The organism is Gracilibacillus kekensis (assembly GCF_900143085.1).
Lineage (GTDB): Bacteria > Bacillota > Bacilli > Bacillales > Amphibacillaceae > Gracilibacillus > Gracilibacillus kekensis.
The window spans coordinates 1-461,373 of sequence record NZ_FRCZ01000001.1 but is presented as its reverse complement, the minus strand read 5'-3'; the positions used below and the strand labels follow the sequence as shown (position 1 = coordinate 461,373).

At 35.7% G+C, this 461,373-nt stretch carries 440 protein-coding genes, 1 tRNA gene, 2 pseudogenes, 7 riboswitches and 1 other annotated feature (1 of these 451 only partly in view); of the genes and pseudogenes, 312 read left to right on the top strand and 131 right to left on the bottom strand.

The features are described 5' to 3' along the window. Positions 1–1,097: the 5' portion of an AraC family transcriptional regulator gene (locus tag BUC25_RS02195; protein ID WP_073199238.1), read on the bottom strand. 127 nt of this gene lie to the left of the window's left edge; 1,097 of the gene's 1,224 nt are visible here — the first part of the coding sequence; the start codon lies at positions 1,095–1,097; its stop codon lies off the left edge, out of view. A gap of 163 nt (positions 1,098–1,260) precedes the next feature. Here BUC25_RS02195 and BUC25_RS02190 point away from each other — a divergent pair, with 163 nt between their 5' ends. The 22 genes from BUC25_RS02190 to BUC25_RS02075 all read left to right on the top strand — a co-directional run bounded on the left by BUC25_RS02190 (position 1,261) and on the right by BUC25_RS02075 (position 27,481). Next, complete coding sequence (locus BUC25_RS02190; protein WP_073199236.1) at positions 1,261–2,589, top strand: ABC transporter substrate-binding protein; 1,329 nt, start codon at positions 1,261–1,263, stop codon at positions 2,587–2,589. A gap of 59 nt (positions 2,590–2,648) precedes the next feature. After that, a complete protein-coding gene (locus BUC25_RS02185; RefSeq protein ID WP_170862626.1) occupies positions 2,649–3,551 on the top strand; it encodes a carbohydrate ABC transporter permease in 903 nt (300 codons plus the stop codon). After that, positions 3,551–4,375, top strand: a complete 825-nt coding sequence (locus tag BUC25_RS02180) for a carbohydrate ABC transporter permease (protein ID WP_073199234.1) — start codon at positions 3,551–3,553, stop codon at positions 4,373–4,375. Before BUC25_RS02185 ends, BUC25_RS02180 begins: the two co-directional genes overlap by 1 nt. 36 nt (positions 4,376–4,411) lie before the next feature. Next, complete coding sequence (locus BUC25_RS02175; protein ID WP_073199232.1) at positions 4,412–6,448, top strand: beta-galactosidase; 2,037 nt, start codon at positions 4,412–4,414, stop codon at positions 6,446–6,448. Between the two features lie 481 nt (positions 6,449–6,929). Then, positions 6,930–7,226 carry a WXG100 family type VII secretion target gene (locus BUC25_RS02170; protein WP_073199230.1) on the top strand — a complete coding sequence of 99 codons (297 nt, stop codon included), beginning with the start codon at positions 6,930–6,932 and terminating at the stop codon, positions 7,224–7,226. A gap of 305 nt (positions 7,227–7,531) precedes the next feature. After that, positions 7,532–11,083, top strand: coding sequence for a type VII secretion protein EsaA (esaA, locus tag BUC25_RS02165; RefSeq protein ID WP_073199228.1), 3,552 nt, complete (start codon positions 7,532–7,534; stop codon positions 11,081–11,083). Then, on the top strand, positions 11,073–11,558 hold the full coding sequence (gene essA, locus BUC25_RS02160) for a type VII secretion protein EssA (protein ID WP_073199227.1): 486 nt from the start codon (positions 11,073–11,075) through the stop codon (positions 11,556–11,558). Before esaA ends, essA begins: the two co-directional genes overlap by 11 nt. Before the next feature lie 14 nt (positions 11,559–11,572). Next, on the top strand, positions 11,573–11,884 hold the full coding sequence (locus tag BUC25_RS02155) for an EsaB/YukD family protein (RefSeq protein WP_073199225.1): 312 nt from the start codon (positions 11,573–11,575) through the stop codon (positions 11,882–11,884). Further along, complete coding sequence (gene essB / locus BUC25_RS02150) at positions 11,859–13,130, top strand: type VII secretion protein EssB (RefSeq protein WP_073199223.1); 1,272 nt, start codon at positions 11,859–11,861, stop codon at positions 13,128–13,130. Before BUC25_RS02155 ends, essB begins: the two co-directional genes overlap by 26 nt. 258 nt (positions 13,131–13,388) lie before the next feature. Then, positions 13,389–17,834: a type VII secretion protein EssC gene (gene essC, locus BUC25_RS02145; RefSeq protein WP_073199221.1), complete on the top strand. Its 4,446-nt coding sequence runs from the start codon at positions 13,389–13,391 to the stop codon at positions 17,832–17,834. An 11-nt stretch (positions 17,835–17,845) separates the two neighbouring features. Beyond that, on the top strand, positions 17,846–18,265 hold the full coding sequence (locus BUC25_RS02140) for a YwqH-like family protein (RefSeq protein WP_073199219.1): 420 nt from the start codon (positions 17,846–17,848) through the stop codon (positions 18,263–18,265). After that, on the top strand, positions 18,266–18,571 hold the full coding sequence (locus tag BUC25_RS02135; RefSeq protein ID WP_073199218.1) for a TIGR04197 family type VII secretion effector: 306 nt from the start codon (positions 18,266–18,268) through the stop codon (positions 18,569–18,571). It abuts the gene before it with no gap. 17 nt (positions 18,572–18,588) lie between these two features. Further along, positions 18,589–20,004 (top strand): T7SS effector LXG polymorphic toxin, encoded by a 1,416-nt coding sequence (locus BUC25_RS18925; protein ID WP_084543324.1) that lies wholly within the window; start codon positions 18,589–18,591, stop codon positions 20,002–20,004. An 18-nt stretch (positions 20,005–20,022) separates the two neighbouring features. Then, positions 20,023–20,793, top strand: a complete 771-nt coding sequence (locus BUC25_RS02120; RefSeq protein WP_073199216.1) for a hypothetical protein — start codon at positions 20,023–20,025, stop codon at positions 20,791–20,793. 5 nt (positions 20,794–20,798) lie between these two features. After that, entirely contained in the window at positions 20,799–21,254 is a 456-nt protein-coding gene (locus BUC25_RS02115; RefSeq protein ID WP_073199213.1) for a DUF5085 family protein, read from the top strand. A 2-nt stretch (positions 21,255–21,256) separates the two neighbouring features. Then, the gene (locus BUC25_RS02110) at positions 21,257–21,712 is read left to right on the top strand and encodes a DUF5085 family protein (protein ID WP_073199211.1); all 456 of its coding nucleotides are present in this window, start codon (positions 21,257–21,259) and stop codon (positions 21,710–21,712) included. Between the two features lie 137 nt (positions 21,713–21,849). Continuing rightward, the gene (locus BUC25_RS02105) at positions 21,850–22,542 is read left to right on the top strand and encodes a hypothetical protein (protein ID WP_073199210.1); all 693 of its coding nucleotides are present in this window, start codon (positions 21,850–21,852) and stop codon (positions 22,540–22,542) included. A 243-nt stretch (positions 22,543–22,785) separates the two neighbouring features. Beyond that, on the top strand, positions 22,786–23,445 hold the full coding sequence (locus BUC25_RS02100; protein ID WP_084543323.1) for a DUF443 family protein: 660 nt from the start codon (positions 22,786–22,788) through the stop codon (positions 23,443–23,445). A gap of 96 nt (positions 23,446–23,541) precedes the next feature. Next, positions 23,542–24,297, top strand: a complete 756-nt coding sequence (locus BUC25_RS02095) for a hypothetical protein (RefSeq protein ID WP_073199206.1) — start codon at positions 23,542–23,544, stop codon at positions 24,295–24,297. 214 nt (positions 24,298–24,511) lie between these two features. Beyond that, positions 24,512–25,033, top strand: coding sequence for a hypothetical protein (locus BUC25_RS02090; RefSeq protein ID WP_073199204.1), 522 nt, complete (start codon positions 24,512–24,514; stop codon positions 25,031–25,033). Between the two features lie 166 nt (positions 25,034–25,199). Next, a complete protein-coding gene (locus BUC25_RS02085) occupies positions 25,200–25,910 on the top strand; it encodes a hypothetical protein (RefSeq protein ID WP_073199203.1) in 711 nt (236 codons plus the stop codon). Positions 25,911–26,485: 575 nt separating this feature from the next. Then, positions 26,486–27,481, top strand: a complete 996-nt coding sequence (locus BUC25_RS02075; RefSeq protein WP_073199201.1) for an STM3941 family protein — start codon at positions 26,486–26,488, stop codon at positions 27,479–27,481. Here BUC25_RS02075 and BUC25_RS02070 read toward each other — a convergent pair. Continuing rightward, a complete protein-coding gene (locus tag BUC25_RS02070) occupies positions 27,431–28,252 on the bottom strand; it encodes a glycerophosphodiester phosphodiesterase (protein WP_073199199.1) in 822 nt (273 codons plus the stop codon). The genes BUC25_RS02075 and BUC25_RS02070 overlap by 51 nt on opposite strands. Before the next feature lie 285 nt (positions 28,253–28,537). Further along, the gene (locus tag BUC25_RS02065) at positions 28,538–28,978 is read right to left on the bottom strand and encodes a YtoQ family protein (RefSeq protein WP_073199197.1); all 441 of its coding nucleotides are present in this window, start codon (positions 28,976–28,978) and stop codon (positions 28,538–28,540) included. A gap of 196 nt (positions 28,979–29,174) precedes the next feature. On the opposite strand from BUC25_RS02065, the gene BUC25_RS02060 reads away from it, so the two are divergent. From BUC25_RS02060 to BUC25_RS02025, 8 genes are all read left to right on the top strand, one after another. Then, positions 29,175–29,408 (top strand): TM2 domain-containing protein, encoded by a 234-nt coding sequence (locus tag BUC25_RS02060; protein WP_244535102.1) that lies wholly within the window; start codon positions 29,175–29,177, stop codon positions 29,406–29,408. Between the two features lie 80 nt (positions 29,409–29,488). Beyond that, positions 29,489–29,788, top strand: coding sequence for a DUF4282 domain-containing protein (locus tag BUC25_RS02055; protein WP_073199193.1), 300 nt, complete (start codon positions 29,489–29,491; stop codon positions 29,786–29,788). Positions 29,789–30,201: 413 nt separating this feature from the next. Further along, the gene (locus tag BUC25_RS02050) at positions 30,202–31,071 is read left to right on the top strand and encodes a nucleotide exchange factor GrpE (protein ID WP_073199191.1); all 870 of its coding nucleotides are present in this window, start codon (positions 30,202–30,204) and stop codon (positions 31,069–31,071) included. 21 nt (positions 31,072–31,092) lie between these two features. After that, on the top strand, positions 31,093–32,823 hold the full coding sequence (locus BUC25_RS02045) for an Hsp70 family protein (RefSeq protein WP_073199189.1): 1,731 nt from the start codon (positions 31,093–31,095) through the stop codon (positions 32,821–32,823). A 16-nt stretch (positions 32,824–32,839) separates the two neighbouring features. Then, positions 32,840–34,033 carry a tetratricopeptide repeat protein gene (locus BUC25_RS02040; RefSeq protein WP_073199187.1) on the top strand — a complete coding sequence of 398 codons (1,194 nt, stop codon included), beginning with the start codon at positions 32,840–32,842 and terminating at the stop codon, positions 34,031–34,033. Further along, entirely contained in the window at positions 34,034–35,161 is a 1,128-nt protein-coding gene (locus BUC25_RS02035; protein ID WP_073199185.1) for a DUF6584 family protein, read from the top strand. A 15-nt stretch (positions 35,162–35,176) separates the two neighbouring features. After that, on the top strand, positions 35,177–36,058 hold the full coding sequence (locus tag BUC25_RS02030; protein ID WP_073199183.1) for a hypothetical protein: 882 nt from the start codon (positions 35,177–35,179) through the stop codon (positions 36,056–36,058). An 18-nt stretch (positions 36,059–36,076) separates the two neighbouring features. After that, positions 36,077–36,400, top strand: coding sequence for a hypothetical protein (locus tag BUC25_RS02025; protein WP_244535101.1), 324 nt, complete (start codon positions 36,077–36,079; stop codon positions 36,398–36,400). 176 nt (positions 36,401–36,576) lie between these two features. Here the strand turns inward: BUC25_RS02025 and BUC25_RS02020 are convergent, their stop codons facing one another. Beyond that, positions 36,577–37,275 carry a Crp/Fnr family transcriptional regulator gene (locus BUC25_RS02020; RefSeq protein ID WP_084543322.1) on the bottom strand — a complete coding sequence of 233 codons (699 nt, stop codon included), beginning with the start codon at positions 37,273–37,275 and terminating at the stop codon, positions 36,577–36,579. Between the two features lie 194 nt (positions 37,276–37,469). Between BUC25_RS02020 and BUC25_RS19665 the strand changes: the two genes are divergently transcribed. After that, positions 37,470–37,595, top strand: a complete 126-nt coding sequence (locus tag BUC25_RS19665; RefSeq protein ID WP_280174034.1) for a hypothetical protein — start codon at positions 37,470–37,472, stop codon at positions 37,593–37,595. 170 nt (positions 37,596–37,765) lie between these two features. Then, the gene (locus BUC25_RS02015) at positions 37,766–37,915 is read left to right on the top strand and encodes an aspartyl-phosphate phosphatase Spo0E family protein (RefSeq protein WP_084543321.1); all 150 of its coding nucleotides are present in this window, start codon (positions 37,766–37,768) and stop codon (positions 37,913–37,915) included. A 92-nt stretch (positions 37,916–38,007) separates the two neighbouring features. Here BUC25_RS02015 and htpX read toward each other — a convergent pair whose 3' ends face one another. Then, the gene (gene htpX / locus BUC25_RS02010) at positions 38,008–38,913 is read right to left on the bottom strand and encodes a protease HtpX (RefSeq protein WP_073199178.1); all 906 of its coding nucleotides are present in this window, start codon (positions 38,911–38,913) and stop codon (positions 38,008–38,010) included. 178 nt (positions 38,914–39,091) lie between these two features. Here htpX and BUC25_RS02005 point away from each other — a divergent pair, with 178 nt between their 5' ends. Then, positions 39,092–40,072, top strand: coding sequence for an aldo/keto reductase (locus BUC25_RS02005; RefSeq protein WP_073199176.1), 981 nt, complete (start codon positions 39,092–39,094; stop codon positions 40,070–40,072). 493 nt (positions 40,073–40,565) lie between these two features. Here the strand turns inward: BUC25_RS02005 and BUC25_RS02000 are convergent, their stop codons facing one another. The 4 genes from BUC25_RS02000 to ssuE form a co-directional block, all read right to left on the bottom strand. Beyond that, positions 40,566–40,838 carry a hypothetical protein gene (locus BUC25_RS02000; protein ID WP_073199174.1) on the bottom strand — a complete coding sequence of 91 codons (273 nt, stop codon included), beginning with the start codon at positions 40,836–40,838 and terminating at the stop codon, positions 40,566–40,568. A gap of 128 nt (positions 40,839–40,966) precedes the next feature. Continuing rightward, positions 40,967–41,821, bottom strand: coding sequence for a hypothetical protein (locus BUC25_RS01995; RefSeq protein ID WP_073199172.1), 855 nt, complete (start codon positions 41,819–41,821; stop codon positions 40,967–40,969). Then, positions 41,811–42,314 (bottom strand): RNA polymerase sigma factor, encoded by a 504-nt coding sequence (locus BUC25_RS01990; protein WP_084543320.1) that lies wholly within the window; start codon positions 42,312–42,314, stop codon positions 41,811–41,813. Before BUC25_RS01990 ends, BUC25_RS01995 begins: the two co-directional genes overlap by 11 nt. A 607-nt stretch (positions 42,315–42,921) precedes the next feature. Further along, positions 42,922–43,470, bottom strand: a complete 549-nt coding sequence (ssuE, locus tag BUC25_RS01985) for an NADPH-dependent FMN reductase (protein WP_073199168.1) — start codon at positions 43,468–43,470, stop codon at positions 42,922–42,924. A 93-nt stretch (positions 43,471–43,563) separates the two neighbouring features. Further along, positions 43,564–43,669: riboswitch (SAM riboswitch) on the bottom strand. 146 nt (positions 43,670–43,815) lie between these two features. Continuing rightward, a riboswitch (SAM riboswitch) is annotated at positions 43,816–43,932 on the top strand. Between the two features lie 72 nt (positions 43,933–44,004). Between ssuE and BUC25_RS01980 the strand changes: the two genes are divergently transcribed. The 11 genes from BUC25_RS01980 (at position 44,005) to BUC25_RS19250 (ending at position 56,484) form a co-directional block, all read left to right on the top strand. After that, positions 44,005–45,147, top strand: coding sequence for an acyl-CoA dehydrogenase family protein (locus BUC25_RS01980; protein ID WP_073199166.1), 1,143 nt, complete (start codon positions 44,005–44,007; stop codon positions 45,145–45,147). Between the two features lie 83 nt (positions 45,148–45,230). Further along, positions 45,231–45,336, top strand: a riboswitch (SAM riboswitch). An 83-nt stretch (positions 45,337–45,419) separates the two neighbouring features. Beyond that, the gene (locus tag BUC25_RS01975; RefSeq protein WP_073199164.1) at positions 45,420–46,796 is read left to right on the top strand and encodes an LLM class flavin-dependent oxidoreductase; all 1,377 of its coding nucleotides are present in this window, start codon (positions 45,420–45,422) and stop codon (positions 46,794–46,796) included. A gap of 6 nt (positions 46,797–46,802) precedes the next feature. Further along, entirely contained in the window at positions 46,803–47,813 is a 1,011-nt protein-coding gene (locus BUC25_RS01970; protein WP_073199162.1) for a methionine ABC transporter ATP-binding protein, read from the top strand. Then, on the top strand, positions 47,806–48,465 hold the full coding sequence (locus BUC25_RS01965; RefSeq protein ID WP_073199160.1) for a methionine ABC transporter permease: 660 nt from the start codon (positions 47,806–47,808) through the stop codon (positions 48,463–48,465). The genes BUC25_RS01970 and BUC25_RS01965 overlap by 8 nt, the downstream gene beginning before the upstream one ends. Before the next feature lie 13 nt (positions 48,466–48,478). Continuing rightward, complete coding sequence (locus tag BUC25_RS01960; RefSeq protein WP_073199158.1) at positions 48,479–49,288, top strand: MetQ/NlpA family ABC transporter substrate-binding protein; 810 nt, start codon at positions 48,479–48,481, stop codon at positions 49,286–49,288. Beyond that, positions 49,288–50,727 (top strand): CoA-acylating methylmalonate-semialdehyde dehydrogenase, encoded by a 1,440-nt coding sequence (locus tag BUC25_RS01955; RefSeq protein ID WP_073199156.1) that lies wholly within the window; start codon positions 49,288–49,290, stop codon positions 50,725–50,727. The genes BUC25_RS01960 and BUC25_RS01955 overlap by 1 nt, the downstream gene beginning before the upstream one ends. Before the next feature lie 106 nt (positions 50,728–50,833). Continuing rightward, positions 50,834–52,120 carry a purine/pyrimidine permease gene (locus tag BUC25_RS01950; RefSeq protein WP_139251748.1) on the top strand — a complete coding sequence of 429 codons (1,287 nt, stop codon included), beginning with the start codon at positions 50,834–50,836 and terminating at the stop codon, positions 52,118–52,120. Between the two features lie 146 nt (positions 52,121–52,266). Then, entirely contained in the window at positions 52,267–53,460 is a 1,194-nt protein-coding gene (locus tag BUC25_RS01945; protein ID WP_073199153.1) for an MFS transporter, read from the top strand. Positions 53,461–53,554: 94 nt separating this feature from the next. After that, positions 53,555–53,941, top strand: a complete 387-nt coding sequence (gene gloA2 / locus BUC25_RS01940) for an SMU1112c/YaeR family gloxylase I-like metalloprotein (protein WP_073199151.1) — start codon at positions 53,555–53,557, stop codon at positions 53,939–53,941. 95 nt (positions 53,942–54,036) lie between these two features. Further along, on the top strand, positions 54,037–56,283 hold the full coding sequence (locus tag BUC25_RS01935; RefSeq protein WP_170862624.1) for a putative bifunctional diguanylate cyclase/phosphodiesterase: 2,247 nt from the start codon (positions 54,037–54,039) through the stop codon (positions 56,281–56,283). 42 nt (positions 56,284–56,325) lie between these two features. Beyond that, entirely contained in the window at positions 56,326–56,484 is a 159-nt protein-coding gene (locus BUC25_RS19250; RefSeq protein ID WP_170862623.1) for a hypothetical protein, read from the top strand. A 74-nt stretch (positions 56,485–56,558) separates the two neighbouring features. Here the strand turns inward: BUC25_RS19250 and BUC25_RS01930 are convergent, their stop codons facing one another. Then, entirely contained in the window at positions 56,559–57,725 is a 1,167-nt protein-coding gene (locus BUC25_RS01930) for an SH3 domain-containing protein (protein ID WP_073199149.1), read from the bottom strand. Between the two features lie 200 nt (positions 57,726–57,925). Here BUC25_RS01930 and BUC25_RS01925 point away from each other — a divergent pair, with 200 nt between their 5' ends. The 20 genes from BUC25_RS01925 (at position 57,926) to BUC25_RS01830 (ending at position 95,089) form a co-directional block, all read left to right on the top strand. Then, positions 57,926–58,903, top strand: a complete 978-nt coding sequence (locus BUC25_RS01925) for an NAD(P)H-quinone oxidoreductase (RefSeq protein ID WP_073199147.1) — start codon at positions 57,926–57,928, stop codon at positions 58,901–58,903. A gap of 592 nt (positions 58,904–59,495) precedes the next feature. Beyond that, positions 59,496–65,900 carry a pullulanase gene (locus BUC25_RS01920; RefSeq protein ID WP_073199145.1) on the top strand — a complete coding sequence of 2,135 codons (6,405 nt, stop codon included), beginning with the start codon at positions 59,496–59,498 and terminating at the stop codon, positions 65,898–65,900. A 767-nt stretch (positions 65,901–66,667) separates the two neighbouring features. Continuing rightward, a complete protein-coding gene (gene dat, locus BUC25_RS01915) occupies positions 66,668–67,504 on the top strand; it encodes a D-amino-acid transaminase (protein ID WP_073200430.1) in 837 nt (278 codons plus the stop codon). 135 nt (positions 67,505–67,639) lie between these two features. Continuing rightward, on the top strand, positions 67,640–69,289 hold the full coding sequence (locus tag BUC25_RS01910) for an L-lactate permease (protein ID WP_073199143.1): 1,650 nt from the start codon (positions 67,640–67,642) through the stop codon (positions 69,287–69,289). Positions 69,290–69,873: 584 nt separating this feature from the next. Continuing rightward, positions 69,874–71,565: a sensor histidine kinase gene (locus tag BUC25_RS01905; protein WP_073199141.1), complete on the top strand. Its 1,692-nt coding sequence runs from the start codon at positions 69,874–69,876 to the stop codon at positions 71,563–71,565. A gap of 1 nt (position 71,566) precedes the next feature. Then, positions 71,567–72,958 (top strand): response regulator transcription factor, encoded by a 1,392-nt coding sequence (locus tag BUC25_RS01900; RefSeq protein WP_073199139.1) that lies wholly within the window; start codon positions 71,567–71,569, stop codon positions 72,956–72,958. 175 nt (positions 72,959–73,133) lie between these two features. Beyond that, a complete protein-coding gene (locus BUC25_RS01895) occupies positions 73,134–74,849 on the top strand; it encodes an extracellular solute-binding protein (protein ID WP_073199136.1) in 1,716 nt (571 codons plus the stop codon). Positions 74,850–74,924: 75 nt separating this feature from the next. Further along, positions 74,925–75,815, top strand: coding sequence for an ABC transporter permease (locus tag BUC25_RS01890; RefSeq protein ID WP_073199134.1), 891 nt, complete (start codon positions 74,925–74,927; stop codon positions 75,813–75,815). A gap of 17 nt (positions 75,816–75,832) precedes the next feature. After that, the gene (locus BUC25_RS01885; protein ID WP_058308401.1) at positions 75,833–76,723 is read left to right on the top strand and encodes a carbohydrate ABC transporter permease; all 891 of its coding nucleotides are present in this window, start codon (positions 75,833–75,835) and stop codon (positions 76,721–76,723) included. A gap of 20 nt (positions 76,724–76,743) precedes the next feature. Next, the gene (locus tag BUC25_RS01880; RefSeq protein ID WP_073199132.1) at positions 76,744–77,373 is read left to right on the top strand and encodes a YesL family protein; all 630 of its coding nucleotides are present in this window, start codon (positions 76,744–76,746) and stop codon (positions 77,371–77,373) included. A gap of 179 nt (positions 77,374–77,552) precedes the next feature. Then, positions 77,553–79,832, top strand: a complete 2,280-nt coding sequence (gene yicI / locus BUC25_RS01875) for an alpha-xylosidase (RefSeq protein WP_073199130.1) — start codon at positions 77,553–77,555, stop codon at positions 79,830–79,832. A gap of 461 nt (positions 79,833–80,293) precedes the next feature. Further along, on the top strand, positions 80,294–81,649 hold the full coding sequence (locus BUC25_RS01870; protein ID WP_073199128.1) for an ABC transporter substrate-binding protein: 1,356 nt from the start codon (positions 80,294–80,296) through the stop codon (positions 81,647–81,649). Between the two features lie 157 nt (positions 81,650–81,806). Further along, positions 81,807–82,736, top strand: coding sequence for a carbohydrate ABC transporter permease (locus BUC25_RS01865; RefSeq protein WP_073200428.1), 930 nt, complete (start codon positions 81,807–81,809; stop codon positions 82,734–82,736). Next, the gene (locus BUC25_RS01860; RefSeq protein WP_073199126.1) at positions 82,736–83,578 is read left to right on the top strand and encodes a carbohydrate ABC transporter permease; all 843 of its coding nucleotides are present in this window, start codon (positions 82,736–82,738) and stop codon (positions 83,576–83,578) included. The genes BUC25_RS01865 and BUC25_RS01860 overlap by 1 nt, the downstream gene beginning before the upstream one ends. 38 nt (positions 83,579–83,616) lie before the next feature. Continuing rightward, complete coding sequence (locus BUC25_RS01855) at positions 83,617–85,410, top strand: sensor histidine kinase (protein ID WP_073199124.1); 1,794 nt, start codon at positions 83,617–83,619, stop codon at positions 85,408–85,410. A 2-nt stretch (positions 85,411–85,412) separates the two neighbouring features. After that, positions 85,413–87,029: a response regulator transcription factor gene (locus tag BUC25_RS01850; protein ID WP_073199122.1), complete on the top strand. Its 1,617-nt coding sequence runs from the start codon at positions 85,413–85,415 to the stop codon at positions 87,027–87,029. Positions 87,030–87,044: 15 nt separating this feature from the next. Next, positions 87,045–87,953: a glycoside hydrolase family 43 protein gene (locus tag BUC25_RS01845; RefSeq protein ID WP_073199120.1), complete on the top strand. Its 909-nt coding sequence runs from the start codon at positions 87,045–87,047 to the stop codon at positions 87,951–87,953. Then, a complete protein-coding gene (locus BUC25_RS01840; protein WP_073199119.1) occupies positions 87,931–89,931 on the top strand; it encodes a glycoside hydrolase family 65 in 2,001 nt (666 codons plus the stop codon). The genes BUC25_RS01845 and BUC25_RS01840 overlap by 23 nt, the downstream gene beginning before the upstream one ends. 244 nt (positions 89,932–90,175) lie before the next feature. Further along, the gene (locus BUC25_RS01835) at positions 90,176–91,726 is read left to right on the top strand and encodes a Na+/H+ antiporter NhaC family protein (RefSeq protein WP_073199117.1); all 1,551 of its coding nucleotides are present in this window, start codon (positions 90,176–90,178) and stop codon (positions 91,724–91,726) included. Between the two features lie 642 nt (positions 91,727–92,368). Beyond that, positions 92,369–95,089 (top strand): choice-of-anchor I family protein, encoded by a 2,721-nt coding sequence (locus tag BUC25_RS01830; protein WP_073199115.1) that lies wholly within the window; start codon positions 92,369–92,371, stop codon positions 95,087–95,089. 31 nt (positions 95,090–95,120) lie between these two features. Here the strand turns inward: BUC25_RS01830 and BUC25_RS01825 are convergent, their stop codons facing one another. Together BUC25_RS01825 and BUC25_RS01820 are read right to left on the bottom strand one after the other, a co-directional pair. Continuing rightward, positions 95,121–95,327, bottom strand: a complete 207-nt coding sequence (locus tag BUC25_RS01825) for a helix-turn-helix domain-containing protein (protein ID WP_073199113.1) — start codon at positions 95,325–95,327, stop codon at positions 95,121–95,123. A 14-nt stretch (positions 95,328–95,341) separates the two neighbouring features. Further along, positions 95,342–95,914, bottom strand: a complete 573-nt coding sequence (locus tag BUC25_RS01820; RefSeq protein ID WP_073199111.1) for a hypothetical protein — start codon at positions 95,912–95,914, stop codon at positions 95,342–95,344. A 143-nt stretch (positions 95,915–96,057) separates the two neighbouring features. On the opposite strand from BUC25_RS01820, the gene BUC25_RS01815 reads away from it, so the two are divergent. The 8 genes from BUC25_RS01815 (at position 96,058) to BUC25_RS01780 (ending at position 108,301) form a co-directional block, all read left to right on the top strand. After that, entirely contained in the window at positions 96,058–96,546 is a 489-nt protein-coding gene (locus BUC25_RS01815) for a PH domain-containing protein (protein WP_084543315.1), read from the top strand. Then, the gene (locus BUC25_RS01810) at positions 96,546–98,024 is read left to right on the top strand and encodes a PH domain-containing protein (RefSeq protein WP_073199107.1); all 1,479 of its coding nucleotides are present in this window, start codon (positions 96,546–96,548) and stop codon (positions 98,022–98,024) included. Before BUC25_RS01815 ends, BUC25_RS01810 begins: the two co-directional genes overlap by 1 nt. Positions 98,025–98,200: 176 nt before the next feature. Then, complete coding sequence (locus BUC25_RS01805; RefSeq protein ID WP_073199105.1) at positions 98,201–99,085, top strand: AraC family transcriptional regulator; 885 nt, start codon at positions 98,201–98,203, stop codon at positions 99,083–99,085. A gap of 63 nt (positions 99,086–99,148) precedes the next feature. Further along, complete coding sequence (gene pelA / locus BUC25_RS19245; protein ID WP_073199104.1) at positions 99,149–104,677, top strand: pectate lyase; 5,529 nt, start codon at positions 99,149–99,151, stop codon at positions 104,675–104,677. Next, positions 104,663–104,759, top strand: a riboswitch (guanidine-I (ykkC/yxkD leader). (Overlaps the previous gene by 15 nt.) 47 nt (positions 104,760–104,806) lie before the next feature. Then, positions 104,807–105,136 carry a DMT family transporter gene (locus BUC25_RS01795; RefSeq protein WP_073199102.1) on the top strand — a complete coding sequence of 110 codons (330 nt, stop codon included), beginning with the start codon at positions 104,807–104,809 and terminating at the stop codon, positions 105,134–105,136. Next, positions 105,137–105,448, top strand: a complete 312-nt coding sequence (locus tag BUC25_RS01790) for a DMT family transporter (RefSeq protein WP_073199100.1) — start codon at positions 105,137–105,139, stop codon at positions 105,446–105,448. A 113-nt stretch (positions 105,449–105,561) separates the two neighbouring features. Beyond that, positions 105,562–105,933, top strand: a complete 372-nt coding sequence (locus tag BUC25_RS01785) for a hypothetical protein (protein WP_073199098.1) — start codon at positions 105,562–105,564, stop codon at positions 105,931–105,933. A gap of 103 nt (positions 105,934–106,036) precedes the next feature. Further along, on the top strand, positions 106,037–108,301 hold the full coding sequence (locus BUC25_RS01780; RefSeq protein WP_073199097.1) for a glycoside hydrolase family 3 C-terminal domain-containing protein: 2,265 nt from the start codon (positions 106,037–106,039) through the stop codon (positions 108,299–108,301). Positions 108,302–108,442: 141 nt separating this feature from the next. Here the strand turns inward: BUC25_RS01780 and BUC25_RS01775 are convergent, their stop codons facing one another. The 4 genes from BUC25_RS01775 to trhA form a co-directional block, all read right to left on the bottom strand. Then, positions 108,443–108,865 (bottom strand): DUF3995 domain-containing protein, encoded by a 423-nt coding sequence (locus BUC25_RS01775; RefSeq protein WP_073199095.1) that lies wholly within the window; start codon positions 108,863–108,865, stop codon positions 108,443–108,445. Continuing rightward, on the bottom strand, positions 108,865–109,440 hold the full coding sequence (locus BUC25_RS01770) for a TetR/AcrR family transcriptional regulator (protein ID WP_073199093.1): 576 nt from the start codon (positions 109,438–109,440) through the stop codon (positions 108,865–108,867). Before BUC25_RS01770 ends, BUC25_RS01775 begins: the two co-directional genes overlap by 1 nt. A gap of 88 nt (positions 109,441–109,528) precedes the next feature. Continuing rightward, positions 109,529–110,671 (bottom strand): TIGR04053 family radical SAM/SPASM domain-containing protein, encoded by a 1,143-nt coding sequence (locus BUC25_RS01765; RefSeq protein ID WP_073199091.1) that lies wholly within the window; start codon positions 110,669–110,671, stop codon positions 109,529–109,531. A 240-nt stretch (positions 110,672–110,911) separates the two neighbouring features. Next, the gene (gene trhA / locus BUC25_RS01760; RefSeq protein WP_073199089.1) at positions 110,912–111,559 is read right to left on the bottom strand and encodes a PAQR family membrane homeostasis protein TrhA; all 648 of its coding nucleotides are present in this window, start codon (positions 111,557–111,559) and stop codon (positions 110,912–110,914) included. Between the two features lie 389 nt (positions 111,560–111,948). On the opposite strand from trhA, the gene BUC25_RS01755 reads away from it, so the two are divergent. The 6 genes from BUC25_RS01755 to BUC25_RS01730 all read left to right on the top strand — a co-directional run bounded on the left by BUC25_RS01755 (position 111,949) and on the right by BUC25_RS01730 (position 119,431). Continuing rightward, on the top strand, positions 111,949–113,523 hold the full coding sequence (locus BUC25_RS01755) for a glycoside hydrolase family 43 protein (RefSeq protein ID WP_073199087.1): 1,575 nt from the start codon (positions 111,949–111,951) through the stop codon (positions 113,521–113,523). Between the two features lie 93 nt (positions 113,524–113,616). Next, a complete protein-coding gene (locus BUC25_RS01750) occupies positions 113,617–114,267 on the top strand; it encodes a ThuA domain-containing protein (protein ID WP_073199085.1) in 651 nt (216 codons plus the stop codon). Positions 114,268–114,328: 61 nt separating this feature from the next. Continuing rightward, complete coding sequence (locus tag BUC25_RS01745; protein WP_073199083.1) at positions 114,329–115,420, top strand: Gfo/Idh/MocA family protein; 1,092 nt, start codon at positions 114,329–114,331, stop codon at positions 115,418–115,420. A 128-nt stretch (positions 115,421–115,548) separates the two neighbouring features. Next, on the top strand, positions 115,549–116,517 hold the full coding sequence (locus tag BUC25_RS01740; RefSeq protein WP_073199081.1) for a sugar phosphate isomerase/epimerase family protein: 969 nt from the start codon (positions 115,549–115,551) through the stop codon (positions 116,515–116,517). 20 nt (positions 116,518–116,537) lie between these two features. Beyond that, positions 116,538–117,668 (top strand): Gfo/Idh/MocA family protein, encoded by a 1,131-nt coding sequence (locus BUC25_RS01735; RefSeq protein WP_073200426.1) that lies wholly within the window; start codon positions 116,538–116,540, stop codon positions 117,666–117,668. Between the two features lie 845 nt (positions 117,669–118,513). Continuing rightward, positions 118,514–119,431, top strand: a complete 918-nt coding sequence (locus BUC25_RS01730; protein ID WP_073199079.1) for an LCP family glycopolymer transferase — start codon at positions 118,514–118,516, stop codon at positions 119,429–119,431. 159 nt (positions 119,432–119,590) lie between these two features. On the opposite strand, the gene BUC25_RS01725 is transcribed toward BUC25_RS01730, so the two are convergent. The 5 genes from BUC25_RS01725 to ric all read right to left on the bottom strand — a co-directional run bounded on the left by BUC25_RS01725 (position 119,591) and on the right by ric (position 122,482). Beyond that, positions 119,591–120,130, bottom strand: coding sequence for an NUDIX hydrolase (locus BUC25_RS01725; protein ID WP_139251747.1), 540 nt, complete (start codon positions 120,128–120,130; stop codon positions 119,591–119,593). An 11-nt stretch (positions 120,131–120,141) separates the two neighbouring features. Continuing rightward, entirely contained in the window at positions 120,142–120,621 is a 480-nt protein-coding gene (locus BUC25_RS01720; RefSeq protein WP_073199075.1) for a DUF1189 family protein, read from the bottom strand. Between the two features lie 17 nt (positions 120,622–120,638). Next, on the bottom strand, positions 120,639–121,103 hold the full coding sequence (locus BUC25_RS01715) for a flavin reductase family protein (protein WP_073199073.1): 465 nt from the start codon (positions 121,101–121,103) through the stop codon (positions 120,639–120,641). Between the two features lie 228 nt (positions 121,104–121,331). Then, positions 121,332–121,631, bottom strand: coding sequence for a HesB/YadR/YfhF family protein (locus BUC25_RS01710; RefSeq protein WP_073199071.1), 300 nt, complete (start codon positions 121,629–121,631; stop codon positions 121,332–121,334). Positions 121,632–121,780: 149 nt separating this feature from the next. Then, complete coding sequence (gene ric, locus BUC25_RS01705) at positions 121,781–122,482, bottom strand: iron-sulfur cluster repair di-iron protein (protein ID WP_073199069.1); 702 nt, start codon at positions 122,480–122,482, stop codon at positions 121,781–121,783. Between the two features lie 314 nt (positions 122,483–122,796). On the opposite strand from ric, the gene BUC25_RS01700 reads away from it, so the two are divergent. Next, a complete protein-coding gene (locus tag BUC25_RS01700; protein ID WP_073199067.1) occupies positions 122,797–123,351 on the top strand; it encodes a hypothetical protein in 555 nt (184 codons plus the stop codon). A gap of 47 nt (positions 123,352–123,398) precedes the next feature. Here the strand turns inward: BUC25_RS01700 and BUC25_RS01695 are convergent, their stop codons facing one another. After that, complete coding sequence (locus BUC25_RS01695) at positions 123,399–123,758, bottom strand: response regulator (protein ID WP_073199066.1); 360 nt, start codon at positions 123,756–123,758, stop codon at positions 123,399–123,401. A gap of 209 nt (positions 123,759–123,967) precedes the next feature. Beyond that, on the bottom strand, positions 123,968–124,870 hold the full coding sequence (locus BUC25_RS01690; RefSeq protein ID WP_073199064.1) for an ArsR family transcriptional regulator: 903 nt from the start codon (positions 124,868–124,870) through the stop codon (positions 123,968–123,970). Positions 124,871–125,264: 394 nt separating this feature from the next. Here BUC25_RS01690 and BUC25_RS01685 point away from each other — a divergent pair, with 394 nt between their 5' ends. From BUC25_RS01685 to cyoE, 5 genes are all read left to right on the top strand, one after another. After that, positions 125,265–126,575, top strand: a complete 1,311-nt coding sequence (locus BUC25_RS01685; RefSeq protein ID WP_073199062.1) for a hemolysin family protein — start codon at positions 125,265–125,267, stop codon at positions 126,573–126,575. 14 nt (positions 126,576–126,589) lie between these two features. Then, positions 126,590–129,211: a cation-translocating P-type ATPase gene (locus tag BUC25_RS01680; protein ID WP_073199060.1), complete on the top strand. Its 2,622-nt coding sequence runs from the start codon at positions 126,590–126,592 to the stop codon at positions 129,209–129,211. Between the two features lie 301 nt (positions 129,212–129,512). Further along, positions 129,513–130,235: an SDR family oxidoreductase gene (locus BUC25_RS01675; RefSeq protein WP_073199058.1), complete on the top strand. Its 723-nt coding sequence runs from the start codon at positions 129,513–129,515 to the stop codon at positions 130,233–130,235. A gap of 354 nt (positions 130,236–130,589) precedes the next feature. Further along, positions 130,590–131,432, top strand: a complete 843-nt coding sequence (locus BUC25_RS01670; RefSeq protein WP_073199056.1) for an SAM hydrolase/SAM-dependent halogenase family protein — start codon at positions 130,590–130,592, stop codon at positions 131,430–131,432. A 12-nt stretch (positions 131,433–131,444) separates the two neighbouring features. Beyond that, positions 131,445–132,308, top strand: coding sequence for a heme o synthase (gene cyoE / locus BUC25_RS01665; protein ID WP_073199055.1), 864 nt, complete (start codon positions 131,445–131,447; stop codon positions 132,306–132,308). A 694-nt stretch (positions 132,309–133,002) separates the two neighbouring features. Here cyoE and BUC25_RS01660 read toward each other — a convergent pair. Beyond that, the gene (locus BUC25_RS01660) at positions 133,003–134,478 is read right to left on the bottom strand and encodes a methyl-accepting chemotaxis protein (protein WP_073199053.1); all 1,476 of its coding nucleotides are present in this window, start codon (positions 134,476–134,478) and stop codon (positions 133,003–133,005) included. A gap of 198 nt (positions 134,479–134,676) precedes the next feature. Further along, positions 134,677–135,507 carry a MurR/RpiR family transcriptional regulator gene (locus BUC25_RS01655; protein WP_073199051.1) on the bottom strand — a complete coding sequence of 277 codons (831 nt, stop codon included), beginning with the start codon at positions 135,505–135,507 and terminating at the stop codon, positions 134,677–134,679. Positions 135,508–135,702: 195 nt separating this feature from the next. On the opposite strand from BUC25_RS01655, the gene BUC25_RS01650 reads away from it, so the two are divergent. The 9 genes from BUC25_RS01650 (at position 135,703) to BUC25_RS01610 (ending at position 145,421) form a co-directional block, all read left to right on the top strand. Then, complete coding sequence (locus tag BUC25_RS01650; RefSeq protein ID WP_073199049.1) at positions 135,703–136,587, top strand: DUF8171 family membrane protein; 885 nt, start codon at positions 135,703–135,705, stop codon at positions 136,585–136,587. Next, a complete protein-coding gene (locus BUC25_RS01645) occupies positions 136,584–138,281 on the top strand; it encodes an ABC transporter ATP-binding protein (protein ID WP_073199047.1) in 1,698 nt (565 codons plus the stop codon). Before BUC25_RS01650 ends, BUC25_RS01645 begins: the two co-directional genes overlap by 4 nt. Beyond that, positions 138,265–139,074 carry an energy-coupling factor transporter transmembrane component T family protein gene (locus BUC25_RS01640; RefSeq protein WP_073199045.1) on the top strand — a complete coding sequence of 270 codons (810 nt, stop codon included), beginning with the start codon at positions 138,265–138,267 and terminating at the stop codon, positions 139,072–139,074. The genes BUC25_RS01645 and BUC25_RS01640 overlap by 17 nt, the downstream gene beginning before the upstream one ends. A gap of 57 nt (positions 139,075–139,131) precedes the next feature. Beyond that, positions 139,132–139,908 carry a PHP-associated domain-containing protein gene (locus BUC25_RS01635; RefSeq protein ID WP_073199043.1) on the top strand — a complete coding sequence of 259 codons (777 nt, stop codon included), beginning with the start codon at positions 139,132–139,134 and terminating at the stop codon, positions 139,906–139,908. 475 nt (positions 139,909–140,383) lie between these two features. Beyond that, positions 140,384–141,082: an urease accessory protein UreF gene (locus tag BUC25_RS01630; protein ID WP_073199041.1), complete on the top strand. Its 699-nt coding sequence runs from the start codon at positions 140,384–140,386 to the stop codon at positions 141,080–141,082. Positions 141,083–141,102: 20 nt separating this feature from the next. After that, complete coding sequence (locus BUC25_RS01625) at positions 141,103–141,858, top strand: urease accessory protein UreD (protein WP_073199039.1); 756 nt, start codon at positions 141,103–141,105, stop codon at positions 141,856–141,858. Between the two features lie 244 nt (positions 141,859–142,102). Next, positions 142,103–142,924: a helix-turn-helix transcriptional regulator gene (locus BUC25_RS01620; RefSeq protein WP_073199037.1), complete on the top strand. Its 822-nt coding sequence runs from the start codon at positions 142,103–142,105 to the stop codon at positions 142,922–142,924. A 107-nt stretch (positions 142,925–143,031) separates the two neighbouring features. After that, positions 143,032–144,519: an alpha-glucosidase/alpha-galactosidase gene (melA, locus tag BUC25_RS01615; protein ID WP_073199035.1), complete on the top strand. Its 1,488-nt coding sequence runs from the start codon at positions 143,032–143,034 to the stop codon at positions 144,517–144,519. 176 nt (positions 144,520–144,695) lie between these two features. After that, a complete protein-coding gene (locus BUC25_RS01610; protein ID WP_073199033.1) occupies positions 144,696–145,421 on the top strand; it encodes an MBL fold metallo-hydrolase in 726 nt (241 codons plus the stop codon). A 63-nt stretch (positions 145,422–145,484) separates the two neighbouring features. Here BUC25_RS01610 and BUC25_RS01605 read toward each other — a convergent pair whose 3' ends face one another. The 4 genes from BUC25_RS01605 to BUC25_RS01590 all read right to left on the bottom strand — a co-directional run bounded on the left by BUC25_RS01605 (position 145,485) and on the right by BUC25_RS01590 (position 150,251). Further along, positions 145,485–146,510 carry a LacI family DNA-binding transcriptional regulator gene (locus BUC25_RS01605; protein WP_073199031.1) on the bottom strand — a complete coding sequence of 342 codons (1,026 nt, stop codon included), beginning with the start codon at positions 146,508–146,510 and terminating at the stop codon, positions 145,485–145,487. Positions 146,511–146,691: 181 nt separating this feature from the next. Next, positions 146,692–147,534: a sugar ABC transporter permease gene (locus tag BUC25_RS01600; protein ID WP_073200424.1), complete on the bottom strand. Its 843-nt coding sequence runs from the start codon at positions 147,532–147,534 to the stop codon at positions 146,692–146,694. A 5-nt stretch (positions 147,535–147,539) separates the two neighbouring features. Beyond that, positions 147,540–148,802, bottom strand: coding sequence for a carbohydrate ABC transporter permease (locus BUC25_RS01595; RefSeq protein WP_073200422.1), 1,263 nt, complete (start codon positions 148,800–148,802; stop codon positions 147,540–147,542). A 123-nt stretch (positions 148,803–148,925) separates the two neighbouring features. Next, positions 148,926–150,251, bottom strand: a complete 1,326-nt coding sequence (locus BUC25_RS01590; RefSeq protein ID WP_073199029.1) for an extracellular solute-binding protein — start codon at positions 150,249–150,251, stop codon at positions 148,926–148,928. 317 nt (positions 150,252–150,568) lie between these two features. On the opposite strand from BUC25_RS01590, the gene BUC25_RS01585 reads away from it, so the two are divergent. Then, on the top strand, positions 150,569–152,323 hold the full coding sequence (locus tag BUC25_RS01585) for an alpha-glycosidase (protein ID WP_073199027.1): 1,755 nt from the start codon (positions 150,569–150,571) through the stop codon (positions 152,321–152,323). 655 nt (positions 152,324–152,978) lie between these two features. Continuing rightward, a complete protein-coding gene (locus BUC25_RS01580) occupies positions 152,979–154,874 on the top strand; it encodes a PrkA family serine protein kinase (protein WP_073199025.1) in 1,896 nt (631 codons plus the stop codon). A 413-nt stretch (positions 154,875–155,287) separates the two neighbouring features. On the opposite strand, the gene BUC25_RS01575 is transcribed toward BUC25_RS01580, so the two are convergent. From BUC25_RS01575 to BUC25_RS01550, 6 genes are all read right to left on the bottom strand, one after another. Beyond that, positions 155,288–155,845 carry a dihydrofolate reductase family protein gene (locus BUC25_RS01575; protein WP_073199023.1) on the bottom strand — a complete coding sequence of 186 codons (558 nt, stop codon included), beginning with the start codon at positions 155,843–155,845 and terminating at the stop codon, positions 155,288–155,290. A gap of 25 nt (positions 155,846–155,870) precedes the next feature. Beyond that, positions 155,871–156,347 (bottom strand): SRPBCC family protein, encoded by a 477-nt coding sequence (locus tag BUC25_RS01570; protein ID WP_073199021.1) that lies wholly within the window; start codon positions 156,345–156,347, stop codon positions 155,871–155,873. Between the two features lie 33 nt (positions 156,348–156,380). Then, on the bottom strand, positions 156,381–156,821 hold the full coding sequence (locus BUC25_RS01565) for an SRPBCC family protein (RefSeq protein WP_073199019.1): 441 nt from the start codon (positions 156,819–156,821) through the stop codon (positions 156,381–156,383). A gap of 3 nt (positions 156,822–156,824) precedes the next feature. Then, complete coding sequence (locus BUC25_RS01560; RefSeq protein ID WP_073199018.1) at positions 156,825–157,334, bottom strand: MerR family transcriptional regulator; 510 nt, start codon at positions 157,332–157,334, stop codon at positions 156,825–156,827. Positions 157,335–157,591: 257 nt separating this feature from the next. Then, positions 157,592–159,019 (bottom strand): sodium/pantothenate symporter, encoded by a 1,428-nt coding sequence (gene panF, locus BUC25_RS01555; RefSeq protein ID WP_073199015.1) that lies wholly within the window; start codon positions 159,017–159,019, stop codon positions 157,592–157,594. Next, on the bottom strand, positions 159,016–159,294 hold the full coding sequence (locus BUC25_RS01550; protein ID WP_425292867.1) for a YhdT family protein: 279 nt from the start codon (positions 159,292–159,294) through the stop codon (positions 159,016–159,018). The genes panF and BUC25_RS01550 overlap by 4 nt, the downstream gene beginning before the upstream one ends. A gap of 438 nt (positions 159,295–159,732) precedes the next feature. Here BUC25_RS01550 and BUC25_RS01545 point away from each other — a divergent pair, with 438 nt between their 5' ends. The 6 genes from BUC25_RS01545 to BUC25_RS01515 all read left to right on the top strand — a co-directional run bounded on the left by BUC25_RS01545 (position 159,733) and on the right by BUC25_RS01515 (position 169,130). Then, positions 159,733–162,540, top strand: a complete 2,808-nt coding sequence (locus BUC25_RS01545) for a 2-oxoglutarate dehydrogenase E1 component (protein ID WP_244535132.1) — start codon at positions 159,733–159,735, stop codon at positions 162,538–162,540. After that, positions 162,537–163,808, top strand: a complete 1,272-nt coding sequence (gene odhB, locus BUC25_RS01540; protein ID WP_073199010.1) for a 2-oxoglutarate dehydrogenase complex dihydrolipoyllysine-residue succinyltransferase — start codon at positions 162,537–162,539, stop codon at positions 163,806–163,808. Before BUC25_RS01545 ends, odhB begins: the two co-directional genes overlap by 4 nt. A 471-nt stretch (positions 163,809–164,279) precedes the next feature. Then, a complete protein-coding gene (gene yhbH, locus BUC25_RS01530; RefSeq protein WP_073199006.1) occupies positions 164,280–165,434 on the top strand; it encodes a sporulation protein YhbH in 1,155 nt (384 codons plus the stop codon). A 301-nt stretch (positions 165,435–165,735) separates the two neighbouring features. Next, a complete protein-coding gene (locus BUC25_RS01525; RefSeq protein WP_073199004.1) occupies positions 165,736–166,221 on the top strand; it encodes a hypothetical protein in 486 nt (161 codons plus the stop codon). Between the two features lie 179 nt (positions 166,222–166,400). Beyond that, positions 166,401–167,591, top strand: a complete 1,191-nt coding sequence (locus tag BUC25_RS01520) for a NupC/NupG family nucleoside CNT transporter (protein ID WP_073199002.1) — start codon at positions 166,401–166,403, stop codon at positions 167,589–167,591. Between the two features lie 114 nt (positions 167,592–167,705). Further along, positions 167,706–169,130 (top strand): aldehyde dehydrogenase family protein, encoded by a 1,425-nt coding sequence (locus BUC25_RS01515; protein ID WP_073199000.1) that lies wholly within the window; start codon positions 167,706–167,708, stop codon positions 169,128–169,130. 25 nt (positions 169,131–169,155) lie between these two features. On the opposite strand, the gene BUC25_RS01510 is transcribed toward BUC25_RS01515, so the two are convergent. Continuing rightward, complete coding sequence (locus BUC25_RS01510; protein WP_073198998.1) at positions 169,156–170,511, bottom strand: MATE family efflux transporter; 1,356 nt, start codon at positions 170,509–170,511, stop codon at positions 169,156–169,158. Between the two features lie 71 nt (positions 170,512–170,582). On the opposite strand from BUC25_RS01510, the gene BUC25_RS01505 reads away from it, so the two are divergent. Both BUC25_RS01505 and BUC25_RS01500 read left to right on the top strand, forming a co-directional pair. After that, complete coding sequence (locus BUC25_RS01505; protein ID WP_073198996.1) at positions 170,583–171,659, top strand: undecaprenyldiphospho-muramoylpentapeptide beta-N-acetylglucosaminyltransferase; 1,077 nt, start codon at positions 170,583–170,585, stop codon at positions 171,657–171,659. Positions 171,660–171,737: 78 nt separating this feature from the next. Beyond that, positions 171,738–172,568, top strand: a complete 831-nt coding sequence (locus BUC25_RS01500) for an aldo/keto reductase (protein WP_073198995.1) — start codon at positions 171,738–171,740, stop codon at positions 172,566–172,568. 245 nt (positions 172,569–172,813) lie between these two features. Here the strand turns inward: BUC25_RS01500 and BUC25_RS01495 are convergent, their stop codons facing one another. Then, on the bottom strand, positions 172,814–173,359 hold the full coding sequence (locus tag BUC25_RS01495; protein ID WP_073198993.1) for a beta-class carbonic anhydrase: 546 nt from the start codon (positions 173,357–173,359) through the stop codon (positions 172,814–172,816). A gap of 121 nt (positions 173,360–173,480) precedes the next feature. Here BUC25_RS01495 and BUC25_RS01490 point away from each other — a divergent pair, with 121 nt between their 5' ends. From BUC25_RS01490 to BUC25_RS01475, 4 genes are all read left to right on the top strand, one after another. Then, positions 173,481–174,302 carry a S1C family serine protease gene (locus tag BUC25_RS01490; RefSeq protein ID WP_073198991.1) on the top strand — a complete coding sequence of 274 codons (822 nt, stop codon included), beginning with the start codon at positions 173,481–173,483 and terminating at the stop codon, positions 174,300–174,302. Between the two features lie 443 nt (positions 174,303–174,745). Then, a complete protein-coding gene (sigI, locus tag BUC25_RS01485) occupies positions 174,746–175,477 on the top strand; it encodes an RNA polymerase sigma-I factor (protein WP_073198989.1) in 732 nt (243 codons plus the stop codon). Further along, positions 175,474–176,640, top strand: a complete 1,167-nt coding sequence (locus BUC25_RS01480) for an anti-sigma-I factor RsgI family protein (RefSeq protein WP_073198987.1) — start codon at positions 175,474–175,476, stop codon at positions 176,638–176,640. The genes sigI and BUC25_RS01480 overlap by 4 nt, the downstream gene beginning before the upstream one ends. Positions 176,641–177,047: 407 nt before the next feature. Further along, positions 177,048–177,614, top strand: a complete 567-nt coding sequence (locus BUC25_RS01475) for a DUF4256 domain-containing protein (RefSeq protein WP_073198985.1) — start codon at positions 177,048–177,050, stop codon at positions 177,612–177,614. A gap of 353 nt (positions 177,615–177,967) precedes the next feature. Here BUC25_RS01475 and BUC25_RS01470 read toward each other — a convergent pair whose 3' ends face one another. Beyond that, positions 177,968–178,192, bottom strand: coding sequence for a YhdB family protein (locus BUC25_RS01470; RefSeq protein ID WP_073198983.1), 225 nt, complete (start codon positions 178,190–178,192; stop codon positions 177,968–177,970). A 296-nt stretch (positions 178,193–178,488) separates the two neighbouring features. On the opposite strand from BUC25_RS01470, the gene BUC25_RS01465 reads away from it, so the two are divergent. The 14 genes from BUC25_RS01465 (at position 178,489) to BUC25_RS01400 (ending at position 191,541) form a co-directional block, all read left to right on the top strand. Next, positions 178,489–179,151, top strand: a complete 663-nt coding sequence (locus BUC25_RS01465; protein WP_073198981.1) for a YhcN/YlaJ family sporulation lipoprotein — start codon at positions 178,489–178,491, stop codon at positions 179,149–179,151. Positions 179,152–179,862: 711 nt separating this feature from the next. Beyond that, complete coding sequence (locus BUC25_RS01460; protein WP_073198979.1) at positions 179,863–180,501, top strand: class I SAM-dependent DNA methyltransferase; 639 nt, start codon at positions 179,863–179,865, stop codon at positions 180,499–180,501. 15 nt (positions 180,502–180,516) lie between these two features. Continuing rightward, positions 180,517–180,981, top strand: a complete 465-nt coding sequence (locus tag BUC25_RS01455; protein WP_073198977.1) for an S-ribosylhomocysteine lyase — start codon at positions 180,517–180,519, stop codon at positions 180,979–180,981. A gap of 16 nt (positions 180,982–180,997) precedes the next feature. Further along, a complete protein-coding gene (locus BUC25_RS01450; RefSeq protein WP_073198975.1) occupies positions 180,998–181,918 on the top strand; it encodes a PLP-dependent cysteine synthase family protein in 921 nt (306 codons plus the stop codon). Positions 181,919–181,932: 14 nt separating this feature from the next. Beyond that, positions 181,933–183,066, top strand: a complete 1,134-nt coding sequence (locus BUC25_RS01445) for a bifunctional cystathionine gamma-lyase/homocysteine desulfhydrase (protein WP_073198974.1) — start codon at positions 181,933–181,935, stop codon at positions 183,064–183,066. 253 nt (positions 183,067–183,319) lie between these two features. Beyond that, on the top strand, positions 183,320–184,696 hold the full coding sequence (locus tag BUC25_RS01440) for a dipeptidase (protein ID WP_073198972.1): 1,377 nt from the start codon (positions 183,320–183,322) through the stop codon (positions 184,694–184,696). A 168-nt stretch (positions 184,697–184,864) separates the two neighbouring features. Continuing rightward, positions 184,865–185,236: a rhodanese-like domain-containing protein gene (locus tag BUC25_RS01435; RefSeq protein WP_073198970.1), complete on the top strand. Its 372-nt coding sequence runs from the start codon at positions 184,865–184,867 to the stop codon at positions 185,234–185,236. Positions 185,237–185,364: 128 nt separating this feature from the next. Further along, complete coding sequence (locus BUC25_RS01430) at positions 185,365–186,660, top strand: globin-coupled sensor protein (protein ID WP_084543314.1); 1,296 nt, start codon at positions 185,365–185,367, stop codon at positions 186,658–186,660. 77 nt (positions 186,661–186,737) lie between these two features. Next, a complete protein-coding gene (locus tag BUC25_RS01425) occupies positions 186,738–188,150 on the top strand; it encodes a SpoVR family protein (protein ID WP_073200420.1) in 1,413 nt (470 codons plus the stop codon). 107 nt (positions 188,151–188,257) lie between these two features. Next, positions 188,258–188,686: an effector binding domain-containing protein gene (locus BUC25_RS01420; RefSeq protein ID WP_244535131.1), complete on the top strand. Its 429-nt coding sequence runs from the start codon at positions 188,258–188,260 to the stop codon at positions 188,684–188,686. A 136-nt stretch (positions 188,687–188,822) separates the two neighbouring features. Then, on the top strand, positions 188,823–189,305 hold the full coding sequence (locus tag BUC25_RS01415) for a hypothetical protein (RefSeq protein ID WP_073198965.1): 483 nt from the start codon (positions 188,823–188,825) through the stop codon (positions 189,303–189,305). A gap of 655 nt (positions 189,306–189,960) precedes the next feature. After that, positions 189,961–190,347, top strand: coding sequence for an SET domain-containing protein (locus tag BUC25_RS01410; RefSeq protein WP_073198963.1), 387 nt, complete (start codon positions 189,961–189,963; stop codon positions 190,345–190,347). A 75-nt stretch (positions 190,348–190,422) separates the two neighbouring features. Next, on the top strand, positions 190,423–190,794 hold the full coding sequence (locus BUC25_RS01405) for a DUF3888 domain-containing protein (protein WP_073198961.1): 372 nt from the start codon (positions 190,423–190,425) through the stop codon (positions 190,792–190,794). Between the two features lie 36 nt (positions 190,795–190,830). Then, a complete protein-coding gene (locus tag BUC25_RS01400) occupies positions 190,831–191,541 on the top strand; it encodes a YwaF family protein (RefSeq protein ID WP_073198959.1) in 711 nt (236 codons plus the stop codon). A 71-nt stretch (positions 191,542–191,612) separates the two neighbouring features. On the opposite strand, the gene BUC25_RS01395 is transcribed toward BUC25_RS01400, so the two are convergent. The 6 genes from BUC25_RS01395 to BUC25_RS01370 form a co-directional block, all read right to left on the bottom strand. Then, on the bottom strand, positions 191,613–191,921 hold the full coding sequence (locus tag BUC25_RS01395) for an ArsR/SmtB family transcription factor (protein WP_084543312.1): 309 nt from the start codon (positions 191,919–191,921) through the stop codon (positions 191,613–191,615). A 13-nt stretch (positions 191,922–191,934) separates the two neighbouring features. After that, positions 191,935–192,852 (bottom strand): cation diffusion facilitator family transporter, encoded by a 918-nt coding sequence (locus BUC25_RS01390; protein WP_073198957.1) that lies wholly within the window; start codon positions 192,850–192,852, stop codon positions 191,935–191,937. 109 nt (positions 192,853–192,961) lie between these two features. Then, positions 192,962–194,155 carry a chromate efflux transporter gene (chrA, locus tag BUC25_RS01385; RefSeq protein WP_073198955.1) on the bottom strand — a complete coding sequence of 398 codons (1,194 nt, stop codon included), beginning with the start codon at positions 194,153–194,155 and terminating at the stop codon, positions 192,962–192,964. An 84-nt stretch (positions 194,156–194,239) separates the two neighbouring features. Further along, a complete protein-coding gene (locus BUC25_RS01380) occupies positions 194,240–195,244 on the bottom strand; it encodes a TIGR00341 family protein (RefSeq protein WP_073198953.1) in 1,005 nt (334 codons plus the stop codon). Positions 195,245–195,326: 82 nt separating this feature from the next. Next, positions 195,327–196,733 (bottom strand): ATP-binding protein, encoded by a 1,407-nt coding sequence (locus BUC25_RS01375; RefSeq protein ID WP_073198951.1) that lies wholly within the window; start codon positions 196,731–196,733, stop codon positions 195,327–195,329. Then, positions 196,720–197,421, bottom strand: coding sequence for a response regulator transcription factor (locus BUC25_RS01370; RefSeq protein ID WP_073198949.1), 702 nt, complete (start codon positions 197,419–197,421; stop codon positions 196,720–196,722). Before BUC25_RS01370 ends, BUC25_RS01375 begins: the two co-directional genes overlap by 14 nt. Before the next feature lie 826 nt (positions 197,422–198,247). On the opposite strand from BUC25_RS01370, the gene qoxA reads away from it, so the two are divergent. The 4 genes from qoxA to qoxD are packed head-to-tail and all read left to right on the top strand — an operon-like array spanning position 198,248 to position 202,106. Next, positions 198,248–199,240, top strand: coding sequence for a cytochrome aa3 quinol oxidase subunit II (gene qoxA / locus BUC25_RS01365; protein ID WP_073198947.1), 993 nt, complete (start codon positions 198,248–198,250; stop codon positions 199,238–199,240). A gap of 17 nt (positions 199,241–199,257) precedes the next feature. Beyond that, positions 199,258–201,204: a cytochrome aa3 quinol oxidase subunit I gene (gene qoxB / locus BUC25_RS01360; RefSeq protein ID WP_073198945.1), complete on the top strand. Its 1,947-nt coding sequence runs from the start codon at positions 199,258–199,260 to the stop codon at positions 201,202–201,204. Continuing rightward, the gene (gene qoxC / locus BUC25_RS01355) at positions 201,201–201,800 is read left to right on the top strand and encodes a cytochrome aa3 quinol oxidase subunit III (RefSeq protein ID WP_073198943.1); all 600 of its coding nucleotides are present in this window, start codon (positions 201,201–201,203) and stop codon (positions 201,798–201,800) included. Before qoxB ends, qoxC begins: the two co-directional genes overlap by 4 nt. Further along, a complete protein-coding gene (gene qoxD / locus BUC25_RS01350; protein WP_073198941.1) occupies positions 201,801–202,106 on the top strand; it encodes a cytochrome aa3 quinol oxidase subunit IV in 306 nt (101 codons plus the stop codon). 166 nt (positions 202,107–202,272) lie between these two features. Here qoxD and BUC25_RS01345 read toward each other — a convergent pair whose 3' ends face one another. Beyond that, complete coding sequence (locus BUC25_RS01345; RefSeq protein ID WP_073198939.1) at positions 202,273–202,854, bottom strand: HAD family hydrolase; 582 nt, start codon at positions 202,852–202,854, stop codon at positions 202,273–202,275. 69 nt (positions 202,855–202,923) lie between these two features. Between BUC25_RS01345 and BUC25_RS01340 the strand changes: the two genes are divergently transcribed. From BUC25_RS01340 to BUC25_RS01300, 9 genes are all read left to right on the top strand, one after another. Further along, a complete protein-coding gene (locus BUC25_RS01340) occupies positions 202,924–203,928 on the top strand; it encodes a DoxX family membrane protein (RefSeq protein ID WP_073198937.1) in 1,005 nt (334 codons plus the stop codon). Positions 203,929–204,014: 86 nt separating this feature from the next. After that, positions 204,015–204,857 carry a DegV family protein gene (locus BUC25_RS01335; RefSeq protein ID WP_073198934.1) on the top strand — a complete coding sequence of 281 codons (843 nt, stop codon included), beginning with the start codon at positions 204,015–204,017 and terminating at the stop codon, positions 204,855–204,857. Between the two features lie 96 nt (positions 204,858–204,953). Continuing rightward, positions 204,954–206,090, top strand: a complete 1,137-nt coding sequence (locus BUC25_RS01330; RefSeq protein WP_073198932.1) for a trans-sulfuration enzyme family protein — start codon at positions 204,954–204,956, stop codon at positions 206,088–206,090. A gap of 9 nt (positions 206,091–206,099) precedes the next feature. Further along, a complete protein-coding gene (locus BUC25_RS01325) occupies positions 206,100–206,852 on the top strand; it encodes an SDR family NAD(P)-dependent oxidoreductase (RefSeq protein WP_073198930.1) in 753 nt (250 codons plus the stop codon). A 161-nt stretch (positions 206,853–207,013) separates the two neighbouring features. Next, positions 207,014–207,124 carry a YjcZ family sporulation protein gene (locus BUC25_RS01320; RefSeq protein WP_073198928.1) on the top strand — a complete coding sequence of 37 codons (111 nt, stop codon included), beginning with the start codon at positions 207,014–207,016 and terminating at the stop codon, positions 207,122–207,124. 430 nt (positions 207,125–207,554) lie between these two features. Further along, positions 207,555–208,310, top strand: coding sequence for a type I methionyl aminopeptidase (gene map / locus BUC25_RS01315; RefSeq protein WP_073198926.1), 756 nt, complete (start codon positions 207,555–207,557; stop codon positions 208,308–208,310). Between the two features lie 27 nt (positions 208,311–208,337). Beyond that, a complete protein-coding gene (locus BUC25_RS01310) occupies positions 208,338–209,051 on the top strand; it encodes an AzlC family ABC transporter permease (RefSeq protein ID WP_073198924.1) in 714 nt (237 codons plus the stop codon). Continuing rightward, positions 209,048–209,341 carry an AzlD domain-containing protein gene (locus BUC25_RS01305; protein ID WP_073198922.1) on the top strand — a complete coding sequence of 98 codons (294 nt, stop codon included), beginning with the start codon at positions 209,048–209,050 and terminating at the stop codon, positions 209,339–209,341. The genes BUC25_RS01310 and BUC25_RS01305 overlap by 4 nt, the downstream gene beginning before the upstream one ends. Before the next feature lie 21 nt (positions 209,342–209,362). Beyond that, entirely contained in the window at positions 209,363–209,899 is a 537-nt protein-coding gene (locus BUC25_RS01300) for a GNAT family N-acetyltransferase (RefSeq protein ID WP_073198920.1), read from the top strand. Positions 209,900–210,503: 604 nt separating this feature from the next. Here BUC25_RS01300 and BUC25_RS01295 read toward each other — a convergent pair. Then, positions 210,504–211,379 carry a cation diffusion facilitator family transporter gene (locus BUC25_RS01295; RefSeq protein WP_073198918.1) on the bottom strand — a complete coding sequence of 292 codons (876 nt, stop codon included), beginning with the start codon at positions 211,377–211,379 and terminating at the stop codon, positions 210,504–210,506. Positions 211,380–211,600: 221 nt separating this feature from the next. Between BUC25_RS01295 and BUC25_RS01290 the strand changes: the two genes are divergently transcribed. The 6 genes from BUC25_RS01290 (at position 211,601) to BUC25_RS01265 (ending at position 216,003) form a co-directional block, all read left to right on the top strand. Further along, complete coding sequence (locus BUC25_RS01290; RefSeq protein WP_073198916.1) at positions 211,601–211,846, top strand: IDEAL domain-containing protein; 246 nt, start codon at positions 211,601–211,603, stop codon at positions 211,844–211,846. A 162-nt stretch (positions 211,847–212,008) separates the two neighbouring features. After that, positions 212,009–212,845 carry a M15 family metallopeptidase gene (locus BUC25_RS01285; RefSeq protein WP_073198915.1) on the top strand — a complete coding sequence of 279 codons (837 nt, stop codon included), beginning with the start codon at positions 212,009–212,011 and terminating at the stop codon, positions 212,843–212,845. A 107-nt stretch (positions 212,846–212,952) separates the two neighbouring features. Then, the gene (gene yabG / locus BUC25_RS01280; protein WP_073198913.1) at positions 212,953–213,813 is read left to right on the top strand and encodes a sporulation peptidase YabG; all 861 of its coding nucleotides are present in this window, start codon (positions 212,953–212,955) and stop codon (positions 213,811–213,813) included. Between the two features lie 146 nt (positions 213,814–213,959). Beyond that, positions 213,960–215,345 (top strand): class II fumarate hydratase, encoded by a 1,386-nt coding sequence (fumC, locus tag BUC25_RS01275; RefSeq protein ID WP_073200402.1) that lies wholly within the window; start codon positions 213,960–213,962, stop codon positions 215,343–215,345. A gap of 94 nt (positions 215,346–215,439) precedes the next feature. Continuing rightward, complete coding sequence (locus tag BUC25_RS01270) at positions 215,440–215,643, top strand: alpha/beta-type small acid-soluble spore protein (protein ID WP_073198911.1); 204 nt, start codon at positions 215,440–215,442, stop codon at positions 215,641–215,643. Positions 215,644–215,748: 105 nt separating this feature from the next. Then, positions 215,749–216,003: a hypothetical protein gene (locus tag BUC25_RS01265; protein ID WP_073198909.1), complete on the top strand. Its 255-nt coding sequence runs from the start codon at positions 215,749–215,751 to the stop codon at positions 216,001–216,003. A 56-nt stretch (positions 216,004–216,059) separates the two neighbouring features. Here BUC25_RS01265 and BUC25_RS01260 read toward each other — a convergent pair whose 3' ends face one another. Beyond that, positions 216,060–217,160, bottom strand: coding sequence for an ABC transporter ATP-binding protein (locus tag BUC25_RS01260; RefSeq protein WP_073198907.1), 1,101 nt, complete (start codon positions 217,158–217,160; stop codon positions 216,060–216,062). 280 nt (positions 217,161–217,440) lie between these two features. Here BUC25_RS01260 and BUC25_RS19240 point away from each other — a divergent pair, with 280 nt between their 5' ends. Further along, positions 217,441–217,584: a hypothetical protein gene (locus BUC25_RS19240; protein WP_170862622.1), complete on the top strand. Its 144-nt coding sequence runs from the start codon at positions 217,441–217,443 to the stop codon at positions 217,582–217,584. An 86-nt stretch (positions 217,585–217,670) separates the two neighbouring features. Here BUC25_RS19240 and BUC25_RS01255 read toward each other — a convergent pair whose 3' ends face one another. From BUC25_RS01255 to BUC25_RS01245, 3 genes are all read right to left on the bottom strand, one after another. Beyond that, entirely contained in the window at positions 217,671–218,567 is an 897-nt protein-coding gene (locus BUC25_RS01255) for a PucR family transcriptional regulator (RefSeq protein ID WP_073198905.1), read from the bottom strand. A gap of 100 nt (positions 218,568–218,667) precedes the next feature. After that, positions 218,668–218,853 carry a hypothetical protein gene (locus BUC25_RS01250; RefSeq protein WP_073198903.1) on the bottom strand — a complete coding sequence of 62 codons (186 nt, stop codon included), beginning with the start codon at positions 218,851–218,853 and terminating at the stop codon, positions 218,668–218,670. 44 nt (positions 218,854–218,897) lie between these two features. Then, complete coding sequence (locus BUC25_RS01245; RefSeq protein ID WP_073198902.1) at positions 218,898–220,187, bottom strand: YheC/YheD family protein; 1,290 nt, start codon at positions 220,185–220,187, stop codon at positions 218,898–218,900. A gap of 85 nt (positions 220,188–220,272) precedes the next feature. Here BUC25_RS01245 and BUC25_RS01240 point away from each other — a divergent pair, with 85 nt between their 5' ends. The 4 genes from BUC25_RS01240 to BUC25_RS01225 all read left to right on the top strand — a co-directional run bounded on the left by BUC25_RS01240 (position 220,273) and on the right by BUC25_RS01225 (position 224,089). Next, positions 220,273–221,397 carry a DUF445 family protein gene (locus tag BUC25_RS01240; RefSeq protein ID WP_073198901.1) on the top strand — a complete coding sequence of 375 codons (1,125 nt, stop codon included), beginning with the start codon at positions 220,273–220,275 and terminating at the stop codon, positions 221,395–221,397. 83 nt (positions 221,398–221,480) lie between these two features. Continuing rightward, positions 221,481–221,831 carry a YlbF/YmcA family competence regulator gene (locus tag BUC25_RS01235; RefSeq protein WP_058308276.1) on the top strand — a complete coding sequence of 117 codons (351 nt, stop codon included), beginning with the start codon at positions 221,481–221,483 and terminating at the stop codon, positions 221,829–221,831. Positions 221,832–221,925: 94 nt separating this feature from the next. Next, positions 221,926–222,825, top strand: a complete 900-nt coding sequence (locus BUC25_RS01230; RefSeq protein ID WP_073198900.1) for an ABC transporter ATP-binding protein — start codon at positions 221,926–221,928, stop codon at positions 222,823–222,825. Continuing rightward, positions 222,818–224,089 (top strand): ABC transporter permease, encoded by a 1,272-nt coding sequence (locus tag BUC25_RS01225; RefSeq protein WP_073198899.1) that lies wholly within the window; start codon positions 222,818–222,820, stop codon positions 224,087–224,089. Before BUC25_RS01230 ends, BUC25_RS01225 begins: the two co-directional genes overlap by 8 nt. Before the next feature lie 118 nt (positions 224,090–224,207). Here BUC25_RS01225 and BUC25_RS01220 read toward each other — a convergent pair whose 3' ends face one another. Genes BUC25_RS01220 through BUC25_RS01210 form a run of 3 tightly spaced genes read right to left on the bottom strand, consistent with a single transcriptional unit; the run spans position 224,208 to position 226,043 of the window. Beyond that, positions 224,208–225,158, bottom strand: coding sequence for an NERD domain-containing protein (locus BUC25_RS01220; protein WP_073198898.1), 951 nt, complete (start codon positions 225,156–225,158; stop codon positions 224,208–224,210). A 30-nt stretch (positions 225,159–225,188) separates the two neighbouring features. Further along, positions 225,189–225,722: a GNAT family N-acetyltransferase gene (locus tag BUC25_RS01215; RefSeq protein WP_073198897.1), complete on the bottom strand. Its 534-nt coding sequence runs from the start codon at positions 225,720–225,722 to the stop codon at positions 225,189–225,191. A 12-nt stretch (positions 225,723–225,734) separates the two neighbouring features. Then, positions 225,735–226,043 (bottom strand): hypothetical protein, encoded by a 309-nt coding sequence (locus BUC25_RS01210; protein ID WP_084543310.1) that lies wholly within the window; start codon positions 226,041–226,043, stop codon positions 225,735–225,737. 105 nt (positions 226,044–226,148) lie between these two features. Between BUC25_RS01210 and BUC25_RS01205 the strand changes: the two genes are divergently transcribed. Genes BUC25_RS01205 through BUC25_RS01195 form a run of 3 tightly spaced genes read left to right on the top strand, consistent with a single transcriptional unit; the run spans position 226,149 to position 230,682 of the window. Continuing rightward, positions 226,149–227,375 carry a metallophosphoesterase family protein gene (locus BUC25_RS01205; protein WP_073198896.1) on the top strand — a complete coding sequence of 409 codons (1,227 nt, stop codon included), beginning with the start codon at positions 226,149–226,151 and terminating at the stop codon, positions 227,373–227,375. Positions 227,376–227,379: 4 nt separating this feature from the next. Next, the gene (locus tag BUC25_RS01200; RefSeq protein WP_073198893.1) at positions 227,380–230,232 is read left to right on the top strand and encodes an ATP-binding protein; all 2,853 of its coding nucleotides are present in this window, start codon (positions 227,380–227,382) and stop codon (positions 230,230–230,232) included. Positions 230,233–230,280: 48 nt separating this feature from the next. After that, positions 230,281–230,682, top strand: a complete 402-nt coding sequence (locus BUC25_RS01195) for a GNAT family N-acetyltransferase (RefSeq protein ID WP_073198891.1) — start codon at positions 230,281–230,283, stop codon at positions 230,680–230,682. A gap of 462 nt (positions 230,683–231,144) precedes the next feature. Here the strand turns inward: BUC25_RS01195 and BUC25_RS01190 are convergent, their stop codons facing one another. Genes BUC25_RS01190 through BUC25_RS19660 form a run of 3 tightly spaced genes read right to left on the bottom strand, consistent with a single transcriptional unit; the run spans position 231,145 to position 232,346 of the window. Next, on the bottom strand, positions 231,145–231,744 hold the full coding sequence (locus tag BUC25_RS01190) for a DedA family protein (protein WP_073198889.1): 600 nt from the start codon (positions 231,742–231,744) through the stop codon (positions 231,145–231,147). Between the two features lie 11 nt (positions 231,745–231,755). Next, positions 231,756–232,154, bottom strand: coding sequence for a GNAT family N-acetyltransferase (locus BUC25_RS01185; protein WP_073198887.1), 399 nt, complete (start codon positions 232,152–232,154; stop codon positions 231,756–231,758). A 57-nt stretch (positions 232,155–232,211) separates the two neighbouring features. Further along, on the bottom strand, positions 232,212–232,346 hold the full coding sequence (locus tag BUC25_RS19660) for a hypothetical protein (protein ID WP_280174029.1): 135 nt from the start codon (positions 232,344–232,346) through the stop codon (positions 232,212–232,214). Positions 232,347–232,562: 216 nt separating this feature from the next. On the opposite strand from BUC25_RS19660, the gene BUC25_RS01180 reads away from it, so the two are divergent. Further along, positions 232,563–233,612 carry a flavin-containing monooxygenase gene (locus BUC25_RS01180; RefSeq protein WP_139251745.1) on the top strand — a complete coding sequence of 350 codons (1,050 nt, stop codon included), beginning with the start codon at positions 232,563–232,565 and terminating at the stop codon, positions 233,610–233,612. 21 nt (positions 233,613–233,633) lie between these two features. On the opposite strand, the gene BUC25_RS01175 is transcribed toward BUC25_RS01180, so the two are convergent. From BUC25_RS01175 to BUC25_RS01145, 7 genes are all read right to left on the bottom strand, one after another. Next, a complete protein-coding gene (locus tag BUC25_RS01175; RefSeq protein WP_073198885.1) occupies positions 233,634–233,984 on the bottom strand; it encodes a VOC family protein in 351 nt (116 codons plus the stop codon). 65 nt (positions 233,985–234,049) lie between these two features. Next, positions 234,050–235,288, bottom strand: a complete 1,239-nt coding sequence (locus BUC25_RS01170; protein WP_342039380.1) for a hydrolase — start codon at positions 235,286–235,288, stop codon at positions 234,050–234,052. An 86-nt stretch (positions 235,289–235,374) separates the two neighbouring features. Beyond that, a complete protein-coding gene (locus tag BUC25_RS01165; RefSeq protein WP_073198883.1) occupies positions 235,375–236,382 on the bottom strand; it encodes a peptidylprolyl isomerase in 1,008 nt (335 codons plus the stop codon). 116 nt (positions 236,383–236,498) lie between these two features. Further along, complete coding sequence (locus tag BUC25_RS19505) at positions 236,499–236,678, bottom strand: hypothetical protein (RefSeq protein ID WP_073198881.1); 180 nt, start codon at positions 236,676–236,678, stop codon at positions 236,499–236,501. A gap of 230 nt (positions 236,679–236,908) precedes the next feature. Further along, a complete protein-coding gene (locus tag BUC25_RS01155) occupies positions 236,909–237,448 on the bottom strand; it encodes a metalloprotease family protein (protein ID WP_073198878.1) in 540 nt (179 codons plus the stop codon). A gap of 187 nt (positions 237,449–237,635) precedes the next feature. Further along, positions 237,636–238,001 carry a YtxH domain-containing protein gene (locus tag BUC25_RS01150; protein WP_073198876.1) on the bottom strand — a complete coding sequence of 122 codons (366 nt, stop codon included), beginning with the start codon at positions 237,999–238,001 and terminating at the stop codon, positions 237,636–237,638. A 69-nt stretch (positions 238,002–238,070) separates the two neighbouring features. Next, positions 238,071–238,490 carry an HIT family protein gene (locus tag BUC25_RS01145; protein ID WP_073198874.1) on the bottom strand — a complete coding sequence of 140 codons (420 nt, stop codon included), beginning with the start codon at positions 238,488–238,490 and terminating at the stop codon, positions 238,071–238,073. 758 nt (positions 238,491–239,248) lie between these two features. Between BUC25_RS01145 and BUC25_RS01140 the strand changes: the two genes are divergently transcribed. After that, positions 239,249–239,995: an ABC transporter ATP-binding protein gene (locus BUC25_RS01140; protein WP_073198872.1), complete on the top strand. Its 747-nt coding sequence runs from the start codon at positions 239,249–239,251 to the stop codon at positions 239,993–239,995. Next, positions 239,988–241,205, top strand: coding sequence for an ABC transporter permease (locus tag BUC25_RS01135; protein ID WP_073198870.1), 1,218 nt, complete (start codon positions 239,988–239,990; stop codon positions 241,203–241,205). The genes BUC25_RS01140 and BUC25_RS01135 overlap by 8 nt, the downstream gene beginning before the upstream one ends. A 42-nt stretch (positions 241,206–241,247) precedes the next feature. Here BUC25_RS01135 and BUC25_RS01130 read toward each other — a convergent pair whose 3' ends face one another. Further along, positions 241,248–242,417 carry a M20 family metallopeptidase gene (locus BUC25_RS01130; RefSeq protein ID WP_073198868.1) on the bottom strand — a complete coding sequence of 390 codons (1,170 nt, stop codon included), beginning with the start codon at positions 242,415–242,417 and terminating at the stop codon, positions 241,248–241,250. A gap of 128 nt (positions 242,418–242,545) precedes the next feature. Continuing rightward, positions 242,546–243,022: a ferritin-like domain-containing protein gene (locus tag BUC25_RS01125; RefSeq protein WP_425292862.1), complete on the bottom strand. Its 477-nt coding sequence runs from the start codon at positions 243,020–243,022 to the stop codon at positions 242,546–242,548. A gap of 96 nt (positions 243,023–243,118) precedes the next feature. Beyond that, a riboswitch (TPP riboswitch) is annotated at positions 243,119–243,219 on the top strand. An 81-nt stretch (positions 243,220–243,300) separates the two neighbouring features. Here BUC25_RS01125 and tenI point away from each other — a divergent pair. The 7 genes from tenI to BUC25_RS01090 all read left to right on the top strand — a co-directional run bounded on the left by tenI (position 243,301) and on the right by BUC25_RS01090 (position 248,044). After that, on the top strand, positions 243,301–243,924 hold the full coding sequence (gene tenI / locus BUC25_RS01120; RefSeq protein ID WP_342039379.1) for a thiazole tautomerase TenI: 624 nt from the start codon (positions 243,301–243,303) through the stop codon (positions 243,922–243,924). Continuing rightward, positions 243,921–245,039, top strand: a complete 1,119-nt coding sequence (gene thiO, locus BUC25_RS01115; RefSeq protein WP_073198864.1) for a glycine oxidase ThiO — start codon at positions 243,921–243,923, stop codon at positions 245,037–245,039. The genes tenI and thiO overlap by 4 nt, the downstream gene beginning before the upstream one ends. Before the next feature lie 13 nt (positions 245,040–245,052). After that, positions 245,053–245,256: a sulfur carrier protein ThiS gene (gene thiS / locus BUC25_RS01110; protein WP_073198862.1), complete on the top strand. Its 204-nt coding sequence runs from the start codon at positions 245,053–245,055 to the stop codon at positions 245,254–245,256. Between the two features lie 3 nt (positions 245,257–245,259). Then, positions 245,260–246,030: a thiazole synthase gene (locus tag BUC25_RS01105; protein WP_073198860.1), complete on the top strand. Its 771-nt coding sequence runs from the start codon at positions 245,260–245,262 to the stop codon at positions 246,028–246,030. Further along, a complete protein-coding gene (locus tag BUC25_RS01100) occupies positions 246,023–247,042 on the top strand; it encodes a MoeB/ThiF family adenylyltransferase (RefSeq protein ID WP_073200396.1) in 1,020 nt (339 codons plus the stop codon). Before BUC25_RS01105 ends, BUC25_RS01100 begins: the two co-directional genes overlap by 8 nt. 95 nt (positions 247,043–247,137) lie before the next feature. Then, positions 247,138–247,560: a disulfide oxidoreductase gene (locus BUC25_RS01095; RefSeq protein WP_073198859.1), complete on the top strand. Its 423-nt coding sequence runs from the start codon at positions 247,138–247,140 to the stop codon at positions 247,558–247,560. 10 nt (positions 247,561–247,570) lie between these two features. Next, positions 247,571–248,044 carry a thioredoxin family protein gene (locus BUC25_RS01090; protein WP_073200388.1) on the top strand — a complete coding sequence of 158 codons (474 nt, stop codon included), beginning with the start codon at positions 247,571–247,573 and terminating at the stop codon, positions 248,042–248,044. A 375-nt stretch (positions 248,045–248,419) separates the two neighbouring features. On the opposite strand, the gene BUC25_RS01085 is transcribed toward BUC25_RS01090, so the two are convergent. Then, positions 248,420–248,917, bottom strand: coding sequence for a hypothetical protein (locus tag BUC25_RS01085; protein ID WP_073198857.1), 498 nt, complete (start codon positions 248,915–248,917; stop codon positions 248,420–248,422). A 107-nt stretch (positions 248,918–249,024) separates the two neighbouring features. On the opposite strand from BUC25_RS01085, the gene BUC25_RS01080 reads away from it, so the two are divergent. From BUC25_RS01080 to hemY, 4 genes are all read left to right on the top strand, one after another. Beyond that, complete coding sequence (locus tag BUC25_RS01080; protein WP_084543307.1) at positions 249,025–251,208, top strand: transglycosylase domain-containing protein; 2,184 nt, start codon at positions 249,025–249,027, stop codon at positions 251,206–251,208. A gap of 127 nt (positions 251,209–251,335) precedes the next feature. Next, positions 251,336–252,367, top strand: a complete 1,032-nt coding sequence (hemE, locus tag BUC25_RS01075; protein ID WP_073198854.1) for a uroporphyrinogen decarboxylase — start codon at positions 251,336–251,338, stop codon at positions 252,365–252,367. A 20-nt stretch (positions 252,368–252,387) separates the two neighbouring features. After that, the gene (hemH, locus tag BUC25_RS01070) at positions 252,388–253,323 is read left to right on the top strand and encodes a ferrochelatase (RefSeq protein WP_073198852.1); all 936 of its coding nucleotides are present in this window, start codon (positions 252,388–252,390) and stop codon (positions 253,321–253,323) included. Further along, on the top strand, positions 253,320–254,714 hold the full coding sequence (hemY, locus tag BUC25_RS01065; RefSeq protein ID WP_073198850.1) for a protoporphyrinogen oxidase: 1,395 nt from the start codon (positions 253,320–253,322) through the stop codon (positions 254,712–254,714). Before hemH ends, hemY begins: the two co-directional genes overlap by 4 nt. A 391-nt stretch (positions 254,715–255,105) precedes the next feature. Here the strand turns inward: hemY and yhfH are convergent, their stop codons facing one another. Next, a complete protein-coding gene (yhfH, locus tag BUC25_RS01060) occupies positions 255,106–255,234 on the bottom strand; it encodes a protein YhfH (protein ID WP_073198848.1) in 129 nt (42 codons plus the stop codon). Between the two features lie 159 nt (positions 255,235–255,393). On the opposite strand from yhfH, the gene lplA reads away from it, so the two are divergent. From lplA to BUC25_RS01045, 3 genes are all read left to right on the top strand, one after another. Then, the gene (gene lplA, locus BUC25_RS01055) at positions 255,394–256,389 is read left to right on the top strand and encodes a lipoate--protein ligase (protein ID WP_073198846.1); all 996 of its coding nucleotides are present in this window, start codon (positions 255,394–255,396) and stop codon (positions 256,387–256,389) included. Positions 256,390–256,708: 319 nt separating this feature from the next. Beyond that, positions 256,709–257,857 carry a M48 family metalloprotease gene (locus BUC25_RS01050; protein WP_073198843.1) on the top strand — a complete coding sequence of 383 codons (1,149 nt, stop codon included), beginning with the start codon at positions 256,709–256,711 and terminating at the stop codon, positions 257,855–257,857. A 36-nt stretch (positions 257,858–257,893) separates the two neighbouring features. After that, positions 257,894–258,832, top strand: a complete 939-nt coding sequence (locus tag BUC25_RS01045; RefSeq protein ID WP_073198840.1) for a hypothetical protein — start codon at positions 257,894–257,896, stop codon at positions 258,830–258,832. Positions 258,833–258,903: 71 nt separating this feature from the next. On the opposite strand, the gene BUC25_RS01040 is transcribed toward BUC25_RS01045, so the two are convergent. Then, positions 258,904–259,461, bottom strand: a complete 558-nt coding sequence (locus BUC25_RS01040) for a histidine phosphatase family protein (RefSeq protein WP_073198838.1) — start codon at positions 259,459–259,461, stop codon at positions 258,904–258,906. Positions 259,462–259,597: 136 nt separating this feature from the next. Here BUC25_RS01040 and BUC25_RS01035 point away from each other — a divergent pair, with 136 nt between their 5' ends. Then, entirely contained in the window at positions 259,598–260,047 is a 450-nt protein-coding gene (locus tag BUC25_RS01035) for an AraC family transcriptional regulator (protein WP_073198836.1), read from the top strand. 481 nt (positions 260,048–260,528) lie between these two features. On the opposite strand, the gene BUC25_RS01030 is transcribed toward BUC25_RS01035, so the two are convergent. Next, positions 260,529–262,559: an ABC transporter ATP-binding protein gene (locus tag BUC25_RS01030; RefSeq protein ID WP_073198834.1), complete on the bottom strand. Its 2,031-nt coding sequence runs from the start codon at positions 262,557–262,559 to the stop codon at positions 260,529–260,531. Then, positions 262,556–264,301 carry an ABC transporter ATP-binding protein gene (locus BUC25_RS01025; RefSeq protein WP_073198832.1) on the bottom strand — a complete coding sequence of 582 codons (1,746 nt, stop codon included), beginning with the start codon at positions 264,299–264,301 and terminating at the stop codon, positions 262,556–262,558. The genes BUC25_RS01030 and BUC25_RS01025 overlap by 4 nt, the downstream gene beginning before the upstream one ends. A gap of 1,001 nt (positions 264,302–265,302) precedes the next feature. Between BUC25_RS01025 and tnpB the strand changes: the two genes are divergently transcribed. The 13 genes from tnpB to BUC25_RS00955 all read left to right on the top strand — a co-directional run bounded on the left by tnpB (position 265,303) and on the right by BUC25_RS00955 (position 275,087). Continuing rightward, the gene (gene tnpB / locus BUC25_RS01020; protein WP_073198830.1) at positions 265,303–266,433 is read left to right on the top strand and encodes an IS200/IS605 family element RNA-guided endonuclease TnpB; all 1,131 of its coding nucleotides are present in this window, start codon (positions 265,303–265,305) and stop codon (positions 266,431–266,433) included. A gap of 663 nt (positions 266,434–267,096) precedes the next feature. Further along, positions 267,097–267,858 carry a class I SAM-dependent methyltransferase gene (locus BUC25_RS01010; RefSeq protein ID WP_073198827.1) on the top strand — a complete coding sequence of 254 codons (762 nt, stop codon included), beginning with the start codon at positions 267,097–267,099 and terminating at the stop codon, positions 267,856–267,858. A 19-nt stretch (positions 267,859–267,877) separates the two neighbouring features. Next, a complete protein-coding gene (locus tag BUC25_RS01005) occupies positions 267,878–268,600 on the top strand; it encodes a class I SAM-dependent methyltransferase (RefSeq protein WP_073198825.1) in 723 nt (240 codons plus the stop codon). Next, positions 268,587–269,342, top strand: coding sequence for a GNAT family N-acetyltransferase (locus BUC25_RS01000; RefSeq protein WP_073198823.1), 756 nt, complete (start codon positions 268,587–268,589; stop codon positions 269,340–269,342). Before BUC25_RS01005 ends, BUC25_RS01000 begins: the two co-directional genes overlap by 14 nt. A 29-nt stretch (positions 269,343–269,371) precedes the next feature. Then, on the top strand, positions 269,372–269,926 hold the full coding sequence (locus tag BUC25_RS00995; RefSeq protein ID WP_073198821.1) for an ATP-binding protein: 555 nt from the start codon (positions 269,372–269,374) through the stop codon (positions 269,924–269,926). A gap of 22 nt (positions 269,927–269,948) precedes the next feature. Next, positions 269,949–270,386 carry a DUF4181 domain-containing protein gene (locus BUC25_RS19805; RefSeq protein WP_084543306.1) on the top strand — a complete coding sequence of 146 codons (438 nt, stop codon included), beginning with the start codon at positions 269,949–269,951 and terminating at the stop codon, positions 270,384–270,386. A gap of 14 nt (positions 270,387–270,400) precedes the next feature. Next, positions 270,401–270,811, top strand: a complete 411-nt coding sequence (locus tag BUC25_RS00985) for a GNAT family N-acetyltransferase (RefSeq protein WP_244535099.1) — start codon at positions 270,401–270,403, stop codon at positions 270,809–270,811. Positions 270,812–270,890: 79 nt separating this feature from the next. Beyond that, positions 270,891–271,304: a DUF4181 domain-containing protein gene (locus BUC25_RS00980; protein ID WP_084543305.1), complete on the top strand. Its 414-nt coding sequence runs from the start codon at positions 270,891–270,893 to the stop codon at positions 271,302–271,304. Positions 271,305–271,433: 129 nt separating this feature from the next. Then, entirely contained in the window at positions 271,434–271,850 is a 417-nt protein-coding gene (fosM, locus tag BUC25_RS00975; RefSeq protein ID WP_073200385.1) for a FosM family fosfomycin resistance protein, read from the top strand. Between the two features lie 17 nt (positions 271,851–271,867). Continuing rightward, positions 271,868–272,542, top strand: a complete 675-nt coding sequence (locus tag BUC25_RS00970) for an HAD family hydrolase (RefSeq protein ID WP_073198814.1) — start codon at positions 271,868–271,870, stop codon at positions 272,540–272,542. Between the two features lie 17 nt (positions 272,543–272,559). Beyond that, the gene (locus BUC25_RS00965; protein WP_073198813.1) at positions 272,560–273,453 is read left to right on the top strand and encodes a PhzF family phenazine biosynthesis protein; all 894 of its coding nucleotides are present in this window, start codon (positions 272,560–272,562) and stop codon (positions 273,451–273,453) included. A gap of 120 nt (positions 273,454–273,573) precedes the next feature. Continuing rightward, a complete protein-coding gene (locus BUC25_RS00960) occupies positions 273,574–274,446 on the top strand; it encodes an AraC family transcriptional regulator (protein WP_073198811.1) in 873 nt (290 codons plus the stop codon). A 248-nt stretch (positions 274,447–274,694) separates the two neighbouring features. After that, a complete protein-coding gene (locus BUC25_RS00955) occupies positions 274,695–275,087 on the top strand; it encodes a hypothetical protein (protein WP_073198809.1) in 393 nt (130 codons plus the stop codon). A 19-nt stretch (positions 275,088–275,106) separates the two neighbouring features. Here the strand turns inward: BUC25_RS00955 and BUC25_RS00950 are convergent, their stop codons facing one another. The 3 genes from BUC25_RS00950 to tlp all read right to left on the bottom strand — a co-directional run bounded on the left by BUC25_RS00950 (position 275,107) and on the right by tlp (position 277,232). Further along, a complete protein-coding gene (locus tag BUC25_RS00950) occupies positions 275,107–275,562 on the bottom strand; it encodes an SRPBCC family protein (protein WP_073198807.1) in 456 nt (151 codons plus the stop codon). Between the two features lie 76 nt (positions 275,563–275,638). Then, positions 275,639–276,151 (bottom strand): HAD-IIIA family hydrolase, encoded by a 513-nt coding sequence (locus BUC25_RS00945; protein WP_073198805.1) that lies wholly within the window; start codon positions 276,149–276,151, stop codon positions 275,639–275,641. A gap of 853 nt (positions 276,152–277,004) precedes the next feature. Continuing rightward, positions 277,005–277,232: a small acid-soluble spore protein Tlp gene (tlp, locus tag BUC25_RS00940; protein WP_073198803.1), complete on the bottom strand. Its 228-nt coding sequence runs from the start codon at positions 277,230–277,232 to the stop codon at positions 277,005–277,007. Between the two features lie 180 nt (positions 277,233–277,412). On the opposite strand from tlp, the gene BUC25_RS00935 reads away from it, so the two are divergent. The 4 genes from BUC25_RS00935 (at position 277,413) to BUC25_RS00915 (ending at position 280,711) form a co-directional block, all read left to right on the top strand. Continuing rightward, positions 277,413–277,946 carry an AAA family ATPase gene (locus BUC25_RS00935; RefSeq protein WP_073198800.1) on the top strand — a complete coding sequence of 178 codons (534 nt, stop codon included), beginning with the start codon at positions 277,413–277,415 and terminating at the stop codon, positions 277,944–277,946. Positions 277,947–278,042: 96 nt separating this feature from the next. Then, the gene (locus BUC25_RS00930) at positions 278,043–278,702 is read left to right on the top strand and encodes an HAD hydrolase-like protein (protein WP_073198798.1); all 660 of its coding nucleotides are present in this window, start codon (positions 278,043–278,045) and stop codon (positions 278,700–278,702) included. A gap of 339 nt (positions 278,703–279,041) precedes the next feature. Next, positions 279,042–279,815: an SDR family oxidoreductase gene (locus tag BUC25_RS00925; protein WP_139251744.1), complete on the top strand. Its 774-nt coding sequence runs from the start codon at positions 279,042–279,044 to the stop codon at positions 279,813–279,815. Between the two features lie 467 nt (positions 279,816–280,282). After that, positions 280,283–280,711 carry a GNAT family N-acetyltransferase gene (locus tag BUC25_RS00915; protein WP_073198795.1) on the top strand — a complete coding sequence of 143 codons (429 nt, stop codon included), beginning with the start codon at positions 280,283–280,285 and terminating at the stop codon, positions 280,709–280,711. A 208-nt stretch (positions 280,712–280,919) separates the two neighbouring features. Here the strand turns inward: BUC25_RS00915 and BUC25_RS00910 are convergent, their stop codons facing one another. After that, entirely contained in the window at positions 280,920–281,555 is a 636-nt protein-coding gene (locus BUC25_RS00910) for an O-methyltransferase (RefSeq protein WP_073198793.1), read from the bottom strand. Positions 281,556–281,806: 251 nt separating this feature from the next. Here BUC25_RS00910 and BUC25_RS00905 point away from each other — a divergent pair, with 251 nt between their 5' ends. From BUC25_RS00905 to BUC25_RS00865, 9 genes are all read left to right on the top strand, one after another. After that, a complete protein-coding gene (locus tag BUC25_RS00905) occupies positions 281,807–282,268 on the top strand; it encodes a hypothetical protein (protein WP_073198792.1) in 462 nt (153 codons plus the stop codon). Further along, positions 282,265–283,476 (top strand): MFS transporter, encoded by a 1,212-nt coding sequence (locus BUC25_RS00900; RefSeq protein ID WP_084543302.1) that lies wholly within the window; start codon positions 282,265–282,267, stop codon positions 283,474–283,476. Before BUC25_RS00905 ends, BUC25_RS00900 begins: the two co-directional genes overlap by 4 nt. Before the next feature lie 124 nt (positions 283,477–283,600). Next, a complete protein-coding gene (locus tag BUC25_RS00895; RefSeq protein ID WP_280174041.1) occupies positions 283,601–283,927 on the top strand; it encodes a GNAT family N-acetyltransferase in 327 nt (108 codons plus the stop codon). 84 nt (positions 283,928–284,011) lie between these two features. After that, positions 284,012–284,329 carry a hypothetical protein gene (locus BUC25_RS00890; protein WP_073198790.1) on the top strand — a complete coding sequence of 106 codons (318 nt, stop codon included), beginning with the start codon at positions 284,012–284,014 and terminating at the stop codon, positions 284,327–284,329. Between the two features lie 59 nt (positions 284,330–284,388). Next, the gene (locus tag BUC25_RS00885) at positions 284,389–284,850 is read left to right on the top strand and encodes a GNAT family N-acetyltransferase (protein WP_073198788.1); all 462 of its coding nucleotides are present in this window, start codon (positions 284,389–284,391) and stop codon (positions 284,848–284,850) included. A 24-nt stretch (positions 284,851–284,874) separates the two neighbouring features. After that, positions 284,875–285,321, top strand: coding sequence for a GNAT family N-acetyltransferase (locus BUC25_RS00880; protein WP_073198786.1), 447 nt, complete (start codon positions 284,875–284,877; stop codon positions 285,319–285,321). Between the two features lie 147 nt (positions 285,322–285,468). Continuing rightward, positions 285,469–285,891, top strand: a complete 423-nt coding sequence (locus tag BUC25_RS00875) for a GNAT family N-acetyltransferase (protein WP_073198784.1) — start codon at positions 285,469–285,471, stop codon at positions 285,889–285,891. A gap of 25 nt (positions 285,892–285,916) precedes the next feature. Next, on the top strand, positions 285,917–286,276 hold the full coding sequence (locus tag BUC25_RS00870) for a hypothetical protein (RefSeq protein WP_073198782.1): 360 nt from the start codon (positions 285,917–285,919) through the stop codon (positions 286,274–286,276). 40 nt (positions 286,277–286,316) lie between these two features. After that, positions 286,317–287,054: an RDD family protein gene (locus BUC25_RS00865; protein WP_073200379.1), complete on the top strand. Its 738-nt coding sequence runs from the start codon at positions 286,317–286,319 to the stop codon at positions 287,052–287,054. Positions 287,055–287,340: 286 nt separating this feature from the next. On the opposite strand, the gene BUC25_RS00860 is transcribed toward BUC25_RS00865, so the two are convergent. Together BUC25_RS00860 and BUC25_RS00855 are read right to left on the bottom strand one after the other, a co-directional pair. Further along, complete coding sequence (locus BUC25_RS00860; protein ID WP_073198780.1) at positions 287,341–288,177, bottom strand: LCP family glycopolymer transferase; 837 nt, start codon at positions 288,175–288,177, stop codon at positions 287,341–287,343. Further along, on the bottom strand, positions 288,170–288,694 hold the full coding sequence (locus BUC25_RS00855) for a sigma-70 family RNA polymerase sigma factor (RefSeq protein WP_073198778.1): 525 nt from the start codon (positions 288,692–288,694) through the stop codon (positions 288,170–288,172). Before BUC25_RS00855 ends, BUC25_RS00860 begins: the two co-directional genes overlap by 8 nt. A 164-nt stretch (positions 288,695–288,858) precedes the next feature. Between BUC25_RS00855 and BUC25_RS19230 the strand changes: the two genes are divergently transcribed. The 7 genes and pseudogenes from BUC25_RS19230 to BUC25_RS00825 all read left to right on the top strand — a co-directional run bounded on the left by BUC25_RS19230 (position 288,859) and on the right by BUC25_RS00825 (position 291,483). Next, a complete protein-coding gene (locus BUC25_RS19230; RefSeq protein WP_170862620.1) occupies positions 288,859–288,996 on the top strand; it encodes a hypothetical protein in 138 nt (45 codons plus the stop codon). Then, positions 288,939–289,157 (top strand): annotated as a pseudogene (locus tag BUC25_RS19800) (DUF1835 domain-containing protein); the annotation flags it as partial. The gene BUC25_RS19230 and the pseudogene BUC25_RS19800, both read left to right, overlap by 58 nt. Before the next feature lie 102 nt (positions 289,158–289,259). Continuing rightward, the gene (locus BUC25_RS19075) at positions 289,260–289,478 is read left to right on the top strand and encodes a DUF3658 domain-containing protein (RefSeq protein WP_170862619.1); all 219 of its coding nucleotides are present in this window, start codon (positions 289,260–289,262) and stop codon (positions 289,476–289,478) included. Further along, positions 289,479–289,709 carry a DUF3658 domain-containing protein gene (locus BUC25_RS00840; RefSeq protein ID WP_073198774.1) on the top strand — a complete coding sequence of 77 codons (231 nt, stop codon included), beginning with the start codon at positions 289,479–289,481 and terminating at the stop codon, positions 289,707–289,709. A gap of 16 nt (positions 289,710–289,725) precedes the next feature. Beyond that, on the top strand, positions 289,726–290,169 hold the full coding sequence (locus BUC25_RS00835) for an SMI1/KNR4 family protein (RefSeq protein ID WP_073198772.1): 444 nt from the start codon (positions 289,726–289,728) through the stop codon (positions 290,167–290,169). A gap of 131 nt (positions 290,170–290,300) precedes the next feature. Next, positions 290,301–290,816, top strand: coding sequence for a DinB family protein (locus tag BUC25_RS00830; RefSeq protein WP_073198770.1), 516 nt, complete (start codon positions 290,301–290,303; stop codon positions 290,814–290,816). Positions 290,817–290,889: 73 nt separating this feature from the next. Continuing rightward, complete coding sequence (locus tag BUC25_RS00825) at positions 290,890–291,483, top strand: hypothetical protein (protein WP_073198767.1); 594 nt, start codon at positions 290,890–290,892, stop codon at positions 291,481–291,483. Positions 291,484–291,628: 145 nt separating this feature from the next. On the opposite strand, the gene BUC25_RS00820 is transcribed toward BUC25_RS00825, so the two are convergent. Next, the gene (locus BUC25_RS00820; protein ID WP_073198765.1) at positions 291,629–292,423 is read right to left on the bottom strand and encodes a methyltransferase domain-containing protein; all 795 of its coding nucleotides are present in this window, start codon (positions 292,421–292,423) and stop codon (positions 291,629–291,631) included. Between the two features lie 49 nt (positions 292,424–292,472). After that, positions 292,473–292,709, bottom strand: a binding site (T-box leader). A gap of 406 nt (positions 292,710–293,115) precedes the next feature. Further along, positions 293,116–293,577 carry a DUF3939 domain-containing protein gene (locus BUC25_RS00815; RefSeq protein WP_244535097.1) on the bottom strand — a complete coding sequence of 154 codons (462 nt, stop codon included), beginning with the start codon at positions 293,575–293,577 and terminating at the stop codon, positions 293,116–293,118. Positions 293,578–293,760: 183 nt separating this feature from the next. Here BUC25_RS00815 and BUC25_RS00810 point away from each other — a divergent pair, with 183 nt between their 5' ends. The 7 genes and pseudogenes from BUC25_RS00810 to BUC25_RS00795 all read left to right on the top strand — a co-directional run bounded on the left by BUC25_RS00810 (position 293,761) and on the right by BUC25_RS00795 (position 296,876). Next, entirely contained in the window at positions 293,761–294,294 is a 534-nt protein-coding gene (locus BUC25_RS00810) for a competence protein ComK (protein WP_073198761.1), read from the top strand. A 155-nt stretch (positions 294,295–294,449) separates the two neighbouring features. Continuing rightward, positions 294,450–294,670: pseudogene (locus BUC25_RS18900) on the top strand (IS1595 family transposase); the annotation flags it as partial. Positions 294,671–294,744: 74 nt separating this feature from the next. Continuing rightward, on the top strand, positions 294,745–294,903 hold the full coding sequence (locus tag BUC25_RS19225) for a hypothetical protein (RefSeq protein ID WP_170862618.1): 159 nt from the start codon (positions 294,745–294,747) through the stop codon (positions 294,901–294,903). A gap of 198 nt (positions 294,904–295,101) precedes the next feature. Continuing rightward, the gene (locus BUC25_RS00805) at positions 295,102–295,293 is read left to right on the top strand and encodes a hypothetical protein (protein WP_073198759.1); all 192 of its coding nucleotides are present in this window, start codon (positions 295,102–295,104) and stop codon (positions 295,291–295,293) included. Positions 295,294–295,472: 179 nt separating this feature from the next. After that, positions 295,473–295,634 (top strand): DUF3221 domain-containing protein, encoded by a 162-nt coding sequence (locus BUC25_RS19795; RefSeq protein ID WP_084543300.1) that lies wholly within the window; start codon positions 295,473–295,475, stop codon positions 295,632–295,634. Between the two features lie 187 nt (positions 295,635–295,821). After that, positions 295,822–296,634 carry a pentapeptide repeat-containing protein gene (locus tag BUC25_RS00800; protein ID WP_073198757.1) on the top strand — a complete coding sequence of 271 codons (813 nt, stop codon included), beginning with the start codon at positions 295,822–295,824 and terminating at the stop codon, positions 296,632–296,634. 47 nt (positions 296,635–296,681) lie between these two features. Beyond that, a complete protein-coding gene (locus BUC25_RS00795) occupies positions 296,682–296,876 on the top strand; it encodes a DUF6366 family protein (RefSeq protein ID WP_073198755.1) in 195 nt (64 codons plus the stop codon). 150 nt (positions 296,877–297,026) lie between these two features. Here the strand turns inward: BUC25_RS00795 and BUC25_RS00790 are convergent, their stop codons facing one another. The 4 genes from BUC25_RS00790 to BUC25_RS00775 all read right to left on the bottom strand — a co-directional run bounded on the left by BUC25_RS00790 (position 297,027) and on the right by BUC25_RS00775 (position 298,581). Then, positions 297,027–297,263, bottom strand: a complete 237-nt coding sequence (locus tag BUC25_RS00790) for a hypothetical protein (RefSeq protein ID WP_073198753.1) — start codon at positions 297,261–297,263, stop codon at positions 297,027–297,029. After that, positions 297,253–297,750 (bottom strand): RNA polymerase sigma factor, encoded by a 498-nt coding sequence (locus tag BUC25_RS00785; protein WP_073198751.1) that lies wholly within the window; start codon positions 297,748–297,750, stop codon positions 297,253–297,255. The genes BUC25_RS00790 and BUC25_RS00785 overlap by 11 nt, the downstream gene beginning before the upstream one ends. After that, a complete protein-coding gene (locus BUC25_RS00780) occupies positions 297,737–298,108 on the bottom strand; it encodes a hypothetical protein (RefSeq protein ID WP_073198749.1) in 372 nt (123 codons plus the stop codon). The genes BUC25_RS00785 and BUC25_RS00780 overlap by 14 nt, the downstream gene beginning before the upstream one ends. A gap of 77 nt (positions 298,109–298,185) precedes the next feature. Next, the gene (locus BUC25_RS00775; RefSeq protein WP_073198747.1) at positions 298,186–298,581 is read right to left on the bottom strand and encodes a YhjD family protein; all 396 of its coding nucleotides are present in this window, start codon (positions 298,579–298,581) and stop codon (positions 298,186–298,188) included. 189 nt (positions 298,582–298,770) lie between these two features. Here BUC25_RS00775 and BUC25_RS00770 point away from each other — a divergent pair, with 189 nt between their 5' ends. The 13 genes from BUC25_RS00770 (at position 298,771) to addA (ending at position 315,845) form a co-directional block, all read left to right on the top strand. Next, a complete protein-coding gene (locus BUC25_RS00770) occupies positions 298,771–299,439 on the top strand; it encodes a TVP38/TMEM64 family protein (RefSeq protein ID WP_073198746.1) in 669 nt (222 codons plus the stop codon). A 51-nt stretch (positions 299,440–299,490) separates the two neighbouring features. Then, positions 299,491–300,042 carry a signal peptidase I gene (gene lepB / locus BUC25_RS00765; RefSeq protein WP_073198744.1) on the top strand — a complete coding sequence of 184 codons (552 nt, stop codon included), beginning with the start codon at positions 299,491–299,493 and terminating at the stop codon, positions 300,040–300,042. A gap of 625 nt (positions 300,043–300,667) precedes the next feature. Continuing rightward, positions 300,668–301,210 carry a GNAT family N-acetyltransferase gene (locus BUC25_RS00760; RefSeq protein ID WP_073198742.1) on the top strand — a complete coding sequence of 181 codons (543 nt, stop codon included), beginning with the start codon at positions 300,668–300,670 and terminating at the stop codon, positions 301,208–301,210. Positions 301,211–301,236: 26 nt separating this feature from the next. Further along, positions 301,237–301,845, top strand: a complete 609-nt coding sequence (locus BUC25_RS00755) for a transglutaminase-like domain-containing protein (RefSeq protein WP_073198740.1) — start codon at positions 301,237–301,239, stop codon at positions 301,843–301,845. 68 nt (positions 301,846–301,913) lie between these two features. Further along, entirely contained in the window at positions 301,914–302,747 is an 834-nt protein-coding gene (locus tag BUC25_RS00750) for a GNAT family N-acetyltransferase (RefSeq protein WP_073198738.1), read from the top strand. 100 nt (positions 302,748–302,847) lie between these two features. Further along, entirely contained in the window at positions 302,848–303,366 is a 519-nt protein-coding gene (locus BUC25_RS00745; RefSeq protein ID WP_073198736.1) for a GrpB family protein, read from the top strand. 72 nt (positions 303,367–303,438) lie between these two features. Then, positions 303,439–303,978, top strand: a complete 540-nt coding sequence (locus BUC25_RS00740) for an HAD-IIIA family hydrolase (RefSeq protein ID WP_073198734.1) — start codon at positions 303,439–303,441, stop codon at positions 303,976–303,978. A gap of 64 nt (positions 303,979–304,042) precedes the next feature. Further along, positions 304,043–305,800, top strand: coding sequence for an ABC transporter ATP-binding protein (locus tag BUC25_RS00735; RefSeq protein ID WP_073198732.1), 1,758 nt, complete (start codon positions 304,043–304,045; stop codon positions 305,798–305,800). Continuing rightward, positions 305,801–307,537: an ABC transporter ATP-binding protein gene (locus tag BUC25_RS00730; protein WP_073198730.1), complete on the top strand. Its 1,737-nt coding sequence runs from the start codon at positions 305,801–305,803 to the stop codon at positions 307,535–307,537. A 90-nt stretch (positions 307,538–307,627) separates the two neighbouring features. Then, positions 307,628–307,981 (top strand): nuclear transport factor 2 family protein, encoded by a 354-nt coding sequence (locus tag BUC25_RS00725; protein ID WP_073198728.1) that lies wholly within the window; start codon positions 307,628–307,630, stop codon positions 307,979–307,981. Positions 307,982–308,003: 22 nt separating this feature from the next. Next, positions 308,004–308,474 carry a DinB family protein gene (locus BUC25_RS00720; protein WP_073198726.1) on the top strand — a complete coding sequence of 157 codons (471 nt, stop codon included), beginning with the start codon at positions 308,004–308,006 and terminating at the stop codon, positions 308,472–308,474. 214 nt (positions 308,475–308,688) lie between these two features. After that, the gene (addB, locus tag BUC25_RS00715) at positions 308,689–312,162 is read left to right on the top strand and encodes a helicase-exonuclease AddAB subunit AddB (protein ID WP_280174026.1); all 3,474 of its coding nucleotides are present in this window, start codon (positions 308,689–308,691) and stop codon (positions 312,160–312,162) included. Next, positions 312,162–315,845, top strand: coding sequence for a helicase-exonuclease AddAB subunit AddA (addA, locus tag BUC25_RS00710; RefSeq protein ID WP_073198722.1), 3,684 nt, complete (start codon positions 312,162–312,164; stop codon positions 315,843–315,845). The genes addB and addA overlap by 1 nt, the downstream gene beginning before the upstream one ends. Positions 315,846–316,498: 653 nt before the next feature. Here addA and BUC25_RS00705 read toward each other — a convergent pair. The 6 genes from BUC25_RS00705 to BUC25_RS00680 form a co-directional block, all read right to left on the bottom strand. After that, positions 316,499–316,717, bottom strand: a complete 219-nt coding sequence (locus BUC25_RS00705) for a spore germination protein (protein WP_058308177.1) — start codon at positions 316,715–316,717, stop codon at positions 316,499–316,501. Between the two features lie 6 nt (positions 316,718–316,723). After that, on the bottom strand, positions 316,724–317,107 hold the full coding sequence (locus BUC25_RS00700) for a spore germination protein GerPE (protein ID WP_073198720.1): 384 nt from the start codon (positions 317,105–317,107) through the stop codon (positions 316,724–316,726). Then, positions 317,088–317,291, bottom strand: a complete 204-nt coding sequence (locus BUC25_RS00695; protein WP_073198718.1) for a spore gernimation protein GerPD — start codon at positions 317,289–317,291, stop codon at positions 317,088–317,090. Before BUC25_RS00695 ends, BUC25_RS00700 begins: the two co-directional genes overlap by 20 nt. A 95-nt stretch (positions 317,292–317,386) precedes the next feature. Continuing rightward, entirely contained in the window at positions 317,387–317,920 is a 534-nt protein-coding gene (gerPC, locus tag BUC25_RS00690) for a spore germination protein GerPC (protein WP_073198716.1), read from the bottom strand. A 28-nt stretch (positions 317,921–317,948) separates the two neighbouring features. Then, on the bottom strand, positions 317,949–318,152 hold the full coding sequence (locus tag BUC25_RS00685; RefSeq protein WP_073198713.1) for a spore germination protein GerPB: 204 nt from the start codon (positions 318,150–318,152) through the stop codon (positions 317,949–317,951). An 11-nt stretch (positions 318,153–318,163) separates the two neighbouring features. Beyond that, positions 318,164–318,382: a spore germination protein gene (locus tag BUC25_RS00680; protein WP_058308173.1), complete on the bottom strand. Its 219-nt coding sequence runs from the start codon at positions 318,380–318,382 to the stop codon at positions 318,164–318,166. 193 nt (positions 318,383–318,575) lie between these two features. Here BUC25_RS00680 and BUC25_RS00675 point away from each other — a divergent pair, with 193 nt between their 5' ends. The 5 genes from BUC25_RS00675 to BUC25_RS00655 all read left to right on the top strand — a co-directional run bounded on the left by BUC25_RS00675 (position 318,576) and on the right by BUC25_RS00655 (position 325,062). Then, positions 318,576–319,787, top strand: coding sequence for a DUF418 domain-containing protein (locus BUC25_RS00675; RefSeq protein WP_073198711.1), 1,212 nt, complete (start codon positions 318,576–318,578; stop codon positions 319,785–319,787). A 144-nt stretch (positions 319,788–319,931) separates the two neighbouring features. Beyond that, complete coding sequence (locus tag BUC25_RS00670; protein WP_073198709.1) at positions 319,932–320,300, top strand: YisL family protein; 369 nt, start codon at positions 319,932–319,934, stop codon at positions 320,298–320,300. Positions 320,301–321,165: 865 nt separating this feature from the next. Then, positions 321,166–323,001, top strand: a complete 1,836-nt coding sequence (gene asnB / locus BUC25_RS00665) for an asparagine synthase (glutamine-hydrolyzing) (RefSeq protein ID WP_073198707.1) — start codon at positions 321,166–321,168, stop codon at positions 322,999–323,001. 38 nt (positions 323,002–323,039) lie between these two features. Then, positions 323,040–323,489 carry a hypothetical protein gene (locus tag BUC25_RS00660; protein WP_170862616.1) on the top strand — a complete coding sequence of 150 codons (450 nt, stop codon included), beginning with the start codon at positions 323,040–323,042 and terminating at the stop codon, positions 323,487–323,489. A 151-nt stretch (positions 323,490–323,640) separates the two neighbouring features. Then, the gene (locus BUC25_RS00655; protein WP_073198703.1) at positions 323,641–325,062 is read left to right on the top strand and encodes an alpha-amylase family glycosyl hydrolase; all 1,422 of its coding nucleotides are present in this window, start codon (positions 323,641–323,643) and stop codon (positions 325,060–325,062) included. A 413-nt stretch (positions 325,063–325,475) separates the two neighbouring features. Here the strand turns inward: BUC25_RS00655 and BUC25_RS00650 are convergent, their stop codons facing one another. Further along, positions 325,476–326,825: an MATE family efflux transporter gene (locus BUC25_RS00650; protein ID WP_073198701.1), complete on the bottom strand. Its 1,350-nt coding sequence runs from the start codon at positions 326,823–326,825 to the stop codon at positions 325,476–325,478. Positions 326,826–327,003: 178 nt separating this feature from the next. Between BUC25_RS00650 and BUC25_RS00645 the strand changes: the two genes are divergently transcribed. Continuing rightward, positions 327,004–327,207 carry a transcription initiation factor TFIIIB gene (locus BUC25_RS00645; RefSeq protein WP_073198699.1) on the top strand — a complete coding sequence of 68 codons (204 nt, stop codon included), beginning with the start codon at positions 327,004–327,006 and terminating at the stop codon, positions 327,205–327,207. 64 nt (positions 327,208–327,271) lie between these two features. Here the strand turns inward: BUC25_RS00645 and BUC25_RS00640 are convergent, their stop codons facing one another. After that, entirely contained in the window at positions 327,272–328,129 is an 858-nt protein-coding gene (locus tag BUC25_RS00640) for an SDR family oxidoreductase (RefSeq protein WP_073198697.1), read from the bottom strand. 286 nt (positions 328,130–328,415) lie between these two features. Here BUC25_RS00640 and BUC25_RS00635 point away from each other — a divergent pair, with 286 nt between their 5' ends. The 6 genes from BUC25_RS00635 (at position 328,416) to BUC25_RS00610 (ending at position 336,668) form a co-directional block, all read left to right on the top strand. Further along, complete coding sequence (locus BUC25_RS00635) at positions 328,416–329,426, top strand: sugar ABC transporter substrate-binding protein (protein WP_073198695.1); 1,011 nt, start codon at positions 328,416–328,418, stop codon at positions 329,424–329,426. After that, on the top strand, positions 329,419–330,873 hold the full coding sequence (locus BUC25_RS00630) for a sensor histidine kinase (protein WP_073198694.1): 1,455 nt from the start codon (positions 329,419–329,421) through the stop codon (positions 330,871–330,873). The genes BUC25_RS00635 and BUC25_RS00630 overlap by 8 nt, the downstream gene beginning before the upstream one ends. 37 nt (positions 330,874–330,910) lie before the next feature. Beyond that, a complete protein-coding gene (locus BUC25_RS00625) occupies positions 330,911–332,464 on the top strand; it encodes a response regulator (RefSeq protein WP_073198692.1) in 1,554 nt (517 codons plus the stop codon). A 185-nt stretch (positions 332,465–332,649) separates the two neighbouring features. Further along, positions 332,650–333,759, top strand: a complete 1,110-nt coding sequence (gene xylF / locus BUC25_RS00620; RefSeq protein WP_073198690.1) for a D-xylose ABC transporter substrate-binding protein — start codon at positions 332,650–332,652, stop codon at positions 333,757–333,759. A 207-nt stretch (positions 333,760–333,966) separates the two neighbouring features. Then, positions 333,967–335,490 carry a xylose ABC transporter ATP-binding protein gene (locus BUC25_RS00615; protein WP_280174025.1) on the top strand — a complete coding sequence of 508 codons (1,524 nt, stop codon included), beginning with the start codon at positions 333,967–333,969 and terminating at the stop codon, positions 335,488–335,490. Continuing rightward, on the top strand, positions 335,487–336,668 hold the full coding sequence (locus BUC25_RS00610) for a sugar ABC transporter permease (RefSeq protein ID WP_073198688.1): 1,182 nt from the start codon (positions 335,487–335,489) through the stop codon (positions 336,666–336,668). The genes BUC25_RS00615 and BUC25_RS00610 overlap by 4 nt, the downstream gene beginning before the upstream one ends. 97 nt (positions 336,669–336,765) lie before the next feature. Here BUC25_RS00610 and BUC25_RS00605 read toward each other — a convergent pair whose 3' ends face one another. Then, complete coding sequence (locus BUC25_RS00605) at positions 336,766–337,626, bottom strand: DegV family protein (protein WP_073198686.1); 861 nt, start codon at positions 337,624–337,626, stop codon at positions 336,766–336,768. A gap of 324 nt (positions 337,627–337,950) precedes the next feature. Here BUC25_RS00605 and BUC25_RS00600 point away from each other — a divergent pair, with 324 nt between their 5' ends. Continuing rightward, positions 337,951–338,799 carry a YitT family protein gene (locus BUC25_RS00600; protein ID WP_073198684.1) on the top strand — a complete coding sequence of 283 codons (849 nt, stop codon included), beginning with the start codon at positions 337,951–337,953 and terminating at the stop codon, positions 338,797–338,799. A gap of 49 nt (positions 338,800–338,848) precedes the next feature. Beyond that, complete coding sequence (locus BUC25_RS00595) at positions 338,849–339,703, top strand: BsuPI-related putative proteinase inhibitor (protein WP_073198682.1); 855 nt, start codon at positions 338,849–338,851, stop codon at positions 339,701–339,703. 68 nt (positions 339,704–339,771) lie between these two features. Here the strand turns inward: BUC25_RS00595 and BUC25_RS00590 are convergent, their stop codons facing one another. Further along, positions 339,772–340,035, bottom strand: coding sequence for a NifU N-terminal domain-containing protein (locus BUC25_RS00590; RefSeq protein ID WP_073198680.1), 264 nt, complete (start codon positions 340,033–340,035; stop codon positions 339,772–339,774). A 98-nt stretch (positions 340,036–340,133) separates the two neighbouring features. On the opposite strand from BUC25_RS00590, the gene BUC25_RS00585 reads away from it, so the two are divergent. After that, positions 340,134–340,565: a hypothetical protein gene (locus BUC25_RS00585; protein ID WP_073198678.1), complete on the top strand. Its 432-nt coding sequence runs from the start codon at positions 340,134–340,136 to the stop codon at positions 340,563–340,565. A 175-nt stretch (positions 340,566–340,740) separates the two neighbouring features. Here the strand turns inward: BUC25_RS00585 and BUC25_RS00580 are convergent, their stop codons facing one another. Both BUC25_RS00580 and BUC25_RS00575 read right to left on the bottom strand, forming a co-directional pair. Further along, entirely contained in the window at positions 340,741–340,938 is a 198-nt protein-coding gene (locus BUC25_RS00580; RefSeq protein ID WP_073198676.1) for a DUF3813 family protein, read from the bottom strand. A 141-nt stretch (positions 340,939–341,079) separates the two neighbouring features. Next, positions 341,080–341,934: a Cof-type HAD-IIB family hydrolase gene (locus tag BUC25_RS00575; protein ID WP_073198673.1), complete on the bottom strand. Its 855-nt coding sequence runs from the start codon at positions 341,932–341,934 to the stop codon at positions 341,080–341,082. A 147-nt stretch (positions 341,935–342,081) separates the two neighbouring features. Between BUC25_RS00575 and BUC25_RS00570 the strand changes: the two genes are divergently transcribed. Next, positions 342,082–342,846: a prolyl oligopeptidase family serine peptidase gene (locus tag BUC25_RS00570; protein ID WP_073198671.1), complete on the top strand. Its 765-nt coding sequence runs from the start codon at positions 342,082–342,084 to the stop codon at positions 342,844–342,846. 67 nt (positions 342,847–342,913) lie between these two features. Then, positions 342,914–343,225: a metal-sulfur cluster assembly factor gene (locus BUC25_RS00565; protein ID WP_073198669.1), complete on the top strand. Its 312-nt coding sequence runs from the start codon at positions 342,914–342,916 to the stop codon at positions 343,223–343,225. Positions 343,226–343,591: 366 nt separating this feature from the next. On the opposite strand, the gene BUC25_RS00560 is transcribed toward BUC25_RS00565, so the two are convergent. From BUC25_RS00560 to BUC25_RS00550, 3 genes are all read right to left on the bottom strand, one after another. Next, on the bottom strand, positions 343,592–344,293 hold the full coding sequence (locus BUC25_RS00560; protein WP_073198667.1) for a Crp/Fnr family transcriptional regulator: 702 nt from the start codon (positions 344,291–344,293) through the stop codon (positions 343,592–343,594). Positions 344,294–344,314: 21 nt separating this feature from the next. Continuing rightward, entirely contained in the window at positions 344,315–345,133 is an 819-nt protein-coding gene (locus BUC25_RS00555) for an undecaprenyl-diphosphate phosphatase (RefSeq protein ID WP_073198665.1), read from the bottom strand. Between the two features lie 134 nt (positions 345,134–345,267). Then, the gene (locus tag BUC25_RS00550) at positions 345,268–345,441 is read right to left on the bottom strand and encodes a DUF2929 family protein (RefSeq protein ID WP_073198662.1); all 174 of its coding nucleotides are present in this window, start codon (positions 345,439–345,441) and stop codon (positions 345,268–345,270) included. Between the two features lie 400 nt (positions 345,442–345,841). Here BUC25_RS00550 and BUC25_RS00545 point away from each other — a divergent pair, with 400 nt between their 5' ends. After that, positions 345,842–346,813: a BMP family ABC transporter substrate-binding protein gene (locus BUC25_RS00545; protein ID WP_073198660.1), complete on the top strand. Its 972-nt coding sequence runs from the start codon at positions 345,842–345,844 to the stop codon at positions 346,811–346,813. 123 nt (positions 346,814–346,936) lie between these two features. Here the strand turns inward: BUC25_RS00545 and BUC25_RS00540 are convergent, their stop codons facing one another. Next, entirely contained in the window at positions 346,937–347,128 is a 192-nt protein-coding gene (locus BUC25_RS00540; protein ID WP_073198657.1) for a hypothetical protein, read from the bottom strand. 155 nt (positions 347,129–347,283) lie between these two features. Here BUC25_RS00540 and BUC25_RS00535 point away from each other — a divergent pair, with 155 nt between their 5' ends. From BUC25_RS00535 to BUC25_RS00520, 4 genes are all read left to right on the top strand, one after another. Next, positions 347,284–348,219, top strand: a complete 936-nt coding sequence (locus tag BUC25_RS00535; RefSeq protein ID WP_073200372.1) for a beta-ketoacyl-ACP synthase III — start codon at positions 347,284–347,286, stop codon at positions 348,217–348,219. Positions 348,220–348,240: 21 nt separating this feature from the next. Further along, positions 348,241–349,482, top strand: a complete 1,242-nt coding sequence (gene fabF / locus BUC25_RS00530; RefSeq protein ID WP_073198655.1) for a beta-ketoacyl-ACP synthase II — start codon at positions 348,241–348,243, stop codon at positions 349,480–349,482. A gap of 725 nt (positions 349,483–350,207) precedes the next feature. Continuing rightward, a complete protein-coding gene (locus tag BUC25_RS19910; RefSeq protein ID WP_073198653.1) occupies positions 350,208–350,420 on the top strand; it encodes a YuzI family membrane protein in 213 nt (70 codons plus the stop codon). A 77-nt stretch (positions 350,421–350,497) separates the two neighbouring features. Next, positions 350,498–351,256, top strand: coding sequence for a DUF3603 family protein (locus tag BUC25_RS00520; protein ID WP_073198651.1), 759 nt, complete (start codon positions 350,498–350,500; stop codon positions 351,254–351,256). A gap of 696 nt (positions 351,257–351,952) precedes the next feature. Here BUC25_RS00520 and trpS read toward each other — a convergent pair. Next, complete coding sequence (trpS, locus tag BUC25_RS00515) at positions 351,953–352,951, bottom strand: tryptophan--tRNA ligase (RefSeq protein ID WP_073198649.1); 999 nt, start codon at positions 352,949–352,951, stop codon at positions 351,953–351,955. A gap of 382 nt (positions 352,952–353,333) precedes the next feature. Beyond that, on the bottom strand, positions 353,334–353,609 hold the full coding sequence (locus BUC25_RS19790; protein ID WP_425292866.1) for a DUF3899 domain-containing protein: 276 nt from the start codon (positions 353,607–353,609) through the stop codon (positions 353,334–353,336). 307 nt (positions 353,610–353,916) lie between these two features. Here BUC25_RS19790 and BUC25_RS00505 point away from each other — a divergent pair, with 307 nt between their 5' ends. The 12 genes from BUC25_RS00505 to pepF all read left to right on the top strand — a co-directional run bounded on the left by BUC25_RS00505 (position 353,917) and on the right by pepF (position 368,770). Then, positions 353,917–355,620, top strand: a complete 1,704-nt coding sequence (locus BUC25_RS00505) for a peptide ABC transporter substrate-binding protein (RefSeq protein ID WP_073198647.1) — start codon at positions 353,917–353,919, stop codon at positions 355,618–355,620. Between the two features lie 143 nt (positions 355,621–355,763). Next, positions 355,764–356,696, top strand: coding sequence for an oligopeptide ABC transporter permease (opp3b, locus tag BUC25_RS00500; protein WP_073198645.1), 933 nt, complete (start codon positions 355,764–355,766; stop codon positions 356,694–356,696). Further along, positions 356,696–357,841, top strand: a complete 1,146-nt coding sequence (opp3C, locus tag BUC25_RS00495; RefSeq protein ID WP_073198643.1) for an oligopeptide ABC transporter permease — start codon at positions 356,696–356,698, stop codon at positions 357,839–357,841. The genes opp3b and opp3C overlap by 1 nt, the downstream gene beginning before the upstream one ends. Positions 357,842–357,859: 18 nt before the next feature. Further along, positions 357,860–358,921, top strand: coding sequence for an ABC transporter ATP-binding protein (locus tag BUC25_RS00490; RefSeq protein ID WP_073198641.1), 1,062 nt, complete (start codon positions 357,860–357,862; stop codon positions 358,919–358,921). Beyond that, the gene (locus BUC25_RS00485; RefSeq protein WP_073198640.1) at positions 358,921–359,871 is read left to right on the top strand and encodes an ABC transporter ATP-binding protein; all 951 of its coding nucleotides are present in this window, start codon (positions 358,921–358,923) and stop codon (positions 359,869–359,871) included. Before BUC25_RS00490 ends, BUC25_RS00485 begins: the two co-directional genes overlap by 1 nt. A 189-nt stretch (positions 359,872–360,060) precedes the next feature. Then, the gene (locus BUC25_RS00480; protein WP_073198638.1) at positions 360,061–361,281 is read left to right on the top strand and encodes a putative glycoside hydrolase; all 1,221 of its coding nucleotides are present in this window, start codon (positions 360,061–360,063) and stop codon (positions 361,279–361,281) included. A 124-nt stretch (positions 361,282–361,405) separates the two neighbouring features. Beyond that, positions 361,406–361,999, top strand: a complete 594-nt coding sequence (locus BUC25_RS00475) for a GNAT family N-acetyltransferase (protein ID WP_073198636.1) — start codon at positions 361,406–361,408, stop codon at positions 361,997–361,999. Between the two features lie 225 nt (positions 362,000–362,224). After that, a complete protein-coding gene (spxA, locus tag BUC25_RS00470; RefSeq protein WP_058308136.1) occupies positions 362,225–362,620 on the top strand; it encodes a transcriptional regulator SpxA in 396 nt (131 codons plus the stop codon). A 329-nt stretch (positions 362,621–362,949) separates the two neighbouring features. Then, a complete protein-coding gene (gene mecA / locus BUC25_RS00465) occupies positions 362,950–363,633 on the top strand; it encodes an adaptor protein MecA (protein ID WP_073198634.1) in 684 nt (227 codons plus the stop codon). Between the two features lie 728 nt (positions 363,634–364,361). Then, positions 364,362–365,762: an MDR family MFS transporter gene (locus tag BUC25_RS00460; RefSeq protein WP_073200368.1), complete on the top strand. Its 1,401-nt coding sequence runs from the start codon at positions 364,362–364,364 to the stop codon at positions 365,760–365,762. Between the two features lie 51 nt (positions 365,763–365,813). Beyond that, entirely contained in the window at positions 365,814–366,899 is a 1,086-nt protein-coding gene (locus BUC25_RS00455) for a competence protein CoiA (RefSeq protein WP_073198632.1), read from the top strand. 56 nt (positions 366,900–366,955) lie between these two features. Further along, on the top strand, positions 366,956–368,770 hold the full coding sequence (pepF, locus tag BUC25_RS00450) for an oligoendopeptidase F (RefSeq protein WP_073198631.1): 1,815 nt from the start codon (positions 366,956–366,958) through the stop codon (positions 368,768–368,770). Positions 368,771–369,428: 658 nt separating this feature from the next. On the opposite strand, the gene BUC25_RS00440 is transcribed toward pepF, so the two are convergent. From BUC25_RS00440 to BUC25_RS00430, 3 genes are all read right to left on the bottom strand, one after another. Continuing rightward, the gene (locus BUC25_RS00440) at positions 369,429–370,322 is read right to left on the bottom strand and encodes a ClpXP adapter SpxH family protein (protein WP_073198627.1); all 894 of its coding nucleotides are present in this window, start codon (positions 370,320–370,322) and stop codon (positions 369,429–369,431) included. Continuing rightward, on the bottom strand, positions 370,319–370,720 hold the full coding sequence (locus BUC25_RS00435) for a globin domain-containing protein (RefSeq protein WP_073198625.1): 402 nt from the start codon (positions 370,718–370,720) through the stop codon (positions 370,319–370,321). Before BUC25_RS00435 ends, BUC25_RS00440 begins: the two co-directional genes overlap by 4 nt. Positions 370,721–370,907: 187 nt before the next feature. Continuing rightward, positions 370,908–371,489 carry a CYTH domain-containing protein gene (locus tag BUC25_RS00430; RefSeq protein WP_073198624.1) on the bottom strand — a complete coding sequence of 194 codons (582 nt, stop codon included), beginning with the start codon at positions 371,487–371,489 and terminating at the stop codon, positions 370,908–370,910. 155 nt (positions 371,490–371,644) lie between these two features. On the opposite strand from BUC25_RS00430, the gene yjbM reads away from it, so the two are divergent. The 3 genes from yjbM to BUC25_RS00415 are packed head-to-tail and all read left to right on the top strand — an operon-like array spanning position 371,645 to position 373,988. Continuing rightward, entirely contained in the window at positions 371,645–372,271 is a 627-nt protein-coding gene (gene yjbM, locus BUC25_RS00425; RefSeq protein WP_073198622.1) for a GTP diphosphokinase, read from the top strand. Between the two features lie 13 nt (positions 372,272–372,284). Further along, positions 372,285–373,088: an NAD kinase gene (locus BUC25_RS00420; protein ID WP_073198620.1), complete on the top strand. Its 804-nt coding sequence runs from the start codon at positions 372,285–372,287 to the stop codon at positions 373,086–373,088. 15 nt (positions 373,089–373,103) lie between these two features. After that, positions 373,104–373,988 (top strand): RluA family pseudouridine synthase, encoded by an 885-nt coding sequence (locus BUC25_RS00415; protein WP_073198619.1) that lies wholly within the window; start codon positions 373,104–373,106, stop codon positions 373,986–373,988. A gap of 679 nt (positions 373,989–374,667) precedes the next feature. Here BUC25_RS00415 and prpE read toward each other — a convergent pair. Together prpE and BUC25_RS00405 are read right to left on the bottom strand one after the other, a co-directional pair. Next, positions 374,668–375,402 carry a bis(5'-nucleosyl)-tetraphosphatase PrpE gene (gene prpE, locus BUC25_RS00410; protein ID WP_073198617.1) on the bottom strand — a complete coding sequence of 245 codons (735 nt, stop codon included), beginning with the start codon at positions 375,400–375,402 and terminating at the stop codon, positions 374,668–374,670. A 30-nt stretch (positions 375,403–375,432) separates the two neighbouring features. Then, positions 375,433–376,623 (bottom strand): FtsW/RodA/SpoVE family cell cycle protein, encoded by a 1,191-nt coding sequence (locus BUC25_RS00405; protein ID WP_073198616.1) that lies wholly within the window; start codon positions 376,621–376,623, stop codon positions 375,433–375,435. Between the two features lie 196 nt (positions 376,624–376,819). On the opposite strand from BUC25_RS00405, the gene mgtE reads away from it, so the two are divergent. From mgtE to BUC25_RS00385, 4 genes are all read left to right on the top strand, one after another. Beyond that, positions 376,820–378,184 (top strand): magnesium transporter, encoded by a 1,365-nt coding sequence (mgtE, locus tag BUC25_RS00400; RefSeq protein ID WP_073198614.1) that lies wholly within the window; start codon positions 376,820–376,822, stop codon positions 378,182–378,184. Positions 378,185–378,205: 21 nt separating this feature from the next. Continuing rightward, positions 378,206–380,056: a monovalent cation:proton antiporter family protein gene (locus BUC25_RS00395; RefSeq protein WP_073198612.1), complete on the top strand. Its 1,851-nt coding sequence runs from the start codon at positions 378,206–378,208 to the stop codon at positions 380,054–380,056. Between the two features lie 290 nt (positions 380,057–380,346). Then, positions 380,347–381,126: an enoyl-ACP reductase FabI gene (gene fabI, locus BUC25_RS00390; protein WP_170862615.1), complete on the top strand. Its 780-nt coding sequence runs from the start codon at positions 380,347–380,349 to the stop codon at positions 381,124–381,126. Between the two features lie 708 nt (positions 381,127–381,834). Beyond that, entirely contained in the window at positions 381,835–382,227 is a 393-nt protein-coding gene (locus tag BUC25_RS00385) for a thiol-disulfide oxidoreductase DCC family protein (protein WP_073200367.1), read from the top strand. Positions 382,228–382,271: 44 nt separating this feature from the next. Here the strand turns inward: BUC25_RS00385 and BUC25_RS00380 are convergent, their stop codons facing one another. Both BUC25_RS00380 and BUC25_RS00375 read right to left on the bottom strand, forming a co-directional pair. Further along, positions 382,272–383,810 (bottom strand): glycine betaine uptake BCCT transporter, encoded by a 1,539-nt coding sequence (locus BUC25_RS00380; protein ID WP_073198609.1) that lies wholly within the window; start codon positions 383,808–383,810, stop codon positions 382,272–382,274. 226 nt (positions 383,811–384,036) lie between these two features. Further along, the gene (locus BUC25_RS00375; RefSeq protein ID WP_073198607.1) at positions 384,037–384,531 is read right to left on the bottom strand and encodes a CotY/CotZ family spore coat protein; all 495 of its coding nucleotides are present in this window, start codon (positions 384,529–384,531) and stop codon (positions 384,037–384,039) included. A gap of 280 nt (positions 384,532–384,811) precedes the next feature. Here BUC25_RS00375 and BUC25_RS00370 point away from each other — a divergent pair, with 280 nt between their 5' ends. From BUC25_RS00370 to BUC25_RS00360, 3 genes are all read left to right on the top strand, one after another. Continuing rightward, entirely contained in the window at positions 384,812–385,216 is a 405-nt protein-coding gene (locus tag BUC25_RS00370; protein WP_073198605.1) for a CotO family spore coat protein, read from the top strand. Between the two features lie 100 nt (positions 385,217–385,316). Further along, positions 385,317–385,529 carry a hypothetical protein gene (locus tag BUC25_RS00365; protein WP_073198603.1) on the top strand — a complete coding sequence of 71 codons (213 nt, stop codon included), beginning with the start codon at positions 385,317–385,319 and terminating at the stop codon, positions 385,527–385,529. A 177-nt stretch (positions 385,530–385,706) separates the two neighbouring features. Next, positions 385,707–385,988: a hypothetical protein gene (locus tag BUC25_RS00360; RefSeq protein ID WP_073198601.1), complete on the top strand. Its 282-nt coding sequence runs from the start codon at positions 385,707–385,709 to the stop codon at positions 385,986–385,988. Between the two features lie 53 nt (positions 385,989–386,041). Here BUC25_RS00360 and BUC25_RS00355 read toward each other — a convergent pair whose 3' ends face one another. From BUC25_RS00355 to BUC25_RS00340, 4 genes are all read right to left on the bottom strand, one after another. After that, on the bottom strand, positions 386,042–386,716 hold the full coding sequence (locus tag BUC25_RS00355) for a DUF421 domain-containing protein (protein ID WP_073198599.1): 675 nt from the start codon (positions 386,714–386,716) through the stop codon (positions 386,042–386,044). Between the two features lie 184 nt (positions 386,717–386,900). Beyond that, on the bottom strand, positions 386,901–387,323 hold the full coding sequence (locus tag BUC25_RS00350; RefSeq protein ID WP_073198597.1) for a GNAT family N-acetyltransferase: 423 nt from the start codon (positions 387,321–387,323) through the stop codon (positions 386,901–386,903). A 13-nt stretch (positions 387,324–387,336) separates the two neighbouring features. Next, positions 387,337–388,053, bottom strand: coding sequence for an alpha/beta hydrolase (locus BUC25_RS00345; protein WP_073198596.1), 717 nt, complete (start codon positions 388,051–388,053; stop codon positions 387,337–387,339). Positions 388,054–388,152: 99 nt separating this feature from the next. Beyond that, the gene (locus BUC25_RS00340; RefSeq protein ID WP_342039378.1) at positions 388,153–389,331 is read right to left on the bottom strand and encodes a cation:proton antiporter; all 1,179 of its coding nucleotides are present in this window, start codon (positions 389,329–389,331) and stop codon (positions 388,153–388,155) included. A 157-nt stretch (positions 389,332–389,488) separates the two neighbouring features. Here BUC25_RS00340 and BUC25_RS00335 point away from each other — a divergent pair, with 157 nt between their 5' ends. Then, on the top strand, positions 389,489–390,097 hold the full coding sequence (locus BUC25_RS00335) for a DUF3298 and DUF4163 domain-containing protein (RefSeq protein ID WP_244535096.1): 609 nt from the start codon (positions 389,489–389,491) through the stop codon (positions 390,095–390,097). 497 nt (positions 390,098–390,594) lie between these two features. On the opposite strand, the gene BUC25_RS00330 is transcribed toward BUC25_RS00335, so the two are convergent. Further along, positions 390,595–391,125: a cell wall hydrolase gene (locus BUC25_RS00330; protein WP_073200365.1), complete on the bottom strand. Its 531-nt coding sequence runs from the start codon at positions 391,123–391,125 to the stop codon at positions 390,595–390,597. A 479-nt stretch (positions 391,126–391,604) separates the two neighbouring features. On the opposite strand from BUC25_RS00330, the gene BUC25_RS19655 reads away from it, so the two are divergent. From BUC25_RS19655 to BUC25_RS19500, 3 genes are all read left to right on the top strand, one after another. After that, complete coding sequence (locus tag BUC25_RS19655; protein ID WP_280174024.1) at positions 391,605–391,727, top strand: hypothetical protein; 123 nt, start codon at positions 391,605–391,607, stop codon at positions 391,725–391,727. A gap of 64 nt (positions 391,728–391,791) precedes the next feature. After that, positions 391,792–391,863: transfer RNA gene (locus BUC25_RS00320), tRNA-Val, on the top strand. Between the two features lie 423 nt (positions 391,864–392,286). Next, positions 392,287–397,617, top strand: coding sequence for a family 43 glycosylhydrolase (locus tag BUC25_RS19500; protein WP_073198590.1), 5,331 nt, complete (start codon positions 392,287–392,289; stop codon positions 397,615–397,617). 145 nt (positions 397,618–397,762) lie between these two features. Here the strand turns inward: BUC25_RS19500 and BUC25_RS00310 are convergent, their stop codons facing one another. After that, the gene (locus tag BUC25_RS00310; RefSeq protein WP_244535095.1) at positions 397,763–399,481 is read right to left on the bottom strand and encodes a methyl-accepting chemotaxis protein; all 1,719 of its coding nucleotides are present in this window, start codon (positions 399,479–399,481) and stop codon (positions 397,763–397,765) included. A 253-nt stretch (positions 399,482–399,734) separates the two neighbouring features. Here BUC25_RS00310 and BUC25_RS00305 point away from each other — a divergent pair, with 253 nt between their 5' ends. Both BUC25_RS00305 and BUC25_RS00300 read left to right on the top strand, forming a co-directional pair. Beyond that, the gene (locus tag BUC25_RS00305) at positions 399,735–399,926 is read left to right on the top strand and encodes a hypothetical protein (protein WP_073198589.1); all 192 of its coding nucleotides are present in this window, start codon (positions 399,735–399,737) and stop codon (positions 399,924–399,926) included. A gap of 558 nt (positions 399,927–400,484) precedes the next feature. Beyond that, on the top strand, positions 400,485–401,864 hold the full coding sequence (locus BUC25_RS00300) for an MATE family efflux transporter (RefSeq protein ID WP_073198587.1): 1,380 nt from the start codon (positions 400,485–400,487) through the stop codon (positions 401,862–401,864). Positions 401,865–401,963: 99 nt separating this feature from the next. On the opposite strand, the gene BUC25_RS00295 is transcribed toward BUC25_RS00300, so the two are convergent. The 3 genes from BUC25_RS00295 to BUC25_RS00285 all read right to left on the bottom strand — a co-directional run bounded on the left by BUC25_RS00295 (position 401,964) and on the right by BUC25_RS00285 (position 406,697). Further along, a complete protein-coding gene (locus BUC25_RS00295; RefSeq protein WP_073198585.1) occupies positions 401,964–402,950 on the bottom strand; it encodes a glycoside hydrolase family 43 protein in 987 nt (328 codons plus the stop codon). 187 nt (positions 402,951–403,137) lie between these two features. After that, the gene (locus BUC25_RS00290) at positions 403,138–403,950 is read right to left on the bottom strand and encodes an ATP-grasp domain-containing protein (protein WP_073198583.1); all 813 of its coding nucleotides are present in this window, start codon (positions 403,948–403,950) and stop codon (positions 403,138–403,140) included. 281 nt (positions 403,951–404,231) lie between these two features. Continuing rightward, positions 404,232–406,697, bottom strand: a complete 2,466-nt coding sequence (locus BUC25_RS00285) for a transglycosylase domain-containing protein (protein ID WP_073198580.1) — start codon at positions 406,695–406,697, stop codon at positions 404,232–404,234. Positions 406,698–406,885: 188 nt separating this feature from the next. Between BUC25_RS00285 and BUC25_RS00280 the strand changes: the two genes are divergently transcribed. Further along, a complete protein-coding gene (locus tag BUC25_RS00280) occupies positions 406,886–407,698 on the top strand; it encodes a hypothetical protein (protein ID WP_073198578.1) in 813 nt (270 codons plus the stop codon). 116 nt (positions 407,699–407,814) lie between these two features. Then, positions 407,815–408,453: a hypothetical protein gene (locus BUC25_RS00275; RefSeq protein WP_073200362.1), complete on the top strand. Its 639-nt coding sequence runs from the start codon at positions 407,815–407,817 to the stop codon at positions 408,451–408,453. A gap of 133 nt (positions 408,454–408,586) precedes the next feature. On the opposite strand, the gene BUC25_RS00270 is transcribed toward BUC25_RS00275, so the two are convergent. Further along, positions 408,587–409,144, bottom strand: coding sequence for a TetR/AcrR family transcriptional regulator (locus BUC25_RS00270; protein ID WP_073198576.1), 558 nt, complete (start codon positions 409,142–409,144; stop codon positions 408,587–408,589). Positions 409,145–409,360: 216 nt separating this feature from the next. Here BUC25_RS00270 and BUC25_RS00265 point away from each other — a divergent pair, with 216 nt between their 5' ends. The 4 genes from BUC25_RS00265 (at position 409,361) to BUC25_RS00255 (ending at position 414,447) form a co-directional block, all read left to right on the top strand. Further along, entirely contained in the window at positions 409,361–411,364 is a 2,004-nt protein-coding gene (locus BUC25_RS00265; protein ID WP_073198574.1) for an efflux RND transporter permease subunit, read from the top strand. 2 nt (positions 411,365–411,366) lie between these two features. Further along, positions 411,367–413,145 carry a coiled-coil domain-containing protein gene (locus BUC25_RS00260; protein ID WP_073198572.1) on the top strand — a complete coding sequence of 593 codons (1,779 nt, stop codon included), beginning with the start codon at positions 411,367–411,369 and terminating at the stop codon, positions 413,143–413,145. A gap of 154 nt (positions 413,146–413,299) precedes the next feature. Then, positions 413,300–413,431: a hypothetical protein gene (locus BUC25_RS19650; RefSeq protein ID WP_280174023.1), complete on the top strand. Its 132-nt coding sequence runs from the start codon at positions 413,300–413,302 to the stop codon at positions 413,429–413,431. Between the two features lie 20 nt (positions 413,432–413,451). Continuing rightward, entirely contained in the window at positions 413,452–414,447 is a 996-nt protein-coding gene (locus BUC25_RS00255; RefSeq protein ID WP_073198570.1) for an LLM class flavin-dependent oxidoreductase, read from the top strand. Between the two features lie 4 nt (positions 414,448–414,451). Here BUC25_RS00255 and BUC25_RS00250 read toward each other — a convergent pair whose 3' ends face one another. Continuing rightward, a complete protein-coding gene (locus BUC25_RS00250) occupies positions 414,452–415,012 on the bottom strand; it encodes a hypothetical protein (RefSeq protein WP_073198568.1) in 561 nt (186 codons plus the stop codon). Between the two features lie 152 nt (positions 415,013–415,164). Here BUC25_RS00250 and BUC25_RS00245 point away from each other — a divergent pair, with 152 nt between their 5' ends. After that, positions 415,165–416,022, top strand: a complete 858-nt coding sequence (locus BUC25_RS00245; RefSeq protein ID WP_425292865.1) for a phosphatidate cytidylyltransferase — start codon at positions 415,165–415,167, stop codon at positions 416,020–416,022. 56 nt (positions 416,023–416,078) lie between these two features. Here BUC25_RS00245 and BUC25_RS00240 read toward each other — a convergent pair whose 3' ends face one another. After that, positions 416,079–416,360: a hypothetical protein gene (locus tag BUC25_RS00240; protein WP_073198564.1), complete on the bottom strand. Its 282-nt coding sequence runs from the start codon at positions 416,358–416,360 to the stop codon at positions 416,079–416,081. 317 nt (positions 416,361–416,677) lie between these two features. Between BUC25_RS00240 and BUC25_RS00235 the strand changes: the two genes are divergently transcribed. The 4 genes from BUC25_RS00235 to BUC25_RS00220 all read left to right on the top strand — a co-directional run bounded on the left by BUC25_RS00235 (position 416,678) and on the right by BUC25_RS00220 (position 421,838). Beyond that, complete coding sequence (locus BUC25_RS00235) at positions 416,678–417,886, top strand: Bcr/CflA family efflux MFS transporter (protein WP_280174040.1); 1,209 nt, start codon at positions 416,678–416,680, stop codon at positions 417,884–417,886. A 382-nt stretch (positions 417,887–418,268) separates the two neighbouring features. Next, positions 418,269–419,435 (top strand): HD-GYP domain-containing protein, encoded by a 1,167-nt coding sequence (locus tag BUC25_RS00230; protein WP_073198560.1) that lies wholly within the window; start codon positions 418,269–418,271, stop codon positions 419,433–419,435. Between the two features lie 152 nt (positions 419,436–419,587). Then, complete coding sequence (locus tag BUC25_RS00225) at positions 419,588–420,769, top strand: zinc metalloprotease (RefSeq protein WP_073198558.1); 1,182 nt, start codon at positions 419,588–419,590, stop codon at positions 420,767–420,769. Between the two features lie 73 nt (positions 420,770–420,842). Continuing rightward, positions 420,843–421,838 carry a S8 family peptidase gene (locus BUC25_RS00220; RefSeq protein ID WP_073198556.1) on the top strand — a complete coding sequence of 332 codons (996 nt, stop codon included), beginning with the start codon at positions 420,843–420,845 and terminating at the stop codon, positions 421,836–421,838. Positions 421,839–421,868: 30 nt separating this feature from the next. On the opposite strand, the gene BUC25_RS00215 is transcribed toward BUC25_RS00220, so the two are convergent. Both BUC25_RS00215 and BUC25_RS00210 read right to left on the bottom strand, forming a co-directional pair. Then, positions 421,869–422,675: a VLRF1 family aeRF1-type release factor gene (locus BUC25_RS00215; protein ID WP_073198554.1), complete on the bottom strand. Its 807-nt coding sequence runs from the start codon at positions 422,673–422,675 to the stop codon at positions 421,869–421,871. Positions 422,676–422,865: 190 nt separating this feature from the next. Beyond that, on the bottom strand, positions 422,866–423,222 hold the full coding sequence (locus BUC25_RS00210; RefSeq protein WP_244535093.1) for a thioredoxin family protein: 357 nt from the start codon (positions 423,220–423,222) through the stop codon (positions 422,866–422,868). 88 nt (positions 423,223–423,310) lie between these two features. Here BUC25_RS00210 and BUC25_RS00205 point away from each other — a divergent pair, with 88 nt between their 5' ends. The 4 genes from BUC25_RS00205 (at position 423,311) to copZ (ending at position 426,978) form a co-directional block, all read left to right on the top strand. After that, positions 423,311–423,973, top strand: a complete 663-nt coding sequence (locus BUC25_RS00205; protein ID WP_073198550.1) for an SOS response-associated peptidase — start codon at positions 423,311–423,313, stop codon at positions 423,971–423,973. 71 nt (positions 423,974–424,044) lie between these two features. After that, positions 424,045–424,347, top strand: a complete 303-nt coding sequence (locus tag BUC25_RS00200; RefSeq protein WP_073200360.1) for a metal-sensing transcriptional repressor — start codon at positions 424,045–424,047, stop codon at positions 424,345–424,347. Between the two features lie 15 nt (positions 424,348–424,362). Then, on the top strand, positions 424,363–426,744 hold the full coding sequence (locus BUC25_RS00195) for a heavy metal translocating P-type ATPase (RefSeq protein WP_073198548.1): 2,382 nt from the start codon (positions 424,363–424,365) through the stop codon (positions 426,742–426,744). 27 nt (positions 426,745–426,771) lie between these two features. Continuing rightward, positions 426,772–426,978: a copper chaperone CopZ gene (gene copZ, locus BUC25_RS00190; protein WP_073198547.1), complete on the top strand. Its 207-nt coding sequence runs from the start codon at positions 426,772–426,774 to the stop codon at positions 426,976–426,978. Between the two features lie 172 nt (positions 426,979–427,150). On the opposite strand, the gene BUC25_RS00185 is transcribed toward copZ, so the two are convergent. Then, positions 427,151–427,672, bottom strand: coding sequence for a CueP family metal-binding protein (locus BUC25_RS00185; protein WP_073198544.1), 522 nt, complete (start codon positions 427,670–427,672; stop codon positions 427,151–427,153). A gap of 205 nt (positions 427,673–427,877) precedes the next feature. Then, the gene (gene guaC, locus BUC25_RS00180) at positions 427,878–428,855 is read right to left on the bottom strand and encodes a GMP reductase (RefSeq protein ID WP_073198542.1); all 978 of its coding nucleotides are present in this window, start codon (positions 428,853–428,855) and stop codon (positions 427,878–427,880) included. 190 nt (positions 428,856–429,045) lie between these two features. Here guaC and BUC25_RS00175 point away from each other — a divergent pair, with 190 nt between their 5' ends. The 5 genes from BUC25_RS00175 (at position 429,046) to BUC25_RS19215 (ending at position 433,050) form a co-directional block, all read left to right on the top strand. Next, positions 429,046–430,062 (top strand): aldo/keto reductase, encoded by a 1,017-nt coding sequence (locus BUC25_RS00175; RefSeq protein WP_073198540.1) that lies wholly within the window; start codon positions 429,046–429,048, stop codon positions 430,060–430,062. Positions 430,063–430,545: 483 nt separating this feature from the next. Further along, a riboswitch (PreQ1 riboswitch) is annotated at positions 430,546–430,590 on the top strand. Between the two features lie 83 nt (positions 430,591–430,673). Then, positions 430,674–431,342 carry a 7-cyano-7-deazaguanine synthase QueC gene (queC, locus tag BUC25_RS00170; protein WP_073198538.1) on the top strand — a complete coding sequence of 223 codons (669 nt, stop codon included), beginning with the start codon at positions 430,674–430,676 and terminating at the stop codon, positions 431,340–431,342. Then, a complete protein-coding gene (gene queD / locus BUC25_RS00165; protein ID WP_073198536.1) occupies positions 431,342–431,809 on the top strand; it encodes a 6-carboxytetrahydropterin synthase QueD in 468 nt (155 codons plus the stop codon). The genes queC and queD overlap by 1 nt, the downstream gene beginning before the upstream one ends. Further along, on the top strand, positions 431,802–432,530 hold the full coding sequence (gene queE / locus BUC25_RS00160; RefSeq protein ID WP_073198534.1) for a 7-carboxy-7-deazaguanine synthase QueE: 729 nt from the start codon (positions 431,802–431,804) through the stop codon (positions 432,528–432,530). Before queD ends, queE begins: the two co-directional genes overlap by 8 nt. Positions 432,531–432,585: 55 nt before the next feature. Next, a complete protein-coding gene (locus tag BUC25_RS19215) occupies positions 432,586–433,050 on the top strand; it encodes a hypothetical protein (protein ID WP_073198532.1) in 465 nt (154 codons plus the stop codon). Here BUC25_RS19215 and BUC25_RS00150 read toward each other — a convergent pair. Then, the gene (locus tag BUC25_RS00150) at positions 433,032–434,324 is read right to left on the bottom strand and encodes a lysine N(6)-hydroxylase/L-ornithine N(5)-oxygenase family protein (RefSeq protein ID WP_073198529.1); all 1,293 of its coding nucleotides are present in this window, start codon (positions 434,322–434,324) and stop codon (positions 433,032–433,034) included. The genes BUC25_RS19215 and BUC25_RS00150 overlap by 19 nt on opposite strands. Positions 434,325–434,439: 115 nt before the next feature. Here BUC25_RS00150 and BUC25_RS00145 point away from each other — a divergent pair, with 115 nt between their 5' ends. Further along, complete coding sequence (locus BUC25_RS00145) at positions 434,440–434,763, top strand: DUF4870 domain-containing protein (protein WP_084543291.1); 324 nt, start codon at positions 434,440–434,442, stop codon at positions 434,761–434,763. A gap of 28 nt (positions 434,764–434,791) precedes the next feature. On the opposite strand, the gene BUC25_RS00140 is transcribed toward BUC25_RS00145, so the two are convergent. Beyond that, on the bottom strand, positions 434,792–435,550 hold the full coding sequence (locus BUC25_RS00140; RefSeq protein WP_073198525.1) for a FixH family protein: 759 nt from the start codon (positions 435,548–435,550) through the stop codon (positions 434,792–434,794). Between the two features lie 234 nt (positions 435,551–435,784). On the opposite strand from BUC25_RS00140, the gene BUC25_RS00135 reads away from it, so the two are divergent. The 14 genes from BUC25_RS00135 (at position 435,785) to BUC25_RS00070 (ending at position 449,365) form a co-directional block, all read left to right on the top strand. Next, positions 435,785–436,876 (top strand): metal ABC transporter solute-binding protein, Zn/Mn family, encoded by a 1,092-nt coding sequence (locus BUC25_RS00135; RefSeq protein WP_073198523.1) that lies wholly within the window; start codon positions 435,785–435,787, stop codon positions 436,874–436,876. 132 nt (positions 436,877–437,008) lie between these two features. After that, on the top strand, positions 437,009–437,356 hold the full coding sequence (locus tag BUC25_RS00130; protein WP_073198521.1) for an ArsR/SmtB family transcription factor: 348 nt from the start codon (positions 437,009–437,011) through the stop codon (positions 437,354–437,356). Positions 437,357–437,378: 22 nt separating this feature from the next. Continuing rightward, positions 437,379–438,674: an arsenic transporter gene (locus BUC25_RS00125; protein WP_073198520.1), complete on the top strand. Its 1,296-nt coding sequence runs from the start codon at positions 437,379–437,381 to the stop codon at positions 438,672–438,674. Between the two features lie 19 nt (positions 438,675–438,693). Further along, a complete protein-coding gene (gene arsC, locus BUC25_RS00120) occupies positions 438,694–439,113 on the top strand; it encodes an arsenate reductase (thioredoxin) (protein ID WP_073198519.1) in 420 nt (139 codons plus the stop codon). 714 nt (positions 439,114–439,827) lie between these two features. Next, the gene (locus BUC25_RS00115) at positions 439,828–441,531 is read left to right on the top strand and encodes an Hsp70 family protein (RefSeq protein ID WP_139251737.1); all 1,704 of its coding nucleotides are present in this window, start codon (positions 439,828–439,830) and stop codon (positions 441,529–441,531) included. Beyond that, a complete protein-coding gene (locus tag BUC25_RS00110) occupies positions 441,528–442,883 on the top strand; it encodes a J domain-containing protein (RefSeq protein ID WP_073198517.1) in 1,356 nt (451 codons plus the stop codon). Before BUC25_RS00115 ends, BUC25_RS00110 begins: the two co-directional genes overlap by 4 nt. Before the next feature lie 35 nt (positions 442,884–442,918). After that, on the top strand, positions 442,919–443,572 hold the full coding sequence (locus tag BUC25_RS00105; protein WP_211619535.1) for a DUF1266 domain-containing protein: 654 nt from the start codon (positions 442,919–442,921) through the stop codon (positions 443,570–443,572). An 80-nt stretch (positions 443,573–443,652) separates the two neighbouring features. Then, a complete protein-coding gene (locus BUC25_RS00100) occupies positions 443,653–444,639 on the top strand; it encodes a DUF3221 domain-containing protein (protein WP_073198515.1) in 987 nt (328 codons plus the stop codon). 162 nt (positions 444,640–444,801) lie between these two features. After that, the gene (gene wrbA, locus BUC25_RS00095) at positions 444,802–445,401 is read left to right on the top strand and encodes an NAD(P)H:quinone oxidoreductase (protein WP_073198514.1); all 600 of its coding nucleotides are present in this window, start codon (positions 444,802–444,804) and stop codon (positions 445,399–445,401) included. A 69-nt stretch (positions 445,402–445,470) separates the two neighbouring features. Then, a riboswitch (TPP riboswitch) is annotated at positions 445,471–445,581 on the top strand. An 82-nt stretch (positions 445,582–445,663) separates the two neighbouring features. After that, positions 445,664–446,638, top strand: a complete 975-nt coding sequence (locus BUC25_RS00090; RefSeq protein ID WP_073198513.1) for an ABC transporter substrate-binding protein — start codon at positions 445,664–445,666, stop codon at positions 446,636–446,638. Positions 446,639–446,653: 15 nt separating this feature from the next. After that, complete coding sequence (locus tag BUC25_RS00085) at positions 446,654–446,947, top strand: MTH1187 family thiamine-binding protein (protein ID WP_058308065.1); 294 nt, start codon at positions 446,654–446,656, stop codon at positions 446,945–446,947. A gap of 141 nt (positions 446,948–447,088) precedes the next feature. Beyond that, positions 447,089–447,847, top strand: coding sequence for an ABC transporter permease (locus tag BUC25_RS00080; protein ID WP_084543290.1), 759 nt, complete (start codon positions 447,089–447,091; stop codon positions 447,845–447,847). Further along, the gene (locus BUC25_RS00075; RefSeq protein ID WP_073198509.1) at positions 447,844–448,587 is read left to right on the top strand and encodes an ABC transporter ATP-binding protein; all 744 of its coding nucleotides are present in this window, start codon (positions 447,844–447,846) and stop codon (positions 448,585–448,587) included. Before BUC25_RS00080 ends, BUC25_RS00075 begins: the two co-directional genes overlap by 4 nt. Beyond that, the gene (locus BUC25_RS00070) at positions 448,571–449,365 is read left to right on the top strand and encodes a TatD family hydrolase (RefSeq protein WP_073198507.1); all 795 of its coding nucleotides are present in this window, start codon (positions 448,571–448,573) and stop codon (positions 449,363–449,365) included. The genes BUC25_RS00075 and BUC25_RS00070 overlap by 17 nt, the downstream gene beginning before the upstream one ends. A 446-nt stretch (positions 449,366–449,811) precedes the next feature. Here the strand turns inward: BUC25_RS00070 and BUC25_RS00065 are convergent, their stop codons facing one another. The 6 genes from BUC25_RS00065 to BUC25_RS19055 form a co-directional block, all read right to left on the bottom strand. Then, a complete protein-coding gene (locus BUC25_RS00065; RefSeq protein ID WP_073198505.1) occupies positions 449,812–450,561 on the bottom strand; it encodes a thermonuclease family protein in 750 nt (249 codons plus the stop codon). Positions 450,562–450,692: 131 nt separating this feature from the next. Beyond that, positions 450,693–451,247 (bottom strand): hypothetical protein, encoded by a 555-nt coding sequence (locus BUC25_RS00060; protein WP_073198503.1) that lies wholly within the window; start codon positions 451,245–451,247, stop codon positions 450,693–450,695. Continuing rightward, positions 451,244–451,870: an SCO family protein gene (locus tag BUC25_RS00055; protein WP_244535092.1), complete on the bottom strand. Its 627-nt coding sequence runs from the start codon at positions 451,868–451,870 to the stop codon at positions 451,244–451,246. Before BUC25_RS00055 ends, BUC25_RS00060 begins: the two co-directional genes overlap by 4 nt. Before the next feature lie 101 nt (positions 451,871–451,971). Continuing rightward, the gene (locus BUC25_RS00050; protein WP_073198501.1) at positions 451,972–453,645 is read right to left on the bottom strand and encodes a cbb3-type cytochrome c oxidase subunit I; all 1,674 of its coding nucleotides are present in this window, start codon (positions 453,643–453,645) and stop codon (positions 451,972–451,974) included. A gap of 13 nt (positions 453,646–453,658) precedes the next feature. Then, positions 453,659–454,126, bottom strand: coding sequence for a cytochrome c oxidase subunit II (locus BUC25_RS00045; RefSeq protein WP_073198499.1), 468 nt, complete (start codon positions 454,124–454,126; stop codon positions 453,659–453,661). A 93-nt stretch (positions 454,127–454,219) separates the two neighbouring features. Further along, on the bottom strand, positions 454,220–454,339 hold the full coding sequence (locus BUC25_RS19055) for a cytochrome c oxidase subunit 2A (protein ID WP_139251734.1): 120 nt from the start codon (positions 454,337–454,339) through the stop codon (positions 454,220–454,222). 171 nt (positions 454,340–454,510) lie between these two features. On the opposite strand from BUC25_RS19055, the gene BUC25_RS00040 reads away from it, so the two are divergent. The 8 genes from BUC25_RS00040 to BUC25_RS00005 all read left to right on the top strand — a co-directional run bounded on the left by BUC25_RS00040 (position 454,511) and on the right by BUC25_RS00005 (position 460,986). Next, positions 454,511–454,882: a cupredoxin domain-containing protein gene (locus tag BUC25_RS00040; protein WP_073198498.1), complete on the top strand. Its 372-nt coding sequence runs from the start codon at positions 454,511–454,513 to the stop codon at positions 454,880–454,882. Positions 454,883–455,110: 228 nt separating this feature from the next. After that, complete coding sequence (locus BUC25_RS00035; RefSeq protein ID WP_073198496.1) at positions 455,111–455,791, top strand: RluA family pseudouridine synthase; 681 nt, start codon at positions 455,111–455,113, stop codon at positions 455,789–455,791. A 14-nt stretch (positions 455,792–455,805) separates the two neighbouring features. Beyond that, complete coding sequence (locus BUC25_RS00030) at positions 455,806–456,837, top strand: LLM class flavin-dependent oxidoreductase (protein WP_073198494.1); 1,032 nt, start codon at positions 455,806–455,808, stop codon at positions 456,835–456,837. Between the two features lie 73 nt (positions 456,838–456,910). Further along, positions 456,911–457,090: a hypothetical protein gene (locus tag BUC25_RS00025; RefSeq protein ID WP_073198492.1), complete on the top strand. Its 180-nt coding sequence runs from the start codon at positions 456,911–456,913 to the stop codon at positions 457,088–457,090. A gap of 124 nt (positions 457,091–457,214) precedes the next feature. After that, a complete protein-coding gene (locus tag BUC25_RS00020) occupies positions 457,215–458,837 on the top strand; it encodes a BCCT family transporter (RefSeq protein ID WP_073198490.1) in 1,623 nt (540 codons plus the stop codon). 123 nt (positions 458,838–458,960) lie between these two features. After that, positions 458,961–459,149: a hypothetical protein gene (locus BUC25_RS00015; RefSeq protein WP_073198488.1), complete on the top strand. Its 189-nt coding sequence runs from the start codon at positions 458,961–458,963 to the stop codon at positions 459,147–459,149. Continuing rightward, on the top strand, positions 459,146–460,624 hold the full coding sequence (locus tag BUC25_RS00010) for a sodium:solute symporter family protein (protein ID WP_073198486.1): 1,479 nt from the start codon (positions 459,146–459,148) through the stop codon (positions 460,622–460,624). The genes BUC25_RS00015 and BUC25_RS00010 overlap by 4 nt, the downstream gene beginning before the upstream one ends. A gap of 149 nt (positions 460,625–460,773) precedes the next feature. Continuing rightward, a complete protein-coding gene (locus BUC25_RS00005) occupies positions 460,774–460,986 on the top strand; it encodes a YdbC family protein (RefSeq protein WP_073198484.1) in 213 nt (70 codons plus the stop codon). The last annotated feature ends 387 nt before the right edge of the window (positions 460,987–461,373 follow it).

Below are 461,373 nucleotides of genomic sequence, written 5' to 3'. Positions count from 1 at the left end.
CGATTAAAATAAATCATCATTTTTTGTGCTTCTTGTATTTTGGACTTTTGTATATATTCACTTATAGAAATTCCGACTTCCTTTTTAAAAAGGTTTGATAAATATTTTGAGTTAATTTCTAACTTTTTTGCAATAGAATTCACAGAAAGATCTGGCTCATAAATATGTTTGTAAATATATTCCTGACTGAGTGTTACTTTTCTGGAAAAGTTTTGTTTTCTGTTTCTTTTTACCATTTCTGTGAAGTCGTATAATATTTCTTCACGATACCAAGATACTTTAGAAATTGATGTTAATTCTTCGAGATCTTGTATCAACACATCCCCAAGGGAATAAGCATCTTCTGGATGCACTCCACCTCTAATGGCGGCTCTTGTAGCTAATGTGATCATCGCTATTGCTCTGTTTTTTAGGCTTCTCATTTCACTATTTCTTGAAAGAAGTCCATGTTGAAAATCCCCACGATTTTGAAAAGCTTTATAATAAGGTAAGATTTCAGCAGTATTTCCTTCCTCTACTAATTGATAAATACGGCGTTCTAATAGAGGATCATGGTGGTATAGAGATTTTTCTCTAACATCCGCAATATAATTGGAATAGTATTTATTATTAGTAGGTTCTTCTTTTTGTTTTACTAAGCTTAATTCTTCTCTAATATTAATTTCTGCTCCATTAATTATGAAGTATGCCATGTGCCCGGATTCAATTAGTTGATTCTTACTTTCGATTTTTAAAGTGAATAAATATTTTTCAAATTCTTCTTGCAAAAATAATTGATCCAATCTTTTTAAGAGTCTATTAATACTACTTTTAGTAGGTGGGTTATGGATAATGGGTCCGATTATTAACCAATACTTGGTGTCATTCTTCATAAATGGAATACTTAAAAGGCTTTCGAAATAAACAGTGTCCACTAGTTGAATATATTGGCCTTGAATTCCGCACTCTAATAGTTGTTCCTCATAACTTTCAAATAAAGGATTAGTTAGCTTAGAATTCGAAAAAGATTTTATTTGTTCAGAGTATTTTACAATACTAACAGGTATCTTAGTCATCTCAAATAATGTTCGTAATAACCCCTCATTAAATACTCCCACTGAATATTTCCCCTCTCGATTGTAAACGCATACAAATAAAATGAATAAATACAATAAAACTAACTATATTACCATAATTAAGTCTAACAATCCGTTATAATTTTGGCAAGTTAACAACAGAGTTTGTTAGCAATGTAATAAAAAATATGAGGGGTGAATGAAGATGAAAAAGAAATTAGTAGCTTCATGGTTTGCACTTATGTTAATCGTATTGTTAGCAGCGTGTGGCGGAGATTCATCAAGTGGTGGAGATGGCGAGAGCGAGGAATTAACTATTCCAGAGAATCCAGAAGAAGTTTCAGGTGATATTACAGTTTGGGCATGGGCATTGGAAGCGAACTATTTGGATAAAGATGTCTTACCTGCATTTCAAGAAGTGTATCCTAATGTCAATGTGACGGTGGAACATATTGGTGTCGATCAGGTTTACCAAAAAGTTAGTGCAGGGCTATCAAGTGGTGGTAGTGGTCTTCCAGACGTTGTACAAGTGGAGAATAACAGAATTCATTCCTTTACAGAAGAATTCCCTGACGCATTTACCAATTTAACCGCAATGGGGTATGACGAACATGAAGACAAATTCGCGGATGCGAAAATTGAAGGGCTAAAAGATAATGATGGGAATGTTATAGCAGCACCACGTGATTTAGGTCCTGTCGGTGTTTTATATAGAGTGGATGTTTTTGAAGAAGCGGGTGTTGATCCATCATCAATTGAGACATGGGATGATTATATAGAAGCTGGTAAACAAATAGTAGATCATACAGGAAAGTACTTTTTGGGTACAGATGGTGATGGTTTACTTCGTATTATGATGCAACAGCAAGGTAGTTATTATTTCGATGAAGAAGGGAAATTAGATATTACTTCAGAAGCCGGTGAAAATGCGGCACGCATATTACAGAAGATGAAAGATAATGAATTAATCACATATACAAATAACTGGGATGGTCAAGTGGCTGCTATGAAAAATGGCGAAGTTGCGACACACCCTGGTGCAGTATGGTGGAGTGGAACGATGTTAGAACAAATGCCAGAGCTGTCTGGGAAATGGGATATGTTTAAATTGCCTGCTTTTGAAGAAGGTGGTACTCGTGCATCGAATGATGGTGGTTCTGCTTTAGCAATTCCATCTTCTTCGGAAAATAAAGTGGCGGCATATGTTTTTGCTGAATTTGCTACAACTGATATAGACTCACAAATTAAAGCATTAACGAACAGAGGATTATTCCCAGCCTTATTAGAAGCATATGAAGAGCCTGTTTTTTCTGAAGACCAAGAATATTTCAATAATGAGCCATTTTTCCAAAAATTCGCAGATACAGTAGAAAATATACCTGCTGTAAACCATGATGGCGCAGAGTTAGAAGTTCGTTCTGTGATGGGTAGCGAAACAGAAGCATTTTTATTAGAAGATAAGTCTGCTATGGAAATGTTTGAAGATGGGGAAGAGCAAGCAGCTCAACAAACTGGAAAAGAAACAACAGATTAATTAAATAAAGGTTGGCTGAAGTCAGTCAACCTTTTTTTCTAAAGAAGGAGGGGACACTATTGGATAATGTAGCAAAAAAATCAGAATCAAAACCATACAAAAAAGGGTTTATTACTCCAAAGACAGCTCCATATATATTTATATTGCCTGCTGTTTTATTGTTTTTAGCATTTACCGTATACCCAATTATTGCGTCTTTTTTACTTAGTTTTCAGACACGAGTGGGAGGTGTCTACAGCTTTTCTGGATTAGATAACTATGTGCGATTATTCAGTGATCCAATTTTCTATAAAGCATTAGGAAATACATTTATCCTTCTAATTGTGCAAGTACCGATCATGTTATTCTTTGCACTTTTATTGGCAGTATTTTTAAATGCAAAATTATTAAACATGAGAGGCTTTTATCGTGTTTCTTTTTTTACACCAGCGGTCACTTCTTTAGTTGCAGCATCGATCATTTTTATCCTTTTGTTAAATTCTGATTATGGTTTAGTAAATTATATACTTACTTCCATCGGCTTAGAAAAGGTAAATTGGTTAACAGACGGATTTTGGGCAAAAGTATCATTAATTATAGTCACCACCTGGAGATGGACAGGATATAATATGGTTATTTTGTTAGCAGGACTTCAAAATATTCCAAATGATTTATACGAAGCGGCAAGTATCGACGGAGCATCAAGTATTCGTAAATTCTTTTATATTACGATTCCACAGTTAAAACCTGTATTACTATTCTGTTTTGTTTTATCAACCATTGGAACTTTCCAATTATTTGATGAACCCTATAACTTAACAAGTGGTGGGCCGAATAATGCGACCTTAACGATTACGTATTATTTGTATAACCAAGGCTTTGGTTATTTTGATTTCGGATATGCATCGGCTATTGCTTACGTGATTGTGTTATTTATCGCGATTCTATCCTGGTTGCAATTTAAGGTGGTGAAAGACGACTAATGAAAAGCGTATATGTAAAAAAATCATTGTTACATTTTATATTAATTGTAGGTGTTATCATTTCACTAGGACCTTTTTATTGGATGATCGTTGGTGCTACCAACCCATCTGGTGATGTACTAAGTTTTCCGCCAAAAATAATACCAGGTAACTATTTGATGGAAAACTTAACAAGCTTAAGTGAAGCAATACCAATTATGCAAGCATTATTTAACTCTGCTGTTATTGCGGTGATATTTGTTATAACAAGTTTGCTCGTATGTTCAATGGCGGGGTATGCATTCGCTAAGTTTAAATTCAAAGGGAGCAATGTAGTATTCTCCAGCTTCCTATTGGCGATGATGATTCCTTATCAGGCAACCATTATTCCATTGTTTCAAATTTTTGGTGCATTGGATTGGATTAACACATACCATGCAGTTATTCTGCCGCAGATCTGTTATCCGTTTGCGATTTTCCTTATTCGCCAAAATATGAAAGGTATACCTGATTCGATGATTGAGGCAGCGCGTATCGATGGTGCAGGAGAGATTTCAATTTTCTTTAAGCTTGCCTTACCAACGATGAAGCCAGCATTAGCAGCCGTAGGAATTTTCTTATTTACTCATCAATGGAACAATTTTATGTGGCCATTAATTGTGATGACAACAAGTGATAAATATACACTACCTGTTGCGTTATCAACATTAGCTGGCTTGAATTCGGTTGATTATGGGCAATTAATGTTAGGTACTGCAATTTCTGTCTTGCCGATTATGGTAGTATTTTTAGTGTTGCAAAAGCATTTTGTTTCAGGTATTTTAGGCGGATCTGTTAAAGAATAAAAGACATAAATAGTATACAGAAAAAGGAGCATACCAATGAAAGAAGTTATAAACGAAAAAGCGATTCAATTAGGTGTCTGTTACTATCCAGAACATTGGCCAGAAGAATTATGGGAAGATGATTTTAAGAGAATGAAGGAAATGGGTTTTAAATATGTAAGAATGGCAGAATTTGCTTGGACTATCTTCGAACCAGTTGAGGGGACGTTCGAGTTTGATTTATTTGATCATGCAATAGAACTTGCACAGAAGTATGATTTGAAAGTGATCATGGGGACACCAACAGCAACGCCACCAGCATGGTTGACTGAGAAATATCCGGAAGTATTAAACGTATCAAGAGACGGTGTCCGTTACAACCATGGTTCTAGAAGACATTACAATTATAATTCGGAAATATATCAGTCGCTATCAAAGCGAATTGTTAAGCAAATGGTTGAGCACTATAAAGATAATCCCACTGTTGTCGGGTGGCAGATTGATAATGAAATCAATTGTGAGATAAATGAATTTTATTCGGATGCAGATCATGTCAAGTTTCGTGAATGGGCAAAAGAAAAATACGGAACATTAGACCGATTAAATGAAGCATGGGGAACGGTATTTTGGAGTCAGACGTACACGGACTGGAAACAGGTATATTTGTCCCGTGCTACTGTGAACGATTCATATAATCCTCATCAATTTTTAGATGAAAAACGTTTTATATCGGACAGCGCTATTCATTTTGTCCAGATCCAGTCCGATATTATTCGTTCGATTACGACGGAACAGTGGGTAACGACCAACGGCATGTTTGGGCACTTGGATAACCACCAAATGACAGAAGAGGCATTAGATTTTTATGCGTATGATTCCTATCCAAATTTCAATAAGATTATTGAAGATAACTCATTCATGCCGTTACGAGATCGTAAATGGAGTCTTAATTTAAGTACAGTCCGAAATTTTGGAGGTAACTTTGCTATTTTCGAACAACAGGCAGGACCCGGAGGATGGGTGAACCGAATTGCACAACCCACTCCTCTCCCTGGTCAGTTAAGATTATGGACATTTCAATCAATCGCACATGGCGCTGATTTAGTACTCTATTTTAGATGGCGCACAGCAACAATGGGCTCAGAAATTTATTGGCATGGTATTAATGATTATCACAATTTACCAAATCGCAGGATCAAGGAAATTAAAAAAACGAGTGAAGAAATTCAGCGTCTCGATTCTTCTATTTTTGATTCTAAATATGTAGCAAACGCTGCGATTTTAACGGATTATAATAATGAATGGGATGGAGAAGTGGATACGTGGTATGGCGATTTTCTTGGGGAGAGTAAGGAAGCGTGGTTTAAGGCTTTTCAATATCACCATATTCCAGTTGATGTCGTGAACGTTACGCAAAATATGACATTAAAGGAGTTATCACGTTATCAAGTGCTCGTTTATCCGCATGCAGCTATTTTAACAGAAAGTACGGCTGAACTTTTGACGTGCTATGTCGAACAGGGTGGTCAAATTATCTTTGGAGCAAGAACGGGATATAAAGATATAAACGGCCAAACTTACATGAAAGCATTTCCTGGTTATATTAAAGATTTAGTAGGTATTTCAGTTGAAGAATATACGTTGTTAAATGGCTGGCAGAAGAATCCCAAGGTTATGATGTTTGGGGAGGAAATAGAGACCCAAGGGTTTAATGAGGTGCTTCAGGTAGATGCAGATGGTGTCGACGTGATCGGAACATTTAAAAACTGCCACTATGAAAATAAGCCAGCTTTAACAAAGCGTAACGTTGGAAAAGGTAAGGCTTATTACTTTGGAGGAGTATTTGATTATCAAATTGCAACAATGCTCCTAAAAGACTTGCAGGTTACAAATTATGAAGATATCTTCTTGCTTACAAGTGATGTGGAATTAGCTGTTCGTGAAAAAGAGGGTCATATCATTTATATCTTACTTAACTATTCTAGAGAAGTACAATCTATTGAGATTAAAGGAAAGATGGAAAACTTACTAGAAAATCGTATTGTTAGTGGCGAAGTTGAGATGAAAGCTTATGACGTAATGATATTGAAGTAATAATAAGAAAGAAGGAGAGAAGAAATAATATTAGGAAATTTATGATGAATTGAGAGATATTGATATAAACGTCTACAACTAAAGAGAACGTATTTATTAAGAATTACTATTAGACTATCCAGCAGGGTAGTCTTTTTTGTTAAATAGCTTATCTTCTCTGCATAATATTAAAAAAATTAAACTACTAATCTAGTTAAAATAGATAAATAGTATCATAATATTCAAAAAAATGGATATAATTCAGGATGGAAAAATGTTTCATTCTGTTCTTATTTGTCGAAAAAACTTAAAATATATTACTTATTCCTTGGATATAATTGTAAAATAGTTCGAATTAAAGACAATATTAGGAAAAAAGAATCGTTTTTACTAAAATATACCATTATCAGTTGACTTCAATTGGGAGTATCTTCTAATCTTATAAACAGGAAGAGCCTTAAGCTTTGACCTATCTAAATCTTTAATAAGGGAGATGAAGAAAATGGCAGGACAAATTCGTATGTCACCAGAAGAGTTAAAAGCAAGAGCACAAGTATATGGTCAGGGATCTGATCAAATTACTGAAGTACTTAATAAGCTTAAAAATTTGCAGGATCAGTTGCGTGGAGAATGGGAAGGTCGTTCTTTTGAACGTTTCGATGATCAATTTAGAGAATTGGAACCAAAAGTGCAAAACTTCTCACAACTATTGGTTGAAATCCAGACTCAACTGCAAAAAACAGCTCAAGCTATGCAAGAGCAAGACGAAGCACTTTCTCAGAACTTTGGTCTACGCTAAGAAATTACATGTATCATGGTGATACCGTCCGTAAAAGCCTCACTATAAACAACTTGGTATAGTGGAGGATTAGCGGACGGTAACTTCCTGGTATATAACGTTAGCAATCAGTGGCAGTTACTCCGCTAAATAAAGTCATACTTTATGGCTTTTGCTTACTCTTTAAGATGAGCTACACGATATTAGCTATTGTGTAGCTCTAGTTTTACTATGGAACTTTATCATTGTATCCCTTATATGGACTTATTTACATTTCTTATAATTACATATTACATATCGTAAAAAATAGGTAGGAGTTGTCAAGAATGAAAAAAACGTTAATACAGCTGCCTCTATTTTTGGTGCTTATTTTAGCAATCATAGTAGGGTTATCTTATTTATCATTGGATCAAGCAAATTCAACAGAGGAAGCAGCGCCAAAAGAAGATAGAATGTCTATTGCGCTTGTAAACGAAGATGATGGCGCAGTATTTAATGATTCAGATGTTGATTTTGGAGAAGCTTTTGTTAAAAGTATCAATCAACAAAATCATGAATGGTATGTTGTTAGTCGTGGTGTTGCAGAAAGCGGTATAGAACGTAACACCTATGACATGATGATTGTCATTCCCAATGACTTTACCGAGAAGGCGATCTCGATAAATTCAGAGGCACCGGAACAAGTAGTGTTAAACTATAAGATTAATGCATCAGACAGTGAAGCAATCCGTGCGAAAGCAGAAGAAACAGCCAGTAATATATTAAATGATTTTAACCGTCGTATTATTGATGTATATTTTGCGAGCGTAATCGGTAACTTGCAGGATGCGCAGGATAATGTTGCAAAAATTGTTGAAGATTATGAAAGTTTGACAGCTACATACAACCAGAATGTACAGAACCCACTTTCAAGTTATACTTCTCAGTTTTCAACTATAAAAGACAGTACAGAAATATCAAAAGATCAATTTAGTGTATTTGAAGATACGCTAAAAAATTATGAGCAAAGCTTAGTGGAGCAACTGTCTAATTATGAAGACTATCAAACTAATATTGACGATGTTCGAGAAACACAGCAAAGTAATAGTTTACTAACAAACGACTTTGCAGAACAGCTAAATAATTTTAAAAACCAGTTAGATAATGGGGATATAAATAGTCAGCTGCAAAACCTGCAAGACGTCAATGATTATATGAATCTCCAGTTTCAGCTTATCGATGAAAATGAACAAAACACGTTAGATACTGTTGCATTACATTCAAGAGGCTTGCAGAATCGTTTGAATCAAGCGTTAGAGGATATCACAGCAGAAAAGGAAAATTTTGATATTGAAGAAATCAGAGGTCGAATTGATGAACGTTTGAATGCCATCATTGCTGCATCTTTCGATGATGAAGATGACGACTTAACCACCCTGTTAGGAGCTCAGGATGATCGTTTGTTATCAGGTATTGAAGACCAGATTTCTCAGCTACCGACCTTAGACGAAAATATTTGGCAAGATGCTGACCTGTCTCCTGAAATGATTCAAGAGATAAAAAATGTAATTGGAATCACAAACAAATACCAGACGGAGTTTAATGAAGTCTACTCAAGTAATCATGATGTTATATTGCCTGAGCATATTCAGAACTTGAAAGAAGACTTACATTATAATGGTGTTACATTATCTGATACTGTAATGTTGCCAGAATCAGATAAGCCTTTACGAGAGTTTAAAGTTCATGGAATTTCCGAAGGGTTTGCGATCAGATATTTGGTCGTCCACTTGCCAGATGGTGAAGAAGTAAGATACACGAATTATCAAGAAGGTGAAACCGTTCAGTTACCGGGTTATCAAAATGGTGAATTCACGGTCCAACTGACGCTTGAATTAGAAGAAGAATTTTTAGATGAACCTATTAATATTTTTGAAATGAAACAGTGGAAATGGGACATGTATCAAATTGATGAGGAAGAAGCCAATCAATTAGAAGAGGAAGAAACAGAAGAAGAAACTTCCCAAGTTGCATCTAAAACGATTTATACTCCTATTGTAGCAAGTTATCATGCCATTAAGGCTGAAAATGGTGAAGAAGTAACAGATAAAACGAATCAATATCAAGTTAATACAGTAGAAAAAGAGAGTAGTTCTGCTTCGATTAATGAAGATGAATCAGGTGGAACTCCAGATGATAGTGTAGAAGTGACAGATGAGACGCCAGTAGAAGATGAAGTGCCGAATGATGGTAGTGGAGAAGGTACAGAAGTACCTGATGACGGTTCAACAACTCCAGGAGATCAGAATGGAGAAGAAACAGAAGATGGTTCAACAGATCCAGGTGATGGAAATGGAGAAGAAATCCCTGAGGAAGAAGAGCCACAACCAGAACCAGTAATTGAATTAGTGGAAATCAATCATCACCATATTCAACATACAGTAACAGCACCTGTGATTGATGAATATACGGAAGGTTTAATTCATACGGTAGAGAATACCATTACACCTTATCAGCGTTTATTAGCATCCTATGAATCTTATTTTGGTATTTCGTTATCTTGTGCGAATGTTGAAGAGGGTGCGTGTCCGGACGCTGGTGGAGATGAAACCTTACTTGATATGGCAACAGATGACTCCATCTACGCATTATTAAACAAAAATGTTGGGGATCTGTTAACGGATTATATTGCAACTAAAGTCACGGATGATGTGCTTTCAGAAGTAAATGAACCACTGGAAAACTATGAGAGAGATGTAGAAAACCATCGTGCATTTATTGAAAGAACATTATTACGGGCAGATCAATTAGCTGATAAAGTAACAAATTCAAGAGAAGTAGCAAGAAAACTAAATGAGCAATTAATAGCGACAATTGAGGATATTACTGCGTGGCGTGAAGAAAGCTTAAATTTAATCGACAGTCAGACAGAGATTCAAAATGCTAATGAGCAGGAACAAAACATGGTGATGTCATTAGGAGAAGGCTACCAACCCTTGTTTACACAAAGCCAGACACTAGCTGATCAAGCTTCTGGTAATCTAACGGAAGCTGAAACAGTGTACCAGACATTCGACCGAATTGACGAACAAGCAGAAACAATTGGGCAAAGCGGAACAGGCATTATCGAGCAAGCAGAAGTATTAGCCGAAAATTTAACTGCGAAAGTAATGGATGACCAAGCGTTTGCAGATAACTTCTCAGAGGTAATGGCGAATAGTCGGATTGGGGATAGACAAAATGAAGATCTTTACGAGTTTTTATCCAACCCAGTAGAAACTAAAAATGCTGGAGTTATTGTGGAACGTGAAACGTTTTCTGCTTATTTCCTTGTTCTGATTACTTTCCTTGCAGCGTTATTTACTGCGTATGGCATTTCTACAGTCAATCAAAAGCGAATACAGGAGAATGCTTTCGAAGAAGAAAGTTCTATCTTTGGCCGGAATGCATTAGTTGCGGGAATCACTGCTGGCTTAGGTGTAATTGAAGGAATAGTGTTCGGATTAGTCTCAGCATATCTATTAGATATAAGTGGTGGAAAGTTAATTATATGGACCTTGTTAATGGTGTTAATTATGACAGTAATGGTACTTGCAGCATCCTACTTGTTGAGACAACTGAAGCTGGTAGGTATGTTTATCTTATTAGGTATTATGAGTCTATACCTATTCTTAACCAATGCACTTTCAGCAGGTTTATCAAATGCAAGTGAATGGCGAGAATATTCCCCATTACAATATGTGGAACGTTTATTGAACCGTTTTGTTCACGGGTCATCCGATTATGGCATGATTGTATTGAGCTTGATTCTAGTCTTATTGATTGCTGTACTTGCGAATTTACTAGTTATATCAAAACAATCTGCCCAACGAAAAGAGGGGGATGAGAATGCTGCTTAAGTCACTAAGCAGAATAACCTTAATCAGTGTTCTATTGCTTCTGCTAATGCCGCTAAGTGCATTAGCAGAGGACACTGAGCAAAAAAAAGGATCCATCAATTGGAAAGTGGATCGAATAATCGAAAAAGATTCTGATAAAGAACAGAACCATTCCGAAACTGAATTAGAAAAAAGGTTTCCTGAATTATTTAAAGAAGAAACTTCCGAGGCGATCTCTTCTGTACAAGAAAATAAACAAAAATCTCTAGATCAATTAGAACAAGATTTATTCGCAACAGATCTCCCCAAAAATACAACTATCGAAGATACCAAGGAGATTTTATTTGCAGAAGACTATGTGGCACCACAAGTAGCAAGCTCTGAGAATCCATCAGATAATAGTGGTGGTTTCTCGATTTTCTTCATGGCTCTCACTGGCATAGCTGTGCTGATGAGCGGTGGTATTTATGTTATGTATCAAAGGTTTGTAGAGTAGGGAGTGAATCCAACATGAAGAATAGTCATATAGACGTGACCATTGATTTTCGTGAATATGGTTTACATCAAACCTATGATTTGCGAATTCCTGTTCAAATAACCATTAAACAGCTGTTAAGAGAGCTAATGGATATTTTAAACGTAGAACGGTCTAAAAGGTCGTCTTCAGCAATTAAGGTGAAAACCAAAGGACTCGTATTGGCGGATGATGATCTTTTAATGAACTACCCTGTTACAAATGGGGATGTTCTTACGGTATTAGACCAAAAAGTTATTAGTGAAGAAGGAGCAATAAACTATGACAGAGAAAAAGATAGAGCTTGATCATCTATCCCTTCCATTCCAAGTTTATGAAGATAGATGGGAGTTGCGTTTAGCTAAATCACAAACTCGTGTAAAAGATCCTCAGCAAATACGTTTATTAACTGGGGCTGATACGAATGCCTTTGTACCATTAGAAGTGAAAGAGGAAGAAGATGCTTTCACTTTTTCGTTTTTTATTGATCCAGAAAAGAAAAATTGGCAAGCGATTCAGCACTTGCATCGTAATGATAAATTACGTCTTCTTCTTAATCTTGCACGACTAAGACATTATTTAAAATCTCGTATTACTTTTTTTCTTCATCCCGATAATCTTTTATTTGATGACAACTTAAGTCCACATGTCGTCTATCGTGGGGTACGTAATCTTATCCCTCCTTATGAGATGGAAGAACAGGAATTCTTAAAGCAATTAAAATGTTTTAGTATCGCCCTTCTTTCAAAAAAATACACGTATGAGCAATTATATAATGGAGCCCTGGAGCATGCGAAAGACACTGAATTTGAACGACAGGTTCATCAAAAAGAAACACTAGCTGCTTTTGCCGATTATTTACAAGATTGTTATCAGAAAGAACAAAAGAAAACAGAACGGACGATGAAGCTATTTCCGATCAAACGCTTCTTGCTTTTTAAACGATTAGCTATTTCCTTTATTATTGTATCGGTCTTATTGGCGATCCCTCTTATTTATTTTGGTTTAATTAGTCTTCCTTACCATCAAAGTCAATTAGATGCGCACGAAGAATACTTAGCTTCTAACTATAATGGAGTCATCACTACATTAAACGGTGAGGATGCAGAAGATCTTCCGAAGGCAACGAAATATATTTTGGCATATTCTTATGTGACATCTGAGAAAATTTCAGATAATGATAAGGAAGTTATTATGAATAATATTACTTTGAATAGTGATGAAAATTACTTATTGTATTGGATCTATAATGGTCGAGGTAATTTTGAACCAGCAATGGATAAGGCTAAATATCTCGATGATCCACAATTGATTATGTATGGATTAATAAAGCAGATAGAACAAGCTAGAAATGATCCAGGTCTAAGTGGCTCAGAGCGCGAGGAACAAGTAAATAATTTAAATGAGGAATTACAAGAATATATAGATGAGTTACCAGATGAAGAAGAGGATCAATTCGATAGTGAGTCCCAAGAAGAAACAGCTATTCCGGGAAATGATAGCGAGCCGGAAGATCAAACGCAAGCTGAGACAGATGCCACACTTGAAGAATAAATATTGTGAAGGATTTTAAAAGACTGTAACTTCATAAAATAGGAATGCTCATGGACAATTGAAGAGGTCATTCTATCGATGTCCATGGGATTCATTTTTACAAGGATAAAAAGATTGTGACTGTAACAATGGATCTAATCACTACGTAATCCGCTAGAGCACCTTGAATCAAGAGGTAACATCTAGATGAGTTTTGCTAACGATTAGAATAAATAAAAATAAGATGGATGTTGTGGAATGGAAAAGAGGTTGAATTTAATGGTAGAGAAAACATTGATAGTACATGATGGGGCGCAATTACATAAAACGGAATTGCCAGATCGTTCACCTAAGAATATGACAGTGGGTGATGATTGGACAGACACGATGACTTTTTTGTCTGTCGAGCAATCGATATCGGTTCGTTGGGATGGTGAATCCTGTTTTGTCGTAGATGAGCGACTGGAGACGAGCAAAGAAATTTCATTATCCAACGGGAAAACGATTATTTTCTACCTTACAACAACAGATGAGATGAAGCTCTTTGATATTGCAGGTCTGTCACATCTTTCTGTAAGTAAAAATGACTATGATGATATTATGCTGGAGGGCGTAGATGCTGATTTAGTGCTTCTTCGAGAAAAGAATGGATTTCGACTTGAAGTTCATGATGGAGAGGTATTTCATAATTTTTCACGGGCACAAGGAAACGAACAAATTGGTATTGGTGATCAACTCTTTTTCGAAGGCGTCAAAATCATTATCAGGGAAGAGGATGTGGAAGTATATCCATCAGGTAGAAAGCTTTCTTCTCAATTAATAGAGCTAATCGATTCAGAGGATGGTTTTAGTTCGGAATATCCGGATTACCACCGCTCACCACGTATTATTTATCGTGAACCAGAAGATAAGCGCACTATTGCTAAGCCATCACCACCACCTTCAAAACCTAGTGAACAGTTGGCTCGTACCATTGTTCCACCTCTTGTCATGATTGTGGCTTTAATCATCATATCACTTATACAACCAAGAGGGATTTTCATTATTGTGATGCTGGCGATGACGGTTACTACCATTATCTTTTCGATCACTACCTACGTGAAAAGTGTCAAACAATATAAAGTGGATACCAAACATAGAACGAAGACATTTCACGAATACTTAGAACGAAAAACGAAAGAACTTTATCATGCAACAGAAGAACAACGTCATGCCTTAATGTATCATTATCCGAATGTAGAGAAAATACGAGAAATGGCATTGGAAGTAAATGCGCGTATTTATGAGAAAAATATGTATCATCATGATTTTCTTCATTTTCGTGCAGGTTTAGGTGATGTGGATACGAGTTTTGAGATTGAGTTTCGCGAGGAAGAATTCACGCAGGATAAAGATGAATTAGTAGACGCTGCAAGAGAATTACGTTCGCAATTCCAAGGACTAACGGATGTTCCGGTTGTTACATCTTTAACGAAAGGTCCTGTAGGATATATTGGACAACGTGAACTCGTTTTAGAACAATTACAGCTTTTAGCTATGCAATTATCACTTTTTCACAGTTATCATGAAGTGCAATTCATTACGATCTTCCCTGAGCAAGAAAAGCCAAACTGGGACTGGATGCGATGGTTGCCACAAGCTAGCTTACAGGATTTGAATGTCCGGGGCTTTGTTTACCATGAACGTTCCAGAGATCAAGTCTTACATTCGATGTATCAAGTGTTAAAAGAGCGGAAGCAGTTATTAGACGAAAAAGCTAACTCGAGTGAACGACTCTTTTTTACACCACATTACGTAATTTTTATTACAGATGAAAAGTTAATCTTAGACCACATTATTATGGAATTTTTTAATGAGGATCCTAGTGAATTAGGAGTGTCCCTTGTATTTGTACAAGATGTGATGCAATCTTTACCAGAGCATGTCAAAACAGTAATTGACATACGAGACTCCAAGAATGGAAATATCTTATTAGAAGAAGGAGAGTTAGTGAACAGGAAATTTAAACCTGATCACTTTCCAGCGGATTTTAACAAAGAAGATGTGGCGAGAGGTCTAGCACCTTTAAACCATTTACAAAGCTTGAAAAACTCCATACCAGAAAGTGTCACCTTTCTTGAAATGTATGGAGTAGAAAAGGTAGAGGAACTGAGCATTACCGAAAGATGGGCAATGCATGAAACCTATAAAACGATGGCAGTGCCATTGGGATTACGTGGTAAAGATGACCTTGTCCAATTGAATTTACACGAAAAAGCACACGGTCCACACGGTTTGGTGGCAGGGACAACAGGTTCTGGTAAGTCTGAAATTATTCAATCTTATATATTATCATTGGCTGTAAACTTTCATCCCTATGAAGTTGCCTTTCTCTTAATTGACTATAAAGGTGGGGGAATGGCGAATTTATTCAAGAAGTTACCACACTTATTGGGAACCATTACTAATCTCGATCGTACACAATCTATGAGGGCATTAGCATCCATTAAAGCTGAGTTACAGCGACGACAACGATTGTTTGGTGAGCATGATGTCAATCATATTAATCAATATCAGAAATTATACAAGCAAGGAAAAGCAAGTGAGGCTATGCCACACCTTTTCCTAATATCTGATGAGTTTGCAGAGTTGAAATCGGAGCAGCCTGACTTTATGAAGGAACTCGTTTCGACAGCAAGGATCGGTCGTTCACTTGGTATTCATTTAATTTTAGCGACACAAAAGCCGAGTGGGGTAGTGGATGACCAAATCTGGTCGAACTCTAAATTCAAATTAGCGTTAAAGGTTCAAAACGAAAGTGACTCCAACGAAGTGCTCAAAACACCAGATGCGGCAGAGATTACCTTGCCAGGTCGTGCATATTTGCAGGTCGGAAATAATGAGATATATGAACTGTTCCAAAGTGCTTGGAGTGGGGCCGATTATGTGCCGGATAAAGAGGATCATGAATATGTAGATACGACGATCTATGCAATTAACGATTTAGGTCAGTATGATATTTTGACAGAAGACTTAAGTGGACTTGATAAGAAAGAAGAAGTAGAAAGTGTGCCAACAGAATTAGATGCGGTGATAGATTATATTCATGATTATACGGTAGCGCAACAAATAGAAGCCCTACCGAGACCATGGCTACCACCGTTAGCAGAGCGAATTGAAGCATCAGAAATAATTTCAATAGACTATAAAGAAGCTTGGAAAGAACAGAAGAAACCATTGGAAGCAAACATTGGTATGGTCGATCAGCCAGAACTGCAAAAACAAGAACCATTATCGCTTAATATTACCAAGGATGGCCATTTAGCGGTCTTTTCTAGTCCGGGATATGGAAAATCTACTTTCTTACAAACCGTGATTATGAATCTAGTTCAACAGCATAATCCAGAGCATTTGCATGTTTATCTCTTAGACTTTGGTACAAATGGTCTTTTACCATTAAAAACGTTACCGCATGTCGCTGACACTATCTTACTTGATGATACAGAGAAGGTGGCGAAATGGGTACGCTTGTTGAACACCACTATCTCTGAGCGCAAAAAGAAACTTAGTGAATATGGTGTCGCTGATATGGAAATGTATGAGAAGGCGAGCGGAGAATTGGTGCCAAATCTTCTATTAGCCATTGATAACTATGACTCTGTGAAAGATACAGACTTTAGTGATGAATTTGATCGATTGATCACACAGATCGCTCGAGAAGGGGCAAGTATTGGTATACATCTGACAATTAGTGCAGGTAGACAGAGTGCGATGAGAATGCCGCTCGTATCAAATATTAAGCGACAGTTATCCTTGTATCTGATCGATTCGGTCGAAGTCCGCACCATTGTAGGAAAAACCGACCTCGAAATTGAAGAAATAGCGGGTCGAGGAATTGTGAAGTTAGATGACCCTGCTTTATTCCAAGCAAGCTTACCAGCAGCTGGTGAAGAGCCGCTAGATATTATCGAGAATATTCAATTATTAGCAAGAGAAATGGATCATTTCTGGGAAGGTGAAGTACCAGATGAAATTCCGATGATGCCAGAAGGCCCAATTGATTTTGAAGGATTTAAACAAAAACGAAAAACGAAGAAGCTACTAGAAAAACAGGAATTACCACTTGGCCTTGATTTTGAACAAGTGGCACCTATCGGTTTTAATCCAGATAAAGATGATTTCCTTACTGTCGTAAGTGATCGACGAGATGGTCTGGATAAAATGACAAATGCGCTCGCAAAGAACATGACATTACTTCAAGAACCGTTTCAGACGATGATTATTGATAGTGCAGATCAATCTTTAGCAGATATTGGCGCAACGATGAATGCTTATATTTCTGATAATGACGGGATTCAGAATGTCAAAAAGAATATCATAACTGAAATTAATAACCGGACAAAAGGTGATCATAATGGCGTGAAATGGGTGATTATGATCAAAGACTTAAAGGATTTTGTCGATAGAGCTCTATTATTAGAAGACGAAGTAACAACATTATTTGAGGTAGGTCCTAGCATGGATGTACATTTTGTTATTTGTGGGGATGCAAGCTACCTCAGCACAGGATTTGAAAAAGCGGCAAAAGTAGTTCGTAAGTTATCCAATGTCGGTCTCGTCAGTATGCGGTTAGGAGATCAGGATATTTTCAGTCAACCTTTTATCCGCAAAGAAACCTATCCAAAAGCATATGAATGCTACGTAGCAAGAGACCATCAACATATCAAAATAAAAGTTCCTAGATGAGGAGGGAGTATATGAGTTCGTTAAGTCAATTAAGGGCACAGAAACGTACTGTATTACAAGGGATGAATAATTCTAGAGAACAAATTTCTATATTAGAAGATAAGATAACAAGATTACAACGAGCATCTAACACGTTATCTAGTAATTTATCAGAATTAAATTCTGTTAAAAGTTCGATTGAATCTTTAACCATCGAAAATAGTAAATGGAAAGGTCGAGGAAAAGAAAAGTTCGATGATTTTTATATTACTTATAAAGGTAGTGTAAAAGGTTATCTAAACAAAGTAAAAGATGCAAAAGAAACAATCGATGAAGATATAAGTCGTTATTCAACAACCCAAGATAATTATGTGAATGGTCTTAACAATCTTCAGAACACTTTATCTTCACTCAATTACCAGATTTCAGTTGCTGAAAGAGAGGGAGAGTAAATGACCAAAGAAGTTAGTATTAATATGAATGTGTTTCGATCAAATATTTCAAATCTCAGGACGTCTGAGGGCAAATTAGAGGGAAATATTAAAAATGATTGGACATTTGATAAAACGAACATTACTCCATTCACCAATGATTTAGAAAATACGTTAAGAACAATGGAATTACTAAAAAGATACGTAGAAATGTTAGAAAATGATATTATCACTTTGCAATCTATCGGGGAGAAAATACAAGAAACGGATGAGAATCTTGGAAATCAAATTGATTCTGCTAAGTTTGCCCCTGAACCAATACGTTAAGCGAGGAGGAATTTAACTTGGTTAATAAAGTAGATATAGCAGAGGTTCTAGAATTCAAGAATGATTTAAAAACTACCTCTGCACAAATAAAGGCAAGTATAGAGAATATTAAGACTAATATTCAGCAAATCGATGATATGGATTCTTTTTCAGGGTTTGCAGCCAAAAATGCAAAAGACTACTTTTGGACTTTTCACAAGAATAGCGTTTTAGAAGCTTTTGAGGAATTGCATACAGATCTTTTTAATCATTTGAATAATCACAGTGATAGTTTTAATTCTAATGTTGATTCAAGTGATATTGCAATAGTACAAAGCGATTACTTAGAGGATCTTGATTACCAGATTGATTTAGATTATCAGAAATTAGACAGTATTCAGTTAACAATTAAACGAACGATCAATAGTGTTTCAGATATTACCAGTGCAGGAGCACCTACTTTTTATGATGTGACTAATGACAAAAAGGAAGTAGAAAAGCTAATTGAAAACCTTGATAGTAATTTAGCATCTTTTACTAGAGAGGGAAGTTATAATGACTCACGAACAAAGTCATTAATTGAACGTATAGAGAAGACGTTAGCTAAAGTAGGATCTGTTGAAGGTGAGAGCAGGTTTAAGGACCATAACTTTAAGGAAAAAGCGGATAATCTGAAAGATTTTTTAGGAAATTATGCACTACCTACTGCAACGGGATCTGTTACTAGTTTGGCTATTGCAAAGGCAGCAAAAGATAATGGATTAAGTGTAACAGAGTATAAAAAGAATGGAAAAACAACTTATCGAATTAATGCTTCTGAAGATGCGTTACGGGCATTAGGTGTTGAGCCTGATATGAATGCGAATCGCGCTTTACAACAGAGTGGAAAAACAGGAAATGCAAAGGCACCAATTAATTATTATGATAAAGGACAAGGAAAGCAAATTTATTCTTCGGTAGGTGAGGAAGTAATAAATAAACATCGAGCAATGATGGCTTATAATGATAAAGCGACAACTGCAGTGAAATGGAAGAATGTTGGTGAAGCAGCAAAACATGGCGCACTTGATAGTATTAAAGAGTTAAATCCTAATGGAATACTTAAGAGTGGTTTGGTAAAAGGCGCGACTAAAGCGGGCGGTATTTTTACGGCTGGATTAACAGGATACAGTAATTATAACGATGCACTAGCAGACGGTTTGACAGGAGGAAAAGCAGTTGGCCGAGCAGCTGTGGATACCACGATTGATACGGTAGTAGGTGGTACGGTTCAAGTGGCATTTACTGCTGCAGGGACAGCCTTTATTCCAATACCTGGAGTGGGGACAGCATTAGGAGCAATAGCAGGCATTGGAGCCAATGTTTTATTGAATACTAAATTTGGAAAAAGTAAAAAATCAATAATGGATAGAGCTAAGGACGGTTTTCATAAATTGACCGGTTGGTTTAGCTGATAAGTAGGAGGTTAATAGATGTTTTTAAGCAAATTAAGAGAAGAGGATTTTTATGTATTAAGAGGTGCATTAGAATCTGGCAGACAAAGTCCACAGAGTTTTGGTGGTATGTTTACATTGGCTATTTTTCTTCAAGCATTAATAGTTTTTTTAGTCCATGTTGTAGCAGGGGATGAATCAAATTTACCTTATAAAACTACTATTTTTATCGTACATTCGATTATTACAATCTTTATTATTATATTATCGGGTATTTTTAGCATTCCCTCTGTTTATAAAAAAATGGAGATTTCTCAATATTTTCTCAGTATAATCATTTCTCAAAACCTTTTTGGGGTGTCATTTTATATTGCCACGTTGCACACTTTATGGAAGATGGATGCTTCTACTACTGCTTTGATATTCGCTACTACTTTTACTTTAGTACTAGGATTGTTAGTGTTTATTGTTACCTATATAAGATTTTATAGGTTACTAAAACAAGGAAGGTATAGAAAAAATACAAGTAAAGCACAAACGCGTCAAAAATTCGAAGCAAAGTCTTTCTTACCTCACGCAGTTATAGGTGGATTAGGAATTGTCTATTTTATTCAATTTATCGCAAGCCATACACGCTCTATTGATATAAACATTTTAATGATTGGTATAATTGGGATTATATTATTTTATGGCATGTTATTTGTACTCCCTGAACAATTAGTCATACTCTATTGTAAAAAAAGATTCAAAAGCTTTAATTTCAACAAAGAGGGCAAAATTTATTCATTCGGATCTGGTGAAAAGGAGTGATAAACATGAAAATAGAGAACAGATCATTAATATTTGAAAATGTCATAACATATCAAACCACACAATTAAGAAAAGACTGGCAAGAAGGGTTTTACAAGATGGAAGAGATTATGCTAGCTGAAGGAATTTATCAGAGCGGCCCAACTTTTTTTTCTGTAGAACCTGAACGAGGGGAAGCTAAATATGGTAATTTTACTTATTATCTTCCGATCAATAACCCTGTTCAGATTAAAGAAGAATCCGAATTTGGCTTTCAAGAGCGATTTCATATATCGGAAGCATTCGTGCTAAGACAAGCGGATGAAGCAAAGGACTTTCATGTTGCACTTGAGAAAATCCAACAGCATGCGGAAGAAAAAGATATTGCAATAAAAGACACTTTTTATTGTGTGTTATTAGAAGTATTCGATGATTATATGATAGATTTATATGTTCCACTGAAAACGGAAGGAGAAGCATAACTATGATTGTAGAAAATCATCGTATTGCCCATCGAAATGTAGCTTCTAAATATTATCGATTTTATCCAGATGAAATAGAATTAGCTGTACAAGATTTTCAGTCTATACTTGAAAAACATGATTACCATCCAGATGGAAGGATGCTTTTTTCCATATTAAGTGATCCGACAAGTGAAATTATGAGTGCTGAAATATTTTTACCTATATGGGAAAACACATTTACGATACAAGAACAAGAAGAAATCAAATTTCACAGTTATTTGAGTATAAGTCCCATGATTATGACACGCGTAACAGATGACTTTAATGAACAATCACAGGTACAATTTTGGGAACTAATGAACTACATTAATCAAAATAGTTTCCAACAAAATACACCGGTATTTGCAGAGTATAAGACGACACATTCCGGCAGCATATTTCTCGAAATGAGCGTAGGTGTTAAACGATTGAAATAACAGCATGGAAAGAATAAGCAAAATCTAATATTTAAAATAGACGATTCATACAAAAAATAGAACATATATAGATTAAAGTGGTTATCATCAAGTTGCTTAAATGAATGGTTCTCTTTAATCGGAAGGAGAGAATAGAAATGAAAAAAATAGTAGTGAGCATGTTTCTTATACTAATCATAAGTATTTCAGGTTGCAGCACGTCATCTGAAGAAACATCAGATATAGAGGAAGCTGAAACCAATGAAGGAACTGAGGAAAGTGAAAATAATCAAACTGAAACCAATGATACGGAAGATGAAAATGACGAGAACGAAATAGTTGATGAAGGAACTAACACGGTGGAAACGGACGAAGTAAATGCTGAAGATCAATCTTCTTCCGCAATACCTGACCTCCAGCTTCAAGTTCAAAAGATAGATGAGGAGGAAGGAATAACCATTGAAAATAATGAGATATACAGTCAATTAGCTTCGGTAGTAGAAGCCGATCCAAAAGCAGGTATTCCAAATGACTTCAGTGTGTATCCGCATGATATCATCGAGTATGATGATGGTTCTCTTTCTTTACTTTTCCTTGCGGTCAATAGATTACATGCTCCGATAAAAAATATTTCTTTTGATCTGACACTTGGTAATACGGAAACAGGAGAATATATATTCGATCAGCATCGAGTTGAGTTAGAAGAAACATTTATGGGGATATTAGAAACAGACAGTACTGTTCCATTTATGATAGATATTTACCCTGAAGATGAAGATCTATTTATCCAGCTAACCAACCAAACGACTGATCTAAGATTAGAAAATGCAGATGTGGATTTAGACGAATAATGAGATAAGTGGTGGAGATTGATATATTATCTTTACCACTTATTTTATGATCGGTTAGGAGAGTGAATCAAAAATGTATCCTTCGAAACAAACATGTGGAATGACAAACACGTTTGTTTTGTACTAGTTGGTCTAGAAGCTATTTGCTGAAGCTTATGCGATAAAGGTGAATCATTCGGGTATTTATAAACAAAGTGGCTAGGTAATAAATGGGGATGCAAATAGAATCCTCTGAATTGGGTGATGGAAATATTCATGAATTGTGAAGTGCGACGCGTATATAATAATATTAGATTCAGAATGTTAGATATTGATGGTGATAGATTTGTAATGGATATGAGCCGATCTGTTTGGAATATACTTATTCCGTTTCTAACGTGGATTGCTCCAAACACTATTTATAAAATTGATAAACAAGTTAGCGATAAGAAGTTGCAACTTTTGAACAACGATCCTACAAATAATAATACGAATACTGTCCTCACAACAGGTTTAGCATTAGCTATAGCCAATTTACTAAGTCCTTTAGCAGATTATTTTAATATTCAAAGTACTCCCAAAGTCAATGTCATAATGGCTTCTTTTGTCATACTAATAGTAGTTATTTTACGAGTGTATTTATCTAGTAAAAACAAAAAGAAATTTAATTCGGTTATTAGCTATGAAACAAACTCAAAGAAACTTGTATGGATCAGGCCAAAGTCTTTAAAACAAGTTATTCAATGTTTTTTGGCATATGTATTTTGTTTGGTATTTACCATAATGTGCTTTTGGGCTTTTGTTCAGTTAGGTAATGTAATCATGTTATTTATTGCAACTCTTAGTTTGTTAATTGTAGTCATTTCTAACACGCTTACCGTACTAGATGGCAGTACTCGAGTGAAATTTAAGAAAATCAGCTAATTATCGGTAATTTTTCAAAGAAGTACTTATAAAAGCTAGAGAATAGGGTGATATGCGATAGGTGAAAAAGGTTGGTTTTCTTAAGGAGGTAGCAAATTGTTAAATAAATTATCTGAAGAAGATTTTTTAGTTCTAAGAAAACCACTAGAGTCAAAAAGACAAAGCCCTATATCATTAGGTGCTGTATTCGTTTTGGCAATATTTTGTCAAGCATTATTGTTATATCTTGAATGGTTTATTAGTGGCTTTTCAAATTTACCACTAAGAGATATAGTATTTCAATTCCATTTTATGTTTTCATGTATTTTAGGAGGACTTTCTTTAATTTACTCAATCCCAATTGTGTATAGAAGGTACCAACGCATTCAGTACTTAATAAGCATAATAGTATCTCAAAATTTATTTGGTATCTCAAGTTTTTTACTTTCAATAATAGCTATTGGTACAGAAATGACAGATGATGGTGAAGTACTCTTGCAATTTTCAATAATTATGTTTTTTATTGGTATCATAGTTTTCATTATAACTTCAATACGATTTTATTTACTATTACAGCAAGGTAAATATAGGAAAGGGACATATAAAGATAAACAGAGAAACACTTGGGAATCAAAATCAGTTCTACCAATTATAATTCCTATAGGTATTGGAATTACTTTTATTATCCAGTTTATGATAAGAAACTTTGAACTTATGCAAATCGATCTTATCTTTATAGTAATACTTGAAATGACTATATTTAACGTAATGATATTTGTACTTCCTGAGCAATTAGTAATCCTTTATTGTAAATACCGTTTTGATAGTTTTAACTATGATTTAAGTGGGAGAATTAAGCCAGTAAGAGACTAAATATTAAAAATAAACTAAAGATAAACTAAATTAAGAGAATATATTCTCTAGCAAAAATAAATTACTGTCACTTATACTTTAGTATATTATCGAAGAAAATAATCAACTTCACAGAGAAAATTCTGATATTCCGAATAAACTTTGTGATACTAAGATTCTTAAAAAGTATTGTATCTTTTGAAAAACGAGAATACGATATCAAGGACTGATTTTAATGGACCTAATTCCAATATACACAGAAAATAAAAAAGGACGCCAACAGTACACCATATTTATAAATAAAGAGTCCAATCGTTCATATAAAGCATTCCATAGAGAGGAAGATCAATGGTTATATTGGGCTTCTTTCTTTGGCGTTCTTGCATTATTGCGAGGCTTACAAGGAATGCAAACACCTTTGTCGCTAATCCCAAATATCCTTTTGTTCACTGTATTATTAGGTGTAAGTTTTTTTATAAGCCGTTTGATTTATACACATAGAGTGTATGGAGAGGTTAGAGAAATTAATTTAACGAAACAGATGATAGAGGACTATATTGACGAAGGTAAAAGAATATATAAGTTAGAGTTGTGGTTGGCAATTATTGGTTTCATTAGTTTTCTAATATTGACTATTATATATTTTTTAACTTTGTCTATGATTCTATTATTTTTCACATTATTTCTATTCTTTATTTTCTGCATAAGTCTTCAACGCCTACCCATTACAAGAGTTAACTTCTATCGTAGCAACTAATTGGGTTTAATAAGAGAAGCTATTTGATTCGTGGAAGAACTACAAATCCAAACCTTAAAAGATATTTTTTATAAAATAAAGCAGGAGAATTAAGAAACCATTTTTCATAATCAATACTACAATAGTAAGTATGGATAAATTTAAGATAAGTAAGGATGGAAAAAAAATGAACAAAATACGGTTAGGCTCGTTATTAATAATAGTTCTTAGTTTAGTAGGGTGTAGCTCTTTTATAGAGACGGAAGTAACTCAGACCGATGATGAAGATACAGCGAAAAAAGATACAAATGAGGAAAGTACTGATGTGATAACAAAAGAAGATCAGCACGATCTGGACGAGGATGAACTAATTGACGAAACTGAAAATACAGAAGATACAGAGGCTACAGAAGACTCTGAATCAATAGGACAAAGCGAGACATCTCTTAACATTCCAGATTTAAAACTGCAATTGCAGAAAATAGACAAAGAAGCAGGTAAGACCATTGAAAATAATGTGATGTATGCTCAGTTGAATGCTGCTATTGAAGCGGATCCTAAGAAAGGTTTACCAAATGATTTTAGTGTCTATCCGTATAATATTGTTGATTATGAAGATGGTTCGATGTCATTACTTTTCTTTGCAGTGAATAGACTGCATGCACCAATAAAAAATATCTATTTTGAAATTACTCTGGGTAATGTGAACACAGGGGAATATATCTATGAGCAAACTCCTGTTACCCTAGAAGAAGACACTTTTGGCATTATAAATACAGACAGTACTATTCCATTTTTATTAGATATAAATCAAGAAGGGGAGGCATTATTAAATCAACTAACAAATGAAAATGGTGAGCTTCTAATAGAAAATACTGAGTTAGATTTTGTCGAATAAATGTGTGAGTGGTAAAGGTGTTTTCTTGCTCAATTTGATGAAAGAAATAACTTCTTTAATCATAATTATAAAAAGGAAATTATTCTTAAAGGATTCTAATCAGATAGTGAATTAGTTGAGGAGAGTGCGGGGTGAAGAGAAAAAATGAAGCATATTTTATTGTATCCATTTAGGATTGCTCTACAAGAAATTAAAAAGGATAAGAAACTTATTGAAAAATCAAAACACTATGGCTCAAATTTGAATTTATACCCATTTATCTCAATGTTCTTATATGTTTCTGTTCGTATTTACTTGCATGTATATATCGATTATCTATTTATTAATTGTCGGTATAACTGTTGCTCCAATTGGCTTAATTGTCCTAATTCCAAATATCTTAACTACCTGGATATTCACTCTTCTCTATACAAAAGTTTATCCTCAAACTAAAGAGAACAGAAGTAAAGGCTTTTACAATAATAACTAAATTAATAGTAAATACCAACTTAAAAGATTTGTAACAAGTATCAGTAAGTATAACTAAACAAACTTCGTTATCATTGAATAAAAATCACTATAGGTAGGTAAACAATATGGACAAATCTCATGAGTTTTGCTTTTACGTATCAAAATTCAAGTTAGTATTTTTAATATTCATCATGAGCGCTATGGGTGTGTTAGATGTTTTTATACTAGAACAAGCATACAATAATGGTGATACATCTGCTGTCTTTATAAGCGCTTTTATTTTTCTGTTCACAGTATTTATAATCTATTTACTAATAAAAAAATTATTGAAAAATGCGCCATATCTCATTATAAAAAATGAAGGGCTAATAATAAATGCTAATTCCAAACGTCCACATTTTGTAAAATGGGAAGATATTGAAGGTTATAAGATACGAGAAATGAATTTTTATAAATATATAGATATAATTTTAAAGAATGAAGAAGTCTATCGAGAGAAACTTGTAAAAAGAGGGACTAAATTTGATAAATTGTTTCTAAAAAGAAAAAGAGATTTATTTTCAATTATATTGTCAAATGTTAGAAGGAAAGACAGGAAACAATTGATTAGACTATTAGATGAACGCGCCTCAATTACAAATAGTTCCTCACTTGCAATTGCATTGAACGAAAAGCATGATAGCCAAGTGAATGTTAAGTATTTTTTAAAATCCTATGCAATTGCTTTTCTGTTAACAGTAGTGATTTATTTTATTTTTTTTCATCCGTCAAATAAAGACACCTATTTCATTGTTTCCTTTTGTTTTTATCCCTTTGCTCGTATTGTTTATGACGTACCAATAGGATTTCAATTATCTTTTAGGATGAAAAGACAATCCTTTGTATCGCACTACTTTCTACAATTGCAATTTTTCATAACGGTGCTCATTCTTTTCTTAAGTGTATTCCTGGCTCCATTGGAATTTTGTATCTTATATGGAAAGGAATCGAGTGTTTGTGGAAAAGAAAAAAATCTGTTGATGATCCCGATTCAAATTATAAAAAAGAATATCAATAAATTATCTAACTGCTTATTTAATAATCCAATCTGGAAAATTAGTCACAATCCCGTCAACACCTAATTCCATTGCTTTATTAAAATGTTTTTGCTTCTTGATGGACCATGCGGTAACCATGATGTCATTATTGTGAGCAGCTTCTACAATATCCTTGCTCAAATAATTTACATTATAGTTTATAACATTTACATAGTTAGCTAAATCTGCAATTTCAGTCGTATTTAGTTTCCTTTTAGATACAATAACACCTGTTTCTACGTCAGGAAGCAATTTCTTTACTTTTTTGATGACATCAAAATCAAAAGATTGTACGATTATTTTGTGTTTATCCTGGTAATCTTTTATGATATTGACTACTTTTTCTTCAATATCAGGATATAGATCTGGATATTTGATTTCAATCATAATTCCTGCACCTGGATTTAACGCAATCAGTAATTCTTCCAATGTGAGAATTTCTTCACCAATGTAATCTGTGCTGAACATGAGGCCAGCATCGACTTTTTTTAATTCTTCTAGCGTTAAATCTTTAACCATGCCATAGAAATTTGTGGTGCGATCGATTCGCTTATCATGCATGATTACAACATGACCATCTTTTGTTAATTGGACATCACATTCTAAATAATCTGCATTCAGCTCAATTCCTCTTTGAAAGGCTCCCAAAGTGTTTTCGGGCGCATGATAAGAGGCTCCGCGGTGTGCGACAAGTATTGTATCTTCATGAAGTGGTACGGTTTTAACCGGTTTAGTTACAAAACCGAAAGTGATAACTAGACTAGTACTGATCAACACAAGAATAAAACTGCTTTTTAGAACGGACAATAATGACATTTTGCTGCACCTTCTTCGCTGTAAGACTTTTTATCTATTTCTATAGATCAATTATCTCATTTATTCGACAAAATGAAAAGGTTTACATTTTTCTTTTTCTGTTTAGAATTCTCAGGAGTTGTAAAATCTAATCTAGTGGACAATACTCCTTGCTGGGAGCGGATAGTTAATGGAGGAGTGTGATGTTGTTAGGAACCTTATCAATTAGAGGGAAAAGAAGACAGACTTTTTTCTCAAGATATGTAATAGGGGAGATAGCCTAATTGGCATATCTCCCTTTTTGTCTTATTCATAAATATAAGAAATCACGTCTATTGCCTGATCCACTGTTTCCACAGTTACATTCGCTTTGTTCGATAATTCTTTAAGTGGATGGATCAGTGATTCTGGCCTAACAATAATAGTTGGCTTGTTTAGAGCTAGTGCAGTACTGGCGTCCATTGCTGTGTTCCATTGTTTATATTTTTCTCCGAAAAGAGCGATCACAATATCTGATTTTTGCAACAGCACCTGCGTTCTTAAATTGTTAATGGCCGAGGCAGCATCATCTTTATATACACTGCCAGGCTGGTCACCAATGATATCTTCTCCGACATTATCGGAGCGGGTATGGTCAGTTTGTGGACCTACAAATTCCAAAGGTAATTCTTTCTTGTTAGCCTTTTCTTTGACTTCCTTACGCCAGTTATCATGTATTTGTCCTGCTAAATATACGGTTAACTTCATCCTCTTCTCTCCCTTAACTGTATGTTTTATTTACTATTTTATCATGTAGCAAACGTTTGTAATAGCCCCCATCAGAATTAGAGCACAGGAAAAGACACTTAATTTTTGACACTTATTACACATAATAATGACTTATTGCTTTTTATAAATGGGAATATTATACTAGTAATATATGAACAAAAAGGAGGTTAGTCAGTTGAGAGAAAGAAATATAGCTATTGCCTACATATTATGGTTTTTCTTTGGACAAATTGGGGTTCACCGCTTTTATACAGGACGAATTGGAAGTGGGATTGCTCAACTATTACTTGGAGTAGTAGGATGGTTTTCGGTCTGGATTGTGATCGGTTGGATCCCATTAATTGTTTTATGGGTCTGGTTATTCGTGGACATCTTCTTGATTCCAAGTATGTGTCGAAATCCGCGATAAAGTATTTTTTTACTCTGTGGAACAAATGCAAACGTATAGGAACGAGATATATTACCAATAAAGATACGGGAGGAATAAGAATGGATAAGTTTATTAAATTTGATTCAATGATTACACCTATGATTATCAAAATAATTTTTTGGATTGGTGTAGGTCTATCTGTTTTATCAGGATTAGGGATCATTATTTCAGGGTTTAGTGCCTATTATGGTGGTGGATTCCAAGTATTCTTGGGACTTGTAGTTATAGTTGTAGGGCCACTAGTTATTCGTATTTATTGTGAATTGTTGATTGTCGTGTTTAAGATGCATGATGCACTTCAAACAATTAAAGACAATACAACGCCGAAAGAGAAAAGTACAAGTCATTTATCTGAATAAGTGATAAGCATTCATATATTTATATTGTAATTAATTAGAAGAAAGCTACCGAACTATTGATGATAGTTCGATAGCTTTTTTTATTAGTAAGTATGTTTATAGTTTAGGAACAAGGTAACTTCACTAATCGCGCATACTTGCCGATCGATGAACCCAAAGGCGATCCCTTAACCGTAACCGAATCAAAATAAAATTATTTGAGTTTTCTACAAAACATTCGTTCTCACTGTCAATCTTTATTAATTGTGTCTTATATCTATAAAGATAGAATAGTTCTATTTATCATTATTATAATCTTGCTTCAATTAAATTAAGTAATATTTACCTATAAAAAAACTACCATATTTCTACACTTTTTGTCGATAATGTACTAAAATAGTAATATATACTTAAGTGAGTTTGGAGGTGTTGGAGTGAATGAGGGGCAAAAATTCTTAAATGATATCCTGCCATTTTTAGATGGACATCAGGAAGAAACTATTAAAAAAGCTATAAATGATGATCCAAAGACATTGTTAGAGTACATTAGGTTAATACTAAATTGGAATATCTACATAAGTTACAAATCCTATTATGGTTTATTTGATCAATTGTTAAATTCATCTGACACCCAGACGAATTGGGTAGAAGAGATTAGAACACTGCGTAATACATTCATCGATAAATATAATGATAAGAAAGTAGGGGAAGTAAACTTGGAAACGTTTCAAAAAGAATTAGAAAATGAATTGTTAAACCTATCTCCTATCCTAATTGATGAGGAGATGGAAGATCCTAAAACAGATACAGACTTAATAAGCAAGTTCGACCATATCAAGGACGAAGTAAAAAAAGGAAATCATGTCAATTTTAAATTATTGCAAGAAATTCAATTGCATATTGATGAAAGGTTAGGACATCAGGAAGAAAAGCATGAATCCTCAACGGATGATGTGAATCAACAAATGAATCAATATGTCGATCTTTTGTTAGAAGTATTTGATCTACTTGATTTGATTAAAATTAATGCTGCACAAAAACAAGATAGTTCATGGTTAGAAGAAGTCACAAAAGTAGTCGATAAGGCTATTCAATTACTTGAGGGTTATGGAATAGAAGAAATTCCAGTGATTGGTGAAACTTTTGATGGATCGATTATGGAAGGTATAGGTACTGTTTCCTTAGAAGAAGTGGATGCGCCGAATCTGCAAAAATATGATGTGTATTCGATTTTTCAAAGAGGTTTTCGATACCAACATAATCAAACGTTAATCAGAAGAGCAAAAGTAATCACAATCTACTAAGAGAATAAGGATGGGATCATCATGGCGATTATCGGAATCGATTTAGGAACAACGAATTCAGCAGTAGCTTACATAAAAAATGAAAAACCTGAGATTATTGAAAACAGAGAAGGAGGGAGAACCACACCATCGGTATTTCACGTGACAAAAGAGGGGCAGATTGTTGTCGGAAACTCGGCAAAATCAGCAATTGTCAGTATGCCTGACCATGTTGTCACAGAAGTAAAACGTTTCATGGGTACCGATGAAAAACTAAACGTAGCAGGAGAAGTTTATCGTCCTGAAGAAATTTCAGCTAATATTTTAAAAGAATTAAAATTAAGTGCGGCAGATAAACTGGGAGAAGAAGTAACAGAGGCTGTGATTACCGTACCTGCTTATTTTTCTGATTCACAACGAAAGGCAACTCAAAAGGCAGGAGAATTAGCTGGTTTAAAAGTGGATCGTATTATTAATGAACCAACAGCAGCCGCCATTGCTTATGGTTTAGATAATATGGACAAAGAACAATACATATTGGTTTATGACTTAGGTGGTGGTACTTTTGATGTGTCGGTTGTCGAATTATTTGAAGGCGTTGTCGATGTCAAAGCAAGTGGTGGTAACAATACGTTAGGTGGCATGGATTTCGACCAGAGAATCGTAGAGTATATTGTAGAAGAATTTGAGAAAATGCATGGTATTAACCTTTTGAAGGACGGATCTGCACAAGAAGTCGTTTTGAGAAAAAACCGTTTAAAAGAAGAAGCAGAACGTGTAAAAAAATTACTCTCTACGCAAGTGTCAGTCAATATTTCGGTACCAATGATTCTTTTAAAAGACGGCATGCCTTTATCAGTAGATTTGGAGCTTAGCAGAATCGATTTTGAAAAAATGGTCGATGATTTATTGAGTTCAACTTTAATAGAAGTAGATAAAGTGCTAGCAGACACAGGAATTGGTATCTATCAGATAGACGAAGTGTTATTAGTGGGGGGATCGACAAGGATTCCGAGTGTACAAGAGTTAGTGGAGACAAAATTTAAGAAAGCGCCTCGAAAAGATATTAATCCAGATGAAGCGGTAGCACTAGGTGCAGCGATTCAAGTAGGTATTAAAAATGAATCCATTTCATCTGAGAATGGACTTATCGTCACAGATGTGGCTCCATATAATCTCGGAATAGAAATTATTAAAGTAATCGCTGGTCAAAAAGTACCTGGATATTTTGATATTATTATTAATCGTAACTCGACGATACCAAAATCAGAGACAAAGTTTTATCATACGGTCGAAGATAATCAAACCTCTTTTAATATTCAAGTATTCCAGGGAGATGCAGAAAAGACGGTGGAAAATACTTTCCTGGGAAATATTGAAATTAATGGAGTGCCGGCAAATCCTGCAGGTCAGGAAGGTATCGAAATTACGTTCCATTACGATATTAACGGTAATCTGAAAGTAACAGCAAAGCTTACCAGTACTGGTAAAACGGTAAATGCAGAGATCAATAATAGCGGAGTAATGAGCGACTTAGAAGTAAGCAAATCGAAACAAAAGATGGAGCAAGCTTGGGATCAATCGGAACTTTATAAAGATGTAAAAGCTGTTATGTATCGCGCAGAAAAAGTGAGAGATGAGTTGGATGAAGGGCAACAAACCATTTTGGATGGGATCATGAACAATCTTAAAGGCGCGCTTTCTCGTAATGATTCTCAAGCCGTAAAACAATTTGAGGAACAATTAACCGATTATTTAATGGAAGTTGTTTAAAGGATGTAAAGAATCTATGGATACAATCAAAGAAAACTACCAGCAAGCATTAGATTTTATAGATAAAAAGGATTATCTTCGGGCAAAGAAAGTGCTCGAAGATATAATGATTCATTATCCTGATCATTCTCAGTTGCTTTGGGCTTTAGCATTAGTAGAAGCAAGGATGGGCAATCCTTATCATGCAAAAGCAATGCTGCGTTCAGTAAGTCCTGGTGTGATCCCACAAGTAAGAGAGTTACAGAAGCAAATAGACCTTCAATTTCCCAAGTATAAGGTGATCTTTTCAAGATATAATGAAGGAATTAAAAAAGTAAAGAAAGGTCAATTTCAGAAAGCTCTACAGGACTTTTCAGTAGTCTTTCACGAGGATCATGACTTGCCTTTACCTGTATCCGTTTATAAGGCATATTTAATTAGCTTAATTCATTCCGGTGATCGTAAAAAGGCATTTTCTCTATATAATGAAGCGCCCTTGTATATCCAACAATCGATTGATTTGAATCGCTATCGTATTAAAGAAGAACCGAAGTCAAGCAATCGTCGGTGGCTATCAATGGTAGCCTTCGCAACAGTACTTGTGATAGGGCTGTTTGTTGGAAGTAAAGTTTTTCCTGATACAAAAGAGATACCAATTGTAGCAGAAGATACCGATGCTGTCCAAGTGGATGAAGACCTTTTGTCTGATCAGAGAAATAAGATTGATACCTTAGAATCGAAGCTGGAAGAACAGATGATTACATATGAAGCGTTAGAAGATGAATATAGCCAAATGGAAGAACGTATCGGGTTTGTGACCAATCTTGAAAACCTTAATACTTTAGCAAGTAAAGAAGCGTATCAACAAGGGTTGAAAGCTTTTCATCAGGAAGACTATGAAAGAGCTGCAACGTTATTAGAGAAATCATATAACTATGATCACGAACAATATTTCTCAGATGATGCGAGATATTTACAGATTCAATCTTCATTGATGGTTGGTCAACCTGTTGAAGAAGCGATGGTGTCATTCATCGAATCAAAGAGCAGTCATTTTCAAAAATCGCCATACCTTGATGATTTAATGTTACAATTAGCGGAATTAGCGATCGACAAAGGACAAATTGAACAGGCAACCGAATTATTACGTGAAATCGTTGACCGTTTTCCTCAGCAATGGACTGCTAACAAGGCCCAAACTCACTTAAATAGATTGTTGGAGGAAGAGTAAATGGAGGAACAGAATTTATATGAGGTTTTAGGTGTAGACGAAAATGCCTCACAAACAGATATTAAAAGAGCCTATTATCGCCAAATACGAATTTATACGAATGAAAAATTTCCTGAAAAATTTCAGGAATTGAATCAGGCTTATGAAACACTTTTTAACGAAGAAAAAAGGCAAGAATATGATCGCATGAAACAAGATGGTGGAAGGTATGAAGCGACGGCACACCAAGTTGTCGAGCATATCAGTAACGAAAATTATTATAGAGCAGCACAACTTCTGGAGGAGATGCTACAAGACTATCCAGATGATTTAACGGTAAAGTACAGGCTGGCAGATGTGTATGTATCTTTGGAAAGGTTTCAGAATGCAAAGAAGCTGGGAGCAGATCTGATATTAGAGAATCCTCATTCAGAAGAATATCGTCTTTTAATGCGTCAAATTTATTTTCATTTAGGGGATACGCATAAAGAAGAAGTACAGCTCAAAAAACTGATCCAGCTTAATTTAAACGAACGAAATTATCATTTATTACTCTCTCATTTTTATACCAGGCAAGAACAATTGGATAAGTCGATCAGAGTAATTGAAGAAGGGCTTTTAGTCACACCAATTGACATTGAGAACTATTTCTTATTATCGGAATTATACTTTTTAGCATTTCTAAATCAAGATGAGTTTTTACGAAAAAACACACTGAAAAAAATACGCAAGTTGCCTAATAATGAAGAAGAAAAGCAACAAGTGATGGCATTTATTATGAATGATTGTGACGAAGTTGATCAAAACCATCCTGCACTGCCAGATTTAGTTCGACTCGTGAAAGAGATGAATCAACCTTCGTATCAAGAGGTAGATGAGTGGCTCAGGGATCGTCAATATGTATTAAATAATACTCAAGCGCAACAACTGTCCAGTTATCAAGAAGAAGCAGGCGAAGATTTACGAGGATCGATCCTGGGATCAATTATTGTCGGTATTATCTTTTCATTTATCGCGACTCCAATAGTTGGTATAATTGTCGGTTTCGTATATTACTTTTATGCGGAACGGATTAAACAGATTCTGGGTTGTCTCATTCTTATCATCATTGCAGTAGCAATAATTGGCATGTTTTTATCAGGATTATAAGTGAGGTGATGGAAGTTGAGCAACTGGTATGATGACTTTCTATCGAAAGAACAGCAGCATCAATTAAGTAACTTTTCTAAAAAGGCAAAAAAGGAATTGGCTTCCTTACCTATTTTGTCAGTCGTAACTGATGCCACCCAGGGTGCAACAGGTGTAGCCGATCTACAGGAAAAGCTTGAAAAAGAACCAGATAATCCTCTTTATTGGTTGTTTTTCTACGAGGCGCTTATTACTTATCAGAAGTGGAACAGTGGTATGAATGTCGGAAGAGCAGTGATCAATCCGTTTGGTTTTGTTGTTGGAAAAGGGGTTGCTTCAGGCTTAAATGCCATTGATGAAGATTTTGAAAAAGCTTCACCTTCCACTTATTTAGGAATAGCCATTGCATTAACAGCTGAAAGAGTGAAAAGTGATGAACATCGAAATGATGTGGAAGACCTGGTGATTTTAGGTAAAGCATTAGCGTATTCTTCTGCATACGCAAATTCTAATCGTAAGAGGTACAATTTACTGAAAAAGGCAATTCAATATCTCACGAAAGCGATTCAAATTGAAAGAATTCCCCGTTTTCAAGCGGAATTTTTCTTCTATTTGGCACAGTTTTATCAGTTGGCGGGAAATCAAAAGATGTATTTTCGCTCGCTAAATATATCAAGAAAAATAGGATTTACTCCTGCTGAATCCCTTTTGAAGGATGAATTAAAACAAAAAGTGGCAGATGGTGATAGAGAAAAACTACTGTCCATTGGGAATAGTACACAAATTAAAAATAAATTCATTTATACCTTTCAATTTGATTTTGATCAAAAATTTGAAGGAACGATAGAAAATGTAAAAAAGAAACAAGCGGAAAAAATAAGGAAAACAAGTAGTCGTATTCAGAAATTATTTGATTAAATGGGAGGAATGATGTCAATGGAAATAGACCCACTAGATTTTTTAGATATGAATCATGATATGAGTATTGATGAGAGTGACTTGCAAATGTACCAGCTTTCAGAATATGGTACATATGGCATTAATGATCTGGATCACGATTTATTAATGGACCAATTTGATGTTGATCTAAACAATGATGGGATGATGGATGAATTCCAAGCAGATCTCGATAATAATTCTGTCATCGACCAATTTGAAACAAACCCCGCTGCTTTCGGAGGGACAGAGCTCAATTATGATATCAATCAGGACGGAAACATAGATTATATGGATACTGTTTTAGCTAAAGAGATCTTCTAAATAGAAGTACTCATTTCTCATTTGCATGAAGACCAGCGCGAAATGCAAGAAGAAAAAGAAATCTGCAAGAAGAACAGTGCGAAATGCAAGAAGAAATAATTTGCAAGAAGGGCAGATAATTATAAGACCCTTCTTTTTTTAGTGGAGCGATGCCTATTACACCTCAGACCAGCATACTAGATCTGTCTTAATTTTTCTAATTCAAATAGTTCGATCTTTCTGCTAGTGTGTTGTTTTAGGTATCCATTATCTTCCAACTCCAAAATTTTTCTACTGATTGTTTCTGGGGTTGTGCCCAGATAGCCAGCTAAGTCTTTACGACTTACTGGTAATTCAATCACAGCTTCGTTTTGTTTGTCGTAAAGATCTGCTAAATATAAAGCGATTCTCGTATGGACTTTTTCTGTTGCAAAATAAGTTGATTGTTGTTCTGATTGCATTAATTTTTGCGAAAATTCTTGTGAAACTTTTAACGAAATTGATGGATATTCTTCTAAAATGGCTTGTAAATCTTCTCGTTTGATTCTACACATTTGTGTTTTTTCTAAAGCTTCTGCGTATGATTCGTGAATAGTTTCGTTAAAAAGTGCGTATTCACCAGTAAAGTCACCAGGAAAAAGTAATGAAACAATGTGTTCCTTGCCATCTGGAGCTAGGTGATAGATCTTCACCCTGCCTTTATGCACAATATATAATGTGTCAGAGGTATCCCCTGCCTGGTAAATAGGATCTCCTTTTTGAAAAGTGGTGGATTGAACCGTCCTCATAATTTCATCAAGTTGATTTCTATCTAGATGATTAAAGATAGGTACCTTTGCAACACAACTATCCAGTGATTCTTGATTGGAGGAATGATTACAATTATTTATGCTCATCTGTTTAAAACCCCCTTGTTTCTCACTCATTACAAGTAAATCGACCGTCTTTCTATTACTTATTATTTTAACATGATAAATTCATTAATGCGCATATTCTAGTAGCAATTTAAAAAAAGTTGATTAAGATCAATGTTTTAAGCTCTATATACGGTTAAGATGTTCGTAAACAATCACTAAGGAGCGACTAGACAATGAGCACAATCAAATTCCCAGTAGAAACAATAACTTCTTTATCGTCTCTTCAAAGAATTGAAGGGAAATTGAATAACGTAGACGTGTCAAAGAAGTTCATGTTCTCTTATATGACTGCAAAGTGAAAGTGTATTTTGAGGAAACCATTGTGAGTGTTGACCAATTAACCGACATAATATCGATATTAGGATACCGAGTCGATTCAAAAGCAAGCTGATCAGAAGTGCCCTTCATGTTTCAAAAAGTTAAAATTTGGGTATTCTATAATTAATTTAAACGAAAAGGAGTAATATCTTTGCGAAAATTAGACCAAAGAATTGATGATGTTCGAAGGGCGATGTACCAGGCTTACGAAAAAAAGGTAAGTTATCATGAGTTACTAAGAATTTCTCAAGAATTAGACCGGCTTTTAAATCAGATGGAACATGGTAAAAAAGTAATTTGAAATTCTTCATTTAAAAAGGATTCCTGTTTAAAGCAGAAGTCGATGATAAAAAATCAGCAGGAGATTAAACCTCCTACTGATTAAAGTACACTTTATCGTTGTTCCAGTTTTGCAATGCGGTCGTCTAATGGTGGGTGGGAAGAAAATAAGGTCATCATGCTGCTTTTTCCATTGATTTTCATTGTTTGAATTGCAGAGTCGTCTGTACGATCGTTGACTTTAGCACGATCAACGTACATTTTTAATGAACGTAGCGCATGTGCCATTTTGTCACGACCAGCTAAGTCAGCTCCACCCTTGTCTGCGTGATATTCTCGGTGACGGGAATAAGCACTGACAACAATACTACCAAGTATCGAGAATAAAATCTGAAATACGATAATTGCTGCAAATTGAACGATCCATTGAATTTCGGAACGTACAAAACGTGAGACAATAATCGCTGCGATTCTTGAAAAGAAAACAACAAATGTGTTGACGATACCTTGTAATAACGTCATCGTTACCATATCACCATTCGCAACGTGTGCCACCTCATGAGCAATAATTCCTTCAATCGCATCATCATCCATTGTCTGCAAAAGACCTGAAGATACAGCAACTAAGGAGCGTTTTTTAGTTGGCCCTGTCGCAAAGGCATTTACTTCCGCTGATTGGTAGATTCCAACTTGTGGTGTATGAACCAAGCCTGCTGTACGTGAAAGACGTTCGACTTTTTCATAAACCATGCGTTCCTGTGCATTTGCAGGACGGCTTGGATCGATCACTTTCACTTTCATCATCATCTTAGCCATCCAACGTGACATCGCAAGTGAAATGAACGCCCCAGCGAAACCTACAAGAATACTAAATATCATTAGTGCGCCATATGATATCTGGCCTTCAGCGTTTTGAATTGCACCAATATTGGTGTACCTAGTGATCAAAGACCATGCAATGACGATGGTTGTCATTACTAAAATATTTGTTAATAGAAATAACAAAATTCTTTTTCCCATTTCTCAACCTCCAATTTATCCTTCATCTCAAAATATCATAACATATTTTACTTTGTTTGACCTTCTTTAGCGATTATCTCTTTAAATGTTGTAACGAAAACGCGCAAATAATTTGTCCCTCTTGCTATTTAGATAAACTGGTGCTACATTTTAAATGGAGTGAAGGAGGGGATAGGAAATGGAATATACTTATTTAGGTCGCTCAGGTATGAGAATAAGTAAACTATGTTTAGGCACGATGAATTTCGGTGTCGATACCGAAGAAAAAGAAGCTTTTAAAATTATGGATGCTGCACTTGATGCAGGTATTAACTATTTTGACACCGCTAACAATTATGGTTGGGGTGAGAATGCTGGATTAACAGAGAAAATTATTGGAAGATGGTTTCAACAAGGTGGCAATCGAAGAGAAAAAGTGGTATTAGCAACGAAGATGCATGAAAAGATGTTTGATCCGAATTACGGTCCAAATGATGAACAAGGCCTTTCAGCATATAAGATTAAGCGTCATTTGGAGGATTCTTTACGTCGGTTACAGACAGATCATGTTGAAATTTATATGATGCACCATGTTGATCGACGTACTTCATGGGAAGAAATATGGCCTGCTTTTGAAATTGCAAATCAACAAGGTAAATTAGATTATGTAGGCTCTAGTAACTTTCCAGGTTGGGCGTTAGCGGAAGCACAAGCGAGCGCAAAAGCACGTAATTTTCTTGGACTCGTGTTGGAACAGCATAAATACAATTTGAATTGTCGTTTACCTGAATTGGAAGTTTTACCAGCTGCCAAAAGGTACGGTATAGGTGTTGTCCCGTGGAGTCCGTTAGATGGAGGATTATTAGGTGGAAATGCACTTAATCCAGCTAAAAACTCCAGAAGTAGACACAGTCAAGAAAGAGCAGAAAAACAACGAGCACAATTAGAACAATTTGGTGCACTATGTAAGGAGATCGGTGAACGGGAAGATACGGTGGCGCTAGCATGGTTACTAACAAACTCTGCTGTTGACGCACCGATTATTGGAGTGCGAACCGTAGAACAAATAGAGAAATCGCTGCGTGCGGTTGAGGTGAAATTAACAGCGGAAGTACTGCAAAAATTAGAAGAAATATTTCCTGGACCAGGTGGACAAACACCAGAAGCATACGCTTGGTAGAATACCCATATAAAACGTAATGTCCAATAGATATCTGATGGTTATTTTGGATTAAGACTCAAAAAGCCAGTGAGAGAGCGTCTCATCGGCATTAACATTGAAAATGTGCCACGAAATGCCGACGAGAGTACGTCTCATCGGCATTATCATTGTAAATGTGGCACGAAATGCCGACGAGAGAGCATCTCATCGGCATTAGCATTGAAAATGTGGGACGAAATGCCGACGAGAGAGCATCTCATCGGCATTAGCATTGAAAATGTGGGACGAAATGCCGACGAGAGAGTATCTCATCGGCATTATCATTGTAAATGTGGCACGAAATGTCGACGAGAGAGCATCTCATCGGCATTAGCATGGTAAATATGGTATAAAATGCCGACGACAGACCATCTCAACGGTATTAACACTATAAATGTGGTAAGAAATGTAGACGAGGAAGCATCTCATCTACATTTCACCTATAACTTAAGCTGAGTAAAATAGCTTTTTATCAAGTTTGCTCATTAATAGCTTGATACGCTTGCCGTTGTTGTTCTAGATCACGACGAACTAAATCCAATGCGCCTTGATCATCAGTTGTATTGTCGGCTTGAGCCATGGATCGTTCCGCTCGCTCTAATGAATGTTTAATTTGCTCTAAAATTTCCTGGTTGGGATGACTTTGTGCTTGTTGGATCGCATGTTGCAGATGAAGTATCGATTGCTGAACTTGTGCTATTTGATTTTGTGCTTGCAAACTTGAGATATTATTGCCTTTTTTCATCGTTATCCTCCTTGAAGCATTTAAATACTTACTCTATAATGTGGATCAAACCAGCAGCAAATATACATATAATGTGATTTGTAATTAAAACGCCATTACTTTCAGATGAAAGTAATGGCGCTTCATTATTACTTGATGGATTTTTGTAGTGCATCTAGGCGGGGAGGCATACCATCACCAGCTTCTGCATCATATTCATATTGGATAACAAGTACATTCTCCTCAATTTGATAAACATAAAATCCTTCTGGTGTATCAGAAAAATCTTGCCCGATCCCTTGATAAGGATTTTCGTCTTCAGGTAGGGTATACGGACCATCACTTTCTCCAGTGTAATCGTCTTGTAAGTTAGAAAATACTTGCTCTATCGATGCATTTTCCTCTACATACATAACGATGGAGGCTTCAACATCATAATCATTGTGATACCTTACCGTAGTGTCTTCTATTGCATATTTGTCTAAAAATTTATCCACACTATATTCAATGCCGTAAGGTTCCATTCGATAGTGTGCGACAGGTTCTTCGCTTTCCATTCCTTCAATTAAAATCGTGTGTGTACCCTCACCAATTTTATCCACTTTAAAATCTAGAGGACTCAGATCTTCCGTCTCATTTGCCGTGTCTTCACTTCCTTGATCCTCTGCTTCATTATTATCCTGTCCATCATCTAAAATATCAACCTCATCAGATTCTTTGTTATCATCACCGGTTATACCTATTTCCTCTTTTTCTTGATTATTGTCGGCAGGCAGTGTGATCTGGTCGTTATTAATCATTTGAAAAACGAGAATACCACAGATCAAAATGGCTGCAGCACTTGAAAACCAAATGAACGTCTGTTTCGCTTTTGATTTGGCACGTTTTTTCTTAGCATGTTTTTGCAGTGCCATTTTCATCGTCTCCTTCTTTTCCGTCTCTAATGAGCGCTTAGTTTTCAATTCTTTTAACTCCTTTTTTAATTCATCTTCGTTATGACTCATAATGGACCTCCTCTACATGCATTTTCAAAGCTTTTAATGCTCGATGAAATGTGACGCGAACTTTTGAATCCGACCATTTTAAAATAGTGGCCGTTTCCATGACAGATAGTTCTTCAATACCTCTCAAAATCACAACATCTCGATAATCTTGCTTCAGCTTTGAAATCGCTTGATGTAATTCCAGTTTCCTTTCACTTATAAGATGTTTGTCTTCAGGTGAAATATCAACCTTACTCTCATACGATTTTATCAATTTGCGCCAGTCTTTTCGCTTGTTTTTACGTGCTTCATCTATGGCTAAATTTCTAGCAATGGATATGAGCCATGTTTTCGGGCTGGCATCCCCTTTAAAGGAATCATATCGATCGATTGCCTTAATAAATACTTCCTGGACTAAGTCTTCCACATCTGATGTCGATGTATAATAAATTAAAAAGCGATACACATCATCAGCATAAGCGTCAAACCAATCCGTGATTAGTTCTTCATCCATCATCTTGCCCCCTTATTTGACATTCTTTGGTGTTGTTAATTAATAGACGTTACAGCACAAAAAATATTACATAATTATAAAAAATATTTTAGATGACTAAACGGTATATAGCAATTTCAAGTATTTATACTTAATAATAATGACCGTAGTAAAGTTATATTTGCATGGTTAATGTATTCGAAAATTATCGAAATCCATCCGATTACAAGTTGGAAGGGCTGTGATCTACCGTTTTGGAGAGAGTTGTTGGGGTGATATATATTTGGCTTATATCATTATGTTAGCAAAGCACTTGTAAAAGATTTAGTAACCACTCTTAAGGCACTAATCACTTGGCTGGCAAGAGAAATTAAGATATCAAACTCAAAAAAAATCTTTGAAATGATTAAACAATATGAACCACGTATGATAAAAGTTGCACAATTAATGCAATTGGAAATGAGTTATGCCAATATTAACAATTCATTGTTGAAGTGGGAATGGTGTTAACAGCATATATTGGACTAAGAAAAGCTTCAAATACTTGGAAAAATATCGAGTTAGTATCTGTCCGTTTACTATAAAAATAATGAACACCGCGCCGTGTACAGGCGCGGTGTTCATTTTATTAAGTAAATAATAATTCTCTTTGGTTGGCAGTTGTGTTGGTAAGGATCGTTAATTGATTGATTAATCGCTGCTTTGTCTCTTCATCTACAATCGGTTCTTCTGTCTGTTGTTTATCAATACATTTATCAACAATATAAACACCTTGTAAACATTGACCTTTTAATGAAGCTAGCAATGGTTTGAGTGAGTATTCAATGGAAAGTAAATGTCCGCCACTTCCTCCAGTCATAACTGGTAATACTGGTGTATCCTGCAGAACATCTGGTGGTAATAAATCTAATAGAGCTTTTAATACTCCAGAATAGGCTGCTTTATAGACTGGCGAACCAACAATTACTGCTTTTGCGTTTCGTAATAAATTGGTCACTTCTTTAATTTTGGGATGATCAAATTGGGCATGAAATAATACTTCTGCTGGAATGTCCTGAATCGAGATATGTTTGACATCGAAACCTTCTTTTATTAACTTATCGCCTGCATAATGGAGTGCTAGATCCGTTCGTGAGCTTATTGATGGGCTTCCTGATAATAATATAATGTCTGTCATCTTCAAAACCTCTTCCTGTTTGTATTTTTAGACAATAAAAAACCTCTTCTAGTAAAGATAGAAGAGGGTGTGTGTTTATAATGAAATCCGCTCCTCTTATCTTTCAAGCTACTTGCTTGCTGGAATTGGCACAGTACTTGTGATTAAGTCTGTTGCCGAGGCTTCAAAGGGCCAGTCCCTCCACCTCTCTGGATAAGAAAATATGTCGCTTATTAAGTTAAGTCACAATATACAGGAGTTATAAAATACTGTCAACTCCTTTTTTAGAAAATTTAGAATAATAAAATAAATAGTTGACAATTTTTAGAAAGTTTTGTAAAGTGGTGGCTAACTTCATATCGATTAATCTTATCAAGAGTCAGGGAAGGAAACTGGTCCGCTAAACCCTGCAGCAACCACTTTTTGCTCGTATAAAAAGAAAGGTGCTACTTCCAGCAGGAGTCTATGCCTGAAAGATGAGAACGTGTTTATATTTATAAATCCTACTTCTCTCATCGAGATGTAGGATTTTATTAGTTTAGAGGGGGATTTATAATGACAATTGTTTCAGAGAATAATAGAAGCTACATAGAAGATGTCATAAAGTTATCAGAGATATTCGCGGAAAGAGCAAATCAAGTTGATGAAGATGCATTATTTCCTCATGAAAACTTTGAGGACATAAAGGAAAATGGACTTTTAGCCTTGACGGTTCCCAAAGAGTACGGAGGTTCAGGAATCGATCTTGTTGAATTTTTGCAGGTACAACAACAATTAGCAAAAGGAGATGGACCAACTGCCTTATCACTTGGGTGGCAGCTGGGTGTAATCTTGGAACAAGCGGAGAATCGTAATTGGAGTAAAGAAAATTTTGAAAAAGTTTCTCGTTTGATTGTGGAAGAAAGAGCCCTGATTAATTTAGCGCAGACTGAAAAAGCAACAGGTAGTCCTTCACGTGGTGGTATACCAACGACTATTGCAAAAAAAGAACAGAATGGCTGGCGAATCAACGGCGCTAAATCCTTTACATCGATGGCAGTAGCTCTTGATTATTCGATTGTTACCGTCGACGTCAATCAAACAGGAACAAAGGGCTATGTACTAATTGATCACTCATTACCAGGAGTAAAAGTTAATGAAACGTGGGACAGTATTTCGATGAGAGCTACCAAAAGTGATGATCTTATTTTAGAAAATGTATTTGTCGCAGAAGATGCTTTATTATTTGAAGAGACACCACAAAAACCTTTTCCAAAAGGATGGTATTTGCAAATACCTGCTGTATACTTAGGTATTGCAGAAGCAGCGCGTGATTATGCGATCAAGTTTGCGAGTGATTTTCAGCCGATAACACTTCCACACCCCATTAAAGAAGTGCCAGAAGTAAGAAGAAAGATTGGTGAAATCGAATTAGAGTTAGTAAAAGCGCGTGAAGTGTTATATGGTGTCGCAACAAAATGGGTGGAACATCCTGAAACCAGATCCCAGTTAGGTGCAGAGTTACAAGCTGCCAAACACATCGTGACAAACAGTGCCAACACAATCGTAGATTTAGCAATGCGGATTGTCGGTGCCAGGAGTTTATCTGCAAAAAATCCGTTGCAACGTCATTTCAGGGATGTCAGAGCAGGGTTACATAATCCGCCAACAGATGATGCGATTGTCTACAATTTAGCAAAAAATGTGTTGGACAGCTGACGAAAATTTTTTATGATAAATGATTGACAATTCTGAAAAATCACGTTACATTGATTACTATAATTTAATAACGACAACATTTTTTCTTATCCAGAGAGGTGGAGGGACTGGCCCTTTGAAACCTCGGCAACAGACTTGACCGCAAGTACTGTGCCAACTCCAGCAAGCAAGTAGCTTGAAAGATAAGAAAAGGACAGGACTTCAGTGATTGTATTTTAAGCCTCTTCTTTTCTTAAAGAAGAGGCTTTTTAATTTGTAAAGGGGAGAAATCTATGACAAAAGAAATAATTTTAAACGCATTTGAAATGACTAGCGCCATGCACAATTCACATGGTTTATGGAAACATCCCAAAAGTGAACGTCACCGTCAATATAAGGATTTGGATTACTGGATCGACTTAGCAAAATTATTGGAAAAGGGTAAATTTGATGCCGTTTTTTTCGCAGACGTACTAGGCATATATGATGTCTACCAAAAAAGTAAAGCACCATCAATCAGGGATGGGTTACAGGTTCCATTAAATGATCCGGCATTACTAGTGTCAGCGATGGCTAGTGTCACAAAACACCTGGCATTTGCGGTAACAGTAAGCACTACATATGAAGCACCGTTTGGTAATGCAAGAAGGTTTTCGACATTAGATCACCTGACCAAAGGACGCGTTGCCTGGAATGTCGTTACCTCCTATTTGCCAAACGCGGCTCGAAATTTTGGACTTGAAGATATGATTAAACATGATGAACGGTATGATATAGCAGATGAATACCTAGATGTTTCTTATAAATTATGGGAACAGAGCTGGGAGGATAATGCGGTAGTCGAAGATGTGGAAAATGAAACATTAGTTGACCCTGAAAAAGTACACGAAATTAATCATAAGGGTCATTATTTCAAAGTAGAAGGACCACATTTAAGCGAACCATCCTTACAACGAACACCCGTAATATATCAAGCTGGTACTTCTGAGAAAGGTCGTGAGTTTGCAGCTAAGCATGCGGAATGTATTTTTGTTGGTGGTCCGACTCCGCAACGCATTCGCTATTATGCAGATGATATTCGGGAAAGAGCAGCAAAGCATGGACGCAATCCTGAAAATTTAAAAATTATTTCGTTCTTAAGTGTTGTTGTGGCTGAAACAACAGAAGAGGCCGAAGCGAAATTCGAAGAATATAACAAAGTCTGGAGTGCGGATGCCGCAAAAGCACAGTATGGAGCAAGTGGTTATGATATTGCAGAATATGAGGATGCAGATTCGAATGAGCCATTTGAATATAAGAAAAAAACAGAAGGTGGTCATTACAAAGCAGCAACTTTAACGAAAGATGCACCGAAAAAATTGACCGTTGGTGATGTGTTAAATCGCTTTGAAGCAATTGACCGCAATAGCTATATTGTCGGGAATCCAAAGGAAGTAGCAGACGCCATCCAATTTCAGTTTGAGGAATCAGGGGTGGATGGTTTTAATTTAAACCATTTGGTGACACCAGGTGACTTAGAGTCGTTTGTCGATCTTGTTATTCCTGAGCTCCAAGCAAGAGGCATCTACAAAAAAGACTATCGTGAAGGAACGTTAAGAGAGAAATTATTTCCAGATGGAAACAGTAGATTACCAGAGGATCATCCTGGCAGTAAATTCAGAAGGAAGTGATCACCATTGATTGAATTAACGAATGTAACAAAAGAATTTAAAAGCAAAAAGCGAAAAATCGTCGGTGTCGATAATGTGTCATTAACCATTGATTCAGGAGAAGTTTACGGAATTGTCGGGTACAGTGGTGCTGGTAAAAGTACTTTATTGCGTTGTATGAATATATTGGAACGGCCAACCTCTGGGGAAATATTGATAGACGGCATCGATCTATTACAACTATCTGGTAGGAAGCTTCGAGAGGCAAGACAATCCATCGGTATGATCTTTCAAGGATTTTATCTTGTGTCATCGAAAACAGTCTATGAAAATGTAGCATTTGCACTTAAAGCAGCAGGTGTCCCAGATAAAAAAATAAGACCAAGAGTGAACCATTTATTAGAACTGGTAGGATTAACGGATCGAACGAATCAATATCCTTCACAATTGAGTGGTGGTCAAAAACAGCGGGTTAGTATCGCAAGAGCATTGGCCAATAATCCAAAAGTATTGCTTTGTGATGAAGCTACATCTGCATTAGATCCTAATACAACAAAGTCAATTCTAGCGTTGCTAAAAAAAATAAACAGAGAATTAGGGTTGACGATTGTAATCATCACCCATGAAATGGAAGTCGTCAAAGAAATTTGCCATCGCTGTGCAGTGATGCGGGATGGCAGAGTGATTGAACAGGGTTCTACTTATGAAATATTTTCAAACCCAACAGAACCATTAACTAAAAAATTTATCGAAACAATACTCGATTTTCAATTACCTGAACAACTGCTGGAAACAATTACAGGTAAACTTGTTAGACTTCATTTTTGGGGCGAGCTTGCGGCAGAGGCAATTGTTTCCGATGTATTACAAAACTTTTCAGTTAAGGGAAATATCCTGCACGGAAAAGTCGAATATATTCGTGATGTTCCGCTCGGAATTTTTGTTATGGAAGTCAATGGTGAGCCACGAGAAACTGAAGCCGCAATTGATTATCTTCGAGAACGAGTCAGTAAAGTAGAGGTGATCAACAATGGCTAGTATTATCGAACTTTTGCCAGAGTTAAATGTAGCCTTTTTTGAGACGTTATTGATGGTAGGTATTGCATTATTAGTAGCGATATTTATTGGATTACCCTTAGGAATTGTATTGTATGTGACAGATAAAGGGTTATTTCTTGAAAACAGTTGGATTAAAGCCATAGTAGGGGTTGTGATTAACTTAATCCGCTCGATCCCATTTATTATTTTGTTAGTTTTCTTATTGCCTTTTACCCAGTGGCTGGTCGGGGAAACGATCGGGCCATTAGCAGCCTCTGTTTCGTTATCGGTAGCGGCGATTCCTTTCTATGCAAGAATCGTAGAATCGGCTGCACGTGAAGTGGACAAAGGAGTAATTGAAGCTGCAATCGCAGTGGGAGCTTCACCTTGGATGATTATAAAAGATATTATCTTCCCAGAAGCAAAGCCGGGTTTGATCAGTGGTCTAACAATTACTGCTATTAGTTTAATAGGTTATTCTGCTATGGCAGGTACAATCGGTGGCGGTGGTATTGGGGACTTGGCGATTCGCTATGGTTATTATCGATATGATGATACGGTGATGTTTACCACTGTTATTTTATTAATTGTCTTGGTTCAATTCATTCAATATTTAGGTGATTTTATCGCCAAAACCGTAAATAAAAAATAAGGAGAATAAAAAAATGAAAAAAGTAGTACTTTTGATGATATTAATTGGATTATTAGCAGCGTGTGGTTCTGATGATGGCAGTGCCTCTGGTGAAAAGAAAGAATTAGTGTTAGGAGGAACGATACCTTATAGTGATATGCTGGAAGAAGGGGTAAAACCTTACCTAGAAGAACAAGGATATACAGTAACCATTGAAGAGTTTAATGACTACGTGCAACCAAATAAAGCACTTGATAATGGTTCATTAGATGCAAACCTGTTTCAGCATCTTGTATATATGGAGGCATTTGCAGAAGAGAATGATATGGAATTATCGAGTGTAATCACAGTTCCAACAGCACCAATCGGTATTTATTCGAATGATTATGATAGTTTAGATGAAATAGAAGAAGGGAGTACGGTAGCGGTTGCCAATGATCCTACTAATCTTGCTAGAGGACTGACTGTATTAAGAGATAATGGTGTGATTGAGTTTAATGATGATGTCGATCCATTACGAGCTTCCGAAAAGGATATTACAAGTAATCCATTAAACTTACAATTTGAACCAGTCGAAGCAGCGCAATTACCTCGTACCTTGGATTCGGTAGATTTAGCTGCGATTAATGGTAATTTCGCGATTTCAGCAGGAATTGATTTAACCACCGCACTTGTACGTGACGAATTACCGGAAAATATTATTAATCGAGTCGTAGTAAAGACAGAAAACTTGGATGCTGCTTATGTGGAAGATATTAAAGAAGCGGTGGAATCAGATCACTTTAAAGAAGTTATCGAAGAACAGTTTCAAGGTTTTCATAAACCGGATTGGATGAGTGAATAATGGTACAGGCGTTACAGAATTTTATTAATGGAAAATGGCAAACAGCTACTACACATCATATACAAGAAGTCCCTAATCCAGCAACAGGAGAAATTTTAGCTAACGTTCCTATTTCTTCAAAAGTGGATGTAAACCAAGCGGTTATTAGTGCAAAAAGCGCTTTTAATAATTGGAAAAATACTCCGGTTCCAAAACGCGCACGCATTTTGTTTAAGTATCAACAGCTTTTACTGAACCATCAAGAAGAGTTAGCTGTAATCATTACGAAAGAAAACGGTAAAAGTTTAAAAGAAGCTTATGGAGAAGTGTTAAGGGGAATCGAGTGTGTTGAATTTGCAACAGGTGCTCCACAGTTGATGAAAGGTGAAACTTTATCAACGATTGCTAAAGATATAGATTCTGAAATGTTTCGCTATCCAGTAGGTGTAATAGGTGGAATTACACCATTTAATTTTCCGATGATGGTACCTTGCTGGATGTTTCCATTAGCGATTGCATGTGGAAATACGTTTGTATTAAAGCCTTCAGAAAAAACACCATTATTAGCGGTAAGACTTGTTGAACTATTACAAGAAGCAGGTCTGCCAGACGGTGTGTTAAATCTTGTCCATGGTGCCGAAGACGTCGTGAACGGATTCTTGGAACATGACGAAGTCGAAGCTATATCGTTCGTAGGCTCGCAGCCAGTTGCAGAGTATGTATATCAAACAGCTGCAAGGTATGGTAAACGGGTACAAGCATTAGCTGGGGCGAAAAATCACTCGATTGTCCTGGAAGATGCAGATTTAGATGCTTCTGTACAGCAAATTATGAATGCTGCCTTCGGATCTGCAGGTGAACGATGCATGGCATGCTCTGTCGTTGTAGCGGTGGAAGAGATTGCTGACACCTTAGTAGAAAAACTAGTTAGTGCTTCTGAACAAATCAACATCGGTAACGGATTAGATGAAAGTGTTTTTTTAGGACCAGTGATAAGAGAAGAACATAAGCAGCGGACCATCTCTTATATTGAAAAAGTGGTACAGGAAGGTGCGAATATTTGTTTAGACGGACGAACGTCAGAACAAACTGAAGGATTTTTTGTCGGACCAACGATTCTGGATAATGTGGAAACCACTATGAAGATTTGGCAAGATGAAATATTTGCACCTGTTTTATCTGTTGTAAGAGTTAAAAATTTAGAAGAAGCGATTGCGGTTTCCAATCAATCTGATTTTGCAAATGGAGCTTGTCTGTTTACCCGGGATGCTAAGAGTATTCGTACATTTCGTGAAGACATAGATGCAGGTATGCTTGGAGTGAATCTGGGAGTGCCTGCACCAATGGCATTTTTTCCGTTCTCTGGCAATAAAAAATCTTTTTACGGCGACCTTCATGTGAATGGAACAGATGGTGTTAACTTTTATACAAAGAAAAAAATGATTACCTCTAGATTTTAGAAAATACATTAACACCCGATAATTATAATTATTGGGTGATTTTGTTTGTATAAGTGTAAACTGATAGTATACTACTGAGTTAAATGACAGATTAGGAGCGTTTACTTTGCAAAATAAAAAAATAGTACAATTTTCGATGGAAACGATACAATGGTTCATCTTTTTATTAGCTAGTTCGGTGGCACTTCCGATTGTAGTTGGGGCTATATTTGAAATGAGCTTTTCCGAAGTAGCTGGGCTGATGCAACGGACTTTTTTTATAGTGGGACTTGCATCGTTGCTTCAGAGTATTATTGGTCATCGCATGCCAATTATGGAAGGCCCTGCCGGGATATGGATTAGTATATTTTCGGTAATGGCGGCAACAGGGTTACAAAATGGTACCTCCCTGGATGGAACCCTTCAGTTATTAGAAACCACGATGATCATAACAGGTGTTTTCTTATTCTTATTCGGTATTTTTAAAATATCTCAATATATATTACCTATTTTCACACCACTTGTGACGGGTACTTTTTTCTTTCTGTTAACCGTTCAATTGAGTGGAACTTTTTTGCAAGGAATGTTAGGGCTACAAGGTGATTCCGCTCATATTCAAGTAAAAGAAGCGTTAATAGCTACTTTTACTTTTATAGTTGTTCTGGGGTTATCGATTTTTGCGAAAGGATGGCTAAGCAGTTATTCCATGTTTTTGGGTATTTTATTTGGCTGGATTATATTTATTGTGGTTGAGGGACAAGCACCCGTGATTGGAAATGTTGCGTTGTTTGCACTACCACAAGTATTTGCATTTGGCGAGCCTGTTTTTGATTTGAGTGCTATTCCTATTGCATTTATAACAGCTATAATCTTGATTTCGAATGTTGTGGCATCGGTGGTTGCCGTTGATCAGACGTTAGGTAATACCGGAGGAGAGCGTAAAAAAGAAATTAATAGAGGAACGACAGTTTTTGGCATTAATCATGGTTTGTCAGGAATGTTTTCTTCGATTGCAAATGTCCCTTTGTCCACGTCTGCAGGTTTTATAGGACTAACAGGGCAAAAAAGAAAAAAACCTTTTGTCTATGCTTCTTTGTTATTAATGGTTATTGCCTTTTTTCCACCGATCGTTACTTATATTTCCAGTATCCCATCCCCAGTTGCCAATGCTGCTCTAATGGCTTCTTTTGTTCAGTTAGTTGGTTTAGCGATACGTAATGTTACTTTAGTACCGTTGGATAATCGAAGGGTTACGATTATTGGTATTGCCTATTTAATAGGAATGGGAACCATGTTCTTGCCAGCAGAAGTATTTTCAGAATTACCATTACTTGTACAAAATGTAATGAGCAATGGTCTATTAGTAGGCACAGCATTAGTAATAATTTTAGAACAAATCTGGAAGGAAAAATAGAAGTTAAATCCTATTCGCTTATACATTCATCATAGACAAAAATATCGCGAGTTGTGTAATGTATTTAATTCAAGCTACTTTTTAATATCAAGGATATAGGTTATAATATATTTCGTGTACCGAAGTATATAAAGGAGTCTTTCAGAATGGAACATCCACAAAGAGCAAAGGCATCAAATACAGACAGAATCTGGACAAAAGATTTTATATTCATTTGTATTGCTAATTTCTTTATTTTTTTAGGCTTTCAAATGACATTACCAACCATCCCATTATTCGTACAAGATCTTGGTGGCAGTGACCAGATGATTGGGATTATTACAGGTGTTTTTACATTTTCTGCTTTATTAGTAAGACCTAATGCAGGTCATGCATTGGAATCAATCGGACGTAAATTTGTATATTTATTAGGTTTGGCCATTTTTGTAATATCGGTCGGCTCTTTTGCTTTTATTGCAAGTGTCATTTTTTTATTTATAATGAGATTTGTTCAGGGAGTTGGCTGGGGTTATTCCACAACTGCTACTGGTACAATAGCAACAGACTTAATTCCTTCGAAGCGTCGTGGGGAAGGTATGGGTTATTTTGGCTTATCAGGTAATTTAGCTCTTGCCTTCGGTCCGTCATTAGGTTTATTTTTATATGGTTATATCTCCTTCACTTGGTTATTTTTAATTGCAGCTAGTTTAGGATTAGTAGCTTTACTGCTAGCAACACAAATTAATTACAAAAAAGTCGAAAAGCCGAGTGAAAAAGAGAGTAAAAAGAAATTTGATATATTTGAGAAATCAGCTATAGAACCATCGTTGTTATTATTTTTTATTACCACCACTTTTGGAGGAATTGCATCCTTCTTACCGTTATATACCGCGCAGGAAAATGTTGCTGGAATCGAATGGTACTTCTTGTTATTCGCTTTATTCTTAATGATATCACGGGCATTTGCAGGTAGGTTATACGACCGATATGGACATATATCTGTGTTTTTACCGGGAACCTTTTCGATTTTAATCGCTATGTTATTACTTGTCTGGTTACCTAATTCATTGATGTTATTTGTTGCTGCTTCCTTGTATGGCCTTGGTTTTGGTGCAGTACAACCTGCATTGCAGGCATGGGCAGTCGATAAAGCGGCAATGAATAGAAAGGGAATGGCTAACGCAACATTTTTCTCCTTTTTCGATCTAGGTGTGGGAACAGGAGCTATTGCTTTTGGTCAAATTGCCTTTCTCCTGGATTATAGTTATATTTATTTAGCTTCAGCTATTTCTGTCGTTTTTTCTATTTCATTGTATCTCTACCTTTTGATCTACCATAAAAAACATCCAGTTGGTTCATAATACATGATAAGCTCACAAATAAGAGCTTATCATGTATTTTAGTTTGTACTAATAAAAATGATAGAATAAGAGCAAGAAGAAGGAGGAGATTGTTGTGTTTTTAGGTGTTCATCATATCGCAATTATTTGTTCGGATTATCAAGAAGCTAAAGACTTTTACCTTAATAAATTGGGTTTTACATTTGTTCAGGAAACCTACCGAAAAGAGCGTGATTCCTATAAATTAGATCTCGCGCTGAATAATGAATATGTGATTGAATTGTTTTCGTTTCCCGTCTCTCCGCCACGTCCAAATTTTCCTGAAGCACAAGGGCTTCGTCATCTTGCTTTCACAGTAGAGGATATTGATGAAACAATAAAAGAACTTGCATTGAAAGGTATTGAGACAGAAGGAGTACGAATAGACCCCACCACAAAAAAGAGATTCACTTTTTTTCAGGATCCAGATCAATTACCGATCGAAATATATGAAAAAGGCTAAGGCTTCTACGAAAATAGTAAAATATGATTACGAATGTAGTAGAATATGATAAAATTGAACTAAACTATATGTAGTGAATGAAGGTAGGGATCCTGATGCATCCAGAAATGAAATCATTACTCTTTAAGTTGTTACTTGCAGGAATCATTTATTATATTCTTTTATTTCTCACACAAGGTTATGTATTCTTACGTTCGATAATGTCAATTGCAGGACCAGTAATTGCTGTATTGATTATTTTGCCATGGTTATGGTCAGCCTACCAGCAAACATCGACCAAACAAAAAAAATTTTGGCTTTTTATAGGGATCGCGATGACGATCTATATGTGTGCCAATGTGTTTTGGATAATAAACATTGTTGTTATGAATGTTTACGCGTATCCGACAATTTCTTTTGTACTATGGCTTGTATCCTATAGTCTATTTTTTGCAGCAGCTGTACATAAAATAAGAGTTATTGAAACAAGTATTTCGACAAGTCCCTATCTATTTAATATTTTTGTGTTTATGGTAATTGTTGTAGCGATAAGTATTCACTATCTTTTTGAACCTGTTATCTTTTTTTCGCATAATTCTGTATCGTTAACGGTAATTACGATCTTTTATCAAATTGTTTATTTGCTCCTTTTAGTGTCAATTACAACGTTGTATTATCTTAATTTATACAGCCGTGAAAAAAATGCCTTGTATTTCTTTATCGGGGGACTATTTTTCCAAGTTGTTGCACAATTACTATTAGTAGTAGTAGAAATGAAAGATTTAACAAACTTCCTACATTTTGTAGATGCCTTATGGTTGTTTTCATTTTTATTAATCGGTGGATCCGCCAAGCTGGCAACGGTAGACTCTATCGAAAATGATAAGAATCGCTTAAATACGATTTATTCAAAAGAAACGTATTTCCCTTATATTGGGGCGCTTCTTTTAATTATTTTAGTTTCCGAAAGCTATAATTGGGCATTGAATATGCTTAGTATTGCCCTCAGTGTCGTATTCACAATGATTGTAATCAGACAAATCATTATTTTGAATCACAATAACAAATTGGTGCGACAATATCGACATTTAGCATATCATGATTCTCTAACATTATTAAAGAATCGCACAAGTTATACAGAGGAATCACAAACTATTTTAAAAAAAGCAGAAGAAGATAATTTTTCTGTAGACGTATTATTATTGGACTTAGATCGATTTAAAAATGTAAATGACACTTTTGGCCATTATGCCGGTGACCACGTATTAAAAGAAGCAGCAAATAGGTTAAAGTGTATACTTAACGTTAATTGTGAAATTTATCGGGTTGGTGGTGATGAATTTATAATATTGTTACCACATGCTTCTACGGAAAATAGTAAGAATGTAGCAGAAACCATTATTTCTACTTTTTCTACCCCGTTTTCTGTACAACAGCATGAATTATTGATTACGCCTAGTATTGGTATTAGTTCGTATCCTAAGGATGCATTAACAGGGGAATTATTATTGACACATGCGGATGCGGCCATGTATCAGGCCAAAAAGCTGGGTAAAAACCGCTATTACTGTTTTGATGAAAACTTAAATGAACAATTACAACGCCGAATGACACTGGAAATTGATTTGGAAAAAGCGATAAGTGAAAATCAGTTATTTTTAGTTTTTCAACCAATCCACTGTTTGAATTCTGGTAATATAGATAAATTTGAAGCACTATTAAGGTGGAAACATCCGAGGTTAGGCATGATATCTCCAAATGAATTTATTACAATCGCAGAAGACACCGGTCAGATCAATAAGATAGGCAAATGGGTATTAAGGAAAGCTTGTAAAGAAACGAAAAAGCTTCAACAGAATGGATTGAACGGAATAGGAGTTGCAGTTAATGTATCTTCTAGGCAACTGGAGTCAAGCTTTATCACAATCGTAGAAGAGATATTAGAGAAAACAGGATTAGAGGCTAAATATTTAGAATTAGAAATCACAGAAAGCATCATGCAAAATATCGATACTTCGGTGCGAATGATACAGAATTTCCATGAACTAGGTGTAAAGATTGCAATCGATGATTTTGGTACTGGTTATTCTTCCTTATTTTTATTAAGAGATTTGCCAATCGATACGATTAAAATTGATAAAGCATTTATAGATGAGATAAACGACATTAAAAGTCAATCCATTGTAAAAACAATCATTGATATAGGTATGAATTTGGATTTAAGAGTTGTAGCAGAAGGGATAGAACATGATTGGCAAAAGGAAGCTTTGAACGATTTACAATGTGATTTTGGCCAAGGATACTTTTTCTCAAAACCGATACCATCAGACGAAATTATAATGAATTGGAACAGAGTATTTTAGAAGGTATAATGTAGATGCATTGTAAATAAGGAGGAAGATATTATGGGATTTATAAAAAAGTTATTTCAACCGAAAAAATGCGCGATGTGTGGTAAGAAACCGACCAATCCTACTTATTATTATAATGACGACGATGAAAAAGTACCTGTCTGTGATAAATGTGTGACATATGCAGAAAGACGGGCATATCGGAAAGTATAATATTAGTTTATAGATATGGATATTTTAAAAAAGATGCTGGAACGTCATCGCTTTGCTCCAGCATCCTTTTCAAATTAATAGTTACTTAATTCACTCTCAGGCGTTTGAATAATTACAGGTTTTTTATTTGGGTCAATCCATTTCAGAATATTGATCATGTTACTTTGAGATACACCGGTACATCCTAATGTATAATTGTTTGCAACATGAAAGAAAATGGCACTTCCTTTACCGGGAGTTTTATTCGTATTATAGTTAATAACAAAGCCATATGTATATGCTGAAATATCCATATTTTCAGCACTTTTCCACTGACCTTCAGTGTCTGATTTGGATTGCCATGAATTATATAAGGAAGAATTAGGATCATCAACCCAAACATCATCCGAATTTATTGCACGAAAAGGTAATTTTGTACCAGGATTTCCACTTCTACCAAAAGACGTTCCAATTGTATATTTTCCTGTTGGACTTTTACCGTCTCCTTCAACTTTATTACCACTAAATCCATTCTTACCAATATAGCCGTTTGTATTTAAGACTCTTTTCCAATGCCCGTTAGAATCTCGTTCAAACGTTTGTATTTTTGCGTGAATACTGTTGTATCCTTTGGAAGTAACTAAGATTAGCTGATTATTCTGGTCGACAGTAGACAACATCATGGCATCATTACTAGGGGTTTTCGGTTTCTTTTTAACTGGTTCTTTACTTTTTGTTTCTTTTTTTGTCTCTGTTACTGTGCTTTTATCGGTGGAGTTCTTGCTTTCATTGGCAACAGGCACTGTTTCCTTTTTTATAGGGATGTCTTTTAGATAACTTTTATTTACATAGGCAACGGTATCCTTAGTTTTTATTTGTACCCAACCATCTTGACCAGTTCCAGTTTCCGCTGCTATTTTTTGGTTTTCTGTTAATACTCCAGCTACTTCATATTGGGTGCCAGGCCCTATTCGCATATTTAATGATTCTACATGAACATACATATACTTAAAATCATTTGCGTTATACTCTTCATGATATACGGCTAATAGTTCATTTTCTTCATCTTTTTCTTGTGCAATACTTAAATTATCATCACTAGTCTTTTTTGTTTCTTTATGTGGTGAATTAATTCGTTTTGTTGGTAGGTCTTTTTCAAGTTCATTCGTCTTATTTAATTCATTTGGTGTGGCAGTCCATGTTTGATTGGAAGCATTATGTTCATTTAAAACAAATATTAATAGAAATGAAAAAATACACAAAATAGTAATTGAAATTATTACATTTTTTCTGAATATAGTAAAAACCTCCTAATTATAAATGTTGCGTTAATAGTAATATTATATCAATTTTGTTCTATAAATGTAAGTGTTTTGTCATGTCAAAGTAGGTAATTTAGTCTGTCTGTAGTGATTTAAATCGTATGTTAAAATAGTGTTATTGATAATAAGGAGGTAATTAGATGCGTGCTGTAATTGCGAAACAACCTGGTGGTCCAGAACAATTAGCCTACACAGAAATGGATGATCCGGTATTAAATACTGGTGAAATATTAATAGAAGTACATGCTACAACTGTGAACAGAACGGATATATTAAATCGGGAAGGGAAAACTGGTTATGCCCAAAATCCAATAATTGGTATAGAAGTGGCCGGTCTTGTAGCAGAAACAAACGGTAACAAGGAATTCTCAATCGGTGATCGGGTCATGGGCTTGGTAAATGGTGGGGCATATGCTGAAAAAGTAGCAATGCCTGCCAATCGCGCCATGCGGATCCCAGAATCGTTATCTTTTGAAGAAGCAGCGGCCATTCCCGAAGTCTTCTTAACTGCTTTCCAAACTTTATACTGGCTAGGTAACTTAAAAAAGCATGAAACAGTTCTTGTTCATGCTGGTGGGAGTGGAGTAGGTACCGCTGCTATTCAATTGGCAAAAAAATTATCACAAGCACAAGTGCTCACTACCGCTGGAACGGAAGAAAAATTGCAAGTATGTAAACAATTAGGTGCTGATGTCCTTATCAATTATAAATCAACTTCTTTTGATGAAAAGGTGCTAGAAGCAACTAATGAAAAAGGTGCTCATCTAATTTTAGACTTTATAGGTGCCAGTTACTGGAGTAAGAATTATCGTAGCGTTTCAACGGATGGTCGTTGGGTTCTAATTGGTGTATTAGGAGGAAGTACTGTAGAAAGCGTAAAATTAATGGATTTAATGGTGAAACGTATACAATTAACAGGCACCTTGTTAACTCCAAGAAGTGATCAATATAAAGCAGACCTGACAAAGGACTTTATGAAACGTACAAGTGCATTGTTTGAAAATAAATCGTTACTTCCGATCATTGATCAAATCTTTCCTATCGAAGAGGTTGCGAAAGCTCACCAACATATGGAGTCCAATAAAAATATAGGGAAAATTATATTAAAAGTTAAATAGGAAATGGAAGTAAAGAGGCTTAGTGAAACGATCGGGAAATAAATGTTTTTCCTAACTTATAGTGCGAACGATCCAATAGATATTGTTGCATAATACGAGGCTGTACAGATGATATAGACGGGCACACTACTTGGAGAAATAGTAAGAAACCCACTGAACTAAATACTAAACAATAAATTTAAGTAATCTGCAAGAAGAAGAGGAAAACTGCAAGAAGAACAGCCTCAAATGCAAGAAAGGAAAAATCCGAACTTGGTTCGGATTTTTCTACTATTATCCAATTACAATAGAACTTCTGGAACAGATCCCACCACGGACTGTTTTTACGTAACAATCACCAAAAGCTAAAAATTATGAACAAGCTTAGGCGTGAGTTACTGAATGTATCCTACGATGACAATGGAAGTATTTATATGATTTAAAAAGTGGTTGCGCTTTCAAAAATAATATTGTATATTAATAAAGAAAACGATTGCACAAATATAATTAAAATTATGTGCAATTTTTATTTTTAATATTAGTGCAAACGTTTTCTTAACTTTGCATAAATTTGCACGAAAGTTGCACAAATAATAAGGAGGGAAATGGTTGAATGAAGAAAGTAAAGCAAGCCTCAGTAGTTTTGATGATTGGTGTCATGTTCCTAAGTTTATTTTCTGGTTTAGCACCTGTTTATCATGTCTCAGCTGAACAAACAGAGCAAGAATCAGTAAATGAAGGTTTCTTAAGAATTCATTATGATAATGGAGATCATGATTTATCTGAAATTGGGGCATGGTTGTGGGGAGATGTTACATCACCTTCAGATGAAACAGGTGATTGGCCAAATGGTACCTGGTTTGAAGAAGGAGGCACAGACGATTATGGAGCCTATATTGATGTATCTGTAACAGAGGATGCAGAAACAATCGGTTTAAAGATTAATAACAAAGCTGGAGAGGATATCACAGAAGATATATCTATTGATATTTTATCAGATGAAATGAACGAAGTATGGCTTAGCACGGAAGGAAATGTTTATTATTATGAACCTGTTGAATTTGAGGAAGAAGTAGTACGCGTACATTTCCAAACAGACGACGCGTCATATGAACCATGGGGGCTATGGACGTGGGGTGATGTTGCCACACCTTCAAATGGTGAAAATTGGCCAATGGATGCACATCCCTTTTCTGATCAAATTGTAGGTAAATATGGTGCATATGTAGATATACCACTCAATGCTGACCCGGGAACGATTGGGTTTTTGCTAGTCGAACGTGTAGAAGAAAATATAGATCAATCTGGTGATCTTACTTTTGATGAGTTAGATCAGCATCGACAAATTTTCTTGAAAGAAGGACTTGAAGAAGTATTTACGAATCCTTATTTTGTTTCACCAGAAGAAGAAGAAGCACCTGATGAACAAGACGGGGAACATGATATAACAATACAAGGTCAAGTCAATAAGTCATTTAACTATAATGAGCATACAGTATTGTCTGTTGATATTACAAATAATTCGGAAATGGATATCCATTCTATCTATGCAGACACGACTGCTTTGGGTGGAACAGATCGGCTAAATATCTCACCAGAGTTAAACGAAGTAACATTATCTGTAAAGCATGATATAACACCAGGTGAGAAAATAATTCCTGTCACTGCAGTGGATGCGGAAGGTGGTACATATACAACGGAAGTGACTGCAACGGTATCGCCTCGAGAAATAGGTGACAATACGACAGACTGGGATGAGTCAATTATATACTTTATGTTAACCGATCGATTCTATGATGGTGATCCCTCCAATAATGATCCATATGATTTGAATTACGAAGATTATGATAATCCTCGTGGTACTTATCAAGGTGGTGACTTTAAAGGGGTAACAGAGCAATTGGACTATTTAGATGAGCTTGGTGTCAATACAATCTGGATTACACCAATAGTGGAGAATGTCGGGTATGACGTAAATTATAATGCTTCAGAAGGATCTTATTTTGCTTACCATGGTTATTGGGCAAAAGATTTTGAAGAATTGAATCCGCATCTTGGGACACTAGATGAATTTCATACATTAATCGATGCAGCAGCAGAACGTGAAATCAAGATTATGGCTGATGTTGTATTAAATCATACCGGGTATGGATTAAAAACAGAGGATGCTTTGGATATGGAAGTGCCAGATGGTTATCCGACAGACGAAGATCGCTCACGATTTGAGGGAATGCTTCGTGATAAGTCAGGTTCTGGAGATGAAGGTATGGAATTGTCTGGTCTTCCAGATTTTATAACGGAAGAATCGAGTATCCGTGAAGAATTGGTTGTATGGCAAAAGAGCTGGGTAGAAAAGTCAACAACAGCTAATGGAAATTCACTAGCTTCCTACAGGATAGATACGGTTAAACATGTGGATGGAACGACATGGCAGCATTTTCGTAATGAATTAACAAAAATCAAACAAGACTTCCAATTAATTGGTGAAGCTTGGGGTGCTGGTAAATCTGATGACCAAGGATATCTAAATTCAGGAATGATGGACTCCCTGTTAGATTTTGAATTTAAGGAAACGGCAAAACATTTTGTCAATGGTAGCTTAGAAAGTGCAAATGAAGCTTTAATGGTACGTAATGATAGTATAGATACTGCAGGATTACTTGGACAATTTTTAGGCAGCCACGATGAAGATGGTTTTTTATACAGTCTTAACGGTGATGAAGGGAAATTCAAAGTGGCATCATCCTTGCAAATGACGGCAAAAGGTCAACCTGTCATTTATTATGGTGAAGAGTTGGGGCAATCCGGTGCAAATAACTGGCCTGAATATGACAATCGCTATGACTTAGACTGGAACAATATAGAAGATAATGACATTTTACAACATTATCAGAAAGTAATAGATTTTCGAAATAACTTTTCGGATATTTTCGCCAAAGGTTCCAGACAGAAATTGGCAGGGTCTGATCAAGATCAATATTTGATGTTCGAACGATCCTTCCAAAATGAAAATATTTATGTAGCTCTAAATGTGGCAGAATCAAAACAAACGATTACCGTAAATGTCGAAAATGAAGATGTTACCATAACAGATCACTATCAAGAGATTACTTATGAAGCAAACACAACAGGAGAAGGAAATCATCAAATTACGATAAAACTGCCAGCCAAATCAGATGGTGGTACAGCATTGTTAACGACTTCAGATGGAGATATATTATCTGAAGCAGAAAATGTGGAGTTACCTGATGTAGCGGAAATACCAGATAACCATCTTCGTGTTCATTTCCCGGGAAATGAACATGATTTTGACGAATTAGGGCTATGGGTATGGGAAGATGTCGTATCTCCTTCTGAAACATTAGGGGAATGGCCAAATGCTGCACTTGCTTTTGATAAGCAGAACCAAACAGAGTATGGGCGATTTGTTGATATCGAAATGAGTGAAAATCCTGAGAAAATTGGCTTTCTTATAAATCATACAAATGGCGATAATCTATCAGGCGATATCTTTGTCGATATCTTGTCACCAGAGATGAATGAAATTTGGTTGAATGATAATTATGAGGTCTATTTATATCCACCATTGAATAAAGAAGATGGAAAGCTTCGTGTGAATTTTTATCAGGAGGATTCATCTTATAATAATGTTGGGCTATGGACATGGGGAAATGTCGCCGAAGCTACAACCGATTGGCCTAATGGAGCCCATTTCCTATCTGATCAAAGATTAGGTTTGAAAGGGTCATATTTTGACCTGCCGTTAGCAGAGGATCCTAATTTAATAAATTTCTTGTTTTTGAATAATGAAACAGGATGGCACTCAGGGGATCTATCCTTCGATGATTTAAATGAACATACCCAAATCTTTGTCCGTAGTGGAGATGATACGGTATATACCAATCCTTACTTTGTAAAGGAAGAAGGATTATTATATGGTGAGGTGATCTCTGATCAAAAACTGGAACTTAGATTCAACTCTGTAGCAGAACTTGATGAAGAGGTTCTCCCCGGGGAAATAGAAGTTAGGGATAAAGAAGGAAACAAAATAGAATTTACTTCTCTCTCAATTTCAAACGAAAACCATACGGTAACGATTGACGGCTCGTTTGCTTTAGAAAAAGCGCCTTTTACAATTACACATAATGGAAGAGAAGTAATAGCTGATATCGGCTGGAGATTAAAAGATGAAATGTATGGTTATGATGGTGATCTTGGACTGACTTTACATGATGAATCACATGCTACATTGAAGTTGTGGTCACCTAGTGCAGACAAAGTTTCGGTCATACTTTATGATAAAAATGATCAGGAGCAGATTGTGAAAGATAATATTGAAATGGTAAAAGGTGATAAAGGAGTATGGCAAGCAGATTTAAGCAAGGAAACGACAGGGTTAGATAATATTACGGGTTATTATTATCATTTTGCCATTGAACGGGAGGGAGAAACCGTTCTTGCGTTAGATCCTTACGCAAAATCAATGGCAGCATGGAATAGTGATAACCAGGAACACAGTGTAGGAAAAGCTGCCATAGTTGATCCAGGAGCGATTGGGCCCGAATTAGAGTATGCAAATATCGAGGGATTCAAAAAACGAGAAGATGCGATTATTTATGAAATTCATGTTCGCGATTTTACTTCAGATCCTTCTATCGATGAAGATTTAGAAGCTGAATTTGGGACATTTGCATCTTTTGTTGAAAAATTAGACTATATTGAGGACTTAGGTGTCACACATGTTCAATTGCTACCTGTGATGAGTTATTATTTTGCAAATGAACAAAACAAAGGGGATAGATTATTAGATTGGTCTGCTTCTGAAAATAATTATAACTGGGGCTATGATCCCCAAAGCTATTTTTCGTTAACTGGTATGTATTCAGAAGATCCGAATGATCCAGCAAAACGAATCGAAGAATTTAAAAATCTGATTGATGAAATTCATAGTCGTGATATGGGAGTAATTCTAGATGTCGTATACAATCATACAGCTCAGGTCCATTTGTTTGAAGATTTAGAGCCGAATTATTATCATTTTATGAATGCAGACGGAAGTTCTCGTGAAAGCTTTGGTGGTGGTCGTCTAGGTACGACGCATAAAATGGCAAGACGTATATTAGTTGACTCTGTTAAATATTGGGTCGATGAATTTAAGGTCGATGGATTTCGTTTTGATATGATGGGGGATCATGATGCGGAAAGTATCCAACTAGCTTATGATGAAGCAAAAGCATTAAATCCAAATATTATCATGATTGGTGAGGGCTGGAGAACATTTGCGGGAGATGAAAATTATCCAGATGTACAACCAGCAGATCAAGACTGGATGGAGCATACCGATAGTGTAGCTTCGTTCTCTGATGAGTTCCGGAACGAACTGAAATCAGGATTTGGCAGTGAGGGCCAACCTCGATTTATAACAGGTGGAGCTCGAAGTATTGAAACTATTTTTAATAATGTGACGGCTAATCCAGGTAACTTTACAGCAGATGATCCTGGAGACGTTGTCCCATATATTGCCGCACACGATAATTTAACATTACATGATGTGATTGCACAATCGATCAAAAAAGATCCAAAAGATCATGCAGAAGAAATTCACCAACGTATTCGATTAGGAAATTTAATGGTGTTGACTTCACAAGGTACGCCATTTATTCATGCCGGACAAGAATATGGACGAACAAAGCAATTCAGAGATGAGGAATATAAAACTGAAGTAACTGAAGCTCCTTATAAGTCTACGTTCTTAACGGATGAAAATGGGGTACCCTTTGAGTATCCATATTTTATTCATGATTCCTATGATGCAACAGATGCAATTAACATGTTTGATTGGGAAAAAGCTACTAATTCACAAGAATATCCGATTGAGACTAAGACCCTTGCCTATACAAAAGGATTAATTGAATTAAGACGTTCTACTGATGCATTCCGATTAGCTACGATGGAGGACGTAAAAGAAAAAGTAACACTAGTAGAGGCACCAGAAATTGCGGATGAAGATTTAATCATAGGCTATCGAGCTGAAAATTCAACATCAGATGAAGTTTATTATGTTTTTGTTAATGCAGACAACCAAACCAGAAACCTCTCTTTGGCTGAAGATTTAACTAGTGGTGAAGTAGTAGTTGACGGTAATCAGGCAGGTGTAGCTGAAATTGAACAACCTCAAGGTGTGTCCATAACTGAGACTGGATTAGAAATAGACGCACTAACCTCTGTTGTGATTCGTATAGCTGATAAAACAGAACAGCCCGATGAAGAAAAACCGAAAAATCCAGATACAGATGAGGATTCAGAAGAAAAACCTGTGGATCCTGGAAAAGGGAAGAAACAAAAACCATCCATCCCAGGAAATCCTGGTAAAGAGATCCGCATTCCTAAACATGCCTTTGAAAAAGCACTAGGCTTAAAGAAAGTTTTTGTGGAAGCATCTGAAGAAGAAGATAAAGAAGATCGAATTAGTGTATTGTTATCCAAAGAAGAAATAGAAAAGTATGATGATCTGCCTTTAGTGGTAAAACGAGATGGTGTGCAAGTCTCCCTTCCTCTCCAAAACGCAAATGGAAAAGGGATTCGGTTAGGAATAGAAAGAAAAAATGTACCAATGGAATTAGAAGACGGCGTGCAGTTAGTTAGCCCTGTCTTTTCCTTCGATGTTACAGATGAGGATGGGAAGGCAATTTCAACCTTTGACCCACCTGTCACACTTCGTTTTAATGTGGAGAGTAGTTTAATAGGAGATCCCTCAAAACTAAGAGGCATGTATTTAGCTGATGATGGAAGTTTTAAATATTATGAAGGGACTTATAATGAACAGGATAGTACTTTTACCTTTGATGTAGATCATTTTAGTACGTTTACGGTGGTGGAAGTAGAGCAAGACATACTAGAAAGTGAAAATGAATCAAAGTTACCAGATACAGCAACAAATATGTACATGTATTTGGCAATTGGTTTAATAATGCTGGTCATAGCTGGTGGTATTCTCATTATTAAACGCAGGAACTGAATTTTCTAATAGGCGCTTTGGACAAAAGAATAGTATAATAAGAAAAATCCAAACGATTCAAATAAACAGTCGAATCGTTTGGATTTCAATGTGTATTAGGATGAAACTGTGCAATAACTGAAGTGGTAATTATGAGATTTTATATATGCTTTGCAACCGCTACGGCTTGCCCGTTTCCCTTTCCGCGGGTTTTTACCCTAAGCTAACTTTTTAAGCAAAATTCGCTTAAAAAGTGGATCTTAGGATAAAAATATCCCGCAGGAGTGAAAACGGACGCCTTCGCTCTAAATGGATACTACAACTGTTGTCACAGCTTTTATTTTGACCTTTCTATAGTATTTTATCTGCATTTTGCATAGTGTCATTATTTAAACTCATGCATCAATTGTAGCGCTATAACTAGCGTAGGCGTTCGCTTCCACTCCTATGGGAATCGTTTTTCCTGAAGATCCACTTTTCCATGCGGTTTTTGCTTGGAAAAGTTAGCTGAAGTGAAAACCCCATGGAAAGGGAAGCGAACAAGTCGTAGCGGTAGTTACGCACAAATTTACTGTCAAAATGACTACATCATTTATAGCGTAGTAGCCTGTTATTACACAACAGTATATATAGTCGTACGTGTTTGAAATTAAGAAAAATAGAGTATTTCTCTTTTTTTTCTTTTGGTTAACATTCATATAATAAGAAAAGAGTAGAAATTTCCTGGTATTTTGGTACATATGATAAAATGAGGAACAAAACAAGGGGGAAGTAAAGTGACTAATTACATGTTGTGGAATCATGAAATAATAGAACGGACAAAAGATAATGCGATGATTTCGTTAGAAGACAGAGGTTATCAATTTGGTGACGGAGTATATGAAGTCATTCGGATATATGATGGCCGTTTTCACTCACTGAAATGGCATCTAGATCGATTAGATTATTCAATGCGTGAATTGGGAATCCAACCACCTTTCGATAGATCAGCGTTAATAGCTGATTTACAAGCACTAATTGAAAAAAATCAGTTCCATGATGATGGGAAACTGTACCTTCAGGTTACAAGAGGTCTGCAACCTAGAGATCATGTTTATCAATCCGATCTGGATGCGATATATTACGCTACAATTGATCGATTTGATAAACCTTTTCAAATGTGGGAACAGGGAGTTAAAGTGACATTACAGGAAGACATCCGTTGGCTTCGTTGCGATATCAAATCGTTAAATCTGCTAGGTAATGTAATAGCCAAAACAAAAGCCCAAAGCGCGGGGTATTATGAACCGTTATTGCATAGAGATGGAATTATTCGAGAATGCGGAGCATCCAATTTCTTTATGGTTCAGGATGGCAAGTTATTGACCCATCCGTTAAATCATTTGATACTTGGCGGTATGACACGAAAAAAGGTATTGAAACTAGCGGGTGAATTAAATATAGAAGTGGAAGAAAAGGAATTTCCAGTAGAAGCATTAGAGGATGCGGATGAATGCTTTTTGACAGCAACACCACTCGAAGTTGTGCCAATTGTTCAAATCGATCAACAATCACTACCAATAGGACCAATCACCAAAAAACTGCAACAGTATTACCGGGAAAGTGTAATAAAAGATCTATACTGAAGTCTACTATGATAATATTTTTATAAGTTAGTTTAAAGCAGTAAAAAAAGTTTTATAATATGTGAAATGATTCACAATTAAAACAGATTTTGTGATACAATAAGTTTATTAAGAAATAAATGGAGTGTGTGTAACATGATGACATTAGTAGCATTAACACCTATTTTAGCCGTTTTTTTATTTTTGGTCTTATTAAGAATGCCTGCGATGAAAGCGATGCCGATTAGTTTAGCTGTGACTGCTATTCTAGCTTTCTATTATTGGAAAGTGCCTTTCGTACAAATTACTGCTTCTGTTTTTGAAGGAATATTAATTGGTATTTCGATTCTTTATATTGTATTTGGGGCTATCCTTCTTTTGAATACATTACAAAAAAGTGGTGCTATCGATACCATTCGAAAATTTTACATGGGCGTAACTCCTGACCGTCGTGTGCAGGTAATTATAATTGCCTGGCTGTTTGGAGCTTTTATCGAAGGAGCTGCCGGATTTGGTACTCCTGCTGCGATTGTCGCACCATTACTTGTTGTTCTCGGCTTCCCGCCATTGGCCGCTGTTGTTTTGGCATTAATTGCCGATAGCAGCCCAGTATCTTTCGGTGCTGTAGGTACGCCAATTATTGTAGGAGTGGAGCAGGGATTAATGGAAGGCGGTAGTGTTGCGTCACTGGTTTCTGTGTTTTTAGGTGACATGTCGATTGGTGCATATATGAAAGTAATCGCCAGTCAGGTGATGCAATTCGATTTAATTACAGGTACGTTAATGCCACTCATTATGGTTGTTCTTTTAACCCGCTTCTTTGGCGAAAGCAAATCATGGATGGATGGCTTAAAAGTGTGGCCATTTGCTATTTTTGCAGGTCTGAGTTTTACTGTTCCTGCCTTTATTGTAGCCACTTTTATTGGACCAGAGTTTCCTTCTATTATTGGTGGGCTTTTCGGTTTGGTCATTGTCCTATTAGCTGTAAAAAAAGGTTTTCTTATGCCGAAGACAACATGGGATTTTGCTGATCGTGAGAAATGGCCGAAAGAATGGTTAGGTAATTTACCTATTGCAAAAGAAGAAACAAGGAAGAAAATGTCATTATGGAAAGCATGGGTCCCCTATCAGTTGTTAGGTCTTCTGCTGATTTTAACAAGATTAGAAGTTTTACCTTTAAAAGACTGGTTAACCAGCGTCAAAATGGGCTGGGAAAACATTTTAGGAACTTCTATTTCAGCCATTTTTGAACCATTATACTTACCAGGAACGGTATTCATCATCGTGGTTATTATTACTTTTTTCTATCATAAAATGAGTATGAAAGAGTTAACAAGTGCTCTATCCACTTCAGGGAAAACTTTAATTGGAACGGCAATTACGCTGTTTACTGCTGTCCCGATGGTCCGTATTTTCATTAACTCTGGTTTAAATGATGCTGGACTTGAAAGTATGCCTGTTGAATTAGCTTATCAAGCTTCTGAATTATTGGGTAGTAGCTGGCCTGTCATGGCACCTTTTATCGGAGCATTGGGCTCCTTTATTTCGGGTAGTGCTACTTTTAGTAATATGATGTTTTCATTGTTTCAATTTTCAGTAGCAGATCAAGTAGGATTGGATCCTACTACCATTATCGGCTTACAAGTAATGGGCGCAAATGCTGGTAATATGATTTGTGTTGTCAATGTGGTCGCAGCTGCTTCAGTTGTGGGATTGGTAGGTAAAGAGGGTCTTATTATTCGAATGACTTTAATACCAATGATCATCTATGCGGTGATTGCCGGATTACTCGGAATGTTTTTTTAGAAAAGAGTTTTAATATGAATCTAATATAAACACTATCATATATAAGATTTGCGAATATATACCTTGAGTTGAACTGATTTATGGCAACGGTAGTGAACTATACAATGTTGTTCCTTACATTACTTGTTTCTTTCAACATGTGTCAACTATAAACCGACACAACGAATGGAAAGTAGTGGGAAATAATGTAGCAACAAATACGAATTTTAGATTGAAATCTGAACAAAAGCAATCTTTTAACTTTGCAGAGTTCAGATTTTTTGATTTTTTACCTTATGATATTGAAGTGCCGCTTGTATGTTTAATCTACTAATTCATCGATTAGTATTTTGTTTATTATCGAAAAACTAAAGTTCAATAAATCTAAAATTATGCATGGTTCACCCATTCAAAACAGGCGACTAGCATTACCCAAAGCATAACTAACTATATTGAAATTATGTTTGATCAATGCTATTGTTAATCCGTATTACTTGTAAGCGTTTTCTCGAAGAAATTGATTTCTTGCTTTGTTATTTATTTCATTTTGTATCGACGAAATGGAGGTGTCTGTTATATTCAAGCTTATAAATAAGTTTAAGAAGATGAGTTTAAAAGGACGTATAGCAATCCTATTTGCAGTAAGTACCTTTTTTCCGCTTCTTTTCACAGTAGTTTTCTCCTATCATACGATGTCATCGATTTTAACAAATAAATTAAATACGACCTTTAATAGCAACCTAAGCCAAATCCGATTAACACTTGAAAATACAGTTGATGACATGAATTATGTTTCACAGCAAATTGATTTTTCAGAGAATATTAATATTACATTACAAAATTATCTTGAAATGGAAGATTCCTTAGAAAAGAAACAATTATATGAAGAAATTAAAAATGAACTAAATGTAATCACATTTAGCAATCCGAATATTGGCCTATCTCTCCTCTATATAGAAGAGGAAGATAGTTATGTTTTTAACAGTCATTGGGCAAAAGATGATTTTACGTTAAGAAACGAACCGTTATTTATAAAAGGATATAAGATTGATAACTTCGGTCCTCACGTAAGTATGGAGAGATTTAATAATAAATCCGTACTCTCCACTGTAAGAGAATTAAGCATTAATTATCCTCAGAATGTCTATCTATATATTGAATCTAATCTAGATCTAACGAAAAATATACTTGAAACAGATAATGTCATAAATGATACAAGTTATCTAATTTTAGATGAAAATAAAAAAATTATATATACAGAGCAGGAGGAAGCTTTTTCAGTTAGTCAAACCTTTCATCCAAAAAGCGATACAAATTATGGGACAACCGATGGCTATTACTGGTTTAGAGAAGATACCGAGCGTGGCTGGAGTATTGTTTCTCTCATCTCTATTTCGCAATACAATGAAGAGATTAATCAGTGGATTATTATGATGATGTACATTGCAATATTGTTTGTCATGATTAGTTTAGTCGTTGGATTGCTATTATGGAAAACATTTTATAAACCATTAAATCAATTTAACCGTGAAGTAAAGTTAATGGGAGACAGCAACTTTCATTCGGAAATTGTCCAGACATCTATTCCAGAATTTATGGAGCTTACCCACAGGTTCCGATATATGAGAAAACAAATTTCAACTTTAATCACAGAAATTGAACTGAAAGAAAGGAACAGAGCTGATTTAGAGGTGGAAAAATTGCTACATCAAATTAATCCACACTTTTTAATGAATACCTTGGATACTGCAAGGTGGTTAGCAGTTTCTGGTGAAAAAAATCAAGTAATACATCTTATTTCTTCTTTAAATAAAATTCTTTATTACAACATGGGAAAATTAGGTCAATCCTCTACTTTAAAAGATGAATTAGAAAGTATGGAGCAATATTTACAACTACAGCAAATTCGTTATGATTTTATCTATCACATTAATATTAATCTTGATCATGATTTATTAACTACTTCTGTACCTCGATTTATTCTGCAACCAATTGTGGAAAATTCGATTTATCACGGCTTAGTAGAGGATGGGCAAATCGATGTCAATATTCAACTCCACCATAATGAGATCATGATAGAGATTAAGGATGATGGCAGAGGAATGTCGCGAAAAAAAATTAACAAAATACTTCATACAGATCAGTTAGAAGAAAAGAAGCAGGGGATGGGAATTGGTTTGAATTATGTAAAAAGAATACTAGAACGAACATATAATCATAAAGCAAGAATCGAGATTATCAGTATACTAGATCACGGAACTAGCGTCATTTTATATATACCGAACGGGGGAGAGTAAGATGATTCGAGTTTTATTAGTTGAAGATGATAAATTGGTCCGTAAAAGCTTGATTTCATCTTTTAATTGGGAAGCTTTTGATATGAAGGTGGTAGGTGATGCGAAGCACGGAGAGAAAGCTTTAGAATTCTTAGAAGCAGAGGAAGTCGATTTAATTATTACTGATTTGGCGATGCCAATCATGTCTGGAACTGAATTAATTAGAAAGGTGAAAGAAAAATATTCAGATATCCATGTAGTTGTATTATCCTTGCACCGAGATTTTGATTATATTCAAGAAGCGATGCGGCTTGGTGCGATTGATTATATTGCAAAAGTTGAGCTAGATAATGAAGAGATGGATAAAACACTAAAAAGAATTCATGACAGGATCAAGTTGGACGAACAACCTCTTAGGAGCACAGAAAAAACTGAGATACAAGCAGTGAATAAAGGCTATTTTTTAATAACTGATGAAGAAATCGATAAATATGAGAAGAGATTCCGAAATGAATTTACAACATTATCAATAGTTGTATTAGGTGTAAATGTATTATATATCGATTATGAAGTGAATATCACCGATGTTAAAAAACATGCCACTTCAGAACTTCATCCCAATGAACAGATTTTATTAGTCGAAATTGATAGTAATCATAAATTAGAGATGAACGAACTAGAAAGTTTTGTGCGAAAATATATAGACTCGATTTTTTTTTATGAGGTAGAAAAAACGGGTATTCTCTCTTTCTATACTTTAAAAAGTGCAAATATAATTAGGAGTAGAGCAACAAAAGAAGAAATACAAAAATTAAAGGAAGAATTAATCTCTTTAAAATGGTGTCGCAGTGATGATTTATTAGAAAAAACTTTATATGATTTAAGAGAATTAAGATTAGCAAAAAACAAATTAATGAGTCTTTTATTATTAACCATCCATGAATGTAGACGAATTTATGCAGATATTCTTGCAGTCGATTTGTCACTCCCAGATGAATTTAGAAGTTGGCAAGAAGTAGAAAAATGGTTTAGAGAAACGAAAGAAATAATACATCAAAAAATTTTTTATACATCCGTATCAGAAGAAACAACGGCTTGTATTATAGAAGCAATCCAAATTATTGAAAAAAAGTTAGATACATCGATTACAGCTAATGAAATTGCCAAAGATGTAAACATGAGCAGAAGTTACTTCTCTATATGTTTTAAACAGGTAGTGGGAAATACATTTAATGAATATGTAAGAGTTGCCCGCATTAGAAAAGCAAAAAACTTTCTATTATTTACAACGGAAAAGGTTTCTGTTATTTCAGAAAAAGTAGGCTACGCAGATGTGAAGTATTTTAGTAAAGTATTTAAAAAATCAACAGGTTTACTCCCTAGTGAATATCGAAAACAACAAAGCAAGGAGTAAATATGTTCTTTGTTAGTGAGACAAATGTATTCTCTGTGAAAAAATGAGTAAAGTTATTAAAAATAGTAAACATTTAACCCCTTTGAACTGAACACATTTGACTTATTGAATACGTTTTCATTACTGGTATCATTAGAACTGTAATAAATACATGAAATGAAAAGAGGGGTTTTACATGAAAGTGAAGGGGAAAATTTTCGCTCTACTTATTTTGTTATTTTTACTACTCTTAGCAGCATGCTCAGACGATGCTGGTACCAATGAAGAATCCGAGGGGACTGACGAAGAAACTACAACAGAAGAAACAACCAGTGATGAGGACGCGGATCCTTTTGGAGCTTATGAGGAAGCGATTACAATTGCGATTGGTCAAGAGGTTGATCCGACCGATACAAGTTTAGAAGAAGGAGAGACACCACTTAATAATAAGTATGTCAATCATGTAAAAGAAAACCTAAATATTAATGTCGAACATGCTTTTACAGCATCACCTTCCAATTACGATCAAAAAGTAAGTTTAGCAATTGCTAGTAATGACTTACCTGATGCGATGATCGTAGGACCAGTAGAATTACGTCAAATGGTAGAAGCAGATCAATTAGCAGATTTAACGCAAGTATATGAAGATTATGCTTCTCCTGCCATCAAAGAAATAATTGATAGTACAGGTGGTGTTGCATTAGACAACGTAACGTTTGATGGTAAAATCATGGCGATTCCAAATTCACAAGCATCTGCTGATGGTATTCATAATATGTGGATCAGAAAAGATTGGTTAGATAAACTTGGACTTGAACCACCTACGACTATTGAAGAATTGAAAGAGGTAGCAAGAGCATTCGTTGAAGAAGATCCGGACGGAAATGGTGAGGATGACACGATTGGTCTAGCAGGTCCTGACACAAGCAATAAATTATATGCAAACTTTTTGGAGTCCACCAATAACTTATACGGGTTTGATGGAATTTTCTCAGCACATCATGCCTATCCAGGTTATTGGATAGAAGGCGAAGGCGGCGATCCAGTATATGGTTCCACTTTACCTGAAACAAAAGAAGCTTTAGCAACACTGCGAGATATGTATGCAGAAGGATTAATTGATAAAGAAATGGGTGTACGTGAAGATTCTGGTGAATCTGTTATTAGTGGTAAAACAGGAATGTTCTCGGGACCTTTCTGGATGCCATACGGACCGATAACGGATGCAGTTACAGAAAATCCAGAAGCGAATTGGCAGTCATATGCTGTTCCATTAGATGAAAATGGGGAATATACACCGCATTTAAGCACACCGACAAGTTCTTATGTAGTAGTGAGAAAAGGGTATGAACACCCTGAAGCTCCAATGAAAATGTTAAATAATTTATTTGCACATGAATCTGAATTTGATCACATGGAAGGTGGCGGTGGCCCTGGTCATTATCCACTAAGACTAGTTTATGCACCTGCCGATGAAATGGAAGTAACTACAGTTGCTATGCGTGAAGTATTAGCTGGGACAAAAGAACCAGAAGATTTTTATGATATGCCAGCTTATAAATTAATAAAAAATGATGTAGATACTGTTTTTGACGCCAAGCTTGAGCCGTACGACAATATGGATATTGAACATTGGGATATAACTTCCACTAGCTTTACTCGAGCCTATTCTGCTTTAGTTGGTACCGCACCACAGGTTGATACCGAAGTGAAGGGTGTTCCAAGTTTAATTTATTCTCAAACGGAATCAATGGAAGACCGTTGGGTGAATTTAAAGAAATTAGAGGATGAGATATTCTTGAAAATTATTATGGGAACGGAACCTCTAGATTCTTTTGATCAATTTGTAGATGATTGGAAGCAACAAGGTGGAGACCAAATTACAGAGGAAGTAGCAGAAGTAGTAAATTGATTTAACTATTAAAGGCGTCGGAGCTTTTCGGCGCCTTCTATCAATTCACAACTTAGTCGAGAGGGAGCGTTTATTATGAAAGCAAAAGGCTTTGCCAAACACTACTACTTGATGATGCTTCCAGGTTTTGTTTGGTTATTTATTTTCAGTATTATTCCAATGTTTGGCATCATCATTGCTTTTCAAGATTTCAATCCAGGTCAAGGTGTTTTTAATTCAGAATTTGTCGGTCTGGAGACATTCAAGTACATGTTTCAATTAAATGATACACCAGTTATCTTTTTTAATACGATGTTTATTGCGATTATGAAAATAATAGGAAATTTAATTGTTCCTTTACTGTTTGCATTAATGCTTCATGAATTAAGGTATATCGGTTTGAAGCGTTCCATTCAGACGATCGTTTATTTGCCTCACTTTCTATCATGGGTAATTCTTGGTGGCGTACTGTTAGATATATTCGCATACCAAGGTCCTATTAACCAACTATTAGGTGTATTTGGATTAAAGCCGATTTTATTTTTTGGTAGAGCGGACTTATTTCCTTTCTTAATTGTAGGAAGTGATGTGTGGAAGGAATTTGGTTTTAATACCATCATCTATCTAGCGGCGCTAACAGGTATTAACCCTGCATTATATGAAGCTTCAGGTATTGATGGTGCTTCCAGAATGCGAATGTTGTGGCACATTACATTACCAGGTATTAGAACTACGGCAGTATTACTAGCTGTATTAGGTTTAGGTAATGTATTAAACGCAGGTTTTGATCAAATTTTTAACCTTTATAATCCACTTGTATATTCTACCGGTGACATTATTGATACGTGGGTATACAGAACAGGTTTATTAAATCTTCAGTATGAGCTAGCAACTGCAGTTGGATTATTAAAATCAGTCGCAGGCTTTATCTTAATTAGTGTTTCGTACTACCTGGCATATAAATTTACAAACTACAGAATCTTTTAGCGAAAGGGGGAAATCACATGATTAGAAGTAAATCATTGTCTTCGAAAATATTTGATATTGTATTAATCGTGATATTGTGTTCGATTGCTCTAACCTGCATTTTACCTTTATGGTACACACTTGCCGTTTCACTTAGCTCTAAATCAGCAGCTGCAGCAGGCATCATCACATTATGGCCGGTAGACTTTAATTTAACATCATATCAACAATTGTTAAACGATACGCAATTCTTTAAGTCTTTTTGGATATCGATTCAACGTGTCGTACTCGGTGCAGGCTTAAACTTCATTATCGTACCATTAATGGCTTATCCTCTATCGAAAACCGTAAAAGATTTCAGAGGACGTAATGTCATTATGTGGACGGTTATTTTTACCATGCTATTTAACGGGGGATTAATTCCGCTTTATTTAACGATACAAGAATTGAATTTAATGAACAGTGTCTGGGCCTTAGTACTTGTAGGTGGAGCTCAGACGATTGTTTTCAATATAATTTTAACCATTAACTTTTTTAGAAATTTACCGAAATCTCTGGAAGAAGCAGCCCTCGTTGATGGTGCTGGACCATGGTATATCTTATTTAAACTATTTATACCACTTTCGATACCGGTACTTGCTACCGTGACGTTATTCAGTATCGTCTATCACTGGAATGAATTTTTATACGGCTTAATATTTATGACAAGAGAAGAATTTTATCCATTACAAACTTATATACAACAACTAGTAGTGTCGGTGGATCCATCTCAAATGACTGAAGACCAATACAAACGGTTGAGTGAAATGTCTAATCGAACGTTGGACGCAGCAAAAATCTTTATTGCGATGATCCCAGTATTAGTTGTTTATCCATTTTTACAACGTTATTTCATTCATGGTATTACACTGGGGTCTGTAAAAGAATAGCACAGTAAAGGGGGGATAATATGGAATCATTTGCTTTAGAGCGAATCTATCGTTTCACCGATATCATTGTTCGAACCGCCTATATTAATATCTTAGTGATCGTTTTTTCCTTGTTAGGATTAATTGTGTTCGGTTTCTTTCCAGCAATTATTGCAGCCTTTTCGATATTTAGAAAATGGTTCACAGGCTATAGCGATATCTCCATAACCCGAAATTTCTGGCGAGTCTATAAAAGAGAATTTGTAAGAAGTAATCTAGTAGGTTTTATTATAGTTTTGGTTGGTGGATTACTTTATATCAACATGTCAATTGCTGAAGTAATTCAGCATGATGGCATTCGCCTTACCTATTATCCATTGCTTTTAGTAAATATATTATTTTTAGGGATGCTCATTTATTTATTGCCGATGTATGTTCACTTCGACATGAAGCTTGTTGAATTATTTAAAAATGCTTTTTTGTGTATGTTTGCAATGCCGCTCCTCACTATTGTTTTGGTTGTAACGATAGTTATGCTTTATTTTTTGTTCACAATTATTCCAGGCTTACTTCCATTCTTTGGTTTTAGTTTGTTTATACTGGTGATGATGAAAGGTGCTCTAATTTCCTTTGAGAGAATGCTGGGCTTTTCAGAGATTGCAAAAGATTAGCTATTTTCACGCTGTAAAAAAATGATTGCAATATAGGAGTGGATAGGATGATTCGACTTTTTCAAACGCACCGCATCAGAAACAGAGATTTACATAGTCTCTGGGATTTTTAGATCATCAAGACCAAAACTCGCTTATCAAACAGTGAAAGAAATTTGGAAAAAGGGAGATAAAAAATAATGAAATTCACGGATGGAAATTGGCTAGTTAGAGAAGGATATCAGATTCATTTTCCAAGGTTTATTTATGAAGTGGCAGAAAAGGACGGTGCAGTCACGCTATATGCACCTTGTAAATATCTGAATCATCGCGGGGCTACATTAGACGGTCCACTTTTGACAATTAGAATTTCTGCACCGACAGATGAAGTAGTCCGTATTCAAACTTGGCATTTTAAAGGAGAGAAAGCAAAATATCCTACCTTTGATGTGCTGGATCAAGCAAAATCTGTTCAATTAGAAGAGAAACAGGACATGCTAAGCTTTACAAGTGGGGAATTAAAGCTTAGCATCACAAAAAGTAATTTTGCGTTATCTTTTGAAAATGCTGCTGGGCGCTTAACAGATACGGATGGAAAAGGCCTTGCATGGATCGATGGACCGGAGGGTAAAACCTATATGCGTGGTCAAATCCGTTTAGGAGTTGGTGAACATCTATATGGCCTTGGCGAACGATTTACTCCGTTTGTCAAAAATGGGCAAAGTGTTGATATCTGGAACAAAGATGGAGGCACAAGTTCTGAACAATCATATAAAAATATTCCTTTTTATCTAAGCAGTAAAGGATACGGTATTTTTGTAAACCATCCTGAGGAAGTAAGTTTTGAGCTAGGATCGGAAATGGTTTCTCGTTCCCAATTTAGTGTGAAAGGGGAATATCTGGATTATTATTTCATTAATGGCCCAACTCCAAAGGAAGTAGTTAGCCGTTATGCAGAGTTGACTGGTAAACCAGCGTTACCCCCAGCATGGAGCTTTGGTTTATGGTTATCGACATCTTTTACCACAGATTACGATGAAGATACCGTCAATCATTTTATAGATGGTATGGCAGAAAGAGGTATTCCATTAAGTGTGTTTCATTTTGATTGTTTCTGGATGAAAGAATTTGAATGGAGTAATTTTATTTGGGATCGTCGTAACTTTCCTGATCCTGAAGGTATGCTAAAACGTCTTAGAGACAAGGGATTAAAAATATGTGTCTGGATTAATCCATATATCGCACAAAAGTCACCACTTTTTGAAGAAGGAATGGATAAAGGTTACCTGCTTAAAAAGGTGAATGGTGACATATGGCAATGGGATTTATGGCAAGCGGGTATGGCAATTGTTGATTTTACAAATCCAGCAGCTTGTGCTTGGTTCCAAGGTGAATTAAAATCGCTTCTTGATATGGGTGTCGATTCATTTAAAACAGACTTTGGCGAGCGTATCCCAACGGATGTTGTCTATTATGATGGCTCTGACCCCCAAAAAATGCATAATTATTATGCTTATAAATACAATCAAGTGGTATTTGATTTATTAAAAGAAGTAAAAGGCGAAAAGGAAGCAGTTGTATTCGCCCGTTCTGCGACCACAGGAGCACAAAAATTTCCTGTCCATTGGGGTGGGGATTGTGATTCTACGTATGATGCAATGGCAGAAAGTTTACGTGGTGGCTTGTCTTTAACCTCGTCTGGTTTTGGTTATTGGAGTCATGATATTGGAGGTTTTGAGAACACAGCTACACCCGATGTATTCAAACGCTGGACAGCATTTGGCTTGTTATCCAGTCATAGTCGTTTCCACGGTAGCTCTTCTTACCGCGTTCCATGGAATTTTGATGATGAAGCAGTTGAAGTTGCACGTCATTTTACAAAATTAAAAAATAAATTAATGCCTTATCTCTATGCTCAAGCAGTGGAAAATAATAAAACAGGTATTCCAGTAATGCGTCCCATGTTCATGGAATTTCCTGAAGACCCAGTGTGTGAAACATTGGATCGCCAATATATGTTAGGAGATTCAATTCTGGTTGCTCCGATCTTAAATGAAGATGGTATCGCTTCTTTTTATTTACCAAAAGGAAAATGGACACACCTTTTGACAGGTGAAGAGAGGGAAGGCGGTATATGGATAAAAGAATACTATGACTATTTCAGTTTACCACTTTTCGTAAAATCGAATTCGATTCTCCCACTTGGAAAAAAGGACGATAATGCTGTTTATGATTATTTGGAGGGTATTACCTTCAGAATTTATGGTATGGATGATGGAGGAAGTACAAGAAGAGATCTAGTTAATGCAGAAGGAGATATTAAAGCAAATGTGACAGTGGAAAGAATGGATCATACATTACGCGTGAAAACTAACATAAGAAAAGATCAATTTAAAATAGAAGTTGTAGGAAAGAAAACAATTGCTTCTAAATCAAGTTCAAATGAGACTGTGTTAGAAATAGTGAGAGAAAAACAATAGCCTGGTTCGGCTATTGTTTTTTATTCTTTTTTGTTATTTACTCTATATCAATGTGAGAGGATGTATTGTAAACCAGGTAGATTACTGCCTGGTTTTTCACGATGTAATCATCCGAAATAACTCCACTCCACTTCCAGTTTCGAGCATAAGAAAACCAGATAAAATAGCTTAATTAATATTTATTATTTTTATTAGTAAGCTGCTGGACATCGTTTGTTGGTTGGAAATTTTTTTGTGTGTTTGCACGAATATTTTTATTCTTAAGTTTGAAATTCTTTTTAGCCATTTTCTCACCCCTTTAGTCTCTTCATTATAGCTTTTACGTGTTTTTTGCTTTTTATGATTATAATAAATTGTTAAAGTTACCTAAGATTTCTTATGTAAGCACTTACTTTTCTTTATTCAATTGTAAAGGCTTACACTTTAGAATAAACTTATCACATTAGAAAGGGGAATGATTTATGAGAAAGGTCTATTTATTATTCATTTTAATGTTATTTACAACAGTTGTAGTGGCTTGTAGTTCTGACTCAGCTACGGACGACACGACAGAGGATACTAACTCTGAAGGCACAACAGAAAGTGCAGAAGAAACCGAAGATGAAGAGGCGTCAGGTGAAGAAGATGTGACATTACGTGTAGCGTGGTGGGGAGGCCAGGAACGGCATGACCGTAGTTTACAAGTAATTGAAATGTATGAAGAGCAAAACCCACATGTAACAATCGAAGCAGAATATTCAGGGTTTGATGGGTATTTTGACAAATTAAACACACAATTAGCTGCAGGAAATGCACCAGATGTTATACAGTTTGGTGGCAACTTAAATGACTTTGTATTAAGAGATGTTATTTTACCACTAGATGATTATGTTGGGAATGAATTAGATACAAGCTTACATTCAGAAAGTATGTTAGATTCTGCTACATTTGATGGCAATTTATACGGTGTGACCCTAGGTACAACTGCTTGGGGCGTATTAGTAAATAAAACGACATTAGAAGAAGCTGGGGTTTCGATGCCTAGTAAAGAATGGACTTGGGATGATTTTAAAGAAATTACACCTGAAGTCACAGAAAACATCGACGGAACGTATGGAACGGGAGATTTTAGTGAAGATGGATTTGGCGTATTTTTAGCGCAAAGGGATAAATATACGTATCTAGACGGTGAAATTGGTTTCGGTGTCGAAGATGTTCAGGATTGGTTCCAACTATGGAAGGATTTAAGAGACAGCGGTGGTGCAGCGGTTGCTGAAGTACAAGTATCCGCAACTCAAACACCTGAGCAATCCTTAATTGTCCAGGGTGATGTAGCTATGGAATCGATCGCAAGTAACCAGTTGAGTGCCTATTCGAGTGCAACCGAGGATGAATTTGAGTTATATCCTTACCCATATAATTCTGAGACGGGAAAAAATGGTGTTTCACTAAGGCCAAGTCAATATTTCGCAGCTTATAAAGATACACCACATCCAGAAGAATCAGCAAAATTTATGGACTTTTTTGTGAATAACGTAGAAGCTACTGAAATATTAGGTAATGATCGTGGAGCACCAGTAAACTCGGATGTTCGAAAAAATTTAATTGAACAGGCAAGTGAATTAGATGAAAAAGTATATTCCTATATCGATCTGGTAAGTGAAACATCGGATGCACCTTATATTCCGAACTTACCAGGATATAACGAAAATACCCAACTCTTTACAGAAACCGAACAAATTATCTATTATGATCAAAAATCAGTAGAGCAAGCATCAGAAGATTATTTTGAAGAATTACTTTCAAATATAGAAAAGTATACAAGTGAAGAGGAATAACTTGTTGAACAAAGTGACTTTATGTCACTTTGTTCCACCATTTATTCTTGAAGTCTTATCTTCTTCAATTTCAGAATGACAACAATTAAAGTCGTTGTGTTTTGAAATGAAGGCTTCAATTTTCTAGGAGGGGTGACAATTGAAAAGCTCAGAAGCAGTGACAGTATCTTCTGTTCAGAAAAAAACAAAAATAAGTAAGGAAACCAGAAAACAATATATTGCAGCCTATATCTTTTTACTGCCATGGTTAATTGGCTTTCTTGGATTAGTTTTGGGTCCGATGGTAAGTTCTTTGTATTTGTCATTTACACGTTTTGACTTACTTAATCCACCAGAGTGGATAGGCTTTGCCAACTATACCGAAATGTTTCAGGATACACGCTGGATAGCTTCAGCCAAAGTAACGATGACATTTGTATTTATTGCCGTCCCTACACAGTTAATTGCAGCATTGCTAGTAGCCGTATTATTAAATAAAAAAATGGCAGCGGTAGGTTTTTATCGTACCACTTATTATTTGCCTTCTTTACTAGGAGGCAGTGTCGCCATTGCTATTCTGTGGAAAAACCTATTTGAAATTGATGGATTAGTAAATCAGGTTTTAGTCTTTTTTAATATCGAAGGTCAAGGGTGGATTTCACATCCTGATTATGCGTTAGGAACAATTATTATACTAGCTACATGGCAATTTGGTGCTTCAATGGTTATTTTTCTTGCTGGGTTAAAACAAATTCCAAAAGAATTATATGAAGCAGCAGCTGTAGATGGTGGGACAAAGAGACAAGTGTTCTTTCGAGTAACATTACCACTATTATCACCCGTTATCTTCTTTAATTTGGTAATAGAGCTTATTAAATCAATTCAAGTCTTCACTTCTGCTTTTATTATAAGTGAAGGTACAGGCGGACCAATTAACTCTACTTTATTTTATACCCTTTATTTATACCAAAAAGGATTTACACATTTTGAGATGGGATATGCTTCTGCAATGGCATGGGTATTAGTATTTGTTTTAGGTGTCATGACGCTTGTAATCTTCTTCTCATCTAAATATTGGGTTCACTATGAAGACGGGGGGAAATTATAATGGATCAAAGTACAAACAGAAGCAGATTAATAACGCACGTATTAATTATCTTGATCGGAGCTGGTATGTTATATCCGGTTATCTGGATGGTAACAGCTTCCTTTAAGCCTGAAACCCTTATTTTTTCTTCGCCAGGGCTTTTCTCAAAGGAATGGACATTAGATAATTATATCAATGGTTGGAATGTGGTCAGGGATGTCAATTTTAGTCAATTTTTTAAAAATTCTTTTTTAATTAGTTTAATCGCAGTGGTTGCCAATCTGATAACGTGTTCCATGGCAGCATATGCTTTTGCCAGGTTGAAATTTCCATTGAAAAAGCTTTGGTTTGCCTGTATGCTAATGACGATTATGCTTCCGGCACATGCAACTTTAATCCCGCAATATACTATTTTTCATAATTTAGATTGGGTCAATACGATTTTGCCTTTAACAGTACCGAAAATTTTAGCAACAGATGCTTTTTTTATTTTTCTCATGGTACAATTTTTTAGAGGCATTCCACGTGAATTGGATGAAAGCGCGATCATGGATGGTTGTGGTGTTTTTCAGATTTATACAAGAATTATTATGCCACTAGCTGTTCCTGTCTTAATTACAACTGCGATTTTTACATTTATTTGGACATGGGATGATTTCTTCAGTCAAATTTTATATTTAAATACAGTAGATACGTTTACCGTACCGTTAGGATTACGTTTATTCCTAGATTCGCAAGGTCAATCCTCATGGGGAGCTGTATTTGCGATGTCTGTTTTATCGCTAATTCCAATTACGACTGTATTCTTTATTTTCCAGCGCTACATCGTAGAAGGAATCGCTACTACTGGTATAAAAGGGTAAAGCGTTTCGTATTTTAAGCAAGAAATGAGGGGCTTGTAATGATTCGAAAATTGAAGACGATAATGGTTATTTGTTTTGTTTTCGTTAATGCTCTATTTCTTGCTGCGGTTAGTTATACTTCCTATCAATATTTTTTTAATTTTACCTCAAATGAAATTAGTGAAACAAAACTGTCGCTGTTAAATGAAAGTGCCAACAAACTATCAGGTGTTATAAAAAATATTAGTGAAGCTGGGACTTTTGTTGCGATTGATCGCACGGTTGCAGAGGTTTTTGATGATGTGGAGACAAATCCCTATGATGCATTGGTTGAACGTAATAAATTAAAAAATTTAATTAATAATGTGGCATCACTAAAACAGGAAGTCTACTCGATAGAGTTATTTACAGATCGTTATCAGGAGTATTCCTATTTATACGATCATACAATTCAACCAGAGTCTCATTTGACGAAGCGGGAGTGGTTTGCGCCGTTCATAAAAAATGTTGACAATGGGTGGGTTCCAAGGCACACGGATGCTCTAATGGATCGTGAAATGATTAGTTATGTACATCGTATTTTAAATCAAAGGAATCAAACGGTAGGATATATCAAGGTAAATATTTTGGCGGAACATTTTTTAGAATATTTGAATGATACCGATTTATATCAAGAAATAAATGAACCGTTTATCTTGTTAAATACAGGTGGACGAATTATAGCGGAAACTCATTCGCGTGAAGAATTTCCAATCGTTAACGATATAACGGTTCGAACTAAGAACGAAATATATGAGAGGCTAATTCCCAAATACGATGAAAAGACGAATCACCATCAACTGATTAAAAGAGATAATGAATACCATCTCCTTCTAATTTCTAAACCTAATTATGAACAATGGCGACTCGTTCAAGTTATACCTGTTGATAATCTTTACGCAGAAACGAAAGAACTGGGTATTTTTGTTCTAGTTGTTGGTTTTATTGCTATTTTATTATCGATTCCTATCGTTTATGGTATTGGAAAGTGGATAACCAAACCCATAAGTCAAATGATCAAGGGCATGCGGAAAGTTGAAAAAGGAGACTTTGATGTTCAAATGAATCGTCATTACGTTGAAGAATATGACATTATGGCGAACAACTTTAATCAAATGACTGGTGAATTAGCCGAATTATTAGAAAAGCTGGATATAGAAAACTCCAACAGAAGAGAAGCAGAAATGAGGGCATTACAAAGTCAGATTATGCCACACTTTCTATATAATACATTGGATATGATCAAGTGGAAATCCTTAGACCATGATGCAGATGAGGTAAGTGACATGGTCAATAAATTAAGCAAAATGCTTCGAATTGGCTTAAGTGGTGGATTAAAATTTATTCGTCTTCGTGATGAATTGGATCATGCTAAATGTTATATTGATATTCAAAAACAGCGCCAAGCTCAGGATATTCAATATAAAGTACGTGTGGCAGCATCGATGAAGGATTTATATGTCCCTAAAATCATTTTACAACCATTTATTGAAAATAGTATCAAGCATGGTTATCATTCCGATCAGCCAGGTCAAATGGAGATTACCGTAAATGGTTCGATCTTAGAGGATGAAAGGCATATCAAGTTAACGATTAAGGATAACGGAAGCGGATTACCTGAAAATTGGACATTCTCAGATGCAAAAGGTATTGGAATACAAAATGTTAGAGAACGAATTGCGATGTACTGTGGTGAGGAGTTTGATGTAAAGCTCTTTAATCATCTTGAAGGTGGCGTGATGGTAGAGATTATATTACCTATTTATCATCACCAACCATTCAGAAAAGCTTCATCAATAGAAGCGGGGGATTAATGATGAAATCAGTCTTAATAATAGATGATGAATTGTCTGTCAGAGAGGGTTTAACCAAACACGTTAACTGGGAAAAATTAAATATTCGTATCAATGGAACCGCTACGAATGGCCAAGAGGCATTGACACTCATTAAAGATCAGGTTCCAGATATCTTAATTACCGATATTTATATGCCTGAAATGGATGGATTAACTTTAATTAAAGAAGTGAAACAAACATATCCAGATATCTGTATTATTATTCATAGTGGATATAATCATTTTGATAATGCCAGAAAAGCAATTCAATACGGGGTTAAGCATTTTTTTCTTAAACCTTCTCCTGTATCGGAAATTGAAACTGTGATCCAGGAAGTCTTACAGGAAATCAAATCGGAAGAAAAGCAACAATCGATTCTTGTGAAATATCGTGAACAAAGACCGGTCTATTTAAGCTATCGCAGGGATACGTTTATTAGAAACCTTTTATTTAACCGGTATGAGACTAAGGATCTGACAGCAGAAAGTAAAGAACTAATTGGGACAGATGTAGAAACCCCACAAATTGTCACCTCTATTATGATTAATCGGCCGCCTTATTTAAGGACCTCACATGAACAAGAGTGGCAGCTGATGAAGTTTAGTGTCGGTAATATTTTATCTGAAACGATTGATCATTTTAATGAAGATAAAAATATGATGATACATTTGATTGATTATTCTGACTCGACCTATGTAATGGTCGCTTTTTATCCGGGAAACGCGATTTACCTGGAACAATTACAGGATCAACTTGTCAACAAAATGCTTGCTAACCTGTTATATTATCTAAAAGTTTCTGCCATGATCGGTGTTAGTTCTACAAAATCAAATTTGCATCAATTAGCAGATGGATACTCTGAAAGCATGCAAGCATTAGAAGTTGCAGAGTATGAAGAATGGAATAAAGTATATTATTTTCAAGAAACAAAGGAGAAAGGATCAAGCGATGTATTCACTTATCCTTTTGAAACCATTAAAGATATGCATGGAAAAATTGCAGATAAGGATTATGACGAACTTTTAGCAATATGGCAACGATTTGTAATCGGTTTATCTGAAGAAAAGTATTCTCCATTTTATATGATCCAAACAATATCTATCAACATTTTAAGTGCATTAATGATGGAAGATCATTCACTGGAGCATGTCGATCAGCAGCCTGTTGAAAAGTCTTCTTTATTAATAGAGGTGTATAATCATAACACAACAAAAGAGTTGTTAGATTGGACCACCTTTCAATTAACAAAATGGGTCGATCGCTCGAAAGATGCTTTAGCTGGCAAGAAAACAAGTAAATTGGTAGAACGTGTAAAAGAACATATTCACCACTATTATGATGAGGAAATAACCCTTGCAGATATTGCCGATACATTGTATGTAAATCGCAACTACTTATCTCAGTTATTTAAGAAAGTTACTGGTGAGACATTTGTAAATTACCTTAACCATTATCGCATTGCAAAGGCAAAGGAATTACTGCAGGAGAAAAGGTATATGGTCTACGAAGTGAGTGAAATGGTGGGGTATCAAAATTCTACCTACTTCAGTCAGGTTTTCAAGGCGATCACAGGTGTAAGTCCGTCAGAATACTTTTAAAAGGAGAGGACGCAGATGAGAACGAATCAAGAAGTTCAAATTCGTGACCCTTTTATCTATGTTGATCGAAAGGAAAGTAAGTATTATTTATATGGAAGTACCGATCGTAACATTTGGGGAAAAGGTACGAGTTTTGATGTCTGGGTTGGGAATGATTTAAAAAATTGGGAAGGACCATATCCGGTTTTTCGACCAGAACAGGACTTTTATTCAGAGGAAAACTTTTGGGCGCCAGAAGTGCATTATTATAAGGGTGCCTATTATATGTTCGCTACCTTTTTATTGAAAGGAAGTGGTTTTCGAGGTACAGCTACTTTAAAATCAAACTCTCTGACAGGTCCTTTTACACCTCATAGTGAGGGGGTAGTTACCCCGGATGACTGGTTTTCTTTAGATGGTACTTTACATATTGATGATGAAGGCATGCCCTGGATGGTGTTTTGCCATGAATGGGTGCAGATCGGTGATGGCGAAATTTGTGCAGTTCGTTTGAGTGAGGATTTAAAAGAAGCACTTGATGAACCAGTCACTCTTTTTGCGGCATCTGATGCGCCTTGGCCCACTTCATTCAAACATAAAACGCGCAATACACAAGCGAATTATGTAACAGATGGTCCCTATGTTTACCGAGCAGAAAACGACGAGTTATTATTGCTTTGGGCGAGTTTTGTAGATAATGTCTATGCTCAGGGTATTTCCCGCTCCAAAACTGGAAAAATTACCGGTCCATGGCTTCATGATGAGGAACCACTGTTTTCAAGTGACGGCGGGCATGGAATGTTGTTTCATGATTTGCATGATCAATTACATTTAACACTTCATTCTCCAAATAAAACACCAAATGAGCGCCCGGTTTTTATCGAATTGGATGAGAACAATGGCAGCATTAGGAGGAGAGACGATGAATCGAAAAGAAATCGTTGATAAACATTCGCCAATGCTTAAAATGGTACAACCAAGGGCACCTTTATCAATTGGCAATGGTGACTTTGGTATGTCTGTTGATTTTACCGGACTTCAGTCATTTCCTGAAGCATATATTGCGCCACTTAGCACTCAATCCAATTGGGGATGGCATGCTTCAGGTGAGGAGCATTCCTATACATTAGAGGATGTAAAGATGCAACATTATCAAGGTGCACCATACCCATTGTTTCCAGAGGGGAAAGAGGAGGCATATCATTGGTTAAGACAAAACCCACATCGATTGCAACTAGGTCAAATCGCCTTTCGTTTTTATGATGAAAATGGTAAGCCCATGTCACGAGAAAAAATCAACCCAATTACGCAACAATTAAAACTTTGGGAAGGCATAATTGTCAGCAAATTTTTAGTGGATGGTGAAGTGGTCAAGGTAGAAACCTGTTGTGACCCTTATCAGGATATTATTGCTGTTTCGGTGAAATCTGCTGCTATGAAATCGGGTCGGTTTGCAATTGAATTAGCATTTCCCAGCCCGAATATTTTCGATCAGAAGTGGGAAGAAACCTTGAAATTAAATTGGCAGAAAGAAGGCCATAAAACTACGCTTCAATTACATGAAGATAACTTGGCGGTTTTTTATAGGCAAGCAGATGACACAGAATATGCTGTGCAATGGAATTGGAATAAGGGTGACCTAAAGCAGGAAGAAGATCATACTTTTTCTTTAATTCCTAGTAAAAAAGAATGCCGTTTCACCCTTTCTTTTGCAGAAAATAAAACAGCTAGTAAGTCTGTTGAGGAAGTATTTACCGCTTCTCGTTCTTATTGGGATAGCTTCTGGTTGGATGGGGGATTTCTTTCTTTTCAAGGAAGTACGGATCCTAGAAAAGATGAATTGGAGCGTCGTGTGGTGTTATCTCAATATCTACTTGCAATTCACAGCGGGGGATCGATGCCGCCTCAGGAAACAGGATTTATGTATAATAGTTGGTTTGGTAAATTCCACTTAGAAATGCATTGGTGGCATGCCAGTCACTTTGCTTTATGGGGAAGAGCATCGATTCTAAAAAAAAGTATGGATTGGTATTTAGCTACTTTATCCAAAGCGTATCAACTTGCAAAATCTCAACGATACGAGGGAGCAAGGTGGCCTAAAATGGTCGCAAGAGAAGGTAATCAGACGCCATCTCCTATTGCCCCAGGTTTAATCTGGCAGCAGCCTCACCCCATTAGTCTGTTGGAGTTATGTTATCAAGACAATCAAGATCCACTTTTTTTAGAAAAATATCAAGAAATCGTCTTTGCTTCGGCAGATTTTATGGCATCGTTTGTCAGGTATGATCAGGAAAATGATGTATACGATCTTGGTCCAGGGCTGATACCAGCACAGGAAAATCATATGATGGAGGACAGCGTCAATCCTCCATATGAATTAGAGTATTGGCATTTTGGTTTAACAGTGGCTATTGAATGGTGTCTGCGTTTAGGTAAAGAAGTGCCCGGCAAATGGATAGAAGTCAAAGAAAAATTAGCTAAGCCAAGGGTAAAGGACGGCATTTACCTCGCTCATCAAAATTGTGCAAATACCTTTACGAAGAAAAATCATGATCATCCATCCATGGTAGCGTCACTGGGTGTCTTGCCAGGTGCACTAATAGATAAGGACGTTATGCTTCAGACTTTATATAAAGTAAAAGAGGAATGGGAGTGGGAGACTGCCTGGGGTTGGGACTTTCCAATGTGTGCGATGACAGCAGCTCGTTTAGGTGAGTTAGATTTAGCGGTAGATTTTCTATTGATGGATCAAGTTAAAAATACGTATTTAATCAATGGACACAACTATCAGCATGATGCATTAACTGCTTATCTACCAGGTAATGGTGGCCTTTTAACTGCTATTGCCATGATGGCTTCTACGTGGGGATTTCCTGACAATTGGAAAGTAAAGTATCAAGGTTTAAAAGGTTTAATGGAATAAATTTTTGAATGGTTAGCACCGTGATCAAATGTTTCTTAACAGAAAAAGCAAGCTTGTTAACCGTTACCCATATCCTGTGTAGACTTTACACATTGTTTTAGAAAAAAGTGATGACAGCTCAGTGAAAAATTGATAAACTATTTTAGTATATAAAATGTTGAGTTAGGAACAGTAATGGACTTTGTTCTATTGCTGTTTTTTTCTGCGCTTATTGGGTAAGGATAGAGATAGTGGAGGTAATGATATGGAAGGTACTATTTATTCGCTGGTTCCAGCAGTTTTAATGCTGATATTAGTCCTTTTAACGAGAAGGATTTTACTGTCGCTCGGAACAGGCATAATTGTTGGAGCGTTATTGATTCATGAATTTGATGTAGTAAAGAGCTTGCAACAAATCTGGTTTGTATTTCGTGATATTTTCTATTCATCAAATGGATGGAATTTAGGAAATATCTATTTATTAGTTTTTTTACTATTATTAGGGATAATGACTGTTATCATGACAGCGTCTGGTGGTAGTAAAGCTTTCGGAGATTGGGCAATTGAAAAGGTGAAAACAAGAAGAGGCGCTCAACTTGTTCCTGCTTCCTTAGGTGTCCTCATTTTTATCGATGATTATTTTAACAGCTTAGCAGTTGGACAAGTATCAAGACCATTAACCGATCGGTATAAAATATCTCGCGCGAAACTTGCTTATTTTATTGATTCGACATCTGCTCCTATTACGGTGGTAACACCAATTTCGAGTTGGGGTGCCTATATTATTGGAACTTTAGGATCTATTTTTGCGGCTTCTGAAATAACCGAGTTTCAACCGTTAGAAGCATTTGTCAGGATGATACCACTGAACATGTATGCATTTGCTGCCTTATTATTAGTATTCTTAGTTGCTTTGTATAACTTTGATATCGGTGCAATGAGAACGCACGAAACGAGAGCGAAACAGACTGGCCATGTTGTAGATCCATTAAAGAAGACGATGTCAGCAGATATGGAAGCTCATACACGTATAAATGAAAATGGAAGAATGAAACATCTATTAATTCCCATTGTAATATTGGTTATATCTACGGTAGGAATGATGCTTTTTACGGGTTATCAGGCAACAGAAGGGTCTGCAACCCTTTTAACGATGTTTGAAAATACCAATGTTAACTTATCGTTATTTGTTGGAGGTCTATTGGCTGTAGCGGTTGCATTTGTTTTTTATTATTTATTAAAAGGTGAGAAACAATCTGGATTACATGTAATCAAAGAAGGTTCATTGTCGATGATGCCTGCGATATATATATTAATATTAGCTTGGATGATTGGTTCTATCATCGAACTAATCGACACAGGAGGATATTTGGCAACTTTAGTAGAACAATTTTCACTAAATGTTAATTATCTATCCTTGTTATTATTTGTCCTTGCAGGTTTTATGGCGTTAGCAACAGGTACGTCCTGGGGCACGTTTGGAATAATGCTTCCAATTGCAGCACAAGTTGCAATAGTATATGATGTGGAATTAGTTTTGCCTGCTATGGCTGCCGTTTTGGCGGGATCTGTATTTGGAGATCACTGTTCACCAATTTCCGATACATCCATTTTATCTTCAACAGGAGCAGGATCTAACCACTTAGATCATGTCATCACACAGTTGCCATATGCTTTTATTAGTGCATTAGCGGCAGGGATTGGTTATTTCGTTTATGGTTTGACAGGAGGAGTAATCATATCACTTGCTATCACTTTGATATCAGTAATAGTGATCGTTTTAGTGCTAATGTGGCAAGAAAAAGTAGCGAAATAAAATTTTGCGATTCATATAAAAGAAGTTGGGACAAAAGAATATTTTAATCTCAAAAATCCAAACGATTCGGTGCCTACCCCCGGATCGTTTGGATTTTCTGCGTATTAGGAAGAAACTGCGACATAGTTGAAGTGGTAATAATGAGATTTTATATTAGCTTTACCACCGCTTCGGCTTGCCCGTTTTCCTTTCCGCGGGTTTTTACCCTAAGCTAACTTTTTAATCAAAATTCACTTAAAAAGTGGATCTTAGGGTAAAAAACATCCCGCAGGAGTAAAAACGGACGCCTTCGCTCTAAATGGATACTACAACTGTTGTCACAGCTATCATTTGAACTTTCTATAGTATTTTATCTACATTATGCGATAGTGTCATTATTTAAACTCATGCATCAATTGTAGCACTATAACAAGCCGTAGCGGATGTTACCTACAAATTTACTGTCACAATTACTACATCATTTGTTGCGCAGTATCCTGTTAATACGTACCCTCTTTTTGTTTGTCGCTGCGCTACACGTCTGTAATAAATACAAAAAATTAGTCAGGGCTGACGAGGATTTACAAATTATTAACATTATGGACAAGTTAACTTAATGAAGAAATTATAAATAGTAGGTGAAATTGTAAAAGGAGTGGAAAAATGAAGAATTCTGTGCTTACTGTACTATTTTTGTCTTTTCTTCTTATGTTGTCTACACTATCACCGACCATACAAGCTGCTGCTGAAGATTTAAATTATTATTCTGAAAAAGATCAGACGTTAGCTGTCGAATGGTTAGGACGTTATGCAAGTAAAGCCCCAATCGATGATGGCGGAACAGAAATCGTTGCTTATGATCCTAATACATATTATGGCTATTCTGTGAATGGGTCAGAAAAAACACTGGATATTATTGATTTATCTGTATTAGCCAATGGTGATACCGAAATCCCTTTAGTGAAAAAAATTAAGCTCAGTGATTTTGGTGTTGATGCAGGAGATTTAACGAGTGTTACCATTGACCCGGAGAGCAGATTTATTGCTGTATCGGTACCAGCAGAAAACAAAGTTGACAATGGTCATATTGTTTTTCTTTCTACGGAGGGTGACGTGTTAACCTCTGTTGAAGTCGGAGCCTTACCGGATATGGTGTCGATTACGCCAAATGGTAATAAAGTATTGGTTGCAAATGAAGGTGAACCAAGTGAAGATTATGCCATCAATCCAGAAGGTACTGTATCCATTATTGATATCTCGAATGGTATTGAAAAGAATCAGCAATTATCAACTGAAACAGCTAGATTCACAGAAAAAATAGTTGAAGATGATGTGCGAAAAGTACATCCAGGCAGTTCATATCCTGAAAACTTAGAACCAGAATACATCGTAGTAGATCAAGCAAGTCAGTATGGGTATGTTGTTTTACAGGAATCAAACGCTATAGCAAAACTTGACATAGCCACCGGTGAATTTCTTACAGTAAAAAGTTTAGGTTATAAAGATTTTTCGTTAGAACAAAACAAGCTAGATGCTTCAGATAAAGATGATATGATTAATATTCGCAATTGGCCTGTCCTATCAATCTATCAGCCTGATGGTATGGATATTATTAATATTGATGGAAAGAGCTATATTTTAACAGCAAATGAAGGAGATGCTCAAGATTGGGATGGCTTCTCTGAAGAAGAAAGAGTAAATGATTTGAAGGGTGATTATCAGCTTAATGCAGATCTCTATGATGGTTATACACAAGAAGAATTAGACCGATTAGTGGAGAATGGTCTATTTGATAATGAACAATTAGGTAGGTTAAAGACTTCTATTTCACATCCCGTCAATGAAGAAGGGAAATATGAAGCAATATATGGTTATGGAGGTCGTTCCTTCTCTATTTGGGACGCAAACTCTATGGAATTAGTATATGACAGTGGATCAGATTTTGAAAATAAAATAGCTACATTTCAACCAGATTATTTTCATAGTAATAATGATGAAGATACCTTTGAATCCAGAAGTGATGATAAAGGTGTTGAGCCTGAAAGTGTTATAACTGGAAAAGTGAACGGAACCAACTATGCTTTTATCGGGTTAGAACGGCAAGGGGGAATCATGGTTTATGATTTAACAAATCTTACTTCTCCTCAATTTGAAAATTATTTTTCTTCACGACATTTTAATGGGCAAGATGAAGAGGTTACATCAGCTAGTGGTGACGTTGCCCCTGAAGGATTAACGTTTATTCCTGAAAATCAAAGTCCGACAGGGAAGTCCATCCTATTAGCAGCACATGAAGTAAGTGGAACGATTGCTGCTTATGAAATAGGTGTGTCATCCGATTCTACGATTTCCGAATTAACGGTTGATCATGGAAAACTAAGTCCTGGTTTTTCTTCTGATACTTTCGACTATTCAATGGAAGTTGCCAATGATATAGAACATATTCATTTTTCAGCTATCACTAACTCAGCTAATACGAATGTACTCATAAACGGGAATGATCCAGATAAAGGTGTTGCTCTTGATGTAGGTGATAATGAAGTGGTCATCGAAGCAGTTGCAGAGGATGGATCAAGTTCAAGTTATGTTGTTCAAGTAAAACGATTAGCAAGTAGTATAACAGACGATTTACAAGCAGACGGTAACAACCTGATATTTGAAACTGATATAAGCTATTTAGACAATAGGGGAGAATTAATTTTAAATGTTCCCGATAAAAATGAATCAATCGTGAATATTATTATCTCGGCGGAACAATTACAACTATTAAAGGATAAAGATGTTACTGTTAAAGTTCAGGAAAAAACTGTCCGTCTTGCATTCGATTTAGAATCCTTCTCAGCTGAGGACGCTTTAACATTAACCATTAAACAGCTAGATGAAAAGAGTATAGAAAACGCTGAATTTGCACGTTCAGATCTATTTGATTTTGAATTTGTTCAAGCAAATCAGTCTATTGCATCTTTTGAATCACCAGTTACACTCTCCTTTAAATTAGCAGAGCACAATGATATTTTAAAAATTTACAACTGGAAAGGTAGTACAGAAAAGTGGGAAAAAGTCGGTGGTTTGATCTCGGGTGACTGGATTGAAGCAGAAGCAGATCATTTTAGTATTTTTGCCGTATTTAAACCGGAAGATTTGTTAGAGAAGGATAAGGTAAGCAGCGAAGATAATCCAGAACCCTCCCAAAATGAGAAAGATCCCAGCTCAGAGCGCATAAATGAAGATAAAGGTGAAACGCCAAAAACGGATTTAAAGAATAATACTCTACCAGATACTGCTACAAATATGTATACGATTCTTTTAATAGGTGGTCTGCTATTAATCCTAGGAATGGTTCTAGTAGTGCTAAGAAAAAATAAAAAATTTACTAATGAATAAACAAAACCGGGCGATTGCCCGGTTTTGTTTGTCAGGATTCCTCTATGTACTCTAATAGATCTCCAGGCTGGCAATCTAACGCCTTACATAAGGCATCTAATGTACTAAAGCGTACTGCTTTTCCTTTTTCGTTTTTTAAAATAGAAAGGTTTGCAGGTGTAATTCCCACTTTTTCCGATAATTCATTTAGAGACATTTTACGTTCAGCCATCATAACATCCAGTCTTATTCTAATCATCTTATCGCCTACTTTTATATGGTGTATTTATTTTCTTCCACAGCCTGTACTGCAACTCTTAAAGCTGCACCAATCATCAAACAAATGATCCCAGTAATAATTGGATCGACATAGGAGACATTAGAAAACGATACAGTAGCATTGGTAATATTTAAGGCCTCTATCGTTTTGTCAAAAAGTAATCCATCGAGATAACTAAAAATACTTCCTAGTACAAGTACAGTGCTTCCAAGTTGGTAAAAAAGAGAGACATTTTTATTGATAAAAAGACTTCTGTTATAAATGTTTTGAAACAACTTATCTAAAATTCTTAAACTAAATAATACCAGTAAAAGCACTGCAATGGTAGATATGAAAGAAAGAATAATGATATCATTATTTAAATAAAATGCTGGCTGCTTCTGAAATTCAATAGTTAAAAAACTAAAGAGTGGCTCGAATTCTCCAAAAGAAGCAGCAAATGTACTATTTGGATAAAAAAGATAAGCAACGTGATATAGTACAGAAAAAATCGCAAGCGGAATAATAACGATAAATAATACTCTACACAGAATGTATGCCAACCTAAAAACATTCGTTAACTTCATTTCATTCACCTCATATTTCATTTTTTATAGGTTCACTTTATTATACAATATATTTTTATCGAAAAACAATAAAAATATATTGAAATAGATATGAAAGTTTTGTATATTAAAATAAAGATCAAGAAAAATAGAGGATGTTGTACATGAATGATATAAAATTAGAGCACAAATTAGCTGCTGATATGCCAAAAGTGAGAATAATTTCAGAAACGATTGGCAATATAATTGGTTTTATTGTGTTAGCTATCTTATTAGGAGCTGATGTATATTTTGAATGGCCGGTTTGGATTGGCTGGATCCTATATGGTTTAATCGTTTTTACTGTATTAGGAACAATATGGGCTTTCATAGAACCGAAGTATTTATATAGAAGCTGGAGTTATCAAATAGATGAGGATTATCTGCAGTTAACATATGGTGTTCTCAAAAGGGAATGGGTGACGGTTCCTATGACCAAGATTCAATCCGTATCCACCAGTCAAGGTCCGATCTTGAGGAAATACCATTTGCGAACAATAAAAGTAGAAACGATGGGATCCTCTCATGAGATTCCTGCATTAGATGAGCCGGTTGCTCTGGAAGTAAGAGAAAAGATTGCAATTTCAGCAAAGTTAAAGGAAGTAGATGAATAATGAGGTACCATCCGTTAACGATATTTTTTAAATTATATCAACTTATAAAAAATAGTTTTTTTATTATCATTATTTTGTATGTAATTCAGGGTCGATCAGATTTCTGGCTCTATGAATATGGTCGATATGCTTTTATTGTTTTCATTATTTTACGAATTCTTTACATAACAGTTAGTTGGTGGAAAGAAACCTATCAATGGGATAAGCAGGCTTTTCATCTTAAAAAAGGGGTCTTTGTCAGAAATTTCAGTACGATTCCTTTCAATAAAATTCAAAATGTGACAAGGCAAACAACCCTCTTCCATAAAATACTTCGCTTTACTTCGGTCTCTTTTGAAACAGCAATGGATGGGGCTGATGATACTATTAAATTTGATGTAGTGACAAAGAAACATGCGGCTTTCTTAACAGATCTTGTTCAGAAGGGTGAGGCAGACGATCTGGAAGAGACAGAAAATAAATTTGAATTAGAAGACAAAGTGGAGTCAGTTAAGGCAAAAAATGAAGGTAAAATCATTCACTTTGAACCAACCAAGCGTGAGTTGTGGAAAGCAAGTTTTACATCTCTAAGTTTTTTGGCAATTATTCCTATAACAGCAGGGTTATATGATTACGTGGAACCCTTTCTTCCAAAGCTGGAAGGTTTTGCTGAGAGTTTTTTTCAAAGTAAATGGTTAATCTTTTTATTAAGTGTAATCGCAGTGATTATCGCGGTATCATTTGGTGTAATCAGAACTTTCACACGTTTCGGGAAATATAAAATTTCTTCCAATGAACGATATATTTATATTGATAGAGGTATTCTAAGTGAAAGTAATTTTGCAATCGAAAAACGAAAAGTCCAAGGACTACAAATGAGACAAACTTTCATGAAACGATTATTTGGATTGACTGAAGTAACATTGATAAGTTCGGCAAGTCCAGGTGCAAATGATGATAGTGTAAATGTTAATTCGCTTTACCCATTTTTACCGATTTCCCAAGCATATGCCTTAATTGAGCAGTTGTTGCCTGAATATCAATTAAAAACGAAGATGAGCAGGTTACCTAGAAAAGCTCTGTTTGTAAAGTTATTACGTCCGAGCTATGTATGGTTGATAGCTACGGGACTTCTTTTCTATTTCAAACCAAAGCCTTTTGATCTCGATATTACTTGGTGGATATATTCACTCGTTTTATTGGGGATCATTGTCCTTCAGCGTACATTGGATTACGTGCATACGAAATACAGGATTGATGAGGATCAAGTTCAATGGTGGCAAGGTGGTTTGACGACTCAAATGTTTGTTACTAAAAGACAGAGAGTAATAGAAATTTCAACCTCTCAATCTCTGTTACAAAAGATATTTGGTGCTACTACTCTGCAAATGATGAATCGTTCAACACCTGTTCAGATCGAAACTATCGTAGACGTCCCCGTTACTGTGGCCCGTTTTTATCAACAATGGTATCAAGAACGAAATAAGGAAATGAATTGATGGTCATAGAAGCTTTTTCAAGTCCAAACGTTTTAGGCGTTTGGACTTTTCTAATTATTGGAGGAATAGCAATACAGGAATATTATTTCGCCAATAAATAGATATTAGTCTATGAAAATATTATGATATAATCAAAAATGAAAACGTTTACTAAAGTGTGATAGGAAGGTGGTACAATGTTGGTTCAGAAGATAAATAAAAAAAGACAGCAAGTAGATGTTCCTGACTTCACCATCCAACACAAGAATGATAACAAAACAATAAGGGATTTTCATGCACATCCTGGTTATGAAATCGTATGGGTAAGGAATGGAGAGGCGAAATTCATTTTTGAAGAAAAGGTTTATCATTTAAGGAAAGACGATGTTTTATTTTTTCGCAGTTCTGCATTTCATCGTGTTCGTTTGCTGGAGGAGACTCCATATGACCGTGTGATGATTATGTTCACCGATGCTTTTTATCCCTTGGAGCAACCTATTTTTACGGCCTTTAAACAGCTGTTAGATCATTCTAATTTCCCTCATCGTTTATTACATCTAAAAAGACAATGGCATGATGAGACATTTCATCATATTATTCATCAATTATTAAAAGAAGACATGAATCAACATAAATGGCAACAAAAAAATGCCTTAAACCTCTATCTAACAGAATTGTTGCTTTTCTTAGGAAGAGAAGTACACACTACATATGATCACTCATCAGAAATTACCGCGAAATGTAATGAAATAAGATTGCAAGAAAGGATTTTAAGAGAAATAAATTTAGTTTGGGACACGTCCTGGCAATTAAATGAACTAGCTGACAAATTACATTTCAATAAATACTATTTGTGTCATTTTTTCAAAAAGGAATTTGGTCTAACGATACATCAATACATTTTAGAAAGAAGAATGTACGAGGCAAAGAAACTACTGGTTGAAACGAATATGCCAGTCACTGACATTGCGGCTAAAATCGGTTTTTCAACCTCATCCAATTTTATTAGGTGTTTTAAGCAATATCTTCAAATAACCCCAAAGCAATACCGTGAAGAAAAACGTAGGGAGTGGTTTTTATAAAAAAATGAAAAGTTAGTTTTATGTCGGAGGAAGCCTAATTAAATTCAGAGAGGACGAGAATATATGAAGTTAAAACGAATCAGTTATTTGTTTATTATTTTTATGCTTACATTGACAACTGTATTTTCATCGATGCCACTTACATTAGTTAAAGCTGATCCTAATTTTAACAACGTTGTTATTTTTGAAGAGAATTTTAATGATCATACGACAGACCAAATACCTAATAATTTAGATGTTTCAGAAGAGGGTGGAACTGTAACAATTGCAGAAACTCCAGATGTAGTAAATAAAAGTGTTTATTTAGAAGATACAAGTGAGACTGACGATGTTCAAGTATCTAGAAGTTTTGAAGAATTAACGAACCAGGTCACTATTGAAATGAAGTTTATGCAACCAAGCTATACAAGCTCTACCAAAATAATGCGCCTCAAAGGTGATGGTACTTCTGTTATTCTTGAAACAAAAGATGGGTTCATAGCTTACAGAAACAGTGATGATTCGTATGAAAACCTAGTAGAGGTAGAAGAAGGACAATGGTATAACATTAAAGCGGAAGTTAATTTAGAAGAAAAAACGGTAAATATTTATATTGATGGAGAACTAAAAATTGAAGGTGCTAACCTTTACGAAGATGCTTCTCAAATCAACTTTTTTGAATCATTTACCCCCGGTAGTAAAGCGTTAGGACATTATTTGGATGACATTCGCATTTCACATATGGAGGAAGTGGAAGTAGAAACACCTCCTGTAGGAACTACTGTATTCGAAACAGATTTTAATGAAGAGGTCGTTGATGAAGTACCTTCAAGTGTTACGGTTTCAGAAGGAGGAGGTACTGTAAGGGTAAAAGAAGTCCCATCTTCAGAAAATAAAAGTGTTTTCTTAAATGATACAAGTGATGATACAAATGTTATTTTAAGTAAAAATTTTGAAGATGTAGAAGGTGTTGTTACTGCAGAGATGAAGTTTATGCAACCAAGCTATACGAGCTCTACAAAAGTAATGAGAGTAAAAGGTGATGCGACACCCGTAATTATCGAAACAAAAGATAATCATATCACCTATCGAACAGGTGATCATTATGAACCTTTAATAGAATTAGAGGAAGAAAGATGGTATCAAATAAAAGTAGAAATAGATTTAGATCAGCAATCTGCTAATGTGTATATTGACGATGAGTTAAAGTTAGAAGAAGCAGCATTAATTCAATCAGGAACAAAAGTGAATTTCATCGAATCTTTTACTCCAAATAGTGGAATGAAAGGTCATTATTTGGATGATATAAAAATAACCGGTCAATTACCTGAAGACGAACCTACAGACCCGGTGGAACCGCCAACAGAACCTGTCGAGGATGGAACAGGAGTAATTTATGAGGCAGAAAATGCGGAGATAAGTGATGCTATTATTGATAATCAGCATGCTGGATTTACAGGTAATGGTTTTGTTGATTATAAACCAAATGCGCCTGGTGGGTGGGTCGAGTGGATTGTAGATGTGCCAGTAGATGGAGAGTATACATTAGATTTTCGCTATGCGCATGGAGGTACCGATTTACGACCTGCTGAAATTCTTGTGAATGACGAAGTAATAGAAGAATTACCATTTGATCCTACTGGAGGTTGGGCAACCTGGGAATATACTTCGACAAAAGTAACCTTAACCAAAGGAGAAAATGTAATTCGTGCGACCGGGGTAGGACCAAGTGGTGGCGCAAATATTGATCATTTAAAAGTATATATCGAGTTTGATCAAATTTTTGAAGCGGAAGAAGCAGAACTGGAACCAGAGACGGTCATTATCGATAATAAACATGCCGGCTTTACTGGAACCGGATTTATTGATTATGCCCCAAACGCACCTGGTAGTTGGGTAGAATGGACAGTTGATGTTCCGGTTGAAGGAACGTATACATTAGATTTTAGATATGGACACGGTGGAACAGACGAGCGTCCTGCAGAAATTAAAGTAAATGACGATGTGGTGGAAGCGGAATTGGAATTTAATCCAACTGGTGATTGGGCAGGATGGCAATATACAACCATGACGGCGGAACTTCAAACAGGAGAGAATAAAATTCGTGCGACCGGAGTAGGACCAAGTGGTGGTGCTAATATTGATCATTTACGTGTCCATAACACCTCTTCTTCCGATGATCAAGGACCGATTGACGTTGAGGAGACAGAAGTAGAAGAGGTAGCAGGTGGTGTCTTACTGAAAAAAATGAAAGAGCTTGGTATTGTTGTCGATACTCTGCCAGATGAAGAAGAATCGATTTCGCGACTTGCATTTTTCGCCTTGGTCAATCAAGCCTTAGGGATAGTGCATGAAGAAGAATTTAAAGTATCCAGTAACAGCGAAGATATTTGGGAGACCTCTAGTGCAGAATGGTATACCTATGTTTTAGAAACAACTAAAGAACTAGGTTATGCAGATGATCTTGTGGAAAATGGCAATATTTATCCTGAAGAATCAATTACATGGAACGAAGCCATTCAGGTTATGAAAGAAGTGACAGGAGAACAGTATGAAAGATCTTCTGAACTAGCCTTGACATGGGGAGAAGCAAAAGAACTAATAACTACTGTAGATAGTGAACAAGATTCTGTAGATATAGCAGGCGCACATGCGATATCCAATAATGTGTTAGTAGTTACACTTAACGGTACTTTCAATGAATTTTCCTATTCGGACTTGGATGTAGTAGTACCTACTCGAAAATTGGAATTATTGTCACCAGGCTTTCAAAATTTAAGAATAGACAAAGCAGCTAAAGCAACGAACCGTTTTGGACAGACGGTAATTGTCATGCATAGTCAGGATCAATGGAATGAGTATGCGGAATATCCGTTAGAAACTGAGGAAACAAGGTTTTCAGGAGATCTAGATACAGCGATCGAAGAAGCGGATAACTTGTTGACTTGGCAAATGGAGCATGGCGGGTGGACAAAAAATTGGTCCCATATCTATACACGTCCATGGGATGGCGAAGAATCGCGTTCTGAATGGGTAGAAGATGGTGAAGAATTAGGTACGATTGATAATGATGCGACTATTTCTGAATTGTTATATATTGCGCAAGTGTACCAGGAAACAAAGGAACCTAAGTACAAAGATAGTGTGGAGAAAGGTTTAGAATTTTTGTTTGACCTTCAATATGATACAGGCGGGTTTGCACAAGTATATCCTAGAAGAGGAAATTACTCTGATTACGTCACTTTTAATGATGAAGCAATGATTAATGTGTTAGAACTAATGGAACTTGTAGCAGAGCAACGATATCCATTCAATGATGACTTAATAAGTGAAGCGGATGTTATAAAAACAAAAGCTTCTATAGATCATGCCGTAGATTATATTCTAGAGGCACAAATTGAAGTCGATGGTGAGCTAACTGCTTGGTGTGCTCAGCATGATCCATATACGTATGAACCAAGAGGAGCACGAAGTTATGAACATCCTTCTATCTCAGGACAGGAGTCAGTTGGGATTATACGATATTTGATGACCCAACCACAAACAGAAGAAATTGAACAAGCAGTTTTGGCAGGACTGGAATGGTTGGATGAAGTGAAACTGGAAGGAATCAGATATGTGAGTGGTGATCCTAATAATGAATACTTTGTAGAGGATGAGAATTCTACTGCCTGGTATCGTTTCTATGAAATTGGCACGAACAAACCGATTTTTTCTGGTCGAGATGGTGTGATTAAACACGACATCATGGAAATTGAAGAAGAAAGACGAAATGGTTATTCGTGGGGTGGGCATTGGGCAACACAGTTACTAGAAATTGCACAGACAACAGGTAACTATGAAGATAAAGTATTTGTTCGTGTAATTGGTAACGAATCTGTAGACGTAAACGGCAAAACATTAACCGAAGATCAAGTGAAAGTGTTAGAAGGACAGACGAAGCAAATGGAACAAATTGAAAGCAATATAATTGTAGCGAAAGATGGTTCAGGTGATTATGAAACTGTTCAAGCAGCAATAAATGCGGTTCCAGACAACAACAAACATCCTGTCACCATTTTAATAAAAGAAGGTACCTATAAAGAAGTGGTTACTGTACCAGCGAATAAACCATTTATTACGCTAATTGGTGAAGATGAGACAACAACTGTTATCACGTACGATAATTATGCTGGAAGAGATAATGGTGTTGGTGGAACTTTAGGTACAAGTGGAAGCGCAAGCGTATATTTACGGGCAGATGATCTAAAAATCGAAAATCTCACACTGGAGAATTCTTTCGATGAGTCGATGGATGTGGAAGGTAAGCAAGCAGTGGCAGTCTATGCGAGTGGAGATAGGCAATACTTCAAAAATATTCGTTTTATTGGGAATCAGGATACTTTGTATACCCATTCTGGTACTCAATATTATCGTGATGTTTATATTGAAGGGGACGTTGATTTTATTTTTGGTGGTGCAAGTATCGTCGTTGAAGATTCGATTATTCACTCATTGGATCGAGGATCAGATTCAAATAATGGATACATCACAGCGGCTAGTACCTTATTGTCAGAGCAATACGGTATGTTAATCAAAGATAGTACATTTACTAGTGATGCGTCTGATGGAACGGTTTATTTGGGGAGGCCATGGCCTGCTGGAGGTAATCCAAATGCCAGAGGCAGTGTCGTAATTATGGAAAGTGAACTAGGAGCGCATATTAAAGAAGAAGGCTGGACTTCTATGAGCGGATTACAACCTGAAGAAGCAAGGTTATATGAGTATGAGAACGAAGGACCTGGTGCCGTCATTAATGCGTCCCGTCTCCAGTTGTCAGATGAAGAAGCTGCGGATTGGACGGTTCAAAATGTATTAAAAGGTTGGGATCCTTATACAATTGATCCAGATGAAGAGGAACCAGATGAGGGTGAAGAGTCAGAGGATGAAAATCCAGGAGAGAATCCTGAAGAGGAGCCAGAAGAACCTGGTGAAGAAACTCCAGATCAGGATAAGGAAGAAGAACAAGATGAAGAGGACAAGGACACTGAAAAGCCAACACCAAATGGTGATAAACAAGAAGTATCTATAGATAAAAAAGTAAAAGTATCCGCGAACATGGAGATTAATATCAAAAATTCAAATTCAAAAGTGATATTACCTGAAGACCTTCCCGAAGGAACGACTTTAATAATAAAAAAGGCAAATCCAGTAAACTTAGATGGTTTAATCGTAGCTGGGGATGTATACACTTTTGACTTCACATTTCCTCAAGGCTACGAAGATTATACAGGTGAATATCAATTAATATTGTCATATAATCAAGCTGATTTTAATCCAGAAGATGTTGCCATTTACTATTATAATGAAGCAACAAACAGTTGGGAGCGGATGGATGGAGAAGTGAAGGATGGTGTTATTACTACTACTGTAAATCACTTTTCCACTTATGGAGTCTTAGCAGAAAAGCAGATGGAAGAAGGTACAGAGCAACAACAACTAAATGAAGATAATACGAAGTTACCTGATACGTCAACAAATATATTCAACTGGTTGTTATCGAGTGTAATATTGATTTTACTTGGAAGTTTAATTTGGTATACTGTTAATAGACGAAATAAAAAAGTTTTCTAGGGTTCCGCAACAGCAAGTTGGTCTGGTCCGAGAGAAAACTCACAGTATTGCTGTGACACGGAGGGACAAAAGCCTGGGAGAATCTAATTTTCTCTTAGGCTTTTTTATTTGTAAGAAAGGAGAATGTTCATGTTAAAAGAATGGATCAAAATTATAGTAGCGGCATTTTTTGAGGTTTTATGGGTCATTGGCTTAAAACATGCAGACCAACCACTAGAGTGGATTGGGACGGTAATAGCTATATTTATTAGTTTTTATTTTCTTATAATGGCTGGTGAAAATCTCTCAGTTAGTACGGTTTATGCTGTATTTGTTGGACTTGGGACTGCTGGGACCGTTATTTCTGGTCTATTATTTTTTCAAGAAGACATAAGTATGGCTAAACTAGGACTTATTTCACTTCTGTTGGTAGGTGTGATTGGTTTAAAGTTATCAGATTCAGAGGAGGATTCCGTATAAATGGATTGGTTTGTATTAATTTTGGCCGGGTTATTTGAAATGTTTGCTGTGATGATGATGAATCAATGGCATCACGATAAAGCAAAAGTTTCCTTAATTCTGATGATCGCTAGCTTTGCTGCAAGTTTTTTCTTTTTATCTCTTGCTATGAAGTCATTGCCTATGAGCTTGGCATATGCGATCTGGACAGGGATTGGTGCTGCTGGGGGCGCTTTAATTGGAATACTCATTTATAATGAATCTAAAAATCCGAAAAGATTGTTCTTCTTGGCTTTGATCATCGTATCAGTAATAGGTCTTAAAATATTATGATAAAAAACGACATAAAAAGACAAATTAAAATGGTGATATTGAACTAAATGTGTTATAGTTAGTTGAGAATAAATACCTAGTCCTTTAAAAAGGCTTGTAAGGAGGAGTTTCCTGTGCGCTTCAGTGAACTTGTAAAAAGTATTAATCATTCTACTGAAAATTTAGATCTTGTCACAGCGAGAAAGTATATAGAAGAAAATATAGAGCTTTTAAAAAATAAAAAACATCTCTTAAATCATAATGCCAGAGAGATTTTGGAATTTATGATCAAACGTCAGGATGCTGGTTATAGAACATTAGATAAGAGAGAACTGGCGACACTTCGAGCGATTAATATGTATGCAGAAAAGTTCGACGTTAGAGGGATAAAGATGATTATTAAAGAGAAACCAAATCTTTTGATGGAGAAAGAAGCGATCGGTTATTTAAGTAACGACTCAAAAGTAATATTAATTGGAATGGGTGTATTGAAAAAAGAAGCGTAAAAACTGAACAAATAGCTGTTCAGTTTTTTTATGCGTGAAGAAAGCAAAGGTAGTGTGATTCCGTTATAATAAAGTAAGCGGTATCAAATAAAGGAGGTATATTATGCAAGAGTATGTAGATAAAATAAAAGATATGAAATTAGAAGAGAAGGCAGGCTTATGTTCTGGACTGGATTTTTGGCATTTGAAAGGAATCGAAAGGTTGGATATTCCATCAATAATGGTTACAGATGGGCCACATGGCTTGCGAAAACAAGCAGAGGGTGCGGATCACTTGGGGATTTATGATAGTGTCCCAGCTACTTGCTTTCCATCTGCGGTCGGACTTGCTAGTACATGGGACAAAGAACTAATCTATCAAGTAGGTGCAGCACTGGGCGAAGAAGCACAGGCAGAAGAGGTTGCAGTGCTGTTAGGACCTGGAGCAAATATTAAACGGTCACCACTTTGTGGGAGAAACTTTGAATATTTTTCAGAAGACCCTTACTTATCTTCCGAAATGGCTGCCAACCATATTAATGGGGTGCAAAGTCAAGGTGTAGGAACATCACTTAAACACTTTGCTGCAAATAATCAGGAGCATCGACGTATGTCAACAGATGCTATTATCGACGAGCGTACGTTACGAGAAATATATTTAGCAAGTTTTGAACAAGCTGTCAAAAAAGGCCAGCCTTGGACTGTCATGTGTGCTTACAATAAGGTGAATGGTGAATATGCGGCTGAAAATCATAAACTTTTAACCGAAGTTCTCAGAGATGAATGGGGATTTGAAGGCTTTGTCGTGTCAGATTGGGGAGCTGTTAACGAGCGTGTAGATGGTTTAGAGTCTGGACTTGAGTTAGAGATGCCTTCAAGTAATGGTGTCAATGACAAGAAAATAATTGAAGCTGTACAGAATGGTGAATTGAAAGAAGAAACTGTTGATATAGCAGTTGAGCGAATTCTTAATATAGTAGATAAAGCGATTTCTAATAAAAAAGAGAATGCACATTATGATAAAGAGGCCCATCACCTGTTTGCTAGAAAAGTAGCAGCAGAGGGTATCGTTTTATTGAAAAATGAACAGAATGTATTACCATTGACTAAGGATGCTAATATTGCAGTTATCGGATCTTTTGCGGATAAACCACGTATTCAAGGTGGCGGTAGCTCACACATAAATCCAACTAAAGTCGATCGTGTCATTGATGAGGTTAACATGTATAGCTCTGCCACAACATTTGAAGAAGGTTATGATGTAGAAACCGACAAAGTCGATGACTACAAAGTAATTAAAGCTCAAAAAGCTGCCAAGAATGCAGAATTTGCCGTTGTATTTGCAGGTTTACCTGATCGCTATGAGTCAGAGGGATATGATCGAGATCACTTACAGATTCCTGAAAATCAGCGGTTACTGATTGAAGCTGTCGCTGAAGTACAACCAAATACAGTAGTTGTTTTAAGTAATGGGGCACCAATTGAAATGCCGTGGTTGGAAAATGTAAAAGGGGTTGTTGAAAGCTACCTAGGTGGACAAGCATTTGGTGGAGCGGTAGCAGATGTATTATTTGGAAAAGTAAATCCTAGTGGTAGATTAGCAGAAACTTTCCCTGAGAAATTAAGTGATAATCCTTCTTTTTTAAATTTTCCTGGTGAAGGTGACAAAGTAGAATATAAAGAAGGTATTTTTGTTGGTTATCGCTATTATGACACAAAAGAACTTAAACCTTTATTTCCATTTGGATATGGTTTAAGTTATACGACGTTCGACTATAGCGAACTTAAAGTGAATAAGAAGGAAATTGCTGATAACGATAATGTAGAAGTATCTGTGAAAGTAAAAAATACAGGAACTATTGCAGGTAAGGAAGTTGTGCAGTTATATGTAAATGATGTTGAAAGCACAGTTAATCGCCCTTTAAAAGAATTAAAAGGTTTTGAAAAGATATATTTAGAACCAGGTGAAGAAAAAACAGTTACCTTTCTATTAGATAAACGGGCATTTGCCTACTATAATGTAGAAATTTCAGATTGGCATGTGGAAACAGGCGATTTCAACATTATGGTCGGAACGTCTTCACAAGAAATTTTATTAGAAGAAACAATTAAAGTAGCAAGCACGGTCGAATTACCTTTTACTATTCATCGCAACACTTTAGTTGGTGACTTACTAAATCATCCTAAATTAGCTCCAGTGGCTAAAGAGCTTTTGTTGAAAAATAATCCATTTGGTGGGATGGACGAGTCTGAAGGGGAAAATGATGCACCTGAAATGATGGAAGCAATGATGCAAAACATGCCACTAAGAGCAATGGTCAACTTTAGCATGGGTGCCTTTACCAATGAAATGCTAGAGCAAGTAATTAAAGATCTAAATAACGTTTAAAAAAAGTGTTAACGCTCAGAAACTGTCCGATAAACGGATATATCGCCCAAAACAAGAGAGAAAGTCGGCCCCTTTTGTCCAATAAAGCAATATATCGACCAAATCAAGAGGAGAGGCTTCTTTCTGAGCGTTTTACCTTTATTAATACACCCATGAAATCATAAATATTAGTCCTAGGTAAATGCAAAGGGGAGTGTACAATTTAGTATCGTAGTTAGAAAAGCGAGTATGTTTAACCTTCTTTGTAATGCCAAAATACTTAAAATCGCCAATTGCTCTAAGAAAAAATATGACAGCAATAAGGATGCTCGACCATTTTGTAAAGGAGTTTGAAGGGAGAAAAGATACTAAATTGTTCTGTGCTAACAATATAAATGACATACTAATCAAGCCTATTGCAACAATCAACGTTTCAAACCATTTAGGTGTAAATGTGTACCCACCTGCCGTTTTTTTAGGGATTACAGCTTTGACCCCCCATTTGCCGCCAAATACCCAATAAAGATGTAAGATGCTTATTAAAACTAAGATAAGCACTGTAAAATAGATCAATATTAGTTCCATTATTCAATGCCCTCCCAAACTACTTCAAACTGCTTTTCAAAAATAGTGATAATACTTTCGTTTTTCTCATTATTTACAGACCAATTAACTAAAGTATTAAAGTAGATTCCTACGAGTACGGATGAAATTGTCCCTGAAGCAAAATGAGTATTTATTGTATTATTTTTCTTTGCATTTTCAATTAAGTCAGTTAATGTCTCTTCAAAAATGTTTATATTTGTTGATTCATTTTTAAAGGCAGAACGGATCGTTTCGGAAATGGTGAGTTTGAAAAGGTCTGAATTGTTTAGATAAACGGATATAAGTTCTTTGAAGATGTTTAGGAGCTGTTGTTTGATTTTGAGATGCTGATATTTTTGTGCAATATCTTGAAGTAAATCATCTTGTGAATTTCCTAAATATAACAATACATGCTCTTTCTTTGGAAAATAATTAAAAAAGGTTCCTTTAGCAATACCACAGGATGATGCGATTTTTTCAACCGTAACATTTTCATAACCGTACTCCTTAAATAATTCAATAGATTTAAGAAATATTTGGTTTTTTAGTTCTTTTTTTCTTTCTTCTTTTAACATGGAATTACTCTCCCTTCACTAAAATGACCATAGTCAATTTATGACTGTGGTCATTTTATCGTTAAAACCTTATTTTTACAATTAATACTTATATCTGATTTTTCTTTTTACGCATCACTTTTGGTATATACACACAATAAGGTTCACTTTCTAAGTAGTCTCCTGTTGCGGCATACGCTCTGGAACGTGAGCCACCACAGACGTGCCGGAATTCACATACACCACATTTACCTTTATACTGGTCAGGGTCCCTTAGTTGTTTTAGTATAGGAGATTCGCGATAAATTTCAGGTAAGGCTTGTCCTTTGACATTTCCTACTTTTATCGGTAATAAACCACTAGGGTAAACATCCCCAATATGTGAAATAAAGATAAATCCATTACCATCATTAACTCCTTTTGGTGCACGGCCTAATCCATCCACCGTCCCTGTAGCACCTTCCATTAACACATTTTGAAATTCAATATCGTCTTTAGCAATTTTTTGCTCGCGAGCCTTGTGTTGTAACACGACTCTTCGATAATGTTGTGCGGCTGTCGTTTTTATATCAAAATTTACAGTTTTAGAAGTCTTATACAACCAACGGAAAACTTTCTCGTGTTCAGCAGGGGAAATCATATCCTTGTCCTGTCCCCGTCCTACTGGAACTAAGAAAAACACACTCCACAGTACCACATTTAATTTCTCCATTAGTTCTCTCATTTCCTCTAAGTACTCGATGTTATATTGGGAGATAACCGTATTAATTTGCAGCGGCATTTTTAGTTCATGTAAATATTGAATGGCTTCAATCGTACGATCAAAAGATCCTCTTGTTCCTCTGAAAAAGTCATGTATTTCTTTATTGGGGCCATCAATACTGAAAGCCCACCTGGATAATCCTGTGTCCTTCGCCTTTTTCATTGTATCTTTGGTTACATTTGGAGTTGCTGATGGTGTCATTGACACTCTTACTCCTTTTTTTACTGCATACTGAACAATCTCCAATAGATCGTCACGTTCTAATGGATCCCCTCCAGTAAAAACTAGGAGAGGATTATTCATTGATTGGATTTGATCAATAAGAGTCTTAGCTTCATTTATATTTAATTCCCTTGGATCCCGCTTATATTGTGCATCTGCACGACAATGAAGACATTTTAGCGCACAAGCACGGGTCACTTCCCAGATAACAATAAAAGGATCTTTTTGGTAATCCCTCGGTTGAAAAAATGGTGCGTTGCTGATCATATAGAACCCTCCTGACAGGCTGATACTATACATTTTATCGGAAATTTTCATCGTATAGTGTGATTAAATGCACAATCATCGGACCTTTTTCAATAAAAATTGATGGTTAATGTTGGAGTGATTGCACCGTTATTTCTGCATACCAAAAACCCCCACTTCAAGCTCCGAAAAAATGGAAGCTCAAGTGAGGGTGAACGGTCTTTACTTCATTGATAAATTTGGCTGAACATAATTAAAATCTCAGTTTATCGGCAATACATAAATCAAAACACAGAAAAAATGTGCGATCGTTCCAGCTAATACAAATAAGTGCCATAATGCATGGTGGTACTGGAAACCACGCCATACATAGAATACCGCTCCGACCGTATAAAGTACGCCACCAATCACAAGCAGCATTACACCATTAGGATGCAAATTTTCTACTAGCGGATTCCATGTTAATACAATTAACCATCCCATTAGTACATAAAGAATAGTTGAGAAAAACAAGAACTTTTTAACGAAGAATGCTTTAAAGATTGTTCCTCCAATAGCTAGTCCCCAAATGATTCCAAAAAGAGTCCATCCTAATGTACCCTGTATCACCACAAATAAGAAGGGGGTGTATGTACCTGCTATAAAAAAATAGATGGATGAATGATCCAATATTTCAAAAATATTTTTTGCTCTTCCTTTTGGGAGGCTATGTAACAAAGTAGAAGAGGTATAAAGTAAAACCATCGTCACTCCGAATATAGTAAAACTTACGATATGCCATGCTGTTCCATATAAAGAGGAATAGACGATTAATATAACTAATCCTGCTATGCTTAAGACCATTCCGATACCATGTGTGATAGAATTGGCCACTTCTTCTTTCACAGAAAATTCATGCGTTGAACCCATATATTGACACGTTCCTTCCAATAATCTTAAACAATTACTGTAATTATCACGACACTAACTGTTCATACTATATTATCTTCCTTCTAAAGTTGAAATGCAAGTGATCGAAATGTGAAGAATACTTCAGTCTCATCGTTTTTTTAACCACTGCCGCTGTCCACTTCCGAGGAATTTCGCCTAAGCTAACTGTAGTAAGCACAGATCGCTTTCGAAAAATTAAAGTAATTATCTCCTTTTGTTTATAATAGACTAGACGTAAAAGCCTAAAATCATCTCAATAAAATAATTATGAAAGTTTTTAAAGAATTGATGCCAAATTACTTTGTTTCGCGACTGAACTTAGTTATAATGATATCTAAGTTAGGTTTGAAAAGAGGAGTTGACACAAAATGAAAACGATAACAAACCCGATCTTACCTGGTTATCACCCAGATCCATCCATTGTAAGGGTAGGGGATGACTTTTACATTGCAGTATCCACCTTTGAATGGTTTCCAGGTGTACAAATCTATCATTCTAGAGACTTAAGCAACTGGGAGTTAATTGGATACCCTTTAACTCGTTCTTCACAGTTAAATATGCTGGGGGATGTGAATTCTGGAGGAGTATGGGCCCCATGTCTATCTTATTCAGATGGTTTGTTTTATTTGATTTTTACTGATGTGAAAAGCAGACAAGGAGCTTTCAAGGACACACACAATTATTTAGTGACAGCAGCAAGTATTGAGGGACCTTGGTCAGACCCCGTTTATTTAAACAGTAGCGGCTTTGATCCGTCCTTATTTCATGACCATGATGGCAAAAAATGGCTCGTGAACATGATATGGGATCACCGCAAAGGAACGAATTCTTTTGCTGGAATAGCTTTGCAAGAATACTCAGTGGAAGAACAACGATTAGTAGGACCGATTCAAAATATTTTTAAAGGTACAGAATTAGGTTTAACCGAAGCGCCTCATCTTTATAAACGAAATGGATATTATTATTTACTGACAGCTGAAGGGGGTACTTGGTATACACATGCCGCTTCCATGGCCAGGTCCACGTCTATTTTTGGACCATATGAAGTAGATCCTACAAACCCTATTCTTACTTCAAATAAGTCGAAAACAGATCAACTTCAGAAAGCTGGACATGGCTGTTTGGTCGAAACTCAAACAGGTGAATGGTATATGGTACACCTATGTGGACGACCAGTGATCGATGACAAATGTATATTAGGAAGAGAAACCGCTATTCAGAAATGTTTCTGGACGGAGGATGGGTGGATAAGGGTAGTAAATGGACCGAATCCGAGCAACGAGGTTGAGGCACCTGATTTACCATTATCGCCTATTATTGCAAAAGATAACAAGGATAATTTCGAAGATCCAAATCTCCGATTATACTGGAACGCCTTAAGAAGAACTTTTGAAGAAAAGTGGTTTTCGTTAACGGATCGTCAAGGATTTCTACGTTTGTATGGGGAAGAGTCAATGAGTTCATTCCACCGACAAAGTATGATGATGCGAAGGTTAGAGCATTTCCAAGCGGAAGTGGAAACAAAAATGGAATATCAACCTGAAAATTTTCAACAGATGGCAGGGTTAATGATTTATTATGATACAAATGACCATGTTTACTTAAGAGTGACAGAGCATGAAGAATTAGGAAAATGTCTCGGGATAATTGAGACAAAATATGGCCAATATGATGAACTTTTGGATAAAGATATTGCATTACCAGCAGATCAACCGATTTATTTAAAAGCAGTGATCCAGCGTCATTTACTTCAATTTTATTATGCAAAACAAGAAAATAATTGGATTGAAATCGGTAATGCCATTGATATTGGGCACCTTTCGGATGATGATGCGGACTACATTCGTTTCACGGGTACATTCGTGGGAATGGCTGCTCAAGACTTAAGCGGACAGAAAAAATACGCGGATTTTGATTATTTCAACTATAAAAGTATAAAGTGAGACTTCAATCTGTGGGAGTTTATTAACTCCTACTGATTGATAGCGAAACTTATGAGCAAGTATCGTGTAGATAAAAACTAGGAGGTTTCAAATATGAAACAAGCACTTATTTTTCAAGGTGGATGGCAAGGACATGAGCCAGAAGAAGTAGCCGATATTTTAGGAGGTATTTTAGAAAAAGAGGGGTTTCAAGTTAAGATTACGGATACATTAACGACTTTACAGGAAGATGATTTAACACAGTATGATCTTATTGTTCCGAATTGGACACAAGGAACGATCGAACAAGAGCAATTGCAACCGTTATTAAAAGCAGTAGAACAAGGAACCGGATTAGCTGGTCTCCATGGTGGAATGGGAGATTCTTTTCGCTTTGAAGTAGATTATCAGTTTATGGTTGGCGGTCAGTGGGTCGCACACCCGGGTAATGATGGTGTTTCTTACAACGTTCATATTAAAGATCCTGATCATCCATTAACAAAAGACTTAGAAGAATTCACCGTCGTTTCTGAACAGTATTACATGCATGTCGATCCTGCAGTACATGTACATGCAACGACAAGATTTCCAGTGGCAGAAGGTCCATACCAGACAAACGGCGAAGTAGACATGCCGGTAGTTTGGACAAAAAAATGGGGAAAAGGAAAGGTCTATTATTGCGGATTAGGTCATGTAGCTGAGATCGTTAGAATGCCACAAGTCATGGAATTAATGAAAAATGGTTTCGTTTGGGCGAGTAGATAACGCTTACATTAATACATCAAAATTAAAGAAAACGTAGTATCGTGAAACTAGGAGGAATTCGATGACTGTCTTAAAGGTAGGTATTATTGGTTGTGGGAATATTAGCAAAATTTATTTAGAGAATGCTCCACAATTCGAAAATTTTGAAATTAATGCAGTAGCCGATTTAGTTTTAGATCGAGCAATTGAGCGTGCGAAGGAATTTGATATTGAAAAAGCTTATACAACAGATGAATTATTAAAAGATCCTGAAATTGATTTAGTAATAAATTTGACTATACCAGCGGTTCATGCGCAAATTGCTATTAAAGCACTGGAAAATGGTAAGCACGTGTATGGAGAAAAGCCGTTAGCAGTAACAAAAGAAGACGGCAAAAGAATGATCGATGTTGCAAAGGAAAAAGGGCTGTACATTGGTAATGCACCAGATACTTTCCTTGGTGCAGGGATCCAAACATGTAAAAAGTTGATTGATGATGGAACAATTGGTAAGCCGATATCAGCTACTGCTGCCATGATGATTCCTGGTCATGAGCGTTGGCATCCAGATCCAGCATTTTATTACCAAACAGGTGGTGGCCCAATGTTTGATATGGGGCCCTATTATATAACAGCATTAATTGCATTGATAGGACCTGTAGCACGGGTAACAGGCTCTGCTCAATTAACATACAAAGAACGAACGATTACAAGCAAAGAGAAGTATGGAGAGAAAATAAAAGTGGAAGTACCAACACAGATTAATAGTGTACTTGATTTCGAGAATGGTGCAGTCGCTTCAATGGTCATGAGCTTTGACACATGGCATCATCAGCTGCCAAATATTGAAATCTATGGAACGGAAGGAACCTTGTCTGTACCAGATCCCAATACATTCGGTGGTCCGGTCTTTGTCAAAAGACATGATGATAAGGAATGGCGTGAGGTAGAGTTGGCCGAAGGATATGCTACGAATAGTAGAGGATTAGGTGTAGCTGAAATGGTGAAAGCGATCCTATCCAACAGCAGATCTCGAGTAGATGGCAGTCTAGGTTATCATGTATTAGATATTATGCATGGTATTCATGAGGCATCGAATGAGGGGAAACATCAGGTACTTTCAAGTAGTTGTACCCAACCAGAAACTTTACGTATAGAATCTATTAAGAACTGATTATGACTTCAATCTGGAGGAGTTTGTTCCTTCACCGGATTGTTAGCATAGCTTATCAGGATTTTTCTGTTCGTCGATTTTTGATGAAGCCCTGATAAAATTATTATAAAAGGATGAGGTGATTCGTCATGAAATTAGGTGTTTTTGCTGTGTTGTTTGGTGATAAGTCATTGGAGGAAGCGTTGGATAATGTACAGGAAGCGGGACTGGATGCAGTTGAAATAGGAACTGGAGGATATCCAGGAAATACACATTGTAACCCGGCAGAATTGTTGGCAGATGACTCAAAGTTACAAAAGTTTCAAGAGGCGTTTACTAAAAGAAACATTGAAATAAGTGCGCTTAGTTGCCATGGTAACCCGTTGCATCCAAATCAGGAAATCGCAAAAGAACACCACGAACAATTTGAACAGACGGTTTTACTCGCGGAGAAAATAGGAGTAGATACAGTTGTTACTTTTTCTGGCTGTCCTGGTGAATCCGATTACTCTCGAAACCCTGTATGGGTAACAGCAGCATGGCCTGATGATCATCCAGAAGTATTAGAATGGCAATGGAAGGAAAAAGTTATTCCTTATTGGCAACAACAAAATGCTTTTTTAGAACAACATGGTGTTCGTGTTGCCATTGAACCCCATCCGGGTTTTGTTGTTTATAATAATGAAACAGCATTAAAATTGCGTGAAGCATGCGGGAAACAGATTGGCGTTAATTTTGATCCTAGCCATTTGTATTGGCAACAAATGGACCCGGTAGTAAGCATCAAAGAGTTAGGGGAGCATAATGCACTCTTTCACTTCCATGCCAAAGATACTGCAATTGATCCACAAAATACAGCTGCTAATGGTGTGCTGGATACTAAACCATATCAAGATGAATTACATCGTTCCTGGATTTTCCGTACGATTGGCTATGGTCACGGCGAGGAAGAGTGGCGACGGATCATCAGTGCATTGCAACTAATTGGATATCAAGGAACAGTCAGTATTGAACACGAGGATAGTTTAATGTCTGTTGAGGAAGGACTAGAAAAAGCAGTTGGCCTTCTTAAAAATGTATTAATTAAACAAAAAGTGGGTGAAATCTGGTGGGCGTAAAACAAAAAGTAAGAGTTGGAATGATCGGGTATCAGTTTATGGGAAAAGCGCATAGTCATGCTTATCGCGATTTAAACTTCTACTTTGATAATCCTCTAGAGGCTGAGATGGTGGTAATTTCAGGACGGAATGAAGAAGCTGTAAAAGAAGCACAAGAAACGATGGGCTGGCAAAGCTATGAAACAGATTGGCGGAAAGTGATTGAGCGTGATGATATTGACGTAATCGATATTGTAACACCAAATCACACACATGCGGAAATAGCGATTGCAGCTGCAGAAGCTGGTAAACACATTATTACGGAAAAGCCGTTGGCACTTACAGTGGATGAAGCAGAAAGAATGTTAGCAGCCGTTGAAAAAAATGGTGTAAAACATATGATTTGTCATAACTATCGATTTGCACCAGCTGTTCAATATGCCAAAAAATTAATTGAAGATGGTCGTATAGGTCGAATCTATCATTGGAGAGCTAACTATTTACAAGACTTTATCATGGATCCAAATTTCCCACTTGTTTGGCGCTTGAAAAAGGAAGTTTCCGGCTCAGGTGCGCTAGGTGATATTGGTGCACATAGTCTTGATTTGGCACGTTTTTTAGTTGGGGAATTCAGTGAACTAACAGCAACAATGGAAACCTTTATTAAAGAACGTCCAATAGGGGAAATGACTGGTGGATTAAGTGCAAAGGGTGATTCTAGTAATATGGGAGAAGTAACGGTAGATGATGCCGTTACCTTTATTGCAAGATTTAAGAATGGAGCACTAGGTACCTTTGAAGCGACACGTTTTGCAGGCGGAAATCGGAATAAAAATAAATTTGAGATTAATGGTGAAAAAGGTTCGATTCGTTGGGATATGGAAAATATGAATAATCTAGAAGTCTATTTTTCAGGCGATGAGGAAGGATTGCAAGGATTTCGTTTAATCAATTGTACCGAAGAAGTTCATCCATATGCTGGTGCATATTGGCCACCAGGTCATATTATCGGATATGAACATACGTTTATTCATTTAATAGATGAATTTCTTCGTGGCATTCACGGTAACTATCAACCAAGCCCAAATTTCGTTGATGGTGTTCGTAATCAAAAAGTCCTTGAAGCAGTAGAAAAATCAGCCGAAGAAAAACGCTGGATAGAACTAGATTAATAGCAAAAAAAGAAGTATTCCAAATAGTCAGGAATACTTCTTTTTTTGGAACTTAAACAAATCTACATAGCATACTACATATTAGGAATATACTGCGACATAGCAGAAGTGGTAATTATGAGATTTTATATCTGCTTAGCAACCGCTTCGGCTTGCCCGTTTTCCTTTCCGCGGGTTTTTACCCTAAGCTAACTTTTTAAGCAAAGTTCACTTAAAAAGTGGATCTTAGGGTAAAAACATCCCGCAGGAGTGAAAACGGACGCCTTCGCTCTAAATGGATACTACAACTGTTGTCACAGATATCATTTTGACCTTTCTATAGTATTTCATCTACATTTTGCGATAGTGTTATAATTTAAACTCTTGCATCAATTGTAGCACTATAACTAGCGTAGGCGTTCGCTACAACTCCTATGGGACTCGTTTTTCCTGAAGATCCACTTTTCCATGCGGTTTTTGCTTGGAAAAGTTAGCTGAAGGGAAAACCCCATGGAAAGGGGAGCGAACAAGCCGTAGCGGATGTTACGCACAAATTCACTGTCAAAATTACTACATATTTGTTGAACAGTATCCTTATTCTGGGAGAGGGTTGCAAGTGGTGTTATTTTGGTGCTTTTTTTTAATCAAATTTTCAAAAAGTAATTATCTATTAGATGTTAAGTATTGTTAAAATATTCAAATAATAGTTTCCTTTTTATAGTAATATTGTGCTATAATATAAATTGCGATTCATTGAATCATTGCGATAAATGATCGGAACTAAGCTAACAATTTCCCTGATTTTATCAGTATTAATACACTATGGATGAAATCGTATATTATAAAGATAGGATGTTGATTGAGAAGTGGAAACAAGATCAAAACTTAAAAAGTCAAAAAAATGGTGGATTTTAACACCTCTTATCATATTACTTGTTATCATATTAGCGATTGGTGGTTATGCCTGGTCCATTATTAACGATGTGGAAGAGACTTTTAATACAAGAATGCACGATCCAATAGAGTCAATAGACACAGAAAAAGTTAGCAAAAAAACAGAAGATGCAGAACCACTAAATATACTACTTTTAGGAGTAGATCAGCGTGGTAATGATTCGGGACGTTCAGATGCACTAATGGTGATGACTTTGAAACCTAAAAATGACGAAATGCAATTAGTTAGTATACCACGAGATACACGTACGTTAATTGTTGGTAAAGGTTTTGAAGATAAAATAAATCATGCATATGCATTTGGTGGAGCTGATATGTCTGTTCAAACGGTGCAAAATTTCTTAGATATCGAGATTGATTATTTTGTGAGAATTAACATGGAAGGTTTAAAGGAATTAGTGGATGAAGTTGGAAAGATAACTGTCCAGAACGAAATAGAATGGAATGATGGCAAATATCAGTTTGCTAAAGGTCCTGTAGAAATGGACGGAGATAAAACATTAGCATATGTGCGGATGCGTAAGCAAGATCCCAACGGTGACTTTGGACGAACCGATCGTCAACGAAAAGTAATTCAAGCTATTATAGATCAAGGTGCCAACGTAGCCAATGTAACAAAAATTGATGAGATGATAGATATTATGGGAAATAATATGTCAACGAGTCTTGATTTTAACAATATGAAAGCACTATTAAGCGGTTATTCGAATACAAGAAAAAATATGAATAGTTACCAAATGCAGGGGTCTGGTAAGACAATTGATGGTATCTATTATTATATTGTACCGAATGAAGAAGTATCAAAAGTTAGAGAAATGATTGTAAATTAACTTTTACAGAGCTATACGTAAAAAGAAATAGAAATAAAAAATTTCACTAGAAAAATCCAAACGAATTGATTCGTTTGGATTTTTCGTGTAATAGAAGAAAAAATAAAAGGCAAGGGGGCAAGCCGGGGCGTTCAGAACAATATTTATCTCCCAACCTTTTTAATTGTTTGCATTACTTAGATATCTAGCCCAACACGCTAACCCTGCACCATGCCTGAAAATTCCCTTTTCTACTAAGTGACTGAAGTCCTTAATTTCTACTTCCTCTACTTCAATGTTCTCTAATTCATCCAATTGTTGATTGGATATTTTTTTTGCATTTTCAGCTAAAAACAAATGGATTTTCTCTGTCGTTGATCCTGGTGAGGGGTAAAAGAAATCAAGTGATTGCCAATGCTCGGATTGATAACCTGTCTCCTCAAGTAACTCGCGCTCGGCAGCAACCATAGGTTCTTCATTATCATCAATCATACCTGCAGGAAATTCTATCTCCGTTGACTGTAAGGGATGACGAAACTGTTTTAATGTGATAATTTTTTGCTCAGGGGTAATTGCTAATATACAAACTCCTTCTGTAAATTCTATATAAGAAAAATTTTGCGTCTCTTTATTAGCGAGTAAGACCTCATCTATTGTTATTTTAAATCGATCAACCTGGGTGATAGAGCTTTGGCTTATTTTCCAATCATTTCTTCTCAATTTAAGTTCCCTCATTTCTTTTTTGGATAACTTATAATCATTTTAAATAAGATGATGTATAGTAAGACTAAACCTATCGTAAAACTAAAGGTTACCGGAAGCTTGGTGAAAAAAAGCAGATGATAAATCAATAATGGCCATAACAACGCATAAGAGGTCATCTTCCATAATTGTTGGTAAGCAAGCTTTCGTTGACATAACCACTTAATTAACCAAGAGCCAAGTGTGAGGATAGAAATACTAGAAACGATCAAGAACATCATAAAGAAAGGATAAAACACAATAACCTGAAGCAAGTACTGGCTATAAGGAATTTGAGATTGAGTTGGATCAAATTGCGATATAATAAGTATCACATTTGGTAAAAAACTGATAAAAAATAAGAGAAAAAGGTAAACAAGAGTATCACGCATACTAATTCTATTAAGCCAAAACATGGCTTCTTTTTTAGGTAAGCTTGCGCTTTTTCTCAGGATCGATAGAATCGCCATTGTCTTCCTCCATGAAACTATTGTTCTTCAGATATTTTTTCGTATCCACTATTGTAATAAATAATTGGATTTCCTTCTGCAAGTTTAATTTTATCTACTTCTGCGATCAGCAGCATATGATCTCCCGCTTCAACTGTATTTACAACACTACAGGCTAAGGTGGTTAAACTATCATTGATTACCGGTATGCCGTCCAATGTGTTGTAATCATCATATTTTTTATCCACCTGTTTGGCAAAAATCATCGACACTTCTTTTTGTTCTTCTCTTAAAATACTAACACCAAATCGTTTGATTTTATCAGCATTTTGATAAAAACTTGTTTTATGGTCAAGTGAGATTGTAATTAATTGAGGATCTAATGAAACAGACATAAAGGCATTGACAGTCATGCCTTGCACCTCGTTATCAAACTCTGTTGTAACCACTGTAATTCCAGTAGCGAATTTGCTCATCGCTTTACGGAACTCCTGCTTACTCATATTCGCATACCTCCTGAATAATTATACTATGAAATGAGGGACTACTCATTTTATTCTCAATTTATACCTATTTTAACATATGAAATCAAAAAGATTATGTAATCTGTCTCGCAACTTGATCAAATGAGAATTCAATTATCGAGGGATAGAGACGCTCAGATCTTTTCAATTAAGGTAATTACGGAAGATTACACAATAAAAAAAGTGAGGGATTCCTCCCCCACTTTTTTAGTTGCTTTCTTCATAATCGTAAGCAACTTCATCAATTTTTTCATCGTAGTTAACAATTAAGTTATATCCTTCAAAGTACCATGCATCTGTTCCATCTATGAAAAATGTAATGCCATCTTTCTCTTTAGAAGTAATGGTATCTTTGAGTGGCTCATTTAATGAGAAAGCTAATGAAAACCCTTCATGTATAGGACTGTATCCACCGTATTTCGCTTGAAATTTAACTGTATCCCCATTATTGACTTCTACTTCATTTTTAAACCACTCTAGGGCTTTATCAGAAATTTTAATTTCCATGTATATGCACTCCTTTTGATGATAACTCTCTTAAAGCTATTCCCAATATTTAGTTCTATTACACTTCATATAGAGTAATTCATTGAATTAATAGGAGTACAGGTAAGAATCTCTAGAAAAAGTCCTCACGTGTGTCAGCATTCCATTCATTATGAAACGGATTTAAATAAAACGTTATTCTCCAAATGAATATGCTGATATGTGTTTTGTTCTAATTCTGATAATCTTTCATAAGTGATGCGATACGAATTGCATGCACCTTCAGGTAATGTATAATTATTGGTTAATTCATTCATTTTTTGAATGAGTTCACCTACATATTCATGATCCTTTATCATCGTTTCATTTAAGTTGAAGATTCGATTTTTTAATTGTTCTGTCGGATTTTTTTCATATTGTTCAAATAGTGGGAATAAATCACGTTCTTCTTCGATCATATGACTTTCCATTTCCATTTTGTATTGATGAAAATATTTAAATAATTCTTCCAGGTGTGGATGATGTGTTCCATGAACACGATATATTTTTGTCACGAATTGACTTAATGGCGTTAATTCCTCTGTTAAATAGTGATGGTGGTTTTCCAGTACATAGTTCACGACTTCTGATGGAGAAACTTCATCCCAATTCACTTCTTTATTACCTGCTTCTTTCCATTTTTGATAGGATTCATTAATCGAAGAAATTAATTGTTGACCATCTATCGGCTTTTTCTTTTTATCTATTATCGTTTGAAGTGGTTGATCACCACCACAACAAAAATCGACTTTGGCTTTCTTGAAAAAGTCACTTGCTTTAGGATAGACTTTGACGATATCTGCGGGCGTATCCGTTAATTGGAATTCTCTCATTTTTTATTCCTCCTTTATAATTATTTAAAGCATATCAGATCGGGTAATGAAAATATGTGATGCATATCACATATTAGTGAAAATTTTTCGCTGCGTAACCGTCGCTAGTAGCCCCAATAATTGTTTTAGATATAGTACATGTAAACGGACACTTGCATTATTATAAAAATTACTTATATTATTTAACCTTTTGTTTGAGGAATAGCAAGATTTCATACCTTTCAAAGTTTCACTTTAACTAGTTTTTTGTTATACTTATGAAAGCAAAAAACTTGTGAGCAAGAATCGGTTATGAAACTAAAGGTGGTGTAAATATGACAGTACAATATACGAACTTTCGTGGTGATGAATATTTTTTGCATGTGCGGAAAACAAAAAAAGGGAATCCAAGTTATTATTTTAAAAAGGACGACCCAGATACATCTTTAAATAGTATCCCAGAGGGTTACGAAATATATGAACATCCAAATGGCAGAGTATTTTTAACTAAAAAGTCAAAACGAAAAATCACAGATGAAGAAGTAACTACGATAAAGAAAAGCATGGAAAATAACAGTCCGATCAAAGATTATAAATTAGATATTAGACAGAAGAGTATATATCTATATACCTACGAAAATCCCGTGCCATTTGACGAAAATCCATTAATTGTGGAAGCATTGTCTGACCCTAAATACAAAACATATGAAGCGCAGTTATGTTTTTCGTTAGTAGATAAAAAGGCAAGATTGTTCCAAGTTGAACGAAAATCATATACAGGGGAAAAAGATGATCAATGGCTTTATTTAGAAGAATCAACGGACTTAAAAGCATTAGCAGATAAATTTGTGCAACACTTAGGACAAGAGACTTTTTTTGATCTATTTTAATAATAGTAAAAAGAAGCTCAGGCAGTTTATTATGTCCGAGCTTCTTTTTATTTAAGCGTATTATCCATAATTTTAATTAGTGTATTAAAATGTGGTTTCACAATAAAATCTTTTGCACCATATTGCAAGGCGCATGTTATATTATTAGTGGTGGCGAGGGACGATGAAATAATGACATTGGCTTTTGGATCTAATTCTTTAATTTTTTTTAATGCGTCCAATCCATTTGATTTTGGCATTACAATATCAATAAGAATAATATCAGGGTGAAATTGCTGATACATTTTAACAGCCTCTAAACCGGTTGTTGCCTCTGCAATAACTTCATAAGAATTCTTTTCAATAATTTGTTTAAGCCAACGCCTCATAAAACGAGAATCATCTGCAATAATGACGGTTTTTTTCATGGTAGTTTCCTCATTTTCTTGTCAGTAGAATTTTCGACATTATTCTACTAATATTTTATATGATAGATAAGCAGAAGTGAAGCGTATTTTAAAAAAACATTCAATAGCTTCTATTTGGATTTTAGGTCTATAATGATAAATTGTTATTTCTAAAAAAAAATGCAATCTTGCTTATACAAAACAAGATTGCACCTGAAGTTCCATTCTATTTAAATATAGTATAATTTAAAGTTAATATCTTGATCATGATTTCCGAATCCTTTTCCGAATAACGTAACTCCACCGACATGTTCGGCGTCTTCTTTTACCTCTACACGGAATTTCCAACCATCAACACTCGTGTCTAAATCATCAATTGTTACATCTGACATCGGTTCTCCATCCATATATGTACCGTGTGACGTAATTCTGATTGTTTTAAATACACCATATTGATTAATGTTATGTGGCCACCAACCAGGAGTATATTTCCCACGGGTGTCAGCAAAATCCCCGGGACTTTGCCATGAACCAAGTTCCATATTGTTTAAGGTGAATGTAATATCGGATGGCCATACTTCATTAGAAAAAGGAAACTCTGAAGAAATTTCAAAACTTATATCCATTTGTTGTAATTGATCTTCTTCATTAAGAAAGTTTGGTGTTTTGTATTCAACAAAACCTTGAGTAAACCACAAAATTCGAGCATCCATTCGTTTAGGATCCATAAAATATTTTGTCTGATCCACTGGTCCTACAAAGTCTTTATTCGTAGCTAACCCACATGTAGGTAAGACATCATAGTCTGTATAATGACCAATAGGTACACTTGTCTCATAGGTAGCAAAAGAATGATAGATCTTCTTCGGGAAATTCACTTCAATATGATCGACTTTCAAGATCGAAATCCGTTGAAGTCCAGATTTACCTGGTATTTTCTCAGTTCGAATAATACCTGCCTTTTCTAATTTTTCAATATGCTTTGTAACGATCGGGCTACTGATACCTAACGCACTCGAGAGTTCTTTAATATTCAATTTATTTTTAGATAATAACTGAATAATTTCCAACCTTACCTTGCTTGCTAAAGCTTCGTAAATATGCAAAGATGATTTATCTATTTCTAATTGCATGTATTCATCAACTTCTTTCTAACTACGATATTTATTACGGCGTATCTGTATGGCCTCCACAGCTTGAAGTCTCACTTTACAAATTGATGTGTTCTTATGAAGGATTGTTTAAATATATTAATATAAAATTTCTATTTATCACAGTGCTAAACAACCGGTAACTTCCTTATAAGTTGCATAATCAATCAGCGGAATTAAAAATTCCCGCTGATTGAAGTCTCATTTTATTATCACATAATAACAAATTTATAACTAACATTACCTATTATGCCATAGTTTTAGACAGGAAGCACCATTTTTAACCACTTTTTTCTCAATTTACTAGCACGTATTGTCTTATGATCGACTATTTTGGGTATAACAAAGATATAGATGTTTTTGGAGGGATGATAATTTGTTTTTAGAAATTGGAATCTTACTTGTTTTAATATTGATTAATGCTTTTTTTGCAGCTTCCGAAATTTCATTAGTCGCATTAAATGATAATAAAATAAAAAAAAGAGCGGACCAAAAAGATAAAAAGTCAATGCAACTGCAGACTCTACTAGCTGAACCAGGACGGTTTTTAGCAACTATACAAATTGGAATTACTCTGGCAGGATTTTTAGCTAGTGCTTTTGCTGCAGATAGTTTTGCTGGTCCACTGGCAGAATGGTTAGTAGCAATTGGTGTGCCTATAGCGATATCGATACTGGAAACAATAGCAGTTATTACGATAACGATATTACTTTCTTACTTTACGTTAGTGATAGGTGAACTTGTGCCAAAACAACTTGCCTTACAAAAAGCTGAAACAATTGCATATAAAACAGTGGTTCCTTTAACATTTTTATTTAAAATAAGTTATCCATTTGTGAAAATTTTGAATCTTTCCACAAACTTAATCGTAAAATTATTTGGTGTCGATCCGAATGCAAAACAAGATGAAGCAAATGAAGAGGAAATTCGGATGCTAGTTGATATTGGCGGGGAAAGGGGTACTATTGAAAATGACGAGAAACGTATGATTCATAATATTTTTGAATTTAACGACAAAACCGTAACAGATATTATGACCCATCGGACAGACATTACAGCAATAAATATCGAAGCAAGTGTGGCTGAAATATTAGAAGTGATTAATGACAAACGTTTTACCCGTTTTCCTGTCTATGATAGTGATATCGATCATGTAATTGGTATCTTACATATGAAAGATATGTTTCCCTTTTTACAAGAAAGAGATCATCCGTTTACACTTGCAAGCATTTTGAGAAAACCTTATTATGTTATGGAATCTCAGCCAGTAGATGTAGCTTTTCGAGATATGAAACGTCATAACATTCATGTTGCAATGGTCGTTGATGAATACGGTGGAATTGATGGTTTAATTACAATGGAAGACATTATTGAAGAAATTGTTGGAGAAATACTAAGTGAACATCACCTTCCTGGAGAAGATGAATCAAGTAGTTTTAAAAAAATTAATAGTAATCAATTTGAAGTGGAGGGAACGACACATCTTTATCTATTGGAAGAAGCCTTTCAAGTAGAGCTACCTTCAGAGGATTTTGAAACTATTAATGGTTTTATGGTCCATCAATTAGGTTATATTCCCCGTCAGGAAGAACATCTAAGTGTAACGTATGGTAATCTTATCTTAGAAGCAATCGAAATATCAGATTACCGAATCGAAAAAGTCTTAATTACGAAAAACAAAGATTAGGGAGGAAACGAAGCTTGAGTACCTACCAAAAAAACATAAAAGAAGTATTAGACCAGTGGGAAGTTACAAAAGAAGAAGGACTTACCAGTCAGGAAGTCAATAATCGATTGGAACAGGAGGGTTATAATGAAATAGCAGATAAAGAAAAAGTCCCTACCTGGAAACTGTTTTTAGAAACGTTTAAAGATGCCATGGTAGTTGTTCTGTTAATTGCTGCAATCGTTCAGCTAGTCTTGGGAGAAGTTATTGAATCCATCATTATATTTATTGTTATTTTATTGAATTCGGTTATTAGTGTAGTCCAAACGAAAAAAGCCGAAAGCTCTCTCGATGCTCTACGTGATATGTCTGCTCCTGAAGCCAAAGTGGTTCGAAATGGTACGAGTCAAACCATTATGGCTCGTGAGTTGGTGCCAGGCGATATTGTTCTATTGGAAGCTGGAGATTACATACCGGCAGATGGTCGCTTATTAGAAGCTGAATCATTAAAAATTAATGAAGGAATGCTTACTGGTGAATCAGATGCTGTCGAAAAGGGCACAGAACCTATTGAAGAGGAAGTATCGATTGGTGACAGAGTTAATATGGTATTTTCCAGTTCACTAGTCGTCAACGGTCGAGGTACATTTGTAGTTACAGCTACAGGTGGAAAAGCAGAAATCGGTAAAATCGCTGAAATGATCGAAACTGCTGAATCTAAACAAACACCATTGCAACGAAAACTAGATTCCTTTAGTAAAAAACTAGGGTTAGCTATCCTGCTTATATGTATTGTAATATTCGCAGTACAGGTTGGCCGCATATGGTTTAGTGATGCAGATGTTGATATGACAAAAGCTGTGTTAGATGCGTTAATGTTCTCAGTAGCGATCGCGGTTGCCGCCATTCCTGAGGCCTTGCAATCCATTGTAACTATTGTTCTTTCTGTTGGAACCAATAAAATGGCAAAGCAGCATGCCATTATACGTAGATTACCGGCAGTAGAAACGTTAGGATCAACCAGTGTTATCTGCACAGACAAAACAGGAACATTAACACAAAATCAAATGACAGTCACTGAAACTTTTTTACCTGGAGTAGAGGAACCATTTAGTACCGAAAAAGGCTCAAAGAATGAAGAGTTACTAATACAAACGGCTGCATTGTGTAATGATTCCTATATTAATGAAGATAAAAACGAAATAGGGGATCCAACAGAGATTGCACTAATTCATTTAGCAGATAAACAAAAAGAACCGTATAAAGAATTAAGAAATAAGTATAAGCGAGAAGCAGAATTACCTTTCGACTCAGATCGAAAGATGATGTCTACTGTACATACAATTAACGATGAGCGATTGATGTTAATTAAAGGTGGACCAGATGTCATGTTAGATAAAGCCAGGTTTATTTTAAACGATGGTAAAGAGGAAGAATTGACATCTGATTGGCTTGAAAAACTGCACCAGCAGAATGAAGCATATTCAAAACAAGCATTACGCGTGTTGGCTTTTGCATATAAAAAGTTAGATAAAGATCATGTGACATTAAAAGATGAAAAAGATTTTGTTCTGATTGGATTTACCGCTATGATGGACCCGCCAAGAGACGCGGTATATGGCTCAATTGAAGAAGCAAAAAAAGCAGGCATCAAACCAGTGATGATAACTGGTGATCATAAAACAACTGCAGAAGCAATCGGAAAAGAAATTGGACTGATGGAAGAAGACGATCTAGCAGTAACTGGTAAAGAATTAGATAAAATGTCTGAACAAGAGTTAGATGAGAAATTAGAGCATATTTCTGTCTATGCACGGGTATCACCTGAAAATAAAATACGAATCGTCAAAGCATGGCAACGGAAAAACCAAATTACCGCTATGACAGGTGACGGTGTTAATGATGCTCCCGCATTGAAACAAGCGGATATTGGAATTGGGATGGGCAGTGGTACAGATGTTGCTAAGGATTCTGCAGCCATGATATTAACAGATGACAATTTTGTATCCATTGTCAAAGCAGTTAGTGTCGGTCGGACCGTATTTGATAACATCAAAAAATCGATTGCTTATCTGTTTGCAGGTAATCTTGGAGCGATCATTGCGATATTATTTGCCGTCATCATGAATTGGGCAAATCCTTTTACTGCTTTACAATTATTATTTATTAACTTGGTCAATGATTCATTGCCGGCAATTGCCTTAGGGATGGAGAAATCAGAACCAAATGTGATGAAAAGAAAACCACGAAAGATTGATGATGGTATCTTTGCAGGAGGTACTTTGCGATCTGTAATTATTCGAGGTTTATTCATAGGTGTAGCGGTCATTATTTCACACTATATCGGTCTGCAACATTCTGAAGAGATGGGTGTTGCCATGGCATTTACCACTTTAATTTTATCAAGGACTTTACAGACTTTCCCTGCAAGGTCTAACGTTCAGACCGCATTTGGAGCAGGCTTCTTTCAAAATAAATACGTACTAGGCGCTGTAGTGGTTGGCTTTGTTTTATATACAATCACAATCCTTCCATTTGCAAGAGGTGTATTCCATATCCCGGCTGAATTTGGATGGAGTCAGGGATGGATTGCATTCGGTCTTGCGATCGCGTCTGTTGTATTAATGGAAGTCGTTAAGATTTTTAGAAATAAATAATAAAAAAAAGGTCACGTTATGAATAAATAAACGTGACCATTTTTTGTGATCTGAACTTAATGTCCGGTTGTTCTCTGCTTAATTTTTTGCTGAAGAAAGAACCCTTATGTACAGGTGTTTACACCGGGATAAATTTAATCCTCGGACACTACTAAAAGCTGAAGTAACCAGTAACTTTTTTAAAAACAATATTGAGTATAGCTCTTTTGAATTACTTCCGATTAGAATATCCTTATTCTTAATAAAAAAATATGGTATGATTAACTGTAAGGGTTTACAAAAATGTGGATGAGGTGATAGAATGAAGGTTTTTGTTACGGGAGCAAACAGAGGATTAGGATTATCTTTGGTTGAAAGCGGACTAGAGAGAGGACACATTATATTTGCAGCTGTGCGCTCTGTATCAGATAAACAAATTCATGATTTACAACAATTAAAGGAAAAATACGAAGGGCAACTTCGAATTATTCATATGGATGTAACCAATGAAAAATCTGTTGAACAAGCAGCAGAAGCAGTAAAACTTACGGATCAATATCTAGATGTAATCATAAATAATGCCGCTATATTGAATGAGCGTGATAAAACTATCGAGGAGTTAGACATCCATGCTTGCTTACAAGCTTTTGATGTAAATACACTTGGTCCAATGCGAGTTGTTAAACACTTTTTGCCTGTTTTGCGGAGGGGACTTGAGCAAAAAACGATGACTAATCAAGCTGTCATTAACATAAGCTCTGAAGCGGGTAGTTTATCCAATGCCTATAGTGGAGATTATCCCTATGGTATGACAAAAGTAGCTTTAAATATGTTAACTGAAAAATTAAAAGTTTATTTAAAAGATGACGATATCGATGTATTATCAATTCATCCTGGATGGATGAAAACCGATATGGGTGGAGAGAGCGCACCTAAGCTGCCGAAAGTAACAGCAGATAATATATTTGCGGTTATCGAAAATGGGCTGGAAGATGAGCAACGTTTTGCATTTATTGATGACACAGGAACCCCTATGGATATTTAGATTACTCGCTCTGGTCAAACAGAATATAATGCGATCGATCCGATGGTTTTTGAAACGGATGGAAAGTGGTGGATGGTCTTTGGATGGCAAAACAACTGGCCAACTTTTAATTAGCTACAGAATCCCGAACGCTTCAAACGTTCGGGATTTTTCTATAACTGATGAGGTAATTGTCCGTTACAAAAGACTCAAGCATAAAGTGAAGAGATAACAGAATCATTGGGTGATTTGTAAACCCAGCTTAAAAAAACGTCTCCCTTAAGGAGAATTTCATGCTGTGTATGTTGACATATCCTTTCAATTCACTGTCAGTTAATAGTATAATAAAGCTAGGTTGAGAAAGGAGTAATCCTCATGATGAATGCTTTAGTACTACAATCCGACTTTGGTATAGAAGATGGTGCTGTTAGTGCAATGAAAGGTGTGGCACACAGTGTCAGTAGGGTTATACCAATTTATGATAATACTCATGATATCCCCCCGTTTAACATATGGGAAGGGTCCTATCGCCTTCTACAAACCGTGGCTTATTGGCCAAAAGGAACAGTATTTGTTTCTGTAGTAGATCCAGGGGTAGGATCTGAACGGAAGAGTGTGGTTGTACAAACAAATAATGATCAATTTATAGTAACGCCTGATAATGGTACACTTACACATATCTTTTATAAAGTGGGAATTAAACAAATTCGCGAGATTGATGAAAAAGTAAATCGACTTCCGCAATCAGGTGCATCTCATACTTTTCATGGCCGGGATATTTATGCATATACTGGAGCAAGATTAGCTGCAGGTGCGATTACATTTGAAGATGTCGGCCAGGAATTAATGATAAACGATGTTGTTCAATTACCATTTTATGGGGCCAAGTTAGAGAGCAAAATCATCTCTGGTACTATTGATATATTGGATGTCCAATTTGGTAACTTGTGGACGAATATCAGTAGGGAGTTATTTTTAGAGTTGAATGTTGACTATGGAGAAGCAGTTGAAATAGAGATCATCAGTGATACGAGAAGAGTGTATCGAAATAATATGACCTTTGGAAGGTCGTTTGCTTCTATTCATGTCGGTGAACCTGTGCTATATGTGAATTCCTTAGATAATATGGCTGTTGCTATTAACCAGGGGTCCTTCGCAAAAGCATATAATATTGGTACTGGTTCCAATTGGAGAATATATATTAAGAAAATCAATTAAGGGGTTCAATGAATGAGTCTTTTGTTAACAGAATTAAAATACTTATTTAAAAGGTTTGTATTAATTGCAAATGTACTGCCTGCTATTTTTGGGCTTTTCATTGCTGTTCATTATTATAATGTTCCGTTTACTGATTATTGGGTTGAATTATTATTATTACTTTTTGGAAGTGGGATGCTTGTTGCGGGAGCATTAACTTTAAATAATTGGCTAGAAGCAGATGTAGACAAATTGATGGAACGAACAAAACAACGTCCAACAGTTACGGGTACTATCTCTTTGAAAACAGTTCTGATATTAGGAATTGTTTTAAGTATCATTGGTCAATCAATCTTATTTATGATTAATCTTGAAGTCGCCATTTATGGCTTTATCGGATGGTATACCTATGTAGTAGTTTATACGGTATGGACCAAAAGAAGGGTAACTTGGAACACTCATATAGGAAGTTTATCAGGGGCTGTTACTCCATTAATGGGATGGGCAGTAATTGATACAGCAATACATCCAATCCCACTTAGCTTATTTGCGATCATGTTTTTATGGCAAATGCCTCATACCTATTCCATAGCGATTCGTAAATATGATGATTACGCCCGTGCTGGTTTAAAGATGTTACCAGTCGTCAAAGGTTTTCATGTTACCATTTGTCGGACAAATATATATATTGCACTACTTTTATTTATTCCGTTATTTTTAGAAAATTTTCATCCGTTTTTTTATGGATTCTTTACTATTATAAATATTGGGTGGTTAGCAATTGGATTAAGTGGTTTTAAACATAACTCTATTTTGAGTTGGGCAAACAAACTATTCGTTAGTTCACTAGTCTATTTGCTAACAATTTTTATAACATACCTTATTTTTGTACCTTAAAAAGGCTGGCACATAAATACTAATTTTAACTTCAAACATGAACAATGCAAAGAGAATGGTGGCGCAATATGAGGAAACTGCGCAATAAATGATGTTGTAATTTTGACATGATGTGTGAGCTTAGCAATCGCTACGGTTTGTCCGCTTCCCTTTCCACGGGTTTTTCTCCTCAGCTAACTTTGTTAAGCAAAAACCGCTTATCAAAGTGGATCTTCGGATAAAAACATCCCGTAGGAGTTGAAGCGGACACCTACGCTTATTAGGATTCTACAACGCTAGTATGAGGAAGTATAATGTTATTTATATCATGTAATGCAATAATTTATTAAAGTAACAGATCCTAAGGTTACCAGTCACAATAGTTGTCGAACAAATATGTTAGCGGAGGCCGCCCACTTTCACTCCTGTGGTAACTTTTTCCTTAAGATCCACTTTTTCAAGCGATCTTTGCTTGGAAAAGTTAGCTGAAGAAGGGAAAAAACCATGGAAAGGGAAGTGGGTCTAATTCTAGAACCCGAGCCAATTTTTCCTCGTCTTCAATAATAAGAATCTTTGTCATGGAAACCTCTCCTTTGACTTTAAATTTATTGTGGAATCTAAAACAAATTCAAATTAAATTCACGAAAAGTAATAAGCTGATTGAAATTATAAAATAAAAAATACCGGGAAAATTCCCAGTATTTTTTAAGTTTGTTTAAAATTGTTTTTTAAGATCTTCTGAATCTTCTACGGCCTGATCCAGCAATGAAGCTAGCTCTTGATTGCTCTCTGTTAATGTCGTAACCGTTGCGCTCATTTCTTCAAGACTTGCTGATGCTTGTTCAATAATTGCCGCCAAATCATTGGTTGACGCTTCTACACCATTCGATTGACCTTGTACTTCTTTGGCAAGGTGAGAAAAATTAAGCAGTGCATCATTAAGCGTTGCGATCGTACTTGTTAAATCTTCAAAGTAACCAGTAACTTCATAAGAGGTTTCCATACCAATCACGAAGTTTTGCATACTTTTATCCATTTGGGCTACTGCTGAATCATTCGTTTCATTTAAAGCAGCTAAATTTCCAGTTATTTTCTCTGTCGTCTCGCCAGTTAAATCTGCTAATTTTCTGATCTCGTCTGCTACCACCGCAAAACCTTTTCCAGCTTCCCCTGCGCGAGCCGCTTCAATCGAAGCATTTAAGGCAAGTAAGTTTGTTTGTTCGGTAATCTCTTTAATATTGGAAGCGAAAGTATTGGTTTCTTTTATTTTGTCAGTTAATTCAGCAAATGTTTTACTTAAATCTCCAATCGTCTTTTCTAAAACCTGGTTATTCTGATTTAGAGTATCCATCTTCTCTTTACCAGATAAGGTTAATGTACTAGCTTGTTTAGATTCATCATATAATTGCTGGGAGGTTTGTTCCACAACGTCGATATTTTGTCTTGTATCATTGGTGGCATTGGAAATATCAGAAATTTGCTCTGCTTGTGATTGGCTAGCCTGCGAGATTTCCTGAATGGTATGATTCAGGTCTTCTTGAGTCTGGACATTCTCTTGAAGCTGGTCATTCACTTGAGCAATCTTATTTAGAATGTTAGTAACAGATTTTTCAACAGACTCTTTTTGCTGCTCTTTTTGTTTACTTTCTCTTTCGGAAGCCAGTAGCAAACTTTCTAGTTTTGTAAATTGTTCGCTAGACATTTTCATCATATAATGGAACACAATAACTGTTAATAGGTAGACCAATAGTGAATATTGAAACAATTGAACCATTATTTCATTCGTTTGATCCATCTCTATATAATTATAAACAATAACAGCTATACCTAAGATAAAACCGGTATAAAATACTTTACGATCCATTTGAATGGCTGAGAATAAACTTAAGAATATAACAATTAAAAATAAGGCGGCACTTGCGCCACTTGTCACAATATATAATAGGTTAGAAAGATAAAAAATGATAACGAATAAATATGGTAAAATAATTGGTTTTTTGAGGACCTTTTGTAAAATAAAATAAGTAATAATCGTTACAGCCAATTCAGAGCCATAAAACGTAGCAGATACTAGTTCATTAGTAGCTAGTGAAAGAGATAAGCCTACTAATAAAGTAATGGCCATCACAACAAACATTAAAGTGTTCTTTTTCTGTAAATCGTTGTAGCGCATAGATTGAATAATACCCATTGTATAAACTCCTTTAATTAAAATGGTTTAATCTTTTGTCTCTAATAAAGTTTCCTGGCAATCAGTGAGAGTTTTAGCTTATTTTGAATAAAGCTTCACGTTTATGTAACTTCACTTTCTTGTTACTAATAGTATATAGTAATAGGAAATTTGGCACAATATATTATATTAAAATAAAGACAAAATGTTTCTAAAATGTTAACGAGGTAGTTCCTTGTAGTACTTTTTCCTTAAGGTTGTTAATTGTTCTAGTCTTTGTATGTGTGAAGATTGATCTTTTAAGCTTAAACCTAAAATGATATTCTCTATTAACAAGGTGGGAGCGAGCATAGAATGAAATTCGTGTGGTTCTCCTCTGCTGGCAAAGAGACTTATGCTTGCTAAAGAAGTAAAGTCCGCTATTAACTGATCGGTAATCATGACCGTTCGATAATGAATGTCTCTTTGATAGTCTAGTATCACCTTTGCTTCCGGTAACAATCTCCCAAAAGCAAAAAGTAAGACGATATCCTCTCTCTTAAAATGAATAATTTCTTCGAAAATTTCATTGCCATGATGTGCAATTAGTTGAATAGGAATTCCTAAGCGTTTCATTCTATATATTAATAATTCTCCAAGCCCTTTCGAGGGGCCATTGGCAAATACATAGACTTTTTTAGCACGATATATCATGTCCAAAGCTTGATTAAATCGCTGACTATCTATATTTTCAAATGTTTCTTGAAGAAGACCAATACTTTTTTCGATTGAGAGATAGTTCGTATGATCTGATTTTTTATCCTCTACTCGTTTTATTTTTCGTGCAGGAGATACCTCTAACTCTTTTTTCATATGTTGTTTAAATTCTTTCAAATTATGAAACCCAATCACAGACCAGAATCGAGATACTGTAGCAATGCTAACTCCAACTTCATATGCAATTTCTTTTTCAGTAGAAAGCAATACCTGATGAAGATGTTTCGTAATATAATTTGCCAGTTTGGTTTGACTTTGTGTTAAATTTTGTTGGTCAATAGAAAATGCCATCATTTTTCCCCTCTCTTTTTCGCCAGTGCAACAACTTCTATCCTATCAAAAATAAAATGAGATAACCCCAAAAATGAAAGAAAATTTACATCATGATAATAAAAGTTAACAAATTTACATTTACTTAACTCTATTCAAAAAGTAGCTTAAAAAAGCAACATTACAATGAAGATAACAAAATAAAGGAGGTAGAAAGAGATGAGTAACCTAAACAAACGCTATACACTCACACAGTCACAAAAGATGATGGTTTTTATTTTGTCGATGTCGTTATATGGTTTATCAAACATGATTACAGAGTTAGTACCAAGTGCACAGTTAGGTCCAATTGAATTTTCGATCGAGTATTTTGCTTTCATTCCTTTAACGTTATGTATCTTGTTTCATCCTTTGTATGCTGCTGTTGGTGCATCCTTAGGAGAAATAATTTTTGGGGAAATCATGCTAGGTCAATTTGGCGGTTTTGGAGAATTAGAGAAATTTATTGCTTTTTCATTGGCGATGTATGTTGCTGGTACATTTGTCCGTGATCCAAAAAATAGATTGCAAGTTGGAATCGCAGCTATGCTAGGAATAATTATTCATCAGGCGATTAGTGCAACAGTAGATATTTTAAAAGTATGGGTTGGTGTAGAAGAATTAGAGGCAGTTCAAGGACTTGCAGAAAGTGTAGTTGTTATTGAAGGGGTTGCCTTCCTAAATGATATATTATTTTCCGGTATTCTGTTTGCATTATTACCAACATTGTATTTGGTGCCTAGATTGTACGGTAAAATTGAGCCGTTATTAGGAATGAAACCACGAGATCGCAATGATCGCTACTCTTTAGCAGAAATTATTGGTCCGAGACTGGTGGCAGTTGGAATTTTGTTAGCTGCATCAGCTTTTCTGTTTGAGTTTTTATCAGAGTCTGGATTTAATGTGGAGTGGGAAGCAGATTTTCTTGCTATGTTTGGTGATTGGTTTATTTGGGTCAGTCTTGGTGTAGCTTTGTTGGTATCAATCATAACCATTTCCGTAATGATTAAGAAAAAATCTTCACATTCATTAAAAAATAAGCAGGAGGAAAAGATACCATCATGACCAAGCATATCGACATTAAAAATGTTACATTTCAATACCCAGGTGCAACAGAGCCAGTACTAAATAACGTCAATCTTTCAATTGAAAAAGGGGACTTTGTTGCGATTTTAGGTGGTAATGGCAGTGGGAAATCAACGTTGTGTAAGCTGCTTAATGGGTTAATTCCTCATTATTATGTTGGTGACTTTGCTGGTGAAGTGACTGTGAATAATTTAAATACTTTGGATCATAAGGTAGCCGATTTGTCTCGAACGGTAGGGTATGTCTATCAGGATTTTGAAAATCAGATTGTTAGTCCGAGAGTGCTTGAGGATGCTTGTTTTGCACCTCTACACTATGGGCTTGCTGATTATCGTGAGCGTGGACTCCGCGCTCTGCAATTAGTAGGTTTAGCTGAGGTGAAGAACGCTTTTGTCTGGCAGTTGAGTGGTGGACAAAAGCATTTACTGGCACTGGCAAGTGTACTGTCACTTAATCCGGAAATTATTATTATCGATGAACCGGTCGCACAACTGGATCCCCAGCATGCTAAGGTGATTTATGATATTTTAAAAGAATTAAATGAGGTACACGGAAAAACAATTATTGTGATCGAGCATCATACAGAATTTGTCGCCAGTTATGCTAAGAATGTTGTTTTAATGGAAAAAGGGAACGTAACCTTTAAGTTGCCTGTAAAAGAAGCGTTGAATCAAGTGGACATATTATTAGCGCATCAGATCTACCCGCCACAAATTACGCAAGCAGCGAAGATGATAGGGGTAATCGATTCCTTGCCAATCACCATAGAGGAAGGACTACCTACCTTCTCAGAATTAGGTCCGTTGGAAGCACACATTAAACATTCAGCATCAAAATTAAATCCGATTGTTTCCTATGAGAAAGTCAATTTTTCCTATAAAACTGTTTCAAGAGACAAGAAGCAAGTTTTACATGACATTAATTGTACTATATATGAAGGAGATTATATTGCACTTGTTGGGAATAATGGAGCAGGTAAATCTTCCTTTATGCGTTTGATAACAGGATTAGTGAAACCAGGTTCTGGTGATGTGTTGGTGGATGGCACGAATACGAGGAAATTATCACCTGAACATTTGGCAGAGAAGGTAACCTATATTCATCAAAATCCAGAGCAAATGTTTATTGAGGATTGTGTTGATAAAGATGTGGAATTTTTTATGAAAGCAAGAAAAGTAAAGAATTATCGTAGCAAAGTAGAACAGTTATTAGAACAATTTGAATTAACAAATTTAGCGGATCATGATAGCCGATTATTAAGTGGTGGTCAACAACGTAGAGCGTCGTTAGCAATCGGGGTTGGAATGCATCCAGAAATTATGTTGTTAGATGAACCTACTGCAAATTTAGACATTAGCACAAGAAAACATATTACTAGATTACTAGATGGATTAAAAGATACATTAAAAGCAGTCATAGTTGCCACACATGATATGCAATTAGTTTGTGAATTTGCTAATCGAATTATTGTGATGCATGAAGGACGAATCATTCATGACGGTGATCGTGAATCAGTTTTTCAAAATTACCGATTATTAGAGAAAGCAGGACTCGTACCTCCACAGATCTTTTCATTTACGCAATCACTAGGATGGGATCAACCTGCCTATACAGTAGAAGAGTTTGCCATTCGTTACCAAGGAAGGGATGTCGCTAATGGAGTATACGCGTAAATTTAGTGATAAGTTATCGGTTGAGCAAGTTAAAATTGAATTGTTAAATACGGCATATGGAAATGGGGATACCTTCCTGGCAAAACTAGATCCTCGGACATTGTTCCTTTGGTATCTTTTCTTTGGGATTTTCCCCTGGTTTATTCATAATGTGTCGGTACTTGTTGGGATGTTTATATTTATGGTCGTCACCACTTATGTTGCCAAAGTAAGTCCATTGATTATATTTATTTTATGTCTAGGCTTATTAGGGCAAGGTGGCTATTTGTTAATCGTTTCCCTGTTTTTCGGTGGGGACTTGAGTGCACTCCTTCCATTATTAGTGTTAACGATTAAATTATCGGTTATTTCGTTAGCAAGTATTACCGTTTTTTGTTCGATGAATCCTGATAAATTAAGTGATGGGTTGTTGAAAATCAAAGTGCCAGGTCAAGTATCGTTTAGCATCTCGTATGGTTACCGCATGTTACCAACCTTATTAGAAGAGTATCACCATGTTTTTCAATCATTCCGGTTAAGGGGTAAAGCTCCTGAAAAACATGGATTTTTATATATTAAAACGATTGGTTATTTTGTGAAAATTGCAATGCTGTCATTTTATCCACTGTTGTTATCAACTGCTAAACGAGCACGTACCACCGTTGAAGCTCTAGAAACGAAAGGAAGTATGTATGGGTTTAATCATCCTGAAGTTAAAAGATTAAAATTAGCTGGAATGAAAATGAAACGTAAAGATTATTTATTTTTAGTAGGTTCGTCTTTGTATGTGGTTGGATTGTTCCTCCTGCTATGATACGAATGGACAGGATCACTAATGAATTACATATTTTAATAGATAGGAAGTGTTTGGATGATAATCGACTTTCATAGTCATGTGAAGATTTCAAAAAAATCAACATTTATGCCAGAATATTTTAGGGAGATGATGGAGGAGGCGAAAGGCAATGGTTTAACTGCTCTAGCCCTTACTGAGCATTTTAATACCACTCGTTTTTATGATATATATCGTTTTTTGGATGAAAATTATTCGTATTCGGAAGGGTTTTACAATATAGCAGGATTAAAGTTGTTTCCAGGTATCGAAGTAGATGTGAAAGAAGTGGGTCACATTTTGTTAATTGGTGATCGGAAAGACATTGTATTGATTTGGGAACAACTTGAGCCACATCTGCAGGAAGAAAGTTTTATTAGCTTTAATGAACTAATGGACCTTGCAGACCGGTATGGCGTTTTGAAAATAGGGGGACATCCTTATCGAGAAAGTACACCATTAGCGAAAAATGTTACGAGAGATCAATTGAGAAGATTAGACGCACTTGATTTAAATGGCAAAGACTTGTATACCAAAGGAATCGAAACTTGTAAAAAAGAAGTAGAAGCATTGGCAGTCGAGATTAAATTACCAATAGTGGGTGGCAGTGACACACATCAATTTTTGCAATATGGAAGTGTTGTTAATGATTTTGAAGAGGAGTGCAGCACTAGTGATGAATTAAAACAATTGATCACCAACAGAAGATATCAAATTCAGATTGCAGAACAATTACCTTTAAAGGTGAAATCCGCAACATTAGTAAAGAAATATATGAAAAAAGCATTGAAAGAAGCAGATTCATTAACAGTTTAATTAATAAAAGAGGATGGTAAATAATGTGGTAATTATGAGATTTTAGAACTGCGTAACAAACGCTCCGGCTTGTCCGCTTCCCTTTCCGCGGGTTTTTCTCCTCAGCTAACTTTTTAAGCAAAGTGCGCTAAAAAAGTGGATCTTCGGATAAAAACATCCCGCAGGAGTGGAAGCGAACGCCTGCACTTTTTCATGCGGTTTTTGCTTGAAAAAGTTAGCTGAAGGGAAAACCCCACGGAAAGGGAAGTGGGCAAGCCGTAGCGGTTACTACGCCCATATTACATTTCAAAATTGCTACCAGAGTTATGTCGTATAATCCTTCTAATACGCATAAAATTCAAACGATTATTCTAGTTAAAAAATTCTTTTGTTCCAATCTTGTCTCATATACCTAAATAGCAACAAACTGATCTAAAGTTATTATAAATTCTTAAGCAATTGCTATGATATAATTATAGAGATTGGGGGGGATTGGATGAGTACTAAAGAGTCTAAGAAATTATTACATTTACTACATACACACCATTCATCTTTTTTAAAGAGTCAAGTAGCACATGCTATTGGAATGGAAATGTATATCCGATCCAGACAAATTAATTCTAAAGAAGACTTAGCATCATTTTGTAACAGTTACATAGGAAATTATTTGGTCTATAATGATGCCATTATTATAAAAGAATTATTTCTTCAATTAAAAAAGAATGATTGGCAACAGGTTGTTTATTTAGCTGAAATTTATAATGCGCGAAAAAATGTTTTAGAATTAAAGAAAACGAGTCGTCAAGCAGGTAAACGATTATTAGATCGACTATTAACCATTCAATCGTCCGCTTTTTTGGAAAAATGGCAAAAGGAAGTAATCGAAAAAGAAATGTTAAATCATTATGTCGTTGTTTATAGTATGTATGCTTATGAGCAGGGATTTGACCTATATTCTGCGATTCAGATGTATCTATATTTTTCCTTAACCAATCTAGTTCAACATGCTGTTAGAGCGATACCGTTAGCTCCAAAAGATGCGGAAAAAGTGACATTAGAGGCATTAGATGAAGTCGATAAAGCAACTGAAAAGGCGATGACTCTATCATTTAAAGATATGAAGAATAACGCCATTGGTTTAGAAATTTCAGCAATGCAACATAAATACCTTTTATCAAAATTATTTATATCCTGATTCAAAAAAAGGAGGTTACTATGTTAAAAAAACAATTAAAAGCACGGTTCCAAAAAGTAAATCTTCTTGACTATCAAAGTGAACCTCCACTCCATATTGAAAAATCAGATGAAAAACATCGGATTTTTACCAGTTATTTGCTTGATGGATGGAATGAAAGTGAAGCTCCGATGGATATTCATTTTACTGTGAAAAAGGCATCTAATATTAAACTTACATCTCCTATTAAGCCAGCTGTTACACTGGCAGAGCAGGCAATAGATGTGCAATGTGATATCGAAGAAGAGGCATTATTATTTTTTGACAAACGAGAGGTGATTCCAAGTAACAATAGTACTATTAACGAACACATAAAAATAAATGTTAGAGATGATGCTGAATTTATTTGGGCAGAAATTATTCATTTAAATCAATCGGTCAATTATCGTTATCAATCCTTAATGGAAATATGGGATGGGGCACATTGTATATCGTATGATCCTATTCAATTTTCTTCTCAACAGGGGATTGCGCTTACCCATCATGGATTGACGGAAGATTTTCCTTACATGGCCTCGATTTGGTATATTTCACCGAATCCTCCTTTCGACGAATGGGATATTCAACAACGTCTTTCCCAAGCGAAGTATCATCGGGCAGGAATGACGGATATTGATGGAAAGGGGATATTGATTCGTTGGTTATCTACAGATATATCCTTGTTAAAACAAGAAGTTGATGACGTATTATCATTTTTTGATGAAAAAATTACAGAATTGCGAAAATGGCGAGTATAATGAAAGTTAGAAGTAAATCTTCTAGCTTTTTTTAGTAGTTTATTTACTACGTTATAAAACTAAACTTCGAAAACTATGAAAAATCTCCTTCACTGGATAATCACTTCTCTTGACGGGATAACTGGTTTTGCTCACGGGATATTAAGACTTATCCCGTGAAGGCAAGAAGTTATCCCGTCTACAATAATATTTATCCCGTGAAGCGTACTTAATCTAATTTACGATGTTAAAGAGGTGAAGTAGGATGGGTTATTTTCCTGAAGCGGTTGCTTATTATTATAAATTATGGCACGAATTTGAAATGGATCTGCATGATCATCCTGCAATGGAAATAATGTATGTGATCAAAGGGAAATGTCAAATTGAAATTGATGAACGAATAGTCAATATGCGTAAAGGGCAATATATTTGGATTCAAAGTAATGTAAAACATCGCTTAATCGTACATAAAGAAGCCCCATGTCGCATGTTAAACCTTGAATTTCTATTAAAGGATCAGGGAGAACACTATACTTCTATAAAAGAATTGTTTCATCAAAATCCTGCGTTACATGAGTTGTTTAATGAGAATAATCACTATTTTTTATTGAAAGATGATGAAGCCGTCTATTATACGTTGCGGAATTTGGTTTTAGAATTAGATCACCACTCACCACATAATCAATTGCTAATTGATAACTTGATGGTGCAATTACTGTTGTGGATTAATCGCAATCGTTTAGAACTTAACCAACAATCCGATAATTTTCATATTAAGAAAGCACTAACTTTTATCCATGAACAATACGATACAGAAATAAAAGTAGATGATCTGGCAGCGATCACTCATCTGCATCCAAGTTATTTACATCGAATTTTTAAAACATCTTTGCAAATGACGATAAACGAATATATTACAAAAGTTCGACTGGATAAGGCTAAAATGTTGCTAGTAAATACCGAGATTCCCGTAACAGAAATTTCAAATTATATTGGTGTGAATACCAGTCAGTATTTCAGCAGTTTATTTAAAAAGGCAACAGGACGATCGCCTTCTGCCTACCGTGAACATTTTAGACAAATATAACAGGTCAGGATTTTATACATATATTCCAAAAAAGGCGACTATTTTTAAATCGCTTTCATTTCTATTGTGGTAAGATTTTGGATAAAGTAGTAGAGGAGGAAATGAAGGTGTCATTTAAAATCGCTTTTATTGGTGCAGGTAGTATTGGATTTACTAGAGGATTATTAAGAGATATATTGTCGGTACCGGAGTTTCGAGAGATAGAAGTTGCATTCACAGATATCAATCAACATAATCTTGAGATGGTTACACAGTTATGTCAACGTGATATTAAAGAAAATGGCCTAAAGATTACAATTCAAGCAACAACTAATCGTAGAGAAGCATTAAAAGGAGCGAAATATGTTTTTAATGTGGTCAGAATAGGTGGATTAGAAGCCTTTAAACATGATGTGGAAATTCCCTTGAAATACGGTGTTGACCAGTGTGTGGGGGATACGTTAAGTGCTGGAGGAATAATGTATGGTCAACGCGGAGTTGCAGAGATGTTAGAAATTTGTAAAGATATTCGTGAACAGGCAGATCCAGACGTTTTACTATTAAATTACGCGAATCCGATGGCGATGTTAACTTGGGCATGTAATAAATATGGAAAAGTAAATACAATAGGGTTATGTCATGGTGTACAGAATGGACATAAACAAATTGCTGAAGTGTTGCAAAAGACAAAAGAAGAAGTAGATATTATTTGTGCGGGTATCAACCATCAAACATGGTATATTCAAGTGAAGACAGATGGTGAAGATCGCACGAATGAATTATTAGAAGCTTTTGAAGCACATCCAGAATTTAAAGATACCGAAAAGGTTCGTATTGATATGCTGCGTCGTTTTGGCTATTTTAGTACAGAATCTAATGGACATTTAAGCGAGTATGTACCTTGGTATCGTAAACGCCCAGAGGAGATTCATGAATGGATTGATATGAGTTCATGGATAAATGGGGAAACGGGAGGTTATTTAAGAGTCTGTACAGAAGGCCGTAATTGGTTTGAAACAGACTTTCCGAACTGGTTGAAAGAGCCTGCTTACGAATATAAGGAAGAACATAGAGGAGAAGAACACGGCTCATATATTTTAGAAGGATTAGAAACAGGTCGTGTATACCGAGGACACTTCAATCGAGTAAATCATGGTATTATCACTAATCTACCAAATGATGCGATTATTGAAGCACCTGGCTATGTGGATCGTAACGGAATTAATATGCCTTATGTAGGAGATCTTCCTTTAGGTCCTGCAGCGGTTTGTAATGTAAGTATTTCGGTTCAACGCTTGGCGGTCGAGGCAGCAGTTCACGGAGATGATTATTTATTGCGACAAGCGATGATGATGGATCCGTTAGTAGGTGCGGTTTGTAACCCTAAGGAAATTTGGCAAATGGTTGATGAAATGCTAGTGGCACAAAGGGAATGGTTGCCACAATATCAGGACTCGATCAAAAAAGCAGAAAGCAGACTGCAACAGGGCGATTTAGTACCGACAAAAAATTATCAAGGTGCAGCAAGGCTTAATGTGAAAACAGTTGAAGAAATGGCAAAGGATCGAGAGGCTGCCAAGAAAAACGCAGGAGAGGCAGACAAAGGTAATTTTTGATTTATCAGTGAAATATTAGTATAGTAAAGCCACTAGTTTAACTGGTGGCTTTTTCTGTTCTTTACACCTCAACTCAAGGATTGAGCAAAAGCCCAGGAGTACACATTCTGACAAGCCATTAAATATCAAATACACACGAAAATGTCCATAAAAAATATAGCAAGGAGATGAATGCGATGAACATTATTCCAATTGGTATTTGGGGCGGGTACCCTAAAGCAAATAGTTCGACGTCATCCTTTTTAGTAGAAGAAGATGGCTTTCATCTTTTAATCGATTGTGGAAGTGGTGTACTATCTTCTTTGCAGAACTATATTTCTATTGAAAAGTTAGATGCGGTTATTATTACACATTATCACCATGATCATATTGCAGATGTCGGTCCCTTGCAGTTCGCTAAATTGATCCAAAACCAATTAGCCTCAAATGCAAAAACATTAGCTATTTATGCAGATGAGCAAGATCTAGGATACGAGACACTAACCTATAAAAACCATACAAATGCCTATCCTTTACAGTCTTCACAAAGAATAGGACCATTTAGTATTGATACGACACTAACCAATCATCCTGTTCGATGTCTCGCTCTTCGATTAAAGTCAAAAGAAAAAAGTGTTGTTTTTACAGCAGATACAGGATGGCAAGCATCGTTAATACCCTTTTGTAAAAATGCGGACTTATTAGTTTCAGAGGCAAATCTGTATCAATCGTTTGAAGGGAAAATTTCAGGTCATATGAGTGGGCGACAAGCAGGAGAGCTAGCTGCTGCTGCTCAAGCTGGTCAATTAATTTTAACCCACCTTCCACACTTTGGGGAACTTTCTGACTTAGTTTTAGAAGCTAAAAGTGAATATAAAAAAGATGTGTCACTAGCAGAGGTTGGGAAAGTTTATCGTATTTAAATGCAATATAAAGAAGACAAGGGGCTATCCATACCCTTTGTCTTCTTATGGTTACTATTACCGTTATTCGCTAAATGTTCGAGTGGACTGTCTAAACTTTATTTCATATGGAACAATAATGCGTTTAGCAGGTTCGTCTTTATTTTTAGCTTTTTCGATTAAGCATCGAGCAGATTGAACACCTAATTTATAAATTTGAATATCTACCGTAGTCAGAGGTGGGGTGGTGATCTCTGAAAGATATAAGTTATTAAAAGAGGTTAGGGAAACGTCCTCTGGACAACTTAATCCAATTTCTTCTAATGTATTGATAACCCCTAGTGTCATTAAGTCATCGGCAACGACTAATCCAGTAGGCGGTTGATCCAATGCAAACAACTGCTCTACAGCATCTCTCCCCCCCGATTTCAAAAATTCTGTGTGAATCATATATTCCATAGGTAAAGGTAAATTTGCTTCACGAATAGCAGATTTATAGCCATTTAACCGATCCACTGTTACCGTTAATTCAGTTGAACCCCCGATAAAAGCAATATGACGGTGACCGATATCTATTAAATGATTGGTAAGGTCTTTACTAGCCTTGAAGTTATCGTTATCCACATACGTTATTTCACTTTCTTGTTCAGAAGGTTTTCCAACAATAACAAAAGGAAACTTATTATCTGTTAAAAACTTTTGGACAGGATCAGCAATTCGTGAATAGAGTAAAATAATACCATCGACACGATTGCCATACACCATACGCTGAACCTCTTCATAGACCTCTTTATCATTGCCTCCGGTAGAAACATATAATGAGTACTCTGTTTCATGTGCAAACGACCCGATTCCCCTAAGTACTTCAGGAAAAAAAGGATTCTGTAATGCCTTATCAGCAGATGAAGGCATGATCACGCCGATTGCTTGAGAAGAGCGAACTGCTAGGTTTCGCGCATTAATATTTGGATGATAACCTAAATCCTTCATAGCCTTTCGCACCCGTTTTTTTGTATCTAAACTGATTCTGGGATTGTCTGCGATCACTCTAGAAACAGTAGAAGGAGCTACTCCTGCTTTTTTTGCTACGTCTTTTATTGTAACGGCCATATCATTACATCCTTTAAATAAATTAAAAAGTCATTGTTAAATTAGTATGTGGTTCTATTATATTATATGTGATCAATAAGTAAATGAAAACATAGATTCTCAAAACACTATGATCATATCAAGCTATTAGCATGTAGTAGCTTGAATCAAATGGTACACTTTCTTACTAATAACTGTACATTTATCCTTTGGTCGCACCTGCAGTTAATCCTCCGATCAAATACCTTTGAAGAAGTAGGAATACTAATGCAATAGGTACGGCAATTAATATAGAACCTGCTGCGAAACGAGTAAAATTAGTGGAAAATTGGTCATTAATAAAATTGTATAATCCTAAAGCAAGTGTATAGTTATTCGGATCCGTCAACACAATTTGTGGTAACAAGAAATCCATAAAAGGTGCCATAAAGTTAAATAATGCAACTACTGCTAAAATTGGTTTAGCGAGCGGTAACATAATTGTCCAAAAAATTCGTAAGTGACCAGCACCATCAATTTTAGCAGCTTCATCTAGTTCACGTGGTATCGTATCATAATATCCTTTTACTAACCATGCATTAAAAGGAATTTGTCCACCTAAATAGATTAATAATAATCCCCAGATAGAGTCTACCAATCCGATCGTGGTAAGTAAAATATACAAAGCAACCATACCCATTAAAGCCGGGAACATCTGCAATAATAAGAATAAATACAAACCATATTTACGACCGAAAAATTGGTAGCGTGAGAAAGCATAGGCAATGAGTGATGTAATAATTACGGAACCAATTGCGTTTAGTACGGCAATTATGACACTGTTTTTGTACCAAATTAGATAGTCACTACCAGGGTCTGTGAATAACCAAATATAGTGTTCCAAAGTTGGACTATCGGGAATTAATTGTGTAACAAGCATATTTGTACCTGGGTTAATGCTCATCATAACCGTCCAAGCAAGTGGATAGCCAATAACAATAAACATCAGAGCGAAAAATAAGTATATGAACGCTACTTCGATTTTTGATTTAGTCTTTCTTGTCATAGCCATTAGTAACGTCCCTCCTCTTTAAATGATGCTGTTTTTCGGAATTGATAAAAGGCAAATCCCATTACAATAATACCCATTATAATCGTAATAGCTGCTGCCATGTTGTATTGGTTCGTTTCGAATGTTAGTTTGTACACCCATGAAATGAGAATATCCGTTCCACCGGCATTTTGACCACGAACGGCCGGCAATCCTTCATTAAATAAATATATGATGTTAAAGTTATTAAAGTTTTGAGCGTATTGCATAATTAATAGTGGTGCTGTAGCAAATAGAATGTGTGGTAAAGTAATGAATTTTAACTTTTGCCACCTTGTTCCACCATCCACATCTGCTGCTTCATACATATCGGTAGGGACACTTTGCAAGACGCCGGTAAAGAGCGCGAAAACAAAAGGGAATCCCAACCATGTTTGGATCATGATTAACGCTACTTTTGCCCAAAATGGATCAGATAACCATGGTATCATTAAATTAAATTGACTTAATATATCACGATTAATCGCACCAAATGTGGGGTTAAACAACGCTGAAAAAATTAATATAGATACAAACGCAGGAACTGCCCAAGGTAAAATAAGGAACGTTCTAATCGTTCGTTTGAATTTAATTCGTTTATCGTTAACAAGTAACGCTAAGAATAAGCCAAGCACGATTTGTAAAGTTGTAGCAACGACTGTCCAAACAATTGTCCAAGTAAATACATTAAAAAAAGTATCTTTCCATATATCTATTTGTACTAAGTCAGTGAAGTTCTGAAAACCAATCCAATTTAACAGATTCCTAGGTGGCGCATTATATTGATTATAATCGGTAAATGCCAGCCCAATCATAAATACAAGCGGTAACACGACAATAAACAATAGCATTAGCAGACCAGGTAGAATCATGAAGTATGGAAAACCATTATTATAAAAATCTCGTACTCCCTGAAGTAATGTTGGATTTGTTTTTTCGTGTTCTTTTGCTATTGCATCTTTGCGAGCATCTAAGAAATTATAGGCATAAATACCAAGTCCAAAAGCTAATACAATTAATGAAATAAGGCCTTGAATTAATAATTGGATGGAATGATGTTCTCTAGGAATTGTACCTAAAGTAAAAAGTCCCCAAATACCGATATCAAGAAAGTCCCAAAAAGCGATCAAAAAGGCTACAGTAATAATAAGAAATAAGAGACCTTTTATAATTCGTTTATTATAAAATTGTCCAAAACCGGGAATGATCGATAAAATGGTTGCAATATTTCGTGGTTGTGTCATATCAAATTTCTTTTCAGTATTTTGATTTGCCACCACTTGTCCCTCCTCAGAGAGAAAATGATATACAGGAAGTCAACAATTCTCTGCATATCATCTTTCTCATTTTTTTATAGTTATCCGGTGTTATTGAGTAGCACCAGATGCTGCTATATTATCTTTAATTACTTGTACAGCTTCATCTAGTACATCTGCTACTGGTTCGCCTTTCGAAATAAAGGAAAGCCCGTTGTTAATTGGATCCCAAACTTGTTGCATCGCAGGAACACCTGGCATAGGTTCACCGAATGTTGCTTGTTCAGCAAAAGCAGAATAAATTGGATCATCTGCAATTGCAGGATCTTCTATTGAGTCTACCCGAGCTGGCATTTCACCTGCAACATCATAATAAAGCATTGCATTTTCAGAGTTTGTTAAGTAAGCCATGAAATCTTCTGCCCATTCTTTATTTTCAGAGTAGTAGGAAAGTAAATATGCCTTTACACCTACAAAAGATTTAGGATTTTCGCCATTGTCAAGCTTCGGTAAGATAGCAGCTTGTAAGTCATCGCCTAAAGCATCCTGGTATTCACGTACCATCCAAGGTCCATTGATGACAGAAGCCACTTTTCCTTCTTTAAATAATCCATTCATTATGTCTGGTGTAAGGTCCTGAGGTATATAGCCATTTTCAAACCATGTTTGAATCAGCTCTCCACCCTGTACAGCGCCTTCATTGTTTAAACCAATATCTTCAATATCATACACACCATTTTCTTCTGCAAATACATATGCACCATTACCTGAGAAGAAAGGATATGAGAAGTAGAAATTTGCTGCTTCCATTAGGAAACCATATTCATCATTGTCAGCATTCGTCTGTTCATCAGCAATTGCCATTAAATCTTCCATTGTTGCAGGAGCTTCTTCAACTAGAGATTTGTTGTAGAATAAAGCATAAGTCTCTGTTACTGCAGGGTATCCCCAAAACTCACCCTCATTTGTAACAGCACTTAAAGCTGCTTCTGTATAATCTGCTTCCAGTTCACCTAAGTTAACTGGATCAACCAGACCACGTAAAACCAGGTCGCCAATTCTATCATGTGGTTGAAAAATGATATCTGGACCATTACCAGCAGGACCTTCTACATCTAATTTTTCTACTTGCTCTAACATATCAATTGGAACTGCTTCGATTTCAATTCCTGTTTCTCCTGTATAAGTTTCAGCTATTTGATTCACTGCCTCTTCTTGCTTTTCTTCTGCATTTACCCAAATTGTTAATTTTTCAGGTTTCTCGGGCATTGAACTATCGTCAGCGCTTTCATTTTCACTATTATTATTATCGTCTGATTCTTGATTTTCCGATTGTTCTGTTTCACTTGTGCTTTCCTGTGCATCATCTGGACCACACGCTGCTAGTAATCCGATAAACAATAATCCAACAAATAAAATTCCAAACCATTTTTTCATCTAATGGACCTCCCAAATAAATATAATATTTTTTTAGATACGCTTGTGAAAACGATTGCGCATATCTTGTTTTTTATTATACATAGATAGTGAGCCTTTGACAACCATTAATTTTCATGGTTTTTTATAAATATCAGAATTACTATTAATAAAATGTTTGTAACGCTTACATTTGGCGGAGTTTTTTGGTATAATAATTAACTAATAGAAATCCGACAACAATGATAGAATTATACTTAATTAATTAAAAATTTTAAATTAATCAGGTTATTGCGCAATCGTTTGTTTTATATTATTAAATTCATGGAGGGTTTATATTGAATACGGAAGCAATTTTCCACAGACCTGTTAATCAATTTGCATATAGCTATGATAAAGATTCCATTCATTTGCAATTGCAAACTAAAAAAGATGATATAAAAGAGATAATATTACTATTTGGAGATCCTTATCATTTTGAAGGTGATAACTGGCATTATAATCAAAGTAATATGGAGAAAACAGGGTCAGATTCATTGTATGATTATTGGCGGATAAAGGTAAAACCTGATTACAAAAGGTTGCGTTATGGTTTTCAATGTCGTGATACTAAAGGTGATATGTTAATCATTACAGAAAGAGGATATTTTAAAACAATGCCTCAAGATATCGGTGATTTCTTTTGTTTCCCATATTTACATGAAGTGGATATCTTCCAAGCCCCTGACTGGGTAAAAGATACAGTCTGGTATCAAATCTTCCCAGATCGATTTGCAAATGGAGATCCCTCTTTAAACCCACAGGGAACTTTACCATGGGGGAGTGAATATCCTACACCTACCAATTTTTTTGGTGGAGACTTTCAAGGTGTCATTAACCATCTTGATTATCTAGTTGAGCTCGGGATAAATGGTATCTATTTCACACCAATCTTTAATGCATATTCAAATCATAAATATGATACAATTGATTATTTTGAGATTGATCCTCAATTTGGGGATAAAGAAACCTTTCGGAAACTAGTGAAGGAATGTCACAGTCGTGGTATTAAAGTAATGCTGGATGCAGTCTTTAATCATAGCGGATACTACTTTGAGCCTTTCCAGGATGTATTGCGCAATCAAGAAAAATCACGTTATATAGATTGGTTTTATTTATGGGAATTCCCGGTGCAGACAAAGGGGTATCCTAATTATGATACATTTGGTTTTGTTGCATCAATGCCGAAGTTAAATACAACAAATCCTGAAACGAAAAAGTATTTATTAGATGTGGCACGCTATTGGGTCGAAGAGTTTGATATTGATGGTTGGCGCTTAGATGTGGCGAACGAAATAGATCATGTATTTTGGCGTGATTTCCGTAAAGTAGTGAAAGAAATAAAGCCAAGTACGTTTATTCTAGGTGAGATTTGGCATGATTCCATGAAATGGCTTCAAGGAGATCAATTTGATGCAGTGATGAATTATCCCTTCACAAATGGTGCGGTTGAATATTTCGCTGCTAATAATATGAATAGCGACACATTTGCCGATTCAATAACAAAAGTGCTGCATATGTATCCGAAGAATGTGAATGAAGTTGCATTTAATTTGCTTGATAGCCATGATACTGCCCGGATTTTAACAATGGCCGATGGAAACATAGAAAGAATTAAATTACTTTACTTATTTCAATTATCGTTTATCGGTTCACCATGTATCTATTATGGTGATGAGGTAGGACTTTCAGGTGGAGAAGATCCGGGTTGCCGTAAATGTATGGAATGGGATCAATCGAAACAAGATCTTGCATTGTTTGATTTTATAAAACAGTTGTTACAAATGAGAAAGGAAATACCAGCATTCGGTAATCAAGCAGATTTTAAATTTTTAAAAGTTGAAGAAAATGTCATTGCCTACCAAAAGGAAAGTAATGAAGGAAAGTTAGTCTTTATCCTGAATAATAGTGGTGAAAAACAGACGTTTGAACTAAAAGCGTTGGAAAATAAAAAGGTGAAAGAATTGTTTTCAGGAAGAGAAATTAATTTTTCAAATAAAGCAGAAGTACATTTAGAACAATATGGTTATCGTTGTTACCAAATACCCCAATAAAAAGAACTTCATTTCGCAAATATATTATAAAATACCAAGTTAAGAATGCCATTGAAAAACCGAACTATTAATTAGTTCGGTTTTGTTTATGGTTTAACTATATTAATTAACTCTTACTTACTTTGTCATGATAAACAACTCTTATTATTGTTTTGCCTCATATCCTGAAGCGAAGATAGCTGCTAAGAATGTTACAGAAACACCGATAATTAATGCGATACCCATCTTAGATCCTCCCTTATATATGTATTATTTTTTTATAATCTCCATCCATTATACCTAAATCTTATTGATTTGTGAAGCAACGAATGATGTGCTGTGAAAAAAACGCCATTCCCTATGTTATGTAAATGAAAGTGAACTTAATCATTATCTATTCCAATTCATTTTTTGAAACTTACCTACATACATTTATATATAGCTAAGAATAAGAACATAATATTCGTTCTATACGTATACTTAGTTTAACACAGCTCTTTAATTTTCCTGCTTCAAGTTTCTCGTAACATATAGAAATAAAAGGGGGAAAACAGACGCTAAGTATACGGCCCGGTATCCACCGGTAGGAAATTTCTCATGATGAGAAATGGAACTTGTTAATTTACAACCATCATTATCATACGGATGGAAGTCTCACATATTGGGAGGTCAGTGTATGGATATTTTAAGAAAGGTGCAACAATATAGAACAACAAAGAATGCATTGAAGTGGGAAGGAACATTTTCTGAATACCTTGACTTATTAAAAGAAAAACCGTACCTTGCTCAATCTGCTCACTCTCGCATTTATCAAATGATTAAAGAGCAAGGTGTGACTGATGTAAATGGTGTACGCCAGTACTCTTTTTTTAGTGAAGAATTATTTGGTTTAGAAGAAGCTTTGGAAAAACTAGTCGAAGAATACTTTCATCCAGCCGCAAAAAGGTTAGATGTGAAAAAAAGGATATTATTACTAATGGGGCCAGTCAGTGGTGGCAAATCTACATTAGTAACTTTATTAAAAAGGGGACTTGAACAATATACCTTAACAGATAAAGGTGCGGTGTATGCGATTAAAAATTGTCCTATGCATGAAAATCCGCTACATCTCATTCCTGAACATCTTCGTGGAGATTTTGAAGAAGAGTATGGTATTAAAATCGAAGGGAGCCTCTCACCTCTAAATAGATTACGACTAGAAGAAGAATATGATGGAAAAATAGAAGATGTATTAGTGGAACGGATTTTCTTCTCTGAAGATAGACGCGTTGGTATCGGAACATTTAGTCCTTCTGACCCAAAGTCACAGGATATTGCAGATTTAACTGGATCGATTGATTTTTCTACCATTGCTGAATACGGGTCTGAGTCAGATCCACGAGCATATCGGTTTGATGGAGAATTGAATAAAGCCAATCGTGGGCTTATGGAATTTCAGGAAATGTTGAAATGTGATGAGAAATTTCTATGGCACTTGTTGTCCCTAACTCAGGAAGGTAATTTTAAAGCAGGAAGATTTGCATTGATATCTGCAGATGAAATGATCGTTGCTCATACGAATGAATCAGAATACCGCTCTTTTATTGCTAACAAAAAGAATGAAGCTTTGCATTCCAGAATGATCGTAATGCCTATTCCATACAATTTGAAATTGGATCAAGAAGAGCGGATATATAAGAAAATGATTGAAGAAAGTGATATTAAAGATGCACATATAGCACCGCACACGTTAAAAATTGCGGCAATGTTTACCGTTTTAACTCGCTTAAGAGAGTCGAAACAAAGTAACGTAAGTTTATTGAAAAAGCTATATTTATACAATGATCAGGATGTAGAAGGATTTAGTGATCAAGACGTGAGTGCTCTGAAAAAAGAATTCGCAGATGAGGGTATGACAGGTATTGATCCTCGCTATGTAATTAATCGGATTTCTTCAACAATTATTCGTAAAGAAATGCAATCTATTAACGCTCTTGATGTATTACGCTCTTTAAAGGATGGATTGGATGACCACCCATCCATTACTAAAGAACAAAAAGAAGACTATTTAGATTTTATTTCAGCGACACGGAAGGAATATGATGAGTTAGCGAAGAAAGAAGTGCAAAAAGCCTTTGTTTATTCCTATGAGGAATCTGCTAAAACACTAATGAATAACTATCTAGATAATGTCGAGGCATTTTGTAATAAAACAAAATTGGAAGATCCTTTGACAGGTGAAGAGATGCATCCCGATGAAAAGCTAATGCGTTCGATAGAAGAACAAATCGGGATTTCAGAAAATGCTAAAAAAGCATTTCGTGAGGAAATCTTAATTCGGATCTCTGCTTATGCTAGAAAAGGGAAAAAGTTTGAATATCAATCACATGAAAGATTACGTGAAGCGATCCAGAAGAAATTATTCGCGGATTTAAAGGATGTTGTAAAAATTACTACTTCAACGAAAACCCCTGATGAACAACAATTGAAAAAGATGAATGAAGTAGTTGCAACATTGGTGGAGGAGTATGAATATACTACGCAATCTGCCAATGATTTATTACGATATGTCGGAAGTCTGTTAAATCGTTAAACTTCATCAATAATGACAACTGACATAGGATTATTGACAAAAGTATTGAGATGAGTGCTAATCCAACGCTACGGAAAAACACTCCCTTTCCGGGGGCACGGCTGAAGCTAACTTTGGGAAAGAAGACCACTTTCCAAAGTTAGCTTCAGCTCGTGCTGTTCCCCCAGGAGTGTCGCATTTTTCCTCCGCTTTGTTAGATATTTGTTCAAGTAAGAATAAATATGCTGTGACATCAACATTCTAGCTGTTTCTAAAATTGGAGAACGCTATTAAAGCGTAGTCCATTTACGTAGACTCCTGTGGGAACAGCGTCTTCCGAAGACCCCACAGGCAGTGATTTTCTGCCGAGGAGGCTGAGGTGACGCCCGCGGAAAGCGAAGTAAATGGACGGAGCTTTTGCCTAGCATTCATTTTCATAGTGTGTTTTGACGGATTATCTTATACCAGATTTCCACCTGCTGTTTAGTCTCTATGGTTCGCAATTTGACCAAATTTATTTCAAGGTTTTCTAAATGCTCAAAAAGTCGTAACCCATTGCCAAGCAATATAGGAGCAATCGTTATTTGTAATTCATCAGCAAGGTTAGCTTTAAGCAATTGTTGACCAACTTGTCCTCCCATAACTGCAACATCTTTACCTTTAGCAGCTATTTTGGCTTGATTAATAGCACTTTCAATGCCATCATTTACAAAAGTAACCGTCAGCTTGTCGTTTTCTTTTGGATGTTTTTTAGGTGGATTGTTTGTTAGAACGAACATTGGTACTTGAAACTTATATGAGTCGGCGTAAGAATCGGTATCTCCACTTGCATTAAAACTGTTACGTCCCATCACAATTGCCCCGGTATTATTCAACATTTCGGCTAGCTCTTCATTAGGTTCAAATGTTTCAAAAAGACGATCAAAATGACCATTTCGATCATTGACGAATCCATCAACAGATAAAGTCATACCAAAATAAACTTTTGACATGTTTCTCCATTAAATCAATTAAGACTTAAGTCATGCTTGCTAATTGTGCCTCCAATCGGTCAAGGTTTTGTTCATTTGCTTGAACGACGAACTTCTCAACTTTCTTGCATTCTTCCACTGAATCGAAGGTCATTCGCCAAATTAGTTTCGTTTTCCTATCAATTTCAGATAAGGAAATGGTTAAAAGAAACTCGTGAACAGGCTCAAGGTGGCGAAGTACAATTTGTTCAGGTTCAATTACTTCCAAGATAATGCTCTTATTTTCGTAATCAACGCCATCAGGTCCATGCATAACGTAATGCCAGGTTTCCCCTGGTTGTAAATTAAATGCATAAAATGTATTTGAAAAACCTTTTGGCCCCCACCATTGAGCTAATATATTGGGGTCTTTAAATGCATGAAATATTTGTTTTCGAGAAGTGTTCAAAATGCGAGTGTTAATTATTTCGCGTTCTGAAATCACTTCAGATGAATACTGTTTATCAGAATCTTCAAATGCCATTGATCTCACTCCTCTTGTTTGAAACATTTTTTTTTACTTTTGATTAAATATATCACCTAAGTGATCTAGTAAAATATTTGTTCCGTGTTCACGATGTTCAACTGTATCTTGTCCGTCAAGAAAAACACCTTGCTCAGTAAACGTAAGCTGTGTTCCTGAATCAGTATCCTTAAACTCCACTGTTGTAACGGACACTGAAATCCTTGTTTCTTCGAGGTCCATGGCATAGGTGTAAACGATTCGTTGATTGGTAACGATTTCCTGATAAATCGCTTCAAAGGTGAAAACAGGCCCTTCAGGTGGTCCACCTTTGTTCTTTTCAATGCCACCAACTCGAAATTCAAACACGTCAGCCTTAGGAAACCATTTCGCTTTAGATTCTGGATCAGACCAAGCAGCGAACACTTCCTTTGGTGAAGCATCATAGCTTTTTTCAATAACAAAAGTATCGTGTGTTGCAATCCGTTTATTCAAGAATTATTTCTCCTCTCTGTGTTTAAGTGAATGTGAATGGTTTAAGTGGTTTTCAAGCTCGTCAAAATAGTTCTCCATATTTGCTCGTCTTTCTGAAAAGTACGTCTTATGCCGAGTTCTCATCATATTTAATAAATTAGTGAAATCCATAACCGTAAGTGGCATTTCCATCATCATTAAGGTCGAGACATTTTGTAATTCCTTTAGTAGCATCTGTTGAGTTCTAATATTATCTTTTAGCTGTGCGATTTGAAGTGAGACAATTTCGTGTGGGTTGTATTCGTCATCTGATAAAATAGATTTAATTTTATTAAGTGGTAATCCAAGGTTCTTTAATGCAAGAATTTGTTGCAGGTGTAAAATATCAGATTCATTATATAGTCTATATCCTGCACTAGAATAATCAGATGGAGAGTACAATCCAATTTGATCATAATACCTTAACGTTCGAATGGTTAATCCAGTTAGATTAGCAAGCTCACCTATTTTCCAAAATTTTTTATCTGTGATCATCATCCCCTCATTTCGCGCGATAAATTTTACCGGTGATTTCAATATAAACGGTTACGTCACGTAAGGGTCAAGCTATAATTGAAATTTATTCCATTGTAGCCTGGTATGAATTTTCGGTCAAAGAATGAAGCACAGTGTATATGGGAAATATTAATAGACAAATAGATCCGAACGATTTACAAACAGTGGAGGGGTCCGTAAATCGTTCGGATGATTCAATAGTACTTATTAATTGTTAATCCCATCAATTGAATCCTTTACAATGTCGCCGATTGGGATAACTTACTTGCGCCAATATATGCTATTAGCGAAATGGCAAGTGACGATACCACTGCATGCATACCAAACGGATTTGGATAAAAGGCCTGTAAGAGGATATAAGATGTAAAACCAGTTATGATAGCCGCAATAGCGCCTTGTTTCGTTCCTTTATCCCAATAAATGCCCATCACAACAGGCCAAAGAAAGGCCGCTTCTAAACCGCCAATTGTATATAAATTTAACCAAATAATTAAGTCAGGTGGATTTACGGCAATTAAATAAACAATAATTCCTAATAGTGCTGTAATGGTCATACTTAATGTACGTACTTTTTTACGTGAAGCTTCTGGTTCTATGTAGTTGATGTAAATGTCTTTGACAATAGTGGAACTTACCAGCAAAAGTAAAGAATCGACGGTAGACATAATTGCTGCCAATGGTGCAGCTAAAACAATACCTGCCAACCAGGCTGGTAATACTTCCAATGCTATTAATGGAATAACTGTATCAGCTACTTCAATTCCTGGTAAAATAGGTCGAGCGAATACACCGATTAAGTGCATATTTAACATAATGATACCAACTACCAGCGTGCCAATAATTAAGGCACGATGAAAAGCTTTGGTATTTTGATAGGACATCGCCCTTATAACAATTTGCGGCAATGCAATTACGCCCACCCCAACTAAAATCCAGAAGGAAGAAACATACTGAGGTGAGAGTGAGCCATCTGCGCCATAGGGAGTAATTAGATTAGGATTTTCACTCTGTAAATCAGTCATGATCGAGGAGATTCCCCCACCAGATATTATAATCGACACTAGTAAAATAATAGTTCCGATCAACATAATACTTCCTTGTATGGAATCGGTTAGTGTAACGGCGCGAAACCCTCCGAATGTTACATAAATGATCACGGTTAATACGAAAATGAATAAAGCAGAATGATAGGATAGGCCAGTAATCGATTCAATTAAACGCCCACCACCAATCCATTGAGCGGCCATTGCCGAAAACAGAAAGATGATGATGCTGAAGGAAGATAATAAAACGACCCATTTCGATTGATAACGTTCTTTTAAAAAGTCAACCATTGTAATTGCCTTGTATTTCTTTGCCATGAGTGCAAACCGCTTACCAAGGATCATTAATGTGAAATATCCGGTAGCAACTTGAGTAATCGATAATAAAACCCAGCCTAACCCTTCATTATAAGCTACACCTGGTCCACCTATAAAACTACTGGCACTTCCGTACGTAGCTGTCATTGTCATGGCAAGTACAAACCCACCTAATCTTCGTCCACCCAGATAATAGTCTTCCAGAAATGAATGATTGGTGGAAGAGGTCCTGCTCACTAATAATCCAATTATAAAAATAAGACCTACAGTAACAAATAAAGTAATCGTTGCAATCATATTCATGTTTGATCAAACTCCTTTTCGTCAAGAGAGACATCTTTGAAGAGGAATTTGACTGTAACTAAAACAAGTATTGCCATTACAAAAACGCCTACGATACAGCTGTAGAAAAACCATGCTGGAAACCCAAAAATAAATTGATAGTCTTCTGGACTTTTATCTCCCAAGCCATATGCGAAAGCAAACCACCATATGAAATTAAATACAACTAGTATGATCCCGATCATCGCTTCTCGATTGGCTATTTGAAAAGGATTTTTATCTTTCACGTTGACAATCTCCTTTTTGAAAAAAATGGTGTGATAAAAGTAAATCATATTAATGTTATGATCGCAATATAAACAATTCGATTGGATATAAAAGCTACACTTTTATATGTAAATATCGACTAAATAAATGGGGTAAGCTTAAAATGAAAATCTCTTTCAAAAAGAATTCTTATAAACGATCATAATGTGTTTTTTAACGGATAAAATCTAGCTTTTAATCGCTTTTTTTATAGTAATTTAACTTTTTACAAAAGAAATTAAATAATCCCTACTTTTATGTTGTTTCCCTAGGTAAAATAGGTTATATTAATTGATGTAATGATTTATTGTTACAACATTTGGATGGGAGTTAAATTTAGCAGGAGAAAGTGACTTCTAATGGGGGTATAAGACGTGACACAGCAGGAATCCAGTGAGAGATTCTGGAAAAAATTTTACGGTCCCAATATGGGATACGTGCAAGAACAGTATGACCTGTATTTGGAAAGTGAGGACTCTGTAGATCCTTCCCTAAAAGCAATGTTTGATCAGTACGGAGCTCCAACAGAAATAATTAAAGGACAACAAGCAGAGGTAGGAAGCAGTAAAGGCTTTTCATCTGAAATAAGTGCAAAACAATTAACCTCAGCTATTAAGCTTGTTGAGGCTATTCGTCGTTATGGACATTTGAAAGCAAAGATTTACCCTGTAGGTTCTGGAATATCAAGTGATACAACACTTGTTGATCCAAAACATTACAACTTATCTAAAGGGGTTTTGGAAGCGATTCCGTCTGAATGGGTTTGGGATTCATCTGTTCAAGGCGTAGTCAATGCGCAACAGGTCATTGATTATTTAATGGATCAATATGCAGGAACAATTTCATTTGAATATGACCATGTAAACAATGACGATGAACGACTGTGGTTCCAAGAGAACATTGAGTCTGGGAAGTATCGTATTCCATTTTCAGAGGATGAGAAAAAAGAGTTGCTAGGAAAAATTGTCGATGTCGAAGGATTTGAGAATTTTCTAGCAAAGACCTTCGTCGCACAAAAACGTTTTTCTATTGAAGGTTTAGAAATGATGGTACCGATCTTAGACCGAATGGTTCAAAATTCCTTTTATGATGAAACAGAAGAAATATTAATGGGCATGGCTCACCGTGGAAGATTAAGTGTATTAACTTCTATTTTAGGGAAGCCATACGATAAATTATTTTCTGAGTTTCATCCTTCAGCAGATAAGGAATTAGTCCCGTCTTCACCTGGATCAAGAGCCATTACATATGGTTGGACAGGTGACGTTAAATACCATTTTGGTGCAAAAAGAGATGTAGGTGAAGAAAAACCATCACCAACAAAAATTACATTAGCACACAACCCTTCCCACCTTGAATTTGTAAATCCAGTGGTGGAAGGTTTTACAAGAGCAGCACAAGATTTTCGTTTTCAAAAAGGTAGTCCGGAGCAAAACCCTGAGAAAGCTTTTAGTATTCTCATTCATGGGGATGCTGCATTTATTGGGGAAGGCGTTGTAGCAGAGACGTTTAATTTAAGTGCATTACCTGGATATAGTACAGGAGGTACGTTGCATATAATTGCAAACAACCTTGTTGGATTTACGACAGGTCAACGTCAAGGTCGTTCCACAAGATATGCCAGTGATTTAGCTAAAGGGTTTGAAGTTCCAATTATCCATGTAAACGCTGATGATCCGGAAGCTTGTATTTCAGCAGCAATGTTGGCATACGATTATCGCAAAAAGTTCAGAAAAGATATCTTAATTGATTTAGTCGGTTATCGTCGCTACGGTCATAATGAAATGGACGAACCGAGAGCAACGCAACCTAAACTATATCAATCGATCGATAAACATCCTACATGTGCTACTGTTTATGCGAAGCGCTTGCAACAGGAAGGCGTTTTAAACGAAAATACTCATGAAGAAATGAAAGAAGCTGTTTTTAATAAATTACAAGGTATATATGATGAAATGACAGAAAGTGTAAATGAAAATCCGGAAGCAATGCCTGTTCCGCAAGCATTACGTCAAGGGTTAAGTGATATTGAAACGGCGGTGCCAAAGGATTTACTACTTTCTCTAAATAAAGGTTTATTGAAACGTCCTGAAGGTTTTCAATCCTTTAAGAAGCTCGAAAAGATATTATCTAAGCGACATAACACGTTTGAAAAAGAAGAAAAGGCGGATTGGGCAGTCGGCGAGGCGCTAGCATATGCTTCGATTCTTCAAGATGGCATTCCAATTCGTATTACAGGACAGGATTCTGAACGTGGAACTTTTGCCCATCGTCATTTAATGTTGCACGATGTTGATTCGAGTGACACGTATTGCCCGATGCATGGTCTAGATGAAGCAAAAGCCACTTTTGATATTCATAATAGTCCATTATCGGAGACTGCGGTATTAGGTTTTGAGTATGGATATAGTGTAAAGGCTCCAAAAACTCTAGTGATCTGGGAAGCGCAATTTGGCGATTTTGCCAATGCGGGTCAAGTTATTTTTGACCAATTCATCTCCTCAGCCCGTGCAAAATGGGATGAACGCTCTAATATGGTCATGCTGCTACCACACGGATATGAGGGGCAGGGTCCAGAACACTCGAGCGCGAGAGTGGAAAGATTCTTAACGATGGCAGCAGAAAATAACTGGATTGTAGCAAATGTAACGACAAGTGCACAATTTTTCCATTTAATTAGACGACAGGCAGCATTGGCGGATAGTGAGGCAGCACGTCCGTTAATCGTTTTAACACCTAAGAGTTTATTACGTAGTCCAAAAGTAGTTTCAAGTATCGAAGAATTTTCAAAAGGCAAATTTAATCCATTGATGCCTCAACCTGGCTTAGATCTAACTTCTACAAAAGCGAAACGATTACTAATAGGAACAGGGAAAGTTATGGTAGATATTGCTGAAAAAATGAGTGAGAGCCCGAAAAAATACGAAAACATACATGTGCTTAGATTAGAGCAGATTTATCCGTTCCCTGAAAAGCAGATTCAAGAAGTGATTGATGGCTGTAGTAATCTAGAAGAAATCGTATGGGTACAAGAAGAACCTCGTAATATGGGAGCCTGGAATTTTGTGAAAGAATTACTGTTTAGAATGATTGAAGACAGTCAATTAGAATTACATTATGAAGGTCGTCCAGAGCGTTCATCGCCATCTGTCGGAGATTCACATATTCATAAGGCGGAACAAAGTCGCATCGTAAAAAGAGCAGTAGAGTTGTCTGAAGGAGGAGAATCCAAATGAAGGAAATAAAAGTCCCAGAATTAGCAGAATCCATTACGGAAGGTACGATAGCGGAATGGTTAGTTAGTGAGGGTGATTCCGTCGAGAAAGGTGATCCCATCTGTGAACTGGAAACAGATAAAGTAAATGTGGAAGTAAATGCTGATTACTCAGGTGTGATCACTGAGTTTGTCAAAGGTGAAGGTGATGATGTTGAAGTAGGCGAAGTCATCGCAAAAATTGATGAAAATGGTGAAGCAGGAAGTAGTTCTTCATCTGAATCAAACACGGAAGAAGAAGTAACAGAGGAACCAGAAAAAGAAACACCGAAAAAAGAAGAACCAGCTGCTAAGAAACAAATAGAACCGAAAAAAGCAGGCGAACAACAAAAAGTAGTCGCATCTCCAGCGGCGAGAAAACGAGCACGTGAGCTAGGGATTGATTTAAATGAGATCACACCTAGTGACCCATTAGGTCGTATTCGTCCTGAAGATGTCGAGCATTCTGCGAAATCGTCTAAAGAACAACCAAAGCAAACGAAATCAGACAAAAAAGCGGATTCTTCTAATGAAAAGCAAGAATTTGATAAGCCGGTAGAACGAGAAAAAATGTCCCGTCGACGTCAAACAATTGCAAGTAAGCTTGTAGAATCACAACATAATGCTGCCATGCTTACTACTTTTAATGAAGTTGATATGACAGCAGTAATGAGTTTACGTAGTGAACGTAAAGAAAAGTTTGCAGAGAAACATGGTATTAAATTAGGATTTATGTCTTTCTTTACAAAAGCAGTTGTTAGTGCATTGAAAGACTTCCCTTATTTAAATGCTGAGATTCAAGAAAAAGAAATTATCAAAAAGAAATTCTATGATATTGGTATTGCCGTATCTACTGACGACGGTTTAGTTGTACCAGTTGTTCGTGATGCAGATCGATTAGATTTCGCAGGAATTGAATCTGAAATCGCTGAATTAGGAACAAAAGCAAAAAATAAAGAATTACAACTTAGTGATTTACAAGGTGGATCTTTTACAATTACCAATGGAGGGATATTTGGATCACTTCTATCCACACCTATTATAAATTCACCACAAGTTGGTATTCTTGGTATGCACACGATCCAAAAGCGACCTGTAGCAATGCCAGATGATTCGATTGAAGTTCGACCAATGATGTATATTGCACTTTCATATGATCATCGTATCGTAGACGGAAAAGAAGCTGTACAATTCCTAGTACGTATCAAACAATTACTAGAAGATCCATATGATTTATTACTAGAAGGTTAATACTTAAGCACTCACCTAATTCATTAGGTGAGTGTTTTTTTTGGACAAGATCGTGGAGGGGATTCTTAGAAAGATGTCTAACGGACAAAAAAACACGAAAAGGCGAAAAGTTGTCCATGAGAAAGGATCTTACGTACAAAAAACACGAAAAGGCGAAAAGCTGTACATAAGAAAGGATCTTACGGACAAAAAGCAGGAAAAGACGGAAAAGTGTCCATGAGAAAGGATCTTACGGACAAAAAGCAGGAAAAGACGGAAAAGTGTCCATGAGAAAGGATCTTACGGACAAAAAACACGAAAAGGTGAAAAAGTGTCCGTAAGAAAGGATCTGAGCTTCATAGCTAAAACTCCCATGAGCAAAAGTATGACGAAAGATTCCGGAAGTCTTACTTAATAAAATTTCTGGCAAAAATGCTTAATCATTCTTTGCTTCATTGCATACAATAAATATACAAGCGGAGGTGGGATTGGATGACAGATACGAACTTTGTAATTGCTGAAGAAGATTGGTCCCTCCATCGAAAAGGGTTTGATGATCAGAAACGACATCAGGATAAAATTAAAGAAGTAATTAAAAAGAAGTTACCAGATATCGTAAGCGAAGAAAATATCATTATGTCACGAGGGAAGGAAATTATTCGTATCCCTATACGTTCTCTAGATGAATATAAGATCCGTTACAGTCAATCCAAAAACAAACACGTTGGTCAAGGGGATGGTGAAAGCAAAATAGGCGATGTGGTAGCTGAAGACCCTCAACAATCAAAGAAAAGTCAACAAGGTGAGAAAGCCGGTAATCAACCTGGAGTTGATTATTATGAAGCAGAAGTAGATTTCGAGACAGTGGAAGAAACCTTTTTTTCACAATTAGAATTGCCCAATTTGATGGAGAAAGAACAAGATAATATAACGATTACAGACGTAGAATTCCGAGATATTCGCAAAAAAGGCCTAACTGGCAATATTGATAAAAAACGAACAATGCTTGCATCTTTCAGAAGAAATGCATTAGAAGGAAAGCCATCTTTCGCTCCCATTTACCCGGATGATTTACGATATAAAACATGGGATAATATTGAAAAACCTGAATCAAAAGCGGTTGTATTAGCGATGATGGATACAAGTGGTTCAATGGGTCAGTTTGAAAAGTATGTAGCAAGAAGTTTTTACTTTTGGATGGTTCGCTTTTTACGAAAAAAATATCAAACGGTCGATGTTGAATTTATAGCTCATCACACAGAAGCAAAAATAGTCGATGAAGAGTCGTTTTTTACCAAAGGAGAAAGCGGTGGAACAATATGTTCTTCTGCTTATCGAAAAGCATTAGAATTAGTTGACGAAAAATATCCGGCAAGTCAATACAACATTTATCCGTTTCACTTCTCTGATGGAGATAATCTAACTTCTGATAATAGAAGGTCTTTAGAAGCTGTATACCAATTATTAGAAAGCGCAAGTATGTTTTGTTATGGAGAAGTTAACCAATATAATCGTTACTCCACTTTAATGCAAGCTTTTAAAGAAATTGATCATCCACGATTTAAACAATATGTATTACGTAATAAAGAAGATGTGTTTTATGCCATGAAGCATTTCTTTCATAAAAGTAACGTCGATGCTAAATAGTATCGACGTTTTCTATTGTGTAAGAATTATAAAAGGGAGTACAATAGTACTAATAAAGTTATAGGTGAGTAAATATTTTTTGAAAAATTGTGATAGAGTGTCGCTATTTTTGAAACTTTTTAGTTGCATATATCGTCTAATAGTATACGAAGTATTTATCTCGGTGCAAACGTCCGTAATTCCCACAATTTATGGTTCAAGATTCGACAAAAAACGGAAGCTGACTAAGTTAAGCTAGCAATTAGTGGCAGTTTTAAAACTCCTACTGATGGAAGTCTCACTTTATTGGAGGAAGATATATATGAGGTTTTTTCAGCAAGTAATCACAGCCATTATGTTTGTTTTGGTTTGTACAGGTTGTAACACCCAATCTGCTGTCCCAGAGGGTTTTCATTCCTATGAAAAAAATGAAATAGAAGAGGCTGTCGAAGTTTTAGATTTTAACCCGGAATTACCATCCTTCATTCCGGTACTTGCTGAAATTCTTGTCACAGATCGTTTTCAAATAGAGGAAAATGGACTGGATGCATTTGATATTACCATGTTCACAAATGAAAATGATATATTCTCAATTCAATTCATCAATGGTGAAATGGAGGAACAAAAGGACTATAATCAAATTCGAATTTCAGATGATATAAAAGGGTACTACCAGAACCAATCCTATTCACAAACCTTGAAATGGATGAAAAATGGTATTACTTATCAATTAATTTATCGTCCCAGCAAAAAATCCTTAACTAAAGAGAAGTTAGTAGAAGTTGCTAAGTCATTTCAATCAACGTAGTTTATCAAAATGCCAACTGTTTGTAGTGATTTTTACTAAAAAACAGTGTGAATAAAACTACTGTTTGTATTGTCATCTTAAACACTCATAATGGTTCATACTCCTTCTAAATATGTGATTATTTCTGCCAGTGATTGGGTATGGTAGAAGTAATAACGTTTTTATAAGGAGGAAAATCTGTGGGTATTTTGTTAGGACTTTTAGCCATAATTATTGCACTAGCCATAGCATATGCAATGTCGAATGATCGGAAAAATGTAAACTTCACTGGGGTCGGAATTATGTTACTGGCACAAGTGTTAACGACTTGGTTTATGTTTATGACACCTATTGGTGAAGCAATAATTAATTTCATTTCTGACGTTTTTAATAAACTAATCGAATTTGGATCAGAAGGTGTTGCCTTTGTATTAGGTGGGCTTACTGTAGAAGAGAATGCTTCTGTATTCTTCTTTAATGTCTTGTTGATCATTATTTTCTTCTCTACCATCTTGTCTGTTCTTACGTACCTGAAGGTTTTACCATTTATTATTAAATACATTGGCTGGGGTATTTCTAAAATAACTGGCTTACCAAAAGTCGAATCTTTTAATGCGGTAAATAGTATGTTTTTTGGTCAATCCGAAGCAATAATTGCAATAAAATCACAATTTCGACATTTAAATAATAACCGTTTATACATTGTCAGTGCTTCTGCAATGGGATCGGTCTCTGCTTCGATAATCGGGGCATATATTCAAATGCTACCTGCACAGTATGTGTTAGTGGCAATACCTTTAAATATGTTTAGTTCTCTCATCATTGCATCAATTATCGCTCCTGTAAATGTTCCTAAGGAAGACGATGAGGTGGATGTGAAAAATGTATCTGATGCAAATAGTTTCTTTGAAGCAATGGGTAATGGTGCATTAGATGGTGGTAAAATAGCACTTATCGTTGCATCCATGTTAATTGCTTTTATCGCTTCACTTGAATTAGTCAACTGGGTTATTTCCTCTATTTTTGCAGGAACGACCCTGCAGGAAATTTTAGGATATGTACTTGCGCCAATTGGATTTTTAATGGGGATAGCGCCTGGCGAATTGATACAAGCTGGCGGTATAATGGGTACCAAAATAATTACGAATGAATTTGTAGCGATGATTGAGTTGGAATCGGTAATGGGCGAATTCTCTGATAAAACGGTTGGGGTAGTGTCCGTATTTCTTACGAGTTTTGCTAACTTTTCTTCGATTGGTATTATTGCAGGTACTGTTCAAGGGATTGATAGTGAAAAAGGAGCGTCTGTATCCAAGTTTGGTATGAAGCTATTAATCGGTGCCACCTTAGGTTCCATTCTATCTGCAACAATGGCAGGGTTGTTTCTGTAAAATGAAAAATTAATTACTAGAGAAGTCTTATAACATAAGGCTTCTCTTTTTAAAAGGTTTAAGTTAGTAACTAGGTGGAATAACAAAAGTAGAATAAAAATAGAGGTGTTAATTATGAATAACTATAAACTTTTTATAGATGGAAATTGGATTAATTCAAATGGATCGCTAGAGGTATTAGATAAATATTCTCAAGAAGTGTATGCACAAGTTGCAAAGGCGAATGAAGAAACAGTAGATCAAGCTATATCAGGTGCTTGGCATGCCTTTGAACGAGACAAACTATCGCCTTTTGAAAGATATCAAATCTTACACAAAGCATCACAATTAATCATAGAACAAAAAGACGAGTTAGCCAATATTATTACGAAAGAAGCCGGAAAACCTTTAAAACAAGCAAGAACGGAAATTGACCGTTCGGCACAGACCTTTTTGGTAGCAGCAGAAGAAGCAAAAAGGATTCATGGTGAAGGAGTTCCAGTTGAAGCTGCTCCAGGGTCTGAAAATAGAATGGCTTTTACAATAAAGGTGCCAGTGGGTGTAGTAGGGGCAATTAGTCCTTTCAATTTTCCTTTAAACTTAGTGGCACACAAAATAGCACCAGCGTTGGCAGCTGGTAATGCCGTTGTTTTAAAACCTGCTAGTAAAACGCCGATATCATCTTTGAAGCTTGCAGAGATTTTAGACAAAGCTGGACTACCGAAAGGCTTACTTCAAGTTGTGGTAGGTTCTGGTTCAACTGTTGGTAATCAGATGATGAAAGATGAACGAATCGCTGTTTATACCTTTACCGGTAGTGCCGAAGTTGGTCTGAAGCTAAAGCAGGAAACAGGGTTGAAACGTTTGATCCTTGAACTAGGAAACAATTCACCTGTTATCGTTGATAAAGAAGCAAACGTTAATTTAGCGGCAAAAACGTTAGCGGCACAGTCGTTTGCTTTTGCAGGGCAAGTTTGTATTTCCGTTCAACGGATCTATGTTCATGAGTCGATAAAAGATACATTTATGGAAAAGTTAACGAAGCAAATCTCCGCTTTGAAAATAGGAGATCCATCCGATCCTGAAACAGACGTTGGGCCCATGATTTCAGAAGAAGAAGCGAAACGAGCAGAAAAGTGGATTCAAGAAGCAGTAAGTGATGGTGCGACTATTGCTCATGGAGGAAAACGTAAAGGCGCATTGTTGGAACCAACCATTATCACTGATGTAACAAAAGAGATGCGTGTCGTATGTGAGGAGATTTTTGCACCAGTAGCTAGTGTTATCAGCTATAATGATTTAGATGAGTGTATAAAAGAAATAAATCAATCGGATTATGGTTTGCAAGGTGGTATTTTTACACAAAATATTGATACGGCCTATTATGCTGCTAAACGAGTCGAAGTTGGAGGATTTATGATCAATGATGGCTCACAATATCGTGTCGATTTAATGCCATATGGTGGTGTTAAAGACAGTGGAAGTGGAAAAGAAGGACCAAAATATTCAATCGAGGAAATGACAGAAGAACGACTGATTGTAATGAATTTAAAGGAGTAGCGATACCGCTACTCCTTTAGTGTTACTAAGAAAATTTATTAATCATTTTCTTTTGTAGATATTGCATTCGTCCAAATAAGGTAATCGCACCTGCAGATAGTCCCACAATTAATCCCAACCAATAACCAAATGCATCTAAGCTTGTATAATTAGCCAAAATCCAGCCACTAGGCAGACCGATTAACCAATAGGAAAATAGCGACATCCAAAAGGTAATATTAACATCTTTGTATCCACGAAGGATTCCTTGAACAGGAGCACCAAATGCATCAGCAAATTGAAAGAAAATCGCATAGAACAAAAATTGCTTTGTTAATGAGATCACTTCAGGATTTTCGCTATATAAGCGTGCTACCTGATCATCGAAAATGTAAAGGATCGCACCTGCTACAAATGCGATCATAACTCCAGACAAGATTCCTAAGTAAGAATAGGCTTTAGCATCTATAAATCGTTTTGCACCTACCTCAAATCCAACTGATATGGTTAGAGTCATCGCTATACTTAAAGGTATCATGTATAAGAAGGATGCGAAGTTAATGGCTGCTTGGTGTGCTGCGATTGTATTGGTACTATACACACTTAACATAAAAGTGACCGCAGAAAAAATGCTGACTTCGAAAAAGATGGAAAATCCAATTGGAATCCCTAATCGTAACTGGCTGAGCCATTCTTTTAGAGCAGGCTTCAAAAAGTTTCTGAAAATCCGATGTTCCCGGAATGGACGGACATAATGAACAATCCAAATTGATAATAGAAAGTTAATCACAAAAGTTAATGCTGAAGCGATTCCCGCCCCAATTCCACCGAATGCAGGCAAACCTAACTTCCCGAAAATAAATATATAATTAAACAGTATATTAAGTGGTAAGGAAATAAGAATGATTGCCATTGAGATTCGAGTGTGACCCAGGCCATCAATATAGGAACGCAATAAATTATAAATAAAAAATGGAATCATTCCTAAACCGATCGTAATAATATAATACTTTGCCACATGACGAACCCGGTCTTCCAAATCCATCATCGATAAAATAGGATCAATAAGAAACGCGCCTACAATACTTACTACTACACCGAGCGCTATTGATAAATACATCCCTTGCTGCACCGTGAAGGGGATTTTGTCTGCTTCTTTAGCTCCTGTAAGTTGTGCTACAATGGGAGACATCGCCATTAATATACCAACAACACCCATTTGAACGGGCACCCATAAACTCGAACCAATCGCAACGCCGGCTAGATCAGCTGCACCAGCTTTTCCTGACATAATCGTGTCAAAGAAGTTCATCGCATACATACTTACTTGCGTGATGAGAATAGGTATAAGTATAATCATAAAGAGTCGTATTTTTTCTTGTAACGTTTTCGTTGGATACATAACCGTACTTCCTTTTCATAGATAGTAGAAGGATTATAACATAAAAACCGCAAATAGAGAGGAAGATTATCTTGAAAGATAAACAAATAATTTTTACTGGAGGAGGAACTGCTGGACATGTGATGGTTAACCTTGCAATCATACCAGAGTTCCTCAATGAAGGTTGGTCGATTGATTATATTGGGTCGAAAGATGGTATCGAGAAAGAATTAATTGAATCGATAGAAGGTGTCACCTACCATCCAATATCAACCGGCAAACTAAGACGTTATTTTTCTAAGGAAAATTTTAAAGATCCATTTAAGGTGCTCAAAGGAACATGGCAAGCTCACCGTATTATCGGCAAAAAGAAGCCTGCTGTTATTTTCTCAAAAGGCGGATTTGTTTCGGTTCCAGTTCTGGTGGCAGCGCGATTAAAGGGCGTTCCTGCTGTTATTCATGAATCCGATTATACACCAGGTCTTGCCAACAAACTGGCGATTCCTTTTGCAAAAAAAGTACTCGCAACGTTCCCTGAAACCTTAAAATATTTACCAGAAGAAAAAGCTGAATGGATAGGGGCTGTTGTACGGGAAGAACTATTTACAGGTATACGTGAAAGAGGGTTTCAGTTAACAGGTTTTAACGGTTCAAAAAACGTGTTACTTATAATGGGGGGAAGTGCAGGGTCACAAAAGATTAACCAAGCTATTCGTGAAGGGCTGGAGCAATTATTACAAGACTTTCAAATTGTACATATTTGTGGGAAGGATAATATTGATGAACAATATACACAACCTGGGTATGTCCAGTATGAATATGTGCAAGAGGAGTTAAAGGACTTGTTAGCAATAACCGATATAGTATCTTCTCGAGCTGGTGCAAATGCAATCTTTGAATTTTTAGCATTAAATAAGCCAATGTTGCTAATACCGTTATCCAGAAACGCTAGCCGTGGGGATCAAATTGTTAATGCAGAATCATTTAAAAAACAAGGTTACGCTCACGTGTTAGAAGAAGAACAATTAACAACAGATTCATTAATAGAAGCTCTGCAAAAGTTGAGAAAAGAGAAATTAGCCATAAAAGATAGAATGAACAATTATCGATCAAGTGAGGCAAAAGAAAAAGTTATTGATATTATAAAAAAGCAAGCTGAAAATGACTAAGCATTTTTCTTTCTAGTAGAGTAAGTTTTTAATAAAATAGGGATGTACTTGATAACAAACTAAGGAGGCGTTTCTGAAATGAGCTTAACTTCAACTTTGAAATTGAACAATGGTACAGAAATTCCACAAGTCGGACTAGGTGTTTACAAGGCAGAGCCAGGTGATGAAGTGTATCATGCGGTGAAGTCTGCTTTGGAACTAGGGTATCGCCATATTGATACAGCATCCTTATATGGTAATGAAGAGGGTGTTGGACAAGCGATAAAAGATAGTAATGTGCCACGTAAAGACATTTTTGTTACAACAAAAGTGTGGAACGATGAGCAAGGATACGACGAAACAAAGGCAGCTTTTAAGCGAAGTTTAGAACGTCTACAAATGGATTATGTGGATTTATATCTCGTTCACTGGCCTGTGCCAGGTAAATTCATTGAAACGTACAAAGCGTTAGAAGATATTTACCGGGATGGAAAAGCGAAAGCAATTGGTGTAAGTAATTTTGAACCACATCATTTGGAGGAGCTATTAAAAGTAGCAGAAATTAAACCAGTTGCCAATCAAGTAGAATTACATCCACAATTACAACAAAAGGCAGTAAGAGATTTTTGTGAAAAGCACGATATCAAAGTGGAAGCATGGGCTCCATTAGGCAAAGCTCGCTATTTTGATCATCCGGTATTACAAGAGCTTGCTGCAAAACATAATAAGAAACCGTCGCAAGTAATTGTTCGTTGGCAATATCAAAGTGGTATTATTACCATACCAAAATCTGTTCATCAAGAACGTCAGCAAGAGAATGTAGATATATTCGATTTTGAATTGACTACTGAGGATATGGACAAAATGGCCAGCATGGATGAAAACAAACGAATCGGACCCCATCCAGATGAATTCGATTACGGTGTATAAATAAAAAACAGGCAAATTCTTTGGAATTTGTCTGTTTTTATTACGAGTAACATGTTGTGTGTAAAATTCTCCTTTACAGGATAAAACCTGCTGTTGACGGGATAACCCTCTCGCTTCACGGGATAATAAATGTGCTTGGCAGGATATGGAGACTTATCCAGTGAAGAAAGTACTTTATCCCGTGAAGACAATCGATTATCCCGTCTACAATACTACATATCCCGTCAAGGGAATTTATCATTCATTTAGTATCCTTTTTTGACCAGGTCTAATTTTCCTGTTTCTGGGTCGATTACTAATCCGTGTACTGGAATATCCTCTGGTAATAGTGGATGATTCTCGATGATTCGTACCGATTGTTCGACATTTGCGGTCACATCATCAAAACCTGTTAACCATTCTTTTGGATCCTTATCCAGGCTATTAATTGCCGTTTGATCGATACCCTTGTCCTTCATCAACCCAACGAATTCTTCCGTATTAAACCCATTCATTCCACAACCGTGGTGAGCAATTACAATTACTTCATCCGCTTGTAAAGCATGGATGGCAACGAGTATACTCTTCATCGTACTGTCATAAGGATCATTTAAAATCGCACCGGCATTTTTAACCATTTTAACATCGCCGTTTTTTAAATTTAAAGCATTAGGTAGTAATTCAATTAAGCGTGTATCCATACAAGTGAAAATTACCGCTCTCTTGTTAGGAAACTTATCTGTTTCAAATACCTCATACCCTCTTTCTTCGACAAATTGCTTATTATAATCTAGGATTTCATCTAATAACATTTTTTACACTCCTTTTAAAGTCTTACTACTAATATAAAAGAAGTTTGCTATTCCTTCAATTAAAATACTTTTGAAACATGCTATAATAGAATTAGAATAGGTCGATATGGTGAGGTGTGACATGCGAGATACTGATGAAAAGAAAGAATGGGATATTATAGATGAGGATCTTTACGAAGAAATAGAACCTGAAGAAATGTATGAGCTTGTTCAATTGGAAAAACAAAAACTTAAAGAGAAAGAAATGCGTGAAGAGGATGAAAGAAAGAAACGACCTTTTCCAAAATGGGCCATTTGGTCGATTGCGATCGCGATGTTTATTCAAGTGATTGCAATACTTCCACAAACTTTTTCGATACCTGCCATTGAATTTATAAAAACGTCCGCACAATTAATGCAAAATGAAACAGTTCAAGATTATCGGCAAGCTGTAGTCGTAATAGAGGGTGCGGATAATAAAGGTACAGGATTTTCCATTTCAGATGATGGCTATATCATCACGAATTATCATGTCATTGAAGATCAGTCGAAAATCACCGTAGCATTCAAAGAACAAGGCTTGTTTAATGGTGAAGTAGTCGAGGTTTATCCGGAAATAGACTTGGCATTACTAGATGTGGAAGGAAAAAATTTACCTTATTTAACATTGGCTGATGAAAGCAAATCACCTCCAATAAATGATGTTTTTTTTATTGGTAATCCGTTACGTTTTAATGGAATAGCCAATCAAGGAGACTTAATAGGTATGACAGAGTTAAACAGTTGGGAACAACCAGTCTATATGTTAGATGCACCAGTTTATCGTGGTAATAGTGGGAGTCCTGTCATCGATCAAAACGGTGAGGTAATTGCTGTTGTATTTGCAACACAGAAGCAGGAGCAACATGGCCGGGTAGGTTTAGCTGTACCGATCGAATATTATCATGATGTTAACAGTCCTTAGAAGCTAAACAACAAACATCAAATAAAAAACGAAGTGGTGAATAGAAAAGATAGTCCTCCTAATGAAACACATACTTTATATAGAGCAATATGCTTTTAAAAACTTACATTACATAGTTAGTTTTTAAAGGTTTATTTTTTTTGAGAATGGGTAAATATATCAAGGTTAAATAACTATAATTAAATTTAAGTCATTGGGACTATGTTGAGATAGGGGAAAACTGATATAAATTAATCACAGTATGACATATGGACTACTTTTTGAAAATAAAATTTAATTATTTGTAATCAAATCATGGTAGATAGATCTTTCAACATCTTATATTCTAGACAATGTGACAAAAAATAAACTGGTGAAATATAAAAAATAAAAAAGTTATAAGAGATACAGACAAAAAAATGGATAGATTTAACGAAAAATATAAAGGACTGGTGGTGCTGGATATGTTAGAAAGCCAGTTAATCGATAGAGATTATAGTTTAGAAGATCAAATTGAATGTATTCAGCGAGGTGATGAGCAATTAAGAAATGAGATTATAAAGGCATATCAACCATACATAGCGAAATGTGTATCAGAGGTTTGCAAACGATATATTAAAAAAAGTAATGATGAATTTAGTATCGGTATGATTGCTTTTAATGATGCCATTCAAATGTATTCAAGAGAAAAGGGTGCGTCTTTTCTTGGTTTTGCGCAAGTCATTATAAAAAGGAAAGTAATTGATTATATAAGAAAAGAGCAACGACAGTATATGTATCCTTCTCTTGATGTAAGCGAGGAAGAGGAATTAGAAGATAGTCCATTAGAAATTTCTGAAGCAAAGAAGATATTCCAACTGGAACAGGAATCCTGGTATCGCAGGCAGGAAATAGTCGAATTAACAAAACAGTTGAAGGAATTCAAAATCTCTTTTAAAGAATTAACAGAAATTTCACCCAAACATCGCGATGCTAGGGAATCTGCCGTGTTTGCTGCAAAGCAATTAGTAGTGGACCCCTCATTATATGAATACGTCTGCGAAAAAAAGCGTGTACCTATTAAAAGGCTGTTAAAAGTGGTAAATGTAAGTAAAAAGACGTTAGAAAGAAATCGCAAATACATTATTACTGTTTTTATTATTCTTACTGGTGATTATGTATATTTAAGAGAATACCTCGAGGGGGTAGATCTGTGAAAAAAGGAATTATTGTGGAGCATAACAGAAGATACACGATTGTTATGGATAAATATGGTATGTTCCATAAGGCTATACCAATAAAAGAAAAAGAAATAGGCATGGAAACTTACTATCAACCTAAGAAAAAGTCTTGGTTTCTATCCTTTTTTTTTATTAATGGTCCAAAATGGAAAATAGCTCCGATGATCTTGATTTGTTTGTTATTAATAAGTCCACTGTATATTTGGATTGCACAAGACGAAGAAGCCTATGCAGTTGTTAATATAGATATTAATCCAAGTATAAAAATTATGATTGACGAGGATTATCAAGTACTCGAAACAGAAGCAATGAATAAAGATGCGGATAAATTATTAAAAGATATTGATATAAGAGATCATACGATCACCTCGTTGACTGATCAACTTATTGAGCTCAGTCAAACGGAATTAGGATTGAAAAAAGGTCGTCCAGTTCTAATGGCTGTAAGTTACTACAATCAGGTTGCTGATCATAAATTTGAAGAAAAACTAGATCAACATTATCAACAACTTGGATACAAAGTCGCTATTTACGAAGTAACAGAAGAATTACGAGCACAAGCTGAAACAGATCATGTTTCCATGAATCAATTAACAGCAGAACAAATTAAGAACACTAATAATTCAGAGGTTACCAATCTAACATCTGAAGACAATGGGACATCCTCCTCATTAGATCAAGAAGAAAAAGAACTTATTCAAAATTATTATAGTAAAGATGAGGAAGAAAAGGATGAGACTTCTGTAAATGAAAAAGAATCGGGCTCCTCTGAATCAATTAAAGATCCTAAAGTTCTCCCTGTTCAGGCTAACGAACGAGCAAAAGAAAAAGCTGTAATTCATGATAAAAAGAAAAATCAAGATCACGAAACTAAAGAGCCGGAAAAAAACAAGGTGAAAGAAAGTCATGGCCAAAAAGTGAGTGGAAAGGCCCGAAAAAGTCAAGTTCAGAACGATAAGAAAAAGGTAAAAAAAAACCATGGTCAACGAATGAGTAAAGGTGTTAAGAAAACGAATAAACCAAGCTCCAACCAACGACAAAAACTAAAAGGTAAAAAATCAAAAGAACACAAATGGCATCATAGTTTTAATCGTAACGATACTCGCCAAATGAAGAAAGCTAATCATCCTGGCAGATGAACCGGAAAATTATTACTTGAAAAGTTGAGTATGCTCCATTAAAAAGATTCGACTATTGAAGAAGAGATAGGTATAGCTGAATAATATCATACTTATGATGATTCAGAAGCGGATTTTCATTTTAAAGTCACAACGTATGAATGACGATCACAATATTACTAAATCAGAGTGGGGGCTAGTGAATTTTCACTAGTCCCTTAAAATTGTAATATAAAGTACATACTAATTGTCTCCAGACATTAAGGTGAATTATCATGTCTAACAAAAAATCTCTGTTAGGATATCCAGGGAAATCTCTGTACTTCTTTAATCTTGTAATCGGTTAATTCTAACCATATAATGGAATGGGAAACTTCTTCAATGTAATGAAAGTTATTCAAACTTCAAAAATAGTGGAGGTAACTAAAATGCCAATGAAAAAAAAGGAGTTGTCACAAGAACAACGGGAAGAACTTTTTGACATCTTGAAAGCCCGCTTTGAGAAAAACACGAACAGACATAAAGGCATGGATTGGGCTAAAATACAGGCTAAACTCGAAGCTAATCCTGAGAAACTGTGGTCACTCAATGAAATGGAGTTGACTGGTGGCGAACCAGATGTTGTAGATCAGGATAAAGAGACTGGTGACTATATTTTTTATGATTGTTCGACAGAAAGTCCTAAAGGTCGTAGAAAGGTATGTTATGACCGGGAAGCATTAGAATCAAGGAAAAAACATAAACCAGAAAATAGCGCTATCGATATGGCAACTGTGATGGGAATCAAAATTTTAACGACAGAGCAATATAGTGAGTTGCAGAAACTCGGAAAATTTGATATGAAAACATCAAGCTGGGTACAAACACCGGAAAATATTAGGAAGCTTGGCGGGGCTCTTTTTTGTGATCGTCGTTATGAAACTGTCTTCGTTTATCACAATGGGGCTGACTCTTACTATGGTGCCAGAGGTTTTCGAGGTTCATTAAGAGTATAAAAGAACAAGTCATTTTTTAAATATACGGAGTACAACTCTTGTTTGAGTGCGATTAAAATATATGGAGGAGAAGATCCAACTTCGTTCCATATCACTCTGTAATCTTCTGTAATTTCCCCTTTTCATGGCGAAGAGTAACATTTGGTGAAGGGAATTTCCCTCACCAAATGAAACTACTCACTCCAAACTTCATTCCACTGTTTGCCAACTCCTTAAATCGATCGGGCTGAAGCATTCGCTTTATAAGCCCAATAAAACAAACACCATCATCATATCGAGTGCTCGCTATCGCAAAAAGATATAGCACCTTTTTTGTTAATCAGTTTTCTGTTTATTTAAAACGATAACTGTAGTTAAATATTTATTTCGCTAAGCAGAGCGTGATCTATATAATACATGAGCTGTTCATGCTTATTTATCAAATACTCATTCGAAATGGGGTAATGATAAGCATGCAGGAATTGTTCAATTTTTTTTGATAGTAAATCATCGTTGGTTCTTACCATTAAAACAAGCAGATCATCCCATTGCCCCCATAATGTATAGTATAAAGCTTTGTCATAATCAATATTGTACAATGTTTCATCCCCCTTGTATAATCAGTTTTTAATTTTTTTAAATGGGGGGACTTCTCATGGTGAAACCATTCGTAATTCCCCACCAAATCCGAAATATAAGGAAGCTAAGTGAGGATGTTCGTCAACAATCACTTCAGGAGACTTAAAATCCTAATGATTGAAGCTTCATTTTATTGTTTACGATAAACATCAATTCAATCGGAGGATCTTTTGGACTTCTTACCAGTTATTATTTTGGATAAGGGAATCTGATTCCAACCATACTAATGATGATCCTAAAAAAGGGAGGGAATCAGATGAAATTGCCAAAACCAGCTTTAGCTCTAACATTTGCTGTATCGCTGACACTAGTAGGTTGTGGTGGCAACGAATATGGACAGCAAAATGGTGAATATGACGGTAATAACACACAACCGATTGGCTATAACCAAACATCTAATGAGCCAATGCAAGATCGAGCGAATAATACAGGGCGTGGACATGGAAGCAATAACCAAAATATGCAAGGGAACGAAAATAATCAATTTATGTTCGATGGCAAAACAAATCGTGATGCTGATAACATGACGAATTCCAGACGTGAAGGAAGCAATTACGAGGTAGCGGAAGAAGCTGCTGATAAAATAAAGTCAGATGTTTCAGAAATTGATCGTGCTTATGTACTGACAACGGACAATAATGCATATGTTGCTGCTTCTTGGGATAAAAGAACCGATAATTCAAGTAAGAATAACAGTGAATTGAGCCAAGAAACAAAGGACAAAATTACCAAAGCTGTAAAGTCTGTCAACGATAATATTGATAATGTTTATATTTCCACAAATCCAGACTTTTTTGATTTGGCTGGTCAATATTCCAATGACGTTGATAATGGTGAACCTGTAGAAGGGTTTTTCAGACGTATAGGTAACATGGTCGAAAGAGTTTTTCCAGATGAAGATAACGAATCATTAAGATAGAAGTCAACGTGACTGAAATAAAGAAATTTAAATTTAAAAAAACCTAAACGATTCGAATAGTCTTCGGATCGTTTAGGTTTTTACGTGTTAGGAACATACGCAATAACTGAATTGTTAATTATGAGATTTTATATATGCTTTGCAACCGCTACGGCTTGCCCGTTTCCCTTTCCGCGGGTTTTTACCCTAAGCTAACTTTTTAAGCAAAATTCGCTTAAAAAGTGGATCTTAGGGTAAAAACATCCCGCAGGAGTGAAAACGGACGCCTTCGCTCTAAATGGATTCTACAACTGTTGTCACAGCTATCATTTTGAACTTTCTATAAGTATTTACGTATACACTATGCACTAGAAGTCTTTATTTAAACTCTTTCATCCATTGTAGAATTCTATCTAGCGCAGGCGTCCACTTCGACTCCTGAAGACATGCCCCGCGGAAAGCGAAGTGGGCAAGCCGTAGCGGTTGTTACGCACATAATTTCTTTCAAAATTGCTACAATTCAAATAAACATACTGCATAGTATCCTTATATTGCGCAATAGCGCATATATGCAATCGTATGTTTTTTACTAAAAATCACGGTGCTAACGGTCTGTAAAATCCTTTTTAAGTCTCACTTTATTGCAAGAATCAGTAGATTATGCTATATTAGTAGCAATTCCGATAAAACAGAGTAAAATAGTATGAATTAGAATATACTGGAGGAATTCAAATGGGGAGAGAGTTTTTAGAAGTATTTGAAGAATGGGCATCGTCCTATGATGAGGCCGTTACAGGACATGACCCTCAATATAGAGATGTGTTTGAAGGATATGATACAATATTGAGTGAAGTTGCTCAGCTTTCTATTGGTAAAGTAATGGAATTTGGAGTAGGAACAGGTAATTTAACAGAAAAAATAGTAGCAAAAGGTTTAGCTGTTGTTGGCGTTGAACCTTCAGCGCCTATGCGCCAATTAGCAAAAGAAAAATTACCTCAACTGGAACTTTTTGAAGGAGATTTCCTAGACTATCCATTACCTAAGGAACAAGTCGATACAATTGTAAGTACGTATGCTTTTCATCATCTTACAAAAGAGGAGAAAAACATAGCGATTACTAAATTTCATTCTCTCCTGACAGATGGAGGGCGAGTCGTTTTTGCGGACACAGTTTATGAGGATAAGCAAGCAGAAAAATTAATAAAACAGGAAGCATCTCGAAAAGAATATTACGATTTGTTGGAAGATCTTAATCGAGAATATTATCCATATTTAGAAGAGTTGCAGCAACTGTTCAAGCAAAATGGATTTAGTTTTGAAGCTAAGCAACGAAACAAGTTTGTTTGGTTATTTATTGCTAAAAAACAATAACAGGAGTGATCAATAATGACGCAAAAAATGAATGTAGAAAGTTTTAATTTAGACCATACAAAGGTAAAAGCACCATATGTGCGTTTAGTAGGTGTAACAACTGGTGCAAAAGGTGACAAAGTATATAAATATGATATCCGCTTTTGCCAACCAAATAAAGATCATATGGACATGGCAGGCTTGCATTCGATTGAACATTTAATGGCTGAAAATATCCGTAACCATATTGAAAATGTCCTGGATATTAGTCCAATGGGATGTCAGACAGGTTTCTATTTAGCAATTATCAATAACGATAGCTACGATGAAGTGGTAGCAGCAATCGAGAAAACTTTAAACGATGTATTAGAAGCAACTGAAGTACCTGCATGTAATGAGGTGCAATGTGGTTGGGCAGCTAATCACAGTTTAGAGGGAGCACAAGAAATAGCTAAACAGATGTTATCTGAAAAAGACGAATGGCATATTGTATTTGCATAATGAATGAGGGATAAAATTGGCACTATATCGAAATATACAACAACTAATTGGAGGTACACCGTTAATGGAATTGACAAACTTTTCTCTTCCAGACGGTGTACACCTTTTTGCAAAACTGGAGTTTTTTAATCCAGGCGGTAGTATCAAAGATCGATTAGGATTAAATTTTATTGAGGATGCCATTCAATCTGGAAAATTACATCCAGGAGGTACAATTATTGAGCCAACTGCAGGAAATACTGGAATTGGGATTGCGTTAGCTGCAGTAAATAAAGGACTTCGCGTTATTTTTGTTGTACCTGAACATTTTAGTAGGGAAAAGCAGTTATTGATGCAAGCACTAGGCGCTGAGATTGTTCATACTCCAAGGAACGCTGGTATGCGAGGAGCAATTGATAAAACAAAACAGCTTTTATCTGAAATACCCAATAGTTATTCTCCTCAACAATTTGAAAATCCATCAAATCCACATACGTATTATCAAACATTAGCACCAGAAATCGATAAAGATCTGGACGGCAATCTTTCGGTTTTTGTGGCTGGAGCCGGAACAGGCGGAACATTTTCCGGAGCAGCACGTTATTTTAAAGAACAAAACTCAGCTATCAAAACAGCCATTGTAGAACCACAAGGATCAATAATAGCTGGTGGAGAAGCTGGACCACATCGAACTGAAGGTATTGGAATGGAATTTTTACCAGATTATATGGATCGTCAGTTTTTTGATGCAATTCATACTATTGATGATGAACTAGCTTTTGATATGGTAAAACAACTAGCTGAAAAAGAAGGACTGCTTGTTGGCAGTTCTTCAGGAGCGGCAATGGTTGCAGCCTTAAAAGAAGCACAGGAAGCAAAACCTGGAAGCAATATTGTTACCGTATTTCCAGATAGTAGTGAGCGTTATTTGAGCAAAGATATTTACTCATTTGATTAAGAGGAGGCTGTAAAATGAAAAGAAAAACTAAAATGGTTCATGGTGGTATTACGGGTGATGAAAAAACAGGTGCTGTTTCTGTCCCTATTTATCAAGTAAGTACCTATCGTCAACCAGAAGCAGGAAAACATACTGGTTATGAGTATTCTCGTACCGGTAACCCGACTCGTCATGCACTAGAAACGGTTACAGCTGAACTAGAGAATGGGACAGCTGGCTTTGCTTTTGCTTCAGGTATGGCAGCGATCACCTCTGTGATGATGCTTTTAAAAGCAGGTGATCATGTTGTATTAACAGATGATGTATATGGTGGTACCTACCGTTTAACAACAAAAGTGTTAGATCGCATCGATTTATCTCATACCTTTGTGGATACAAGCGATGTCGAAGCTGTGGAAGCAGCGATAAAACCAACTACGAAAATGCTTTATATTGAAACACCAACCAATCCTTTGTTAAAAGTAACAGATTTGAAAAAAATGAAAGAAATTGCTGATAAACATGATTTATTATTAGTGGTGGATAACACATTTGCCACACCATACCTGCAAACACCTTTGGACTTGGGAACAGATATTGTTCTGCACAGCGCGACAAAGTATATCGGAGGTCACAGTGATGTGGTAGCAGGTCTTGTGGTTGTTAAGAATGACCAGTTAGCTGAAGATATTCATTTTATTCAAAACTCTGTAGGTGCAGTTTTAGGTCCACAAGATGCCTGGTTATTAATGAGAGGAATTAAAACGCTAGGTCTCCGTATGGAAGCAATTGAAAAGAACGCCAATAAAATAGCGTCCTATCTGGATCAACATCCAGCAGTAGAAAAGGTTTATTATCCTGGTTTGGCAACCCATGCAGGGCATGATATTACCAATCAACAAGCACAAGGCTTCGGTGGTATGATTGCCTTTGATGTGGGTAGTGGAGAAAAAGCGGATCATGTCTTAAGCAAAGTAGACTTTTTTACATTAGCAGAAAGTCTTGGCGCAGTGGAGAGCTTAATCTCCATACCAGCAAGAATGACACATGCATCGATTCCAAAAGATCGTCGTGAAGAACTTGGAATTACCGACGGACTCATTCGATTATCTATTGGGATTGAAGATGTCGATGATTTAATCGAAGACTTGGCAAAAGGATTAAACTAAAAGAAAGCACGTATCTTTTTTAAAAAAGGTACGTGCTTTTTCTTATGGACAAAAAGAGCCATAAACAGAAAAATTGCCCTTAAGAAAGGATCTTACGGACAAAAGGGAATAGAAAATGCAAAAAGTGTCTATAAGTTTGTTTGTTATGGACAAAATGAAAGCATATATGTAAATATTGTCCGTAAGTTTTTTGTAAGACAAATGTAATTATTACATGTTAAACTATGGAAGGATAACTGAAAAGGAAGTGATCGTGATGCAGGAAGTTATAGAATATCTTGAAAAAAATAAAGAAAAACATATTGAAGAACTAAAAAAATTTTTACATATACCTAGTGTGAGTACTGATTCCAGCCATAAAGAGGATGTCACAAAAGCGGCGGAATTTGTATCAAATTATTTAACGGAAGCGGGATTCCAAACCGTTGAATTGCAAAAAACGAAAGGCCATCCACTTGTATATGCGGAATGGATGGATGCTGGCGAAGATAAGCCAACGGTTTTGTTTTATGGACACTATGATGTTCAGCCGCCAGACCCGCTTGATCAATGGAAAAGTGACCCATTCCAAGCAGAAATTAGAGATGAACGTATCTATGCGCGAGGGGCAAGTGATGATAAAGGGCAAGTATTTATGCATTTAGTTGTGCTGAAGGCATTTTTACAAACCACTGGTTCTTTACCGATTAATGTTAAAGTTTGTATTGAGGGTGAAGAAGAAATCGGAAGTGCTAATTTATACGATATTCTCCATCAACAACAAGAAAAGTTTTCAGCAGACTTCGCTGTTATTTCTGATTCCGGAATGGTCGCAAAAGATCAACCGACGATACTATACGGTTTAAAAGGGTTCACCGGATTAGAATTCACTTTAAAAGGACCTGATAATGATTTGCATTCAGGACTATATGGAGGAGCCATAAAAAATCCGGCGATGGCGATGGCACAATTATTAGCGACCATGAAAGATGAACAGGAAGTAGTTCAAGTAGCTCATTTTTATGATCAGGTAGAACCGTTGACATCTGAAGAGCGACAATTAATTAAAGAAGCTCCAAGTGAAGACTACCGAGAATCTACTGGTGCAATAGAGACAGTGTCAGAAAAAGGCTACACAGCTAAAGAACATACAATGGCACGACCGACTCTTGAAATAAACGGGCTGTATAGTGGTTATCAAGGGGAAGGGACTAAAACGATCATTCCTTCCACGGCAACGGCTAAATTGACTTGTCGACTCGTTCCAGGACAGGATCCAGTACAAATACAAGAGTTCTTAGTAAAACATATAGAGAAACATCTGCCACAAGGTGTGGAGTTAACCATTAAACGTGAACCTTTATCGGCAAAAGCTTATAAAGTCGATCCGAATCACCAACTAATTACAAAGGCTGCGGAAAGTTTTGCTGAAACTTTTGACAAAGAAGCGGTCTATGTTCGGATGGGTGGTTCGATTCCTGTGGTTGAATGGATCGATGCAATCTATAATATACCAGTCGTATTATTAGGGTTTGGTACACCAGATGACAGACTCCATTCACCAAATGAAAGCTTCCCAATGGCCCATTTCGAAAAAGGAATGAAAACAATTGTCCATTATTGGGAAGCAGTAAAAAATACAAAGTTGTAAAGCGTACTCAACATCCATTTCCACTAGTGGAGGATAACCTGACAAAAGTGCTTCCCAAAAAACATGAGGCTACACTTAAAAGATAAGTTCGATGGGTTGACTTAATACCGATCAGGGTATAATATATGGAGGAACCATTCATCTGAGTTAATGGGAGGCTTAATCTATATGTCAATCCTATGGTTGATCGCAATAGTAATGATAGTAGTTACTGCGCATTTAATATATACTAGGTATGTGCCAATTAAAGGAGTCCCATGCGTGGATCCGAATATAGAATGTAATCATGATAAAGTCACTTTAGATATCCGCGACTATCAAAAGGCAGCTAAAGATAAAGTGGAAGGGGCAATCGTTATTCCAGTTCCCTATTTAAGAAGGTATTATTCCGAGATTTCATCGCAATCCATTTATGTAATTGCATCTAATCACTTAGAAAAAAATTTAGCGATTCGCTTTTTGAAGAATAAAGGCTTTCATGTTATTGGCTACACTTTAACAGATTGTCAATGCAAGAAGAAAATTGAACAGATGGTATAATATGTTAAATAAACCTTACTTTTGTAGGAAATAAAGTAAGGTTTATTTTTTATAGACAATAAGTACTTTTAGTATGGTAAAATAGTCTTTATTAAAACAATCTGATTACACTAAAGGGGTCATTGTTAATGAGAAAGATATTTAAAAGAAAAAAGCATGATACACCAAGTACAAAGGCACAAGAAATTGAGGTAACATTAGATGTACAAAGTGGTACGTCTTTTGACAAACAATTAAAGATGGTCAATTTGACTAAAGAAGATTTGGTAACGCTTAAGCAAATTAAACCATGGGTAGAAGAAAATATTGATGATATTGTTGGCCAGTTTTATAATAATTTGGAAAATGAGTCATCATTAATGAATATTATAGAAGAAAATAGTTCAATAGAACGATTGAAAAAGACGCTAACCATACATATCCAAGAAATGTTTAATGGAATAATTGATCAGCAATACTATGAAAAAAGAATGAAAATTGCTCATATTCATTTTAAGATAGGATTAGAGCCAAAGTGGTATATGTGTGCATTTCAAGATCTTTTGAATTCATTATTAACGATTTTGGATAAAGAAATTACTGATAAATCATTCTTCTATACTGCTGTGTCGTCCACTTCAAAAATCTTAAATATTGAACAACAGCTTGTTTTAGAAGCTTATCAAAGTGAAGTTCAGCGAGTACATGACAGTCAAGAACAAGAAAAAGAAAAATTGCATATAAAGATAAAAGAAACTTCAGAGGATTTAGCAGCCATTTTTCAACAATCTGCTGCTTCAACACAATCTCTTGTTCATCAACTAGAAGATATTCTTAATTCAGCACAACAAGGAACGGCTACATCGGAAAATATAGAGAAGTCATCTCTAGATCGACGTAAAGACTTGCAAGAACAAGAACAACAAATGGAGCAAATGGAAGACAAGATGCACGGAATTAAGCAAGAGAGTAGTAGTTTAGCAGATATATCCAAACAAATAGAATCGATTGTCAGTATGGTGACTGATATCGCAGAGCAAACAAATCTCTTAGCATTAAATGCAGCCATAGAAGCTGCACGGGCAGGGGAAGAAGGAAAAGGATTTGCTGTTGTAGCAGATGAAGTACGAAAACTGGCAGAACAAACGAAAAATTCAGTTAGTAATGTAACAGGATTAATTGAAAAAACCAATACTCAGGTAGGAAAAGTAACTGGTTATGTAGATGAAGTTCAACAATCGGTTACAGGTAGTACACAAAATATGAAAGATATTCATCAATTCTTTGAAGAATTAGTCGAAAAAATGAATCAATCCAAAGGTCACAACAATACGATTGAAACAGAAATTGAACAATTCTTCCATAAATTAGATGACGTTCATCAGTCATTTGGACAGATATCTTCTGCTATAGAAGACTTAGTAGACATGACCAATAATAAATAGGTTTTGATAGGACACTCACAAGAATGAGTGTCCTATTTTCTTCTGTTTTTCATATACTGTAGTGGAGGTGTTATGTGTTGAAAGCAGATGAAAAAGTAAAATTAGAAAAATCAATACAAGAGATAACGGAAATAGCGAAAGGGTTTGGCTTGGATTTTTATCCAATGCGCTATGAGATTTGTCCACCAGAAATCCTGTATACCTTTGGAGCGTATGGAATGCCAACACGTTTTTCGCATTGGAGCTTCGGCAAACAATTCCATCGTATGAAATTACAATATGATTTAGGTTTAAGTAAAATATATGAGCTCGTAATTAATTCTAATCCGTGTTATGCTTTTTTGTTACATTCTAATAGTCTGATTCAAAATAAATTAATTGTCGCCCATGTGCTTGCGCATTGCGACTTTTTTAAAAATAATGTCAGGTTTCAAAATACGAAAAAAGATATGGTAGAAAGCATGGCAGCAACAGCAGAAAGAGTAGCAAAATATGAAAAACAGTATGGGATTAAAGAAGTAGAGAAATTTCTGGATGCAGTGCTAGCGATTCAGGAGCATATAGATCCTACATTATTAAAAGCACAATTAGATTGGCAAAAAGATGAAGAAGAGCAACAAACTAAAAGGAAAAGAACCGAATACGATGATCTTTGGGATTTAGATCAAAAAAACATCAATCAAAAATCCTCCTCCGTAAAAAGAAAAAAGGCTTTTCCTCCTCAACCTGAAAAAGATATTTTATTATTTATAGAAGAGCATAGTCGGGAGTTAGACGACTGGCAACGAGATATTTTGACAATGATGCGTGAGGAAATGTTGTATTTCTGGCCACAGCTGGAAACAAAAATTATGAACGAAGGCTGGGCAACGTATTGGCATCAAACTATTCTCAGGGAATTAGATTTAACAAGTGACGAAACAGTTGAATTTGCTTCATTAAATGCAAGTGTGGTGCAACCATCTAAAACGCAAATTAATCCTTACTATCTAGGAGTAAAAATGTTTGAAGATATTGAAGAACGCTACAATCATCCAACAGATGAGATGAAACGTTTTGGTGTGAAAGAAAATTCTGGACGTGAAAAATTGTTTGAAGTAAGAGAGATCGAATCAGACATCTCTTTTATGCGAAATTATTTAACAAAAGATTTAGTTGATCGTGAAGATTTATACCTTTTTCAAAAACAAGGACATCAGTATAAAATTGTTGATAAGAAATGGGAAGACGTCAGGGATCAATTAATCTCCACTCGCTTAAATGGTGGTTTTCCATATTTAACAGTTGTTGACGGTGATTATTTACGTAATGGCGAATTATATATTCGTCATCACTATGAAAGTGTTGAACTTGACCTTAAATATTTAGAAAAAACATTGCCATATATTTATACCCTCTGGGGAAGAGATGTTCATATAGAAACCATTATGGAAGAAAAACCTTGCTTGTTCTCATGTAATGGATCAAAAGTTGTTAAAAAATTCATGTAAAAGAAGGAGAAATGTATAAGCATAGAGAAATAGTAATCATCAAATTGAAACTGCATATGAGATTTTCAGGTTTGGATTAGGAATGGAGGTAGCATAGTTTGAAGAAGGTGAAAAAAGACGGATTCACAGCTGTTGGATTAATAGTGAAGCAGGATTGGGAAGGTTTAATTCGGGAAATGCCAGTAAAATGGGATATTTTCAAAAATCACGTTACAGAAATTGAAAATAGAAAAACAAATGTGATGATGGACATTAGTTTAAAACAGCAACATGGAATATATACGCAATTTATTTGTGCAGAAACAGACGATCATGCTTCTGTACCGAATGGAATGCAAATGCAGAAAATACCAACTCATCATTATTTGCATCATCTACATCATGGAAGCTTGGTCGGGATAGCCGAAACATTTGGTGAAATGTATCAATACGGCAAAGATAATGGAATTGAATTAGAAAACATGAAAATCGATATAGGGTATACGATCCAGGGAAACGAAACACATCATGATCTATATATAAAAATAACCGATTAATGTGCGATAGCCTATTTTATCATAAAGTAACCGTCGCAATCCTCCACTTCAAACAAAGTGGGGGATAAACAGTAATTGGACAAATCACCTAACCTAATCCCTATCATATAGTGATAGAGAATAGGAGGTAATCATGATGGAATCTATGTATCCAACTAATAATGGAATTTACGATGAGTACGGTAATATGTATCAAGATGATCGCCAAATAGGCTTTTTCCCTTTTTTTCCAGGCTTATTTCCTGGAGGTAGTTCTCCAGGCCAAGGTGGCCCACCATTCGGTCCACCACCTGGCCAGGGTCAACCAGGACCACCATTTGGACCACCACCAGGTCAAGGACAACAAGCAGGTCCACCTTTAAGTCCGCCGCCACAGTATGTTCCACAACAACCTGCTCAGGCTGGAAGTGGTGGGCCACAGCTATTTGCAGTTGATCCTGGTTCGATTCGAGGGTGTTTATATCGTTTCACCTATGTATGGTTAAGTCGTTTCAATGCTTTTTGGTTCTATCCAACTTATGTAGGAAGAAGATCAGTGGCAGGATACCGTTGGACTGGGTTCAATTGGGTTTACTTTGGAATTGACCTTGAGCGTATTCAATCGTTTACATGTGTCTAAACATCTTCTTGCACAAAAGCGAATCCAAGAAGAATATACTATTAACTAAGGTACGAATCGCCCATCGATTTGTGCCTTTTTTCTCACAGTCTAAATACCATAAATGAAAAGTTTAAAGTTTGAGCACAGAAGATGTGTAGAGAAAAGTGTTCAACATACCTGAGAGAAAACCTCTCATCGGTAATTCGAAGGAAAAAACGATCAAACTCCCGACGAGGAAGTCTCTCATCGGTAATTCGAAGGAAAAAACGATCAAACTCCCGACGAGGAAGTCTCTCATCGGTAATTTGAAGGTGAAAAGCGATCAAACTCCCGACGAGAAAGTCTCTCATCGGTAATTCAAAGGTGAAAAACGATCAAACTCCCGACGAGGAAGTCTCTCATCGGTAACTCGAAGGTGAAAAGCGACCAATCTCCCGACGAGGAAGTAGCTTATCGGAAATAGAGGTTAACTAGCAATCAATCTCCCTACGTAGAGCATCTTTTCTGCCATTCATCAGTAACTTATTAATTAAAGATGAGAGAAGCTACTGGCTAAGCACATTAATACAATATCATGAATTTAGTCTGTTAATTTTGAATAAAAAGGAGCATAATATTAAAATTAATGTTACAGTTAGAAGGTATATTTTAAATAAGTTAGTAGGTGAAATACATGATTGAGATTAAAACATCAAAGCTTAGTGACGGTGAATTTAACAGAGGTGTTTTTGCTACCTGTAATATCGAGAAAGGGAAGCTTCTACATGAAGCTCCGGTCATTGCATACCCAAATGATGAGCATCAACATATTGAAAAGACATTACTCGCAGATTACGCATTCGAGTATGGGATAAATCATTCTGCCATCCTGCTTGGTTATGGCATGCTGTTTAATCATTCTTATCAACCAAATGCAAATTATGAGATTAATTTTGATAATCACACATTTGAATTCTATGCTTATACAGATATAAAAGCTGGAGAAGAGATTTTAATTAATTATAATGGTGATGTTGATATAAATGATCCACTTTGGTTCAATCAAGAGGAAGAAAGTTGATTTACAGATAATCGTATTAAATAAATGGTACGTTGTAAAAGCTATCCGTAAAATAAGTGGATGGTGATGAAGCACATGAGAAAATTAGCTCTCATTTTTGGTGTTACTTTCGTCATTTTTAATTCGACTAAAGTAGTTATTGCTGAAAATCAATTAACAAGAGAAGAATTACTGGAAGAAGCATTAATTGTAAGATATTCGACACAGATGTTAGAAGTTACTGGTAAACTATTCATGTGTGAAAAAATAACTGATATAAGGAGACTTAATGGAAATCGTCATCATAGATTAACGATAGAATTGGTCACTTTTGAAAAAGCGCACATGCCTCCATATGATTTGGTACGACTAACCATAATAGACCAATCCGATCAAATTGTGATTACAAATATTGAACGTAAAAAGAATTTATCGATTGCTGAGTTGGACGAGTTTTGTTATAGATAAGAGCTTTTAACCAGCGAGATTAAGGGGATGGATTCGATGGAAGGTCTTGTTAGTTTTAATCAAAGCGACTATCCATTTCAATTGTTTTCTCTTTCCCATATTTTTATGGTAATTATCACAGTTGGACTTTTGGCATCATTGTATATTTTTAGAGAGAGTATTAAGAGGAACTATAAACGACTCTTTAAAAATACTTTGATTGCACTACTTATATTAGGAGAGATTACGTTTCATTTATGGTATCTCTCTGATGGCAGGTGGGATGTCGCAACAAATTTGCCCTTGCAACTATGTTCGATTTCCTTATATTTATGCACAATTATGTTACTAACAAAAAATTATAAAGTATTTGAAATTTCCTTTTTTGTGAGTATGACAGGTGCATTTATAGCAGTTGTGACGCCAGAGCTTTTTTTCGGATTTCCGCATATGCGGTTCTTTCAATTTTTCATTGCCCATATAGCCATTATACTTTCCTGTTTCTACATGATATGGATTGAGGAATATAAACCCACGTTTCAATCTGTAATTCGAGCGTTTGTCATGCTAAATATAATGGCATTCTTGGTTGTTATCATTAATCAAATCATTGGTTCGAATTATATGTTTCTAGCAGAAAAACCTAATACCATAAGCATGATCGATTATTTAGGGCCATACCCATGGTATATCGTATTACTTGAAGTTGTGGCATTTTCCATATTTCTGCTTATTTATTTTTTCCTATTTAAGCTATTAAAAAAGTAAATTGGTGCTCATCACAATACATTAACTTCAAAAATCCAAGCGATATCGATCGCTTGGATTTTTAATTCGGTTCAATGGTGTGTGGCGTGGTCAATGGATTGCTGCAAAATTTTCATGACGTGTTCGTCGTCTTGGGAGTAATAGATGGTTTTCCCATCGCGACGATATTTTACTAAGCGTAAATTTTTGAGGAAACGAAGCTGATGGGAAACATTAGATTGATTTAAATCCAGTTTCTCGGCAATGTTGGAAACCGATAATTCCTGTTCAAATAATAAATGCAAAATGCGAATTCTGGTCGGGTCACCTAATGCTTTAAAGGTTTGTGATACTAAGAATAAAGTCTCTTCATCAAGTGCCTCATATGTTCCGTCTGTCATTACAACATCCTCCTTAATTACAACAGTCTTCCTCTTTCTCAATTTCTGCATGAACACCTTCGATTTGAATGGTGGTGTGGTGAAGTGAGAAAGAATCATGTAATAATTTCGATGCCTTTTTTAACATTAGATCGCGATCGACACTTTCTTCTACAACCATATGACAGCTTAGTGCGGGAAAATCAGAAGTAATTGTCCAGACATGTAAGTCATGTATGTTAACAACACCTTCTAATTCAACCAATTTGTTTTCAACTTCTTCATAGGATAAATGATGCGGTGTTCCTTCCATTAAAATGTGCAACGAATCCTTCGAAACACGATAACCACTGATCAATATTAAAATCGCTACAATAATACTGGCAAGAGGATCAGCGATATTCCAATTGAATAGCATAATGAGAATCCCAGCTATAATCGCTCCAACTGAACCAAGCAAATCACCTAACACATGTAATAAAGCACTACGCATATTTAAGTTTCCTTTGGTATCTCCACTGTAAATGAGAATAAAGGCTACAATAATATTTACTAATAAACCAGTTACCGCTATCCAAAGCATCATTGGACTGACATTAGGTGGTTCTAAAAAACGGTGGTATGCTTCATAGAAAATATAGAGAGAGATCGCTAATAGCGTTATACCATTTATAAAGGCTGCCAAAATCTCAAAACGTTTATATCCAAATGTTTTATGTGCGTTTGCTGCTTTCTCACTTAATTTAAAAGCAAATAAGCTGAGTCCAAGAGCAAATGCATCACTTAGCATATGTCCTGCGTCTGACAACAATGCTAAGCTATTGGTTAAGATTCCACCAATTACTTCAATGACCATAAAAGTAAAAATTAACATAAAACTTATCAGTAACGCTTTTTTATTATTAGTATGGTGATGATCATGCGCATGATCATGTCCGTGTGAGTGTCCCATAATCCAACTCCTTTACACATATGAACATATATTCATATTATAAAAGGAGTGAAGATTATGTGCAAGTATTTTTAAGTTTTAAAAAAAAGTGACTGGAAGATTCCAGTCACTAGATTGGTAGATAAGGCAGTAAAATACCACCGATAAGACCAATGATTACAATAACCCATGATGGTAACTTCCAAAATGCTAATAAACTAAAAAGAATGGCTGCTAAGATAAAATCTTTTGCTTCTATGATCGTACTGGTCCAAATTGGTTGATAGAAAGCAGCGATTAAAAGTCCAATAACAGCTGCATTGACACTAATAAGAGCACCGCGTATCGATGGCATTTGGCGCAAGGAATTCCAAAATGGCAATGTTCCTATTATTAATAAAAATGCAGGTAAGAAAATTGCAAAAGTAGCTAAAAGTCCACCAGGTACGCCAGCGATTACTGTTCCTAAATAGGCAGCAAATGTAAAGAGCGGACCTGGAACTGCTTGAGCTGCTCCATAACCAGCCAAAAATTCCTGCTCGGAAATCCAGCCAGTCGGAACAAATTCCTGTTCAAGTAACGGTAATACAACATGACCACCACCGAAAACTAATGCACCAGAACGGTAAAAACTGTCAAACATCGCAAGCCACTGCCAGTCACTTACTTGATTGGCTAATGGTAAGAGGAGTAGTAACAAAAAGAATAGTGAAATACTTATGATAGCTGTTTTCTTTGATAATTGTAAATTCAGGTTCACTGTTTCTTCTTTTTCTTGTTTTTGAAAAAAGAAGACACCAATCAATGCAGCTGCAAGAATGATGATCACCTGAGTCAGAGTGGTTTGCCAAACTAACATAACCACTACTGCAAGCAAAGCAATAGCTTTTCTGGGAAGGTCTGGCGCAAGTTTCGAACCCATCCCGATAATTGCGTGTGCCACAACCGCGACTGCAACAATTTTTAAGCCATGAATAAAACTAGCATCATAGAAGGAAAATTGATGAAGTGCTAATGCAAAAAAGATCAAGACGATTACTGACGGTAAGGTAAAACCGATAAAGGCTAGAATCCCACCTATAACTCCACCACGGATAATACCTACACCCATTCCGACCTGACTGCTCGCTGGTCCTGGAAGAAATTGACACAATGCAACTAAATCTGCATATGCTTTTTCATCCAGCCATTTTTTTCGTCGAACATATTCCTCATGAAAATAACCTAGATGTGCAACAGGCCCACCAAAGGAAGTAAATCCTAATCTTGTTGCAATCCATAAAATAGTGAAGTAATCTTGAATCGAATTTTTTTTAGTATCCATATAAGCCCCCAGCTAATCAATTATCTAGATGAATTATAGCAATATTCTATATGAGGCGACAAGCTATACAACGTAAAAATTTTGTTAAAATTGAATAATGTAAATGAGTATCGCTAAAATGACGATGACAAAACTAACGGCAATTAGTGAATAGGTTTTTGATGTGTTAGCAACCTGAATTTCACTCCAATTAATTGGTTGAATGCCGCTTGACCAAAATACGAGGATAGCGGAACATAAAATCGCGCTTATATTAACAAATAGTAAAATAAATGGAGTTAGTGCTTGTTGAAATTCAAAAGCACCAAGCATCATCCCTAAGACAACTGCTGGAGGCAATAGGGCAACAGACACCATAACACCTACTAATGCTTCTGAAACACGTTTAGCAAAGGACATCGCACCTGCTGTACCTGCAGCAAGTGCAACAACAATATCCATTAATCCAATATTGGTTCTTGCTAAGAATTCATCACTATTGATTGGTAGAGGAAAAATAAATCCAAAAATTATCGCGATAGCAACTGGGATCGCCAAACCGTAAAGACATGTTAATACAGAACTTTTCATTAACTTATAATCCCCTAATGTAGCAGCGAAAGCGAGTGCGGTAAATGGACCAATAAGTGGAGCAATCACCATTGCTCCGATCACAATAGCAGCACTGTCTTTGACAATTCCAGCAGTGGCTACAACTGCGGAGAGAACAAGCATCCATAAATAATTGATGCTTGTTGTACTTGATGAGTGGACGACATTATATAGTTCGTGACGGCTGGCACGAGTGATTTCTTTTTGGTGTTCCTCTGCATCTGCCTCATTTTCTTCTTCATTTTCTGGTTCTACTCTTGGTACATAGGTAGAAATATTATAAAGTAAGGCTCGAACTTCCTCCTGACCTTGGTCATTGACTTCTAAAAAATCAAGAATTTCTTCAGTATGTTTTTTCTTTATTAGTATTTTGACTAGTTCTTCCTGTTCTGAAATCTTTGTATGCCACTTTTCAATGACATGAAATTCTTTAATTTCAGTCAAAAAAGCATCTAACCTGTTGATCGGGATATAGATCTCAATTAGTTGTAGCTCCATAATGTATGTCCCTTCTTCAACCGTATTATATTTAGCACGTCACGGTGTAATCGTCCTAATTTCCACTTGTTGTAGTCTCATCTTAAACGTTATGAGCATCCTTCTCTTTAGGGAAACGAAGTGATATCGTTGTTCCTTTGTTAACCTCACTTGTTACGTGAATATCACCTTCATGCATTTCAACTAAATTTTTAACAATAGATAAGCCTAAACCAGTTCCCCCATTAGCTCTAGAACGTGATTTATCAACTCGATAAAAGCGTTCAAATAAATAAGGTATGTCTTCCTGTTTAATACCAATACCTGTATCTTTCACTTGTATTAGCACATCGTCACGTTCTTCTTTTATTTGGAGTACTATACCACCTTTTTCCGTATATCGCACAGCATTTTCGACTAAGTTGGTTAATACCTGATCTAACCTGCTTTTATCGGCAAATAAGTAAACTGTATTGTCAGGAACCTCTAATTCCATTTTTAATCCTTTTTCTGCTGCCCTGAATTGAGATCTTCGCAACATTTCTTCTGTCAGTTTATTTATATTTACATCTTCCTTATTGAGATCGATTTTACCTTCTTCTATTTTTGATAGATCCATCAGGTCATCCATGAGATTGCTAATGTGATCTGTCTCGTTTTCAATAATTTCCAGAAATTCATCTCTTTCCTCTTTACTTTGATACATTTCATGAAGAACCGCGTTAGCATAACCTTTCACATAAGTAAGAGGAGTTTTTAATTCATGTGTAATATTTGAAAAGAACTCGTTTCGGTTTGTTTGATAACGTTCTAATGTTTCCGATAAGTGGTTAATGGCATGGGCGAGTGAACCAATTTCATCGTTAGCTTTATAATCGACGCGCAGGGAGAAATTTTTCTTTTCTGCAATTTGTTTAGCTACTTTTTCCATTTCAATAAGAGGTGCCCCTAATTTCTTTGAGATGAAAAAGGTAAATCCCATAGCTAATGCTACTGCACCTAGACTGGCTAGGATAACTAAGAAAATGATATTGTGAATGGAATTACTAATAAGGCCGAAAGATGAAAACAGTACAACACTTCCATTGGTTCCGTTCGGATTTGTTATGGGTTGTGCAACTTTTAGATATGTAGAACCATTAAATGTATATTCTTCAACTACAGTTGCCCCCTGGTCCAATTGCTTTATTTCATTCGGATCTAAGATCTGGTCCGTAATGTCACTGTGCCAATTTGTTTCCAATAGATTATTTCCATTACTATCTAGTATCACAGCGCTAGTATCTGTCATATCTGTCAGGTGTTCTAATAATTGTAAGTTTTCAGGATCTTCTAAATCATTCACCTGGGTAGCATATTTTTCTGAGAGTTGAACCAATTGGGTTTCGGTTTGGTTGATCGAATAGTTTAAAATTAGTTGTAAAATAATATACCCAAGTGGAATTAAAATAATAAGTTGTAAAAAAAGAATGGTAGCACCAAGTTTAAAAACGACACTATTTAGTTTCATTTTGACCCTCCCAATCAAATTTATAGCCTACTCCCCATACGGTTTCAATCGGTTGATAAGAAATTCCTGCTTTTTTTAATTTATCTCTTACATAACGCACGTGCGAATCAACTGTGCGAATGTCCACTATCTCGTCTAATCCCCATATCAGATCTAATAATTGTTCTCTTGTATATACTCGATTCGGATGGGAGGCTAGTAAAAATAGAAGTTCAAATTCTTTAGGACTATATTTCACCTCTTTTTGATGGACGGTAACTGTGTGTGATATTGAATCGATGGATAGTTCTCCAAACGTCAATATTGGAAGGTTCGTTTGCTCTTCTTTTTGAAAATGACGAAGCTGTACTTGTATTCTTGCTAGTAATTCTTCTGGTTCAAATGGCTTAACAATATAATCATCTGCTCCGATTGTTAGCCCCTCTACTTTCTGTGACGTATCATTTAATGCTGTTAATAAAATGATAGGAACATTTGGTTTAACAGTTTTCATTTGTTTACATGCTTCGATCCCATCTAATTCTGGCATCATTATATCTAATAAAACGATATCAATAGCTCGGCTTTGTAATGTTTGAACGGCTTTTGTTCCATTTTCAGCTTCTACTATTTTAAAGTCTTTTCTTAAATATAGTTTTAACATCGTCCTCATCTGTAATTCATCATCAACAATTAAAATGGTTGTCATTGCAATCCCTCACATCTTTCTATTTATTCCCTACTCAAATAGTATAGAAAAAATGATGATTAGTAAAACAGAGAGCGTTTCAAGTAACAGTTAATCGGACAGTTAAATTAAACTGCGAAGTACCTATCATGGTAATTTTGAACGAAAATACGTGCGCAACACTCGCTACGGCTTGCCCACTTCGCTTTTACCACGGGCATAAGTCAACATCTGCTCAAACAAGTTTTCGCAGTGTATCCTATACCGGGGGGCGTGCTCTTCAGCTAACTTTGAAAAGAAAACCACTTTCCAAAGTGGATCTTCAGATCACGCTAATCCCCCAGGAGTCGAAGTGGACGCCTGCGCTAAGTCAGATTCTACAATGAATGCGAGAAATATTCATATAGACAGCTCAGAATGATCACTGTGGCAACCGTTGTAAAATCTATTTATAGCGGAGGCCGCCCACTTTCACTCCTGTGGGAATTTTTTACCTGAAGATCCACTTTTTCAAGCGATCTTTGCTTGGAAAAGTTAGCTGAAGGGAAAAAACCACGGAAAGGGAAGTGGGCAGCCGGAGCGGATGTCTAGTAAATAATAAGTTTCAAAATCACTACTTTAGCTAATAGATTTCAACAGTCTACTTCATTGTTTGTGTCAACTCTCCGTAAAGACAAATAAGAGTACTGTAAGGAAGTACTCACTTTTTGAACAATTTATGACAATGTTGGTTTCATCATACTTTCATCATATTTATCTGTCAGTATGTAAGACAGTTGTAAAATTATTTTTTAAACCAAAGGGTATGTAAAGTATATAAATGTTCTTGAAAGAAAGGAGAAACATCATGAAGGCAATGAAGAAGCTCGTATATATTCTCACTTTGTTGTTCATACCTATCTTCTTAGCAGGTTGTGAATCAAAACTATTAGTCTTTGATCCAAAAGGACCGATAGCGAGAAGTTTAACAGATTTAATTGTGTATTCTATTAGCTTTATGTTAGTAATTGTTATTGTCATTTTTGTTTTGTTTAGTTATATCGTTTGGAAGTATCGAGCAAGGAAAGATGACGGTGATTTTGAACCGAAAGAGGAGAAAGGAAACCATTGGTTGGAGATTACCTGGTTTACGATACCTGTTATTATCGTTATTGCCTTAATGATACCAACAACTAAAACGATCTATGAGGTCGAGGATATTCCACAAGGGTATGAAGAAGAAGAACCTCTTGTCATCCACGTTACTTCTGCCGATTGGAAATGGATTTTTAGTTATCCAGAACAAAATATAGAAACAGTAAATTATATTAATATTCCAGCAGATCATCCAGTTCAGTTTAAGATGACATCTGCAGGTACTATGCAGTCCTTTTGGGTACCTGAATTAGGTGGTCAAAAATATACAATGGCTAATATGCAAACAAACCTTTTCTTAGTTGCGGATAAGCCGGGTTCATTCTATGGACGTAATACAAGTTTTAATGGTCGAGGATATGCACACATGGAATTCGAAGTACAGGCACAGACACAAGATGACTTCAATGAATGGGTAAATGATGTTAAAACAACAGCAATAGATTTAACAGAAGACAAATATGCGGAAATATTAGAACCAGGAAACCTTGGTAGAATGACATTTAATAAAACGCATTTAGAGTGGGTTAATCATGCTCATGGTGGATCTGAGAAATATATTGATTCTGAGTTGTATGAAATTAGCCATGATGATGAAGAGCATGAAGAAGAAAGCGAAGATACAGATGAGCAAATAGAAGAAAGTAATACAGAAGTAGAAGAAGATACGAGTGATTCGACAGATGCAGATCACTCACATCATTAAAAGAGGTGGTGGAAGACATGTCATTAGATGAATTTTTTGTCACAGGTGACCCGATGATTTTTGCGTCACAGATTGCCATTGGTTTAACAATGGTTGGGTTAATTGCTTTAATCACATATTTGAAACGTTGGAAATGGTTATGGAGCGAATGGTTTACAACCGTTGATCATAAAAAAATAGGTATTATGTATATTTTAGCTGGGGTACTCATGTTTTTCAGAGGTGGTGTCGATGGTCTATTAATGAAAGCCCAAACCTCAAGGCCTGAGATGGGCATATTAGACGCCCAGCACTATGATGAAATTTTCACAACACATGGGGTAATCATGATCTTGTTCATGGCGATGCCGTTATTAATCGGGATTATGAACGTAGTAGTTCCATTACAAATTGGGGCAAGAGATGTTGCCTTTCCGAAATTAAATGCACTTAGTTTTTGGTTATTCTTTGTAGCGGCAATGTTATTTAATATTTCCTTTGTCATTGGTGGTTCACCTGATGCAGGCTGGACATCTTACTTTCCACTAGCAGGGAAAGAATTTACACCAGGTGTCGGGAATAACTATTATGCTATATCTTTACAGATAGCTGGTATTGGTACCTTAGCAACAGGGATTAACTTTGTTGTAACGATTATTAAAATGCGAGCTCCTGGCATGAGTTGGATGAAAATGCCGATTTTTGTTTGGACAACATTTATTACGTCGATTATTATCGTTGCGGCATTCCCGATTTTCACAGTAGCACTACTGTATATGACATTGGACCGACTTTTCGGTACACACTTTTTCACGGTTGCTGCCGGTGGAGATCCAATGTTATGGCTGAACTTGTTCTGGTTATGGGGACACCCGGAAGTTTATATCGTTGTCTTGCCAGCGTTCGGTATGTTCTCTGAAGTTATCGCAACATTTGCACGAAAAAATTTATATGGATATAAATCGATGGTATACGCAGTTGCCGGTATTGCCTTCCTAAGTATGTTAGTTTGGGTACACCATTTCTACACAATGGGCAATAGTGCCACAGTTAACTCGATATTCTCATTAACAACGATGATGATTGCGATACCGACTGGTGTGAAAATCTTTAATTGGTTATTTACATTGCGAAAAGGTCGAATTGAGTTTTCAACATCCATGTTATGGGCGTTAGCATTTATCCCGTGTTTTACAATCGGTGGGGTAACTGGTGTCATGCTTGCAATGGCAGCAGCCGATTATCAATACCATAACACGATGTTCTTAGTGGCACACTTCCACTATGTGTTAATACCAGGTGTTGTCTTTGCCGTATTTGCTGGTCTTTATTACTGGTGGCCTAAAATGTTTGGCTTCAAACTAAATGAAAAAATCGGTAAATGGCATTTCTGGTTATTCGTAATTGGTTTTAATTTAACATTTATGCCAATGTTCTTCGTAGGTTTAGACGGTATGTCCCGTCGTATGTACACATATGCAGAAAGTACTGGATGGGGTGCATGGTTAGGATTTTCAGCAGTAGGTTCATTAATTATGGCAGCAGGCTTTGCGGCGCTCGTGTACAATATTTATTGGAGTTTCCGCTATGCGTCACGAAAAGTAGGAAATGATCCATGGAATGCTCGTACACTGGAATGGGCAACCGCATCTCCAGCACCACATTACAATTTTGCTAAAGTACCTGAAGTAGATCGTTTAGATGATTTTTGGTACAAGAAGAAAAAAGGTGAAACTGGACTGAAGAAGTCTGATTTAAAACCAGTTCATATGCCGAGTAACTCATGGACACCAATCGTATTAGCAGCAGCATTTGGCGTTGTTGGGTTCTTCTTAGTATTTGAATGGTTTACGCTGGCGATAATCGCTTCTGTTGGTATTGTCGTTGGATTAGTTGCCAATACGTTTGATTATGATGACGGCTACCATATTCCAGTCGATGAGTTAGAGGAAGAAGAAAGAGAGTGGAGAGGTGATCTTAAATGACGTCACACACAACTACACCGTTAGAATACAAGACTCAACAGAGTCAAATGAATATATTAGGTTTTTGGATCTTCTTAGGTGCTGAAATTGTCTTATTCTCCACTTTGTTTGCTTCTTATTTCGTTTTGGAGCATAACATTGCTGGAGGCCCTGCCGGTGGAGACATCTTTGTCTTAAAAGATGTCTTGATCGAAACCTTTTTACTATTAACAAGTAGTTTCACCTCAGGTCTTGCGATTCATGCCATGCGTAATCATGACAAAAAAGGGTTATTAATATGGATGATTGCGACATTATTGCTAGGTGCAGGATTCTTATATATGGAAATTAACGAATTTCTTCATTTTATCCATGAAGGGGCAACGATTCAAACAAGTGGTTTCACTGCAGCTCTATTTACCTTATTAGGAACACACGGTGCCCACGTTACGTTCGGGATTGTCTGGATTAGCTTGTTATTAGTTCAATTAGTTCGTCGGGGTATAACTGAAAAAACATCTAGCAAGTTGTTCATTGCCAGCCTGTATTGGCACTTCTTAGATGTTGTCTGGATCTTTATTTTTACATTTGTATATTTAAAAGGGATGGTGATGTAAATGAGTGCAAATACTAGCCGTTTTCCGTGGAATCTATTAGTAGGTTTTGTATTATCCATTGCACTAACATTACTAGCCGTGTTTGTAGCTTTTAACACTGATTTTTCCAAGTCAATCATCTTAGGAATAATTGGAACACTAGCAATATTTCAAGCATTGATTCAACTGTTTATGTTCATGCACGTAACTGAAGGAAAAGAAGGTATTATTAACGTAGTGAACATGATCTACAGTGTGTTCCTTGCATTAGTGATTGTTTTTGGTTCAATATGGGTACTAACATCAGGACATGCGTCCATGCATTAAGTAATAGCGAAAGGGACTGCCTCAACGGCTCACGTTGAGTGCAGTCCCTTTCGCAAAGTTGCCAGTAAATTCGCAAAGTTGCCAGTAAATTCGCAAAGTTGCCAGTAAATTCGCAAAGTTGCCAGTAAATTCGCAAAGTTGCCAGTATATTCACAAATTCACAAATTTAATCGCATAGTTGTCTGTTCACTTGATTAATCCATAAGTTCTCTGTGTCTGCTAAAATAGTTTGCCATCCAAGTTTTTCAGCGGGTTCTAGATTCTCCCTCTTATTATCAATAAAAAGAATGGGACGAGTTTCATCTAAATGCTGCATACAAATCTGATAAATTTTATGATTAGGCTTAGCTACTTTGACCTCAGCTGATATTGTAGCACTCATTATAAATGGACGTATATGATCTAATATAGGTTTTATCCATTCTGTTCGGTGATTGCTTAGAATATGGATATCTGAAACTTCGCTCCATTTTTTGACAAAATGAATTCCTTCTAATTCAAGAAGACTTTCTGGTAAGACTTCCTGTAAGTAATTTAGGTCTATATTGGGAAAAGTAGACTTAAGCCAGCACCAAAAGGATTCTACTGATATTTCGCCATGCCAGAGCTGTTTGCGAATTTCTTCCTTATAAATATTTCTTACTTCTTTATAAGAAAGGTTTGTCTGTGAAACGAGTTCATCCCAAAATTGGTCGAGGTCAGTAGCTAATACACCACCAACATCTAATACTAATTGTACGTTATTCATATAAATATCATTTCCTTTCGTTATTATGGTATCATATCTTCAGACAATTCTTAAAAAGGAGAAAAAGGCATGCCACTAAACAAAAAAAGTCTATTATCATTTATAGTTGCCTTATTACTAGCTACGCCAATTACCGCATATGCTCATGTGAAATGGTTTGCAGAAGTAGAGCCAGAAAAAGTTCCTATTGAACAGATTTTATCACCATTTTTCATTACATTTGCCGTCTTAGTAGCTATCATTTTAGCTGTTTTATCACAAATAATGGATTACTTTATGAAAATTCCATATGCCGAAAAAATAGATAACTTTTTAAATGGAATAAGAAAATATTCACGATATATTTTAAAGTATGGAACAGCACTAGCATTCATTATCCAACTAGTTTCTGGAACAATGTTTGCACCTGAATTCGAAATTACAGAAGTTTGGCAGACAGTTGTAATGGGAATAATTATCTTGGCTTTACTGATTCCAACCCACATTAGTACCAAGGGTGGAGCCTTCCTGATGCTTGGCTTATTTATTACTGTATGGCAGGATTATGGCTGGTTCTATATGCTGGACTATGGATTTTATATTGCCATTATTTTCGTATTATTTATTGGAAAAACAAAATTGGAAGGATGGGGCTTTCCATTCCTTTACTTAGGGACAGGTTTAAGTTTATGTTGGGTTGCGGTAGAAAAATGGGTTTATCCAGCGATGTCATTGGATATTGTAGTTAATCACAATGTACCAACCTTTGGCTTTGATCCTGAAATATTTATTGTAATGGCAGCATTTGTAGAATTCGTAGTTGGTTATTTATTAGTAGTAGGGATTCTAAATCGAATATTAGGGTTAGTGGTCACATTAATATTTGTTTCTACCACTCTCTTATTTGGGATGACAGAAATTATTGGTCATGCGATGATCCATATTGTTTTGATTATTTTTATTATTGAAGGGGTTTCGTTTTATCATCCTCCAATTAAAATGCATAAAACAAAGATCGATCAATTTGTATTTGTCTTCTTAAACTTTATTTTTATCTTAGCTACTTTTATTTTGGTTTATTATCGATTTGCGTAAATTGTCGATTTACTTGTTCACCGATATAAAGTAAAATAGTAGCTAGTACAAACAGCACAACTCGTGCAAGAAATGGGGCGAGTATCATGAAAAAGATTGCATGGATTACTGATAGCTCATGCGGACTGGATAAAGAATACGCAGAGAAAAATGATATCTTTATTATCCCTTTGAACGTTATTATTAAGGGCAAAACATATAGAGAAGATATCGACATATCGAAAGAAGAATTTTATGATTTATTAAAAGAACATGGTGACGACGCGAAAACTAGTCAGCCAGCTTATGGAGACTTCATCAAACTATATGAACGTTTGAAAGAAGAATATGATTGTGGAATAGCTTTACATGCATCCAGCCAATTAACGGGTACATATCAAAGCTCTATATCTGCCTCAGAAATGGTAGGTTTTGATGTGGAAGTGATTGATTCTAAAATAGGAGACTATGCTCTTGGTAAAATGATCAAAAATGGTGTTGAAATGGCGCAAGCAAAAACCCCTTTTGATCAAATCGTCGCAAAACTTCGATCCTATCCGGAATTTGCACAGATGTATTTAATGCCACAGAGTTTTGATCAATTACGTAAAAGTGGAAGAGTAAGTGCTGCACAATCGATATTTGCTTCGCTTTTAAATATCCATTTAATATTAGGTTTTGATAATGGTAAAGTGGTAGTAAAAGATAAAGTCCGTATTAAAAAAAGAGCAGCACGAAAAATGTTTCAGTTATTGGATGAAGTAATGAAGAAGTATCAATTAAATGAAATCTGTATTTTACATGCCGGAGTTAAAGATCAGGCACATAAATGGAAAGAAGACATCGAGAAGCTTCATTCTGGGTTAAAAGTAAATATTCAGACACTGGTGCCAGTAGCTGGTGTTCATACTGGATATGGTACTATGTGTATTACCTGGTTGCGAGACTAATGATAAAAAATCAAGTTTTTCTAATTGGAAAAACTTGATTTTTTACGTTAAAGTATAATTAATGAGATGTAAGAGATAGAGAGGAAGATGGTTAAGATGGGACAAGGTTTTGATACAAGATCCGTGCACGTTACAATGAAAAGAGATGAAGGTGTGCCAACGAAAGTCACGCCAATTCATCAAACATCTGCGTTCACTTTTAAAAATTTGGAAGATATCGAAAACTTCTATAATGGAGAACGTGATTATCTTTATACCCGTGTTGGAAACCCTAATACAGATGAATTAGGAAAAGCGGTAGCAAACTTAGAAGCAGCACCAACAGGAATTGCAACGTCCTCGGGACTGTCAGCAATTATGGTAGGTATTCTAGCCATTGCAAAAGCAGGAGATCACATCATAGCCTCAGAAGATCTATATGGCGGTACATACGAATTATTAGCAAATGAATTAACAGGTTTTGGGATTGAAGTTAGTTTTGTCTCCTTTGAAAAGGACCTGGAAACTGAAATAAAGAAAAATACAGTGTTGTTGTACACAGAATCGATCACAAATCCGTTGTTGCGTGTGGAGGATTTAGAGCGTGTGGTTCAAATCGCTAACAAACATCATTTACAAACAATGGTAGATAATACATTCGCAACTCCCTATTTAGTACAGCCATATCAATTAGGAGTTAATCTGGTTGTGCATAGTGCGACTAAATATCTTGGTGGACATAGCGATATAACAGCGGGTGTTTTAGTTGGAGATGAGGACTTACTAACGATAGCGAGAACCAAATGTGTCAACCTTGGTGCTAATTTAAGCCCGTTTGAAGCTTGGTTAACAGTTAGAGGGTTAAAAACATTAAGTGTTCGTATGGATAGACATGTTCAAAATGCGTCAAAACTAGCAAAAGCATTAGCGAAACATGCAGCAGTAGACAAAGTATATTATCCAGAATTTGTAGCAGAAAAAGGGAACGGTGCAATTGTCACAATAGATATTACCAATCAAGCAAATATCGACACCTTTTTTGAATCGCTGGATTGGATTAAAATTGTCGCCACCTTAGCGGGAGTTGAGACAACTGTTTCTTATCCAATCGGCACTTCCCATCGTAATTTACCGGTAGAATCTCAACAAGCACTTGGCATTACCAAAGGTTTAATTCGTATTTCGGTAGGTATTGAAGACGTAGATGACATTATCAGAACAATTGAGAATGCGTTAACGATAGCAAAAAAATGAGGTGAAACGATGAAATATGCAGTAGTAACAGGAACATCAAAAGGTCTTGGTGCGTCCATCGCAAGGCTATTAATGGAAGCATCTGTGAATGTGATCGGTCTAGCAAGAAGTAAAAATCAAGCTTTAGAAAACGCTGATTTACCCGGCAGTTATCAGCATTATCAAGTTGATTTAGCTAATATCGAGCAAACGGAAAAAACATTTTTCAAAATTATTAACTTTTTGAAAGAACAACCCATCGATTCCTTACAGTTGGTCCAAAATGCAGCTTTAGTATCACCAATTGAACAAGTGGGTAAACAAACTACAGAACAATTGACGTCACATGTTCATGTAAATTTGTTAGCGCCAATGGTGATTACAAACCTGTGGTTGGAAGCATGGCGTGATCGTGACATTCCTTTAGTTCTGGTGAATATAACATCTGGTGCGGCAAAACGGTCTGTTTATGGATGGAATGCTTATGGCAGTACGAAAGCAGGCTTGGATCGTTATACTGATACAGTTGCACTGGAACAAGAAAAATTAGAAACAAATAATAAAATTTTCTTGTTTGATCCAAGTATTATGGACACAGACATGCAAGGAGAAATACGTTCCGCAGATCCAAGTCAATTTGTTGATGTAGAACAATTTAAAAATTACAAAACGGAAGATAAACTTCGAAACACGGATGTTGTAGCAAATGTATTAGTAAAACGTTTATTAAATGAATCTTCGATTAAAAATGGTGATTATTATAGTGTTAAGGATGTTTTTTAATAATAACACATCAATTTGCAAGACTTAATGTTCCTTAAAAGATGATATTATGAGCGATTTCACCATGATAATTAGGTGAATACCTATTTTAAGAATTATTACTGACCATTTCCTCCTCACCTACATACTTTATAAGTGTAAGTATTAAAGGAGGGATGAAGATGGGCGCACAACAATATGGAGGCGGATACGGCTCTGGCTTTGCCCTAATCGTCGTATTGTTTATTTTGTTAATTATCATCGGTGCTTCATGGGGATACGGCGGCTTCTAATAAAAAATAATACAGGTAACATCTTAACTAGTAAGAGAACTATTTCTCTTGCTAGTTTTCTATATGAAAAATTATCGCTGATGTCTAGCTCCGAACGCCCTACAATAAAGAAGACTTGCCGATTGGTGAAACCAGAAGCTTAGTCGCACTTATGCTTTCGGGTGAAAGTCATCGTCGGTTCGTAACGGAGGAACATCTGCTAAGTTCTCCTATGTCCTATAGACAAAACAGATGTCAACACTCAAGTGATTCCTATATCTCGGGTGATGCCGAGGTCGCCACGGCGCTCTACGCTTTTTCTTATAGTATCTCCGCGGTTTAGTAAATAATCGTTTTAATATACTGACGTTTTGGAACACATCTTTTATGGAAAATATGATAAACTTTATAGAGATGATATTTGGTAAAGGTTTAGAAAGGAAGTTAAAAAATGATCACAAGAAAAAGTAAACGTGAAATAGAAATGATGCGTGAGGCAGGCAAAGTGCTCGCAAAATGTCACAGAGAAATTGCGAAACTAATCAAACCTGGCATAACAACAAAAGAAATTGATGATTTTGTAGAGGTCTTTTTAGAAGAACACGGTGCAACTCCAGAACAGAAAGGCTATAGTGATTATCCTTATGCGACTTGTGCGTCTGTAAATGATGAGATTTGTCACGGCTTTCCTAGAGATGAAAAATTAGTAAAGGGTGACATCGTGACAATAGATATGGTAGTTAACTTAAATGGTGGCTTAGCTGACTCAGCATGGACGTATGCTGTTGGAGAGCCGGATAAAAAAACAGAAAAGTTATTAGAAGTAACAAAAACTTCTTTATATAAAGGGATCGAACAAGCAATGCCAGGTAAACGAATTGGTGACATTGGTCATGCCATTCAACAATATGCGGAAGCTGAAGGCTATTCTGTTGTGCGGGAATTCACTGGTCATGGAATTGGACCAACCATTCATGAAGATCCACAAATTCCTCACTTTGGTTTAGCTGGGAAAGGTCCACGTTTAAAGGAAGGTATGGTTATTACAATCGAACCAATGATTAACGAAGGTGTATGGCAAAGTAAAATGGATGATAACAATTGGACAGCACGCACAGTCGATGGAGAGCGTTCTGCGCAATTTGAACACACCTTAGTTATTTCAAAAGAAGGTCCGATCATCTTAACGGATCAAGACGAACTTTAAGATTATGAAGAAGGAGTCAACATTGTAATGGACCTAGAGGAAAAACAGTTAATTAAGATGCAGATCAGAGATGGGTTCATTGCTGGTTCACCGATAGTGGTTGGTTATATACCAATTGCCATTGCTTATGGTGTGTTAGCGAAGCAAGCTGGCTTATCTTTATTAGAACTCACAGGCATGAGTCTTTTTGTATTTGCAGGTGCTGCTCAATTTATGGGTGCTGGGATGATAGGAATGGGAGTCAGTGCAATGGAAATTATCATTGCGACTTTTGTATTAAACTTTCGGCACTTTGTAATGAGTTTATCCTTTGTAAATCAGATCAAACATTATGCGATGAAATGGAAATTCCTTTTAACGATTGGTTTAACAGATGAAACTTTTTCTGTATCATCCATTTATAAAAAGCAAGTAAGTCAAACATATGGATACTTTTTTTATGGAACGATTATGCTTACCTCTTATTTATCATGGGTAATTGGTTCATTTCTTGGAGGAGTTTTAGGAGATGTAATCCCGGAAACATTAACTCAAAGTATGGGTGTTGCTTTATATGCGATGTTTATTGGTTTACTGATTCCTTCCGTCCGAAAGTATCATCGAATTGCTATTATCAGTTTGTCTGCTATGTTCATTAATTATCTTGTGAGTCCCTACATAGGACAAGGTTGGGGAATAGTTGCAGGTACAATAATAGCAGCATGTTTGGGTATTTTCGTGTTAGAGGAGGAAAAAGTATGATCTGGGTAATTATTATCGGAATGGCATTAGTGACCGTGATTCCGCGAATTATACCAGCATATATTGTTGATTGGATCCAATTTCCTGATTGGGCCAATAGGGGATTGAAAGCGATTCCGTATGCTGCATTAGGTGCACTTATTTTTCCTGGTATCCTGACTGTTATCCCAGAAAAACCCTATATCGGCTTGATTGCAGGGGTAGTAGCAATCACATTAGCCTGGTTGAAGATCCATGTGATTTTCGTTGTATTAAGTGCCATAATTACCGTGTTTTTATTAACAATCTAACAAGGTTAGGGTGTAAACCGTATGTATACAATTAGAAAAGCGCGTCTTGAGGATGCGCAAGATATTGCCGAAGTACATGTGAATAGTTGGAAAGCAACATATCAAAACCTTATAAATGAACGTGATATTTCCAATACGACGGTCGAGCATCGTCAGATTTTATGGGAAACGATATTAAAATTACCACGTAAGCAACAACCTGCAACTGTGATCGAGGAAAAAGGGAAAATTGTAGGATTTATTTCTGGAGGGAAGGAACGTACAGGTCGTTTTGGATATGATGGGGAGATCTTTGCGATTTATTTATTGCCTACTCATCAAGGGAAAGGATTAGGGAAAAGATTATTAAAAACCTTTGCCGGAGAAATGAAAGAATTAGGTTACCTTTCACTATTAGTTTGGGTACTAACTAAAAATCCAAGCAACCAATTTTATTTAAAATATGGTGCCAGCAAAATAGACGAGGAGCAAACAACTATCGGTTATGATACCTATCAGGAAACGGCATATGGTTTTAATGATATAGATATTCTGTTGCAGAAATTGGATCAAGTGTAAGATAAGACTCCAAGCAGCTAAGTAATGAAAGGTTTTTATGCGTGTTAGGAGGATACTATGCAATAAACTGTGTGGTAATTTTGGAATAGTTTAAACTGGTTAACATCCGCTCCGGCTACCCACTTTCCTTTTACCACGGGGTGTCCCCATTTAACTAAATTGCTGTGAACTAACTGAAATAAAAGTATCGAGACTAATGCAGTGCTAACACTCCGAAAAACACTCTCTTCAGGGGGCAATAAGCCCGCACACCTGCGCAAGTGTCCGATAAAAGAATATATCGCCCAAAAGGAGAAGTGCGCACCTGCGCAAGTGTCCGATAAAAGAATATATCGCCCAAAAGGAGAATCGCGCACCTTCCCAAGTGTCCGATAAAAGAGTATATCGCCCAAAAGGAGAAGTGCGCACCTACCCAAGTGTCCGATAAAAGAATATATCACGCAAAAGGAGAATCGCGCAAACAAGCCGTAGCGGTTTTTAAGCACAAACTATGTCAAAATTATGACATTATTTGCTGCGTAGTATCCTCATACTGCGTTATAATGCAAATCGATCCGTTTGTGTTAGAAGTTAGGAAAAATTATTGTCCTCGTTCAGCCTCTTTCTATTTTTCCTTTTCAAAAGGCTCAATATGGATATGTGCGTGTGGAACATCATGATCTTCTTTTAATTTTTCCTCAATATTATCAGTGATTTTATGACTCTCCTTAACTGTCAGTAAAGGATCAACATAAATAGTTGCTTCGATTAGCGATTGATTACCATGCAAGCGTCCTTTTACGTCTTTAATATTTAATACATCTGGATGCGTATCAATACTTTCTTTAATTTCCTCCAGTTCTTTTGGATGGAAACCATCGGTAAGCGTGTGTGTGGCATTGCTAAATATGTCCCAAGCCGTTTTACAAATAATCAGACCAACAATAGCCCCAGCCAGTGGATCTAACCAGTATAAATTAAATTGAGCACCGACAATTCCAATAAAAGCACCAATACTTACAAGGGCATCAGACTTATTATCCTGTGCGGCAGCTTGTAGGGCAGCACTGTTTACTTTTTTTCCTAGCCGTAAGTTATAAGCATAAACGAGAAACATAATAACAGCAGCTGCTAAAGCAGTCCATGCTGTCAACATATCGGGTTGAGAAAACTCACCAACGATGATCGATTTAACAGTATCAATTAGCACTTGTATACCAATTGTTACCATAATGAAAGCAGCAATAAGTGATGCGATCATTTCTGCGCGAAAATGTCCATAATGGTGATCGTCATCAGGTGGTTTTCTTGAAATTTTAAGTCCTATTAGGACAGCAATTGAGGCAATAACGTCTGTTGCATTATTTAGTCCATCAGCTCGTAATGCGGAGGAATTACCTATAGTAGCAATAATTAACTTTACTGCAGCAAGAAAGATATAGGTGAAGATGCTTAACCATGCTCCCTTTTCTCCCTCTTTGAATTTATGATATTGATCCATAATCGTCCTCCGAAGTTTCTCTATTGTAAGATAAGCTTATCAAATGAAACTGTTTTACGTCCACATTAGTGTTTCCTAATCCTAGAAAATATTGCTTCAGAGTGAGAAAGAATACGTTTTGACTGCCTAAATTCAGGGAAAAGATTAGTAACCTATTCACAAGAATAACATTTCAGCATACAATGTTATTTAAATAGAGTATAAAAAGGGAGGCGTGCTCCATGAAAAAACATAAGCTTAGTTATCAGTTGAAAAAGTTCGACAAAAGTGAGCAATTAGTACTTAAAGCGAAAAGAGAAATACCATTTGAAATTCGTTTGGCATCACAACTTGTGTTAGATGATCTCTGTTTCAGTTGGAATAAAGCACGCTTAGAAGAAAATATAAATCAATCGATCGATGAAAATAATAAAGAAGCATTTGAATCATTAAGTAAAACATTCAATAGTTATATATGGGAATCTTAATATTAAGCCTCGCCCTGTTGTGGCGAGGCTTTTGTTTTATGACGTAATGGCTTGTGCTATTTTCCAAAAAAATAGTACTTTCACAGTGTATAGGATTCACCCTTATTATGTTATAGTAAATAGAGCAAATACTTGTTACATTGATACAGAAAGGAAATATTAATGAAAAAGATAGCTATACTATTTATTCTGATGGTTTTTGTTACATTGATAAGCTGTCAGCAAGAAAGTTATTCTACAGAAAAACAAGATAAAAGAAATTACCAAGCTGAACATAAAAAAGAACCAAATACAGCATTAGTAAATGCGGGAGTTGACGAAGAAACTGACGAAGGAGAAACGTCAGAGCAAGATACACCAAACCAATCCGACCAAGAGAACGATACAGCAGAGCAAGAAGATGGCTTGAAAGTTATTGATAATCCAACAAGTGTAGAACTCGTTGTCAACAAACAACGAAAACTGCCAGACGGTTATGAACCAGGTGATTTGGTAGATGCTAATGTCCCTTATCATCCTTCAGCTGGAGAAGGGAATCCTAAAAGATTATTGCGACAAGTTGCTGCAGATGCACTGGAAGAACTCTTTCAAGCAGCAGAAGCTGATGGTCTCGATCTTATTGCGGTTTCCGGCTACAGATCTGCTCAACGTCAGAAACAATTATATGAAAACAGTGTTGCTAAGAATGGTCAAGAGCATGCCGATAAATTTTCCGCAAAGCCAGGAACAAGTGAACATCAGACCGGACTTGCGATGGACGTCGCGTCAGCTGCCCTTGTAGCAGTGTTAGAGCAAAGCTTTATTGAAACAGATGAAGGAAAATGGCTGGAAGATAATGCCCATAAATATGGATTTATTATCCGTTATCCAGAAGGAAAAGAAGAGATAACAGGTTATGGCTATGAACCATGGCATTTGCGCTATGTGGGAGAGGAAATGGCAACAGAAATTTACCAGGCACAAACGACTTTAGAAGAATATTTTGGGCTATATCCATAATGGTGCAACTAAGGATTTTTTAGTTGCATCATTTTCGTATCGTGATTTTCACCAAATCACCCCTTCATACATAGCCTATATTAGCAAGCTCTAGATGGGGTGGTTGAGTGAATCTGATGACAGGAATGCTTGTGACACGATATTCCTATAAACATGATATTGTTTTTCGTGTGAAAAATATCAATGGAAACAAGGTTTTACTTCACGGGGAAGATATCCGTTTAGAAGCAGACGCCCCTGAAGAAGATCTACGAATTTTACCAGAAGCTGATGTACGGAAAAGACAAGAAGAAATAAAAGAAAAAGAAGAGTATTCCTATCGTCTTTTTCGTCAAGATTATCAATTAATGAAAGAAAAAAAAGAATATGAACACAAAAAACAAGAACCCCGAAATGTCCAACGATTTCAATTACCTGTGAAGGTACTACACATTGATGGAGATCGCCTTTATTTAAAAAAGTGCATTGAGCTCTATCAACGACTAGGATTGCAAGTCCACGGTGTTTATGTACAAGAAAAAGATTTGCCATTTGAAATAGACGCATTGATACAAAAAGTTCAGCCTGAAATAATGGTCGTAACCGGTCATGACGCTTATTCGGAAACAAAAGGAAGTAAAAAGGATTTAGCTGCCTATCGAAATACTCGTTTTTTTGTGGAAGCAGTAAGGCAGGCTAGAGCTTGGTCTTCTAATTTAGACCAGCTTATTATTTTTGCAGGGGCGTGTCAATCGCATTTTGAATCGTTAATCCGAGCAGGGGCAAATTTTGCAAGTTCACCGGATCGAGTTAATATTCACGCACTTGATCCAGTATATGTCGTTGCCAAGGTAGCTTATACTCCTTTCATGGATAAGGTAAATGTATATGATGTTTTAAAGAATACCTTAACAGGCGAACAAGGTCTGGGAGGAATGGAAACAAAGGGGCTTTATCGTACAGGTTTACCATATATAGAGACAAAATAGCTTTTGTCTCTATTTTTTTGTTATTTTTTGATACAATAAGGATAGACTTATCAGGATGTGAGCGTCTGCTTTTATTTGTTATTGAAGTGGTGTTAAGGCGGTTACACCGTGATACAGTGTAAGATTAATTAAGGGGGAAATAAATGATGGATTTTCGGATCGAACGTGATACAATTGGTGAAATTAAAGTAGCAAGTGATAAATATTGGGGAGCCCAAACACAAAGAAGTAAAGAAAACTTCCCCATTGGTATTGAAACAATGCCTAAAGAAATCATTGAAGGATTTGCGATTTTAAAAAGAAGTGCAGCAATTGTAAATAGCGAATTAGGTTTAATGGATAAAATGAAAGCGGATGCGATCAAATACGCTGCCGATCGGATACTTGCCGGGGAGTTATTTGAGCACTTTCCATTAGTAGTATGGCAAACTGGTAGTGGTACGCAATCGAATATGAATGTCAATGAAGTGATCGCTTTTGTAGGAAATGAATGGTTAAAAGAACAGGGTAATGAGATTACATTACATCCAAATGATGATGTCAATAAATCTCAAAGTTCCAATGATACCTATCCAACTGCCTTACATATTGCAGCAGTTCGTAAATTAGAAGATGTAGTATTGCCTGGATTAGCCACAATGAAACAGACCTTAAAAGAGAAAATGGAAGCATTTAATGATATTGTAAAAATTGGACGAACACACTTGCAAGATGCAACACCTTTAACATTAGGCCAGGAAATAAGCGGCTGGCACCGCATGTTAGAAAAAACAGAAGACATGATCCAAAGAAGTATTCCATACGTAAAAGAGTTGGCTATTGGTGGTACCGCAGTTGGTACAGGCTTAAATGCCCACCCGGAATTTTCTGAACGGGTCACCGCTAATATTAATAACTATACAGGCAAAGATTTTGTCTCAGCCGCTAATAAATTCCATGCCTTAACAAGTCATGATGAATTAGTTTTTGCTCATGGAGCATTGAAAGGTCTTGCAGCGGACTTGATGAAGATTGCCAATGATGTTCGTTGGTTAGCAAGTGGTCCTCGTTGTGGTATTGGTGAAATAACGATTCCAGCAAATGAGCCCGGAAGTTCGATTATGCCAGGTAAAGTAAATCCAACTCAAAGTGAAGCAATTACGATGGTAGCGACGCAAGTAATGGGAAATGATGCAACAATTGGAATTGCTGCTAGTCAAGGTAACTTTGAATTGAATGTATTTAAACCGGTAATAGCTTATAATTTCCTGCAATCTGCTCAATTATTAGCAGATAGTATGCTATCTTTTAATGATCGTTGTTTAGTTGGGTTAGAACCAAATCTCGAACAAATAGAGAAAAACTTAAATGATTCTTTAATGCTTGTAACAGCATTAAATCCACATATTGGCTACGAAAATGCAGCTAAAATTGCAAAAAAAGCTTTTGCTGATAATACTACATTAAAAGAAGCAGCAATAGAACTTCAATTATTAACTGGAGAACAGTTTGATGAATGGATCAAACCAGAAGAGATGACCTATCCAAAATAATGAGAATTGGTTCTTTTACTAGAAATTACTAAGAAATACGAAGCATAGTGATCCCTTTTTTGTTCACAATATGGTGTACAGGAGGTGATCAAAGATGGCGACTAATAATTCAAATCAACTAGTTGTTCCAGGAGTTGAACAAGCATTAGACCAAATGAAATATGAAATTGCACAAGAATTTGGTGTAAACTTAGGTGCAGACTCTACTTCTCGTGCTAACGGATCTGTTGGAGGAGAAATCACAAAACGTTTAGTAACAATGGCTGAACAGCAATTCGGTGGTACGCAACAACAATAATAATTAGATTAGTAAAAGGGAGACGCTTTAATAAAGGTGTCTCCCTTTTGTAAAATGGTTAATTACGAAGCATAGTAGGTAGACCGATCTCTTTGGAGGAGAGCTATGTATATTTGTTATTTATGTAACGGTTTAGAGAGAATGGAGCAGTCCTGCCCAAATTGTAATGCACATATGCTAGACGGTGGCAAATTGGTGGACTATTATGGAGATTATGCACCGTATATAGAAAGTGAAGATGCACAAATGATAGATGGGCTTACACATTCCAGTGAAGAACATCAATGTTTACATGTTGGAGTTTGTTCTGCTTGTAACCATATCGAAGAGATGATTATTAATGAACAGGAAATACGATAAGGATTATAATATAAAAGTAAAAAGCGCAAAGCCTCAGGCTATGCGCTTTTCTGAAATTATTGAATTCTTTGTTCAGAGTCTTTATCAAAGAAGTGACATTTGTGCATATCGAATGCAAGATCGATTTTTTCGCCACCATGAATGTCTGTACGAGAATCTACACGTGCAACAAATTCTTGACCATTTACTTCAGAGTATAGGTAAGACTCAGAACCCATTAGCTCAGATACGTCAATAGTTGCAGTGATTTTCTTACCAGGGTTTGCATCTAAGAACACTGGCTCATCATGGATATCTTCTGGACGCACACCTAGTACAACTTCTTTTCCGATATATCCTTGTTCACGAAGTACTTTCATTTTACCTTCAGGTACTTCTACGTTAGTGTCACCAAGCTTCATAGATCCTTCTTCTAATGTACCATTAAAGAAGTTCATTGCTGGAGAACCGATGAAACCACCAACGAAAATGTTATTTGGCTTGTCATATACTTCTTTCGGTGCACCAACTTGTTGAATAATACCATCTTTAAGTACTACAAGACGAGTTGCCATTGTCATTGCTTCTGTTTGATCGTGTGTAACATAAATAGTAGTAGTCTGCAGGCGGTGGTGAAGTTTTTGAATTTCAGCACGCATCTGCACACGTAATTTCGCATCCAAGTTTGATAATGGTTCATCCATCAAGAATACTTTTGCATCACGAACGATCGCACGTCCTAATGCCACACGCTGACGCTGACCACCAGAAAGAGCTTTTGGTTTACGATCTAGATATGCTTCAAGTCCAAGAATACGAGCTGCTTCTTTTACACGACGCTCGATTTCGTCTTTTTTGAATTTACGTAATTTAAGACCGAATGCCATATTGTCATATACATTCATGTGTGGATATAGTGCATAGTTCTGGAAAACCATTGCGATGTCACGGTCTTTAGGTGCAACTTCGTTCATCAATTTGTCATCAATGTAAAACTCACCAGATGAAATTTCCTCAAGACCTGCAATCATACGAAGTGTCGTTGATTTACCACAACCAGATGGACCAACAAATACGATAAATTCTTTGTCTTTAATTTCAAGGTTGAAATTATCAACCGCTTTTTCATCACCTTTAGTATAAATCTTATCAATGTTTCTTAATGTTAATTCTGCCATTTTGTATTCCCTCCTAGTTTTGTTGAAAGCGTTTCATCTATGTCTAACAGTTTACTAGTAATTCATCTAATCGTAAATAGAAAGCGTGCACAAAAAATGTCGTTTCATTTGTGCACGGTTACAAAAGCTTGGTCAAAAGAACAAGTAAACCTAAAGATATGGAGGAAGAGATTGATTGACAACAAGGATTGATGATAAAATTCCATTATATTTTAATAAAATGGAATTTTCAAAATAGTATTTGTTCTGTTCGATTAAATTGAAAATTTGGAGGGAATATATGCCCGAAATTATTGGTAATAGGTGGGAAGATCATGAATGGATGTTAATAATTGCTACGATTTGTTCTTTAATTACTTTTAGAAAAATAAAAAAGTTAGAGCGTTATAAAAATAAATTGAAAGGGACTTATACACCCTATTAATTATCAATCAAAGGGATTATCATTAGATAATTCCTTTGATTTTAGTTTGCAGTTACTTCGCAACTTAGCTATAAGACGATGTTATTTTACCATTTTGTCCGCATGATAAGGCAAAGGTAGATGGCGATGGCACCCTCGAATTGTTTCACATCAATTCCTGTTTTTTCGATAAATTTGTCCACGCGATATTGCAAGCTATTTCGATGCATGTACATTTTTTTCGCAGCTAGTGTCGTGTTGGAATTGGATTCTAGAAACACTTGAACCGTCTTTAGTAATTCTTCATCCTCTTTTACATCATTTAGTAAAGATTCAATAATAAGTTGTTGTTCTTTGTCATTAATATCTTGTAAAAACAAATAAGGAATCGCTTCTGTATATCGCATTACATCATGGTTATGGCTAGTTGTTAAGTGATAACATCTTTTTATCCAGTAGTAAAAATCAGGTGCTTGTTTTATATTTTTGATCGTTGGACCTATAAAAAGTTTGATATTCATATAGAAATCAGTTGTTAAAACTTCTATGATTTCAGAATACGATATGAAATCCTCTGAGTTTTGCGTCTCTTCCTGGATAATAACCCCTTCATGATTATTTTCCCATAAGATGGGGGTTTTTGTAGGGAACAGACCATGGATTGCTTCGCGAAAGGACTCAGGATCGATAGTTTCATCTGAGAGCGAAAAATAGACAAAATGAAAGTCATTTAATTTTTCTTGTAGCATTTGTTTAGGAAATTCGTGATGAAATAATACATCCATCCACATTTTTTCTCTGTCAGTTGTTGGAGGTTGATTCGCTTTATATGGAGTTAGTAATATTTCCAATAATTCTTTTTCTCGCTGAGTAAGATCTGTCTTTGGTATTCCAATAATCTCATTGTTACTTGTTACGTACCATTTATAGGAAACAGTATCCATTGTTGTATTATCAGTTATTGTAATTAGATTAGGAAACATCATTTTTAATTGTGCAAACATCTTTCAGCCTCTTTCATTTCATGTTTCCCTCTATTATAACAAAGAATAAGGAGATATACCTGTATTAAATAGAAAACACACACCGAAAGTTAAGTGTGTGTTAGTCTTCTGTTTCAGCAGGAAAAGCTTCATGTTCTTTTGCTAATTTTCTGGCTTGTTCAATTTGCATTCTTCCGTGAAGCGAATAGGTGGTTCCACCAGCCATTCCTTCGTTAATCATACGATCTACATCAACTTCATATTTCTCGCGTGAATCTCTTTCATTTTTTGATGAAGGTTTCGCCATCTTTTTCCCTCCTAATGATCTTAGCTTGAGCAAAAGCGTTCAAATCATTCAGAGACTTTTAATTTAGATAAACCGATATTAAAAAGCTGTGTAAAATAAGTCGATGTTTTTGATGCGATTGCTGGATGGTAAAATATATCCCAGCTTGGTTTCGCATAGACTTCAGCCAGCCATAATCGATTTTCTTGGTCTAATCCAATGTCGAATCCTAACTCGCCAAAACTATTATCCATTTGTGCATCAACAATTGAACTTAATTTTAATGCAATGTCATCTAGCTTTTTTAACATTGCTGCAGCTTCTTTTTTAGTGAAAACCATCGATAACGGTATAACAGTCTCACTTGTATCATAAGAAGACAAAACGAACTTCTTCATATAGTGTAAAACGACACGCCATTGATTATCGAAGTTTTTTAAGGTGTATATTCGAAAAAGGAATGGCTCTCCTTGAACTTCCATATATCTAATCGCATCTTGTAACACATATTGCTGAGCTCCTTTTGGGAAATATTCATTAAAGAATAATTCCGTGCTCTCAAAATAGCTGTGTTCTTTCTGTTTACCTGTAATCGCAACAAATAACCGGTTGTCGACCTTTTCGATATAATACTTATTATATTTTTTACTGTATGAGAGCGGGTTCAGGTAGATAGGATGCTGTGTTAATGCTTCATTTATTGTCGTTTGAGAAGGATGAAAGGTGGTTTCAGGTAATAAATAATTGACATCATCAGAATTTTTTAATTGATCGTAAACATGCCATTTGTCAAAAAAATGAGGGTTAAATAAAATCGAGGTAGTTTTTAAATAACTTTTTGCTTGCTTAATCTTAGTGTGATTCTCGATTGCACGATTTGGAATGCGATTATAGATAACAGGTGGAATGTCTGTTTCAATCTTTGTCCAATTATGCTGTTGAAAAATAGATCCATTAGTTGTATGAGAAATACGATCGAGATCCTGTGGAGAAAATAGGATGGTTTCAAAACCAAGAGTATGACCAACTCTAGCCATTTCCTGATAAAGAGGTTCATGTTTTAATTTATTTGGTTGCTGATGGACAAGCACACCAAACAGATAATAGATGGAACAACTATTTTTATTACTGTAAATGATTACGTCTGATTGATTTTTTAAATGTAGATGTTTCATAATAGAAGAGGAAAGGTATACAGTGTTTTGTTTCTGGTTATGACTTAGAACTTCACAGGGCACTTTTTTAAATCCATGATGGATCAGTTTCACATCTTTCATGCGAAAATAATGAGATTTTGGCACGATTATTCTATTTTTATTAATATGGTAAACTTTAATTTGCAATGTTGGTAGCATGTTGGTCCCTCCTTCCTTCAAAAAGGTAATTCATTATATGCAGGAAAAGGACTTACTATACGTAGTGGAAAGGTGGAAATCAAGTTTGGAAAATTTAATACTCATTCTTGTTATGGTTGGTGTCGGAAGTTTTATTGGAGGATTGACGAACTCAATTGCAATAAAAATGCTATTCCGACCATACGAAGCTAAATATATAGGAAAATGGAAGATTCCTTTTACACCAGGAGTTATTCCGAAGCGCAGGGATCAGTTAGCCAAACAATTAGGGCAGCTAGTTGTTAATCACCTGTTAACTGTAGACAGTATTCAAAAGAAGTTAGCTGATCGTCACTTACATTGTAATGTGGAGGAAAAAATCGAGCAAGAATTTGATCACTTTTTGTTAAAGTCTACATCGATTCAACAATTATCTGATAAATTTGGAATCAATCTACAATCAAATCAGCTAAAGGAAAAGATCGCAGAAAAAATAGTCGAGCAGATCCGTGTATACCTACAAGAACATCATGAAAAACCGATAAAACTTTGGTTGGAGCAAGCTGTGACAGATGAAGATATCGATAAAGCTTCTGCTTTTATTAGAAATAAAGGAATCGATCTTCTAAATAATGAAGAAACACGTCAAAAGATGGAGGATGTCATTCAGCAGTATGCACAGTCTAAAGGGTTTTTAGGAAATATGGTGTTATCGATGTTCAGCAGGGAAGAATTAGCATTAAAAGTGCAACGTTTAGTCATCGAGTATTTACGTTCTGAAAAAGGTTATCAATGGATTTCTCGAGCTGTAAATCAGGAATGGTCCAATTTACTGGAACAAGATTTAAAAATTGCCGAATCCATATTCGAAAAAGCAAAAACACAAGATTTGTTGAAAAAAGTAATTCAAGAGCAATTAGCTGTAGAAGATTGGTTGGAAAAACCAATTCAAACAATCCTGACCCCTTTTACAGATCAAGTCAAAATAAAAATCATCCCACTTTTAACCGATCAGCTTTTTGAAAAACTTTCGAATAATGTACCAGAGATGTTAAACCAATTAGAAGTAGAAAAAATGGTGGAAAACCAAGTTTCATCTTTCCCAACTTCCCGGATCGAAGAAATCATTCTGTCGATTTCGCGAAAAGAGTTTAAGTTAATCACTTATTTAGGTGCGTTATTAGGTGGATTGATTGGATTAATTCAGGCGCTACTCTTTATCATGATTTAAATCTTTGTTATAGTGGTAAAGTATATGTAGGTAATATAGATAATCTACTGTAGACGTTTTATATTTTAGGAGGATTTTATTTTATGTCAAATGTAAATGACAAAGCACATGAGTTAGAACAAGCAATTCAGGAAAGCGAAGAATACAAGGATTTAAAAGCTGCATATGATAAAGTAATGGCAGATCCAAACGCGAAACAAATGTTTGATAATTTCCGAAACACACAATTAGAATTGCAACAAAAACAAATGCAAGGAATGGAAATTACCGAAGAAGAAGTAGAAAAAGCGAAACAAGTAGTGGAGCTTGTTCAACAACATGAAGATATATCTAAATTAATGGAAGAAGAACAACGCGTTAACGTGCTTATTAATGACCTAAGCCGCATTATTACAAAACCGTTAGAAGAATTATACGGTGCACAAGAACAATAAATGACCATGAGTTACAGCAATATCAGCTGTAACTCATTTTTTTGAAACTAATGAGTACCGTGATTCGTATATATAGTGAAAGGAGTGAGTGAGTGTGACATTAAAACTAGAGAATGTGACAAAAAAGTTTGGATCGTTTACTGCTGTGGATCATCTTTCGTTAGAAATTCCAGATAACCAGATTTTTGGATTTCTAGGCGCAAATGGTGCAGGTAAAACAACGTCATTCCGTATGATCTTAAATTTATTAGATCAAACATCAGGAACGATTACGTGGAATGGTGAAGAAATCGATTATAGTAAAAGTGACTTAATTGGCTACTTACCAGAAGAAAGAGGACTTTATCCGAAACTTAAAGTTCGTGATCAATTAATTTACCTGGGAAAATTACGTGGTATGGCAAAACAAGAAGTGGTGGAAGAATTAACGAAATGGCTTGACCGGTTGAAGGTTCCACAATATATGGATAAAAAAGTGGAAGAGTTATCAAAAGGGAATCAACAAAAAATCCAATTCATCTCTGCAGTTATACATAAACCTAAACTACTTATTTTAGATGAACCTTTTTCTGGATTAGATCCTGTCAATGTAGAATTATTAAAAGAAGCGGTAGTTGAATTAAAAGATAGTGGGACTTCCATTGTTTTTTCTTCGCACCGGATGGAACATGTCGAAGAATTATGTCAGCATCTATGTATGATGCAACATGGAAAACCAATATTACATGGTGATATTCGAGAAATAAAGCGCTCCTTTGGTAAGAAAAATTTATCAATTCAAGCAGACTTTGAATTGGGTTTTGTGGAAAGCATCCCTGGCGTGGTCAAAGTAAAGCACTTTTCAGATGGAGCACTTTGTCAAATTGAAAATGAAGATGTATCGCAAAAGATCCTAGAACAATTGCTAGGAAAAGGTTTCGTTCGTAAATTTGAATTAGACGAACCAAGCCTAAATGACATCTTTATTGAGAAAGCGGGTGAGTCCTATGAATAAATTTTGGATTGTATTTTCCCATACGTATATGTCTAAAATTAAATCAAAATCTTTCATTATTACTACAGCTATCTTTCTCTTATTTATAGTATTAATGGCTAATATCCAATCAGTTATCGACTTATTCGAATCAGAAGGTGAAGTAGATCAGGTTGCAGTTATAACAGAAAGTGAAGAAGTATATCAACAACTAGAATCAAGATTAACAGCAAACGACTCCGATTTTGAAATTGAGCATTTTGAGGCTTCGATTGAAGAGGCAAAAGAAGCGGTAACAGATGAACAGTATGTAGCAGCTCTTGAAATTAGCGAAACTGCTGATGGTTTACCATCTGCTGTGTATCATAGTAAAGACTATTCAAATCAATCGATGGAAATGAGACTTCAAAACGAGTTACAACAAATCAAAGTGGAAATGGCAACAAATCAGTCTGAAATAGATCCGGCTATTATTACAGGCATTTATGAGCCGATGACTTTTGAAAGTGAATTGATTGCTCCAAGTGACGGGGAAACGTCAACTGTCAAGTCAGAAGATGAACTTAGTAGTGCAAGAGGTTTAGTGTACGTTATCTTATTTCTCTTATATTTCACAGTGATTTCGTATGGAAATATGATTGCAATGGATATCGCAAACGAAAAGACATCCAGAGTAATGGAGATATTAATTTCAAGCTCTTCTCCAGTAAGTCAAATGTTTGCCAAAATTACTGGAATTGGTTTGGTAGGTTTAACACAAATCGTTGCATTTTTAGGGGTAGGTTATCTTGTAATTACGCAGAAGCAAGATGAGCTAGTAGGCGGATTTTTCGAATTCTTCGGACTATCAGATATTAGTACATCTACTTTTATATATGCAATTATCTTTTTCCTGCTAGGGTATTTCCTTTACGCTACATTAGCGGCCATGTTAGGATCCTTAGTTAGCAGGACAGAGGATGTGCAACAATTAATGATGCCAGTAACATTACTTATCGTTGCAGCATTTATGATTACCATGTTTGGACTAAGTATGCCAGATTCTACGATTGTTGTAGTTTCTTCCTATATTCCATTTTTCTCACCACTTGCAATGTTCTTGCGTGTCGGATTATTAGAGATTCCATTCTGGGAAATAGGTTTAAGTATTCTTATTCTGATAGCAACAATTGCATTATTCGCTGTAGTAGGAGCAAGAGTCTATCGCGGAGGTGTGTTGATGTACGGCACATCGACATCACTGAAAGATTTCAAAAAAGCACTACAACTATCGAAAAAAGAATAAGTGAAAGCAGAAGCTATTTCGTCCTTGTGACGAAATAGCTTCTTTCATGGTGAGAGCGAAGTTGCCAATAAAGCATTGGAAGTTGCCAATAAAACACAAAAGTTGCCAGTAATACATTTCACTTTAATTTATTTAGTAAAAGGGACAGATCGTGTTTTCTATCTCGATAAGTTCCTGTAGAAGGAAACTGCACCTGATTTAAAAGCCTTTTTGTTAAATGAATCGATTCAATATTTAAAAAATAGCGTGCTTGCTTATTCGTAATGGTTGGTCCAAAAATTAATGCCCACTCCTTCAATGCTTTGATGTGCATATTTTTGTCTTTCGTTCCGCATTTAGGACAATACCAAGTGCCATAGATTCTTTTTGCTTTGACTTGAATACATTTGGAACAGAAAACACCGCGTTTAATTGTCTTGGGAGAGATCTTAAATTTTGCTAGTATATTCGTTTGTCTTTCTTGATGATTATTCGTTAGAAAGGAAGTGAGTTTCTTCAACTGAGAGGTAGAAAATGGAGTAGCTTTACTATTCGATAAAATCTCTTTCATTCTAATAGGTAATTGTTGTATAGGAAGGATGTCTGGTTGTTGGAAGTCAAGATTAGCACTAGGGTGGGTAAATATAATGACAGGATGAATCGGAGGTGAATGGAAACCACTTGAAGAGAGGAAGGATTCAAGTTTATCCTTTTGATACTGTGCTTGAATTAATGGATTGTCATATACTTGTATTTGTTCATTTTCTGTTTCCTGAATAAGCTGATTTGATTGGTTCAGCGAGATTTTTCCCTTTAAATGTTTGACTTCACAGATGAATATTTTTTGTGGGAAAACAACTAAACTATCGATTTGAAAAAAGTGATGCTGAAAGGGAAGGCGTGTTCCGAATAGTCGACTTACTGATGGCAGTGAATCTAAATAATAGGGCAAGTTCTTTTCGCCAGTGTATCCTGCTATTTCACGACCGAAGGATTTTTCAAGTTGAACACACTCATGGGGAGATAACCGTTGGATCGTTGCTTCAAGCTGTTGTAAATAAAAAGATTTATGGGGAATGGAAAGGTTCAATACATTTCACCTCCTTTAATGTATGGTTATTCACAGCGTTTGCTTCCCTTCAATCCAAAAACGTTTGACGACATTTCCGTTTTCCTCTATAAAATCCTTATACTCCACGCCGTTATTCTTTAAAATAGTTTTCCATGAAGCGATGTTGTTTTTATCACAAGTTACTAATATTTTCTTAATGCCTAATTTGCTCGCTTCTTCGATTGATAACCTCAGTAACTGAGTAGCATAGCCCTTCTGGCGCTGACTTGGACGTATACCATAGCCGATATGTCCACCGATATTCATTAAATAATCAGTGAGCTGGTGACGAATATTAACGACACCTAAGACTTGTTCTTGTTCATTTATCAACCAGTAAGTGGAATCTGGAACCCAGCCTTCTGGTAAATCAATACCTTTTTTATGTTCATCAAAAAAAGTTAACATTTTTTCAATATCATATGGATATTTGTCGATCACCCAAGGAATTCTAACTTCCCCACTATGTATCCACTCTTGGTAAAAATCAAGATAAGCCTCATATAATTCTTTAGCTGGTTCCACTAATTTTACTTTTTGCATTTTGTAGCTCCTTCAATAAAATATTCTACCTTCTTTCCTTTTCTTATATCGAAATACAACGACATTGATAAAAGATAGGACTACGATCGCTATTACGTAATAAAATTCATTTTGATCTCTAGTCAAGTTGAGCTCATCAACGATTTCTCCACTCATATATAATGTTACATTTGCAAGGATAATAAACGAGATAGCGAAGGCAAGAACTGAGAAGGTTGTAAGTAACTTATGCTGAATTAAAATTACTAGAAATAATATTAAAAGAAGTATGATCATGGTGATAAAAATAGGTCGTAAATAAATAAACATTTCGATTCCCATCACCTCCATTTCCTATATATTAACACAATATGTCAAACGCACAATGATCGAACGTGCATTCTGATTTATGCTCTGCTACAATAATAGGAAAGGCAGGTGAATCTTTTGAAAAAACAAATAACCTTTCTTCATTGTGCTGATTTACATTTGGATAGTCCATTCAAAGGTTTAAGTAATATACCGTCCAATATATTAGCGGATATCCGTGAAAGCACATTTGCAGCATTAACTAATTTGACAAACCTTGCTATTGAGAAAAAGGTAGATTTTGTCCTATTAGTAGGTGACATTTTTGACCAGGAAGAACAAAGCATGCGAGCACATATCGCATTGAGAAAATCGCTAGAACAGCTAAACTCACATGATATTAACGTATATATTTCCTTTGGTAATCATGACTTTATAAACAGTCAGGCGTTTCCTAGAAATTATCCTGATAATGTTTTTGTTTTTGAAAAAGAAAAAGTTGAAGCATTCAATTTTGTAAAAGATAATCAGAAACTAGCCAAAATTTATGGCTTTAGTTATGAAGAACGAGCAGTTACTGAAAATAAAGCATTGCAATTCCAAAAAACAGAAGAACCGATTCATCATATCGCAACATTGCATGGTACCGTTGGCAATGTAAAAACAGAAGAACATGTACCCTATGCACCTTTCCAACTTTCTGATCTCAAACAGTCTGGCTTTGATTACTGGGCACTTGGCCATATTCATAAAAGAAATGTTTTATCAGAAAAACCTGCTGTCGTTTACCCAGGTAATATTCAGGGGAGATCAATGAAAGAATCAGGGGAAAAGGGTTGTTATCTAGTTACCTTATCAGAGACAGAGCAACAACTCGATTTCCATCAGCTTCATTCTATTCGATTTGAAAAATGCATGATTTCAACTGAAGAATGGACCGATATTAACCGAGCGCTAGAAGAAATTGAAAAGACAATAGCGGAATATTCATCCGGAAAGCAAGTGATTGAACTCCAACTCACGCGTGTATCAACTACTGTGCAAGAATGGATCAGCAACGGTTCATTTGATGAAATGCTCGACATTATCAATCAATCAGTTGAGACAAAAGAATGGACCTATATTAGTGGTTACAAATGGCAGAAAAACCAGCAACGATCAGAGTGGTTACAAGATGGTGGTTTCTTACAGGAGTTGGCACAAACCTTTTCCAAAAAAGAAGATTTAGCAGATATGCTGGCAGAACTCTGGCAGCATCCCGAAGGCCGAAAGTGGCTAGACAAGCTTGAGGAAGAAGACTTAGATATGACTAGAGTAGAGTCTGAACAACTGCTAGATCATTTATTACATGTAAAAGGAGGATAGCAGGATGCGTATTGAAAATATACATATATATGGCTTCGGAAAGTGGCAAGATCAACAATTTAATTTTCAAGATTCAGCAGGTGTGATTGAAATTTCAGGAAATAATGAATCGGGGAAATCAACATTACGCCAGTTTATTTTATATGTTTTATTTGGTGAAAAACCCTCAAATTTAAAACGCTATGTTCCAAAACAAGGATCAGCACTTGGGGGAAGAATCACCGTTTCAGGCTTGTCCTCACAAACCGTAACGATTGAAAGAGTAGATGGTAAAAATAAAAATAAGGCGCTCGTATTTGTTGAGGGAGAAACAAAAGAGGAAGAATGGTTACAAGAAAATATAAAAGGAATGGATCGAGAACAGTATGAAGCTATTTTTACCTTTGATGCCATTGACCTTCAACAGATCCAACATCTGGATAATCATGCCATACATGACATATTAATAGCAATTGGTATGTCAGGATCGGATCGTATTTACCAAGCAGAAAAAAAGTTGGAGAAAAGTTTAGCAGAGTTATTTAAACCATATGGTAAAAAACCTGAAATTAATCAATTTTTTCAAGAACTCAGAGAATTAAAAGATCAGTTAGCAAAAGCAAAACAAGAAGAAGCTACATACCGCGATCAATTGGAAGAGATCCAGCAATTAAAGACAACTCTACACGATCAACAAATAGAAAGAAAACGACTAACCGAAACATTTCAACAATTAGAAAAACGAAGCACCCATTATAAGCTTATCAAAGACTTTTATTTCGCATCTAATAACCTGGCACGTCAAAACACAACCATAACATTTCCGACCGATGGATTAGAACGATTAAACCAATGGAAAGAAAAACTTCTCCCAATTCGAAGCGAACAATATGTCATTGAAAAAAATATAAAAGAAGTCGAACAAAACCAATCTGATCTAGTTACATTAACGGAAAATGACTGGCATCAATTAAACCGTGCAGTGCAACTAACCGAAGAAATCAATGAAATCACTGCAAAAGAAAAAGACATTTCTAATAAACTAGCAAAGATCCGTCAAGAAATTACGGAAAAACTCGATCGCATGCAAATTAATCTAACGATTGATGAATTAGAAGAACTACCTTTACCATTTTATTTAGAAGAACATTGGACAGAACTTGCAAAGAAAGCAGAAAAAATAGAAGTAGAGAAAAACCACATAGAAAAGGAACATGCATCCAACTTGAAACATATTACCAATATGGAGATAGAAAAAAAACAAGTGGAAGACCAGTTGGTCGATTCTGAGATCATTGATGATTACCAAAAGCAAATAGAACAAGCTGATTTTACAATAGATCAAGAGAAACAAGAAAAACGCTATCGGAAATGGCAAGAAAAATATCAAAATCAGTGGAAGTTATCATTAATTGTTATGATAATCGGACTTGTTTCGTCGATACTGTTAGCCTTTATCACCGACTGGTTGTGGGGAGGTATCATCGCTTTTCTCGCGATCTCACAATGTCTCGTAATAAGAGTTTATGGAAAAACATTTACACATTGGTTTCAACCCGATCAAGTAGATTCAGTAAGGCTAACGTTAGATGAGCGGCAGGAAAAAAAGAAAGAAATAGAAGATCATCAAAAACAAAAAGACCGGATCGCTTCGATTGAGAAGAATATCCAGCATTACCTTCGCGAGCAATTAAAATTAGAGGCAAGGGCCACTTTTTTAAATGAACAACAAGAGCAGAACCATGCGAAAATACATGATCAGCAGTCACAATATCCATTTCTAACAAATGTAGGGATAACCTACTGGTCTAAGATATATCAATTACTAATGATCCAAAAAGAGAGATTATCAGATTCCAGGAAATTACTAGTTGACTTAGATCGACCTCAACAACTTAAGAAGGATTTGGAACAGGAACTTTCCTCCTTTTCAGTTGACGTAAACAAAAATCTTACCGAGGCCTTACAAGTGGAAAGAGAAAAACGAAATGAAGCAAAACGGTTAGCAGATCGCTTGCAGGAGTTAACAGCTCATCTGGAACAATGTCAGGAAATGCAGCAGCCTTACCTTAACGAGATAGATCAGTTATTACAACATGCACAAGTGGAGAATCAAGAAAAGTTTATCGAAAAAGGGGAAAAATATCGTCAATTAGTCGAAACAAAAGATAAAAAGAATCAGCTTTATGATAGCTTAACTGTTTTATTTGAAGAAAAAACAATTAACTCATTTGCGAATGGTGAGTTTGCAGACGAAAATGAGTTGAAATTACAGATGAGAGAAGTAAAAGAGAAAATAGAGAGAAATGACCAAATGATTGATAAGGCTCAAAAAGATTTAAGTGATCGAAAAGCAACGGTTGAGCTATTAGAAAAAAAAGAAGACGTATCGATACTCACTCATCAAATATCATATAAGCAGGAGAAATTACAAAAAATAGCAAAGAATTGGGCGACACACCAAGTAGCACACTCTAAGCTAATCAAAGCAAAAACAAGCTATTCAGAAAAATATATGCCGATGGTTTTTGAAAAAGCGAGTCAATACTTTAAATATTTAACAATTGATCACTATCCAAGCATCTATATAAATGACGACTCAAAAATTATCGTAGAAAATAAAGATGGTTTTCATTTTGATGTAATCGAGTTATCACAAGCAACGAAAGACCAATTATATATAGCACTTCGATTTGCGTTAAGTCATGTAATGGCAAAACGATTTGCTTTACCTTTTCTTATCGATGATGGCTTTGTTCATTTTGATAGAGAGCGAAAAGAAAAAGTATTAGAGTTACTAGAAGAAATCAGTGAACAACATCAAGTATTTTACTTTACTGCAACAAAAACGAAAAATGCCGAGTTGACATTACGTTAATTGGGAAAGTATGGTACGATAAAAAGACTAACAGAGGGAGTGGCGAAAATGACCGAGATTATGTATAAAGATGATATAACGATAACACCGATCGACCTATCTGAAATATTTAAAAAATCTGGCATTATCAGACCTTTTGATGACCTTGATCGATTGCAGCAAATGTTGGATCATGCCAATGTTTTGGTTACTGCATGGGATGAAGAGAGGCTTGTAGGAGTTGCCAGAGGTCTAACTGACTTTAGTTATTGCTGTTATTTATCAGACTTAGCTGTTGACGAGACTTATCAAGAACAAGGGATCGGTAAAGAATTAATCAATCGAGTCCAGCTTTTATTAAATGAGAACGTCGCGCTGATTTTATTATCGTCACCAAAAGCGATGGATTATTATCCGAAAGTAGGATTTGAAAAAATTGATAATGGTTATAAAATAGCACGAACAAAATAAACGAAGAACAAGAGTGAGGATAAGTATTTATTACATATTGGGAAGATACTACGCAATAACTGATATGTAACTATTAGTCGAAGTAGTAATTTTGAAATGATAGATTTACTAGATATTCGCTGCGGCTGTCCACTTCCCTTTCCACGGGTTTTTCTCCTCAGCTAACTTTGGTAAGCAAGACCACTTACCAAAGTGGATCTTCGGATAAAAACTTCCCGCAGGAGTGAAAGTGGACGCCTCCGCTGCGAATAGATGCTACAACGATTGTGGAAGCTGTCATTTTGAGTTTTCTAATATTATTTCATTTAAATGATGTGTCATTGTAGAACTATACCTAGCGAATTGCGCAAGTCGTATCGGTTTTTACGTGCAAATTTAATGTTGAAATAATCAAATCATTCATGGCACATTATCCTTAAATAGAGCAACAATTTATATTGAATATTTATCGTTTGAAGGAATTTATTTTCTGCGTACTAGTTTTAGAAGAATGATAATTACTAAAACAGACAACAACAAATAAATAACAGTGGAATAAACCTCGAGATAGTGTAAGATATTCTCCCAAGAGGCGCCTAGGGTAGCTCCTACAAAAACTAATACCGTATTCCATATGAGTGTGCCAAGGGTAGTAAATAATAAAAATAAACCAATGTTCATGTGAGACATGCCAGCAGGAATTGAGATTAAACTTCTGATAAGAGGGACAAACCGGCAAAAGAATATCGTCCAGTAACCATGTTTATCAAACCACTTATCTGCCTTATAAATATCCTCTCTTTTTACTCGAAGAATATGTCCCCATTTACCTATTATTTTCTCCAATCGTGCTACATCCATTTGTAATCCAATACTATATAGAATGATCGCACCTAAAACAGAACCGGCAGTAGAGGCGGAAATAACTCCAACAATATGTAAAGAAGAAGTGGTCGTGAGAAAGCCGCCAAAGGTAAGAATTATTTCAGAAGGGATCGGTGGGAAAATGTTTTCAATAGCGATTAAAAACATAATCCCTATGTAGCCGTAATCATTCATGATTTGGATTAACCATTGTTCCATTATAATCTCCTTTATTTCTTTATCATACAATCTTTTTCTTTAAAGTTAAATTTCCGATAAAAATCATGGGCATCTTTCGTAGCAAGTGCAAATTTCGTATTAATAAGATCTGGATGTTGAATCATACACTCTATTAGCCATGTGCCAATGCCTTTTCCCTGATAATTTGAATTAATCACCACATCCAATATCCAGGAAAATACAGCTTGATCAGAAACAATGCGACCGAAGCCTATTTGATTGTTATTATGGTAAACTCCAAATACATAGGAATTCTCTATACTTTTTTCAATCGTTTTAATGGAACGGTCTTTAGCCCAGTATGTAGGGGAAAGCAGGTTATACACAGTCTGAATATTAATTAAAGTTCTATCATCGCTTATTAAAAATTCGTCTTTATAGACTTCCAAATAGCTTCTTCCTTTCTGAGGTATAATTTCTCCTTTTAATGTAAAATGTGTAGTGATTTACTGATTTCTCGTTTCCTTTAATAACTCTATCACTCTCTGATTTTGTTGAATCATCTCATTGTTCTGATTTCTTATCTTCGTTAAATCGAATGTTAAAATTAATAAAATAATAAATAATATGATAAATATCATAACGTCACCTCATAACCAATTGTTATAGCTTATTTTAGCATAATATTACCATTGTTGTTAGTTGTTTCAAAAAAATCAGTGCTGTAGTCGTGTTAAGATTCTTGGTCATCTTGAGCACCAGACGTAAAGAGATAAAACATAAGTATTTTATTTACTTTTACTCATTTTTCTGTATAATAACATTCAAATGAACATTTGAATGTTAGGAGGGCTCATTTGAATCAATATAAAGTAATTATTGTTGGTGCAGGACAAGCTGGAATTGCAATGGGGTATTATCTTATGAGAGAAAATATATCGTTTGTGATTTTGGATAAAAAGGAAAGAGTAGGTGATTCATGGCGTAATCGCTATGATTCCTTAGTGTTGTTTACTCCTCGTAATTATAGTAGTTTACCAGGTTTGAATATGAAAGGAGCGCCAGATAAATATCCAACAAAAGACGAAATTGCAAAGTATCTAGAAGATTATGTAAGTCATTTTCAATTACCAGTTCGATATAATGTGAGAGTTGAAAAATTAACAAAAACAGAGAAGGGACGATTTCGCCTTATAACAAATAAAGGAATAATGGAAGCTGAAAAAGTTATTGTGGCAACTGGACCATTTCAAACTCCTTTTATTCCAGATGTCTTTCAGAACTCTACAGAAAGACAAACTTCTATTCATTCATCAGATTATAAGTCACCATCTTATATTGATGGTGACTCTGTGTTAGTAGTAGGAGGAGGGAATTCAGGAGCGCAAATTGCTGTAGAATTGTCAAAAATAAAAAAGGTTACCATTGCTGTTAATCATTCTCTGCGATTTTTACCATTACAAATAATTGGGAGAAGTATTTTTGAATGGTTAGACATTTTTGGTTTTTTATTTGCTGAGAGCGATTCACTAAAAGGAAAGTGGTTTCGTAATCAAAAGGATCCTATATTTGGCAATAAATTGAAGTTGTTGATACGAAAGAAACAAGTGACTTTAAAACCGAAAGTCATTAGTGTATCACGCCATATTGTAACTTTTGATGATAGAAGTAAACAGGAATATGATCAAATTATTTGGGCTACAGGATTTAATGCAGATTATCATTGGATTAAGACACCAGATGTAATTTCACCACATGGTAACCCAATCCATAAAAAAGGTGTTTCAGTTATTTCAGGTTTATATTTCATAGGATTGCCTTGGCAATCGCAAAGAGGTTCAGCATTAATTTGTGGGGTGAGTAAGGATGCACAATATTTATTATCAAAAATCCTTCATGAGGCCTGAAACTCAGACCTCACTATTCTTCTAAGGCTGACACATCATTAAATGGTTACCATCAGGATCCTTAAAATTGAAAAATTGGTTAAATTGAATGTTAGATGTTAATTCGATTCCTTTTTCATGAATGTATTGGTAAGATTGTTCAACATTATCTGTATCAAAGTGAAAAAGAGGAGTTTGAATAATCGTTTTTTCACTATAAATCTTACTATCCAGAACAAGGTTTAAATTATTAAACTCTATCACATAAAGATGTCCACCTGGAAACTCATTTGTTGGTTGCACGGCTAATAAATCACAATACCAATCACGGGCTTTTTCAATATCCTTTACCGGAATAAAAATACCTGTAATCTTTTTAGATAATGGAATCATTTAGTACCTCCTTCCTGATAACAATCAGTAGGAAGTCAAAAACTCTAACTGATTGAAGTCTCACTTTATTTTTGATGATCTGCTTCAGTATTTTCATACCTGCTATCTAAGTAATCTACGATGTGGATAAGGTAACCTTCTAGATTAAGAGGTTTTCGAACCGCGCTACCCCATTCTGGTAAACCATGATGGCATAAGATACAGTGTGACATGAGGTGGATTGCTTCCATACTGACCTGGACCTGGTTATGTTCAATTACTTTGGTAAGAAGTAGAACTCCATAAGGAATATGACCAATAGTAACTCCTAATGGATCCATCGCAATTCCAGCTTGTTTCCTTTGGGCATCCTCGATAGTGGCAGTAGGATACAAATAATCGAAAACGTTCATTGATTTCCCAGCATAATCGTATTCTGCCAACTTTCCAATGTCATGGAATAATATACTGGTTATTAAGGCGTTATAGTTGATCTCTTCGTATTTATATTCTCCCATGCCTTGTAACATATGATACAAGTGGTCGATTGCATCTTTCCATACAAATGAAGGTCGTTGGCCATCTTCTTTTAGAGATTCCCAAATTTCCTGTTTATATTGGGTTTCAACTTTATGTATGAGCTTCATAACAGCACGAAATGGATTGTCTTCCTGTATGGTAATGTAGCGGCAAAAACGCATAAGACCAACTGTATGTTTTAATAATCCTCCTAAGTAATTGTGATGAAAACCTTTCGCAGCAGGGCTTATCCGGAAAGATTCCCAAAGTTGATCCATTGCTCGAAGCGCAATCTCTTGATAGGGATTATCTAATGCATACAGATAAGCAAATAATTCTTCTGATAATTGTTGAATATCTTGTTTTGTATAGGCAAGTAGTGTGAATGGATCGATATTTTCTTTACACGGGGTCATGTCATAGATAGTCACACTTTTAAAACCATTAAATTCATCGACTTGACCTCTAATATCAAAGACCCCTGCTTTTTCCAAGATCGGCTGCATGGCTTCTACTTCTCCATTGTTATCCCACATTTTTGCCGAGATATTACCAGATTGGTCACTTAAAGTTATCTTTAAGAAGGATTTATTTGTTTTTGTTTTCTTAACTTCAAAATCATTCAGTAACACACGTGTCTTCACAGGTGTACCTTTTGCTAAATTATTAAGGTCTAAACCTGCAATCTCATCTGGTAAAGCTGGCGGTGGAAAGGAGGATTTAACTTGCTCACGTTGTTCTTCAGTCAGTTCGTAATTGATCGGAATCATGTCGTAAAAATAATTCGCTTTCGTCAACGGTAACACTCCAATTCATTTAAATACGTAGTAGTATAAATATAACACAAAAAAACCCTATCCTCATTCTTGATGAAGATAGGGTTTTTGATTTATTATTCTTGAGTTTCTTCTTCTGTATTATCAGATTCTTCAGCGTTATCTGCTTCCTCTTCTGTACTTTCAGATTCTTCAGTGTTATCTGCTTCCTCTTCTGTACTTTCAGTATCTCCTTCTGCAGGTGCTGCAGGTGTTTCAGGTGCTTCTGGTTGTTTGAATAGATCTTCAAACTCTTCTATTTTAACATCTATTTCAGCATTTGACATTAAATCTTGAATTTTAGTTTGCAATGCTGCTTGATCAATTTTTGTTTGAGCAATTTCTCTGCGTAGTTGATCTTTTACATCTTCTAATGGCTCTACATCTTCTACTTCTACACGATCAGTTACTTTGATGACATGGAATCCATGTTGTGATTGAACAGGCTCACTAATTTCATCGATTTCCAGGTTGTAAGCAGCATCTTCGAATTCAGGGACCATTTTTCCAACACCGAACTCTCCTAGATCTCCACCATTTGCAGCACTACCAGTATCTGTTGAATATTCTTCTGCTAATGCAGCAAAATCTTCGCCATCATTTAATTTCTCAATTACTTGATTTGCTGTTGCTTCATCTTCTACAAGAATATGGCTTGCTACTAAGTTTGTTTGCATTCTTTCATAACGTTTTTGGATTTCCTCGTCTGTTACTTCAACGTCTTCTGTGGCAGCTTTTTCTTGTAAAAGGTTAACACGTAAATCTTCACGGAAAGCATCCTCATCTTCGTATCCACTTTGCGTCAAGACCATTTCAAACTGCTCACCATATTGTTCTTTAAATGTTTCAATTTCTTTATCCACTTCTTCATCAGATACATCATATTTATCTTCAAGAATAGTTTCCAACACCATTTGTTGAAGGACTTGTCCACCATTAGCGGATTTTAATTCTTGATAAAATTCTTCTTTGGTGATATCTCCTGATCCAGTCTCTACTACTGTTTCAGAATCTTCTTCTGAAGAACACGCCGAAAGCGCGAAAATACTTGCTGCAACTGTTGCAGTGATTGCTAATTTTTTCATTGTACCTACACTCCTAATTATTTACTCATGCAATTTTTTACTCTTGCAATAATATAACATACTTTTTATTAAAAAAAACAGTAAATATAGATATTACATTGTTTTTACTAATTTTTTTAGGTATATATTACCTCTACGTAGGAGGACACTAATAATATAGTAATTAAAATATTGATGGTCCGGAAAACGTTTGGTTGTTTTTCTTGGGACATTTCCGTTTGTAAACATAGTCTCATTGTCAATGAGTTAAAAATAAACAATGTGAAAAAAGCAAAAATAACAAAAACAAAAAGCATGAAGCCTACCTCCTTAATCTACTTTAATTACTTTAACAAAAAATCGTAGTTTTGAACAGTATGTCTTCTTTAATTAATAGAAAAAAATGTATATCGATACTATAACATAGGAGTTAATAAGAGAAAAAAATGGTTTGTTATCTTGTAACTCATTAAGGCATAGCCTCACTGCTAACAAATGATTTACTTTAAATATGGATAATTAAAAAAGACCAACGCTATCGTTGGTCTTATCGTGGTATGAGGATATCGTATCCTTTTTCATCGTTAGAAATCACACATTTTTTTGGTGCGTTCCACAGGTGTCTGATATAAAGAAAATCAATATAAGACAGGCTTAAATTAATCGCACCCGCTAATAAGAAATAAGGATAATAAGAAGGTAGAAAATAGCTCCCTACAATACATGGTATCGTTATAATTATTGTCGGTAATAACAATGCTAAAAGTAATACAGGTTTTGTCGTGTGCGAATTTTTACACAAATCGAAATTTGGAATAATCCTCTTTTCCCATGTCCATTTTAGTTTAATTTTTTTATTCATACATTTTAATGGTATGATTCGTATGATTTTATGCATTAAAGGCAATATCGCTATTCCAAAAGCTAACGGGATTAATCCGTGATCTTTTACCAATGCATCTTTATGAATTAAAGTAAATGGCAGATATAATAAAATAAATGATAATAGTCCAAAGATAAAGGAAAGTATTATACTACGATAAAAGCCTAGTTGTTTTGTTAGATTAATGGAATCCCAACAATTCATAGGATCACCCCTTAGTTTTAAAATACATGTTTCAAATAACACTACATGACTATAGTATGTTTCGTATTAAAAATCAACCGTTTTTTTGTAAAAAAAATAAGTAAACGATTACATGTAATTGCATTAACATCATTAAGAAAGCTAAAAACTAAAAAGAGTTGGCATTTGCCAACTCTTAGGGTGATTATTATTCCGTTTGAGATTTTGTCTTATCCTCTAATTCTTTAAGGCTCTCTTCAATTTGTGTTAAATATTTTTGTATGTTTTTTTGATGAGGCTCCACTGTTTTTTTCCAAGATTCAATTGATTCTTTTACATCAGCAGAAAGGTCTTTAATTAAGGCTGCACCTTCTTTGGAGGTTTTGGTGATTTGCTCTTTAAGATCAACACCCTCTGTTCTCAGGTTATTAATATAGTGTACTGCTTTATCACTTTTTACTTTTACATCTGTCCTTAATTCTTTACCTGCTTTAGGTGTACTTAAAAGTGTGGCAGCAGCGCTTACTATTCCACCTGCAAGCATACCGATTAATAATGACTTACTGTTAATCATTCCGAACACTCCTTTCATATATATAACATTCTCTTTTTTAGAGACAATCAAACCAGTTTTTTTAAAAAATTAGATGTTATTGTTGATGGAAGAGGCAATGTCAACCAAATTATATTTATCTTCATGTGTTTCCCACTTTGCATCAAATCCATCTTGCTCATCATATCGTGGGATAAGATGTATATGTAAGTGAAATACAGATTGCCCAGCAGCTTCACCATTGTTATTAAGTATATTAATACCAGCTGGCTGAAATGTTTCTTTTAACGCATTTGCAATTCTCGGAACACGAGCGAATAATGTCGAAGCAATTTCATCATTCGTTTCATAAATGTTTTTGGTATGATGTTTCGGTATAACTAATGTGTGTCCTTTCGTTACCTGACTAATATCAAGAAAAGCAAGAACATCTTCGTCTTCATAAACTTTTGCTGATGGTATTTCGCCATCGATAATTTTGCAAAAGATACAATCGGAATGCTTAGTCATTTATCTCACTCCTTTTATAAATAAGTCTTTTTTCTCATTATACATTATTTTGCGGTTCCTTTAAAATGCTAACTATAAAAAAATAGCAGGAGTGCTATAAAACGATCTCTCGTTTAACAGCACTTCCTGCTTGAAGGAGACAAGTCAGTTCTTTTTCACAAAAATCGGGGAAGATTTTTGTTAGAAAAAGGTCGTTCTATACATTTGAAAGGATTGATACGACTCATAGCAAGCAAGAGTAAATCTTCACTTTACTAAATTCATGCAACGAAAGGCTTTCGCCATTTCATAAACTGGTTTTTAATCAAGCTTTTTTATTGCTTCCTTGCCCCTTCATGATATAGTTTGTTCAAAATCATTTTCTTTATGCACATCATTCGAAGTTTTAAATCTTCAATGTCAGATAAATTGTTATATCGCCTAAAAGAAGAAGGTCACACCAGCGTTTTTGTCCAATAAATATATATATCGCCCAAAAAAAGAGTCTCGCACCGGCTCTAGTGTCCGATAAAAGTGTATATCGCCCAAAAGAGAGTCGTGCACCAGCTCTAATGTCCGATAAAAGCATATATCGCCCAAAAGAAGAGTCGTGCACCAGCTTTAATGTCCGATAAAATATATACCACCAAAAAAGATGAAGTAGCATCAGCTGAAAGACTAGTTCAATGTTTCTTTTTCTAATACTAAAAGAATTTGGTATAATGGATAGCAATTGGTAATACTTTTTGGATAAGTAATTAAAGAAGGGACGTTAGGGAATGGAACCTTTATTACATATTAAGAATTTAGAAGGAGGTTATACGCATAAGAATGTTTTGCATGGCATTTCTTTTGACGTAAAACCGAATGAAATTGTCGGATTAATTGGCTTAAATGGTGCTGGAAAAAGTACCACCATTAAACATGTCATTGGTTTAATGCAAGCTAAGAGTGGGGAAGTTTCAATAAAAGGTAAATCATTTCAAGAGGCCCCTGAAAGCTATCGAAACTATTTTTCATATATTCCGGAAATGCCAGTGTTATATGATGAGTTAACGTTAGAAGAACATTTACGTTTGACTGCGATGGCCTATCAAATCCCGGAAGATGTCTACCAGAGAAGAGTGACCCCTTTACTAAAAGAGTTTCGTTTAGAAAAAAAACTGAAGTTATTTCCGATTCACTTTTCGAAAGGTATGAGACAAAAAGTGATGATTATGTGTGCCTTTTTAGTTGAGCCTGATTTATATATCGTGGATGAACCATTTGTTGGTCTTGACCCATTGGGGATTCAATCTTATTTACAGCTGATGGATCAAATGAAGGAAAAAGGGGCAGGTGTGTTAATGTCAACACACATTTTAGCAACGGCAGAACGTTATTGTGACAGGTTTGTCATTTTACATGATGGTCTAATCAGGGCAAAAGGTACTTTAGAAGAATTGCGAAAGTCTTTTGATCGACCAGAAGCGACATTGGATGATCTATATATTCAATTGACGAAAGAAGCCGATTCTTATGCTTAATGCTCATCAATTGTTTACCGATCGCTTATCCGCTCATATAAAAGAGCTTAGTCGTTATTTAAGGTATATTGTGACAGGACATATTGTCATAGCTATGGTATTTATTGTGTCCGCCATGTCGGTTTATTATCAGCAGTTCTTAGAGAATATACCAAGTTATTTCCCATCGGCATGGGTAATTGCATTCGTATTAGGATTGGTAACTGCTCATAGTCCGATTCAGACTTTATTAAAAAAGGCTGACATTGTATTTCTAATACCTGCTGAACATCTTTTGCAAGGTTATTTTATTCGGACATTGGTTTATAGTTATGTTACGCAGATTTATTTGTTTATTTTAGCAATTGCAGCAATTGCCCCACTTTATGCAGCTGCTTTTCCAAATCAGGATACACCAGCATACGGAATGTTGTTTATCGTTTTGTTAATTGTGAAGGCATGGAGTTTGGTTGCGAATTGGTGGATGCTTCGTGTTAGAGATAAAAATACAAGGCTAATCGATAAAATCGTTCGTTTTGCTTTAATAGTAACATTAATTTATTTTTTTATTGGACAAGAAATGCTTTTTTTGGCTATTATTACGGTCTTACTGATCGTTCTTTTTGCAACCAATTACTTAACAGCTAGCAAACAAAAAGCGTTGAATTGGGATTTGTTAATCGAAAGTGATTATTTACGCATGCGTTCTTTCTATCGGTTAGCAAACATGTTTACCGATGTACCACACCTAGAGACACCAGTTAAGAAACGCCATTGGTTAGCTAAAGTTTTAACAAAAGGTATCCCGTTTCAGCAAAAGAATGCTTACCCTTATTTATATCGCTTAACCACTGTTAGAAGTGGCGAATATTTAGGGATATATCTTAGGTTGTTAGTGATCGGTGGTCTGTTGATTTATTTTGTTCCAAATCAATGGCTAAAATTGATATTCGCTCTTCTTTTTATCTATATGATCTTTTTACAAATCGTGCCATTATGGAAACATCACGCTACATTGGTTTGGCTGGATTTGTATCCAATTGCGGAGTCTGTGAGAAAGCAAGCCTTTATGAAATGGATGCAACAATTAATCGTCGTAGTCGCCATCCTTTTTACTTTATTTTTAGTAATAATAGGAGAGTTGGTGATAGGCGCAATGATGGCTGTTGCCAGCTTGCTTTTTGTCTTGGTTGTCATACCGAATTATCTGAGAAAGAAGCTTAAAGTGTAGATGAAAAGCCTCGTTTCCCAATTGAAACGAGGCTTTTTACTTCTATAATTGATTGACATTTAACGTAGCCGCTATTAAGGTTTTGGCCGCTATTTTCATTGCGCGTTCATCAAAATCAAATAATGGATGGTGGTGCGGAACAAAACCATTTTTAATTTGAGCACCGGTGAAGAAAAAGGCACCCGGTTTTTCTTGTAGATAGTAGGCAAAATCTTCCCCTGTCATGCTAGGTTCGACCATTTCAGCTTTTTCTACATCTTCCACCGACTTTGCCGCCACTAAAACCTTCTCGGCATGCTCTGGATCATTCACAACAGGCTGATAACCTTTTGCATAATCGAACTGATAATCTACATCATAAGCAGTACAGGTACCTTTAATGATCTTTGCCATCTCATCGATAATAAATTGCTGCAGACTTTGATCAAAAGTTCTTACTGTTCCCTCAATTGTTGTGGAGTCTGGAATCACATTATAAGCATTTCCGGCATGGAAGGAACCTATCGAAAGCACTGCTGTATCTAATGGGTCGATCCTTCTGCTAATAATTTGTTGCAGGTTTGTTACTATTTGGGAACCGACAACGATAGGATCTTTTGTTTGGTGGGGCATGCCTCCATGACCACCTTTTCCTTGAATATTTATTGTGAATTTATCTGCTGCCGCCATAAAATTACCTGGCGCTGTTTGGACGACGCCATAGGGTGTATTCGTCCAGAGATGTGTACCATATACCACATCCACATTATCAAGAACGCCTTCCTTTATCATCGGTTGGGCCCCACCAGGCGCTAGTTCTTCGGCATGTTGATGAATAAATACAACATTGCCAGCAAGTTCATGCTGATATTTTTTAAGCACTTTTGCAACAGCAAGTAATGTGGTTGTATGACCGTCATGCCCACATGCATGCATCACACCATGATTCTGTGATTTGTATGCTGCCGTCTTTTCATCCTGAATGGGAAGACCATCAAAGTCAGCTCGAAGTGCCACTGTTTTTCCAGTCTTGGCACCTTGTAATGTAGCGACTACACCGTTATCTCCAACATTCGCTTGGAAAGGTATATTAAGAAGTTTATATTGATCTTGGATAAATGCTGCGGTTTTGAATTCATAAAAGGAAAGTTCAGGGTATTGATGTAAATATCTCCGCATTTGAACCATTTCATCGTATAATTGATCAATTTCCTGGAATAATATCTCGCGCATTTTGTCACCCCTGATTGTTTTATATCTAGTATATCATAGACTTATAGGCTTTCTCATGTGAAAAAGAAAACAGCCTCCAAGAATGGAAGCTGCTCATTTATTTTAAAAAAAGGGAAGGGGTTAGTTCATTATTGAAAACTAGGATCTGCTAATAATCGTTGTGTTTCTTCTTTATGTTTTGTTTCATCTGCAATCATATCTTCAAGTTGTACAACAAGCTCTGTAAAGCCTAATTCATCTGCTTGTTGTTTTCTTACTTCATAGCGTTCAATGGTTTCTTTTTCAGCTTTAAAGGTAGCTTCGAGCATCTCTTTTACATCTGTCAGCTGTTCTACCGTAGCAGGTGTTGTGGTTGGTGTACCACCTAATGTTTTAATTTTATCGGATAAATATAAAGCATGTCCGATTTCATCGTTTATTTCATCTTCAAAAAAAGGTTTTAATGAAGAACGATATAGTCCTGATACAACGGAAGCATGATACGTATACATAATGGTTGCTGCATATTCATTAGCTAAATCTTCGTTTAAACCATCGAGTAAAGCTTGTAATTTTTGTTGATCTTGTGCCATTTCTACAACATCCTTTCTAAATATTGTTTCCATTATATGTCTACCCTTCTTTTTGTTAATTAAACATAAATATTTGCTATTGGCTTATTTTTCATACTATGTTATCCTTTTCCTGTATAATAAAATACGATTGAACACTAGGGGAGCCATTAAGTGGCTGAGACGAAAAATTCGGACCCTTTGAACCTGATCTGGTTAACACTAGCGTAGGGAAGTGGTAAGAGAGCGAATGATCAACGAGCTTTTACTAAATGCCACTTGTCCATACTGGATGAGTGGCATTTTTGCTTCCTATACTCGATGAAGGAGGAATGGCTGACATGAAAGGAATACACCTTATTACCAATGGGAAATTAACCGAAAAGGAACTTCAGGACCTACCCTTTTTACAGCATGATGTTGATTATATCCATATTCGAGAAAAATCCAAAACAGCTCAAGAAATACAAACTATTGTATCTTTTTTGTTAGAAAAAGGGGTACCTAAACAAAAACTAATCATTAATGACAGGGTGGATATTGCTGCCATCAACAACTGCCATGGGGTTCAGCTCGCTTACCATAGCTTACCTGTTGACGTAGTAAAAGGGACTTTTCCAGAGCTTTCTATTGGTAAATCTGTACATTCATTAGAAGAAGCGGTTCATGCTGAAAAGGCTGGAGCTAACTTCATCATATATGGCCATATCTTCCATAGTTTATCAAAAAAAGGACTTTCCCCACAGGGAATAAGTCGATTACAAGAGATAACACAGTCTGTTTCGATTCCTGTAGTTGCGATTGGTGGAATAACACCAGAAAATGCGCAAGCGGTATTAAAAGCAGGTGCTAGTGGAATTGCCGTTATGTCAGGGGTCTGGAATGCAGCCGATCCGTTGGAGATTTTAAAACAATACCAGAGTGTGTTCAATAATGGGGAGGGGGGAAGGCATTGACTAATCAATTTGATCAAATCATTGTTGGTGGTGGAATAATGGGAGTATCGATCGCCTATCAATTAAGCAAAAGAGGCTACCGTGTGCTCGTTTTGGAAGCAAAAGAGATCGGTGCTGAGGCATCCAGTGCAGCGGCAGGGATGTTAGGAGTACAAATGGAATTCAAAGCGGATTCACCATTATTTCAATTTGCCAGAGAAAGCAGATCGCTTTTTCCGGAATTGGCAAAAGATCTAAAAAAAGAAAGTGGCATCGATATTCAATTCCAAGAAAAAGGTGCTTACAAGCTCATCTACAGTGAAGAGGACCAAAATCATTTAGAAGATATTGTACAATTTCAAACGAATCACGGCATTGAGGCAACGATTGTTAGACCTGAGGAAATAAGAGAAAGTGAATTATCTCGTGATTTTTATTTAGCTCTTGATTGTCCAAAAGAAGGGCAAGTCTCCGCTCCACATTTAACAAAGGCATTTGCAATCGCAGCTGAAGCTTATGGGGCAACAATATTTGAGGATAGTGAGGTTCAGCAGTTAGTCATCGAACAAAACAAAGTATCAGGTGTGAAGGTAAGTGAACAATATTATACAGCGGATCAAGTCATTATCACTTCTGGATTTAAGAGCGATCAGTTCAAAAAATACATTCCAGCTTTAGATATCACACCTGTTAAAGGAGAATGTCTCTCGGTTAAAACAAGAGAACCGTTAATTCAATCTACTATTTTTACCGATGATTGCTATCTCGTTCCCAAGCAAGGAAATCGAATCATTATTGGTGCGACCTCAAAACCTGAGCAATTGGATAAACAAGTGGAAGTAGCAAGTGTCCTAAAACTATTAAACAGTGCTAAAAGAGTCGTACCAAACATAAGTAGTGCTTCTATTGAAAATATATGGGCAGGAATAAGACCATTAGCAAAAAAGGGGTCACCATTTTTAGGGGAAGTGCCAGAAACATCAGGCCTTTTTGTTGCAACAGGACATTATCGTAATGGCATTTTATTAGCGCCAAAAACATCACTATTCATTGCTGATTTACTAGAAGGTATATCAGATGAGCCAGACTATATTCGAGCTTTTTCCTTGACTAGCGATTGTCAACTATCTGTATAAAGGAGGATAACCATTGGGAATTATCGTAAACGGTGAAAGTCTAGAGTTGAATCAAAGGATAGAAACGGTAGAAGATTTGTTAGGACATTTACAATTAAAGAAGAAATCATTAATTGTCGAGCATAACCAAACGATTTTGAAAATGGAACAACATGATAAAGCGAAAGTAACAGAAGGTGACCGGTTTGAAATCGTACATTTTGTTGGAGGAGGATAAACAATGCTTAAAATAGGAAAAGAACAATTTAATTCACGTTTATTTTTGGGAACAGGTAAATATCCTGATTATGATATTCAAAAGAAAGCCGTAGACGTTTCAGAAACAGAAGTACTTACCTTTTCGGTGAGACGTATGAATATCTTTGATCCAGACCAGCCTAATTTTTTAGAAAAAATCGAGCTGAATAAGTATCGTTTTTTACCAAATACTGCAGGAGCAAAAGATGCTGAAGAAGCGGTTAGGATAGCAAAATTAGCAAATGCTTCAGGACTTTGTGACATGGTGAAAGTGGAAGTGATCGGGTGTCCTAAAACGCTCTTACCTGATCCTGTTGAGACATTAAAGGCAACTGAAATATTGCTTGCAGATGGCTTTACTGTTTTACCATATACTTCAGATGATGTAGTGCTTGCAAGAAAATTAGAAGAACTTGGTGCACATGCGATTATGCCTGGTGCTTCACCGATAGGATCCGGACAGGGGATTATTAATCCACTTAATTTGCAATTTATTATCGAACAAGCGAACGTTCCTGTAATTGTTGATGCTGGTATTGGTTCGCCGAAGGATGCAGCCTATGCAATGGAATTAGGAGCGGATGGTGTATTACTAAATACGGCTGTTTCAGGCGCACGTAATCCGGTACAAATGGCTGAGGCTATGAAGCTGGCGATAGAGGCTGGTCGGTTAGGTTACTTGGCTGGAAGGATTGATAAAAAAACATATGCAGTAGCAAGCAGTCCAGAGGATGGGATCAGTGTTGGTGGATAATCGATATTCTCGGCAAATTTTATTTGATCCAATTGGAGAAAAAGGTCAAGAATGTATTCAAAATAGCCACGTTTTGATTATAGGTGTAGGTGCCCTTGGTTCAAGTAGTTCTGAAATGCTTGTAAGAGCAGGTGTAGGGACGATTACACTTATGGACAGGGATTATGTAGAGGAAAGTAATCTTCAGCGCCAACAGCTATTTACAGAAGCAGATGTCGAAAATAAAACCCCAAAAGTAATTGCAGCTAAAAATAGATTGCAAAAAATCAATAGTCAAACAAAAATAGATGCACAGCTTACCGACGCAGGGGTAGAGGAACTGGAAGCAATTGTACCTGACGTGGATGTGGTCATTGATGCTACAGATAATTTCGATACAAGGCTGATCATTAATGATGTTTGTCAAAAATATCATACACCTTGGATATATGGTGCATGTGTTGCGAGTTATGGTGTAACATTCACTGTCTTACCAGATGAAACGCCATGCTTGCAATGTATAATGGACCATATTCCAAGTGATGGTGCCACATGTGATACGGTTGGTATTATCAGTCCAACGGTTCAGAAGGTAGTTGCTCATCAAGTAACGGAAGTGTTAAAGTTATTAACCGGGAATACTGAGGCTCTTTCTGGTAAATTGGTAGCTTTTGATTTATGGAAGAATCAGCAAATGGAGTTAGAAGTTGCTTCATTAAAAGATGACAGTTGTCCATCCTGTGTTAAGAAAATTTATCCCAATTTGGACTACCAATCCCAATTGAAGACGGCTGTCTTGTGTGGGCGAAACACGGTACAGATCAGAGCAGGAAAACACAGAAACTTCCATTTTGATGATTTTAAAATGCATTTGAAGCAAACGAACTTAATCAATTATCTTGAAAATCCATATCTTATTTCCTTTGAAATCAATGAGTTTCGAGTAGTGGTATTTCATGATGGCAGAACGTTGATCCATGGTACTAAAAATATTCAAGAAGCAAAAAAAATCTATTATCGATTTGTTGGTTGAAGCAGTCTTAATGACTGCTTCCTTTTTTTCATAAATCATTTCTTTGTTTTTATAGACGGTGTATGTATAATAAATGTGAAAGGGGAATGTGAAAAATGGACAAGAAAAAAGACACATTGCTTTTTATTGCATGGGCACAAAGCTTAGTCGCAATGATGGGTAGCTTATTTTATTCCGAAGTTATGGGATACATACCGTGTGAATTGTGCTGGTATCAACGCATCTTGATGTACCCACTTGTAGTAATATATGGATATGCATTATATAAAAAAAACATACGTTTTGCGTTTCCAGGACTCATTTTGAGCGGGATCGGTATTTTAGTATCTACGTATCATTATTTGATCCAAAAAGTTCCTAGCTTACAGGACGCAGGAAGTGCTTGTGGTGTCGTTCCATGTAATGGTACGTATGTAAATTATTTCGGATTTATTACCATTCCTTTTCAAGCATTGATAGCATTTCTTGTTATCTTTAGCATTCACGCCTATTTAATGGTTCAACAAAGGAGAGTTTAAAGTGAAAAAAATGATTATATTTGTACTAGTGCTCGTTTTGATCTTTGGAGGACTAATACTTGTCGTCAATTATCAAAATTCGAAACAACTAGACGGGGTTGATAACCCTTATGGTAAAACAGATTTAAATCAAACGACGATTGATCAATTAGACGATGAGATCTATCAAAATCAAATATTGCCTGATGAACTGGCAGAAAGACTTGAAAATGGCGAAGATACTACCGTTTATTTCTATGATCCTAACTGTTCTCATTGTCAAAAAACAACGCCTGTACTTGTCCCAATTGCAGAGGAATATGAAGTGAATTTAGTAAAAATGAATTTGGAAGAGTTCAAAGATCAGGGGAATGTTTACAACATTCAATCAACACCAACAATGATACACTTTGAAAATGGACAGGAATCAGCAAGAATAGTAGGAGAGCAACCACAACAGAATTTCGAAAACTTTTTTGAAACAGAAGTATTAGAATCTGAATAGTGAAAAGAGGCTGATTGCGCATCAGCCTCTTTTATATTTTAAAAATTATGTGCTTTTCTCAATTTGAATGTCATCGGCATAACAGCCGAAAACATCGGTTGAAATGCCGACGAGAAGCAGTCTCATCTGCAAAAAGCAGAAAACATAAATTGAAATGCCGATGAGGGGTGGTCTCATCGGGATAAAAGCAGAAAACATCGATTGAAATGCCGACGAGAAGCAGTCTCATCTGCAAAAAGCAGAAAACATAAATTGAAATGCCGATGAGGGGTGGTCTCATCGGGATAAAAGCAGAAAACATCGATCGAAATGCCGACGAGCAGCGGTCTCATCGGCATAAAAGCAGAAAACATCGAACGAAATGCCGATTAGTTTTTATTCTTCCTCTTCTCCAAATTCTTCCTCTTCTCCAACGTCAAAAGTCTCAGTATAGACCTCCCCAGAAATATAAGAATCCTTTTTCTTAGTTGGTAAAGGCTCAGTGCTTTTCCATTTCTGAAAATACTTCTGTTCCTGCCATTCCACTAATAAAATATAAGAGTGTCCACGTTCTGGTTGTAAGATTCTCGAAGCAATCACGCCATCAACTAGAGTGATTTCTTTTACTTTTTGTTTAAAATCCATTTCAAAAATTGGCTTCCCTTCCTCTGTTACAGGGAGGTGTGACATGCTGCAAAAACCTGTTTCTGTTAAAGTCCCAACTTTTTCAAGAACATGATAATCTCTACTCGATTCAAAAATAGTTGGTTTTGTATCTTCATAATAGGCAACCGTTTTGACTCCGTTGTGTAAAAGAAGAAAAGGTGAGGTGTGTTGCTTTTCTTTTAATTTTTCTAAAAATGGATAAGTTCCATTCGTCATATAAGCTTTCACAATCGATCTCCTCCAATCTTAGATTAATTATAACATTCGTCTCTTTCTTACATTCTATGATAAAATAAAACTATTGTCGAAATTTAGAAGAAAGGTGGTGTAACAGTTTGGATAAAGAGAAATTGCGAACGATATTTCGTTCTGTATGGGATCGGATCAAAAGATATAAATGGATCACTCTTACCGTGTCGGCAATGCTGTTATTATCGATCGTAGGTTATTTATTTATTATTTTTGGCGGACGCTTTATTTTTGATGAAAAGGCAGTTATTTTACCTGCTGCTTCTACAGTTGTAGCAGAAGATGGAACAGTAATTGGAAAACTTTATACGGAAAACAGGGATTATGTGACCATCGATCAAATTCCAGACCATGTTGAAGAAGCATTTATTGCAATGGAAGACCAGCGTTTCTATGAGCATGCTGGCGTTTCCTTCCCGGCTGTTGCACGCGCCGTTTACCGTGATATTTTAGCAATGAGTAAAGTGGAAGGTGCTAGCACGATTACCCAACAATTGGCTAAAAACTTATTTTTAGTTAATGATAAAACATGGATGAGAAAAACAAAAGAAGTAATGGCATCGATTTATTTAGAACGCAATTATAGTAAATCAAAGATATTGGAATTATATTTAAACGAAATATACTTAGCACATGGCATTTATGGAGTAGGTACTGCAGCTGATTATTTTTTCGGAAAAAATATAGAGGATTTAAATGTAGAAGAGGGTGCATTGTTAGCTGCAATGGTGAAAGCACCAAATACATATAGTCCACAGAACGACCTCGAAGCAGCTAAGCAACGAAGAGACCTTGTATTACAGCAAATGGCTAACAATGATACTATTTCAACAGAAGAAATGTTGGATTTACAAGCAACATCGATTAACCTCAAATCACAAAAAGATGAAAGAGACCCATGGTTGGATGACTATTTCGCATACGTATTAGAAGAATTAGAACAATCCTATGGCTTAAGTAGAGAAGCACTCAAGAGAGGTGGTTATACGATTCAGGTCAACATGGATCCAACCGCCCAAAAAATAGCATACAATCAAATGCAAAAGAGTGATTTTTTTCACGGATCTAATGAGTCGATTAATGGTAGTTTTGTATTAATGGAACAAGAAACAGGTAAATTGCGAGCATTAATAGCGGGTAGAGATTTCGAATTGAGTGATACCAACCATCTCATTACTAAAAAGCAACCAGGTTCAGTGATCAAGCCATTAGCTGTATATGGACCAGCAATGCAATTAAGGAAATTCTCGCCCTATGACCTGATCCCTGATCGTGATATTGATTATGATGGTTACCGGGTAGGTAATGCCGATGGTCATTATGACGACGAAGTGACACAATACCAAGCAGTTGTTGAGTCCAAAAATGCACCTGCTGTATGGTTGCTGGATCAAATCGGTATCGAGTATAGTAAGTCGATTTTGGAAAAAATGAAACTAAATATAGAGGATAATGGGTTAGCAATTGCTTTAGGAGGACTTGAAACAGGACTTACCCCAATTCAAATAACCGAAGGCTATCGTACCTTTATTCATCGTGGAGAATGGCTCGAGTCCAGCAGTATTGCAGCGGTATATGACCGTGACCAAGAACGTTTGCAACCAAAACAAGAAGAGAAAATAAATGTATTTAACTCACAAACTTCGTGGAATATGTTACGAATGTTAGAGGCAGTAGTGAATGAAGGAACTGCAAAAGCAGGAGAGTATCCAAAAGCGTTAGCAGGAAAAACAGGCTCTACCCAACATCCAAAGGTCGATGGCGCTGTGAAAGATGCCTGGTTCACTGGGATTACACCTGATTATGTAATGACAACATGGATTGGATATGAATCTGCAACAAGTGAAAATTATTTAACAACTGGTTCAGAAGCTTCGACACGTTTAACAAAATCGATATTGACAGAAATAGATAAACAAAAGCCCCTTACAGAAAAATTCACTAAGCCAGATGATGTCGAAGATTTACCAGAACCAATTGAATTACCAGTAATTGAAGATGTAACAGCGACAATTGAATTTGGGGGTTTTTCTATATTTAATGGTGTCTTGAATTGGACTCCGACTGATGATAGTAGAGTTATTTATCGAATTTATGAACAAACAGATGAAGGAGATCAATTGATCGGTGAAGTAGAAGGTAAAGGGTCGTATAAAATAGATCGAGTCAATGTATTTAATACACGGGAGTATTATGTGGTTCCATACAATCCACTAACCAACAAAGAAGGAGAACCTTCCAATATCGCGTCCTTAAAAATTGACTTTTGATTCATAACTATTTACAATTACTTTTTAGTTATAATAATTACAATTTAGTGAACTTTTTATAAAAATACTATACAGGATAGGTCAAAACTTCTATAGTAGAATGGAATAGTAAAAAAGGATGGAAAAAATGACAAAATTCAATGATACAATTTTAAAAGCATTCAGAGGAGAAGAAACAGACTACACACCTGTCTGGTACATGCGACAAGCGGGTAGATCGCAAAAAGAATATCGAGAGTTAAAAAAGAAATATTCTTTATTTGAAATTACACATCAACCAGAACTTTGTGCCTATGTAACAAGATTACCAGTTGAGATGTATGATGTAGATGCGGCAGTCCTCTATAAGGATATTATGTCACCCTTACCAGCGATCGGAGTCGACGTTGAAATCAAGTCAGGAATCGGTCCTGTAATTGATAAGCCGATTACTTCTCTCAGTGATATTGAGAAATTAGGGACAATCGATCCAGAAAGTGATGTCCCATACGTAATGGACACAATTCGTCTATTAACAAAAGAACAATTGAATGTACCATTGATCGGTTTCAGTGGTGCACCTTTTACACTGGCAAGTTATATGATCGAAGGTGGACCTTCTAAAAATTATCATAAGACCAAAGCATTAATGTATAGTGATTCAAAGGCATGGTTTATGTTAATGGATAAATTAGCAGATATGACGATTACCTATGTCAAAGCCCAAGTAAATGCCGGAGCACAGGCAATTCAAATTTTCGATTCGTGGGTAGGGGCGTTAAATGTAACAGATTATCGCACCTACATTAAACCGATTATGAACCGTATTTTCAGTGAATTACGTGATACAAACGTACCGTTAATTACGTTTGGGGTTGGAGCTAGTCATCTTATTAAAGAGTGGAATGACTTACCAGTAGACGTAATCGGACTTGATTGGAGAATGTCGATTGCAGAGGCACGTGATTTAGATGTTACAAAAGCACTGCAAGGTAACCTGGATCCAGCCTTTTTGTTATCGGACTGGCAAGTGGTTGAAGAAAAAACAAAACAAATTATTGACGAAGGAAAGCAGCATCCAAGTCACATATTTAATTTAGGACATGGAGTAACACCAGAAATTAGTCCAGATCGACTCAAAAAACTAACTGAATTTGTTCATCAGTACTCACAACGATAAAGAAAGGATGCATATTCATCATGGCAAAGAAAAAAGTAGGATTACTCGTAATGGCATATGGTACACCATACCAAGAAGCGGATATTGAACGATATTATACCCATATTCGCCATGGTCGCAAACCAACCCAAGAAATGTTGGATGACTTAACAGAACGATATCAGGCAATTGGTGGTATTTCACCTTTAGCACGTATTACAAAAGAACAGGCAACAGCGCTTGAAAATCAACTTAACGAAAAACAAGACGATGTAGAGTTTGTCTACTATCTTGGTTTAAAACACATTGAACCTTTTATCGAGGATGCGGTAGCACAAATGGCGGAAGATGGTATTAAAGAAGCTATTTCGATTGTATTGGCACCACATTATTCTACCTTCAGTGTAAAGTCCTATAACGGCAGAGCACAAGAAGAAGCAGAAAAATATGGTATCGCAATCCAGTCTGTCGAAAGCTGGTATGATGCAGAAGGTTTCATCAGCTATTGGTCTGATGCCATTAAGCAAGAGTATCAAAAGATTGAGGATAAGGATAAAGCGGTGCTTGTTGTATCAGCCCACAGTTTACCAGAGAAAATTTTACAAAATGGTGATCCGTATCCACAACAATTAGAACGTACTGCAGAGTTGATTCAGCAGCAAACAGGTATACCTAATGTTGAAATTGGCTGGCAAAGTGAAGGAAATACACCTGATCCGTGGTTAGGACCAGATGTGCAAGATTTAACGAGAGATCTTTTTGAACAAAAAGGTTACCGCTCCTTCATTTATGCACCTGTTGGCTTTGTTGCAGACCACTTAGAAGTATTGTATGACAATGATTACGAATGTAAGGTGGTTTGTGAGGAAATTGATGTAGATTATTATCGACCACCAATGCCAAACGTTGAACCACTCTTTATTGAAACTTTAGCAGGAGTAGTTCTTGAAAAACTGCAAAGTGATGATCAGTCATGAAAAAAATAACTATTATAGGCGGCGGAATAGCAGGACTTACTGCCGCTTATTATTTAAATAAAAAGATAAAGGAAGAAGGCTTAGACTACCACTTACAATTAGTGGAGGCTGGTAACCGGCTAGGCGGAAAAATAGAAACAGAACGTCGCGATGGATTCACGATTGAACGTGGACCTGATTCCTTTTTAATTCGAAAGCAATCTGCTGAACGTCTTGCGCAAGATGTTGGTATTGGAGGTAAACTTGTTAAGAATGGAACAGGTAAATCCTACATTTTAGTGGGGGATGAACTCCATTCGATGCCACAAGGTTCCTTTATGGGTATTCCAACACAAGTAAAACCATTTCTAAACTCCAGTCTATTCAGTTTTACTGGTAAACTACGAGCTGGCATGGATTTTGTCAAACCAAAAGGTGAACCTGCTGAAGACCAATCGTTAGGTAAGTTCTTTAGAAGACGTTTAGGTGATGAAGTTGTTGAAAACTTAATAGAACCATTACTGTCCGGTATTTATGCAGGAGATATGGATGATTTAAGTTTGATGGCCACCTTTCCAAATTTCTATCAACTAGAACAAAAATATGGCAGTCTGATTAAAGGGTTGCAAAAAACAATGCCAGCACCACCAAAGACCTCGGCAAAAAAGCGAAGCATGTTTTATAGTATTAATGGTGGCTTACAAACACTAGTTGATGCATTAGAAGATGCTTTAGGCGACGTGGTGTCCAAGCAAACCGAGGTAAAAGAAATTTCTAAAAAAGAAGATGGTTACCAATTAACAATGCAAAATGGAAAGGAACTGCAAAGTGATGCGGTGTTAATCGCTACTCCTTATCCTGTTATGAAACAGATGTTAACGTCTTATGATTTTGTCTCAGAATTAGTGGAGATGAAAGCTACTTCTGTTGCTAATGTTGCGTTAGCTTTTGACCAATCTGCCATAAAAGAAGATATCGATGGAACAGGTTTTGTCGTATCACGTAATAGCAATTATCGAATTACCGCATGCACCTGGACCCATAAAAAATGGCCAGAAACAGCGGCACCAGAGGGTAAAGCATTATTACGCTGTTATGTAGGCCGTCCAGGTGATGAAGATATTGTAGACCTTTCTGATGAATCATTAGAAGAACTGGTATTGCATGATTTAAATAAGATTATGAAAATAGATGAGAAACCATTATTCACGGTAGTGTCTCGTTGGAAAAATGCTATGCCACAGTATCGAATTGGACATAAGCAACGAGTCGAACAATTAGAAAGCGACTTAAATGATAACCTTCCGGGTGTATTCGTAGCTGGAAGTCCCTATCGAGGTATTGGAATTCCAGATTGCATTGATCAAGGCGAAGCAGCAGTAGATAAAATAATGGATTTCTTAGCAGAGTAACAACAGGTTCCTCTGCTTTTTTTATTGTTTAGGAAATTATAAAATAAGTGGCTGTGGATTATTCGAAATTCTGTATCTAGCGACGTCCAGCTCCAAGCGCCAAAAACTAGGCGACTTCACGAAATCACCCTACGATAAGTCATCATCGGTTCGTAAACTCACCGTGATTCCTTTATCTCAGTTGATTCGCTCCAGTCGCTACGTTTTTAAACGGCACCCTGCGCTTTTTTTCTATAAAAAATACACAAAAAAAAGCAGCTAATGATTAGCTGCAGGTGTCTGTCTTTCACATATATCTCGATTAATTGGATGGGAATGTTCATCATCCTTGTTCAGCAGGATAAGAAGGATGAAAGAAACGAAAGATATGGGTGTAAAAGACATTAACAGGTTAAATGGCGGGATGACTGCAGTTATCACAGGTGTTATGATAACAGTCTGCTTGTTCTACAATATCATTTCCGCACTTGTTACACTTTTTTCTGGGAATGTTGCGAAAGAATTCTAAGATGTTGATCATTTAGATACCCTCCCAAAAGAGTGTCGTACGCATATTGTATTATAACAAAATAAAAAAATCAATACTTTGTATTAGTACAATTTCAAAAAATTGTTTTATCAACGTTGATCTTTTATACTGATAGTTAATGAGAAAAATATAAAGGAGTGTAATGAATAGATGAAATTCATTGATAATAAAGGGATTACCGATCCACAAATAAATTTAGCAATAGAAGAATATGTACTGAAGAAGTTTGGGGAAGAAGATACATATCTGTTATTTTATATTAATCAACCATCGATTATTATCGGAAAGAATCAGAACACAGTAGAGGAAATTAATACTGATTACGTCGATGAAAATGGTATAAAAGTAGTTCGTCGTTTGTCAGGCGGAGGAGCTGTCTACCATGATGAAGGTAACTTGAATTTTAGCTTTATCACAAAAGATGACGGTGATAGCTTTCACAATTTTGCAAAGTTCACAGAGCCTGTAGTGGAAGCGCTAAAAAAGCTAGGAGTACCTGCTGAACTAAAAGGTAGAAATGATCTTGTCGCAGATGGACGTAAAATTTCTGGTAATGCCCAATTTACAACGAAAGGACGTATGTTTAGTCACGGCACATTGATGTATGATTCGGAGATTGAAAACGTCGTACGTTCGTTAAACGTAAAAACTGAAAAAATAAAATCAAAAGGTATTAAATCGATCCGCAGTCGAGTAGCTAATATTTCAGAATTCATGGATGAAAAGCTTTCAATGGATGATTTAAAAGCACATATTTTAAAACATGTTTTTGAAGTAGACAATGTGGCAGATGTGCCAAAATATGAATTAACAGATGAAGATTGGGATAATATTCACCAACTATCAAAAGAACGTTACCAACAATGGGAGTGGAACTTTGGAAAATCACCAAAATTTAATATTCAGCATTCCCACAAGTTTGATGGTGGTTTAGTAGATGTGCGCTTAGACGTTCACAAAGGAATCATCGAACAATGTACGATTTATGGTGATTTCTTTGGTGTGGGCGATGTCAAAGAATTAGAAGAAAAATTAAATGGTGTACGATACGAACGTACAGCAATAAACGAAGCATTAAGTGAGTTAGACGTATCACACTATCTTGGTAAAATTACAAAAGAGGATTTCCTTGGATTAATTTATTAATAATCGCATGTGAATTTTTTTCACTGGATATGTAATTCTCTAGACGGGATAAGTAGTCAGCTTCACAGGATATATTACTCTCTTAACGGGATAAGTCTTTTTATCCCGTTAAGCGAAGACAATATCCCGTGAAGCCAAGGAATTATCCCGTCAAGAAGACCAGTTATCCCGTGAAGAATCACTGGTTACAATCCTTAATCTAGTAAGCCGAACTCCTTGTGTTCGGTTTTTTACTTTCTTCAGTATTCTATATTTTTTGAGCGATGTGTATAATAGTGACAATAGATGTTTAAACTTCATTAAAAAACGGAGATTACGCATGAAAAAGATATTTTTTTTATATTTAACATATATAACTGTTCAGTTCCTATACTTTTATTTCCTCTATCCATTGGACTCCTTAAGTGATTCAAGATATGGTGCAATGTCCCATGCGTTCTTTTTTGCGATGTGGCCTTTGCAACTTCTTATTTTAGCTTGGCTCGTAAAACATCCAATGTTCATAAAACGATTAGAAAAAAAGAGATATAAATTTGTCTTGTATACTACATTTTTGATTGTACTAGATTATATCATTCACTTCCCGTTTCGAGTAACCTGGTACATAATTAGTGTAAGAGAAGGAACTCGAACTCAAGGATTTTTCTCATGGCTACTGGAAGGGTGGCTGAGTACGGGCCTATTTTGGATATCATTATTTGTGATCGTAGCTGGGACAAGTTTTGTTATTAAAAAATGGCCAGTAATATGGGGATGGATTTTATGGGCACTATCGATTCCGATTGTGCTATTTGTTATGTTTGTGCAGCCGATTTGGATCGATCCGTTATTTGATGACTTTAGCTCCTTAGAGAATGGCGAGCTTAATCAGGGGATAGTCGATTTAACAACAGAGGCAGGGATTGAAGATGCAGATATCTTTGTCATTAACAAAAGTGAGAAGGTTTCTACTTATAACGCTTATGTAACGGGAATTTTTAATCATGCTCGCATTGTCTTGTGGGACACCACGATAAATGGTATGGAGACAAGCGAAATTCTTTTTATCATGGCTCATGAGATTGCGCATTATATTTATCACCACGTTTACTGGGGAATCGGATTGTATCTTGTCTTAAGTCTGCTCATTTTATTAGCACTTCAAAAACTATCACACAATTGGATAGATGCTCATAAACTACCATCATTAACAAAGCTATTGCTTATAACAGTCATCATATTAATGGTAATGCAGCCTGTTCAGTTGTTAGTCTCACGACAAATGGAAATCCAAGCCGATCGATACGCAATAAAACAAACGGAAAACCTGGAACCTGCACTAACAAGTTATTACCAATTAGCAGAACAATCGAGAACAGATATTTCGCCTGCTTTCTGGATCAAACTTTTGCGTTCCAGTCACCCGCCTATTGCTGATCGAATCGCACGAATTGAAGAAGAAATTAAAAATCGTGAAACGAATCAATAGGTCTGTTCGTATATAGTAATAGAGGTGATAGAAAAAATGGATGCATTTTATCAAAAAATTGTTAAAGCTCAAGAGGAAAAACGAAAAATCAATCGTTTAAAACATGAACGGAAAGAATTATCGGTTGATTTAGAGAAATTAGAAAAACAAAAAAGCGAATACTATCAAAGATTGCAAGATGAAAAGGTAGATGTGGAAAAGTTAGAGTCGATCAGTATCAGTAATTTATTTTATACGGTTACTGGTAAGAAGTTAGAAAAGCTCGATCAGGAAAAACAAGAAGTCGTCAGAGCACAATTACAATATCAAGAGGCCAAAGAATCGGTAGAAGATATCAAAGAGGATATTGATGAACTCGATCAACAGATTCGTGCTTTAGGTGAGCCGGATGTCCGTTATCAGAATTTACTAGAAGAAAAATATCATCATTTAATAGATTCTAATCATCAGAGTGGGCAAGAGGCGTTAGATTTATTAGAGCAACTTGGTGTGATGCAGGATGAGAAATCAGAAGTAGCAGAGGCGATTGCAGCTGGAGAAGAAGTGAAAAGAGCATTATCCGCTGCGACTGATTCATTAGACAGTGCAAAAAACTGGGGAACAGCTGACATGTTTGGTGGTGGAATCATTTCGACCTCTTTAAAACACAGTCATTTAGACGACGCAGAACGTTCCACTCATAAGGCACAGCGTTTACTTAGAAAATTTTCACATGAATTAAATGATATCGGGAAATCTTTTCAAGCGAACATCGAAATCTCAGGTGGTTTAACTTTTGCCGATTATTTCTTCGACGGCTTAATCATGGATTGGTTTGTCCAGGATAAAATCAATAAATCAGCTGATCAAGTCAGTGATATGTACCAAAAAGTAGATCAAACTATCAGTCAATTGAAACAATTGAATCTGGAGTTAAATGAAACGATTAAAAAAGCCGATCAGCAGTGGGAAACAATTGTATATAATGCTTCGTAAATAGTGATAAATGAAAGGGCATTACTTGATAACAGGTAATGTCCTACCTTATTGAACTAACACCAACAAGACTAAAGCCTATTCCACAATCTATTAACACCTCTTAACCCTCTACCGTCAAAAGTTAATTTATAAACATTTGGCATATCGAGATTTTTCCAAAATGTAAAATCATACTGAAAATCAAAGTGATTCATAATTAGAGCCATTATATTGCCATGTGTACCTATAACAATGTTTTTATCAGCGTACTTATCCAATACGGTATAAGTAGCATCTACCCCTCGTTTTTGAGCATCCTTATTGGACTCTCCACCATCCCAGAAAAAGCTGAAATCTTCCCATACTTTCGCTACTGCAAGATCAAAATCTGTAACAGGACTTGTTGTTAATAGTCGTTCTTTAAATTCCTCTATAATTATCACCTCTTTCCCTAATTGAGCTGCAACACCTTCTATCGTTTGAATAGCTCTCTTATAAGGGCTAGATAAAACAATATCAATCTTCTCCGCTTTTAATATTTCATTTACTATAGTTGCATCTGCAAAACCTCGATCTGATAAAGGCCTTCCTAACTCATCAGGCGTATAGAAAGAGTGAGCGTGCCTTACGAAATATAAACTAGTCAAGTTAACATCAGCTCCTTTAAGCAATCTATAATACTACATAATTTTGAAAAATTTTAAAAATTAACATGTATATATTTTTAAAGCGTGCTACATTCGATATGTATCAAACAAACCAAATATGAAGGGAAGAAAAATAATGAAATTTAAAGTCGAAGTAATTCCAAACTTCCGAATTGCTTATATGCAAAGAGTTGGTCAATATGGTCCCGACAACATTAAAGTCATGGAGAATCTAAAACAATGGGCTAAGGAGAAAAATCTCCTTGAATCTGCAATTCTATTTTGTATCTCACATGATAAACCAGAAACAACACTTCCTGAAAACTGTAGATTTGATGCATGCATTGTAATATCAGATGATTATCAAGTGGATGATTCCGTTCTTGAAAGACGGCTTTCTGGTGGAAAGTATCTTACTTGCGAAGTTAAACATACAGCAGCTGATATTCAAAAAGCTTATAGTGATATTTTTCAGTCACTACAAAATAACGGATATGAAATGGATGAAAAGCCAATTATGGAAAAATACACTGGTGATAGGACTAACAACAATTATTGTGAAATATGTGTTCCTGTAAAACGATAAAAGGTGTTAAAGATTTTTTTGATTGAACCAATATTATAGTAACAAAATAAGAAGAACAAATTGTTTATGAATGTTGACAACTTTGTTCTTCTTTCATCCATGTAATCATGTAATATCGATTGTTTATCCATCCAGTAGTACTAGGTAACGGGAAATCTATGTTTTCTATCCCACTGGAGCTTCAATTAAAAGAAACATTATCCTTTTCATCAGGTATTGTTTTCTTCAAAATCGAAAAATATAAAGTATTTACATCCCTGCTAAAAAGGTTTCATTAGTAAAACAAGGGTAGGGCATAAATCTATTATTAGTAGAAATATCCAAACACTTATTGAACAAAAGTTCAAAAGCGTTTGGATTTTTGATTAACATGAAGACTGCTTATTACTTTTTTCTTTTTAGAAATAGCAGCTATTTGTACAGCGATCTTTCTTTATAGTAATGTTTGATTTTTGGTTATACTACATAAGATTTGTGTCAGTTATAATGCGGCGGATTTTTTTCCTTGCTGCATTTTAAACATTTGATAATAGTTACCGTAAAGTTGTAAGAGTTCGTGGTGTGTCCCTTTTTCTATAATATTCCCTCTTTCCAGTACAATGATTTGATCAGCATGCTGAATCGTAGACAACCGATGGGCAATTACAAGCATTGTTCTCCCTTTTGCTAATACTTTCATCGCCTCTTGTATTTGTCCTTCGGTTTCGGTATCAATATTGGCAGTTGCTTCATCAAGTATTAGAATGCTAGGGTCAAAGGCTAAAGCTCTGGCAAATGATAGTAATTGGCGTTGGCCTGTAGAAAATTCGCTCCCGTTTTCACCGACAGTTTCATCGTATTGTTTAGGAAGTTTTTCAATAAATTGATCTGCTCCAACGGCTTTTAAAGAAGCAATTGCTTTTTCTCTTGAGATGGTCGGGTCATTTAACGTTATGTTGGAAAGAACAGTACCAGTAAAAATAAATGGATCTTGTAATACAATGCCAATGTTTTGTCTCACCTGTTGCTTAGACAAGCTTGAAGTGTCTTTTCCATCAATCTTAATGGCTCCTTTCTGTGGATCATAAAATCGAAATAACAAATTCATAATGGAACTTTTTCCTGAACCGATATGACCGACAAATGCAGCTGTTTCCCCAGGTTTAATATGGAAACTGATATTGTGTAAAATATAATTATTGCTGGTATAAGCAAAGCCCACATTCTCAAATTTCACATCACCTTCGATGGTGGTTGAGTCAATCGGATGAATTTCTTCGTCTTCCTCATCCAATAACTCAAAAACACGTGCTCCAGCAACTCTGGCTTGTTCTAATTGTGGCAGTTGGTTAACAATTTGAGTAATTGGCTCAAATAGACGGGTAAGATAATCAACAAATGCGTAAAGTACGCCTGCCGTGATAACACTTTCACCTGTTAGGGAAGAAGAACCGAAGAACCAGATAAAAGCGACAAAAGCAACACCCCGAATAGCATTAACGAGATTAAAGGAAGTTAATGCGTTTAATACAATTAACTTCTTTTGATAAGAAAAATGACGGTTATTCAGCACCTCGAATTCCTGTTGTGTTTCCTTTGTTCGCCGAAATGCCTGGATGATAGGCATTCCTTGTATCGACTCATTAATCGATCCGTTAATGTCTGTATTGGTTGTACGGATCACGTAATTATAGTTTCCTGCATATTTTTTGTACAGCTTCATCCATACAAATAGAAGTGGAATAAGAAGCAGACAGATACTCGCTAAAGTAGTATTCAACAGAAATAATGCGACAAAGATACCTGTCATATAAATAAAGCCGTTGACAAAGGTTTCCAACACTTTCACATATAATTCTTTGATCGCTTCAGTATCATTGGTTACTCTTGCTACTATCTTTCCTGCTGGTCGATTTACAAAGTATTGCATCGGTAATGCTTCAATATGATGAAATACATCATTTCGCATTTTTTGAATTATTTTATTTGCAGATATTTGTAACAAGTAGGTTTTTGTATATTGAAAGACAGCGGCTATTAAAATTAAACCTAGGTATAAGCTAAGTAGTAAAATAATAGGATGTACCTCTGGGCCGAAAAAAGTATATAAATCTCCTGCCGATAATTGCTCACCAGCTATTAGCTCAGTTGATTGATCATAGCTTATTTTTAGCCTGCCATCATCTATCACTTCAATAGATCGATGTCTAGAAATGGTTCCTTCGACTAAATAGTAATTATTTTCTGACTGTACTAATGTATATTCATTTAAAATAGCGTCACTTTCCTTTAAACGATCCTCTCTTTTAAAAAAGGAATCTTTATAATCAACGGTATCCGTGTCACTGTTTGCTTCCACTTCTAACCAGGTTGTCTGTATACCCACAATATGATGATCAATCACTCTTTTAGCTATAAAAGGACCAGTTAGCTCTAATCCCACTGCTATTATCAAGCAGATTAGACCTATAATAATCAATTTTTTCCTAGATAGGGCATATTGAAATAATCTTTTTTCTGTTGAAGGTTTCATTCGTTCACCTCACCTTCCATTTGTTGTATTTCAAATTGTTTTTTATACCATTTATTTTCATTCATTAGTTGCTTATGTGTGCCGTGTTCGACGATATGACCGTCATCCAATACAATAATTTGGTCAGCGTGCTTTACTGCTGATAAACGATGGGCAGCGATTAACGTTGTTTTTCCTTTTCGTTCCTTTTTTAAATGGGCTATAATATTTGCCTCTGTTTTACCATCAACAGCAGAAAGCGAATCGTCTAAAATTAATATTTCTGGATCCATTAATAAAGCTCTTGCCAATGATACCCGCTGCTTTTGACCACCAGATAAGGTAACACCACTTTCTCCAACGATAGTATCCAAGCCGTTTGGTAAAGATTCCATATCATCTCGTAAGCATGCAGATTCTAATATATGGTGAATTTCTTCTAACGATTTTTCACCGCATCCAAACGTGAGATTTTCTTTTACTGTCTTGGAAAAGAGAACATGCTCTTGAGGAACGTAACCAATCCAGCTTCTTGTCATATCTAATGTGAAGTGATTTATTGGAATTTGATTAATAGTTAAGTTGCCTTCAGGTGGAGCATAGTCTCTTAAAAGCTGCTTGAAAAGAGTTGTTTTCCCAGCACCTGTTTTGCCAACTACACCAATTGTCTCACCACGTTTAATTAGTATATTGATTGCACTGAGTTGAGCACCTACTGCCCCAGGATAAGTAAAACTAACATTTTTATAATGAATGATTTCTGGTACATCGGTAAATTTAGGGTTGTTTGGATCTTTTACATCAGAAGTTTGTGCCAGCACTTGCTCAACCCGATCGATCGAAGCATTCCCGCGTTGCATGACATTAATTAACTCTCCAATTGCAAACATCGGCCATATGAGCATTCCTAAATATACGTTAAATGTAACTAGATCTCCCAAGGAAATACGATTTTCAAATACCATCACTGCTCCGTATCCTAACCCGATGGTATAGGAGATACCGACTAACACTTTTATGGTCGGTTCAAAATACGCCTCCATTTTAGCAACTGATTTATTTTTTTGAAAAACTTCTTCTGTCATCGACGAAAAGCGTTTTATATCCTGCTTTTCTTGTACAAACGCGCGGATGACACGTACTCCCCGTACTGATTCAAGTGTGTAGTTGTTTAGGTCACTGAAAGCGGATTGAGCTGCTGTAAAACGATGATGGATAATGCTTCCATATTTATGAACGATGAATGCCATGATTGGCATAGGTAGTAATGCGGCTAAAGTTAAAGACCAGTTTATCGTAAAACCCATCATCAAAATAATTAGCAACATAAAAATAGTTGAATCCACTAATGTTAAAACACCGAATCCAGCTGTCATCATAATCGCCTTTAGATCATTCGTTGATCGTGCCATCAAATCACCGGTTCGATTGTTACTGAAGAACCGGGGACTCATGTTTAAAAAGTGACGCATTAATTTAGAGCGCATCTTCCGTTCCAGTAGTAGGGAACCACCAAATAAATTATAGTCCCATAGGAACATAATCGCGTAGCTTACTACTATTAGACTAATAAATATTAGAATAAGTTCTGTTAATCTTGCAGCTGTCAGTTGATTGGATTGAATGGCATCAATCGTCGTCCCAACTAACTTTGGTGGGATTAAATCAATAAAACTTACAATAATTAAAGCAATAATTGCAATCGTGTAGCGCAACCATTGCTCTTTAAAAAACCATGACAATTTATGAAATACCGAAAACATTATTTTCTCGCTCCCCTCTAGATACCTTCTCTGTTATCGGATAGGGCTAACCGCTATCTAGCCTCTGTTTATAACTTACGTGCGAAAACAATTTTATCCATGTCATTATTTTCTCTCCCTTGAAATAAATGGTATTGATAAAAAACAAAAAGAGCGCATACGTCCATGACGTATACGCTCCTGTGAAAGATACTACTCCATATATCAGAGTATTTTTTCAAGTAACAAAAAAAGTCACGAATCTATTAGTGACCTCTAAAAAGTGATTATCATCTTAAAATAATACCCAAATAAAATGCTAAGAACAGGTCACGGTAAAATTATTTGGTTGTAAATGTTGAATTCTTTTAGCCTGACGTCTCATTTTACCGGACCTCCTTTACTTGTTTTTTATCAATGTTCAATTATTATATATTTTAAATAGTTAATGGTCAATAGAAAATTGGATTATTTTTCAATTTAAAACGCACACAATGATTGATTATTTAAAATTATCCACTTCATTATTGGGTGAATAAAGAAATATCTTTTTACCTTGCCCTAGTGCAATACCTAATTCAATATGACTTCTAATTCCTGCCGGTAATAAGATGATTATAAAATAAGAAGAACTCTACTTGGCTCTTAAGCAGCCTTATGTATGATTCTTTATCCAATGAAAATATCTTTTAGAATAAGATTGCAATTCCTTCATGTAGGAAAGCCACCCGTTAGCTTAATAAAATTGTATAATTTACTTGTGAATTATAATTAAGTATTAAATCGCACCCTGCAAACCCTATTTGTTTCTTTTCCTATCAAACGGGTTTATATAATACAAGCCGAAACAAAGAGGTGAATTATTTATCAAACTTAGGCGAGAAGACTCCTTCCTCAAAACGCGAAAGGTTTAGGTGGGAGATGAATCACCCTTTTTTGAAAAATAGTCATGTTATCTTTTGTGCGAATACTTGTTCGGTAGTATAATAGAAGATAGATAAAACGGAAGGGGTGAACAACCGATGGCTGTTCAACACAAAGCATATCAATATCGTATTTTTCCGAATAAACAACAACAAAACTTTATATTGCAGTCTTTCGGTTGTTCACGCTTCGTGTTCAATCATTTTCTCGAAAAAATCAAAAATAGAGATGAAGAAAACCAAAAAACACTACAAGTGAATGCGTTTAAGAATGAACTAAAAAGCATGAAAACAGGTTATGTTTGGTTGAAGTTAGTCGATAGCATCAGCTTGCAGGCAAGCATTGAGCATTTGAACGATGCAATGGTTCGGTTTTTCAAGAAGCAAAACAATTTCCCACAATTCAAAAGTCGCAAACATCCGGTAAAAAGCTATACCACCAAGTCCGTGAATGGCAATGTCAAAGTGACAAAAACACATATTAAGTTACCAAAAGTAGGGTGGATTCGATACGCTAACAGTCGCCCTCTCCCGGATAGTGCGGTGATTAAACACGTAGTAGTGCGTCAAAATGCAGCTGGCAAGTATTTTGTATCTATCAATGTAAAAGAAGAGGTTAAAAAAAGAGATAAAACCAACCAAACCATCGGTTTGGATATGGGATTAACACATTTCGTTATTGATTCAAATGGCAACAAAATCAACAACGAACGTTATTTTCAATCTTTAGAGAAAAAGTTGGTTAAAGCTCAACGTTCTCTTTCTCGAAAGCAAAAGTTTTCAAATAATTGGCACAAACAAAAGAAAAAAATAGCTACTATTCATGAGAAAGTAGTGAATAAAAGAAAAGACTTTCAACATAAACTATCTTCTGAACTAGTCCAACAGTATGATGTCATTGCCATCGAGGACTTATCTGTTTCCGATATGTTGAAGGATAAATTATTTAGCAAATCCATCCAGGATGCTTCCTGGAGTGAATTCACGACGATGTTAGCTTATAAATGTGATTGGTATGGCAAAGAACTTGTAAAAGTGGGGAAGCATTTCCCTTCTACTCAAATATGTTCTTCTTGTAAACAGAAGCATTCGATAACCAAGGATACTTCTATTCGAGTATGGACATGTCCGACTTGTCAAACTAATCATGATAGAGACATCAACGCAGCTGTTAATATTCTCGAAGAAGGTATGCATCTTTCAACCGTCGGTGCGACGGGGATAGCCTGATAAACTTAGAATCGTTAGGTTCTATGACCCAGGAATCCTCTTCCACAACAAGCTTTAGCTTGTAGGTGGGGGTAGTTCAATGATTTAATAACATCTTCTTTTGAAATTACTTTTGACCAGTAGGATTCATTGCTCAAAAAGTTAAAAATAACATTCAGTTTTAAATCAGTTTTATCCATAGTAATAAGATAATCTCCATTTTTCCAACTTTTTTTAACCAAAATCTCCACCTCAAATTATAATTTTTGTATAATAATACAATACTTTGAATATTAATACAATTTATTTTATTAGTTTTAGATCAAACTTTCCGATACTCTACATTTATATTAACATAAAATTACAATTACTCATTTAAAAAAATGGAAATTAACTCATTAACTGTAGTCATTGTGTATTTTGGGTATGATTTTGTATATTAATACCAATTCTAATGTGAGATATTCGTGATAGACCAACGAATATAAAGAGGTTAAATCTCATACAAATAGACCTAGCTAATTGCTATGTTAAATTAATTTTCTGAACCTAAACGGAAAACTTGATTAAAATTCAGGTTACTTTTTCTCCTGGATACAGGGGTTGAATAACAGGAATATAATGGTATAATCTTATGAAATCATTACTTCAATAATAGATTCCTATATTGAAAGGACCACATATATGAAAAAAACAGATTATTCTGCAATAGCTGACAGGTATGATCACAATCAATTTCGTGTGGACGAAATACAACATGACAAAGATCTAAAAAACTACTTAAACAATTACCACCAACAAGAATACCAAGTATTAGATTTATCATGTGGAACAGGGAATTATTTAGTAAAGCAACATCACTTTTTAAAAGATCTCCCTATTAAGTGGTTTGGACTTGATGCCTCTGAAGAAATGTTGAGAATCGCAAAAGAAAAGAATGGACACGTAACATTTGACCATGCCAATGCAGAAAAGATGCCATATCATTCAGAAATGTTTGATTTTATTATTAATAACTACGCCTTTCATCATTACCTGGATAAAAATCAAGTGATTGACGAGGTCTACCGTATAATGAAAAAAGAAGCTGTATTTAAAATGCATAATATTGCTATCCACCAAATGCCCAAATGGTGGGTGTATCATTACTTTCCATCTGCTTATACTGAAGATGCTCAACGTTTTTTGGAAAAAGATATGATTTATCATGAACTGAAAACAAGGGGATTCGAAGTGAAAATGCACATTCATTATAGAATGGAAGAAATAAAAGTAGTCGACTATCTCAAATTAGCTGAAAATCGCGATATATCTGTTCTTACCCTTATCAGTGATCAAGATTATCAAGAAGGTTTAGAAAAAATGAAATTTGATCTTAATAAAAACCGTGGGAAAACCATTATAAATGATTTTGCTGAAATGTTCTGTTTAGCAGGAAAATACTAATCCCCTGGAGGTGAGCGTTATGACTATACCTGAACAAAACAAAAAATTAGATCTTAATCGTATCGTCTATATCGGCAGAACCTTTGATGAGTATATCGACATGTTTTCTCTGTCCGGTGATTTTCTAAAAGAAAAAAGGGTCCTGGATTGTCCAGCTGGGGCGTGTTCCTTTACTGCCATTGGCAACAAAAAAGGATACGATATTACTGCCTTCGATATTGCCTATTATTATGATGTGGAAGAGTTGAAAGATAAGGGGCTTCAGGATATCGAACATGCAATGGAGAGTATAAGCAACGTACGAGAAAATTACAAATGGGAATATTTCAAAGACATAGAGTCCCTCAGGGAACACCGTTTAAGTGCTTTACTTGATTGCACGAATGATAGAAGAAAAGCAAAAGAAAATTATATTCCAGTTACTTTACCTAAATTACCATTTGAGGATAACTCTTTTGACGTCCTATTATCTGCACACTTCCTATTCATGTATGCTGATCGTCTAGACTATCAGTTTCATATCAATACTTTATATGAATTACTAAGAGTAACAAAAGGCCAAATTCGTATTTTCCCATTAGTAGATTTAGAAGGAAATACGTACAAATATCTTGATAAAATCTTGCACTATTTAGAAGAAATCGGCTGTACGACTGATATAGTGCAAGTACCATACGAGTTTCAGGTGCATGCAGATTCGATGTTGATCATTTCGAAGGGAATGGAAAATGACAAATTATAATATTATACAAAAAATCGAGGAGTTATCTATGAATGCCCTTCCATCTCTGCAAACAAGCCTTTTGGACGGATGGATCTTACGTTTTTCCGATGGGTATACCAAAAGAGCAAATTCAGTTAATCCATTTTATTCTTCAACAGAAAACATCGATAAGAAAATAAAGAAAGTAGAACAGATCTATCAAAAGAAAAACCTACCAGTTATCTTTAAACTAACTTCAAACGTCTCTCCTCATGATTTAGATAACACACTAGAAAAAGCCCGATATTATCGTGATGGATTAACAAGTGTACAATTACTCGCACTTGATAACATTCAACAAGTACCTTCCAAAGCTTATCTTACATTTCAAGATAGATTATCAGATCAATTGTTTGCTGCATTTTGCAAGTTCAATCACATAGACGAATCCGCTCAAACCACTATAAAGACAATGCTTATGAGTATTATTCCAAAAGTTTGCTATGTCATGTTGTTAAGTGGTAATAATGAAACAATAGCGTGTGGAATAGGAGTTTTAGAAGAAGATTACATAGGATTATTCGATATCGTCACGAATGAAAAATTTCGAAGAAAAGGATTTGGTGAACAATTAATCGCTTCTATTTTAAAGTGGGGTAAAAACAATGGAGCGAAATATGCCTATCTTCAAGTTGTAAATGATAACTATCCTGCTCGGAACCTTTATCAAAAATTAGGTTTTAAAGAGTCTTATCAATATTGGTATCGAATTAAAAGGTGATTGCATTTAAGTTGAACGGGGGAGCCATAATGAAAAATAAAATTCACATTTTAGGCGCATCCGGATCCGGCACATCAACACTGGGTGCTGCACTTTCTAAAGAATTACCACATACTTATCTTGATACAGATGATTATTTCTGGATAAACAAATTTACAGAACAACGACCAGTTCCCGAAAGAAGGAAAATGTTAAATAATGATCTATTAAATTATGGAAATTGGATTTTATCTGGATCTGTCTGTAAGTGGGGGGATAACTTCAAACCTTACTTCGATTTAGTTGTGTTTCTGTGGATTCCAGAAGAGATCAGACTTGAAAGATTAAAGGTAAGAGAATATGAGAGATACGGAGAAGAAGTATTATATGGTGGCAGCAATTATAATCAATCAAAAAAATTTCTGGAGTGGGCGTCTCTATATGATCACGCCGGAATGGAAGTCAGGAGTAAAAAATTACATGAACATTGGATGCAAGATTTGCCTTGTCCGGTATTAAGGTTAGAAGGAGACTATTCAGTTGAAGAGCGTGTGAATCGTGTTTTAGAGTATTTGGGTTCTAAGGGAAGTAAATCCAGAAATTAATTTGAACTGATATATCAAGGAGATGTCAATGATGTACGGTGTGTATCCATATTTTATACTTCAACTTATAGTTACTATTACTGTAATCATTGCTTTGTGGTGTTCTATCACTTATTTGCTGAGAAAATGGCTCAATATCAGTAAGGAAAGCTTACTCTCTAATCATCAGTTAAACAATGAATATAACCACATAAATTGGTCTATTCGTATCCTATTTCTATTAATTATGATCACAGGCTTTGTCATAAACTTGGAAAGAGATCCATTTGAAAGATTTAAGTTTTTAGAGCCATTTTTTTTATTATTCATATATCTACTAGTAAGTCAGATCACGGGAGCGTTTATCCAGTGGAAATATATTGGGAATAGAAATGTCGCCATCTATATATTAAGTCGTTTATTTCTAGTCATAGCTTTCATTATTTCTTTTATCATCACTAATGCATGGGGATTATTTTAGAAGGAGGAGACCAAGTGGAATTAATCTATAAATCTACTGTCCCAAATAAAGAAGAATTTTATTTTCTATATGAGACAACTGGCTGGAACTTGAATAATGCTTATAGCAAAGAAGATCTGTTCACTGCAATCACTAACAGTTGGTACTTAATTTCCGTATATAAAAAAGAAACACTAATAGGATTTGGTCGCATCATTTCAGATGGTGTATATCAAACATTCATTGTAGATATGATCGTTCATCCGAGCTATCAAGGGAAGGGTATTGGATCAAAAATTATGTCTTTACTTATTGAAAAATGTACATCCAGTGGCATAAAATGGATACAACTATCTTGTGCAAAAGGAAAAAAGGATTTCTATAAACGGTTTGATTATAAAGAACGATCACCAGATGCTCCTGGTATGCAAAAATTTATTCGGTAGGTTGAAAATTAACACAACATTGTATATTTAAATCCCTTAAACGACGAAAGGATGAAGTTTTATCTATCATATTGGTTCAATGTTCTGGTTAAAGCTCTTACTATTAATATTCCTTTTTGTCTTTTTCCAGAAAACATTTGAGATTATGATGAGGAAGCGGCTGCAAGTAGAAAAAAGAAATATTTTTTCTTATAATCATGTGAACAAAAAACACGAGTGGGTGGATTGGACAATACGCATCATATTTTGTTTAATAATGTTATTTCTTTTTGCCTTACGTGTTGCTTACTATCCTCATGAAGGAGACTGGGGTGAAGAATTATTTTCTATCTCCATAGCGTTTGTTATCGTATCAGAAATGGCTCGAGCTATGATGGAATGGAAATACAAAGAAAATAAAAATGAAGCAATCTTCACCATCAGTCAACTTGCCTTTGGCCTAATATTACTAAGCACTTTATTATTAACAAATGGGTGGGGGTTATTTGGATAAAATAGCATCTATGATTCTACTATAAGTTTTTCAGTCGGTTGCACTTTTCCAGAAAAAAGATGAAGTAGTTAATAATGATATTAAAAAACGGATATAAAAAATTAAAAGGAGGTAAGTAAGTTGCCTACTATTAAAGGTTTAAACCATTTTCTTTTTTCTGTTTCTGATTTAGAAAAGTCTATTGAATTCTATAAAAATGTTTTCGATGCTAGGTTATTAGTAAGAGGAAACAATACAGCATACTTTGACTTGAACGGTATGTGGCTAGCGCTAAATGTTGAAGAAACTATTCCTCGAGAAGAAATTAAACATTCTTATACCCACATCGCTTTTACTGTAGAAGAAAAAGAAGTGGACGCTCTCTATAAGAAACTGGAGGAATTAAACGTCAATCTCCTCACTGGACGACCTCGACATGAAAAAGATAAATACTCGATTTATTTCACAGATCCGGATGGTCACAAATTTGAATTTCACACCGGTACTTTACAAGATAGAATCGAATTCTACAAAAAAGAAAAGCCATATATGGAATTTTATGATTGAGAAAGTTGGGGAAGACCTTGATCTTTTTTGATATTGATGGAACATTATTAGATCATGAGCAAGCAGAAAAATTGGCTGCTCTTGAGTTCTATAATGCATGTTCAAGTGATATTAAATGCAATAACAGAGACGAATTTTTAGTTGAATGGTATACATTATCCGTTAAATATTACCAAGAATATTTAGAAAAGAAATTATCTTTTCAGGAGCAGAGAAGAATGCGAATGAAAGATGTATGGCGATTTCCCATCAAGAACGAAGAAGCAGATGATTTATTTATAGAATACATAATTAGCTATAAAAGAAATTGGTTCACCTTCCTTGATGTGGTCCCATGCTTGCAGCGTTTGAAAGGTTCCAATCAAAAAATAGGAATAATAAGTAATGGTGAACATCAACAACAGCTAGAAAAATTAAATCAAATGGATATAAGCAGCTACTTTGATGTTGTGGTTACCTCAGATTCAACTGGAGTGGCCAAACCAGACAAATCAATTTTTTTAGAAGCTTGTAAAAAGGCAAAATGTAAACCAGAAGAAAGTTATTATATAGGTGATAGGATAGAAACAGATGCTCTTGCAAGTAAACATGCAGGGATGAAGGGTATTTGGTTGAATCGAAAGAATAGCTCAACGCATTCTGAGGTGTCGGTGATACATAGCTTGAATGGTTTTAGAATAGAGAGATTTTAAATTGGAGGAGAGAGTGTGTGAAATCTATTAAGGTGTACCAATATGATGCTTTTAGTACCATCCCCAATAAAGGGAATCCAGCTGGAGTAGTGTTAGATGGTGAGAATCTTACCGATGCTGAAATGCAAAATATTGCGTATCAAGTTGGATTTAATGAGACTGCTTTTCCAATTAAATCTGAAGTAGCAGATATTAGAATACGTTATTTTACACCAGGACATGAAATGAATTTATGTGGTCATGCAACTGTTGCCACTCTTTATGCTATGAAAACAAATGGATTATTAGACGATAAAACAGAAATGACAATTGAAACAAAAGCTGGCATCTTACCTATTAAAATTAATACAACTGACGAAAATGAAATCTCAATAACGATGCAGCAAGCTTCTCCAAAATTTGAAGAGTTCAACGGCTCAAGAGAACAACTTGCAGCCTCAATTGGCCTTAACGTCTCGGATTTAGAAAAGGATTGGCCTATTGTCTATGGAACTACAGGTACATGGACATTGCTTATTCCAATTAAAAAGTTAGAAGCTTTTACAAGAATGAAGCCTAATAACAAATTATTTCCCCAAATTTTAAGTGAAATACCTAAATCGTCTATCCATCCCTTTTGCATGGAAACGATTGATTCGAATTCCGATATGCATGCACGCCATTTCTCTTCTCCCTACTCAGGAACAATTGAGGATGCGGTAACAGGTACTGCTTCAGGTGTAATGGCGGCTTATTATATGACATATCTAGAAAAAGATAAGAAGGAATCTCTAAAACTGACTGTGGAGCAAGGGCAAGAGATGGAGAAAGATGGAAGAGTTCTTGTTAGTATTCAAGAAAATGAAGCGTCGTATAAGGTTGAGATAACTGGTAGTGCGGTGTTTGTACGTAAGTGGGAAGTACACATTTAATTGAGAGCTGGTACTACTCCATATGGACTGCTTTTTCTTTGTTACCGACATCTCTGTACACAAATTATCGGATGATCATCTTTAATACCTGCTATTGTTTTAAATAGAGGAGGTCAGAAAATGGATGGCTTAAAAGAAATGAATCGAGCTATGAATTATATCGAAGAAAATTTGACGAATAACATTGATTTTAAAGAAGTTGCAAGAATAGCACTTTGTTCTGAGTATCATTTTAAGCGAATGTTTTCTTTTCTTGCAGGTGTCACCTTGTCGGAATATATTCGCCGCAGAAGACTTACACTAGCAGCATTTGAACTGAATAATGACAAATCAAAAGTGATCGATATTGCTATTAAATATGGCTATCAATCACCGGATTCATTTACACGAGCGTTTCAAATGCTACATGGTATTACACCTACAGAAGCGAGAACTAAAGGTGCAAAGCTCAAATCCTATCCTAAAATGACCTTCCAACTAACGATTGAAGGAGGACATGAGATGAATTATCGAATTGAAGAAAAAGAAGCCTTTCATATAGTTGGCTTAATGAAAAGAGTGCCGATTGTTTTTGAAGGGGAAAATTCTGAGATTACTGAAATGTGGAAGTCTCTTAATGTAGAAAAAATTAATCAATTGAAAGAGTTATCGAACACTACCCCAAATGGGTTGATTCAAGCATCCACTAATTTTTCTGAAGGCCGGATGGAGGAAAAAGGAGAGCTTGATCATTATATTGGGGTAGCGACGACAAAAGAGGCACCTCATAATTGGACTTCCCTTAAAGTAGCTGCATCAACTTGGGCTGTTTTTGAAGTAGTCGGGCCATTCCCAGAAACATTACAACAAGCTTGGGGTAGAATCTATTCTGAATGGTTTCCTTCCATTAATTATCAACTTTCTCAAGGACCAGAAATATTATGGAATGAAAACAATGATTTTGATTCGCCTAATTTTAGAAGTGAGATATGGATACCGGTAGAGAAGAAATAAGAAAAGGTAAACTCTTAAATAACTGGATTGAGAATTATAAAGTAGTTCATCTATGGAAATAAAACATATTTTGAACTACTTTAATTAATTATTAAAAAGTGTGTGATGTGCAAGGAAAAATATGTGTAACCAAACAAAGAACGTTATCGTCTAAAATTAATAAGTTGGCTTTGTATTTTTAGATGATTTTCAAGTTGTTTGCCCATAAAATAGCTAATCATAAGAATTTTGACAGTTAGGAGGATTTTATGAAACGGTTAAGCACTATTATTATAGTATCCCTTTTATTTCTTACCGCTTGTAGTTATGCTGAAATGATAGATGAGAAGGTGGCGGGTGAGGAGGTTACAAACCAGCAAAACGAGCAAGAAATTGAGTATGCATTAACTAAAATAATTGGCTCACCATCAGCGTCGTCTAATCCTAATGATTATGTCAAAGCACATCCCGAGGAATTTGCTTATATCGTAGGACAAGGAGAATTAGCATTGGGTTATTTTTTGAGCGAATTCAAAAAAACTTCAACAGATGGGTTAAGGGAGTACGTGATGGCTCTAGCATGCACTGAAATCTTAGGTAGTTTAAATCCAATTGAGAATTGGGAGACAGGAAGAGCATGGTATAACAGTTATAAACAATGATACTTATGTTTTGAAGAAACTATTTTTCAGTTTCTGCCACTTTTTTAAGTTCTTCCGCACGGGAAATTATAAACTCTCTCATATATTTTTCTAAAAACAATTTGTCAGCAATTAAACCAATCATGCCAAATGGTGACTTGTACTCAAATGTATCTGTCATGAGAGTCCCATCCTGTTCTTCTGAAAACTGATGGTGATGAGTAAATGAATGAAAAGCGCCTTTGATCATAATGTCAACAAACTCACGAGGTTTTTTCATATAGATTACTTTAGCGGTTAGCTGTTGTCTAACAGCAAAATGAGTAGCTTCCCACGTAACCGTATCTCCTTCTTCTAATAAACCTTGCGTAACACCACCAACCGCTTTTTCTTTCGTCTTTGCTGTGGTTTTCGTATGAACATCCACGTTTCTTGCTAGGTCAAAACACTTATCTATAGGTGCATGGATGAATTGACTGTGTTGGATAACTGGCATTCAAAATTTCCCCTCTTTTAGGATAGTGAAAGTTTCTAGAAAGTTTATTTCTATTCCGTAGCTTAAAAGCAAAAAGTCAGACATAGTTTGCTAAATCATGTATATTGATTAATTCAACTATTTTGTTATTCTTATAATCCGCTCCAATTCCTATTCCAAAACCACTAATATCCATATTAATTGCTAATTCTATATCTACTGCCGAATCGCCAACCATAAAAGATTCGATTAAATTTATGTTTGGGTATTTATTTATTGCTTGTTGAATCATTCCGATTTTAGGTTTTATACAAGGACAGTTTTCACTTTTGGCATGAGGGCAATAAAAAACATCAAGCACTTCAATGTTATGATGGTTTAGCTCATTAATCATTTGTTTCGTTATAGAATGATATTGGTTTACTGTGATATACCCCTCGTTAATAATGTATTGATTGGTTATAATAATAATTTTGTAACCCATACTAGTGACTTGTTTTAAAGTCTCTATGGCCCCATCTAAAAATACAGGATGTTTAATATTTGACCACTGTGGATCCGTATAATCTCCTATAATAGTCCCATCCCTATCAAAAAATGCAACTTTCATAATACTGCACCCCTTTTAAAAAAGAGATTACTTATTACCTGATATCGTCCCAAACGCATCCAGAGAGCCATTATTAAAAAGATTTACCTCTGAATAAGCATTATCTATCTTTATTGCGTAAAAAAGCTCGTGTTCCAATGATGAGTTTGAGTAATCAGATGTCTCATCGCTCTTATATAACAAGTTTAATGTGTCAACCTTTTCTTCAACTTCAAAGTCAATAAAATGAAGAGCATTCTCACCTTCGACAACATTTGATCCATTTAAATAGACAAAAATAGCGTCATTATGATGATCAAAATAGAGGTGAGCACCATTTTGTTGTTTGACATCTTCAAAGAATGCTCGGATATCCTTGTTAAGACTACCTTTACTGGCTTCGGAGAAAGACTAAGATGATTCTGTACTACACCCCGTTAATAATAAAACACCTAACATTAGTAACCATATATTTTTCAATGTAATTCTCCTCAACATGTTTTTTTAGCCGAATAAATGGATGATCAGAGCATTAAAATCGCTATTTTTCATAATGCAGTTTATTTAGATTGTAAATATTTTTATCATGAAGGTGGGGATAAACGAATACTAACTTTCTGTGGTTTAACTCCCACTAATTGAAGTCTCACTTTATACATATATTAACATAACATTGTAATAAATGAATTGTTTATTATAGAAACGATTTCTGTTGAAAATTTTCCGCGCAAAAAAAGTATACAGAAATAATTCCGTATACTTACCTGTTGATTTTAAACTAATTAGAAATTCAACATAACCTATTTAAAATTCTGCCCATAAGACGTAATCTTACGGACAGAATTTTAAAATATGCAGGAAAGGGCCTTGAAAGTTACTGTTGATCACGTGCCTCGTCTTTTATTTCATCTCTCATACCCGAAATGGCTTCTTCTCTACGGCGATTTTTCGCTTCAATTTTTTCCTTTTCTTCTGGTGAAGCAAACTGCATAGTATCATGAGCTGCTTCAATATTTTCGATTGTGTCCTGTACTTTGTGTTGTAATTTTTCCACATTGTCTGATCTGTCATCTGGGTTAGGTTGGTTATTACGTTTTACCATTTGTATTCCTCCTCAAGTTATAATTATTTCTAGTATGACTATATTTATGGAAATTATGTATGATTCATCCCATATGTATTTAGTGTCTTTTTGGAATAACATGTTAGTATAAAAGGGGAAAGGTATTATTCATAAAGGACAATTTTGCTATCACATGTCCTGAATGACGGAGGATTCTTTATGGGAAATCAGAATAGCGTTTATATTATATCCGGTCCAGCAGGTGTTGGAAAATCGACTATTTCGCAACAATTGGTGAAGCAATTGCAACAAAGTGCTTATATTTCAGGTGATGATATAAGCCACATGCACGTTAATGGTCGACAAAAGCCGTGGGAAAGCCAAGAAGAAATCAACTTAATTTGGTCAAATATTTTAAGTCTCACTAAAAATTTTCTTCTTTTTAAAAATGATGTAGTGATTGATTATGTCACTTTTCCATCTGAAGCAAATTGGCTAAAAGAAACTTTAACCGATATGAATGTCACTGTTCATTATATTGTGTTGTGGGCGAATCAAGATATATTACTGAAGAGAGATGCGCTAAGAATCCCCGAACATCAAATGGGCAAGAGGTGTTTAGAACTAATTCAAGAATTTGAGGATGCAGAAGTGAGTGAGGAAAATATTTTAGACACAAGTGAATTTGAGGACCATGATGTTCCATTGATAGTGAAAGAGATATTAAATACACGAAAATATATTATGGTTTAATATATCGAATAGAATGTGTGACCGCTTGTTATGCTATACGATTTTCCAGATAGAATCGTTAAGTGTATAAGGATGTTTTAAAAGGGAGAGAAAATAATGACTCAATCACTAATCTTTGATATGGATGGAACACTATTTCAAACAGATAAGATACTGGAACTATCACTGAATGATGCTTTTAGTCATTTAAGATCATTAAATAAATGGGATGAGGAAACGCCTATTGATAAGTACCGAGAAATTATAGGTGTTCCTTTACCAAAAGTATGGGAGACTTTACTACCCAATCATTCTAATGAGGAAAGAGAACAAATGGATGCTTACTTTCTAGAGAGGTTAGTGGAAAATATAAGCGAGGGGAAGGGAGCTTTATATCCTAACGTCAAGGAAGTTTTTAGCTATTTAAAAGAGAATAATAGTTCAATTTACATAGCAAGTAACGGTTTAACAGAATATTTAAAAGCGATTGTCAGTTATTATCATTTAGATGAATGGGTTACAGAAACATTTAGTATTCAACAAATTCAATCGTTAAATAAATCGGATTTGGTACAAAGTATAATAAAAAAATACTGCATCACTAATGGAGCAGTAGTTGGAGACCGACTTTCAGATATAAATGCAACTAAAGATAATGGTTTAGTTTCAATAGGATGCAACTTTGACTTTGCTCGAGAAGATGAGCTTTCTCAAGCTGATATCGTAATTGACGATTTGAATGAGCTACAAACCATATTACCCAAATTAAAAAAATAGCTTATTGAAGTAAAGAGCAGGTTACTGCAATAAAAAAATTATACCTTGAATTTAATTTTGTAACTTTTACCCTTTATTGATAAAACTAAATTAGTGGAGATATATTGGAAGGGGATAAATTCTAATGTGGATTAATTTGAATTATTAGGAGTTGGATAGTTTAATTTTCACTCTCACTAATGAGGGTTATTTAACTATCTATAATCATTCGAGGACTGCATTATTTGGCTTCAAATCCCTCTTCTTAGAGGATGGATGTCTATTAAATCTGTCTTTTTTGTGGGGAAATTATATCTCCTGTTGTTATTATTAATGCGTCCTTCATTTGGAGGGATATTTATGAAGAAATTAAAAGATAAAATTGCAATTGTTACGGGTGTAAGCCGTCTTAAAGGGATTGGAGCAGCTATATGTAAGGAGTTTGCTGAAACGGGGTATCATATCTTTTTCACCTATTGGGCGGAATATGATAAAAAGACGCCTTGGAGCATTACTTTAGATGAGCCATTGAAACTTAAAGAGGAATTATTAAAAAAAGGCGTGAAAGTATCATGTATGGAGTTAGATTTAACCCAGCATGATGCACCAGAACAACTTATAAATATAGTGATTGAAAAACTTGGCTTTCCTGATATTTTGGTGAATAACGCAGCATACTCAACTAACAACGATTTTTCTAATGTGACTGCTGAAGTATTAGATAAACATTACTTGGTAAATGTTCGTGCAACGGTACTATTGAGTGGTAAATTTGCTCAAAGGTTTGATAAGAAATCTGGTGGAAGAATAGTTAATATTACTTCAGGTCAGTTTCAAGGACCAATGCCTGGAGAATTAGCATATGCAACAACCAAGGGAGCTGTTGATGCTCTAACTATTACATTGTCGGCAGAACTTGCTCCGTTAGGTATAACAGTCAATGCAATAAATCCAGGTCCAACAGATACTGGCTGGATGACAGAGGAAATAAAAACTCAATTAAAACCGCTGTTTCCTTTCGGTAGAATAGGTGAGCCGAAAGATGTTGCAAAAACCATTAAATTTTTAGTGAGTGATGAAGCAGATTGGATTACAGGACAGATTATTCATTCAGAAGGTGGATTTAAAAGATAAACTATACAAAAGGCTCTTATCCTGGAGCCTTTTTGTAGTATTAAATATCAACATAGAAATAAGTTTGTGAAATATTGTACTTAAAGTAACGGGAGCGAAATTTGAATAACAATAGGAATCATTTTTCATGCAAATACAATACTTGCCACTTCTTGGTCCTATCCTTTCGTAGTGTGTGAGGGCTATACCTATGAGGTGTTGGATTAGGTGATGGTGAATCTATAGCATATATGTGTGACGTAAAAATTATAAAAGATACCATGTTGATAAATTCAAAAGGTGAAAGCCTCCCTTTAGATGAGATAGAAATAGGTGATGCTGTCTCAGTAGTCTTTACTAAAAGACGATTTTCAAAAGAGAAAACTAGTAGTAGAGATGTTAAGGCGACAGAGATTAAAATATTGGAACCAATAAAGTAGTTGCAATCATAAATATATAATTTAAATGAAAATGGAAGTGGGATTAAAGTGGAATTAAAAATAATGAAATCAGATTCTGAAATTATGTCAACATTCGATACAGTTAAAGAGCTTCGCCCCCAACTGGAAAAGGACTCCTATGTAGAAAAAATCAATAGACTCAACGAGGTCTACCAATATAACTTAGTTGCACTTATTGACGATAATGAAATCAAAGCTGTTGCAGGCTTTCGAATTAATGAATCCTTAGCATGGGGGAAATATTTCTATGTAGATGATCTCATTACCAAACAAGTAAGTAGAAGAAAAGGTTATGCAAATAAATTATGGGAATGGTTAATTAAACAAGCTAAAGAAAATAAATGTGAGCAATTTCATTTAGACTCTGGTGTAAATAGGCATGACGCCCATCGCTTTTATTTAAAAGGCGGACTAGATATTTCTTGCCATCATTTCCAGATGGCTATTGAATCTTAAATTAGGTCGAAGATGAAATAATTAACTTTGAACATCAAAATTGTGTCTACTTGACTGGATTATATCCTCGCTTGACGGGATAACTGCTCTGCATCACTGGATAAAACCTTTTCTTCACGGGATATGAACATTTATCCCGTGAAGAGAGCGATGTATCCTGCGAAGCCGACTCATTATCCTGTCTACAGCTTATAATCATCCATATCTTTTATTTCACTCGGGCAATCGTAATCCCATCCCCAATGGGTACAAGGATAGCATCCAATTTCGGATGATCGGCTACCAATTGGTTAAATTCCTTCATGATGTTAGTATGGCCTATTGCTTCCAACGTATCATCTGCGACAGTGCCTCGCACTAACACATTGTCCACGGCAATCACTGCATTTTTTTCAGCGATTTTGATACATGACTCTAGATAGTTCGGATAATTGCCTTTATCTGCATCAATAAAGAAGAAGTCATACCGCTTGTTTTTTTGTGCCAGAGATTCTAAACTTTCAAGTGCAGGACCTGTTAGATAAGAGACTTGTTCACCGAATCCTGCTTTCGTCAGGTTGCTTTTTGCTAAGTTTGCATACTTTTCTTCTAATTCTAAAGAGGTAAGTTGCCCTTTCTCTTGAAAACCTCTTGCCAGACAAATACCACTGTAACCCCCGAGTGCTCCAATTTCCAAAATGTTTTTTGCGTTAGCAATTGATACTAATATCGTTAGAAACTTCCCTGATGAAGGTGAGACGGATATATTAGGCATACCATTTTCTTTAATTGAATCTAATACCTCTTCAAGTAGTTGATCTTGTGGTTCAAACACAGTATCGATATAATGGTTAATTTTGTTCATAAGTTTCAGTTCCTCCTTGTTTATCTTAGTAGATTTTGTGCCATCCGATATAAAAAAATAATTGCTAGTTATAGGCGGAATGTTCAGCTCATTATATTTGGATGAAATTCCTCCAAATTTGTCATGGCAAACCTTACGTATCCTTCTAGTGTATACCAATCTATATGAATAAGACAACGATTTCACATTCCATATATTAGCAACTAATGATAAAATAAAAATAACTAATCTCCCAAAAAAGGAGTTCTATTATGCGGTCAATAATTCGATTTACTGCAGCTTCTTTGACGATAACAATAGGAATCATTCTTCATGCGAATACAATACTTGCGACTTCATGGGTCTATCCTTTCGTAGTATGGGAGGGCTATACTTATGAGGTGTTGGATGAAAAAATTAAGGATGTTGATGGGGAGGTCGGTTCAGTAACAAGATATTCAGATATGGAAACGTATTCAGGTAACTTTTCCAATGCATATAAAAAAGGCACAAAATATTATGCCATTCAAGGAATCAATACTGAAGAAGCTATTGCAGTAGAAGTAGAAGATGGTATATACAAAAAAGCAGAAAGAAGAGGTCCATTTGAAGCTGAGAAACAAGATCCATATATTTTTGTGGAAAAAATTATGGTAACTTTCTTTGTGCTAATTATAATAGCTGTATTTATTGCAATAGGTTTAACATTTAAAAAGAATAAAAACAGGGGGTGAGATGTATTCACCATCTTAAATATATATGGAGCGCCTTTTTCTTTTTAGAATTTGGGCGGTATATGTACTTTATCATTATTTCATGGATATTATATGAAATGACAAATGACGCATTATATACGGGAGCTTTAGTAAGTGTTGGTTTTATCCCGAGTTTATTAATAAATCTTCTTTTTGGGGTTATTGTTGATCGTTTTAATCGTCGCAAACTAACATTCTATGCGAGTTTGATTAGTGCTATGACGGTACTTATCATATGGATACTTATCCTAAACGAATGGTTAACTCCTATTTCTATCATACTTTCACATATGATCATACAGCTAATGGGCTCATTATTTCGTCCAGCAATTCAAGCGTTGGTTGCTGAAATTTTTGATCAAAAAAATCTGCCAAGAGTGTTCTCGCAATCTGGGTCCGCTGCCATTATTGGAGGGTTGTTAGGTGCATCATGTGGAGGGCTTATAGTAGGTGTTACGTCTGCATTTACCGCTACATCTATAGTTTTTACTTCCTTTTTATTAACAAGTTTTGCAGTGCAATTAATTAAAGAAAATAGCACGAACGATAATCGTAATCTCGTTAAAAATAATATTAGAACAGATTTGGCAGATGGCTTTGTCTATTTGAGAAATAATCTGTTTTTATTAGAGTTATTTAGTGTAATGTTTGTCGGTCAATTGGTATTCCATACAAGTATTGCTTTTCTATCGGTTTATGTAAATGAATATTTAGAGAAATCTGTTAGTGTCTATGGTTTTTTGGATGCATCTATATCTATCGGTGGCGTCATTGCGGGGATGCTTGGAGCTAGATGGTGGAACCTCAATAAACGTTACCTCTCTATCAATTCATTATTAGTCATTGCTTCTGGTTTATTATTGGTAGGCCTATCACCATATTTGGTAAGTGTCTTTTTAGGAGCTATGCTGATTGGATTAGGCACGACGTGGATTAGAGTATTACTGCAATCTGTTCAACAAATTGCTACAGATAAGGCGTATCATGGTAGAATGGCTAGCTATCGAATGATTTGTAATCAAGGTTCCGTGGTAATTAGTGCCCCCATTCTAGGGTGGGTGGCAAATACATATGGAGCTAATATGGTGTATGTAACGCTGCTTTTACCTGTAGGAGTAGCAATCCTTTTCTCAGTTAGACAACAAAAAAATAAGAAGTTTATAGCAATTACGGAAGAGTCTGTGTGAAAGAAAGGTGACGGAAATGAATATTAGAGAATTTAGATTAGCTGATGTTGAAGATATAATTCCTTTAATGAATCAATGAGGTTATCCGGCAACTTTTGATAGGCTTTATAAAAGACTTTTTAACATTCAATCATTTGCTAACTATCAAACTCTGGTAGCCGAACAAAATGGTGCAGTTGTTGGAATGATAGGTTTGTATATTCAGCATTTTTATGAATACGATGGTAGTTTCGCTCAGATTGGTGTGTTTGTTGTGGATGAAAAATATCGAGGTAAAGGTATAGGAAAAAAGCTATTAATTACGGCAGAAAAGTGGGCTGAAGAACAAGGGGCATTAAAAGTATTAATTAATAGTGGTAATCGGGATGAGAGAAAAGAGTCACACTCGTTTTATAATAAAATGGGCTACAAAGCAAAGAGTATTGGATTTTTGAAAGATATTAGAAATTGATTGTAATATTTATATTATCAATAAATAGGAGCAATGTAAGAAATGTATATTTAAGTTTATATAGATGAGTTAAAAAGAAATTTTATGCTACTAATTATTGTCGCAGTTCTGTTGTTTTTTTCTTCTGCTATATGGCTTGGTGTTCCTATTTTCTTAATAGGAAATGCAGTGAGTAAAATAGTTGGAAATTTGGTTGTAGTACACTTGTTCATTGCTTTATCAGTAGGATTTCTGTTTAGTTTGTTTTTGGTACCAATTAATATTGAAGTTGCACAAAAAATAGCAAGCATTAAGCAAATAAGGTTATGGAAAGCTTTTGTTAGGATACAAGTAGGATGGCTAATTGTAGTGGCTGTTCTTTTTGAATTTATTGTTTTGGCCATTATTTTTATGGAACTATAATATAGATCTATATTCGACTTTGAAACTATTTCTTTATATTGAAAGAGGTCGGCTAGAATATGAAAGATTATCAAATTAAGAAATTAAGGCTAGAAGACTATAATAAATGCAATAATATTTGGGATATGGAAAAGGTTCCAAAAATGGCTAGAAAGTTTTACGAGGAATTAAAGATTGGTAATAGAATTACATTTATATATGTAGAGAATAACGAGTTTATAGGTGAAGGTTCGTTAGTTTTTTATAACAATGACCCAGATTATACTATACCTGATAAACGAATATATTTATCTCGGATGATTGTTAAAAAAGAATATCGAAATCGTGGTATAGGTGGCATTATTGTTGATTATTTGCTGAGTTATGCTAAAGAACTTGGATATGAAGAAATAACACTAGGTGTAGATCTTGATAACTTAAATGCAAGACATCTTTATAAAAAGAAGGGCTTTACAACCATATTATACACTGGGGAAGATGAATTTGGTGAATATGTAAAACTGCTAAAGAAGTTAAATTAGGATATGTAAACGGGAGTTGTTTTCATGATTAGAGAAGCAAAAACAGAGGACATACCAAAAATAGTTTTATTAAAGCTTGAAATGTTTAAAGCAGCAGAAATGGAACACAAACTTCACGATGATTTTGTTGAAAAAGCAGAAAAAACATATCAGGAACTCTATCATACAGGAAAAGCAAAACACTTTTTATTGGAAAAAGACGATGAAATAATTGCTTGTGCAGGAGCATTCATTAAAGAAGATATCCCGTATTGTTTTTACAAAGATCCTCAATATGGTTTCATTGGGGATGTCTTTGTCGAAACCACCTATAGGAGAAATGGCTATGGTAGATTATTAACCAACTGTGCTATCGATTGGCTTTTAAAAATGGAAATTAAGACAATTCGTTTATTGGCAAGTGAAAATGCAAAGAAATTATATCAGGAATTAGGATTTCAAGGAACAGACGAAATGGTTCTGTACAGATAGTAAAAAGTCATATTATTATTTAAATAGATTATCGCTCATAATGTGCTTGATTACTTGGATAAGCGAGAATGAAAACAAATTATAAATATGATTTGGACATGGATTTGATAAATTATTGTTTAAATGCAAGAAAAGAAGAGGTGTATGATGAAGTTGGTTGATAGGGCTAAAATTGACGATTTAGATAAAATAGTAGACTTAGACACTGAGGTTATTGGCAATTCAAGCAGGCGAGGCTATATTGAACATTCCATTGAACGTGGGCACTGTATAATTGTGAAAAATGATTATGATATTGTAGGTTTTTTAATATACGATACAAACTTCTTTGAATGTGCTTTTATAGCCTTGGTTATTATTTCACCTTCCAACAGGCGAAATGGATATGCAAGTTTATTGATTGAATATATGGTAAGTTCATCTCCTACTACTAAAGTATTTTCTTCTACTAATCGTTCTAACATTAGTATGCAGAGAGTATTCGAAATGAATGGTTTTATTCAGAGTGGTGTTGTTGAAAACTTAGATGAAGGTGACCCGGAAATCATCTATTTTAAATCAAAACGCTAGTGCTTTAACAGGAGAGTTGAGTTTGATGGATTCGAAGAACACGTTAAGATGTCTATGTAAACAAAGAGAAACAAAAGAATTAAAAGTTGAAGGAGATTTAGGGGCAGACCCTATTTGGTGTAATCGCTGTAATTGTAATCTTGAAATAGAAGAAGTTCCGATTTCACTTGATTTAAAGTCGGAGCTAATACATTGGATGGGGAAATATGGTGAATGGATAGATTGGGACAATGATGATGAAATCGTTCCTAATGGAATAAAATTCGAAGATGAACATAATAAGCAAGGATTAGAACTAACAAATAAATTGCAAAAAGAACTAGGGGGAGATTACGTGGTTATATTTTCTCCATCTTCATTTGCGCGAAGAAATGCTTGTAAATAGCGCAAAAACGAATAGTATCAATCGAAAGGATGATAGAATTTTGGAAGAAATAAAGATTGCTTCAAGAAAAAGTAGAATATTTGCTTTTATGATAGATCATTTTGTGTTAACCATTATTGCGGTTTTTCCATTAATAATTTATCTGATGAATGCGGAAATGCAAGCTGGATTTATAGTTGCATTTGTTGGATTATGGATATTTATCTTTTTTATTTTCTTCACTATTAGAGATACTTTTAAAGGTAAAAGCCTGGGTAAGAGGATTATAGGTATAACAGTAAGGGATGCAAAAAATATAGATTCTGTACCAACTATTTCAAGGTTGTTTGTAAGGAATTTATTAGTAATCATTTGGCCAGTTGAATTTATTGTTTTGGCAACTAAGGAAAATAAGCAAAGACTTGGGGATGAGATAGCTAGAACGGTTGTAGTTAAAGAAAGAGATCTGAGTCTATGGAAACTCATTTCAGTGATTCTGTTTGTAATCATTTTTTCAATCGGAATATTAATTTCGACCATTTTACTTTTAGTAAAGAACAGTGATGCTTATGAAGCGTCTATTAACTATATTGAAAACAGTGAGGAGATCGTTGAGGAAACAGGTGGTATTGAAGGATTTGGATTTCTCCCTTCAGGTAGCGTACAAATTAGTAATGGAGAAGGGGAAACGGTATATTCGATTCGTGTAAAAGGGAAAGATGAGGATATTCTTGTTGAAGTATATTTAACTAAAGAGCCAAGTCAAGACTGGGTGGTTCAAGAAGTTTATTATGAATGATATCAAGTAATAAGATCGGTTGCTCACTATTAATTTCAAAACAAGACTTATTACCTGGCTTTTAGTTGGTATTATATGTTGTTACATATATCAATCCGTTGAGAGTAAGCTATATAGTTGTTTCAACATATCTTAAGTATTTGAGGAAATTCTATTAAAGTTAAAGGTTTTTACTCGCAAAACCTTCCAAATCAAAAGACCTTCCATATTCACCATTATATATAGTGGTGCTATGTTAAAGGTCTTTTAATATGCAAAGTAACATTGTTATTTTATCCGTGGACGCTTACTCTTCATTTAAATGCTCTAATAGTTGATTTGTAATACTCTCTAATCGTTTGTCCTCGATTTCTACGTAATACCGTTCTTCGATAAAAGTATCTTTTAGGGAATCTTTAAGTTTAATGACTTCCATTTGATAGTGGCTAGTTGCAAGATCGTCTAACAATTCACTTGGAATATCCGTCTCTTTACTCGTTTGGATTTGTTCCATCAAATGTTTAAATACTTCCTGTTCTGATAATATGTCCTCTACCGCACTTTTTTTCGATTTTTTATCAATGTAATCTGACATTTGCGAAAACTTTTCTATCGGAACAAATGAGTAGTAATCGATGGGGACTTGTAAGAATTTAGAAACAGTTAACAAACTAGCATCAGGATCTGGATAGTAGGCACCAGTGTGTAACAATTTATCTTTCATTTGTTTATTTCCTTCCGCATCATATATATCTACATATGTGGCACGAGGAAAAGACACTGCTTTTATACTTTTATCATTACGGTTAACTGTCAGAAGGATATTAACCGGATTACGATGCGGCGGGGAAGACGAATCTCTTGCCATTACTAAAGTTGAAAATGTCATATCTCCCTGTTGAGCAACCATTGAATCCGCATTGGGACTTTCATTAGCAATAAAACTAGGCAATAGTGCAATTGCTAATAGGAATGCAGCCACTGTAGCCACAATGGGTACTATACGTCGATTCGACTTTTTATCCTCCTTCATTTCTGTTTGACGGCGTATTTTTTGTATTGTTTTATCTCGATCCTCTTTGGTGAACGTTAATTCTTCGTCCTCTATATAGTAGGATAACTTTTTATCAAATTTTTCAGCCATATATATTCGCCTCCTCTATAGCCTCTTTTAATTGGTCTTTAGCTCGCCGTAATCTGGTTTTCACAGTATTTAGATTAACCTCCGTTATTTTTGTTATCTCTTCCATTGTTAGCGATTTATAATAATATAAAAAAATGACCTCTCGGTATTTCGGAGCTAATGAAAATATATGATCTCTCATTTCTTGTTTTTCCGCTTGCTTAAGAATTTGCTTTTCTGTAGAAGGTAGTACTGTGGTTACTGTTGTTTCTATAAATTCTCTGACCGATGTTTTTCGGTAATTCCAGCTTTTCAAATAATCTTTACACTGATTAATAGTAATTCGGTATAACCAGGTTTTAATAGATGAATCATATCTGAATGTCTCCAAATTTTGATAGCACTTAATAAAGGTGTTTTGCACCATGTCTTTAGCTGTTTCATGATCTTTTACATATTGAAATGCTAGACGAACTAAATCATCTCCATGTTGTATCATGATTTTTTCTAGCAATTCTTCTTTCTGTTGTTCAGTCATCACACCACTCTTCTCTTCTTGTTCTTAAATTCATCTATTTGACGGAGGCGAAATATAAATAGTTTCAAATTATATAAAAGTATATACCATTAAGTTTAATCTTTGGCTCCAATATAAAATGTCATATTATGTTAATATAACTATAATGAAAGGAGGCACATCCTATGATTCATATAGTATTTGGCGCTGCTGCAACAAATAGTTTAACATATGCCTTACAAAGTAAAAGTCATAAGGTCATTGGATTTCCAATCGATTTTCGGTTGGAGCGCTTACTAATATTCATAAAGAAAGCGGGATAGAGCATTATTTCAATTGGTTAAAATCGTCTTTTCATTTAGTCCACGACAACCTTGAGGATGATCAAAATGCTTATTGGGATTCACTACAAAAATTAGTTGAAATAGAAGCCGGAGAACAAATAACGATTTGGACGTGTGAAAATGCTTCAGAGCAAATTGGCCTTCGCATCGCTAGTTATCTATTAAAAGATAAAAATGTTGAAGTAAACTATGTAAATACTTATCACGCCATGCATGATTACATAAAAGATAAAGAAGTAAGAGTGAACATTCGTCATACAGGTGAATGTAATAGAGAACAGTTGCTTCATTTTTCTCGTAATTCCGTTTGTTCGATTACAGAGAAAATACAAAGTAATTATTCAAAAGAAGGCGAGAAACTGCTCAGTAGCAATAATCTTGCTCGTTCTTGGTTAGATGGGAAAATTGTTAATGAGAAAGAAACGAAGGATGACCGATTTATATTAGAGCATGTTCAGTGATTGCAAAGAGAAAAAAATAATGACTATATAAAAGTAGTAATCGTTATTGGTGAAGTAATCGGTCATACAGACCAAGCTTTGACTGATGTCTGGATTGAATACAGAATAAGGTCGCTTATTGGTTCCAATCAATTGGTATATGAAGGCAGTCTTCAATCCATGCAAGGGTATAAAGTAAGAGTGTCAACAGAGCGTCCAATTACCAATTACGAAACACATACATGTGACTAGAAAGAGGGTGTATTAAATGGAAGAAGGTCAAATTATCAGAAAGACTTTGAACGGATTAAAACAGAGATTAAATAGTGATAGGACCCTCACTGTACAACAAGAAGCTGGAGCTATTTTTGAACTTTCTTGTTCTTTTCATAATCAAGCAACAATTGAACAATTAGAAAACTTTCAATCTGAACATAATTGGATTTTGCCAAAGGATTATCAGGTTTTCCTTTTAGAACATAATGGAGCGAGAATCTTTGAGGATTTAGATTTATATAGTTTGGAAGAGTTGATTACCTTTAAGGATACTAACTTACCTGAGGGTTGCTTTTGTATAGCGAGTTTCCTGGATTCTCGTATCGTCATAGATTCTAGACTTTATCAAAAAGGGATTAAGGACTATTTATTTTGTTTGGATTCTATAGCTGGTTTTGAAAATGCAATAAACTTAAATGCTAACTTTGAATTGTGATTAGATCGTTTAATTATTGCGCAAGGAACAAAATATTGGGAATGGAAAGATTCTAACACTTTCTATTATCGTTGGAGTATCTCATAAAAATTACTAAATACCCTCTCTTACGGAATAAAGGAGGAAGAAAAATGATCTATGACCTAAAAGGTGAAGCAACAATGCAACCAATTGTTGGAATGTTATACTCGGCTGTGAAGGAAAATTATGAGCGTCTTCAGTTAATAACCAAAGATATGTCACAACAGGAAATGGATTATCAAGGACCAAAAGATAATTATAATAGCACTGCTCAATTAATTAACCATATTCTCTGTGTGGACATTCACTGGGTTTACCGGATAAAAGATGAGCCGCTTCCCGTTTCTTTAAAAGCACAATATGAACCGATGTTAGATGCAAATAATAGACTTCCAATGGTGAAGGATAAATCATGGGGAACATTGGTGTCGGAATGTCAAAGCCTATTAGTTATGTTCAACCATATATGTTTAACTCTAACTGACGCTGGTTTAGATAAAGTCGTGCAATTTGGTTTTAATAATGAAAAACAAGCAACTATTCGGTGGGGAATTTGGCATATGGCTGATCATAACCGTTATCATCAAGCACATATTAATCAGCTTAGGAAATGGTATAAGGAATGATAAAAGGTTAAAACAGCTGTCGTATTGATTGACTATTGAAGTGCCAGAAGTATAATTTTCGATGGGGGTTTATATGAATAAGGTTTATTTTAAAATTTATTTGAAAAGACTTTTTATTTTATTAATTGGTGTTTTTCTTCTTTACAGCATATATATACATTTAGAATACAGTGGTTATCTTAAACAGGAACGTGAAGGGAATTATCAATCTTTAAAAATTATTTCTGATAAAGGTAGTAATTTGGCTGACAAACTGGAGGAGTTTGTCTTTATGTCCAGTGCAAGAGAAAATGTAGAGGAGAGTGAGTTAAACAACACGTGGAAAGTTATTAATGGGGAGAGCAAAAGTATTCACTCTTATTTATATACTATTTCAACTGTACATACAGAAGAGGAAGCATCAGATTGGGATTTATTACAATTTAGCTTGTTTCGCGTGGATGACTTCATTGCAGGTAAGACCAATCAATTTCTGGGAGACCGTTCTTATTCGATAACTACTCAAGAAAAGGAAAAAATGAAAGCAATTATTTCAATTTATAGAACTATTAGTGAGGAAACAAAGCAGAATCCTATAAACTTAGAAAATATTTTACGCTCTATAAAAGAAGATATGCTTGTGATAGATGATAATTACCCCGGTATTTTAGAGCGTATGGGTAGATAACAGGATAATCTGCAGGGGGGAGATATATAAAGACCGTCTCTCATAAAAAAAGACTCAGAATTTCCTGAGTCTTTTCAACTTTCATATATTAATGAGGATTTTTACTTTTAAAGCAAAGATATTACTATTGATAATTGATAGCAGTTTATATTTTTCTCCCTTCCACTGCCAACAAATACATTTGTTGTTTCTCTGCTTTTTCTTCTCTCCATTTTTGATACTCAATCGATGCTTCCTCTACAGCTTTCTTATCGATAATGCCATCCGCTAACATTTGTGCCCCCTTGGTCGATACAACTCCAGACCAGATTGAGGTAGCTGTTTCAAATCCTTCCTCATTTCGTTGTACTTTTTCATGTTGAGGGAAAACTTGAATTTGCGTTAGGCCGCTTTTTTCAAACATAGCAGCTAAATGATCTGCAATTGAGTTATCCATTGCGGCATCTGCTCGCCATTCTAAAAACTTCTCATAAAAATAGTGCATAGATGCAGGCACTTCTGGTTGCCAGTTGATTTTCTCATGGTTGTAGTCTAATACAATAACTATCCCACCCGATTTTGCGATTTTCACAAGATTCTCTAAAGCTTGTTCTGGGTGAGCTAGCCATTGTAATACTCTTGCTGAGGTCACGATGTCAAATTGATTTTCATAAGGAAGGTCATAGATGTCTGCTGTTTCAAAAGAAAGCGAAGGTATATCTTGATAACGCTGACGTGCTATTGTGATCAAGTCTATATCATTGTCTATTCCAATTACTTTTCCAGTTGGCCCAACGGCTTCTGCTATTCCTGAAGTAATTGCTCCTGTTCCGCAACCAACATCCAGTACGCTCATTCCTGGTTTTAATAGTTCTGCTAGTCTCCTGTGTGACTGTGTTAAGGAACGTGCATCAATTACAGATGAATCATTCAACTTTGCTCTGCTTTTTGCCTTTTCCATAGATATCCTCCTCTTTATAAATATAAAAAACCCCGCCTCTATATAAAAACATAGAGACGAGGTTTACTCGCGGTACCACTCTAATTGATTAATTACTCATTAATCCAGCTCTATCAGTAGCGAACACTACCTATCCTGATAACGGTGGATGCCGATTCCCCTTACTTTGGTTTTCGGGGAGTAGCTCTTGGACGAGTTCAAAAGGATAATAACTGCCAATTCCCACCAACCATTGGCTCTCTGTTAGTTTACTGATCCTTTTACTATTTCCAATCATAGCTTGAATGTAATTGAATTATTAGAAAAATATCACACCTTGGGAGGTATGTCAATCTCTAGTAAAAAAGAGAATAGCATTTCTATATATTTGTAGAACAACAAGAAAAAAGGCCATCGCTCGGCAAAGCGATAGCCTCATGCTTCAAACACGCAAGGGGGATTTTCTCCCTTGCATACTCCATATTATACTTTCATTATAAATGAAATATGCAAATACAACAAGAAAGATGTGATTAGATGACCATATGGACCATTGTTCTCTCTGTATTAGCTATTGTAATTTCACTCATTTCTTTAGTTATTACTTTAAAAATAGGTGAAATGATAGCACGAAATTTATTTTTCTCCATCGAATACTGTACGCCCTGGCTACTACAACTCTTGGGACTATACCTACGAAATAAGAACAACTATTATTTTGGCTTGATGGTTGTCACTAATTGCTCTTCATCCGTAATATAAAAATCCATTTCAGGTCGTTCATCGATCAATTTTAATTGTTCTAACTTGTGAAAACTTACCTTGCGATAGGGATCGTAATCTATAATTGGTAGTTCTTTCTTTTGGGCGATATAGTTATCTACTGCTCGTTGAACCGTATCAAGTGCATAGGCGATATGTTTATCCTCTTCCTCAAATAAGTCATAGGTTTCTTTTGACATATAGTAGGTTTTGTCAGGTATTGCTTTTAAAATCGGAGCGAGCAATGTGTAATCCAACGATAAATCGTCTTTAACCAGGATCTTAAGGGGAATGTTTGGTGCTAAATCGCGACTATATTCATGAACCGCATATTTTATTTCCTCAAATGATACCTCTTTTACCGGGAATTTTTCCGCTTCTTTTTTCTTCTTTTTAAACCACAAATTTCTCACCACACTTTTGATCAAATTTTAGCAAAAAAGCCATCTCAGTTACCTTTTATAAGAAAATTATATCAAACTTTGCTCAAATTGATAGAAAAACCGTGAAATTTAAGCGATTTCATTCCATTTCATATCCATTTTTATCAAAAGTTGCTACATTTAATTGGAATACTTTATTAGGAGGAATGTGAAATGGTTAAAGTGTTGGAAAAGGTGTATGAGATTAGTCCGAAGACATTGGCTGTAGTTGGGGCAGAGGTTAAAGGAGATTTTTTTACGAGAATTATTGAATATGAGGAAGCGGATGATTACGAAACAACTTGGAGTGCCCAAAAGGTGATGGACACTACCTGTAAAGAATTTGGTATTAGTTTAAGAGGTCTAATCGAAGGTTCTCGAATGCTCAGCGGGATTACTCATAAACCACCAATAGCCATTGATCGGTTAAGCGGCATGTATTTTTTTCCTGTGGAATCACCTTTAAGAAAATCGTGTACGTGGATCGCACATTCTCATGTATTAGAAGTGGAAAAATTAGATAGCCACTTGACGCGTGTCGTTTTCAAAAATGGTCGTGATTTGATATTGGAGATCTCCTATGCAACCATGATTAATCAATTGTATCGAACGGCGCAATATCGTTACTTACTTAGTAACAAAATGGAGCACATACTTGAAGCATCGCAATTTGTAGCAGAAGCGAAATGGCATAAAAAGCACCGATAAATAGCGGAACTTATTTGGAAGCAAGCGTCCGTTTATCCTCTTTGCTATAGAAAGAACTTTTTGTTAAGTGTATTACGAACGATACACCGTGATAAATGTAATTTTAAAGGGGGACAAATCGCATTGTCGATTCGTTCCTTTTTATATTTGGCTATGTCAACAATTATCACAGTAGAAAGAAAGGCCGAATACAGCGTTTTAAAGGTATGGCGACCAAGTATCAGTATCTTGATAATTATCTTGCGTGGTTCCAAGTGCTTGAGAGCACTCAGCACCAAATTAACGAAGTGACAGTAAATAATATGATAATTAAAGGAATCTAATTCTAATTATGGAAACATATGATAAGCTTAGAATGTCTAAGTTTACGAAATAACTATTTTATTGAAACAATTTAAAAAAATATTCAATAAATATGGTTGAATTATAATTTATGAAAGTGGTGAATCTATGACTTTTTGGACTTGGATAGCAATAGCTATTGCATTGATAGGTGGTGTAGTAGCTGCTAATAGTGGAAAGAAAAAGACTGAAAGAAAATATGTTGTCGCACTTATTTGGTTTATTGTAGCAGTAATATTATTTTTTATTTGGTGGTTTACTAGATAACAATATATACCCAGTGGCTCCTTGGAAACACGGAAATTATTTGCGTGTTCTAGGAGTTTTTCTTTTTTCAAAAACAATAATAACCTTTATTTTAAATGGAAATCTTTCTCTTAAAATATGATTAATGGGATTTTATGTTAAAATAACCCTAAGGAAACTTCATTTAAATATTGAACTATATCTAAAGGAGGAGTTTCAGTGAGTACTTTTGCAGCCATCATTATTATTGTATTAGCTGTCTTAGTTGATTATTTTTGGTTGGATTATGATAAAAAAAGATGGGGTTGGATGAAAAAGTGGTCAAAACGTAATAAAGGTTTATTATTTATTGGCTTCATTTTTGCTACTGGCTTAATTTATTTTGGGTTAAGTTTGAGTTATTTTCAGTAATCTTGGAGGCGGTGTTGAATGAGATTCTTATTTTACTGTTGTGCTATTATCATTATAATAATTATACTCATAGGTTGCTCAAATGAAGGATCCTCTTCAGATTCTAATCCAGAAGTGGAAGAAGACAAAATATTAGTTGCGGAAGACATTACTTCTGAAAAATTTGATGAAATAATACTATACAAGAATTAGATGAAGAACGAATCGAACTGATATATTTAAGTGGTGTTAACGGTAATAAATTTAACAAAGGTAACCGTGTGCAGGTTTGGATTGAAGGTGGTATCAACACATCTTACCCTGGTCAAGCCAAAGCGAAAGAGGTAGAAGAGATAAAATGATTTGAGGAGATCGTGTGATTATTGAAACAAACAGATTACTAATAAGAAAATTCGAAATCAAAGATTGAAACTTTGTATATGAATATACATCAGATAGAAAGGTTATGAAATACATTTTAAAAGATGAATGGAAGGCTAAATGTCATCAGCACACCGAGAATACTCCAAGTTAAAGGAAGTGTTTTAAATGATTGAAGATCTAAAATCAGATTGTAAAAATTGCTTTGGATTGTGCTGTGTAGCCTTGCCCTATGGAGAATCCTCAGATTTTCCTTTCAACAAGGCCGGTGGAGAACCATGCCGAAATTTATGTTCAAATAACTTGTGTTCTATCCATGATACATTGAGAGAACATGGGTTTCGCGGCTGTGTATCTTATGAGTGTTTTGGAGCAGGTCAGCACGTTTCCCAGTCTATCTATAATGGTAAAGATTGGCGAGTTGATCCAGATCATGCCGAGGAAATGTTCGCTGTTTTTCCTATTGTACAACAATTACATGAAATGCTATGGTACCTTCATCAGGCACTTGCTTTAAAGGAAACTGAGGCGTTTCAAGCTAGTCTTCTTACAATCTATGAAAAGACTCTTAATTTAACTTCAAAAAAGCCTGAAGAGATTTTAAAAGTTGATGTTGTAGCACATCGAAAAGACGTTAACGAGCTATTAATCAAAACAAGTGAAGTGTATAGAGGCGAGATCAATAAAAGGGGTAAAAGCAATAATATAAAAAAAGAATCGCACTATTTAGGAGCAAACTTGAGTGGTTTAAATTTACAAGGCGAAAATTTTCGCGGAAAACTAATGATAGGGTCAGATTTAAGCCAAAGTGATATGAGAAGAGCAGATTTCATTGGTGCGGACCTTAGAGATGCTGATATAAGCGGTTCGAATCTAACTGAAGCACTTTTTCTAACTCAATCTCAAATTAATTCTGCTATTGGAGACATTCATACACAAATTCCCAGTTATTTAGAAAAGCCAAGCCATTGGTTAAAATAGTAGTAACTTGCGTGAAGTAGTCTGAAATTATAAATGGGAGGGATAGCATGACAAAGGAAAAAGAATCCCCTGAATATAGAAGAGAGAAAATGCGACAAGAAGAATTGAAAAGGAATCCATCAGGCAGTATTCATGGTAGTGGATTACCTGATTTAGTGGGGAGTTTGGGATGGAAGGGAACTGGCATACTGCTTCTTATCATCGTTTTAGCTGTGATTGTTTATTATGTTTTCTTTTATTAAACAGTTAAAAATATGAGCGGGTGTACTTCAGTGGAGAAGAATGAAAGCCACTGCTCTAAAATTGAATGTATAAAGTAAGTTAGCGAGAGTTTTATACTCCCGCTGATTGTTAATGAAAATTTTCAGGAAGTTAGCATCCATTTATCCCACCTACTGGATAAAATATACCGGCAGAGAAAGAATCAGAAGGCTCACCACTGGAACACATGCTATGGCCAAAGGTGTTGCCGTTTTTGGAAACATATCTGCCGGATTTTTTGCTGGTGTATGCACCCAGTTTGCGATTCTTTGTAAGAATGATTTTTTTTGCGGTATCTCAGGTACTTCTACTTCAAATTGATTCAACTGCTGTTTTAATTCTTCTGGAATGTCCTTTCTATTCATCATCCCCCACCTCCAATATCTTCTTAAGTTTATCGAGTGCCGTGTGTAGCCTTGACTTAACGGTACCGAGTGGTATCTGTAAAATCTCCGCGATATCCTTTTGGCTAAAATCATGATAATAATAAAAGATGATAACAGATCGTTGCTCCAAAGGCAGCTTTAGTAACGCTGCTCGTATAGTAATTTTGTCTTCTAGCGGAATGGAGGATTCTTGTTTATTTTCGTATAAAAAAGGTAATAATTTTTGTAACTTGTTTTGTCTCTTCAGCTTATTCATTGTTAGTTGATAAGCGATTCGAAATAAAAAAGTGCGTATATGTGATTTGGTTGAATCAAATTCCGCCTGATACTTCTGATACTTGATAAACGTATCCTGCACAATATCATAGCTCATGTTTTCATCTTGTGTATAACGAAAAATGAAGTGATAGATCTGCTGATGATAAGTAGTAAATAGGTCTTCCAGGTTAGTATCTTCATTCGAATTCATCGGACCACCGCTCTTTAATGCCTTTAAATACATAAGCTAGACGTGAAATAAACCAAATGGAAGAGAGCATAGAGAACATAAAGGCTTGATGAAGGAAAAATTGCACCCAATTATTATCTATTGTTTTCCCGTTTAGTAAACAGACAGCTAATCCCACAATACAGATAAATGCATAGGCGGCACATATAATGGTGATGTAATCCCATCTCGTCCAATAAAAATAAATATCTGTTTTTTTAAAGTCGACTTTCCCTAGTCGATCCTTTACCACTTTCTTATGCAGTGTAGCAATAATTATCGCAAATCCAGTTCCTAATGATATTGCTGTAATTGTACTAATTAACCAACCTAATTGCATGTTTATCATCTCCTTTATTTACTTATACCATTAATGGAGATGAAAGGTTCGATTTATTTGAATAAAAAGTAGCGATGTTATAATTTTACTTCTTCTTGAGAAGAAGATGTTGTTTCAAAAGCATGTGCAAGTAATTCTTCAAAAATGATTTCTACTTTTTTACGAATAGCCGGGTTAAAGTAGTTTCGTTTTTCCTCTTTTCCTTTGCACATAAATAAATAAGAGGTAAAGGAATCATTTTTTTCTAAGGCGACGACTTTTATCTTTTCCTGGTACATCTTTTTTCTTAAGTGACGTCGTTCTTCGGTTGCATTTTTTTCCATTTTTTCTAATAATGCAATATATGGTTCATTAATTTTAAAGGGTGCTAATTGGTTCATTTTTTCTAAATCATGTTTAATAACCGTGAGAGCCATTGATAAAAATAGAAAACGTGATGCTAATTTCCATTCTTGCTCGTTTAAATATCTCATTTTCCATTTCCTCCTCTGAAGGGAACGTTTGTTCTTATTGTATGCGTAAATTTTAAAAAATGCAACAAAATCGTAAAAAAATTTAGTAGAAAATCGAGGATTTATGTGAAAGAATAGGAAAATGAGGGAAAACATATTAAAATAAATATATATCATACTTTTGAGCCAACTGAAGGAGATAAATTCTGTATGATCACATATAATATTAGTAATCTTGACAAAATCGATGTAAATGAAATCAAAGAACTAATCGAAGCAGATGAATATGGACAGTTGATGAATTTCTTATTGCAAAGCTATGAAAGCTTAGGGCCCATACCTGGTTTTTTGCTGCCTTTTATTGAAGCATTTCTGCCATTTTTACCGATTATCGTATTTGTAATGACAAATGCAGCAGCATATGGTTTGTGGGAGGGATTTCTTCTATCATGGGCGGGGGCAAGTACGGGTTCTATCGCCGTGTTTATGTTGGTACGCCGGTTTAGGCATATTCGTTTATTGCGCTGGATTAGCAGAAACAAACAAGTTACCAGAGTAACGAACTGGTTAGAACGTCATGGCTTTGGCCCATTGTTTTTACTACTGTGTTTTCCATTTTCGCCTTCCGCTGTAATTAATTTAGTAGCCGCAATTTCCGGAGTGGGCTTTTATCAATTTGTTTTAGCGGTTTTATTAGGAAAAGGTGTGATGATCTTAACCCTTGCCTCGATTGGAGATAGTATTGTCTCCTTTGCACAAAATCCAGTTAAAACGATTATATTAGCAGTAGCGATCACGATTCTATGGATCGTAGGTAAATATATAGAAAAATACCTGCAAAAAAGAGCGGAAGAAAAAGGTGAGAGTAAAAAGGGTTAAATCTTTCCAAAATGGGGTAAATTAGTAATAAAGAGAGTCCCTTTGGAGGGAATGACTATGCAGAAAAAAAGAATCTGGTCGATTGTAAGAATTGTTGTCTTTGCTTTGTTACTTGCCGTGTTTTTTCGTTCTTATTTATTTGCAAGTTATGTGGTAAATGGCAAATCGATGGAACCAACACTGCATGATGGAAATTTATTAATGGTTAATAAAATGGTATATGACTTAAAAGCAATCGATCGTTTTGATGTAATCGTTTTTCATGCCAATCAAAAAGAGGATTATGTAAAAAGAGTAATTGGTCAGCCAGGCGACCATATAGCCTATAAAGATGATGTGTTATATATCAATGGAGAAGCTGTTGAAGAATCTTACTTAGAACAGTATCGTATTCCAGGAGAAATATTAACAGAAGACTTTACTTTGGAAGAAATAACAGGTGAGAAGACAGTACCTGAAGGAAAATTATTTGTTCTTGGCGATAATCGAACAAAAAGTTATGATAGCAGAGAAATTGGATTTGTAGATCAAGAGACCGTAGTTGGAAAAGTAGATATTCGTTACTGGCCAATGTCCGAGATTAATTTTCAATTTATAAACTAAAATAAGGAAAGCGCTTAAAAATCATCTGTAGATCTTATCAATAGATTTGTGGATGGTTTTTTAATTTGGGAAAAACAGTTATTTTTGGAAGGGATTTGTGCTATTCTATAATAGAGTAAAGTATTCAAATGTGATACGAATATCTAATGACGAAAGATAAGGAAATAAGCGAATTTCTGGATATATATTACTAAATCCACTAGCTGTACTAAAAAGCTTGTCGAAAAACTCAGATAAGCAGGAATAATTGATATAATAAACTTTACAATAGATCGACTTCATATGAGGGGTGGCGTACCGACGAACCTTCTTTGGATTTCTCCAAGAAGGGAGGTGACGCCTATGGATATAGAAAACGTATTAACACTAATGATTGCTTTTGGCATGTTGGTTGCGTTTATTATGTCCGATAAAAACCGAAAAAAATAACCCCTCATGTGCTTGACCGGCCGTGGGGGTTACTTTTTCCTTAACGCGCCACCCCTCTTATTGGGGTTCGGTTTGTTGTAACCGTAGATGGTAAAACATCTACGGTTTTTAATATAATATGCTTTTCTTATTAATAGTATACCATGAATGAAAGGAAATTCCACTAATATCTAACTAAGGTTTAAGGGGTGTTCATATGTTCCAACATAAAATCGATGAAGAGGTAGCTTTGAAACTAATCGACTTAAAAGACGCTGAGGCAGTATTTAAGTTAACAGATCAATCAAGAGAATATTTGCGAGAATGGCTGCCATGGGTAGACAAGACAATCAAAGTAGAGAATACCGAAGAATTTATCCGCGAATCCTTAAAAGACTATGTAGAGGGTAAGAGCCTCACCACTTTTATTCTGTATCAAGGAAAGCTAGCAGGCGCAGCGAGTTATAACAAAATCGACTGGCAAAATAAAATTGTCTACATTGGATATTGGCTTGGTAAAGATTATCAGGGAAAAGGAATCATGACGAGAGTTGCAAGAGGATTAACAGAGTACGCCTTTACTGAAATGCAATTTAATAAAGTCGTCATTGAAGCAGCAACAGAAAATAAAAAAAGCAGATCGATCCCTGAACGACTCGGATTCACTGAGGAAGGATGTATAAGGCAAGCGGAATGGATCCATGATCATTATGTAGATCATATCTTTTACGGAATGTTAGCCGATGAATGGAAGGAATAAAATCAAGTTAAAGGGAGCTGGAGAAATTGAAATTAGTTTGTGAAACAGAGCAGCTTAAAGATTATTTAAATGAGTTAGAAGAAGTAAATTATTCTGATCCACTTATTCAACAGAAAGCAACAGAGCTATTTGACTCTCAACAAACAGAGCTAGAAAAAGCGAAAGTAGCATTTGAATTTGTACGTGATGAGATTGATCATTCATGGGATATCCAGAGTGAACGCGTTACTTGCAATGCATCAGAGGTATTAGAAAAAAAAGAAGGTATCTGTTATGCAAAATCAAATCTTCTGGCAGCTCTCCTGCGTTCTCAGGGTATTCCAACAGGTTTTAGTTATCAACGATTAGTGTTATTTGATAAACCAGAAGACGGATACAGTATTCACGCATTGAATGCGGTATATTTGTCTACACTCGATAAATGGATTCGGCTAGATACAAGAGGAAATAAAGAAGGCGTAGATGCTCAATTTTCGTTAAATCAAGAAAAACTGGCTTTTTCGATTAATGAAGCACTAGGTGAGAAAGATTACCCCACGATTTATTCAAAACCACATCCGCAAACAATCTCAGTCTTAAAAGCCCATAGTAATACACTGGACATGTATAAGAATAACTTACCAGACGATTTATAAAATGTTTGCAGTAAAATAAAATGCTCCTAAATTAACTGGCAGAAATATCACTGAAGGTGGGGAAAGTTATGATCACGGAATTAAAAAAGAACGATTTTCACAAGTGTGTAGCATTAGTAAATGAAGAGGGACATATGGAAGTGGAGGCTGTCATAGAAGGAAATAACCCTGGTCGTATTTTTGTAGACAATCTAGAGTATCCAGATGCCGCTTTGTTGTGGCTTGGAAATAATGATGGTTTTTTCTTAATGGGGAACGAACAGAACAAGGTATTTTTGAAGCATCTTGATCGATTCATCGAAGAGGTAATTTTTCCAGATGCAAGAAAGCAAGGGTTAGCGGATATTGAAATCATGGGTCATCATCCGAAATGGGATCCAGTCATTGAAAAGCTATTTAAGAATCGAAAACGAAAATTAGAGAGTGGAAACCAATTCGTATTTCACTTTTTACCAACAAATGACTTGAGGGAAGAACCTATATTAGAACAAGTCTATCAAACTAGAAAGATAAACAAAGCACTTTATAATAATGAAAACAACGAGATTGAGAATGTGGACTTTTTACGAAGCAATATTAAAGAATATTGGTCTTCACCTGACGATTTTTTTGAAAAAGGACTGGGCTATTGTATCATTCATAACGGGCAAATCGTAAGTTTTTGCTTTGCTGGATTTGTTGCTGGAGATCTTCAATGTATCAACATAGAAACGTTAAAAGAGCATCAAGGAAAAAAACTGGCTCAAAAAGTAGCACATCATTTTGTGAAAGAGTGTCAGAAGAGAGGAATGCTACCTTATTGGGATTGCATGGAAGTGAATCACCCATCTGCTGCAGTTGCAGAAAGAGTAGGCTTTACAAAGGTATTTGAGTATAAAGTATATGAATTCCCTATTGCTTAGTCAATTAACGTTGGTACTTGTATGAGGGAGAGTAGTCATTCCTTTAACTAATGAATAGGAACTTTAACAGTACTTAGGCAAGAACACTAGAGGTGATCCAATGACACAAACAACGGTTACTATTTGCGATTATAATCCTGAATGGAAAGACAAGTTTAATGATGAAAAAGAAAAAATTATTTCTCTGTTAGGTAAGCAAGTAATCGGAATTGAGCATATCGGGAGTACGTCAATCAAAGGATTAGCTGCAAAACCAATTATAGATATTTTGATAGGTGTCGAAGATATAGAGGATGTAGAGCGCTTTGTTAATCCCTTAAAAACAGTTGAATACGAATATGTTCCTAAACCGGAGTGGGGAGATAGACGTTTTTTTAGAAAAGGAACCTGGGGAAAAGGAACCGTTCATATACATATATGTGAAATAAACAGTAAGGAGTGGAAGGAGAAGTTATTATTTCGGGATTATTTCAGAAAGCATCCAGAAATAGCTCAAGAATACGAATACTTAAAGAAGAGCTTAGCTGCAACCTATAAAAATGATCGACACACCTATACGAACAAAAAGGCACCTTTTATTCAACATGTTATTGAAAAAGCAAAAACAGATAAGAAATAGATTGGAGTTATATAGGCAAGCAAATATATTACAAAATCGATCTAGTTAATTATTATTAAAAGGAGGAGAGCAATTGTGTCACAGGCCATTTTCATTGATAGGGATGGAACAATTGGAGGAAGTGATCAGGTTGTATTGCCAGGTGAATTTCAATTCTTTCCTTATGCGAAACAAGCTTTGGAGGAATTAAAACAAGCAGGGAAACTCGTATTTGCTTTTACCAATCAACCAGCTATTTCAGAAGGGAAAGTAACTAGAGAAGATTATGAACGGGAGTTAAAACAATTTGGATTTGATGACGTATACCTTTGTCCACACCGACATGGCAAAGGGTGTAAATGTCGGAAGCCCTCGCCTGAAATGTTGCATCAAGCAGCAAAGGAGTATCATTTACGTCTCAATGAATGTGTTGTTATAGGAGATAGATGGACAGATATGCTTGCTGCACATGAGGCAGGCTGTATCAAGGTTTTAGTAAAAACAGGCGCAGGAGAAGGTGAGTATCATAAATATCAAAATCAAGAGTTCTTTGGAAAATGGGCTGAAGTATCACCGGACTTTGTTGCTGAAAATATTAAGGAAGCGGTAAATTGGTTATTGTCACAGAATTGAAATAGCAGGAATTTATTGATATATTTTTGTAAGCGATATCTATACTCAAGTGAAGGAGGTAAAGATGAATAGACAACCGAAATCTCATTCTTTATTACAAGTTTACTTTTGGACACTTGCTTTTTTAAAACCTTATATATGGAAGTTGCTTTTACTGATCTTATGCGGTTTAATCATTACTGGTGCTCAATTGGTTATTCCTAAATTGATACAATATTTTATTGACATCGTACTGAATGAACAACAATCTAGCGCATTTATGTGGTTAATTAGCTTTGTTGTTATTTTAGTAGTGTTTATCATTACTTTTTCAGCCATACGAAACATCATCCAACGATTTCTACAAGAAAAAGCCTCACGAGATATGCAGTTCTCCATCTATACGCATTTAAGAAAATTAGGATTCGCTTATTTTGAAAAACACCCAGTAGGAGAAAGTCTTGCGCTCATGAATACGGAGGTTGCCTCCTTACAAAATTTATATAGGCATCTATTGCCATGGATGATAAATAACTTTATTTTTTCAATTATCTCTATTACTTTGATGGTTACCATTAGTTGGAGATTAAGCTTGATTCTTATCCCGAGTTTACTACTTTATTACATATTTGGACCATATCTAGAGAAAAAGGCATCTAAGTACGGAAAAATGATGGCAGATGATCGTATTCGTTTTAACCAAAAAGTATATGAGAGTATCGCTTCTCTAAATGATGTACGTGCAAATTCAGCAGAGGTGTGGGATTTATCTAATGTGAGAAGTAGACACAAACAACTGAATAAAATGATGATCAAAACTTACTGGTTTGCGTTTTGGAGAGGTACCAATCGCCGAATGTCTTATTTTATAGGTGGGGTTGCTATTATTATTTTTGGTTCACACCTCTCCTTAACAGGTCAATTATCTACGGGTGCTTTCGTAGCATTTTTACTTTATTATTTTCAAACAATGCACATTCTTACCTCTGTCGTCACATCGATTACTGAACAAAGAGTTTTGATGGACCAAGCGGAGAAGCTATATGAGTTTATGAGAATTCCAGCAGTTGTTCAAGAAGAGAAAGATACGATAAACATTGATAAATTGCAGGGATATATTGAATTACAGGATGTCTCCTTTAACTATCCAGACAGTCCAGAGGTGTTAAACCAATTCAGACTTTCAATATGTGCTGGAGAAAAAGTTGCATTAGTCGGTGCAAGTGGGAATGGTAAATCTACGATATTAAAATTAATAGGCAGATTCTATGATCCAAGTAAAGGAAGTATTTTATTGGATGGTCAGCCGATTCAAAAACTAAGCTTCAAAGATGTAAGAGGAAACCTAGGCTTTGTTTTTCAAGAGACATATCTTTTTGGTGCAAGTGTGCGTGATAATATATTATTTGGAAAACCAGATGCATCAGAAGCAGAAGTTGTAGATGCAGCAAAAGCGGCATTTGCTCATGATTTTATTACTGAGCTACCGCTAGGATACGATACGTTACTTGGAGAACGCGGGGTAAAATTATCTGGAGGACAAAAGCAAAGAATTTCTATTGCGAGAATGTTTATAAAAAACCCACCTATTATCTTACTTGATGAAGCAACCGCATCATTAGACACTATAAGTGAAAAAGAAGTGCAGGCTGCTCTACAAAAACTGATGGAAGGTAGAACGACGGTAACTGTTGCACACCGACTTTCGACTATTAAAAATTATGACAATATTGTATTAATTGAGAATGGTAAAGTACTAGAAAGTGGTAGCTATGAAGAGTTAGTGAAAAGAAGGGGAGCTTTTTATCACTTGTCACGGGGACAAAAGTTAGAAGGTGCATAAATGAGAAATAATGTGAAGTGGTTATTAACGTATATTCGTCCAACAAAAAGTTTACTTGTTATCGCCACCATATTAATGATTGCAGAATCTTATGCAAGTCTGGCAACGATTGGATTACAACAGCAGTTAATTGATGATGTGCTTATAGCAAATAATTATGATCAGTTATATCATGTACTAGTCTTGATGATTATTGCTTTTATTTCGTATTCCTTTCTGTTTACTTTTGGGCCCCATGCAATCCATAAAACCAAGGCAAGGATCTCGGAACATTTGGTGCAGGACTTTATGCGCTATATGTATCAGATTCCTTCGAAGTCACTTCAGAAGGAACGAACTGGTTCATATGTACAGTATGTTGTCAGCGACATTGATAAAGTAGGAGAAATGGTGGCAAATGATATCCCTAGAGGGTTACAGCAATTAGCTGCAGCCATTATGCTATTTGTCATTGTTGGCTTTAACAGCCCTATTATTTTATTGTTTAGTCTACTAAGTTGTGTTGTATATGTCTTGTTGGGACGATATTTTTCCATCAAATTAAAATGGGGTGCCAAGCAAGTACAAGAGACACGTTCTGAATTAATTGTTCATATAGAAGAAGGGATAGCTTCGACAAGAGAAGTTATTGCCTATCACCGAATCAATTGGGAAACCCAAATATATGATAAGTATTTTAAAAAGTATTTTAATGCGGTGATGGATGAAGGTAAACTTGTTAACCAGCAATTAATTAGTAGTGAGCCAATACGATGGGGAATTACTGTTTTCATCTTGGGATACGGTGGATATTTAGTAATAGAAGGTCAAATGTCGATAGGGATATTTGTCATATTGTATCAGTTTAGTAATCAACTTGTTTCCACGTTTCAAAATCTATTTAATATGGTAATGAATTTTTCTAGTAGAACGGCAAGTCTTGACCGTATTCGAAGTGTGATGGATGGACCAACATGGAGTAACGGAACGAAGCGAATAAACCAGAAAATACAAACGCTTCAACTAAATAATGTGTATTTTAAATATGACATCGATACAGATAATATTCTTAGAGATTTAAATATGGGAATACCCATTGGCAAAAAAATAGCGATTGTTGGTACTAGTGGTGGGGGAAAATCGACTATTGCCCAACTAATTATACGTTTTTTTGAGCCATTAAAAGGAGAAATTAAAGTGAATGGCCAGTCCCTTCCAGCTATAGATCGTGCGGACTGGGGAAAACGAGTAGCTATTGTTTTTCAGGAACCATATATTTATCCCGATACAGTAAAAAATAATATCCTTATGGGCAAACAAGCGGTTAGTGATGATATGTTATTTCAAGTATGTCAGAACGCTTGTATTCATGATTATATTCTTTCACTACCTAATGGCTATGAGACAATTATTGGAGAAAGGGGCATTACTTTGTCTGGTGGACAACGGCAAAGAATTGCGATTGCAAGAGCTTTAGTTAGAAATCCTGAGATCTTAATATTAGATGAGGCAACATCTGCGCTTGATTTGGTCACCGAAAAAGAAATTCAGAACAATATTGATCATTATAGAGAAGGCAAAACAACGATTATTATTGCACATCGATTGTCTACGATAAAAAATGCTGATCAAATTTTTGTTTTAGACCGTGGTCAGGTAGTAGAGCAGGGGACTCACACAACACTCTTAGGAACAGGAAAAGTATACAAAGTCTTAATTCAATCAGAAGAGCAGGGTAAGGATAAGATTTTAGTGTAAGAAATTGGAGTTGTCTTTTAAGGTTATACTATGTGTTTATACTGGAGGGAAAGGTAATGTCTTCTGATTTAAAGAAATCATTTAAAAGAATTGGAACAGAGTCATAGTAATATACAAGTTCGCCAAGATACTAGAAAACTAGGTGAAATACTTTCCGATGATTTTTTTGAAATAGGCAGTTCAGGTAATACTTGCAATAAAGAAGATTGTCTGGAAAGTGGAGTTATACTAACAGAAATGTCCCTTCATAATTATCAAATCAATCTGTTAGCTGATGATGTAATATTAGCTACTTATTATTTAGTTGATAAAACAAGAAATCGAAATACACTACGCAGTTCCATTTGGAAACACATAAATGGTAGATGGCAGCTCTACTTTCATCAAGGAACTAAAACGGAACTGCAGTTAGTAGAGTTTCGCAATAATAGAAAGAATTTATAGACACAGTGAAAGGAGAAATACAGTGAATATCAAAGAACTTATTTTGAAACAATTCCAAGCTTGCCACCATACCGATACGTGGTTTGTATCTTTACACACGGCTTTAATGGGCTTAAATAGTCAACAAGCAAAAGCTAAGACCCAAAGCTCTACTAACTCTATTTTTGAAATCGCACATCACCTATATTTTTACAATCAATTAGAATTACAACGATTTAAAGGAATAGATAATAAACATAATATAACGGATAATAGAACCACGTTTCATAATGAACAGGAATTGAGTTGGAATCGATTAGTAAGCGAATTGTTGCAAACGATGAAAGAATGGGAAGCTGAGATAGAGCGTAGTAATAGTGAATCGATAGAACAATTCTATGAAAACCTCACATATATAAATCTACATAATGCATATCATATTGGGCAAATCGTGCATATACGAAAACTCCATGGTAATTGGGATGAACAGGCCGGTGTAAACTATACTACTTAAAGTAGCTCCTCTCTACAATCCTCAAAGTGGTGACTATATGGAAAACCAAGAGTTATCAAAAATGCTTGTGAAATTTCGTATTTTTTAATAATTACCCCTCCCTGCTCACTGTACTCTCTAGATAATACGAAGTAAGTTATCAGTCCGTTAACGTACTGATAACTTTAACTTTATGATAAAATAGAGTAGAAGCTAGAGAAAGTAGGTGTTTTCTTTGTTGCGATTTTTAATCGGAAGTGCAACTGTTAATAAAAGCGAACAGTGCTTACAGGAAATGAGACAGGAATTGAAGCAAAATCCTCAGGGTCCTCCCATTATATATTTAGTCCCAGATCAAATGACATTTCAGCAGGAGTATGCTTTATTAAATGATCCTGAGGTAAGCGGATCGATCCGTGGACAAGTCTATAGTTTTTCCAGACTGGCATGGCGAGTAATGCAGCTAACGGGCGGGGCAACAAAGAAATTTATTACGTCCACTGGTATGCAAATGATGCTCCGTAAAATTGTCGAAGAACGTACCGATGAGTGGAAGGTATTTCAGAAAGCTGTTGAAAAACAAGGTTTTATTGAACAGTTAGAAGATATGATTACCGAATTCAAGCGATATTGTGTAACACCTGAGTCAATCTCGTTACAGTTACAAGAGATGGACAAGTTTAAACACAAAACAATTGGCGAAAAAGCCTTAGAAAATAAATTAGATGACTTATTATATATTTATCAACATTTATCAGAGGCATTAGCAGGCCACTATATGGATAGTGAGGACCAACTACAGCAATTAGCAGAAGAATTGGAGACCACAGATTATTTAAAAGATACAACCGTCTACATAGATGGCTTTCATCACTTTACACCACAAGAGTTATTAGTAATAGAAGCAATGCTGAAAAAAGCAAAGCAAGTGACGGTTACCTTAGCGGTGGATGAGCTCCAGGGCCAAGAGATGGACCCATTGGATCTTTTTTATCAAACAAAGGAAACTTATCAGCAGTTAAAAGAATTAGCAGATCAATCGATGATCCAAACAGAAGTAGAGAGCTTGGAAATCAATCAGGATTCAGAACAAGCTTTTATTCACTTAGATCAAAAGTTTGATAGTCGTCCGGTACAGAGTTATCCCGAAAAGGCGCCTGTTCAAATTGCAGAAGCGGTTCATCCCCGTGCAGAAGTAGAAGGCACGGCGCAGGAGATTGTAAAACTTGTGCGGGATCACGGTTATCGGTATCGTGACTTAGCGATTTTGATTCGAGAAGCGGATGTGTATCACGATTTAATTACGACGGTATTTCAGGATTATCAGATTCCGATTTTCGTTGATGAGAAACGAACCATGCTTAACCATCCCTTGATTGAAACGATTCGTTCATTATTAGATGTAGTAGAAGGGAATTGGCGATATGATGCGGTATTCCGTTTGCTAAAGGCTGGATTTCTTCCAAAGGGAGAAGGGGAAAATAAGTTAGACCAGGAAGCGATTGATGAATTGGAGAATTATGTTTTAGAATATGGTGTTCGTGGGCGAAGTAGATGGTTAACGGATAAACCATGGATTTTTCAGCGTTTTAAAGGTTTTGACCAATCTGCACAGACGGATCGTGAATTAGCGACACAAAGGCGAATCAATGCTTACCGAGAACAAGTAAGCCGCTCTTTAGCAACGATTGATCAGCAATTAAGAGAATTACCAACGATTAAAGAAAAAACGGTAGCTTTGTTTGAGTGGTTAGAGTCAATCGATGCGCCTCAACATCTGGAAGAGATGCGTGACGCTTATGATCAGGAAGGGCGAGTGGAAAAGGGACGTGAACAAGACCAGGTCTGGGATGCCGTCATCCAGCTATTTGAAGAAGTGACAGAGGTAGCTGGTGAAGAAGAGATGGCGCTAAATACCTTCCGTAATGTGCTGGAATCAGGCTTTGACTCCTTACGCTTTTCACATGTTCCGCCAAGTATTGACCATGTTGTAGTAGGATCGATTGACCGCTCGAGAATGCATGGGATAAAGAGTGCCTTTTTGTTAGGTGTTAATGAAGGATCATGGCCAATGAAGCCTGGTGGAGACGGACTGATTTCAGAGGAAGAAAGGTCATTATTGCAAACACATGGGCTTCAACTTGCAGAAGGAAGTAAGCGCCAATTGTTAGATGATTGGTTTTACGTTTATTTAGCGTTTACCTTGCCTGCGGATTATTTGTGGGTGAGTTATCCAATCAGTAATGAAGAAGGGAAACAAAAGGTAGCTTCTTCCTTAATTAAACGATTAGAAGAGTTATTCCCGACGCAAGAACAGCGTTTGTTTTTACAAGATCCAGAAGAAATGAAAGAGGCAGCTCGTTTTGTGACGACACCAAATAAAACAAGAGGAGCCTTAACCGCACAGTTAGCCCGGAAGTTGAGAGGCTACCCAATTGATGATATCTGGGAATATGTTTTGAATTGGTACATTGAAAAATCGGACAACCAGTACGTTCATCAAAATGTGTTGAAAAGTTTGTTTTATCAAAATAGACCAACAGATTTAGCGAATGAGACGGTAGATGCGCTGTATCCAAACGAGATTAATGCAAGTGTCTCGAGGTTAGAAATGTATCATCGCTGTTCCTATCAGCATTTTGCGAGATATAGCTTAGGTTTGGAAGAACGACCAACCTATAAATTGGACGCACCGGATATTGGACAGCTTTTTCACGAAGCATTAAAACAAATCACCGAGTGGATTCAAAAAGAAGGTCGCCAGTTTGCGGATGTCTTTGATCAAGAGGCAAGGAAATATGCCAATCGAGCGGTCGGTGAACTAGCCCCTGTGTTGCAACATCAAATTTTGCATAGTTCGAATCGTTATCAATATATTCAAAGAAAGCTAGAGCATGTCATCGCAAGAGCGACATTTGTCTTAAGTGAACAAGCAAGAAATACGAACTTTTCTCCAGTGGGCTTAGAAGTTGGATTTGGTTATCCAAATCAGTTAGAGCCATTAAAGGTCGAATTACCGAATGACCATACGCTCCTATTACGCGGGCGTATTGATCGGGTTGATCAGGCAATCGACAATGAACAATTATTTTTGCGAATCATTGATTATAAATCAAGCTCCAGAGGCTTAAATCTGACAGAGGTTTATTATGGACTTGCTTTACAAATGTTGGCATATTTAGATGTGGTCTTATCCAATGCAGAAAACTGGCTAGGGCATCCAGCCTCACCAGCAGGTGTTCTTTATTTCCATGTTCATAACCCGATGGTGTCAGCGAGTGACTTTTTAACAGAAGATAAAATTGAACAGGAAATATTTAAAAAGTTCAAAATGAAAGGCTTGCTTGTGGACGAAGAAGATGTTGTTCGTATGATGGATACATCACTTGAGTCAGGGAGAAGTAATATCGTTCCTGCTGGTTTTAGTAAGAGTGGTTCGTTCTATAAAGGTTCTGCGGTTGCTGAACGTGAGGTCTTTGGTGAGTTGCAAGGCTATATCCACCAATTGATGGAGAATGCCGGTTTAGCGATTACCGAAGGAAAAGTCGATCTTAATCCATTCCAGCAGCAACAGCAAACAGCCTGTACATTTTGTTCGTATCGATCGGTATGTCAGTTCGATCCGACATTAGCAGAAAATAATTACCGTAAGTTACAAGAGATGAAAGATGAAGAAGTAATCGAAGCAATCAAGCGGGGTGAAGAATAATGCCGCAATGGACGAAAGAACAAGAAGATGCAATTTACCAGTCAGGCAAAAATATATTAGTAGCAGCAGCGGCAGGTTCAGGAAAAACGGCGGTACTTGTCGAACGGATCATCCAGAAGCTAATCAATAAAGAGCATCCAATCGATATTGACACATTACTAGTCGTAACATTCACAAATGCGTCGGCACAGGAAATGCGTAATCGAGTTGGCGAGGCTTTAGAGGAAGCATTGGCAAACGATGCAACTTCTACTCATTTAAAAAAACAAATATCCTTATTACAAAATGCTTCCATTTCAACGCTACATGCCTTTTGCATGGACTTAGTGCGAAAGTATGCGTATCAAATTGATATTGATCCAAGCTTTCGAATCGCGGACGGTATTGAAGCGGACTTGATTCGCCAAGATGTGTTAGAGCAGCTTTTTGAAGAGTGGTATGGTGAAGAAGATGAAGAGGAACAGGCACTATTTTTCTCTGTTGTCGATCGTTTCTCCAATGACCGTAATGATTTAGAAGTAGAATCACTGATTTTAAAAATGTATGAGTTTTCGATACAGCATCCAAATCCGGATTATTGGTTAGAACAAATGGCGAGCATTTATCAAGTCGATAGAGATAGAGACGAAAATGATATACCATGGCTGCGTTTGTTAAAAGAAGAAGTAGTAGACCAGTTAGATATTATGGAAAAATTAACGGAAGAAGCATTAGATGTTACGCGGGGAAGTGATGGTCCATATCATTACGCAGAAGCACTCGATCTTGATAAAGAATTGATCCAGCAGGCAAAAGGTGCGATCCAAATCTCCTGGGAAGAAGCGCGTACTATTTTTGCAGAAGCGAAGTTTAAAGCTTTATCTCGTAAGAAGGTAGAATGCTCAGAAGACAAGAAAGAACAAGTGAAGGAACTTAGAGATCAGGTGAAAAAGCGCTGGGGCAATATTGCCAAAGATTGGTTTACCAGAAGTTTAGCAAATCATCTTGAAGATATGCAGGAACTTCATCCAACGATCAACCAATTAACGAAAATGATTAAGCAGTTTAAAGCAGGTTATCAAGAGGCGAAAAAAGACAAAGGTTTAGTTGATTTTGCTGATTTAGAGCATTTTGCGTTAGATATTTTATTACAAGACAAAGACACTCAAACAGCATCATCGGTCGCTTTAGACTTACAGAATAAGTTCACCGAAGTGATGGTCGATGAGTATCAGGATACGAATATTGTCCAGGAAACCATTCTATCACTAGTATCGAATCAGCAAGGTGAAGGAAATATGTTTATGGTAGGGGACGTTAAGCAAAGTATATACCGCTTCCGCCATGCAGAACCTACCCTGTTTATTGAGAAATATAAACGTTTTGCCTTAGAAGAGGATCCAGGTTACCGGATCGATTTAGCACGAAATTTCCGTAGCCGTGAACAAGTATTAACGGCTGCCAATTATATTTTCAGACAATTATTCGATCAAAAAGTCGGAGATATTGATTATGACCAGGATGCAGAATTAATATATGGTAATAAGGATTATGAGCAGGTACCTTTTCCGGATATTGATACAGAACTACTGATTATTGACCAGGAAACGCAAGAACATGATCAGCCGGAAGAAGAGTTCGAACAAGAAGAAGATTTAGAAAAAGCACAATTAGAAGCAAGAGCCTATGCCACGAAAATTCGAAGCTGGATTGCAGAAACGGAAATCATGGATAAGAAGACTGGGCAGCCGAGAAAAGTGGAATACAGAGACATCGTGATTTTATTACGTTCGATGACATGGGCACCAACGATTATGGAAGAATTTAAGAAACAGGGGATACCTGTATATGCGGAGCTTTCGACTGGTTATTTAGCAGCGATTGAAATCCAGGTAATGATTAGTCTATTAAAAGTAATCGATAACCCGAGGCAGGATATTCCGCTTGCATCTGTATTAAAATCTCCAATCGTTGGGTTAGATGAAGACAAATTGGCACAAATTCGTTTAGCCAAAAAAGGTGCGAGCTACTATGAAGCATTAAAAGAATATTTGAAAACGAATAATGAAGACACTTTACAACGCTTTTTCGATCAATTGCAACGTTGGCGAAGAGAAGCAAGACAAGGAGCCTTATCGACGTTGATCTGGGAAATATACCAGGAAACAGGTTATTACGATTTTGTTGGTGGTATTCCTGGCGGGCGTCAACGGCAAGCAAACTTAAGGGCATTATATGACCGGGCTAAAAGCTATGAATCTACATCTTTTAGAGGTTTATTCCGATTCTTGCGTTTTATTGAAAGAATGGAAGAGAAAGGTGACGATTTAGGTGCAGCAAAAGCACTAGGGGAACAAGAGGACGTTGTAAGGATTATGACGATCCATAAAAGTAAAGGACTTGAATTCCCATTAGTGATTGTAGGAGCAATGGACAAACAATTTAATCAGCAAGATTTAAAAGCGAAATACTTATTACACAAGGAATTAGGTTTTGCCACCAAATACATTGATCCAGTCAAACGAATTATGTATCCTACATTGATTTATCATGGCATCAAAAAAGAAATGCAACGCGAAATGTTAGCAGAGGAAATGCGTGTCCTATATGTTGCACTAACACGTGCGAAAGAAAAAGTAGTATTAGTCGGTACGGTTCGTTCCTTAGAGAAAAAGAAGAAGAAGTGGGCCAATATAACAACCCATCAGAATTGGGTATTACCTTCCTATTATCGCTTAGAATCGTTATCTTATTTAGATTGGGTCGGTGCCAGCTTGGTTCGTCATCAAAAAGGTGATGTGTTACGTGATCAGGATGTAGCAGTCCCAGAAGCTATCACAGACGATGTTTCGGTTTGGAAAGTGGAGCGTGTCCATCAAGGGGATTATCAGTCAATTGATGAAAGTAATCGCGAGCAAATCGAAGAATTAGAACAAGCAATTCACCAGTGGCGAGGTTTACATTTAGAGGATGAGACTTTGAAAGAAAAAGTAGAGAATCATTTAGAATTCCAGTACCCATATCAAGATTCGATTCATTTTCGAGCGAAACAAACGGTTACCGAAATGAAACGTCAGCATGAGGTCAAAGATAGTTATAGTGACCAGCAAATAATTGAACCATTTCGAGCTCCGATAAGAAAACGGCCACGATTTATGCAAACAGAACAAAAATTAACCCGAGCGGAAATTGGTACTGCCATGCATACTGTCATGCAACATCTACCGTTAGCTGAAGAATGGAACGAAATGAGGTTAACAGAATTCATTTCAAAATTGGAAGCAGAGGAAATAATCACAGCAGATGAAGCAGCAGTAATCGATACTGAAGCAATTCTTGCCTTTTTCGAAACAGAGATTGGCAAGCAAGTAGTTGAAGCGGAACATGTGGAAAGAGAGATTCCGTTTAGTTTAACATTGCCTGCTGGAGAAGTTTATCCAAATTGGAATGAAGAAGATCAAGAACGCATCTTTTTGCAGGGTGTGATTGACTGTGTGATTCAGACGGATGAAGGGTGGATATTATTAGATTATAAAACCGATCAGATTCAAGAAGAGATCTCTTCACAAACGAAAGAAAAATTGAAAAATCGTTACCAGATTCAAATCGATTTGTATGCCAAAGCACTAGAACAAATTTGGAGACAACCCGTCGTTGAAAAATATTTATATTTCTTTGACAAAGGGTTGTTGGTGAAAGCCTAGCATAGAATAAGTGACAAAAATATCTAATCCAAACGACGTTGAACAGCTGTCGTTTGGATTTATACATATTAGGAGGATTATGCGACAAAATGGTAAGGGTAATTATGAGATATTATATGCGCCTTGCAACCGCTCCGGCTTGTCCGTTTCCCTTTCCGCGGGTTTTTCTCCTCAGCTAACTTTGGCAAGCAAAGACCACTTACCAAAGTGGATCTTCGGATAAAAACTTCCCGCAGGAGTGGAAACGGACGCCTGCGCTTTTTAATACTCTACAACTCAAGCAACAATAATCACGTAGGCCACCATATTCACAATTTCCTATCGATTTGTCGTTAAATTACTCACAATTGTTATCTAAGCTGGTCTAATGCCTGAGTGTAACCATCGAAAATATTAGCATTTGCAATATTTGTAGAGAGTCATTCAGCGTAGGCGGCCACTTCCACTCCTGTGGGATCGTTTTTTCTGAAGATCCACTTTTCCATGCGGTTTTTGCTTGGAAAAGTTAGCTGAAGGGAAAACCCTACGGAAAGGGAAGTGGGCAAGCCGAAGCGGTTACCACGCACATAGACCTTTTCAAAATTGCTACCAGAGTTATGTCGTATAATCCTTTTATTGTTCAAGAAATAGGATGACTTTTTTCGACCCAGTCTTTATGCATTCCCACCTATTACTTGGTCTACGGCGTCTGGATCGATGGTATTTGTTATATTAAAACCGGTATTTGTATTAGAAAAGTCACCATTATTATTAGCACCTGCACCTGAGGCGGTTTTTGATGCACTTTTTGGAGATAAATAGAAACTATCGCCAAAGTTAATGACACCACCGCCAACACTATTTATTTTAATTGGACCAACAATTGAAGGCATGTATTTTCACAACCTTTCCTTATTCTCTGATTGAATGATTCGAATATGTTTTTGTCTAGCTAAGGATTGAATACTGTCTGTACTACCTAATTGTACAATAGAAGAGGACGAAATTGCTGTCACATCAATAGTCGGAATCGAAATGTCTTTTCGATGATGACAATGAATTCCTTCTACCGTTTCAGGATCTGGAAAAGGATTTATTGTAGTATCAAAAATTGGATATCTTTCTAATTCAAATCCTTTATCAGAATCTGCCCCGCCTTCTTTTTGGACAGCAAGTGCATCTAATTTGGAATCGATTTGTTTAGCATCTCCGATCTGTAACAGCGAACTATACGTTAAACTACTTACCTTTATATCTTTTACTTTAGTCGTTCTGAATTCCATTGATATCCTCACCAGGGTTTTTTAAGGTATCTATGCCGACAATGTATGATTCAGGCGGTGTATCGAATAAGGCGGCAAGATTAATTTCGTGACTATCCCCTACAAGAAAAAGAGAGGAACCAGAGACACCAATAATGGATACGTGTCCCACTCCTAAATTCCAATTATGAACTTCATAATGCATTGTTATTTACTCCTTTTTTAACGGCGCAAGCGTCCATAGTACCTTATTCGAAAAGTTCTGAACCTATAAAATGGACGCTAACTTCCTGATAACTCTCATTTTTTATTATTTTCAAACCATTTTTTTAACCCTAATTGTAATTCATTTTTAACGTTTGATAATATATGTTCTTGAAGCTGATCAGGTGGTACGTTTGCGTTTTGGTAATAAGCAATACGGCTTGAAAGTTGGTTCTTTAAGTCATCTAGCAATGTTTTACGATAAGCAGGTTCTAACGGATAGTTATAGTGTTGCTCTAATTGTTCCATGTAAGGAGGGATTTCTTGTTCAATATGTTGATCTAATATTTGATGGATTGAGGACTGCACTTGAGGAGATGAAGCTCCTGGTACAGAAAATTCATCGATATTATTTAAATCTTCTGGTGTTACCCCAATATGCAGTGTTCCATCTAATCGTTCAATTTTTAATTGGTCGAAATGATATTCTAGTTTTTCAATCGTTGTTTTTGGTGACGTTTGTTGTTCCAATTGGTGAATTCGGTTCTCTAAGGAGTTAATCTGCTCATTCAATTGGTGGATATGTTGTTGGAGTTGGTGGATATAAAAGGCCATCATTTGATAATCCAACGTGTATCACTCCTTTGAGACATTCATTTTAAAAAGGCGATAAGGGTACCATGGGTTCTGGAATTTCTTGTGGTGTAGCTTCTTCTGCAGTCGTTTCATAGCCCCCTGTGTTATACAACTGAGAAAGTGCCTGCATCTTCCCAGTACTCCCTATTTGTAGAACGGAGGAGTTATTAATACTCCCTACTTTTAAGAAATGGATATAAATCGATTGATTGATGGTAATGTGCATTAAATCACCTACTATAATCCAGAAATATTTTGGTCAAATTGATCATCATCAACCATCGTAGTTTGTGCATTCTCTAAATGGACGCGAATTCCGTCACCGGTATTAAATGATCCTCCACCAGCAAACGTTTTAGCTTGGGTGTATGGTTGAATTTTATAGACATCTCCAATGTGAAATATGCTAGAAGAACCAATGTTAATCACTTTTACTGCTCCTACAATAGCTGGCATACGCATCATCCTAACATTCATTGTGTTACCGATTACCAGTTATTACATCATCTCTGTATCCATTTTATGAATAAACGGTAAGTTTGTGAAAAGTAACTAATATTTATAAATATTTTCAAATATTACTAGTTTCCATCTTCTTGTTAAGATAAAATAAATGCAGACAGAAAGAATAAATAGGAGTGAATAAATAATGAACCAAGCAGCACCATTAACAGATTCTAAACGCTTGCCATGGATTGATACGGCAAGAGGATTTGCAATTTTAGGAATATTTTTAGTGAATTTACCATCGTTTCATGGACCATATTTTTTATACGGAAATATGAATAATTATTGGGGCACTGAAGAACCAGGTATATGGCAAGCGATTCTTGATATATTCTTTCAAGCTAGTTTCTATACGTTATTTTCATTTTTATTTGGGTTCGGCATGCAGATTATTTTGGAGAATTTAAAATCCAGAAATGTGGCTTCTCCCAGAAAAGTAGCAGTTCGCCGTTCTATATTGTTGATTATATTTGGGTTAATCCATGGGTTATTGATCTGGTATGGAGATATATTATTTACATATGGGATCATTGCTTTATTGTTACTCTTGTTTGTGAAAAGTAAAAATGTCACTTTGTTTGTTTGGAGTTTATGTTTGTTATTGATTCCTAGTTTAATGTTCTCTGGTCTCTTATATTTAGCAAGTCTATTAGAAGATATTAGTAACCTTGCAAATATGGCTGCGATCGAGGCTTCTTATCAACATTACGGCAATGGGACCTGGGGAGAGATTATAGGGCAGAATGTCAATGACTGGCTATATAGCAATAGCTTATTGAATTTTATTTTTGTAATCTTTAATATATTACCTATGTTTTTAATTGGGATGATCTTTGCAAGAAAGAAATGGTTGCACAATGTGAAGGAACATTATAAAACATTACATAAAATCTGGATAATTTCTTTCATTTTGTTTCTGTTATTCAAAGCGGGACCATATTTGTTTGGGAATCCTTACTGGTTCTCTACGCTTCAGGATGCGATAGGTGGAAGTGCCTCTGCCGTATTTTATGTGATAACCATTACGTTCCTGTATCCTAAATTGACCGGTTTGTTCCAACTGATTGGTTCTGTAGGGAAACTGGCATTATCCAATTATATATTGCAATCGATCATCGGGATCTTCATATTCTATTCGATTGGTATGGGACTATACGGGAAGTTATCACCGTTTCAAACGCTTTTAATAGGGATAATTGTATTTGCGGTTCAAATCATGTTAAGCCATCTTTGGTTGCAAAAGTATAAAAGAGGGCCACTTGAATGGTTGTGGAGAAGCATGATTTACAAGAAAAAATTCGTTAATCAAAGAGTTGAAGAGGAAAATGTATACGATAAGGCAGAAAATAATTAATGTGACAATTGAGTGAAAATAAGGTTGAGAAATGAAATAATCGTGGATACATGATATGATACATGTAGCACAGAGTTAACCTAGAAAAGATATTTGGGATAACTAAGATGGGAAATTAAGTGATAATATTGGGGGTAGGTAAAAATGACACATTTGCATATTACTGCATGGGTTCTTGCGTTAATTTTATTATTTGTATCGTATGCTTTTTATAAAAAAGGGCATAAAGCCGGAAAAATTCTACATATGATTTTACGTCTAGATTATTTATTACTACTTTATTCAGGTGGAGATCTTCTTGCAAGTTTATTTGATGTGAATTCTCCGATTTTTGGAGAACTGATAATCAAAGGACTTGCTGGGTTATGGGTTATCGTGGCAATGGAAATGATATTAGTCAAAACATCTAAATCACAACCAACCAAAAGTTTTTGGATTCAGTTAATAATAGCCTTAGTGTTCGTACTAGTACTAGGTTTTGGTCGACTGCCGCTTGGTGTACAGTTATTTTAAAAAAATGAAGAGGTAAGGACAAAAGAATATTTTAATATCAAAATCCAAACGACTCAAAAGCTATTTACCGAATCGTTTGGATTTTCTGCGTATTAGGAGGAACTATGCAATAAACTTTGTGGTAATTTTGGAGTAGTTTAAACTGGTTAACATCCGCTCCGGCTGCCTATTTTCCTTTTTACCACGGGGTATCCTCATTTAACTGAATTGCTGTGAACTAACTGAAATAGTTTATTAAAAGTATCGAAACTAATGCTGTGCTAACACTCCGAAAAACACTCTTTTCAGGGGGTTCTAAGCTTGCATCGTCCAAAAGGAGAAGTGCGCACCTGCTCAAGTGTCCGATAAGAGAATATATCGCCAAAAAGGAGAAACGCGCACATACAAAGTGCAACACCTATTCAAGCAAGCTTTCGTAGTGTTTTCTATGCAGTGGATCTTTAGATGAAACGTTCACATAGGAGTGAAAGTGGGCGGCCTTCACTATACAATTGTCCTTCAACTATTTTAACAGGTAGCATTTTGATCGGTTACGTTATTCATTCTTTTTGCATTGCAGAAATGACATAATGCTACCTCATGCTAGCGTTGTAGAATATCAAATTAGCGTAGGCGTCCGATTCAACTCCTACGGTATGTTTTTATTTCTAAGAACACACATCATGTCAAAATTACCATCAAGTTATGTCGCAGTTTCCTATTATTACGTACCAATACAGATTTCATTGTTCGTGTTTTAAGTTAAGAACGATATCTATGTCCCATCCTCCTCATTTTTTTATTAGGTGTAATCTGTTCATTTTCCGATGGTTCCTGCATATATTAGTAAGAGTGACTTGAGTAGAGAAAGGTGTGTCAATACTGTATGTGCGGGATTACTGGATGGATTGATTTTACGCGTAATGTAAAACAAGAAAATAAGCAAATTAAACAAATGACAGAAGCTTTAAAGCATCGAGGACCAGATGCTACCGGTTATTATAATGAAACACATATTGGCTTTGGGCATCAACGTCTCATCGTTGTCGATCCTGACGGTGGCAAGCAACCAATGCAACATCAACAATATGTCTTGGTATATAATGGCGAGCTTTACAACACCGAAGAGATCCGAGCAGCATTAATAAAAGAAGGATGGCAATTTGATTCCCATTCTGACACCGAAGTGTTATTAAAGAGTTATGTTGCTTGGGGAGAAAAACATATTGAAAAATTAAATGGCATTTTTTCTTATGCGATATGGGATTTCAAGAAGCAACAACTTTTTCTTGGACGTGACCGCTTAGGCGTAAAACCACTATTTTTCAAAGAACATCAAAATGGTTTATTATTTGGCTCGGAAATCAAAGCCATTTTAGCTCACGATGAGGTAAAACCCGTTTTGAAAGAAGAAGGATTATCAGAAATATTCGCGCTTGGACCGTCAAGAACGCCTGGGCATGGTGTGTTTGATCAGGTCAACGAATTACGAGCAGGACATGTCGGAATTTTTGATAGAGATGGTTGGAAAACACGAAGATATTGGAATGTCGAAAGTAAAGCACATCATGACTCTGTTGAAGAAACAGCGGAAAAGGTTCGAACATTACTGACAGATGCAGTGGAAAGACAGTTGGTTTCAGACGTTCCCCTAGGAACTTTTTTGTCAGGTGGTGTTGATTCAAGTGCCATTACTGCGATTGCTACCAATTACTTAAAAAATAATCAAAAAGATGCATTACAAACATTTTCTATAGATTACGAAGAAAATGATAAATATTTCAAAAAGTCCAGTTTTCAGCCAAACCAAGATAAAGAGTTTATTAACAAGATGATCTCGGCACTTGGTACAGAACATAACACTTATGTTATGGATAACAATACATTAGCAGAGCTATTAACAGATGCCGTACGCTATCGAGATTTGCCTGGTATGGCAGATGTTGACTCTTCCTTGTTGTGGTTTTGTCAACAAACAAAACAACAGGTTACAGTTGCATTATCAGGAGAATGTGCAGATGAAATTTTTGGAGGATATCCATGGTTTTATCGAGAAGATGATTTAAATAGGGAGGGGTTTCCCTGGATTCGATCATCCGGAATTCGTCAAGGATTATTACGTAGCGAAATGAGCAAAAAGTTAGACTTAGCAGGTTATGCAAAACATAGATATCAAACAACAATGCAGGAAGCACCTTTATTAGACGGAGAAGATGCAGAAGCAACGGCTAGAAGACAAATGTTTTATTTAAATATGCATTGGTTTATGCCAACTTTGCTTGACCGTAAAGATCGAATGAGTATGGGGGCGAGTTTTGAAGCTCGTGTGCCATTTAGTGACCATTTATTAGTAGAATATGTTTGGAATATTCCCTGGGAAATAAAAACACATGGCGATCGGGAGAAAGGCATTTTACGAAAAGCATTAGAAGGCATTTTGCCGAATGAAGTCTTGTATCGGAAGAAAAGTCCATATCCTAAAACACATCACCCGGCTTATACCCAATTCGTGACGGAGTGGATGGACAACATTCTAAACGATGAAGACGCTCGACTATTTGAAATATTGGATCGTTCATTAGTGAGAGACCTGGTAAATCAAAAAGCTGCCAATATTCAGAACCCTTGGTTTGGCCAATTGATGACAGGGCCACAGCTTCTTGCACATTTAGCACAAATCGATTATTGGCTAAAAGAATATAATATTACCATTGATATCTGAGAATAACCGACACAAAATGGATGAAAGTAGTGACCGTGATGAATAAAGTTTTTATTGGCTTGTTTCTGCTTCTTCTTATAAGTTTATCCATTTCAATATTTTTACTAGAATGGGAGTATTCTTTTGTCACGATGGAAGGGCGTATGTACCAAGTTACAGAGGAAAGTTTAGAAGAAAATGCTTTAGGAGATTTAATAGGTCAGGTTACTGCCATTGCGAATACTCCACCGGATCAATATCATGAAAATATATCCAACCATTACCCAATTGGTACCCCATATTACAAAATAATTAGAGTGCCTGTGGAGGATGCGATCGCTATAAAAGAAAATGGCAATTATTATAAAGCAATTTATCAAAAAAATGTTATATTCTATTGGGAAAAACTATACCCGTATGTTATTCCAATTATATTTTTAGGTGTATTAGTCCTATTATATAGGTTTCGAATAAATATTAAGAAAGTATATTCAAATTCTCTATCTTAAAAGGATAGGGATTTATTTTTTTCGATATAGTTGATGTTACCCGCATGGATTCGTCACAAAAATTTCATACTAATTTGCTATATAGGTATTTGACAATTATTCGATGTCTAGGATAATAGAAGACGAATATGTTTTAGAGAAGGGGATAGTTATGCATTACATAAAGAAAGGAATTCCTTTGATTCTTTTATTGCTTCTAGTGCTTCCAGCAGTTAATGTGATGGCAAAAGAGCAAATAGATGAGAGAATCTATTATATCTTGGTAGATCGATATGTGAATGGAGATAATGACAATGACATTGAAATAGACATTGACGATCCTAATGCATATCATGGTGGGGATTTGCAAGGTATTACAGATGAAATTCCTAGCCTAAATGAATTAGGTATTTCAACAATTAATCTTAGTCCAGTTATGGTTGCGAGTTCCTATCATGGCTTTGACCCAATCGAGCATCAGAGTGTGGATCCGCAATTCGGAGATATATCAGATTTACAACAATTGATTTCAAAAGCACATGAAAACGATATGAAAGTAATAATGGATTTTCCTTTAACCAATGTGGCACAATTTCACAACTGGTCGGAACAAGGAACGGAATGGGTGAAGGCGCCTACGACAAATCAATTAGGTGAGAAATTGCCGGCTCTTGATCTGAATAATCAAGAAGTAGAACAATATTTCTTGGAAACAGTCGTTTATTGGATGAAGACCGTAAATGTTGATGGCTTTCATTTTTACGTTAATGAACAGACACCTCAAGCCTTTATTGAGGAACTTCAACAACGTGTAAAATCCGAAAATGAACAAGCTGTTGTTATTTTAGATGGAAATAAAGGCAAGGAAGGGATGCAGCATTCTTTTCAAAAAGAAGCTGTTGAAGTCTTAAAACAACCTGGAGAATCTTTGGATCCTTTGATAAACACCGAAAGTAACGGAGTACATTACATGGAATCAGTGGTAACTCCACGTTTTACTCATGAAAGTGTGCAGGCAGGATTTAATCCTGTAACAAGGTGGAAGTTAGCATCTACACTTTTATATACATTACCTGGCGCATCCTTTGTGTATCAAGGTGTAGAGGTCCCAATGGATAATGGATTAGCTGAACCAGATCACCGGATGGCAGAGCTTAATAAAGAAGATGAGGAACTTGTTCAGCATTTAGAAAAGCTAGCAAACATTCATGAGAATTCTTCAGCGCTAAAGCTGGGAGATATGGAGTTAATGGCGCAAGAGGGTGCAATGTCTGTTTTTAAAAGAAGTGATCAAAATCAAACGATGTATGTTGCAATTAATAACGATACAGAAACAAAAGTTGCCAGTTTAGAAGATATTGGGGATGACATGCAGTTAAGAGGTCTGTTAGAGGATAATATTGTTCGAGTACAAAATGATGGCACACATAAAGTTATTCTAGAACGTGAAACAAGTAATATCTTTATTTTGGAAGAAGATACTGGTTTCAATTGGTTCTTTATTTCGATGGTGGTTGTTATCATAGGAGGCTTCGTAGCTTTTATAGTGGCAGTAGGTGTGAAAAATAGAAAAATGCGGAATAAAAAAGATTAAGAAACCAACGAGCATGGCTGCTCGTTGGTTTCTATTAAGCGAGGAATATAATCTGCGGTATCAACGCTTTTTCAATCCATCGCTTCGTCTGTCCACTTCCCTTTCCATGGCGTTTTCCCTTCAGCTAACTTTTTCGAGCACAAACCGCTCAAAAAAGTGGATCTTCAGGTAAAACAGATGCCATAGGAGTGTAAGCGAACGGCCTACACTATAAAGTGGTTCTACATCATTTGTGACAGCTAATTTGTCGAGGTTTATGAACAATATGAAATAAAAGTCGCGATATCACTATTTACACTCATTGTAGAGGTTTTAAAGCTATAATCCATTCCGAAATTACTACTAAAAAGACCACATGGGCTTTTCCAGTTTTTCTTAATTATAGCAGAACCAAGCTTTTTAATACTAAAATCTTAGGATTCTTTCTTTACAAAGGCTTTTCGAACCCAGATTTTAGAATGCCACCTTCTAAGCATCAAAATACCTCGTAACCATTCATCTGCAATAAAAGCGATCCATACACCGAACAAACCTAATTCTAAGAAAATGCCAAAGAACCAAGCAAATGTCACACTAATACCCCACATCGATGCAATTCCGATAAAAACAGGAAATTTAACATCACCAGTAGCCCTTAAGGAATTAATGACTACTAAGTTAAATGCTCGTCCTGGTTCTAAAATAATGGTGATGAGTAATAGGAACATTCCTTTTTCAATTATGGTAGGATCATCTGTAAAAATACCAAGTAATGTTGAACTAAAGCTATAAAAGATTATCGCCATGATGGTACTTATCAAAATCGCTATTTTTAGACTCTTAATACACCTTTCATAGGCTTTCTCAATATCTCCAGCACCAATCATATGACCAATTATGATTTGTGTACCTTGTCCGATAGCAATGGAAAATAATAAAATAAACATCATCAGGTTCTGTACATATACTTTTGTGGTAATTGCTAACGTTCCCATCTGTGCAATAAAATAAGTAATCGCCATTTGGCTAGTGTTATAGGATAGCTGTTCCCCGGCAGAGGGTACTCCAATTTGTAACAAATCCTGGACATGTTTTTTTTTATATCTGAAGAAAGAAGTAAATGGCAATTGTCGATTACTGCGCCATATTAATATAAATATGAGAATAATAAAACCGATAAATCGACTAAACATCGTTACATATGCTACACCTTCTACACCTAAAACAGGTAATCCGAACGGTCCGAAAATAACAAAATAGTTACCAATTACATTAAGAATATTCATGCCGATCGTGACATACATCGTATCTTTCGTAAATCCATAACTTCGTAAGATAGCAGAAACAGTCATAATCAACGCTTGAACAAAAATGAAACCACCTACAATATTCATATATGTGGAAGCTTCACCCAATAATTCATTTGGTAAATCCATTAGATTTAAAATAAAATCACTGAACACAAATAATAGTAAACTTAAGGTCAAAGAGAATAATAGATTCAAACTTATTGAAGTCACGGCAATTTCTCCTGCCGTTTTCGCTTGTTCAGCACCTAAATTTTGTGCCACAAGGATGGATGCGCCTGCTGCTACAAAACCAAACATGACTATCACTACTGACAATACTTGGTTTGACACCCCTACTGCTGCTACTGAATGATCAGAGTACTGGCTAAGCATTAACGTATCTGCATTTCCCATTAACATATGCAATAAAATTTCTATGAATATAGGCCAAGTTAAGGTGAATAAACTTAACTTTTTTGTATCTGTCTGTTTCATTAGGATCCTTCTTCCAAAATAATTAATATCAGTAAGAATAATACTTTACACTAATTTCATGAAAAAGGAAACGGGGAATGGAAAGAAAAAAGTAAAAAATGAAATTGATTACTATGAAACCAATTATTGGCTTAAAACGTACTTGGAGTATAAACATACTCAAAAAGGGGTGTCTTTCATGTACCAAAGTCAAGAAACTCTATGTCCAAAGTGTGGTAGCAGCGATTTAGGTAAAGGAAAACAAAACGGATATGCAGCATTGCATCCGGTTAATAAAATGAGTTTTGGATCAGATGTGGAATATATTATTTGTACAAAATGTGGTTATATTATTGAAGGTTATGTAAAGAAACCCGAAAAGTTTAGGGGAACGATGTATTAACAAAAAACAGAAGAAATGCAAAAATGATAAAACAGCATTCTCCTGTTCAGAACATTGATTTAAATTATATTATTTTCCCGCCATTGACATGAATGGTCTGTCCTGTCACATAACTGGCATCATTACTCGCTAGGTAAACATAGGCAGGGGCGACTTCACTTGATTCACCTGGTCGTCCCATTTCCGTATCAGATCCGAAAGTAGCAACTTGATTTTCATCAAAACTGGCAGGGATAAGCGGTGTCCAAATGGGACCTGGAGCTACACTATTTACGCGGATTCCTTTTGACACTACGGATTTTGCGAGTGATTTGGTAAATGTTGTGATGGCACCTTTCGTGCTTGAATAGTCAATTAAGTTTTCACTACCTTTATAAGCAGTGATCGACGATGTGTTAATGATGGTACTTCCTTGTTTTAAATGGGGAAGTGCAGCACGGGTTAAATAGAAATAGGAAAAAATGTTGACACGGAACGTTTTTTCTAATTGATCATCCGAGATATTCAAGAAATCCTGCTGTGGATATTGAACGGCAGCATTGTTAACCAAAATATCGAGTTTAGCGTGTTCAGCAAGTACTTTTTCGACCACTTCATCACAAAAGGTACTATCAGATATATCCCCCCTGAATAAACTGCAGGAAACGCCTTCTTTTTCTACCATCTTTTTTGTATCGTTTGCGTCTTGGTCTTCATCCAAGTAAATAATAGCCACATGTGCACCTTCTTTTGCAAAATGAATGGCAACAGAACGACCAATCCCACTATCACCACCTGAAATGATGGCAACCTTGTCTTTCAATTTATTGCTGCCCTGGTAATTGTAGTTGATACAGGCAGGGAGAGGATTCATTTTGTATTCGAATCCTGGTTGCCGCTTTTGATGTTGCTTCGGTAATACCTCTTTTTGTTTATTCGCCAATTAAAACACTCCTCTAAAGCTTTTATTAGTAGTGTCTCAATTTATGATAAGTACATACATACAAGTAGGTTTCCTTCCTGGGGCCCCTCTTTTAATGTCTTTTACACATTTCTGATACAGACAGGATCAATCCACACACTTATGTATCTAATTGTGAGTTAATATTGTCTGAAAGCGTTTTATTGACTATACTATACTTACTACTTCACAAGAATAACCCCTAGTTTCTTTCCAGTCCCTTAATTCTAGACATAAGATAAACTTCATAAAAAGAGAGGTTTTATTCATGAACAAATGGTTAATGATCCTTGTTTTAACTGTTTTTTCTGCTAGTATGCTTTTTTCCTTTTACCGTATCTATTTGATTTACAAGCCTACAATGACAACACTCCAAGAAATTGAAGCATACACAAATCCAGTGTTTGATGATGTACCCAAAAAAAGAATCACCTTAATTATTCCCGGGATCAGGCAGGAGCAGATGGCGCTAGTAGAGAAAGAGGCACTCGCATCAGCCGAAGCATTACATGTTCATCTCGATATCAAAAGGACATTAAATGAAACAGCGCAAGAATTAGTAAAGGAAGTGGAGGTGGCTATTTCGTCTAAAACAGATGGCATTATTCTGTATGGTGTGGATGATTTAAATGTTCGACAAGTAATTAATAAAGCAACCAAAAAAGGGATTGCGGTAATTACGATTGGCAATGATGTCCCAAATAGTTTGCGAAAAACATACATAGGCTCCAATCATCAATTTTCCGGAAAAATTATGGCAAATACTATTATGGAGAAACTAGACCACAAAGGATCTGTCGGAATTATCGGTGACTATCAGACCTCCTTTATGAATACTCATCGCCTGCTAGGCATGAATCAATCGTTTCAAGAATATCCATCTATAGAAGTTATCTACCCACTAGCCTCCAACCAAGACAGAATCTGGACAGCACCAGAACAGACGAACGAAGTACTAAATCAATACCCAGCAATTGATGCATTTATCGTGTTAAACGGCAATGAAGTATCAAAAGTAGTATCTACGATTAAATCAAGAGTAAACAAACAGAAACATTTGATATACTCCTTCGATGCAACGGAGGAAGTCCGAGAGTTAATGGAAGAGTCTGAAGTGGAAATAGCAATTGCTCATGATTACCAACAAATAGGTGCAAAAAGTATGGATCTCATGACACAATGGTTGGCTGCTGAAGAGCTACCATTGCCTATGGAAAAGTATACTTCTATTCACATTATAGATGAATTGGACGCTAAAGAAGGTGTTGCCAGTGAATAAGATACAACATCGTATAGTTGCTTTATCACTGGGTATTATCGTTGTGATGGCAAGTTTTTGGGCTGTCATTAGCTATTTAAATCATCATTCGATGAAATACTATCAGGTAACATTAGAACGATACTTATTATTAAATGAAATTTCGACACAAAGTCAAGCAGTTCTAATGGTATTAAATGACTATAAATTGAAGCCGAGTACGACACGACTTGAAAAATTGAACACTGAACAAGAAGTATTAATGATTTTAAATCAACAAAGTCTCCAATTAAAAAATGAACATAATCAATATTTAATTGATAATTATCGCGGAATAATCGATAGTCAACTAAATACGATGGAAATGATGGAACGAGCAGTACAAAGTAATCAGCATCAATTAGCACAAACATTTTACGATGAATCCGTAGATATTTCACAATACGTGAATGAAACTACATTATCCTTATTAAAAATGGAGATTTCGGATCATGAGCAAATTTATGAAAGAATGATTCATTTAGGTGAGAGTATTACCAAATTAGGTGTAACCACGCTTGGTACCGTATTTGTATTTTTGTTGATTTTGTCTTACTTATTTTCAAAAGGCATTACAAAGTCAATTGAAAGCTTGATTAAGGGAGCGAAAGAAATAGCGAAAGGTAACTTTGATCGACCAATTAACGTCAAAGCGAATGATGAAATGCTTTTTCTGGCAGATACCTTTAATCAAATGAGGCAAAGCATTAAAGAATTAATTCAGGAAATTCAGTCGAAAGCAAAGCTTGAAAAAGAAGTGAAGGAATATGAATTATTATTAAAGGATAGTGAATTAAAGCTGTTACAAAGTCAAATGAACCCACATTTTTTGTTCAATACGCTTAATGCATTATCGAAAAAAGCATATGTCGAAGGGGCAAAAGAAACGAGTAATTTAATGGTTACAGTTGCTAACCTGTTGCGATATAATTTGCGAAATTTCGACTTACCAGTCACATTACAAGAAGAGTTAGATATTATTCAAGAGTATATAGAGATTCTCCAGGCCAGGTTTCCTAATCGTGTCAAATTTGAATTATCGATTCAAACGGACCAGTTAGATATTTTATTACCGAGTTTATCGATTCAACCTATTGTTGAAAATGCATTTGTCCATTCGATTGATCCATCAGAATTTGGTGGGACAATCAGTATCAATATTAGTGAGCAACCTTCTTATATAATGGTAGAAATTATGGATGATGGAAAAGGAATAGAATCCGAAAAAATACAATCATTAATGCAATTTGACCAAAGCCGCAAGTCGCATGGCATCTATTCTGTCGTGAAGAGGCTAAGTATTTTCTTCGGCGAAGATGATGTAGTAGCAATTACAAGCAAACCCAATATCGGCACATGTGTAGCATTAAAACTATATAAAGCGAGACTTCCATCCGTGAGGGGTGTTCAACCCCTCACGGAAGGATAGCGAGACTTAAATAAAAAATAGAAAGGGGAGAAATCATATGATTACATTGTTAGTTTGTGATGACGAAGAGATTGAACGAATTGGACTTACAAAAATATTGCAAGATAACTTAGAGAATATCGACATTATCGGACACGCGGAAAATGGCAAACAAGCTATTCAATTAGCTATTAAGAAGAAGCCAGATATCATTTTAATGGATATTAAAATGCCAGTAGTCGATGGCTTAAAAGCTTCTGAGCACATACTTCAGCATTATCAACCGAAAATCGTCATCGTTTCCTCTTATGACACTTTTTCCTATGCGCAACGTGCAGTTAGTTTAGGAGTTCGCAACTATATATTGAAGCCCAGTAAGGAACAAGATATTGTACATGCAATAGAGAAAGTTATTGTTGAGGTCGAAAAAGATAAAGAGGAAAAACAACGTATCGAACAAGCCCAGAATCATGTCCAAGCAATATTACCTATTGTTGAAGCAGATATTGTCTCCCAACTGTTATTTGACTACCTTCATGAAGTGCATATTCAAGAAAGCATGCGGTTATTTGAAATGGAAACTACTATTCCTTGCTTTGCCGTATCTGTACATTTTGTGGAGGAAAATTGGGATCGTGAAAAAAGAGAGAATATGTATTCTCAATTAAAAAACACTTTTCATCAAGTAGCCAAAGGTTGGTTCGGAGCTTTTGCTGGCAAACAAATTCCTCTAATTATTTTTCTGGACAATCAAGAAGCACACTTCAAAACTATCGCGATGAAAGTGATACGACAATTGTTATTAGTTACGAGGAAAGAAGAAACTCGAGTTTTTTTTGGGGTTGGCCAACTTTCATCGAATATTTTTCATATTAAAGAATCGTACTATCAATCATTGAGAGCTTCGATCAATGTAAAAAAACAAACAAATTACTGTTTTTTTGACGATACGACCGAAGTAAATCTTACCGGGGCATACGAAATCGAACAAGAAATTTTGGATCACTTACACGACAATAAATGGGAAGAGGTAAAAAGTACATTTATAAGCTTAATTCGCTTATATCAACAAACCAATCGTGATATCGAAGAAACAAAATTTCACATTGAGGAAATTTTAATGTTAATATACCGTTATTTTGTAGAGCTAGGTATCCATCTCCCTAAACTGCGATTATCAAGGACAATTTCATCCTATGATCAACTATTTGTGGAAACAGAAGGTCTTTTAACAACCATACAATCTCAATATGCTGAAATGAATCAAGAAATTGATTTTAGTATTGCAAAGAAAGTAAAACAATTGATTGATCAGCATTATATGGAGGATATTACATTAGATTGGCTGGCGGATAAGGTTGACGTTACCTCTCATTATGTAAGTAAACTATATAAAGATCACTTTGACATTAGTTATATTGATTATTTAACAAAATGTCGTATTCGTAAAGCGAAAGAATGCATTCAGCAAAACCAGATGAGCTTGAAAGAAATTTCATTAACTGTAGGCTATAAGGATCCTAACTATTTCAGTCGAGTTTTCAAGAAAAATTGTGGCATTTCTCCTAGTCAATATAAAGAACAGTTGTTTTCTACAATTGAAGGAAGCTAAGCCTATTCATTATGATGTAGCAGAGTAACTGCGCACTATCGGCCACAATAAAACAACATTAGAAATTGTTTTATAAAAATGTGCTAGTCATTGTAAAAAAGTGAAGTTGAATGTTCTTAATAAAGCGCTTTCTATAAAGTAAAGTGGTAGTTGTAAAGAAATTTTAAAAGAAAAGGGGAGAAAACATGAAGAAAGTTTTTGGAATTTTGTTACTGGCACTTTTATTACTATTGGTAGCATGTGGAGAAGAGGAAACATCCAGTGAGGATACGGGAACAGATGATGCACCAGCAGAAGAAAATACAGATGAAAGTGAAGAAACAGAGAATTCAGGTGAAGAAGAAGCTACCAATGAAGATGGAATCAGTATTGGCTTTTCACTTGATACACTTCAGGAAGAAAGATGGCAACGAGATCGTGATCTTTTTGTCTCTAAAGCTGAAGAGCTAGGAGCAACCGTAAATGTTCAATCCGCAGATAGCGATGATGCAAAGCAGATTTCACAAGCTGAGAACTTGATTTCACAAGGTGTAGATCTACTCGTAGTTGTTCCACATGATGCCGAAGTATCTGCCTCAATTGTGGAAATGGCACATGCAGAAGACATTCCAGTTATTTCATACGATCGATTAATTAAAAATTCTGAAGTCGATTTATATGTTTCTTTTGATAATGAACGTGTTGGTGAAATGCAAGCAACTGCAATTACCGAGTTAGTACCTCAAGGAAAATACGTATTAATTGAAGGTGCAGATACCGATAACAATGCCCACCTATTTAAACAAGGACAAATGAATATTTTACAGCCACTTATTGATAGTGGTGATATTGAAATTGTATATGATCAGTGGACAAAAGGCTGGGAACCAGAAGAAGCGTTAGCTAATATGGAGAATGCACTTACTTCTAATGACAATGATATAGACGCGGTTATTGCAGCAAATGATGGTACAGCAGGAGGAGTTATCCAAGCCTTAGCAGCTCAAGGAATGGATGGTGAGATTCCAGTTTCTGGCCAAGATGCAGAGTTAGCAGCTGTACAACGAATTGTAGAAGGTACACAAACCATGACCGTTTATAAACCAATTAGAGATTTAGCAGAGCGAGTGGCGGAACTAGCTGTACAAATGGCAAATGGAGAGGAAATCGAAACTACTACTACGGTGAATAATGGACAAATTGATGTTCCTTCCATTCTATTAGATCCGATCGCAGTAACCAAGGATAATATTGATGACACTATTATTGCTGATGGATTCCATTCAGAAGAAGATGTTTATCAGAATGCAGATTAACTAAATATGTATATTGTAGAAATGTGGGGTGAACGCCGCACATTTCTACAGTTATTTCACAATAGTAAAGCATAAAATTTTAGCGATGGAGTAACTCGACGAAGTGAACTTTTGAATGTAACAAGTATAAGTAAGACTTAGGCACTCGCTAAAAGACGAGACGAATGCCGAGTTTTTCTAATCGTGATAGAAAGGAGTGTACCGCAGTTGAGCTATGCATTACAAATGAATTCGATCACGAAAGAATTTCCGGGTGTTAAAGCATTGGATAACGTATCATTTAGTGTGAAAAAAGGGGAGATCCATGCATTATGTGGGGAAAATGGTGCTGGAAAATCGACACTAATGAAAGTGTTAAGTGGTCTTTTTCCGACAAGTGACTATCAAGGGGTAATTGAAGTAGATGAGAAAGTGCGACATTTTGAATCTATTAAAGATGCAGAAGAAGCAGGAATAGCTATTATTTATCAAGAATTAGCAATGGTCAAGCACATGACCGTGGCAGAGAATCTAATTCTAGGTAAGGAGCCGTCAACCTTTGGTTTTATTCAAAAAAATGAGATGTTTAAAGAAACGAATAAATGGTTAGCAGAAGTGGGATTAAAAGGTATTAGTCCGGAAACCGTTACAGGGTCTCTTGGTATAGGGCAACAGCAATTAATAGAAATAGCAAAAGCATTGTCGAAGAATGCCCATATATTAATACTGGACGAACCTACCGCAGCCCTGACTGAAACAGAAGTAAAGATATTATTAAACATTTTGCGAGAATTCAGAAAAAGAGGCGTTACTTGTATTTATATATCACATAAAATCGAAGAGGTTTTTTCCATTGCAGATCAAATAACCATTTTACGCGACGGTCAAACCGTTGCTACTAAGCCGGTTGAAGAATTAACAGAAGATAAGGTGATTTCTTTGATGGTAGGTCGTGAACTAAAAGAGAGGTTCCCTAAAATAGAAACACAAGCAGGAAAGATGGTATTGGAAGTAAGTAACTATACGATTTGGGATCCAATAATTCCAACTAAAAAAGTGCTTGATGATATATCCTTCCATGTTCGTGCTGGGGAAATCCTTGGCATAGCAGGGTTGATGGGTTCCGGAAGAACCGAACTAGTAATGAGTCTGTTTGGTTCCTACGCAGGAGTGAACCAAGGTGAGGTGCGGATCAATGGTCGTAAGGCTACAATTCAAACTCCTCAACAAGCAATTAAACACGGAATGGCTCTAGTATCTGAAGATCGAAAAAGATATGGTTTAATTCTAGGGATGGATATCAAAAATAATGTGACGATGGCAAGTTTAGATGCGGTTTCGAAAATGAAATTCTTAGATGGAAACAAAGAGATTTACTTCGGTAATACGTATTTGGACTCATTAAGAATAAAGGCTCCTTCGGTAGAAACGTTAGTCGGTCAGTTAAGTGGAGGAAATCAACAAAAGGTAGTACTCGGAAAATGGTTGATGACAAAACCGAAATTACTGATCTTGGATGAACCAACAAGAGGTATTGATGTAGGTGCGAAATTTGAGATCTATAATATTATCAATCAGTTAGTCAAAGAGGGTGTCGCGATCATTATGATATCTTCTGAACTACCGGAAGTAATAGGAATGAGTCATCGAATCATGGTGATATCAGAAGGTTGTAAAGCAGCTGAATTTGATGCAGACGAAGTGACTCAAGAAAAAATAATGACGGCAGCAACTGGAGGGACGTTAGTATGAGTGCGGTGGAAGAAGTTCAGGAACACGTAGAAGAAAAGCAGATAAAGAAAAAAATATTCAAATTAGATGTTCGTGCATACACAATGATTGTCGCTTTAGTCGCAATTTGGTTATTGTTTTCCATGTTAAATGATGCATTTTTAACCCCAAGAAACCTCTCCAATTTATTTTTGCAAATGTCTGTTACAGCGATTCTAGCAATTGGTATGGTTATGATTATTGTCGCTGGACAAATTGACTTATCTGTTGGATCATTGGTTGGCTTAACCGGTGGAGTTGCAGCGATTTTAAATGTATGGCTAGGGATGCATCCTATTCTCGTCATTTTACTTACTGTTCTGTTGGGTGCATTAATTGGCTTGTTTCAAGGATGGTGGGTCGCCTACAGGGCAGTGCCGGCTTTTATTGTTACATTAGGTGGTATGTTGATCTTTCGTGGGATATTGCAAGGGATAACCGGTAGCCAGACCGTTGCTCCACTAACACCTGGGCTAAAAATCCTCGGTCAAGGCTATATACCTTCTCCTGTAGGTTTAGGAATCGGAATTGTAGCAATTATTATTACTACCTATATGATTATCACGAAACGAAATGCACGGATAAAATATGGGTTTGATGTCTTTTCAAAAAAGTTAACGGTTAGTCAAATTGCAATTTTCTGTTTGATTATCATTAGTTATGTTATGTTAATGAATGCCTATCAGGGAATACCGGTTCCGATACTGTTAGTCATTTTTCTGGCGATTATTTTTACGATTATTGCGAAAAATACTGTTTTTGGTCGACAAGTTTATGCAATTGGTGGAAATCCAGAAGCAGCTTCGTTATCCGGGATAAATATTAAACGACGTATTCTAACAGTGTTTGTATTAGGTAATACATTGGCAGCCATTGCTGGGCTGATTCTGACCGCACGTGTTAATGCTGCTACAACCAGTGCAGGTACGATGTATGAGTTAGATGCAATTGCTGCGTGTGTCATCGGTGGCACTAGTTTAATGGGTGGCGTCGGAACCATTGCAGGAGCGGTAATCGGTGCTTTAGTAATGGCGAGCTTGGATAACGGCATGAGTATTATGAATATTGATGTCTTTTGGCAGTCGATTGTTAAAGGTTCAATTCTGATTCTCGCAGTATGGGTAGATATTTATAGCAGAAAACGAAAGCCAAAAAAATAAAAAAACATTAAACTCGTTTTGACAGATGTTAGATAAGCGCTAAAAAAGGCTGAACAATGTATAAAATTGCTCAGCCTTTTTCTTAATAAGTCTTACATTATTTTGGTGAATCGTTTAAGAAAAAGAGTGAAATGGTTCCTGGACCAGCATGGGCTCCAATTGATGAGCCGATCATGTTAATTTTAATGTCTTTAACCGTCCATTTTTCACGAATCATTTCTGCTATTTGTTCCGCTGTTTCAGAAGCATCACCGTGACTGATACCAACGACTTGATTTTCAAAATCAGTCCCTCTTTCACTCATGACCTCTAAAATACGTTTATAAACTTTTTTAGAGCCTCTTACTTTCTCGAGTGGTATTAATTTTCCATCTTCCATATGTAAGAGTGGTTTTACTTTTAGTAATGTACCAACAAAGGCTTGCGTCTTACTAACACGTCCACCGCGATACAAATATTCCAAATCATCTACTGTGAAAATATGCTCCATATGTTCATAGTGATGTTTGCTAACCTCTAAGACTTCATCCAAACTAGCCCCAGACTGAACTAATTCTGCTGCTCTGAATACGACCAAACCATAACCTAAGGATGCACACTTAGTATCCAGGACATGCAATTCAAAATCAGGATATTCTTCCTTCACCTCTTGTTCCATTAATTTTGCTCCTTGAAAAGTTCCAGACAGCTCAGAAGAAAAAGCTAAATATAAGACCTGGTTTCCTGCCTTGGCGTGTTTTTCAAAGGCTTCTTTAAAGAGATGGGGACTGACTTGAGCAGTTTTGGGAGCTTTACCATCACGCATAGCGTCATACACTTGTTTGGATGAAATAGAGACTCCATCCTGGTAATCCTCACCATCTAGTTGAACTGTTAATGGTAACATTTCAATATCATATTTTTGAAAATCCTCAGCAGACAAATCACATGCAGAATCGGCAAGTATTTTAATTGACAATATAAACCCTCCTTTTTTCCTTTTGGTCTCATGTATGTATGATCCCTTTTTTGCTTATTATAAGTGTAAGCCTTACCTATAAAAACGTCAAAACATATTTTTAAATCGTGTAATTGTTCGCAAATCTCATTCAAAAACACTAATAAACAAGAAAAATAATTAAAACATGAATGAAGGGTGGTACACTTTAACACAAATTAATCAAAATAGTTGGCGTTGATATAGTTATTTAGTATGATGGGTTCTTATTGCAAAAAAGATTAATAGATCGTAAATAAGGGTATGGAATCATGAAGAGATTCCGTGTGAACAGGAGGAATTTATGTGTTTTTGATGCAAGCAAAACGGATAATAATCGTAGTACTGGGTGCTATTTTAAATGCAATTGCGCTTAATTTTTTCTTGATTGGTGCCAATGTATATGCTAGTGGTTTTACCGGTATTTCACAGATTATTTCTACCATCTTTATTGATTATTTTGGTATGGAGAACATTAGTACAGGACTTATCTTATTCTTGTTAAATATTCCGGTGGCTATTGTTGGATGGTTAATGGTTGGAAAAGGTTTTACAATCTATAGTTTCATTTCTGTTATTTTCACCTCTTTATTCCTAGAAGTGTTACCAATTATCAATTTATCGAATGATATTATGTTAAACGCTGTATTTGGCGGTGTGATTGCTGGTGTAGGTGTTGGTATCACATTAAAATGGGGTGCTTCTACTGGTGGTTCTGACATTATAGCGATGATTCTGTCTAGAATGAAAGATAAACCTATCGGTGGATATTTGATGGCGATTAATGGGATGATTATTTTAGTTGCAGGTCTATTAAACGAACCAGAAAATGCTCTCTACACATTAGTAGGTTTATATGTAACTACACGCGTAATAGATGGCATTCACACTCGTCATGAAAAAGTAACAGCCATGATTGTCACAAAAAAAGCCGATGAATTGCAAAAAGCAATTCACGACACAATGATTCGTGGTATTACAATTTTACCTGTGCAAGGCGCCTATACGAAAGAAGATAAGCATATGTTATACTTAGTTATTACTAGGTATGAATTATACGATTTAGAACGCATAATTCATGAAGTAGATGAAAATGCTTTTACAAATGTAATACAAACAGCAGGCGTTTATGGATTTTTTAGAAGAAACGATTGAAACTTTTGTACTTATTGGACGTCTAATGTAAAAAAAGGGGGCAATGAAGATGAAAAAAGCTTTGTTATTCATAGTATTATTTCTATTCTTGCTATTAACTGCTTGTGGAACAGCACAAGAAGAGGAAACACCTTCTGAATCTGAAGAAGTCGAAGCATCCTCAGACATAGAACAGGAAAAAAAAGCAGAAACTAGCGAAGGGGATGTGGATTCTATTCTGGATCACCTAGAATTAAGTGTTTCAGCTGAACAAAAGCAAACAAGCATTGATTTTTCTTTTGAATTAGTTAATAAAAACGAACAAGCTGTTGATATCATGTTTTCTTCGGGTCAACAATATGAAATTGAAGTATATCAAGAAGAAGCATTAATTTATCAATTTTCCGAAGGGAAAATGTTTACAGAAGCTTTAATAGAAGAATCACTAAAGAGTGGAGAAATGAAAAAATGGACGGAAACATGGGAGATAACAGATGGCTTAAAGGCTGGAGATTATCAGGTAAAAATGTCCCTGTTACCTGCAGAAATTAATGGCGAGGAATTAGAAGGAGAACACTTGACTCAAAGTATTGAACTATCATTAAATGAAATGGAAGGGACGAATGATGAAAATAGCCTAGAAGAGCCCTTTCGTTCAATAGAAGTCGAAGGTAACAACGGAGAGTATTTGGTAACCGGAGAAATCGATACTTCAATAGGTGATGTTTATTATGAGGTTGAAGATGGTCACAATTATTTGGTTGAAAAAACGGAAGTACCGGTGGATGGCGAAGGTTGGCAATCGTTCGAAATCAATGTCACGATATCAGAAGAATTTTTGCCGGAAAATGGGACAATGATTATGCTGCTTTACTCAGAAGATCGCACAGAACAATACCCGATACAATTAGACCAAATGCCATAGAAACAAAAAACGAACAAAGGATCGAGCATGTACCCGATTCTTTGTTCGTTAATAGAATATAATAAACCTTAATAACCATGTTGTGTGATAACTTCTTGTATTTGATCTGTTAGGCTATCCCATTCAACGTCCATTTTTTTGTTTACTGTAATAAAATGTTGAAACCCAAAGACGTTATCGACGCCATCGAGCTTCATAAGTTCATTAAGAACCTCATATTCGCTTGTTTGGCCTGGCATAACAGAGATACTATTATTTCCTTCAAAAATCATTTTGTCACTCGTGAATTTTAATGCGTTTGGATTTGGTGTTGCTTCCACATGTATACTCATCGTCTGTCCTCCTCGTAAAACGTACTGTATCCATCATATCAAAATCAATACTACATTGAAAGAAATTAAGTAAGTAGTGGATAATGAAGGAGATTCAGATGAAAAATAATTTTATAAAGTCCATCATTATTGGAACGTTTGCAGGTTTTGTATTAGGTCTTTTACTTTGGTGGATGGAGAAAATAACTGGTGAGAAGGTCTATACTTTACTATTGAATGTAGACTTTATCTTTCAGGGAATACGGTTGTCATTATGGATAGAATGGTTGTTCCATCTAATTATTTCCTGGTTGCTAGTATATATTTATTTAATCATGCTGCAGTTCTGCAAAACGTGGTTTCGTCGTTTATTATTAATTTTGTTATTAAGTTTCCTTGCGGCGAGTAGTTACATACCATTGACGATATTGGCTATAAAAGAAACTCCTGCATTAACAAATGGAATAGCAATAATGTTATGGACTATGGGTCATCTTTTCTATGGAATATCTGTGTTTTACTTTTCGAATTTTCTGCATGTCCATAAATAATTCAAAAACAGGCTTGGCAAAGTGCCAAGCCTTGCTGCAGTGTAGGGGAATACTGGTCATCACTGAGAAACGTCCATATTACCCGGCTTTAATCAAATAAAATAGGTAGGGAAATTGACGCTATCCTTTTGATAAATTAGTGGGAGTAAAAACCCCCACTAATTGAATTCTTACTTTATTTTAATTCGTCCTGTTGCTTCAATTGTTGCTCTAGTGCTTGTAACTCTTGTTGCTCTTCGGCAGTAGCATTCGTGTAGGCTGATTGAATCGCGTTTTGGGCAGCTTGTTTATCTTTTTCATTAAAGCTTCCATTGCCACGATTCATCATACGATTGACGGCGTTTTTGGCTTGCTGAAACATTTGGTTTTGCATCGAAGATCCTCCTGTTTTTCGAATCACTAGGCTTATCTAATGGATTACCATCATGATCCTTTGATCAGTAAAACTGTTTAAATGAAAAAGCATGAACATCTATTTGATGTTCATGCTTATTATGGTTGTTTTCCCGAAAATCTATTCAGATAGATCTTTGGCAATCGTAGGTGTTACTTCCAGTTTTAAATAGTCGGCAAGAAAAGCACCAATGCCATCTTCTTCATTTGTTTTTACCTGGTAGTTGGCAATTTGTTTTAATTCTTGAATGCCGTTGCCCATTGCAACACCAACTCCAGCATATTCAATCATTTCTAAATCGTTATCTTCATCACCAAATGCTATAATATTTCTGTTTGGAATATGAAAATAATGAGCAATCTTTTTTAATCCTACTGATTTGTTAATGCCTTTGCGAACAATTTCAATCACATTCCACGGTACACCCCATTTACGGTGCTCGATAATAGAGGCGTGTTTGTCGCTTAGATACTCTCTTAATTCTTCGATATGGTGATCCTTGGGATGAATCAATAATGATGTGGGATCTTCTGTTAAATGATTTTTTAGACTGCCGATCGTAATCATTTCTTCTTGGTCGGGCTCTGTGAAAATATTTAATATTTGCTCATCATAACGGTCTAAATATATGTTGTCTCGGATTTCAGCAAAAATATTTTTAACTTCGAAGTCATAACAAGTTTGGATTATTTTTTTCGCTGTTCGATTTGGTAAAGGTGTATGTAATACATCCCATTTATGATCTGTCGGATGATGAATTAGTGCCCCATTAAAATTTACCATTGGGGTTGTCAAACCAAGCTGGTGGTAATACATAATACTTGCTCTGTGTGGACGGCCTGTAGCTATTACAACGATATGTCCTTCATTTATTGCTTCTTGAACCACTGCTTTCGTATAAGAACTGATTTCCTTTTTCTCTGTTAAAAGTGTTCCATCTAAATCTAATGCAATTAAATGTCTGTTTGTTTGCATTTTATCACCTCACTATATGTAGTATAGTCTATATTTCTTTATAGAGCATGTAAAGTTCTTGTAATTTTCATTTCTATATTTTGCAAGTTTTCCATAGAAAAGATATCATTATAGTATGAATAATGTTTAGAAGAAGGGATTTTATCAATGATAGGAATTAGTAAGGAATTTTGGAATGATATACCATTATTACATGTAGTGGATCAAGAAAAAAAAGACCAATCTTTACCAACATTAACCTATATACACGGATTTACAAGTGCGAAAGAACATAATTTACCACTCGCTTTTTTAATGGCAGAAAAAGGGTATCGTGTGCTCTTACCAGATATGATGCTGCACGGAGATCGTGAAGAAGAGATTACCGATCAAGAAAGAGAGTTACGCTTTTTTGAAATTGTAAAGCAAAATTTAGATGATATTGAGAGCATCTATGAAGAGTTAATCGCTAAGCAATTACTCGAGGGTAATCGATTTGGTTTAGCTGGGACAAGTATGGGAGGTATAACCACTGCTGCTGCACTTACACAGTTTTCATGGATAAAAACTGCTGGTATTCTGATGGGTTCACCTAAAATAACGGAATATGCTCAACAATTAATTGGTTTTATGACCTCACAAAACAAGGAATTACCGCTTTCAGAAGAACAGATTGTGTTATTGTTGGATGAATTAAGAGAAATGGATTTATCATTACAAATGGAAAAACTATTTGGAAGACCGTTGTTTTTCTGGCATGGTGAGGAGGATAAGGTAGTTCCTTTTGATCATGCATACAGCTTTTATGAAAAGGCAATCGACCATTATAAAAATCCAGAAAATATTCGATTTTTAAAAGAAATTGGCCGTGGACATAAAGTAAGTCGATTCGCAATTGTAGAGTTTGTAAAATGGTTGGAATATCAGCTGTGATGTAAATCATTTAAAAAATTGCTAATATGTTTTATAATAGAGGTAAGAGTTTGAAGGAGGTATATATATGGATCAGGCATTAGAAGAAAATTTAATGGGAGCTTTGGAAAATGTGATTGACCCGGAGCTTGGAATAGATATTGTCAATTTAGGTCTTGTATATGGTGTGGACCTTGATGACGAAGGGATTGCAACAGTTACGATGACGTTAACAGCAATGGGCTGTCCTCTTGCAGGTCATATTGAGCAAGATGTGAAACGTGTAATGGAGGATCTTCCTGAAGTCAAAGACACCGAAGTGGATATTGTATGGAATCCACCATGGTCTAAAGACCGTATGTCAAGATATGCAAAAATCGCTCTCGGTATTCCAGATTGATGAATGAAGAAAAACACACTTGCATCTTAGCAAGTGTGTTTTTTTGTAAGCAAGAAAAAGTGTGTAGTAATCCTCCGCTCCGACTGTCCACTTCTCTTTTACCACGGGCACAAGTGCAACATCTACTCAAGCAAGCTTTCGTAGTGTTTTCTATGCCGTGGCGTTTTCCCTTCAGCTAACTTTTTCAAGCAAAAACCGCATGAAAAAGTTAGCTGAAGACGCGCCCCTTGGAAAGCGAAGTGGGCAAGCCGAAGCGGGTTTTAAATCTATTATCCATTTCAAAATTACTACTAAAAAGACAGAGTTGGCTTTCCCGGTTTTTTTTGGGTATCACAGATCTCTTCAAGAACACTACTTTAGGATAAATTATTTTATTTTAAATAATTTATCTTCAATTAATTCCACGTCAATTATCCAACTTTTCTGATTAGTGAATTCAATAATCTGATCTTTTTTTAATTGACTTATGGTTCTGCTGATTGTTTCACGAGTAGTTCCAATCATATTTGCTAATTCTGTGTTAGAGAATTGTTTAACTAGTAATGTTTGTCCACTATTATTTTCCGTTCCATGCTTTTTAACTAACCGTAATAATAACATCATGATTTGCTCTTGCGTGGTATTAAGGATTTGTTCTTCTAGACGTTTTTGTAAATCAACAATCATATCTCCTAAAACACGAAACACTTTCACACTAGTTTGAGGGTACTCGGTTAAGAATTGTTCAAATTTATGTTTTGGGATAAATATAAGCATACTAGGTTCTATTACTTCTGCATGTGCAGGGTAATTATCATGTCGAAAAAATCCTTGATGTGGAAACATATCTCCTTTATGCAAAATGTTGACAATCTGTTCTTTTCCATTTAGGTCATTTTTATAAATTTTGATTTTACCCTCAAGGATAAAATAGACATTCGTTAGTTGATCTTCTTGCATAAATACATGTGTCTGTTTCTGATAACGTTTCGTATTGGCAATGTTTTTTAATGCAATAATTTCAACATCTGCTAATTCTTTAAAGATTGGAATCGTTTTTAAAATTTCTTCGATCGCTTGTTGTCTCATGCATGTCACCTCCGTTAGTTTCTATAGGAGAAAAAACGCAATAATACCTACGATAAAGCAATAAAAAGCAAAATACTTCAAATTTCCATTAGCCATGACATTCATAAACCATCGAAGCGAATAATAAGTCGCCACCAGAGCAGCGAAAAATGCGATTGCATAAGGAATCCACATGGTATTGAAATTCTCATCCTGCACGACATCTCCAACGGACAACACCATTGTTCCGACACTAACTGGAATAAACATTAAAAATGAGAAACGTAATGCAGTTTCCTGTTTCATGCCTAACAACATCGCAGCAACAATTGTTGCACCAGATCGACTGATACCCGGGATTAATGCTACTGCTTGAGCAAGACCAACAATTACTGCATCTTTTATTGTTAGTCCGCCATCATTTTTAGTTCCTCTCAGGTTTCGAATGATCCATAAAGCAATACCAGTAATAAATAAGGTAATTCCAATCATTTTAGCCTTACCTGCAAAGGTGTCGGCAATCATATCTTCAAACAATAATCCAATTATCGCTGCTGGGATTGTGGCAACAACTAAATAAATAATAAACATAAAATCATCATGGTACTCTTTATTTTTTGTAACAATATAATTAATCCCATTCTTCGCAATTTTAACGATGTCTTTCCAATAAATAATTAAAACAGCGATAAGAGAACCAAAATTAACTAACACTTCAAATGATAAATTATCCACTCCTGCTAATCCTAATAAATCTTTAGCCATTACTAAGTGTCCACTTGAAGAAATAGGAATAGGTTCAGTGAAACCTTGCAAAAGACCTAAAAATAAATATTTAACTAAAACGAAAATCTCTTCCATATAGATATCCCCCTACAGATTGCTTATCATAAAGATACCCCTTGTCACTATATGATGACAAGGGGTATCTGTTAGGTCGAAAGTGATTAATGCTTATTCAGCTTCACAAGATTGCTCACTAATTGGAGGCAATCTTATTCGTCTTCTTTTAAAATCCCATCACCTAAAACTATAGCAGCAATAGCAAAAATCGCAGCAACGGAAATAGCTGACGGCAGATTAAATGCTTGACCACCCATACTTGTTAATACATATGATACAACTGTTAAAATTATAACTGCCCAAAAAATCGTTGCAAAATATTTCATCATCTCACCTCTCTATCTATTTTGTATCAAAAAAATTTTATTATCAATATGTATACCCCTGCGTACTTACCAAAGAGTGAATGCTTACTTTGTCACGATTACTAACTGTCCATAATACCAAACGAACGACAATTTCCTGATAAGTTTCGCTAACAACTAGTGGGTGTCCCACTGTTTGTAGTTTCACTTTATAGTTTACCAAAATTTTTTGATAAAATAAATAAAAATATGTGGATCTATTTAAAATGTGAATACGGTGTGAACCGTATTTTTGTGGGTGTTTCTTCACATTTGTAATCAATTTGTAATGATTTCGCGGTTTACGGATAGTAAAGTAAACGATAAAATAGTCCTAAGAGTAACTATGTTCGTAAAAGCCATTGCCTAAGGAGTGCGGATTTTGAAAAAATTAATCACTACATTAGCTATTATTTTTATCATATTCATAACGCTTACGTTATTATCCGGTTGTCAGTCCAATGCAAATGGTGAAGAAATTGAACGCGTAGGCATGTTAATTGAGAATACCATTCATGACCAAACATGGGGAAACAAAGGGTACCGAGGGTTGTTGGATATTCAGGAAGAATTTGATATGGATGTTTACTTTCGTGAAGGTGTGCAAACGCAACAACAAGTAAATATTGCTGTAGAAGAATTATCAAACCAAGGTGTTCAAGTTATTATAGGTCATAGTAGTACTTTTGGGGAGTACTTTAATCAGATTAAGGATTCTTATCCAGATATAACGTTTGTTTATGTGAACGGAGGCTATTCAGACGATAATTTAATCAGCTTAAATTTCAACTCTTTGTCGATGGGCTTTTTCGCAGGAATGATTGCAGGTGAAATGACCGAGTCAAACCGTGTCGGCATTATCGCAGCATATGAGTGGCAGCCAGAAGTAGAAGGCTTTTATGAAGGCGTACTATATCAGAATAGTGATGCTAAGGTTGACATTCAATATGTATATGATTGGGATGAGAAAGATTTAGCCTTGGAGCATTATGAAAAGATGGTTAATCAAAATGTTGATGTTATTTATCCTGCAGGTGATGCTTACAGCGTGTCGATTGTTGAAAATGTGATGCATGATGGGATTTACTCCATAGGATATGTCAATGATCAACAAGATCTCGGTGGACAGTCTGTATTAACAAGTACGATTCAACATATAGATAAACTTTATGTTTATGCCATAGACCAGTTACAAAAGGGAGAATTAGAAGGTGGCATTTATAACTTTGGTTTTTCAGAAAAAGTTATCTCCATGGGACCATATAGTAGTCATTTACCAGAACGTTTTACAGAGAATTTAAAGGATATTATTTCAGAGTATATCGACAGTGGTCTGTTGCCACATCAAAAGTAAGATTTACTATAAATAGTACGGAAGAATGTGATAGAAACTAGCAGTTAGAGCATTTGCTAATTGCTAGTTTCTTTAAGAAAGCATCGACTTTCCACATTAAAAAAAGAATAATGTAATTGCTAATTACTTAAATGGGTTTTTTATTAACTTTTTTAATGGAGACAATTTTTGATAGGTATCATTTACTAACTGTATCGTTTGAAAAAAATCGAATGATTCCTTTGATTCTTCTGATTCTTTTACCGTACTTTCCTTTGATTGGCGTTTACCGAACATCATGTCATCAAAACGATTTGTTTGTTGTTGCTCGCTCATGAGAAATCCCTCCAATACTATATAGTATGAATAAATGATGACACTGGCTGGGTGAATTCGATAAATTTAACTTGAAAAGAACGAAAGTTTACGATAAAATTAGTACCAAGTCTTAATATTTGATAATAATTCCTTTGAGAGGAAGGATAATAATGATGAAAGCAGGGGTTTTAGGTACCGGACATTTTGTACCTGAAAAAATACTAACCAACAAAGATATGGAACAAATTGTAGATACAAGTGATGAATGGATTCGCACGAGAACGGGTATAGAAGAGCGACGAATCGCAGCAGATAATGAAGATACATCAGATTTGGCTTTTAAAGCAGCAGATCAGGCATTGAAAGAAGCAGGATTAACAGGAGAAGATCTTGACCTAATACTAGTAGCAACCGTTACACCTGATCAGCCTTTTCCAACAGTTGCATGTAAATTGCAGGATCGTTTACAGGCCAAAAAGGCAGCAGCCATGGATATCAGTGCTGCTTGTGCAGGATTTATGTATGGTATGATTACTGCAAAACAATTTATTGAAACTGGAGCATATAAGCACGTTCTTATAGTAGGTGCTGAAAAATTATCGAAGATTACCGATTGGAACGATCGCAATACTTGTGTTTTATTCGGTGATGGAGCAGGGGCAGCTATAATGGGGCCAGTTAGTGAAGATAAAGGAGTACTATCGTTTGAGTTAGGTGCAGATGGCAGTGGTGGTCAGCATTTGGCACAAAATGATGATTATATTTTTATGAATGGAAGAGAAGTATTCAAATTCGCTGTTCGACAAATGCCGGAATCTTCAGTACATGTTGTCGAAAAGGCAGGATATGATAAAGAAGATGTAAATTATTTAATACCACACCAAGCAAATATTAGAATTATGGAAGCAGCTAGACAGCGTTTAGGTATTGCTGAAGATCGAATGGCGGTCAATGTCAATAAGTATGGAAACACGTCAGCAGCATCGATACCGATTGCTTTGTCTGAAGGTGTAAAAAACGGTAAAATAAAAGAAAATGATTTAGTTGTCCTTGTTGGCTTCGGTGGAGGCCTAACATGGGGAGCTGTCGCCTTAAAATGGGGAAAATAGAAGAAAAAGGGAGGAATCGAAATGAAAAAAAATCGTGTAGTTATTACTGGTATGGGTGCGGTAACGCCATTAGGCAATGAAGTGAATCAATTCTGGGATCATTTAAAATCAGGTACTTCTGGGATCGATTATGTTACGAAAGTAAATAGAGACGACTTTCCAGCAAAAGTGGCTGGCGAGATTAAAGATTGGGATCCAACCGATTACATGGAGAAAAAAGAAGCTAAAAGAATGGATTTATTCACACAGTATGCGGTAGGAGCAGCAAAAATGGCAGTAGAAGACGCTAACCTAAATATTACCGATGAAATTGCGCCGCGTGTAGGGGTATGGATCGGTTCTGGTATTGGTGGGATGGCAACATATGACGAGCAATTTAGAAAATTCATGGAAAAAGGATATCGCCGTGTTAGTCCATTCTTCGTTCCGATGTTAATCCCGGACATGGCAGCAGGACAGGTTTCGATTCAACTAGGAGCAAAAGGGATAAATAACTGTTCAGTAACGGCATGTGCTTCTGGTGCGAACTCGATTGGTGATGCCTTCAAAGTAATTGAGCGTGGAGATGCGGATTATATGATAACAGGTGGAGCAGAAGCGCCGCTGACTCCAATGTCATTCGCAGGATTTTCAACTGCCAAAGCACTATCATTTAATGATGATCCGAAGACAGCCAGCAGACCATTTGATAAAAATCGCGATGGTTTCGTGATGGGTGAAGGTGCAGGCATTTTGGTGATTGAATCATTAGAATCGGCACAAAAGCGTGGTGCGACCATCTATGCTGAAATAGTTGGCTATGGTGCATCAGGTGACGCCTATCACATTACGTCACCGGCTCCAGAAGGGGAGGGGGCTGCACGAGCAATGCAACAAGCAATTGATGATGCAGGCATTTCACCTGAAGAGGTTGACTATGTGAATGCTCATGGAACGAGTACGGAATATAATGATTCGTTTGAGACGCAAGCTATTAAGACTGTCTTCAAAGATCATGCTTATCAATTCAATGTTTCTTCTACAAAGTCAATGACAGGACATTTGTTAGGTGCAGCAGGTGCAATTGAGTCGATCGCCTGTGTAAAGGCTATTCAAGATAGCATTCTCCCGCCAACGATTAATTATGAAACACCTGATGAAGCATGTGATCTTAATTATGTACCAAACAAGGCAATCGAAAAAGAAGTAAATATAGCGATAAGTAACTCCTTAGGCTTTGGTGGGCATAATGTAACACTAGCCTTTAAAAAATATCAAGGATAAATCGATAAAAATAAAAACCGACCGATTCAAATTCTCCAAAGAATTTAGATCGATCGGTTTTTTGTTGCATAAAAGCAGGATTATACGACATAACTTTGGTGGTAATTATGAGATTTTAGAACTGCGTACCAATCGCTCCGGCTTGTCCGTTTCCCTTTCCGCGGGTTTTTCTCCTCAGCTAACTTTTTAAGCACAGGTCGCTTAAAAAGTGGATCTTCGGATAAAAACTTCCCGCAGGAGTGGAAACGGACACCTGCGCTTTTTAATGCTCTACAACTAAAGCAAGAATAATCATGTTGGCGTTTTGGCGTTATTCCATATCGTCTATGGAATTGTCTTTAAATTACTAACATAATTAACAAAATAAGTTCATATCTGTAATAATCCAAAATGCTAGCATTTGCAATATTTGTAGAGTTTCATTCAGCACAGGCGGCCACTTCCACTCCTGTGGGATCGTTTTCCATGAAGATCCACTTTTCCATGCGGTTTTTGCTTGGAAAAGTTAGCTGAAGGGAAAACCCCATGGAAAGGGAAGTGGGCAAGCCGAAGCGGTTACCACGCACATATATCATTTCAAAATGGATACCTAAGTTATGTCACATAATCCTTCAAATGTTTAGTTATTATGTTCGCGTTTGATGGAGTTTCATACGCTTTTATCTTTAGTAATAGATTTACAGCTTGTACATATACTTTTATAAACGGTTAAGGGGCGGTTGGGTGTGATTTATGTTCTGATTTTTTTAGTTGGATTTGGTTTATCGATTTCCGGGGGGATTTCAATTATCCTTTATTTGAATTTTATCCCTGCTGGTATAACCATTCTGGATTATCTAGCTATTATCCAAACAAAAATTGAATGTTATTTTTTTCTGATAGGAATAGTAATTATGGGAATCTCTGTCCGAAAAATGTCACTACTTTCTGTTAAATAATTACAAGAAAAGAATAAATTAATCTCTAATGGTCATACTGTTGGATAAACAGATTAGCTAAAGTGAGGGTTCGTCATATGTTGTATGTACATGATGTATGGGTCAATTGGTTTGAAGGTGAGGAGAATGGTTATAATATCTGTTCATTTCATGAATGGCGAAAATCTGATGGTATTGAAATTCTCGATCAAGCTCCTGTGCTATTCATCGATGACCAAACTTTTCAGTATATTGAAAATGACCTGCAAGATATCCCCCAAACCATGTTAGATCAAATCTATCAACGAGCTTATATTCGAAAGAATCAGGAACGAAAAGTAGTGGATTATGCGTGTGTGATAACCGATGGCAAGTCTATTCTAGCTTTCGATACGATGGGATATCATATACCTATTAGGAAAAGCAAGTTAATTCCGCGCCAAGAACGGTTAGTATTGGATTTAATACAAGGAAGAACAGCGAAAACTTTTAAGATTCCTAATTATACAGATAAGGAATTTCACATTTTATCATTACCACCAAAATATATGGTAGGATTAACAAGAAAAGAACGACAGCTAAAGCAATTGTTAATGATTGCATTAGATCAATTAGAAGTAGGGAATAGTATACAGGAAGTAAGGTATTGGCTCACCGAATGGTCGCCGGAGAATTATTCGGAGATTAAAGGAATGTCGTATAAACAGGTGTGGGATTCACTATATCAAGAATTGGTTGAAGGCTGGAGTGAAAGGCACGAAGAATTCTGCAAACAAATTATCAAAGGTCAAACCTTCTACGAAGACATCTGGGAAAGAGAACAACAACCTTATTCAACAAAATCCTTGCGTTCATGAAAAGATTCCCAGTCAAACGTATAGAAGTATAATAGAGGGTGGGACAAAAGAATATTTTAATTTCAAAAATCCAAACGATTCGAAAGCTATCCACCGAAACGTTTGGATTTTCTGCGTATTAGAAAGATACTACGCAATAACTGATGTGTCACTAAATAGTCGAAGTAGTAATTTTGAAATGAGTGATTTACTAAATATTCGCTACGGCTGTCCACTTCCCTTTCCGCGGGTTTTTCTCCTCAGCTAACTTTGGTAAGCAAAGACCACTTACCAAAGTGAATCTTCGGATAAAAACATCCCGCAGGAGTGAAAGTGGACGCCTTCGCTTAGATTTACTCGACAACTTAGACCAGAATAATCATATTAACTTTTTCGACTATCTTTTTTAAGTAGGATATAGAAGAGGTACCATTTGTCATTGTTGTAGAATCTCATTGAGCGTAGGCGGCCACTCCAACTCCTATGGGACTCGTTTTTCCTGAAGATCTACTTTTCCATGCGGTTTTTGCTTGGAAAAGTTAGCTGAAGGAAAAACCCCATGGGAAGGGGAGTGACCAAGCCGAAGCGGATACCACACTCATACATCATGTCAATAATACCGCGGGTTATGTTTTATGTCGCAGTATCCGTATATTACATAACTATACAGATAGAATTGTTTGTTTTAAGTTAATTAAATATTTATGTCCTAACCTCTTACTTTTTCTTCTTTTTCACTCTGCCTAGTCCCATAGCTTTTTTTGCTTTTCGTAGCATTTTGGTTGCAGCAAAGTTTGCTTTGTCAGCACCTTGGTCTAATAAAGCGTCTAATTCCTCAGATTCTATTAGTTGATAATAACGCTCTTGTATTGGACGCAATGCGTTAATAACTGCATCTGCAGTATCCTGTTTGAATTCTCCGTAACCTTTATTCTGATATTTAAGTTCCAGATCTGCTATCGATTCCCCTGTACAACTAGCATAAATGGTTAATAAATTACTAACCCCTGGTTTATTTTCCTTATCGTATTTCACAATACCCTCAGAATCCGTAACGGCACTTTTAATCTTCTTTTCAATTTGTTTTTCTGTATCCAACATAAAAATAGATGCCTTTTGATTATCATCAGATTTACTCATTTTTTTCGTTGGTTCTTGCAATGACATAATACGAGCACCAACTTTAGGGATACTTATCTCAGGTACAGTGAAAATGTCATTATATCGGTGGTTAAAACGTTGAGCTAAATCACGTGTTAATTCTAAGTGCTGTTTTTGATCTTCACCAACCGGTACAATATCCGTATTGTAAAGGAGGATGTCCGCTGCCATCAGAGGGGGATAGGTTAATAATCCTGCTGATACAGCTTCTTTACCTTTTGACTTGTCCTTAAATTGTGTCATTCGCTCTAGTTCACCTATGTAACTTACCGTTTGTAACATCCAACCTAATTGAGTATGTGCTGAAACTTCAGATTGAATGAAAAGTACTGATTTATCAGGATCAATACCTGATGCAATATACAAGGCTGCTAAAGATTTAATGTTTTCGCGTAGTTTTAAACGATCCTGTGGTACTGTTATCGCATGTTCGTCTACCACACAAAAGTAACACTCATTTTCTTCCTGAAGTGCAACGAAGTGCTTCATAGCACCTAAATAGTTACCTAATGTTAACGTTCCGCTTGGCTGAATGCCCGAAAAAATTTTTTTCATTTCCTTCACCTCTATAATAAATGATTAATATGGTATAAAAGTAACGCAAACAAAAAACTAGTAGGAATTTCAAATTCCTATAGTCTTGCTTCATTGAATTTTTTTACATAAAAAAAGCCCATTCTTCTCCCTTGTTAAGGGACGAATGAACCGCGGTGCCACCCTTGTTATCACAACTTGTGTGATCACTTATCCGTTACTAGTAATGCCTAGATACACAGAAAATATTATCGAAAAACCCCAAATTCCTCAATGCATAGTACCTACTTTCAGCATGATTAGGCTCTCTTTAACTAGTGGCAATCGAGTAATCCGTTTTTCATTTTCTTAACAATATATTTTATTGAATTATATAGAATTTTTAATTATTTTTCAAGCATCTTTAGAGATAATAAAAAATTAAAAGTAATAGCATAAAGAAATTAAGTATAGTTCCATGTAATAGAAAGAAATGGATAACTTTTTTATTTACCTGTTCGGATGGAAGTCTTTGCTTATCACTTATAAAATTTGAATCTTTATGACTAGAAAATATTCGTTTAAAACTTTTGGCTGTGATATCAAAAAAACGCTTTGAAACTACATATAAATATAATCCTATACTTAAATAAGCTATTGCTAAATAGAAAATAGTATTAATCAAATTAATTAATATCATTTTTTGATGAATAAGAAGTGTAACAGTTAGGCATGCTAAGACATGAATGAAGAAAAAAATCATAGGTTTATGATATTTTTGCAATTATATCTTCCTTTCTATATACGTATTATTACTTATTTTTTAATTGGTATCAATTCTTTGGAAAAAAATAAGAAAAAAATACTATTTTTGTTAATGTAACAACCGTTTATTACCGTTTTTGTAAAAATAGTTCAAAAAGTATAGTGAAATAACTGAAACTTAACTGTAACATGTTAAATGTGAAGTTAGTCGAAAAATTTAAAACATAAGGGGGTATCACAAGATGAGACAAACTAAATTGTTTTTATTAGTATTAACTTTTATTTTAACTTTAGTACTGACAGCGTGTTCTTTTGAAAACGGTACCAATAACGAAGATGCACAGGACAGTTCACAGGAAAAAGACGCTGAAGAACAACTAGAAGGAACAGAGGGAGAAAACGTTTTACGTATTTCATCCACTTCTGATATTCCAACAATGGATCCAATCATGGCAGAAGATAATGTATCCATTCAATATACGGATACAGTATACGAAGGCTTATATCGTTTAGCGCCTGAAGGTAAAATCGTTTCAGGTATTGCTAAAAAAGAGGAAACAGAAGTTAGTGAAGATGGATTGACCTATACATTCCATTTACGTGAAGATGCACAATGGGAAAACGGTGAACCTGTAACAGCACATGATTTCGTTTATGGCTGGCAACGTGCGATTAACCCAGATAATAAATCATTTTATGCAAATTACTTAATGAGCGGAAAGCTTAAAAATGCTGCAGAAATATATGGTGGTGACTTAGAGCCATCTGAATTAGCAGTTAGCGCTCCAGATGACTATACATTTGTTGTGGAATTGGAAAAACCAGTCCCATATTTTGAATCATATGCAGCGTTTCCAACGTTCTTACCAATGAATCAGGCATTTGTGGAAGAACAAGGAGATGACTTTGCTTTAGCACCAGAGAATATCCTTTCCAATGGTCCATTTAAAATGACAGAATGGAACGCTGAAGCTGGTTGGGAATTAGAAAAGAACGAAGATTATTGGGATGCTGAAAACGTAGCTTTAGATGGTATTTCTGTTAAAGTTATTAAAGAAGCAGATACAGCGTTATCTAACTATGAAGTTGGAGAACTAGACCGCGTTACTTTATCAGGGGCACAAGTAAAAGATAATCAAACAAGCCCTGAATTTAATTCATTAGCTGAAACAAGTGTATTCTGGATGAAAATGAATCAAGCATCCGAATCTGCTGGCGAGGAAATGCAAAATCTAAACTTTAGAACTGCATTAGCAAAAGCTTTTGATAAGCAAGCATATATTGATGTTGTTTACGGTAATGACTCTAATCCTGTTAATTTCTTTGTACCTGAGAATTTTGTAGAACATCCTGAAACAGGAGAAGACTTCCAAACAGGCAGTGACGTATTAGCTTATGATGTAGAAGCTGCAAAAGAAGCATGGAATACAGCAAAAAAAGAATTAGGATTTGAAGAAATAACACTAAGCTTCTTAAGTGGTGATAGTGATGTAGCTAAAAATATTAGTGAAATCATGAAAACAGAATTAGAAAAGAACCTTGAAGGTTTAACAATTGAAACTGTAAATGTACCTTGGGCACAGCAACTTGACATTATGCGTGAACAAGACTATGAGTTAGCAGTCTCTGGTTGGGGTCCTGACTACAAGGATGCTATTTCCTTTGTAGACCTTTGGATAACAGACGGTGAAAACAACGATATTAGCTACTCGAATGAGGAGTATGACGAACTTGTTAATGCTGCAAAAGGAGAATTAGCGACCAAACCAGTTGAACGTTTTGAAGCAATGCAAGAAGCAGAAAAAATTGCACTGGAAGATGCTGCTATTGCGCCAATTATGCAACGTAAAACGTCCGTACTCTCTAAAGAATATGTTAAAGGAATGGATCAATTAAATCCATTTGGTAATGATTATAGCTTTAAATATGTTGAACTTGACAAATAAGATAATCTAATCTGATTTGAGCATGAGGGAAAGGGAGTATAGCATATCTGTTGGATTGCTATACTCTCTTTTGTCCTGTTCTCATAATTGTTTGAATATTTAGTGAACTTCAGTTAACTCTTTTTATTTAGGAGGTGGAAATGATGGCCAAGTACATTATTCAACGAATCATTTATATGTTAATCACATTATTTATAATCGCAAGTGCGACATTTGTTCTGATGCAATTTTTACCTGGTTCTCCTTTTAATGAATTAGGTGGGAAAATGACAGCAGAGCAAGAAGAAATACTGTTAGAAGAATATGGATTAAATGATCCCGTTCCTGTTCAGTACGCAAGGTATATTAGTAATATGGTACAGGGAGATTTAGGCGTGTCATTTCAATATGATAATCGTTCAGTCACAAGTATTATACTTGATCGATTAGGGCCATCAGCACACTTAGGTGCACAAGCATTGGTAATCGGTTCGATTTTGGGAATTATTTTAGGTATGGTTGCTGCCATTCGACACAATACGTGGGTTGATTATTCTTCAAATGTGATTGCTGTAATCGGTATTTCCATACCATCATTTGTCTTTGCAGGACTGTTACAATATTATTTTGCAGTACAATGGCGAATATTCCCACCATCATTCTGGGAAGGACCTATTTATACTGTTTTACCAACTGTGGCTCTAATGATTTTTCCAATGGCGATTTGCGCGAGATTTATGCGTACAGAAATGTTAGAAGTATTAGGATCTGATTATATTGAACTGGCACGAGCAAAAGGAGTTTCAAACAATACAATTATGTTTAAGCACGCCTTAAGAAATGCCTTAATTCCAGTTATAACGGTATTAGGGCCAATGACGGTAAGCTTAATGACTGGTACTTTAGTAATCGAGCAAATCTTTGCTGTTCCTGGAATTGGAGAACAGTTTGTCAGGTCTATTAGTGTAAATGATTATCCGGTAATTATGGGAACTACGATGTTGTTCTCTGTATTATTTGTTGTCGTTATTTTAGTTGTGGATCTTCTATATGGTTTAATTGATCCAAGAATTCGTTTAACAGGAGGTAAGGACTAATGGATAAAGATCATAACTATAATCCTGAACAGTTCGAACGCATCCAACTAAAAGATGATGCGGGCGAACAATTAACTCGTCCCCAAATCTCCTATTGGAAGGATGCTTGGCTGCGTCTTCGAAAAAATAAAGGTGCTATTATTGGCTTATTTGTATTAGCCTTTATTATATTACTTGCTCTCGTGGGTCCTTTTATGAATAAGTATGAATTTGATGATCCTAATTATGATCTAGCCTACATGCCACCGAAAGTACAAGGGTTGGAATGGCTTGGCTTGGATGGAAAGCAAACGTATGAGGTACAAGGCAGTACGAAAGAAGATGCAATTACACGTGGGTTAGAAGGTTACGAGATTGATGAGGAATTTCTTCTTGATTCTGAAGTTATTCTTCCAGCAGAAGAAAGTGATAATGGCTACATGACGGTAGCTATGGAAGTAGATATTTATGCTGCTCGTGGCTTGGAGGATGAGTATTATTGGTTTGGTACCGATAGTATGGGTAGAGATTTATGGACACGGATCTGGAAGGGAACACAAATATCTCTATATATCGGTTTGCTTGCGGCATTAATTGATATGGTAGTGGGTGTTCTATATGGAGGTATTTCAGGATACTACGGCGGACGAACCGATAATGTGATGCAACGAATCATTGAAATACTATCCGGTATACCAAATTTAGTTGTCGTTATTCTTTTCATTATGTTATTAGATCCAGGTTTAATAGCTATAACGATTGCTCTGACCATAACAGGATGGATTGGAATGGCACGAATCGTACGTGGACAAGTATTAAAACTTAAAAATCAGGAATTTATTCTAGCTGCACGTACATTGGGAGCAAACGACAAACGGATTCTAATGAAACACTTAATTCCAAACGTAACAAGTGTGATTATTATCAATACAATGTTCACGATACCTAGTGCCATTTTCTTCGAAGCATTTTTAAGTTTTATTGGGTTAGGATTACAACCTCCTTATGCTTCGCTAGGGACATTAATTGACACGGCATTTGACGATTATCGTGTTTTTCCATATATGCTTTTATTCCCAGCTGTGATCATTTCATTGCTAATGATTGGCTTTAATATTTTAGCGGATGGTATGCGTGATGCCTTAGATCCGAAAATGAGACGATAGAAGGAAAGGGGTATAAAAATGGATGACTCAATATTAGATGTTCGAAATTTACATGTGACGTTTGATACTTATGGTGGAAAAGTACAAGCCGTTCGTGGGGTTAATTTCTCTTTGAAAAAAGGTGAAACTTTAGCAATTGTTGGAGAATCGGGTTCAGGAAAGTCCGTTACAACAAAAGCTTTAATGGGCCTAGTTGCAAAACCAGCAGGAAAAATTCCAAAAGGAGAAATTCTTTTTGAAGATAAAGATTTAGCTAAGCTTACCGAAAAACAAATGCAAAAGATACGCGGAAAAGATCTGTCGATGATTTTTCAGGATCCGATGACTTCGCTAAACCCAACAATGAAAATTGGTAAACAGATCATGGAAGGCTTAATTTTACATCAAAATTTATCGAAGACGAATGCAAAAAAACGTGCACTGGAATTGTTGGAATTAGTAGGTATTCCAGATCCTGTAAAGCGAATCGATCAGTATCCACACCAGTTCTCAGGGGGAATGAGACAGAGAGTTGTTATCGCTATAGCTTTAGCATGTAATCCGAAGATTTTGATTGCAGATGAACCTACGACAGCTTTAGATGTAACGATTCAGGCACAAATATTAGAATTGATGAAAGATATACAAGAAAAAATGGATACTTCTATTATTTTCATTACCCATGATTTGGGAGTCGTTGCTAATGTAGCAGACCGGGTAGCAGTTATGTATGCCGGTAAAATTGTTGAAATTGGTACAGTAGACGATGTATTTTATAATCCAAAACATCCTTATACGTGGGGATTATTAGGGTCTATGCCGACAGTGGATAGTGAAGAAGAGAAGTTAATAGCTATTCCTGGTACACCTCCTGACTTAATCCATCCACCAAAAGGGGATGCCTTTGCGGCTCGTAATGAATACATCATGCAAATCGATCTGGAGGAAGAGCCACCAATGTTTAAAGTTTCGGATACACATTATGCTGCGACATGGTTGCTTCATGAAGATGCACCCGATGTTAATCCTCCACAAGCAGTAAAAAAACGGATAAGTGACGCAAGAAGAAATAAATCCTCTGTAGAGGAGGTGCGTGATTGATGGATAAAGAAAAATTACTAGAAGTAAAAAATTTAAAACAGCATTTTCAAACAGGAAAAAAAGGAGTTATTAAAGCAGTAAATGGCATTAGTTTCGACATTTACCGCGGTGAAACCTTTGGCTTGGTTGGGGAATCAGGCTGTGGAAAATCGACAACTGGTAGAACAATTATTCGTTTATATGATGCAACAAGTGGTGAAGTTAAGTTTAATGGAATCGACGTTCATGGGAAAAAGTCAAAGAAAAATTTAAAGCAGTTTAATCGTCAAATGCAAATGATTTTTCAAGATCCGTACGCTTCACTTAATCCAAGAATGACAGTCAAGGAAATTATCTCTGAGGGAATTGACATTCATGGATTAATTAAGAATGAGAAAGATAAAACAGCCCGCGTTCAGGAATTACTTGAAACGGTTGGTTTAAATAAGGAACATGCTTCCCGTTATCCCCATGAATTTAGTGGAGGCCAACGCCAGCGTATTGGTATCGCAAGAGCATTAGCGGTAGATCCAGAGTTTATAATTGCTGATGAGCCAATATCAGCGTTAGATGTTTCCATTCAGGCGCAAGTGGTTAATTTGATGAAGGAATTGCAAAAAGAACATAAACTAACATATTTATTTATAGCCCATGATCTCTCCATGGTTAAATACATCAGTGATCGCATAGCTGTGATGTATTTCGGGAGAATAGTGGAGTTAGCAGATAGTGAAGAGTTATATAACAAACCGCTACATCCATATACTAAGTCGCTTTTATCTGCGATTCCATTACCAGACCCAGACTTTGAACGAAATCGTAAAAGAATTGTTTATGATCCTAATATGCATGACACTCAAAATGCAGAATTTCGTGAAATATCGCCAGGGCACTGGGTCTTATGTACAGAAGAAGAAGGTAAAGCTTATAAACAAACGATTCAAGGTGCGAATGGCTTTTTGAAAAAATAGTAAAAAAACCTGTTTCAGTTGCGAGAAACAGGTTTTTCGCTATAAACGTATAATCATTTGGAAAAAGTGATAATCTAAATATCTCTATAGATAAAAAAATTTTAATTTATTTTCTAGAATATTAACAAAAAGTAAGATGAATTCTATATAATGTAATTGTACATAAAAATATTTAGGAGATTGATGGTTATGCGTAAGTACATAAAAATTTCAGTCAGCTTAGCAATTACGATGTTTTTCTTATTAATGATGTGCTTAACAGTTAGTGCAGAAGATGAGAAAGAGTCAGTATTAACAGCACAAGTTCATCAAAATAGTCAGGTTAAAGTGGAAAAGCGTGATTTACCAGATGCGTTCGTTCGTTTCTCCTTTGTGTCCGATTTAAAATTTGAATACCCGGATGCGGTAAGAGGAATATACGTTACAGGTCATTCTGCAGGTGGAAGTCGATTCGAAAAATTAGTAGATTTAGTAGATTCTACAGAACTAAATTCAATGGTAATTGATATTAAAGAAGATAAAGGATTTATTACATATAAACCTGAGGAAGAGTTACCTTATGAAGGTGTAGCGAAGAACTTTATTAAGGACCCTAAAGAGGTATTGAAAAAGTTAGAGGCAAAAGGTATATATCCAATTGCACGAATTGTTGTCTTTAAAGACCCTGCTTTAGCAAAAGCTAGACCCGACCTTTCTTTTACTAAGAATGGTGAGGTGTGGACTAATGGTAAGAACGAAGCGTTTGTCAGTCCTTTTCAAAAAGAAGTATGGGATTACAACATTGACATTGCGAAACAAGCAGCAGAACTTGGCTTTCGTGAAATTCAATTTGATTATGTACGTTTCCCTGAAGGGTTCGAGAAACGCGACAAAGAATTGGAATATGATATGGGAGACTATAAAGATGCAGACCTTACTGATGTCAAAAAGCGCGTGGAGGCTGTAACGGACTTTGTAGCATATGCTAGGGAAGAATTAGAGTATTATAATGTCGATGTTTCCGTAGATATTTTTGGCTACGCAGCAACTATCGAGGAAACCCCAGGTATAGGACAGAATTTTTCAAGAATTTCAGACAATGTCGACGTCATATCGTCCATGATATACCCAAGTCATTGGACTCCATATTTTGGAATAGATTTTCCTGACAAAGAACCATATCGTTTAGTTGATGAATATGCAAAAGTAGAAAACAAAGTATTAGATGCACTGGATAATCCACCTGTTTCAAGGCCATGGATACAAGATTTTGAGGCTCCCTGGTTGTATAGTGGTTCCACTTTTCAGTACGGAGTAGAGGAAGTTGAAGCTCAAATAAGAGCATTAAATGAAAATGGAATTAAAGAATTCTTACTCTGGAATGCAGGGAACACGTACACAGAAGGTGTAGATTACACCCCATTAGATTAGCCTCACTGACTTGTGAGGTCTTTTCTATAATTTGATATAGCCACGATTAATATAAGGAAAACAGGGTAAAATGAAAGTGACTCTCTGAAAATTAAAAAACTAACAAAAGGGGGAGATCAAGTATATGGATTGGTATAAAAAATTAAATCAATATTTCCCTGTAGAGGAAATGAAGTCACAACAACACATGGAGTTACTCTTAAATGAGAAAAGTGATGTTTATTATAAAGACGAAGGACCTCACCATGTTTTAATGTATGCAGAGTTTCCTACATTTATTTTTATTGATTATGTCTATGTATCTAAAGAATCTCGAGGAAAAGGTATTGGTCATCAAATAATCGACAAATTAAAACAAAAGAGTAAACCAATTATCTTAGAAGTTGAACCATTTGATTATCAAGATAGTGACTCGACAAAACGTCTGCGGTTTTATCAAAGAGAGGGCTTTAAACACGCGGTCTCCATTGGATATACCCGCAAATCACTAGCAACAGATGAAGCAAATACGTTAGAGATACTTTACTGGTCACCACGAGGGGAAAACGAAGAAGAAATTTATGAACAAATGAAAAAAATGTATGAAGATATTCATACTTACAAGGATCAAGAGGTATATGGAAAGTCTTATCAACCGGTTGAAGAAGTATTGACTTACAATGATGATCGAGAAACAGATAATATTTTCGATGTATTAGATGAAAAGAAAAAAAAATAATAAAAAAAGTCAAAATGTGTTTATCCATTTTGGGAAAGGGTATACTCTAGGTAACGGTGAGAATGTGGAAAAAGTGAATAAAAACATACAAGGCTCTATCATTCCGCGACAAGTTATAGTATAATTAGTACATAGACAGTAGATTAAACTTATTTTAATGTAATAAAAGGTGTAAGTGGCTGACATCTATATTATAAATAATTTAAATTTGAGGAGTGAAGTTACATGGTAACACTTTATACCTCGCCAAGTTGTACATCATGCCGAAAAGCGAAAGCATGGCTAGAGGAACATGACATTCCATTTATGGAACGTAATATTTTCTCAGAACCATTATCACTAGACGAGATCAAGGAAATTCTGCGTATGACGGAAGATGGAACAGATGAGATTATTTCTACACGTTCTAAAGTATTCCAGAAATTAAATGTAAACTTGGATCAACTTCCATTAAAAGATTTATTTCAATTGATTCAGGATAATCCTGGATTATTAAGAAGACCAATTATTTTGGATGAGAAGAGATTGCAAGTAGGCTATAACGAAGATGAAATACGCCGATTCTTACCGCGTACTGTTCGTACGTTCCAATTACGAGAAGCACAAAGAATGGTTAACTAAAAAGAAAAGCAGATCTTAATTATGAGATCTGCTTTTTTTACTAATTATTTAATGAATAATCAATGATTATTCATTAAATTGAAGCATATAACTAGTGACAAAAGGGTTATAATAAGCTACAATCGATAAATAATACGAATTCTTAAAATTAGTTCAAATTTTTAAGTTTTTATGTTTTCAAATATGAAGTAATTATCATACAATAGAGGTAACATCCTTTTTCAAATTTCAAGGGGATGTTCAAAGGGTATAAGTTATAATAAGGGTTTAGATAGATGAACAGTGATCCCTTCCAACCCAATCACTTATCAAGAAGGGAGAGTTACCAAATGGAAATAGAAAGAATTAATGAAAATACAATCAAATTTTACATTTCGTACATGGACATTGAAGACCGCGGTTTTGATCGAGAGGAAATTTGGTACAATAGAGAAAAAAGCGAACAATTATTCTGGCAAGTGATGGATGAAGTTAATTATAATGAGGAAGAATTTCAAATTGATGGTCCACTATGGATTCAGGTTCAAGCTCTCGAAAAAGGACTAGAAATAGTTGTGACAAAAGCACAAATTTCTAAAGACGGGCAGAATCTTCAACTTCCTACTGAATCAGGAAAAACCATTGATATGCCAGTTGATGATAAAATTGAATCACTTCTAGAAGAAAAATTCGGTCCCACTGAAAAAGAAACACCAGAAATTGAAAATCAGTATGGGCAGGATTTTGTCGTAGTGGTCAGCTTTAAAGAATTAGAAGATGTGATTCAACTGAGCTATGTCTTCGAATCAGCGATTGGTATGAGAGACCACTTATATTATTTTAATAATCAGTATATGCTGATTACAAGGTTTGACGAAGATTATCTTACAGATGATGAACAAGAAGATTTAATTAGTCAAATTCTGGAGTATGGACAAGAATCCACCGTAACGATGTTTATTGTTGAAGAATATGGCAAGGTTATTTTTGAAGAAAATGCTCTTCAATCTGTAAAAGAACATTTTACTCGTTAACTAAGTATCTGATAGGATGCTTAGTTTTTTTCTTAAGCAAGGAAAGCATATAATCAGCGGTATCAAGACATTTGTTATCAAAGTAGTCATTTTGAGATGTAGTATGTAGGTCAACCGCTTCGGCTATCCACTTCTCTTTTACCACTGGCACAAGTGCAACATCTACTCAAGCAAGCTTTCGTAGTGTTTTCTATGCAGTGGTGTTTTCCCTTCAGCTAACTTTTTCAAGCAAAAACCGCATGAAAAAGTGGATCTTCAGTGAAAACAGATGCCACAGGAGTAGAAGCGGACGGCCCACGCTATAGAGTGGTTCTACAACGGTTATGACAGCTAACTTTGTAGAGGTTTTATTAACATTATGAAATAAAAGACACCGTATCACTACTTACCCCCATTGTAGTGCATTATTTAGCGCAGGCGGCCACTTCGACTCCTCAGGGATCAGCTTGATCTGAAGATCCACTTTTGTAAAGTGAACTTCTTTACAAAAGTTAGCTGAAGACAAGCCCCTTGGAAAGTGAAGTGGACAAGCCGGAGCGGATTTTAAATTTATTATCCATTTCAAAATTACTACTAAAAAGACTGGGTGGGCTTTCCCCCGGATTGAAGTCTCGCTTAAAAGGTTAGAATAAGAAGAGGAAAATAATTTTGTGCAAATTATTTCGATTTCCGAAATAGTTTATGTTATGATAGTGTTTGTGTTTAATTTGGAAGAAAGAAGGAGAAATATGACTAGCAATCCAACAAGAATAAATCGCGTACCATTAATGATTGTGTTAATTTCAGGCGCATTTATTGCAATTTTAAATCAAACATTACTTGGTACAGCCTTACCTCATATTATGAAAGATCTAGAAATCGATGCGGCTACAGCTCAGTGGTTACAATCGATTTTTATGCTTGTAAACGGGATTATGATTCCCGTCACAGCTTTTTTAATTGAACGTTTTACAACCAGAGCATTATTTTTAACTGCAATGGGGAGCTTTGCACTTGGGACACTCGTAGCTGCACTTGCCCCAGGTTTTTCCGTTTTAATGGTAGGGAGAATCTTGCAGGCGGCTGGTGCTGGGATCATGATGCCCTTGATGCAGACCATTATGTTTTTAGTCTTTCCAATCGAAAAGCGTGGTTCTGCCATGGGGATGTTTGGCTTAGTAATCGCATTTGCCCCTGCGATTGGTCCAACACTATCTGGATGGTTAGTTGAACATTTTCCTTGGCGCAGCCTTTTTTACGTTGTATTGCCAATTGCTATCATCGATCTTATTGTTGCTTATAAGATTTTAGCGAATGTCACAAAACAAACGTTTCCTCGAGTTGATATTACATCAATTATTTTATCTACACTCGGTTTTGGTGGTTTGTTGTACGGATTCAGTATGGCTGGGGATATTAATCATGGTTGGCTAAGTCCAATGGTTTATATGCCGTTAATTGTTGGTGCTGTTACTTTATTCTTCTTTATCCGCCGTCAATTAAGATTAGAAAAGCCTATTTTAGAATTTAGGATTTTTAAATACAACATGTTTACCCTGACAACTGGCATCGGTATGATATCCTTTTTATCGATGATTGGTGGAGCAATTATCTTACCGATTATGATGCAAGACTATCTAGGTTTTTCGGCCTTTGAATCCGGATTAGCTTTGTTACCAGGTGCTGTTTTAATGGGACTGATGAACCCAGTTACTGGTCGGCTATTCGACAAGTATGGAGGCAGATGGCTTGCTGTAATAGGACTAGGACTGTTAACCGTAACTACTTTTCTGTTTTCGATTTTAACAACAGAAACAAGCTTTCTTTATATAACCGTTGTTAATGCATTTCGTATGTTCGGGATCGCTATGGTTATGATGCCCGTTACCACTGCAGGTTTAAATCAATTACCTGATGGCTTGATACCACACGGTACAGCTATGAATAATACAATGCGACAAATGTCAGGAGCGATTGGTACAGCATTACTGGTATCGATCATGATGAATCAAGCAATACCAGCTCAAGGATTGTCAGGTATGCTTTTTGGGGTCAATATTTCGTTCTTGGTTGCAGGTATTATTTCTACTGTCGGTTTTGTATTAGCCTTTTTTATAAAAAATTCTATTCCAGATACGTCTGTAGAATAAAGCAGGAAAAATCACCTTTATGTAGAATCTTATCTATATGGAGGTGATTTTTTGTTGAATGCTTTCAATCATAACGGAGAGGTTGTTCCCATTTGGAAAATGAATCGTCAACAAATACAAAAAAGAAGAAAAGAAACATTTTATTGTCCCAGTTGTAAGGAGCTTGTAATCATTAAAGCTGGAGTAAAGAATACGCCACACTTTGCACATAAAGCCAAAAGCGAATGTATCCACTCAGGAGAAAGCAGTTATCATGAGAATGGAAAAAAAGATTTATATGAATGGCTAAAGAAACAAGGTTATCAAGTTGATTTAGAGTATTTTCTTCCAAATATCAATCAACGACCGGATTTATTTTTACAAATAGGTGAAAAACAAATTGCTATAGAATATCAATGTGCTTCCATCTCAAGAGAAGAGGTCAGAATGAGAACGAAAGGTTATCAATCGAGAGGCATTATACCAATTTGGATCTTAGGTGCCAATAAATTAAAGCGAATCGATCAGCATTCCCTCAAAATAAGAACAAATGAACATCCTTTCTTCCATCAATTCCATCCTTCTTATCCATTATCTATTTTTTATTACTGTTCAAATACGAAGAGAATGATTGTTTATCAGGACATTACGTTTTTTACGAGAACAAAAACATTTGGAATTCTAAAAAGTTTTACCATCCATTCTCTAAGTTGGCAAGAAATGTTTCACCCGAGGTATCATAATAGAAACACATGTCATGCTTCCTGGCTAAAACATAAAGAAAAATGGCGGTTGAGGCCAGTTTCCCCATATCAAAAACAAGAAATAGCTTGGCGTCAATGGTTATACATTCATCAATATCATATTCAAGATTTACCTTCGTTTGTTTACCTTCCTATATCAACCCAATTTCGTATGAATAGTTCACCATGGATTTGGCAATCGAGAATCTATATTGATATCTTATTAACGAATGATTATTTTACATTAAATCAAGCGATACATTTAGTACAGTTTCATCTTCATCCTTCTCATCATTTTCCGTTAGTTAACAAAACAAAAAACCCAGTTCATGAATATTTACTCCAATTAGAGCGTATAGGTATTTTAGAGGTAGTCCATCCAAATGGTTTTCGACAAAAACGTACTACTGTATGAATAATGGCAAAATAAGTTATAATAAGATAACAGTAATTATTGAAGGAGGAGTTACAATGGCTAAGGCGCAAAAATCACTACCTAAACGTGATGAAATACCAGAAGAGTTAACCTGGAGATTATCAGATATCTTTGCAACGGATGAGGAATGGGAAAAAGAATGGGATCAGGTGAAAGAACTCTTGCCCAAATTTCAAAAATTTCAAGGAACATTGAAAGACGGAGCGGAAAACCTATATCAGTTATTACAATTACAAGACCAGGTATCTGATCGATTAAGTAAACTATATACATACGCGCATATGCGTTACGATCAAGATACAACCAATTCTTTTTATCAAGCAATGAATGGAAAAGCAGAGAATTTGATTACACAAGCTTCGAGCACAATGAGCTTCATAACTCCAGAAATTCTGAAATTAGATGAGACTACTCTTGAACAATATTTGCAAGATCACGAAGGCTTACGATTATATAAACATACCTTGGATGAGATTAATCGTCAGCGTCCACATGTTTTGTCTGAAAAAGAAGAAGAACTACTAGCAGAAGCGTCAGAAGTAACAGATAATCCATCACAGACCTTCAGCATGTTAAACAACGCTGATTTAACATTTCCTGAGGTTAAAGACGAAAATGGCAATGAAATAGAACTGACACACGGACGTTATATCAATTTTCTCGAATCTAAGGATCAACAAGTACGACATGACGCTTTTAAGGAGATGTATGATACGTATGGAAGTTTAAAAAATACCTTCTCGTCAACTTTACAAGGGGTTGTAAAGAAGGATAACTTTTATGCGAAGATCCGCAATTATGACTCAGCGAGACAGGCGGCTCTTAATAAAAACAATATTCCTGAAAAAGTATATGATAATCTAATTGAAGCAATTCATGAAGGTTTGCCATTACTACAGCGATATGTGGCACTAAGGAAGAAAGTACTCGATATTCAAGAGCTGCATATGTATGATTTGTATACACCGTTAGTAAAAGATGTTGATATGTCTTTTAGTTACGAAGAAGCACAGAAAACAGTAATGGAAGCATTAAAACCACTAGGAAATGAATATTTAAATGTGATGAAAAGAGCTTTTACAGATCGCTGGATTGATGTGGAGGAGAACAAAGGGAAACGCAGTGGAGCGTATTCTTCAGGTGCATATAGTACCAATCCCTATATACTAATGAATTGGCAAGATAACTTAAATAACTTGTTCACTTTAGCGCATGAATTAGGTCACTCGATGCATAGCTATTATACACATGAGAGCCAGCCGTATCGTTACGGAAACTATTCTATCTTTGTCGCTGAAGTAGCTTCGACTTGTAATGAGGCACTATTAAATAATTATTTAGTAGAGAAAACCGATGATGTGAAAGAGAAACTGTTTTTATTAAATCATTTCTTAGAAGGGTTCCGTGGTACTGTTTTCAGACAGACAATGTTTGCTGAATTTGAACATAAGATACATGTATTAGCACAAGAAGGCGAGGCGTTGACCGCGGATCGTTTAACAGAAGTATATTATGACTTAAATAAAACCTATTTCGGTGACGATTTAGTTGTCGATGAAGAAATTGGATTAGAATGGTCAAGAATTCCTCATTTCTATTACAATTACTATGTCTATCAATATGCGACGGGATACGCTGCTGCACAGTCATTAGCTGCGCAAATTCTAGAAGAGAAAGAACCTGCAGTAGAACGATATTTAGGTTATCTGCGGGCAGGTAGCAGTGATTATCCGATTGAAGTATTGAAGAAAGCGGGCGTTGATATGACAGAAAAAACGCCTGTAATTAATGCGTTAAAAGTATTTGAAGAGAAGTTAGATGAAATGGAAAAATTATTAGAGCAAGTTTAATATGTACAGCAGAGGTCCCAAGCGTCATTTCGACGTTGCAGTGATTTTAATGTAGGATAAACTTCCTCATTAACTATCCCTTTATATGCACGAAAAAATCCAAATGATGCTGAATCATTTGGATTTTACTATTCATCGATGTATTCATCCCTAATTTCCCTAACGAAAAGAGTTGCTTTTTCATGAAATACTTCTGTCCCATTCTTTCTTAAATCCTTTAAATTGTTTTTTGTTTTGAAAAGAATAAACCGTTATGTAGATGGTTGCAAATAAAAGTGGAATTGTAAAATACAAAGGGATCATACGCATTAGGCCAAAGATGTTTAATATGAACGCAAATAAAGGTAAAATGACTAGTAACAAGCGCAATATTTATACACCACCTAAACATGAGAAATATAATTTTTACCTTTTATATAGAAGAACGTCAAAGTTTGGAATGCATTTGAGGTTCTATCTTTATTTTTATGCGATATTTTATCATGATAGAAGTGTGAATTTTTTGTGAAATAATGCACAAGTATATATTATTTTTGCATTTTCTTTGGTATAGTTAAGATAAGTTAAACAAACAAACCCCTTTGTTTGACCAGAAAATTTCTCCCATCCCTTTTAATAACGCAAAAAGAGTACATGCACAAAGACATGTACTCTTTAGCTATTTAGCATATTTCCAGAAATATCCGAATTTAACTGGTACTTTTTCAACAAGCTGTTTGAGTTGAAGTTTCTTCATCTCTTTCTCAGCTTTTTCGATGGACCAATCATATACAACCGCTATTTCTTTTGTACCGACAAAATCATAATGTGATAAAAAATCAACTAATTTTGGTTTTTTAGCCGGCAGTGGTTCTTTCTGGAGCATTTGTTTTAAGACTTTTACATATATTTCATAAGGATAAATTCCAGAAATTTTCAAACCTGCATCATCTTCTGACTCATTGAAGAAAACCATTGTAGGAATGTATTCAACATCCATTTCCTTTGTGATCTTCAAATCACATTGCAGTGCTTTTTTTGAGGAATGAGAATAAAGATCTTCACGGAACTCATCGATATCTAAATGCACTTTTTGGGCACAGTTAATTAGTATCTCTTCTTGTGAAATATCCTGTTTATTTAAAAAGGCAAGCTCTTGTAGTTTACGTAAGAAACGTTTACCAGCTTTTTTACCTTGTAACTCAGCAGCTTTGATTGCAATAGATGTAAGCCATGGATAATGAATCGGATTTTCGATCCATAAATCCCCATCACAACTCATACCCGTGCGACTAGCTGTTTTTTCCCATATATCTTTCAATTTACGTGGTTTCTCAAATTTGTCTTTGTGCAAGTTCGTTAACTGTCCGCTCAAAACAGTTCGGATCGTAAAAAAACGACCATATTCAATGGATAATTTCTTTAAATACGGTTCTAATGACCAACATTCTGGACAAAGTGGATCAACAAACACATAAATCTCGATCGGTTTTTTCAAAACGTCAATAAAATGATAATGCGTTGTTTGGTTACGATCTTGATGTTGCCATGATCCGGCGGAATTCCAATTCACAATGATTCTCCTTTCTCTTCAGGCGTATTCATCATGTGATTGGCTGTTAATGTAAGCCGATCAAACATTGCACTTCTATACGGTTCTTCAATATTTGCTTCTTCAAGAGCGCCTTCCATACAGGATAACCAAGCGTCTCTTCTAGTAGGAGTGATTGGAAAGCGTAAATGCCGCTTTCTCATCATAGGATGCCCATGTTCTTGTATATATAATGGTGGTCCACCAAAAAATTGTGTTAAAAATTGTTTTTGTTTCCGTGCAACTTCAGTAAAGTCATCTGGAAAGATGGGAATTAAATCAGGGTGTTTAGCAACACGGCCATAAAAAGCCTCAACTAATTCCTCAATTTTCGATTCACCACCAATTGCTTCATAAATGGAGCCAACTAGATCTCTCATATCCGCCAAACCCTTCATAAGATGTTACTAAAGAAAATCTCTCTTTATGTTATTGTATATTGTAACAGTGTTTATATCGAACTAGCAACTTTTGTGTTTTGGTAGTTTAATCCTTTAGTATATAAGGGTTGACCTGTTATCATACAGTATATAATTTAAGTATATGTGTTATAAGTGTAAACGTTTCCTAATACCTTAATGTTTTATAAAATCGCTCAATTTTATTAGCGGTTTTCCTTATTGAGATGCTGTGCTTCGATAAGATTTCATTAAAAACCTTTAAACCGTATGCTTCTTCTTGTGCTTCCAGCTCTAGTTCATAGTCAGTATGGCCATTATAATCACTTTTATCTAGTACGATAAGGGTGTCTTTGTAGTTTAATTCGATTCGATAAGTTTTTAGCATACCACCATATCGAAGGTCAGTATGTGAAACACCCATGGTATTTAATGCATTTTCAATCTCTGCTTTTGCTACAAAGTTGCCTTTAAGAGAAGATGTGGCTTCAGTACTTGTCAGGTTGGCATGGGTTTCCAATAAACCGGCTCCCTGCGGATTAGGTTGTTTTAAAGTCATTTGAAATGTATTTTCCTTTTCTCTGATTCGTAAAGCTGCATGGTGTTTTTTTATCTGAAAGTCTGCTGTTTCAAAGTAGTGATTTTTTTGTATCATTTCCGTACGAATAGAAGTATGGAAATGATTGATTAATCGTTGATATTCTTCTTTGGTTAATAAGTTTTTGAATTCAATTTCGATTTCTTGTGTCAATTGAAGCACTCCTTGCCTTCCTTATAAAAAGTCTTATCTTATTTTGAAGGATAATATAAAAAAAAGCAAAGATAACGAGAGATACTAACGTTACTTGTTTATCATAAGATATGATAGAATGAACTTAGATAATGATTACTTAGGTGGTGCTAGTCATGAATTGGAGAAACTTCTTGGCACCTTATTCACAGGTGGTGGAAGAACTAAAAGTTAAATTAAAAGGAATGCGAACACAATTTGAACATGAGTCAAGTCATTCACCAATAGAATTTGTAACAGGTAGAGTGAAGCCTATTTCAAGTGTTAAAGAAAAAATGAAACGAAAAAATATACATATAAACGACATAGAAACGGAATTACAAGATATTGCAGGTGTTCGAGTTGTATGTCAGTTTGTTGATGATATAGATGGTATTGTCGACCGCTTGCGTTCACGTAATGATTTTGATGTCATAGAAGAAAGAGATTATATTAATCATAAGAAGGAAAGTGGTTACCGTTCATATCACTTAATTATTTCCTACCCTGTTGAAACCATTCATGGTGAAAGAAAAGTTATTGCCGAAATTCAAATTAGAACGTTAGCTATGAACTTTTGGGCCACAAATGAACATACGCTAAATTATAAATATGAGGGACAAATACCCGAAAAAGTACAAGCTAGATTAAAACGAGCTGCCGAAGCAGCATTTAAACTGGATGAAGAAATGTCCAAAATAAAAGATGAAATTCAAGATGCACAACGAGTTTTTAAAACGAACAAAAACGATCATGAAAAGTAATGGAGGGAACAGCATGCGCTTTATGATTTTATCTAGAGGAGATAACAAGTCTGAAATGATAAAAGCACGTATGAAAAAATATCTAGAGGATTTCTCGATGATTTTTGATGAAGTAGAACCAGAGCTTGTTATTTCTGTCGGTGGTGATGGTACTTTTCTAGAAGCCTTCCATACGTATCAACATCGATTACAAGATACGGCATTTATCGGAATACACACAGGGCACTTAGGCTTTTACGCTGACTGGGTTCCAGAAGAAGTCGAAAAATTAATTATAGAGGTTGCAAAAAAACCGTTTGAAGTGGTTGAGTACCCGTTATTAGATATTAAAATTCATCCAGTCGAAGGAGATAAATTTAAGCATTTCCTTGCATTAAATGAAGTTTCGGTGAAATCGAATGAAGGTACGGTAGTTATGGATGTACATATTAAAGGAGCACATTTTGAACGCTTCAGGGGCGATGGACTATGTGTATCTACACCTTCTGGAAGTACAGCATATAATAAAGCTTTAGGTGGGGCTATTATCCATCCATCGTTAAATGCCTTTCAGATTACCGAGATGGCATCGATTAATAATCGAGTTTTTCGTACGATTGGTTCTCCTCTAATATTACCAAAACATCATGTTTGTGAATTATTACCGTTATATCATGATCGAAGTTTTTTAATTACAATTGATCATCAGACAGATATGTATGATAATATTGATCGAATTGAGTGTCGTGTCTCTGATGAGAAGATCCGTTTTGCTCGTTTTAGGGCTTTTCCTTTTTGGAAAAGAGTGCATGACTCCTTTATTTCGGATGAAAGATAACAGTAGGTGGAAAATGTGAAATGGGATGTAACAAAGCAACATGAAGGATTACTATTACGCGATTATTTATTAAAAGTAATCGGTATTTCACGAAGAATGCTTACAGCTATAAAATTTGACGAGGGAAAATTATTAGTAAATAATATGGAAGTAAATGTGAGATATCGACTTATGGCAAGAGATCAAATAAAAATTATCCTTCCCCAGGAGACAAGAAGTAAATTATTAGTGGCCGAAAATATTTCAATTGATATTGTGTATGAAGATGAGCACATAATAGTTATAAATAAACCACCATTTATTGCGACGATTCCATCGCGGGACCATCCAAGTCATACATTAGCAAACGGAATTATTAATTACTATGATAATCATAATATTCCTTATACTGTTCATATAGTGACAAGGTTAGATCGTGATACCTCTGGCTTAATGTTAATTGCGAAACACCGATACAGCCACTCGATTTTGTTTCATGATCAACAGGAGCATAATGTAAATCGAGGCTATTTGGCAATGGTATCCGGCAATCTACACAACGAAAGAGGCACAATAACAGATCCGATCGCTAGAGATCCAGAGTCGATTATAACAAGAAGGGTTTCACAACATGGCAAACGAGCTATAACGCATTACCAAGTGAGAGAACAATTAGATGCATTAGCTCTACTCGAAATTCATTTAGAAACAGGAAGAACACATCAAATACGTGTCCATTTTTCATCCATTGGTCACCCGCTAATTGGCGATGATCTCTATGGTGGAAGTATGGAAACGATACAACGACAAGCGCTTCACTGTCATCAGCTATCCTTTGATCATCCGATAAAAAAAGAGCGGATGCAATTTGAGATTCCGCTAGCAAAAGACCTCAAGCAAGCATGGGAGGCATATAAATAAAGAGCCTGGAACAAAAGAATTTAATAATTAAAAGAAATCCAAACAATTACTCGAATAACTTTCGAAATCGTTTGGATTTTTATGCGTATTAAGAAGATACTATGCAATAACTGATGTGGTCTTTTTGACAGTAAATATGAGGGTACCCAACCGCTACGGCTTGCCCACTTCGCTTTCCGGGGGGCATGCTCTTCAGCTAACTTCGAAAAGAAAACCACTTTTCAAAGTGGATCTTCAGATCATGCTAATTCCCCAGGAGTCGAAGTGGACGCCTGCGCTAATTTGATATTCTACAACGCTAGTATCAGGAAGCATATTGGTATTTCTATCATTTGAAAAACATTATTTGTAGTAAATGCTAAAAATACTACCTGTCACAGTAGTTGTAGGATAAATATATTAGCGCAGGCCGCCCACTTTCACTCCTGTGGGAATGTTTTACCTGAAGATCCACTTTTTCAAGCGATCTGTGCTTGAAAAAGTTAGCTGAAGGGAAAACCCCACGGAAAGGGAAGTGGGCAGTCGGAGCGGGTATCTAGAAATAAATACATTTCATAATTACTACATCATTTATTGAGTAGTATCCATATATTACGCAAAAATATATATTCCAGTATTGTTGTTTGAAGTTTAAAAATTATTGTCTTTGCCATGTGTTTTTCATTTTAAACACTATTGCTTAGTATCTAAATTTATCTTCAACAAATGGCTGTTTTGATGGTACAGTGATTATTTCTTCTTCTGGCAATCGAAAGGCAGTTAATTGGTTGCCGAATACACAGCCTGTGTCTATGTTAACCGTTTTATTTACAAAACGAGGGTGCATTACCGGTGTATGTCCATAGACGATCCACTGTTCACCCTGATAGTGTTGAGCCCAATCTCTTCTGACAGGTCGACCATCTGCTAGCTTTTCACCGGTGATATCACCATATAAAACAAATGTTTTCACTTTTTTATCGTTTCTTCCAATATATTTTTCGGGTATACCAGCATGTGCCATCACTGTATCAAGTTCATTAAAAACCTGATACAATGGCGCATTTTCGTATAAGGTAATCATCTTTTCTTTGATTTCTAATTGTTCTTGTTTAGATAATTGTTGATATTCCGCTACGGTTGTTTCTAACCCGTGTTGTTGTTTTACATTATTGCCTAGGAAATAACGATAAAGTTTATCACAATGATTACCAGGTACGTAAAAACCTATTCTTCGCTCGATCACAAGATGATAGACAAACCGAATTACATCCAAGGATTGTGGACCACGATCTGTTAAATCACCAACAAACGCAAGTTGTCGATTTTCTGGGTGATACATTAAGTCATCCTGATGGTGGTAACCTAATTTTACTAATAACTCTTTCAATTCTTGAAAGCAGCCATGAATATCACCGATAATATCTATTTTCATTCAATTTGCCCCTATCTGTTCCATCTGTTTTTATGATTCGTCAAACATATAGGTTTTTATACGATAAAATACACTTAACACAATTCCAATTGCAATCATATAAGTTAAGGTCGAACTACCACCGTAACTTATAAATGGCAACGGTAGCCCGGTAACAGGCAGTAATTGGATAGACATTCCAATGTTTTGGAAAATTTGATAACTGAACATACCGATAACACCAGTAACCATATAACTTGCGAACGGATCTTTACTTTTTAAAGCAATGAAGATTAATCGGTAAATTAACAAAAAGAAAATAAGTATCAGAATACTCGAACCAAAAAATCCAAATTGCTCTGCGATTGCTGAGAAAATATAATCTGTATGGTATTCAGGAATACGGTATGCCATTTCAAACGTTCCTGCTCCTTTTCCAGACAGTTGACCAGACCCAATAGCCTGCATAGCTCTTAAAGTTTGATAGGCACCATCTTGGCTGAATTCTTCAGGGAACAACCAACCTTGAAATCGAGAGACGACATGGTCTAGATCATTATCATACAGAAATTGATTTACCTTACCAGGATTTGCAAGATAAAAAGCTACGAAGGTTACTAAGGCTGTTAACACTGTTCCCATTATTGTTAAAATAATTCGCCATTTGATTCCAGAGACAAGGATCATACATGCTGTAATGGCTGATAATACCAATACTCCTCCTAGATCAGGCTGTTGTGCAATAAAAAAGATCGGTATCAGTGCAAAAAAAGCCATTTTCACCAATAACCAAAGGTCCATTTTCACAGTATGCTCTGGATACTTTTCATTATGTGCCACCATTACATGAGCCAGAAAAATAATTAAAAAAACTTTCATAAACTCTGCTGGCTGAATTGTCCCAATTCCAGGGAATCTAAACCAGCCCCAAGCACCTTTCACTTGATGAGCAATATCAGGCGGAAAGTGGAAATGAAGCATGATAAGTGAAATAATACCAATTCCGTAAAGTAACCAGGATACTTGTCTAAACCTGTCATAATCAAACATCATAATAACTGCAATAGCCATTGACCCGGCAATATACCAAACAATTTGTTTTAAGTACATATTCTGATAAAGTGGATTTTGATTGAGATACGGACTTAATGTATATAAAGTAAAAATACTAATGATCGCTAATAAAATGATAATCATTATTAGAGAGTAATCTAATTTTGTGTTTGAATTTTTTTCTGACATAATGATAAACCTTTCCTTACTTGAAAATTTTAGTCTATTAATAGTATAGAGCATTATTGTATTTTTGAGAATAGAAACAATATATTCTTTATTGTAACATCAAAGTATGATAAGAATGTGTAAAATTAGCGTATTTTTTAGCAAGATATGTTATTCTTTTAACATCCCAAAATAAAGCGAGACAGGGGGCGGAATAATGGAACACTTAGAAAAACAAGAACGAATGGAAATGTGGCAAAAAATACAAAAAGCATTAATAGATGAAAGAATTGATCAGTTCAGGGCAGAATTTTTAGAATTACATCCATATGATCAAGCAAAGATATTTGAAGAACAAGAAGAAAATATTCGATTTTTAATATATTCCTACTTGTCTCCAGAAGAAATGGCTGAAGTGATTGAGCAGGTAGATCGAGATTTTGTAGCGGCATTTATTATCGAAATGGTTCCAGCATTTGCAGCTAAAATATTAGAACATATGTCTACCGATGATGCAGTAGATATTTTAAATGAATTAGATAAGAACAAGGTTGCAAGTTTTTTAACTATTATGGATAAAAAGGCTTCTGAAGAGATAAAAGAGTTACTCCACTATGAAGAAAAAACCGCTGGAAGTATCATGACAACGGAATTTGTTGTGATACATACGGAAATGACTGTGAAAGAAGCGATGCGCCACCTTCGAAAAGCAGCACCTAAAGCAGAGACGATTTATTATATCTATGCGGTTGATTCCTATAAAAAATTAGTAGGGGTTATCTCTTTACGAGACTTGATTATTGCAGAAGGAGATTGGTTGATTCAGGATGTTATGAGTGAACGAGTAGTATCTGTTCCAGTAGGGGAAGACCAGGAAGATATTGCACAAATGATGCGAGATTATGACTTTTTAGCATTACCAGTAGTCGATTTTCAAGATCATTTACTTGGTATTATCACGGTCGATGATATTATGGACGTTATGGATGAAGAAGCAAGTGACGATTATTCCAAACTAGCAGGTATAACGGATGTCGAAAGTAGTGGAGATACTGCATTTTCTTCTGCAAAAAAACGTCTACCCTGGTTGGTTATCTTATTGTTTTTAGGTATGCTAACCGCTAGTGTGATTGGACGTTTTGAAGCAACACTGGAACAAGTAGCAATTTTAGCAGTATTTATTCCATTAATTGCCGGGATGGCTGGAAATACTGGTACCCAAGCATTAGCTGTTGCTGTAAGAAGCATTTCAACCGGAGAAATGGAGAAGAAGGGAAAGGCTTCAGTGATTTGGCAGGAAGCTAAAACAGGTTTAATTACGGGTCTTTCTTGTGGTGTTATCATTACCTTGTTAATTGCTTTCTGGTATAATGATTTTTTCTTGGGAGTTCTGGTAGGTATTTCAATAATGGCAACACTTTTGGTTGCTACCGTTTCAGGTGCTTTTGTACCGTTAGTCATGGACCGATTCAACATTGATCCTGCGGTTGCTTCTGGTCCCTTTATCACAACATTAAATGATTTAATATCTATTTTTATTTATTTTGGTTTAGCAACAGCCTTTATGAGTTATCTACTCTAGGCGGAGAGGAGTGATTGAATCATGGAGCACGGAGAATCTGTCAGTTCTCTGGTAATTGTTATCCTCGCAGCATTTTTAACACCAATTCTTTTGCACAGATTTCGGTTGAAAATGATACCTGTAGTGGTGGCAGAAATTATCATTGGTTTAATTATCGGACAAAGCGGCTTTAATTTAGTCGAAGAAAGCAACTGGTTAGAAACATTATCAACGTTAGGCTTTATTTTTCTAATGTTTTTAAGTGGTTTGGAGATAGATTTTTCAATTTTCTCAAGCAAAAAACGTAAAAATCAAAATACGTCAACGAAAGATATGCCGAATCCTGTTCTATTAGCAAGTGCTATTTTTGTTGGTATCTTGATTTTATCGTTTTTATTATCCTATTTATTTGTAATATGGGGCTTTATCGATAACGTTTATTTAATGACATTGATTATTTCAACGATTTCTCTAGGGGTCGTTGTACCAACGTTGAAAGAAGCTCAGGCAATGCAAACAACAGTAGGACAAACGATCTTACTAATTGCAGTAATCGCTGATTTAGTAACAATGATTCTATTAGCTGTTTTCGTTTCCTTCTATGGTGAGGGTTCGGGTAACATGTGGTTACTACTTATCCTTTTCGGTGTAGGGGTATTACTGTATTTTGTAGGTAAGTATTTCCGAAATCAATCATTTATTGAAACGATGTCTAAAGGTACGATTCAAATCGGAACAAGAGCAGTTTTTACATTAATTATTTTCCTTGTTGCTTTATCTGAATCCGTAGGTGCTGAAAATATTTTAGGTGCATTCTTAGCTGGTGCTTTAGTATCTTTATTAGCGCCAAATCAAGAACTAGTACAAAAATTAGATAGTTTTGGTTATGGTTTCTTAATACCAATATTTTTTGTAATGGTTGGCGTCGAAATAGACTTGTGGGCTCTTTTTGATGAACCAAAAGTGTTGGCATTGATTCCATTATTATTTATTGCACTACTTATTTCAAAGGTGCTTCCAATTGCATATATGAAAAAATGGTATGATACAAAAACAGTCATTGCAGCAAGTATGTTATTAACTTCTACCTTATCATTAGTCATTGCAGCTGCGACGATTGGGGAGAGGTTGGAAATTATTACAAGTGAAATGCATGGTGCGCTTGTTTTAGTGGCCGTCTTGTCATGTATCATTACACCAGCTTTTTTCAAAAAATTCTATGTTAATCATGAAGAAGCGGAATATCAACAGTCGATATCTTTCATTGGAACGAACCAAGCAACAATTCCTGTGGTAAGAGAATTAGAACCGAAGGAATTTGAGACTCATCTATTTCATACAAAGCAGGAAAAAGTTGAAGATTTCCAAAACAGATCGATTTTTGACATAAATGAGTTGGACAATTATGATATAAATACCCTTGAAGCTGCAGGTGTTTTCAAACATGATATTGTCGTGGTTTCAACAGGTAATGAAGAAAAAAATGAAGAAATAGCAACATATGCTAAAAATAATGGTGTAGAGCGCGTAATAGCTCGTATAGAAATTCCTGAAATTGAAAAAAGGCTCCAAGAGATAGGAGTAGATGTTTTTTCAGTATTATTATCAGCAAAAACCTTGTTAAAAGCATTAATTGAGGCCCCATATGTTGTCAATATTCTTACACAACAAGAAAGTGCACTTTATGAGATTAACATGAACAATGCTAATTATGATGGAACTTTACTAAGAGAATTTCCATTTACAGGCGATGTGATAATGGTTCGAATCTTTCGCGGAAATGATTCAATAGTTCCGCACGGAGATACGGAATTGAAACTGAATGACCGTTTGATTGTGACGGGATCCACAGAATATGTGGAAGAACTACAACAATTATTAGAATACGTCTAACATGCTTGTCCTCTGTTTACAAACAGGGGGCATTACTTTTATTGCAACTCCTTATTTTTGAGTTAGTCCATTGTTGTAATTATCCGAAAATTCCGATAAAATAGCAGCAGGTACTAATACACGGTATAAAATATGACTTCATCTTCAGGGGCATGGCACTCTTGCTATGCTTCGCGAAACGTATTTGAAAGATTTTCGACCCAATATCTTTTTCAAATTAAATTCTTAATAACGAAGTAAGGGTATTATGGACAATTACACCGTGATAAATAATAAGGGAGAGTGAAATGATGAATTTTTCTTTAGCAGGTCGTACATACGTGGTAATGGGTGTAGCTAATAAACGTAGTATTGCTTGGGGAATAGCGAAATCTCTTCATGCAGCTGGAGCGCGTTTGATTTTTACCTATGCAAATGAACGTTTTGAACAGCCTGTGAAAAAACTTGTAGATACTTTAGAAGGACAAGACGCATTATTTTATGAATGTGATGTGACCGATGACCAAGCGGTTGCTAATACATTTTCAGAGATCAAAGAAGACGTTGGCACAATTCATGGTTTAGCACATTGTATAGCGTTTGCTCAAAAAGAAGACTTGCAAGGAGAATTTGTTGATACTTCACGTGACGGCTTCATGCTCGCGCACAATATAAGTTCCTATTCACTTGTAGTTGTTTCAAAAGAAGCAGCACCATTGATGTCTGAAGGTGGAAGTATCATTACGATGACTTATTTAGGTGGCGAGCGTGTAGTCAAGAATTATAATGTTATGGGTGTTGCGAAAGCCAGTCTTGATGCTAGTATGAAATATCTTGCTAATGATTTAGGGAAACGTGGCGTTCGTGTCAATGCAATATCAGCTGGACCAATTCGTACACTATCTGCCAAAGGCATCGGAGAATTTAGTTCGGTATTGAAAAAAATTGAAGAAGATGCGCCACTTCGGCGAACGGTATCACAAGAGGAAGTTGGGGATACTGCCTATTATTTATTAAGTGATCTTTCTCGAGGTGTCACTGGAGAAATGATTCATGTTGATGCTGGATATAATATTTTAGGGTTATCATAAAGCAAAACTTCAAACAGCGCGTGTTTAAATAAAAAATCCAAACGATGATCGTTTGGATTTTTTGATTGTATAGTAGGAAAACTGCGCAATAAACTGATGTATAAGTATTAGCCAAAGTGGTAATTTTGAAATATTTTATTTACTAAATATCCGCTTCGGCTGCCCACTTCCCTTTCCGTGGTTTTTTCCCTTCAGCTAACTTTTTCAAGCAAAGATCGCTTGAAAAAGTGGATCTTCAGGTAAAAAGTTACCACAGGAGTGAAAGCGGGCGGCCTGCGCTATTGAATTATTCTACAATTGTTGCAACAGCTAGCATTTTGAGTTGTTACTTCAATCAACGAAATTTTTATATGAGAGAAATACCATAATGCTACCTCATACTAATGTTGTAGAATATCCAATTAGCGTAGGCGTCCGCTTCTACTCCTACGGGATGTTTTTATCCGAAGATCCACTTTGGTAGGCGGTTTTTGCTTACCAAAGTTAGCTGAGGAGAAAAACCCGTGGAAAGGGAAGCGGACAAGCCGAAGCGGTTTCTTAGCACACACATCATGTCAAAATTACTACCTCATTTATTGCGCAGCATCTGTATATAGCGCAACAATACATCATACATGTTAGAAATTAAGAGGTTATTTATGTCCCAATCTCATTTATATGCAGGTCACCATATACTTTGATATAATTAAGAAAAGGTGAGTGATTATGATGAAACGCATCATTTTATTTGACGGTGTCTGTAATTTCTGTAGTAGCAGTGTTCAATTTATCATTAAGCGAGATCCACATCAAAAATTTCAATTTGCCTCATTGCAAAGTGAAGTTGGACAAAAACTGATTTCAAAATATAATGTCCCAAACGATATCGACAGCATAGTCTTAATTAAAGATAATCGATATTATACAAAATCAACTGCTGCTCTTAACATAGCAAAATCCTTACATCGACTATATCCAGTCTTTTCGATATTTTTACTGATTCCAAAAATCTTACGAGATAAAGTATATCAAATTATTGCGAAAAATCGCTATCGCTGGTTCGGTAAAAAAGATTCTTGTATGTTGCCCAGTCCTGAGGATCGGGAACGTTTTATCGACTAAAAACCCCACTTTATTACTAAAAAGTGGGGTTTTGGTTCACTTTGTTAATTTTTTTCTCTTTTTCTACGTTTTAGTTCATATAATTTTCCTTCTTCTCTAAACGCCTTGATAACAGATAAGACGATCATGATCATAATGATTGCAAATGGAAATGCTGCAATAATGGATGCAGTTTGTAATGCTGCTAGTCCACCTTGCCATAACAAGACTGCAGCAGTACCTGATTGTACGACACCCCAGATCACTTTCACTTTAATATCTGGATTAAGATCACCATTTGTCGTTTGCATTCCTAATACAAAAGTTGCCGAGTCTGCCGATGTAATAAAGAAAGTACTAATTAACAATACGGCTAAAACAGCCATGATTCCAGTTAAAGGGAAGTTTTCTAATACCGTAAATAAAGCTGCTTCTGATCCTGCATCATTAACAATACTGTAAATGTCTATACCTTCATTCATTTCTAGATGGATAGCAGAACCGCCAAATACACTAAACCATAATGCGCCAAATATTGTCGGTACTAATAATACCCCAACAACAAATTCACGAACAGTACGTCCACGTGAAACTCGGGCAATAAACATACCTACAAATGGTGCCCAGGCAATCCACCATGCCCAATAAAAAATGGTCCAATCTTCTAACCATGTAGCATTTTCTTCATTAAAAGGAGCCATTCGGAAACTCATTTCTGGCAGATTAGAAATGTAAGAACCTAATGTTGTTGTAAAGAAATTCATAATAAAGTTTGTAGGACCTGTGAAAAGTAAGAAAAACATCAATAAAATAGCTATTACGATGTTCGTCGTACTAAGTATCTTAATTCCTCTATTTAGTCCAGTCAAAGCAGACATCATATACAATACGGTAACAACTGCAATAATAATTAATTGCAAATAAATGGTATTTGCAATATTTCCTGAGACAAATTCTATCCCGCTGCCAATTTGTTGAGCGCCTAATCCTAATGAAGTAGCAACACCAAATACAGTTGCAAAAACTGCAATGACGTTAATCAAGGTTCCAAATCCCCCATTCATTTTGTTACCATAAAGAGGCTTTAAAGTGCTACTTATTAAACCCGGCTCGTCCTTTCTAAACTGAAAATATGCAAGTGCTAATGCTAAAGTAGCATACACTGCCCATGGGTGGAAGCCCCAATGGAAAAAGCTGTGTTGCATGGAAACTCTGGCAGCTTCTGCTTCTGTTTCTGTTGGAAATGGTGGTAGGTGAAGGTGCCAAATAGGTTCAGCAGCCCCCCAGAAAACAAGACCAATACCCATACCGGCACTAAATAACATACCAAACCATGTTAAGTAGTTGTATTCAGGTTTGTCCCCATCTTTCCCAAGTACAATATTACCGTACTTTGATACAATTAGGAAAATAGCAAAAATTAAAAAGCCTGTAGTTACTAATAAATAAAACCAACCAAAACGTGTAACAAGAAAGCCTTGAATAAGGGTAGTCACGGTATCTAAGTTCCAGTTTGGCCATACATCTGCAGGTATTACTCCCCAGATGATGAATAAGAGTGAAATTGCAAGTGAAATAAAAAATACCTTTGATACTTTTTGCATAAAACCATCCTTTCAAATCTTGAAGTTTTGTGTATGAGTGCACAATATACCTTACCCTATTCTGTCACAAAGTATTCATTTTGCGACACACTGCATCGGATTTTACCAAATACGTATGTATTAAAGCAAGTCTAAAGGTTAATAAAGAGAATTTTTATTAATTGTCTGTGACAAATCAAAAAAACTCTTCCAACTGTTCAGTCGGAAGAGTTTTCAGCAAATGCTTTTAAAGAACAGATACTGCTGGTAAACATGTGATAGCACAGAAACAATTTAAATCTACAGTAATACAAATACCTGTACGTTCCAAATCTGAAACTTGTTCATTGTCAATTTGATCACACGGATCATGACCAGCAGACTCATCATTGTCGAATACTAATAATTCTAATACCGCACAGCAATCTTTATCATCTACTTCATTGACACGGAAAATAAAACTGTCATAGCAATCAAAGCGAGCAGGACCCCCACCTTGTGCACGAACTTCAGCACCATATCCTTTAAATGGTTTCCCTTTTTTATCATATAAAATAAAAGGTACAGTGTCTAAACCATTTCCTGATACCGGTGAAACTAAATCACGAATCGATTGTGCACAACTTACATCACATTGCTGATCTACTACATTATCTTGTGCATCTGCAATGGTACGAACAACATCACATACACAGTTCTTTGTTGCTTCTACGTTATTGTCATCATGGCAATTTTTGCCCATTCTACTACACTCCTTCAGTAAAAAGATTTCGTTAACACTAATAATCTATGATTGATGTGTATTTTCGTATAGACAAATGCCTTGTTTTACCCTAATTGCTTATATATTTTTTCTCACACGTCATAGGCATGTAACATATATATATAATGAGACTTCCAGATGTGGGAGTTTTAGACTTTCAAAACGCATCAGGAAGTTCCCATTTAGTAAATCTTAAATTGGGATATTATGGACGATTACACCGTGATAAGTGTGTAAACAATAAAGGAGGTATTTTAAAGTGGTGGACTCCGTGCAAACCAATAAAGAACTGCCAAAGTTATATATAACGCAACCCGATTTGGCGGAACCTTCTCGATCGATGCAATCTTATTATCAATCAACTAACAAATATCAAAAGAGAGAAGAAAATGACGAAATCGTAAAAAAGCAGAAAGTTGCTTCTGATCAACTAGATAAAAAGAAATTTAAGGATATGACTTTAAAGGAAAAAGTAATTTATTTTGCATCAATGCCTTTTCATGTGCCAAAAGTGAAGTGTGAGCTCCAAACAGAGAGGAAAAAATATGTTGGGATTATAGAAGATTTTCAGAATCAAATGGTGATGGTGAAAGTAGCAAGCAAGCAAGCGCCAGTTTCGATACCTATCGATCATATCAAAGAAATAAATTTAATTGGCTTTTAATAATACAGTCATAGACACTAATATGGTGAATTTGAATATGATGTAACGACTATTTGATCTACACTAAATCTTAATATAAAAGAACGAAGGAGTGAACAGTATGTCAGACAAAAAGAAAGTCATTTATGTGAAAGATCTCGTTATTAAAGCGGATAATGTTCGTATTGAACCAACTCGCCGTCAAGATCCTTTCTTTGGACCTCGAGCAATCGAGGAAGAAGAACAAGTTGAAGAAGAGATTTTGGAAGAGAAAGAGGAAGAAGAAGGCTCTGAAGAAGACAAAGATGATAGACCACCATTTTCCTGGATCTAAAACCGTTAAACAGATAGCTTTCTATAATTTATAGAAATAAGCTATCTTTTTTCTTTGTATGCAGGAAAAGTAGATCGACGAATAGAATTATGTTGAGTATAACCCTACAAAAAAATGATTAAACTTTCGAAATAATGGGTATAGAATATTAATAGCATGAAAGGGGAGGGAGAAAAAATGGGTTACATTATGCCTGTTGAGAATTATCAGTATCAGCAATATCATAATCGTGTTACCAAAAATGAGCGAGACCCATTTCCAATTGAAAAGTTACACCCAATCCAGTTCAGCATGCGTTATAAGCAAGAACGATCCAAAGAAGAACAAAAAAGAAAGTATATTCCGAAAACAAAACAAAGAAATATGAACCGAATTCCCGAAGAAGAGAATTATCATCCAAAACAAAAGATTTATGCTGAAGTTACCGGAAAAGGTGTAAACTTTCAGGCAAAAGTGTAGCCAGGTGCCTCAAGCACTGGCTTCTTTTTTTCTCGAATTAGTAGACGATACCTTTAATTACTTTGTACGAACAGTTGATTATCTTTAGTAAACTCTGCATAAAATACTTCCTCAACAGAATTAATTTTTTGTTTCTTTAATTCCTTCTTTAACCATTGTTCATCTTTACCTATCTCTTTTAGACTGTCTATGATTGGTTCCCCATCATTTATGACCATAAATGGCAAATAAACTTGTTCTTTTGGTAATTTAAAGTCCGTTCTAGTCGGTTGTTGATCTGCTGATTTTTTCAATACGGAGACGGTACCATCTGATTCCAGAATAGCATAGTCTACTTCTTGTACAGAGAATACATCTTTAGAACGTAATAAGTGTAATAGTTGATTCATGTCCAGTTTAGATTTTTTCATTTCCTCTCTTTGAATGTTTCCTTTATGAATCACCATCGATGGGCGACCTTCTAAAACGGCTCGGGTTTTTTTGAATTTTTGTGTCGTTAATTCAGTGATATATAATAATGCACCCCAGATAGCGACTGCAAAACCGACTTGTCTTATTCCTACTTCATTATCATATAAGGCATTCCCAACTAACTCACCAAGAATAAGGGCCGAAATGAAATCAAACGCAGTTAACTGTTTAATTTGTGTTTTCCCTAATAGTTTGGCAAGAACAAATAACATAATAAAACCAAAAACGGTTTCGATAAAAATAGAACGATATTCCATCTTTGTTTCTCCTACCTTTATGCTTATTTATTTTTTATCAGCATGTACAAAAATCAATAAATACATACATATAGTTTGGTAAGAGAAACAAGAAAAGGCGAATATAGTGTTTATAAAAAAGAGTTCCGTATGACTTATTCATCCGGAACTCTCATTGCATAATATAGGAAGTTGATTTCTTCAATTACAAGGATTTCATCATGGAGACATGCGGAATGCCAGCATCCATAAACTCACCTGAAATGGTCTTATATCCAAGAGATTGATAAAACGCCTCAGCATGAGTTTGACCGTTTAACTTCGTTTTGTCCAACCCTTTCTCTTTTGCTACCTTCTCCATAAAAAAAATGATATCTTTGCCATACCCTTTTCCTCGAAAAGTTTCTAATACACAGACACGTTCTAATTTTGCGTAATCTTCGACAAATCGCATTCTACTTGCTGCCACAGGTTTTCCCTGTTGGTAACCAACAAAATGTATCGCTTCTTTCTCCAAATCATCAATTTCCAATTCTTCAGGGACGCCTTGTTCTTCAACAAAGACTGTAGAGCGTACTTGATAGGCATCTTGCAACTTTTGTTCAGAGTTAACCACTTTTATTTCCATTTTCAATTTCTCCTTATCCTAACATCTCAATTAAAATTTTTTTTAAATCCTTTTGCCAGTATTTCCAAGTATGATTACCAGTAAATTCATCATATTGATAAGTATTAAGCTTTCCTTCTAATAACTGATTTAATGTTCGATTAGGTGTTAAAAAATCAGAAACCTCTCCGGAAGTGGTGTGTACTTCTGTTTCTTCTGTTCCAATCGAATGAAATACTTCTAAATTACTAAAATTGTTGACATGTTCAGCCTGAGTTAGAACTTTTTCATTCACATATGGTGATTGCATGATCACAATATCGAATGTATCAGGAAATTGACTAGCTACTATAAAGGCTAACGTACCAGCCAAAGAATCACCAATAAGTGCTCGCTTAACTGGCGTAATATGCAACGCATCTTCTACGAATGGGAGAGCTTCTTTGACAAGAAATTGGATATAATCATTGTTTTTCTTGCCGTTAGGATGGTATTTGTCTTGCCGGTCATATTTATCCTGATAATGGATCCCTACAAATATCGTTGGTTCAATCTCCACCTCTGCGTGGAGCTGATCACTTAATGTTGCGACACGTCCCATTTGAAAATAGTCATCACCATCTTGCATGAAACATAGTTGATAATCTTTAAAAGGTGTAAATCCTTCAGGAACATACCATTTTATTTCTATTTCTTCTTGTAGATAGTTACTGTTAATTTTGGCATCGTTCATTGTTCCATTTCGTCCCAAGAAAATCCCCTCCTGATCTCATAAAAAGTGTATCACATTTCACAGATATTTGAAGAACAATGCTTCGTCTGCATATGAAAGCATATATGTGAGAATTTATTATTTTAAAAGTTTCCTTGATATAGGGGCCATACTCAGACTCTGAACGGTTAAAGATAATAGCACCACCGTAAAACTTACAGCTACCATCCATTCACTGTCAATACCGCTAGCATTTTTTGCATATAGTGTTAGGATTAAGAAAACAGACATAGAACCTTTTAGGCCGGCCCAAGAAATTAGGAATTGATGTTGCCATGGTAATTGATGGACTACTTTTGTTATAACAAAGACAATAAACATTCGCACAATAATCATAAAAATAAAAATGACTAAAGCATATAACCAAAAATTGATGGCAATGTATTCGGTAATTTCTATCCCAATTACTAAAAATAATATAGCCAACAAACTAATCTCAACAATTTTCCAAAAGCCATCTAACGATTCTCGGAAGTGCTCCTCCTTGATCGCACGTCCATATTCAAAAGAAATCATCATTCCGCTAGCAACGGTTGCTAATACACCTGAAACATGAAACGCTTCAGCAATTAAAAATGAGCCATAGGCCAAAATGATACTTAACATAATTTGATATTGGCGGTGATGGGAATAATGAACAATTTTGCTGACTAAATAACCACATACCAATCCAACCACAACCCCACCAAGTGAGACGAGAAGAAATTCACCTAAGAAAGATATAAGGGAAAAACTTTTTTCTTGGTTAGCAACCGAAAATAATGTTGTAAATAAAACAATACTTGTACCATCGTTTAACATTGATTCACCTTCGACCGTATCAGCAATTTGGTCATTACCTGTTGCTTTTTTAATAATAGAGACAACAGAGATTGGGTCTGTAGGTGTCAATATTGCAGCAACTACTAATGCACTTGCAAAGCCTATTGGTGCAATTAGCCATGTCAAAGTACCTAATAAAAATACTGTAATTATGATTCCGATTGTGGCCAATGTCAAAATTAATCCTGCATTTTTTTTCAAATCTTTTATTGGAAACTGATAAGCAGAAACAAATAATAAAGCAGGTAAGAAAATATGATAAATTATATTTTCAGTAATTTGAATGGAATCGAAAAAAGGCACAAAGACAAGACAAATTCCGATTATTACCAATATTGTAGGAACAGGAAAATTTTCTTGTTTTGTATCTATCGTAAATATAATATAGCCGATTAATAGTAAAATAATAATCTGTTCAATTGTCAATGGTAACACCTTCTTTTTTTTTTGGTATAATTCATTTATTCCCATTTACAGAGAAAGAAAACGATGCATGTTTCCATGAAAATGACACAACCTATACAAAAAGGATGTGTGATAATTGAAGAAAATGAGTTGTGTGTTCATAATTTTGTGTCTGTGTATGGGGGGGGTGAATTTATCTGTATCTGCAAAAAGTCAAACCGCACTTGTAACAGATGAATTGTTTAAGGATATGGAACAATTAAAATATCCAATTGTTTCTGAAGTAGATAACGAAGATATGGAAATAAAAATCAATAAAGACTTCGAAAAATATATTAAAGAATCGTATAAAGAATTAAAAGAGAATGAAACACAAGCGGAAAAGTATGGTTTTCAAGGGGACTACCAAACCGATTATCAGGTAAAATATAATACATCTCCATGTTTAAGTATAGTAACCAGTAATTACATTTTTAGTGGGGGGGCGCACGGAAATACCACCGTTCAATCTTTTAATTATGATATCGAAGTAGGTAAACGCGTTTACTTAACGGATATTTTAACTACTGATGAGCAAAAAAAAGCAGTACAAGATTATGTATGGGAATATGCAATCGAGCGACCAGACATTTTTTACCCAGATTTAAAGAAGGAAGATATTAAATTAACGAAAGATACAGCCTTTTATTTTACAGATGAAGGGATTACACTTGTCTTTCAACAATACGAAATTGCACCATATGTTTCCGGAAATCAAGAAATTCATACTCCAACAGATGTGTATAAGAAAAGTTGATAAAAAATGAGGAAAATCGCGCCATATAAGGAGACTACGCAATAAAGGATGTAGTAATTTTGACATGTTGTTAGTGCATAGAAACCGCTACGGCTTGTCCACTTCCCTTTCCACGGGTTTTTCTCCTCAGCTAACTTTGGTAAGCAAAAACCGCTTGCCAAAGTGGATCTTCGGATAAAAACTTCCCGTAGGAGTTGAAGCGGACGCCTTCGCTAAATTGATATTCTACAACGTTAGTATGAAGTAGCATTATGCTATTTCTATTACGCAAAAAGAAATAATAAAGGTAACAGCTCAAATTGCTATCTGTCACAGTAGTTGTAGAACAGATATATTAGCGCAGGCCGCCCACTTTCACTCCTGTGGGAAAACCCACGGAAAGGGAAGTGGGCAGCCGGAGCGGATGTTAACCAGTTTAAACCATTTCAAATTTTCCACTCAGTTTATTACATAGTATCTTCCTAATGCGCATAAAAATTTCTTTGGTCTCAACTTCTTTATTTTGCAAATACGTGGTTCCCGATTTTAATGGTTGTTTTTGTATCAAAAATCCAATCACTAACTGCTGTATTTGGATTATAGAAATAAATAGAACCTTGTCCCTGTCCTCGAAAAGCTATTGCTTCTTCTACAGCTTTTTTGGCTTCTGCATCCGCACGTTTATTAATTTCTCCGTTCGCAACCGGACTAAAAGCATGGATAGCACCATTACTATACGTTTCGTGAATAACAGCATTAATGGAATCAGGAAAATCGTTATGATCTACACGATTCAAAATTACTGTCGCGACTGCAACCTTGCCAGCATATGGCTCTCCTTTTGCCTCAGCATGAACAAGTCGGGCCATTAATTCTTTTTCAGATTTAGAAATAGTAGCCGGGATCGTTAATTTTGCTCCTGGATATAAAAGACTGCTGCTGTAGTTATTAGTCTGTAATAATTGATGAACAGATACGCCCTGCTGTTTGGCAATTTCCCAAAATGAATCCCCTTTTTTTACTGTATAGGCATTTGCAAATCCTGGCATAATTGTCACAGACACTGCAATGATAAGACTTACTATAATTAAATGAATTCTTTTTTTATTCATGTATTTTCCCTCCAATTTTATTCTAGTTAAAAGATTAGCAAATGTAATATAATAAAACAGTAAGTTATTTTTACCAATTATGAGAAAGACAGAGTATACTTTACACAGAAAAGTTTTCCATTGGTTCTTGAACTGGTTTAAAAAACTAATAATAGAAAAAATGTCCTTGAATATGGCATTTGTAATCTTCTTGTAACAGTAACATTCTTTTGATCAAATTACGGCTAAGAGAGGTGTGAAATATGTTTAGCAAAAGAAAAGGGTTTACAATATGGCGAAAAACGCTGCTCTTTAGGTATCCTGTAATTGATATAGAAAATCAATATATGGAGGCCAACGTATTTTTTAAGAATAAAAAATACTTAACTATTCATGTGGATGTGAAAAGAAATCTCGAGTGTATGGAGGGAAATTTGATGAAATTAAATAATAGATTAAAGAAAGATCATCAAATGACTGAAGCAGAGCTCAAAGATATAAAGAGACACAATGCGAAATATTTACTGAAAAATAAACTTAATCATACGGAAACGGATTGACAAGTTACCGGATGTTTTCTATATTTATTAGTAGTGGTAAACGTCGCATCAAAGCGAAAATATTGATCTGATAGTTCAGCGGGAGAACGCTTGCTTGACAGGCAAGAGGTCGGGGGTTCAAATCCCTCTCAGATCACTACTTTAAGACACATTCGATAACTTTGAATGTGTCTTTTCTATTTACATAACTAACAAACACAAAAAAAAACACACTAATTCAAAAGAAAATGTATTAAATTCACTTGTCTGTGCCATGACAGGTGGATTATATTGTCGTTTTATATAAAATAAAATTAAAAAGTAAAAAAAGTTATATTTTTTAAAAAATAATTCTATTAAATTCATCACTATTAAATGAAATAATATACGAGTGATTTATTTCATTTTACTGTTTTATGTAAATTTCTACTTACTTTAAACAGTAAACAAACTATCGAAAGAGGTGATGTTTGTTCATAAAAAAAGCGAAGGAGGTATAAAGTAGAAGTTTATTAGCTTTGTGAAAAATTCTATGAACCATTGGTCTTAATTGAAAATGAAAAGGAGAAGGTAAACTAAAATGAGGAATAAATTATTTGTATTTTTGATAACGCTTACATTACTGGTCTCTTATGGTCCAAATCCTAGTGCTCTAGCACAGGAAGCTAATAATCTTGCAGCAGAAAATCCTGTGATTTGGGCAGATGTACCAGATCCAAGTGTGATCCGTGTCGATGATACGTATTACATGTCAAGTACTACCATGCATATGAATCCAGGCGTGCCTATTATGAAGTCAAAGGATTTAGTGAATTGGGAAATTGTTAATTATGCATATGATATCCTCGATAGAGGGGAAGAACAAGCGTTAAGAAATGGTCAGAACGAGTATGGTCAAGGATCATGGGCAAGCAGTCTGCGCTATCATGAAGGTACATTTTATTTAGCTTTTGCTTCCAACAGCACTGGTAAAACATATATTTTACAAACGGATGATATTGAAAATGGAGATTGGGAAAAAACTACGTTAAATAATCTTTACCATGACATGTCTTTGCTGTTCGATGATGATGGACGAGTGTACATGGTATATGGTGGTACGGATATTAGAATCATTGAGCTTACATCTGATGCAACCGCTATCAAGGAAGGTGGACTTGATAAAGTTCTTATCCCTGATGCAGGATCAATAGCTGGTTCAGAACATATCCTTAATGCAGAAGGTGCACACCTTCAAAAAATTAATGGTAAATATTATGTGTCCCTCATATCGTGGCCACAAAATGGTGGAAGAACTCAATTAGTCTACCGTTCTGACAGTATAGATGGAGACTATGAAGGGAAAGTAGTGTTACAAGATTCTGGTATCGCTCAAGGTGGAATGGTAGATACTCCTGACGGACAATGGTATGGTTTTTTGTTTGGTGATAGAGGTTCGGTTGGGCGAATTCCTTACTTAGTACCTGTTACTTGGGAAGATGATTGGCCAGTATTCGGAGTTGATGGTGAAGTTCCGGATGAGTTATCTATAACTGCAGAAGGGTCTAATTCAGTTAGTAACATTGTGCAATCCGATGAATTCTATCAATCACCTGACAGCAGTGATTCAGCAAGTGCGTTAGCTACCAGTGAAGATACCATAGAAGATACTTCTTCATCAAATGAAGAGGGAATGATGGTAGCTGCACAGGAATTATTAGATGTGGAGAAAGGGACTGAATTGCTTGAAAATGGCGGTTTTGAAGATGGACAAGAACCATGGTCTGTAAATGGAGCTGCTACTGTTCAGGTCACTGATCAAGAAGCAAAGAGTGGATCAAACAGTCTATTGGTGACAGACAGAGTGGCAACAGGGGACGGACCGAAACAAGTTATTACCGATGAAGTCCAAGCAGGAAATACGTATGAATTTTCAGCACAGGTAAAATATACAGAAGGACCCGATCAAAAACAGTTTAATTTTAATATACAACATGGACCAAGCTGGGAAGGCATCGAAGTGATTGGATCTGGAACGATTAACAAAGGGGAGTGGGGAACTGTTGAAGGAACTTACACGATCCCGGAGGATGTAGACTTTTCGGAAACCTTTATTTTCATTGAGACTCCTTGGGTATCTGAACCCGATTCAGAAGTAGACTTATTTGATTTTTATGTCGATGATATTTCATTCGTAGATATTACACCAGACCCTAATTTAATAGTAAACGGTGGCTTTGAAGATGGAATAGAACCATGGACAGAATATCGAAATGCAAGTGTTGAGGTAACGGATCAAGAGGCAAGCAGTGGATCCAACAGTTTATTAGTATTTGATCGTCAGGCAACCGTTGACGGTCCACAACAAGATTTAACAGATAAAGTGGTAGCTGGTGGAACATACGAATTTTCAGCGAAAGTGAAATATACCGAGGGGCCAGATCAGAAAGGATTTAATTTCAACATTCAAAATGGACCATCTTGGGAAACGATTGAAGTGATCGGCTCTAGCTCAATTACAAAAGGTGAATGGGGAACAATTGAAGGAACGTACACCATTCCAACTGACGCCGATATGTCAGAGTCATTCGTTTTTATCGAGACATCTTATGCAAATCCTGCAGATCCGGTCAATGATTTAATGGATTATTATGTGGATGATGTATCTTTTACACAAATAGCTGCACCAGAACCTGAGCCAGACACAGAAAAAAATGGAGAGTATGAGGATAATGGTTCGAATCTTGGTATAACCTGGCAGTGGAACCATAATCCTAATAATAATTTCTGGTCACTGACAGACCGTTCAGGTTATTTAAGACTAACCAATGGCAGAAAAAGTACTGGCATACATGATACGAGAAACACGCTTACCCAAAGAACATTTGGTCCTGAAAGTTCAGGGGAAGTAGCAATAGACGTAAGTAATATGGAAAATGGTGATGTTACTGGTTTAGCGGCTTTCCAAGAGAATTATGGATTTGTAGGGGTGAAAATGGAAGGTGATTCTAAATCTATTGTTATGGTAAATGGTGATTCTGAATCAGAAGAAGAAATAGAGACGATAGAAATCGACCAAAACAAAGTGTATTTAAAGGTTGACTTTGATTTTAAAAATCAAACAGACAAGGCATATTTTTATTACAGTCTTGATGGCGTAAATTGGACAGAAATAGGCAATACCTTACAAATGGAATACACACTTCCTCATTTCATGGGTTATCGTTTTGCCTTGTTTAATTATGCAACACAAGAAACTGGAGGATATGTAGATTTTGATTATTTCAGAGTAAATGATAAGATTACAGATTCTGAATCCTCCCAAACAGTATTAAACGCAAGCTTAGGGGATGTTTCCGACATTGTTGGTGCACCGAATGTTGAATTTGAGGTACCACTTGAAATGGATGCTCTTCCTGAAGGAAACCACACGTCAATTGCTGCTTCTATTGATATTCCAAAAGGATTATCCGTATCGGGAGTCGATTTTAACGAAGATAATGTTGTTGGTGACAGTACGTTTAGTTTTGAGAATAATCAATTAAAATTGAATGTCAATGGAGAGGATGTCCACTTTAGTAACGATTCCTCTAATTTATTTGCGACACTGAAGTTAAAAGTAGCGGATTTTGTTACAGAAGATCGGACAGAGGAACTAAAGATCAATTATATCGACGTAACGAGTAATCAAGATGTAACATACAATGTACATGAAGCTACAGCCAGTATAGGGTTAACATTACTGGATACAGAAGCGCTCGCAAAAATACCAGGATTCAAAAACCCATTAATTAGCCACAAGTATGGAGCAGATCCAAATGCTTTAGTTTATGAGGACAGAGTATATATCTATTTAACAAACGATCAAGTGGAATACGATGATAACGGGAATATTATTGATAACAATTATGGAAGTATCAATACCATAACCGTTATTTCTTCAGATGATATGGTCAATTGGACAGATCATGGTGCCATACCAGTTGCAGGGCCAGATGGTGAAGCAACATGGGCGACTAATTCGTGGGCGGTATCCATTGGTAAGAAAGAAATTGACGGTAAAGATAAATTCCTTTTATATTTTTCAAACAATGGTTCTGGAATTGGTGTATTAACAGCAGATTCGCCTCTTGGACCTTGGGAAGATCCGATAGGAGAACCTTTGATTGATGGAAGTACTCCTGGTACGGAGGGAGTTGTCTGGATTTTTGATCCGGATGTATTAATAGATGATGATGGTGAAGGTTATCTCTATTATGGTGGAGGAGTTCCTGGTGGAAATAACCCAACACAAGAGCAAGCAGAACATCCTCAAACAGCCAGAGTAATAAAATTAAGTGATGATATGATTCATACAGAAGGTGAAGCAAAAGTAATTGATTCTCCGTTCCATTTTGAGTCGAGTGGAATCCATAAACACGATGGAAAATATTATTACTCGTACAGCACTAATTTTTCTGGAGTGCGCGAGGGGGATGATCCAAAGTATGCTGAAATCGCTTATATGGTAAGTGATGATCCAATGGGTCCATTTAATTATGTTGATGCTGTTTTGAAAAATGGATCTGAATTTTTTGGAGTTGGTGGCAACAACCATCAAGATTTCTTTAAATTTAAAGATCAATGGTATATCACGTACCATGCTCAAACTTTAGGAAGGGCTTTAGATGCAGTAAATGGTTATCGTTCGCCTCACCTTAATAAGGTAGAATATTATGAGAATGGGGACATAAAAGACATTACTGCAGATATGGAAGGTGTTTCACAACTTCAGAATTTAAATCCATTTCAAAGACATGAGGCCGAAACCATTGCATGGAACTCAGGGATAGCAACAGAGGATTCAGAAGCACCAGGCAACATGGTCGAGCATGTTAATTTGAATGTAACAGATATTCATGAGGGTGATTGGCTAGCAGTATCAAATGTTGATTTTGGTAAAAATGGTGCTCAATCTTTTGAAGCAAATGTTGCTTCTACAGTTGGTGGTAAGATCGAACTTCGCATAGACAGTCCAGTAGGTGAAGTGATCGGTACAGTGGAAGTGGATGCCACTGGTGGAAACCAAGATTGGAACTTAATAGAAACAGATCTATCAAAAATCACAGGTGTTCATAATGTGTTCTTCATGTTTAAAGGAGACAGTGAAGAAGAGTTATTTAATTTCGATTACTGGAAGTTTACGGAAGCTGAAGAAGATAGTATACCTGATGAAGAGACAACAGAACTCGAATTAGGTGGAGAAGGACAAATAGTTGCAGCTGGTAAAACATACACTATAGCTGGTACTAATGCCAATATAACAATGCCAACGGATCTGCCTGAAGGAGCCAAAGTCATTGTGACACCTAAAGATGTTGAGGATACAAATTACGAAGGCTTAACTCCTGTGGGTGAAATATTAACGTTCACATTTGAATATCCTGATGGATCGACTGTTCCATCGAATAACTTTACCTTAGAGTTAGGTTATAACGACGATGTTGAAACAGATGCTCTTGCAATCTACTATTACAGCGAAGAAGCGGATCAATGGGAAAAACGTGGTGGAGAAGTGAATGAAGATAATCAAATAATATCGTTATCAGTTTCTCATTTCTCAACATACGGTGTATTCGTACCTGTCGAAAGTTCAGACGGAGAAGACGGTCAAGATGGAGAAGATGGCCAAGACGGAGAAGACGGTCAAGATGGAGAAGATGGCAAAGATGGAGAAGGTGGTCAGGACGGAGAAGATGGTCAAGATGGAGAAGGTGGTCAGGACGGAGAAGACGGTCAAGGTGGAGAAGACATTCAAAACGGAAAAGATGATCAAGATCAAGAACTTCCTGATACCGCTACAAGTCTATTTAATTATTTAATCATTGGGTTAGTGTTTTTAGTTTTAGGTGGAGTCACTCTATTAGTTCTTAGAAGAAAAAAGTTTTTGTAAGAAGTTTAATTGGTAAATGAAATGAACGAAATAATGAGATTTCTCTCAGTGGGGTTAACCCCCGCTGAGAGTTTTATGTTGTTAACACGCTGAACTTCTTATTTCACTGTGAAAAAATACTAACACCTTTTTAAAGGGAAATGTCTTAGTTCTTTCTAACTCGTATATCAAAGCGTTTTGTGAGCTCAGCAAGGGATTGAGATAAATTGGTAAGAGTGAGACCGATCTCGTGAGTGTGTTTCATTTGTTTAATCTGTTCATCACTTGTTTCATACATTTGTTCAGTACTTGCTGATGTTTCTTGAGCAACGTATGAAAAATTATCAGTTGATTGTTCTAGTTTAGGTAATATATTTTGTAAATGATCAAGTTCTTGTTGCATACCCTGTATACGATTACTTACTGTATGTATTTCGTTCATCATTTTATCCACAGATATTTGTGACTTTTTTGCTGTTTCAAGATTAGAATTAATTTTTAAGTTCATATGTTCAAACTCTTCTGAAGCTTGAAATGCAACATTCTTCATTCCGGTTAGGGAGTCTGTAATTTCTTCCGATGTGTTTGTTGCTTGTTCTGCCAGCTTTCTTACCTCATCAGCTACGACAGCAAATCCTTTGCCATACTCACCAGCTCTTGCTGCTTCAATTGTCGCATTTAAAGCCAACAATTTTGTTTGCTCGGCAATACCTTTAATTAAATCTACTAAACTTGTAATTGAAGTAGAATGCGTATTAACTTTATAAATAGTTTTATTCATTTGTTCAAAGTCTTGTTCAAAGGACAATATAGTATGGATTAAATCTTTAATGTTTTGATCACCGTATTTTGCTGAATCATTCATATCCTTTGAGCTATTTTCTACTAATGTCATATTTTTGTTTAAGGAGACTACCCTATTTTTCATTTCTTGGAACTGAACCGCACTATCCTCAGCATTTTTAACTGTCTGTTCTGAACCTGATTTAACGATATTAATTGTTTCAATTAACTGATGACTTGAGGATAAAGAATCACTTGAAGATTCCTTTAGTTGAACACCAGTAGTTTTTAATTTTGTTGTAGTATCATTTAATTCATTCCACATTGTTCTAATTTGATCCATTAATTTTTGATAACTTTTGTGTAAGGATGTTATTTCTGGGATAGTTGTATCAATATTACTCGATATTAAATTTCCATTTTGTGCTTCATTCATCTCACTTTGAAGTTTAGATATAGGTCGAATTAAACTTCTGACAAATAAAATAATAAAAAAACAAGAAATAACTAGACTAATGACGATGATTATGCTTATATTTTGTCCTAATTTAATGACAGGTTCCATGTAAGAAGACGTTGGAACAGCAAGTACATAATTGCCACCAATTTCGGTTTGAAGGTCTTCAACAAATATAGTATAATCCTGATTTGCAATTTCTTCGTGCAATATACCTTGATTAAGATCACTCATTTTATTTATTAAGGGGACAGAAAAGGTTAGCTTGCTGTCACGACTAACTTGAAAAGGGATCACTTTGTTATCTTTTATATAAAAAATATCAGTATCGATACCTTCCTCACTTAGTTTATCCTGTTGTGACCGTATATTTATTTCTAATTGTTGCATAAAATACGCTTCATCACTTACATATAAAAACTTTAAGTTTTCGGCTATATATCGCATAAGTTCACCTTCTCGCATCAAACGGTTTTCAGTAGATGCTATGGTAGTTTCTTTAGCATTTATGTAAGAATTTACACCGACTATAACAACTGAAAGTATGAGAAATGTGACAAATAAAATAAGTAACCGTGTTTGTAATGAAAGTGTTATTAATATGCTTCGCATGTACTTCTTTAAATTTAATAGTATAATCTTCAATGACAAACCCTCCTTTTAACGTAGGTCTTTCGACTCTTGTAGATATATTCTAGCAGAGAAATATTAAAGAATTGTAAAATTAATACAAGTTTTTTGTAAATTCCGTAGATATGAAAGGTTTTAAAACTTACTAGTACATGATCAAAAGAAGTATTTACTGCCGTATTAGCAAATGTTTTTTCCGTGGAGTTTATTTCAGCTTAATTAGTGTTATATAAGTTAATATGAGCTGATTTTAAAGGAGGTTATTATAGTGGCTGTTTATATTATTCTTATCCTGATAATTTGTATCTCTGCATTTTTACTAACGTTCCAACAATTAGGTAGAAGTGATCCTAATTACAGAGAAGAAAGCAAAACACAGCTGAAGCGATTATCGATGATATACGTTGTTGCGATTATAGGATCGGTTATTGCACTTGTTATATATATGAGTGTCTCGTAAGGAAATTAAATAGAAATGGTAGTGGTAAGAAAAGTCCATCTTTTTTAACAAGGGATGGCTCTTTTTTTATAAGCAAGAAAAGTATATAATCCGCTTTATCTTATAGTGACTATAAATTCCCCGCTTCGGCTGTCCATTTCCCTTTCCATGGCGTTTTCCCTTCAGCTCAAAATTACTACTAAAAAGAACGGGTGGGCTTCCCGGTTTTTCTTATGAAAACAGAAGTCTAGAAGGTCGTATCGTTGATTTACAAAGTGTTTTCTGCTATTTCACATTTCACTTAAATAAAAAAGTGCATATTTCCTGTGCAAGTCTGTATGTGTCTCCTTTATCACAGCTAATTATAAAGTCGCTAAATTCAAGGGTGCGCTAACTTTTTCTTTTTGTCAGAGGTGATACTTTAAAAAACTGTGCACCTTCTTTGATAAGTTAAGATTTGAATCTTATCATTTTGAGATAAAGCTGTTTTTTAATAATATATACTCCAATACTTTATCTTTTTTAGACAAGAGGGGACAGTAGAATGAAACAGTCAGAGAAAGTAAATGGTAATTGCTAATGTCACATTTAACAAATAACCCACCATCAAAGAAAAAGATCACCTTACTTGCTATAACATGGCCGTTATTTATAGAAGCGTTTTTGCAGACGTTCATGAGAATTGCAGATATTTTTATGTTGAGTTTCGTTTCTGACGAAGCCGTTGCAGCGATTGGCGTTGTGAATCAAATAATGATGTTTACTTTTGTTTTATTTAACTTTACCGCAATGGGCTCTGGAGTAGTTATTGCACAATTTGTTGGAGCAAAAAAACCTAAAGAAGTAAGCATAACAATCACAAATGCCATGGTGCTCAATCTAGCATTTGGTTTATTTATAAGTGGTTTGATTGTAATATTTAGGGAGCCTTTTCTAATTTTGTTTAATTTAGAAGATCATTTAATAGAATATGCCAACATTTATTTACTAATTGTTGGAGGAACCCTGTTTACTCAAGCGATGGTTATGACAATGTCTTCTGCATTGCAAGCGCAAGGCTATACAAAAGACGTGATGTATCTTGTTTTAGGAATGAACATCTTAAATATAATTGGTAATTATTTATTTATTTTTGGTGCTCTTGGCTTCCCACAATTAGGTGTCATGGGTGTTGCGATAGCTACTGCGGTAAGTCGAGGAATAGCTATGATCGTCGTTTGTATCATATTGTATAAAAGAATCGAGATAAAAATAAAATTAAAGGATTATTTTCATTTAAAGAAAGAGTATATCAAAAAAATTATGGGAATTGGTGTGCCAGCTGCCGGAGAACATCTTTCTCATAGTTTAAGTCAATTAATAATAACAGTATTCATTACTTTACTAGGTGCAAATGCTTTAGCAACGAGAGTGTATACCCAAAATCTCATGAATTTTATGACGGTGTTTTCAGTTTCAGTTGCCAAGGGGATGCAAATTATGATCGGGCAACTGGTTGGTGCGGGTAAAATAGAAGAAGCCTATCGTCAAATGTTTAAAGGATTAAGAGTATCAATAGTCATTGCCTTATCAATCGGTACCATTATTGCTTTTTTCAGTGAAAGTCTTTTAGGGATTTTTACGGATGATGCAGAAATAATAGCATTGGGTTCGATCTTGCTCTTTTTAGGAGTCATTTTGGAACCAGGTCGTACTTTCAATTTAGTAATCATTAGTTCCTTACGAGCAGCGGGTGACGCACGTTTTCCTGTCGTTGTCGGTATTATTTCAATGTGGGGAGTTAGTGTTACCTTGGCATACATATTTGGTATTTCTTTAGGTTTTGGCCTAATAGGTATATGGATTGCGATTATTCTTGATGAATGGTTACGAGGAATACTCATGTTTTTCCGCTGGAGAAGTCGAAAATGGGAACAGAAAATATTAGTTGAAGATGAAAAAGAAGTGATAAGTAGTTAAAGTTTTAAAAGACAAATGAAAAAGCTCTAATAACAATAAGAAGTTGTTATTAGAGCTTTAATTATTTATAGCATGATAATCGACTGTAGTTCTATCATTTTATTTATTTTCGTACGGTTCAATTGTTTGAATATTGCCAGATTCATCATACGTTATTTCAGTGAATTTAATTGAACGTTGATGATTTATACCATTTGATAAAGATGCGTCATGGTAGAACAGATACCATTTATCATTAAATTGAACGATTGAGTGGTGGGTAGTCCAGCCAATAACAGGGTTCAAAATAGTTCCTTTAAATTCAAATGGACCATATGGATTGTCACCTACCGCATAGACGATTTTGTGAGTGGTACCGGTTGAATAAGACAAGTAATAACGACCATCATATTTATGTACCCAAGCTCCTTCAAAAAATCTGCGATCCTCATCACCAGCGAGGATTGGATTCCCATCACTATCGACAATTGAGATTTCCTTTGGATCTTCTTTAAAGGTAAGCATATCATCACTAAATTCTGCAATACGTGGACCATATGCTGGTTTGTCAGGTGCAGGTTCCTTTCCTTCCGGATTATGGCTACCTGTTTGCCATTGTTCTAATTGACCGCCCCAAAGTCCACCTATATAACAATATGCTTTGTTATCATCGTCAATTAATACAGCCGGATCTATACTATAACTACCTGGGATATAATTTTCTTCAGGCTTGAAGGGTCCTGCAGGATTGTCGCTGGTTGCAATCCCGATTCGGAAAATCCCATCATGATCTTTAGCAGGGTACACAAGATAATATTTACCATTTTTGTATGCTGCGTCTGGTGCCCACATTTGCTTACTTGCCCATGGAATATCTTTTACATGGAGCACCTCACCATGATCTACTACTGGAGCGCTTTCATTTTCCATAGAGAAAACATGATAGTCTTCCATTGCGTATTGAGAGCCATCATCAAAAGATTCGCCATCGTGCTCCAAATCATGCGATGGATAAATATAAATTTTCCCCTCAAAAACATGTGCAGATGGATCTGCGGTATAAATATGTGTTACTAGGGCTTCATTTTGTTTGGATTGATTACTCATAAAATTCCCTCCATAAATTAGTCTCATATCATTATAACCAAAACGAACTACTTTGTACAGTGGAAAAACTAAGTTGTATTTAATAATAAAAGTTTTATATTTAAAGTTTTCTACTAGTCTTTTTAAAATACTAGAGGAGGAGATGAGACTATTCAGATATGATATCGATAGGTGTTGTTATTAGTTTCTAAGAAATAATCTTTCCAGGCGTTGTAGGAGTAGGGTTGGATGGCGAAAAGTGACTAGAAATATAAGCATATATAGATTGAGCCACTGTTGCGTCTTTTCTATTCAACCCTTGATTCCCAAATAAGACATTAAATTCTAGTATATAAAAACGACCTTCACTAACTATGATATCAAACCCGGCATGGTTAATATTTAAGGCACGAGCAATAGTAATTACAAGTTTTAAAGCATCTTCAGGAATAAATTGTGAACAAACTGAACCGCCTTGGGAAATATTGTGTAAAAACTCTCCTTCTATTCCCACACGCCAATAGGCAGCATATATTTCATCACCAACAACACAAACTCGTAAATCTTTTCCATCATTAATTAGGTATTCCTGGATATAAAGCACATCATTTTTTGAGGCATATTCTCGCAACGCTTCTTCAGATTCTATTAAAAATACTCCTTTCCCCATCGAATTTTTTGCTTCTTTAGCAACAAAAGGGAAGGGGAAAGTGGTTAGGATTGCTTGGATATTGGATTCAGTGCTCTCGAGAATTTCCGTATATGGTACATACTCTTTTGCTACAGACCAGAGCGCACGAGTCATTTCTATTTTATTTGCACCTAGTTGCATTGTTTCAATACTAGGGAAAATGTTCTTTTTTAGTCCGAAAACAAGTGCAGGTACTTGCCAAGTCTCAGGAAACAAAACGAGATCTGCATCCTTTATTCTTTCTATTTCTTTATACATTAAGTCAGGTTTTATATAAGTTACACTAGGCATACCAATTGTTCGTAACGCATTAAAAGAAACTATATTCATCTTTCATTTCTCCATCTCTATTAAGTTATCTATATAATAGTAGCATTTTTTTCAATAAAAGCTAGACTTAATTTATTTCGGAGGATGAAATTTTAAGAACATTCAAGGGAAGTATGCGTTGTTAAGGTGAAGTAACAATTTATCTATTATTAAGTCACCAAATCTTCTGAAAGTTATTATCAAAAGTTCACTATTAAGTGAGCTTTTAATTTACAAAAAAAAGCAAGAGCCTAATAAAAAGCTCTTACACACTTTTCTTGACAAGCCCCTTGCAAACTCATCTAGTTATTTTGAATATTATTTTCTTCTTCTACTTTGGTATCATTATTGACAGAGTCAGTAGTTGAAGATGAATTCTTTTCGGAGTCATCATCTTGTTTATCTACTTCTTCATCTTCTTTATTCTCAGTGTTATTATCGGTGCTTTCTGTATCCGTCTCCTGATCAACCTCTTCTTTCTCATCAGGCTTTGTCGAGATTTCATCGTTGTCTGGCTTTTTCTCTTGATCATCTTGTTCTTCTGTATTATTTCCATCTGTAGTTTGCTCTTTCTCTTTCTTGTTACTTACTGGAGTATTATTGGCTTCTTTTTTCTCTTTGTTTTTCTCTTTTTCTTGTTTTTTCTTCTTTTCTTTCTTATTTTTCTCCTCATTTTTCTTATCATCTACTTCTTTCTTTTTGTCCTCTTCTTGTTTCTTCTCTTTTTCCTTATTCTTTTGAGAAGTATTGTTAACCTTCTTTTTCGCTGGTATATATTTAGTTGGAAGCGTCGAACCTTCAACGAATAACTCTGTAATCCTACTATAGCTAGGTGTATGAGCTGAAGCCTTTTTACCATTTCGTTTGTCAATATCGACTTTCTTTACGGTAGAAGGTTGAATAAATGACTCTGTGTCAACATCCTTAGAAACTGCAGTCATAATCTCCTTGAATAACAGTCTTGATATACGAGCATCTTCTTTCGTAATATATTGTTCTTGTGATGTTGTTTCATATCCGGTCCAAACCGCTGCAGTATATTCAGTAGTATAGCCGACAAACCAAGAATCCGTGGACCCATTTTCAATACCTTCAGGTGCATTTGTTGTCCCTGTTTTACCTGCCAGAGGTAAACCCTCTATATTAGCTAAGGTACCAGTTCCATGCTGAACTACATCACTCAGCATATCCGTAATCATGTAAGCCGTATAATCACTCATCGCTTGTTTTCCCTCAGATTGATATTCCATTATTTCACCAGTTGGATATTCAACTTTTGTAACACTGTATGGTTCGTGGTACTCCCCTTGATTGCCGAATGCCGCATATGCACCCGCCATGTTTAATGGGGATACGCCATCTTCATCTCCAAAGCCACCAATGGCATAAGAAGGATAGGCATGCTCTAAATTTAATCCTAAATTAGAAGCAAATTCTTTTGCTTGATCTTTTTCAAGTTCTAAAAAAGCCTTGATTGCAGGAATATTGTATGATTTCACTAACGCTTCACGCATCGAGACCATTCCACGGAATGAATCATCATAATTTTTAAATGTTTTGTCACCTATTTTAAGTTCTTCATCTTTAATTTGATAATAAGTAGATTTTTTTTGATATTCAATCAGCGGACCATAGTCTAAGATTGGTTTAATTGTCGATCCTGGTTGTCTTTTGATATCTGTTGCAAAATTAAATCCTTTTTTAATTTCTTGCTCTCCAGGATTTCGATTACCACCTATTGCTCGAATAGCTCCTGTTTTAGTATCAAGTAAAACAACACCAGATTTAAAGTTATCATTAGGAAAAGGGATAATATCAGTACCAGTCATCATTTTTTCTGTATTAGATTGAGCATTTGGATCAAGTGTTGTATAGATTTTTAATCCACCTGAATATATTTCATCCTCTTTGATTCCTTTTGTTTTTAATTCTTCTACCACATGATCGATAAAATATTGATATTGCTGTTTATTTTTTGATTGGTGAAGAATATTGTCTAATTCAGTTGCTTGTGCTTCTTTTTTTTCTTCTGTTGATATAAAATTATTTTTTTCCATGGAAGCTAATACAATGTCTCTTCTGTCTATTGCTAGTTCAGGATGTGCATATGGATCATATCCACTTGGTCGTTGAGGAAGTCCAGCTAACAATGCAGCTTCTTCTACTGAGAGATCACTTACTTTTTTGTTAAAATAGACTTCTGAAGCTGCACCAATTCCATAAGCGCCGTTACCAAAGTAAATTTTGTTTAAGTACATTTCTAATATTTCATCTTTAGAATAATTCTCTTCCATTTGAAGGGCTAAATACGCTTCCTGTGCTTTTCTCTTTAAGGTTTTTTCAGGGGAGAGATACGCATTTTTAACCACTTGTTGAGTAATGGTACTTCCGCCTTCCGCACCCCAGCCTTCTTTGACATTGGCGATTGCTGCACCAGCTATTCTTTTTATATCGATACCGTCATGATCTCTAAATCTAGCATCTTCAATAGCTATAAATGCATTCTGTACAATCATAGGAACATCCTTAATATCAACTGGTAAGCGATGTTCTGCACCAGAAATATTGGCAATCTTGTTTCCATTCATATCGTAAATAATGGAGGTTTTTGCATTTTTAAGCTGTTTTTCAGTTAATGGTGGTGTGTCTTCAATTAGTGCAAATCCAGTTATCCCAGCAATGATAACGAAAGATAGAGGAAAAAGAAATAAAGCTAATAATAATTTTAAAAATCCTTTTTGATTTCCTGTCTTACTTTTGTGTTTCATGATGTCAACCCCTCTAATAAATAGTCCTGACTAAAAATACCCTTTATATTGATAAAATAAACCGTTTTTAAATAATATAGATTTTTAGACCTACAATTTAATTGGATTGTCCAAATATACGACTTGAAGGTTACAGTCAATTATCATAATATGTAATTTATGGATGAATTTAAAAGAGGTGATTGTTAATGATAGCAAGTTTGTATAAACGACGTGAGAAATTAGCATACATAATTTTATTGGTATTATTTGTTGTTATTAGCAGTTTCATCATTTTTGATACACCATCAACTATTAATGAATGGCTAGAAGTGCTTTTGGCATTGTTTCCTTGTGCTTTTATTCTGGTTCTGGCTGTGTTGAGCAGACACAAATATAATCAACTGAAAGATAGCGAAATTCCATATTCGGAGCTTAGCTTAGTTGATTTGCATCATTTAGTCCTTAAAAATGATGCCAGGGTTTTACCGCAATTATTATTCATTGAAAAGCAAGGTAATTATGTTGGTACTCTTAAAACAATTTATTTACCTTGGTGGTATTATCCGGTAGCGGCTTTTAGTAATGTTATGCTATCTCTTTTGCCTGTTACTATGGGTTTTTATACGCACGATGGAGAACTATTGTTTTATTTTAAGAGAAAAGGTGTGAAGGTAACAAGGTTGTTTATTTACGATCACAATAATCATTTTTTGGGCAGTTATGTACAAAATGATTTTAAAAATGTGATAAATACAAAAGGGAAGTTATTTGACGAAGAAGATAAGTTACTTTTGAAGATAAAGGTATCTGGTATGTCAGGTGATTTCGATCTCAGAGACGATAACAATCATCGCTGGGCATATTTCTATAATGGTAAATTCCCTCATGAATACACACATGTTTTTAACGAACTTAACAACGATATGGTTGAAATCTCTAAAGAATTAACGATAGAAGAGAAAATGCTTCTACTGTCTATTATTGGTTACATATTTACCTTTAGGGATAACCGAAAATAAAAAACTACAGTACTGCATTTACATGATTTAAGTCGATCAAATGGATAATTATGTTAAAATGATGTGAGCAATAGCATACACATATGGTTAAAAGAAAGAAGGGAGTGGATTTGAGAGTGGATATATTAATTGACTTTCAATGGGAAATTTTCATCGTAATCGAAATTATATCATTTATTTCATTACTTTTATTTGGTGTGTTTCGTTATTTCTTTGGTAATAAGAGCATAAGTACGCTTTTTATTTCTACCTTTTTACTTTTAGTAGTTGTGGAAGCTTTATTAGGAATTGCCATTTATCAATACACGGGGGAGTTCTCCACTTTTCAAATGGTCCTCCTTATATTTGTAGTATATGCATGTACATTTGGTATTGTTGATTTCAAGAAATTGGATCGATGGATGAGGAGAAAAATTGGTGGGTGGCGCGGTGTAGATCTTCTTACCGCAAAAGATTATAAAATTATTGAACAGAATCAAGATCCGAAGTACGTTGCGAAAGTCAATAGAAACAGCGCAATGATACATTTAGTCGTCTTTGTGATTGCTCAGGGTATCTTTTGGATGATGGGATTGGATACTTGGGATGAGGCGATGTATTACTTAACAGACTTTTCCTGGTTTGAAACAGGAAACTATCAAGATTCACCCTATCCAAATGAAACGTTATATAGTATTGGAACGCTTTGGGCAGTCATATTTGCTATCGACTTTTTATATTCTTGGTCGTATACTATATTCCCTTCAAGTAAATAAAAAACGAAACAAATTAAATTCAATATGTCGTAGTGAATCGTGCATTCACCACTTCGGCTTGTATGGTCATTACTTCCGAAGTGGATCCCCAAACTTTCTCTTATAACCATAGCACAGCTAATAGCTAAATAGCTCAATTCATAAACAATAATCCTTTATTCGTAAATTGACTGATCATTTCGGCTATCCGTCTAGGTGATTCCTTCGTGTCGTTAGCAAGCCATTCTTTAATCACATGAAGTGCGCCACTAATAATAAACGTACTGAGATAACTAGCTTCAGTGGTTTTCATATTAATCGCTTTATTTAACAAAAATTCTCTCGCTATATCCATCACTCTCTTTTCAAAACTGGTTCCAGTATTGCGATGGAGTAATGTTTGACAAATCTCTTTTCTATTTTTGATATATTCCAATAACTTCTCTGTCATTTCAATTGATTCTTCCTCTTCAACGAAATTACATTCATTTAAGTATTTATTCATTTCTTCGATTATTTCAGCTTCGATTTGGTATAGTAAATCAAATTGATCGGTGTAATGTGTGTAAAATGTAGAACGATTGATATCTGCAAGCACACAAATTTCCTTTACCGTAATAGAAGAGAAAGCTTTTTCGTTTAATAATTGAATGAAACTGTTTTTTAATACCATCCTTGTATACTTTTTTCTTCGATCTAGATTTATACTCAATAGAATCCCTCCTAAATGTGAATTTTTTGTAACAAATCAACAAAAACGTTAAATATGTTGGAAAACAAACATGGTAAAAAAAACTGTTTGTTGAATATCCAACACGGTGTCTATATAATGATAAAGTGGAATCAAGATAAATGCAAGAGAGGATGAATTACGATTGATCTTTCAACAAAGATAATCCGATATAAGAAATCAATAGTTATCACATTTATGCTGATTACTTTAATTAGTGTCATTACGCAATTTGGTGTTTCCGTCAATTATAACATGGCTGATTACTTGCCTGAAGATGCGCCCTCCACAAATGCTATGGATTTGATGGAAGAGGAATTTGATTCAGGTGTAGAAAATGCCCGTGTAATGTTAGAAGATGTGACTGTACAGGAAGCACTTGAGTATAAAGCAGAGCTAGAAGCCATTGATGGAGTGAGTGAGGTTACTTGGCTCGACGATGCTATTGATATAAAGGCACCACTTGAAATGGCAGATCAAGATACTGTTGAAACCTACTACCTTGATCAAAATGCACTATTATCCTTACATATTCGCGATGGGGATGAAGTGGCGATTACAAATGAAATTTATACGCTGATTGGTAAAGAGAATGCATTGGCAGGGGAAGCTGTCGACACTGCTGTTTCACAGGAAATGGCAGGATCGGAATCTGCTTATGCGGCCTTATTGCTTGTACCAATCATCATCATTATATTAGTTCTTTCTACTAACTCGTGGATGGAGCCAGTTTTCTTTCTAACGGCTATTGGTGTATCGGTATTAATAAATCTCGGTACAAATATTTTCTTGGGAGAAGTATCTTTTGTCACCCAATCGGTTGCTCCGATATTACAGTTAGCAGTCTCGCTAGATTATGCGATATTTCTGCTCCATAGTTTTTCGGACTTTCGAAATAAAGGTGAAGCACCAACAAGTGCGATGCGGCTAGCAATGAAGCAATCCTTCCCAGCCATTGCAGCAAGTGCTTCGACCACATTTTTTGGTTTTATGGCGCTTACCTTTATGAATTTTGAGATTGGAGCAGACTTAGGGGTAAACCTGGTAAAAGGGATTGTGCTCAGTTTCATTAGTGTAATGATCTTTTTACCTGCATTAACGCTCACCTTTTACAAGTGGATCGATAAAACAAAGCATAAACCACTAGTGCCAACCTTTAAAAATATTGGCAGAAGAGTGATGAAATTCCGAATTCCAAGTATCATTCTTGTATTTTTAATTTTGATACCTGCATTTTTAGCACAAAGTAATACGAGTTTTATTTACGGAACAGGTGAACATCCAGAAGACATGCGAGTCGGTCAAGATGAAAGAGCAATTGAACAAGTATTTGGCAAATCAACACCACTTGTTTTATTAGTTCCAAAAGGGAACGTCGCTAAAGAGGAAGAACTGATACAGGAATTAGAAAATGTTGATCATGTTTCGAGTGTATTAGCTTATGTTAATACAGTTAGTGCAGCTATCCCTTCTGAGTATTTAGATGAATCAATAACAGAGTCCTTCTATTCGGATAATTATGCAAGGATTATCCTAAATACTACTACCGATTCTGAAGGAGAAAGAGCATTTGCTTTAATAGAGAAAGTTGAAAGAATGGCAGAAGAACTTTACGGAGATGATATTTACGCACTCGGTGAAAGTGTTACCTTGAATGATATGAAAGATACCGTAGAAAAAGATAACATCGTAGTAAATATTTTAACGATTGTGGCAATAGCACTTGTTTTATTAGTGACTTTCCGTTCGATCTCAATGCCAATTGTATTATTATTAACGATTCAATCAGCAGTATGGATTAACTTATCTGTACCATATTTTATGGATACATCTCTGGTTTATGTAGGGTATTTAATTGTTAGTACAGTCCAATTAGCGGCAACGGTCGATTATGCGATCTTATTAACAGAAGCATATAAAGAAAACAGGAAAGAAATGTCGGCAATGAAAGCAATCAAAAAAACAATTGATGAAAAAATCTTTTCGATACTCATATCTGCTTCGATCTTATCAAGTGTAGGATTTATCCTGGCATGGACTTCCACTAATCCAATCGTGTCATCGATAGGATTATTATTAGGAAGAGGAGCGTTGCTAGCGTTTATTTTGGTAGTCTTTTTCTTACCAGCAATGCTTGTCGTTTTTGATAAAGTGATTAACGTAACAACATGGAAAGCAAACTTTTACAAGGAGAAAGGTTGATTATGATAATTAAACGTATCTTAGTAGTCTTTACAATTAGTATATTGTTGTTGTCGACTGTAACTGTAGTAGCTGCCAGTCCGAAAGTGGAAAAAGATGAAGTTGTTTATACAACTTTACAACCAAATGGTGCGCAACAAGAAATGTATGTAGTTAATAGTTTTGAAGTTGATGAAACGAGTGATATTACCGATTATGGTAACTATACAATGGTTAAAAACTTAACAGATCTATCCGAAATGAAGAAGTCAGATGACGAAATCTCCTTCACTGCCTCTGAAGATACCTTCTATTATCAAGGCAATCTTGAAGGGAAACCCTTACCATGGGAGTTTGATATTTCGTATCAGCTCGATGGAGAAAAAGTAACACCTGAAGATATGGTGGGGAAAGACGGACATTTAAAAATAGAAATCGAAACTTCTATAAATGAAGACGTGAATCCTATTTTTGTTGAGAACTATTTATTGCAAATCGCATTGACCGTAGATGCGGAGAAATATCAAGAAATAGTAGCGGAAGAAGGCACCATAGCAAATGCAGGAAAAAATAAACAAATAACGTTTACTGTGATGCCTGATCAAGAAAAAAATCTGGTAATGGAAGCAGATGTAACAGACTTTGAGTTAGAGGCGATTGAAATTACCGGAATTCCCTCATCGATGTCGATCGAATCTCCCGATGTAGACGAAATGACAGAGGATTTTCAAAGCTTAACAGATGCAACTGAAGAAATTGATAATGGTGTCGGAGAATTGAAAAACGGTATCACGGATTTAAATAGTGGGATGAATGAATTAAAAAATGGCTCAAATGAATATAAAAATGGTATCGTTGAGTTAAATAATGGCTCATCCGATTTGATAAATGGCTCTGCTTCTATTAATGAAGCATTATCGAGTATAAACACATCTTTGGATCAAGAGATGAGTATGGGCGATTTCTCAGAATTACAAGAAGGTTTAGCGCAAGTTGCTGATGGACTGAGAGAAATCGAAAAAGGATTGACTAATTTAAACGATAACTATACCAAAGCATACCAAACGTTGGATGAATCGATGAATGACATTCCTGCTTATGATATTACGGAAGAAGATATAAAAAATATTTCCGGCAAATTAGAAGAAGAACAAGATAGAGAAGTAGTACAAAAATTAGCAGAAACATTTAAGGCTTCTCAACAAGCAAAAGGCACATATGATGCAGCGAAAGAAGCATTTGCGGCTGTCAGTCCTACTTTAAAAGAAGTGAGCGGCTCTCAAATAGAAATGGCAAAATCTTTAGAAACGATGGCAAGTGAAATAGCTACTGCAAGTGAAGAAATGAATATTCAAGAATCAATGGCAGAACTGCAAGAAGGTTTATCTAGCTTATCAACAAACTATCAATCCTTTCATGGTGGGCTAGTTGAATATACGAATGGAGTAGGCGAGTTATCTCAAGCTTATCAAGACTTCCACCAAGGAGTAGTGGGAATTTCTGATGGTACTAGTGAATTAGAAAATGGTGCTTCGGAATTACACGAAGGTACTTCTGAATTGGCAGATTCCACAAGTGATTTGCCAGATCAGATGCAGGAAGAAATTGATGAAATGATCAATGAATATGATAAATCTGACTTTGATGCAGAATCTTTTGTTTCTGATAAAAATGAGAATGTGCAATCCGTTCAATTTGTAATCAAAACAGAAGCAATTACCAAGCAAGAACAAGAAGAAGAAGAGGAAGAAATACAAGAAGAGAAAGGATTTTGGGATAAACTATTAGATCTTTTTCGATAGGAAAGTGACGGATTAACACTCCGTCACTATTTTTGTATATACTGTGAATTGAATCGAGTCATAATAAAGGTATCGTTCAATAGGAAAAGAAAAGTCATCCCTTTTGTCCAATAAATCAGTTTATCGCCCAAAAGGGAAAGAAGGATCATCCGACTTGTCTGATAAACAAATATATCGCCCAGAAGAGAAAGAAAAGTCATTCGCTTCGCCCGATAAACCTATATATCAACCAAAACACAAAGAAAAATCATCCACTTTGTCTGATAAAACAACAAAATATAATTAATTAAAAGGAGAGTTAATACTTTGAAATTAAGTGTACTTGACCAAGCGCCAATATCAAGAGGGCAATCTCCAGAAGAAACGTTGCAGCATTCCTTAGAATTAGCACAATGGACAGAACAGCTAGGTTATCAACGTTATTGGGTTGCAGAGCATCATAATACCAACGGATTAGCGAGTTCTTCACCAGAAATAATGATGACAAGGATCGCCTCTGTCACTAAAACCATTCGTGTAGGGTCCGGAGGCGTGTTACTTCCACAGTTTAGTCCTTATAAAATAGCAGAGAATTTCAAGACTTTGGAGGCATTTTTTCCAAACAGAATTGATCTGGGAGTAGGACGATCACCTGGAGGATCTCAATTAACTCGTTCTGCATTAACCGATAATCAAAATAAGCCATTAAGCGAATTCCCAAGACAGCTTGCTGATTTGCAAGGTTTTTTACATAATACAATGCCACGTGAACACGAGTTTCGTCTAGTGAAAGCAGGACCTCGCATCGATCATTTCCCACCAATTTGGTTGTTAGGCTTATCAGAAAGAGGGGCAAAAACGGCAGCTAGTCAAGGAGTAGGTTTTGTATTCGGTCATTTTATTAAACCGGATAACGGTGAAAGAGTGTTGGAAACCTATAGGGAGAATTTTAAACCTTCTGTTACAAGCGATCAACCCAAAACAATTGTTTGTATTTTTGTAGTCTGCGCAGAAACAGGGGAGAAGGCAGAGGAACTTGCTTTAACGCAAGATAAATGGTTATTAAATGTAGGAAAAGGAGCAGATACTAAGGTTCCTTCAATCCAAGAAGTGCTAAATAAAGAATTCTCCGAAGAGGAATTAGCTGCAATCAAACAAAATCGCAAACGCTGTATTGTAGGGACCCCTGAAAAGGTAAAAAAAGAATTATTAAGTTTACAAAAACTTTATCAGACAGACGAATTTATGATTATCACCAATATTCATGATTTCGAAGCTAAGAAAGAATCATATCGATTAATCGCCAAAGCATTTCAGCCATGACAAGTTATTGAGATCTTGTCATGACTTTTTTTACCGGCGTATAATCAAACAGTTTTCCTTCGTAGATAAGTTCGAAGGATGAGTTCTTTCTAAAATCATCAGGGGTGACCATTGCCGGAAGTTTATCCCAAAGCCGAATACCGGACCGATAAAGTATATCGGCAACAAATTGAGAACAAAAATAGGAATTACTAAACTCTACAGGTTCTCTCAAAGATACGCCAATCACACCTAAAATATTATATAGAAATTTATGATTGTTTTTAATGAAAACTTCTAGAATTCTTTTCATCTTCTCTATTTCCCGTTCCGTCACCTTTAAACGATAGATAACACAGCTTGTATTTGGATACCTACTGTAAGTTCCAGTTAAAATATCCTCTTTTACAAATCCGCCATTTAGTGGATTTTTCGGATTCTTTCTGCCAAAGCTATACATCTCTTTTAGCTCTGAGTCAAATGACAACGAGGCATGATTATAAGGTGCTTTCGTGTATGTTTTAATGACATTTGTAAATAAAGTTCCTGTATCAGATAACATAATGTATACATATTCCTGCTTCATTTTGATCACCAACTTAAAAATTATTGACCTCTTTTCATTATAAAGCAAATCCTGTAAAATGAATGCAGTTTTTAAAAAAAGATTGGGTGGTCAAATTGCAAGAAACCATTTGGACTTTGGCAATTATATGTATTGTATTAATTATTGTTTCTATTGTTTTTAAAGTAGCACCACAATTTCAACAAGATAAAGACTTCTCCAAATTGCAAATAAGAGTTAAAACTTGGTGGGGGATGTTTGTAATATTTTGTTTTGCAACGTTATTTAACCCAAAAGTATCCCTTTTTGCTATTATGATTCTTTGCTACTTTGCTTTAAGAGAATACTTTTCAATGATGAAGACACGAAAATCAGACAGACGTATTTTTCTGTGGGCTTATTTTATGATTCCAATACATTTTTATTGGATTTATATCGGTTGGTATGGAATGTTTATCGTATTTATACCAGTATATGTATTCTTATTTTTACCTTTACCAAGAATAATTGGAAAAGGAACAGCAGGCTTTTTACGATCGGTAAGTTTTACACAGTGGGGACTCATGTTAATGGTGTTTGGTCTTAGTCATCTTGCATACTTCCCAGTGGCGACACCAGAATATGGGGCAAATCTTGTACTGTATTTAATTATCCTGACACAAGTAAATGATGTGATCCAATATTTGGTATCACTGTATTTTGGAAAACATAAACTCGCTCCAACTGCGAATTCATATATTACATGGGAAGGTTTTATTGCAGGACTAATCATTACAACGTTAACTTCCTATTACATATATCCTTTATTAACACCACTAGATTTTACTTTCGGAATTATATCGGGAATCTTGATAAGTGTGGCTGGCTTTTTTGGGAGTTTAACAATCTCTGTATTAAAACGAGACCTTTTAATAGGAAATACCGAAAAGCTGGAAAAATTAAAAGATAGATATTTAAATAGAATTGATAGTCTGGCTTATACAGCGCCAATATTTTTTCATGTCATTCGTTATTTTTTTGAATTTATGTAATAGAATACGATCGCACCTCAAAGTTGAGGTGCGCTTTTTTACTTTTAAGTAAGTGGTTAGTTTGCTATATGGTATGTGTCTGGAGTTAAAAAAGTAGTAATATCCTCTAAAGCTTGATTTGGTTTTTGTCCTTCAACGATAAAATGAATCTCACAATTTGTACTAGTTAATAAAGAGAAAGTGACAAGTCTTGGTAAATCTCCAAGTGGTGTTACCTCATGGTTGGCTAGTATATAAATCGATCCATTATAACTCTTCTCATAGGTGTGTAAATTGATAAGCTGATTCATATTTAACTTTTCTTCAAGTACCACTTTTTCAGATAAGATTTTTTTCATGTTGTTGATCCTCCTCATTTGTTATCTAATTATCACGGTGTCAATGTCTATAATATCCATACTTCAAGGTTCAAGCGTTAGCGACGGGATAAAAGGACGTTAGACTTCATGATACGGTTCGTCGAGCATAGTGGAAGTTTAAAACTCCCACTGATTGAAGTCTCATTTTATATATAGACCAAATGATTAGAAATGAAACACATTTTTGTGTTAAGAAAGCAAGACAAATGTAACAATTTGTTAACAAGTATTGCAAGCGGATCATTATTACTTTGCTTTTTGTTACTTTATAATAGGATGAATGAGGAGGGTTTATCATCGAGCAAAGACTACATAATCCAACAGGAAAACAACGGATAGGTTTAGCATTTTTATTAGCTATGCTAGCCATGTTAGGTCCGTTTAATATTGATATGTATTTACCAAGTTTTCCTCAAATAGCGGATGATTTAGGGGCACGGGCATCTCTCGTACAGTTAAGTTTAACTGCGTGTTTATTAGGTTTAGCGTTTGGGCAATTAGTAATTGGACCAATTAGCGATAGCATCGGTCGAAGAAAACCGATCTTAATCTTTATATCTCTATTTGCGATATTTTCATTATTGTGTGCATTGGCACCTAATATAATCGTTTTAATCATTGCTCGTTTCCTGCAAGGCTTTACTGCATCAGCAGGTGTTGTACTATCACGTGCAGTGGTAAGAGATGTATTTGATGGTAAGGCATTGACAAAATTTTTTGCATTATTAATGGTAATTAATGCAACAGCACCAATGATTGCACCAATTTCGGGTGGGGCAGTGCTTTTATTACCTTTTGCTTCATGGCATACTATTTTTGTTTTTTTATTTTTACTAGGGATCATGATGGTAACAATTAGTGCATTTAAATTACCGGAAACATTGCCAGAAGAAAATCGTACACCAAGCTCTATTATAAATTCTATTAAAACGATGGCAGGTCTGTTTAAAGACCGATCCTTTATAGGATATGCTATTGTTGTTTGTTTTGTACAAGGTGGTACATTCGCTTATGTTGCTGGAACACCGTTCGTATATCAGGATTTGTATAATGTTTCACCGCAAGTTTTCAGTATATTGTTCGGTGTAAATGGTTTAGCTATTATCTTTGGTAGTTTCCTGGTAGGACGCTTAAGTTCCATCTTTTCTGAACGAAGTTTATTACGCACAGGTGTCCTGATGTCGTTATCTGCTAACACAGTGTTATTGTTAGCTACTTTATTTCACTGGCCATTATTTATGCTAGTAATTCCGATATTTATTCATTTGAATTCAGTTGGGATTATCTTAACTAGTAGTTTTTCTCTAGCAATGGAACAACAAAAGAAAAATGCAGGAACTGCTAGTGCTCTATTAGGAATGTTGCCGTTAGTTATGGGGGCAATAGTAGCACCATTAGTTGGTCTAGATGAGACAACAGCCGTTCCAATGGGGGCAGTTTTATTTACAAATTCCTTAATAGGAACGATTATATTTTTGGTATTTACAAAGCCAAAAAAGGGATGAGACTAAAAATAGTTTCATCTTTTTTTAGATTCTTTTCTAAATCTCGCTCATTAACGAAGAGAGAATTGTTCATTATCAAGATCAATTATAAAGATTTGGAGGAAGTTTACATGTGTAATCGAGATTGCTATTGACATTGCTTATTACATTGCTACTTTCCCGTGCAATTCTTTTACTATAATTTCATCGCCACTTGCGACAAGTAATCATATTTTGTTCGATCATGTTGAGAAAAAAAGATGATAATTTGCCAATTTCGATCAGTTATTTACAGTGCTCGACATTTCGCTTATACTATAATTAATATTTTTAATAAAATTACAGGAAAAATGTAGAAATTTCGTTCTTTATATAGTATAATAATTTTAGAAAGGATCAAAACATGCAAAACTTACATAGATATTCTAACCTTCTAAATGAAGAAAAAAGAACCACAATATGGTTTCTATGGTTGTTCTATGGTATATATTTCGGATATGAAATAGTTTACTATTATATTTTACCTCAGATGCCATGGGAGTTAGATACAATAGGAAACAAAAATGGATTGGATTTTTTCATTTATGCAATTTGTATATTATTAATTCCCTTAGCTTACTACTTAATGAAACATGACAAATCCTTTCATATTAAATACATATTTTTTATAACTTTTACACTGACTAATTTAATAATAGAATTGATTTTCTATTTGGGTAATGACCAAACATATGCTAATGGGAATATTGTAGAATTAGTAATCATATTATTCTCTCCAATATTTGTTAATAAAACCTTTTTTTACTTAGTTTCTTTAGGGACAACTTTAAAGTTTATTATAGTCGGAGTAGTCTTGCAAGATATTATCGTTGTTATTCCTATATTGATGTTAAGCATTCTTTCAGTTGTTGCTTGTATCCTACTTTTTCGATTTCTAGCATATGTAAAGGCAATTGAGACATCATATGATAAACAGTTAGAGGGACTTGTAAAAGGGGTCATAGCAACTTTGGAATTGAAAGACCCATATACTCGTGGTCACAGTGAACGAGTAGCAGATTATGCAAATCTACTAGTGAAAGAAACAGGACAATTGAAGAATGATGAACAAAAGTTTTTCTATTATGCTTGTTTGTTACATGATATTGGAAAAATTCATATACCGGATAGTATACTGTCAAAACCTAGTAAACTCACAAAAGAAGAGTTTGATGTTATAAAAACACATCCTATAGTAGGAGCAGAGGCAGTAGAAGAAGTTGAAGGAATTGTAGATTATATAAATGTTATAAAGCAACACCATGAACGTTGGGATGGTAAAGGCTACCCAGAAGGAAAACAAGGTGATGAAATAGACTTTCTCGCCAGAGTGACAATGATTGCTGATTCATTTGATGCTATAACTTCTTCTCGTTCCTATCGAAAAGCGTTGTCGTTAGAAGAAGCGTATCGAATTATTGTAGAAGGAAGTGGAACTCAGTTTGATCCCGACCTTGTAGATACTTTTCAGACAGTGTATCCGATTTGGGTCGAGTATCATAAAAACTATCATGATTTAACAGATAAATAAAATAAAAAAGGGAGGTATGTATTATGAAGATCAGAAAATTAAATAAATTAAAGGCTACTTGTTGGTGGTGCCCATTCTATAACAATTGGCCAAGATAGTTTTATAAGGATGCTATGAGAATAGCATCCTATTTTATTATAGGTGGTGTTCTTATGAAAATATCTTTAGAGTCTAATATATTATTACACTCACTTCATATTAGAGAAGACAAAAAACATTACATCGTTGAACAGCCGCAAACTGGCGAATATTTTGAAATGCCTAGAGTTTGTATAGAGGCTATTAATAGAATTAATTCTGGTGATCCATTAAAAAGAGTGGAAGAGGAATTAATAGCTAGTTATCCTAAGGAAGAAATTGATCTAATAGATTTTATTGAACAATTAATTAAATTAGGATTAGTAAAAGAAGTAGATGGAGAAGTAATTATATTGAATAAGAAAAACTCTGCACCAACAGGATTTATGTGGGTATCCTCACAATTTGCGAACATCTTATTTAATCGATTTACAATCCCTATATTTTTTCTATTATTATTGTTCAATATTATTATGTTTATAAAATCACCACAACTTCTACCTGTATATTCTGATCTTTTTATATTTGATGCGATGGTGTTTAACACCTTACTATATGCTTTAATTATATTGATAATGCTCGTATTTCACGAATGTGGTCATATTTTAGCTATTCGTGCGCATGGTTTACCAGCAAATGTTCAGTTAAGTAACAGGCTTTTTCTCATTGTAGCAGAGACCGATTTAACACATGCATGGAAATTGCCCACAAAATCTCGAAATTTGTTATTTCTTGCTGGCATGTTTATTGATCAACTTATTCTGAGTTTGACACTAACATTAAAGCTTACAAATTTGTCTCAGAATTTAATTATTGATGGTATATTGTCATTAATTATATTAGATCTATTCATAAAAACAATTTATCAGTGCTGCATTTATATGAAGACCGATCTATATTATGTTTTAGAGAACGTGACAAGTTGTTATAATTTAATGGAAAACGGTAAAAAAAAGATGAGTAAATGGATACCTTTTATTTCAGAGGATAAGCATACAACAACATTTGAAGGAGAAGAAAAAATAGTTAAAATTTATTCGGTTTTTTATTTTATAAGTGTTGGATTAACAATGATTATTATTTTCTTTTTTTTCTTACCACAATTATATTATATGTTGTTAACTACTGTACCACATCTTACAGAGCCACTGAATAATCCTTATTTCTGGGATGCTATCGTAATAGTTGGTCAGACAATTCTTTTTTTAGTCTTACTAATTTATTCTATAAGAAAATCCAAAAAATCTATAGAATAATAGTCATATGGCTCATGCCATTTTACTTTTCTCTGAATCTACTGTAATAAGGCGTAGAAAAAGGAGGAAAAAAATGGCACAAATTAAATTAATTCCATACCAAGTTGAATCTACAGAGGATCATGCTGATGAAGTTCCATCTGGTGTCCAATTAATAAAAGCTCCTGAAAAGTGGCATAAAGGTTATAAAGGTAATCAAGTCGTTGTGGCTGTAATCGATACCGGTTGTGATACCAATCATCCCGATTTGAAAGACAGAATTGTCGGTGGACGAAATTTTACTAAAGAAAATTATGGTATACCATCAGATTTATCGGATGACAATGGTCATGGTACACATGTTGCAGGCACAATTGCAGCGAATATAAATGGTCACGGTGTAGCAGGTGTAGCACCAAAATCCCAATTGCTTATCTTAAAAGCATTTGATAAAAATGGAAAAGGTGAGATGGAAAGCATTATTAAAGCGATAGAGTATGCCATTCGTTGGCGAGGCAATCGAAATGAAAGAGTAAGAGTGATTTCTATGTCTTGTGGTACTTCTCAAAATAATAAAAGATTACATCAAGCCATTCAACAGGCAGTAAGAAATGATATATTAGTTGTCTGTGCGGCAGGAAATAATGGAGACGGTACAAGTGAAACTACTGAGAGGAACTATCCAGGTTATTATAAAGAAGTAATGCAAGTAGGAGCGGTAGACTTAGATCGGAAGTTAGCTGATTTTTCCAATACAAATGATGAAATCGACATGGTTGCTCCTGGAGTGAAAATTAAATCTACTTATCCTGGTAACAAATATGCAACAATGTCAGGTACATCTATGGCAACCCCACATGTATCGGGTGCAGCAGCGATTATTGTAGAACAGATGGAAAAGGAATTTGGCAGGAGGCTAACTGAACCTGAAATTTATGCACAGTTAGTTAAATCAACAATACCTCTTCAATATAGTAAAAGGATTGAAGGAAATGGATTACTTATGTTAGGGACAGATCATAATTCAAGTAATCAGAATAATTCACAAATACAAGGTAAGCCATATATTATATCCGAAGCTAGAATTTAAAAAATCGAGCGATATGCTCGATTTTTTAATCTAATTGAGTATTACTTTATTAATAATTTTCATTTCTTCATGTTCTAACATATTTTTAGGAACTACTTCATCTACCTTCTTATTCATATTGTCCTCTAAGTCCTGTGCTTCATCTTTATCACCTACAATAAAGATACGTGACCAATTTTTGTTCTTTGCTAGTTTGTCGAGTGTAGCTGCAATGCTCTTATACCAACGATATCTGTTCTCATCAAATCTTGCCTCAAATTGTTCTTTTTGGGTATTTTTACCGCCAGGTCCTAAAGCTGCATGGCCACGTGGAGGTCCATCATGTTCTCTCCAGTCCTCTGTATCTAAGTCTAGTTCATATAATTTGGTTTCTTTTAAAGTCCCTAATTCAGTATCTAAAATTTTTATTGAATTTTTTTGAGTTAGAATAATCCCTGTTTGCGGAAAGCTTTCGAACATTTCTTTTAATTGAGCTATGTTAGCTGATTCTTCCCAGTTAAACTCAGTCGTTACAGGCATTTGAAATTTTTCTGCGAACCAGACAGAATCATCACCTGTAGCAAAAATGACAACACTTTTGGCCAAGCTCTGTTCATTTTCTTTAATATAGTTTTCTACTTTTTCTTTTACTGCCCAATAGTTTCGTTTTTCATCAGAATCCCCATCTTCTTTCATATAATTCTCGAAATTACTTAAGCCGTTTTTCAGATGAATCTTCCATTCTCCGCCTTGTTGTTCAGGATCAGATGGGTCTGTATTTAAATACATACTAAAAACACGTTGAGGTTTTTCCTTATAAACACTTTCTAACTTTTTAATTTCTTTATTAATATCCATAAAGTAAGATCTACTCCTTTAAATTAAATTGTATCTATATTTGTTATCTAACCGAATTTGATTTTTAATAAACATATATAATCAAAAATTCTCAATTTATCTGAAGGAGTGATTATACTGATTTCCCGGGAAATGTTAACAAATAAATATTCAGATATAAAATTGTTAGCTTCTTCTTATTCCCACAAGGCTAATGCTCATATCTTGAATGAGAGTATGATAAAACAAAATGTTGATATAGTCTGTCTAATTTTTCTTGAAATTGATCAAGATGAACAATTCGTGCTTCTCTAAGATATTCCTTACCTTCTATGAAAAGAATTAGTACAGGTGCTGAAAAGATAGAAAATCGACCAGCAATACCAGGTAGTTCATCTATAAGAACGTATCCTGGTACAATTGTAGGGTAATGTTCCATGATTTCTTCGATCTGTGGAAATAAACTATGGCAGACACTGCAATTATTTTTTGCAATATAAAGGAAAGACAGCTGGTTGGATTCAATAATATGGTCTAATTCGCTTTCCGAGTGTAAAGTTTGAAACATCATTATCACCTCTGCTTCTTAGTTTAACATGAAATGGTTATTATATAAGTAGAGGCAGCTAATATTCAAGTATAGGAGATGATAATTTATGTGTGGCCGGTTTACATTGGAAACTTCTAAAGAGGTACTTGAAAGTGAATTAAATATCTCGATCGATGAAGTACTAACAAGTTATAATATTGCACCAACTCAAAAGGTGTTATCGATTGTGGGAACAGATCAAGGGAGAAAGGCAGGATATTTACAGTGGGGATTAATACCGAGCTGGTCGAAGGATGCAAAAATTGGTAGTAAAATGATCAATGCCAGAAGTGAGACTGTGGATCAAAAACCTTCTTTTAAAAATTTATTAACTCGAAGACGCTGTTTAATCGTGGCAGATAGTTTTTATGAATGGAAACGTATTTCAAATCAGAAGCAACCTTATCGAATTACGGTAAACGAAGGCAGGGTATTTACATTTGCTGGTTTGTGGGACAGATGGGAATCTGAAGATGGAGAGATTGTTTCTTGTACCATACTTACGACAAAGCCTAATAATTTAATGCAGAGTCTTCATGATCGGATGCCGGTTATATTAGATGAAAAAGCTCAGGAAATGTGGCTTGATCCTTCGTTAAAAGATAAAGAGACTTTGAAAGGTTTATTAACTCCTTATAATTCTGAGCAAATGTCTGCATATCCAGTATCTAAGAAATTAAATAATCCAAGCGTAAATGATGCTAGCCTAGTTGAACCTATAGAGATTTAAAACTTTCAGGTTGACATAATATACAATAGGGGGGTATAGTATAATTATAAATCATAAAGGAAGTGATGGAATTGAAGGAATCTCTTCATCAGCATCCAAGTCAGCCAAGGTCAAAAAATGAAAAACAAGCGATGGTGAATCGGCTAAAACGTATAGAAGGACAAGTACGAGGTATACAAAAAATGATAGAGGAAGATCGTTATTGTGTAGATGTTCTTGTTCAAATTAGTGCGATAAATGCAGCACTCAATAAAGTTGGCTTTTCAGTCACAGAAAGACATATCAAACATTGTGTCAGTGATGCCATTCTCTCAGGAGATGGTGAAGAAACCATTGAGGAATTAATGGATGTGATGAAGCAATTTTCAAAATGAGAGGGGGTATAATCGGTGAGCGAAAATAAAAATGTAACATTAAATGTTACTGGAATGACATGTGCTGCATGCTCCAGTCGGATTGAAAAAGTTTTAAATAAAATGGATGGAGTAGAAGCTCAAGTCAATCTAACTACTGAAAAAGCTAATGTCTCTTATAATGAAAATGTGACGTATCAAGACATTCAGGCTAAAATTGAAAAATTAGGTTATGGTGTACAAACAGAAAACGTTGATTTTGACATAGTAGGGATGACGTGTGCTGCATGTTCCAATCGGATTGAAAAGGTATTAAACAAACAAAGTGGCATTGAGAAAGCTACCGTAAATTTAGCAACGGAAAGTGCAACAATAGAATACAATCCATCCCTAATTGAAGAAAACGATATGATCGAACGAATTCAAAAATTAGGGTATGATGCCAAACGGAAAGCAGGAACTAGAGAGCAAGCCACAAATAAAGAAAAACAGCTTAATAGAATGAAGCAAAAATTAATTGTTTCTGCGCTATTAACAGCTCCTTTGTTAGTTACGATGCTGGTTCATTTATTTAGCATGACTTTACCGGCGATATTTATGAATCCTTGGTTCCAATTTGCTTTGGCAACCCCAGTACAATTTATCATTGGCTGGCAGTTTTATAAGGGTGCCTATAAAAACTTACGAAATAAAACAGCTAACATGGATGTTCTTGTAGCACTCGGGACAAGTGCAGCTTATTTTTATAGTTTGTATGAAGCATCATTAACGCTTAATAACCCTGGTTATATGCCACATCTCTATTTTGAAACAAGTGCTGTAATTATTACCCTAATTTTATTCGGAAAATATTTAGAAGTTGCAGCTAAAAGTAAAACGACAAATGCAATATCATCGTTATTGAATTTACAAGCAAAAGAAGCAAGAGTTATTAGTAATAATCAAGAAATAATGGTACCAGTTGAAGAAGTGCAGGAAGGTGACCACCTTATTGTAAAACCAGGTGAAAAAATACCTGTTGATGGTATTGTTGTTAAAGGGAAAACTTCAATTGATGAATCAATGATTACAGGAGAATCAATTCCTATAGAAAAATCGCAGGACGATCATGTTATCGGCTCTACTATTAATAAAAATGGAACGATTACTATGAAAGTAACTAAGGTAGGTAAAGATACTGCGTTGGCTTCCATCATCAAGGTAGTAGAGGATGCGCAAGGTTCAAAAGCACCAATTCAACGTTTAGCTGACGTGATTTCCGGTTATTTTGTGCAAGTAGTGGTTGGGATTGCGATAGTAACATTTGTTATCTGGATAGCATTCGTTACACCAGGTAATGTAGAAACATCTCTATTTGCCACGATAGCAGTACTGGTCATCGCGTGTCCATGTGCGCTAGGACTGGCAACACCTACTTCTATTATGGTGGGTACAGGAAAGGCAGCTGAGTCGGGCATACTGTTTAAGGGTGGAGAGCACCTAGAAAGGACACATAAGTTAGACGCAATAATATTAGATAAAACAGGTACAATTACGAAAGGACAACCCGAAGTAACTGACTTTTCAGGTGATCAGGATACATTACAACTATTAGCTAGTGCAGAAAAAGCTTCAGAGCACCCTTTAGCGGAAGCAATCGTAAATTATGCGGTAGGAAAAAAAATAAACATACACGATGCCGAGCAATTTGAGGCGATACCTGGCCACGGTATAAAAGCGATCGTAGAACAAAAAGAAATTCTCGTAGGAAATCGTAAGCTGTTAAATGATGCTCAAGTAAATACAACGGATTTTGAAAAAGATTTATTAACATATGAAGAAGCAGGCAAAACGGCTATGTTAATTGCTATTGATCAAGAGTTGAAAGGCATTGTTGCGGTAGCAGATACCATCAAGGAAACAGCTGTTGAAGCTATTCAACAATTAAAACAACAGAACTTAGAAGTAATCATGTTAACAGGAGATAATCCAACGACAGCAAGAGCCATAGCAAACCAGGTGGGTATTGATCAGGTGTTTGCGGGTGTATTACCAGAAGAAAAAGCAAACAAAATTAAAGAAGTACAACTGCAAGGAAAAATGGTGGCAATGGTTGGTGATGGAATTAATGACGCACCTGCATTAGCGATTTCAGATATAGGCATTGCAATTGGAACTGGTACAGAGGTAGCGATTGAGGCTGCTGATGTGACGATTCTTGGTGGAGAATTATTACTCATCCCCAAGGCGATTAAATTAAGCAAGGCGACAATACGTAATATTCGTCAAAACCTATTTTGGGCGTTTGCCTATAACAGTGCCGGAATTCCAATAGCAGCTGCAGGCTTACTAGCACCATGGATAGCTGGTGCTGCAATGGCATTTAGTTCTGTAAGTGTTGTTTCAAACTCACTTCGTTTGAAGCGAGTAAAAATATAAATTATTTAAAAAAAGGAGAGATAGATTATGCAACAAAAAACATTAGAAGTACAAGGAATGACTTGTGGACATTGTAAGGCATCAGTAGAAGGTGCTCTTAATGATTTAAGTGGTGTATCTCAAGTAGAGGTGAACTTAGATAATGGTAAAGTTGATATTACCTATGATGATACAAAAGTTACAATAAAAGAAATGCAAGAAGCAGTAGAAGAGCAAGGTTATGAGGTTGTATAGATAAAATGAGGAGTTACCAATGATAGTATTGGTAACTCCTCATTTACGTAAACAACGAGAGACTTCATTGATGGACGTATATTATGCTTGTTTTCTTTTGATAGAAAATTGCTACATAATATACTCAGCTCTTAACGTTAACAATGTTCTCCACTTGTCAATAAATAATTAATTAGATTAATTGCATGGTTGTAATACATGTACCATCGTCTTCAAATGTAGAAATTTCAGATTCTACTACTTTGTCATTATGCTTTATTGTGATTTTATATGATTTATCTCTTGGTAACCATAGATCAATAAACCCGTTATCAAATGACGTTCTCGGTTCATCTATCACAACATTACCATCCATGTCTTCAATATATACATCAAATTCAGTATTCGCCATTTCTCCTTGGCAACCTGTTAAACTATGGATAGTACATGGGTGTGTCGTATGTTCATAAGGCGCAATTGACACAAAAAAATCATCATTCGGCAAAGCGTAAGACTTTTCCTGTCCTTCTTCTTCTGTAATTATCAAATCAGTGGAAGAGATTGATGCAGATTGTGCAGTTTTATCATCTACACTATATTGATGAACTAATTCCTTTAACTCAGCAGTAGATAATTCCTTTTGGCTGGAGTTGTTACCACAGGCTGTTAAGAAGGCAGCTAATATAATTGTTATAAGGAAAGGTACTTTTTTCATTTTAGATACACTCCTTTGTTTGATACACAAATATTATAGCATTACTAAAAATTTTTATGGAACAATTTTAATAAGAGTCAAAATATCTACATATTTTAAAATAAACTTACTAGATTTCTGATATTATTAATCCATAAGAAGATGAATTCTAATTATAGAATTCATCTCCTTATGGTTTTATCATTATTAAGGTTTATCTGTGTAACTATTTATCCCCATTAAAAATCGAATTTTTAACAACTACATAATCGACCGTGCGAATTGCTTCTAGGTTTGTTCCGCCGGCATATGAAATCGAGGATTGTAAGTCTTGTTCCATTTCAGTTAGCGTATCTTGTAACGAGCCTTTGTATTCTACATACATTTTTTTGCCTTCCACATTTTTCTTTTCGCCTTTTTGATACTCTGAAGCGGAGCCAAAATATTCTTTGAATAAGTGACCATCCTTTTCAACAGTAGTTCCAGGAGATTCTTTGTGTCCAGCGAAAAGCGAGCCGATCATCACCATCGAAGCACCGAAACGGACAGACTTAGCAATATCGCCATGTGTACGGATACCGCCATCGGCAATAATAGGTTTTGTCGCAGCTTTTGCACACCAACGTAACGCAGCTAATTGCCATCCGCCTGTTCCAAAACCTGTTTTGATTTTAGTTATACAAACCTTACCGGGCCCAATCCCTACTTTGGTGGCGTCCGCCCCAGCGTTTTCTAACTCGCGTACTGCTTCAGGTGTACCAACATTTCCTGCTATAACGAAACTTTCAGGTAAATGTTTTTTTATATGTTGAATCATATTAATAACTGCGTTGGAGTGGCCATGGGCGATATCAATAGTAATATAATCAGGTACAAGCTCCTCTTTGGCCAGTTCTTCTATAAAGCGATATTCCTCTTCTTTGACACCAACACTGATAGAAGCAATAAAATCATCCTTGTGTAATGTTTGGATAAAGTTTTTCCTTGTTTCTGGTTCAAACCGGTGCATCACATAGAAGTAGCCTCGTTCCGCTAAATATAGAGCAACTTTCTCATCTATGATAGTTTGCATATTAGCGGGTACTACTGGAAGTCGAAATTTATGTTTACCGAATTGTATAGACGTATCACATTCTGAACGACTGTTCACAATACATTTTGCGGGAATTAATTGAATATCTTCATAATCGAATACATTGTCCAATGTTGTCACTCCTAAAAAACGAACTATTTTAAATAATAAAGCGAAAATATTCGCCTTTAGTAATATAAAATAATTTAGTGTTGTTGTCAATGAATAATAGTCTATAAAACGAATCTTTTTACCTAAGTTAATAAATTCGATATAATAAGTAATGAAAAATGAAAGCGATTACTATTTGGAGGTGTATCTGTTGGAAAATCGTTATTTAGGTAAAACAGGTTTACGTGTAAGTGAATTGTGTTTAGGTACAATGACTTTAGGTAGAGAGACTAGCGAGTCTGATAGTTTTAAGATATTAGATTATTATAAAGAAAAAGGCGGCAATTTCCTTGATACTGCTGATGTATATACGCGCGGTGCATCGGAGGAAATTGTAGGGAATTGGTTAAAAGGACAACGGAGAGATGATTTTGTTTTAGCGACAAAGGTTCGATTTCCAATGGGAGATGGACCTAATGATATAGGATTAAGTCGTAAACATATCATGGCTGGTATTAAGGAAAGTTTACATCGATTAAAAACGGATTATATTGATTTATATCAAGTGCATGCCTGGGACCCGCGTACGCCTTTAGAAGAAACACTAAGTACGTTAAATGACCTTGTGCGAGAAGGTCTTGTACGCTACATAGGAGCTAGTAACTTTAAAGGCTGGCAACTTCAAAAAGCGATTGATGTTAGTAAACAGAATGGTTGGGAATCTTTTTCATGTTTGCAACCACAGTATAATTTATTAACGAGAGCAACGGAATGGGAGTTAATTGAAGTATGCGAAAATGAAGGACTTGGTGTTATACCATGGAGTCCTTTAAGAGGTGGTTGGTTAAGCGGGAAATTCACCAGAGATTTGTCGCAACCTCCAGAAAATACTAGAATTGCAGAAGCTGACAAAAAAGGTTACCAGGAAACATGGGATATGTATAATAATGAATTCACATGGCATTTAATTGATGAATTAATAGAGGTGGCTCAACAAGCTGGAAAAACACCTGCTCAAACAGCGATTAATTGGTTACTGCAAAAGAGAGGTGTAACTGCACCTATTATTGGAGCTCGTAATCTTGAGCAACTTGAAGCCAATCTTGGAGCGGCAGGTTGGTCTTTAACCGATGAGCAAATGAAGCGATTAGATAAAGCAAGTGAGTTGTATGTTAGTTATCCATATGATCAAGCAGCAGATATGCAGCGGAATCGTGGAAGGGAATAATATTCAAATAACACATAGATAATCGTGCATTCTCATCTGCATTTCCCCTGAAATCAATACTCGAAATGCCGACGAAGAATCATCTCATCTGCATTTTTCCTGAAATCAATGCTCGAAATGCCGACGAGAAAGCATCTCATCTGCATTTTCTTTGAAATCAATACTCGAAATGCCGACGAGAAAGCACCTCATCGGCATTTCCCTTGAAATCAATGCTCAAACTGCCGATGAGGAATCATCTCATCGGTATTTCACTTGAAATCAACGCTTGAAATCCCGATGAGTATCCATCACCAAGATTTCGTCTTATGTCTAAGAAGAAATACTGAATAATCTAACCTTATCTTAAGTAATGGTTTCTGCACCATGATTTTATAATGTTTCAGACAACTACTAAAATATGATTTTATTAACGTCAGTGTTCAATTATTATTAAATATATGTTATACTATTGTGGTTTCGAATAAAAACTCTGCAAATTTTGCAGGAGAGGTTCTAGCTACACCCTCTATAAAAAACTAAGGATGATCATACCGAGCCTTAGGTATGATTTTTTTGTTTTTTTTGGTGTGCAGAATTCTCTTTTTAAGATTAGAAAGGGGATTTTTTTTATGAACAAAAATAATCGAGCAGTCGTTGTCTTTAGTGGTGGGCAAGATAGCACAACCTGTTTATTCTGGGCATTAGAACGGTTTGATCATGTAGAGTTAGTTACCTTTGATTATAACCAGCGACATAAGGAAGAAATTGAAGTTGCAAAAGAAATTGCTACAAACCAGAACTTAAAACATCATATTCTAGATATGTCACTTCTTAATCAATTGGCACCTAATGCCTTAACGCGCAGTGATATGGAGGTTGAAGAGGGAAAAGATGGGGCATTACCAAATACCTTTGTACCCGGTCGTAATCTATTATTCTTATCTTTTGCGACAATTTTAGCAAAACAAATTAATGCAAAACACATTATTACTGGTGTGTGTGAAACGGATTTTAGTGGTTATCCAGATTGTCGAGATGTGTTTATTAAATCACTAAACGTTACGTTAAATCTTTCGATGGATGATGACTTTGTCGTACATACTCCATTAATGTGGTTAGATAAAGCACAAACATGGCAATTAGCGGATCAACTAGGTTCATTTAATTATGTCCGTGAAAAGACATTGACTTGTTACAACGGTGTAAGAGGTGCTGGATGTGGTGAATGTCCGGCATGTGAGCTGCGACAAAAAGGATTAGACCTGTATCTAGAACAACGCGCAGAGGAGAATAATTAATGTTCGGCTTTCAAATTGTTGAAGAATTACAAAAAATAAATAAGGACATTCAAAAGGATGAACTTCAGTACCATCAAAAACGAGTACTAGTGAGCAAAGAATTCACTTTTGATGCAGCACATCATTTACACTGTTATGAAGGCAAATGTAAGAATTTACATGGGCATACATATAAAGTTGTATTCGGCATCAGTGGGTATGTAGATGATATCGGGATTGTTATTGATTTCGGTGATATTAAGAAAATATGGAAAGAACAAATTGAGATTCATTTAGATCACCGTTATTTAAATGAAACATTGCCAAAGATGAATACAACCGCAGAAAATATGGTGGTTTGGATATTTGAGAAAATGGAAGCAGCATTGCTAAATGATACTTATCAATGTCGTGTGGAGTTTGTTCGTTTGTTTGAAACACCCACAAGCTATGCCGAAGCAAGGCGGGAGTGGATGTTGAATGAATAAGATTCCTGTATTAGAGATTTTTGGGCCTACTATTCAAGGGGAAGGAATGGTTGTTGGCCGAAAAACAATGTTTGTTCGCACGGCAGGTTGTGATTACAGCTGTGCTTGGTGTGACTCTCCCTTTACATGGAATGGAAGTGCCAAGGACGATATCGTCAAAATGTCAGCTGATCAAATCTATTTAAGGCTTAAAGAAATAGGTGGGAATCAATTTGACCATGTAACCATTTCAGGTGGGAACCCGGCACTATTGAAATATCTAGGTGAGTTGATTGATACTCTTCACGAACACAAAATCGAAGTTGCCCTTGAAACACAGGGAAGTCGTTGGCAAGACTGGTTTGTAAAGATAGATGACTTGACAATTTCTCCTAAACCACCCAGTTCTAAAATGAAAACCAACTGGCAAGTTTTAGATGATATTATCGATAAATTGATTACCAACAAACGCTTGAGTAATACAAGTTTGAAAGTAGTAGTTTTTAATAATGAGGATTTACAATTTGCAGAAAAGGTACATCAAAGATATCCTAGTGTCCCTTTTTTCTTGCAAGTTGGTAACGATGATTTAGAAGAGCACAAACCTAGAGATTTAGCAAGTCATTTATTAGAGAAATATGAATGGTTAATAGATAAGGTAATGGCGAACTCAGCATTGAATCATGTTCGTGTCTTACCACAAGTTCATGCCCTTGTATGGGGTAACAAAAGAGGAGTTTGAAAAAATTTCAAACTCCTCTACTTTTTATGCTATAATTTTTAGTGGGGGTGTGATCATGAAGTGTTATGCCAAGTCACCATTTAAAATTCTTATTTTCATATTGGTTCTTCAAATTGTTACTATTTCTCTTAGTTTGTCTCAAGTTAACATATTACTAGCATTTCAACTAATTATAGTAACATTCACTTTTCTGTGTCTGTTTATTTCATTTCAAGTTCAGATAAAGGATCACTCTATAGATTATCAAATACTTTTTTTGAAATGGACTATATATGGTAATAATATTAAACCAGATCAGATAAGGATCATCCAATTTGTAAGAGTTGGCTGGACAACGAAAAATGCAACGATTAAAAGAAGAAAGGGTCTGCCAATCAGATTTATCGCATTCCAACCACATCGTCTTTATCAAGAGTTGGAGCAATTTGCTATTGCCAAGCAAATTCCATTTATAAAATCAAATGACTATCAAACATTGGAAAGAAAAAGCTTGCGCGAGAATCACTCTGGTTTAAATTGAGTGAATATCGTGTCTCGTTGTTGCTCATAAATTGTTTTACCTGCTATTTCATTAATGATTTGGATATTACGATCAACGGCCAACCCTAAATTGGTAGCACCCGTACCATGTGAATGGGCTAAATTAGTGAATGTATAAAAATGGTGAGTACGGGAGCCATCTTTAAAAGAAAGTCTGAAATTTGAATCCACTTTATATAATTTATCATCTTCCCACTCTATTTTATCTCGGAAGCGATCGTAAAACCAATCTGGAATATTTGGTTTATATCCTGTCGCAAGCACTACTTTTTCAGTATCAAATGAAAAGGTATCTTCTTTTTGCCACTGTGTCGCCTGCACTTCTAAACCCATTCCTTTCTTTGATACTTTATTAATTTCAGTTAATGGTTGGATGGTAACAGGTATTGGCTTGTTATCAACCGTTCGATGGTAAAGTAATTCATGAATCTTATGTAACGTCTCCTTGTCAATCCCTTTTCGTAATTGTCCTAAATGCTCTAATGTCGCTTGTCGTTGTTGAAAAGACAGCGTCTGAAAATAGTCGACATAGTCAGGTGAAAATACTTCTTGACCAAGTTTCGAATTATCCAGTTGAAGAAATCCAGGAGATCTCGTATACCATGCTAGATGATAGTTAAAATGTTCCTGTAATTTGAGTAAATCATAGAATATCTCAGATGCACTTTGACCTGAACCAACAACAGTAATGTGTTTAGCACGTATCGTTTGGTCTTTCAGATACACATATTGGCTGGAATGGTGAGCAAATTCCGATTCGATTTTATCAAGCTCAAAAGGTATATTTGGTGTACTGCCCGTTCCCAATACGACATGTTTTGTGAAGTATGACTTCTGTTCTTGTATTCCCCAATGATTTACAACAACTTCGTAATGATTTCCGTGATCAATTACATCACTAACTTCTGATTTTAAATGACAGCTCGGCAATTGTTCTGCAACCCATTTTAAATAGGAAGCATACTCAGATCGAGGCATTTCAAATTTTTGAAAAAAGAAAAATTTATATAGTCGGTTTTGTTCATGTAAATAATTTAAAAACGTATACTTACTAGTAGGATTCGCAAAAGTCACCAAATCTGCTAAAAAAGGTACTTGCAAATCTGTCCCATGAATAAGCATGCCTGGATGCCATGCAAATTCTCCGTTTTGGTCAAAGAAAATCGTTTCTAAATCTGTTTTTTCATTTGTAAGGGCAGCTAATCCAAGATTGTATGGACCAATCCCTATTCCAATTACATCATATAGTTTCATTGCGTTCCCTCTTTTATTTGTTTTCTTTTAGTATATACGTTCTCTGTTGATTAAACTATTTTTTTATATTATTTGACAAATTATGCTACAATTATCGTTGGGGAGGTGGAGTAAAATGACGAATAATGATGAACGTTTATTTGCAATGTTAATATATCTTTTGAGCTTTTTCACTGCTATTATTGGCCCTATAATTATTTGGATGGTCAAAAGGGATGAGTCAGATTTTATTGATTATCATGGTAAAGAATACCTTAACTTCTTTATTTCATTCACGATATATGGGATTGTTAGTGGTATTTTAATGCTAATATTAATTGGGTTTATATTAGCAGCAGTTGTCGGAATTTTGTATTTAATTTTCACTCTAATTGCTTTGTTTAAGGCATACAGTGGAGAAAAATATCGTATTCCTTTAGTAATCCGATTTATTAAATAAAAAAACAGTGCTTAAAAGCACTGTTTTTTTACTCAATTACTTTAAAAGTATATTCTTTGTGTTCATGGAGTCCACTATCGTCGGTGACATGGACGACGATTTCATATTCGCCAGTTTTGGAAAAGGAATGGTTACTTGTATAGGTACCTGCGTCTGTTTCTTCCGCATCCAACCAAATATGCTGGTCACTAGCTTCTGGAATGATTTCATATCGCACTCTTGCATTTTGATATGGTTCTTGATCCATTTTTAACTGTACTGTCCATTCTACATCTTCTTCTTTAGTAACAGTTTCATATTCCTCTAATTCAATCAGAAAACCTTCATGGTGACTATGATCCTCACTACTGTGTGCTTGGTGATTTTCTTCATCCATTTGCATATCCTCATCACCATTAATCACGATCGATTTTTTAGGCATTGTATGCATATCTTTAGCTGTCGTATGAGCATATATTTCATATGTGCCAGGTTGATCAAATACTACATCTGCTGTATAGGTACCATCCTCATTATTGCTTGCATCAATTGTAACTGTATTTTCTTCATCTTCCACATTCCAATACTCAAAGGAAACTTCTTCGGCATCTGTGACTAATTCATCTTCTCCATAAGTGACAGTAGCCTTTAATTCAACAGATTCACCAGTGTCTGCCTCTTCAGCTAGTTCAAAATCTACACTTATACCTTTTACCTCGTCCGTTTGTTCCGGCTCATTTTCTCCTTGATTGGCACATGCGGTCATCGTAAAAAGTGTTAAGAGTATGATCCATAGTATTTTTTTCATGATAATCCTCCGTGGATAATTAATTTCTAAAACCTACTATACGCCGACTCTAAGCAATAATCAATGGACAACATGTGACATTTACCAACAACAAATCGTAATAATTACTATTTACAAATTTGATAACATAGTCTATAATATTATTTAATCGTAATGATGACGGTTTATACAGAGGTTTAAATCGTAACGATTATTATTAATTGATACATAATTCAGTAAAGGGGATAACTTTCGATGAAGAAATTTGGTGTGTTTGTAACATTGATAATATTATTAATTGGATGTAGCAGTAATCAAGATACACAAGCAAACAATGAAAAATCTGAAGGAAAAATAACAATCTATTCTACCTTATATCCTTTAGCATATTTTGCTGAAGAGATTGGTGGTGAACTTGTTGAAGTAGAAACCGTGTTACCACCGGGAGCTGATCCTCATAATTATGAACCAACTTCTAAAACAATGATCGATATTGCTGAATCAGACATGTTTTTGTTTAATGGAGCGAATTTAGAGGCCTATGCAAGTAAAATGGAAGAAGCATTAGCTGAAGAAGATGTGTTAATGGTAGAAGCTTCAGAAGGAGTTTCGCTTGTAGAACATGTGCATCACCATGAGGAACAACACGAACAAGAAGATACACACGAAGGTGAAAAAGAACATGGTCATGATCACGAAGACGGAGAAGATCACGGACATGAGCATGAGGCACATGATCAAGAAGATGAGGAAGACCATGAACATACGGACAATCAACAAGTTGCTGAAGAATCAAATGATGGACATGATCACGATCATGGTGATGCAGACCCCCATTTATGGCTAGATCCTATTCGCGCTATTGAGTTAGCGCGCAATGTTAAAGATTCGTTAATTGAGTTACATCCGGATCAGGAAGAAACATTTGATTCTAATTTTCATAGTTTAGAAGAGCGATTAATTGAGTTAGATGAGAGCTATCATCAACAACTGGAAAATGCTACAAATAATGAAATTTTAGTTACGCATGCTGCATATGGGTATTGGGAACAAAGCTATGGAATCGAACAAATTGCCTTAGCAGGTTTATCACCATCAGAAGAACCCTCTCAAAAGCAATTGGAAAACATTATTGATCATGTACAAGAGCGTAATATACAATACCTTTTGTTTGAACAAAATGTAGAACCAAAAGTAGCAGAAGTTATCCAGGCAGAAACAAATGTAGAGTCATTACAACTGCACAATTTATCCATCTTGACAGAAGAAGATGTGGAAAACCAAGAAACTTATTTTACATTAATGGAACGTAACTTGGAAGTTCTGAACACTGCACTTGAATACTAAATGAAAAACACGGAGTGATATAGCGCTCCGTGTTTTTTGTATAGGTAAATTCTTTGTAAATATTCTAAAATACAATTGCATATATAAGTAAATAGTTATATAGTTATATATAGATGCGAAAGGAGAGGTTAGATGCCAACGAAAACGGTGATGGATATTGGTAAATCTGCCAAAATTTTAAAAGTTCTAGGTGATAAAACACGGCTGACCATGTTGAAGCTAATAGAAGAGCAAACCTGTTGTGTATGTGAATTTGTAGAGATCTTTCAAATGAGCCAGCCTTCTATTAGTCAACACTTAAGAAAGTTAAGAGATGCAGATCTAATTAATGAAGAGCGAAAAGGACAATGGGTCTTTTATTCTTTAAATCAAGATTCTGAATGGTATCCTTTTATTCTGCCGATAATCGATCAATTACCTAATCAGCAAGAAAAATTAATAGAATTAGAGAAAAACGGTACAAGAATCACATGTTGTTAGTTGAAATTAGGGGGACATTGTTTTGTTAGATATTGTATTAGCGATAAGTATATTTCTGGTTACCTTAGTCTTGGTCATATGGCAACCGAAAAATCTCTCAATCGGCTGGTCGGCTTGTGGTGGAGCGATCCTTGCACTACTCGTTGGAGTGGTCGGTATGCAAGATGTTTGGGAAGTAACTGGCATCGTTTGGAATGCTACATTAGCGTTTGTTGCTATTATTCTTATTTCTTTAATATTAGATAAAATCGGATTTTTTGAGTGGGCTGCCTTACATATGGCTCGTTTGGCAAAAGGTAATGGTATTAAAATGTTTGTATATGTCAGTTTATTGGGTGCGATCGTCGCTGCTTTTTTTGCAAATGATGGTGCAGCGTTAATCTTAACACCGATTGTCTTGGCGATGGTTCGTAACCTGCAATTTAAAGAAAAAATGGTATTTCCATTTATAATGGCAAGTGGCTTCATAGCGGATACGAGCTCATTACCTTTAATTGTAAGTAATCTTGTCAATATTGTATCTGCTGATTTCTTTGAAATTGGTTTTGTCGAATATGCTTCAAGAATGGTTATTCCGAACGTATTCTCGATTGTGGCAACGATTCTTGTTCTTTATTTGTATTTTAAAAAGAATATTCCGCAAAACTACAATATGAATCATTTGAAAAAGCCAGCAGAAGCGATCAAAGATTTAAAAATGTTTCACTTATCTTGGTATGTTCTAGCAGTGTTGCTCGTTGGCTATTTTGTTAGTGAATTTATTTCGGTACCAGTTTCGATTATTGCTGGTGTCATTGCGATCTTTTTTCTATTAATGGCTCGGAACAGTCAAGCAGTCAATACGACATCTGTAGTCAAAGGTGCTCCGTGGGAAATTGTCTTTTTCTCAATAGGTATGTACGTAGTTGTATATGGTTTGCGGAATGCTGGATTAACAGACGTCTTAGCTGGCCTGATTCAATGGAGTGCCGATCAAGGATTATTTAGTGCAACAGTTGCAATGGGCTTTATTGCTGCAATTCTGTCTTCTGTGATGAATAATATGCCAACTGTCATGATTGACGCATTAGCGATTGCAGAAACAGATACATCAGGCGTGTTAAGGGAAGCGTTAATCTATGCAAATATTATCGGTTCAGATTTAGGTCCGAAAATTACACCAATTGGTTCATTAGCAACACTATTATGGTTACACGTATTGTCACAAAAAGGAGTTAAAATATCATGGGGAACGTACTTTAAGACAGGGATCGTTCTAACCGTACCAATTCTTTTTGTTACATTAGTGGGACTATACTTAACTTTATTACTATTTTAACTAAAGGAGAAATAAGAATATGACGAAAAAAACAATTTACTTTTTATGTACAGGAAACTCATGCAGGAGTCAGATGGCAGAAGGATGGGCAAAGAAACATTTAGGTGAGGACTGGAATGTGTATAGTGCAGGTATCGAATCTCACGGCCTGAATCCGAATGCAGTAAAAGCAATGGAGGAAGTGGGAATAGATATATCCAAGCAAACTTCAGATAAAATTGACTTGGACATTTTAAGAAACTCAACTATGATTGTTACCTTGTGTGGGGACGCTCGTGATAAGTGTCCTGTGATTCCATTTGGTATTCGCAACGAACACTGGGGATTTGATGACCCGGCAAAAGCAGAAGGAACAAAGGAAGAAAAGTGGAAGTTCTTTCAACGCGTGCGAGATGAAATAGGTGAACGTATTAAGCAATTTGCAGAGACAGGCAAGTAAAATGATAAAAAAGATAGGGACAAAATAATTATTTAATTAGAAAAGTTTTTCATTTGGATTTTGTGCGTATTAGGAAGAAACTGCGACATAACTAAAGTGGTAATTTTGAGATTTTATATCTGCTATACAACCGCTCCGGCTTGTCCGCTTTCCTTTCCGCGGGTTTTTTACCCTAAGCAAACTTTTTAAGCATAGTTCGCTTTAAAAGTGGATCTTAGGGTAAAAACATCCCGCAGGAGTGAAAGCGGACGCTTTTTTATACTCTACAACAAGCAAGAGGATGTATTTTTGTTTTTATCACTATCTTACGTGGTAATCATTTGTAGAAATAACCCCAAATATTAGCATTTGTAAAAGTTGTAGAATTTCATTGAGCGTAGGCGGCCACTCCAACTCCTATGGGACTCGTTTTTCCTGAAGATCCACTTTTCCATGCGGTTTTTGCTTGGAAAAGTTAGCTGAAGGAAAAACCCCATGGAAAGGGGTGTGGCCAAGCCGTAGCGGAGATCACACTCATTCATCATGTCAAAATTACCACAAAGTTATGGCGCAGTTTTTATATTGTGCAACAATACATATTGCATTTTTGGTGATTTAGTTCAGAACAATAATTATTTCCCAGCATCTTTTTAAGTATAAAAAGGTACTGTACAAGTTATGAGTTTCCATTTATTATAATAGTGACAAATATTAGGAAACTAATGGTGGTGATAATTGATGATGATCGGAATTGATTTAGGAACTTCTAATAGTGTTGTAGCTTATTGGAAGGATGGAAAAGTAAGGATTATCCCCAATGCTTTGGGTAATTCATTAACACCTTCTATTGTAAGTGTAGATGAAAACAATGAGATATTTGTTGGCGAAGTAGCTAAGGAACGAATGATTACTCATCCAGAAAAAACAGCTTCCTTATTTAAAAGAACGATGGGGACAGATAAAAAAATCCGATTAGGCAGTGCGGAATACATATCAGAAGAGTTATCGTCTATGATTTTGCGTAAATTAAAACAAGATGCTGAAGCATTTTTAAAAGAAGAAGTCAAAGAAGCTGTGATTAGCGTACCTGCTTATTTTAATGATCGTCAACGAAAGGCAACAAAAAGAGCAGCAGAAATAGCTGGTCTACACGTAGAGCGATTAATAAGTGAACCAACAGCTGCAGCTCTATCATATGGTATTCATGATAGAGAATCAGATGTGAATTTTCTTGTGTTTGATTTAGGTGGCGGAACTTATGATGTATCGATTTTAGAGAAATTTGATGAGATTATTCAAGTGCGAGCTATTGCAGGAGATAATTATTTAGGTGGAACTGATTTTACCACAGCCATTTTTGAACACTTTTTGATCAAAAATGAGATGCAACAAAATACATTAACAGATAAAGAAAAATCCATTTTGTTTAAACTAGCTGAACAAGCAAAATATGACTTGAATGCGGAAGGTAAGACAACTATCACATTTCAGAAGGGTGATAAACAATATTCTAACACAATAGATAATTCTATTTTTGAAGAGATGACGTATTCTTTAATACAACGATTACGTGCACCAATCGTGCGAGCATTACATGATGCATCCTTAAGACCAGATGACTTAGATGCAGTGATATTGGTTGGCGGAGCAACGAGAATGCCACTGATAAAATCGGTAGTGACCAAAATATTAGGTAGAATACCATATTCCGAGATAGACCCAGATAAATCAGTTGCACTTGGAACAGCGATTCAAGCTGCATTAAAACAAAGAGATGCATCAATAAAAGAAACAATCTTAACAGATGTATGTCCTTTTACACTAGGTACCGATATTGTAAAAGATTTGGGGAATCAACAATTTGAAAGTGGTTATTTTTTGCCGATTATTGAACGAAATACACCAATTCCTGTAAGTATTGAAAAACGGCTCTATACTGTTTATGATAATCAAGAAAAAATAGTAATCGATGTATACCAAGGGGAAAGTAGAAATACAAAAGATAATTTAAAGATTGGCGAAGTCACCATTGCGGTTCCGCCTGCTCCCGCAGGTGAAGAAATGATTGATGTGCGGTATACGTATGACATTAATGGAATATTGGAAGTTGAATGTACACAAGTTAGTTCGGGAATGAAAGAGACCATCGTAATCGAGCAAAATCCGGGCAACCTATCTACTGAGGAGATTAAAAATAGATTAAATGAGTTGGCCTCTTTAAAAATTCATCCTCGTGAAAAGGAAGAAAATCGTCTGTTAATAGCCAGAGGTGAAAGGTTATATGAAGAAACATTAGGAAATCTACGTAACGAAGTAGCAAGTTTACTAGAGAATTTTGATCGGGTCATTGAAACACAGAGAGTAGATTATATTAGTAAAGCCGCGAAACAATTAAAACAGCGACTGGATCAAATCGAAGGGTGGAATTCCCGTTTATGATTGATTGGAAGATACTTGATATTGAGCCTGCTGAAGATTTGAAAGTTATAAAGCGTGCATATGCCACACAATTAAAACATTATCACCCTGAAGAGGATCCTAAGGGATATCAGCACCTCAGAGAGACGTATGAAAAGGCAGTAAGTTATGTTCGAAACAAAGTGAATGATAACACTGCTTTTACAAAATCACCTACTGAAACAGTTACCACAATTCATTATCACCACTTACAGACACCATTAGAAGAATTTATTGAAAAATTACAGTCCATTTATCATGATTTTAATCAACGGATTGACACATCTATGTGGCAAAAGCTATTAGATCTGGAAGCAGTATGGAGTGTTGAATGGTATCCTCGAACAAGAATTGTAGTCACGGAATTTCTTAATCAACACCCTTTTTTGCCGATTGATATTTGGGTGTTGTTGAATGAAACGTTTAATTGGAAGAAATGGGACCAGAATTTTTATCAAAAACACATTATACAACATAATCTACTAAGTTATGATTACCTAGAACGCATAAAAAATAGTGAAGTGGATCGGTACTTAGAAGGTAGAAATAAAGTGTATGAAGAGATGAAAACGAATAATATTACTCATGTTGAGAGACTAATTGATAATGTCAAACTAATTTACGCCGATGATCCTGAATTATTACGGCTGCAGGGATTTTATTATCAAAAAAAGGGAAATGATAAACTTGCCTTGCAATGCTATTGTAATTGTTTAGAAAAAAATCCTGGTGATATCGATTGTCTCGCTGAAAAAATCTGCTTATTACATCAATTAAGCAGGTGGAAAGAAGTTATTAAAGAATCAGAGTTATTACTTAAACGTTATGATTTTTTTTCTATCCAACTATTATATATATCGGCATTAATAGAGACTAAACAATGGGAAAAGGCAGAAAAAGAAATATATGTAACCATAGATAAAAGTCCAAATGATATAGAAGCAAATCTTCTACTTACAAAAATAGTGCATCATCAACTAAAAACAAGGAAAAGTCGTGATGAGAAAAATGCAATGAAAAAAATCGTACATCCTTTTTCATTTAAAGATAAAATAGTGTTTTCACTTTTTTTACAACCCTATAAGAAATATCTATTACTCTTTTTTTGTTGTTTAGTTATACAATCTATTATCTCGGATTCAGTGGAACGGTCCATTGGTTTTACATTTTTTGAATTGCTACAAGCACCGTTTTTATTTCTAAGTATATCTCTAGACACATATGGATTTATGCTGGTTCTAATCATTCTTTATTTTATTATTATAAAAACGATCATTCGAGTATTTCGAGTATTTTTTTACCACAGCATTAAGCATCCTGCTAAATTTCGCTAAGGATCAGTTTTTAAGGAGGTGCGGGGGTAGTGCAATTGTCGAAGGAATATATGGAATTTGTTTATGCTATTATCTCATTTCACTATCGGGAAGATCGCTTTATGTTAGAAAGCTTAGGTTTATTTCCTCTTAGAAAAAGCGAGAGTAAACAATTATGTGAGGAATTAAACATTAACAATAAAGCAGACCTAGACAGAATATTAGAATCGTTATATACAGAAGGCGAGCGACAGGAATTTAATCTATTATGGAACCAGCTAAGGTTAATTCCTTATTCAAATCGAGAAGCAGTATTAGCAAATAGGTCTGATCAGAATGAAGACTACCTTCGATTAAAAATGATGCACGAAAAAATGTATCATATCCCACAAGGCGGAATTTTAGCAATAGATATGGTGAACTATTTGTTGCTTGCTGTAGCAGGTTTTAAAGTTAAATATTTGACCGAAGATCAACTCCGATCCTATCTAATAAAAGGTGTTTCATTTTTACAACGAAGTTACAGGAGTTGGCAGGAATTCATAAATGGATATGCACTCGGACGACAATTTATAGCTGTAAATGTGGAACCGAAATATGTGAAAAAAAATAAAAGGTATCTAGTACCTTTTCTATTAGCAAAACAAAGTCCTATGAATCGAATCGATTGGAACACACCATTTGAGGAGCTCGAATCCTTCAAGATGTAGACAATATTTTTATTTGAAAGTGTAACCTTTTTTACAAATAAGCGACAAATAAGATAAATAAACATAAGGGGTCGGTTCGAATGAAGTATTTTCTTGGTGTTTTTGTGCTATTATTGATCGTTGCTTGTGGTACTGCTTCGAATGATGGAAATACCAGTGGAGAGTCACAAGCACCCTCAGATCCATCAGAAGATGTAATGACAGGTTATGTTGCTAAAACAGAGGAGAATCGTATCTTAGTAACGGAAAAACAATTAGATCAACCATTCGATGAAATTGCTGCAGAAAAGGTTAATCAGCAGGCTGGAAATGCTATTTCTTTTAATATAGAGGATATTGAGAATAGTTTAGCAGAATCTTTCACTATTGGGGAAAAAATCGCGGTGACACATGGAGCGGTTGCTGAGTCCTATCCAGGGCAAAGTGCAGCTATTACTATCGAGCGAGTGATTGATAATGAACATGATCTTGTCGAAACTCATGGAGATTATGCGAATCTGATTCAGTTAGAATTGTTCAGACAAAAAGTAGAAAATGAAAAAAGTTCGAACTTGAGACTGGTTAGACACACCACAGAAGGTGATCTTATTTATCACAATATTCAATATAAAGATGGGAATTATCAAGTATTTGTTGATGCAACTCAAGACGAATATGGTGTAGAAGAGACCGTAAGAGAATTTGCATGTGAGCAATTTGAATACTATCTAACTGAAGAAGAAACGTTATCGTTCGACCTACAAAATTGCGAAAATGAGGGCGGACAATTACCAGTTGCTAATGTCCCTTTTTCAGAAATGATTATCCCGGAGCAAAGGTATCATCGTCTAGAAGTGATCTTAAATGACGAAGTGCTTATAGATACTACAGATGAAGGTAAAAAAGAGGAGATTATCAACAAAATAAAAGAAGCTCAGCCTCAATCTGTGATGGCGATGAGTTTGATGGCACCAGAGGGTGAATTGATATTAAAAGGGAAAATGGCAGAGATTCGATTTGATTATTATCCAGAGGGAAATGTCATGCGTTACAATTCCTATATTAGTTCAAATATTCAAGTAAAGTAAAAAAAGAGCTATTGGGCTCTTTTTTTTACTGAGCGATTATCTTGAAAATGAGATAATAAGGTGCTATCATTAAAAATATCTCAGTTTCGAGATAATGTATAAATTATTAGAATACTGGGCAAATCAAAACTTGAAAGTATATAAGAAAGGGAGTATTTATACATGGTTAAGGTAGCAGTAGTATATTACAGTTCAACAGGCACGAATTACCAACTTGCAAAATGGGCAGAAGAGGCAATAAAAGATGCTGGTGCTGAAGTGAAAGTAGTGCGTGCGGAAGAAACAGCACCAGAGGCAGCGATTGCATCCAATCCGGGCTGGAAACAACATTTAGAGGAGACAAAAGATGTTCCTGTTGCAACTTCTGAAGATATAGAATGGGCTGATGCCATTTTATTCAGCACACCAACTCGTTTTGGTACATTACCATCGCAAATGAAACAATTTATTGATATGCAAGGTGGTCTTTGGGCAACAGGAAAAACGGTCAACAAAGTCGTAAGTGCAATGTCATCTGCTTCTAATTCTCATGGAGGACAAGAAGCTACCATTTTAAATTTATATACCGCCATGATGCACTGGGGTGCCATTATTGTACCACCAGGCTATTCAGATGATTCTATTTTTGCCAGTGGGGGAAATCCGTATGGCACAAGTGTGACTCAAAGCCAGGAAGATGGCTCCATGGTAGAAGATGTACAAGCGGCTGTTAAACATCAAGCAAAACGATTAGTAGAAGTTGCTAGTAAAATCCATAGCTAATACCTTTTTAGTTAAAAAGACTTGATGAAATACAAAATCTATGTCAAAGTAGAAAGTAGCAATTCAATAATAAACATGTAGGGGGACCGGTGTTGCCGGTTGAGAGAGTATCCGTGAAGATGCTGACCCTTAGAACCTGATCTGGTTAGAACCAGCGTAGGGAACATATAAGATAACTGAATCTTTATGCGCCCTAGGCAATTTGTCTAGGGCGCTTTCTTGTATGTTCCTCTAAATACAGAAAAATAATAGGGGGATAAAAATGAAAAAATTAGGCTTTGTGTTCATTATTTTTAGTTTTCTTCTAACTGCTTGCGGAAATTCCGATTCAGCGGAAGAGCTCGAGGAAGTTACCTTTGTTCTGGATTGGACACCGAATACCAATCATACCGGTCTATATGTAGCACAGGAAAAAGGATATTTTGAAGAGCAAGGCTTAGATGTTGAAATCGTTATGCCAGGTGAAGCTGGTGCAGATCAAACGGTAGCAACCGGAAAAGCTCAATTTGGAATAAGTGCACAAGAAGCAGTGACAGAAGCACGTGTTCAGGACATTCCAATTGTTTCGATTGCCGCAGTAATTCAGCATAACACTTCAGGATTTGCTGCTCCTAAAGAAAAAGGTATCACATCACCAGCAGATTTTGCTGGTAAAACGTATGGAGGATGGGGTGCACCAGTGGAAGCAGCTGTCATTGATTCCTTAATGAAACAAGAAGATGCATCGGTTGAAGATGTTGAGATTATCAATATGGGAAATACAGACTTTTTTACTGCAGTGGAACGTGATGTTGATTTTGCGTGGATTTATTATGGATGGACTGGTGTCCAGGCTGAACTGAGAGACGTTGAATTAGATATGCTTTATCTAACAGATTATTCTGAGAAGCTAGATTACTATACTCCTGTTATCACAACCAATGAAACTATGATAGAAGAAAATCCGGAAACAGTGAGTGCAATGGTAGCAGCGTTAGAAAAAGGCTATCAATTTGCCATCGAGAATCCAAGTGATGCAGCAGATATTCTAGTAGTAGAAGTACCAGATTTGGATGAGGAATTAGTGCATGCTAGTCAAGAGTGGCTTTCACCAAAATATCAGGATGATGCAGAACAATGGGGCATTCAAACAGAAGATGTATGGCGTAATTATGCAGAATGGATGTTTGAGAATGATTTATTAGAAAGTGAATTAGATGTCGAAGCGGCATTTACAAATGAATTTTTACCAGAATAGAGGGGGAGAATATCCATGGCAAATTCTTTAGTTAGCATTCAAATCATTCCTAAAACACCAAAAGGAGAAGACTCGATCCCTTTTGTTGATGAAGCAATCAAAATCATTGAAAAATCAGGCGTTAAATATCAAGTAAATCCTTTAGAAACAACAATGGAGGGTGAACTACCTCAATTGCTTGTCGTTATCGAAAAAATGAACAACCGTATGCATGAGCTGGATTGTCCCAGTGTGATTTCACAAATCAAGATATATTCACGAGCAGACAATCAAGCGTCGATGAGTGAATTAACAGCAAAATATCATTAATATGTTAGAAGTGTCCAGTAAATGCTGAAAAGTGTCCAATAAACCTTATAAAGTGTCCAATAAACGTAAAAAAGTGTCCAACAAAACATGAAAAGTGTCCAGTAAACGTCAAAAAGTGTCCAATAAAATAGGAGCATGTTTATGTTTGAAAAGTCATATTCAGCAATCATTGTCATTGTGAGCATTCTTACTATTTGGGAGATAACCAGTAGATTATTACAAATACCTACTTGGATTCTTCCTGCACCAACAACAATAGTACAAGAAGCTTTTACAAGTTGGCATAATTATAATCACCATATCTTGTCTACAATTACATTGACAGGGAGCGGTTTTGCTATAGGAGTTTCAGTTGGTCTACTTATAGCAATTCTACTTCACCTTGTACCAAGAATAAGAGAGGCATTATATCCACTTCTTATTTTATCGCAGAACATACCTATTATTGTTCTAGCACCTTTGTTAGTTATTTGGTTCGGTTTTGGTATTACTCCTAAACTTTTAATTATTACTTTAGTTTGTTTTTTCCCGATTGCAGTAGCAACCATAGATGGTTTGAAGCAAACAAATCCAGAACTCATTCATTATATGAAAATGGCAGGTGCGACAAATAGGCAAATTTTTACCAAACTGGAATTGCCTCATGCTATTCCACAGCTATTTTCAGGATTAAAAATTTCGGCTACGTATAGTGTGATGGGTGCCGTTATTTCAGAGTGGCTTGGTGCCAATCAAGGTATAGGAGTTTATATGACATTAGCATCCTCGTCATTTCGTACAGATCGTGTATTTGTAGCGATTTTTTTCATTATGATTTTATGCTTAATCTTTTTTAGTCTGATAATTACTGCAGAACGATTAATTTTGAAATGGCGACCAAGTGAGGAGGGAAAACGGTGAGTACATTAGAAATCGAGCAGCTCTCTAAAAGCTTTGGTTCACAACCAATCCTCGAACAATTGCAATTCCACGTAAAAGAGGGCGAATTTGTATCCTTACTTGGACCATCTGGTAGTGGAAAGAGTACGATTTTTCACCTGATCGGTGGACTATACAAGCCAGATTATGGTTCGATTCGTTTAAATGGAAATGAAATTAGTGGTCAAAAGGGTTCAATAAGTTATATGCCGCAAACACCATCGTTGTTTCCTTGGCGTACCATTTTAGAAAATGTCACACTTGGTGTAGAGTTATTCGAAAAACCAGATAAAGAGAAAGCAAAAAAAATGCTAGAACGAGCAGGACTTGCAGATTATATAGATGCTTATCCACATGAATTGTCAGGTGGTATGCGTCAACGTGTTGCATTTATTCGAAGTATTTTAAGCCCACAACCCTTTATTTGCTTGGATGAACCTTTTTCAGCATTGGACGAATTCACACGATTAGAGATGCAAAAATGGCTATTGTCTATTTGGGATGAGGAGCGCCCTTCTGTTTTGTTTGTTACACACAACATTGAAGAAGCAATCTTTTTATCTGACAGAATTCTAGTTTTAGGATCAAAGCCAGCACAAGTTATCAAAGAGTTTGATATAGCATTTGATCGTCCCAGAAATGGAGAACTAACATTAACTTCAGAATTTCTAGACGTAAAAAAAGCAGTTTATCAAACATTACGAGGTGAGCTGGATGATTGATGCACATATTCATCTTGACTGGTACAAGCGTGAAGAACAACTGCAGATTCTTGATGACTTAAGACAAAACAATTTTAGTGGGTTGATTGCGGTATCCAGTGATTTGGAAAGTTGTCGAAAGGTGTGGGATTTATCGTCTCGGAATGAACATGTTCATCCCGCTTTTGGATGGCATCCAGAACAATCTATACCTGGTAAAGCAGAATTAGATGAAATAGAAGCATTGATTCGTAGGCATCACCATGATCTGGTTGCTATTGGAGAGATCGGCCTTCCTTATTATAAAAGAAAAAAAGATGCTCATTTTAATCTTCAACCCTATCTTGAAATTTTAGAACGATTTATCCTTTTAGCTAAAGAACTTGATCTGCCGGTTGTATTACATGCCATTTATGAAGATGCTGAATTGGTGTGTGATCTCTTAGAAAAACATCATATTAAAATAGCTCATTTCCACTGGTTTAAAGGTTCTGCTTCGACTCTGCAAAGGATGATGAAAAATAAATATAAAATATCCATTACACCGGATTGTCTCTATGAGAATGAAATACAGGAAATTATAAGACAATACCCGTTGGAGTTATTAATGGTAGAAACAGATGGACCTTGGCAATTCGAAGGACCTTTTCGTGGAAAAATGACGCATCCAGTTATGATTAAACAATCGATCAAGATGATTAGCGAAATAAAAGGAAAGCCACTAAATTGTGTGAAAAATTTGATTGTAAATACTACAAAATCGTTTTATAACATACGAGGAAAGAGATTGATAAAATGAATCGTTTTATAACCACCATGTTATCCATCATACTATTTGCAATTGTCCTTGCTTGAATCATGTATATACCAGTGGAGCAAAGAAGTCCTAATGTACATTACGAAGGATTCCCTAGTTTATTTATCATGTATGCTTATTACTCTACACCTCTTTATTTATTGGTAGGATACCTATTTCAATTATTATCGACAGATACATGGTAGGGTTTAAACAGAGATGGTCTTATTCTTATTATTAGCTATTATGCTTTGTGTTATTTGGAATAATCGTTGCTGTATGTTTCTTTGTGTTGCCTGATCTTCGTCATATCTATTTACCTGATCTTAAACGAGTTATTTTGATTGGAATGCTAACATCTTTATTATATTTACATGTATCGATGTTCGTAACGAATGCAAGTAAGATTCAAAATATGTTCAATAAAACGGGTATAAAATAAATAACCGCTATTCACAAGCTACACCGTCACGATCACCATCCATATGAATTCCATACCCTGGGTCACCTTCATAGAGAGGAGTTACCCCAGCTTCTTGTGCTTCTGCACACTTAGCATAATAAACATCTTCTTGATCGCTATTTGTATTAGGTTTGGAACTTACATCCTGATGGTTAAAACCGTCATTGGTTACATAATTATCTTCACTCCAAATGCCAATTCCTGATTCACTTGCTTGTTGTTCTGCTTGTTTCAACTCTTTCTGGTGGGTATAAGGAGGTTCATAGACGTAAGCATATCGAGCTAATCCTACTTCGAGTAACATCTTATTAAAATTCTCACCATCTACCCATATATAGCCGAGCAAACGATCATAGTGATCACGCTTCGGTCCGTCATATTCTATTTGTATCGTTTTTCCAGCGAGCTTTTCCACAGCAAAATCAGTTGCCTCCTGACCATAAGGCTGTTCGGGTAAGTTTGGGTGTTTGGTTTCTGGAGTATCTACTAATAAAAGTCGAACAGTTTCTTCTCTTCCTTCTATTTGAATCTTTACAGTATCACCGTCTACTACACGCTTGACCTCGGCATCAGTAAAGTCTTCGTTATCAATATTAGTTTCTTCCTCGGCTGTGGATGGATCAGCAGCAGAATAGTTATTCTCATTATCATCAAATGTTTTGTCCGCTTCCGTACCACACCCAGTTAGGATCAGAAAAATTAATATAGACATAATCATCCATTTGCGAAAATACATGTTGTCATCCTCCAGTTGTTCTTATACTCTGAGGATTAGTTTACTATAATAGTAATTAAATTACTATGAGAGGTTTACATAGGAGGATATTACCTGATGAGAATGGCCAGCCTTGTATAAATACTAATTTCTTAAAAAGCTTCATCATTTTCAAACAAGCGATACCCAATATACAGTAACAAACAGGCAGCCATTGCAAGAGAACCCCATCCCAATGTCTGTTGTTCAATGATTAAATAGTTATTGCATATTTGTTGATCAATCCAGATATAGATGAACCCAGTAATCACTAAAGTCGCAAAGATAAAGATAAGAAAAATATATTGACCAGTACTCTTGAGCTTTTTCCAACTGTCACGTAAAGGCACTCCTACTAAGAGGGGTAAACTTATAAACTTAAAATATTCAACTACATTATACGTTAATGCATCATCCATTGCCCGAGGGAGTTGCCAATAAGACCAAATTAAAATCACTAGTACAATTCCTGGAACGCCTGATTGATTCCATTTATCAAAAAAATGAGCGAATTTCTTTTGTGAAAATGGGGCGATCAAAAATCCTGTAAAAACGAGCAAGGGCATCTGTGTATGCATATGAAAAATCATAATCGATTCTAATAAATTCGCAACCGGAGGCAAGATTAAAAAGATATACAATATAATTCCATATTTTAATTGTTTCATAGAGAGCCGCCTCCAATCTCAGATTTAATTCTTTCCACTGCCTGATCGATTTCGGTATTGTCCATTACATCAATTAATGATCCTTCACGATTCACCAGGTAAAATGCGCTATTGTGTTGGAAGTTACCATAATCATCTGGTATTACAATCACTCCGAGTTCATCCAATAAGTTATTTAGCTCATCTTTATCATTAATTCGAGCCATTCGCCAAGATTCACCATCACTGTCAAAATAACTTCTATATTTTTCTAAGGTTTTAGGATCATCATTTTCAGGATCGAAGCTAATACTTAAGAATTGGATATTTTCTTTAATCATTGTATCTGGTAACTGTTGATATACTTCTTGCATATTCCGCTCGAGTTGTGGACATACGGTGGCACAATTGGTATACATAAATGTTATAAACAAATATTTATTATGTTGAAGCTCTTGCATACTGTAAGTTCGTGCTTTACTATCTTCTAATATTACTTTAGGTAAGTAAGGTTGTTCACTTATTAATTGATTAGTTCTTGCTTGTTCTTCCGTGAATGCCTGAAAACCATCTGTCCCAATTGTCAAAACACTTAATCCAAGTAATAACACGACCATTAAAGCTATACGTTCATGTTTGGTCACTTTGTTCACCACCTTAATACTTAATTGTCCGTTATTACCATATATTCAGAATGAATGCAGTAATAACGGACAATAGCCTCTTGAATAGATTTATTTCATTATTACCACGTACGTATCGGCGGAGATCCAGGAGGTGCATTGACAATCATATCGACGATTGGGATGACATATGCCATTGCTACAACCGCAAGTAAGACAATTGCCCACAATCCCCAGCGTTCTGTCCACATTGGTACTTTTGGCTGGTCTTCTTCAGGCTCTGCAACAGGAAATTCTGTTGTACCTTTAGGTGCAAAGAACATCATATTAAATACTGCATAGACTTGAATGATGACACCGATCATTAAGAGAGTGGCACCAGTTGCGAAGACAAATTCATAAGGAAGCCAGCTTAATGCTGATTCATGACCAGCATACGTTGTGTCCGATGTTCGACGTGGATCACCTATTAAGCCTGCTAAGTGCATCGATCCCGCCATAATCGCCATACCGATCGTCCAAATCCACGTTTGAATCACGCCAATTTTATTCATTCTAGGTGTCAGTTGTCGTTTCGATAAATGCGGAATTAACCAATAACAAATGCCGAAGAAAGTGAGAACTACAGAAACCCCGACGGTTATATGAAAATGTCCCACAACCCACATTGTATTATGAATAACTTGATTCATTTGGTTACTAGTATTAACGATCCCTCCTGCTCCACCAGGGATAAAGGAAATCATCGCAATCATTGGTGCAAGGAAACGAACATCTCCCCAAGGTAATTTCTTCAACCATCCGAAAAGTCCTTTACCACCTTTGTTACGACCTGCTTTCTCTAATACATAAAACATGGCAAAAGCTGTCATTAATGATGGAACTGCAATCGACAAACTCATAAATACATGTAAAAACTTGATCGAAATAGAAATCGCTGGATCAATAATTTGATGGTGGAATCCTCCAGGTATATTGAGAACAACTAAAAGTATAATTACTAAACGGATTAACTTTTCATTGAAATGTTTTCCGCCAATAATTTTCGGTACGATTACATACCAGGCAGATGTTGCAACAAGGTACCAAATATTTACCAGAGTATGACCGAACCACCAAAACAATGTTCTTGTGACCATAACATTGATGGTTTCTATCCAACCTAGTACCCATGGTATGATCATAAAGACTTCGATGGTAACACCAAGGCTTGCGAAGAACCATAATACAAAAACCCCCATTGCAAAAAATGCAAGAATTGGAGTGGTTTGGCTAGGGTGCTGTTTTCGCCAATAACGGTAGTTGATCATCACTCCAAATGATACTGCCCATATTCCTAATACTAGGAATACTAAACCAACATAAAAAATAGGGTGTGCTGCTAATGGTGGATAAAATGTATAAAGTACAGAAGCCTCTCCTAAAACTATCGTTGTCACACTTAAGACAACACCTATCAGCTTTAACACGATACCTATCCATACCATTTTTCTCACTTTTGGCAATAACCCGTCAAAGGAATGGGAAAGATTTGCTAGTTGATAACCCATCGTAAATGTTGCGGTAAAAACAACTAATAATAGTAAGCCATGTGCTGATAACACTTGATAATAGTTAAATCCTGCCGGTAATTGGTACAGTCCTGCTCTTTCAAGTCCTTGTATTAATCCTAATATCCCTCCAATTAATAATGTAGCAAAAGATATCGTAAAGTAGGTGAGTGATATGGTTGCATCTTGTGGATTAACGCCTAATTTACTTTTTATTCTTCCTTTAAAATCTATTGCCTGTTCCATGGTTGATCCCTCCTTATTTCACTATAATCGTCGTAAACATTGCTTGATGACCAGCCCCACAATACTCATTACACAATACGAGATATTCTCCAGGTTCATTAAATGTTTGTGTAATTTTTTGAATGTGACCAGGTAATACCATTGCATTTAAGTTGGTACCTGGAATTTGGACACCATGGGAAACATCTTTTGAAGTCATCGTAAATTCAACTTCTGCTCCTACAGGTACTTCGATATTCCCTGGAGTAAATGCAAAAGCTTCTAAAGTCATTACTAATTCGTATTTATTATTGCCTGAGTTACTTAATCCAGGATTGTCAAAAGGTGCAGTTTCGTCTACCTTTTGGGGATCAATCACTTCCTTGTTACTCGGTGGCCCCATTCCCAATGCAAACGTTTGGTAACCAACGATTACCATGAAAATAACTAACACACCAATACTTACTGTCATCCAAATTTCTTCTAACTTCCCCTTGTTCATAAATAAATCCCTCCTTTAATTATGAAAATTTTGTGAAAAAGGTAACGTAATACTAGATAAAAAAAGTTACTTATCGGTATAATAAGTAGTGAATTACACTCTATCCATATAGATAGCGAAAACCCCTGCCCACATTAAAATGATAACTAGTGCAACAATAGTGACAGAGGCAATTGTTCCAGACATCGAATGGCTTTTTTCAATTGGACTCATCTTGAAACCTCCTATCTATTTTGTGGTTGCTTCAAGCATAATTTATTTTGATTTTGGAGATAGTGAGCAATATCACACTCTATATGTGATTTAAATCATACCCTTTTCTTAGGAAAAGGATTATGATAAGAATAGCAAAAATACTTTAAGGATTAGAAAGGGGAAAAAATCATGAAAAAAACACTATTAGGCTTAGCAACATTATTACTTGTTCTTATATTAGCAGCTTGTGGGGGCGGTGATGATGAAGGGTCTTCAAGTGATACAGGAGATACAGCCAGTGGAGATGGAGCTGTGGTTGATATAAAAGCATCGAACTGGGAATTTGATCAGGAAGAATATACAGTGCCTGCAGGTGAAGTAACTGTAAACCTTTCAAATGAAGAAGGATTCCATGGTATTGAAGTGGAAGGAACTGATATTCAAATAGACTCTGAAGGTTCTGCTTCTGCGACGCTGGAACCTGGAGAATATACGATAAGATGTAGTGTTATGTGTGGTGCAGGACACGACGATATGGTTGCCACACTAATTGTCGAATAACACAAAACTGAAAGTTAAAACAGAATTCTAAAATTATAAAAATCCAAATGATTGAATATCATTTGGGTTTTTATGCATTACAGGAAGATATTGTATAGCAACGGGTGATTGATATCTGCTCTTGCTGTCTTTCCCTTTCTGTGGTTTTATTCAACAGAATTGAAAGCAGGCATTGCTTTAACTAATTGTGTTAAGATAATAACAACACCGGTTCTAAAGGAGTTTACTATGAAGATTCGAAATTTGCACGAAGACAACCATCTGCTTATGGTTGAAAAACCCGTGAATATTCCAGTTCAATTGGATGAAAGCAATGATAAAGATCTTCTATCGATTTTAAAAGAAGATATAAAAATACGTTATCAAAAACCTGGCAATGTTTATTTAGGACTTGTTCATCGATTGGATCGTCCAGTAGGTGGTGCCATGGTCTTTGCCAAAACATCTAAAGCGGCATCACGGTTATCCGATAGTATTAGAAAAAATGAACTTACCAAAACTTATCTTGCTGTAGTGAGAGGAGTACCAAAACCAACAGATCATTTGGTTGATTTTTTATATAAAGATGTCCAGAAAAATATTGTTGGTGTATCGTCTAAGAAAAATAAAAAGGCAAAAAAAGCAATGCTTGATTATCAAGTGTTAGCGAGTGGCAATGGGTTAAGCTTAGTGAAAATCAACTTACTTACGGGCAGGTCCCACCAGATTCGGGTTCAATTTGCATCACGCGGTTTTCCCTTATATGGTGATCAGAAATACGGAAACAAAGTCAATAAACCTGGTCAGCAGATTGCTTTATGGTCACATGAAGTAGGTTTTATCCATCCCATTCGAAAAGAAGAAACAAAGGTGGTATCTTATCCGCCATCCGAACATCCTTGGACCAATTGGGAGCAATTTTTAGCATAGAAAGGAAGTAAGAAATGGAATTTGGGGTCTATACATTAGCTGAGTTACTAGAGAATCCAAGAACAAAGCAAACGATTCAAGTATCCAATCGAGTTGATATGATTGTTGAAATGGCACAATATGCCGATCAAAAAGGTATTGATATATTCGGGGTCGGTGAACATCACCGCTTAGACTATGCGGTATCCTCTCCACAAATGATGTTATCTGCTATTTCACAACGAACCAAAAATATTAAATTAACAGCTCTAACATCACTATTAAATACTGCTGATCCTGTTCGATTATTCGAGGATTTTGCAACACTTGATCTGTTATCGAACGGTCGTGTTGAATTTACTGCAGGTAGAGGAGCTTTCGTCGAGTCCTTTCCGTTATTTGGTTATAATGAAAGAGAATATGACCAACTGTTTGAAGAACATTTAGATCTTTTTTTACGCTTAAATGAACAGGAAACTCTAACATGGGAGGGTAATTACAGGCCGTCTTTAACAGATGCACAAATTGCACCGCGTCCTTTGCAAGCTAAATTACCTGTAGCAATTGGTGTAGGGGGTACAATTGAAAGTGCCGAACGAGCAGGTAAAAACGGATGTGGCTTAATCGTTGTCATGATAGGAGGTATTGCTAAAAAATATTTACCTTTAATTGAAAGATATCGTCACACGTTTACCGGTAAACATCCACAAGTTGCTATAGCAGGACATACCTTTATCCGTGAAACGAAAGAAGAATTAATGAATGAGTTTTATCCTTATTACGCTAATTATTGGAAACATTTAACCCAACAAGGAATTGGTGGTGCCATGGGTGCAGCCAGATCTGATCTTGAATACATAACAAGTAAGGAGTCTTCACTGTTTGTAGGTACTCCCCAGCAACTAGTTGAAAAGATTGTCTACCAATCACAACTTTTTAAACATGATCGATTTCATGCACAAGTTGATTTTGGCGGGCAAGATTTTACATCAATAAAAAAATCAATCGATTTATTAGTGGAATATGTGATTCCAGAAGTAAACAAGCGACTAATCCAATTTCGATAAAGAAAATAGTATAATTTAGTATCACTCTATGATACGATATAATTAAGCTGAAAGCGGTTTAGAGGGGGATCATATGAACTATAATAAAATAAGAATACCATTATTAACGATATTAGTTTTATTGCTGATATTGGACTTAACAGGTATTATACACGTTCCATTAGCTGTTATCTTGATCATTGCAGTTGCGTTAATTTGGTGGAATATTTACATACGCAGAAATATAAGTAATCAGAATAAAAAGAATAACTGATTCAAAAAGGCAACTATAATGTTGTCTTTTTCTAATTTTTGCATGAATAGAGAATCACCTTTCTTAATTAGTTTTTCGGATTTTGGGTAACTTAAAACTAGTCTAGAGAGAAAGGCATGATCTCATGAAACAACGATTAATTGATTGGCCAACGTTTATTGGAGCCTTTGTTTTATTATTAGTAGTAACAATTCCACTTATTCGCTATCCTGAATTAGGTAAAGAATTTGTTGGTATGGCAAATACATTTATGACGACTAATTTTGGTGTATTGTATTTAGTGATGGGACTGGTCATTTTTTCCTTTTTATTATATGTCGCTTTTAGTAAAAACGGTCATGTGAAATTAGGGAATGAAGGAGAAAAGCCAGAATTTAATTCCTTCTCATGGGCTGCTATGTTATTTGCTGCAGGAATTGGTTCTAGTATTCTGTATTGGTCTGTAATAGAATGGGTCTACTATTATCAAGGGCCTCCATTTGGAGTAGAAGCGGAATCACAGGAAGCAATTCAATGGGCAACGGCATATGGCATATTTCATTGGGGTCCAATTGCTTGGGCTATTTACACGTTACCAGCATTGCCAATTGCCTACTTCTATTATGTACGAAAGAAACCTGTCTTAAAAGTAAGTGAAGCGATACGGCCGGTATTAGGTAAATGGGTAGATGGGCCACTTGGTAAATTGATTGACATTCTCTTCATATTTGGACTATTAGGTGGAGCAGGTACTACATTAGCATTAGGTACACCAATGATTGCAGAAGGGGTAAACCATCTTACAGGAATACCAGTAACTTTATGGGTGCAAGCTGTCATCATGTTAGTTTGTACAACGATCTTTGCTGTTAGTGCTTATTCCGGGTTAAAACGGGGTATCAAACTTTTAAGTGATATTAACTTATGGCTGGCTTTGTTTATTTTGGCATATATTTTAGTAGTAGGACCGACAAGGTTTATTGTAGAAACGACATTTAATTCGGTCGGAATATTATTAGATAACTTTTTTAAAATGGCTACATGGGCTGAACCTTTTGGTAATTTAGGAGGATTTTCAGAAACGGGATTTCCAGAAGGATGGACTGTATTTTATTGGGCGTGGTGGCTTGTTTATGCACCATTTGTAGGTTTGTTTGTGGCACGAATATCAAGAGGGAGAACTATTCGTGAAATGATATTTGGTACGATGGTTTACGGTACATTAGGTTGTGTTCTTTTCTTTGGGATCATGGGCAACTTTGGATTATATTTACAATTAACTGGAGGGTTTGATGCCATTAGTTATATGAATGAGTTTGGTCCAGCTGCGACGATTATAGCTATTATCGCTCAATTGCCATTTTCAGATTTATTAGTAGGTTTATTTACAATACTTGCCGTCATATTCTTAGCAACCACTTTTGATTCTTCTTCCTTCATACTAGCATCTGTCGTTCAGAAAGAAGTGGAAGATGAACCATTACGTTGGAATCGATTATTTTGGGCATTTTCATTATGCATTATGCCACTTTCGTTAATGTTTTTGGGTGGATTGGATACCTTGCAGACTACAAGTATTGTTGGGGGATTTCCTCTAATCTTTATAATGTTCTTGTTGGCATGGTCATTCATGAAAGCTTCCAACCGTGATATTACCGCTTCGGATGATTATGAAGCACCTACGATCTATATTAAACGGTGGAGAAAGAAAAAGAAACGTTCTGCCTTAGAAGTATTAAAGGAAAACGATCCCGATCGAAAAGAATAGAGGTTTTACTAAAAATAGTTACTTTCTAAGATAAGTAACTATTTTTTTATTTACAAGTGTCTTTACACATGTAATATAATGTGTATAATAAAAGTCATGACCACGAAAGGATAGGTGAAATTAGTGAATAAAAAAGAAAAAACATGGGGACTTATTATATTGATTATTGTATTTCTAGGTTATATTATTCCCTATACCTTTTTAAGTAATGTTACCAAATGGTATGGTAGCTTTTTATTATGGACGATTCTGGCTATCTTGATTATTTTGGTAAATTACTTGTTAACGAAAAGTTGGGGGGATGAGGAATGAGTACCACATTAGTTTGGGCGACAATAGCGATATACGTTGTTATTGCTATTGTCATCGCATTTTTATCACGCAATGGTAAACAAAACAGTATGTCTGGCTATTTTTTAGGGGAAAGAAAACTGAATGGTTTTGTCTCGGCATTAAGTTATAGTGCCACTACTTACAGTGCTTTTATGCTAGTAGGTTTAGCTGGTTTAACATATAACGGGGGAATTGGCGCGTTTGGTTTTGAAATTATTTATTTTATGGGTGTATCCCTTGTAGCAATTTTTGGCCCTCGTTTTTGGTTGGTAGGGAAGAAGTATGGCTATGTAACACCTTCAGAAATGTTAGGGGATCGATATCAAAATAAATGGGTAGCAGTAGTAGCAGCCATCTCAAGTTGTATATTTCTAATTCCGTATAGTGCAGTACAATTAACAGGAATTGGTTACTTACTGCAAGGAGTAACGAATGATGCGATTCCATTTACAACAGGTGTTATTATTGCAACAATATTAGCGCTCGTATTCTCATATATTGCAGGTATTCGCTCTGTTGTTTGGACAGACTCACTTCAATCATTACTAATGATAATCACATCAACCATTGTAGTGATCATGATTGTAAATGGTCTCGGAGGGATAAGTGGGTTCTTTGCTTCGATTGAAGAGAATAACCCTCAGGCATTAGCTGTCCCTGGAAATGGATTCTTTAACTTTTGGACTTTCTTAGGTTTAACCATACCATGGTTTTTCTTTAGTATTTCAAATCCGCAAGTCAGTCAACGGTTATTTATGCCCGCTTCATTAAAGAGCATGAGACATATGCTATTGGGCTTTTTGATTTTTGGACTTATCTATACAATTGTATCTGTTGTGTGGGGCTTTTCGGCATCTATTTTATTTCCAAATCTTGAAAATGCCGACTTAGCTACACCGATGTTATTATCGTCAGATTTGGTTCCACCAGTATTAGGTGTGATTGTTATGGTGGGTATTATGGCAGCTGCTATTTCTACTATTGATTCGATTCTATTAACGTTATCTTCATTATTCTCAAGAGATGTTTATCGTAATATAAAAAAAGATGCGAATGATAAGAAACAATTAGCGGTAGGAAAAGTGGTAATCCCAGTGATTGCCGTATTAGCCTTTTTATTTGCACAATTACAACTAGATTTAATTGCTGTCTTATCAGTTGCTTCGTCGGCAGGTTTAATTGTAATTGTACCAGCCATTATTGGTACTTTTTTCTGGAAAAAAGGTACTGCTGCTGGAGTGATTGTCAGTGTATCCGTTAGTAGCATCATTGTGATCTTAATAGAAGCAACCGGAGGTTTATTATTTGGCTTGAAGTCTGGTCTTTGGGGAATTCTGTTTTCGACTATCCTGTTTATCATTATTAGTCTATTAACGAAAGCACCAGAGCAGAAAGCAGATGATTTTATTGGATACGTTAAAGAAAAAATGAAAAACAAGCAGAAATTAACCTAAAATTGTATCTCCCCTTTTCTTCATATAAAATAATGATATAAGAAGAAAAAGGGAGATTTTTATGGTAACAGATCATATAGGTAATTTATTAATAGCTTTGTGTCTGAAGATTAAATAGGAGATAATCAAGAGAATAGGAGGTGTTTCAAGTGGCAGGAATAAAATTTGAAATAATCGAACATGTAGCAGTTCTATCCGAATCCTCGTCAGGCTGGAAGAAAGAAGTGAATCTAATTAGTTGGAACGAGCGAGAACCAAAGTATGACATCCGTGACTGGTCACCAGATCATGAAAAAATGGGAAAAGGCGTGACCTTAACAACCGAAGAATGGCAGCAACTTAAGCAATATATCACTGCATAAGCATCGGTAATAACCAGAAGAATTTAAATGTAAAATCCGAAGCTAATTCAATAAGAATTTGAATTAGCTTCGGATTTTTTATTGCACAATAGGAAGATACTGCGCAATAACTGACGTGGTAATTTTGACAGTTATTATGAGCGTATCAACCGCTACGGCTTGCCCACTTCGCTTTCCGAGGGGCATGCTCTTCAGCTAACTTTGAAAAGAAAAACACTTGTCAAAGTGGATCTTCAGATCATGCTAATCCCTCAGGAGTCGAAGTGGACGCCTGCGCTAAGTTGATATTATACAACGCTAGCATGAGGTTGCATTATGATATTACTTTCATGTGAAAAATTCGTTTATTGGAGTAACAGGCTCAAAATGTTAACTGTCACAATAGTT

What these genes read in the sequence shown, in the direction of transcription:
- BUC25_RS02190 (WP_073199236.1), top strand. Translation starts at nt 1,261, where the DNA reads ATGAAAAAGAAATTAGTAGCTTCATGGTTTGCACTTATGTTAATCGTA.
- BUC25_RS02180 (WP_073199234.1), top strand. Translation starts at nt 3,551, where the DNA reads ATGAAAAGCGTATATGTAAAAAAATCATTGTTACATTTTATATTAATT.
- BUC25_RS02175 (WP_073199232.1), top strand. Translation starts at nt 4,412, where the DNA reads ATGAAAGAAGTTATAAACGAAAAAGCGATTCAATTAGGTGTCTGTTAC.
- BUC25_RS02170 (WP_073199230.1), top strand. Translation starts at nt 6,930, where the DNA reads ATGGCAGGACAAATTCGTATGTCACCAGAAGAGTTAAAAGCAAGAGCA.
- esaA (WP_073199228.1), top strand. Translation starts at nt 7,532, where the DNA reads ATGAAAAAAACGTTAATACAGCTGCCTCTATTTTTGGTGCTTATTTTA.
- essA (WP_073199227.1), top strand. Translation starts at nt 11,073, where the DNA reads ATGCTGCTTAAGTCACTAAGCAGAATAACCTTAATCAGTGTTCTATTG.
- BUC25_RS02155 (WP_073199225.1), top strand. Translation starts at nt 11,573, where the DNA reads ATGAAGAATAGTCATATAGACGTGACCATTGATTTTCGTGAATATGGT.
- essB (WP_073199223.1), top strand. Translation starts at nt 11,859, where the DNA reads ATGACAGAGAAAAAGATAGAGCTTGATCATCTATCCCTTCCATTCCAA.
- essC (WP_073199221.1), top strand. Translation starts at nt 13,389, where the DNA reads ATGGTAGAGAAAACATTGATAGTACATGATGGGGCGCAATTACATAAA.
- BUC25_RS02140 (WP_073199219.1), top strand. Translation starts at nt 17,846, where the DNA reads ATGAGTTCGTTAAGTCAATTAAGGGCACAGAAACGTACTGTATTACAA.
- BUC25_RS02135 (WP_073199218.1), top strand. Translation starts at nt 18,266, where the DNA reads ATGACCAAAGAAGTTAGTATTAATATGAATGTGTTTCGATCAAATATT.
- BUC25_RS02120 (WP_073199216.1), top strand. Translation starts at nt 20,023, where the DNA reads ATGTTTTTAAGCAAATTAAGAGAAGAGGATTTTTATGTATTAAGAGGT.
- BUC25_RS02115 (WP_073199213.1), top strand. Translation starts at nt 20,799, where the DNA reads ATGAAAATAGAGAACAGATCATTAATATTTGAAAATGTCATAACATAT.
- BUC25_RS02110 (WP_073199211.1), top strand. Translation starts at nt 21,257, where the DNA reads ATGATTGTAGAAAATCATCGTATTGCCCATCGAAATGTAGCTTCTAAA.
- BUC25_RS02105 (WP_073199210.1), top strand. Translation starts at nt 21,850, where the DNA reads ATGAAAAAAATAGTAGTGAGCATGTTTCTTATACTAATCATAAGTATT.
- BUC25_RS02100 (WP_084543323.1), top strand. Translation starts at nt 22,786, where the DNA reads ATGGAAATATTCATGAATTGTGAAGTGCGACGCGTATATAATAATATT.
- BUC25_RS02090 (WP_073199204.1), top strand. Translation starts at nt 24,512, where the DNA reads ATGGACCTAATTCCAATATACACAGAAAATAAAAAAGGACGCCAACAG.
- BUC25_RS02085 (WP_073199203.1), top strand. Translation starts at nt 25,200, where the DNA reads ATGAACAAAATACGGTTAGGCTCGTTATTAATAATAGTTCTTAGTTTA.
- BUC25_RS02075 (WP_073199201.1), top strand. Translation starts at nt 26,486, where the DNA reads ATGGACAAATCTCATGAGTTTTGCTTTTACGTATCAAAATTCAAGTTA.
- BUC25_RS02070 (WP_073199199.1), bottom strand. Translation starts at nt 28,252, where the DNA reads ATGTCATTATTGTCCGTTCTAAAAAGCAGTTTTATTCTTGTGTTGATC.
- BUC25_RS02065 (WP_073199197.1), bottom strand. Translation starts at nt 28,978, where the DNA reads ATGAAGTTAACCGTATATTTAGCAGGACAAATACATGATAACTGGCGT.
- BUC25_RS02055 (WP_073199193.1), top strand. Translation starts at nt 29,489, where the DNA reads ATGGATAAGTTTATTAAATTTGATTCAATGATTACACCTATGATTATC.
- BUC25_RS02045 (WP_073199189.1), top strand. Translation starts at nt 31,093, where the DNA reads ATGGCGATTATCGGAATCGATTTAGGAACAACGAATTCAGCAGTAGCT.
- BUC25_RS02040 (WP_073199187.1), top strand. Translation starts at nt 32,840, where the DNA reads ATGGATACAATCAAAGAAAACTACCAGCAAGCATTAGATTTTATAGAT.
- BUC25_RS02035 (WP_073199185.1), top strand. Translation starts at nt 34,034, where the DNA reads ATGGAGGAACAGAATTTATATGAGGTTTTAGGTGTAGACGAAAATGCC.
- BUC25_RS02025 (WP_244535101.1), top strand. Translation starts at nt 36,077, where the DNA reads ATGGAAATAGACCCACTAGATTTTTTAGATATGAATCATGATATGAGT.
- BUC25_RS02020 (WP_084543322.1), bottom strand. Translation starts at nt 37,275, where the DNA reads ATGAGCATAAATAATTGTAATCATTCCTCCAATCAAGAATCACTGGAT.
- BUC25_RS19665 (WP_280174034.1), top strand. Translation starts at nt 37,470, where the DNA reads ATGAGCACAATCAAATTCCCAGTAGAAACAATAACTTCTTTATCGTCT.
- htpX (WP_073199178.1), bottom strand. Translation starts at nt 38,913, where the DNA reads ATGGGAAAAAGAATTTTGTTATTTCTATTAACAAATATTTTAGTAATG.
- BUC25_RS02005 (WP_073199176.1), top strand. Translation starts at nt 39,092, where the DNA reads ATGGAATATACTTATTTAGGTCGCTCAGGTATGAGAATAAGTAAACTA.
- BUC25_RS02000 (WP_073199174.1), bottom strand. Translation starts at nt 40,838, where the DNA reads ATGAAAAAAGGCAATAATATCTCAAGTTTGCAAGCACAAAATCAAATA.
- BUC25_RS01995 (WP_073199172.1), bottom strand. Translation starts at nt 41,821, where the DNA reads ATGAGTCATAACGAAGATGAATTAAAAAAGGAGTTAAAAGAATTGAAA.
- BUC25_RS01990 (WP_084543320.1), bottom strand. Translation starts at nt 42,314, where the DNA reads ATGGATGAAGAACTAATCACGGATTGGTTTGACGCTTATGCTGATGAT.
- ssuE (WP_073199168.1), bottom strand. Translation starts at nt 43,470, where the DNA reads ATGACAGACATTATATTATTATCAGGAAGCCCATCAATAAGCTCACGA.
- BUC25_RS01980 (WP_073199166.1), top strand. Translation starts at nt 44,005, where the DNA reads ATGACAATTGTTTCAGAGAATAATAGAAGCTACATAGAAGATGTCATA.
- BUC25_RS01975 (WP_073199164.1), top strand. Translation starts at nt 45,420, where the DNA reads ATGACAAAAGAAATAATTTTAAACGCATTTGAAATGACTAGCGCCATG.
- BUC25_RS01965 (WP_073199160.1), top strand. Translation starts at nt 47,806, where the DNA reads ATGGCTAGTATTATCGAACTTTTGCCAGAGTTAAATGTAGCCTTTTTT.
- BUC25_RS01960 (WP_073199158.1), top strand. Translation starts at nt 48,479, where the DNA reads ATGAAAAAAGTAGTACTTTTGATGATATTAATTGGATTATTAGCAGCG.
- BUC25_RS01955 (WP_073199156.1), top strand. Translation starts at nt 49,288, where the DNA reads ATGGTACAGGCGTTACAGAATTTTATTAATGGAAAATGGCAAACAGCT.
- BUC25_RS01945 (WP_073199153.1), top strand. Translation starts at nt 52,267, where the DNA reads ATGGAACATCCACAAAGAGCAAAGGCATCAAATACAGACAGAATCTGG.
- BUC25_RS01935 (WP_170862624.1), top strand. Translation starts at nt 54,037, where the DNA reads ATGCATCCAGAAATGAAATCATTACTCTTTAAGTTGTTACTTGCAGGA.
- BUC25_RS19250 (WP_170862623.1), top strand. Translation starts at nt 56,326, where the DNA reads ATGGGATTTATAAAAAAGTTATTTCAACCGAAAAAATGCGCGATGTGT.
- BUC25_RS01925 (WP_073199147.1), top strand. Translation starts at nt 57,926, where the DNA reads ATGCGTGCTGTAATTGCGAAACAACCTGGTGGTCCAGAACAATTAGCC.
- BUC25_RS01920 (WP_073199145.1), top strand. Translation starts at nt 59,496, where the DNA reads ATGAAGAAAGTAAAGCAAGCCTCAGTAGTTTTGATGATTGGTGTCATG.
- dat (WP_073200430.1), top strand. Translation starts at nt 66,668, where the DNA reads ATGTTGTGGAATCATGAAATAATAGAACGGACAAAAGATAATGCGATG.
- BUC25_RS01910 (WP_073199143.1), top strand. Translation starts at nt 67,640, where the DNA reads ATGATGACATTAGTAGCATTAACACCTATTTTAGCCGTTTTTTTATTT.
- BUC25_RS01905 (WP_073199141.1), top strand. Translation starts at nt 69,874, where the DNA reads ATGAGTTTAAAAGGACGTATAGCAATCCTATTTGCAGTAAGTACCTTT.
- BUC25_RS01900 (WP_073199139.1), top strand. Translation starts at nt 71,567, where the DNA reads ATGATTCGAGTTTTATTAGTTGAAGATGATAAATTGGTCCGTAAAAGC.
- BUC25_RS01895 (WP_073199136.1), top strand. Translation starts at nt 73,134, where the DNA reads ATGAAAGTGAAGGGGAAAATTTTCGCTCTACTTATTTTGTTATTTTTA.
- BUC25_RS01890 (WP_073199134.1), top strand. Translation starts at nt 74,925, where the DNA reads ATGAAAGCAAAAGGCTTTGCCAAACACTACTACTTGATGATGCTTCCA.
- BUC25_RS01885 (WP_058308401.1), top strand. Translation starts at nt 75,833, where the DNA reads ATGATTAGAAGTAAATCATTGTCTTCGAAAATATTTGATATTGTATTA.
- BUC25_RS01880 (WP_073199132.1), top strand. Translation starts at nt 76,744, where the DNA reads ATGGAATCATTTGCTTTAGAGCGAATCTATCGTTTCACCGATATCATT.
- yicI (WP_073199130.1), top strand. Translation starts at nt 77,553, where the DNA reads ATGAAATTCACGGATGGAAATTGGCTAGTTAGAGAAGGATATCAGATT.
- BUC25_RS01870 (WP_073199128.1), top strand. Translation starts at nt 80,294, where the DNA reads ATGAGAAAGGTCTATTTATTATTCATTTTAATGTTATTTACAACAGTT.
- BUC25_RS01860 (WP_073199126.1), top strand. Translation starts at nt 82,736, where the DNA reads ATGGATCAAAGTACAAACAGAAGCAGATTAATAACGCACGTATTAATT.
- BUC25_RS01855 (WP_073199124.1), top strand. Translation starts at nt 83,617, where the DNA reads ATGATTCGAAAATTGAAGACGATAATGGTTATTTGTTTTGTTTTCGTT.
- BUC25_RS01850 (WP_073199122.1), top strand. Translation starts at nt 85,413, where the DNA reads ATGAAATCAGTCTTAATAATAGATGATGAATTGTCTGTCAGAGAGGGT.
- BUC25_RS01845 (WP_073199120.1), top strand. Translation starts at nt 87,045, where the DNA reads ATGAGAACGAATCAAGAAGTTCAAATTCGTGACCCTTTTATCTATGTT.
- BUC25_RS01840 (WP_073199119.1), top strand. Translation starts at nt 87,931, where the DNA reads ATGAATCGAAAAGAAATCGTTGATAAACATTCGCCAATGCTTAAAATG.
- BUC25_RS01835 (WP_073199117.1), top strand. Translation starts at nt 90,176, where the DNA reads ATGGAAGGTACTATTTATTCGCTGGTTCCAGCAGTTTTAATGCTGATA.
- BUC25_RS01830 (WP_073199115.1), top strand. Translation starts at nt 92,369, where the DNA reads ATGAAGAATTCTGTGCTTACTGTACTATTTTTGTCTTTTCTTCTTATG.
- BUC25_RS01825 (WP_073199113.1), bottom strand. Translation starts at nt 95,327, where the DNA reads ATGATTAGAATAAGACTGGATGTTATGATGGCTGAACGTAAAATGTCT.
- BUC25_RS01820 (WP_073199111.1), bottom strand. Translation starts at nt 95,914, where the DNA reads ATGAAGTTAACGAATGTTTTTAGGTTGGCATACATTCTGTGTAGAGTA.
- BUC25_RS01815 (WP_084543315.1), top strand. Translation starts at nt 96,058, where the DNA reads ATGAATGATATAAAATTAGAGCACAAATTAGCTGCTGATATGCCAAAA.
- BUC25_RS01810 (WP_073199107.1), top strand. Translation starts at nt 96,546, where the DNA reads ATGAGGTACCATCCGTTAACGATATTTTTTAAATTATATCAACTTATA.
- BUC25_RS01805 (WP_073199105.1), top strand. Translation starts at nt 98,201, where the DNA reads ATGTTGGTTCAGAAGATAAATAAAAAAAGACAGCAAGTAGATGTTCCT.
- pelA (WP_073199104.1), top strand. Translation starts at nt 99,149, where the DNA reads ATGAAGTTAAAACGAATCAGTTATTTGTTTATTATTTTTATGCTTACA.
- BUC25_RS01795 (WP_073199102.1), top strand. Translation starts at nt 104,807, where the DNA reads ATGTTAAAAGAATGGATCAAAATTATAGTAGCGGCATTTTTTGAGGTT.
- BUC25_RS01790 (WP_073199100.1), top strand. Translation starts at nt 105,137, where the DNA reads ATGGATTGGTTTGTATTAATTTTGGCCGGGTTATTTGAAATGTTTGCT.
- BUC25_RS01780 (WP_073199097.1), top strand. Translation starts at nt 106,037, where the DNA reads ATGCAAGAGTATGTAGATAAAATAAAAGATATGAAATTAGAAGAGAAG.
- BUC25_RS01775 (WP_073199095.1), bottom strand. Translation starts at nt 108,865, where the DNA reads ATGGAACTAATATTGATCTATTTTACAGTGCTTATCTTAGTTTTAATA.
- BUC25_RS01770 (WP_073199093.1), bottom strand. Translation starts at nt 109,440, where the DNA reads ATGTTAAAAGAAGAAAGAAAAAAAGAACTAAAAAACCAAATATTTCTT.
- BUC25_RS01765 (WP_073199091.1), bottom strand. Translation starts at nt 110,671, where the DNA reads ATGATCAGCAACGCACCATTTTTTCAACCGAGGGATTACCAAAAAGAT.
- trhA (WP_073199089.1), bottom strand. Translation starts at nt 111,559, where the DNA reads ATGGGTTCAACGCATGAATTTTCTGTGAAAGAAGAAGTGGCCAATTCT.
- BUC25_RS01755 (WP_073199087.1), top strand. Translation starts at nt 111,949, where the DNA reads ATGAAAACGATAACAAACCCGATCTTACCTGGTTATCACCCAGATCCA.
- BUC25_RS01750 (WP_073199085.1), top strand. Translation starts at nt 113,617, where the DNA reads ATGAAACAAGCACTTATTTTTCAAGGTGGATGGCAAGGACATGAGCCA.
- BUC25_RS01745 (WP_073199083.1), top strand. Translation starts at nt 114,329, where the DNA reads ATGACTGTCTTAAAGGTAGGTATTATTGGTTGTGGGAATATTAGCAAA.
- BUC25_RS01740 (WP_073199081.1), top strand. Translation starts at nt 115,549, where the DNA reads ATGAAATTAGGTGTTTTTGCTGTGTTGTTTGGTGATAAGTCATTGGAG.
- BUC25_RS01735 (WP_073200426.1), top strand. Translation starts at nt 116,538, where the DNA reads ATGATCGGGTATCAGTTTATGGGAAAAGCGCATAGTCATGCTTATCGC.
- BUC25_RS01720 (WP_073199075.1), bottom strand. Translation starts at nt 120,621, where the DNA reads ATGGCGATTCTATCGATCCTGAGAAAAAGCGCAAGCTTACCTAAAAAA.
- BUC25_RS01715 (WP_073199073.1), bottom strand. Translation starts at nt 121,103, where the DNA reads ATGAGTAAGCAGGAGTTCCGTAAAGCGATGAGCAAATTCGCTACTGGA.
- BUC25_RS01710 (WP_073199071.1), bottom strand. Translation starts at nt 121,631, where the DNA reads ATGGAAATTAAAATTTCTGATAAAGCCCTAGAGTGGTTTAAAAATGAA.
- ric (WP_073199069.1), bottom strand. Translation starts at nt 122,482, where the DNA reads ATGAGAGAATTCCAATTAACGGATACGCCCGCAGATATCGTCAAAGTC.
- BUC25_RS01700 (WP_073199067.1), top strand. Translation starts at nt 122,797, where the DNA reads ATGACAGTACAATATACGAACTTTCGTGGTGATGAATATTTTTTGCAT.
- BUC25_RS01695 (WP_073199066.1), bottom strand. Translation starts at nt 123,758, where the DNA reads ATGAAAAAAACCGTCATTATTGCAGATGATTCTCGTTTTATGAGGCGT.
- BUC25_RS01690 (WP_073199064.1), bottom strand. Translation starts at nt 124,870, where the DNA reads ATGCAATTAGAAATAGATAAATCATCTTTGCATATTTACGAAGCTTTA.
- BUC25_RS01675 (WP_073199058.1), top strand. Translation starts at nt 129,513, where the DNA reads ATGAAGGTTTTTGTTACGGGAGCAAACAGAGGATTAGGATTATCTTTG.
- BUC25_RS01670 (WP_073199056.1), top strand. Translation starts at nt 130,590, where the DNA reads ATGATGAATGCTTTAGTACTACAATCCGACTTTGGTATAGAAGATGGT.
- cyoE (WP_073199055.1), top strand. Translation starts at nt 131,445, where the DNA reads ATGAGTCTTTTGTTAACAGAATTAAAATACTTATTTAAAAGGTTTGTA.
- BUC25_RS01660 (WP_073199053.1), bottom strand. Translation starts at nt 134,478, where the DNA reads ATGGGTATTATTCAATCTATGCGCTACAACGATTTACAGAAAAAGAAC.
- BUC25_RS01655 (WP_073199051.1), bottom strand. Translation starts at nt 135,507, where the DNA reads ATGATGGCATTTTCTATTGACCAACAAAATTTAACACAAAGTCAAACC.
- BUC25_RS01650 (WP_073199049.1), top strand. Translation starts at nt 135,703, where the DNA reads ATGAGTAACCTAAACAAACGCTATACACTCACACAGTCACAAAAGATG.
- BUC25_RS01645 (WP_073199047.1), top strand. Translation starts at nt 136,584, where the DNA reads ATGACCAAGCATATCGACATTAAAAATGTTACATTTCAATACCCAGGT.
- BUC25_RS01640 (WP_073199045.1), top strand. Translation starts at nt 138,265, where the DNA reads ATGGAGTATACGCGTAAATTTAGTGATAAGTTATCGGTTGAGCAAGTT.
- BUC25_RS01635 (WP_073199043.1), top strand. Translation starts at nt 139,132, where the DNA reads ATGATAATCGACTTTCATAGTCATGTGAAGATTTCAAAAAAATCAACA.
- BUC25_RS01630 (WP_073199041.1), top strand. Translation starts at nt 140,384, where the DNA reads ATGAGTACTAAAGAGTCTAAGAAATTATTACATTTACTACATACACAC.
- BUC25_RS01625 (WP_073199039.1), top strand. Translation starts at nt 141,103, where the DNA reads ATGTTAAAAAAACAATTAAAAGCACGGTTCCAAAAAGTAAATCTTCTT.
- BUC25_RS01620 (WP_073199037.1), top strand. Translation starts at nt 142,103, where the DNA reads ATGGGTTATTTTCCTGAAGCGGTTGCTTATTATTATAAATTATGGCAC.
- BUC25_RS01610 (WP_073199033.1), top strand. Translation starts at nt 144,696, where the DNA reads ATGAACATTATTCCAATTGGTATTTGGGGCGGGTACCCTAAAGCAAAT.
- BUC25_RS01605 (WP_073199031.1), bottom strand. Translation starts at nt 146,510, where the DNA reads ATGGCCGTTACAATAAAAGACGTAGCAAAAAAAGCAGGAGTAGCTCCT.
- BUC25_RS01600 (WP_073200424.1), bottom strand. Translation starts at nt 147,534, where the DNA reads ATGACAAGAAAGACTAAATCAAAAATCGAAGTAGCGTTCATATACTTA.
- BUC25_RS01595 (WP_073200422.1), bottom strand. Translation starts at nt 148,802, where the DNA reads ATGACACAACCACGAAATATTGCAACCATTTTATCGATCATTCCCGGT.
- BUC25_RS01590 (WP_073199029.1), bottom strand. Translation starts at nt 150,251, where the DNA reads ATGAAAAAATGGTTTGGAATTTTATTTGTTGGATTATTGTTTATCGGA.
- BUC25_RS01580 (WP_073199025.1), top strand. Translation starts at nt 152,979, where the DNA reads ATGGATATTTTAAGAAAGGTGCAACAATATAGAACAACAAAGAATGCA.
- BUC25_RS01575 (WP_073199023.1), bottom strand. Translation starts at nt 155,845, where the DNA reads ATGTCAAAAGTTTATTTTGGTATGACTTTATCTGTTGATGGATTCGTC.
- BUC25_RS01570 (WP_073199021.1), bottom strand. Translation starts at nt 156,347, where the DNA reads ATGGCATTTGAAGATTCTGATAAACAGTATTCATCTGAAGTGATTTCA.
- BUC25_RS01560 (WP_073199018.1), bottom strand. Translation starts at nt 157,334, where the DNA reads ATGATCACAGATAAAAAATTTTGGAAAATAGGTGAGCTTGCTAATCTA.
- panF (WP_073199015.1), bottom strand. Translation starts at nt 159,019, where the DNA reads ATGAATATGATTGCAACGATTACTTTATTTGTTACTGTAGGTCTTATT.
- BUC25_RS01545 (WP_244535132.1), top strand. Translation starts at nt 159,733, where the DNA reads ATGGGATACGTGCAAGAACAGTATGACCTGTATTTGGAAAGTGAGGAC.
- odhB (WP_073199010.1), top strand. Translation starts at nt 162,537, where the DNA reads ATGAAGGAAATAAAAGTCCCAGAATTAGCAGAATCCATTACGGAAGGT.
- yhbH (WP_073199006.1), top strand. Translation starts at nt 164,280, where the DNA reads ATGACAGATACGAACTTTGTAATTGCTGAAGAAGATTGGTCCCTCCAT.
- BUC25_RS01525 (WP_073199004.1), top strand. Translation starts at nt 165,736, where the DNA reads ATGAGGTTTTTTCAGCAAGTAATCACAGCCATTATGTTTGTTTTGGTT.
- BUC25_RS01515 (WP_073199000.1), top strand. Translation starts at nt 167,706, where the DNA reads ATGAATAACTATAAACTTTTTATAGATGGAAATTGGATTAATTCAAAT.
- BUC25_RS01510 (WP_073198998.1), bottom strand. Translation starts at nt 170,511, where the DNA reads ATGTATCCAACGAAAACGTTACAAGAAAAAATACGACTCTTTATGATT.
- BUC25_RS01500 (WP_073198995.1), top strand. Translation starts at nt 171,738, where the DNA reads ATGAGCTTAACTTCAACTTTGAAATTGAACAATGGTACAGAAATTCCA.
- BUC25_RS01495 (WP_073198993.1), bottom strand. Translation starts at nt 173,359, where the DNA reads ATGTTATTAGATGAAATCCTAGATTATAATAAGCAATTTGTCGAAGAA.
- BUC25_RS01490 (WP_073198991.1), top strand. Translation starts at nt 173,481, where the DNA reads ATGCGAGATACTGATGAAAAGAAAGAATGGGATATTATAGATGAGGAT.
- sigI (WP_073198989.1), top strand. Translation starts at nt 174,746, where the DNA reads ATGTTAGAAAGCCAGTTAATCGATAGAGATTATAGTTTAGAAGATCAA.
- BUC25_RS01475 (WP_073198985.1), top strand. Translation starts at nt 177,048, where the DNA reads ATGCCAATGAAAAAAAAGGAGTTGTCACAAGAACAACGGGAAGAACTT.
- BUC25_RS01465 (WP_073198981.1), top strand. Translation starts at nt 178,489, where the DNA reads ATGAAATTGCCAAAACCAGCTTTAGCTCTAACATTTGCTGTATCGCTG.
- BUC25_RS01460 (WP_073198979.1), top strand. Translation starts at nt 179,863, where the DNA reads ATGGGGAGAGAGTTTTTAGAAGTATTTGAAGAATGGGCATCGTCCTAT.
- BUC25_RS01455 (WP_073198977.1), top strand. Translation starts at nt 180,517, where the DNA reads ATGACGCAAAAAATGAATGTAGAAAGTTTTAATTTAGACCATACAAAG.
- BUC25_RS01445 (WP_073198974.1), top strand. Translation starts at nt 181,933, where the DNA reads ATGAAAAGAAAAACTAAAATGGTTCATGGTGGTATTACGGGTGATGAA.
- BUC25_RS01435 (WP_073198970.1), top strand. Translation starts at nt 184,865, where the DNA reads ATGTCAATCCTATGGTTGATCGCAATAGTAATGATAGTAGTTACTGCG.
- BUC25_RS01430 (WP_084543314.1), top strand. Translation starts at nt 185,365, where the DNA reads ATGAGAAAGATATTTAAAAGAAAAAAGCATGATACACCAAGTACAAAG.
- BUC25_RS01415 (WP_073198965.1), top strand. Translation starts at nt 188,823, where the DNA reads ATGGAATCTATGTATCCAACTAATAATGGAATTTACGATGAGTACGGT.
- BUC25_RS01410 (WP_073198963.1), top strand. Translation starts at nt 189,961, where the DNA reads ATGATTGAGATTAAAACATCAAAGCTTAGTGACGGTGAATTTAACAGA.
- BUC25_RS01405 (WP_073198961.1), top strand. Translation starts at nt 190,423, where the DNA reads ATGAGAAAATTAGCTCTCATTTTTGGTGTTACTTTCGTCATTTTTAAT.
- BUC25_RS01400 (WP_073198959.1), top strand. Translation starts at nt 190,831, where the DNA reads ATGGAAGGTCTTGTTAGTTTTAATCAAAGCGACTATCCATTTCAATTG.
- BUC25_RS01395 (WP_084543312.1), bottom strand. Translation starts at nt 191,921, where the DNA reads ATGACAGACGGAACATATGAGGCACTTGATGAAGAGACTTTATTCTTA.
- BUC25_RS01390 (WP_073198957.1), bottom strand. Translation starts at nt 192,852, where the DNA reads ATGGGACACTCACACGGACATGATCATGCGCATGATCATCACCATACT.
- chrA (WP_073198955.1), bottom strand. Translation starts at nt 194,155, where the DNA reads ATGGATACTAAAAAAAATTCGATTCAAGATTACTTCACTATTTTATGG.
- BUC25_RS01380 (WP_073198953.1), bottom strand. Translation starts at nt 195,244, where the DNA reads ATGGAGCTACAACTAATTGAGATCTATATCCCGATCAACAGGTTAGAT.
- BUC25_RS01375 (WP_073198951.1), bottom strand. Translation starts at nt 196,733, where the DNA reads ATGAAACTAAATAGTGTCGTTTTTAAACTTGGTGCTACCATTCTTTTT.
- BUC25_RS01370 (WP_073198949.1), bottom strand. Translation starts at nt 197,421, where the DNA reads ATGACAACCATTTTAATTGTTGATGATGAATTACAGATGAGGACGATG.
- qoxA (WP_073198947.1), top strand. Translation starts at nt 198,248, where the DNA reads ATGAAGGCAATGAAGAAGCTCGTATATATTCTCACTTTGTTGTTCATA.
- qoxB (WP_073198945.1), top strand. Translation starts at nt 199,258, where the DNA reads ATGTCATTAGATGAATTTTTTGTCACAGGTGACCCGATGATTTTTGCG.
- qoxC (WP_073198943.1), top strand. Translation starts at nt 201,201, where the DNA reads ATGACGTCACACACAACTACACCGTTAGAATACAAGACTCAACAGAGT.
- qoxD (WP_073198941.1), top strand. Translation starts at nt 201,801, where the DNA reads ATGAGTGCAAATACTAGCCGTTTTCCGTGGAATCTATTAGTAGGTTTT.
- BUC25_RS01345 (WP_073198939.1), bottom strand. Translation starts at nt 202,854, where the DNA reads ATGAATAACGTACAATTAGTATTAGATGTTGGTGGTGTATTAGCTACT.
- BUC25_RS01340 (WP_073198937.1), top strand. Translation starts at nt 202,924, where the DNA reads ATGCCACTAAACAAAAAAAGTCTATTATCATTTATAGTTGCCTTATTA.
- BUC25_RS01335 (WP_073198934.1), top strand. Translation starts at nt 204,015, where the DNA reads ATGAAAAAGATTGCATGGATTACTGATAGCTCATGCGGACTGGATAAA.
- BUC25_RS01330 (WP_073198932.1), top strand. Translation starts at nt 204,954, where the DNA reads ATGGGACAAGGTTTTGATACAAGATCCGTGCACGTTACAATGAAAAGA.
- BUC25_RS01325 (WP_073198930.1), top strand. Translation starts at nt 206,100, where the DNA reads ATGAAATATGCAGTAGTAACAGGAACATCAAAAGGTCTTGGTGCGTCC.
- BUC25_RS01320 (WP_073198928.1), top strand. Translation starts at nt 207,014, where the DNA reads ATGGGCGCACAACAATATGGAGGCGGATACGGCTCTGGCTTTGCCCTA.
- map (WP_073198926.1), top strand. Translation starts at nt 207,555, where the DNA reads ATGATCACAAGAAAAAGTAAACGTGAAATAGAAATGATGCGTGAGGCA.
- BUC25_RS01310 (WP_073198924.1), top strand. Translation starts at nt 208,338, where the DNA reads ATGGACCTAGAGGAAAAACAGTTAATTAAGATGCAGATCAGAGATGGG.
- BUC25_RS01305 (WP_073198922.1), top strand. Translation starts at nt 209,048, where the DNA reads ATGATCTGGGTAATTATTATCGGAATGGCATTAGTGACCGTGATTCCG.
- BUC25_RS01300 (WP_073198920.1), top strand. Translation starts at nt 209,363, where the DNA reads ATGTATACAATTAGAAAAGCGCGTCTTGAGGATGCGCAAGATATTGCC.
- BUC25_RS01295 (WP_073198918.1), bottom strand. Translation starts at nt 211,379, where the DNA reads ATGGATCAATATCATAAATTCAAAGAGGGAGAAAAGGGAGCATGGTTA.
- BUC25_RS01290 (WP_073198916.1), top strand. Translation starts at nt 211,601, where the DNA reads ATGAAAAAACATAAGCTTAGTTATCAGTTGAAAAAGTTCGACAAAAGT.
- BUC25_RS01285 (WP_073198915.1), top strand. Translation starts at nt 212,009, where the DNA reads ATGAAAAAGATAGCTATACTATTTATTCTGATGGTTTTTGTTACATTG.
- fumC (WP_073200402.1), top strand. Translation starts at nt 213,960, where the DNA reads ATGGATTTTCGGATCGAACGTGATACAATTGGTGAAATTAAAGTAGCA.
- BUC25_RS01270 (WP_073198911.1), top strand. Translation starts at nt 215,440, where the DNA reads ATGGCGACTAATAATTCAAATCAACTAGTTGTTCCAGGAGTTGAACAA.
- BUC25_RS01265 (WP_073198909.1), top strand. Translation starts at nt 215,749, where the DNA reads ATGTATATTTGTTATTTATGTAACGGTTTAGAGAGAATGGAGCAGTCC.
- BUC25_RS01260 (WP_073198907.1), bottom strand. Translation starts at nt 217,160, where the DNA reads ATGGCAGAATTAACATTAAGAAACATTGATAAGATTTATACTAAAGGT.
- BUC25_RS19240 (WP_170862622.1), top strand. Translation starts at nt 217,441, where the DNA reads ATGCCCGAAATTATTGGTAATAGGTGGGAAGATCATGAATGGATGTTA.
- BUC25_RS01255 (WP_073198905.1), bottom strand. Translation starts at nt 218,567, where the DNA reads ATGTTTGCACAATTAAAAATGATGTTTCCTAATCTAATTACAATAACT.
- BUC25_RS01250 (WP_073198903.1), bottom strand. Translation starts at nt 218,853, where the DNA reads ATGGCGAAACCTTCATCAAAAAATGAAAGAGATTCACGCGAGAAATAT.
- BUC25_RS01245 (WP_073198902.1), bottom strand. Translation starts at nt 220,187, where the DNA reads ATGCTACCAACATTGCAAATTAAAGTTTACCATATTAATAAAAATAGA.
- BUC25_RS01235 (WP_058308276.1), top strand. Translation starts at nt 221,481, where the DNA reads ATGTCAAATGTAAATGACAAAGCACATGAGTTAGAACAAGCAATTCAG.
- BUC25_RS01225 (WP_073198899.1), top strand. Translation starts at nt 222,818, where the DNA reads ATGAATAAATTTTGGATTGTATTTTCCCATACGTATATGTCTAAAATT.
- BUC25_RS01215 (WP_073198897.1), bottom strand. Translation starts at nt 225,722, where the DNA reads ATGCAAAAAGTAAAATTAGTGGAACCAGCTAAAGAATTATATGAGGCT.
- BUC25_RS01210 (WP_084543310.1), bottom strand. Translation starts at nt 226,043, where the DNA reads ATGGGAATCGAAATGTTTATTTATTTACGACCTATTTTTATCACCATG.
- BUC25_RS01200 (WP_073198893.1), top strand. Translation starts at nt 227,380, where the DNA reads ATGCGTATTGAAAATATACATATATATGGCTTCGGAAAGTGGCAAGAT.
- BUC25_RS01195 (WP_073198891.1), top strand. Translation starts at nt 230,281, where the DNA reads ATGACCGAGATTATGTATAAAGATGATATAACGATAACACCGATCGAC.
- BUC25_RS01190 (WP_073198889.1), bottom strand. Translation starts at nt 231,744, where the DNA reads ATGGAACAATGGTTAATCCAAATCATGAATGATTACGGCTACATAGGG.
- BUC25_RS19660 (WP_280174029.1), bottom strand. Translation starts at nt 232,346, where the DNA reads ATGATATTTATCATATTATTTATTATTTTATTAATTTTAACATTCGAT.
- BUC25_RS01175 (WP_073198885.1), bottom strand. Translation starts at nt 233,984, where the DNA reads ATGATTCCATTATCTAAAAAGATTACAGGTATTTTTATTCCGGTAAAG.
- BUC25_RS01165 (WP_073198883.1), bottom strand. Translation starts at nt 236,382, where the DNA reads ATGAAAAAATTAGCAATCACTGCAACAGTTGCAGCAAGTATTTTCGCG.
- BUC25_RS19505 (WP_073198881.1), bottom strand. Translation starts at nt 236,678, where the DNA reads ATGCTTTTTGTTTTTGTTATTTTTGCTTTTTTCACATTGTTTATTTTT.
- BUC25_RS01155 (WP_073198878.1), bottom strand. Translation starts at nt 237,448, where the DNA reads ATGAATTGTTGGGATTCCATTAATCTAACAAAACAACTAGGCTTTTAT.
- BUC25_RS01150 (WP_073198876.1), bottom strand. Translation starts at nt 238,001, where the DNA reads ATGATTAACAGTAAGTCATTATTAATCGGTATGCTTGCAGGTGGAATA.
- BUC25_RS01145 (WP_073198874.1), bottom strand. Translation starts at nt 238,490, where the DNA reads ATGACTAAGCATTCCGATTGTATCTTTTGCAAAATTATCGATGGCGAA.
- BUC25_RS01140 (WP_073198872.1), top strand. Translation starts at nt 239,249, where the DNA reads ATGGAACCTTTATTACATATTAAGAATTTAGAAGGAGGTTATACGCAT.
- BUC25_RS01135 (WP_073198870.1), top strand. Translation starts at nt 239,988, where the DNA reads ATGCTTAATGCTCATCAATTGTTTACCGATCGCTTATCCGCTCATATA.
- BUC25_RS01130 (WP_073198868.1), bottom strand. Translation starts at nt 242,417, where the DNA reads ATGCGCGAGATATTATTCCAGGAAATTGATCAATTATACGATGAAATG.
- BUC25_RS01125 (WP_425292862.1), bottom strand. Translation starts at nt 243,022, where the DNA reads ATGGAAACAATATTTAGAAAGGATGTTGTAGAAATGGCACAAGATCAA.
- tenI (WP_342039379.1), top strand. Translation starts at nt 243,301, where the DNA reads ATGGCTGACATGAAAGGAATACACCTTATTACCAATGGGAAATTAACC.
- BUC25_RS01105 (WP_073198860.1), top strand. Translation starts at nt 245,260, where the DNA reads ATGCTTAAAATAGGAAAAGAACAATTTAATTCACGTTTATTTTTGGGA.
- BUC25_RS01095 (WP_073198859.1), top strand. Translation starts at nt 247,138, where the DNA reads ATGGACAAGAAAAAAGACACATTGCTTTTTATTGCATGGGCACAAAGC.
- BUC25_RS01090 (WP_073200388.1), top strand. Translation starts at nt 247,571, where the DNA reads ATGATTATATTTGTACTAGTGCTCGTTTTGATCTTTGGAGGACTAATA.
- hemE (WP_073198854.1), top strand. Translation starts at nt 251,336, where the DNA reads ATGACAAAATTCAATGATACAATTTTAAAAGCATTCAGAGGAGAAGAA.
- hemH (WP_073198852.1), top strand. Translation starts at nt 252,388, where the DNA reads ATGGCAAAGAAAAAAGTAGGATTACTCGTAATGGCATATGGTACACCA.
- hemY (WP_073198850.1), top strand. Translation starts at nt 253,320, where the DNA reads ATGAAAAAAATAACTATTATAGGCGGCGGAATAGCAGGACTTACTGCC.
- yhfH (WP_073198848.1), bottom strand. Translation starts at nt 255,234, where the DNA reads ATGATCAACATCTTAGAATTCTTTCGCAACATTCCCAGAAAAAAGTGT.
- lplA (WP_073198846.1), top strand. Translation starts at nt 255,394, where the DNA reads ATGAAATTCATTGATAATAAAGGGATTACCGATCCACAAATAAATTTA.
- BUC25_RS01050 (WP_073198843.1), top strand. Translation starts at nt 256,709, where the DNA reads ATGAAAAAGATATTTTTTTTATATTTAACATATATAACTGTTCAGTTC.
- BUC25_RS01045 (WP_073198840.1), top strand. Translation starts at nt 257,894, where the DNA reads ATGGATGCATTTTATCAAAAAATTGTTAAAGCTCAAGAGGAAAAACGA.
- BUC25_RS01035 (WP_073198836.1), top strand. Translation starts at nt 259,598, where the DNA reads ATGAAATTTAAAGTCGAAGTAATTCCAAACTTCCGAATTGCTTATATG.
- BUC25_RS01030 (WP_073198834.1), bottom strand. Translation starts at nt 262,559, where the DNA reads ATGAAACCTTCAACAGAAAAAAGATTATTTCAATATGCCCTATCTAGG.
- BUC25_RS01025 (WP_073198832.1), bottom strand. Translation starts at nt 264,301, where the DNA reads ATGTTTTCGGTATTTCATAAATTGTCATGGTTTTTTAAAGAGCAATGG.
- tnpB (WP_073198830.1), top strand. Translation starts at nt 265,303, where the DNA reads ATGGCTGTTCAACACAAAGCATATCAATATCGTATTTTTCCGAATAAA.
- BUC25_RS01010 (WP_073198827.1), top strand. Translation starts at nt 267,097, where the DNA reads ATGAAAAAAACAGATTATTCTGCAATAGCTGACAGGTATGATCACAAT.
- BUC25_RS01005 (WP_073198825.1), top strand. Translation starts at nt 267,878, where the DNA reads ATGACTATACCTGAACAAAACAAAAAATTAGATCTTAATCGTATCGTC.
- BUC25_RS01000 (WP_073198823.1), top strand. Translation starts at nt 268,587, where the DNA reads ATGACAAATTATAATATTATACAAAAAATCGAGGAGTTATCTATGAAT.
- BUC25_RS00995 (WP_073198821.1), top strand. Translation starts at nt 269,372, where the DNA reads ATGAAAAATAAAATTCACATTTTAGGCGCATCCGGATCCGGCACATCA.
- BUC25_RS19805 (WP_084543306.1), top strand. Translation starts at nt 269,949, where the DNA reads ATGTCAATGATGTACGGTGTGTATCCATATTTTATACTTCAACTTATA.
- BUC25_RS00980 (WP_084543305.1), top strand. Translation starts at nt 270,891, where the DNA reads ATGTTCTGGTTAAAGCTCTTACTATTAATATTCCTTTTTGTCTTTTTC.
- BUC25_RS00960 (WP_073198811.1), top strand. Translation starts at nt 273,574, where the DNA reads ATGGATGGCTTAAAAGAAATGAATCGAGCTATGAATTATATCGAAGAA.
- BUC25_RS00955 (WP_073198809.1), top strand. Translation starts at nt 274,695, where the DNA reads ATGAAACGGTTAAGCACTATTATTATAGTATCCCTTTTATTTCTTACC.
- BUC25_RS00950 (WP_073198807.1), bottom strand. Translation starts at nt 275,562, where the DNA reads ATGCCAGTTATCCAACACAGTCAATTCATCCATGCACCTATAGATAAG.
- BUC25_RS00945 (WP_073198805.1), bottom strand. Translation starts at nt 276,151, where the DNA reads ATGAAAGTTGCATTTTTTGATAGGGATGGGACTATTATAGGAGATTAT.
- tlp (WP_073198803.1), bottom strand. Translation starts at nt 277,232, where the DNA reads ATGGTAAAACGTAATAACCAACCTAACCCAGATGACAGATCAGACAAT.
- BUC25_RS00935 (WP_073198800.1), top strand. Translation starts at nt 277,413, where the DNA reads ATGGGAAATCAGAATAGCGTTTATATTATATCCGGTCCAGCAGGTGTT.
- BUC25_RS00930 (WP_073198798.1), top strand. Translation starts at nt 278,043, where the DNA reads ATGACTCAATCACTAATCTTTGATATGGATGGAACACTATTTCAAACA.
- BUC25_RS00925 (WP_139251744.1), top strand. Translation starts at nt 279,042, where the DNA reads ATGAAGAAATTAAAAGATAAAATTGCAATTGTTACGGGTGTAAGCCGT.
- BUC25_RS00910 (WP_073198793.1), bottom strand. Translation starts at nt 281,555, where the DNA reads ATGAACAAAATTAACCATTATATCGATACTGTGTTTGAACCACAAGAT.
- BUC25_RS00905 (WP_073198792.1), top strand. Translation starts at nt 281,807, where the DNA reads ATGCGGTCAATAATTCGATTTACTGCAGCTTCTTTGACGATAACAATA.
- BUC25_RS00890 (WP_073198790.1), top strand. Translation starts at nt 284,012, where the DNA reads ATGCTACTAATTATTGTCGCAGTTCTGTTGTTTTTTTCTTCTGCTATA.
- BUC25_RS00885 (WP_073198788.1), top strand. Translation starts at nt 284,389, where the DNA reads ATGAAAGATTATCAAATTAAGAAATTAAGGCTAGAAGACTATAATAAA.
- BUC25_RS00880 (WP_073198786.1), top strand. Translation starts at nt 284,875, where the DNA reads ATGATTAGAGAAGCAAAAACAGAGGACATACCAAAAATAGTTTTATTA.
- BUC25_RS00875 (WP_073198784.1), top strand. Translation starts at nt 285,469, where the DNA reads ATGAAGTTGGTTGATAGGGCTAAAATTGACGATTTAGATAAAATAGTA.
- BUC25_RS00870 (WP_073198782.1), top strand. Translation starts at nt 285,917, where the DNA reads ATGGATTCGAAGAACACGTTAAGATGTCTATGTAAACAAAGAGAAACA.
- BUC25_RS00860 (WP_073198780.1), bottom strand. Translation starts at nt 288,177, where the DNA reads ATGGCTGAAAAATTTGATAAAAAGTTATCCTACTATATAGAGGACGAA.
- BUC25_RS00855 (WP_073198778.1), bottom strand. Translation starts at nt 288,694, where the DNA reads ATGACTGAACAACAGAAAGAAGAATTGCTAGAAAAAATCATGATACAA.
- BUC25_RS19230 (WP_170862620.1), top strand. Translation starts at nt 288,859, where the DNA reads ATGATTCATATAGTATTTGGCGCTGCTGCAACAAATAGTTTAACATAT.
- BUC25_RS00835 (WP_073198772.1), top strand. Translation starts at nt 289,726, where the DNA reads ATGGAAGAAGGTCAAATTATCAGAAAGACTTTGAACGGATTAAAACAG.
- BUC25_RS00830 (WP_073198770.1), top strand. Translation starts at nt 290,301, where the DNA reads ATGATCTATGACCTAAAAGGTGAAGCAACAATGCAACCAATTGTTGGA.
- BUC25_RS00825 (WP_073198767.1), top strand. Translation starts at nt 290,890, where the DNA reads ATGAATAAGGTTTATTTTAAAATTTATTTGAAAAGACTTTTTATTTTA.
- BUC25_RS00820 (WP_073198765.1), bottom strand. Translation starts at nt 292,423, where the DNA reads ATGGAAAAGGCAAAAAGCAGAGCAAAGTTGAATGATTCATCTGTAATT.
- BUC25_RS00810 (WP_073198761.1), top strand. Translation starts at nt 293,761, where the DNA reads ATGGTTAAAGTGTTGGAAAAGGTGTATGAGATTAGTCCGAAGACATTG.
- BUC25_RS19225 (WP_170862618.1), top strand. Translation starts at nt 294,745, where the DNA reads ATGACTTTTTGGACTTGGATAGCAATAGCTATTGCATTGATAGGTGGT.
- BUC25_RS00800 (WP_073198757.1), top strand. Translation starts at nt 295,822, where the DNA reads ATGATTGAAGATCTAAAATCAGATTGTAAAAATTGCTTTGGATTGTGC.
- BUC25_RS00795 (WP_073198755.1), top strand. Translation starts at nt 296,682, where the DNA reads ATGACAAAGGAAAAAGAATCCCCTGAATATAGAAGAGAGAAAATGCGA.
- BUC25_RS00790 (WP_073198753.1), bottom strand. Translation starts at nt 297,263, where the DNA reads ATGATGAATAGAAAGGACATTCCAGAAGAATTAAAACAGCAGTTGAAT.
- BUC25_RS00785 (WP_073198751.1), bottom strand. Translation starts at nt 297,750, where the DNA reads ATGAATTCGAATGAAGATACTAACCTGGAAGACCTATTTACTACTTAT.
- BUC25_RS00780 (WP_073198749.1), bottom strand. Translation starts at nt 298,108, where the DNA reads ATGCAATTAGGTTGGTTAATTAGTACAATTACAGCAATATCATTAGGA.
- BUC25_RS00775 (WP_073198747.1), bottom strand. Translation starts at nt 298,581, where the DNA reads ATGAGATATTTAAACGAGCAAGAATGGAAATTAGCATCACGTTTTCTA.
- BUC25_RS00770 (WP_073198746.1), top strand. Translation starts at nt 298,771, where the DNA reads ATGATCACATATAATATTAGTAATCTTGACAAAATCGATGTAAATGAA.
- lepB (WP_073198744.1), top strand. Translation starts at nt 299,491, where the DNA reads ATGACTATGCAGAAAAAAAGAATCTGGTCGATTGTAAGAATTGTTGTC.
- BUC25_RS00760 (WP_073198742.1), top strand. Translation starts at nt 300,668, where the DNA reads ATGTTCCAACATAAAATCGATGAAGAGGTAGCTTTGAAACTAATCGAC.
- BUC25_RS00750 (WP_073198738.1), top strand. Translation starts at nt 301,914, where the DNA reads ATGATCACGGAATTAAAAAAGAACGATTTTCACAAGTGTGTAGCATTA.
- BUC25_RS00745 (WP_073198736.1), top strand. Translation starts at nt 302,848, where the DNA reads ATGACACAAACAACGGTTACTATTTGCGATTATAATCCTGAATGGAAA.
- BUC25_RS00735 (WP_073198732.1), top strand. Translation starts at nt 304,043, where the DNA reads ATGAATAGACAACCGAAATCTCATTCTTTATTACAAGTTTACTTTTGG.
- BUC25_RS00730 (WP_073198730.1), top strand. Translation starts at nt 305,801, where the DNA reads ATGAGAAATAATGTGAAGTGGTTATTAACGTATATTCGTCCAACAAAA.
- addA (WP_073198722.1), top strand. Translation starts at nt 312,162, where the DNA reads ATGCCGCAATGGACGAAAGAACAAGAAGATGCAATTTACCAGTCAGGC.
- BUC25_RS00705 (WP_058308177.1), bottom strand. Translation starts at nt 316,717, where the DNA reads ATGCCTTCAATTGTTGGTCCAATTAAAATAAATAGTGTTGGCGGTGGT.
- BUC25_RS00700 (WP_073198720.1), bottom strand. Translation starts at nt 317,107, where the DNA reads ATGGAATTCAGAACGACTAAAGTAAAAGATATAAAGGTAAGTAGTTTA.
- BUC25_RS00695 (WP_073198718.1), bottom strand. Translation starts at nt 317,291, where the DNA reads ATGCATTATGAAGTTCATAATTGGAATTTAGGAGTGGGACACGTATCC.
- BUC25_RS00685 (WP_073198713.1), bottom strand. Translation starts at nt 318,152, where the DNA reads ATGCACATTACCATCAATCAATCGATTTATATCCATTTCTTAAAAGTA.
- BUC25_RS00680 (WP_058308173.1), bottom strand. Translation starts at nt 318,382, where the DNA reads ATGCCAGCTATTGTAGGAGCAGTAAAAGTGATTAACATTGGTTCTTCT.
- BUC25_RS00675 (WP_073198711.1), top strand. Translation starts at nt 318,576, where the DNA reads ATGAACCAAGCAGCACCATTAACAGATTCTAAACGCTTGCCATGGATT.
- BUC25_RS00670 (WP_073198709.1), top strand. Translation starts at nt 319,932, where the DNA reads ATGACACATTTGCATATTACTGCATGGGTTCTTGCGTTAATTTTATTA.
- asnB (WP_073198707.1), top strand. Translation starts at nt 321,166, where the DNA reads ATGTGCGGGATTACTGGATGGATTGATTTTACGCGTAATGTAAAACAA.
- BUC25_RS00660 (WP_170862616.1), top strand. Translation starts at nt 323,040, where the DNA reads ATGAATAAAGTTTTTATTGGCTTGTTTCTGCTTCTTCTTATAAGTTTA.
- BUC25_RS00655 (WP_073198703.1), top strand. Translation starts at nt 323,641, where the DNA reads ATGCATTACATAAAGAAAGGAATTCCTTTGATTCTTTTATTGCTTCTA.
- BUC25_RS00650 (WP_073198701.1), bottom strand. Translation starts at nt 326,825, where the DNA reads ATGAAACAGACAGATACAAAAAAGTTAAGTTTATTCACCTTAACTTGG.
- BUC25_RS00645 (WP_073198699.1), top strand. Translation starts at nt 327,004, where the DNA reads ATGTACCAAAGTCAAGAAACTCTATGTCCAAAGTGTGGTAGCAGCGAT.
- BUC25_RS00635 (WP_073198695.1), top strand. Translation starts at nt 328,416, where the DNA reads ATGAACAAATGGTTAATGATCCTTGTTTTAACTGTTTTTTCTGCTAGT.
- BUC25_RS00625 (WP_073198692.1), top strand. Translation starts at nt 330,911, where the DNA reads ATGATTACATTGTTAGTTTGTGATGACGAAGAGATTGAACGAATTGGA.
- xylF (WP_073198690.1), top strand. Translation starts at nt 332,650, where the DNA reads ATGAAGAAAGTTTTTGGAATTTTGTTACTGGCACTTTTATTACTATTG.
- BUC25_RS00610 (WP_073198688.1), top strand. Translation starts at nt 335,487, where the DNA reads ATGAGTGCGGTGGAAGAAGTTCAGGAACACGTAGAAGAAAAGCAGATA.
- BUC25_RS00595 (WP_073198682.1), top strand. Translation starts at nt 338,849, where the DNA reads ATGAAAAAAGCTTTGTTATTCATAGTATTATTTCTATTCTTGCTATTA.
- BUC25_RS00590 (WP_073198680.1), bottom strand. Translation starts at nt 340,035, where the DNA reads ATGAGTATACATGTGGAAGCAACACCAAATCCAAACGCATTAAAATTC.
- BUC25_RS00585 (WP_073198678.1), top strand. Translation starts at nt 340,134, where the DNA reads ATGAAAAATAATTTTATAAAGTCCATCATTATTGGAACGTTTGCAGGT.
- BUC25_RS00580 (WP_073198676.1), bottom strand. Translation starts at nt 340,938, where the DNA reads ATGCAAAACCAAATGTTTCAGCAAGCCAAAAACGCCGTCAATCGTATG.
- BUC25_RS00575 (WP_073198673.1), bottom strand. Translation starts at nt 341,934, where the DNA reads ATGCAAACAAACAGACATTTAATTGCATTAGATTTAGATGGAACACTT.
- BUC25_RS00570 (WP_073198671.1), top strand. Translation starts at nt 342,082, where the DNA reads ATGATAGGAATTAGTAAGGAATTTTGGAATGATATACCATTATTACAT.
- BUC25_RS00565 (WP_073198669.1), top strand. Translation starts at nt 342,914, where the DNA reads ATGGATCAGGCATTAGAAGAAAATTTAATGGGAGCTTTGGAAAATGTG.
- BUC25_RS00560 (WP_073198667.1), bottom strand. Translation starts at nt 344,293, where the DNA reads ATGAGACAACAAGCGATCGAAGAAATTTTAAAAACGATTCCAATCTTT.
- BUC25_RS00555 (WP_073198665.1), bottom strand. Translation starts at nt 345,133, where the DNA reads ATGGAAGAGATTTTCGTTTTAGTTAAATATTTATTTTTAGGTCTTTTG.
- BUC25_RS00550 (WP_073198662.1), bottom strand. Translation starts at nt 345,441, where the DNA reads ATGAAATATTTTGCAACGATTTTTTGGGCAGTTATAATTTTAACAGTT.
- BUC25_RS00540 (WP_073198657.1), bottom strand. Translation starts at nt 347,128, where the DNA reads ATGAGCGAGCAACAACAAACAAATCGTTTTGATGACATGATGTTCGGT.
- BUC25_RS00535 (WP_073200372.1), top strand. Translation starts at nt 347,284, where the DNA reads ATGAAAGCAGGGGTTTTAGGTACCGGACATTTTGTACCTGAAAAAATA.
- fabF (WP_073198655.1), top strand. Translation starts at nt 348,241, where the DNA reads ATGAAAAAAAATCGTGTAGTTATTACTGGTATGGGTGCGGTAACGCCA.
- BUC25_RS00520 (WP_073198651.1), top strand. Translation starts at nt 350,498, where the DNA reads ATGTTGTATGTACATGATGTATGGGTCAATTGGTTTGAAGGTGAGGAG.
- trpS (WP_073198649.1), bottom strand. Translation starts at nt 352,951, where the DNA reads ATGAAAAAAATTTTTTCGGGCATTCAGCCAAGCGGAACGTTAACATTA.
- BUC25_RS19790 (WP_425292866.1), bottom strand. Translation starts at nt 353,609, where the DNA reads ATGATATTAATTAATTTGATTAATACTATTTTCTATTTAGCAATAGCT.
- BUC25_RS00505 (WP_073198647.1), top strand. Translation starts at nt 353,917, where the DNA reads ATGAGACAAACTAAATTGTTTTTATTAGTATTAACTTTTATTTTAACT.
- opp3b (WP_073198645.1), top strand. Translation starts at nt 355,764, where the DNA reads ATGGCCAAGTACATTATTCAACGAATCATTTATATGTTAATCACATTA.
- opp3C (WP_073198643.1), top strand. Translation starts at nt 356,696, where the DNA reads ATGGATAAAGATCATAACTATAATCCTGAACAGTTCGAACGCATCCAA.
- BUC25_RS00490 (WP_073198641.1), top strand. Translation starts at nt 357,860, where the DNA reads ATGGATGACTCAATATTAGATGTTCGAAATTTACATGTGACGTTTGAT.
- BUC25_RS00485 (WP_073198640.1), top strand. Translation starts at nt 358,921, where the DNA reads ATGGATAAAGAAAAATTACTAGAAGTAAAAAATTTAAAACAGCATTTT.
- BUC25_RS00480 (WP_073198638.1), top strand. Translation starts at nt 360,061, where the DNA reads ATGCGTAAGTACATAAAAATTTCAGTCAGCTTAGCAATTACGATGTTT.
- BUC25_RS00475 (WP_073198636.1), top strand. Translation starts at nt 361,406, where the DNA reads ATGGATTGGTATAAAAAATTAAATCAATATTTCCCTGTAGAGGAAATG.
- spxA (WP_058308136.1), top strand. Translation starts at nt 362,225, where the DNA reads ATGGTAACACTTTATACCTCGCCAAGTTGTACATCATGCCGAAAAGCG.
- mecA (WP_073198634.1), top strand. Translation starts at nt 362,950, where the DNA reads ATGGAAATAGAAAGAATTAATGAAAATACAATCAAATTTTACATTTCG.
- BUC25_RS00460 (WP_073200368.1), top strand. Translation starts at nt 364,362, where the DNA reads ATGACTAGCAATCCAACAAGAATAAATCGCGTACCATTAATGATTGTG.
- pepF (WP_073198631.1), top strand. Translation starts at nt 366,956, where the DNA reads ATGGCTAAGGCGCAAAAATCACTACCTAAACGTGATGAAATACCAGAA.
- BUC25_RS00435 (WP_073198625.1), bottom strand. Translation starts at nt 370,720, where the DNA reads ATGAGAGATCTAGTTGGCTCCATTTATGAAGCAATTGGTGGTGAATCG.
- yjbM (WP_073198622.1), top strand. Translation starts at nt 371,645, where the DNA reads ATGAATTGGAGAAACTTCTTGGCACCTTATTCACAGGTGGTGGAAGAA.
- BUC25_RS00420 (WP_073198620.1), top strand. Translation starts at nt 372,285, where the DNA reads ATGCGCTTTATGATTTTATCTAGAGGAGATAACAAGTCTGAAATGATA.
- prpE (WP_073198617.1), bottom strand. Translation starts at nt 375,402, where the DNA reads ATGAAAATAGATATTATCGGTGATATTCATGGCTGCTTTCAAGAATTG.
- BUC25_RS00405 (WP_073198616.1), bottom strand. Translation starts at nt 376,623, where the DNA reads ATGTCAGAAAAAAATTCAAACACAAAATTAGATTACTCTCTAATAATG.
- mgtE (WP_073198614.1), top strand. Translation starts at nt 376,820, where the DNA reads ATGGAACACTTAGAAAAACAAGAACGAATGGAAATGTGGCAAAAAATA.
- BUC25_RS00395 (WP_073198612.1), top strand. Translation starts at nt 378,206, where the DNA reads ATGGAGCACGGAGAATCTGTCAGTTCTCTGGTAATTGTTATCCTCGCA.
- fabI (WP_170862615.1), top strand. Translation starts at nt 380,347, where the DNA reads ATGAATTTTTCTTTAGCAGGTCGTACATACGTGGTAATGGGTGTAGCT.
- BUC25_RS00385 (WP_073200367.1), top strand. Translation starts at nt 381,835, where the DNA reads ATGAAACGCATCATTTTATTTGACGGTGTCTGTAATTTCTGTAGTAGC.
- BUC25_RS00380 (WP_073198609.1), bottom strand. Translation starts at nt 383,810, where the DNA reads ATGCAAAAAGTATCAAAGGTATTTTTTATTTCACTTGCAATTTCACTC.
- BUC25_RS00375 (WP_073198607.1), bottom strand. Translation starts at nt 384,531, where the DNA reads ATGGGCAAAAATTGCCATGATGACAATAACGTAGAAGCAACAAAGAAC.
- BUC25_RS00365 (WP_073198603.1), top strand. Translation starts at nt 385,317, where the DNA reads ATGTCAGACAAAAAGAAAGTCATTTATGTGAAAGATCTCGTTATTAAA.
- BUC25_RS00360 (WP_073198601.1), top strand. Translation starts at nt 385,707, where the DNA reads ATGGGTTACATTATGCCTGTTGAGAATTATCAGTATCAGCAATATCAT.
- BUC25_RS00355 (WP_073198599.1), bottom strand. Translation starts at nt 386,716, where the DNA reads ATGGAATATCGTTCTATTTTTATCGAAACCGTTTTTGGTTTTATTATG.
- BUC25_RS00350 (WP_073198597.1), bottom strand. Translation starts at nt 387,323, where the DNA reads ATGGAAATAAAAGTGGTTAACTCTGAACAAAAGTTGCAAGATGCCTAT.
- BUC25_RS00330 (WP_073200365.1), bottom strand. Translation starts at nt 391,125, where the DNA reads ATGCCAGGATTTGCAAATGCCTATACAGTAAAAAAAGGGGATTCATTT.
- BUC25_RS19655 (WP_280174024.1), top strand. Translation starts at nt 391,605, where the DNA reads ATGAAATTAAATAATAGATTAAAGAAAGATCATCAAATGACTGAAGCA.
- BUC25_RS19500 (WP_073198590.1), top strand. Translation starts at nt 392,287, where the DNA reads ATGAGGAATAAATTATTTGTATTTTTGATAACGCTTACATTACTGGTC.
- BUC25_RS00300 (WP_073198587.1), top strand. Translation starts at nt 400,485, where the DNA reads ATGTCACATTTAACAAATAACCCACCATCAAAGAAAAAGATCACCTTA.
- BUC25_RS00295 (WP_073198585.1), bottom strand. Translation starts at nt 402,950, where the DNA reads ATGAGTAATCAATCCAAACAAAATGAAGCCCTAGTAACACATATTTAT.
- BUC25_RS00290 (WP_073198583.1), bottom strand. Translation starts at nt 403,950, where the DNA reads ATGAATATAGTTTCTTTTAATGCGTTACGAACAATTGGTATGCCTAGT.
- BUC25_RS00285 (WP_073198580.1), bottom strand. Translation starts at nt 406,697, where the DNA reads ATGAAACACAAAAGTAAGACAGGAAATCAAAAAGGATTTTTAAAATTA.
- BUC25_RS00280 (WP_073198578.1), top strand. Translation starts at nt 406,886, where the DNA reads ATGATAGCAAGTTTGTATAAACGACGTGAGAAATTAGCATACATAATT.
- BUC25_RS00265 (WP_073198574.1), top strand. Translation starts at nt 409,361, where the DNA reads ATGCTGATTACTTTAATTAGTGTCATTACGCAATTTGGTGTTTCCGTC.
- BUC25_RS00260 (WP_073198572.1), top strand. Translation starts at nt 411,367, where the DNA reads ATGATAATTAAACGTATCTTAGTAGTCTTTACAATTAGTATATTGTTG.
- BUC25_RS00250 (WP_073198568.1), bottom strand. Translation starts at nt 415,012, where the DNA reads ATGAAGCAGGAATATGTATACATTATGTTATCTGATACAGGAACTTTA.
- BUC25_RS00240 (WP_073198564.1), bottom strand. Translation starts at nt 416,360, where the DNA reads ATGAAAAAAATCTTATCTGAAAAAGTGGTACTTGAAGAAAAGTTAAAT.
- BUC25_RS00230 (WP_073198560.1), top strand. Translation starts at nt 418,269, where the DNA reads ATGCAAAACTTACATAGATATTCTAACCTTCTAAATGAAGAAAAAAGA.
- BUC25_RS00225 (WP_073198558.1), top strand. Translation starts at nt 419,588, where the DNA reads ATGAAAATATCTTTAGAGTCTAATATATTATTACACTCACTTCATATT.
- BUC25_RS00220 (WP_073198556.1), top strand. Translation starts at nt 420,843, where the DNA reads ATGGCACAAATTAAATTAATTCCATACCAAGTTGAATCTACAGAGGAT.
- BUC25_RS00215 (WP_073198554.1), bottom strand. Translation starts at nt 422,675, where the DNA reads ATGGATATTAATAAAGAAATTAAAAAGTTAGAAAGTGTTTATAAGGAA.
- BUC25_RS00210 (WP_244535093.1), bottom strand. Translation starts at nt 423,222, where the DNA reads ATGTTTCAAACTTTACACTCGGAAAGCGAATTAGACCATATTATTGAA.
- BUC25_RS00205 (WP_073198550.1), top strand. Translation starts at nt 423,311, where the DNA reads ATGTGTGGCCGGTTTACATTGGAAACTTCTAAAGAGGTACTTGAAAGT.
- copZ (WP_073198547.1), top strand. Translation starts at nt 426,772, where the DNA reads ATGCAACAAAAAACATTAGAAGTACAAGGAATGACTTGTGGACATTGT.
- BUC25_RS00185 (WP_073198544.1), bottom strand. Translation starts at nt 427,672, where the DNA reads ATGAAAAAAGTACCTTTCCTTATAACAATTATATTAGCTGCCTTCTTA.
- queC (WP_073198538.1), top strand. Translation starts at nt 430,674, where the DNA reads ATGAACAAAAATAATCGAGCAGTCGTTGTCTTTAGTGGTGGGCAAGAT.
- queD (WP_073198536.1), top strand. Translation starts at nt 431,342, where the DNA reads ATGTTCGGCTTTCAAATTGTTGAAGAATTACAAAAAATAAATAAGGAC.
- queE (WP_073198534.1), top strand. Translation starts at nt 431,802, where the DNA reads ATGAATAAGATTCCTGTATTAGAGATTTTTGGGCCTACTATTCAAGGG.
- BUC25_RS19215 (WP_073198532.1), top strand. Translation starts at nt 432,586, where the DNA reads ATGAAGTGTTATGCCAAGTCACCATTTAAAATTCTTATTTTCATATTG.
- BUC25_RS00150 (WP_073198529.1), bottom strand. Translation starts at nt 434,324, where the DNA reads ATGAAACTATATGATGTAATTGGAATAGGGATTGGTCCATACAATCTT.
- BUC25_RS00145 (WP_084543291.1), top strand. Translation starts at nt 434,440, where the DNA reads ATGACGAATAATGATGAACGTTTATTTGCAATGTTAATATATCTTTTG.
- BUC25_RS00140 (WP_073198525.1), bottom strand. Translation starts at nt 435,550, where the DNA reads ATGAAAAAAATACTATGGATCATACTCTTAACACTTTTTACGATGACC.
- BUC25_RS00135 (WP_073198523.1), top strand. Translation starts at nt 435,785, where the DNA reads ATGAAGAAATTTGGTGTGTTTGTAACATTGATAATATTATTAATTGGA.
- BUC25_RS00130 (WP_073198521.1), top strand. Translation starts at nt 437,009, where the DNA reads ATGCCAACGAAAACGGTGATGGATATTGGTAAATCTGCCAAAATTTTA.
- arsC (WP_073198519.1), top strand. Translation starts at nt 438,694, where the DNA reads ATGACGAAAAAAACAATTTACTTTTTATGTACAGGAAACTCATGCAGG.
- BUC25_RS00110 (WP_073198517.1), top strand. Translation starts at nt 441,528, where the DNA reads ATGATTGATTGGAAGATACTTGATATTGAGCCTGCTGAAGATTTGAAA.
- BUC25_RS00100 (WP_073198515.1), top strand. Translation starts at nt 443,653, where the DNA reads ATGAAGTATTTTCTTGGTGTTTTTGTGCTATTATTGATCGTTGCTTGT.
- wrbA (WP_073198514.1), top strand. Translation starts at nt 444,802, where the DNA reads ATGGTTAAGGTAGCAGTAGTATATTACAGTTCAACAGGCACGAATTAC.
- BUC25_RS00090 (WP_073198513.1), top strand. Translation starts at nt 445,664, where the DNA reads ATGAAAAAATTAGGCTTTGTGTTCATTATTTTTAGTTTTCTTCTAACT.
- BUC25_RS00085 (WP_058308065.1), top strand. Translation starts at nt 446,654, where the DNA reads ATGGCAAATTCTTTAGTTAGCATTCAAATCATTCCTAAAACACCAAAA.
- BUC25_RS00080 (WP_084543290.1), top strand. Translation starts at nt 447,089, where the DNA reads ATGTTTGAAAAGTCATATTCAGCAATCATTGTCATTGTGAGCATTCTT.
- BUC25_RS00065 (WP_073198505.1), bottom strand. Translation starts at nt 450,561, where the DNA reads ATGTATTTTCGCAAATGGATGATTATGTCTATATTAATTTTTCTGATC.
- BUC25_RS00060 (WP_073198503.1), bottom strand. Translation starts at nt 451,247, where the DNA reads ATGAAACAATTAAAATATGGAATTATATTGTATATCTTTTTAATCTTG.
- BUC25_RS00050 (WP_073198501.1), bottom strand. Translation starts at nt 453,645, where the DNA reads ATGGAACAGGCAATAGATTTTAAAGGAAGAATAAAAAGTAAATTAGGC.
- BUC25_RS00045 (WP_073198499.1), bottom strand. Translation starts at nt 454,126, where the DNA reads ATGAACAAGGGGAAGTTAGAAGAAATTTGGATGACAGTAAGTATTGGT.
- BUC25_RS19055 (WP_139251734.1), bottom strand. Translation starts at nt 454,339, where the DNA reads ATGAGTCCAATTGAAAAAAGCCATTCGATGTCTGGAACAATTGCCTCT.
- BUC25_RS00040 (WP_073198498.1), top strand. Translation starts at nt 454,511, where the DNA reads ATGAAAAAAACACTATTAGGCTTAGCAACATTATTACTTGTTCTTATA.
- BUC25_RS00035 (WP_073198496.1), top strand. Translation starts at nt 455,111, where the DNA reads ATGAAGATTCGAAATTTGCACGAAGACAACCATCTGCTTATGGTTGAA.
- BUC25_RS00030 (WP_073198494.1), top strand. Translation starts at nt 455,806, where the DNA reads ATGGAATTTGGGGTCTATACATTAGCTGAGTTACTAGAGAATCCAAGA.
- BUC25_RS00025 (WP_073198492.1), top strand. Translation starts at nt 456,911, where the DNA reads ATGAACTATAATAAAATAAGAATACCATTATTAACGATATTAGTTTTA.
- BUC25_RS00020 (WP_073198490.1), top strand. Translation starts at nt 457,215, where the DNA reads ATGAAACAACGATTAATTGATTGGCCAACGTTTATTGGAGCCTTTGTT.
- BUC25_RS00010 (WP_073198486.1), top strand. Translation starts at nt 459,146, where the DNA reads ATGAGTACCACATTAGTTTGGGCGACAATAGCGATATACGTTGTTATT.